The organism is Massilia endophytica (genome assembly GCF_021165955.1).
Classification (GTDB): domain Bacteria; phylum Pseudomonadota; class Gammaproteobacteria; order Burkholderiales; family Burkholderiaceae_D; genus Rugamonas; species Rugamonas endophytica.
Window position 1 is genome coordinate 1,460,524 of sequence record NZ_CP088952.1, and the last position, 459,916, is coordinate 1,920,439.

374 protein-coding genes and 5 tRNA genes (1 of these 379 cut by a window edge) are annotated in these 459,916 nt (G+C 65.4%); 218 read left to right on the forward strand and 161 right to left on the reverse strand.

The genetic code is table 11. From position 1 onward, the window contains the following. The 6 genes in view from LSQ66_RS06750 to LSQ66_RS06775 are tightly spaced (at most 26 nt apart) and all read left to right on the forward strand, a layout consistent with a single transcriptional unit that may run on beyond the window. Positions 1-10,258 carry the 3' portion of a non-ribosomal peptide synthetase gene (locus LSQ66_RS06750; protein ID WP_231769023.1) on the forward strand. It extends 1,109 nt beyond the left edge of the window, so 10,258 of the gene's 11,367 nt are visible here — the last part of the coding sequence; its start codon lies off the left edge, out of view; the stop codon is at positions 10,256-10,258. A 2-nt stretch (positions 10,259-10,260) separates the two neighbouring features. Then, positions 10,261-20,013 (forward strand): non-ribosomal peptide synthetase, encoded by a 9,753-nt coding sequence (locus LSQ66_RS06755; RefSeq protein WP_231769024.1) that lies wholly within the window; start codon positions 10,261-10,263, stop codon positions 20,011-20,013. Next, positions 20,010-31,571 carry a non-ribosomal peptide synthetase gene (locus LSQ66_RS06760; RefSeq protein ID WP_231769025.1) on the forward strand — a complete coding sequence of 3,854 codons (11,562 nt, stop codon included), beginning with the start codon at positions 20,010-20,012 and terminating at the stop codon, positions 31,569-31,571. The genes LSQ66_RS06755 and LSQ66_RS06760 overlap by 4 nt, the downstream gene beginning before the upstream one ends. Positions 31,572-31,577: 6 nt before the next feature. Next, positions 31,578-33,380 (forward strand): ABC transporter ATP-binding protein, encoded by a 1,803-nt coding sequence (locus LSQ66_RS06765; RefSeq protein WP_231769026.1) that lies wholly within the window; start codon positions 31,578-31,580, stop codon positions 33,378-33,380. A gap of 26 nt (positions 33,381-33,406) precedes the next feature. Continuing rightward, complete coding sequence (locus LSQ66_RS06770; RefSeq protein WP_231769027.1) at positions 33,407-34,444, forward strand: TauD/TfdA family dioxygenase; 1,038 nt, start codon at positions 33,407-33,409, stop codon at positions 34,442-34,444. Next, positions 34,431-35,213 (forward strand): thioesterase II family protein, encoded by a 783-nt coding sequence (locus LSQ66_RS06775; RefSeq protein WP_231769028.1) that lies wholly within the window; start codon positions 34,431-34,433, stop codon positions 35,211-35,213. Before LSQ66_RS06770 ends, LSQ66_RS06775 begins: the two co-directional genes overlap by 14 nt. A 7-nt stretch (positions 35,214-35,220) precedes the next feature. Here the strand turns inward: LSQ66_RS06775 and LSQ66_RS06780 are convergent, their stop codons facing one another. The 3 genes from LSQ66_RS06780 to LSQ66_RS06790 all read right to left on the reverse strand — a co-directional run bounded on the left by LSQ66_RS06780 (position 35,221) and on the right by LSQ66_RS06790 (position 37,995). Continuing rightward, positions 35,221-36,624, reverse strand: a complete 1,404-nt coding sequence (locus LSQ66_RS06780) for an MFS transporter (protein ID WP_231769029.1) — start codon at positions 36,622-36,624, stop codon at positions 35,221-35,223. A 9-nt stretch (positions 36,625-36,633) separates the two neighbouring features. Continuing rightward, positions 36,634-37,338: an SDR family oxidoreductase gene (locus LSQ66_RS06785; RefSeq protein ID WP_231769030.1), complete on the reverse strand. Its 705-nt coding sequence runs from the start codon at positions 37,336-37,338 to the stop codon at positions 36,634-36,636. Positions 37,339-37,422: 84 nt separating this feature from the next. Further along, positions 37,423-37,995, reverse strand: a complete 573-nt coding sequence (locus LSQ66_RS06790) for a TetR/AcrR family transcriptional regulator (protein ID WP_231769031.1) — start codon at positions 37,993-37,995, stop codon at positions 37,423-37,425. Positions 37,996-38,126: 131 nt separating this feature from the next. On the opposite strand from LSQ66_RS06790, the gene LSQ66_RS06795 reads away from it, so the two are divergent. Then, positions 38,127-38,420: a hypothetical protein gene (locus tag LSQ66_RS06795; protein WP_231769032.1), complete on the forward strand. Its 294-nt coding sequence runs from the start codon at positions 38,127-38,129 to the stop codon at positions 38,418-38,420. An 87-nt stretch (positions 38,421-38,507) separates the two neighbouring features. On the opposite strand, the gene LSQ66_RS06800 is transcribed toward LSQ66_RS06795, so the two are convergent. From LSQ66_RS06800 to LSQ66_RS06810, 3 genes are all read right to left on the reverse strand, one after another. After that, positions 38,508-39,674, reverse strand: coding sequence for a hypothetical protein (locus LSQ66_RS06800; RefSeq protein ID WP_231769033.1), 1,167 nt, complete (start codon positions 39,672-39,674; stop codon positions 38,508-38,510). Positions 39,675-39,701: 27 nt separating this feature from the next. Further along, positions 39,702-40,220: a hypothetical protein gene (locus LSQ66_RS06805; protein ID WP_231769034.1), complete on the reverse strand. Its 519-nt coding sequence runs from the start codon at positions 40,218-40,220 to the stop codon at positions 39,702-39,704. A gap of 69 nt (positions 40,221-40,289) precedes the next feature. Beyond that, complete coding sequence (locus tag LSQ66_RS06810) at positions 40,290-41,063, reverse strand: response regulator transcription factor (RefSeq protein WP_231769035.1); 774 nt, start codon at positions 41,061-41,063, stop codon at positions 40,290-40,292. Positions 41,064-41,367: 304 nt separating this feature from the next. Between LSQ66_RS06810 and LSQ66_RS06815 the strand changes: the two genes are divergently transcribed. From LSQ66_RS06815 to LSQ66_RS06895, 17 genes are all read left to right on the forward strand, one after another. Beyond that, positions 41,368-42,933 carry a phage tail sheath family protein gene (locus LSQ66_RS06815; RefSeq protein WP_231769036.1) on the forward strand — a complete coding sequence of 522 codons (1,566 nt, stop codon included), beginning with the start codon at positions 41,368-41,370 and terminating at the stop codon, positions 42,931-42,933. 41 nt (positions 42,934-42,974) lie between these two features. Then, a complete protein-coding gene (locus tag LSQ66_RS06820; protein ID WP_269449150.1) occupies positions 42,975-43,427 on the forward strand; it encodes a phage tail protein in 453 nt (150 codons plus the stop codon). An 8-nt stretch (positions 43,428-43,435) separates the two neighbouring features. Beyond that, positions 43,436-43,915 (forward strand): phage tail protein, encoded by a 480-nt coding sequence (locus tag LSQ66_RS06825; protein WP_231769037.1) that lies wholly within the window; start codon positions 43,436-43,438, stop codon positions 43,913-43,915. 9 nt (positions 43,916-43,924) lie between these two features. Next, positions 43,925-44,086 carry a DUF5908 family protein gene (locus tag LSQ66_RS06830; protein ID WP_231769038.1) on the forward strand — a complete coding sequence of 54 codons (162 nt, stop codon included), beginning with the start codon at positions 43,925-43,927 and terminating at the stop codon, positions 44,084-44,086. Between the two features lie 12 nt (positions 44,087-44,098). Beyond that, a complete protein-coding gene (locus tag LSQ66_RS06835; RefSeq protein WP_231769039.1) occupies positions 44,099-44,761 on the forward strand; it encodes a CIS tube protein in 663 nt (220 codons plus the stop codon). Continuing rightward, on the forward strand, positions 44,758-46,554 hold the full coding sequence (gene vgrG / locus LSQ66_RS06840; RefSeq protein ID WP_231769040.1) for a type VI secretion system tip protein VgrG: 1,797 nt from the start codon (positions 44,758-44,760) through the stop codon (positions 46,552-46,554). Before LSQ66_RS06835 ends, vgrG begins: the two co-directional genes overlap by 4 nt. A gap of 7 nt (positions 46,555-46,561) precedes the next feature. After that, a complete protein-coding gene (locus LSQ66_RS06845; protein ID WP_231769041.1) occupies positions 46,562-46,852 on the forward strand; it encodes a PAAR domain-containing protein in 291 nt (96 codons plus the stop codon). Positions 46,853-46,856: 4 nt separating this feature from the next. Continuing rightward, complete coding sequence (locus LSQ66_RS06850; protein WP_231769042.1) at positions 46,857-47,285, forward strand: GPW/gp25 family protein; 429 nt, start codon at positions 46,857-46,859, stop codon at positions 47,283-47,285. After that, a complete protein-coding gene (locus tag LSQ66_RS06855) occupies positions 47,266-51,063 on the forward strand; it encodes a baseplate J/gp47 family protein (RefSeq protein ID WP_231769043.1) in 3,798 nt (1,265 codons plus the stop codon). Before LSQ66_RS06850 ends, LSQ66_RS06855 begins: the two co-directional genes overlap by 20 nt. Beyond that, positions 51,054-53,993: a hypothetical protein gene (locus LSQ66_RS06860; RefSeq protein WP_231769044.1), complete on the forward strand. Its 2,940-nt coding sequence runs from the start codon at positions 51,054-51,056 to the stop codon at positions 53,991-53,993. The genes LSQ66_RS06855 and LSQ66_RS06860 overlap by 10 nt, the downstream gene beginning before the upstream one ends. After that, positions 53,990-57,805, forward strand: coding sequence for a contractile injection system tape measure protein (locus tag LSQ66_RS06865; protein WP_231769045.1), 3,816 nt, complete (start codon positions 53,990-53,992; stop codon positions 57,803-57,805). Before LSQ66_RS06860 ends, LSQ66_RS06865 begins: the two co-directional genes overlap by 4 nt. After that, the gene (locus LSQ66_RS06870; protein ID WP_231769046.1) at positions 57,802-59,160 is read left to right on the forward strand and encodes an ATP-binding protein; all 1,359 of its coding nucleotides are present in this window, start codon (positions 57,802-57,804) and stop codon (positions 59,158-59,160) included. The genes LSQ66_RS06865 and LSQ66_RS06870 overlap by 4 nt, the downstream gene beginning before the upstream one ends. 69 nt (positions 59,161-59,229) lie before the next feature. After that, complete coding sequence (locus LSQ66_RS06875) at positions 59,230-60,171, forward strand: hypothetical protein (protein WP_231769047.1); 942 nt, start codon at positions 59,230-59,232, stop codon at positions 60,169-60,171. 63 nt (positions 60,172-60,234) lie between these two features. Beyond that, positions 60,235-60,807, forward strand: a complete 573-nt coding sequence (locus LSQ66_RS06880; protein ID WP_231769048.1) for a DUF4255 domain-containing protein — start codon at positions 60,235-60,237, stop codon at positions 60,805-60,807. Between the two features lie 2 nt (positions 60,808-60,809). After that, positions 60,810-61,883, forward strand: a complete 1,074-nt coding sequence (locus tag LSQ66_RS06885; protein WP_231769049.1) for a hypothetical protein — start codon at positions 60,810-60,812, stop codon at positions 61,881-61,883. 5 nt (positions 61,884-61,888) lie between these two features. After that, positions 61,889-64,456: an eCIS core domain-containing protein gene (locus LSQ66_RS06890; RefSeq protein WP_231769050.1), complete on the forward strand. Its 2,568-nt coding sequence runs from the start codon at positions 61,889-61,891 to the stop codon at positions 64,454-64,456. A 12-nt stretch (positions 64,457-64,468) separates the two neighbouring features. Then, a complete protein-coding gene (locus tag LSQ66_RS06895) occupies positions 64,469-64,714 on the forward strand; it encodes a hypothetical protein (RefSeq protein WP_231769051.1) in 246 nt (81 codons plus the stop codon). 345 nt (positions 64,715-65,059) lie between these two features. Here LSQ66_RS06895 and LSQ66_RS06900 read toward each other — a convergent pair whose 3' ends face one another. Further along, positions 65,060-65,593: a cysteine hydrolase family protein gene (locus tag LSQ66_RS06900; RefSeq protein WP_231769052.1), complete on the reverse strand. Its 534-nt coding sequence runs from the start codon at positions 65,591-65,593 to the stop codon at positions 65,060-65,062. A 34-nt stretch (positions 65,594-65,627) separates the two neighbouring features. Continuing rightward, positions 65,628-66,095 carry an Lrp/AsnC family transcriptional regulator gene (locus tag LSQ66_RS06905; protein ID WP_231769053.1) on the reverse strand — a complete coding sequence of 156 codons (468 nt, stop codon included), beginning with the start codon at positions 66,093-66,095 and terminating at the stop codon, positions 65,628-65,630. Positions 66,096-66,249: 154 nt separating this feature from the next. Between LSQ66_RS06905 and LSQ66_RS06910 the strand changes: the two genes are divergently transcribed. The 4 genes from LSQ66_RS06910 (at position 66,250) to LSQ66_RS06925 (ending at position 72,164) form a co-directional block, all read left to right on the forward strand. Further along, positions 66,250-69,759, forward strand: coding sequence for an indolepyruvate ferredoxin oxidoreductase family protein (locus tag LSQ66_RS06910; RefSeq protein ID WP_407659629.1), 3,510 nt, complete (start codon positions 66,250-66,252; stop codon positions 69,757-69,759). Positions 69,760-69,913: 154 nt separating this feature from the next. Next, positions 69,914-70,417 carry a hypothetical protein gene (locus LSQ66_RS06915; RefSeq protein ID WP_231769055.1) on the forward strand — a complete coding sequence of 168 codons (504 nt, stop codon included), beginning with the start codon at positions 69,914-69,916 and terminating at the stop codon, positions 70,415-70,417. Between the two features lie 81 nt (positions 70,418-70,498). Further along, entirely contained in the window at positions 70,499-71,653 is a 1,155-nt protein-coding gene (locus LSQ66_RS06920) for a zinc-dependent alcohol dehydrogenase (protein WP_231769056.1), read from the forward strand. Between the two features lie 10 nt (positions 71,654-71,663). Next, positions 71,664-72,164 (forward strand): hypothetical protein, encoded by a 501-nt coding sequence (locus LSQ66_RS06925; RefSeq protein WP_231769057.1) that lies wholly within the window; start codon positions 71,664-71,666, stop codon positions 72,162-72,164. Between the two features lies 1 nt (position 72,165). Here LSQ66_RS06925 and LSQ66_RS06930 read toward each other — a convergent pair whose 3' ends face one another. Beyond that, a complete protein-coding gene (locus LSQ66_RS06930) occupies positions 72,166-72,582 on the reverse strand; it encodes an NUDIX hydrolase (RefSeq protein WP_231769058.1) in 417 nt (138 codons plus the stop codon). Positions 72,583-72,842: 260 nt separating this feature from the next. Here LSQ66_RS06930 and LSQ66_RS06935 point away from each other — a divergent pair, with 260 nt between their 5' ends. From LSQ66_RS06935 to hmpA, 13 genes are all read left to right on the forward strand, one after another. Further along, the gene (locus LSQ66_RS06935; RefSeq protein WP_231769059.1) at positions 72,843-74,090 is read left to right on the forward strand and encodes a hypothetical protein; all 1,248 of its coding nucleotides are present in this window, start codon (positions 72,843-72,845) and stop codon (positions 74,088-74,090) included. A gap of 9 nt (positions 74,091-74,099) precedes the next feature. Next, the gene (locus LSQ66_RS06940) at positions 74,100-74,525 is read left to right on the forward strand and encodes a type 2 periplasmic-binding domain-containing protein (protein WP_231769060.1); all 426 of its coding nucleotides are present in this window, start codon (positions 74,100-74,102) and stop codon (positions 74,523-74,525) included. Beyond that, complete coding sequence (locus tag LSQ66_RS06945; protein WP_231769061.1) at positions 74,525-77,170, forward strand: bifunctional diguanylate cyclase/phosphodiesterase; 2,646 nt, start codon at positions 74,525-74,527, stop codon at positions 77,168-77,170. Before LSQ66_RS06940 ends, LSQ66_RS06945 begins: the two co-directional genes overlap by 1 nt. 95 nt (positions 77,171-77,265) lie before the next feature. Further along, positions 77,266-78,960 carry a type VI secretion system baseplate subunit TssF gene (tssF, locus tag LSQ66_RS06950; protein ID WP_231769062.1) on the forward strand — a complete coding sequence of 565 codons (1,695 nt, stop codon included), beginning with the start codon at positions 77,266-77,268 and terminating at the stop codon, positions 78,958-78,960. Between the two features lie 13 nt (positions 78,961-78,973). Next, positions 78,974-81,679 carry a type VI secretion system Vgr family protein gene (locus LSQ66_RS06955; RefSeq protein ID WP_231769063.1) on the forward strand — a complete coding sequence of 902 codons (2,706 nt, stop codon included), beginning with the start codon at positions 78,974-78,976 and terminating at the stop codon, positions 81,677-81,679. Next, on the forward strand, positions 81,676-83,364 hold the full coding sequence (locus LSQ66_RS06960; RefSeq protein WP_231769064.1) for a lipase family alpha/beta hydrolase: 1,689 nt from the start codon (positions 81,676-81,678) through the stop codon (positions 83,362-83,364). The genes LSQ66_RS06955 and LSQ66_RS06960 overlap by 4 nt, the downstream gene beginning before the upstream one ends. 79 nt (positions 83,365-83,443) lie before the next feature. Then, positions 83,444-84,427, forward strand: coding sequence for a T6SS immunity protein Tli4 family protein (locus LSQ66_RS06965; protein WP_231769065.1), 984 nt, complete (start codon positions 83,444-83,446; stop codon positions 84,425-84,427). 106 nt (positions 84,428-84,533) lie between these two features. Continuing rightward, the gene (locus LSQ66_RS06970; RefSeq protein ID WP_231769066.1) at positions 84,534-85,685 is read left to right on the forward strand and encodes a pyridoxal phosphate-dependent aminotransferase; all 1,152 of its coding nucleotides are present in this window, start codon (positions 84,534-84,536) and stop codon (positions 85,683-85,685) included. Between the two features lie 18 nt (positions 85,686-85,703). Beyond that, positions 85,704-87,920, forward strand: a complete 2,217-nt coding sequence (locus LSQ66_RS06975; protein ID WP_231770068.1) for a hybrid sensor histidine kinase/response regulator — start codon at positions 85,704-85,706, stop codon at positions 87,918-87,920. A gap of 15 nt (positions 87,921-87,935) precedes the next feature. Beyond that, entirely contained in the window at positions 87,936-88,571 is a 636-nt protein-coding gene (locus tag LSQ66_RS06980) for an FABP family protein (RefSeq protein ID WP_231769067.1), read from the forward strand. A gap of 26 nt (positions 88,572-88,597) precedes the next feature. Then, positions 88,598-88,831: a hypothetical protein gene (locus LSQ66_RS06985; protein ID WP_231769068.1), complete on the forward strand. Its 234-nt coding sequence runs from the start codon at positions 88,598-88,600 to the stop codon at positions 88,829-88,831. Between the two features lie 36 nt (positions 88,832-88,867). Beyond that, on the forward strand, positions 88,868-89,344 hold the full coding sequence (locus tag LSQ66_RS06990) for an RrF2 family transcriptional regulator (protein WP_231769069.1): 477 nt from the start codon (positions 88,868-88,870) through the stop codon (positions 89,342-89,344). 94 nt (positions 89,345-89,438) lie between these two features. Further along, positions 89,439-90,620 (forward strand): NO-inducible flavohemoprotein, encoded by a 1,182-nt coding sequence (hmpA, locus tag LSQ66_RS06995; protein WP_231769070.1) that lies wholly within the window; start codon positions 89,439-89,441, stop codon positions 90,618-90,620. Between the two features lie 7 nt (positions 90,621-90,627). Here the strand turns inward: hmpA and LSQ66_RS07000 are convergent, their stop codons facing one another. Next, positions 90,628-91,464 carry an HDOD domain-containing protein gene (locus tag LSQ66_RS07000; protein ID WP_231769071.1) on the reverse strand — a complete coding sequence of 279 codons (837 nt, stop codon included), beginning with the start codon at positions 91,462-91,464 and terminating at the stop codon, positions 90,628-90,630. Positions 91,465-91,538: 74 nt separating this feature from the next. After that, positions 91,539-92,822, reverse strand: coding sequence for a D-amino acid dehydrogenase (locus LSQ66_RS07005; protein WP_231769072.1), 1,284 nt, complete (start codon positions 92,820-92,822; stop codon positions 91,539-91,541). A 91-nt stretch (positions 92,823-92,913) separates the two neighbouring features. Here LSQ66_RS07005 and LSQ66_RS07010 point away from each other — a divergent pair, with 91 nt between their 5' ends. The 6 genes from LSQ66_RS07010 to LSQ66_RS07045 all read left to right on the forward strand — a co-directional run bounded on the left by LSQ66_RS07010 (position 92,914) and on the right by LSQ66_RS07045 (position 105,121). Next, positions 92,914-93,408: an Lrp/AsnC ligand binding domain-containing protein gene (locus LSQ66_RS07010; RefSeq protein ID WP_231769073.1), complete on the forward strand. Its 495-nt coding sequence runs from the start codon at positions 92,914-92,916 to the stop codon at positions 93,406-93,408. Positions 93,409-93,633: 225 nt separating this feature from the next. Beyond that, positions 93,634-100,713, forward strand: a complete 7,080-nt coding sequence (locus LSQ66_RS07020; RefSeq protein WP_407659570.1) for a SwmB domain-containing protein — start codon at positions 93,634-93,636, stop codon at positions 100,711-100,713. A gap of 138 nt (positions 100,714-100,851) precedes the next feature. Further along, complete coding sequence (locus tag LSQ66_RS24685; protein WP_269449153.1) at positions 100,852-102,468, forward strand: DUF4214 domain-containing protein; 1,617 nt, start codon at positions 100,852-100,854, stop codon at positions 102,466-102,468. 108 nt (positions 102,469-102,576) lie between these two features. After that, positions 102,577-103,596, forward strand: coding sequence for a DUF4214 domain-containing protein (locus LSQ66_RS07035; RefSeq protein ID WP_231769075.1), 1,020 nt, complete (start codon positions 102,577-102,579; stop codon positions 103,594-103,596). A 35-nt stretch (positions 103,597-103,631) separates the two neighbouring features. Further along, positions 103,632-104,336, forward strand: a complete 705-nt coding sequence (locus LSQ66_RS07040; protein WP_231769076.1) for a phage tail protein — start codon at positions 103,632-103,634, stop codon at positions 104,334-104,336. A gap of 77 nt (positions 104,337-104,413) precedes the next feature. Continuing rightward, positions 104,414-105,121 carry a phage tail protein gene (locus tag LSQ66_RS07045; RefSeq protein WP_231769077.1) on the forward strand — a complete coding sequence of 236 codons (708 nt, stop codon included), beginning with the start codon at positions 104,414-104,416 and terminating at the stop codon, positions 105,119-105,121. On the opposite strand, the gene LSQ66_RS07050 is transcribed toward LSQ66_RS07045, so the two are convergent. After that, positions 105,118-106,140 carry an SAM-dependent methyltransferase gene (locus LSQ66_RS07050; RefSeq protein WP_231769078.1) on the reverse strand — a complete coding sequence of 341 codons (1,023 nt, stop codon included), beginning with the start codon at positions 106,138-106,140 and terminating at the stop codon, positions 105,118-105,120. The genes LSQ66_RS07045 and LSQ66_RS07050 overlap by 4 nt on opposite strands. Then, positions 106,137-106,430 (reverse strand): DUF6916 family protein, encoded by a 294-nt coding sequence (locus LSQ66_RS07055; protein WP_231769079.1) that lies wholly within the window; start codon positions 106,428-106,430, stop codon positions 106,137-106,139. The genes LSQ66_RS07050 and LSQ66_RS07055 overlap by 4 nt, the downstream gene beginning before the upstream one ends. Positions 106,431-106,496: 66 nt before the next feature. Between LSQ66_RS07055 and LSQ66_RS07060 the strand changes: the two genes are divergently transcribed. Both LSQ66_RS07060 and LSQ66_RS07065 read left to right on the forward strand, forming a co-directional pair. Continuing rightward, positions 106,497-106,982 carry a GNAT family N-acetyltransferase gene (locus tag LSQ66_RS07060; protein WP_231769080.1) on the forward strand — a complete coding sequence of 162 codons (486 nt, stop codon included), beginning with the start codon at positions 106,497-106,499 and terminating at the stop codon, positions 106,980-106,982. A 73-nt stretch (positions 106,983-107,055) separates the two neighbouring features. Then, a complete protein-coding gene (locus LSQ66_RS07065; RefSeq protein WP_231769081.1) occupies positions 107,056-108,642 on the forward strand; it encodes a hypothetical protein in 1,587 nt (528 codons plus the stop codon). Here LSQ66_RS07065 and LSQ66_RS07070 read toward each other — a convergent pair whose 3' ends face one another. The 4 genes from LSQ66_RS07070 to LSQ66_RS07085 are packed head-to-tail and all read right to left on the reverse strand — an operon-like array spanning position 108,643 to position 113,184. Beyond that, complete coding sequence (locus tag LSQ66_RS07070; protein WP_231769082.1) at positions 108,643-109,791, reverse strand: HlyD family secretion protein; 1,149 nt, start codon at positions 109,789-109,791, stop codon at positions 108,643-108,645. An 8-nt stretch (positions 109,792-109,799) separates the two neighbouring features. Continuing rightward, positions 109,800-111,224, reverse strand: a complete 1,425-nt coding sequence (locus tag LSQ66_RS07075; RefSeq protein WP_231769083.1) for an efflux transporter outer membrane subunit — start codon at positions 111,222-111,224, stop codon at positions 109,800-109,802. Between the two features lie 17 nt (positions 111,225-111,241). Next, positions 111,242-112,753 (reverse strand): MDR family MFS transporter, encoded by a 1,512-nt coding sequence (locus LSQ66_RS07080; RefSeq protein ID WP_231769084.1) that lies wholly within the window; start codon positions 112,751-112,753, stop codon positions 111,242-111,244. Continuing rightward, complete coding sequence (locus tag LSQ66_RS07085) at positions 112,750-113,184, reverse strand: MarR family winged helix-turn-helix transcriptional regulator (RefSeq protein ID WP_231769085.1); 435 nt, start codon at positions 113,182-113,184, stop codon at positions 112,750-112,752. The genes LSQ66_RS07080 and LSQ66_RS07085 overlap by 4 nt, the downstream gene beginning before the upstream one ends. Positions 113,185-113,320: 136 nt before the next feature. On the opposite strand from LSQ66_RS07085, the gene LSQ66_RS07090 reads away from it, so the two are divergent. Both LSQ66_RS07090 and LSQ66_RS07095 read left to right on the forward strand, forming a co-directional pair. Next, a complete protein-coding gene (locus tag LSQ66_RS07090; RefSeq protein ID WP_231769086.1) occupies positions 113,321-113,755 on the forward strand; it encodes a hypothetical protein in 435 nt (144 codons plus the stop codon). A gap of 41 nt (positions 113,756-113,796) precedes the next feature. Next, positions 113,797-115,095 (forward strand): NAD(P)/FAD-dependent oxidoreductase, encoded by a 1,299-nt coding sequence (locus LSQ66_RS07095; protein WP_231769087.1) that lies wholly within the window; start codon positions 113,797-113,799, stop codon positions 115,093-115,095. Here LSQ66_RS07095 and LSQ66_RS07100 read toward each other — a convergent pair. Next, positions 115,092-116,519, reverse strand: coding sequence for a cytochrome P450 (locus tag LSQ66_RS07100; RefSeq protein ID WP_231769088.1), 1,428 nt, complete (start codon positions 116,517-116,519; stop codon positions 115,092-115,094). The two genes, LSQ66_RS07095 and LSQ66_RS07100, sit on opposite strands and share 4 nt — an antisense overlap. A gap of 116 nt (positions 116,520-116,635) precedes the next feature. On the opposite strand from LSQ66_RS07100, the gene LSQ66_RS07105 reads away from it, so the two are divergent. After that, positions 116,636-117,517, forward strand: coding sequence for a helix-turn-helix domain-containing protein (locus LSQ66_RS07105; RefSeq protein ID WP_231769089.1), 882 nt, complete (start codon positions 116,636-116,638; stop codon positions 117,515-117,517). Here the strand turns inward: LSQ66_RS07105 and LSQ66_RS07110 are convergent, their stop codons facing one another. Further along, on the reverse strand, positions 117,518-118,225 hold the full coding sequence (locus LSQ66_RS07110; RefSeq protein ID WP_231769090.1) for a sensor histidine kinase: 708 nt from the start codon (positions 118,223-118,225) through the stop codon (positions 117,518-117,520). Positions 118,226-118,372: 147 nt separating this feature from the next. Between LSQ66_RS07110 and LSQ66_RS07115 the strand changes: the two genes are divergently transcribed. Next, positions 118,373-118,885 carry a hemerythrin domain-containing protein gene (locus LSQ66_RS07115; protein WP_231769091.1) on the forward strand — a complete coding sequence of 171 codons (513 nt, stop codon included), beginning with the start codon at positions 118,373-118,375 and terminating at the stop codon, positions 118,883-118,885. Here LSQ66_RS07115 and LSQ66_RS07120 read toward each other — a convergent pair. Further along, entirely contained in the window at positions 118,875-120,509 is a 1,635-nt protein-coding gene (locus tag LSQ66_RS07120; protein ID WP_231769092.1) for a response regulator, read from the reverse strand. The two genes, LSQ66_RS07115 and LSQ66_RS07120, sit on opposite strands and share 11 nt — an antisense overlap. A 197-nt stretch (positions 120,510-120,706) precedes the next feature. On the opposite strand from LSQ66_RS07120, the gene LSQ66_RS07125 reads away from it, so the two are divergent. Further along, entirely contained in the window at positions 120,707-121,123 is a 417-nt protein-coding gene (locus tag LSQ66_RS07125; RefSeq protein ID WP_231769093.1) for a hypothetical protein, read from the forward strand. Positions 121,124-121,191: 68 nt separating this feature from the next. On the opposite strand, the gene LSQ66_RS07130 is transcribed toward LSQ66_RS07125, so the two are convergent. The 3 genes from LSQ66_RS07130 to LSQ66_RS07140 all read right to left on the reverse strand — a co-directional run bounded on the left by LSQ66_RS07130 (position 121,192) and on the right by LSQ66_RS07140 (position 126,212). Next, positions 121,192-122,181, reverse strand: coding sequence for a diguanylate cyclase domain-containing protein (locus tag LSQ66_RS07130; protein ID WP_231769094.1), 990 nt, complete (start codon positions 122,179-122,181; stop codon positions 121,192-121,194). A gap of 190 nt (positions 122,182-122,371) precedes the next feature. Further along, positions 122,372-125,305: an ATP-binding protein gene (locus tag LSQ66_RS07135; RefSeq protein WP_231769095.1), complete on the reverse strand. Its 2,934-nt coding sequence runs from the start codon at positions 125,303-125,305 to the stop codon at positions 122,372-122,374. A gap of 97 nt (positions 125,306-125,402) precedes the next feature. Then, positions 125,403-126,212: a response regulator gene (locus LSQ66_RS07140; protein ID WP_231769096.1), complete on the reverse strand. Its 810-nt coding sequence runs from the start codon at positions 126,210-126,212 to the stop codon at positions 125,403-125,405. A gap of 252 nt (positions 126,213-126,464) precedes the next feature. On the opposite strand from LSQ66_RS07140, the gene LSQ66_RS07145 reads away from it, so the two are divergent. After that, a tRNA-Arg gene (locus LSQ66_RS07145) sits at positions 126,465-126,541 on the forward strand. Between the two features lie 85 nt (positions 126,542-126,626). After that, positions 126,627-126,703: transfer RNA gene (locus tag LSQ66_RS07150), tRNA-Arg, on the forward strand. Positions 126,704-126,754: 51 nt separating this feature from the next. Here the strand turns inward: LSQ66_RS07150 and LSQ66_RS07155 are convergent. Next, positions 126,755-128,122, reverse strand: a complete 1,368-nt coding sequence (locus LSQ66_RS07155; RefSeq protein WP_231769097.1) for a hypothetical protein — start codon at positions 128,120-128,122, stop codon at positions 126,755-126,757. A gap of 155 nt (positions 128,123-128,277) precedes the next feature. On the opposite strand from LSQ66_RS07155, the gene LSQ66_RS07160 reads away from it, so the two are divergent. The 5 genes from LSQ66_RS07160 to LSQ66_RS07180 all read left to right on the forward strand — a co-directional run bounded on the left by LSQ66_RS07160 (position 128,278) and on the right by LSQ66_RS07180 (position 131,709). Further along, a complete protein-coding gene (locus LSQ66_RS07160) occupies positions 128,278-128,736 on the forward strand; it encodes an SRPBCC family protein (RefSeq protein ID WP_231769098.1) in 459 nt (152 codons plus the stop codon). Between the two features lie 120 nt (positions 128,737-128,856). Continuing rightward, complete coding sequence (locus tag LSQ66_RS07165; protein WP_231769099.1) at positions 128,857-129,582, forward strand: 2OG-Fe(II) oxygenase; 726 nt, start codon at positions 128,857-128,859, stop codon at positions 129,580-129,582. 180 nt (positions 129,583-129,762) lie between these two features. After that, a complete protein-coding gene (locus LSQ66_RS07170; RefSeq protein WP_231769100.1) occupies positions 129,763-130,002 on the forward strand; it encodes a hypothetical protein in 240 nt (79 codons plus the stop codon). A 20-nt stretch (positions 130,003-130,022) separates the two neighbouring features. Further along, positions 130,023-130,463: a hypothetical protein gene (locus tag LSQ66_RS07175; protein WP_231769101.1), complete on the forward strand. Its 441-nt coding sequence runs from the start codon at positions 130,023-130,025 to the stop codon at positions 130,461-130,463. 94 nt (positions 130,464-130,557) lie between these two features. Next, positions 130,558-131,709, forward strand: a complete 1,152-nt coding sequence (locus tag LSQ66_RS07180) for an alpha-hydroxy acid oxidase (protein ID WP_231769102.1) — start codon at positions 130,558-130,560, stop codon at positions 131,707-131,709. Between the two features lie 6 nt (positions 131,710-131,715). On the opposite strand, the gene bla (LSQ66_RS07185) is transcribed toward LSQ66_RS07180, so the two are convergent. After that, entirely contained in the window at positions 131,716-132,588 is an 873-nt protein-coding gene (gene bla / locus LSQ66_RS07185; protein WP_231769103.1) for a class A beta-lactamase, read from the reverse strand. A gap of 99 nt (positions 132,589-132,687) precedes the next feature. Then, positions 132,688-133,557 carry a KPN_02809 family neutral zinc metallopeptidase gene (ypfJ, locus tag LSQ66_RS07190; protein ID WP_231769104.1) on the reverse strand — a complete coding sequence of 290 codons (870 nt, stop codon included), beginning with the start codon at positions 133,555-133,557 and terminating at the stop codon, positions 132,688-132,690. A 220-nt stretch (positions 133,558-133,777) separates the two neighbouring features. On the opposite strand from ypfJ, the gene LSQ66_RS07195 reads away from it, so the two are divergent. Both LSQ66_RS07195 and LSQ66_RS07200 read left to right on the forward strand, forming a co-directional pair. Beyond that, entirely contained in the window at positions 133,778-135,016 is a 1,239-nt protein-coding gene (locus LSQ66_RS07195; RefSeq protein ID WP_231769105.1) for a sensor histidine kinase, read from the forward strand. Next, on the forward strand, positions 135,009-135,785 hold the full coding sequence (locus tag LSQ66_RS07200; RefSeq protein WP_231769106.1) for a LytR/AlgR family response regulator transcription factor: 777 nt from the start codon (positions 135,009-135,011) through the stop codon (positions 135,783-135,785). The genes LSQ66_RS07195 and LSQ66_RS07200 overlap by 8 nt, the downstream gene beginning before the upstream one ends. Here the strand turns inward: LSQ66_RS07200 and LSQ66_RS07205 are convergent. The 6 genes from LSQ66_RS07205 to LSQ66_RS07230 all read right to left on the reverse strand — a co-directional run bounded on the left by LSQ66_RS07205 (position 135,760) and on the right by LSQ66_RS07230 (position 141,268). Beyond that, a complete protein-coding gene (locus LSQ66_RS07205; RefSeq protein WP_231769107.1) occupies positions 135,760-136,929 on the reverse strand; it encodes an acyltransferase family protein in 1,170 nt (389 codons plus the stop codon). The genes LSQ66_RS07200 and LSQ66_RS07205 overlap by 26 nt on opposite strands. Before the next feature lie 2 nt (positions 136,930-136,931). Next, positions 136,932-137,663, reverse strand: a complete 732-nt coding sequence (locus LSQ66_RS07210; protein WP_231769108.1) for a LytR/AlgR family response regulator transcription factor — start codon at positions 137,661-137,663, stop codon at positions 136,932-136,934. Next, positions 137,660-138,748 (reverse strand): sensor histidine kinase, encoded by a 1,089-nt coding sequence (locus LSQ66_RS07215; RefSeq protein ID WP_231769109.1) that lies wholly within the window; start codon positions 138,746-138,748, stop codon positions 137,660-137,662. Before LSQ66_RS07215 ends, LSQ66_RS07210 begins: the two co-directional genes overlap by 4 nt. Positions 138,749-138,790: 42 nt before the next feature. Further along, positions 138,791-139,261 carry a nuclear transport factor 2 family protein gene (locus tag LSQ66_RS07220; RefSeq protein WP_231769110.1) on the reverse strand — a complete coding sequence of 157 codons (471 nt, stop codon included), beginning with the start codon at positions 139,259-139,261 and terminating at the stop codon, positions 138,791-138,793. Positions 139,262-139,367: 106 nt separating this feature from the next. Continuing rightward, complete coding sequence (locus LSQ66_RS07225) at positions 139,368-140,318, reverse strand: D-2-hydroxyacid dehydrogenase (RefSeq protein ID WP_231769111.1); 951 nt, start codon at positions 140,316-140,318, stop codon at positions 139,368-139,370. Continuing rightward, positions 140,315-141,268, reverse strand: coding sequence for a LysR family transcriptional regulator (locus LSQ66_RS07230; RefSeq protein ID WP_231769112.1), 954 nt, complete (start codon positions 141,266-141,268; stop codon positions 140,315-140,317). The genes LSQ66_RS07225 and LSQ66_RS07230 overlap by 4 nt, the downstream gene beginning before the upstream one ends. A gap of 167 nt (positions 141,269-141,435) precedes the next feature. On the opposite strand from LSQ66_RS07230, the gene LSQ66_RS07235 reads away from it, so the two are divergent. The 7 genes from LSQ66_RS07235 (at position 141,436) to bla (LSQ66_RS07265) (ending at position 150,210) form a co-directional block, all read left to right on the forward strand. After that, on the forward strand, positions 141,436-141,660 hold the full coding sequence (locus tag LSQ66_RS07235; protein WP_231769113.1) for a hypothetical protein: 225 nt from the start codon (positions 141,436-141,438) through the stop codon (positions 141,658-141,660). After that, complete coding sequence (locus tag LSQ66_RS07240) at positions 141,657-142,511, forward strand: alpha/beta hydrolase (RefSeq protein ID WP_231769114.1); 855 nt, start codon at positions 141,657-141,659, stop codon at positions 142,509-142,511. The genes LSQ66_RS07235 and LSQ66_RS07240 overlap by 4 nt, the downstream gene beginning before the upstream one ends. A 191-nt stretch (positions 142,512-142,702) precedes the next feature. Further along, positions 142,703-143,935, forward strand: coding sequence for an efflux RND transporter periplasmic adaptor subunit (locus LSQ66_RS07245; protein ID WP_231769115.1), 1,233 nt, complete (start codon positions 142,703-142,705; stop codon positions 143,933-143,935). 12 nt (positions 143,936-143,947) lie between these two features. Next, entirely contained in the window at positions 143,948-147,130 is a 3,183-nt protein-coding gene (locus LSQ66_RS07250) for an efflux RND transporter permease subunit (protein ID WP_231769116.1), read from the forward strand. Then, entirely contained in the window at positions 147,130-148,608 is a 1,479-nt protein-coding gene (locus LSQ66_RS07255) for an efflux transporter outer membrane subunit (RefSeq protein WP_231769117.1), read from the forward strand. The genes LSQ66_RS07250 and LSQ66_RS07255 overlap by 1 nt, the downstream gene beginning before the upstream one ends. Positions 148,609-148,702: 94 nt before the next feature. Further along, entirely contained in the window at positions 148,703-149,383 is a 681-nt protein-coding gene (locus tag LSQ66_RS07260; RefSeq protein WP_231769118.1) for a polyphenol oxidase family protein, read from the forward strand. After that, complete coding sequence (gene bla / locus LSQ66_RS07265) at positions 149,380-150,210, forward strand: subclass B3 metallo-beta-lactamase (RefSeq protein ID WP_231769119.1); 831 nt, start codon at positions 149,380-149,382, stop codon at positions 150,208-150,210. Before LSQ66_RS07260 ends, bla (LSQ66_RS07265) begins: the two co-directional genes overlap by 4 nt. A gap of 57 nt (positions 150,211-150,267) precedes the next feature. Here the strand turns inward: bla (LSQ66_RS07265) and LSQ66_RS07270 are convergent, their stop codons facing one another. Further along, positions 150,268-150,639 (reverse strand): hypothetical protein, encoded by a 372-nt coding sequence (locus tag LSQ66_RS07270; RefSeq protein ID WP_231769120.1) that lies wholly within the window; start codon positions 150,637-150,639, stop codon positions 150,268-150,270. A gap of 168 nt (positions 150,640-150,807) precedes the next feature. Between LSQ66_RS07270 and ligD the strand changes: the two genes are divergently transcribed. After that, positions 150,808-153,420, forward strand: coding sequence for a DNA ligase D (gene ligD / locus LSQ66_RS07275; RefSeq protein WP_231769121.1), 2,613 nt, complete (start codon positions 150,808-150,810; stop codon positions 153,418-153,420). Positions 153,421-153,550: 130 nt separating this feature from the next. Here ligD and ku read toward each other — a convergent pair whose 3' ends face one another. Together ku and LSQ66_RS07285 are read right to left on the reverse strand one after the other, a co-directional pair. Next, the gene (gene ku, locus LSQ66_RS07280) at positions 153,551-154,552 is read right to left on the reverse strand and encodes a non-homologous end joining protein Ku (RefSeq protein WP_231769122.1); all 1,002 of its coding nucleotides are present in this window, start codon (positions 154,550-154,552) and stop codon (positions 153,551-153,553) included. A gap of 9 nt (positions 154,553-154,561) precedes the next feature. After that, positions 154,562-155,545: an SDR family oxidoreductase gene (locus LSQ66_RS07285; protein WP_231769123.1), complete on the reverse strand. Its 984-nt coding sequence runs from the start codon at positions 155,543-155,545 to the stop codon at positions 154,562-154,564. A 256-nt stretch (positions 155,546-155,801) separates the two neighbouring features. On the opposite strand from LSQ66_RS07285, the gene LSQ66_RS07290 reads away from it, so the two are divergent. From LSQ66_RS07290 to ureB, 3 genes are all read left to right on the forward strand, one after another. After that, positions 155,802-157,448: a SulP family inorganic anion transporter gene (locus tag LSQ66_RS07290; protein WP_231769124.1), complete on the forward strand. Its 1,647-nt coding sequence runs from the start codon at positions 155,802-155,804 to the stop codon at positions 157,446-157,448. After that, on the forward strand, positions 157,445-159,187 hold the full coding sequence (locus LSQ66_RS07295; RefSeq protein ID WP_231769125.1) for a DUF885 domain-containing protein: 1,743 nt from the start codon (positions 157,445-157,447) through the stop codon (positions 159,185-159,187). The genes LSQ66_RS07290 and LSQ66_RS07295 overlap by 4 nt, the downstream gene beginning before the upstream one ends. Positions 159,188-159,348: 161 nt before the next feature. Next, on the forward strand, positions 159,349-159,624 hold the full coding sequence (gene ureB / locus LSQ66_RS07300; RefSeq protein WP_231769126.1) for an urease subunit beta: 276 nt from the start codon (positions 159,349-159,351) through the stop codon (positions 159,622-159,624). Here the strand turns inward: ureB and LSQ66_RS07305 are convergent, their stop codons facing one another. Next, positions 159,625-160,242, reverse strand: coding sequence for a 1-acyl-sn-glycerol-3-phosphate acyltransferase (locus tag LSQ66_RS07305; RefSeq protein ID WP_231769127.1), 618 nt, complete (start codon positions 160,240-160,242; stop codon positions 159,625-159,627). 143 nt (positions 160,243-160,385) lie between these two features. Between LSQ66_RS07305 and LSQ66_RS07310 the strand changes: the two genes are divergently transcribed. The 7 genes from LSQ66_RS07310 (at position 160,386) to LSQ66_RS07340 (ending at position 167,589) form a co-directional block, all read left to right on the forward strand. Beyond that, positions 160,386-161,747: a sigma-54 dependent transcriptional regulator gene (locus LSQ66_RS07310; RefSeq protein ID WP_231769128.1), complete on the forward strand. Its 1,362-nt coding sequence runs from the start codon at positions 160,386-160,388 to the stop codon at positions 161,745-161,747. Positions 161,748-162,011: 264 nt separating this feature from the next. Beyond that, positions 162,012-163,730, forward strand: a complete 1,719-nt coding sequence (locus LSQ66_RS07315) for a hypothetical protein (RefSeq protein WP_231769129.1) — start codon at positions 162,012-162,014, stop codon at positions 163,728-163,730. Continuing rightward, positions 163,730-164,164 carry a hypothetical protein gene (locus LSQ66_RS07320; RefSeq protein ID WP_231769130.1) on the forward strand — a complete coding sequence of 145 codons (435 nt, stop codon included), beginning with the start codon at positions 163,730-163,732 and terminating at the stop codon, positions 164,162-164,164. The genes LSQ66_RS07315 and LSQ66_RS07320 overlap by 1 nt, the downstream gene beginning before the upstream one ends. Beyond that, positions 164,161-164,832 carry a C39 family peptidase gene (locus LSQ66_RS07325; protein WP_231769131.1) on the forward strand — a complete coding sequence of 224 codons (672 nt, stop codon included), beginning with the start codon at positions 164,161-164,163 and terminating at the stop codon, positions 164,830-164,832. The genes LSQ66_RS07320 and LSQ66_RS07325 overlap by 4 nt, the downstream gene beginning before the upstream one ends. Before the next feature lie 8 nt (positions 164,833-164,840). Continuing rightward, the gene (locus tag LSQ66_RS07330) at positions 164,841-165,245 is read left to right on the forward strand and encodes a hypothetical protein (protein WP_231769132.1); all 405 of its coding nucleotides are present in this window, start codon (positions 164,841-164,843) and stop codon (positions 165,243-165,245) included. Positions 165,246-165,271: 26 nt separating this feature from the next. Beyond that, positions 165,272-166,558: an acetate kinase gene (locus LSQ66_RS07335; protein ID WP_231769133.1), complete on the forward strand. Its 1,287-nt coding sequence runs from the start codon at positions 165,272-165,274 to the stop codon at positions 166,556-166,558. 74 nt (positions 166,559-166,632) lie between these two features. Continuing rightward, positions 166,633-167,589, forward strand: coding sequence for an MBL fold metallo-hydrolase (locus LSQ66_RS07340; protein WP_231769134.1), 957 nt, complete (start codon positions 166,633-166,635; stop codon positions 167,587-167,589). Between the two features lie 65 nt (positions 167,590-167,654). Here LSQ66_RS07340 and LSQ66_RS07345 read toward each other — a convergent pair whose 3' ends face one another. The 3 genes from LSQ66_RS07345 to LSQ66_RS07355 form a co-directional block, all read right to left on the reverse strand. Next, positions 167,655-168,710 (reverse strand): alkene reductase, encoded by a 1,056-nt coding sequence (locus tag LSQ66_RS07345; protein WP_231769135.1) that lies wholly within the window; start codon positions 168,708-168,710, stop codon positions 167,655-167,657. A gap of 27 nt (positions 168,711-168,737) precedes the next feature. Continuing rightward, complete coding sequence (locus LSQ66_RS07350) at positions 168,738-169,046, reverse strand: ArsR/SmtB family transcription factor (RefSeq protein WP_231769136.1); 309 nt, start codon at positions 169,044-169,046, stop codon at positions 168,738-168,740. Positions 169,047-169,124: 78 nt separating this feature from the next. Further along, the gene (locus LSQ66_RS07355; RefSeq protein ID WP_231769137.1) at positions 169,125-169,484 is read right to left on the reverse strand and encodes a DUF1304 domain-containing protein; all 360 of its coding nucleotides are present in this window, start codon (positions 169,482-169,484) and stop codon (positions 169,125-169,127) included. A 49-nt stretch (positions 169,485-169,533) separates the two neighbouring features. On the opposite strand from LSQ66_RS07355, the gene sugE reads away from it, so the two are divergent. Then, positions 169,534-169,854 carry a quaternary ammonium compound efflux SMR transporter SugE gene (sugE, locus tag LSQ66_RS07360; RefSeq protein WP_231769138.1) on the forward strand — a complete coding sequence of 107 codons (321 nt, stop codon included), beginning with the start codon at positions 169,534-169,536 and terminating at the stop codon, positions 169,852-169,854. 1 nt (position 169,855) lies between these two features. On the opposite strand, the gene LSQ66_RS07365 is transcribed toward sugE, so the two are convergent. Beyond that, positions 169,856-170,815, reverse strand: coding sequence for a M14 family metallopeptidase (locus tag LSQ66_RS07365; RefSeq protein WP_231769139.1), 960 nt, complete (start codon positions 170,813-170,815; stop codon positions 169,856-169,858). Between the two features lie 70 nt (positions 170,816-170,885). On the opposite strand from LSQ66_RS07365, the gene LSQ66_RS07370 reads away from it, so the two are divergent. Together LSQ66_RS07370 and LSQ66_RS07375 are read left to right on the forward strand one after the other, a co-directional pair. Further along, the gene (locus LSQ66_RS07370; protein WP_231769140.1) at positions 170,886-172,133 is read left to right on the forward strand and encodes an acyltransferase family protein; all 1,248 of its coding nucleotides are present in this window, start codon (positions 170,886-170,888) and stop codon (positions 172,131-172,133) included. After that, positions 172,078-172,677 carry a hypothetical protein gene (locus tag LSQ66_RS07375; protein ID WP_231769141.1) on the forward strand — a complete coding sequence of 200 codons (600 nt, stop codon included), beginning with the start codon at positions 172,078-172,080 and terminating at the stop codon, positions 172,675-172,677. Before LSQ66_RS07370 ends, LSQ66_RS07375 begins: the two co-directional genes overlap by 56 nt. On the opposite strand, the gene LSQ66_RS07380 is transcribed toward LSQ66_RS07375, so the two are convergent. Genes LSQ66_RS07380 through LSQ66_RS07395 form a run of 4 tightly spaced genes read right to left on the reverse strand, consistent with a single transcriptional unit; the run spans position 172,659 to position 175,224 of the window. After that, positions 172,659-173,180 carry an NUDIX hydrolase gene (locus LSQ66_RS07380; protein ID WP_231769142.1) on the reverse strand — a complete coding sequence of 174 codons (522 nt, stop codon included), beginning with the start codon at positions 173,178-173,180 and terminating at the stop codon, positions 172,659-172,661. The two genes, LSQ66_RS07375 and LSQ66_RS07380, sit on opposite strands and share 19 nt — an antisense overlap. Further along, positions 173,180-173,644 (reverse strand): hypothetical protein, encoded by a 465-nt coding sequence (locus LSQ66_RS07385; RefSeq protein ID WP_231769143.1) that lies wholly within the window; start codon positions 173,642-173,644, stop codon positions 173,180-173,182. The genes LSQ66_RS07380 and LSQ66_RS07385 overlap by 1 nt, the downstream gene beginning before the upstream one ends. A gap of 53 nt (positions 173,645-173,697) precedes the next feature. After that, positions 173,698-174,594 carry a pirin family protein gene (locus tag LSQ66_RS07390; RefSeq protein ID WP_231769144.1) on the reverse strand — a complete coding sequence of 299 codons (897 nt, stop codon included), beginning with the start codon at positions 174,592-174,594 and terminating at the stop codon, positions 173,698-173,700. 30 nt (positions 174,595-174,624) lie between these two features. Next, on the reverse strand, positions 174,625-175,224 hold the full coding sequence (locus tag LSQ66_RS07395) for an FMN-dependent NADH-azoreductase (protein ID WP_231769145.1): 600 nt from the start codon (positions 175,222-175,224) through the stop codon (positions 174,625-174,627). A gap of 112 nt (positions 175,225-175,336) precedes the next feature. Here LSQ66_RS07395 and LSQ66_RS07400 point away from each other — a divergent pair, with 112 nt between their 5' ends. Beyond that, positions 175,337-176,263, forward strand: coding sequence for a LysR family transcriptional regulator (locus tag LSQ66_RS07400; RefSeq protein ID WP_231769146.1), 927 nt, complete (start codon positions 175,337-175,339; stop codon positions 176,261-176,263). A 74-nt stretch (positions 176,264-176,337) separates the two neighbouring features. Here the strand turns inward: LSQ66_RS07400 and asd are convergent, their stop codons facing one another. Then, positions 176,338-177,189: an archaetidylserine decarboxylase gene (gene asd / locus LSQ66_RS07405; protein ID WP_231769147.1), complete on the reverse strand. Its 852-nt coding sequence runs from the start codon at positions 177,187-177,189 to the stop codon at positions 176,338-176,340. A gap of 132 nt (positions 177,190-177,321) precedes the next feature. Here asd and LSQ66_RS07410 point away from each other — a divergent pair, with 132 nt between their 5' ends. From LSQ66_RS07410 to LSQ66_RS07425, 4 genes are all read left to right on the forward strand, one after another. Then, positions 177,322-179,511: a TonB-dependent receptor plug domain-containing protein gene (locus LSQ66_RS07410; RefSeq protein WP_231769148.1), complete on the forward strand. Its 2,190-nt coding sequence runs from the start codon at positions 177,322-177,324 to the stop codon at positions 179,509-179,511. 27 nt (positions 179,512-179,538) lie between these two features. Beyond that, positions 179,539-179,877 carry a hypothetical protein gene (locus tag LSQ66_RS07415; RefSeq protein ID WP_231769149.1) on the forward strand — a complete coding sequence of 113 codons (339 nt, stop codon included), beginning with the start codon at positions 179,539-179,541 and terminating at the stop codon, positions 179,875-179,877. 1 nt (position 179,878) lies between these two features. Continuing rightward, positions 179,879-182,149: a GAF domain-containing protein gene (locus LSQ66_RS07420; RefSeq protein ID WP_231769150.1), complete on the forward strand. Its 2,271-nt coding sequence runs from the start codon at positions 179,879-179,881 to the stop codon at positions 182,147-182,149. 134 nt (positions 182,150-182,283) lie between these two features. Continuing rightward, entirely contained in the window at positions 182,284-182,577 is a 294-nt protein-coding gene (locus tag LSQ66_RS07425; RefSeq protein WP_231769151.1) for an H-NS histone family protein, read from the forward strand. Positions 182,578-182,607: 30 nt separating this feature from the next. Here the strand turns inward: LSQ66_RS07425 and LSQ66_RS07430 are convergent, their stop codons facing one another. After that, a complete protein-coding gene (locus LSQ66_RS07430; RefSeq protein ID WP_231769152.1) occupies positions 182,608-182,985 on the reverse strand; it encodes a VOC family protein in 378 nt (125 codons plus the stop codon). Positions 182,986-183,096: 111 nt separating this feature from the next. On the opposite strand from LSQ66_RS07430, the gene LSQ66_RS07435 reads away from it, so the two are divergent. The 3 genes from LSQ66_RS07435 to LSQ66_RS07445 all read left to right on the forward strand — a co-directional run bounded on the left by LSQ66_RS07435 (position 183,097) and on the right by LSQ66_RS07445 (position 185,761). Then, entirely contained in the window at positions 183,097-184,386 is a 1,290-nt protein-coding gene (locus LSQ66_RS07435) for a metal-dependent hydrolase family protein (RefSeq protein ID WP_231769153.1), read from the forward strand. 43 nt (positions 184,387-184,429) lie between these two features. Next, entirely contained in the window at positions 184,430-185,044 is a 615-nt protein-coding gene (locus LSQ66_RS07440) for an LON peptidase substrate-binding domain-containing protein (protein ID WP_231769154.1), read from the forward strand. An 87-nt stretch (positions 185,045-185,131) separates the two neighbouring features. After that, on the forward strand, positions 185,132-185,761 hold the full coding sequence (locus LSQ66_RS07445) for an FMN-binding negative transcriptional regulator (protein WP_231769155.1): 630 nt from the start codon (positions 185,132-185,134) through the stop codon (positions 185,759-185,761). Here LSQ66_RS07445 and LSQ66_RS07450 read toward each other — a convergent pair. Then, positions 185,748-186,701 carry a DMT family transporter gene (locus LSQ66_RS07450; protein WP_231769156.1) on the reverse strand — a complete coding sequence of 318 codons (954 nt, stop codon included), beginning with the start codon at positions 186,699-186,701 and terminating at the stop codon, positions 185,748-185,750. The genes LSQ66_RS07445 and LSQ66_RS07450 overlap by 14 nt on opposite strands. Before the next feature lie 88 nt (positions 186,702-186,789). On the opposite strand from LSQ66_RS07450, the gene LSQ66_RS07455 reads away from it, so the two are divergent. Continuing rightward, positions 186,790-188,130, forward strand: a complete 1,341-nt coding sequence (locus LSQ66_RS07455) for an erythromycin esterase family protein (RefSeq protein WP_231769157.1) — start codon at positions 186,790-186,792, stop codon at positions 188,128-188,130. On the opposite strand, the gene LSQ66_RS07460 is transcribed toward LSQ66_RS07455, so the two are convergent. The 3 genes from LSQ66_RS07460 to LSQ66_RS07470 all read right to left on the reverse strand — a co-directional run bounded on the left by LSQ66_RS07460 (position 188,077) and on the right by LSQ66_RS07470 (position 190,008). Continuing rightward, entirely contained in the window at positions 188,077-188,397 is a 321-nt protein-coding gene (locus tag LSQ66_RS07460; protein ID WP_231769158.1) for a DUF1294 domain-containing protein, read from the reverse strand. The genes LSQ66_RS07455 and LSQ66_RS07460 overlap by 54 nt on opposite strands. Position 188,398: 1 nt before the next feature. After that, positions 188,399-189,418, reverse strand: a complete 1,020-nt coding sequence (trpS, locus tag LSQ66_RS07465) for a tryptophan--tRNA ligase (RefSeq protein ID WP_231769159.1) — start codon at positions 189,416-189,418, stop codon at positions 188,399-188,401. A 143-nt stretch (positions 189,419-189,561) separates the two neighbouring features. Then, positions 189,562-190,008, reverse strand: a complete 447-nt coding sequence (locus tag LSQ66_RS07470) for a hypothetical protein (protein WP_231769160.1) — start codon at positions 190,006-190,008, stop codon at positions 189,562-189,564. A 156-nt stretch (positions 190,009-190,164) separates the two neighbouring features. On the opposite strand from LSQ66_RS07470, the gene LSQ66_RS07475 reads away from it, so the two are divergent. Continuing rightward, complete coding sequence (locus LSQ66_RS07475) at positions 190,165-192,057, forward strand: CocE/NonD family hydrolase (protein ID WP_231769161.1); 1,893 nt, start codon at positions 190,165-190,167, stop codon at positions 192,055-192,057. Positions 192,058-192,185: 128 nt separating this feature from the next. Here LSQ66_RS07475 and LSQ66_RS07480 read toward each other — a convergent pair whose 3' ends face one another. The 3 genes from LSQ66_RS07480 to LSQ66_RS07490 are packed head-to-tail and all read right to left on the reverse strand — an operon-like array spanning position 192,186 to position 195,969. Then, positions 192,186-193,439 (reverse strand): MFS transporter, encoded by a 1,254-nt coding sequence (locus LSQ66_RS07480; RefSeq protein WP_231769162.1) that lies wholly within the window; start codon positions 193,437-193,439, stop codon positions 192,186-192,188. Beyond that, on the reverse strand, positions 193,436-195,337 hold the full coding sequence (locus LSQ66_RS07485; RefSeq protein ID WP_231769163.1) for a DUF3857 domain-containing transglutaminase family protein: 1,902 nt from the start codon (positions 195,335-195,337) through the stop codon (positions 193,436-193,438). Before LSQ66_RS07485 ends, LSQ66_RS07480 begins: the two co-directional genes overlap by 4 nt. Further along, complete coding sequence (locus tag LSQ66_RS07490) at positions 195,319-195,969, reverse strand: HD domain-containing protein (RefSeq protein ID WP_231769164.1); 651 nt, start codon at positions 195,967-195,969, stop codon at positions 195,319-195,321. The genes LSQ66_RS07485 and LSQ66_RS07490 overlap by 19 nt, the downstream gene beginning before the upstream one ends. A gap of 122 nt (positions 195,970-196,091) precedes the next feature. On the opposite strand from LSQ66_RS07490, the gene LSQ66_RS07495 reads away from it, so the two are divergent. After that, complete coding sequence (locus tag LSQ66_RS07495) at positions 196,092-196,571, forward strand: chemotaxis protein CheW (RefSeq protein WP_231769165.1); 480 nt, start codon at positions 196,092-196,094, stop codon at positions 196,569-196,571. Here LSQ66_RS07495 and LSQ66_RS07500 read toward each other — a convergent pair whose 3' ends face one another. After that, entirely contained in the window at positions 196,572-196,988 is a 417-nt protein-coding gene (locus LSQ66_RS07500; RefSeq protein WP_231769166.1) for a ribonuclease HI family protein, read from the reverse strand. A 126-nt stretch (positions 196,989-197,114) separates the two neighbouring features. Between LSQ66_RS07500 and LSQ66_RS07505 the strand changes: the two genes are divergently transcribed. Further along, positions 197,115-199,049: a S9 family peptidase gene (locus LSQ66_RS07505; RefSeq protein ID WP_231769167.1), complete on the forward strand. Its 1,935-nt coding sequence runs from the start codon at positions 197,115-197,117 to the stop codon at positions 199,047-199,049. Positions 199,050-199,126: 77 nt separating this feature from the next. On the opposite strand, the gene LSQ66_RS07510 is transcribed toward LSQ66_RS07505, so the two are convergent. Next, entirely contained in the window at positions 199,127-199,681 is a 555-nt protein-coding gene (locus LSQ66_RS07510) for a YXWGXW repeat-containing protein (protein WP_231769168.1), read from the reverse strand. Between the two features lie 126 nt (positions 199,682-199,807). After that, positions 199,808-200,041 carry a hypothetical protein gene (locus LSQ66_RS07515; protein WP_231769169.1) on the reverse strand — a complete coding sequence of 78 codons (234 nt, stop codon included), beginning with the start codon at positions 200,039-200,041 and terminating at the stop codon, positions 199,808-199,810. A gap of 215 nt (positions 200,042-200,256) precedes the next feature. On the opposite strand from LSQ66_RS07515, the gene LSQ66_RS07520 reads away from it, so the two are divergent. The 9 genes from LSQ66_RS07520 (at position 200,257) to LSQ66_RS07560 (ending at position 213,740) form a co-directional block, all read left to right on the forward strand. Beyond that, positions 200,257-203,355, forward strand: a complete 3,099-nt coding sequence (locus tag LSQ66_RS07520) for a penicillin-binding transpeptidase domain-containing protein (protein ID WP_231769170.1) — start codon at positions 200,257-200,259, stop codon at positions 203,353-203,355. A 102-nt stretch (positions 203,356-203,457) separates the two neighbouring features. Continuing rightward, the gene (locus LSQ66_RS07525; protein WP_231769171.1) at positions 203,458-204,741 is read left to right on the forward strand and encodes a hypothetical protein; all 1,284 of its coding nucleotides are present in this window, start codon (positions 203,458-203,460) and stop codon (positions 204,739-204,741) included. A gap of 18 nt (positions 204,742-204,759) precedes the next feature. Beyond that, the gene (locus tag LSQ66_RS07530; RefSeq protein WP_231769172.1) at positions 204,760-205,323 is read left to right on the forward strand and encodes a hypothetical protein; all 564 of its coding nucleotides are present in this window, start codon (positions 204,760-204,762) and stop codon (positions 205,321-205,323) included. Between the two features lie 4 nt (positions 205,324-205,327). After that, on the forward strand, positions 205,328-206,788 hold the full coding sequence (locus tag LSQ66_RS07535) for a hypothetical protein (protein WP_231769173.1): 1,461 nt from the start codon (positions 205,328-205,330) through the stop codon (positions 206,786-206,788). Beyond that, on the forward strand, positions 206,785-207,825 hold the full coding sequence (locus LSQ66_RS07540) for a hypothetical protein (protein WP_231769174.1): 1,041 nt from the start codon (positions 206,785-206,787) through the stop codon (positions 207,823-207,825). Before LSQ66_RS07535 ends, LSQ66_RS07540 begins: the two co-directional genes overlap by 4 nt. Positions 207,826-207,904: 79 nt before the next feature. Then, a complete protein-coding gene (locus LSQ66_RS07545; protein WP_231769175.1) occupies positions 207,905-210,115 on the forward strand; it encodes a hypothetical protein in 2,211 nt (736 codons plus the stop codon). A 19-nt stretch (positions 210,116-210,134) separates the two neighbouring features. Beyond that, positions 210,135-212,408, forward strand: coding sequence for an SUMF1/EgtB/PvdO family nonheme iron enzyme (locus LSQ66_RS07550; protein ID WP_231769176.1), 2,274 nt, complete (start codon positions 210,135-210,137; stop codon positions 212,406-212,408). A 50-nt stretch (positions 212,409-212,458) separates the two neighbouring features. After that, positions 212,459-212,857 carry an OsmC family protein gene (locus LSQ66_RS07555; protein ID WP_231769177.1) on the forward strand — a complete coding sequence of 133 codons (399 nt, stop codon included), beginning with the start codon at positions 212,459-212,461 and terminating at the stop codon, positions 212,855-212,857. A 4-nt stretch (positions 212,858-212,861) separates the two neighbouring features. Then, positions 212,862-213,740 carry a pirin family protein gene (locus tag LSQ66_RS07560; protein WP_231769178.1) on the forward strand — a complete coding sequence of 293 codons (879 nt, stop codon included), beginning with the start codon at positions 212,862-212,864 and terminating at the stop codon, positions 213,738-213,740. Here the strand turns inward: LSQ66_RS07560 and LSQ66_RS07565 are convergent. From LSQ66_RS07565 to LSQ66_RS07600, 8 genes are all read right to left on the reverse strand, one after another. Next, on the reverse strand, positions 213,737-214,198 hold the full coding sequence (locus LSQ66_RS07565) for a DUF1801 domain-containing protein (RefSeq protein ID WP_231769179.1): 462 nt from the start codon (positions 214,196-214,198) through the stop codon (positions 213,737-213,739). The genes LSQ66_RS07560 and LSQ66_RS07565 overlap by 4 nt on opposite strands. Further along, positions 214,195-215,715 (reverse strand): FHA domain-containing protein, encoded by a 1,521-nt coding sequence (locus LSQ66_RS07570; RefSeq protein WP_231769180.1) that lies wholly within the window; start codon positions 215,713-215,715, stop codon positions 214,195-214,197. Before LSQ66_RS07570 ends, LSQ66_RS07565 begins: the two co-directional genes overlap by 4 nt. Positions 215,716-215,865: 150 nt before the next feature. Next, the gene (locus LSQ66_RS07575; protein WP_231769181.1) at positions 215,866-216,336 is read right to left on the reverse strand and encodes an SH3 domain-containing protein; all 471 of its coding nucleotides are present in this window, start codon (positions 216,334-216,336) and stop codon (positions 215,866-215,868) included. An 8-nt stretch (positions 216,337-216,344) separates the two neighbouring features. Next, positions 216,345-217,853: a hypothetical protein gene (locus LSQ66_RS07580; RefSeq protein ID WP_231769182.1), complete on the reverse strand. Its 1,509-nt coding sequence runs from the start codon at positions 217,851-217,853 to the stop codon at positions 216,345-216,347. Between the two features lie 5 nt (positions 217,854-217,858). Beyond that, positions 217,859-220,315 carry an FtsW/RodA/SpoVE family cell cycle protein gene (locus tag LSQ66_RS07585; RefSeq protein ID WP_231769183.1) on the reverse strand — a complete coding sequence of 819 codons (2,457 nt, stop codon included), beginning with the start codon at positions 220,313-220,315 and terminating at the stop codon, positions 217,859-217,861. Beyond that, positions 220,312-221,346, reverse strand: a complete 1,035-nt coding sequence (locus LSQ66_RS07590) for a protein kinase domain-containing protein (protein ID WP_231769184.1) — start codon at positions 221,344-221,346, stop codon at positions 220,312-220,314. Before LSQ66_RS07590 ends, LSQ66_RS07585 begins: the two co-directional genes overlap by 4 nt. 84 nt (positions 221,347-221,430) lie before the next feature. Continuing rightward, positions 221,431-221,871, reverse strand: coding sequence for a glycine zipper domain-containing protein (locus LSQ66_RS07595; RefSeq protein WP_231769185.1), 441 nt, complete (start codon positions 221,869-221,871; stop codon positions 221,431-221,433). 122 nt (positions 221,872-221,993) lie between these two features. Next, complete coding sequence (locus LSQ66_RS07600) at positions 221,994-222,527, reverse strand: GNAT family N-acetyltransferase (RefSeq protein WP_231769186.1); 534 nt, start codon at positions 222,525-222,527, stop codon at positions 221,994-221,996. Positions 222,528-222,644: 117 nt separating this feature from the next. Between LSQ66_RS07600 and LSQ66_RS07605 the strand changes: the two genes are divergently transcribed. Continuing rightward, positions 222,645-224,090 carry a M20/M25/M40 family metallo-hydrolase gene (locus LSQ66_RS07605; protein ID WP_231769187.1) on the forward strand — a complete coding sequence of 482 codons (1,446 nt, stop codon included), beginning with the start codon at positions 222,645-222,647 and terminating at the stop codon, positions 224,088-224,090. Here the strand turns inward: LSQ66_RS07605 and LSQ66_RS07610 are convergent. Together LSQ66_RS07610 and LSQ66_RS07615 are read right to left on the reverse strand one after the other, a co-directional pair. Further along, positions 224,087-224,941, reverse strand: coding sequence for an MBL fold metallo-hydrolase (locus tag LSQ66_RS07610; RefSeq protein WP_231769188.1), 855 nt, complete (start codon positions 224,939-224,941; stop codon positions 224,087-224,089). The genes LSQ66_RS07605 and LSQ66_RS07610 overlap by 4 nt on opposite strands. A 31-nt stretch (positions 224,942-224,972) precedes the next feature. Continuing rightward, positions 224,973-225,551, reverse strand: a complete 579-nt coding sequence (locus tag LSQ66_RS07615; RefSeq protein ID WP_231769189.1) for a YdeI/OmpD-associated family protein — start codon at positions 225,549-225,551, stop codon at positions 224,973-224,975. A 191-nt stretch (positions 225,552-225,742) separates the two neighbouring features. On the opposite strand from LSQ66_RS07615, the gene LSQ66_RS07620 reads away from it, so the two are divergent. Next, positions 225,743-227,572: a TonB-dependent receptor plug domain-containing protein gene (locus tag LSQ66_RS07620; protein WP_231769190.1), complete on the forward strand. Its 1,830-nt coding sequence runs from the start codon at positions 225,743-225,745 to the stop codon at positions 227,570-227,572. A 34-nt stretch (positions 227,573-227,606) separates the two neighbouring features. Next, positions 227,607-228,803, forward strand: coding sequence for a voltage-gated chloride channel family protein (locus LSQ66_RS07625; protein ID WP_231769191.1), 1,197 nt, complete (start codon positions 227,607-227,609; stop codon positions 228,801-228,803). Here the strand turns inward: LSQ66_RS07625 and LSQ66_RS07630 are convergent. Both LSQ66_RS07630 and LSQ66_RS07635 read right to left on the reverse strand, forming a co-directional pair. Continuing rightward, positions 228,793-229,686: a DUF72 domain-containing protein gene (locus LSQ66_RS07630; protein ID WP_231769192.1), complete on the reverse strand. Its 894-nt coding sequence runs from the start codon at positions 229,684-229,686 to the stop codon at positions 228,793-228,795. The two genes, LSQ66_RS07625 and LSQ66_RS07630, sit on opposite strands and share 11 nt — an antisense overlap. 46 nt (positions 229,687-229,732) lie before the next feature. After that, a complete protein-coding gene (locus tag LSQ66_RS07635) occupies positions 229,733-230,038 on the reverse strand; it encodes a hypothetical protein (protein WP_231769193.1) in 306 nt (101 codons plus the stop codon). Between the two features lie 117 nt (positions 230,039-230,155). Here LSQ66_RS07635 and LSQ66_RS07640 point away from each other — a divergent pair, with 117 nt between their 5' ends. The 5 genes from LSQ66_RS07640 (at position 230,156) to LSQ66_RS07660 (ending at position 232,647) form a co-directional block, all read left to right on the forward strand. Then, complete coding sequence (locus tag LSQ66_RS07640) at positions 230,156-230,776, forward strand: LysE family translocator (protein ID WP_231769194.1); 621 nt, start codon at positions 230,156-230,158, stop codon at positions 230,774-230,776. Positions 230,777-230,864: 88 nt separating this feature from the next. Continuing rightward, on the forward strand, positions 230,865-231,113 hold the full coding sequence (locus tag LSQ66_RS07645) for a DUF1272 domain-containing protein (protein ID WP_231769195.1): 249 nt from the start codon (positions 230,865-230,867) through the stop codon (positions 231,111-231,113). An 81-nt stretch (positions 231,114-231,194) separates the two neighbouring features. Beyond that, positions 231,195-231,860 (forward strand): glutathione S-transferase family protein, encoded by a 666-nt coding sequence (locus LSQ66_RS07650; protein ID WP_231769196.1) that lies wholly within the window; start codon positions 231,195-231,197, stop codon positions 231,858-231,860. Positions 231,861-231,862: 2 nt separating this feature from the next. Next, positions 231,863-232,174 carry an ArsR/SmtB family transcription factor gene (locus LSQ66_RS07655; RefSeq protein ID WP_231769197.1) on the forward strand — a complete coding sequence of 104 codons (312 nt, stop codon included), beginning with the start codon at positions 231,863-231,865 and terminating at the stop codon, positions 232,172-232,174. Further along, on the forward strand, positions 232,171-232,647 hold the full coding sequence (locus LSQ66_RS07660) for an SRPBCC family protein (RefSeq protein WP_231769198.1): 477 nt from the start codon (positions 232,171-232,173) through the stop codon (positions 232,645-232,647). The genes LSQ66_RS07655 and LSQ66_RS07660 overlap by 4 nt, the downstream gene beginning before the upstream one ends. On the opposite strand, the gene LSQ66_RS07665 is transcribed toward LSQ66_RS07660, so the two are convergent. The 4 genes from LSQ66_RS07665 to LSQ66_RS07680 all read right to left on the reverse strand — a co-directional run bounded on the left by LSQ66_RS07665 (position 232,613) and on the right by LSQ66_RS07680 (position 235,899). Further along, positions 232,613-233,428, reverse strand: a complete 816-nt coding sequence (locus LSQ66_RS07665; protein WP_231769199.1) for a hypothetical protein — start codon at positions 233,426-233,428, stop codon at positions 232,613-232,615. The genes LSQ66_RS07660 and LSQ66_RS07665 overlap by 35 nt on opposite strands. An 86-nt stretch (positions 233,429-233,514) precedes the next feature. Then, positions 233,515-233,961, reverse strand: a complete 447-nt coding sequence (locus LSQ66_RS07670) for a response regulator (RefSeq protein WP_231769200.1) — start codon at positions 233,959-233,961, stop codon at positions 233,515-233,517. 143 nt (positions 233,962-234,104) lie between these two features. Further along, complete coding sequence (locus tag LSQ66_RS07675; protein WP_231769201.1) at positions 234,105-235,037, reverse strand: MBL fold metallo-hydrolase; 933 nt, start codon at positions 235,035-235,037, stop codon at positions 234,105-234,107. Positions 235,038-235,116: 79 nt separating this feature from the next. Continuing rightward, a complete protein-coding gene (locus LSQ66_RS07680; protein WP_231769202.1) occupies positions 235,117-235,899 on the reverse strand; it encodes a helix-turn-helix domain-containing protein in 783 nt (260 codons plus the stop codon). Between the two features lie 247 nt (positions 235,900-236,146). Here LSQ66_RS07680 and LSQ66_RS07685 point away from each other — a divergent pair, with 247 nt between their 5' ends. Continuing rightward, complete coding sequence (locus LSQ66_RS07685) at positions 236,147-237,910, forward strand: AIPR family protein (protein ID WP_231769203.1); 1,764 nt, start codon at positions 236,147-236,149, stop codon at positions 237,908-237,910. A 358-nt stretch (positions 237,911-238,268) separates the two neighbouring features. Here the strand turns inward: LSQ66_RS07685 and LSQ66_RS07690 are convergent, their stop codons facing one another. The 3 genes from LSQ66_RS07690 to LSQ66_RS07700 all read right to left on the reverse strand — a co-directional run bounded on the left by LSQ66_RS07690 (position 238,269) and on the right by LSQ66_RS07700 (position 239,563). Then, positions 238,269-239,090 carry an IS3 family transposase gene (locus LSQ66_RS07690; RefSeq protein ID WP_231766975.1) on the reverse strand — a complete coding sequence of 274 codons (822 nt, stop codon included), beginning with the start codon at positions 239,088-239,090 and terminating at the stop codon, positions 238,269-238,271. After that, positions 239,087-239,419 carry a transposase gene (locus tag LSQ66_RS07695; RefSeq protein WP_267871889.1) on the reverse strand — a complete coding sequence of 111 codons (333 nt, stop codon included), beginning with the start codon at positions 239,417-239,419 and terminating at the stop codon, positions 239,087-239,089. Before LSQ66_RS07695 ends, LSQ66_RS07690 begins: the two co-directional genes overlap by 4 nt. A 57-nt stretch (positions 239,420-239,476) precedes the next feature. Further along, positions 239,477-239,563, reverse strand: a tRNA-Leu gene (locus tag LSQ66_RS07700). Between the two features lie 130 nt (positions 239,564-239,693). Between LSQ66_RS07700 and LSQ66_RS07705 the strand changes: the two genes are divergently transcribed. The 4 genes from LSQ66_RS07705 to LSQ66_RS07720 all read left to right on the forward strand — a co-directional run bounded on the left by LSQ66_RS07705 (position 239,694) and on the right by LSQ66_RS07720 (position 244,720). Further along, positions 239,694-240,521 carry a hypothetical protein gene (locus tag LSQ66_RS07705; protein ID WP_231769204.1) on the forward strand — a complete coding sequence of 276 codons (828 nt, stop codon included), beginning with the start codon at positions 239,694-239,696 and terminating at the stop codon, positions 240,519-240,521. 20 nt (positions 240,522-240,541) lie between these two features. Beyond that, positions 240,542-242,743, forward strand: a complete 2,202-nt coding sequence (locus tag LSQ66_RS07710; RefSeq protein ID WP_231769205.1) for an acylase — start codon at positions 240,542-240,544, stop codon at positions 242,741-242,743. Between the two features lie 86 nt (positions 242,744-242,829). Beyond that, a complete protein-coding gene (locus LSQ66_RS07715) occupies positions 242,830-244,125 on the forward strand; it encodes a hypothetical protein (protein ID WP_231769206.1) in 1,296 nt (431 codons plus the stop codon). A gap of 40 nt (positions 244,126-244,165) precedes the next feature. Further along, positions 244,166-244,720 carry a thymidine kinase gene (locus tag LSQ66_RS07720; RefSeq protein WP_231769207.1) on the forward strand — a complete coding sequence of 185 codons (555 nt, stop codon included), beginning with the start codon at positions 244,166-244,168 and terminating at the stop codon, positions 244,718-244,720. A 3-nt stretch (positions 244,721-244,723) separates the two neighbouring features. Here the strand turns inward: LSQ66_RS07720 and LSQ66_RS07725 are convergent, their stop codons facing one another. Together LSQ66_RS07725 and pdxR are read right to left on the reverse strand one after the other, a co-directional pair. Beyond that, positions 244,724-245,164 (reverse strand): carboxymuconolactone decarboxylase family protein, encoded by a 441-nt coding sequence (locus LSQ66_RS07725; RefSeq protein ID WP_231769208.1) that lies wholly within the window; start codon positions 245,162-245,164, stop codon positions 244,724-244,726. Between the two features lie 80 nt (positions 245,165-245,244). Next, positions 245,245-246,681, reverse strand: a complete 1,437-nt coding sequence (gene pdxR, locus LSQ66_RS07730; protein ID WP_231769209.1) for a MocR-like pyridoxine biosynthesis transcription factor PdxR — start codon at positions 246,679-246,681, stop codon at positions 245,245-245,247. Between the two features lie 91 nt (positions 246,682-246,772). Here pdxR and LSQ66_RS07735 point away from each other — a divergent pair, with 91 nt between their 5' ends. From LSQ66_RS07735 to LSQ66_RS07745, 3 genes are all read left to right on the forward strand, one after another. Continuing rightward, the gene (locus tag LSQ66_RS07735; protein WP_231769210.1) at positions 246,773-247,300 is read left to right on the forward strand and encodes a hypothetical protein; all 528 of its coding nucleotides are present in this window, start codon (positions 246,773-246,775) and stop codon (positions 247,298-247,300) included. A gap of 109 nt (positions 247,301-247,409) precedes the next feature. Next, the gene (locus LSQ66_RS07740) at positions 247,410-249,650 is read left to right on the forward strand and encodes a carboxy terminal-processing peptidase (protein WP_231769211.1); all 2,241 of its coding nucleotides are present in this window, start codon (positions 247,410-247,412) and stop codon (positions 249,648-249,650) included. A 285-nt stretch (positions 249,651-249,935) separates the two neighbouring features. Beyond that, positions 249,936-252,071: an NHL repeat-containing protein gene (locus LSQ66_RS07745; RefSeq protein WP_231769212.1), complete on the forward strand. Its 2,136-nt coding sequence runs from the start codon at positions 249,936-249,938 to the stop codon at positions 252,069-252,071. A gap of 3 nt (positions 252,072-252,074) precedes the next feature. Here LSQ66_RS07745 and LSQ66_RS07750 read toward each other — a convergent pair whose 3' ends face one another. After that, positions 252,075-252,941 carry a head GIN domain-containing protein gene (locus tag LSQ66_RS07750; RefSeq protein ID WP_231769213.1) on the reverse strand — a complete coding sequence of 289 codons (867 nt, stop codon included), beginning with the start codon at positions 252,939-252,941 and terminating at the stop codon, positions 252,075-252,077. A gap of 198 nt (positions 252,942-253,139) precedes the next feature. On the opposite strand from LSQ66_RS07750, the gene LSQ66_RS07755 reads away from it, so the two are divergent. From LSQ66_RS07755 to LSQ66_RS07765, 3 genes are read left to right on the forward strand one after another with little or no spacing between them, the layout of a single operon-like run. Next, complete coding sequence (locus tag LSQ66_RS07755; RefSeq protein ID WP_231769214.1) at positions 253,140-254,330, forward strand: acyl-CoA dehydrogenase family protein; 1,191 nt, start codon at positions 253,140-253,142, stop codon at positions 254,328-254,330. A 10-nt stretch (positions 254,331-254,340) separates the two neighbouring features. Continuing rightward, the gene (locus LSQ66_RS07760) at positions 254,341-255,471 is read left to right on the forward strand and encodes an acyl-CoA dehydrogenase family protein (RefSeq protein ID WP_231769215.1); all 1,131 of its coding nucleotides are present in this window, start codon (positions 254,341-254,343) and stop codon (positions 255,469-255,471) included. After that, positions 255,468-255,929 carry a MaoC family dehydratase gene (locus tag LSQ66_RS07765; RefSeq protein ID WP_231769216.1) on the forward strand — a complete coding sequence of 154 codons (462 nt, stop codon included), beginning with the start codon at positions 255,468-255,470 and terminating at the stop codon, positions 255,927-255,929. Before LSQ66_RS07760 ends, LSQ66_RS07765 begins: the two co-directional genes overlap by 4 nt. A 3-nt stretch (positions 255,930-255,932) precedes the next feature. Here LSQ66_RS07765 and LSQ66_RS07770 read toward each other — a convergent pair whose 3' ends face one another. The 14 genes from LSQ66_RS07770 to LSQ66_RS07835 form a co-directional block, all read right to left on the reverse strand. Then, positions 255,933-256,505, reverse strand: coding sequence for a hypothetical protein (locus tag LSQ66_RS07770; protein ID WP_231769217.1), 573 nt, complete (start codon positions 256,503-256,505; stop codon positions 255,933-255,935). 24 nt (positions 256,506-256,529) lie between these two features. Beyond that, positions 256,530-257,453: a diguanylate cyclase domain-containing protein gene (locus LSQ66_RS07775; protein WP_231769218.1), complete on the reverse strand. Its 924-nt coding sequence runs from the start codon at positions 257,451-257,453 to the stop codon at positions 256,530-256,532. Continuing rightward, complete coding sequence (locus tag LSQ66_RS07780) at positions 257,450-261,940, reverse strand: PAS domain-containing protein (RefSeq protein WP_231769219.1); 4,491 nt, start codon at positions 261,938-261,940, stop codon at positions 257,450-257,452. The genes LSQ66_RS07775 and LSQ66_RS07780 overlap by 4 nt, the downstream gene beginning before the upstream one ends. Before the next feature lie 59 nt (positions 261,941-261,999). Next, positions 262,000-262,551, reverse strand: a complete 552-nt coding sequence (locus LSQ66_RS07785; RefSeq protein WP_231769220.1) for a prepilin-type N-terminal cleavage/methylation domain-containing protein — start codon at positions 262,549-262,551, stop codon at positions 262,000-262,002. A gap of 78 nt (positions 262,552-262,629) precedes the next feature. Next, the gene (locus tag LSQ66_RS07790; RefSeq protein WP_231769221.1) at positions 262,630-263,334 is read right to left on the reverse strand and encodes a prepilin-type N-terminal cleavage/methylation domain-containing protein; all 705 of its coding nucleotides are present in this window, start codon (positions 263,332-263,334) and stop codon (positions 262,630-262,632) included. A 9-nt stretch (positions 263,335-263,343) separates the two neighbouring features. Beyond that, on the reverse strand, positions 263,344-264,093 hold the full coding sequence (locus LSQ66_RS07795; protein ID WP_231769222.1) for a hypothetical protein: 750 nt from the start codon (positions 264,091-264,093) through the stop codon (positions 263,344-263,346). Further along, a complete protein-coding gene (locus LSQ66_RS07800; protein ID WP_231769223.1) occupies positions 264,053-264,496 on the reverse strand; it encodes a hypothetical protein in 444 nt (147 codons plus the stop codon). The genes LSQ66_RS07795 and LSQ66_RS07800 overlap by 41 nt, the downstream gene beginning before the upstream one ends. Beyond that, positions 264,493-265,152, reverse strand: coding sequence for a hypothetical protein (locus tag LSQ66_RS07805; protein ID WP_231769224.1), 660 nt, complete (start codon positions 265,150-265,152; stop codon positions 264,493-264,495). The genes LSQ66_RS07800 and LSQ66_RS07805 overlap by 4 nt, the downstream gene beginning before the upstream one ends. Continuing rightward, positions 265,149-266,702, reverse strand: a complete 1,554-nt coding sequence (locus LSQ66_RS07810; RefSeq protein WP_231769225.1) for a hypothetical protein — start codon at positions 266,700-266,702, stop codon at positions 265,149-265,151. Before LSQ66_RS07810 ends, LSQ66_RS07805 begins: the two co-directional genes overlap by 4 nt. Positions 266,703-266,704: 2 nt before the next feature. Then, positions 266,705-267,910, reverse strand: coding sequence for a type II secretion system F family protein (locus LSQ66_RS07815; protein ID WP_231769226.1), 1,206 nt, complete (start codon positions 267,908-267,910; stop codon positions 266,705-266,707). Between the two features lies 1 nt (position 267,911). Further along, positions 267,912-269,615 carry a GspE/PulE family protein gene (locus LSQ66_RS07820; RefSeq protein ID WP_231769227.1) on the reverse strand — a complete coding sequence of 568 codons (1,704 nt, stop codon included), beginning with the start codon at positions 269,613-269,615 and terminating at the stop codon, positions 267,912-267,914. 7 nt (positions 269,616-269,622) lie between these two features. Beyond that, positions 269,623-271,536, reverse strand: coding sequence for a tetratricopeptide repeat protein (locus LSQ66_RS07825; protein ID WP_231769228.1), 1,914 nt, complete (start codon positions 271,534-271,536; stop codon positions 269,623-269,625). Then, on the reverse strand, positions 271,533-273,428 hold the full coding sequence (gene mshL / locus LSQ66_RS07830) for a pilus (MSHA type) biogenesis protein MshL (protein ID WP_231769229.1): 1,896 nt from the start codon (positions 273,426-273,428) through the stop codon (positions 271,533-271,535). The genes LSQ66_RS07825 and mshL (LSQ66_RS07830) overlap by 4 nt, the downstream gene beginning before the upstream one ends. Before the next feature lie 110 nt (positions 273,429-273,538). Next, positions 273,539-274,411: an ExeA family protein gene (locus LSQ66_RS07835; protein ID WP_231769230.1), complete on the reverse strand. Its 873-nt coding sequence runs from the start codon at positions 274,409-274,411 to the stop codon at positions 273,539-273,541. 146 nt (positions 274,412-274,557) lie between these two features. On the opposite strand from LSQ66_RS07835, the gene LSQ66_RS07840 reads away from it, so the two are divergent. The 4 genes from LSQ66_RS07840 to LSQ66_RS24690 are packed head-to-tail and all read left to right on the forward strand — an operon-like array spanning position 274,558 to position 278,551. Continuing rightward, complete coding sequence (locus tag LSQ66_RS07840) at positions 274,558-276,264, forward strand: GspE/PulE family protein (RefSeq protein ID WP_231769231.1); 1,707 nt, start codon at positions 274,558-274,560, stop codon at positions 276,262-276,264. Continuing rightward, a complete protein-coding gene (locus LSQ66_RS07845; protein WP_231769232.1) occupies positions 276,264-277,496 on the forward strand; it encodes a type II secretion system F family protein in 1,233 nt (410 codons plus the stop codon). The genes LSQ66_RS07840 and LSQ66_RS07845 overlap by 1 nt, the downstream gene beginning before the upstream one ends. Further along, complete coding sequence (locus LSQ66_RS07850) at positions 277,493-278,002, forward strand: prepilin-type N-terminal cleavage/methylation domain-containing protein (RefSeq protein ID WP_231769233.1); 510 nt, start codon at positions 277,493-277,495, stop codon at positions 278,000-278,002. The genes LSQ66_RS07845 and LSQ66_RS07850 overlap by 4 nt, the downstream gene beginning before the upstream one ends. 30 nt (positions 278,003-278,032) lie before the next feature. Next, the gene (locus tag LSQ66_RS24690) at positions 278,033-278,551 is read left to right on the forward strand and encodes a prepilin-type N-terminal cleavage/methylation domain-containing protein (RefSeq protein WP_269449155.1); all 519 of its coding nucleotides are present in this window, start codon (positions 278,033-278,035) and stop codon (positions 278,549-278,551) included. Positions 278,552-279,073: 522 nt separating this feature from the next. Here the strand turns inward: LSQ66_RS24690 and LSQ66_RS07860 are convergent. The 4 genes from LSQ66_RS07860 to LSQ66_RS07875 are packed head-to-tail and all read right to left on the reverse strand — an operon-like array spanning position 279,074 to position 283,389. Continuing rightward, a complete protein-coding gene (locus LSQ66_RS07860) occupies positions 279,074-279,934 on the reverse strand; it encodes a prepilin-type N-terminal cleavage/methylation domain-containing protein (protein WP_231769234.1) in 861 nt (286 codons plus the stop codon). Then, positions 279,931-280,401, reverse strand: a complete 471-nt coding sequence (locus LSQ66_RS07865; RefSeq protein WP_231769235.1) for a type IV pilus modification PilV family protein — start codon at positions 280,399-280,401, stop codon at positions 279,931-279,933. Before LSQ66_RS07865 ends, LSQ66_RS07860 begins: the two co-directional genes overlap by 4 nt. Further along, positions 280,391-280,855 (reverse strand): type II secretion system protein, encoded by a 465-nt coding sequence (locus tag LSQ66_RS07870; protein ID WP_269449156.1) that lies wholly within the window; start codon positions 280,853-280,855, stop codon positions 280,391-280,393. Before LSQ66_RS07870 ends, LSQ66_RS07865 begins: the two co-directional genes overlap by 11 nt. Then, a complete protein-coding gene (locus LSQ66_RS07875) occupies positions 280,852-283,389 on the reverse strand; it encodes a polymer-forming cytoskeletal protein (protein WP_231769237.1) in 2,538 nt (845 codons plus the stop codon). Before LSQ66_RS07875 ends, LSQ66_RS07870 begins: the two co-directional genes overlap by 4 nt. A 305-nt stretch (positions 283,390-283,694) precedes the next feature. Between LSQ66_RS07875 and pilM the strand changes: the two genes are divergently transcribed. Genes pilM through LSQ66_RS07910 form a run of 7 tightly spaced genes read left to right on the forward strand, consistent with a single transcriptional unit; the run spans position 283,695 to position 290,128 of the window. Further along, positions 283,695-284,525 carry a type IV pilus biogenesis protein PilM gene (gene pilM, locus LSQ66_RS07880; RefSeq protein WP_307730247.1) on the forward strand — a complete coding sequence of 277 codons (831 nt, stop codon included), beginning with the start codon at positions 283,695-283,697 and terminating at the stop codon, positions 284,523-284,525. Continuing rightward, the gene (locus tag LSQ66_RS07885) at positions 284,522-285,187 is read left to right on the forward strand and encodes a hypothetical protein (protein WP_231769239.1); all 666 of its coding nucleotides are present in this window, start codon (positions 284,522-284,524) and stop codon (positions 285,185-285,187) included. Before pilM ends, LSQ66_RS07885 begins: the two co-directional genes overlap by 4 nt. Continuing rightward, positions 285,184-286,008: a type II secretion system protein GspM gene (gspM, locus tag LSQ66_RS07890; RefSeq protein WP_231769240.1), complete on the forward strand. Its 825-nt coding sequence runs from the start codon at positions 285,184-285,186 to the stop codon at positions 286,006-286,008. Before LSQ66_RS07885 ends, gspM begins: the two co-directional genes overlap by 4 nt. Continuing rightward, positions 286,005-286,367 carry an MSHA biogenesis protein MshK gene (locus tag LSQ66_RS07895; RefSeq protein ID WP_231769241.1) on the forward strand — a complete coding sequence of 121 codons (363 nt, stop codon included), beginning with the start codon at positions 286,005-286,007 and terminating at the stop codon, positions 286,365-286,367. Before gspM ends, LSQ66_RS07895 begins: the two co-directional genes overlap by 4 nt. A 13-nt stretch (positions 286,368-286,380) precedes the next feature. Next, on the forward strand, positions 286,381-288,177 hold the full coding sequence (gene mshL / locus LSQ66_RS07900; RefSeq protein ID WP_231769242.1) for a pilus (MSHA type) biogenesis protein MshL: 1,797 nt from the start codon (positions 286,381-286,383) through the stop codon (positions 288,175-288,177). Positions 288,178-288,179: 2 nt separating this feature from the next. Further along, complete coding sequence (locus tag LSQ66_RS07905) at positions 288,180-289,070, forward strand: ExeA family protein (RefSeq protein ID WP_231769243.1); 891 nt, start codon at positions 288,180-288,182, stop codon at positions 289,068-289,070. Further along, positions 289,067-290,128: a tetratricopeptide repeat protein gene (locus LSQ66_RS07910; RefSeq protein WP_231769244.1), complete on the forward strand. Its 1,062-nt coding sequence runs from the start codon at positions 289,067-289,069 to the stop codon at positions 290,126-290,128. Before LSQ66_RS07905 ends, LSQ66_RS07910 begins: the two co-directional genes overlap by 4 nt. On the opposite strand, the gene LSQ66_RS07915 is transcribed toward LSQ66_RS07910, so the two are convergent. From LSQ66_RS07915 to LSQ66_RS07925, 3 genes are read right to left on the reverse strand one after another with little or no spacing between them, the layout of a single operon-like run. Further along, a complete protein-coding gene (locus LSQ66_RS07915) occupies positions 290,125-291,072 on the reverse strand; it encodes an HD-GYP domain-containing protein (protein WP_231769245.1) in 948 nt (315 codons plus the stop codon). The two genes, LSQ66_RS07910 and LSQ66_RS07915, sit on opposite strands and share 4 nt — an antisense overlap. Positions 291,073-291,081: 9 nt before the next feature. After that, positions 291,082-292,260, reverse strand: a complete 1,179-nt coding sequence (locus tag LSQ66_RS07920; protein WP_231769246.1) for a pyridoxal phosphate-dependent aminotransferase — start codon at positions 292,258-292,260, stop codon at positions 291,082-291,084. Between the two features lie 30 nt (positions 292,261-292,290). Continuing rightward, positions 292,291-292,743, reverse strand: coding sequence for a putative toxin-antitoxin system toxin component, PIN family (locus tag LSQ66_RS07925; RefSeq protein WP_231769247.1), 453 nt, complete (start codon positions 292,741-292,743; stop codon positions 292,291-292,293). A gap of 34 nt (positions 292,744-292,777) precedes the next feature. Here LSQ66_RS07925 and yaaA point away from each other — a divergent pair, with 34 nt between their 5' ends. Continuing rightward, a complete protein-coding gene (yaaA, locus tag LSQ66_RS07930; protein ID WP_231769248.1) occupies positions 292,778-293,548 on the forward strand; it encodes a peroxide stress protein YaaA in 771 nt (256 codons plus the stop codon). Between the two features lie 29 nt (positions 293,549-293,577). Here yaaA and LSQ66_RS07935 read toward each other — a convergent pair whose 3' ends face one another. Continuing rightward, entirely contained in the window at positions 293,578-294,384 is an 807-nt protein-coding gene (locus tag LSQ66_RS07935; RefSeq protein ID WP_231769249.1) for an outer membrane protein assembly factor BamD, read from the reverse strand. Positions 294,385-294,448: 64 nt separating this feature from the next. Here LSQ66_RS07935 and LSQ66_RS07940 point away from each other — a divergent pair, with 64 nt between their 5' ends. Then, positions 294,449-295,558, forward strand: coding sequence for an RluA family pseudouridine synthase (locus LSQ66_RS07940; protein WP_407659580.1), 1,110 nt, complete (start codon positions 294,449-294,451; stop codon positions 295,556-295,558). Between the two features lie 13 nt (positions 295,559-295,571). Here LSQ66_RS07940 and LSQ66_RS07945 read toward each other — a convergent pair whose 3' ends face one another. Then, entirely contained in the window at positions 295,572-296,621 is a 1,050-nt protein-coding gene (locus tag LSQ66_RS07945; protein ID WP_231769250.1) for an RNA-guided endonuclease InsQ/TnpB family protein, read from the reverse strand. Between the two features lie 107 nt (positions 296,622-296,728). Between LSQ66_RS07945 and pgeF the strand changes: the two genes are divergently transcribed. Next, positions 296,729-297,508: a peptidoglycan editing factor PgeF gene (gene pgeF / locus LSQ66_RS07950; protein WP_231769251.1), complete on the forward strand. Its 780-nt coding sequence runs from the start codon at positions 296,729-296,731 to the stop codon at positions 297,506-297,508. Here pgeF and LSQ66_RS07955 read toward each other — a convergent pair whose 3' ends face one another. Then, positions 297,509-297,700: a hypothetical protein gene (locus LSQ66_RS07955; RefSeq protein ID WP_231769252.1), complete on the reverse strand. Its 192-nt coding sequence runs from the start codon at positions 297,698-297,700 to the stop codon at positions 297,509-297,511. A 43-nt stretch (positions 297,701-297,743) separates the two neighbouring features. Here LSQ66_RS07955 and phaC point away from each other — a divergent pair, with 43 nt between their 5' ends. The 9 genes from phaC (at position 297,744) to LSQ66_RS08000 (ending at position 308,532) form a co-directional block, all read left to right on the forward strand. After that, the gene (phaC, locus tag LSQ66_RS07960) at positions 297,744-299,465 is read left to right on the forward strand and encodes a class I poly(R)-hydroxyalkanoic acid synthase (protein ID WP_231769253.1); all 1,722 of its coding nucleotides are present in this window, start codon (positions 297,744-297,746) and stop codon (positions 299,463-299,465) included. A 197-nt stretch (positions 299,466-299,662) separates the two neighbouring features. Further along, positions 299,663-300,217 carry a polyhydroxyalkanoate synthesis repressor PhaR gene (gene phaR / locus LSQ66_RS07965; protein WP_231769254.1) on the forward strand — a complete coding sequence of 185 codons (555 nt, stop codon included), beginning with the start codon at positions 299,663-299,665 and terminating at the stop codon, positions 300,215-300,217. A 95-nt stretch (positions 300,218-300,312) separates the two neighbouring features. Then, positions 300,313-301,689 carry a GH1 family beta-glucosidase gene (locus tag LSQ66_RS07970; protein ID WP_231769255.1) on the forward strand — a complete coding sequence of 459 codons (1,377 nt, stop codon included), beginning with the start codon at positions 300,313-300,315 and terminating at the stop codon, positions 301,687-301,689. Between the two features lie 72 nt (positions 301,690-301,761). Then, positions 301,762-303,027, forward strand: coding sequence for an ABC transporter substrate-binding protein (locus LSQ66_RS07975; RefSeq protein ID WP_231769256.1), 1,266 nt, complete (start codon positions 301,762-301,764; stop codon positions 303,025-303,027). Next, positions 303,021-303,911 (forward strand): carbohydrate ABC transporter permease, encoded by an 891-nt coding sequence (locus LSQ66_RS07980; RefSeq protein WP_231769257.1) that lies wholly within the window; start codon positions 303,021-303,023, stop codon positions 303,909-303,911. The genes LSQ66_RS07975 and LSQ66_RS07980 overlap by 7 nt, the downstream gene beginning before the upstream one ends. Further along, positions 303,908-304,765: a carbohydrate ABC transporter permease gene (locus LSQ66_RS07985; RefSeq protein ID WP_231769258.1), complete on the forward strand. Its 858-nt coding sequence runs from the start codon at positions 303,908-303,910 to the stop codon at positions 304,763-304,765. The genes LSQ66_RS07980 and LSQ66_RS07985 overlap by 4 nt, the downstream gene beginning before the upstream one ends. A gap of 2 nt (positions 304,766-304,767) precedes the next feature. Further along, positions 304,768-305,826, forward strand: coding sequence for an ABC transporter ATP-binding protein (locus LSQ66_RS07990; RefSeq protein WP_231769259.1), 1,059 nt, complete (start codon positions 304,768-304,770; stop codon positions 305,824-305,826). Between the two features lie 130 nt (positions 305,827-305,956). Then, the gene (gene rimO, locus LSQ66_RS07995) at positions 305,957-307,366 is read left to right on the forward strand and encodes a 30S ribosomal protein S12 methylthiotransferase RimO (protein WP_231769260.1); all 1,410 of its coding nucleotides are present in this window, start codon (positions 305,957-305,959) and stop codon (positions 307,364-307,366) included. Between the two features lie 2 nt (positions 307,367-307,368). After that, complete coding sequence (locus tag LSQ66_RS08000; RefSeq protein WP_231769261.1) at positions 307,369-308,532, forward strand: cystathionine beta-lyase; 1,164 nt, start codon at positions 307,369-307,371, stop codon at positions 308,530-308,532. Here the strand turns inward: LSQ66_RS08000 and LSQ66_RS08005 are convergent, their stop codons facing one another. After that, positions 308,533-308,889: a DUF4870 family protein gene (locus LSQ66_RS08005; RefSeq protein ID WP_231769262.1), complete on the reverse strand. Its 357-nt coding sequence runs from the start codon at positions 308,887-308,889 to the stop codon at positions 308,533-308,535. Positions 308,890-309,082: 193 nt separating this feature from the next. Here LSQ66_RS08005 and LSQ66_RS08010 point away from each other — a divergent pair, with 193 nt between their 5' ends. Together LSQ66_RS08010 and LSQ66_RS08015 are read left to right on the forward strand one after the other, a co-directional pair. Further along, entirely contained in the window at positions 309,083-310,486 is a 1,404-nt protein-coding gene (locus tag LSQ66_RS08010) for a hypothetical protein (RefSeq protein ID WP_231769263.1), read from the forward strand. A gap of 77 nt (positions 310,487-310,563) precedes the next feature. Continuing rightward, complete coding sequence (locus LSQ66_RS08015) at positions 310,564-311,757, forward strand: CaiB/BaiF CoA transferase family protein (protein ID WP_231769264.1); 1,194 nt, start codon at positions 310,564-310,566, stop codon at positions 311,755-311,757. A gap of 3 nt (positions 311,758-311,760) precedes the next feature. Here LSQ66_RS08015 and LSQ66_RS08020 read toward each other — a convergent pair whose 3' ends face one another. Genes LSQ66_RS08020 through mfd form a run of 3 tightly spaced genes read right to left on the reverse strand, consistent with a single transcriptional unit; the run spans position 311,761 to position 316,340 of the window. Continuing rightward, the gene (locus LSQ66_RS08020) at positions 311,761-311,988 is read right to left on the reverse strand and encodes a hypothetical protein (protein WP_231769265.1); all 228 of its coding nucleotides are present in this window, start codon (positions 311,986-311,988) and stop codon (positions 311,761-311,763) included. A gap of 50 nt (positions 311,989-312,038) precedes the next feature. After that, complete coding sequence (gene serB, locus LSQ66_RS08025) at positions 312,039-312,896, reverse strand: phosphoserine phosphatase SerB (RefSeq protein WP_231769266.1); 858 nt, start codon at positions 312,894-312,896, stop codon at positions 312,039-312,041. Continuing rightward, entirely contained in the window at positions 312,897-316,340 is a 3,444-nt protein-coding gene (mfd, locus tag LSQ66_RS08030; protein ID WP_231769267.1) for a transcription-repair coupling factor, read from the reverse strand. A 194-nt stretch (positions 316,341-316,534) separates the two neighbouring features. On the opposite strand from mfd, the gene LSQ66_RS08035 reads away from it, so the two are divergent. Beyond that, positions 316,535-318,310, forward strand: coding sequence for a methyl-accepting chemotaxis protein (locus tag LSQ66_RS08035; RefSeq protein ID WP_231769268.1), 1,776 nt, complete (start codon positions 316,535-316,537; stop codon positions 318,308-318,310). On the opposite strand, the gene LSQ66_RS08040 is transcribed toward LSQ66_RS08035, so the two are convergent. Further along, on the reverse strand, positions 318,307-319,110 hold the full coding sequence (locus LSQ66_RS08040; protein WP_231769269.1) for a PP2C family protein-serine/threonine phosphatase: 804 nt from the start codon (positions 319,108-319,110) through the stop codon (positions 318,307-318,309). The genes LSQ66_RS08035 and LSQ66_RS08040 overlap by 4 nt on opposite strands. Beyond that, a complete protein-coding gene (locus LSQ66_RS08045) occupies positions 319,107-321,482 on the reverse strand; it encodes a penicillin-binding protein 1A (RefSeq protein WP_407659631.1) in 2,376 nt (791 codons plus the stop codon). Before LSQ66_RS08045 ends, LSQ66_RS08040 begins: the two co-directional genes overlap by 4 nt. A gap of 131 nt (positions 321,483-321,613) precedes the next feature. Between LSQ66_RS08045 and glpD the strand changes: the two genes are divergently transcribed. Continuing rightward, positions 321,614-323,143, forward strand: coding sequence for a glycerol-3-phosphate dehydrogenase (gene glpD, locus LSQ66_RS08050; protein ID WP_231769271.1), 1,530 nt, complete (start codon positions 321,614-321,616; stop codon positions 323,141-323,143). A 42-nt stretch (positions 323,144-323,185) separates the two neighbouring features. Here the strand turns inward: glpD and LSQ66_RS08055 are convergent, their stop codons facing one another. Next, positions 323,186-324,691 carry a peptide MFS transporter gene (locus LSQ66_RS08055; RefSeq protein ID WP_231769272.1) on the reverse strand — a complete coding sequence of 502 codons (1,506 nt, stop codon included), beginning with the start codon at positions 324,689-324,691 and terminating at the stop codon, positions 323,186-323,188. A gap of 207 nt (positions 324,692-324,898) precedes the next feature. On the opposite strand from LSQ66_RS08055, the gene ppnN reads away from it, so the two are divergent. After that, positions 324,899-326,269 (forward strand): nucleotide 5'-monophosphate nucleosidase PpnN, encoded by a 1,371-nt coding sequence (ppnN, locus tag LSQ66_RS08060; RefSeq protein ID WP_231769273.1) that lies wholly within the window; start codon positions 324,899-324,901, stop codon positions 326,267-326,269. 827 nt (positions 326,270-327,096) lie between these two features. Here ppnN and lysS read toward each other — a convergent pair. The 3 genes from lysS to prfB all read right to left on the reverse strand — a co-directional run bounded on the left by lysS (position 327,097) and on the right by prfB (position 330,438). After that, positions 327,097-328,626 carry a lysine--tRNA ligase gene (lysS, locus tag LSQ66_RS08065; protein ID WP_231769274.1) on the reverse strand — a complete coding sequence of 510 codons (1,530 nt, stop codon included), beginning with the start codon at positions 328,624-328,626 and terminating at the stop codon, positions 327,097-327,099. Positions 328,627-328,649: 23 nt separating this feature from the next. Then, positions 328,650-329,330 carry an HAD family hydrolase gene (locus tag LSQ66_RS08070; RefSeq protein ID WP_231769275.1) on the reverse strand — a complete coding sequence of 227 codons (681 nt, stop codon included), beginning with the start codon at positions 329,328-329,330 and terminating at the stop codon, positions 328,650-328,652. A 3-nt stretch (positions 329,331-329,333) separates the two neighbouring features. Continuing rightward, positions 329,334-330,438 (reverse strand): peptide chain release factor 2 gene (prfB, locus tag LSQ66_RS08075; protein ID WP_231769276.1). Its coding sequence is split into 2 segments (ribosomal slippage): positions 329,334-330,356 and positions 330,358-330,438, totalling 1,104 coding nucleotides; the frame shifts between segments, so codons are not numbered across the junction. Between the two features lie 104 nt (positions 330,439-330,542). On the opposite strand from prfB, the gene LSQ66_RS08080 reads away from it, so the two are divergent. After that, positions 330,543-332,573, forward strand: coding sequence for a bifunctional 2',3'-cyclic-nucleotide 2'-phosphodiesterase/3'-nucleotidase (locus LSQ66_RS08080; protein ID WP_231770072.1), 2,031 nt, complete (start codon positions 330,543-330,545; stop codon positions 332,571-332,573). Between the two features lie 3 nt (positions 332,574-332,576). Here the strand turns inward: LSQ66_RS08080 and LSQ66_RS08085 are convergent, their stop codons facing one another. Further along, positions 332,577-333,065, reverse strand: a complete 489-nt coding sequence (locus LSQ66_RS08085; RefSeq protein WP_231769277.1) for a lipocalin-like domain-containing protein — start codon at positions 333,063-333,065, stop codon at positions 332,577-332,579. 96 nt (positions 333,066-333,161) lie between these two features. Between LSQ66_RS08085 and LSQ66_RS08090 the strand changes: the two genes are divergently transcribed. Next, the gene (locus tag LSQ66_RS08090; RefSeq protein ID WP_231769278.1) at positions 333,162-334,007 is read left to right on the forward strand and encodes a LysR family transcriptional regulator; all 846 of its coding nucleotides are present in this window, start codon (positions 333,162-333,164) and stop codon (positions 334,005-334,007) included. Here the strand turns inward: LSQ66_RS08090 and LSQ66_RS08095 are convergent. The 4 genes from LSQ66_RS08095 to LSQ66_RS08110 are packed head-to-tail and all read right to left on the reverse strand — an operon-like array spanning position 333,992 to position 336,294. After that, complete coding sequence (locus tag LSQ66_RS08095) at positions 333,992-334,828, reverse strand: DUF817 domain-containing protein (RefSeq protein WP_231769279.1); 837 nt, start codon at positions 334,826-334,828, stop codon at positions 333,992-333,994. The two genes, LSQ66_RS08090 and LSQ66_RS08095, sit on opposite strands and share 16 nt — an antisense overlap. A gap of 5 nt (positions 334,829-334,833) precedes the next feature. Then, a complete protein-coding gene (locus LSQ66_RS08100) occupies positions 334,834-335,154 on the reverse strand; it encodes a DUF2288 domain-containing protein (protein ID WP_231769280.1) in 321 nt (106 codons plus the stop codon). A gap of 19 nt (positions 335,155-335,173) precedes the next feature. Beyond that, the gene (locus LSQ66_RS08105) at positions 335,174-335,857 is read right to left on the reverse strand and encodes an RES family NAD+ phosphorylase (RefSeq protein WP_231769281.1); all 684 of its coding nucleotides are present in this window, start codon (positions 335,855-335,857) and stop codon (positions 335,174-335,176) included. Further along, the gene (locus tag LSQ66_RS08110) at positions 335,857-336,294 is read right to left on the reverse strand and encodes an antitoxin Xre-like helix-turn-helix domain-containing protein (protein ID WP_231769282.1); all 438 of its coding nucleotides are present in this window, start codon (positions 336,292-336,294) and stop codon (positions 335,857-335,859) included. Before LSQ66_RS08110 ends, LSQ66_RS08105 begins: the two co-directional genes overlap by 1 nt. Positions 336,295-336,421: 127 nt before the next feature. Here LSQ66_RS08110 and tssF (LSQ66_RS08115) point away from each other — a divergent pair, with 127 nt between their 5' ends. The 4 genes from tssF (LSQ66_RS08115) (at position 336,422) to LSQ66_RS08130 (ending at position 340,180) form a co-directional block, all read left to right on the forward strand. Then, positions 336,422-338,059 (forward strand): type VI secretion system baseplate subunit TssF, encoded by a 1,638-nt coding sequence (gene tssF / locus LSQ66_RS08115; protein ID WP_231769283.1) that lies wholly within the window; start codon positions 336,422-336,424, stop codon positions 338,057-338,059. Beyond that, complete coding sequence (gene tssG, locus LSQ66_RS08120) at positions 338,023-338,928, forward strand: type VI secretion system baseplate subunit TssG (protein ID WP_231769284.1); 906 nt, start codon at positions 338,023-338,025, stop codon at positions 338,926-338,928. Before tssF (LSQ66_RS08115) ends, tssG begins: the two co-directional genes overlap by 37 nt. Before the next feature lie 108 nt (positions 338,929-339,036). Further along, positions 339,037-339,690: a hydrolase gene (locus tag LSQ66_RS08125; RefSeq protein WP_231769285.1), complete on the forward strand. Its 654-nt coding sequence runs from the start codon at positions 339,037-339,039 to the stop codon at positions 339,688-339,690. Between the two features lie 46 nt (positions 339,691-339,736). After that, positions 339,737-340,180 carry a YybH family protein gene (locus LSQ66_RS08130; protein WP_231769286.1) on the forward strand — a complete coding sequence of 148 codons (444 nt, stop codon included), beginning with the start codon at positions 339,737-339,739 and terminating at the stop codon, positions 340,178-340,180. Between the two features lie 4 nt (positions 340,181-340,184). Here LSQ66_RS08130 and recJ read toward each other — a convergent pair whose 3' ends face one another. After that, positions 340,185-341,879, reverse strand: a complete 1,695-nt coding sequence (gene recJ / locus LSQ66_RS08135; protein WP_231769287.1) for a single-stranded-DNA-specific exonuclease RecJ — start codon at positions 341,877-341,879, stop codon at positions 340,185-340,187. Beyond that, the gene (locus tag LSQ66_RS08140; RefSeq protein ID WP_231769288.1) at positions 341,876-342,877 is read right to left on the reverse strand and encodes a hypothetical protein; all 1,002 of its coding nucleotides are present in this window, start codon (positions 342,875-342,877) and stop codon (positions 341,876-341,878) included. The genes recJ and LSQ66_RS08140 overlap by 4 nt, the downstream gene beginning before the upstream one ends. Before the next feature lie 87 nt (positions 342,878-342,964). Here LSQ66_RS08140 and LSQ66_RS08145 point away from each other — a divergent pair, with 87 nt between their 5' ends. Genes LSQ66_RS08145 through LSQ66_RS08165 form a run of 5 tightly spaced genes read left to right on the forward strand, consistent with a single transcriptional unit; the run spans position 342,965 to position 349,470 of the window. Then, positions 342,965-344,218, forward strand: coding sequence for a lipoprotein-releasing ABC transporter permease subunit (locus LSQ66_RS08145; protein ID WP_231769289.1), 1,254 nt, complete (start codon positions 342,965-342,967; stop codon positions 344,216-344,218). A 6-nt stretch (positions 344,219-344,224) separates the two neighbouring features. Then, on the forward strand, positions 344,225-345,493 hold the full coding sequence (locus LSQ66_RS08150) for a lipoprotein-releasing ABC transporter permease subunit (protein WP_231769290.1): 1,269 nt from the start codon (positions 344,225-344,227) through the stop codon (positions 345,491-345,493). Further along, complete coding sequence (gene lolD / locus LSQ66_RS08155) at positions 345,486-346,184, forward strand: lipoprotein-releasing ABC transporter ATP-binding protein LolD (RefSeq protein WP_231769291.1); 699 nt, start codon at positions 345,486-345,488, stop codon at positions 346,182-346,184. The genes LSQ66_RS08150 and lolD overlap by 8 nt, the downstream gene beginning before the upstream one ends. Positions 346,185-346,186: 2 nt before the next feature. Beyond that, positions 346,187-346,990, forward strand: a complete 804-nt coding sequence (locus tag LSQ66_RS08160; protein ID WP_231769292.1) for a TatD family hydrolase — start codon at positions 346,187-346,189, stop codon at positions 346,988-346,990. 41 nt (positions 346,991-347,031) lie between these two features. Then, entirely contained in the window at positions 347,032-349,470 is a 2,439-nt protein-coding gene (locus tag LSQ66_RS08165; RefSeq protein WP_231769293.1) for a DNA internalization-related competence protein ComEC/Rec2, read from the forward strand. Here LSQ66_RS08165 and LSQ66_RS08170 read toward each other — a convergent pair. Beyond that, complete coding sequence (locus tag LSQ66_RS08170; protein WP_231769294.1) at positions 349,467-349,943, reverse strand: GNAT family N-acetyltransferase; 477 nt, start codon at positions 349,941-349,943, stop codon at positions 349,467-349,469. The two genes, LSQ66_RS08165 and LSQ66_RS08170, sit on opposite strands and share 4 nt — an antisense overlap. 39 nt (positions 349,944-349,982) lie before the next feature. Here LSQ66_RS08170 and LSQ66_RS08175 point away from each other — a divergent pair, with 39 nt between their 5' ends. Continuing rightward, complete coding sequence (locus LSQ66_RS08175) at positions 349,983-350,822, forward strand: alpha/beta fold hydrolase (RefSeq protein ID WP_231769295.1); 840 nt, start codon at positions 349,983-349,985, stop codon at positions 350,820-350,822. 75 nt (positions 350,823-350,897) lie between these two features. Then, complete coding sequence (gene dcd / locus LSQ66_RS08180) at positions 350,898-351,464, forward strand: dCTP deaminase (RefSeq protein WP_231769296.1); 567 nt, start codon at positions 350,898-350,900, stop codon at positions 351,462-351,464. Positions 351,465-351,470: 6 nt separating this feature from the next. Here dcd and LSQ66_RS08185 read toward each other — a convergent pair whose 3' ends face one another. Together LSQ66_RS08185 and LSQ66_RS08190 are read right to left on the reverse strand one after the other, a co-directional pair. Further along, the gene (locus LSQ66_RS08185; protein ID WP_231769297.1) at positions 351,471-352,943 is read right to left on the reverse strand and encodes an ATP-binding protein; all 1,473 of its coding nucleotides are present in this window, start codon (positions 352,941-352,943) and stop codon (positions 351,471-351,473) included. Between the two features lie 3 nt (positions 352,944-352,946). Beyond that, on the reverse strand, positions 352,947-353,636 hold the full coding sequence (locus LSQ66_RS08190; RefSeq protein ID WP_231769298.1) for a response regulator transcription factor: 690 nt from the start codon (positions 353,634-353,636) through the stop codon (positions 352,947-352,949). Positions 353,637-353,808: 172 nt separating this feature from the next. On the opposite strand from LSQ66_RS08190, the gene LSQ66_RS08195 reads away from it, so the two are divergent. The 8 genes from LSQ66_RS08195 to LSQ66_RS08230 all read left to right on the forward strand — a co-directional run bounded on the left by LSQ66_RS08195 (position 353,809) and on the right by LSQ66_RS08230 (position 362,440). Continuing rightward, positions 353,809-354,345: a Spy/CpxP family protein refolding chaperone gene (locus LSQ66_RS08195; protein WP_231769299.1), complete on the forward strand. Its 537-nt coding sequence runs from the start codon at positions 353,809-353,811 to the stop codon at positions 354,343-354,345. Between the two features lie 10 nt (positions 354,346-354,355). Further along, the gene (locus LSQ66_RS08200; protein WP_231769300.1) at positions 354,356-355,264 is read left to right on the forward strand and encodes a dioxygenase family protein; all 909 of its coding nucleotides are present in this window, start codon (positions 354,356-354,358) and stop codon (positions 355,262-355,264) included. A 161-nt stretch (positions 355,265-355,425) separates the two neighbouring features. Then, the gene (locus LSQ66_RS08205; RefSeq protein ID WP_231769301.1) at positions 355,426-356,625 is read left to right on the forward strand and encodes a hypothetical protein; all 1,200 of its coding nucleotides are present in this window, start codon (positions 355,426-355,428) and stop codon (positions 356,623-356,625) included. Positions 356,626-356,630: 5 nt separating this feature from the next. Then, positions 356,631-357,890, forward strand: coding sequence for a hypothetical protein (locus LSQ66_RS08210; protein WP_231769302.1), 1,260 nt, complete (start codon positions 356,631-356,633; stop codon positions 357,888-357,890). Positions 357,891-357,900: 10 nt separating this feature from the next. Further along, a complete protein-coding gene (locus LSQ66_RS08215) occupies positions 357,901-360,072 on the forward strand; it encodes a hypothetical protein (RefSeq protein WP_231769303.1) in 2,172 nt (723 codons plus the stop codon). A 7-nt stretch (positions 360,073-360,079) separates the two neighbouring features. Next, on the forward strand, positions 360,080-361,105 hold the full coding sequence (locus LSQ66_RS08220; protein WP_231769304.1) for an aminotransferase class I/II-fold pyridoxal phosphate-dependent enzyme: 1,026 nt from the start codon (positions 360,080-360,082) through the stop codon (positions 361,103-361,105). Next, positions 361,098-361,706: a hypothetical protein gene (locus LSQ66_RS08225; RefSeq protein WP_231769305.1), complete on the forward strand. Its 609-nt coding sequence runs from the start codon at positions 361,098-361,100 to the stop codon at positions 361,704-361,706. Before LSQ66_RS08220 ends, LSQ66_RS08225 begins: the two co-directional genes overlap by 8 nt. Positions 361,707-361,714: 8 nt before the next feature. Further along, positions 361,715-362,440, forward strand: coding sequence for an amidohydrolase family protein (locus LSQ66_RS08230; protein WP_231769306.1), 726 nt, complete (start codon positions 361,715-361,717; stop codon positions 362,438-362,440). Here the strand turns inward: LSQ66_RS08230 and LSQ66_RS08235 are convergent, their stop codons facing one another. The 3 genes from LSQ66_RS08235 to LSQ66_RS08245 form a co-directional block, all read right to left on the reverse strand. Next, positions 362,441-363,775 carry a sigma 54-interacting transcriptional regulator gene (locus tag LSQ66_RS08235; protein ID WP_231769307.1) on the reverse strand — a complete coding sequence of 445 codons (1,335 nt, stop codon included), beginning with the start codon at positions 363,773-363,775 and terminating at the stop codon, positions 362,441-362,443. Positions 363,776-363,909: 134 nt separating this feature from the next. Further along, entirely contained in the window at positions 363,910-366,162 is a 2,253-nt protein-coding gene (locus LSQ66_RS08240) for an arginine/lysine/ornithine decarboxylase (protein WP_231769308.1), read from the reverse strand. Between the two features lie 112 nt (positions 366,163-366,274). Beyond that, positions 366,275-366,763: a dihydrofolate reductase gene (locus LSQ66_RS08245; RefSeq protein WP_231769309.1), complete on the reverse strand. Its 489-nt coding sequence runs from the start codon at positions 366,761-366,763 to the stop codon at positions 366,275-366,277. Between the two features lie 73 nt (positions 366,764-366,836). Between LSQ66_RS08245 and LSQ66_RS08250 the strand changes: the two genes are divergently transcribed. The 5 genes from LSQ66_RS08250 to LSQ66_RS24695 all read left to right on the forward strand — a co-directional run bounded on the left by LSQ66_RS08250 (position 366,837) and on the right by LSQ66_RS24695 (position 374,733). Then, entirely contained in the window at positions 366,837-367,457 is a 621-nt protein-coding gene (locus tag LSQ66_RS08250) for a type 1 glutamine amidotransferase family protein (protein ID WP_231769310.1), read from the forward strand. Positions 367,458-367,490: 33 nt separating this feature from the next. After that, positions 367,491-367,739 carry a DUF3297 family protein gene (locus tag LSQ66_RS08255; RefSeq protein ID WP_231769311.1) on the forward strand — a complete coding sequence of 83 codons (249 nt, stop codon included), beginning with the start codon at positions 367,491-367,493 and terminating at the stop codon, positions 367,737-367,739. A 278-nt stretch (positions 367,740-368,017) separates the two neighbouring features. Beyond that, on the forward strand, positions 368,018-369,169 hold the full coding sequence (gene carA, locus LSQ66_RS08260) for a glutamine-hydrolyzing carbamoyl-phosphate synthase small subunit (RefSeq protein WP_231769312.1): 1,152 nt from the start codon (positions 368,018-368,020) through the stop codon (positions 369,167-369,169). Further along, positions 369,162-372,971: a carbamoyl-phosphate synthase large subunit gene (gene carB, locus LSQ66_RS08265; RefSeq protein WP_307730248.1), complete on the forward strand. Its 3,810-nt coding sequence runs from the start codon at positions 369,162-369,164 to the stop codon at positions 372,969-372,971. Before carA ends, carB begins: the two co-directional genes overlap by 8 nt. A 34-nt stretch (positions 372,972-373,005) precedes the next feature. Next, on the forward strand, positions 373,006-374,733 hold the full coding sequence (locus LSQ66_RS24695) for a methyl-accepting chemotaxis protein (protein WP_269449157.1): 1,728 nt from the start codon (positions 373,006-373,008) through the stop codon (positions 374,731-374,733). 12 nt (positions 374,734-374,745) lie between these two features. Here LSQ66_RS24695 and LSQ66_RS08280 read toward each other — a convergent pair whose 3' ends face one another. The 10 genes from LSQ66_RS08280 to wrbA are packed head-to-tail and all read right to left on the reverse strand — an operon-like array spanning position 374,746 to position 386,534. Continuing rightward, positions 374,746-375,717, reverse strand: a complete 972-nt coding sequence (locus LSQ66_RS08280) for a thymidylate synthase (RefSeq protein WP_231769313.1) — start codon at positions 375,715-375,717, stop codon at positions 374,746-374,748. Positions 375,718-375,755: 38 nt separating this feature from the next. Then, complete coding sequence (locus LSQ66_RS08285; RefSeq protein WP_231769314.1) at positions 375,756-377,126, reverse strand: DEAD/DEAH box helicase; 1,371 nt, start codon at positions 377,124-377,126, stop codon at positions 375,756-375,758. After that, entirely contained in the window at positions 377,123-378,205 is a 1,083-nt protein-coding gene (locus LSQ66_RS08290; protein WP_231769315.1) for a threonine aldolase family protein, read from the reverse strand. The genes LSQ66_RS08285 and LSQ66_RS08290 overlap by 4 nt, the downstream gene beginning before the upstream one ends. 11 nt (positions 378,206-378,216) lie before the next feature. Further along, a complete protein-coding gene (locus LSQ66_RS08295) occupies positions 378,217-380,061 on the reverse strand; it encodes an ABC transporter transmembrane domain-containing protein (protein ID WP_231769316.1) in 1,845 nt (614 codons plus the stop codon). Between the two features lie 22 nt (positions 380,062-380,083). After that, complete coding sequence (locus LSQ66_RS08300; RefSeq protein WP_231769317.1) at positions 380,084-381,148, reverse strand: lipocalin-like domain-containing protein; 1,065 nt, start codon at positions 381,146-381,148, stop codon at positions 380,084-380,086. Beyond that, positions 381,149-383,701: an ABC transporter permease gene (locus LSQ66_RS08305; RefSeq protein WP_231769318.1), complete on the reverse strand. Its 2,553-nt coding sequence runs from the start codon at positions 383,699-383,701 to the stop codon at positions 381,149-381,151. Then, a complete protein-coding gene (locus LSQ66_RS08310) occupies positions 383,692-384,117 on the reverse strand; it encodes a DUF4124 domain-containing protein (protein ID WP_231769319.1) in 426 nt (141 codons plus the stop codon). Before LSQ66_RS08310 ends, LSQ66_RS08305 begins: the two co-directional genes overlap by 10 nt. 5 nt (positions 384,118-384,122) lie before the next feature. Beyond that, the gene (locus tag LSQ66_RS08315) at positions 384,123-385,535 is read right to left on the reverse strand and encodes an FAD-binding oxidoreductase (protein ID WP_231769320.1); all 1,413 of its coding nucleotides are present in this window, start codon (positions 385,533-385,535) and stop codon (positions 384,123-384,125) included. A 1-nt stretch (position 385,536) separates the two neighbouring features. Continuing rightward, a complete protein-coding gene (locus tag LSQ66_RS08320; protein ID WP_231769321.1) occupies positions 385,537-385,929 on the reverse strand; it encodes a DUF2069 domain-containing protein in 393 nt (130 codons plus the stop codon). After that, positions 385,926-386,534, reverse strand: coding sequence for an NAD(P)H:quinone oxidoreductase (gene wrbA, locus LSQ66_RS08325; RefSeq protein WP_231770073.1), 609 nt, complete (start codon positions 386,532-386,534; stop codon positions 385,926-385,928). The genes LSQ66_RS08320 and wrbA overlap by 4 nt, the downstream gene beginning before the upstream one ends. Positions 386,535-386,572: 38 nt before the next feature. Here wrbA and LSQ66_RS08330 point away from each other — a divergent pair, with 38 nt between their 5' ends. Continuing rightward, a complete protein-coding gene (locus LSQ66_RS08330; RefSeq protein ID WP_231769322.1) occupies positions 386,573-387,937 on the forward strand; it encodes a YihY family inner membrane protein in 1,365 nt (454 codons plus the stop codon). Here LSQ66_RS08330 and LSQ66_RS08335 read toward each other — a convergent pair. Continuing rightward, complete coding sequence (locus LSQ66_RS08335) at positions 387,934-388,725, reverse strand: alpha/beta fold hydrolase (RefSeq protein WP_231770074.1); 792 nt, start codon at positions 388,723-388,725, stop codon at positions 387,934-387,936. The genes LSQ66_RS08330 and LSQ66_RS08335 overlap by 4 nt on opposite strands. Then, positions 388,725-390,035, reverse strand: a complete 1,311-nt coding sequence (locus LSQ66_RS08340) for an O-acetylhomoserine aminocarboxypropyltransferase (protein ID WP_231769323.1) — start codon at positions 390,033-390,035, stop codon at positions 388,725-388,727. The genes LSQ66_RS08335 and LSQ66_RS08340 overlap by 1 nt, the downstream gene beginning before the upstream one ends. A 175-nt stretch (positions 390,036-390,210) precedes the next feature. Between LSQ66_RS08340 and LSQ66_RS08345 the strand changes: the two genes are divergently transcribed. After that, positions 390,211-390,666 (forward strand): CBS domain-containing protein, encoded by a 456-nt coding sequence (locus LSQ66_RS08345; protein ID WP_231769324.1) that lies wholly within the window; start codon positions 390,211-390,213, stop codon positions 390,664-390,666. 4 nt (positions 390,667-390,670) lie between these two features. On the opposite strand, the gene LSQ66_RS08350 is transcribed toward LSQ66_RS08345, so the two are convergent. Next, a complete protein-coding gene (locus LSQ66_RS08350; RefSeq protein WP_231769325.1) occupies positions 390,671-392,896 on the reverse strand; it encodes an EAL domain-containing response regulator in 2,226 nt (741 codons plus the stop codon). 172 nt (positions 392,897-393,068) lie between these two features. Between LSQ66_RS08350 and aroC the strand changes: the two genes are divergently transcribed. Then, positions 393,069-394,169 (forward strand): chorismate synthase, encoded by a 1,101-nt coding sequence (gene aroC / locus LSQ66_RS08355; protein ID WP_231769326.1) that lies wholly within the window; start codon positions 393,069-393,071, stop codon positions 394,167-394,169. Positions 394,170-394,204: 35 nt separating this feature from the next. Beyond that, positions 394,205-395,353 carry an MFS transporter gene (locus LSQ66_RS08360; RefSeq protein WP_231769327.1) on the forward strand — a complete coding sequence of 383 codons (1,149 nt, stop codon included), beginning with the start codon at positions 394,205-394,207 and terminating at the stop codon, positions 395,351-395,353. Here the strand turns inward: LSQ66_RS08360 and LSQ66_RS08365 are convergent, their stop codons facing one another. Next, positions 395,354-396,847, reverse strand: coding sequence for an HDOD domain-containing protein (locus LSQ66_RS08365; RefSeq protein WP_231769328.1), 1,494 nt, complete (start codon positions 396,845-396,847; stop codon positions 395,354-395,356). It lies immediately after the preceding gene. Beyond that, on the reverse strand, positions 396,844-398,496 hold the full coding sequence (locus tag LSQ66_RS08370; RefSeq protein ID WP_407659584.1) for a putative bifunctional diguanylate cyclase/phosphodiesterase: 1,653 nt from the start codon (positions 398,494-398,496) through the stop codon (positions 396,844-396,846). Before LSQ66_RS08370 ends, LSQ66_RS08365 begins: the two co-directional genes overlap by 4 nt. 323 nt (positions 398,497-398,819) lie before the next feature. On the opposite strand from LSQ66_RS08370, the gene LSQ66_RS08375 reads away from it, so the two are divergent. The 4 genes from LSQ66_RS08375 to LSQ66_RS08390 all read left to right on the forward strand — a co-directional run bounded on the left by LSQ66_RS08375 (position 398,820) and on the right by LSQ66_RS08390 (position 402,030). Next, positions 398,820-400,514 carry an isovaleryl-CoA dehydrogenase gene (locus LSQ66_RS08375; RefSeq protein ID WP_231769330.1) on the forward strand — a complete coding sequence of 565 codons (1,695 nt, stop codon included), beginning with the start codon at positions 398,820-398,822 and terminating at the stop codon, positions 400,512-400,514. A gap of 37 nt (positions 400,515-400,551) precedes the next feature. Beyond that, positions 400,552-401,202, forward strand: a complete 651-nt coding sequence (upp, locus tag LSQ66_RS08380) for a uracil phosphoribosyltransferase (protein ID WP_231769331.1) — start codon at positions 400,552-400,554, stop codon at positions 401,200-401,202. Next, on the forward strand, positions 401,202-401,558 hold the full coding sequence (locus LSQ66_RS08385) for an Hpt domain-containing protein (protein WP_231769332.1): 357 nt from the start codon (positions 401,202-401,204) through the stop codon (positions 401,556-401,558). The genes upp and LSQ66_RS08385 overlap by 1 nt, the downstream gene beginning before the upstream one ends. 268 nt (positions 401,559-401,826) lie before the next feature. Beyond that, positions 401,827-402,030, forward strand: a complete 204-nt coding sequence (locus LSQ66_RS08390; RefSeq protein WP_231769333.1) for a cold-shock protein — start codon at positions 401,827-401,829, stop codon at positions 402,028-402,030. Positions 402,031-402,263: 233 nt separating this feature from the next. Here the strand turns inward: LSQ66_RS08390 and LSQ66_RS08395 are convergent, their stop codons facing one another. Together LSQ66_RS08395 and LSQ66_RS08400 are read right to left on the reverse strand one after the other, a co-directional pair. After that, positions 402,264-403,211 carry an IS110 family RNA-guided transposase gene (locus LSQ66_RS08395; protein WP_231765801.1) on the reverse strand — a complete coding sequence of 316 codons (948 nt, stop codon included), beginning with the start codon at positions 403,209-403,211 and terminating at the stop codon, positions 402,264-402,266. Between the two features lie 196 nt (positions 403,212-403,407). Beyond that, positions 403,408-404,313 carry a LysR family transcriptional regulator gene (locus tag LSQ66_RS08400; protein ID WP_231769334.1) on the reverse strand — a complete coding sequence of 302 codons (906 nt, stop codon included), beginning with the start codon at positions 404,311-404,313 and terminating at the stop codon, positions 403,408-403,410. Positions 404,314-404,426: 113 nt separating this feature from the next. On the opposite strand from LSQ66_RS08400, the gene aceB reads away from it, so the two are divergent. Then, positions 404,427-406,019 (forward strand): malate synthase A, encoded by a 1,593-nt coding sequence (gene aceB, locus LSQ66_RS08405; RefSeq protein WP_231769335.1) that lies wholly within the window; start codon positions 404,427-404,429, stop codon positions 406,017-406,019. A 44-nt stretch (positions 406,020-406,063) separates the two neighbouring features. Here the strand turns inward: aceB and LSQ66_RS08410 are convergent, their stop codons facing one another. From LSQ66_RS08410 to gloB, 4 genes are all read right to left on the reverse strand, one after another. After that, on the reverse strand, positions 406,064-406,372 hold the full coding sequence (locus tag LSQ66_RS08410) for a hypothetical protein (RefSeq protein ID WP_231769336.1): 309 nt from the start codon (positions 406,370-406,372) through the stop codon (positions 406,064-406,066). Between the two features lie 190 nt (positions 406,373-406,562). Beyond that, positions 406,563-408,254: an eCIS core domain-containing protein gene (locus tag LSQ66_RS08415; RefSeq protein WP_231769337.1), complete on the reverse strand. Its 1,692-nt coding sequence runs from the start codon at positions 408,252-408,254 to the stop codon at positions 406,563-406,565. 21 nt (positions 408,255-408,275) lie between these two features. Continuing rightward, positions 408,276-408,947, reverse strand: a complete 672-nt coding sequence (locus LSQ66_RS08420) for a 2-hydroxychromene-2-carboxylate isomerase (RefSeq protein ID WP_231769338.1) — start codon at positions 408,945-408,947, stop codon at positions 408,276-408,278. A gap of 12 nt (positions 408,948-408,959) precedes the next feature. Beyond that, positions 408,960-409,745, reverse strand: a complete 786-nt coding sequence (gene gloB / locus LSQ66_RS08425; protein WP_231769339.1) for a hydroxyacylglutathione hydrolase — start codon at positions 409,743-409,745, stop codon at positions 408,960-408,962. 12 nt (positions 409,746-409,757) lie between these two features. Between gloB and LSQ66_RS08430 the strand changes: the two genes are divergently transcribed. From LSQ66_RS08430 to LSQ66_RS08445, 4 genes are all read left to right on the forward strand, one after another. After that, positions 409,758-410,540, forward strand: coding sequence for a class I SAM-dependent methyltransferase (locus LSQ66_RS08430; protein WP_231769340.1), 783 nt, complete (start codon positions 409,758-409,760; stop codon positions 410,538-410,540). Continuing rightward, on the forward strand, positions 410,533-410,976 hold the full coding sequence (gene rnhA / locus LSQ66_RS08435) for a ribonuclease HI (protein WP_231769341.1): 444 nt from the start codon (positions 410,533-410,535) through the stop codon (positions 410,974-410,976). The genes LSQ66_RS08430 and rnhA overlap by 8 nt, the downstream gene beginning before the upstream one ends. Before the next feature lie 38 nt (positions 410,977-411,014). Beyond that, the gene (dnaQ, locus tag LSQ66_RS08440) at positions 411,015-411,716 is read left to right on the forward strand and encodes a DNA polymerase III subunit epsilon (protein ID WP_231769342.1); all 702 of its coding nucleotides are present in this window, start codon (positions 411,015-411,017) and stop codon (positions 411,714-411,716) included. Positions 411,717-411,752: 36 nt separating this feature from the next. Then, positions 411,753-411,827 (forward strand) — tRNA-Val (locus LSQ66_RS08445). A 58-nt stretch (positions 411,828-411,885) separates the two neighbouring features. On the opposite strand, the gene LSQ66_RS08450 is transcribed toward LSQ66_RS08445, so the two are convergent. After that, positions 411,886-412,290, reverse strand: coding sequence for a hypothetical protein (locus LSQ66_RS08450; RefSeq protein WP_231769343.1), 405 nt, complete (start codon positions 412,288-412,290; stop codon positions 411,886-411,888). 41 nt (positions 412,291-412,331) lie between these two features. Between LSQ66_RS08450 and LSQ66_RS08455 the strand changes: the two genes are divergently transcribed. The 3 genes from LSQ66_RS08455 to LSQ66_RS08465 all read left to right on the forward strand — a co-directional run bounded on the left by LSQ66_RS08455 (position 412,332) and on the right by LSQ66_RS08465 (position 415,865). Next, entirely contained in the window at positions 412,332-412,991 is a 660-nt protein-coding gene (locus tag LSQ66_RS08455; RefSeq protein WP_231769344.1) for a TetR/AcrR family transcriptional regulator, read from the forward strand. A 92-nt stretch (positions 412,992-413,083) separates the two neighbouring features. Next, positions 413,084-415,300 carry an alpha-galactosidase gene (locus LSQ66_RS08460; protein WP_231769345.1) on the forward strand — a complete coding sequence of 739 codons (2,217 nt, stop codon included), beginning with the start codon at positions 413,084-413,086 and terminating at the stop codon, positions 415,298-415,300. Positions 415,301-415,418: 118 nt separating this feature from the next. Next, a complete protein-coding gene (locus tag LSQ66_RS08465) occupies positions 415,419-415,865 on the forward strand; it encodes an Hsp20/alpha crystallin family protein (protein ID WP_231769346.1) in 447 nt (148 codons plus the stop codon). Positions 415,866-415,897: 32 nt separating this feature from the next. Here the strand turns inward: LSQ66_RS08465 and LSQ66_RS08470 are convergent, their stop codons facing one another. Next, positions 415,898-417,109 carry an alpha/beta hydrolase family protein gene (locus LSQ66_RS08470; RefSeq protein ID WP_231769347.1) on the reverse strand — a complete coding sequence of 404 codons (1,212 nt, stop codon included), beginning with the start codon at positions 417,107-417,109 and terminating at the stop codon, positions 415,898-415,900. Between the two features lie 100 nt (positions 417,110-417,209). On the opposite strand from LSQ66_RS08470, the gene LSQ66_RS08475 reads away from it, so the two are divergent. Next, a complete protein-coding gene (locus LSQ66_RS08475; RefSeq protein WP_231769348.1) occupies positions 417,210-418,025 on the forward strand; it encodes a hypothetical protein in 816 nt (271 codons plus the stop codon). A gap of 58 nt (positions 418,026-418,083) precedes the next feature. Beyond that, positions 418,084-418,698 carry a hypothetical protein gene (locus LSQ66_RS08480; RefSeq protein WP_231769349.1) on the forward strand — a complete coding sequence of 205 codons (615 nt, stop codon included), beginning with the start codon at positions 418,084-418,086 and terminating at the stop codon, positions 418,696-418,698. A gap of 12 nt (positions 418,699-418,710) precedes the next feature. Here the strand turns inward: LSQ66_RS08480 and LSQ66_RS08485 are convergent, their stop codons facing one another. After that, positions 418,711-419,181: a cyanophycin metabolism-associated DUF1854 family protein gene (locus tag LSQ66_RS08485; protein WP_231769350.1), complete on the reverse strand. Its 471-nt coding sequence runs from the start codon at positions 419,179-419,181 to the stop codon at positions 418,711-418,713. Next, positions 419,168-421,453, reverse strand: a complete 2,286-nt coding sequence (locus tag LSQ66_RS08490; protein WP_407659585.1) for a cyanophycin metabolism-associated ABC transporter — start codon at positions 421,451-421,453, stop codon at positions 419,168-419,170. The genes LSQ66_RS08485 and LSQ66_RS08490 overlap by 14 nt, the downstream gene beginning before the upstream one ends. A gap of 220 nt (positions 421,454-421,673) precedes the next feature. Here LSQ66_RS08490 and LSQ66_RS08495 point away from each other — a divergent pair, with 220 nt between their 5' ends. Together LSQ66_RS08495 and cphA are read left to right on the forward strand one after the other, a co-directional pair. Then, complete coding sequence (locus LSQ66_RS08495) at positions 421,674-423,851, forward strand: cyanophycin synthetase (RefSeq protein ID WP_231769351.1); 2,178 nt, start codon at positions 421,674-421,676, stop codon at positions 423,849-423,851. Between the two features lie 15 nt (positions 423,852-423,866). Beyond that, positions 423,867-426,437: a cyanophycin synthetase gene (gene cphA / locus LSQ66_RS08500; RefSeq protein WP_231769352.1), complete on the forward strand. Its 2,571-nt coding sequence runs from the start codon at positions 423,867-423,869 to the stop codon at positions 426,435-426,437. Positions 426,438-426,441: 4 nt separating this feature from the next. Here cphA and LSQ66_RS08505 read toward each other — a convergent pair whose 3' ends face one another. Both LSQ66_RS08505 and LSQ66_RS08510 read right to left on the reverse strand, forming a co-directional pair. After that, positions 426,442-427,533: a LacI family DNA-binding transcriptional regulator gene (locus LSQ66_RS08505; protein WP_231769353.1), complete on the reverse strand. Its 1,092-nt coding sequence runs from the start codon at positions 427,531-427,533 to the stop codon at positions 426,442-426,444. 132 nt (positions 427,534-427,665) lie between these two features. Then, positions 427,666-427,815, reverse strand: coding sequence for a hypothetical protein (locus LSQ66_RS08510; RefSeq protein WP_231769354.1), 150 nt, complete (start codon positions 427,813-427,815; stop codon positions 427,666-427,668). Positions 427,816-427,937: 122 nt separating this feature from the next. On the opposite strand from LSQ66_RS08510, the gene LSQ66_RS08515 reads away from it, so the two are divergent. The 5 genes from LSQ66_RS08515 (at position 427,938) to LSQ66_RS08540 (ending at position 431,954) form a co-directional block, all read left to right on the forward strand. Then, positions 427,938-429,188: an Hsp70 family protein gene (locus tag LSQ66_RS08515; RefSeq protein ID WP_231769355.1), complete on the forward strand. Its 1,251-nt coding sequence runs from the start codon at positions 427,938-427,940 to the stop codon at positions 429,186-429,188. 7 nt (positions 429,189-429,195) lie between these two features. Continuing rightward, on the forward strand, positions 429,196-429,840 hold the full coding sequence (locus tag LSQ66_RS08520; protein ID WP_231769356.1) for a 3'-5' exonuclease: 645 nt from the start codon (positions 429,196-429,198) through the stop codon (positions 429,838-429,840). A gap of 72 nt (positions 429,841-429,912) precedes the next feature. After that, positions 429,913-431,280, forward strand: coding sequence for a tetratricopeptide repeat protein (locus LSQ66_RS24700; protein ID WP_269449158.1), 1,368 nt, complete (start codon positions 429,913-429,915; stop codon positions 431,278-431,280). A gap of 69 nt (positions 431,281-431,349) precedes the next feature. Next, complete coding sequence (locus tag LSQ66_RS08535; RefSeq protein WP_231769357.1) at positions 431,350-431,775, forward strand: hypothetical protein; 426 nt, start codon at positions 431,350-431,352, stop codon at positions 431,773-431,775. Beyond that, complete coding sequence (locus LSQ66_RS08540) at positions 431,772-431,954, forward strand: hypothetical protein (RefSeq protein ID WP_231769358.1); 183 nt, start codon at positions 431,772-431,774, stop codon at positions 431,952-431,954. Before LSQ66_RS08535 ends, LSQ66_RS08540 begins: the two co-directional genes overlap by 4 nt. Here LSQ66_RS08540 and LSQ66_RS08545 read toward each other — a convergent pair. Next, positions 431,951-433,753, reverse strand: coding sequence for a GGDEF domain-containing protein (locus LSQ66_RS08545; protein ID WP_407659632.1), 1,803 nt, complete (start codon positions 433,751-433,753; stop codon positions 431,951-431,953). The two genes, LSQ66_RS08540 and LSQ66_RS08545, sit on opposite strands and share 4 nt — an antisense overlap. Positions 433,754-433,891: 138 nt before the next feature. On the opposite strand from LSQ66_RS08545, the gene LSQ66_RS08550 reads away from it, so the two are divergent. The 3 genes from LSQ66_RS08550 (at position 433,892) to LSQ66_RS08560 (ending at position 439,222) form a co-directional block, all read left to right on the forward strand. Continuing rightward, complete coding sequence (locus LSQ66_RS08550; protein ID WP_231769359.1) at positions 433,892-434,554, forward strand: methylamine utilization protein; 663 nt, start codon at positions 433,892-433,894, stop codon at positions 434,552-434,554. Positions 434,555-434,562: 8 nt separating this feature from the next. Next, the gene (locus LSQ66_RS08555) at positions 434,563-436,950 is read left to right on the forward strand and encodes a putative bifunctional diguanylate cyclase/phosphodiesterase (protein WP_231770077.1); all 2,388 of its coding nucleotides are present in this window, start codon (positions 434,563-434,565) and stop codon (positions 436,948-436,950) included. A 106-nt stretch (positions 436,951-437,056) separates the two neighbouring features. Beyond that, complete coding sequence (locus tag LSQ66_RS08560; protein ID WP_231769360.1) at positions 437,057-439,222, forward strand: prolyl oligopeptidase family serine peptidase; 2,166 nt, start codon at positions 437,057-437,059, stop codon at positions 439,220-439,222. A gap of 150 nt (positions 439,223-439,372) precedes the next feature. On the opposite strand, the gene LSQ66_RS08565 is transcribed toward LSQ66_RS08560, so the two are convergent. Beyond that, on the reverse strand, positions 439,373-439,948 hold the full coding sequence (locus tag LSQ66_RS08565) for a helix-turn-helix domain-containing protein (protein ID WP_231769361.1): 576 nt from the start codon (positions 439,946-439,948) through the stop codon (positions 439,373-439,375). A 195-nt stretch (positions 439,949-440,143) separates the two neighbouring features. On the opposite strand from LSQ66_RS08565, the gene kbl reads away from it, so the two are divergent. The 6 genes from kbl to moaD all read left to right on the forward strand — a co-directional run bounded on the left by kbl (position 440,144) and on the right by moaD (position 446,817). Beyond that, complete coding sequence (gene kbl, locus LSQ66_RS08570) at positions 440,144-441,349, forward strand: glycine C-acetyltransferase (protein WP_231769362.1); 1,206 nt, start codon at positions 440,144-440,146, stop codon at positions 441,347-441,349. Between the two features lie 12 nt (positions 441,350-441,361). Beyond that, positions 441,362-442,324, forward strand: coding sequence for an NAD-dependent epimerase/dehydratase family protein (locus tag LSQ66_RS08575; RefSeq protein ID WP_231769363.1), 963 nt, complete (start codon positions 441,362-441,364; stop codon positions 442,322-442,324). 42 nt (positions 442,325-442,366) lie between these two features. Further along, complete coding sequence (locus tag LSQ66_RS08580; protein WP_231769364.1) at positions 442,367-443,746, forward strand: L-serine ammonia-lyase; 1,380 nt, start codon at positions 442,367-442,369, stop codon at positions 443,744-443,746. A gap of 115 nt (positions 443,747-443,861) precedes the next feature. Continuing rightward, on the forward strand, positions 443,862-445,337 hold the full coding sequence (gene thrC, locus LSQ66_RS08585) for a threonine synthase (RefSeq protein WP_231769365.1): 1,476 nt from the start codon (positions 443,862-443,864) through the stop codon (positions 445,335-445,337). Next, positions 445,338-446,558, forward strand: a complete 1,221-nt coding sequence (locus LSQ66_RS08590; RefSeq protein WP_231769366.1) for a molybdopterin molybdotransferase MoeA — start codon at positions 445,338-445,340, stop codon at positions 446,556-446,558. A gap of 1 nt (position 446,559) precedes the next feature. Next, positions 446,560-446,817 (forward strand): molybdopterin converting factor subunit 1, encoded by a 258-nt coding sequence (gene moaD, locus LSQ66_RS08595; protein ID WP_231769367.1) that lies wholly within the window; start codon positions 446,560-446,562, stop codon positions 446,815-446,817. 1 nt (position 446,818) lies between these two features. On the opposite strand, the gene LSQ66_RS08600 is transcribed toward moaD, so the two are convergent. Next, positions 446,819-447,046, reverse strand: a complete 228-nt coding sequence (locus LSQ66_RS08600) for a hypothetical protein (protein WP_231769368.1) — start codon at positions 447,044-447,046, stop codon at positions 446,819-446,821. A 40-nt stretch (positions 447,047-447,086) separates the two neighbouring features. Between LSQ66_RS08600 and LSQ66_RS08605 the strand changes: the two genes are divergently transcribed. Next, positions 447,087-448,313, forward strand: a complete 1,227-nt coding sequence (locus tag LSQ66_RS08605; protein ID WP_231769369.1) for a TIGR03862 family flavoprotein — start codon at positions 447,087-447,089, stop codon at positions 448,311-448,313. Here the strand turns inward: LSQ66_RS08605 and LSQ66_RS08610 are convergent. From LSQ66_RS08610 to hpnC, 6 genes are all read right to left on the reverse strand, one after another. Next, a complete protein-coding gene (locus LSQ66_RS08610; protein ID WP_231769370.1) occupies positions 448,310-449,125 on the reverse strand; it encodes a GIN domain-containing protein in 816 nt (271 codons plus the stop codon). The genes LSQ66_RS08605 and LSQ66_RS08610 overlap by 4 nt on opposite strands. 1 nt (position 449,126) lies before the next feature. Then, the gene (locus LSQ66_RS08615; RefSeq protein ID WP_231769371.1) at positions 449,127-449,906 is read right to left on the reverse strand and encodes a DUF1700 domain-containing protein; all 780 of its coding nucleotides are present in this window, start codon (positions 449,904-449,906) and stop codon (positions 449,127-449,129) included. Positions 449,907-449,922: 16 nt separating this feature from the next. Then, entirely contained in the window at positions 449,923-450,048 is a 126-nt protein-coding gene (locus LSQ66_RS24705; RefSeq protein ID WP_269449159.1) for a hypothetical protein, read from the reverse strand. Positions 450,049-450,183: 135 nt separating this feature from the next. Next, positions 450,184-451,524 carry a hydroxysqualene dehydroxylase HpnE gene (gene hpnE, locus LSQ66_RS08620; RefSeq protein WP_231769372.1) on the reverse strand — a complete coding sequence of 447 codons (1,341 nt, stop codon included), beginning with the start codon at positions 451,522-451,524 and terminating at the stop codon, positions 450,184-450,186. Beyond that, a complete protein-coding gene (gene hpnD, locus LSQ66_RS08625; RefSeq protein ID WP_231769373.1) occupies positions 451,517-452,350 on the reverse strand; it encodes a presqualene diphosphate synthase HpnD in 834 nt (277 codons plus the stop codon). Before hpnD ends, hpnE begins: the two co-directional genes overlap by 8 nt. 38 nt (positions 452,351-452,388) lie before the next feature. Beyond that, on the reverse strand, positions 452,389-453,213 hold the full coding sequence (hpnC, locus tag LSQ66_RS08630; protein WP_231769374.1) for a squalene synthase HpnC: 825 nt from the start codon (positions 453,211-453,213) through the stop codon (positions 452,389-452,391). A 192-nt stretch (positions 453,214-453,405) separates the two neighbouring features. Here hpnC and LSQ66_RS08635 point away from each other — a divergent pair, with 192 nt between their 5' ends. The 5 genes from LSQ66_RS08635 (at position 453,406) to clpP (ending at position 459,866) form a co-directional block, all read left to right on the forward strand. Next, positions 453,406-454,473 (forward strand): efflux RND transporter periplasmic adaptor subunit, encoded by a 1,068-nt coding sequence (locus LSQ66_RS08635; protein ID WP_231769375.1) that lies wholly within the window; start codon positions 453,406-453,408, stop codon positions 454,471-454,473. Continuing rightward, on the forward strand, positions 454,470-457,553 hold the full coding sequence (locus LSQ66_RS08640) for an efflux RND transporter permease subunit (protein WP_231769376.1): 3,084 nt from the start codon (positions 454,470-454,472) through the stop codon (positions 457,551-457,553). The genes LSQ66_RS08635 and LSQ66_RS08640 overlap by 4 nt, the downstream gene beginning before the upstream one ends. 172 nt (positions 457,554-457,725) lie before the next feature. Continuing rightward, positions 457,726-457,812, forward strand: a tRNA-Leu gene (locus tag LSQ66_RS08645). 30 nt (positions 457,813-457,842) lie between these two features. Beyond that, positions 457,843-459,183 (forward strand): trigger factor, encoded by a 1,341-nt coding sequence (tig, locus tag LSQ66_RS08650; RefSeq protein WP_231769377.1) that lies wholly within the window; start codon positions 457,843-457,845, stop codon positions 459,181-459,183. Positions 459,184-459,248: 65 nt separating this feature from the next. Beyond that, a complete protein-coding gene (gene clpP, locus LSQ66_RS08655) occupies positions 459,249-459,866 on the forward strand; it encodes an ATP-dependent Clp endopeptidase proteolytic subunit ClpP (RefSeq protein WP_269449160.1) in 618 nt (205 codons plus the stop codon). The last annotated feature ends 50 nt before the right edge of the window (positions 459,867-459,916 follow it).

Consider the following 459,916-nt stretch of genomic DNA (forward strand, 5'->3'; position numbering starts at 1 on the left):
GCCCGGCGTGCCTGGCGAACTGTATATCGGAGGGCGCGGCGTGGCGCTCGGCTATCTGAATCGTCCGGAACTGAGCGCGGAGCGTTTCGTGCCCGACCCCTTCGCGCAGGCTCCTGCGAAGATGTACCGCACGGGCGACATCTGCCGCTGGCGCGAGGACGGCATGATCGATTTCGTGGGCAGGAACGACTTCCAGGTGAAGATCCGCGGCTTCCGTATCGAACCGGGCGAGATCGAGGCCTGGCTGATCCGCCATCCCGCGGTCCAGGAAGCGGTCGTCGTGCCGCGCGAGGACAGGGCAGGGGGCAAATACCTGGCGGCCTACTATCTCGCCCCGCAGGACAATCCCGGCCCGGATGCCTTGCGCGCCATGCTGGCCGAAACCCTGCCCGAATACATGCTGCCTGCCGCCTACGTGCGCCTGCAGCACTGGCCCCTCACGCCGAACGGAAAGCTGGACCGCAAGGCCTTGCCGCAGCCCGAAGCGGGCGATCTGGTAACGGGAGCGGCATACGAAGCGCCGCGTACGGCCGCTGAACTCATGGTGGCCTCGGTGTGGGCGGAGGTGCTGCGGCGCGACCGGATCGGTGCGGCCGACCACTTCTTCTCCCTGGGCGGGCACTCCCTGCTGGGCGTGCAGGTGGTGTCGCGCCTGCGCCGCGCGGGCATGGCCGTGACGCTGGCCGAGCTCTTTGCACGTCCCGTGCTGCGCGACTTTGCCGCAGCCCTCCCGGCTGGGCAGCAGGCGGCTGCGCCCGAGCTGCAGGCATTCGCCGGCGCGGTTCCAGTGCCGTCCCTTGCGCAAAGCGCCATGTGGCTGCTGGACCAGGTGGAAGGGGGCAGGGCCTACCACATTCCCTGCAATATCGAGCTGCGCGGGGCGCTCGATGCCACCGGCCTGCGCCGCTCGCTGGACAGCATCTGCCGCCGGCACGCCGCGCTGCGCAGCACCTTCCATCAGACGGCGGAAGGCGTTGCGGTGCGTGTCGCCCCGGCCGGGGACTATGCCTTTGCGCTCGTCGAATCGCCTGCTGCCGGAGACATCGAAACCCTGCTGGAGGAGGAGCTCTCCAGGCCCTTCGACCTGGCGCGCGGCCCGCTGTTCCGGGGCCGGCTGCTGCGTCTGGGCGCAGAGCACCAGCTGCTGTTGCTGACCATGCACCATATCGTGTCCGACGGCTGGTCGCTGGCCAATCTGCTGGAAGAATTGCGCGTGCTGTATACCGGCTACGTGCGGGACGGCAGCCCGGCGCTGCCGCCTTCGGGCCTTCAGTATTACGATTACGCCGCGTGGCAGCGGCATGCTCTCGATGACGAAAGCCGCGCACGGCATATCGCCTACTGGCGCTCCGCGCTGGCTGATGCACCTGTCCTTATCGAGCTTCCGGTGGACCGGCCGCGTCCCGCGGTACAGGACCGCAGCGGCGCCTTCCTGCCCTTCGAGCTGGAAGCGCAGGCCACAGGGGCGCTGAAAGCGCTCGCCGCGCGGCATGGCGTGTCGCTGTACATGGTGCTGCTCGCAGGCTGGGCGCTGCTGCTTGCGCGCCTGGCGGCGCAGGATGAAGTGGTGATCGGCTCGCCCACGGCGGGGCGCTCCGAGCCCGCGCTGGAATCCATGATCGGCTGCTTCATCAATCCCCTGGCCCTGCGTATCGATCTGGCGGGCCAGCGCACGCTGGCGGCCCTGCTGCAGCATGTGCGCCACCAGGTGCTCGCGGCGCAGGAACACGAGGCGCTGCCGTTCGACCAGGTGGTGGAGGCCCTCAATCCGCCGCGCGATCCTGGCCATTCGCCGCTGTTCCAGGTCATGTTCACCTGGCATAACACCCCGCCTGTGTCACTGAGCCTGCCGGGGCTGCAAACCACGGTGCTCGAAACGCAGCAGTCCGTGGTGGCGAAGTTCGACCTGTTGTTCTCGTTGCGCGAACAGGCGGGCGGCATCGGCGGCGGTATCGAGTACGCCACGGCGCTGTTCGAGGGCGGCACGGTCGCGCGCTGCCTGGAGCAGTTCAAGGTCCTGCTGGACGCCATGGCGGCGGATGGCGCCGAGGCGCCTGCACGACTGGCCTGGCTGTCCGCAGGGCAGCGGCAGCAGGTGCTGGAGCAGTGGAACGCCACGGAGAAGGCATATCCGAGGGACGTGCTGGCGCACCAGCTGTTCGAGCAGCAGGCGGCGCGCACGCCGGATGCGGTGGCGGCGGTGTTCGAGGAATCGCAGCTGAGCTACCGGGAACTGAACGAGCGGGCCAACCGCCTGGCCCACCACCTGCGCGCGCAGGGCGTTGGGCCGGACGTGCGGGCCGGCATCCTGGCCGGGCGCAGCCTGGAGATGGTGGTGGCCGTGCTGGCCGTGCTCAAGGCGGGGGGCGCCTACGTGCCCCTCGACCCGGCCTATCCGGCCGACCGCCTGGCCTATATGGTGGCCGACAGCGCCCCGGCGGTGCTGCTGGCGCAGTCCGCGCTGCAGGAGCTGGCCATGGGCATGGCGGACGGCGTGCCGGTCTGCCTGCTCGACGGCGATATGGCCTGGGCCGGGCAGTCCGCCGCCAATCCCCCGGCGGACGCGGTGGGCCTGACGCCGCAGCACCTGTGCTACCTGATCTACACCTCCGGCTCGACCGGCATGCCCAAGGGCGTGATGATCGAGCACGCGGGCCTGTGCAACTACCTGCACTGGGCGCTGGGCGCCTATGCGCCCGTCAATGCCGTGGTCTCGTCCTCGCTGTCCTTCGACGCGACGGTGACGAGCCTGTACCTGCCACTGCTGCGCGGCGGCATGGTGCGCCTGCTGCGCGAGCATGACGAGATCGACGGCCTGTACGCCCTGCTGCAGCAGCCGGGCGCGGACTGGCTGGTGAAGGCCACGCCCGCCCACCTGGACGTGCTGGGCCACCGCGCGAAGCGGGAAGGGGCGCGCACGGCGGTGGGGGTGTTCGTCATCGGCGGCGAGGCGCTGGCGCCATCCACGGTGCAGCTGTGGCGCGAGGTGCAGCCGGGCGTGCGCATGGTGAACGAGTACGGCCCCACCGAGACGGTGGTGGGCTGCGTGACCTATGAAGTGCCGGAGGCGCTGGAGAGCCAGCACGCGGTGCCGATCGGCCAGCCGATCGCCAATACGCGCATCTACATCCTGGACGCGGAAGGCCAGCCGGTGCCGCCGGGCGTGTCGGGCGAGCTGTTTATCGGCACGGTGGGGGTGGCGCGGGGCTACCTGAACCGGGAGGAGCTCAATGCCGAGCGCTTCCTGCCGGATCCGTTCTCGGCGGCGCCGGGGGCGCGCATGTACCGCACGGGCGACCTGGGACGCTGGCGCGGGGATGGCAGCATCGACTACCTGGGGCGCAACGACTTCCAGGTGAAGATCCGCGGCTTCCGCATCGAGCCGGGGGAGATCGAGGCCTGGCTGAAGTCGCACGCGCTGGTGCGCGACGCGGCGGTGATCGCGCGCGAGGACAGCCCGGGCGACAAGCGCCTGGTGGCCTACTACACGGCGGGGGCCGCGGTGCCGGCCGAGGAGCTGAGGGCGATGCTGGCGCAAAGCCTGCCGGAGCACATGGTGCCGGCGGCCTATGTGCAGCTGGAGGAGCTGCCGCTGACGCCGAACGGGAAGCTGGACCGCAGGACGCTGCCGATGCCGGAAGCGCAGGCCTTCGCGGCGCATGCCTACGAGGCGCCGCAGGGCGAGCTGGAAGCGGCGCTGGCGCGCATCTGGTCCGAGGTGCTGCTGATCGAGCGCGTCGGCCGCAACGACAATTTCTTCGAACTGGGCGGCAATTCCCTGCTGGCCGTGCTGATGGCGTCGCGCCTGCGCGACGCCTTGGGTGCCGAGGCGCGCCTGGCCGACCTGTTCGGCCATCCGCAACTGGCCGCCTTTGCCGCCACCCTGGCGCCGGGGGGCGCCAAAGGCGAAGCGCCGCTGGCGCGCGCGCCCGAAGAGGAGCGCCGCAGCCTGTCTTTCGCGCAGCAGCGGCTCTGGTTCCTGGCGCAGATGGAAGGCGGCAGCAAGGCCTACCATGTGCCGCTGGCCCTGCGCCTGCACGGAAAGCTGGACACCGCCGCGCTGCGCCACGCCCTGAACCGCATCGTGGCGCGCCATGAGGCCCTGCGCTGCAGCTTCCACGAGCAGCAAGGCCATCCCGTCCTGCGTATAGAGGAGCACGCGGCGTTCACCCTGGCGCAGCACGACCTGCGTGCGCATGCGCAGCCGCAGAGCGAGCTGCAGCGCCTCCTGCGCGAAGAAGCGGATGCGCCTTTCGCGCTGGAGACGGGCCCGCTGATCCGCGGCCGCCTGGTGCAGCTGGCGGAGGACGACCATGTGCTCATGATCACGCTGCATCACATCGTGTCGGACGGCTGGTCGCTCACGCTCCTGGTGCGCGAGCTCAATGCCCTGTACGGCGCCTTCGCCGCTGGCCAGGCGGACCCGCTGCCGCCGCTGCCGCTGCAGTACGCCGACTATGCCGCATGGCAGCGCCGCCTCCTGCAAGGCGAAACGCTGGAGACGCAGGTCAGCTACTGGCGGCAGGCGCTCGATGGCGCGCCCGCGCTGCTGGAACTGCCGCTGGACCGTCCCCGTCCCGCGGAACAGAGCTACCACGGCGCCTTCGTCGACTTCGAACTGGACGAAGCCACCACCCGAGGCCTGAAGGCATTGAGCGCCCGTCATGGAACGACCCTGTTCATGACGCTGCTCGCAGGCTGGAGCGTTCTGCTGGCACGCCTGTCGGGCCAGGACGACGTCGTGGTGGGCACGCCCGTCGCCGGGCGCAGCCGCACCGGGATCGAGAACCTGATCGGCTTTTTCGTCAACATGCTGCCGCTGCGGCTTGACCTCTCGGCGGAGCAAAGCGTGGCGGAGCTGCTGCGGCAGGTACGCGAGCGCACCCTGGCGGCGCAGCAGCACCAGGAACTGCCTTTCGAACGGATGGTGGAAGCGGTGGCGCCGCAGCGCAGCGCAGCCTACAGCCCCCTGTTCCAGGCCATGTTCGCGTGGCAGAACACGCCTGCGCGGGAACTGGCGCTGCCCGGCCTCACCCAGCTTCCACTGGCGGGCGCCCGGCACCAGATGGCCAAGTTCGACCTCACGCTGTCGCTGGAAGAGCAGGGCGGCCGTATCGCCGGCGGCCTCGAATACGCCACCGCGCTGTTCGAGCGGTCCACCATCGAGCGCTTCCTGGAGCACCTGCGCACCCTGCTGGCCGCTTTCGCGGCGGATGCCGCCGGCTCTATCGGCACGCTGCCGGTACTGAGCGGGCCCCAGCGAGAGCAGGTGCTGGCGGGCTGGAATGCCACCGCTTCGCCGTATCCCCGCGAACTGTGCATGCACATGCTGTTCGAAGTGCAGGCGCAGCGCACGCCGGACGCCGTTGCGCTGTCGGACGCGGGGGGCGCCGTCAGCTATGCCGAATTGAACCGGCGCGCCAACCGCCTGGCGCATTACCTGCGCACGCTGGGGGTGGGGCCGGACAGCCGCGTCGCGCTCTGCCTCGAACGCGGCGCGGACATGGTGGCCAGCCTGCTTGCCGTCCACAAGGCGGGCGGCGCCTACGTGCCTCTCGATCCCCAGTCGCCACCCGAGCGCCTGGCGCAGACGCTGGCCGATTGCGCCCCCGTGGCGCTGGTCACCCGTTCCGGCCTGGCGCAGGAATACCGCGCCGGAGTGCGGGTTGAGCTGGACGCATTGCGCGAGGCCCTGGCCGCGCAGAGCAGCGAAGACCCGGCCGCGCCCGCGGGCCTCAACGGGGGATCCGCCTGCTACGTGATCTATACCTCCGGCTCCACCGGACTGCCGAAGGGCGTGGAGATCACGCATGCGAACCTGATGCATGCAATGCATGCGCGCTGGAAGTACTACGGCCACGATGCGCCGCAGATCCTGCAGCTTGCCTCCTATACCTTCGATATCTCGGTGGCGGGCTGCTGCTGGGCGCTCGCCATCGGCGGCACGCTGCATCATCTTGAAGGCAGCAGGCGCGATCCGGTGGACGTAGTGGCCCGCATGAACGAATGGCGCATCAGCCACGTCATGTGCGCCAGTTCGCTGTATGCGCAGCTGCTGGAGCAGGCGCAGCGCTGCGGCGGCCTGCCGCATCTGCGCGTCGTCGCCGTTGGCGGTGAAACCTGCACGCCGTCCCTGCTGGCCCTGCACGATGCGGTCGCGCCGGAGGCGGTGCTGCACAACGAATACGGTCCCACGGAAGCGAGCATCTGGGCTACCGTCCACCGGCACCGCCGCGGGCGGCCCACAGCGCCGCTGGGGCGCCCCGTCGCCAACACCCGGATCTACGTGCTGGACGCCTTCGGCGAGCCGGCGGCGCCCGGCGTGGCGGGAGAGATCCATATTGGAGGCGGCGGGGTGGCACGCGGCTACCTGGCGCGGCCGGAGCTCAATGCCGAGCGCTTCCTGCCCGATCCCTTCGCGCAAACGCCGGGCGCGCGCATGTACCGTACGGGAGACCTGGGGCGGTGGAACGCGGACGGCACGCTGGAATTCTGCGGGCGGGACGACGGCCAGGTGAAAATCCGCGGCTTCCGCGTCGAGCTGGGAGAGATTGAAGCACGGCTTGCCCTGCATCCCGCGGTCCGCGATGCGGCCGTGCTGGCCCGCACGGGCGCCGGCGGCCAGCAGACCCTGGTGGCCTACTATGTGGCGGCGGAAGAGGAGCCCGGAACGGCCGTTCTGCGCGCCCATCTGGGCGCGGCACTCCCTGAGCACATGGTTCCGGCAGCCTTCGTTCCCCTCGCCGCCATGCCCCTGACACCGAACGGCAAGCTGGATCGCAAGGCGCTGCCCGCGCCGGGCGCCGGGCACATTGCCGTGCACGCCTACGTGGCGCCGCAAGGCGGGATGGAATGCCTGGTAGCCTCCGTATGGAGCGAAGTGCTCGGCCTGGAGCGCATCGGGCGGGATGACAATTTCTTCGCCCTGGGCGGGCACTCCCTGCTGGCGGTGCGGGCCGTGTCGCGCCTGCGCGACCGGCTCGGCGCGGATATCCGCCTCGGCGATCTCTTTGCCCAGCCGGTGCTTGCCGCTTTCGCCGCCACGCTGCCGCAGGCGGGTTCCGCTCCCTTGCCTGCCATCGCGCCCGCTGCCGCGGCGGAAAGGACGGCCCTGTCCTTCGCCCAGCAGCGGCTGTGGTTCCTGGCGCAAATGGACGGCGTCAGCGGCGCCTACCATATCCCCTTCGGACTGCGCCTGGCGGGACGGCTCGACGCCGCGGCACTGCAGCAGGCGCTGGACCGCATCGTGGCGCGCCACGAATCCCTGCGCACCTGCTTCGTGCAGGCGGACGGACAGCCTGCGCAGCGCATTGCGCCGCGCGCGGCGTTCGCGCTGGTTCATGCGGAGCTGCCCGCCGCCACCCAGGCCGCAATCGCGCGCCAGGTGGAGGAGGAGGCGGCTGCGCCCTTCGACATCGAGAACGGCCCGCTGATCCGCGGCCGCCTGCTGCGCGTGGCGCAGGAGGAGCATGTGCTGCTGCTGACCATGCACCATATCGTTTCGGACGGCTGGTCGATGGGGCTCCTGGTGAAGGAGCTGAGCGCGCAGTATGCCGCCTGCCTGGAGGGCAGGCCCGACCCGCTGCCGCCGCTGCCCGTGCAGTATGCCGACTTCGCCGCCTGGCAGCGCCGCTGCCTGCAGGGCGACGTGCTGCAGAGCCAGGCGGCCTACTGGGAAGCAGCGCTGGCCGGCGCCCCGGCCCTGCTGGACCTGCCGCTGGACCGTCCGCGGCCGGCGCAACAGGACTACCGTGGCGGCTTTGTGCCCTTCGCGCTCGACGCCGACGCCACGTGCGCGCTCAAGGAGCTGGCCGCGCGCCACGGCGTCACGCTGTTCATGGCGCTGCTCGCCGGCTGGGCGGCGCTGCTCTCGCGCCTGAGCAGCCAGCAGGACATCGTGATCGGCACCCCGGCCGCAGGCCGCGGCCGCACCGAGCTCGAAGGCCTGATCGGCTTCTTTGTCAACATGCTGGCCCTGCGCCTGGACCTGTCCGGCAACCCCGACGTGGCGGGTCTGCTGGCCCAGGTGCGCGAACGCGCCCTGGCGGCGCAGCAGCACCAGGACATCCCCTTCGAGCAGGTGGTGGAGATTGCCCGCCCGGTGCGCAGCATGGCCCACAGCCCCGTATTCCAGGTGATGTTCGCCTGGCAGAACACGCCCGCGGGCGAAGCCGTGCTGCCCGGCCTTTCGCTGCTGCCGCTGGCAGGGCCGCAGGAACGGATGGCCAAGTTCGACCTCACGCTCGCCCTGGAAGAGAAGGACGGCGCCATCTGCGGCGGGCTGGAATACGCCTCGGCGCTGTTCGAGCGCGCCACCGTGGAACGCCACCTCGGCCAGCTGCGCGTGCTGCTGGCCGCGATGGCGGTGGCGGACGGGCAGGGTGTGGACTGCCTGCCCGTGCTGAGCGGGCCCCAGCGCGCGCAGCTCCTGCAGCAGTGGAACCCGCCCGCCACCGCCTTCCCGCGCGAAGCCTGCATGCACACGCTGGTCGAGGCCCAGGCGGCGCGCACGCCGGACGCGGTGGCGGTGCTGGCAGGAGATGAGTCGCTGAGCTATGCGGAACTGAACGCGCGCGCCAACCGCCTGGCGCGGCACCTGCGCAGCGCAGGCGTGACGCCCGACGCGCGCGTGGCCATCTGCATGGAGCGGGGGCTGGACATGATCGCCGGCCTGCTGGCCGTGCTGAAAGCGGGCGGCGCCTATGTGCCGCTGGACCCGCAGTATCCGCCCGACCGCCTTGCCTATATGCTGGAAGACAGCGCGCCCGTGGCCGTGCTGACCCAGGACCACCTGGCCGGCCTTGTGGCAGGCGCGGGCAGCGGTACGGCCATCGTCCGCCTCGACCGCGACCAGGCCATGTGGACAGGGCAGGACAGCGGGAACCTTCCGGGCGGCGCGGCGCCCGGGCACCTGGCCTACATCATCTACACCTCGGGTTCGACGGGCATGCCCAAGGGCGTCGCTATCGAGCACCGCAATGCGGTCAACTTCATCGCCTGGGGCATGCAATCCTTCACCCCCGAGCAGACCGCATGCACCCTGCTGGCGACGTCGCTCAATTTCGACCTCGCCGTGTTCGAGATCTTCGTGCCGCTGGCCGCGGGCAGCCGGGTGCGTGTCGTGCGCGACGCGCTGGCCATCGCCGCTGCCCCGGCGGACGGCACCCTGATCAACACGGTGCCCTCGGCGATCGCCGCGCTGCTGGACATGAAGGGCGTTCCCGCCACCGTGAAGACAGTCAACCTCGCTGGCGAGCCGCTCAAGCGCCAGCTCGTCGAACGCATCTTCGCCGAAACGCAGGTCGATACCGTCTGCAATCTGTACGGCCCTTCGGAGACCACCACCTACTCGACCTGGGTGCGCATGCCGCGCGAGAAGGGCTTCGCCGCCCATATCGGCGCGCCGGTGGCCAACACCCAGGTCTATATCCTCAACCAGGCCGGCCTGCTTCAGCCGCCGGGCGCCGCGGGGGAGATCTTCATCGGCGGCGAAGGCGTGGCGCGGGGCTACCTGAACCGGCCGGAGATGACCGCCGAGCGCTTCCTGCCCGATCCCTTTGCGGGGGGCGGCAGCCGCATGTACCGCACCGGCGACCTGGGACGGCGCCTGCCCGACGGCAGCATCGAATACCTGGGCCGCAATGACTTCCAGGTCAAGATACGCGGCTTCCGCATCGAGCTCGGTGAAGTCGAGGCCCGCATGCTGGCCTTCCCCGGTGTGCGCGATGCGGCAGTGCTGGCGCGCGAGGACGCGGCCGGCGAGAAGCAGCTCGTCGCCTACTTCACCAGCGTCCCGGGCCAGGCCGTGACGGCGGAAGCGCTGCGCGCCTCTCTGGCCGCGCAGCTGCTGCCGCAGATGGTGCCCTCGGCCTTCGTGGCGCTCGACATGCTGCCGCTGACGCCGAACGGCAAGCTTGACCGCAAGGCCCTGCCGGCGCCGGATGCCGCTGCCGGCGCGGCGCGCAGCTACGAAGCGCCCCAGGGCGACATGGAGCAGGCGCTGGCGGATATCTGGGCCGCGGTGCTGAACGTGGAGCGTGTGGGGCGCCACGACAATTTCTTCGACATCGGAGGCCACTCTCTCCTGGCCGCCCGTGTGGTGACGCAGATCCGGGAAAGCCTGGACGTCGACATTGCACTGCGCGACGCCTTCACCTATCCGGTGCTGGCGGACTTCGCAGACCAGATCATCATCGCGCAACTCGCGCAATTCGAAACCGCCGACCTCGACGAGTTGGTGCAATTGCTAGGACAGTAAACATGGCACAGGAATCTTTGGGCGGGCTGTCGCCCGCCGAACGCGAGCGTCTTCTCAAACTGGCGCAGGCCGCAAAACTCAAGCGCAAGAGCGTGGACCTGCCGCCCATCACGCGGGCCAGCGCGGAAGAACGCACGGCGCTCTCGTTCTCGCAGCAGCGCCTGTGGTTCCTGGCGCAGCTCGGCGGAGCAAGCCAGGCCTACCATCTGCCGGTGGGGCTTCGCCTGCGCGGCAGGCTCGATGCGGCGGTGCTGCAGCGCGCGCTGGACCGCCTGGCCTTCCGCCACGAAGCGCTGCGCACCACCTTCGGCGAATCCGGCGGCACGGCCATCCAGCACATCGCGGAACCGGACCAGGGCCGCCTGCCGCTGGCGGTGCGCGACCTGCGCGGAGAAGCCGATACCGGAACGGCCATGCGGCAGCTGCTGGCGGGCGAGGCCGCCGCTCCCTTCGACCTGCGCGAGGGCCCGCTGGCGCGCGCGCTGCTGCTGCAGCTGGCCGACGAGGATTGGGCGCTGCTCATCACCCAGCACCATATCGTCAGCGACGGCTGGTCCGCCGGTGTGCTGATGAAGGAGCTGGCGGCCCTGTACAACGCCTTCCTCGCGGGCGAAGCCGACCCGCTGCCGCCGCTGGAGCTGCACTATGCCGACTATGCCGCCTGGCAGCGCCGCTGGATCGGCGGCGATGCCCTGCGCCAGCAGGGCCTGGACTGGCAGGAGATGCTGCAGGGCGCGCCCGCGCTGCTCGAACTGCCGCTCGACCGTCCGCGCCCGCCGCAGCAGGATTTCGCCGGCGCCCTGGTGCCCCTGGAGCTGGACGCAGGCCTGACTGCGGCCCTCAAGGCGCTCGCGCGCAAGCATGGCGCCACCCTGCATATGACCCTTCTTGCGGGCTGGGGCCTGCTGCTGGCGCGCCTGTCCGGCCAGGAGGAGGCGGTGGTCGGCACGCCTGTCGCCAACCGCCAGCGCGGCGGCCTCGAAGGCCTGCTGGGCTTCTTCGTCAATACGCTCGCGCTGCGCATCCCCGCGCGCGGCAGCGTCGGCGAACTCCTGCGCCAGGTGCGCGAACGCAGCCTTTACGCCCAGGAACGCCAGGACATCCCCTTCGAGCAGGTGGTCGACCTCCTGCGTCCGGCGCGCCAGCTGTCTCACAGCCCCCTGTTCCAGGCCATGTTCTCCTGGACGCCCGGCGGCGGGGAAGGGCCCGCGCTGTCCGGCCTTAGCGCCGCGCCGCTGGACGGCCTCACTTCGCACTCGGCCAAGCTGGACCTGACGCTCTCCCTGGAGGAGCGGGATGGGCGCATCGAGGGCGGCATCGAATTCGCCACCGCCCTGTTCGAGCGCGCCAGCGTGGAGCGCTTTGCCGGACATTTCCGCACCCTGCTGGCGGCGATGGCGGCGGACGACGGCGCCGAGGTGGACCGCCTGCCGCTGCTTGCGCCGGAAGAGGGCGCGCGCCTGCTGGCGCAGTGGAATCCACAACAGGCCTTTGCGGACGGGCGCTGCATCCACGAGCTGTTCGAGGAGCAGGCGGCGCGCCGTCCGCAGGCCGCGGCGCTGGAGTTCGAAGGCGAAACGCTCAGCTACCAGGAGCTCAACGCCCGGGCCAACCGCCTCGCGCGCCACCTGCGCACCCTGGGCCTGGGGCCGGATGTCCTGGCCGGCATTTGCGTCGAGCGCGGGGTGGAGATGATCGTGGCGGTCCTGGCCGTGCTCAAGGCCGGCGGCGCCTATGTGCCGCTCGATCCGGCCTATCCAGCCGAACGCCTGGCCTACATGCTGGACGACAGCCGGCCGGCCGTGCTGCTCACGGCGGCGGGGCTGGGCAGCCTGTTCGGACAGCGCCCGGAAGGCTGCCGCCTGGTCGACCTGGATGCGCCGCAGGCCTGGGCGCAGCAGCCTGCGGACAATCTGCCCGCGGCCGAATGCGGCCTCCGGCCGGGCCACCTGGCTTACATCATTTATACCTCGGGCTCCACCGGCGCGCCCAAGGGCGTCATGATCGAGCATGCCAATGTGCTGCGCCTGTTCCGCGCCACCGATGCCTGGTTCGGTTTCGGCGAGAACGATGTATGGAGCTTGTTCCATTCCTACTCCTTCGACTTCTCGGTGTGGGAGATCTGGGGCGCCCTGCTGCATGGCGGCCGCCTGGTGGTCGTCAGCAAGCAGACGGCACGCTCGCCGGACGATTTCTACAGCCTTCTGTGCCGCAGCGGCGTGACGGTGCTGAACCAGACGCCCACGGCCTTCCGGCAGCTGATCGCGGCGCAGGCGGCAAGCGGCGAAGGGCACCGGCTGCGCTGCATCGTGTTTGGCGGCGAAGCCTTCGATACGGGGCTCCTGCCCGCCTGGTACGCGCGCAACCCGCCCGGGCAGACGCAGCTGGTCAATATGTATGGCATTACCGAGACCACCGTGCACGTCAGCTACCGCCCCCTGGCGCCGGCCGACGCCGCGCGCCAGGCGGCGAGCCCGATCGGCATGCCGATCCCCGACCTGTCGATCTATCTGCTCGATGCCCACCGCAATCCGGTGCCGCTGGGCGTCACGGGCGAGCTCTATGTGGGCGGCGCCGGCCTGGCGCGCGGCTACCTGAACCGCCCCGAACTGAGCGCGGAGCGCTTCCTGCCCGATCCCTTCAGCGGCCAGCCCGGCGCCCGCATGTACAGGACGGGCGACCTGGGACGCCGCCTGCCGGACGGGTCGATCGATTACCTCGGACGCAACGACTTCCAGCTCAAGATCCGCGGCTTCCGCATCGAGCTGGGCGAAATCGAAAGCCGCCTGCTCGAACACCCCGCCGTGCGCGAGGCCGTGGTGCTGGCGCGGGGCGAGGGCGGCGAACGCCAGCTGGTCGGCTACATCGTGCCGCGCGAGGAGGGCGGCGCGGAAGCGGAGGCGCTGCGCCAGTTCCTCCTGCAGCGCCTGCCCGAGCACATGGTGCCCGCCGCTTACGTCAATGTGGCAGCCTGGCCGCTGACGGCGAACGGCAAGCTTGACAAGGACGCCCTGCCTGCGCCGGACGGCACGGCCTTCGCCGCGGCGGCCTATGAAGCGCCGCGCGGCGAGGCCGAAAGCATGCTGGCCGAGGTCTGGGCCTCGGTGCTCAGGACGGAACGCGTCGGCCGCAACGACAACTTCTTTGCCCTGGGCGGCGACTCGATCCGCACCCTGCAGATTATCGGCCGCGCGCGCGACGCCGGGTGGACGGTGAAGCTGGAGCAGTTGTTCCGCCACCAGACGGTAGCCTCCCTGGCGGCCGTCATCGAACGCAGCCAGGCTGCTGCCCCGGCGGACGGATGGACGCTGTCCGAGGCCGACCGCGCGCTGCTCCCGGCGGGCGTGGAGGACGCCTACGGCCTCTCCACGCTGCAGCTGGGCATGGTCTTCCATAACCAGCTGGACCAGGCCGCGGGCACCTACCATGACGTGTTCAGCTTCCACCTGCAGGTGCAGCGCTGGGATCTGGACATGTTCCGCAGCGTGCTGCAGGCGCTGGCCGCGCGCCATCCGGTGCTGCGCACCTCCTTTGCCCTGCAGGGCTACAGCGAGCCGCTGCAGCTGGTGCACCGTGAAGTGGAACTGCCCGTCGAGGTCTTCGACCTGACCGCCCTGGATGCGGCACAGCAGGATGCCGCCATCGCGGCATGGATCGCAGCCGAGAAGGTGACGGCCTTCGACCTGGCGCATGCGCCGCTGCTGCGTGTCTTCGTCCACCTGCGCGGCCCGGACACCGTGCAGTATTCCCTGAGCTTCCACCATGCGATCCTGGATGGCTGGAGCGTTGCCGCTTTCCAGACCGAGCTGTTCGAACTGTATGGCGCCCTGTGCACGGGCGCCGCGCCGCTGCAGCCGCTGGCGCCGCCGGCTGCGCGCTTCAGCGCCGCCGTGCGGCAGGAACGGGAGGTGCTGCAGTCGCAGGCTTCGCGCGAATTCTGGCGCGCCTTCCTGGCGGGCCACACCCGGCCGGAGCTGCCGCCGCGCCAGGACGACGCGCGCGGCGCCGGCGAAACGGTGGCCCTGCCGATCGCGCCCGCGCTGCGCGAGGGCCTGATGCGCCTGGCGGGCGAGCTGCAGGTGCCGTGCCGCACCGTGCTGCTGGCGGCCCACCTGCATGTGCAGGCCATGCTCTCGGGCACCAGCGACATCCTGGCCGGCATGACCACGCATACCCGTCCCGACGATGAGGAAGGCGACCAGGTGCTGGGCCTCTTCCTGAACACGCTGCCCATCCGCCTGCAGCTGCCTTCCGGCAGCTGGACCAGCCTGATTCGCGCCACCTTCGAGGCCGAGCTGCAGATGCTGCCGCACCGCGCCTATCCCTACTCCCAGCTCTACGTGGAGAACAACCGCAGCGCGCTGGTGGAAACCTCCTTCAACTACATCAATTTCCACGTCTACGAGCGCCTGAACGGCGTGGCCGCGGTGCGGGTGCTGAACAGCGAAGCCTTCGAGAAAACCAACTTCCCCCTGGTGGTGCATGCCGTGCACCATGGCGACTCGCTGCAGATCAGCTTTGCCTTCGACGAAGCGCGCCTGTCCTGGCAGCAGGTCAGCGAGTTCTCGCAGTACTACCTGTCCGCCCTCGAGGCGATGAGCGCCCGGCCCGAGGCGCCGCACAGCGCGCACCGCTATCTGAGCGGCGAACGCCGCCATCAGGTGCTGGAGCAGTGGAACGCCACGGAGAAGGCATATCCGAGGGACGTGCTGGCGCACCAGCTGTTCGAGCAGCAGGCGGCGCGCACGCCGGATGCGGTGGCGGCGGTGTTCGAGGAATCGCAGCTGAGCTACCGGGAACTGAACGAGCGGGCCAACCGCCTGGCCCACCACCTGCGCGCGCAGGGCGTTGGGCCGGACGTGCGGGCCGGCATCCTGGCCGGGCGCAGCCTGGAGATGGTGGTGGCCGTGCTGGCCGTGCTCAAGGCGGGGGGCGCCTACGTGCCCCTCGACCCGGCCTATCCGGCCGACCGCCTGGCCTATATGGTGGCCGACAGCGCCCCGGCGGTGCTGCTGGCGCAGTCCGCGCTGCAGGAGCTGGCCATGGGCATGGCGGACGGCGTGCCGGTCTGCCTGCTCGACGGCGACATGGCCTGGGCCGGGCAGTCCGCCGCCAATCCCCCGGCGGATGCGGTGGGCCTGACGCCGCAGCACCTGTGCTACCTGATCTACACCTCCGGCTCGACCGGCATGCCCAAGGGCGTGATGATCGAGCACGCGGGCCTGTGCAACTACCTGCACTGGGCGCTGGGCGCCTATGCGCCCGTCAATGCCGTGGTCTCGTCCTCGCTGTCCTTCGACGCGACGGTGACGAGCCTGTACCTGCCGCTGCTGCGCGGCGGCATGGTGCACCTGCTGCGCGAGCATGACGAGATCGACGGCCTGTACGCCCTGCTGCAGCAGCCGGGCGCGGACTGGCTGGTGAAGGCCACGCCCGCCCACCTGGACGTGCTGGGCCACCGCGCGAAGCGGGAAGGGGCGCGCACGGCGGTGGGGGTGTTCGTCATCGGCGGCGAGGCGCTGGCGCCATCCACGGTGCAGCTGTGGCGCGAGGTGCAGCCGGGCGTGCGCATGGTGAACGAGTACGGCCCCACCGAGACGGTGGTGGGCTGCGTGACCTATGAAGTGCCGGAGGCGCTGGAGAGCCAGCACGCGGTGCCGATCGGCCAGCCGATCGCCAATACGCGCATCTACATCCTGGACGCGGAAGGCCAGCCGGTGCCGCCGGGCGTGTCGGGCGAGCTGTTTATCGGCACGGTGGGGGTGGCGCGGGGCTACCTGAACCGGGAGGAGCTCAATGCCGAGCGCTTCCTGCCGGATCCGTTCTCGGCGGCGCCGGGGGCGCGCATGTACCGCACGGGCGACCTGGGACGCTGGCGCGGGGACGGCAGCATCGACTACCTGGGGCGCAACGACTTCCAGGTGAAGATCCGCGGCTTCCGCATCGAGCCGGGGGAGATCGAGGCCTGGCTGAAGTCGCACGCGCTGGTGCGCGACGCGGCGGTGATCGCGCGCGAGGACAGCCCGGGCGACAAGCGCCTGGTGGCCTACTACACGGCGGGGGCCGCGGTGCCGGCCGAGGAGCTGAGGGCGATGCTGGCGCAAAGCCTGCCGGAGCACATGGTGCCGGCGGCGTATGTGCAGCTGGAGGAGCTGCCGCTGACGCCGAACGGGAAGCTGGACCGCAGGGCGCTGCCGATGCCGGAAGCGCAGGCCTTCGCGGCGCATGCCTACGAGGCGCCGCAGGGCGAGCTGGAAGCGGCGCTGGCGCGCATCTGGTCCGAGGTGCTGCTGATCGAGCGCGTCGGCCGCAACGACAATTTCTTCGAGCTGGGCGGCAATTCCCTGCTCATGGTGGCCCTGATCGAGCGCATGCGCCAATGCGGCCTGCATGCGGACCTGCGCACACTGTTCGGCGCACCCACCCTGCGGGAAGTGGCCGCCAGTGTCGGCGGCGAGGCCCAGGAGGCCGAGGTGCCGCCCAACCTGATACCCGAAGGCTGCAGCGCCATCGTGCCGGAGATGCTGCCGCTGGTGGCGCTCAGCCAGCAGGAAATCGAGCTGGTGGCGGCGCGCGTGGCGGGCGGCGCGGCCAATGTGCAGGATATCTATCCGCTCGCGCCCCTGCAGGAAGGCATCCTGTTCCACCACCTGATGGGACAGCAGGGCGACGTTTACCTGCTGCCCTTCATGTACGGCTTCGACAGCCGCGCGCGGCTGGACGCCTATCTCTCCGCCATGCAGACGGTGATCGACCGCCACGACATCCTGCGCACCGCCGTGCTATGGGAAGGGCTGCCGGAACCGGTGCAGGTGGTCTGGCGCAAGGCGCAGCTGGTAGTCGAGGAGGTGGCGCTCGATCCGGCGGCGGGCGATATCGCGCATCAGATGCGGGAACGCTTCGATCCGCGCCGCTGCCGCATGGACGTGAGCCAGGCGCCCATGCTGCGGGCCCACGTGGCCTGGGACGCGCCGCAGCAGCGCCATGTGCTGCTGCTGTGGTTCCACCACCTGGCGGGCGACCACACCACCACCGACGTGCTGCATGAAGAGATCCAGGCCTGCCTGCTGGGCCGGGGTGAAACGCTGCCCAAGGCTCTGCCCTTCCGCAACTTCGTCGCCCAGTCGCGCCTGCGCGTCAGCCGGGAAGAGCACGAGGCCTTCTTCTTCAGGATGCTGGGCGATGTGGACGAACCCACGGCCCCCTTCGGACTGCTCGATGTGCAGCGCGACGGTTCCAATATTGCCGACGCCAGCCTGCCGCTGCCCACGCCGATGGCGCAGCGCCTGCGCGCGCGCGCCCGCATGCTGGGCGTGAGCGCGGCAAGCCTGTTCCACCTGGCCTGGGCCCTGGTGCTGGCGCGCCTGAGCGGGCGCGACGACGTGGTCTTCGGCACCGTGCTGTTCGGCCGCATGCAGGGCGGCGATGGCGCCGACCGGGTCATGGGCCTGTTCCTGAACACCTTGCCGCTGCGCCTGCGCGTGGATGCGGAAGGGGTGGAGCAGGGCGCGCGCGCCGCCCACGCCCTGCTGGCGGACCTGATGCGCCACGAACACGCTTCGCTGGCCCTGGCGCAGCGCTGCAGCGCTGTCGCGGCGCCCGCTCCGCTGTTCTCGTCGATCCTCAATTTCCGCCATGCGGCAGGTTCGACCGCCCCCGCCACGGCCGAAGAGCTCCAGGCCTGGCAGGGCGTGGAGGCCATTTCCGGCGGCGACAGCACCAATTTCCCGCTGGTGCTCTCGGTGGACGACCTGGGCGAAGACTTCGCGCTGAACGTCAAGGTGCTGGCGCAGATCGATCCGGGCATGGTGTGCGGCCTGGTTTTCACGGCGCTGGAAGGCATCATGGATGCGCTCGAGCGCGCGCCAGGCACGCCGCTGCACTTCGTGGACGTGTTGCCGCCGGCCGAGCGCCAGCGCCTGCTCTACGACTGCAATGCCACCGGCATGCCGCTGCCGCAGGAGCGCAGGCTGCACAAGCTGTTCGAGGCGCAGGCCGCACGCAGTCCGGACAGCATAGCGCTGCGCGCCGCCGGTGCGGTGCTGAGCTATGCGCAGCTGGACAGGCGCGCCAACGCCACGGCAGGCCGCCTGCTGGCACAGGGCGTGCGGCCGGGCGACCGGGTCGCCATCTGCGTCGAGCGCGGGGCGGACATGGTGGTGGCCATGCTGGCCGTGCTGAAGGCAGGCGCTGCCTACATTCCCCTCGATCCGGACTATCCGGCCGAGCGCACCGCCGGCATCCTGGAAGAGGCCGCGCCGGCGGCGGTGCTGGCGCAGCCGGCAACGGCAGGGCGCCTGCCCGCCGGCGCCGCCCTGCTGTACGTGGACGCCAGCGAGAGCGCGCAGCCGCCCGCCGTTTCCGGCGGCGGCGCGGACAGCCTGGCCTATATCCTGTACACCTCGGGCTCCACCGGCCGCCCGAAAGGCGTCATGGTGCACCACGGCGCGCTGGTGAACTTCCTGGAATCGATGCGGCGCGAGCCGGGCTTTGGCCCCGGCGACCGCCTGCTGGCGGTCACCAGCATTTCCTTCGACATCTCGGGCCTGGAACTGTACCTGCCGCTGCTGTGCGGCGGACAGGCCGACATTGCAAGCGCGGACGAAGCGCGCACGCCCGCGGCGCTGATCGAGCGCATCGCCTCCGGCATCACGGTCATGCAGGCCACGCCTGCCACCTGGCGCATGCTGCTGGAAGCGGGCTGGCAGGGCGCGCCCGGCCTGACGGTGCTGTGCGGCGGCGAGGCCATGCCGCGCAGCCTGGCCAACCCGCTGCTGGACCGGGTGGCGGCCCTGTGGAATCTTTACGGCCCGACGGAAACCACGATCTGGTCCACCATCGAGCGGGTGCAGCGCGACCACGCGGCCGTCGCGATCGGACGCCCCATCGGCAATACCAGCGTCTATGTCCTGGACCGCCACGGACGCCCGGCGCCGGCCGGCGTGGCCGGAGAGCTGTACATCGGCGGCATGGGCGTGGCGCAGGGCTACTGGGGGCGCCAGGAGCTCACGGCCGAGCGCTTCGTGAACGATCCCTACACCACGCACGCGGGCGGGCGCCTGTACCGCACGGGCGACCTGGCGCGCTGGCGCCGCGACGGCACGCTCGACTACCTGGGGCGCAACGACTTCCAGATCAAGATCCGCGGCTTCCGCATCGAGCTGGGCGAAATCGAAGAGACCCTGCTGTCGGCTCCCGGCGTGCGCGAGGCGGTGGTGCTGCTGCGCGAGGACGACCCGGACGACAAGCGCCTGGTTGCCTACTACGCGGCGGACGCGGACGATGCGGCGGGCCTGCGGGCCCATCTCTCGGCCAGCCTGCCGGATTACATGGTGCCCGCGGCCTATGTGCGCCTGGACGCCATGCCGCTCACCCCGAACGGCAAGCTTGACCGCAAGGCGCTGCCCGCACCGCAGGGCGGCGCGGGCCGTACGGCGGGCGAGGCGCCGCAGGGCGAGATAGAAACCGCGCTGGCGCGCATCTGGAAGGAAGTGCTGAACGTCTCCGAAGTGGGCCGCCACGACAACTTCTTCGAACTGGGCGGCCACTCGCTGCTGGCCGTGCGGCTGCGCGAGCGCATGCGGCAGGAAGGCATGACGGTCGATATCCGCCTGCTGTTCGGCACCTCCACACTGGCCGCGCTGGCGGCCGCCATCGGCGCCCCGGCCACGGCCGTGGAAGTGCCGGCCAACCTGATCCCGGAACAGGCCGGGAACGATGGTGACACTACTGATAGCTGGGAACTGGCAATATGACTTTGAACGAGCTGCTGAAAGAACTCGGCGACAAATCGATCTCCTTCCGCCGCAAGGGCGGCGAACTGCTGCTCCAGGGCGGCAAGGAAAAGCTGGATGCCGCCCTGGTGGCGCAGATCCGCCTGTACAAGCCGGCCTTGCTGGAGCTGGTGGAAGACGGCGGCGAGGCCTGGCGCCCCGCGCCCGCCATCACGCCCGAGATGCTCTCGCTGGTGAAACTGAGCGCCGAACAGATCGACAAGGTGCTCGCCACCGTGGAGGGCGGCGCGCGCAATGTGCAGGACATCTATCCCCTGGCGCCGCTGCAGGAGGGCATCCTGTTCCACCACATGATGGCGGAAGAGGGCGACCCCTACCTGCTGGCCTCGGCATGCAGCTTCGACAGCCGCGCGCGGCTCGATGCCGCGCTCGCGGCCCTCCAGAGCGTGATGGACCGCAACGACGTGCTGCGCACGGGCGTGGTCTGGGAAGGCCTGCCGGAGCCGGTGCAGGTGGTGTGGCGCAAGGCCGCGCTGCCGGTGGAGGAGCTTGTGCTGCCCGCCGGACCGGGAACGGTGGCGGAGCGGCTGTATGAACGCTACAACCCCCGCCACTTCCGCATCGATGTGCGGCGCGCGCCGCTGATCCGCGCCTATGTGAGCGAGGATGCGGAGGAGGGCCGCTGGGTGCTGCTCATCCTGCTGCACCATCTGGCGGGCGACCACACCACGCTGGAGGTGATGCAGGAGGAAATGCAGGCCTTCATCCTGGGCCGCCAGGACAGGCTGGGCAAGCCCTATCCCTTCCGCAACCACGTGGCCCATGTGCGCCTGGGCGCCGGCCAGCAGGAGAACGAGCGCTTCTTCCGCGCCATGCTGTCGGATGTGGAGGAACCGACGGCGCCCTTCGGCCTGACCGACGTGCATGGCGACGGCGGCGGCATTGCCGAAGCCACGGTGCCGGTGGATGCGCCCCTGGCCGCGGCCCTGCGCGAGAGCGCGCGCCGCAGCGGCGTGAGCGCGGCCAGCCTGTGCCACCTGGCCTGGGCGCTTGCCCTGGGCAGCATGGCGGGCCGCCAGGACGTGGTCTTCGGCACGGTGCTGTTCGGCCGCATGCAGGGCGCCGAAGGCGCGGACCGTGCCATGGGCCTGTTCATGAACACGCTGCCGCTGCGGGTGCGCATCGGCGAGGAGAGCGTGGCCTCTGCGGTGCGCGGCATGCAGGCCGCCTTCGCGGAGCTGATGCTGCACGAGCATGCCTCGCTGGCCCTGGCGCAGCGCTGCAGCGGGGTGGCGGCGCCCGCCCCCCTGTTCTCGGCGCTGCTGAACTACCGCCACAATGCCGGAAACGAACAGGTCTCCGACAGCGGCGCATCGGCCTGGGAAGGCATGCAGCCCCTGTACGTGGAAGAGCGCACGAACTATCCGGTGACGGTGTCCGTGGACGATTTCGGCGACCGCTTTTCCGTGACGGCGCAGGTCGTGCGCGCCATCGATCCGGCGCGCGTCTGCGGCTTCGTGCTGGCCGCCCTGGCCAGGCTGGTGCAGGCGCTGCGCGATACGCCGGAGCTGCCGCTGCGCGCCCTGGATGTGCTGCCGGACGCCGAGCGCCGCACCGTCCTGCAGGAGTGGAACCGCAGCGCGGCGCCTTATCCGGACGGCGCCTGCGTTCACCAGCTGTTCGAGCAGCAGGCGGCCCGCGCCCCGCAGGCGCCAGCGGCCGCGGTGGACGGGCTGGAGTGGACCTACGGGGAGCTGAACGGGCACGCGAACCGGCTCGCCCACCATCTGCGCTCGCTCGGCGTGGGCCCGGATGTGCGCGTGGCCCTGTGCGCCCGGCGCGGCCTGCCGATGATGGCCGCGCTGCTGGCCGTCATGAAGGCGGGCGGCTGCTACATCCCCCTCGACCCTGCCCACCCTGAGGAGCGCCTGGGGGCCATGCTGGCCGACAGCGCACCCCTGCTGCTGCTCACGCAGGAATCCCTGCGGCCCCTCTTCGGCGACACCGGCGCCACGCCCGTGCTGGACCTGGACGACAGCAGTTCCTGGTCCGCCTGCCCGGCGCACAATCCGGATGCGGCCGATACGGGCGTGCTGCCCGGGCATCTGGCCTATGTGATCTACACCTCCGGCTCCACCGGTGCGCCGAAAGGCGTCATGGTGCCGCACCGGGGCGTGGTCAACCTGCTGCATGCGATGGCCGAATCCACCGCCACGGCCCCTGGCGACACGCTGCTGGCCGTGACCACCCTGGCTTTCGATATCGCCGCGCTGGAGCTGTACATGCCGCTGATCCGCGGCGCACGCGTGGTGCTGCTGGAGCGCGATGCGGCGGCCGATCCCGCGCTGCTCGGCGCCGCCATCGTGCGCCACGGCGCGACGCTGATGCAGGCGACGCCCGCCACCTGGCGCATGCTGCTCGATGCCGGCTGGGAGGGCCATGCGGGGCTGCGCGTGCTGTGCGGGGGCGAAGCCCTGAGCGCCGACCTGGCGGGGCGCCTGGCCGCCTGCGCCGGGCGCGTATGGAACGTCTACGGGCCGACGGAGACCACCATCTGGTCCTCCTTCGATATCGTGAAGGGCGCGGAGCCCGGCCGGGCCCATGCCTCCATCGGCAGGCCGCTGGCGAACAACACCTTCTACATCCTGGACGCCAACGGCCATCCCGCGCCGGCGGGTGTGCCGGGCGAGCTGTATATCGGCGGCGACGGCGTGGCGAGGGGCTACCTGAACCGGCCGGAACTGAGCGCCGAACGCTTCCTGCCCGACCCCTTCGCGGGCGGCGCGGCGCGCATGTACCGCACGGGCGACCTGGCGCGCTGGCTGCCGGACGGCCGCGTGGACTACCTGGGCCGCAACGACTTCCAGGTCAAGATCCGCGGCTACCGCATCGAGACGGGCGAGGTCGAGGCGGCGCTGCGCCAGCTGCCCGGACTGGCCGATGCGGTGGTCGTCGCGGGCGACGACGGCGACGGGCAGAAGCGCCTGGTGGCCTACCTGGTGCCGGAGCGCAGCGCGCCGCAGGCCGGGCCGGGCATGCGCCTGGGCCTGTTCTACTTCGCGGAAGGCAAGGCGGCGGAAGGCGAAAGCAAATACCGCCTCTATCTGGAAGGCGCGCGCCGCGCCGACGAACTGGGTTTCAACGCCGTCTGGACCCCCGAGCGCCACTTCACGGAGCTGGCCTCCGCCTATCCGAATCCATCCGTGCTGAGCGCGGCGCTGGCGGCCATCACCACCCGGGTGCAGCTGCGTTCGGGAAGCGTGGTGCTGCCCCTGCATAATCCGCTGCGTGTGGCCGAAGACTGGTCGGTGGTGGACAACCTGTCGAACGGGCGCGTGGGCATGGCCTTCGCCTCGGGCTGGGTGCCGAACGACTTCGTTTTCGCGCCCGGCAATTACGCCAAGCGCCACCAGGTGATGATGGATGGCGTGGACCAGATCCGCCGCCTGTGGCGCGGCGAAGCCGTGGAGTTCGAGAACGGCGTGGGACAGATGACGCCTGTGCGCATGCTGCCGCGCCCGATCCAGCCGGAGCTGCCCGTCTGGATCACCGCGGCGGGCAGTCCCGAGACCTTCGAGCAGGCCGGGCGCATCGGCGCCAATGTGCTCACGGCCCTGCTGGGCCAGAACACCGCCGAGCTGGCGGCCAAGCTGGAACGCTACCGCGCCGGGCGCGCTGCCGCGGGCCTGGATCCGGCCACCGGCATCGTCAGCCTCATGCTGCATACCTTCGTGGCCGGCAGCGACGAGGAGGCGCACGAGACGGTGCGCGAGCCCCTGTCGGACTACCTGCGCTCGCACGCCCACCTGCGCGTGCAGATCCTGAAGGAACAGAACATCCCGATTCCGCAGGACGCGGAGGAGATCGAGCGCCTGATTCCCTTCTCCCTGAAGCGCTACATCAGTTCGGCCTCGCTGATCGGTTCTCCCGCCACCTGCGCCCGCACGCTGCGCCAGCTGCGCGCCATCGGGGTGGACGAAATCGCCTGCCTGATCGACTTCGGCCTGCCCACCGACACCGTGCTGGCCCACCTGGAGCCGCTGAAGCGGGTGGAGGAGCTGTTTGCCCAGGGCGCGCAGGAGATCGACACGCTGGCCGTGCGCGGCCAGCTGCGCCAGACCCTGCCCGAGTACATGGTGCCCGCCGCCATGGTGGTGCTGGACAGCCTGCCCCTCACGCCGAACGGAAAGCTGGACCGCAAGGCCCTGCCTGCACCGGAGGCGGCGGCGGGCCGCGAGCGCGTGGCGCCGCGCAATGCGGCCGAACAGCGGCTCGCCCAGCTCTGGGGCGAAGTACTGAACCATGCCGAAGTGGGCGTCACGGACGACTTCTTCGACCTGGGCGGCCATTCCCTGTCCGCCATCCGCCTCATGGCGCGCATCAACGACGCCTTCGGCACCGGCCTGCCGCTGCGGGTGCTTTTCGAAGCCACCACCATCGAACAGCTGGCGCCCAAGCTTGCGCAGGGGACCCTGGAGCGCGATGGGGGGCCCGCGCTGGGCGCCATCGCGCGCCCGGAGCGCATTCCCATGTCCTTCGCCCAGGAGCGCCTGTGGTTCCTCGACCAGCTGCAGCCGGGCGGCAGCGAATACAATATTCCGCTCGCGATCCGCATGCGCGGCAGCCTGGATGCCGCGGCGCTGGAGCGCGCGCTGGGCGAACTGGCGGCGCGCCACGAAGTGCTGCGCACGCGCTTTGCGCTGGCCGACGGGCAGGGCTGCCAGGTCATCGACCCGCCCGCGCCCTGGACGCTGGAACTGGCCGAGGTGCCGGGCGCCAGCCGCGATGCCCGCGAGGCGGCGCTGGAGGGCATGCTGCGGGAAGAGGCGGCCCGGCCCTTCGACCTGTGCGCCGGACCGGTGCTGCGCAGCCGCCTGCTGCGCCTCGCCCCCGACGAACACGTGCTGCAGCTGGTGATCCACCATATCGCCTCCGACGGCTGGATGGTGCTGCTGCGCGAGCTGGTGGCGCTGTATGCGGGCCGCGCGCCCGCTGCGCTGCCGGTGCAGTACGCGGACTACGCGCTGTGGCAGCGCGCGTGGCTGAGCGGGGAGCGCCTGGAAGGCCAGCTGGCCTACTGGAAGCAGCAGCTGGCCGGCGCGCCCGCCAGCCTGGACCTGCCGGCCGACCGGCCGCGTCCCGCGGTGCAAAGCTTCCGGGGCGCCAGCCATAAGCTGGCGGTGCCGGCGGCCGTGGCCGGGCGCCTGCGCGCGCTGGCGCAGGAGGAGGGCGCCACGCTGTTCATGGCCATGCTCGCGGCCTTCCAGGCCGTGCTGGCGCGCTGGTCCGGCCAGGACGACGTGCTGGTGGGCTCACCCATTGCGGGACGCAGCCGCAGCGAGACCGAGGGCCTGATCGGCTTCTTCGCCAACACCCTCGTGTACCGCGGCGACCTGAGCGGAGACCCCAGCCTGCGCGGGCTGCTGCGCCGCGTGCGCTCCACCGCGCTGGGCGCCTTTGCTCACCAGGACCTGCCCTTCGAGCGCCTGGTGGAGGCGCTGCAGCCGGTGCGCGACATGAGCCGCAGCCCCGTGTTCCAGGTCATGATCGCACTGCAGAACGAGGCGCACCACGCGCTCGAACTGCCAGGACTGGAGCTGACGGAGGTGGCCACCGCCAAGGCGCACGCCAAGTTCGACCTGACCCTGGGCGTTGCGGAGACGGCCGAGGGCCTGTCCTGCGAGCTCGAATATGCGACCGACCTCTTCGACGAGACCACGATCCGGCGCTTCGGGAATCATCTGCAAACCCTGCTCGCCAGCGCCTCGGCCGATCCCGAGCGCAGCCTGGCCGCATTCAGCCTGCTCGATGGGGCCGAGCGCCTGCTGCTGGAGGAGTGGAGCGGCGGCAGCGCGCCGCTGCCCGAGAGTGCCTTCGTCGCCGGCTGGTTCGAGGAGCGCGCCGCGGCGGCGCCGGACCAGTGCGCGCTGGAGCACGGTGACGAGCGGCTCAGCTACGCCGAACTGAATCGCCAGGCCAACCGGCTGGCCCATTTCCTGCGCTCGGCCGGGGCCGCGCCGAACCGCCGCGTGGCCATCTGCCTTGAGCGCGGCAGCGCCATGGTGGTCGCGGTGCTGGCCGTGCTGAAGGCGGGGGCGGCCTATGTGCCCCTCGATCCGGCCTACCCGCAGGACAGGCTGGCCCATATGCTGCGCGACAGCGCGCCTGCCGTCCTGCTGACGCAAGCGAGCCTGCATGGCCAGCTGGCGGGCATGGCCGGAACGGCCCGCGTGTGCTGCCTGGACTCCAATCAAGATTTGTGGGCCGAAGCCTCCACCGCCAATCCCGCGCCCGCCGCGGAGCGCGATGCGGACAGCCTCGCGTACGTCATCTACACCTCCGGCTCGACCGGCCTGCCGAAAGGCGTCATGGTCAGCCACGCCAACCTGGCCGCATCGACCCATGCGCGCCACCTCGCCTACGGCGCGCCCGGCCGCTTCATGCTGCTCTCGCCGGTTTCCTTCGACAGCTCCGTCGCGGGGCTGTTCGGCACCCTGGCGGGCGGCGGCACGCTGGTCGTCGCCGAGGCCGCGGTGGCGCGCGACGCCTCCCTGCTGGCGGCCGATCTGGTGGAGCGCAGGATCGACAGCCTCCTGTGCGTGCCCTCGCTGTACCAGCAGGTGCTGGACTATCTGCCAAGTGCCGTGCCGCGGCTGCGCTGCGTGATCGTGGCGGGCGAGGCCTGCCCGCCCGCGCTGGTGGCCCGTTCCCTGCGTACCCAGCCCCATACGGCTCTCTTCAACGAGTACGGCCCGACGGAAGGCACGGTCTGGGCCACCGTGCACCGCTGCACGGAGGTGGACGCCTTGCGCGCCGTCCCGATCGGCAAGCCCGTCGCCAACGTGCGCCTCTACATCCTGGACGGGCGCGGCCAGCCGGTGCCTGCCGGGGTCTGCGGCGAGCTCCATATCGGCGGCGCAGGCGTGGCGGCGGGCTACCAGAACCTTCCCGAGCTGACGGCGCAGCGCTTCCTGCCCGACCCGTTCGCGCAACGCGCCGGGGCGCGCATGTACCGCACGGGCGACCTGGGCCGCTGGCGGACGGACGGCAGCATCGAGTTCCTCGGCCGGAACGACTTCCAGGTGAAGCTGCGCGGCTTCCGCATCGAACTGGGGGAGATCGAGGCGCGCCTGGCCTCCCACGCGGGCGTGCGCGAATGCGCCGTGCTGCTGCGGGAAGAGCGCCTGGTCGCCTATTGCGTCCCGGCCCAGGGCCACGCGCCCACGGCGGAGCAATTGCGGTCCCACCTGGCCCTCGGCCTGCCCGAGTTCATGGTGCCTGCCGCCTACGTGGTGCTGGACGCCTTCCCGCTGACGCCGAACGGGAAGCTGGACCGCAAGGCCCTGCCTGCGCCGGACGCCGGCGCCTACCTGCGCCGCGCCTATGCGGAACCGGAAGGCGAGGCCGAAACGGCCCTGGCCCGCATCTGGGCGGACATCCTGAAGCAGGAACGCGTGGGCCGCCACGACCACTTCTTCGAGCTGGGCGGCCATTCCCTGCTGGCGGTACAGGTGGCCGCCCGCGTGCGCGGCGCGCTGGGCGTGGAGCTGCCACTGGGCGAGGTATTCGCCCATCCGGTGCTGGCCGACCTGGCAGCCAGCCTTGGCGGCGCGGCGGCGCAGGCGCTGCCTCCCGTGACGCCGGCGGCCCCCGGAGAGCGCCAGGCGCTCTCGTTCTCGCAGCAGCGCCTGTGGTTCCTGGCCCAGATGGGCGCGGCCAGCGATGCCTATCACATCCCGAGCGGGCTGCGCCTGAAAGGGGCGCTGGACGAGGAGGCCCTGCGCCGCGCGCTGGACCGCATCTGCCAGCGCCATGAGGTGCTGCGCACCACCTTCGCACAGGCCGAGGGCGGCCCCGTGCAGCTTGTTGCGCCCGCCGAAGGCTACCGCTTCGCGCTGCTGCGCGGCGAAGCGGCCGGCGCGGCGGACCTGGAAGAGGCCATGCGCCTGGAGGCCGCGGCGGCCTTCGACCTGGAGCGGGGCCCCCTGATCCGGGGCCGCCTGCTGCGCCTTGCGCAGGACGAGCACGTGCTGCTGCTGACCATGCACCATATCGTTTCGGACGGCTGGTCGATGGGGCTGCTGATCAGGGAACTGAGCGCGCAGTATGCGGCCTGCCTGGCGGGCAGGCCCGATCCGCTGCCGCCGCTGCCCGTGCAGTACGCGGACTTCGCGGCCTGGCAGCGCCGCTGCCTGCAGGGCGAAGCCTTGCAGCGCCAGGCGGCCTATTGGGAGACAACGCTGGCAGGCGCCCCGGCCCTGCTGGAACTGCCGCTGGACCGTCCGCGCCCGGCCGAGCAGAGCTTCAGCGGCGGTTTCGCCGAGTTCTCGCTGGACGCCGCCACCACGCGCGCGCTGAAAGAGCTGGGCGCACGCCACGGCGCCACCCTGTTCATGACGCTGCTCGCTGGCTGGGCGGTGCTGCTTTCGCGCCTGAGCAACCAGCAGGACATCGTGATCGGCACGCCGGTTGCTGGCCGCAGCCACAGCGAAGTGGAAGGCCTGATCGGCTTCTTCGTCAACATGCTGGCCCTGCGCCTGGACCTGTCCGGCGATCCCGACATTGCAGGCCTGCTGGCCCAGGTGCGCGAACGCGCCCTGGCGGCCCAGCAGCACCAGGACATCCCCTTCGAGCAGGTGGTGGAAATCGCCCGCCCGGCCCGCAGCATGGCCCACAGCCCCCTGTTCCAGGTGCTGTTCGCCTGGCAGAACACCCCGGCGGGCGAAGCCGAGCTGCCAGGCCTGGCGCTGCTGCCCCTGGCTCCCGCGCAGCACGAGGTGGCGAAGTTCGACCTCACGCTGACGCTGCAGGAAGATGGCGGCGCCATCGTGGGCGGCATCGAGTTCTCCACGGCGCTGTTCGACCGCGCCACCATCGAACGCCACCTTGGCCATCTGCGCGTGCTGCTGACGGCGATGGCGGAGGACGGCGGCCGCAAAGCCGCCGCGCTGCCCCTGCTGAACGAGGCGCAGCGCCTGCAGGTGCTGGAACAGTGGAATGCGACCGCGTCGCCGTTCCCCCGCGACACCTGCATGCATGCCCTGTTCGAGGCGCGGGCCGCCGCCACGCCGGACGCCGTCGCCGTGGTGGACGAAGCCACGGTGCTGAGCTATGGCGAACTGAATGCGCGCGCCAACCGGGCCGCGCATCAGCTGCGCGCCATGGGACTGCGGCCGGGCGGCCGGGTCGGCGTCTGCCTGGAACGCGGGGCGGACATGGTGACCGGCATGCTGGCCGTGTTCAAGGCGGGCGGCGCCTACGTTCCGCTCGACCCGAAGCAGCCTGCCGAACGCCTGGCCCACATGCTGTCCGACTGCTCGCCGCTGGCGGTGGTCACCGGCGGGGCAGTGGCGGAGCGCTTCGGCAGCCTGCCGCTGCTGCGGCTGGACGGGCTGCCTGCCAATGGCGGAGGCAACCCCGCGCCGCTGCAAGGCTTCAGCGCGGACAGCGCCGCCTACGTCATCTATACCTCGGGCTCGACCGGCCTGCCGAAAGGCGTGGCGGTGTCGCACGCGAACCTGGCGCATTCCATGCACGCGCGCTGGCAGGCCTACGGCCACGAGGCGCCGCGCCTGCTGCAGCTGCCTTCCTACGGCTTCGATATCTCGATCGCCGGCGTCTGGTGGAGCCTTGCCTTGGGCGGTTCGCTGTACCACATGCCGCTGGAGTCGCGGCGCGACATCCGCGCCATGCTCGCCTATATCCGCGAGCATGGGATCTCGCATGCGATGTTTACCCCCTCCGTCTACGCCCAGCTGCTCGAAGAGAGCCGCCAGCAGGGCGGCGTCGGCCAGCTGCGCGTGGCCGTCATTGGCGGCGAAAGCTGCCCGCCCAAGCTGCTGCAGGCGCATGAGGCGGCGGCGCCTGGCGCTGTGCTGTACAACGAATACGGACCCACGGAGGCGAGCATATGGGCCACGGTGCACCGCCATCGGCCGGGCATGCAGGCCGCGGTGCTGGGCCGTCCGGTGGCGAACACGCGCATCTATGTGCTGGATGGCGGCTTGCAGCCTGTCCCGGTGGGTGTTGCGGGCGAGATCTGCATCGGCGGCGGCGGGGTCGCCACCGGCTATCTCAACCGCCCGGAGCTGACGCAGGAACGCTTCCTGCCGGATCCATTCTCGCCGCAGCCGGGCGCCCGCCTGTACCGCACCGGAGACCTGGGCCGCTGGCGTGCGGACGGCACCCTCGATTTCATCGGCCGCAACGACTTCCAGGTCAAGATCCGCGGCTTCCGCATCGAGCTGGGCGAGATCGAGGCCCGCCTGGCCGGGCATCCTGCGGTGGCGGAGGCCGTGGCCGCGCTGCACGGGGAGGGCGCCCAGTCCCGCCTCGTGGCCTATTGGACCCCCGCGGCGGGCGCCGCCGCCACGGTGGCCGAGCTGCGCGATCACCTGGCGGCGGCCCTGCCGGAATACATGGTGCCTGCCTTGCTGGTGCAGCTGGAATCCATGCCGCTCACCCCGAACGCCAAGATCGACCGCAAGGCCCTGCCTGCGCCGGCGGGCGGGGAGGGCGGGCAGCCGGGCGGACAGCCCCCGCAGGGAGACCTGGAATGGACGCTGGCCTCGGCCTGGATGTATGTGCTGAAGCTGGACCGCGAAGTGGGACGCGACGACAACTTCTTCGATCTCGGCGGGCATTCGCTGCTCACGCTGCCGCTGGCCGGCATGCTGCGCCAGGTGGGCATTCACATCGAGGTGACGGACTTGTTCGCGCACCCCACGGTGCGTGCGCTGGCGGCCCATATCGCCGCCAGCGGCAAGCGCGCGGGCGCGGGGAATGCCATAGCCATCCGGCATGAGGGCGGGGGAAGGCCGCTGTTCCTGGTGCATGACGGCGAAGGCCAGCTGCTGTACACGCCCGTGCTGGCGTCGCGGCTCGATACCGGCTTCCCCGTCTACGGATTGCCGCCGCTGCCGCATGGCGAGGAGCAGCCGGACAGCATGCAGGCCATCGCCGCCCGCCTGGCGCAGCTGGTGCGGGCAGTGCAGCCGCAGGGACCTTACCGCATTGGCGGCTGGTCCTTCGGCGGCACGGTGGCCCACGCCCTGGCGGCCTGCCTGGAGGCGGAAGGAGAGCGGGTGGAATTCCTGGCCATTCTCGACACGCACCGCGCCAGGGCCATGGCGGCCCGGCACGGGCTTGAGCTGCAAAGCGTGCAGGACCTGCTGCTGCTGGAAGTGGCGAAGGACCATCCCCAGGCGGACCTCGCGGCCCTGCGCAGCGCCGCCGAAAAGCATGGCTTCGCGGAGCTGGTGGCCCAGGTGAAGGCGGAAGGACTGATGCCTGCCCACATGGCACACCTTTCCGCGCACGAGCTGACGCGCAGCTTCGCCTTCCGGCTGGCCGACCTCGGCTACGAGGCGCAGGTGCTGAAGGCGCCGGTCAGCTTCTTCGTCGCGAAAGACACGGATGCGCCGGATCCCCTGGCGGGCTGGGAGGGCGCATTGCCGGCATCCGTCCACATTATCCCGAGCGGCGGCGCGCACCAGACCATGTTCGACGCGCCCCACCTCGAACCGCTGGCGCGGGCATTCTCGCTCGCGCTGGCATCTGCAAGCATGAAAGGCGATTGACCAAGCATGAAATCCGATTTGCAAACGGGGGCGCCTCAGGCGTCCCAGCTGCGCCGCCTGGCCGCCTACCTGCTGCCGTACCGCCTCAGGATGGCCGGAGCCACGGTGGCCCTGCTGTTCGAGACGGCGGCCGCCGTGGTGGCGCCGCTGCTGGTGGTGCGCATGCTGGAGGAAGCGGTGCGCGGCGGCGACGCCGCTGCCCTGGACCGTGGCATGCTGCTCATGATGGGCGCCTTCCTGCTGCAGGCGGCCGCCCATTTCGTGCAGTCCTACCAGCTTGGCTACATCGGCGAGCGCGTGGTGTTCGACCTGCGCAGCGCGCTGTACCAGCATGTGCAGTACCTGCAGCTGGGTTTCCATTCCGCGAATTCGGTCGGCAATCTCACCTCGCGCCTGTCCAGCGACGTCACGCAGATGCGCGCCATGCTGACCAATAACGTCACGCAGATGTTGAGCCAGGGCCTCATGCTGGCGGGATCGGTCGCGATCCTGGTGCGCCTGCATGCCCACTATGCGGTGCTGGTGCTGGGCCTCATCGCGGCCAGCATGGCCATCGCGGGAAAACTGGGAAAGCGCATCGACGAGGACAGCCAGTCCATCCAGAACCGCCTGGCCGAATCGACGGATGCGGTGGAGCAGGGCCTGCAGGGCATCTATGTGGTGAAGGCCTTTGGGCGCGAAGGGCACGAGGTGGAGCGCTACCGCGGCACGATGGAGCGCATGTTCAGCGCCGCGCTGCGGCTCAATTCCAACCGCGCGCTGCTCGGTTCCGCGCTGGAGTTCCTGGCCTGGGGCTTCATCGGCATCGTCATGTGGTACGGCGGGCGCGAAGTGATCGGCGGCCGCCTGAGCCTCGCCATGGTGACCGGCTTCCTGTTCTATGGCCTGAACATCTCCACATCGGTGCGGGCCCTGGGGGACCTCTTCGGCCAGGCGCGTGCGGCGCTGGGCGGCGCCAGCCGCGTGTTCGAGATCCTCGATACGGCCGCCACGGTCAAGGACCGGCCCGACGCCATCGCCGCGCCACCCATCCAGGGGCGCCTTGCCTTCCGCGGCGTGCGCTTTGCCTACGATGGCCGCTCCGCGGTGCTGAAGGGCATAACGCTCGACATCCGGCCGGGAGAAATCCTGGCCCTGGTGGGCCCCAGCGGCGCGGGCAAGAGCACGCTGTGCAACATGATCCTGCGCTTCTACGATCCAGACGCCGGCGGCATCGAGCTCGATGGGCGCGACCTGCGTTCGCTGACGCAGGCCTCGCTGCGCGCCGGCATCGGCATCGTGCCCCAGGAGACCCTGCTGTTCGGCGGAACGGTGCGCGACAATATCCTGTACGGCAGGCTGGATGCGACCGAGGCGGAGGTCGTGGCAGCGGCGCAGGCGGCCAACGCGCACGAGTTCATCCTGAAGCTGCCGTCCGGCTACGACACCCTGGTCGGCCAGCGCGGCACGAACCTGAGCGGCGGGCAGCGGCAGCGGATCGCCATCGCCCGCGCGCTGCTGAAGGACCCGCCCATCCTGCTGCTCGACGAGCCGACCAGCGCCCTGGACAACGAGTCCGAGGAGCTGGTGCAGAACGCGCTGCACCGGCTGATGCAGGGGCGCACCACGCTCATCATCGCCCACCGCCTCAGCACCATCCGCGCCGCGCACCGCATCGCCGTGCTGGACGACGGCCAGGTCACTGAACTGGGCACCCATGAGGAACTGATGCGCCAAGGCGCCCTGTACGCGGCGCTCTATGCGCGCCAGTTCCGCGACCTTCCACAGCGCGCCCAGCCCGCTCCCGCGCTGAGCGATGCGCTCTGCTGACAACTTACCTATCCAGGAGACTCCTCATGCAACAGATTTCCACCACGCCCGAAGGCGTACGCGCCGGCACCCTCAATCCGCAGGCCATGCCGCTGGTGCTCACCCCCGTGCAGCCGGGACTTGCCCTCGGCCCCTGGGTCGAGCAGAACCGCGCCTGGATCGACGGCACGCTGACCGCCACCGGCGCCATCCTGTTCCGCGGCTTCGGCATGGCCGATCCCGTGGCCGACTTCGAGCGCGTGTCGCGCCAGCTGACGGGCGACCTGCTGGACTACGTCTACCGCTCCACGCCGCGCACGGCGGTCGCCTCCAGCGTGTATTCGGCCACGGAATATCCGGCCAAGTCCACCATCCCGCAGCACAACGAGAACGCCTATTGCCGCGACTGGCCCATGAAGCTCCTCTTCATCTGCACCCAGCCCGCCATGCTGCGGGGGGAAACGCCGCTGTGCGTGACCGCTGCGGTGACGCGCCGCATCTCGGAGGCCACGCGTGCGGCCTTCCGCGAGAAGGGCGTGCTCTATGTGCGCAATTATCACGAGATGGTGGACCTGCCCTGGAGCGTGGTGTTCCAGACCGAGAGCAAGGCGGAGGCCGAGCAATTCTGCCGCGAGCACGACATCCAGTTCGAATGGCAGGCGGGCGGTTCCCTGAAGACCTGGCAGCGCTGCCAGGCCTTTGCCGTGCATCCCGTGACAGGCGAGGAGCTGTGGTTCAATCAGGCCCACCTGTTCCACGCCAGCAGCCTGGACAAGGCCAACTACCAGGCGCTGCGCGCGCTGTACACGGAAGACCAGTTCCCGCGCAATACCTATTTCGGCGACGGCACGCCCATTCCGGCCGAGATGCTGGACGAGATCCGCGCCGCCTTCGCCGCCGAGACCATTGCCTTCCCCTGGCAGCGCAACGACGTTCTGCTGGTCGACAATATGCAGGTGGGCCATGGCCGCAATCCCTTCAGCGGTCCGCGCAAGGTGCTGGTCTGCATGGGGCAGCCGTATTCCGCCTTTGGCCAGCGCGCCGTGTTCCCGGATTTCGAGGCGAAGCTCGATGCCGCCGCCTGATTCGGCCTCCACGCTGCCCGGCAGCCGCTGGCTGGTGCGGCGCGCGGAAGGCATGCCGGCATTCCGCCTGTTCTGCTTCCACCATGCGGGAGGCAATGCCAGCGCCTTCGAAGGCTGGCAGCATGCCTTGCCCGGCGTGGAGGTGTGCGCCCTGCAGCTTCCGGGCCGCGGCATGCGTTTCAACGAGGCGCCCCTGCGCGAACTGGCTGAAGCGGCGAGGGCGCTGGCCGGACCGGTGACACAGGCGGCGCCTGCGCTGCCTTTCGCCTTCTTCGGCCATAGCATGGGCGCCTTGCTGGCCTTCGAACTGGCCCGCTTCCTTGCCCGGGAAGGCCTGCCCCAGCCGGTGCGCCTGATCGCCTCCGGCTGTGAAGCGCCGCGCCTGCGCAGCCGTACCCGCCGCCTGCATCGGCTGGACGATGCGGAGCTGATCGCATCGCTGCGCCGCTTCGGCGGCGCGCCCGAAGAACTGCTTGGCAACCGGGAGTTGATGGAGCTGCTCCTGCCCACCATCCGCGCCGATTTCGAGCTGGCCGAGACCTACGGCTACGTGGAGGCGCCGCGGCTCGGCATGCCCATCGACGTGCTGGCCGGACGTGGCGACACCCACGTGGCCGCGGGGAACCTCGCAGGCTGGCAGGAGGAGAGCTGCGCCGGTGGTGCAACCCACTGGTTCGACGGCGGCCACTTCTTCATCACCTCGGCGCGGCGCGAAGTGACGGCGGCCGTGGCGGAGCTCTTGCGGCCCAACCTTCCCTGCGCAGCCTAGGAGAGCCTCAGGCCGTCCTGCGCCGCACGGCCAGCGAGAGCGCGCCGGTGGCGAGGGCCAGTGCGATATGCATCCCGTACAGGGGCAGGAAGTCGGCTCGGCCAGGTGCGGCATGGCCGGCGAAGACCACTGTGACCGCCACGCCCAGCACGGAGCCAAGCTGGCGTGTGGCCTGGTTCACCGCGCTGCCCACTGCATATTGGGTGGGCGGCAGGCCCGCCACCGCGGCGCCCGCCAGCGCAGGCATGACCATGCCGACGCCGACGCCGTTCAGCAGAAGGGCAGGCAGCCAGTGCGTGAGATAGGCGGGCTCCGTTCCCGGCACTGCCAGCAGCCACAGTCCGCCCAGGGCGTACACCAGCGAGCCCGCGATGAGAACCGGCCGGTGGCCCAGCCGCGCCGCAATGCGCCCGCTCGCAATGGCCGTCGGCACCACCATCAGCGGTCCAGGGGTGACGGCGACGCCTGCCGCGGGCAGGCTGTAATGCCACACGCCTGTGAGGTAGGCGAAGAAGGCGAAGAACATCATGGCGAAGGCTGTGCCGAAAACGAAAGTGGCCAGGTTGACCGCGCTGTAGCTGCGGTTCGCGAACAGGGCAAGGTCGACCAGCGGGGCCGTGCTGCTGCGCGCCCAGGCGATGAAGGCGCCGATGGCGATGACGCTGGTGGCGCCGAGCGCCGCGAGTTCGAGCCTGCTCCAGTGCGGCGACTCGGACTGGGTGATCGCCATGGCCGCCGCGCCCACGGCCACGATCAGCAGCAGCATGCCCACCAGATCCACCCGCGCCTTTTTCCCGGTTCCCCTGGCCTCGCGCAGGCGGCGCGCGCCGAACCACAGCGACACCGCGCCCACCGGCAGATTGATATAGAAGGCCCAGGGCCAGCCCAGCGAGTCCACGATGCTGCTGCCCAGGCTTGGACCGATGGCCGCTGCCAGGCCGCCGACGGCGCCCCACAGGCTGACGGCGACGGTGCGCTTCTCTTTGGGGAAGGCGTCGAGAATGATCGACAGCGATGCAGGCGTAAGCAGTGCGGCGCCAAGCGCCTGCACCACGCGCGCCGCAATCAGCACGGCCACGCTATGGGCCATGCCGCAGGCGGCGGAGGCGGCGAGGAAGAGGGTGGCGCCGGCAAGGAAGACGCGCTTGCGGCCATAGGTGTCGGCCAGTCCGCCCGCCGGAATCAGCATGGTCGCGTAGACCACGGTGTAGGCATTGAGCACCCATGAAAGGTCGGCCGCCGTGGCATCAGGAAAGGCCTGGCGCAGCGCTCCGAATGCCGCGAACAGCACCGTGCTGTCGATGGAAACGAGGAATACCGCGATAGAGGCAATCCAGAAGGTGGGCCAGGGGGATGCCTGGCGTGGGGCGTCCGCCGTGGCGGCGGCGGGGGCGAGCGATTGGCTGGTCATTGCGGGCTCTCAGCGTGCGAAGTCGATGTAGATGCCGGGTTCCGCGGACAGGCCGCGCTTGACCTGCTGCGTGAATTCGTCGACTGCCACTTCGCTGGCGCCTGCCTCGAGCGCCTCATAGCTGCGCGTCACCACGAATTCCGGGGTGAGCTTCGGCACTTCCAGGCCGCGCGTCAGGTCCGTATCGATGAAGCCCACATGCAGGCCTAGCACCTGCGTGTTCTGCTCCCGCAGTTCATTGCGCAGGCCGTTGGTGAGGCTCCAGGCCGCGGCCTTTGACACGGCGTAGGCCGCCAGCATGGGAGCGCTCAGCCAGCTCGCCACGGACAGCACATTGAGCAGGGCGCCGCCGCCGTTTTTCGCCAGCACCGGCGCGAAGGCTTTGCTCATGTGCAGCATGCCGAACACGTTCGTATCCAGCATGCGCCGCATCGCTTCGGTATTCTCCCCGTCCAGCAGGCCGCCGAGCGTGGCAATGCCGGCGTTGTTGACCACGATATCCACGTCTCCCAGGTCCGCCGCGGCGGCCGCGATTTGCGCGGAATTGGTGACATCCAGCGCAATGGGCACAAGGCCCGGCAGCGTGACCTGGGACGGATCGCGCGCGCCGGCGTAGACCTTGCGGGCGCCGCGGGCCAGGGCCTGGCGGGCGAATTCGAGTCCGAGGCCGCGGTTGGCGCCGGTGATGAGGATGGTTGCGTCCTTGAGTTTCATGATGCTTCCTTTCGTTTAGAATATGATGAACGTCATATTTGCTTCCAAATAAAAGCCGCGCAGGAATGCACGGCCCAGTGATTGCTAACTGGAGTGATCGTATTGCTTGACGAGCGCGGCGGCTGTGGCCTTGAGCAGCGGCCTGGCCTGGTCGCCCAGGGCCCGCGCCAGCTGCACGGCGCCCACCATGGCGCTCACCAGGGCGAAGGCCTCTTTGGCGTTTCCGGAAGGCAGGCACTTGCGCGCGAAGGCGATCAGCGCTTCCACGCGCTGGCGCGATGCCTGCCATACCTCGTCCGGCTGGCGCGGCATGTCGGAGGCGAGGGCGGCGACCGGGCAGCCCAGGTCGGCCGCCGCCAGATGTTCGTCCGCCAGATAGGCCTCGACAAAGGCGCGCAGCGGGCTGGCGCCGCCCTCTTGCAGAGAGGCAATCCGTGCCGCAATGGCCTTGCCGCTTTGCGCCCCGGCGTGCTCGACGGCAGCGGCCAGGAGGGCGTCGCGCGACTTGAAGTGGGCGTAGAAGCCGCCATGGGTCAGGCCCGCCTCCTTCATGACGTCGGCCACGCCGACCCCCGCATACCCCTGGCGCCGCACGGCGCGCGAGGCGGCGTCCAGAATGCGTTCATGCGAAAGTTCGCGGCGGTTGGTGGTGCTCATGATCCGGGTCCGGTCTGAAATATGATGAACGTAATATTATACCCGTCATATTGAAAGTCAAGGACTTTGTGCGGGCAGGCTGCCGTGCTAAAGTAAATTCAAGCGGGCTTCGACAGGGGAAAGGAAGAGTTATGGGAAACAGCGTGAGCGCGCCCGGCACAGGCGCGCGCAACTTCATCCGCATTCTCGTCGTCACCGCGGCCATTCTCCTGGTGCCGCTGGTTGCGATGCAGTTCACCAGCGAGGTGAACTGGGGCGTGGGCGACTTCATCGTCGCCGCCGGCCTGCTGATCGGCGCCGGTCTCGCCTACGAACTGGCGGCGCGGCGTGTCCAGAACCCCCGGCAGCGGGTGTTCGTCGCCATCGGTGTCACGGGCGTACTGCTGCTGGTGTGGGCCGAGCTGGCGGTGGGCATCTTCCATTGAAGCGCCAAGTGTGTAAAGAACCGCCATCCCAAAGGACGGCGTTTTTCTACACTGCGAAGAAGGCGAAAACGTGGGCGACGAACGGTCTTATCTGAAGATTTCACCAATGCCAATATTGCTGGCTGGGCTGCCGATAATTTCAATGGTGTGAGATTCCTGCGTTACGTGTGCAGTGGGCATCTCATGTAGGGCGGCAGTATCCGGGTAGGTCAGCCAATTCCACCAGTCCCATGGACGCCCGTCGCCTCCCGGCTCATCTTTCAAATTGTGGTGGAGAATGTAGGCGCCAGACCGTTCACCCGCCCAGAAGCACTTGTCTCCGACGGTGATGTGTTGGACGCTGATTCTGCCAACGGCATCGACGGCGACGATAAGTTCCCATCGCATGATCGGACCGTCGTCGGTATCAATGCGGACGGGCACCTTGAGACCTAAAAGCTTTGGCGCTACAACCAATCCATCCGGCGTTGGGATAGGTGCGGAACTGGAACAGACAAGGGTGATGCCGCTTTCCGTGGCGATGCGGTATCCATCAGCCATCTTCCGTTTGGAAAAGCTGACTGAGCCAATCCCGGGTGCAAGACTTGCCTGATCGCTGAGCTCGAGCTTGTCGCCGACAATTACATCGCCTGCCTTGAGTCCACCGGGAAGATGGGAAGAAACCTCTACGCAGCCGCCGCTGCCATATTCGGGCGTGTAATCCGGCGCGCCTCCATCCCAGCGATCACCAATCTCTGTCGTACCCCAAGGTGTTCGCTGTTCCCAATAATTGTTGTCGTTGGTGTGCGTAGTCGGGTTGCTTGATTCTGGAAGGCCGGCGTGGTCGTGATTGTGTCGCTGCGGTTCGCCAAGATCTTCCGCAACCGAGTTTTCAATATTGATGGCATAGGCTTCGGCATCGGTGCCATAAGTGGCGTTGGGTTCGCGCCGATGCTCGGCATACCATGGGTCGGTTGCGTGCGCACCTTCATGCAGGAGACCCAAGGCGGCCGACTGAATTCCTTCGACTCCGCCGCCGTAATTACTCCGTACCGCCAGCGCCGAATCCGGATCCCAGTAAATGGTATGCGTACGTGAGTCGTAACGGTCGTTCCCGTCATGGATGATCGAAATCTTTACGCCACTTTCCTGCATTGTTCGCAAAACAGGCATGGCGTTGTGGGCGCTCCGTTCGAGGTAGTCGAGGGAGAGATTGAGCTTTTCGATGTCAGCGCGGCTCGCATTCAGCACCCTGAAGTTGGCAGCAGTAGGCATGACGATCCTCTTCGAGGAGATGGCACATCAGTGATTGCAAGTCGCGCCCGCTGCATGAGCCGCCTGCTTTGATCGGAGGCTCCATTTGCGAAGTTCATCGGGAAGGCTGCCAGCGAGGACCAGCGGCACGCCATTGAGGGCGCCGTTGACATATTCCCTTCCCAAGCTCTCTTCCATCGTTAGGTAGACTGGTGCGCCGCTTCTGAAGTTGAAGACGATCCCGTTGCGCACGTCGCGCATTGGTATTGCCGTCTTCGCTGCAAACACGCTTTGCTCAACTAGCCTGACGAGGTCAGTGAGCTCTGACCGATCCTTTGTCCGATACGTGCAGGCCTGCGACCACATGGTCGTTTCGTCCAAAGCGAAGCGGTAGGAGACCTCGACTGGGATCAAGCCCACCTTAGCCTCGGTAGCTTCCTCTAACTTCAGATCTGAAAGCGAAGTCATCGCAGATTGTCCTTTTGCTGGCAAAACAAGCAAAGCCGCCGCGCACCAGACCCATACCGCGAGACAGGAAAAGCAAGGTGGGACAGCACTGCGTTTCATTTTCGCGCTCATGTGGCAGTCAGCGTTGTAGTACTTTATGTAATATTGACATTAACGTATTGATGGTTCTCAAAACGAGCAGGCAGCGTGCTGGCGGTACTCCTTGGGCGTCATTCCCATAGCGGTCTTGAAGGCCGTGGCGAAGTTGCCGCCGTTGTTGTAGCCGGTGAGCATGGCGATCTCCTGAATATCCAGTTCCGTCGTTTCGAGCAGGCTGCGGGCGCGCTCGAGACGTGTGCTGCGCGCGAACTCGGCGATGCTCATGCCGGTCTGCTCGCGGAACATCGGCGACAGCTTTTCGCGGTAGCTGCCCACCTGCCTCGCTATCTCCGCCACGGGCGGCAGGTCCGCCAGGGACTCGCGGATGAAGCGCTTGGCCGCGGTGACGCGCACGTCCTCCTGCGCAGCCGGAGGAGGAGGGGGCGCCGCGGGAGCGCGCCGCTGGTCCAGGCGCTCGGCCAGCGTCAGGTGGATCTGCATGCGCGCCGAGAGCTCCGCGACCGAATAGGGCTTGGTCACATAGTCCACGCCGCCCACCGTCAGCCCCTTGGTGCGCTCGTGCGCCTCCGTGGCGCCGCTCAGGAAGATGACAGGGATATGATGGGTCGCCGCATTCGCCTTCAGCAGGCGGCATACGGTCAGGCCGTCCATGTCGGGCATGCGCACATCGAGCAGGATCAGGTCGGGCACTCCCGCCTGCGCCAGCTCATAGCCTTGCGAGCCGCTGCGGGCAGAATCGAAGTGGTACTGCCGCCGCCCCAGCGCTTCCATGAGCAGGCATTGTTCGAAGTTGGAATCATCAATGATCAGGATGTGTTTTCGTGGCCTAAGGAAGTCGTGCATCGGGTTTCGTACATCTACTGTTTGGACAAAACTGGCAGCGCACCCAGCGCAAAAAAATCTCTGCCGCCAGAACCTTTTTCTCTTTTTTTAAACGTCTGATTTTTATCGCTCGCCGATAATCGTCCCGACCCTGTCGTGTGCCCACACAGGCCGGTGCGCCGCGGGTCGCCTAGCAATGCGCAAGTCACTGCTGGCTCGATGTTGGCGCCCTGATTTGCCGCGAGAACCTATCTATGTAACATGGGCGCGCGCGGCTGGCAAGGCATACATAAACTGCTCTTTTGAAGTAGTGGAGAGATTGCATATGGCAGCAGCTCAGTACCAGACACCCGGCGTGTACGTGGTCGAACAGGATGGCTTCTCCAGTTCGGTCGTGCAGGTGCCCACCGCCGTCCCCGTCTTTATCGGTTTCACCGAAGTGGCGGCAAACGGCAACCAGGACCTTACCAACGTGGCCATGCCGATTTCCTCGATGGCCGAGTTCCAGAAGTATTACGCGGGCCCGAACGGCGGCGCGCCGCAGCCGCAGTTCACCTACGCGAAGGGCTCCACGACCATGCCGCCGCTGTCGACGGTGGCCGCCGGTCTGCGCTTCAACCTCTATTACAGCCTCATGATGTTCTTTAACAACGGCGGCGGCCGTTGCTACATCATGTCCATCGGCAGCTACACCCAGGCGAACACCAACGGCACCTCGGCGGGCGACTACACGACGGCGCTCCTCAACCTGGTGAAGTATCTGGAACCGACCATGGTCGTGGCGCCGGATACCATGCTCCTGTCCTGGGCAGACTGGGAAACGGTGTCGCTGTCGATCCTTGAGCACTGCGAATCGATGCAGAGCCGTGTGGCGATCTTCGACGTGTGGAACGGCTATCTCCCGGCCGACGGTACGCCGCAGGACCCGGTCAACGGCGCCGGCGACGGCAAGAGCGGCTTCTATCCGATCTCCAGCCTGGGCGAGGACTTCAACAAGTACGGCATCGCCTACTACCCGTGGGTGAACACCACCCTGGTCAGCCAGAGCTCCCTGAACTACACCTGGTTCACGGCGGCCAGCCTGGCGACACTGCAGGCCGACATGACGACCGAGGCCACGACGGTGCTCGGCATGAGCGGCACCCAGCTGCAGCAATACCAGAGCCAGTGCATCCAGGCCATGGTGGTGCCGCCGGTGCCCAATCCGCCGAACGACCCGACCGGCATGATCGGCATGAACACCATCCACCGCATGGCCATGACGGTGTCGCCGCTGTACCAGCAGGCCATGACCGACCTGGCAACGAGCGTGAACCTGATGCCGACGGCCGGCGGCATGGCGGGCGTCTATACCCGCAACGACAATGCCTTTGGCGTATTCCAGGCGCCCGCCAACACCACCATCGTGTCCGCCATCTCGCCGGCGGTCAACCTGTCGGACTCGGAGCAGGGCGCGCTGAACCTGCCGCTGAACGGCGTGGCCATCAACGCCATCCGCACCTTCCCCAACACCGGCCTGCTGGTATGGGGCGCGCGCACCATGGCGGGCAACAGCGACGACTGGCGCTACGTCAGCGTGCGCCGCACCATGATCATGCTGGAACAGTCGATCAAGGCGGCGATGCAGGCCTATGTGTTCCAGGCCAACGACAACCTGACCTGGGTGGCGATCAACAGCACCATCACCAACTTCCTGACTTCGCAGTGGAAGGCCGGTGCGCTGGTGGGCTCCAAGCCTTCGGAAGCTTTCACCGTGGCCGTGGGCCTCGGCCAGACCATGACGGGCGAGGATATCCTGCAGGGCTACCTGCGCGTACAGGTGCAAGTGGCTGTCGTGCGTCCGGCTGAATTCATCGTGCTGACCTTCCAGCAGATGATGCAGACTTCCTGATCCGAATCCCAGAACAATCGCCAAGTTAAGGAGAGAAAGACATGGCAGGTGGAACTCAAGACCCATCCGTTTGGCCGCTACCCAAGTTTCAGTTTTCCGTGAACATGAACGGGCAGACGGTCTCGTTCCAGGAAGTGACGGGACTCGACATCGAAGCGCAGATCATCGAATACCGCGCAGGCGATTCGCCCGCATGGTCCACGGTGAAAATGCCGGGCATCCGCAAGTTCGGCAACGTCACCTTCAAGAAGGGCATCTTCGTGCACGACAACCGCTTCTGGACCTGGTTCGACACCATCAAGATGAACACGGTGCCGCGCACGCCGCTCACCATTTCGCTGCTGGACCAGACCGGCCAGGCCACCATGGTCTGGACCCTGGCCAACGCCTGGCCCACCAAGATCACCGGCACCGACCTCAAGTCGGACGGTAACGAGGTGGCGGTCGAATCCATCGAAGTGGCCCACGAAGGCCTGACCATCGCCAATCCCTGAGTTCAGCGATGACGGTGTATTACCCGCCCGTCAGTTTCTATTTCACGGTCGATATCGTGGACCTGGGAACGGCGGGCGACTCCAGCTTCATGGAAGTGCAGGGGCTGCAGGCGGAACGCGACATCCTCGAAATCAAGGAGGGCGGCGAGAACCGCTTCAGCCACCGGCTTCCGGACCGCGCCAAGTACGGCAACCTGATTCTGAAGCGCGGCGTGCTCCTGCCCACTTCCGGCTTCGGCAGCTGGTGCAAGGGCGTGCTGGAGTCGAACTTCGATACGCCCATCAGCAGCACCACGATACTGCTCTCGCTGCTCGACGCGAACGGAAACCCGCTGCTGTCCTGGAACTTCATCGGCGCCTGGCCGGTGAAGTGGAGCGTGTCGGACCTGGGGGCGGACAAAAGCGAGCTGGCCGTGGAATCGATGGAGCTGGCCTACAACTATTTCATCAAGGCGCCCGGCAAGCCGCAGCAGGCGCCGGCCAACTGAGGGGACAAGATGCCGATCGAAATCCGCGAACTGGTGATCAAGGCCAGCGTCACCCCGGCGCAAGGCGATACCCGCCTGCCCGCGGCCGTGCTGGCGCAGCTGCGCCAGGAACTGGTGAGGGAGTGCACGGAGCGCGTGCTGGAGCAGCTGGCCCTGTCCGACCGCCGCTAGCACGGGAAAGCCATGACGCTCAAGAAGCTCACCATCATCGCCTATGCCGATCCTGGCTTCAGCCAGAAGGTTGGCGACTATTCGGTGCAGATCAACCCGGAATCGTACCGGCAGACGCACAGCACCCAGTACACGGATAACGACTCCACCGATACGGCGGGCGTCACCACCAAGTTCTACGTGCAGGACCCGCAGAAGCTCACGTTCGACTTCTATCTCGATGCGACAGGGGTGGTGCAGCCCTCCATCACGAGCGTGGCGACGGAGATCTCCAACTTCAAGACGGTGGCGTATTCCTACAACGGCACCATCCACGCGCCGAACTACCTGGAGATCGTGTGGGGCAACGGCGTATCGTTCAACTGCCGCCTCACCAGCCTGGATATCGACTACACGCTGTTCCAGTCGGACGGCACGCCGGTGCGCGCGAAGCTCAGCGTCGGTTTCGAGGAATACCTGTCGCCGCAGGAGATCGCGCAGCGCGCCAACAAGAGCTCTCCCGACCTGACGCACGCCCGCGTGGTGCAGGGCGGCGACACGCTGCCCAATATGTGCTTCCAGATCTACGGCGATCCCAAGCACTATCCCGGCGTGGCGGCCTACAACGAGCTCGATAACTTCCGTGCGCTGCAGAGCGGCATGGTGCTGTATTTTCCTCCGCTGGCCCAGACATGACGCTGCCAACTCCCCTCGGGCCGAATACCGACCTGGTGACGATGACGGTGCTGGCCAACGGCAGCCCGCTGCCGGACACCTACCAGGTGCAGCAGCTCCGCACCCACAAGCAGGTCAACCGCATCGCCAGTGCGCGCCTGGTGCTGTACGACGGCGACGCTTCCGGCGAGGCCTTTGCCATCAGTTCCGGCTCCACTCTGGTGCCGGGAACGAAGATCACGATCAAGGCGGGCTACCACAACGGAACCGAGACCACGCTGTTCGACGGCGTCGTCATCAAGCATGCCATCCAGGTGCGCAGCAACCACAAGTCCTATCTCACGCTGACCTGCTTCGACAAGGCCCTGGCACTGACCATCGGCCGCAAGAGCGGCTACGTGGGCACGACGGACAGCGCCGTGTTCAGCCAGATCATCGGCGGGGCAGGGCTGACGGCGCAGGTGGACTCCACCACCGCAGCCAGCAGCCCCATGGTGCGCTATTACGCCACCGACTGGGACTTCCTCGTGGCGCGGGCCGAGATCAACGGCATGATCGTGCTGGTGGACGACGGTGTGGTCGCCGTGCAGAAGCCGAAGGCGAGCGCCAGCCCCGTGCTGATGGTGGAGTATGGCGCAGGGCTGAACGAAGTGAATGCGGAGATCGACGCCAGCCTGCAGCTGGCCTCCGTCAGCGCCACGTCCTGGGACTGCTCCACCCAGGCTACCCTGGCCGGGCAGTCCAGCGAACCGGATGTGAACCAGCAGGGGAACCTCAGCGGCTCGGACCTGGCGGCGGTGCTGGGCCTTCCGGCCTACCAGCTGCAGTCCAACGCGCCCGCCACCGGCGACGAGCTGGCCGGCTGGGCCAGCGCCCAGCTGCTCAAGTCCCGCCTGGCCAAGGTGCGCGGCAAGGTCACCTTCCGCGGTAATGCGCTGCCCAAGATCGGCGGCGTGATCCAGCTGGCGGGCGTGGGCGACCGCTTCAACGGCAACGCCTTCGTATCGAGCGTGGTGCACCAGATCGAGGACGGCAACTGGAGCACGGAAGTGGGCTTCGGCCTCTCGCCGCAATGGTTCGTCAACGAGGTGTCGGACGTGGAATCGCCGCCCGCTTCGGGCCTGCTGCCCAGCACGGGCGGCCTGCTGATCGGCACCGTGAAGCAGATCGACAGCGATCCGGCGGGGCAGGACAGGATCCTGGTGGAGGTGCCGGTGATCGCCTCCAGCGGCGACGGCATCTGGGCGCGCATGGCCAGTCCCTACGCCACGTCCAACGCGGGCATTATGTTCGTGCCGGAGGTGGGCGACGAGGTGGTGCTCGGCTTTCTCAACAACGACCCGCGCGCCCCGGTGGTGCTGGGGAGCCTGTACAGCAGCCAGCACACGCCCGCCTATGCGCCGGACGCGCCCAATACCAACAAGGTCATCGTCACCAAGAACCAGCTCAAGATCACCATGGACGACGTGAAGAAGATCGTGGTGGTGAGCACGCCGGGCGGGCACACGCTCACCATGAGCGACGACGCGAAATCCATCACGCTGGTGGACTCGAACGGCAACAAGATGAATATGGAAAGCGGCGGCATTACCATCAACAGCTGCGCGGATATCACAATGACGGCCACCGGCAACATCGCCCTGAACGCCAACGGCGGGGCAGTCAACATCAAGGGCAGCGCGGAGATCACCGCCAGCGCACCGTCGATCAGCGCGAGCGCCTCGGCCTCGCTGTCTCTGCAGGGTGACCTGAGCTCGAAGCTGGCCTCCAGCGGCGAGACCACCATCCAGGGCACCATGGTCATGATCAACTGAGGACGCCATGCCATTCGCCGCGCGACTGACCGACCTGCACGAATGCCCCATGTCCACCGGACCCGTGCCGCATGTGGGCGGCCCCGTGATCGGGGCGGGCGTGCCCACTGTCCTCATCGGCAAGCTGCCCGCGGCCGCCGTCGGCGACACGCTGGTGTGCGTGGGCCCGCCGGACGCCATCGTGGCCGGGTCCTCGAGCGTGATGATCGGCGGGCGGCCGGCTGCGCGCATGGGTGATTCAACGGCGCATGGCGGGAAGATCGTGCTGGGCTGCTTTACCGTGATGATCGGGGGCTGAACGCGTGGCGATCCAGGACAGCAATTTCCTCGGCCGCGGGTGGAGCTTTCCGCCCAGCTTCGAGCTGCAAAGCGGCACGGTGGACCTGGTGAGCGGCGACGCGGACATCCAGCAAAGCCTGCATGTCCTGTTCAGCACCATGCCGGGCGAGCGCACCATGCTTCCGCTGTTCGGCTGCAACCTGCGCCAGTACCTGTTCGAAGCCGCCGGACCGGCGCTGTTCGCCCGCATCCGCAAGCAGATGGAAACGGCCGTGCTGTACTACGAGCCCCGCATCACGATCCTCGACATCGCCATTGCGCCCGCCGGGCCGATCGACGGCCAGCTGAACGTGACGCTCACCTATCTGATCCGGCAGACCAACACCCGCAGCAACATGGTCTACCCGTTCTACCTGCAAGGGGAGGGCACCAATGTGCGCCGCATCCCTTAGCCTGACCAAGGGCGCAGGCCTGAGCCGCCCGGCGCGCTACGATGCGGCGCTGGACCCGGCGACGGCGCCGCTGGACGAACGCACGCCGCTGCAATGGATGGCGCGCGTTCCCGGCTACGCGAAGCTGCTGAACTACTTCGACTCGAGCGGCACGCCTATCGCCGACTGGACAGCCTTCTGGGAGAGCGACCCAGCCTACATGCTGGCGCAGATGACGATCCCGACGCCCCCGCACGGCATCGGCAACGATATCGCGCAGGTCATATCCGTCCACGCCAGCGCGCGCCGCTTCAACGCCTGGCTGCAGCAGACGCGCAGCCTGCAGTTCCAGCACATGCTGGCGGGCGGGAACTCGATCGAGCCCGTGCTGGAATCCCTGATCACGGGCACCCTGGCGCCTGCCGTGAAGGGCCTGTTCAAGAACAAGGACTGGAAGGCGGAGTGGGACAAGCTCGAAGCCAGGTTGCCCCAGCCGCAGCTCCCCTGGGCGCCGGAATGGGGGTTCGCGCCGGAGACCGGGCTGGGAGCGGCGGCGCCGGGGGATGGATCGCCGATGATGCCGGTCGTCCCTACCGGCATCGGCTCGATCAGCGCGCGGTTCGACGATGCCTGCGCGACGCTGGCGCAGCAATCTGCCGTGGCGCTGAAACGGTCCATGGCGCAGGACACCCATCCTGCCCACAGCACGCTCTTCCTCGCCTTCGTCAAGCTGTACGGCACCCTCCAGGAAGATATGAACGGCTTCACCGGGCGCCACCTGGACTATTACTACCACGACGTGCTGCAGCTCGAACCTTCGCCCGGAACGCCGGACCGCGGCATGCTGGTGTTTGCGCTGGCGTCCAACTGCCCCAGCTTCCTGCTGCCGGGTGGCTCCACCGTCACTGCAGGCCAGGACAGCAGCGGCCAGGCCATCCTCTATGCGACCGACCAGGACGTTGTGCTCAACCAGGCCAGCGTCGGCGCCCTGCGCACGGTGATGATGCCGCTCGATACGGATGGCCGGGTCAGCGCCATCTACGCGGCTCCCGTGGCGAACTCGCAGGACGGCCTTGGCGCCAAGCTGCTGCTCCCGGACCAGGGCTGGCCGACCTTCGGCGCGGTGCCTGCGGGCGGCGTGGAAAGCCCGCTGGCCTCCGCCACGGGGATGCTGATCGCCTCTCCGGCGCTGGCACTGGAGCAGGGCGTGCGGCAGCTGGTCCTGCACCTGAAGTTCAGCGGCGATACGGCGGCGCTGCAGGACAGCTTTTTCGCCGCCGTCAATCCGCCACCGGCGCCCGACACGGAAGCGGGCGCGCCGCACCGCGAGCCTCTTCCCGCCGACACCTTCCTGCTGTACCTGAGCGGCGCCGCAGGCTGGACGCAGGTGACGGACTTCCAGGTGGTACGCCTGGCGCCGGGGACAGACTGGATGCTGCGCTGCGTGCTGCCTGCGAGCTTTCCCGCAGTGGCGGCCAACGCCAAGCTTGAACCTTCCATCGGCGCCACCACGCCCATGCTGAAGCTGGTGCTGAATCCCATGGCGGTCCATTTCGCCTACAGCTTCTTCCGCCAGCTGCTTCTCAGCGGCGTGCAGGTCCGCACCAAGGTGCGCGGCCTCGCGCCCGCGCAGATGAGCAACAGCACGGGGGCCATTGCGGCGGGCAAGCCCTTCACGCCTTTCGGCAACGCGCCGCTGCCCGGCATGAGCTGGAGCCTCACGCATCCGGAGCTCGCTTCGCCCACGCTGTCCTGGGCGCGGGTCGACCTGACCTGGCTCAACCTGCCGCTGGTGAGCACCTTGCCGCCGCTGATCGGGGCGCCGAACGGCTTCCCGCAGTACTACCAGGGTTATCAGCCTTTCACCTTCACGAACGACAGCTTCAACGCAGATCTCGCCTTGTACAGCGGCGGGCGCTGGCAATCGCTTGTGACGCCAAAGGGGGAAACGCCCTTCGCCATGTTCGCCTACAAGGAAGACAGCGTGCTGGGGGCGTCCTCGTGGTTCTTCCGCTTCGCGCAGGCGAAGGATGCCGTGAACACGGCCGCAGCAGCCACGGAAGGAACGCTGCGCGCGGCCTTCGACGGTCCTCCCTACGGCTTTGGCCAGGCGCAATATCCCACACTGTTCGCCGCGGCAGCCATCCAGAACATCATCGCCATCGAAAAATCGATGCAGAAGAAGAGTCTGTGGGAACAGATCCTGGACTTCATCAAATCCCTGTTCGGCAAAGTTGGGGCAGCGGTAAAAGGAATCGGCGCAAAAATCAGCGGAGTGTTCAAATCGCTGGGAGCGAAAGTCAAGGGCCTGTTCGAGAAGATCATTGGCTGGTTCAAGAAAAAGCCTGCACCGGCGCCAGCTCCTCCACCACCTCCGCCGCCGCCTCCGCCACCCCCACCGCCGCCGCCTGCGCCGGTAGGCGTCGTGCTTCTGAATCCGCCATACCTGCCCACGCTGAAGACCGTTCAGCTGTCCTACAAGTCCGTTGCCAGCGTGCCTCTCGATGGCACGCAGTTCTACCACGTCCATCCCTTCGGCCTGGCGCTGCCCGTGCAGCCTTCGCTTTTCCCGACGGATGCCGAACAGGGAAACCTTTATATCGGGCTGGCGGCAGCGGCGGCCGGGCAGCCCGTGAGCATGCATTTCGAATTGCGCGAGCTCCCGGCCAGCTCCGTGCGGCTGCTGGGCGGCCAGGACGATCCTCTGGGCGGCGTGACCTGGCGCTATCTCGCCAACAATGCCTGGCAGGACTTCCCGCCCGGCAGCGTGGCCTCCGCGACCTCCGACCTGGGGGTATCCGGTATCGTCACGCTGCAGCTCCCCCCCGATATCGACAGCGGGGGCAGCGTGATGGGCGATACCGGCAACACGCCCCTGCGCTGGGTGTCGGCCAGCATCAACGCCGACCCGGCCGCGGCGCCCGCGACGGTTGCCATCCTGCCCCAGGCAGCAACCGTGAGCCGGGTTACGCTGCCGCCCGATGGCGGAGCCGAGCCCTCGCTCCCTGCCGGCACCATCACTGCCATGCAGCCGCATGTTACGGCCATCAAGAGCGTCAGCCAGCCCTATGCCACCAGCGGCGGCGTTGCGGCGGAGAGCACCACCGACTACCGCATGCGCGTCAGCGAGCGCCTGCGGCACAAGGAGCGGGCGAGCCAGATGCGGGACTATGAGCAGCTCGTGCTGGGGAGCTTCCCCAGCGTGGCGCAGGTCAAGTGCATTGGGCCGAACAACAGCCGCAAATTCACCGGGAGCGCGGCTCTGGCCGGCGGACAGCTCGTGCTGGTGCTCGCGCCCGCGCTGCAGCCTTCCATGCAGCTGGCGGCGCCGTTCCCTCGTCCCGCGCTGCTGCAGGTGGCGGAAACGGTCAGCGCCCTCGCTTCGGCCTGCGTCAACGACATCACTGTGCGCAATGTGCTTTACGAGCTCCTGCAGGTGAATGCGGTGCTGACCTTCCAGCAGGGCGTGGACGTCAACCAGTGCAGCACGAAGCTGAACCAGCTGCTGTTCGACTATCTGTCCCCATCCGGCAATCAGCTGGACCTGGGCGTGGGAGCCATTTCCGTGGGCGCCATCGCCGCTCTGATCCGCCAGCAGCCGTACGTGGCGAAGCTGGACAGCATCTTCGTCTGGCAGAGCGCGCAGGACAATTCGCTGCAGCCGCTGAAGCTCACCACGAACGACACTGCCGTGCCAAGTACTCCCTGGTCCGCGCTGGTCAGCGCGCCAAGCCATGTCCTCGACAGCAGCACCTCGAGCGTCTCCAGCGCCGCCCCGACGGAGGCCGTATGCTGCTGAACGAGAACGGCCATATCAACACCACGCCGCCGACGCCGTCCAGCCTGGACTTCTCGGCTTTGCTCAGCGCCGGCATCACGCAGTGCCAGGCGCTCGGCAGCAGCTACTGGACGGACTACAACGAGCACGATCCCGGTGTGACGACGCTGGAGCAGCTTTGCTACGCGCTCACGGACCTGGCGTACCGCACCGGTTTCCCGATGGCCGACCTGCTGGCCGAGAGCCCGGTCAATGTGAGCCCCGGCTTCACCAGCCTGTACACGGGGGACCGGGTGCTGAGTTCCGCGCCGCTGACGCAGGCCGACTTCCGCAAGGTTCTGCTGAGCGTTGCCATCAGCACGGGGCTGAACAACTTCAAGAATGCCTGGCTGGAGCCCGTCACCACGCCCGGCCTGTCCGGATCGGGCCTCTATACGCTGCTCATCGAGGCCTACGATACGTCCGGGGACATTTCCACCCTGGAGACGAACTGCGCGGAGACCTACGCCAGGCACCGCAACCTGTGCGAGGAACTGGCCAGTACGCAGGTGCTGGAAATCTGCGGCATCCAGGTGAAGGCGAGCGTCGAACTGGCGGCAGGCGTGCCCGCCGAGAACGCGCTGGCCGATATCCTGTACGCCATCCAGCATATGCTCGTGCCGTTCGTGCGTATCGGCAGCGTGGCGCAGCAGCTGGCGAATGGCATGCCGCCGGACCAGGTCTTCTGCGGCCCTCTGCTCAGCTGCGGCTACATCGCTGACGACCAGCTGGCGCCGCGCCGGCTGCATGTGGGCATCAGCGACGTCAGCGCCGCCATTGTCGGCGTGTCGGGCGTCCTGTCCGCGGGCGGCCTGATGATCGGCACCGCGTCCGGCTGGGCGGACGACTCGGGCATCAGCATCGCGGGCAACCAGGTGCCGCGCCTCGACCCGTCCATCTTCTCGTACCAGGAGGATTGGGGCCCCATCACGCTGACGCGTAATGGCCAGGCCCTGCCGGTGGACGCCACGCTGGTGTACAGCCTTCTCCAGCAGAAGCTGGGACAACTTCGTTCCCCTACAAGCGCCGATGCGCCGGTGGAGGCGAGTTACACGAAGCTGCCCGTGGGCCGCAACCGCGACGTGGAGCGCTATGTCTCGATACAGAACCACTTCCCCCATGTCTATGGCATCGGAAAGGGAGGGCCGGAACAGGGACAGCCCCAGGCGCCAGGCGAGGTGCAGGCGCAGGCCGTGCGCATGGCCCAGGTGCGCCAGTTCCGGGCCTACCTGCTGCACTTCGACCAGATGCTGGCGGACTGCGGAGCCCAGCTTGCCAATGCCGGGCGGCTGCTCTCGCTCGACCCGACCCTGGAACAGAGCTACTTCTGGCAGTCCCTGACGGACTTGCAGGATGGGCCGCCCCATGTGGTGGAGCTGCTGCGTTCACCCGGCGAGGCTGCTGCGCCTGCCGCCAGTGGGGACCGGTACACCGTACAGGTGGAAATGCCGGGCGGGCTTGGCCTGCGCAGCCGCGAGTTCGGCGACGCCGCCAGCGCCGCGGCGGGCGCCGACGCCATCCTGCAGCAAGGCAGCGACAGCGAGGCATACGAGCTCCGTACGCTCCCTTCCGAGCAGAAGCCGATGCAGCTCTGGCTGATCAAGGATGCGGGCGGCGCCCCGCTGGCATTCGGAAAGCGCCTCTACGCCACGGCGGAGGATGCTGAAAAGGACATGCCCGCAATGATCGGGCACCTGCGCATGCAGGCTTCCGACAGCGCGGCGCGCAGCCGCGACCTGCGCATCGAATGCCATGGCGGCCGCTCCGCATGCCTTGTCGGCAGCCAGGGAACGGTGCTGCTGCAAGCTGACGGGTTGACAGCGGCCGAACAGGCGGCATGGACATCCCGGCTGCTGCGCGACGGCTGCAACGGCGGGAACTACGCCAGCCAGCAGCAGCCGGATGGGCGCTGGCGTGTAACGCTGGCCCCGCAGGGAGTGACGATTGCCGAAGGCGCGCAGCGCTTCGCGAGCGGGGAGGATGCAGCCCAGGGCATCGCTGCGATGGTCGCCCTGGTGCAAAGCCTGTGCTGCAACCACGATGCGCAGGGCGAACATATTGTGCTCAAGCCCAGGCCCTCGCCGCCGCCGGACCCGCAGCCCGGCGTCGAAGCCTACAAGAAGGGAATGAAGCGCCTGGTGGCGGAGCAGGACCCCTGGCGCCTGCGCCGCATGCGCTTCCTGGATCATCTTCTGGCGCGCTTCAACGAGAGTTTCGAGGACGGCGCATTGCGCCAGGCCGACCCGCAGTCCGGCCTCGACCCAGACAAGTTCGAGCAGAACCTCATCGACTGCAAGCTGGAATTCCTGCGGCGTTTTGTTGAACGCCATCCCGCGCTCGGCACGGAGGTGGAGCTGCTGGCCTACGGCCTGGGGGGCGGGCGCATGCGCGGCGTGGACGAGAAGCTCGTCACGGCGGCGGGCGACATCGTGCACTCCAGCCTTGCATCCCGCCTTCGCCTGCTGCTGGCCATCCCGCCCCACCCGGAGCACAAGAGCAGCGAGGGCGCCGAAACCCCGCCGGTTCCGGCGGAAGATCTGTACGTGATCGAGAATGTGCTGCTGAAGCAGATTGCGGCTCCCGCTGGAACGGAAGACAGTGCCATCCCGGACAGCTTCTACTTCAACCGTGTGAGCATTGTGCTGCCCGCGTTGGCGGCCCGCTTTACATCTCCCGCCTTCCGTGCGCTTGCCGAGCAGATGGTGGCGGAAAACTGTCCGGCACATCTGGAAGCGAACTGCCTCTGGCTCGGCTATCCCCAGGAGCAGAACGCCAACCAGTACAGCTACGCGGAGTTTCAGACCTTGTACGAGAACTGGGCCCATTCGCATGGCGAGAACGATCCATGGCCGGCCGCCTCGGCGCTGGCCAGCTTCCTGTACGGCTACCAGAGCGGGGGGGCAGGATCATGAGCGATACCCTCCTGCATATCGGGCAGCTGCGCTTCGAGCTCGACGTGGAAACGCTGCCCCGTGCGCGCTCGGTGACCGAGCGCGTGAGCGCCTTCGGCCGCCAGCGGCTGCCCGCGCTGCTGGCGGAGCTCATGGCGGATGCCGCCGGGGCGGGGCATGTGCTCAGCATCGACAGCATTGTGCTCGATCTTGGAGCGCTCTCCGAAGCGGAACTGGAACGGCAGCTTGGCGATGCGCTGGAGCGCGCCCTGCGCGCCTGGCTCCAGCAGCAGGTGGGCTTGGCCCCTCGCGGCCGGCCGCAGCTTGCCCGCCCCGCGTCCGAGGCTGACCCCGCGTGGCGGGACATGCTGCAGCTGTTCGGCGGTGCTGTCATGCGCCATGCGGACGCTGTGCTGGAGCGCGCTTTCGCACGCTGGCCGCTGGAGGCACTGGGCCGCCTGCGGGCGGAAGGCCGCAAGCAGGCCGTACGCCGGCATCTGGCGTACAGCCTGCCGCCGCCAGCCATGGAGCGCCTGCTGCGCGCCCTCGAGCCTTCGGAGAGTCCGCTGATCGTTGCCTATGTGGCGGACGTGTGCGAGATGCACCGCCACCGGCCGCTGGTGCCCGAAAGCCGGCAGGGCTTCCGCGCCGTGATGTGGGAGTTCGTTCTCAGCTACCTGCTGCTCGAGCGCGGCTCCTACTTCAACACGCGCTCGATGGTTGGCCACACGCTGCTGCAGATCGCGCGCCGCTACCGCGTGGATTACGGCTGGCTGCTGGACCAGCTCACGGAATGCCTCGCCGTACGGGAGCTGCCCCTGGCCGACCGCACCGGCCTGCGCGGTATTCTGCTCGACCTCCGGCAGCAACAGGCTGACGCGGCGGATACCCAGGCTACGGGCGTTCCCGTCGCGCGGCGGCGGCTGGACTGCATCGCAGGCTTCCTGGAGCGCGGCGTCTGGACCGGATCGCTGGCCAAGGCCAGCGCAATGGAAGGCTTCGCCGCCATGATGGACGCCGCCTGCGAAGAGGATCCGGATGCGCTGCTGCCCATTCTGCGCCGCGCGGGAACCCGGCCTGCCGCCTTGCGCAGGCTCGCCAGCCAGCTTCCCGAGTCCGGGCGCGAGCGCCTGGTACATCTGCTGGAGCCGGTGCACGGCGGCTGGATCGTGGCGACGGTGCGCGGCATCGGGCAGGTGCAGGCCGAACGCCATGTGGTGCAGGACGACTACCAGCGCTTCGGGCGCCGCCTCTGGGAATTCGTGTTCAGCGCACTGCTTGTGGAGCGCGGCTCCGTGTTCAACACGCGCGCCTTCGTCCGGAGCCTCGTCGTGCAGCTGGCAGCCCACTACAACATGGCATACCGCCAGCTGCTGCATGCGCTGATCGGCGTGGCGGCCGGACTGCAAGCGCCGCAGGCGCGCGCGCAAGGCCTGCCCGCCATCCTCCTCTGGCTGCAGAAGGAAAGCGCCGATGCACTGCCCCCCGTCCGGCCGGAGCCCGAACCGCCTCAACGCCTGCAGATGCAGCGAGCCATGCGCGGCGCGGTGCTGCGCCATGTGCTGGGCGGAGGCAAGGCCCCTGCAGGACTGCGCGGCCTGCTCGCGGAAGCGCTGCGCGAAGGCGCCCGCGTGTCCGGCGGCAGCCTGCCGCAGTGGCTGGCGGCCGCCATCGGCCAGCAGCCGGACCTCGAACGCCTGCTGCTGCAGCGGGACGACATGGCGGCCATCCTTAACGCGCTTGGAGAAGAACTCGCCGCAGGGGATATGGCGCCCGCCGGCGGCATCGCCCGGCCCGTGCCAGCACCCTTGCGCCAGCCCGCCCGCTTCGCCCGCGCTGCGCGCGAGTTCGTGCTGCGCAGCTTCCGTATCGAACGCGGTTCCTATTTCAACAACCGCAGCTACATCAAGCAGCTGCTGCACCAGCTGTCGGCGCGGCATGGCATGGACTACGCCGACCTGCTGCGCGGCCTCATTTCCCAGGCCGCCATCGCCAGCAATCCCGAGCAGACCACGCTCCCCGGCATCCTGCTGGCACTGAAGGCGGAAACGGGAACGGGCCTGCCCGTGGCGGAGCGGGGCAGGGCGGAGGCGCCGCAGGCCCCATCCCGCTCCTCTGCGGAAGAGGACCCGCTCTGGCTGTTCCTGCGCCACGGCAGGCTGTCCGGCGCCCGCAGCGAAGCGCTGCTGCGCGAAGGCTTGTCCTCCATCGACAGCACGGTTCTGGCGCGCGCCCTGCGTGCGGCCCCCAATCCGGTGGCGATGCTGGAACGCCTGATCCGGCACCTTCCCGCCGAACGCCTGAACGCGCTGGTCGAGGCGCTGGCCACCGGCGGCGCGGGCCTGGCGGAAACCTGGCGCCTGGCCGTGCTTGCGCTGCACGGCAGCCTTCCCACGGCGGGCATGCCGCGCGCGGTGCTCGATGCGCATGCCTGGCGCGCCATCTTCCGTGTGCTGCTGCGGCGCGAGCGCGGCGAGTTCTCGGCCAGCGCCTTCCTCTCCAGCGCGGCCCACGCTCTGGCAGGAAAACTGGGCCTGACCGGCAGCGCCCTCGTATCGCGGCTCATGGCCGTGGCGGCAGCCCGCATGGGCGGCGCGCCGCGCTACCGCGTGCTGCTGGAACTGCTGGCACAGGCGGGCGGCCGCATTGCGCTGTCCCCAGCTGGCGGCACCTTGGCCGCTACGCAGCCGCGGGCTCCGCAGGAGAACGGCGCTTCGCCGCAGTACCGTGCAGAAGACGCCAGCGAAGCGCCGCCCGCTGCTGAGGCGCTGGAGGCATGGCTGCGTTATGGCGGCACGCCTCCCGGCCACCTTGGAGCGCCTCAGCTTCTGTTCCAGCTTCTGCTGGACGAGCAGCCGCTTGCGGCACGCGCTCTTGTGCTGAGTGCCGCGCGCCGCCAGCTCGACCGCTGGCGCCTTGCGAGCCTCATGTCTGGCAAGGTGCGGGACGGTGTGCTGCGCCTTCTGCTCGGCGCCAACGCAAGCGAGTTCGAATGGTGGATCTCCGCCCTGGCCTCCGCCGCGGCGTCACCGGCTGTGGAGCAGGGCGCCGTCCGCGCCTTGCTGGAGGCTGTGGCCCGCCTGAGCGGCCGTGCGCCTTCGCTGGCTGCCTGGCTTCCTGCCGCCGTGGCGGAAGCCGCTGCGCCGCAGGAGCGCGAAACAGCGCTGGAAGCCCTGCGCCGCCAGGTCCGGCAACTGGCGCCGGAGCGGCGTGCCGAAGCCTCGCGGGGGCTCGAGCTGGCCGCCGCGAAGCTGCAGCAGGCGGCCAGGGTTCCGGCCGAGTCCTCGCCCTGGCAGTTCCCGGCAGCGGCCGAGGAGGAGCTGCCGGAAGGCGAGTTGTTCGCTGTGGACAATGCGGGCATCGTCCTGCTGTGGCCATTCCTGGACCGCTATTTCGACATGCTCGGCATGGTCAAGGATGGAGCCTTCATCGGCGAACGCGAACAGCACCGCGCCGTGGAGCTGCTGCGCTACCTGAGCCACGGCGAACTGCACGCCCCCGAAGATGCGCTCCTGCTGAACAAGGTGCTGTGCGGCCTCGATCCCGTGGCGCCCATGGACGCCGGAGGCCCCCTGACCGAACTGGAACGGGACATGTCCCTGCGCATCCTCGGCGCCGTCACGCAGCACTGGGACAAGCTGGCCAACACGGACGCGGAAGGCCTGCAGGCCACCTTCCTGCGCCGCGAAGGAAGCCTGATGCGCAAGGAGGAGAACTGGAACCTGGCCGTGCCGCGCCAGACTTTCGATGTGCTCATGGCCAGCCTGCCCTGGGCGCTGGGAACGATCCGCCTTTCCTGGATGCGCGGAGTACTTACGGTGGACTGGTCATGAATGCACCTCATCTCCCCCTGCAGCACAATGCCGGCGTCCTGGAACAGGAGCTGGCCTGGGCGGCCTCGCTGATCGAGGCCAGCATCAAGCTCTATTTCGGCCACGATTGCGGTATTGCCGATGTGCGCGAGCTGCACGCGCCAGACCTGTCACACAGCACCGCACCCTACGCGAAGCTGCTGCGCGAACACGGCCTGCTGAGCTTCGAGGCGCGCGCCGTGCTGATTCTGGCGCTGGCGCCCCATATCCGCCCGCAGCTGCTCGACCACTTCCTGATGCGCAATGTGCACTACGAGCGGGGCTTCACCGAGTTCGGGGGCGTACCGGTCACGCACGGCGGCTTCCAGCCGACGGTGGAAACGGCGGCCTTCGTGCTGTGCGGCGAGAACGTGGCGCGGCGCCTGGAATTGCTGGCATTGTTCCAGCCCGGCCATCCGCTGCGCGACTCGCAATTGCTGGAACTGGAGGAAGGGAAGGGGCCGCAGGGCATATTCGCCAGTCCGCTCGCCGTCCACCTGCAGCAGCTTGCTCCGCTGACTACCGGCGCGGACTACCGGCCCGAGTTTTCGGCCGATTTCCCGGCGCGCAGGCTGGAGACGGCCCTGGACTGGGACGACCTGGTGCTGAACGACAGCGTGATGGAGGAGGTGGAGGAGATCCGCGCCTGGATCGACCACCGCGAGGCCCTCTTTGGCGAGTGGCAGCTTGGCCGCCACGTGAAGCCTGGCTACCGCAGCCTGTTCTACGGCCCGCCCGGCACCGGCAAGACGCTTACCGCAAGCCTGATCGGCAAGGCCTGCGGGCGCGACGTCTACCGCATCGACCTGTCCATGGTGGTGTCCAAATATATCGGCGAAACGGAGAAGAACCTGTCGCGCGTGTTCGACCACGCGCAGCGCCGCAACTGGATTCTGTTCTTCGACGAGGCGGATGCCCTGTTCGGCAAGCGCACCCAGACCAGCAGCTCCAACGACCGCTACGCCAACCAGGAAGTGGCCTACCTCCTGCAAAGGGTGGAGGACTTCGACGGCGTGGTGATCCTCGCCACCAACCTGAAGAGCAATATCGACGACGCTTTCGCGCGCCGCTTCCAGTCCATGGTGTATTTCCCCATGCCGGACGTGGAAGAGCGCATCGAGCTGTGGAACAAGGCCTTTGTGCAGCAGGGACGGATGGCTGCGGACATCGACGTCGAACAGCTCGCACAGGAACACGAAATCAGCGGCGCCGCGGTCAGCAACGTGGTGCGCTATGCCGCCCTCATGGCCCTGCGGCAGGGCGCCTCCCAGGTCAGCCTGGCGGACTTGCGGCAGGGCATACGGCGCGAATTGCGCAAGGAGGGGAAGATCATGTGAGAGTTTCTGTAGTCCCGTAGTCGGTCCGTAGTATCCACCAACAAACGCAACATGCAAGGAGAACGCATCATGGCGCAAGCAGTACCGAGCAAACCAGCCGCCCCGGCCTTCCTGGTCACCGGCACCTACGCGGGCTTGAAAGCGCCCCTGGTCAACGGCGCAGTAGCCCTTGTCAACAACCAGGTGGTAAGCTTTACCGCCCCTACCAGCACCCCGGCGCAATCGAGCGCACCGACCCTGCAGAATCCGCAAGGCCTGGTCGGCGATATGACCAACGGCATTGCCGTGTACAGCAACAACGGCACCGCCACCGTGGCATGCCTGAACAGCGTGGGTTTCGCAGGCGGTAACTGGTACAACCTGCCAGCCCTGCCGGCCAACACCCGGATCCAGGCAATGTGCGGCGACCTGCAGAACGGCCTGGTGGTCAGCGACGGCACCAATCTTTACAGCATGCTTTTCAGCGGCGCCACCCTGGAGTGGACGCTGCTGTCGGCGCCGCCCGCAGGCACCATTTCCGGCATTGCGGGCGATCCGACCAACGGCATCCTGCTGGTGATCGGCGCGAACGGCGGCCCATCGAGCCTGTACTACGCAGCGGGCGGCTGCTCCTGCGCCTGGACGCCGCTGACCGCCGCCAGCACCAGCCTGCCGGTTGCGCGTATCAAGGTCTCCCTGGTGTCCGGCAACGCGAACGGCTTCGTCATCTACGGTGAAAACCAGATCTACACCTACACGGTGAAGTTCACCGCAGGCACGGCCACGGCGGCTGCAACCGCGGTCGCCACCCCGGCGCGCATGCCGTCGCCGCCTTTCACCATTACCGCCCTGACCGGCGACCCGGTGAACGGCTGCACGGTGATGGCCGGCTCCTCGGGCCTGATCGCCAACACCGACAAGACCTTTGCCAACTGGACGGTGCTCAATGCCGCCGCCCCCGCAGCAGCGCCTGTTCCCGCTCCGGTTCCGGCGCCGGCGCCCGACGGCTCCGCGATGCAGCAGGCAGCGTAAAGCAGCTGCGCGCGTCCGGCCTGCGGGCCGGCGCGCGCGGCATTTTGAAGACCCGGAACAGCCATGATCGACAAAGCCCTCAGCTTCATTCTCGGCGAACTGAATAACTACCTCGACGCCAATTTTCCGGCCCAGGAAAAGGCGGCGGTGCTGGCCAGTCTCTCCAATCCGGACGATTCGGTCCCCCTGGGCATCGACAACAAGCTGGTGCTCTCGCTGGTCAACATCGAGCGCGAAACGGCGATAGGCTCCACCGGTTTCGTGTCGCGCCAGGGCACGGCCTATGGCAAGACCAATCCCACGCTGTACCTGAACCTCTACGTGCTGCTTTCGGCATCGTATGCCAACAACTACGCGGGCGCCCTGAAGATGCTGGGCCACGCCATGGCCTTCTTCCAGGCCAAATGGGGCTTCGATCCCCAGAACTCCGCCAACTTCCCTGCGGGCGTGAGCCAGTTGAGCATGGAAGTGGTAAGCCTGAGCATGGCCGAACTGAGCACCCTCTGGGCCGTGCTGGGCGCGAACTACCTGCCGTCTGTGGTCTACAAGCTGCGCATGGTCACCGTGCAGGAAGACTGGATGATCACTCCCATTCCGAATGTCTCCACCGTTACGCCGGCGGTGGGCGGGAACTAGCGATGGCCGGACTTACCGCTCTTTTCAGCATCCAGTGCGTGCATCCCTATTTCGGCACGGGGCCCTGCACCGTGCTTTCGCTGGCGCCCACATCGTCCTGCCAGGGGCTGATGCAGCAATACGGCCTGGTCTTCCGGCCCACGCCGGGCGGCGGCACCATGTACTACAGCGATGCCCAGCTGGCAGGTACGTATGCTTCTCTTCAGCCGCTCGACTTCATCGTCAGCAACAGCGATCCAGCGCTCATCAACTACAGCGCTATCGACCAGTCCTCCCTGAGCGACACGCCGGATGCCAAGCTTCTTCTTGCCGACAGCATCTTCTACGCGGACAACCTGGCCTCGGCCAGCGGCGCCATGATGCCAGCCTTCGCGGACAGCGCGCTCGCGCTGCGCCCCGCGGCATTTCCCCTGGCGCTGGCGGCGCCGGCCAGCAGCGCAACGATCGATCTCGTCGATCCTCTCCGGCAGGTGCGCTGGTCCCAGCTCACGCCCCAGGCGCCCCAGTCCACGCTCGATATAGCCCTGAACCAGCTGCCTGCCGGGCGTTACCAGCTGCAGCTGAATGGCGCTTCGCAGCTCGATTTCTATCTGCTGGCGCAGCCTACTGCGCGGCGTTTCGGCATGCTCGCGGTCTATCCCGGCGGGCCGCTGCAGGCGCCGCTCATGGGGCAGGGTTGCCCCGCCATCGCCGCGGACGGGCACCTCAGCTGCCCGCAATACACCTTTACGCTGGCGCCCCGTGCGACGGTGTGGCGCTACCACCTGTTCAGCAACACGCTGCAGCTGGGCGCATGGAGCGTGCAGGCGACGGCAGCGCAAGGTGGCAGCGCGCCGGCCTTCGTCTGCACCAACCCCGATTCCGGCACCGCACCATGGATCTTCGAATCGCAGCAGCCCATCGCGCTGGCCGCCGTTCCCGCCTCCTACCGCATCGCGCTGAGCAAGCCGCCAGCGCCCGGCCGGTCCGGGCGGGGAGGGCAGAAGATCATGCTGCCCTATGCGCGCGGCGCCTCGCTGGTGCAGCCCGCGGCTGATCCGCTGGGAGGTTTCAGCGACATCTACGTCTACCTTTGAGGACGATGGAACGCCTCTTCGACAGCCCCCGCCACGCCGGAGCAGGCGCCCCGGTGCAGCGGCGTGGCGCACCGCGCCAGACGACCGGGCTGCAGGCCATCGTGCAGCGCAGCGCGCGGCTGGCCGCGCAGGACGAGCTGGCGCAGCTGGTGCAGGCCAGCCCCCGCATGCAGGCGCAGGAACGCATTTGCCAGATGGTGGCGGACAGCCCGCGCATGGCCGCGCAGCGCCGCGAAACGGGGCTGCCACAGGGATCGTCGGGGATTCCGGCTGGCCTGCGGCGCGGCATCCACCAGCTGTCCGGCATCGACCTGGGCGGCGCGCGCGTGCACCGCAACTCGCCGGCTCCTGGCCGCATCGGCGCGCACGCCTTCGCGCAGTCCGGGCAGATCCACCTGGGTCCGGGGCAGGAGCGGCACCTTCCCCACGAGGCCTGGCACCTGGTGCAGCAGGCGCAGGGCAGGGTACGCCAGACCATGCAGGCCAAGGGCATGGCCGTCAACGACGACAGCACGCTCGAACGCGAGGCGGACAATATGGGCGCCCGGGCCGACGCCCTGGGCCGGAGCAGCGCGGCGCAGTTGCCTTCAGGCGCACCGGCAGCCGCCGCCGCGCCCGTGGCGCAGGCCTACTGGATGCGCCTGCAGGAAAAGCCGGAGTGGATCAACAACGCGCGCAAGGTGGATGCCATCCTGGTGCCCGAGGCGCCGGGAACGGAAGGCCAGTCCGGCCAGGACGGACAGCGCTTCAAGTTCGACGAGAGCTCCGCCGGATCCACCATCTACCGCCTGTCCGACCGCATCCAGGTGCCGTGGAGCGAGATATCCCGCCTGATTACCGCGTTGGGCGCCGCGAAAATGCAGGCGATCTACGTGCGCCAGTTCCCGCTGTGGGGAACGGAGGAGGGCGTGGCGGCGCTCAGGGCGCAGCTGGATAATCTGGCCCGCCTGGACCTCACGGTGCTGCAATCGCTCTTCGCCAACGATGCCGCGCAGGTATCGCGGCTGCTCACCACAGCCACCATGCCGGACTTCCGGCGCCTGTTCGAGGGAGCCCGGGAGCAGCAGCTGGCCTTCGCGCGCGGCGGCTTCACCAAGGTGCAGCTGCCGCTGCCGCCCTTGGAAGAGGCGCCCGGGGCCGAGGACGCCGCAAGCGAAGCGCCGCAGGCAGGACATGGCGAAGGGCAGCCCGGCCCGACGAAACCGGCGGGTCAGCCTCCCCGCGCCACGCCCGACGCTGCGCAGGCCCCACGCGCCGCACCCGACCGGCGCGCCGTGATCCGGTCGGCAGTCGCCGAGCGCATCGCGGAACGGCGCCCGGCGGCGCGCGGCGGGGCGGCGCAGCAGCTGGATGCGCTGGCGCAGCAATGGGCCGCCGGCCGCATCGGCGAAAGCGTGGCGGCGGCGGATGCGGAGACCAGGCGGGGCGCCGGCCTGCTCGGCGAGCTGCAGATGCCGGGCGCGGAACCTTCCGGCATCTTTGGCGGGGTGAGCGACCGTGTACGGCTTGCCGTCAGCGCCGGTCCGTACCAGGGCCGGGACGCCATCGTGCGCCGCAGGCCTGGCCGCGCCGTTCTGCGCGGCGACTACACCGGCAGCGACGGAAGGAAGCAACCCAACGCCGTGCATGGCCGCTTCGAGGGCCAGCTGAGCGGTCTCGCGGAAAGCGCCGAGGCCCAGCCTGTCGAGAGCGTGATGGCAAAAGGGACCGGCACGGCGCACGCGGCGCTGGATGCGCGAACCGCGCCGCGCGGCAGGCTGGCGGGATCGATGAGCGGCGCCTTCGACATGCCGGCGGCCTGGCTCACGCTGGGAACGGCCCTGGCACGCTTTGAAGGCAGCGGTCTTCTGCACGCGCCGATGGACGGACCGCTGCATTCGCCGGATACGCAGTGGCGCCTTGGCCAGAACCAGCGGCTGGACGCCGATACGGGCAGGCAGGTCATCACCGACGGGGCCCACAACCGCGCCGTGATGCAGCCAGCCTTGCTGCACGCGGCGGGAGCGGGAGGCGAGGGCCAGTCCCTGCATGCCCAGATGCGCGGCACGACGCAGGGCTGGGGCCATCCCGTGCGCAATGCAGGCCGATATTCGGCGCTCAAGGTGGAGCTGAGCGACAGCGGGGCGTACGAAGTGGGCATCTTCCGTCCGGACACCCTGCACGACATCGTGCGCCATGCGGGAGCCGCAGGCGTGCCCCGCCGCTACGAGCGCGCGCCGGACGGCAGTGGACCGCCTGAACTGGATGGCGCCCTGCTGGCCCGCAGCCTGGCCGTCAGCGGCCAGGTGGAGCAGCTGGCGGCCGAAGGCCTGCTTACCGAATCCGCGGCGGGCATGGCGCGCTTGCAACTGGCAGCAGGGACGCCGGAACTCAAGGCCGCCAGCACGGCGCCGGATATCGCTTTCGCCAGCACCGTCAAGGCCGGGGCCAGCTACTCCGTCACGGTGGACCGCCGGAAGTACGAGTTCAAGCTGGAGCAGCTTGCCTTGCCCGCCCAGTGGAGGGAAGGCAGTTTCACCTACCGCTTCCGGCTGGGCGACCATCCGCTTGCTGAGTATGTTGCCGAGGCCTGAGAGGAGAACAGCATGGCAAAGAAATTCGAGACCCCGCCCTTGGCCGCCCCCGCGCTGCAGCGCCGGCGCGCGCCGCTTGCCGTACACGGCAAGGGCGCGCCCCTGGCAAAGGCCGTCGGCGGCAGCCCCCGCGTAACGGCGCAGCGCAAGCTGAGCGAAGAAGTCAACAGCAGCCCGCGCTCCCGCTCCAATGCCGCGCAGGAGCTGGTGATGCTCAACGCACAGCAGGCACTCGAGGAGGAAGAGGAGAAGAAATAACGTACCGCGCGCGACCCAGTTCCCCCAAACAACAGTGTGGTTTTCCTGATGGTATTGAACACAACCTTTGGTTACAGGCGTGCTAGGCTCCAGACCTTATTGTTCTGGGGGACATGGCAGTGGGGACAGCGGGCAGCCCATCGCGGCGAACAGATACATTTCACGCGGCTTGCATTGAAACCGCACTGGTGATTGCACGCACCGACGGTGTGGGGTCTGCGCTCGACCATATGCTCAACTGCGGCATCGAGAAACTCACGGCGCTGCGCGTGCTTTCCTCACCCGCCCACGTGCGCCATCACGAGCGCCGGCGCTATCCCAGGCTTTACTACCGCTAGGCGTCACTCAAAACTGTACCTCCGCCGCCATCAGCGGCGTCACCCTCGGGCCGAAGCTGCCGATGTTCGACAGCGTGCGCGTGTGGTGGGCGCTGATCTGCGCGGCAGGCAGCACGCCATTATCCACCGTCGAATGGCCGTCGGTCACCAGCGTCACCGGATAGCCCAGCGCCAGGGCGCGGCGAGTGGTCGTGTCCACGCAGAAGTCGCTCTGCAGGCCGCAGATGGCCAGCGAGGTGATGCCGCGCTCCTCCAGCAGCGCCTGCAGCGGCGTCTGGTGAAAGGAGTCGGGCGTGTGCTTGCGCACGTGCAGGTCGGAAGGTGCGGTAGCCAGGCCCTGCGCGAGCTGCCAGCCCTCGCTCCCGTGCTGCAGGGCGCCTTCCTCTTCCTCATGCTGGATCATGAACACCGGAATATGCGCCGCGCGCGCCTTGGCGGAGACGATGTTGATGCGCTCGACGACGCGCCGGGCCTCGAAGGCGGCTTCGCCGCCGAAACATAGTTCCTGCTGCATGTCGATGATGAGGAGGGCAGAGCTCATATGGTCTTTCTCTTTCAGGGAAGTGGCCGCGATGCTACAGCGGCAGGGCAGTCTTGTATTTTACTTCGCGCAGTGCGACGTTGGTGTTGATCTGCGAAACGCCCTGCAGCTTGAACATCACTTCGTGCAGGAAGTTCTGGTAGCCCTCCATGTCCGGCACGATGACCTTGATGGTGTAGTCGGAATTCCCCGTCGTTTCATAGCACTCCACCACTTCGGGCCTGGCCTGCATGGCGCTCTCGAAGGCCTCCACCACGCCCGCCGAGTGCCGGTTGAGCGATACATGCGCGATGCAGCACACCATGAGGCCCACCTTGCGCCGGTCCACCAGGGCCGCATAGCGGGTGATGTAGCCGTTGTCCTCCAGCTCCTTCTGGCGCCGCCAGCACGGCGTGGCGGAGAGGCCGACGGCTTCGGCCAGTTCCGCGGTCGACATGCGCCCGTTGTTCTGCAGTTCGGCCAGGATCCGCACGGAGGCGGCGTCAAGAGAATGATTTTTCATATTCACCGGAAAATAGAAAGAATTTTGCTCAATTCTACCGCCACAGCAAAGAACCAGGAATAATTTTCCGCAGATGAGGAACTATCATTTCCGCATCTACTCCTGCCCCTAGAAGAAGCATATGAACGCTCACACCGCGCACAGCGCCGCCGCCCTGGAAGCGGCGCAGCCAGCCGAGACACTGGCCGATCCCGATTACCGTTTGCAGGACAATCTCACCCGCGAAACCGGCCGCGTTTTCCTCACCGGCACCCAGGCCCTCGTGCGCCTGATGATGATGCAGCAGCGCCTGGACCGCGCGCGCGGCCTGAACACCGCCGGTTTCGTGAGCGGCTACCGGGGCTCGCCCCTGGGCGCCGTGGACCAGGAGATGTGGCGCGCCCAGAAGCAGCTGGCCAGCCACCACATCGAATTCCTCCCCGCGATCAATGAAGACCTGGGCGCGACCGCCGTCCTGGGCACGCAGCAGGTGGAAACCGACCCGACCCGCAAGGTCGATGGCGTGTTTGCCATGTGGTACGGCAAAGGCCCGGGCGTGGACCGTTCGGGGGACGCCATCAAGCATGGCAATGCCTACGGCTCTTCGCCGCACGGCGGCGTGCTGGTGGTGCTGGGCGACGACCATGGCTGCGTGTCTTCTTCGATGCCGCACCAGAGCGAACAGGCGCTGATTGCCTGGAGCATGCCGGTGCTGAACCCGTCGAACATCCAGGAGTACCTGGAATTCGGCCTGTACGGCTGGGCGCTTTCCCGCTTCTCCGGCAACTGGGTGGGCTTCAAGGCCATCTCGGAAACGGTGGAGGGCGGCGCGGTGGTGGACCTGCCGGACATGCCTTCCTACGCCACGCCGCAGGATTATCAGTATCCTGCCGACGGCCTGCATTACCGCTGGCCGGACCTGCCAAGCCTGAAGATCGAGCAGCGCGTGGCGGAAAAATTGAACGCGGTGCGCGCCTTCGCCCGCGTGAACTCCATCGACCGCTTCATCACCCGCGCGCCGGGCGCAAGACTGGGCATCGTCAGCGCTGGCAAGGCCTACCTCGACCTGCTGGAAGCCCTGCAGCGCATGGGCCTCACGCAGGCCCGCCTGGAGGAGCTGGGAATCCGCCTCTACAAGCCCGGCCTGACCTGGCCGCTGGAGCCCACGCGCCTTGCGCAGTTTGCGGAAGGCCTGGCCGAGGTGCTGGTGGTGGAGGAGAAGGACCCCATTATCGAGCAGCAGCTGAAGAACCATTTCTACAACCGTCCGGCGGAAGAGCGTCCGCAGATCCTGGGCAAGACCGACCTCGCGGGCCAGCCCATGCTGGCTGCCATCGGCGAGCTGCGTCCTTCGCGCATTGCGCCTGCCCTGATCCGCTGGCTGGCGCCCCATCTGCCGGAACTGGACCTGCGCCAGTACCTGCCCGCCTTCTGCGCGGCGGACCTGCAGGCCGATCCCGGCGCGGCGGTCCGCACGCCGTACTTCTGCTCCGGCTGCCCGCACAACACGTCCACCCGCGTGCCGGAAGGCAGCACCGCGATTGCGGGCATCGGCTGCCATTTCATGGCGACTTGGATGCAGCGCGATACCGTGCAGCTGACCCAGATGGGCGGGGAAGGCGTGACCTGGGTTGCCGCTTCCCGCTTCCTGGGCAAGAAGCACGTGTTCCAGAACCTGGGCGACGGCACCTATTACCACTCCGGCTTCCTGGCCCTGCGCCAGGCGGTCGCCGCGCGCGCCAACATCACCTACAAGATTCTCTATAACGACGCGGTGGCCATGACCGGCGGCCAGCCGGTCGATGGAAAACTCAGCGTGCCCCAGATTGTGCAGCAGGTGCTCACGGAGGGCGTGGTGCGCGCCGTCGTTGTCACCGACCAGCCGGAGAACTATGAGGATGTGGAGCTGCCCCCAGGCGTCACCGTGCATCACCGCAGCGAGCTGGATCCGGTGCAGCGCCAGTTGCGCGACACCGAAGGCGTGACTGTGCTCGTCTACGACCAGACCTGCGCGGCCGAGAAGCGCCGCCGCCGCAAGAAGAACACCGCCACGCACACCGAGTTTCCCGATCCGGCGCGCCGCATGGTTATCAACGCCGAAGTGTGCGAAGGCTGCGGCGACTGCGGCGTGCAGTCGAACTGCCTGTCCGTGCTGCCGCTGGAAACGGAACTGGGCCGCAAGCGCCAGATCGAGCAGGCCTCCTGCAACAAGGACTACTCCTGCGTGGAAGGCTTCTGCCCGAGCTTTGTGTCCGTGATCGGCGGCGAGCTGAAAAAGCCGGAAGCGGCCAGGCTGGAACTGGCCGACCTGGAACGCGCGCTGCAAACCTACGCGCCGCCAGCGCCCTACAGCTTTGACAAACCCTTCGAGATGCTGGTGGCGGGCGTCGGCGGCACGGGCGTGGTCACCATCGGCGCGCTGATTACCATGGCGGCCCACCTGGAAGGCAAGGGCGCCTCGACGCTGGACTTCATGGGCTTTGCGCAGAAGGGCGGGGCGGTGATGTCGCATGTGCGCCTGGCCGGTTCGCCCGCTGCACTGAACCAGGTGCGCATCGACCTGCAGCAGGCGGATGCCGTACTGGCCTGCGACCTGGTAGTAGGCGCCATGCCCGATGCGCTGGCCGTCATGCGCCACGGCCACACTATGGTGATCGCGAACGAGCGCGAAATCCCGACGGCCGCCTTCACCCGAAATCCGGATGCCAGCAACGACATGCCGGGACTGTTCGCCCAGCTGCGCCGTGCGGCGGGCGACGACCGCGTGCTCTCCATCGATGCGCAGGAGGTGGCGGGCCGCCTGCTGGGCGAGCCGATTGCCGCCAACATGCTGATGCTGGGCTACGCGTGGCAGAAAGGCCTCGTCCCGGTGAGCATGGCGGCGCTGATGCGCGCCGTGGAACTCAACAACGTGGCCGTCGCCATGAACAAGAAGGCGCTGATGCTGGGCCGTATCGCGGCGGCGGACAATGCGGCGCTTGAGCGCCTGTCGAATGGACGCGCCAAGGTGATCCAGTTTGCGGCGCCTGCCACGCTGGAAGAGCTCATCGCGCAGCGCATGCCGCGCCTGGAGCGCTACCAGAACGCCGCGTATGCGCAGCGCTATCTGGAAGCCGTACGCAGGGTTGAACGCAAGGAGCGGGAACTGGAGGGCGAAGCATCGCGCACGCCGCTGGCGAAGGCCGTGGCGCGCTATCTCTTCAAGCTCATGGCCTACAAGGATGAATACGAAGTGGCGCGCCTGCACGCTTCGGACGAATTCCGCGCCCAGATAGCGGGCCAGTTCAGCGGCGACTTCCAGCTGGAGTTCCATCTGGCGCCGCCCCTGCTGGCGCGCCGCAAGCCGGGTTCGGACGTGCCGGCCAAGATGCGCTTCGGCGGCTGGATCCAGCCTGCCTTCCGCATGCTGGCGCCACTGAAGGTATTGCGCGGCACGCCGCTCGACCCCTTCGGCCATACGGCGGAACGCAAGCGCGAACGCGCACTGCGCGATGGCTACTTCGCCATGGTGGACGAGATGTGCGCGAGCCTGGATACGGCGAACAAGCCGGTGTGGCTCAAGCTGGCGCAGTTGCCCGAGCAGATTCGCGGCTACGGCCATGTGAAGCTGCGCAGCATGGACAAGGCCGACCAGGAAGCCCAGCGCTTGCGCACCCAGCTCGCAAGCCAGGCGAAGGCTGCCTAAGCTTTCTCTTCAGCCCATGTGCGGGCGGCCTGCACAGCCATTGCCTGCCCGGGCTCCGACTGATGCGTGGGGCTTTGTCCTACGTGCGCGCGCCCCGCGCCGTGGGAGAATTTTCGCTCGCCGTGAATGCGGCATTGACCGTAAGGAGAGCGTTATGAAGAGCAAGATCGCCTTGATTCTCACCGCACTATTTGTCAGCGCCGGTGTGGCGGCGCAGTCCACCAGTGCGGACAGCAGTACCGATCCGCAGCACAAAACGGCCAAAAAGAAGCACAAGTCCAAGCACAAATCGACCCATAGCCAGGCCACGCAGGATGGCAGCGCCTCCGGCGCGAGCGGCACGGCAGGCTCCACCTCGACCGATACCAGCACCACCACCAGCGGCAGCAGCGCCACCGGCGCCACGGGCAGCAGCGGCACCGATACCTGGCGCGGCGCGAGCGGCACCGCAGGCATGAACAGCACCGGCGGTGCAACCGGCACAACCGGCGCCACCGATGTAACGAGCGGCAGCACCATGTCCAGCGGCACGGGCGCCAGCGGCACCACCGGCAGCTCCGGCACGACGGGCGCCACCGGGACCTCCACGGGAACGACCGGCACCACCGGCACCACCGGCACCACCACGGGCAACACAACCGTTCCACCAACGCGCTAAGCGCGCCGCACGCAGCAGGGCCGCTTCGCAGGAAGCGGCCTTGCCGCATTTCTGCTCAACGATCTGCCAAGGAGAACTGCCATGCTGGCAATGAATTACCGCGGCCCCTTCCGCGTGCGTGCCGACTACAAGCCGGACCCCGTGATCGAACACCCGGGCGATGCCATCATCCGCGTCACGCGGTCCTGCATCTGCGGCTCGGACCTTCACCTTTACCACGGCCTGGTGCCCGACACGCGCGTGGGCACCACCTTCGGCCATGAGTTCATTGGCGTGGTGGAGGAAATCGGTTCGGCGGTGCAGAAGCTGAAGGTGGGCGACCACGTGCTGGTGCCCTTCAATATCTTCTGCGGTTCCTGCTACTTCTGCCAGAAGGAGCTGTACGGGAACTGCCACAACACCAATGCGGAGGCGACGGCGGTAGGCGCCATCTACGGCTATTCGCACACCGCGGGCGGCTACGACGGCGGGCAGGCCGAGTATGTGCGCGTACCCATGGCCGACGTGGGCCCCACCATCATTCCGCCCGACCTGCATCACGACGATGCCGTGCTGCTCACCGATGCCTGCCCCACTGGCTACCAGGCCGCCGAGATGGGCGATATCTCGGAGGGCGACACGGTAGTGGTGTTCGGCGCGGGGCCTGTAGGCATCTTCGCCGCGAAGTCGGCCTGGCTGATGGGGGCAGGGCGGGTGATCGTGGTGGACCACGTGGAATACCGGCTCGAATTCGTGAAGCGCTACGCGCAGTGCGAGGTCGTCAACTTCAAGGAAGTGCAGGACATGGCGCTGCACATCAAGAAGATGACGGACTGGCTGGGCGCGGACGTCTGCATCGATGCCGTCGGCTGCGAGGCGGCCGGCAACGCCATGCAGAGCCTGACGGGAAAATACATGATGCTGCAGGCGGGATCGGCCACCGCGCTGCACTGGGCCATCAACTCCGTGCGCAAGGGCGGCAATGTCTCCATTGTGGGCGTGTACGGGCCGACCTTCAATGCCGTGCCCATCGGGAATGCGCTGAACAAGGGCCTTACCCTGCGCATGAACCAGGCGAGCGTGAAGCGCCACCTGCCGCGCCTGATCGAGCATATCCAGGCGGGCCGTCTCAGTCCGAAGGACATCATCACCCACCGGGTGCCGCTGGAAGAGGTATCGGATGCCTACCATATCTTCTCCAGCAAGCTGGATAACTGCATCAAGACCATTCTGATTCCGCCGGGCGCGCGGCATTGAGGAGCTGACCATGGAACATACGCATCATCACCATTCGCGCCCGGTCCCGGACCGCAGCGCCATCCCGGGCTGGGGCGCAGACCTGGACCGTGCCAACCGTCCCGCCGTGCCGATGGAGCGCACGCCGCCCCGCCTGGAAATGGCGCCAGGCGAGCCGCCGCAGCAGCAGGCAAACGTGGAGATTTTCTGTTCGCCGGAACGTCCCCATATCACGCCGCTGTTCGGCACGGGCCAGCCGCCGCGCGGCCTGAGCGGAGCGCTGCGGCGCTTTGCCTACAAGAGCACGGAGAACGATATCCGCCACTGGCTGCTGCTCATGCTGGCGGACCGGGTGGACATGGTGGAAGGCATCGGCGAAGACCTTGCCCGCGGCAAGGTGCCCAATGTGCTGGCCGAAATGGGCATCAAGGCGGAGTGGGAGCACAACCGGGCCGGCCTGGTGAAGAAGGCGGCGGTGGGCGCCGCCGTGGTGGGCGTCGCCTACTACCTGCTCAAGCGGCGCCGCGCCTGATCTACCAGTCGATCGACAGCAGGCGCTGGGCCATGCGCGGCCAGCACAGGGTGCTGAGCTCCTCGCGCGACGCCCAGCGGAAGCCGTCCGCTTCGGGCGTGGGCTCGCCCGTCACATGGTGGGGGAAGAAGCTGGTGCAGCGCAGCTCGTCAAGGCTGCACATGTCGTCGCCCACCTCCACCTTGAAGAGATGCAGGCGCTTGTCGCGCCGGTAATCGAAGCGGCCCAGGTCCTGGAAGCGCGGCTCCTCGAAAGAAAGGCCCGCCTCCTCGAACAGTTCGCGCCGCGCGGCCTGCAGCGGCGTTTCGCCCGCGTCCATCAGGCCCTTCGGAATATCCCAGCTGGCCGTGCCCGTTACATGACAAAGCAGCAACTGCCTGTCGCCATTCACGACCAGCGTTCCACAGGAAAGCTCCATGCTGCCCCTCGCTTGTTGATGATGCGCCAGTTTACCCGAAGAGGCTGTTGTTTCTGTGCGGGTAATGCCTAGTACTGTGTGGAAACTCATCGACAGCGGGGCCCATCCATTATAAAGTGTGACAAAGTGTGAGAATTAACGGCACCCCGCCTCCGTGCCGCCTGAATTGCGCAGGCCACATTGCCTGCAAGCCACCCGATCCGAGACCTGTCCCGTGCCGCACCGGCCGGCGGCTTGCGTGTGCCTGAATGAAAGTGCCAATGTTCCAGCGTCCCATTACCCAACGATTAAAAACCCTGGCCGTGCTTCTGGCCGTGCCCTGCGCGGTGCAGGCGGCAGACGGCGAAGCCGGGCCCCAATGGGCCTTCGGCGGCTTCGGCAGCCTGGGCGCGGTCCATTCCAGCCAGCGCCATGCCGACTTCACGGCCAATCCCCTGATCCCCGGCCAGGCAGGCTTTACCCATCCCTGGAGCATGGACGTGGACAGCCGCCTGGGCGCGCAGCTGACAGTCAACCCCAGCAAGCAGTGGTCGGCGGTGGTGCAGGTGGTATCGGAACGCACCGTCCACCACGACTTCCGGCCGCATATTGAATGGGCCAATGTGAAGTACCAGGCCACGCCGGACCTGAGCCTGCGTTTCGGCCGCATTGCCTTGCCCCTGTTCCTGGCGGCCGACTACCGCAAGGCCAGCTACGCGCTGCCATGGGTGAGGCCTCCCGTGGAGCTTTACAGCTCGCTCCCCGTCAGCAGCAGCGACGGTGTGGACGTGGGCTACCGCTGGACGGCCGCAGGCGTGAAGCAGGAAACGCAGCTGATGTACGGCGCCACCCACGTGCGCGTAGGGCCGGGCAGCAGCGCCCGGGCGCATGGCGTCAGGGGGATATCGCACACGGCCAGCCAGGGCGACTTGAGCGTGCGCGCCACGCTCATGGCGGCGCAGCTCGCCCTCGACGAAGGCGGGGAGCTGGTGAATGCGCTGGGCCGCTTCGGCAGCGCGGGCGCTGCGCTGGGAGAGCGCTACAGCATGGCCAGCAAACGCATCACCGCCTTCAGCATGGGCTTCAATTACGACCCTGGGCACTGGTTCCTGATGGGAGAATTCGGCCGCTTCAATGCGCGCTCCCTGCTGGGTGACCGCAGCGCCTGGTATCTGAGCAGCGGAAGGCGCTGGGGCGCCTTCACCCCTTACCTGACGTACGCGCGCGTGGGCTCGAACACGCCGACCAGTGTGCCCGGCATTCCGCTGCAGGGACTGGCGCGCGGCGTGGCGGCGCAGGCGGCAACGGTGAACAATGAATTGAACCGGCAGTTGCACACCATCGCCGAGCAGCACAGCGCCATTGCGGGCCTGCGCTGGGACTTTGCCAGCCACGCCGCGCTCAAGCTGGAGCACGGACGGGTCCGCCCCCTCGGCGGCACCCAGGGCACCCTGATCAACATCCAGCCCGGTTTCCAGTCGGGCAAGACCTTCGGCGTGAGCAGCGTCGTGGTCGATTTCGTGTTCTAGGCGGAGCCCATGCCTATCTTCAAACATCTCGGCCTGCTTACGGCGCTCCTGCTCTGCGGCGGCGCCTGGGCGGGCGAGCTGGTGGTGATCGTGTCGGCGCGCAGTCCGCTGGCGGCGCTGCGCGCCGAGCAGGTGGCCGACATCTTCCTCGGCCAGGCGGCCAGTTTCCCGGACGGCAGCGAGGCTACCGCGGTGGACCAGGCGCCGGGCTCCGCCCAGCGCGACGAGTTCTACCTGAAAATCGCCAACCGCAGCCCGGCCCTGATGAAGGCCTACTGGACCAAGCGCATTTTCACGGGACGCGGGCATCCGCCGCGCGAGCTGCCGGGCAACGCTGCCGTGCGCAAGCTGGTAGCCGACAATCCGGGCATGATCGGCTATATCGAGCGCTCGGCGCTGGATGCCAGCGTCAAGCCGGTACTGGTGGTGCATTGATGGACAGCGCGAAAAAGGAAACCACGCCAGGGCGCCTGCTCAGGCTCGGGCTCGAGACCTATGTGTCGCTGCCCCTGTTCCTCCTGCTGCTGCTGGCCGTGATCTGGGTCGCGACCCTGCATTTCATCCGCAACGAGGAGGCTGCGGCGCGCGCCGCCGCCGTGGACTCGGTGCACGAACTGCTCGATACCTATGAAGCCCAGGTGGCGCGCAATATCGCGGGCATCGACCAGACCCTCAAGGTGATCAAGTACGCGGTGGAGCGCAAGGGCGCCCGCGGCGCCTTGCCCGAGTTGAGCCAGCAAGGGCTCCTGCCGTCGGGCCTCGTGTTCGTGGTCGCCATTGCGGATGCCGAGGGCAGGGTGGTCAGCAGCCACCCCGCGGCGCGGCCCATGGTGGTGGCCGGCCAACCCTATTTCGATCATCACCGCGAGCATCCGGGCGACACGGTCTTCGTGGCGCAGGCCATGCGCGACGGCGCCAACCACGACTGGCATCTGCATTTCACCCGCCGCCTGGATGACCCGGAGGGGAATTTCGCGGGCATCGCCATCGTGGAAGTCGATCCCGCCTATTTCACCAGCGGCTACGAGCGTTCGCGCCAGGGCGACCACGGCCTGCTCGGCGTGATCGGGGCGGATGGCGTGGCGCGCGCGCTGCGCGTGGGCGAACGCCAGTACTACGGCGGCCGCTTTGCGCCGCCGCCCGCAGGCCGCGAAGCCGTGCCGGTCCTGTCCGTCGACGGCGTGCCGCGCTACATGGCCTTGCGCGAGCTGCACGGCATCCGTGTGAGCGCCGTGGTCGGCCTGGCCGAGCAGGAGCAGCTGGCCGCATTCGAACAGCAGCGCCGCAGCCACCTGTGGGAGGCCGGCATCGCCAGCGCCGTGCTGGTGCTGCTCGCGGGCCTGGTGTGGCTATGGTCCTGGGAGGGCGCGAAGGCGCGCCGCCGCATCCGGCGCGAGCAGGAAACCTATGCCGCGGCCTCGGAAGCGAGCATGGATGCCTTCTTCGTCATGCATGCGGAGCGTGGCCAGAGCGGCGCCATTCACGACTTCCGCATCCTGGCCGCGAATTCGCGCGCAGAGCAGATGAGTGGTCTCAGCAAGCGCGAATTGCACGGGAACACCCTGTGCGGCTGGCTTCCCGCCGTACGCCGCAACGGCATCTTCGCCAAGCTGGTGCGCGTGACCGAGACGGGCGGCCTGCACCAGGAGGAATGGCGCAACGACATGCCCGAAGTAGCGGCCGAATGGGTGCACTGGCAGGTGGTGGGCGTGGAAGGCGGCGTGGTGGCCATTGTGCGCGACATATCGGAGCGCAAGCGCGACGAGGCGCGCATCGTCCACATGGCCCACCACGACGCGCTCACCGGCCTGCCCAACCGCAGCCTGATCGGCGACCGCCTGCAGCAGGCCATCCTCCAGGCGGACCGCCAGCACCAGTCGCTGCTGGTAGCCTTCATCGACCTGGACAGCTTCAAGCTGGTGAACGACAGCATGGGGCATACGGCAGGCGACGAGCTGCTCAAGGTAGTGGCAGCGCGCATGGTGCACTGCGTGCGGCGCAACGATACCGTGGGCCGCTTCGGCGGCGACGAGTTCGTGCTCGTGCTGCCGCAGCAGCATGGCACGGGCGGCGATGCCGCGCCGCTTCTGGAGAAGATACTCGAGTCGGTGGTGCAGCCCATTATGCTGGGAGGGCAGGAAGTGCAGGTGAGCTGCAGCATCGGCGTGGCCGTCTTCCCGCAGGACGGGGCGGACGCCGACACCCTGCTGATGAACGCGGACGCCGCCATGTACCGCGCCAAGGAGCTGGGCAAGAACAACTGCCAGTTCTATACGCAGGAGATGAACGCCTGCCTGGAGGAGAAGCTGGCCCTGCTCGAAGGCATGCGCAAGGCAGTGGACGACGGGCAGCTGCGCGTTCTCTACCAGCCCAAGGTGGAGCTGGATACGGGCCGGGTGTTCGGCGTGGAAGCGCTGGTGCGCTGGGAGCATCCCGAGCGTGGCCTGATCCGCCCGGACCAGTTCATTCCCCTGGCCGAAGAAAGCGGCATGATCGTGCCCATCGGCGAATGGGTATTGCGCGAGGCCTGCCGCCAGGGGCGCGCCTGGCAGGAGCAGGGCCTTCAACTGAGCGTCTCGGTGAACGTGTCGCCGCGCCAGTTCGACGACCGCTGCCTGGTGCAGCGCGTGGCCGGCGCCCTGGGCGACAGCGGCCTCGATCCGGCGCTGCTGGAACTGGAAGTCACGGAAAGCCTCATCATGCGCGACGTGCAGCAGGCCATCGACAAGATGCGCGAGCTGGAGGCCATGGGTCTCGGTCTTTCCATCGACGATTTCGGTACGGGCTACTCCAGCCTGGCTTCGCTGAAGACCTTCCCCTTGAGCCGCCTGAAGCTGGACAAGTCCTTCGTCCGCGAACTGGACAGCAACCCCGACGACCAGGCCATCGCCCGCGCCATCATCTCCATGGCGCACCAGCTGCACCTGCGCGTCATCGCGGAAGGCGTGGAAACGGTGCGCCAGCGCGACTTCCTTCACAAGAACGGCTGCGAGGAGATGCAGGGCTACCTGTTCAGCCGTCCCGTACCCGCCGAAGACATTCCCCGCCTGCTTGCCCGTCCCCAGCCTCTGGTCGCCTGACCCCGGGCAGGGCCAACACTCTGTCTTGGCCGAAATCAAGACATGCAGCCAGCCAGCATGTGACGATGCCCTTTCCGACGATCAGGGAAGGGCTGATGGACAAGCTGCTGCCGTACTACGAACAGGAACTTGGCATTCTGCGCCGCGCCTGCCAGGGGTTCGCTCAGGCCCGCCCAATTTTGGCGGCGGAGCTTGGCCTCACCGCCGACGGCAGCGCCGATGCGGACGTGGAGCGCCTCCTTCAGTCGATCGCTCTTCTCAACGCCTCCTTGGCCCGGCGCCTGGATATGGCGGACCATAGGTTAACCGGGCCGGTTTTGAACAACCTTCAGCCTCACGTAGCCCGGCCGCTTCCGGCTTTCGGCGTCGCGCAGCTGGAGTCTCCCGCCACTACCCAGCTCACGTGCATTCCGCGCGGCGCCGAATTCGATGGCGACGACCGGCGGCGCTACCGGAGCAGTTCGGAACTTACCGTCGCCCCCCTGCAGATCCAGTCGCTGCGCTACCTCCATGCGGCCGACTTGCCGGGTTCACTGAAGATTCCCACGCATGCGGCGGCAAGCATCGAACTTGTGGTGAGAAGCAGCGTTCCCGGCGAGCCGCTCTCCACATACTGTGCGACGAGGCTGCGTCTCTATGCCGACGCGCCGCCCCCCTTGCGCACACTGCTGCTGGATGCGATCTTGCTCAGTGCTATCGCCGTATGCGTCGAATCGGAAGGACATTGGAAGGTGACAGATGTCAGTCCATTCTCGCTTCCGGCGCCCGACGAGGATTCCTGTCTGGTTCCCGGAAGCGCTGGACCCGGCCGCCTGCTCACCGAATATTTCCATTATCCGGAAAAATTCGCCTTCCTCGACTTCGATCTCGCGTCGCTTCTTCGCCTGTTTCCGCATGGCCAAGAGATCAGGGTGGTCCTCCCGTTGCCCCGCCAGCGCAACTCGGAGGAAGCAAGGCTGCTGGCGGAGCTGGACCGCCGCCATCTCCGGCAAGGCTGCGCGCCGCTCGTCAATCTCTATCGCGCCGAGGCGGCCTCCATCCGCCTTGTCGAGGGCCGTTCCGAGTACCGCCTGCTGCCGGCCGACGGAAAACACGTGTCTGCCATTCCCTATCGCATCGACTCCGTCACCCTGAGAGAGTGCGGTAGCGAAGAGGACCGCAAGATCGAGCTTTATGACGGCATCAATCATCATTCAGGACCGCTCTTCTGGCGCCTCGGCCAGAGCGGCAATCAGCACACCCTCCAATTTGTCGACGAATGCGGAGAACGTCTCGACGCGGGCAGCGGAGCACTGACCGTCAAGTTCACCGCCACGAACAGGCCCGGGGGCGAAAAGCCGGAGCGCCTCACGATAGGCGGCTCCCCGGCCCTGAGGATCCGGGTGCTCTCCTACTCTCCGCAGTGCGAATTGTCGGATGATCACTGGTCCCTGCTTGAACCCCGGAGAATCGGCACCGCGGATTCCTTGCGCGGCCTGCTTAGCCGCTGCGGAGGCGCAAGGAACGCGGCCTTGGCCAGGGCGGTCCTGGCACTGCAACAGCAGGATACCACCGCCTGGTGCCGCTACGGCAAGGAGGCCCGCTATCTGTGCGGGACGGATACGAGGATAGTGATCGACCAGGAGCAGCTTTCCGATTGCAGCCTCTACCTCTTCGCGCAGCTGATGTCCCGCTGTTTCAGCTTCCTCATGCGCGAAGACTGCTTCAGCCGGGTCATTCTCGTTTCCGCTGCATCCGGCAAGGAAATCGTGCGCTGCCTGCCGCAGCCGGGAGCCATATCGCTCATCTGAACAGGAATCGCCGATGGATATCGAAAACGCGCTGCTTACCTTTCTCTCGCAACAAAGGGGCCTCATCACCGATAACCGCCCCTTGCGCCTGCGGCTGGACCACTCCACCGGCGTCATGCATGACGTGCTCCTGCCACAGCGGATATATGGAACTGAGTCGATCTGCGGCGGCATCGACTATCGCGTCCTTTGCGTTTCATTGGATGCGCGCCTGCCCCTGAAGGAGCTGATCGCCTTGCCGGCGGCAATCGACATCGTGACCGACACGGGCGACCTGCGCACAATCTGCGGCATCGTCACCGAGGCCAGGGCAGGGGACAGCGATGGCGGGCTGGCCACCTACCAGCTGCATATTGAGGACGCCTTCGCAGTCATGGAGAAGCGGACCAATACCCGTGTCTTCCGAAACCTGAACGAAGTGGAGATCGTCTGCACGCTGATCGACGAATGGCGGAAGACCAACCCCGTGCTGTCATCCTGCTTCGAGTACGAACTGGATGTGATGCTCAAGGTGCAGGAATACCCCCGGCGTGAATTCACCATGCAGTACCGGGAGTCGGATGCCGCCTTCATCTGGCGGCTGCTGAAGCGAAGGGGGATAGCATGGTGCTTCTACCCATCCGGGCGGGAGTGCCCGGCGCATAAGCTCTTCCTGTTCAACAGCACCAACTGTCTGCCGGAGAACGCCGCCGGAACCGTTCGCTTCCACCGCGATGCCGCCACTGAAGAATACGACACCATCACGGCCTGGAGCGCGGTGAGAAAGCTGAGTCCCAGCCAGACCATACTGCATAGCTGGGACTATCGCAACACGCCAAGCGCGGGCTACATGACCGTGAAGGCCTATAGCACGCTCGACCTGGCCGAAACCAGCGAGCAGTTGACCTCGACCTTGCACGACTACCAGATACAGACACCGCATCTGGCGGGCAGCCACGAGGACCTGTGCCAACTGGGACAGATCGCCATGCGCCGGCACGATCTCGAATCCAAGTGCTTTCATGGCGAAGGGAGTGTGCGCTCGTTCCGGCCCGGCGAATACTTCGCCTTGACCGGGCATCCGGAGATAGACGGCCATGTCGTGAGCGAACGCGAGTTCGTCCTGACGAGCCTCCAGCTTGTGGCGCAAAACAACCTGCCCAAGGAAGTCTCCGACCGCATCGAGCGCCTGTTTGCCCGCAACTGCTGGGACGATGTGCAGGGCGCCGCCAGCCGGATCAACGGCGACGCGACACGCACGTATATCCGCTTCTCTGCGGTCAGGCGCACAGTGCCCATTGTGCCTGCCTTCGACCGGTCCGAGATTCCCCACGCCATGCTGCAAAGCGCCGTCGTCGTCGGGCCGGAAGGCGAAGAGGTCCACAGTGACGAACTGGGGCGGGTGAAAATCCGCTTTCCGGGCGCCAGGCAGGCGGACCACGAGCATGCAGGCGGTGCGGGCGCCTCCGGGACGGATGCCGATTCCGCCTGGATCAGGGTTGCCACCAACTGGTCCGGCGCAGGCTTCGGCACGCTCATGCTGCCCAGGGTAGGAAGTGAAGTGCTCATCGACTTCCTCGACGGCGATCCGGACAAGCCGATCATCGTGGGTCAGGTCTACAACAACCCGGCGCTGCCGCCGGCGCTCGAAAGGGGCGAACTGCCCGCAGGACGCTTCGCGGCAGGCATGAAGAGCCGCGAAATCGGCGGCTCCCGCAGCAACCAGCTTTCACTCGACGATACGCCTGGGCAGATCAACGTGCACCTTGCCTCCGACCACGCGGAGAGCCAGCTGAATCTGGGCTACATGCCGGGCCGGCCCAGAGCGGCGCGCGGGGAGGGCGCAGAGCTGCGCAGTTCTGCGGTCAGTACGGTCCGTGGCGGGCGGGGAGTATTGATCACGGCCGGAACGTGCCGCGCGCCGGATGCACTGGAACGCGAAGGGCTGGCCAGCGCGCATGGCACTGCGATCTCAGTTTTCAGCTTTTTGGGCGAGATAGGGGCGCACGCCTGTAACGATCCGGACTACAGCGCCGACGTCAAACGCCTCAAATCGGATATCGACGAATGGAATGCCAGTGGTGGAAAACCGGTACTCGCCCTTCACGGAGAAGCAGGCGCGATCCTGGGTAGCAACGGCAGCGTGTCCCTTGCGGCCGAAGGAGGGCTGGATGCGGCGGCCAAGGGCAACGTCAGCATGTCCAGTGGCGAAAGCCTGTTCGTGAGAGCCGCCCGGAGCATGAGCCTTCTCGCCTACAAATTCGGCATGAAGCTCGTCGCGGTTTCCGGCGACATCCAGATCCAGTCGCAGGACGGCTGCATCGAAATCTCGGCCAAAAAGCGCATCAAGCTTGTTGCCCATGACTCGATCGAACTTCATGCGCCCTCGATTCGGACGGTGGCTGAGGGCGCGATGGCCGATTACGGAGGCGGGAAGATCGTGCAGCAGTGCAGAGACACCTGTCATGTGCGTTCAGCGAAGTTCGAGCATACCGGTGGCGGTGATGGAAAGCCCGAGCGCATCAGCTTCACCCACGCCGAGAAGGAGCAGGATCAACAAGTGCGAATCTGCGACAACAAGACCGGAGAGCCGCTCCCCAACTGCCGCTACCGCATTAGTGCCGATGACGGACGAAGCTTCGAAGGAACGACAGACGACCAAGGGTTCTCCCAACGCTTCCGCACCAAAGACCCGTTCTCGAAATACCGGGTCGAGGTGCTTCATCAGGACTTGGCATGACAACCAAACTACCTGTCAAGCACGAGTATGGCGGTCTCATAACCGAAGGCTTCTTCACGCCACTCGAGGATAAAACCTTCCAGACAATGCTGGTGCCGCCACGCCGTGTGCTGCCAATCATCTTCATTCCGGGGATCATGGGTTCCAACCTGCGCACGAGTCCCGCAACCCAAGAGCTGCTCGGCAAGTCCAATAATATCGCCTGGCGACCAGACCGCCTTGGCGAGGCGGCATATATGTTGAAGGCTACGCCGCGCGTTCGCCAGCTACTGCTGAATCCTGACGAGACTGAAGTTGATACGTATGTGCCGGGCCAGGCAACCGGCAACAAAGAGGAGACGTCCGAGCAGCGGCACAAGCTGAAAATTGGCGTTTCGCTCGATAAGATCGCCGACTCTCCACTGCTGTTCGATGACCCACCTGCAGTCAGTTCTCCCCGCACCAAGGAAGAGAAGGCAAGAGAGCGCGGTTGGGGCGAGGTCTATTTCAGCAGTTACCGTGAAGTTCTGGAATGCTGCGAGCAAGCCTTGAACTCTCGGCCCGGCCAAGGTATTTGGCAAGAAATCATAGGAAAGGACCCGTCAGCATGGGCGGCAGATGATGTACCGAAACTCCAGCCATTGACACTGCCGGAACTCACGGAGGCAGTGAAGGGCGTTTTCTTTCCCGTGCACGCCATGGGCTACAACTGGCTCCAGTCGAATGCGGATTCGGCGGCTGTCCTGAAGGGACGAATTCTCGCTCTGATCGAAAAGTATAGAGCGGGAGGATACGAATGCAAGAAGGTCATCTTGATAACCCATTCGATGGGTGGTTTGGTAGCACGTGCACTAGTTCATCCGGATATTGGGGGGCTGGGGTTTGAAGTCGCAGGTGTCGTGCACGGTGTTATGCCTGCCGCTGGCGCACCAGCGGCCTACAAGCGAATGCGTTGTGGTTTTGAAGAACAGCTTTTCGGCGTTCATCCTGCGCCCAAAGTACTCGGAAACTATGGGAGCGAGGTTACCGCAGTACTTGGCAATGCTCCGGGTGGACTTCAGCTACTTCCTAGTAAGGCATATGGCAATGGATGGCTATGCGTTCGACAGGACAGGCTTCTGTTCGATCGCTTTCCCAAGAATGGAGATCCTTACGAGGAAATCTACAAGTTGAAGGATCGCTGGTATGGATTATTGCGTGAAGACTGGCTCAATCCCGCCCGCTCGCCGGACGCAGGCGCGGAACGAACAGGAGCCCTGCTTGATGCCGCCAAGCGCTTTCACGAGTCGATTGCTCAAACCTATCACGATGTTAGTTATGCACTCTACGGGGCCGATGCAGGTCGGCCATCCTGGGAGACTGTTACGTGGAATCTTCAACGCAATGTACGGAATTCCAACTGGCATACGCTACAGATTGCGAGCGATAGTCAACAGGGACACCTTGAGCTATGCGCTGCAGATTCCAATCCAAAGGACCGCGAGAGAATTCCGGTGGAACTTGGCGCCTCGTCTGGCGCTGGTGATGAAACCGTCCCGGTCCGCTCTGCGGATTTGCAGCGGCAGAGTGCAAAGTTCTCAGGAGTCTTTCGGCAGACAGGCTATGAACACCAAGGCAGTTTCAGCGACAAGAAAGTTTTGATGGCGACGTTGTATTGCATTGTGCGGATCGCGCAGAGAATGAAATGGGGGAATCATGCTTGTTAGCTTACATAGACTTCGTTCTTCCATTCTTGTCATCCTCATGGCGGGGCTCCAGTTGTCTTGTTCATCAAAGGGGAATGCAATGGAACAATCGACTGAACGAGTGCAGGAGGTCTTCAAAACCACCAGGACTCTCTGTGTGGGGCGTTTCCTGATCGACGTTCCCTTGACAGCGACGGTGGTCCACGGCGCTATGTGGGTTCCTTACGACCTCATACGTTTGCCAAAAGAAGCGCCGAACATTGACGAGCACATCCAGAAGCTGATCTCGGAGCTCGACGGAAAGCGTCACCTCGCTGCCAGAGAACTCCGCGGCGAGCGGGGGGTGCTAGGAAAAGTCGTCGATGGCGCATTGCCAGGACAGCGAATTTTCTTCGGCTTGAGCGGCATGGCAAGCTTCTACAAGATCCGCTCTCTGATACCGATAGCCGACGACTTGTTCATACAGACAGCGATACCGGTCCGGGATGGGAACGACTATGGCAGCACTGTTCAGGAGCTAAATAGTGTCGCCAGGCGCATCGTGTCGCGTGGCGACAATGAACTCCCGCGGGAGAGCGGCTTTTGTGTCGATGGTGCGTTGGTGCGCGATTCGGATAATCCCAAGGTGGAAAAAATCCAGATGGGTATTCGGCTAAAGGAATTTCCGGATGTGCATTTCTCTCTTGAGTTGCTGCGCGGGGACTACATTGTTGAATCGGATGCTATCGAACCCCGGCTGGCAGCCGCCCGGCGTGATGCCATTGCAGCGGGCTTTGGTGATTGGTTTGAACGGATCAAAACTCTGCGCCGAGGCGAGCGCACCTTGGGTGCTTGGAAGGGTTTCGAGGTTCTTGCACGCCTGCCGGCCCAGAAAGACCAAGGCGAATCGCATGACTTCAACTTCGTCGCGCTGGGCGAAGCCAAGAATCCAAGCGTTCCTGCGTTGGATATGAAGCTGGATACCGGTGTAGAGGACAACCGCCCCGGCGCCATCCCGCCCAGCATCAGCGATGCGGAGGCAGTCTATCTCTGGGACAAGCTGACGAACTCGCTCCGCCTGCGCCCTGTAACCGCTTCGAAATAGCGCCGAAGCGCCGTGAAAGGCAGGGTGCGCACGATAGGATTTGCGGTACTGCAGAATAATTGCACTTTGGTAAAATTGTTTCAGACAATTTTCACTGAGGATGGAGATGATGCAGGTTTCGAAGCGGATCGCGGCGGCCCGGCCGCTGGCTACCACGGCGATGCACGAGCGGGTGGATATCCTCAGGTTGCAAGGTGAAAGCGTGATCGATTTCTCCATCGCCATTTCACACTTCCCCGCGCCAGCCTCCGTACGCGCTGCCGTGGCGGAAGCCCTGCAGCAGCCGCTCCTGCCCTATACAGCCGTCGGCGGTGCGCCCGCGCTGCGCCAGCAGCTGGCTGGCAAGCTGCGCGAGGAGAACGGCATCTCCGCCGGCGCGCAGCACGTCATCGTCACCAACGGCGCGAAACAGGCGCTGTACCAGTCCCTGTATGTGATGACCGATCCGGGCGATACCGTCATCGTGTTCCGCCCGCACTGGCCCGCCTATGTGGCCACGGGCCAGCTGCTCGGCCTCAACATCGTGCTGGTAGACCAGCCCGAGGTGGTGGACGCGGCCTTCCTGGACCGCCTGCCGCGCGCCAAGGTGCTCATTATTAACAACCCGCACAATCCCACCGGTAAGGTGTACACCAAGTCAGAGCTGGACAGCATCGCCGACTGGCTGCGGGCGCGCCGCTGCCACGCCATCGTGGACGAAAGCTACGAGAAGCTGATCTTCGAAGGCGTGCATCACAGCCTGGCCGCCTGCAAGGATTGGGAGGAGCTGGGCATCGTCACCATTTTCTCGGCCTCGCAGAGCTACGCCATGATGGGCTGGCGTGCAGGCTTCGCTTCCGCGCCCGCCGTGTGGGTGAAGGCCATGGAGGCGCTCCAGGGGCCGATCACGGCGGCCGTTCCGGCGCTGAGCCAGGTGGCGGCGGAGGCGGCCTTCGCGGTGGGCGATGTGCCCGAACTGCTGGCGGACTACCGCGTGCGGCGCGACCTGGTGGTGGACATGTTCGCCACCCAGCCCTGGATCAAGATGCCCGCTCCGGCCTCCGGACCCTACCTGTGGGGGGACATTTCCGGCATCACGCGCGATACGGTGGGCTTCGCCGAAACTCTGATCGAGGAGTTCCGCGTGGCGATCATGCCGGGCGAGGCGCTTGGCTGCCCCGGCTTCATCCGGATCGGGTATATTGCTGACGATGAGACAACTTTGCGCAAAGGCGTTCAGGCCATCATTTCCCTTGGTAAACGCATGGCGGAAAGCTGAAGAGAACCAACTATGCCGGTGCTTCGTTTGAACAGTCTGCGGGGGCGCCTGATCCTGCTGGTTACGCTGGCCATCACGCCGATGGCCGCGATGACGGTGCTCACCGGCCTGCGCGAACGTGAACACGCCATCGAGGTGGCGCGCGAGAACCTGCAGCGGGTGGCCAACCTGGCCGCCGCCAACGAAGCCCAGTCCCTGGAAGGCGCGCGCCAGATCCTGCGCGACCTGTCCAGCATCCCGGATGTGCTGGGCCAGCCGGAAGACTGCAGCCTGCTCATGTCCGACATCCTGTCCAAGAACACGGACTTCGTGAACTTCGGCGTGATCCAGATGAATGGCGACGTGACCTGTTCCGCCGTGGCTTCCGTGGGCCTGGTGAACCTGGCCGACCGCTCCCATTTCAAGCGCGCCATCGCCGAGCGCCGCTTCATTGCCGGTAACTATGTGTTCGGCCGCGTCATCGGCAAGCACACCATTAATCTCACCTACCCGGTCATCCAGGGTAGCGAAGTGAAAGCCGTGCTGTTCGCGGCCATGGACCTGGTGGAGCTGGACAAGTTCGTGCTCGACGTGCAGCTCTCGCCCGGCTCCCTGCTGTGGACTGCGGACGTGGAGGGCACCATCATCTCCCATCGCCCGGACCCCACCAACTATTTCGGCAAGAAGCTTCCCGAGCCGCTGCGTTCACTGCTGCCCCAGCATCCCAAGGTGCCCGTGGTGCTGAAGGATTCGGACGGGGTGGACAGGCTGTATGCCTTTGCCCGCGTGGGCAGCCGTGAAGTGTCGGACTACACGGTCATGATCGGCATTCCCTATGAGGAGATCGTGGCCGCTGCCACGCGCGACCAGATGATTGCCGTCGTGGGCCTGGTGGCCACCATCACCCTTGCGCTGCTGGCCGCCTGGTTCGGCGGCGATGTGCTGATCGTGCGCCGCGTGCAAACCCTGGCCAGCACCGCCAACCGCATCGCTTCCGGTTCGCTCGACACGCGCACCGGCATGCGCTACGAGAACGAGGAGATCAGCGACCTGGCGCGCTCGCTGGACGAAATGGCCCAGGCCCTGCAGAAGAAGGAGCTGGAGCGCGACGCGGCGGCGGCTTCGCTGCAGGCGGCGGACAAGCGCAAGGACGAATTCCTGGCCATGCTGGCGCACGAGCTGCGCAACCCCCTGGCTCCCATCAGCTCGGGGGCCCAGGTGCTGAAGATGGCGCATGCCGACAATCCCTCGGTGGCGCGCACCGCCGAAATCATTTCGCGCCAGGTCGAGCACATGACGCGCCTGATCGACGACCTGCTGGACGTGTCGCGCGTTACGCGCGGCCTGGTCAAGCTGAATCGCACGCCCCTGGACCTGCGCAGCGTGGTGGAAGACGCCGTCGAGCAGGCCTATCCTCTGTTCAAGAGCAAGCGCCAGCAGCTCGCGCTGAACCTTCCTGCGGAACCCATGGGCGTGCGCGCGGACCACAAGCGCATGGTGCAGGTGGTGGCCAACCTGCTCAACAACGCCGCCAAGTACACACCCGAGAACGGCCATATCAGCGTGACCCTTACGCGCGAGGACGGCGTGGTGCGCCTGGAAGTGGCGGACGACGGCATCGGCATGACCAACGAGCTGGTGGCCCGCGTCTTCGAACTGTTCACCCAGGCCGAGCGCACTTCGGACCGTTCGCAGGGCGGCCTGGGCCTGGGCCTGGCCCTGGTGCGCACCCTGGTGCTGCTGCACGGCGGCACGGTGGATGCGTCCAGCGCAGGACTGGACCGGGGCAGCACCTTCTCGGTGCGCCTGCCGTACGAGCCGCTGCCGGAAGGCGGCGCGGGAACATCCGGCCACGTGCCGCACAGCGCCTCCCACGGCGGCAGCCTGCGCTGCCTGGTGGTGGACGACAATGTCGATGCGGCCCAGACCCTGGCCCTCTTCCTCGAAGCCGCCGGCCATGAAGTGCAGGTCGCCCACCGCGCCACCGAGGCGCTGGAGATGGCGCGCCACCTGCGGCCCCAGGTCTGCTTCCTGGATATCGGCCTGCCCGATATCGACGGCAACGAGCTGGCCGCTCTCCTGCGCCGCATGCCCGAGACCTCGCAGGCGCAGCTGGTGGCCGTTACCGGCTACGGCCGCAAGGAAGACCAGGAGAAGTCCATCGCCGCCGGTTTCGACCACTATTTCGTCAAGCCCATGGACACGGGCAAGCTGGTGAACCTGCTGGGCGTACTCACGCTGGAGACCGCTCATTAGGCTAGAATTGCCTATATGAACGAATTCTCCGAAGACATCTACACCGAACCTTCCGGCATCGACATCGACACCCTGGCCAACCTGGGCCCGCTGCGTGCGCTTGCCGGAACCTGGGAAGGCACGCGCGGCCTGGACATCAAGCCCAAGGCCGACGGCCCGCGCAAGCAGGCCTATGTCGAGCGCATCGAGCTCGTGCCCATCGACCCCGTCACCAACGGCCCACAGCTGTTCTACGGCCTGCGCTATGTGCTCATCGTCAACAAGCCGGACAACGTGAAGACCTACCATGAGCAGGTGGGCTATTTCCTGTGGGAGCCCGCCACGAAGACCGTGATCCAGACCCTCGCCATCCCGCGCGGCCAGATCGCCATGGCGCAGGGCACGGTAGAGCCGGATGCGACAAGTTTCGAGCTGGTGGCGCGCCAGGAGTCGGACAACTACGGCATTCTTTCGAATCCCTTCCTGGAGTACGGCTTCCGCACCGTCGAATACCGCATCAAGGTCAGCGTCAACGAAGACGGCAGCTGGGCTTACGACGAGGACACCGTCATGCTCATTCGCGGCAAGGAGAACGAGCCTTTCCATCACATGGACCGCAACCTGCTGGTCAAGGTGGCCGAGCCCCAGCTCAACCCGATGGCGCGCCGCTGATCGCCGCGCCGGGCTAGACTCGGCGCATGCACCGCTACCGAAACCTCGAAGGCCATTCCGGCGTGCTTCTCTACGAGATCCACCCGGAGGCGATCACCGTGCGCTTTGCGGGCGGTTTCGAATACGACTATACCTACGCCAGCACCGGCCGCGCCCGCGTCGAGACCATGAAAGCCCTCGCGACGGCAGGGCGGGGCCTGAGCACTTTCATCTCGCGCTATGTGCGGGAAGCCTATGCGGCCAAGCGCGAGCATAAATGATTCAATTTTTGCCGCGACACTGGCTATAATCGACGCATGCGACTCACTTCCTTTACGGACTACACCCTGCGGTCCCTGATCTATCTTGGCATGCACCGCGACCAGCTGGTGACGATTCAGGATATCGCCGACCTGCATGGCATCTCCAAGAACCACCTCACCAAGGTGGTGCACCAGCTCGGCGTGAGCGGTCTGGTGGAGACTGTGCGCGGCCGGCATGGCGGCCTGCGCCTGGCGAAGGAGCCCGCCGATATCTGCATCGGCGAGGTGGTGCGCATGAGCGAGTCGGACTTCCATATCGCCGAATGCTTCGACAGCACCCGCCAGGGCTGCGCGCTGCACCAGGGCTGCGCCCTGAAGGCGAAGCTGAACAAGGCCACCGAAGCCTTCCTGGCCGTGCTGGACGAAGTGACCCTGGCCGAGATGCTGCCGGGCGCACGCAGCACCGCCGGGGCGGCCATCCTCGGCCAGCCCATCGTCTTCCATCCCCTCCCCAAGGCCGGAACGGCCTGAGACACTTTCCCGACAAAGGTAGGACATTTTGTCCGTTGACCCTTCGCATTCAAACATGCAAACTGAATGCATGTTAACTGCAAGGAGCCAGAAAATGCTGTCAACCGAACATCGCGCTATCGTTACCGCCACCGTGCCTATCCTGGAGCAGGGCGGCGAGGCGCTGACCCGCCACTTCTACCAGAAGCTGTTCCGCGAATATCCTGAGGTGCTGCCTTACTTTAACCAGGCCCACCAGCACAGCGGCAACCAGCAGCGTGCCCTGGCGAATGGCGTGCTGATGTACGCGAAGAATATCGAACGCCTGGAGGCGCTGGGCGGCCTGGTGAATACCATCGTGGCCAAGCATGTATCGCTGCAGATCCTGCCGGAGCACTATCCCAAGGTGGGCGCGGCCCTGCTGGGCGCCATCCGCGAAGTGCTGGGCGCCGAGGTGGCCACGGATGCCGTGATCGAAGCCTGGGGCGCGGCCTACGGCCAGCTGGCCGAGATCCTCATCGGCGCCGAAGGCAAGGCTTATGAAAACCAGGCTGGCGCAAAGGGCGGCTGGAACGGCCTGCGCCGCTTCGTCGTGTCGCGCAAGCGCCCCGAATCCGAAGAGATCAGCAGCTTCGTCTTCCGTCCCGAAGACGGCGGCCCCGTGATGGACTTTGCGCCGGGCCAGTACATCGGCATCCGCCTGGTCATCGACGGCAAGGAGCAGCGCCGCCAGTACTCGCTGTCGGCCGAGAGCAATGGCAAGACCTACCAGATCAGCGTGAAGCGCGAACCGGGCGGCAAGGTCTCGAACTTCCTGCACGACCAGGTGGACGAAGGCGATACCGTGGAACTGCTGCCGCCTTCCGGCGTGTTCACCCTGGGCGAGGGCGCCCGTCCCGTGGTGCTGATCAGCGGCGGCGTTGGCATCACCCCGACCCTGTCCATGCTGAACACGGCGCTGAAGTCCGGCCGTGAGGTGCACTTCATCCACGCGGCCCGCCACGGCGGCGTGCATGCCTTCCGCGACCAGGTGGACCAGCTGGCAGCTGGCAACGCGAAGCTGCGCCGCCACTACATCTATGCCGAAACCCGCGATGGCCACGCGGCGCCCCATGCTGTGGGCCTGCTGGACAAGGACGCGCTGGGCAAGTGGCTGCCGGAGTCGCGCGATGTGGACGCGTACTATCTGGGCCCGGTGGGCTTCATGAAGACGGTGAAGAAGTCGCTGGAAGAGCTGGGCGTGCCTGCGGCACAGACCCACTATGAGTTCTTCGGTCCTGCCGAAGCGCTCAACTAGGCAGCTCTCAAACCAGCAGGGCGGCGCTCATGGACGCCGCGTCGCGCGCAGCTTCCTCGGTGATCTGCGCGCGTTTTTCTTCGTCGATGAAAAGGTCGATCACCGATTCAGAATGCGGCGGCTCTTCGCGCGGCGTTTCGAGCGGCGAGGCCACGGGTGCGAAGTGGTTGGCCAGGAGCAGGGTGTCCAGCAAAGTCTCCGGCGGCACCTGCAGGAAGCCGTCACGCAGGCCTTCGATGGCGTTGGCCACCGGCTCGGGCACGCCCAGCTTGTGCATGACTTCGCGCGTAATGATCTCTTCGCTGGCAGGCTGCCAGTTTTCTGGATCGGGCTCCAGCAGGCCGGGGAATTCGTCGGCGCGCGAGAGCAGGTAGAAGCCGCCCACTTCGTGGACGATGGCGGCGAAGAGGGCCGTATCCGGGTTCACGCCCGTGACTTCGCGCGCGATGATGCGCGCCAGGCAGGCGACGTGAATGGTGTGGTCCCACAGCTGCTCCGCCTTGGCGCGCAGTTCCGGGTCTTCGATCTTGCTGCCGAACTGGCGCACCACCATGGCGGCGGCCAGGGCAAACAGGTTGTGGTAGCCCACGCGCATGATGGCCGCCCGCACATTGGTGATGGTGGGGCCGCCGGTGCGGTTGAACATGGCGGAATTGGAAAGGGAGACCGTGCGGGCCGCCAGCTGGGGCTCGGCCAGCACCAGGCGGATTGCCTCTTCCATGGGGCAATCGGGGTCGTCCAGCGCGAGCTGCACGGCCAGGGCAGCGTTCACGCTGGTGGGAAAGACGAGGTCCCCGCGAATCGCCAGCGCAGCGATATGCCCGAAGGCTTCCAGTTTATTCATGCGCAAATTATACGCAGGCGGGCTTTGAATCACAATGCAGCCGGCGGGGGCATGGCCCCCGCCGTGCCACAGTGTCAGGCATTGGCCAGCTGGGGCTGGCGCGCGCCGCTTTCGCGGCGGTAGCGGCTGACGGACAGGTCGTCCGCATAAATGGCGGGGCGCTTGGCGGACATGATGTCGGCCAGCATCTGGGCCGAGCCGCAGGACATGGTCCAGCCAAGGGTGCCGTGTCCCGTATTGACAAAGAGATTGCGCATGCCGGTACGGCCTACCACGGGCGTGCCGTCCGGGGTCATGGGACGCAGGCCGGTCCAGAAAGTGGCCTGCGCCGTGTCGCCCGCGCCGGGGAAGAGGTCGTTGACCACCATTTCCAGGGTCTCGCGGCGGCGCGAGTTCAGGCGCTTGTCGTAGCCCGCGATTTCCGCCATGCCGCCCACGCGGATGCGGTCGTCGAAGCGGGTCACGGCGATCTTGTAGGTTTCGTCCAGGATGGTGGAAGTGGGCGCGTGTTCGGCGTTCACGATAGGCACCGTGATCGAGTAGCCCTTCAGCGGGTACACGGGAATATCCACCAGGCCCTTCAGGAAAGGCGTGGAGTAGGCGCCCAGGGCGACCACGTAGGAGTCGGCCTTCACCAGCTCCTCGCCGCATTGCACGCCGCGCACCTTGTCGCCGTCCGTCAGCAGGCCGCTGATATCCACGCCGTAGCGGAAGTTCACGCCCAGCTCCTGCGCCATGGCGGTGAGGCGGGTGGTGAAGAGCTGGCAGTCGCCCGTTTCGTCGTTCGGCAGGCGCAGGCCGCCCACCAGCTTCTCCGCGGCCAGGCCCGGCTCGGCCTGCAGCAGGGACTGGCTGTCCAGCAGCTCGAAGGGCACGCCGGTTTCCTTCAGCACTTCAATGTCCTTCGCGGCATCGTCCAGCTGCTTCTGGGTACGGAAGAGCTGGGTCGTGCCTTTCTGGCGGCCTTCATATTCGATGCCTGTAGCGGCGCGCAGCACCTTGAAGCAGTCGCGGCTGTACTCGGCCAGGCGCACCATGCGCTCCTTGTTGACCGCATAGCTCTCGGCATTGCAGTTGCGCAGCATCTGCCACATCCATTTCAGCTGGAAGAGGGTGCCGTCCGGGGTGATGGACAGGGGCGCGTGGCGCTGCAGCATCCACTTCATGGCCTTCAGGGGAATGCCGGGAGCGGCCCAGGGCGAGGCGTAGCCGGGCGAAATCTGGCCCGCGTTGGCGAAGCTGGTTTCCAGGGCAGGGCCGGGCTGGCGGTCGAGCACGGTTACTTCATGGCCTGCCTGGGCCAGGTAGTAAGCGGTGGTGACGCCGATGACTCCACTTCCGAGAACGACTACGCGCATTGTTGCCTCACTGTATTGGGGATTTTTGCTATGATATTTGGATTCATCCAGTGTTTGTCACTATAAAAGTGCGGAAAAATAGGGAAAAATCATGCGAACTCAGAAAGAATCCGTGCGCGGGCTGGACAAGCTGGACCGCAAGATCCTCAAGCTGCTGCAGGAGGATGGGCGCATGTCCATGAAGGACCTGGCCGAGCAGGTAGGGCTGTCGATCACGCCGACCACGGAGCGGGTCAAGCGCATGGAGCGGGACGGGGTGATCAGCGGCTATCACGCCCGGCTCAATCCTGGGGCGCTGGGTGCGACCCTGCTGGTGTTTGTGGAGATTACGCTCAACCAGAAGTCAGCCAGCCACTTCGAGCAGTTCCGCCGCGAAGTGCTGCGCATTCCCGAGGTGCAGGAATGCCATCTGGTGTCGGGCGATTTCGACTACCTCATCAAGGCGCGGATTCATGAGATGGCGGAATATAGAAAGCTGCTGGGGGATATGCTGCTCAACCTGCCTGGCGCGGCCCAGTCCAAAAGCTATGTGGTAATGGAAGAGATTAAAGAAACGCTGATTCTGTCCACTGAAACGAATCTGTAATATTTAAGCCATTGATGGGTGGCAATATTCGCACATTCGCCCGCGTCCAGCGTTGGGTGACGGCCATTTTCCCTCAGCAGACTGACGATTTCTGTCCTTCCGGAACGATTTCCGTATATCATTCCTTTTTGAGAGATATTTTGCATTAGAAATAATATCGCTGTTCATAATATTAACTAAAAGAATCTCACCAATTCTATCCAAAACTAAATGGAGTCTGCCCCCATGGCTTCCGCTGTTATTGCATCCACTGCCAAAGAAATCGCCTTTATCGATACTTCGATTGCCGACTACCAAACGCTGGTCGACGGGTTGAGGGAAGGCGTCGAATTTGTCCTGATCGACAGCACGCACGATGGTCTGGCGCAGATCGCCGCCGTGCTGGCTTGGCGCACCGACATCGGGGCTGTACACGTGTTCAGTCACGGTGAACCGGGCGCGCTCCAGCTGGGTTCGGCCTTGGTTAGCGAGGCGAGTCTGCATAGCTACAGTTCCGAGCTTGCGTTGATGCGAGACACGTTCGCCGGAAAAGGTGAGCTGCTGCTTTATGGCTGTGATGTTGCCAAGGGCGCAGCCGGCCAATCCTTCATTTCGGCACTGGCAGCGGCTACTGCAGCAAAGATCGCCGCCTCGACCGATCTGACTGGAAGCGCTGTCCTCGGAGGTGACTGGATGCTGGAAACGCAGACCGCTGCGATCGGCACGCCAATTGCGCTGTCGCAGACAGGGATTGCAGCGTTCAGCGGTCTACTTGCTGTCACTGATGTCAATTTCGATGGCGCTACCACCATCGATGGCGGGTTTGGCACGGAGATGACGTTCGGCGCGTGGAAGTTCACCTCGAGTCCCGATTCCGACATGGCCATTGCCCTCTACGCCGACAGGGCTGATTTGCTGAACGTAGATGGCGGGGGCAATGACCGCGCCGTGTTACTCAACTACGACCAACTCGCGGTGCAGACATTTGCGATGAAGTCGGCGGACGGCAGCAACTTCAAGATCGAATCCTTCAAGATCGGACAGACTGCCGCTTCCCCTGCTACTCTAACCATTGCCGCCTATTCCGGGGGGCAGCTGATCGTGGCGGCGGAGTCTGTGAATATGGGAAGTTCAGATTCCGCTGGAAACATCAGCTATAGCATGTCCAACAATGATGGCAATGGCCGCGCTGGGACGCTTACCTTCAATTCCGCATACGGCGATATCGATGAGATCCGCTTCTCGTTCTCGTCCGCTAGTACGTTATCAATAGACGATATCGACGTTAGCGTGGCCGTACCTGATACCACTGCCCCGGTATTTTCGTCTGCAGCGGTCAATGGTACGTCCCTGGTGATGACCTACACCGAGGCGAGCATGTTAGACGCGGCGAATGCGGCAGCCGCTGGTGCCTTTACGGTGATGGCAGGAGGCTCCTCCGTCACAGTCAACAGCGTAGCCGTGAACGCCGCCGCTAACACCGTCACCCTGACGCTCGCCAGCGCGGTGACGCACGGACAGGCAGTCACCGTGGCCTACACTGACCCGACCGGCGGCGACGACACGAACGCAATTCAGGACGTTGCAGGAAATGACGCGGCCACCCTCGGTGCGACGGCCGTCACCAACAATACGCCCGACACCACTGCGCCAGCAGTCACCGGCAATATCTCCGTTCCGGCTGATGCGGTCTATGCTGAAGGTCAGACCCTGAGCTTTACCGTCACCTTTGACGAGAACGTGACCGTTAGCGGCACCGATAGCAGTCTTGCGCTGACCATCGGAAGCACCGCGCGGAGCGCCAGCTACTTCTCAAAGTCCGGCGCCACGGTAACTTATCACTATACGGTGCAGGCAGGCGACCTGGATGCCAATGGCATCTCGGTAGGGGCTCTTTCACTTGGCACCAGTACGATCCAGGACGCGGCCGGCAACAATGCCACGCTGACGCTGACCGGCCATATTCCGACGCTGACTGGCATTCTGGTTGATACTGCGGCGCCGGTCTTTGCGTCGGCGGTAGTGAATGGCACCTCGCTGGTGCTGACGTACACCGATGACTCCCAGCTCGACGCTGGTAATGGCCCAATCCCAGGTCATTTCAATGTGGAGGCGGACGGTGCAACCGTCACAATCAGCAGCGTGTCCGTGAACGCCGCCGCCAAAACCGTCACACTGACGCTGGCGAGCGCTGTGGCCTTCGGGCAGGCCGTTACCGTAGCCTACGCTGACGGCTCCCCAAGCAATGATCCGACCGGCATCCAGGACGCTGCAGGCAACGACGCCGCATCGCTCAGCACCACTGCGGTCACCAATAACACGCCTGATATCACGGCGCCGGTCTTTGCGTCGGCGACCGTCAACGGTGCATCGCTGGTGTTGGCCTATAACGATGCCAGCACTCTGGACGCCGTGAATGTCCCTGCTGCAGGGGATTTTGCCGTGACGGTGGGCGGTTCTGCGCGCGCCGTCAACAGCGTATCTGTTGACGCCGCCGCCAAGACCATCACGCTGACGCTAGCAAGCGCCGCCGGGTACGCCGAGGCAGTTACTGTAGCCTACACTGACCCCACTGCAGGCAACGATACCAACGCGATCCAGGACGCTGCAGGCAATGACGCCGCGTCGCTTGGCGTCACGCCCGTCACCAACAATACGCCCGACACGACAGCGCCCGTTTTTGCCTCGGCAGCCGTCAACGGCACTTCGCTGGTGATGACCTACACCGAAGCTACAACGCTGAACGGGGTGAATGTCGCCGCCGCAGGCGCCTTCACGGTGATGGCAGGCGGTTCGCCTGTCACTGTCAACAGCGTGTCGGTGAACGCCGCTGCCAAGACGGTGACGCTGACGCTGGCCACCGCTGTAGGCTACGCCGAAGCAGTTACTGTCGCCTACACCGATCCGACCGGCGGCAACGACGCCAACGCTATCCAGGACGCGGCAGGCAACGATGCTGCTACGCTTGGCGCAACGGCAGTCACCAACAACACTCCAGACACTACGGGCCCGGTCTTTGCGTCCGCAGAAGTCAATGGCAGCACGCTAGTGATGACCTACACCGAAGCCACTACTCTCGATGCTGTGAATGCGCCCGCCGCTGGCGCCTTCACTGTCATGGCGGGTGGCTCGGCCGTTACCGTCAACAGCGTGTCGGTCAACGCTGCCGCCAAGACCGTCACGCTGACCTTGGCCAGCGCGGTTGCGAACGGCCAGGCCGTCACCGTCGCTTATGCCGACCCGACTGGCGGCAACGACGCGAATGCAATCCAGGATGCAGCAGGCAACGACGCTGCCACGCTGGGAGCCACCGCCGTCACCAACAACACGCCCGATACCACGGCTCCTGCGCTTGCTTCGGCAGCTGTCAACGGCACTTCGCTGGTGCTGACCTACACTGATGTCAACACGCTGGATGCAGTAAATACCGCGGCGGCTGGCGACTTCACCGTCATGGCAGGCGGCTCGCCGGTTACCGTCAACAGCGTAACGGTGAACGCTGGCGCCAAGACTGTCACGCTGACGCTGGCGAGCGCCGTGAATCCCGGCGAATCGGTCACCGTCGCCTACAGCGATCCGACCGGCGGCAACGACGCCAATGCGACCCAGGACGCAGCAGGCAATGATGCGGCCTCGTTTGGTGCAACGGCTGTTACCAACAACACCCCGGATGCCACGGCGCCAGTCTTCGCCTCTGCCGCCGTGGATGGCGCCACGCTGGTGATGACTTATACCGAAGCGACCACTCTGGATGGAACGAACGTTCCCGCAGCCGGAGCGTTCACCGTGATGGCGGGCGGCTCGGCCGTCACTGTCAACAGCGTGGCGGTGGACGCCAACGCCAAGACGGTGACGCTGACGCTGGCCAGCGCGGTGATCACCGGCCAGGCCGTCACGGTGGCCTACAACGACCCGACGGGCGGCGATGACTCGAACGCAATCCAGGATATCGGCGGCAACGACGCTGCCACGCTCGGCGCCACGGCAGTGACGAATAACACCGTGGATACGACGGCCCCTGTATTTGCCTCCGCCGCCGTCAACGGCACCTCGCTGGTCATGACCTATACCGAAGCCACGACCCTGGACGCAGGCAATGCGCCCGCGGCTGGCCGCTTCACGGTCATGGCGGGGGGCTCGGCGGTCACCGTGAACAGCGTTTCGGTGGATGCGGCGGCCAAGACCGTTACGCTGACGCTGGCGAGCGGCGTCGTTGCCGGACAGGCTGTTACCGTTGCCTATGCCGACCCGACGGGTGGCAACGATGCGAACGCGATCCAGGATGCATCGGGCAACGACGCGGTTACCCTGAGCGCGACCACCGTCACCAATAACACGCCGGACGTTGCTGCCCCGGTCTTCGCTTCTGCCGCCGTCAACGGCGCCTCGCTGGTGATGACCTACACCGATGCGTCCCAGCTCGATGCGGGGAATCCGCCAGCCATTGGCGACTTTGCCGTGATGGCGGGCGGTTCGCCGGTTAGCGTCAGCAGTGTTTCTGTAAACGCGGCCGCCAAGACCGTTACGCTGACCCTGGCGAGCGCGGTGACGCCTGGCCAGGCCGTGACCGTGGCCTACACCGACCCTACCATCGGCAACGATGGGAATGCCATTCAAGATGCGGCGGGTAACGACGCCATCACGCTCGGCGCAACGGCCGTCACCAACAATACGCCTGATGTCACAGCGCCGGTCTTCGCTTCCGCAGCCGTTAATGGCGCCACGCTGGTGCTGACTTATACCGAAGCGACGACGCTGGATGCGACGAACGTTCCAGCAGCTGGAGCATTTACCGTCATGGCGGGTGGTTCGGCCGTTACCGTCAGCAGCGTATCGGTGAACGCCGCTGCGAAGACCGTCACGCTGACGCTGGCGAGCGCGGTAGCTCCTGCCCAGGCCGTCACGGTGGCCTACGCCGATCCAACCGGCGGCAACGACACCAACGCGATCCAGGATGCCGCGGGCAATGATGCCGCCACGCTCGGTGCGACTTCTGTCACCAACAACACGGTGGACACGACGGCTCCGGTATTCGCTTCTGCAGCCGTCAACGGTACCTTGCTGGTGATGACCTACACCGAAGCCAGCACGCTGGATGGAGTAAATGCTCCCGCAGCGGGCGCGTTTACCGTGACGGCAGGCGGGTCGGCCGTCAGTGTCAGCAGCGTGTCGGTCAACGCCGCCGCCAAGACGGTTACGCTGACGCTGGCCAGCGGAGTCACCGCGGGCCAGGCTGTCACTGTGGCCTACGCTGACCCGACCGGCGGCAACGACACGAACGCGATCCAGGATGCGGCAGGCAACGACGCCATCACCCTCGCGGCGACTGCCGCCACCAACAACACTCCGGATGTCACCGCGCCGGTCTTTGCTTCGGCCACCGTCAACGGCACCACCCTCGTGATGACGTACACGGAAGCGGTGTCGCTGGATGCTGTCAATGGCCCGGCGGCCGCGCGCTTTGCCGTGACCGCAGCCGGTTCTGCAGTTGCCGTCAGCAACGTCGTCGTCGATGCCAATGCGAAGACCGTCACGCTGACGCTTGCAACCGCTGTTACCAATGGCCAGGCGGTCACGGTTGCGTACACCGATCCGACCGGTGGCAACGACGCCAACGCGATCCAGGACGCGGCAGGCAACGACGCCGTGACGCTCGGCGCCACGGCTGTCACCAACAACACTCCCGTGCCCAGCCCTTCGACACCGCCAACCACCAGCACGGTGGACGGTGTGGCCGTGCAGACCGGCACTGTGGCCAACAGCGATGGTTCCGTATCGACGGTGGTGACGATTCCGGTCGTGACGACCGGGCGCGTTGAGGAAGTGGGCGACAACACCGTTGCCGATATCCCGCTGGTGAAGAACTCCAGCGGCACCTCGCTCCTGACGGTTCAGGTGCCCGTGGGCGTGGGCCTGCAGGCCAGCGGTCCTGGCCAGGCGAAGACCGCGGGCAGTTCGTTGACGGACCTGATCCGCGAGATCAAGGCCCACACCACCAGCGGTTCGGCGGACCAGAATTCGCTCACCGGCGGCGGCACTGGCTTCCTGGGCGACCTGCAAAGCAGCACGCCGCTGCTGGTGCAGACCGTCGTCACCGCGGGCAATACGCCAGGCAGCAATGCCTTGACCATCAGCGGCCAGCCAACGGCTGCGGGCGAAACCCAGGTCGCGCTGGTAATCGATACGCGCTCGCAGACGAGCGGTGTCAATATCGAATTGCAGAACGTGGAGTTCGCGGCCATCATCGGCACGGCGAATGTCAGCGGCGGTTCCGGCTCCCAGAAGGTGTGGGGCGATAGCGCCAGCCAGACGATCTTCCTCGGTGCGGATGACGACGTGCTGCACGGCGGCGGCGGCAACGACACCGTGGGCAGCGCAGGCGGCAACGACCGCGTCTATGGCGACGAGGGCAACGACATTGTGTTCGGCGGCGAAGGGGACGACTATGTGGACGGCGGCACGGGCCTGGACATTGCCCGCTTCAGTGGCCGCAGCGACGCTTATTCCCTGCGCATGTCGAACGACAAGCTGGTGATGACGGCGAAATCCGGTACCGACGGCGTCGACACGGTGGTGTCGGTGGAAACGCTGCGCTTCATCGGCGGGCAGGGCATGGGCACCAGCGAGAACGTACTGGCGCGCCTCTACGAGGGCCTGCTGCATCGCTCGGCCTCCGCGGCGGAAGTGGCCTTCTGGCAGGACAAGGAAGCGCGCGGCGCCACCATGCACGATATCGCTGCCTCCATCGCCGGTTCGACGGAAGCGGTGGCAGTGAATGGCGCCAGCAATCTGTCCTTCGTCACCGGCCTGTATCAGAACGTTCTGGGCCGCGCCGCGTCGAGCCAGGAGGCAGACTTCTGGCTTGGCAAGATGGCTGGCGGCATGGACCGCGCGACCGTGGCGCTGGGCTTCGTCAATTCGACGGAGAAGCTGGCCGCCGCGGTGAACGTGGACTTCAACCACAGCGACGTGGCCGTACTGGTGCGCATGTATAACACCATGTTCGGCCGCGCTGCCGACGAGGCAGGCCTGAACTACTGGCTGGCCAAGCACGAGCAGGGCATGACGATGGGCGCAATTGCGGACGCGTTCACCACTTCCTCGGAAGCGCAGGCCCTGCAGCAGCCGGGCGGCGATGCGGCGTTTATCAACCAGCTCTACCTGCTGGGCATGCACCGCGCGCCGACGGCGGCGGAATCGCTGGCCCTGCAAGGCCTGATGCAGCAGGGCGTGTTCGACCGTGGACAGGTGCTGCTCAATGTGGCGGAATCGGCTGAAAGCATCACGCTGGTGGGCACCATCAACACCAGCATCGACCTCGCGTAATCGGCCCTCAAGGGATGGATGGCCGTGCGCCGTCCATCCCGGCTGTAAAGTGTGTTTCCAATTGTATGTAGAAGATTTTCTACATTTTTTTCCTATTAAGATTTCAGCACCTCTAATCTCAATAGGAAGATTTCAGTCATGTCCACTCCACCTCTGCCCGAACCGATTCAGATCGATGGCGTTCTGGCTTACCGTACTCTCCTCAACCAGCCTGACGGTTCCGTCAACCAGACCTTCCGCGTCTTCCCGGTCTCGCCCCAGCGTCCGGACAATACCGGCAACCCGCACCTGGCCGACATTGGCATCGTGAGCGCTCCCGGCGCCTCGCTGACGGTGCAGCTTCCAAACTATGTGGGCTTCGAGTCGGGTGGCGACGCCACTGCGCACAGTTCGGAGAATGCATTGCCGGAGCTGATCTCAATGATCGATTCCATGAGCGTTCCGGACGCCCAGCGCACTGAGCTCCACGCAGGCGCGGCCTTGTTCGTGAACGAGGCCCTCGCCAGCGACGCGCCCGTGCTTTTCGAAACGGTGATCACCAGCGGCGCCGCGCTGCCCACGGAGAGCGAGTCGTTCGGGGTGGTGGCGCAGGAAGGCGCGGCCCGCGTTGCCGTGTTGCTGAACGCCTCCTCGCTGAACAGCAATGCGCCGGTACGCCTGGAGAATGTCGGCTTTGGCTTCGTGCGCGGCGATGTGACGGTGGAGGCAAGCGGCCGCTCCATGCAGCTGTTCGCCGATGGCGAGCGCCAGAACCTGAAGCTGGGAGCGGGCGACGATACCGTCCACGGTGGCGGCGGCGACGATCTGCTGAACGGGGGGCTTGGCAACGACAAGCTGTATGGCGACGCTGGCAACGACCTGCTGAATGGCGGCATGGGCGACGACTTGCTCGATGGCGGCGAAGGCATCGATATCGCCTACATGGCAGGACGTCCTTTCGACTATTCGGTGCGCGTGAACGGCGGCCATGTGCAGGTGAGCCAGCTGGCGCCCAGCACGGGCAATACGGACAGCCTGCACAACGTAGAAATCCTGGCCTTCACCGAGGCGGGCACGGACACGGCCGACGCGATCGGCCGCCTGTACGAGGCCCTGCTCGACCGCGACGCAAATGCCGCGGAAGTGGCGTTCTGGCAGGAGCTGCAGGAGCAGGGCGCTTCCCTGCAGTCCCTGGCGCTTCGCATCGCGTTTTCGCAGGAGGCAGGGGTGTCCACCGATGCCGGCTTCGTCACCGCACTGTATGAGCGCGTGCTCGACCGGGTGCCGGGCGAGGGCGAGCTGCAGGCCTGGCTGGCCCGCATGGAGCAGGGCATGGACCGCGGCGCGGTGGCGCTGGGCTTCGTGAATTCCGCCGAAAAACTGGGCATGACCTATGACGTGGATATCGGCAGCTCGGACGTTGGGGTGCTGGTGCGCCTGTATCACAGCGCTTTCGGCCGTGCGCCGGACGAAGCAGGCATCAACACATGGCTCGTCCACCTGGAGAAGGGCATGTCGATTGGCGATGTCGCCGATGCGTTCGCGGCAGCCATGATCCCCGACAGGCTGCCGGTGGTCATCGATAACGAAGGCTTCATACAGCAGGTGTACACGAACGCCCTGCATCGCAATCCCACCGGTGAGGAATCGGCATTCATGCTCAAGCTGATGGAGAATCCGGTCTTTGACCGCGGCCAGGTCCTGCTCACGGTGTCGGAATCCTTCGAAGCCGTGCAGCTGGTGGGCGTGATCGACAGCGATATCGTAATCGTCTGAGCAGACTCAGGGGTAGTTGACTGGAAGAATTGTTTCTAAATGTATGTAACCGCGAAAAACTGGGCACCATCCCTTAGTATTTTCGCAGTTATGTTCTGAGGAAACAAAATGACGACATCTATCCCCACCCCTGTCCCGGTCGAAATGCCCGTGAAAGACGATGTTCTGCACGGCGATGCGGGAGACAACCTGCTGGACGGCGGTTTCGGCAACGACAGCCTCTACGGCGAAGCGGGCCAGGACCTGCTCATTGGCGGCGGCGGGAACGACTATCTGGATGGCGGCGACGGCATCGACATCGCCCGCATGGACGCCCGGCGCGAGGACTATGCTTTCCGCATCAAGGACGGACACCTCACGATGACGCTGAACGCGGGCGGCGACGTGGATGACCTGCACAACATCGAAATCCTGGCCTTCCAGGGCCAGGACATGAGCACCAGCGAGGTCCTGCTGCGTCTTTACGAGGGCCTGCTGGAGCGCACACCCAATGCGGCCGAACTCTCCTACTGGGAGGACCAGGTGCGCGGCGGGAAGTCGCTGCACGACGTGGCCTCGGCCTTCCTGGCCTCGCCGGAGGCCGACCGTGGCCTGGACGACGGCTACTTCGTCGTGGAGCTGTATTCGGCGAGCCTTGGCCGCGAAGCCAGCCAGGTGGAACTTGAATACTGGGTGCCGCAGCTGGAAGCAGGCCTGGACCGCGCCACGCTGGCGCTGATGATCGTCAATTCGGCCGAGAAGCTGTCGCTGCAAACGTCCATCGACTTCATCAACAGCGACGTGGCCGTCATGGCCCGCCTGTATAACACCGCCTTCGGACGCGCGCCGGACGAGGCGGGATTGAATTCCTGGCTGTGGGCTATCGAACATGGCGCGCGCATCGGCGACATTGCCGACACTTTTGCCTCGCTCATGGTCAATCCGAACGCACCGATATCGGATGACGCTTTCATTCAGCAAGTATTCCAGACTGGTTTGCAGCGCGGGATAACGGCCGAAGAGTCCCTCTGGGTTCACCAACTCATGGACATGGGCTATGATCGCGGACAGGTATTGCTGACGATATCCGAGTCCATGGAAAGCATGCTGCTGGTTGGTGTGAACAGCACGAACATCGTCACTACCTGACAGAGACTTTTCAACCAAAAAATAAAGGAGCAGGTATGGCAGAAGCGTATGTAGGCGAGATTCGCCTGTTTTCAATGAGCTGGGTCCCGGAAGGCTGGCTCGTATGCGCGGGCCAGATGGTGCAGGTAAACCAGTACCAGGCGCTGTTTTCCCTGATCGGCGCCACCTTCGGCGGCGACGGCCAGAGCACGTTCGGGCTGCCGGACCTGCGCGGCCGCGTGCCGATCCAGATCGGCCAGGGACCGCTGGGCAACTATCCCTGGGCGCAGAAGGGCGGCACCAGCAATACCACCGTCAACGGCGCCGGTTCGGTCACCATTACCAGCATGGCGCAGCTGCCCCAGCACACGCACGTTGCCACCTTCGCCGGCAGCGGCGGCGGCCCCTTCGTCGATCCCACAATCAAGATCAACGTCAGCAATGACACCGCCACCAGCGCGGCGCCGCTGGCCGATGGCTATTTCGCGCCCTTGAAGCCTCCTGGCCTGGGCGCCGCGCCGCTGGGCTACACGGCCACGGCGAACAATGGCACTACGACGCTGAATACCAATACCGCCGTGGCGGGCGGCGGCGGGGGCGGCGGCATCACCGGCGGCACGGTCACGGTTGCCGCGGCCGGGGCTGTCACGCCGAGCCCGATCCCTGTGCCCTTCGCCGTCACGGTGCCGCCGGTCATGCCGCCTTTCCTCGCGATGAACTACGCGATCTGCGTCAACGGCATCTATCCTCCGCGCCCATAAGAGGCCTGGGGAGCACCCGGCCAGCGCGGGCTGGCCGGGATCCAAAAAATTACAATACCTAGAACGCTGGGGAATACATGGCAGAAGCATATATCGGCGAGATTCGCCTGTTTTCAATGAGCTGGGCCCCGGCAGGCTGGCTCCCATGCGCGGGGCAGACATTGGCCGTGCAGCAGTATCCGGCACTGTTCTCGCTGATCAGCAACGCCTATGGCGGCGACGGCCGGAGCACTTTCATGCTGCCGGACCTGCGCGGCCGTGCGCCGGTCCAGATGGGCCAGGGGCCGCTCGCCACCTACCCGTGGGCGCAAAATGGCGGTACAAGCAGCACCACCGTCCATGGCGTCGGGGTCGCCACCGTTACCAGCATGAACCAGCTGCCCCAGCACACTCATGCGGCCACCTTTACCGGCAGCGGCGACAGTCCTTTCGTCGAGCCCACCATCAAGGTCAATGTCAGCAATGACACCGCCACGAGCGCTGCGCCGCTTGCCGATGGCTACTTCGCTCCCTTGAAGCCACCGGGTCTGGGCGCCGCGCCGCTGGGCTACACGGCTACGGCGAGCAACGGCACCACGACGCTGAATACCAACACCGCCGTGGCGAGCGGTGGGGGAGGCGGCGGTATTACCGGGGGCATAGTCGCGCTCAATGTGGTCGGCGCTCCCAGCCCGCTCCCGAATTCCGTGCCCTTCAGCGTTACCGTGCCGGCGGTGATGCCGCCTTTCGTCGCGCTGACCCACGCTATCTGCTTCTACGACGGCATCTATCCGCCGCGTCCTTAGGCGGTTTCTAGCAGCACCAGGCCTGGCGCGTCGCTGATCCGGTAGGCGAACTGCAGCTGTTCGCCGCCTGCCAGCGCGGGGCGGCCGGGGAAGTGCTGCGGCAGGTTCAGGCTGCATTCGTAGTCGTCCAGCCTGTGCGGCCCGAAGGCCACGATTTTCGTGAGCAGCCGGGCCTGCATTCCGGCTGGCACCTCGGACGGAATCCGCACTGCCCCGGCGGGCAGCAGACCGCCTTCCTTTTTCCATGCCTCGATCGCTTCCCGGTCCAGGCGGAACACCGGCCCAAGGCCAATGCGCTCGCGCTGTGCAGGCTGCGGCTTCGCATCCGGCCCTTCGAGCGGCGGCGGCAGCTCCTTGCCGAGGCGCAGCAGGCAGGCTTCCACCGTCACCGATTCGGGCACCAGCAGCGCGCCGGGCGCTTGCGCCGCCAGATGGCGCATGATCGCCACCTGCGGTTCGCTGCGCAGCGAGGCGTTCATCGTTTCGGAGACGATCACGTCCGGCAGCTGCGCAGGATCGAGGATCATGGTGCAGGCATCCGCCAGTACATAGCCGCTCACGTGCGAAGCGAGGCCGAAGCCCTCCACCAGGCCGCGCGCGCAATCCAGGGAGGCGGCGTGGATATCGGCCAGGGTGAACTCTGCTTCCTGCGCGCCAGACAGCGCCATGAGCGGCAGGGCCAGCGTCGCGAAGGGGCCGCAGCCTGCGTACAGCACGCGCACGGGCCGCTCCGGCCTGCGGGCCTGTTCGATGGCGGCGGCCAGGCCCTTGATGAAGGTGATCGTGCGCAGCGGTTCGCGCGCGCACATGGCCGCCCTGAGAGGGGAGAGCGCCAGCCCGGCGGCGGTGCTGGTCTGCTTGCTGTCGTCGAGCGGCTGGTCCTCGGGCCGTAGACCGGTACAGCGTTCCAGCAGCAGGCGCAGCGCAGCCGATTCCCGCATCAGGCTCTCCCGTTCCCTGGCAGGACTCGCGATAGCGCGCGCCAGTTCCCGCAGCTCGGCGCGGTCCTCGGGACTCATGCGAATATCACCATGTAGTGCTGCGCGTCCGCCTGCTTCGGCGGCGTAGGCGCGATGCACCACACCTGGCGTTCCATTGCCGGATGGTCGACGTAGTAGTTGTCCTGCACCAGCAGGGGCTGCGCCGGGCCGCTGAACACCAGGGAAAGCGGAGCTCGGAACTGCTCGGGCAAGCCGCGGCGCGGCGCCTCGGCGCAGGACTCCAGGCGCAGCGGCACAGGCCCGGCCTGGGTATCGATCGAAAAAGTACTGCCGATCAGAGGCAGGAAGAATGCGGGTGTTGGATTCATGGCGTTTCTAAAATAGATTTCAGGCATTATGATGGATGGAGGCAAGCACCTCAACCATTCAGCGCCATGCTCGCACTCGAACTCGATTATCTGCAACTGCGGCCAGCCCAGGCTGCCGACGATACCTTCCTGAAAGCGCTTTATGCCAGCACGCGCGATGATCTGAGCCTGGCCGCGGCTACGCCCGACATGCTGGCGCTGCTGCTCGACCTGCAGTGGCGGGCCCAAAGCGGCGGCTACCGCCAGACCTATCCGGATGCGGACAGCCTGATCGTGGAGGAGGACGGAATGCCGCTGGGCAGGCTGCTGGTCGACTGCAGCGCGAGCCCCTGGCGTATCGTGGATATCGCACTGCTGCCTGCCGCCAGGGGGCGGGGCCATGGCGCGGCCCTCCTGGGCGCCCTGCAGGCCAAGGCCCGTGCCGCCGGCGCTGCCCTGGCGCTGAGCGTGCGCCGCGACAATCCCGCCGCGCGCCGCCTGTACGACAGCCTGGGCTTTGTCCCTGCAGGAGGCGACATGCTGGCCGAGCAGATGGTCTGGCCCGCGCCCTAGCGGCGTTCCGTGCTTCACGCTGCTGGGCGTTTCGCTAGAATCGGCCAGGGAACATACTGGCAGCGAGGGCATCGTGAACAGCAGCGACAGCACGGTCACTATCGATCCGCAAGCCGCGCATGGCGGCCTATCCATCCGCACGCTGGACGAACACTTGTGCCATGACCAGAGCTTCGCCTCCGCACTGGCGCGGGCCGTCGGCGCGGTGGCCGTGGGCGCGGACGGCGCCATCACGCTGGCCCAGTTCGCCGCCGTGACCGATATCGCCGGCGAAGGCAAGGCCTCGGCGGTCTTTGCCGCGCTGGTCCTGAACGCCATCGAATCCGGCGTCACCGTGGACTGGGCCCTCAACGCCCTGGCCAAGGCCAGCGCCGGAGTGGCGCCTTCGGCGCGCATGGCCGCCTACGACACCATCAAACCGCTGCTGGCGCTGCAAGGCCGGGCCGCCCGGCCGCTGGCGCAGCGCATCGCCCGCGCCCTCGACATCCGCCTCCAGCCTGAAAACCTGTACGGCCTGCCGCCCGAGGAGGAGCGCCGCCTGCTCAACAATATCGGCACGCAGGCGCGCAAGCTGGTGCGGGGCAAAGGGCTCGTCGACGCGGTGGCGGAATTCGGCCGCAGCACGGGCCAGGTCGAGCTGCTGGACCACGCGCGCGGCTTCAACGGCGGCATGATGACGGCCGAGCAGCTGCGCGACACCGTGGAGCGCGCCCTCACCCTGATTGGGCAGGGCATCGCCACCTATCAGGAATCGGCCACCGCGGCGGCGGCGGCCGAAGCCAGCGCGGCCAGCCTGGCCGCCACGGCCGAACAGCTGCGGCAGCAGGTCCTGCAGAGGCTCGCCCTGGTCGACGCCCGAGTGGCCTACGAGCGGCGGCTGCTGGCCCAGGATATCGAGGACGCGGTGCAGGACGCGGGCAACGCCATCGAAGTGGCCATCGGCGAGCGGCTGCAGGAAGGCCAGTGGAAGGACGCCGAGCTGTGGGCAGGCATCGCCCAGCAGCAGTTCGGACAGGAGATGGAGCGCCGTATCGACCGCGTCGTCAAGCGCAAGGAGGAAGCGCTGGACCTGCTCAATCACGACCTGGCGCTGTTCCAGTCCGACATCCGGCTCACCCAGGCCAGCGTGTTCGAACGCCAGCACCACGCGGCGCTTGCGCGGCTCATGCCGCGCCTGCGCATCAGCACGCGGCTGGTGAACACCATGGACACGGCCGCCAACCTCACGCTGATGGGCGGGGCCATGGCGGCGGCAGGCACGGGAACGGCCGCCTACCTGTTCGGCGTGGCCGTGGTGGTGCCGGTAGTGGCGCCCGTGGTGCCTTTCGTGGGCGGCGCCGTGCTGCTCGCCAGCGCCTTCAAATGGGCCACAGATACCAACAAACGCAAGCGCTCGGAGATCCGCGACAAGCGGCGCGCTTTCGAGGAAGAGCTGCGCAAGCGCCTCAAGGCGGCGGAGGAGGCCTTCACCGCGCAGCTCGAACGCATCGGCGAAGCCTTCCACGAATCGGCCCGCCAGCTGCTCACGCCTTTGATGCTGGAGGCGGAAGCCGCAGGGCGCATCCAGGGCATGCGCAAGCGCATTGCGGACAAGGTGATCGCCCAGTCCCACGCCGCCATGACCCAGCTGCAGATGGCCATGGGCGGGCAGGCCGCGTGATCAGTGCAGCAGGTTCTTCGCGATGACGCCGTCCGCCGCGCCGCTGGCCAGGGCCAGGGGCTGGTTCAGCGCCCGGGTTGTGTAGACCGGCTGCTGCGGCATCGGCTGGCCCAGCATGCGGCCCGTGGTGTCGCGGATATCCACCTTCACCGTGGTGGAGAGGCCGATGCGCAAGGGATGCGCCGCCAGCTCCTTCGGATCGAGGGCAATACGCACCGGCACGCGCTGCACGACCTTGATCCAGTTGCCGCTCGCGTTCTGCGCAGGCAGCAGGGAGAAGGCGCTGCCTGTCCCTGCCGACATGCCCACCACCTTGCCATGGAAGACCACCTTGCTGCCGTACATGTCGGCCTCGATCTCGGCGGACTGGCCCACGCGGATATCGCGCAGCTCCGATTCCTTGAAGTTCGCATCCACCCACAGCTGCTCGAGCGGCACAATGGAGAGCAGGGCGGTGCCCGGCGTGACATGGGCGCCCAGCTGCACGCTGCGTTTCGCCACATAGCCTGACACCGGCGCAAGGATCGCATTGCGGCGCGAGGCGAGCCAGGCGGCCACATAGTCGGCGCGCGCCGCCTGCACGGCCGGATGTTCGGCCACCGGCACGCCCGACACGCCGGCCCGTGCGGCTTCCGCCTGCTTCGCCGCGACCGCGACGGCCGCCTTTGCGTTGGCCACGGCCTGGCGCGCATGCTCCACGTCTTCGCCGGACACGGTATGGTCCGCGGCCAGGGGCAGGCGGCGCGCCAGGTCCGCTTCGGCATTCTTCAGCGCCAGGCGGCGCTGGGCGATGGCGGCCTCGTACTGGCCTACGTCCGCATAGCGCTGCCGCTCCTGGCGCACGATGGCGCCCAGTTTCGCCTCCGCCTGGCGCAGGGCCACGTCGGCGTCCGCCGGGTCCAGTTTCACCAGTTCCGCGCCCGCCTGCACCAGCTGGGTTTCGTCAGCGCGGATAGCCTCCACGTTGCCCGTGACCTGGGAGGACAGGGTGACCAGATTGCCGCCCACATAGGCGTTGTCGGTTTCCTGGTACTTGGACAGCACCAGCGCATACCAGGCCGCATATGCGGCGCCGGCGGCGATGAAGGCGGCGGTGATCGCCGCCAGGACTTTCCTGCGCTTCGAGGGATTAGGTGTGGTTTCGCTCATGATGATCCTTACCGGAATGTGAGAGAGGACGTGGCGCGGTAACCGCCGCCGAGGGAATGGGTGAGGGCCACTTCGGCCAGGAGCTGGCGCTGCTGCAATTGCAGCGACAGGTCCTGCAGCTGGAGCAGCGCAAGCTCCGCGTTCAGCAGGGTGTTGCGGTCGGCCAGGCCCTGCTGCAGCTTCCTCTCGGTGGAGCGGGCCACGGCGGCAGCGGTGGCGTTGACGGCGGCCTGCTGCGCCAGCTGGCGCTCGATGCCTTGCAAGGCGGCGCCCTGGCGCGCCACGTCGTGTACCGCATCCGCCACGGCCAGGTTGTACTCGGCGATCAGCACATCGCGCTCGCCGCGCGCGCCTTCCAGCTGGGCGGAAAGGCGCCTGCTGTCGAAAATCGGCAGAGAAATGGCTGGGCCGAAGAAGGCCGTGGCGCTGCCGCTGCGCAGCAGCTTCGATACGGAAATGGAGTCCAGGCCGATGGCGGCGCCCAGGTTCAGGTCGGGATAAAAAGCTGCCTTCGCTGCCTCGCTGCGGCTCATGGATGCCTGCACGCGCCAGCGCGCGGCCTGCAGGTCGGGGCGGCGCGCCAGCAGTTCGAAGCCCAGCTGGGCGGGCAGTCGGTGCGGCGCCTGCTGGAGAGGCAGGGGCTTCAGGCTGTCCAGGGCCTTGCTGCCCGCGCCCAGCAGGGCGCGCAGCGCCTCGCGCTCGAGCGAGGCTTCGGTATCGAGCTGCTCGCCCGTTTTCTTCAGCATCAGCAGCCCCGCCTCGGCGGTGCGCAGATCGTCCGCGCTGGCGAGGCCGTGATTCATGCGCTGGCGCCGGTCCGCAATGGCGGCTTCCTGCTTTTCCGCCATCTGCGCCACGTTGGCGCCGCGCGCCCACAGCATCTGCAGGGCGAAGTAGTGCTGGGCGATGGCGGCGGAGAGATCCTGTTCGGCGGCGGCGTACGCGGCGCGCCGGGCCTGCACTTCGCCGATGGCCGCTTCCACGGCAGCCTTGTTGCGGCCCCACCAGTCAAAGTGGTAGCGCGCTTCGAGGTTCACGGTCTGTTCGCCCACCCAGGAGCCGCCGATGGGGGGCGGCAGCAGGCCGTTGGCGGAGTAGCGCTGGCGGCCTGCGCTGGCGGTCAGCTCGGTTTCCAGTCCCTGTTCCGCGCCGGCGCGGTTCACGGCGGCGCGGGCTGCCGCGATCTGCGCGGCGGCCAGGTCCAGGCTGGGAGCGCGCGCCAGCGCCTGGCCGATCAGCTCATTGAGCTGGTGGTCGCCGTATACCGTCCACCATTGGGCTTCCGGCCAGCCTTCGCGCGCAAGGTGGATGGAGGCGGGCAGTTCGGCTGGCGTCTCGCGCATGGCAAGGGGATGGCGGTCGGGCGGGATGCTGGCGCAGCCCGCGAGGCTCAGCGTCGCCGCGCAGGCGAGCAGGAGTCGTTTCGGTTTCATCGTTTTGCTTTCATCTTTCAATCCATGGCGGCGTGGCTGGCCGCCGCATCCGGTTTCGCGGCCGGACGCACCAGCAGGAGCAGGGGAATAACTGCCAGCGTCATGAGCGTCATGAGCCAGAAGTCGTCCACGTAGGCGATCATCGAGGCCTGGCGCGTGATCTCGTTGTTCAGGGCGAGCGCCGCATCCGGCGTGGTGGCGTTGTTCAGGAGGGCGGGATTGGCGATGTTCACCTTCTCCACCAGCGAGGCGTGCATGGACTGCGTGTTCCGTACGAGGAGCGTCTGCACCAGCGCGATGCCGATGCTGCTGCCGATATTTCGCACCAGGCTGTAGATTGCCGTGCCTTCGGCCCGCATCGCTGGCGAGAGCGTGGCGAAGGTGGCCGCGCTAAGGGGCACGAACACCAGGCCCAGGCCGAGGCCCTGGATCACGCCGGGCCACACGATGTCGCTCTGCGAGAGCACCAGGGTGTAGCGGCTCATCTGCCACAGCGAGAAGGCGGTGATGGCGAAGCCTGTTGCCAATAGCAGGCGCAGGTCGAAGCGGCCCACCAGCCTGCCCACCACCAGCATGGCCAGCATGGTTCCGAGGCCGCTGGGCGCGGTCACCAGTCCTGCGACGGCGGCCGGATAGCCCATGAGCCCCTGCAGCATGGTCGGCGTCAGTGCGCGCGTGGCGAAGAGCACGAGGCCGACGATGAAGATGAAGAGCAGGCCGCTCACGTAGTTCCGGTTCTTCAGCAGGCGGTAGTCGAAGAAGGACTGGCCGGGCGGCGTGGTCCAGGTATGGCCCACGAACCAGGCAAAGCTCACGGCGAGCAGGATGGCCTCGACCCAGGTTTCCGTGGAGCCGAACCAGTCGTTCTGTTCGCCCCGGTCCAGCAGCATCTGCAGGGAGCCGATGGCCAGGCTCAGGGTAATGAAGCCGAAGGCGTCGAAGCGCATCTTGCGCGGCGCCTCGGCCGGGCGGATGTAGCGCCAGATGCCGTAGAAGGCCAGCGCGCCAACCGGCACGTTGATGAAGAAGACCCAGCGCCAGTTGTAGCTGTCGGTCAGCCAGCCGCCCAGGGTGGGGCCGAGAATGGGGCCGATCATCACGCCCATGCCCCACACGGCCATGGCCGAACCGTGCTTTTCGCGCGGGTTGATGTCGAGCAGGGTGGCCTGCGACAGCGGCACCAGGGCCGCGCCGAACACGCCTTGGAGGAGCCGGGCGATCACGATCTCCGTCAGCGAGGACGAAAGCCCGCACAGCACCGAAGCGGCCGTGAAGCCCGCAACGGAAGCGAGGAAGATGTTCTTCTGGCCATAGCGGTCGCACAGCCAGCCGGTAAGCGGCGTGGCGATGGCGGCGGCCACGATGAAGGAGGTGAGCACCCAGGTGATCTGGTCCTGCGAGGCAGAGAGGCTGCCCTGCATGTGCGGCAGGGCCACGTTGGCGATGGTGCCGTCCAGCGCCTGGATGATGGTCGCCAGCATGATCGATATCGTGATCATGCGGCGGTTGATGCCGTCCCCTGTGTTCATGCCCTGGACTCGATGGCCGCCTGCAGCGATTCGAGGAAGAGCGTCATCTGCTCCAGCTGCACCTGGTCGGCGTCCGCCAGCAGTTCGCTGCGGAAGGGATCGGCCACCGCGCGCAGGTGGGCGTAGACGTCGCGTCCGCTGTCGGTGAGGTAAATGAGCTTCACGCGGCGGTCGGTGGGAGACGGACGTCGTTCCATGTGGCCCGCCTTCACCAGGCGGTCGATCATGGCCACCATGGACGGATCCTCGATCCCCAGGCGCCGCGCCAGCTCGGTCTGGGAGAGGGGCTCGCCCTTGGCGAGGGTGGCAATGGCGAGCCAGCTGGCCTGGCTCAGCCCCAGGTCCTTCATGCGCCGGTCCAGGGCCAGGCGCCAGGAGCGGGCGGTGTTGTGCAGGGCGCGGGCGAAGCGTTCTTCGATAGAGAGCGACATATAAGCCATCAAATAGTTAGATATCGAAGTAAATTCTAACATGCAAACGGCTACGTGCGCCAACGAACATACCAATAGTGAATTGCCCGCTTACAATAAAGCTGGCTACCGCCTTGTAACTATTAGTGAGCACACCATGAAAAAACAGCTTCTTGCCGCCAGCCTCCTGGCTCTTTCGACCGCCGCCTTCGCCCAGGACGTCGGCGTTTCCATCAGCGTGGGCCAGCCCGGTTTCTACGGACGACTGGACATCGGCAATATGGCGCCGCCGCCAGTCATCTACGCGGAGCCGGTGATCGTGCAGCGTCCGGCGCGCTATATCGCCGAGCCGATTTACCTGCGCGTCCCGCCCGGACACGAGAAGAACTGGCGCAAGCATTGCCACCGTTATAATGCTTGTGGGCGTAACGTCTATTTTGTGCGCGACAGCTGGTATCTGAACGACTACGCTCCGCGCTACCGCGAGGAGCATGAGCGCCACGGCGGCGGCCGCGGCCACGACAAGCACGACAAGCACGAGAAACACGGCGGCCACGGCCATGGCAAGGGCCACGGCAAAGGCCACGACTGACGGGGCCGCGTAGGCCGCCCCCGCACATTGAGGAGAACCGTTTGCAAAGCAAATTCGTGATCGTAGGTGGAGGGGCGGGCGGCCTGGAGCTGGCCTGCAAACTGGGCCGAAAGCTGGGACCCGAGAAGGTGATGCTGGTGGACAGCCGCCTGTATCACATCTGGAAGCCTTCGCTGCACGAGGTGGCGGCGGGCACCCTGGACATCCACCAGGAAGGCCTGTCCTACCAGATGCTGGCGCATGACAACGGCTTCACCTATGTCTACGGCGCGATGCAGGCGCTGGACACGGCGGCCAACACTATCGAGGTGGACGCCATCAGCACCCAGGCCGGCGAGACTGTCCTTCCAAAACGCACCATCCATTTCGAACAGCTGGTGATCGCCGTCGGCAGCACCTCCAACTACTTCGGCGTGCCGGGCGCGCAGGAGTACACCATTTCCCTGAACGCCACCGAGGACGCCGAGCGCTTCCGCCTCACCCTGCTCAAGCTCCTTACCAAGGCCGCGCTGGAGAAGGGCGGCGACGGCACGCAGGGCGTGGACGTGGTCATCATCGGCGGCGGCGCGACGGGCGTGGAGCTGGCGGCCGAACTGCGCGAGGCCAGCGGGGTCTACGCCGCTTACGGCTTCGGCCATCTCGATCCGGTACGCGATGTGCGCATCACCTTGCTGGAAGGGGCGCCGCGCATCCTGGCGCCGCTGCCCGAGCGCGTGTCGGGGGCGGCGCTCAAGCTGCTCAACCAGCGCGGCATCACGGTGGTGACCGATACCCGCGTCACGGACATCAAACCGGACCACGTCACGGTGGCCAAGGGCGAGGTCTATCCCTCGGATATCGTGGTGTGGGCGGCGGGCATCAAGGCGCCGGACTTCCTGCGCGGGCTGGGGCTGCCGGTCGCCAAGGGCGGGCAGATCGAGGTGAGCGGAGAGCTGGTGGTAAAGGGCTTCCCCAATATCTACGCGCTGGGCGACTGCGCCCAGTGCATGGGAGCGGACGGCAAGCCCGTGCCGCCGCGCGCCCAAGCGGCGCACCAGCAGGCGGACTATCTGGTGGACACCTTCCTGCGCATCGCGCGCGGCCAGGCGCCGCAGGGCAAGCCGTATGCGTACCGGGACTATGGATCGCTCGTGTCCTTCGGCCAGACCACCTCCGTGGGCAGCCTGATGGGATCACTGCGCGGCTTCAACTGGTTCGTGGAAGGCTTCTTCGCGCGCATGATGTACACCAGCCTGCACCTGATGCATCACCAGGCGGTGCTGGGCACGATCCGCACCGGCGTGCTGGCGCTGGCGCGCTTCCTCATCAAGCGCACAACCCCGCTGGTCAAGCTGCACTAGCGTAGCCGCAGCCGCATGCGCATGGGGGCGGGCGCCATCACGAAGCCCATCACTTCCTCCGGCGCCAGGCCGTCCACCGCTTCCACCGATTCGATGTCGAAGCGCCCCAGCAGCATCGCCATCGCCACCTTGATCTCCAGCAGCGAGAGATAGCGCCCCGGGCACATGCGCGGACCGCCGCCGAAGGGCAGGGCGGCCGCGCGCGCCGCGCCGCCGCCTTCCAGCCAGCGCTCCGGCTTGAAATGCTCCGGCTGCGGGAAGTAGTGCTCGGCCATTGCCGCATGCCGCATCACGCACCAGACGATCGTGTCCTTCGGCAGCGCCACGCCGCCCATCTCGGTATCCTTCACCGTCTGCAGGGGAATGAAGGGCGCCGCAGGCTTAATGCGCATGCTTTCGTGGGCGCAGGCGTCGATGAAGTCGAGCGCGTCCGCCTGGGCCATCGTCATGTTCGCCACGTCGGGCACATGCTCCAGCACTTCCTGCTGCGCGCGCCGCAGCGCTTCCGGGTTACGGGAGAGCAGCCAGATCATCCATCCCAGCACGCTCGCAGTCGTGTCTTCGCCGCCCAGCAGCATGGTGATGACGTTGCCTACCACGGCTTCGTCGCCCAGCCCGCTGTCCGGCTGCTCGGTGGCAGCGATCATGGCCTGCAGCAGGTTCTGCGGCGCGCTGCGCAGGCCGGGATCGGCCGCCATGGCATTGCGCGCCTCGGCCACGAAGCTGTTGACCGCCAGCGTGAATTCGGCCGAGCTGTGCTCCAGGCGGCGGTCCACCGGAAGGCGGACATAGCGCCAGTAAGGCAGGGGCATCAGCGAACGGCGGGCCACGCCGGAAAGCACGTTCTCCATGTGCTGCTGGATCACGTCGTCGCCTTTTTCCACGGTGTTGACCTCGGCGCCGAAAGCCAGGCCCGCGATAATGTCCACCGTGTAGCGCTTCAGGTCCGCGCCCAGGTCGATGGCCTGGCCCTCCCGCGCGGCCTGACCCCAGCGTTCCTGCAGGCGGGCGCCGACCTTGGTCAGCAAGGGGAAATAGGCCTTGATGGCATGCGGGGCGAACGCCTGCATGACCATGCGCCGCTGGTGGCGCCAGTCCGCGCCTTCGGCCAGGAAGACGCCGGGCTGTCCGCCCAGCTCGGCCGAGACTTCGGCCGTGATGGCGGGGCGGCGGAAGGTGTCGGGCCGCTCGCGCAGGATGGCGGTGATGTCGGCCGGGTCGCTGAACACGACCGCCGCGCGGCGGCCCAGGCGAGCCCGGAACACGGGGCCGTATTCGGCCGCCCATTGTTCCATCTGTAAATGAATTCGGCGCGGTTTGAGCTGCAGGGCATTGCCCAGCAGGGGCAGGCCGCGCGGGCCCGGCAGGTCGTCGATGCGGCGGACAGGAGCGGCGGAGGAAGCGGCATTCGCATTGAGGCTCATCAGGTTACCCTTTATTCTTTTGTGGTATGCGGCCTTAGTATTGCAGTCCCCGGCGGCACCGTCTTGAATTTTTGCGACACGCCGCCGGCTCGTTGCAGCTCGGCTACAATGTTTTCATGGCCGACCACACTCCCACCAAGGCGCCTGTCGCGCGCCTGCTGCTCCCGCGCCGTTCGCTGGCGTCCTGCATCCGCGCGGGCTTTGTGCGCAATACGCTGGACTGCGGCGAGCTGCCGCCGGGCGACCGCCTGAACCGTTACCCGGCTTCCATGTTCAGCTGCATTACCTGGACCCTGGAAGGGGAGCTGGCCATGGTGGAGCCGCCCGATCCGGCGGGCGGCGTACTGGCGGCGGGCCAGGCCCTGGTCAACGGGCTGCAGTCCCAGCCCACGGTGACGGGCAGCCCGGGCCCGGTGCACTTCATGGGCATACTGTTCTTCCCCGATGCGCTGCACCGCCTGGCAGGAATCGACATGGCGCTGCTGGTCGACAGGATGCTGCCCCTGGAACAGGTGCTGGATGGAGACTGGCAGGCCATGTCGGCCCGCGTGGTGGCCGCGCCCGATGACGATGCGCGCATGGCGGTCATCGAGGATTTCCTGGAGCCGCGCTGGCGCGCCGTGCGCGCCGCCGAACAGGGCGCGCTGGGCCAGACCGGGGCCGCGGCGGCCGACTGGCTGCGCAGCATGGCGGCGCGCGCCGCCCTGGCGGGGCTGGGCCGCAGCGCCCGCATGGCGGAGCGCCGGCTGCGCGAATGGGCGGGCCTGCCGATGCGCACCCTGCGCCGCATCCGGCGCGCGGAGCAGTCCTTTATCGAGGCGCGCGACGAAGTGCTGAAGGGCAAGGTGTCGTGGAGCGATATCGCGGCGCGCGGCGGCTATGCGGACCAGGCCCACCTGAGCCGGGAATCGCGCCAGCTGTCCGGCCTCACGCCGAGCGAACTGGCGCGCCTGTGCCTGAGCGACGAAAGCTACTGGATGTACCGCATCTGGGCCTGATCAGGCGGCGGGCAAGGGCTTCGGCAGGGTGAGGGTGAGGGCGGCGCCGCCGCCGGGACTGGTCGCCAGGCTGAGGGTGCCGCCCAGGTGGAAGGCGCGCTCGCGCACGATGCGCAGGCCGTACTTGCCCGAATCCATGGCGGGCAGGCCGTCGGCGCCGATGCCGTTGTCCTTCACCGTCAGCATGATCTCGTCCTCGTTGTCGTCCACGATCACATCGGCTTCCGTGGCCTGGGCATGGTCCACGATATTGCGCAGGCCTTCTTCCAGCGCGCACAGCAGGGCGACGCTGTGGCTGCGCGGGCACAGGGGCTCCTCTTCCGGCAGGCTGCAGCGCACCGTGATGCCATGCTGCTGCCCGAATTGCGCGGCCGCCTCGCTCAGCGCCACGCGGATGCCGAGGAACTCGAGCTTGTCGTTCCACAGCTTGTGCTGCATCTGGCGGTTGGCTTCGATGATGGTGTGCAGCAGGTTCTTCATCTGCGCCGCGCGGTCCAGCAGGGCGGGGTCCTGCGGCAGCTTGGCGGTCAGCAGGCCCAGATGCATGGTGAGCGCCGTCAGCGAGGAGCCCAGGCTGTCGTGCAGCTGGCGGGAGAGCAGGCGGCGCTGCTCGTCCCAGCAGGCATTGACATGGCCCAGCAGGTCGCTCAGGTCGGCGGCGCGCATCGCGTTCGGTGGATCTTCCGTTGCGGGGGCAGGCATGGTCATCGGTTTAATGCCGGTAGTTAAGGCATCCGATGATACATGAGGTTTTGTCAAAATGTCGCACAGGCATAATCGTGAAGTGCCGCACATACAGGCTGATGCAAAGCTGGGAAGCTGTGCCCGTACATCATCAACCACCGAGGAGTAGCCATGAGCGCCAGCAAATCCCAGGATGCAATCGCCCTGCTGAAGCAGGATCACGCCGAAGTCAAAGCCATGTTCAAGGAATACGAGGAGCTGGGCGAGCGCGCCTTCGCCAGCAAGAAGAAGCTGGCGGACAAGATCTGCCTGGAGCTGACCAAGCACGCCACCGCCGAGGAAGAGATCTTCTATCCCGCCATGCGCGAGGCGGCCGAGGAGGCCGAGGACCTGGTGGACGAGGCCACCGTGGAGCACGCCTCCGCCAAGGACCTCATCGCCCAGATCAGCAGCATGGACCCGCACGACGAGCTGTACGACGCCAAGGTCAAGGTGCTGGGCGAATACATCGACCACCACGTGAAGGAAGAAGAGGGCGAGATGTTCCCGAAGGCGAAGAAGGCGGACCTGGACCTGGTCTCGCTGGCCGAGCAGATCCAGGCGCGCAAGGACGAAGTGGACTTCGTTCCCGGCATGGAAGTGCCCGGCGGCCAGCAGGGCCGCATGAACCAGCCTACTCTTTGAGCGTGAGCGCCGGCGCCGCGCCGGCGGTGCAGCTGGCGATAGCCTGGTTCAGGCTGTCGATATCCACGGGCTTCACCAGGTGCAGGTCGAAGCCCGCCTCCAGCACGCGGCGCTGGTCTTCGGCAAGGCCGTAGCCGGTGAGGGCGATCAGGCGCACATGGTGGGTGTCAGGGTTGGCGCGCATGCGGCGCGCCACCTCGTAGCCGTCGATGCCGGGCAGGCCGATATCGACGAGGGCGATGTCGGGCCGCACGCTGGAGGCGATCTCCAGGCCGCGCAGGCCGTCGGGCGCCTGGTCCACTTCATAGCCGTGGCAGCCCAGCATCATGGCCATCATTTCACGGCCGTCCTCATTGTCTTCGATCAGCAGCACATGGGGCTTGCCGCCCTGGCCCGGTTCCGCCTTCGCAGCGGGCGCAGCCGCCGGCTTCTCCGTGCGCGGCACGCGCAGGACGAAGGTGCTGCCTTCGCCCGGCCCGGCGCTCTGCGCCTGCACCGAACCGCCGTGCAGCTCGACCAGGCGCCGTACCAGGGCCAGGCCGATGCCGAGGCCGCCCTGCGCGCGGTCGATGGTGCTCGTGCCCTGCACGAACACATCGAAGACATTGGGCAGCAGTTCGGGAGCGATGCCCATGCCCGTGTCATGCAGGCTCAGCACCACGTCCTCTTCTTCCGCTTCCACGAAAATTTCGATGGTGCCGCCGGGCGGCGTGTATTTCAGCGCATTGTCCAGCAGGTTGCTGAACACCTGTTCCAGGCGCGTGACGTCGCCGCTGACCCAGCAGGGTTCCAGTTCCGTATTGATGGTGAAGTCGGCCGTGCGCCCCGTGGTGCGGTAGGTCTCCAGGCAGTTGGCCACCAGGGCCGCCATGTCGAGGGGCGTGCGGTTGAGCAGGATCTTGCCGGACATGGCGCGGCTCAGGTCGAGCAGGTCGTCCACGATGCGGCCCAGGTGATGGCTCTGGCGCTGGATGATCTGCTTGGCGCGCGCCACCCCGTCCTGCGACACGCCGGGCAGCCCGATCAGGGCCGCCGCGCTGCTGATGGCGCTCAGGGGATTGCGCAGCTCATGGCCCAGCATGGCCAGGAATTCGTCCTTCGCATGGTTCTGGCGCTCGGCCACCTTGCGCTCCTCGATCTCCTCCATCAGCCGCTTGTTGCTGGAGATAAGGTCGGTGGTGCGCTGGCTCAGCTGGCGCGCCTGCTTCTTCAGCTCCTCGTTCTTCATGGCCAGCGACACGAAGACGGAGATCTTCGCGTACAGCACCTGGGGAATGACGGGGGTGAAGAGGAAGTCGGCCGCGCCCTTCTGGTAGGCCTTCAGGCGGTCCAGCTCATCGGCCACGAAGGCCGTGATGAAGATGATGGGGATATTGGCCGAACGGGCGCGCTGGTGGATCGCCTCGGCCGTTTCGAAGCCGTCCATGCCCGGCATGTTAACGTCGAGCAGGATCACCGCGAAATCGTTCATCAGCACCTGCCGCAAGGCCTCCTCGCCGCTGCGCGCGGCGATGACCTCGTAGGAGTCCTGTTCGGCCCATTGGCCAAGCAGACTGGTCAAGGCGAACAGGCTGTTGGCGTCGTCGTTGACGACCAGGATTTTGGGTTTGTCTAGTTTGGGCACGGTGCTTCTTCGGTTTTGTTCGCGGCGCAAAAAAAGATGCTTAGCGTCAAAAGTTGGTTTGGATCATAACAACAGCCCCCTGCAAAGTCAAAAGACTGCACGGCAACAGAACGCACCCCAAAGTTCGATTGCGCACATACACGGCTGGGGCGCCATGCCATAGTTGGCTTGACAATTTATCGCTTGAAAGGACCATCATGAATATCGATACCGTTGTGGACAAGGATTACCTGGGCAAATGCTTCCGCGACCTGGCCGACGCACCGCTCAGCGCGCTGCGCGGTGTCAGCGTCAAGGACGCCAAAGCCCTGCAGCAGGCCTTCGGCATCAGCACCGTGCGCGAGCTGGCCAACCTGAATTTCGTGAAGTGGGCCAGCGCCATCACCACCCTGGCCGACGAGGAGCAGATGGCGCCCGGCGAAGTGGCCAAGGAAGTGCTGCTGGACGACGCGGTGGAAATGACCTTCCCGGCCAGCGACCCCATCTCGGTCGATTCGGGCATCACGCGCATCGAAGTGCCGCCCGAAAAAGTGGACGCGCAGACCGACCACCAGCATGCCGGCAAGGTGGAGGAGTCGACGGAATCTGGGAAGGAAGCAGCCACGGCACATTAAGGACAAGTGATAGCCGCCCCGCGCAGCCGGCCGCCAGGCCGCCCGCGGGGCTTTTTCATTAGGGGAGTTCAGGCCACGCTGCCGACCACGTTCTTCATCCGGTTCAGGGCCGCATCCGCCGCCAGGGCGCTGCCCGGCGCGGCGCAGTAGCGGTTCTTGCCGCCGCGCTTGGCTTCGTAGAGGGCGTTGTCGGCCGCATGGATCAGTTCGCCCACCGACTCCGAATCGTCGGGATAGAGGGCAATGCCGATACTGGTGGAGAGCCTGAGCGTGACGCCGTTCACCAGATAGGGTTCGGACACCACCTCGATCAGCTTGGAGGCAGGTTCCTGCGCATCGGCCAGCCCGCTCACCTCCGACAGCAGGATCACGAACTCGTCGCCGCCCACGCGCGCCACCGTGTCTTCCTTGCGCGCCGTGCCCACCAGGCGCTGCGCCACCTGCTTGAGCACTTCGTCGCCATAGGCATGGCCGTGGGTGTCGTTGATGGCCTTGAAGCCGTCCAGGTCCAGGTACATGACGGCGGCCTTGCGCTGCTGGCGCATGGCGTGCTGCAGGCTGGTGGCGATGCGGTCCTCCAGCAGGCGCCGGTTGGGCAGGCCGGTGAGGGGATCGTGCAGGGCCAGCTCCTGCTGCTGCTTGCTGTACTGGGCCAGCTCCTTGTACAGCAGGCGCACCTCCAGCATGTTGTGGATGCGCTTGTGCACTTCGAGCAGGTCGAAAGGTTTACTGATGAAATCGCGCGCGCCCGCTTCGAGGGCGGCGATCTTGAAGCTGGGCTGGGCGGTCAGGGCCAGCACGGGCAGATAGCCATCCTGCTCGATCTCCTTGAGTCCCTTCATCACCTGGAAACCGTTCAGGCCCGGCATCTGCAGGTCCAGCAGGATGAGATCGTAGCAATGCTGCCGATGCAGGTCGCAGACCTGGTCGGGCAGCATGGTCGCCATGACGTTGGTGTAGCCGGCTTCGCGCAGGATCTCGAGCATCAGATCCACATTGTCAGCGCAGTCGTCAACCACCAGGATCTTGGCATTCAGGATCTCATCGGGGCTGGGCATAGTAGTCTCATCGGTCAGGCATCGAGCCTGTGAAAAGCAAGTGTAGCGTGCCGCGATTTGCTGCGGCGCACGTGTCAAAAAAACATGCTCACAAGTCGAGCACAACGTCTTTGAAGTCTATCAAAGCGCCTCTAAGTTTCTTGTAGGACATTGCCGCGTCCATGGGTAGGAGTCGCCGTAGGAGATTTTTTCAGCCGTGCTGGCCTTGCGTTGCAGCAAACGCAACGCTTGTGATCAATTCGGCAGGTTCCACCGGCTTGGCGATATGGCTCGCAAAGCCTGCCTGCAGCGCGCGTTCGCGGTCCTCGGCGCGCGCGAAGGCCGTGAGGGCAATGGCCGGCGTGCGGCCGCCCAGGTGAGCGGGCAGGGCGCGGATGCGGGCCAGCAGTTCGAAGCCGTCCATCTCCGGCATGCCGATGTCGCTCACGATCAGCTCCGGCTGCACCGCCGGCATGAGCTGCAGGGCCTCCGCCGCGCCGCCCGCCACTTCCACGCGCGCATTGCAATCGCTCAGCACGCGCTTGATGAGGTCGCGCGTATCGGGCTCGTCGTCGACCACCAGCACGCGCAGGCCGTGCAGATCCTGTGCGCCCACTTCCTGCGGCGCGCGGCGCGGGGGCAGATGGCGCGGGGCGGCGGGCTGGGACCTGGCGAGCACGCTGGCTGTGGCGAGCGGCAGGCGCACCGTGAAGCTCGCGCCCTGGCCCTCGCCCGCGCTCTCCACGCCCACCGTGCCGCCATGCTGCTCGACCAGGTGCTTGACGATGGACAGGCCCAGGCCCAGCCCGCCATGGCGGCGCGTGCTGGAGGCGTCGGCCTGGCGGAAGCGCTCGAACACATGGCCCAGGAACTCGGCGCCGATGCCGATGCCGGTGTCGCTCACGGCAATCTCCACCTGGCCCGCGCTCTCGCGGATGGCGATGCGCACGCGTCCGTCCTGCTGCGTGAACTTGATGGCGTTCGTCAGCAGGTTCCACACGATCTGCTGCAGGCGGCCCGGATCGGCGGCCACCAGGCCGGTGGGCGCGAAATCGCGTTCGATGCCGATATTGCGTGCGGCGGCCGCGGGCCGCACGGAGTCGATGGCCGCGTCCACCACGGCCGCGGGCTGCACGCTCTGCAGGTCCAGCAGCACCTTGCCGGACATGATGCGGCTCATGTCCAGCAGGTCCTCGATGAGCTGGGCCTGGGCGCGCGCATTGCGCTCGATGGTCTGCAGGCCCTTGTTCAGGTCCGCCTCGCCGCGCCCGCCGCGCCGCAGCACCTGCGACCAGCCCAGGATGGCCGTGAGCGGCGTGCGCAGCTCGTGCGACAGCGTGGCGAGAAACTCGTCCTTCATCTGGCTGCTGCGCTCGGCCTCCTCGCGCGCGCTGCGTTCGCTGATCAGCAGGGCGATGCGCTCCTCCGCGGCCAGGCGCGCCGCCTCGTTCAGGCGCGCATTGTCGATGGCGATAGCGGCTTGGGCGGCAATACCGGCCAGGATGCGTTCGGTCCGCTCGGTGAACATGTTCGGTTCCGGGTGGCCGAAGAGCAGGGTGCCCGTGACGTCGCCCGAGCGCGAGATGACGGGCGCGGCCAGGAAGCTGCGCATGCCGCGCAGCTGGTTCAGCATGCTGTCGGGGGCGCATTCGGGATGCACGGCCAGATCGTCGCAGCGCGTAATGCTCTCGCCGCTCAGGCTCGCGCCCAGCAGGGGCCCGGCGCGCTCGCGGTCCAGGTCGCCATAGTCGCTCATCGGGCGCCCCGCCAGCGTGTACAGCGTGAGCGGGCCGCCGTCATGGTGGTTGTAGTAGAAGGCGCCGAAGCGCGCGCCGCTGATGCGCGTAGCCGCATCCGTCACTTCCTGCAGCAGGGGCTGCAGGTCGCGGTGGCGGGCCAGGGCGTTGCCGGTGCTGTTGAGCAGTTCGAGGATATTGGTTTCGTCGCGCAAGGCCTCCTGCGCGCGCTTGACCTGGTCCACATCCGTGCTGGTGCCGAACCAGCGCACCATCCGGCCCTCGGGATTGCGCACGGGATTGGCCCGCGTCAGGAACCAGCGGTACTGGCCGTCGGCGCCGCGGATGGGGAACTCCATCTCGAAGGGCTGGCCGCTGGCGATGGCCTGCTGCCAGTGCGCCACCATGGGGGGAATGCAGGCGGGGTCGTAGACCTGCTGCCAGCCGTCGCCCAGCATGTCGTCTTCGGTCGTGCCCGTGTATTCGAACCAGCGCCGGTTGTACCAGATCATGGCGCCGTCGGCCTGGGCGATCCAGGCCAGCTGCGGGATGGAGTCGGCCAGTGCGCGCAGCTGCTCTTCGCTGTGGCGCAGGGCATCTTCCGCGGCTTTGCGTTCCGTGATCTCCTGCACCATGCCCGTAATGCTGAGCAGCTGGTCGGCATCGTCGTAGTTGCCGTGGCCCACGATGGAAAGCCAGCGGCGCTGGCCGGCGGGCCTTTCGATGCGGCATTCGATGCTGAAGTCCTTGCGGCGGGCGAAGGCCTCCAGCAGGGCGTGGCGCGCGGGCTCGCGGTCCTCCGTCACCATGCGGTCCTGCAGGGTGGACCAGGACACGGGCGTGTCGGCGGGCAGGTCGAAGAGGTCGGCGGCGCGGTTGCCCAGCATCACCAGGCCACTGGCCGCGTCCCAGCTCCAGTCGCCCAGCCGGCCCGCGGCCATGGCCACCTGCAGGCGGTTGCTGTTCTCGCGCAGCGCGCGTTCCTGCTGCTTGCGCTGGTGGATGTCCGCCAGTGCAAAGCTCAGGCCCTCGGCGGAGGGATAGGCGCGCACTTCCAGCCAGCGCTGGCGCGGCAGGTAGTAGAGCTCGAAATTGCAGGGCTGCTGGCGTTCCATGGCAAGCCGGGCCTGCGCTTCGAAGACCGTGCCGCGCAGCGGAGGAATGGCCTGCCACAGGTCGGCGCCGGCCACGTCCTGGCAGCGGTCCTCGCACAGCATGTCGTGGGCCGGGCCGTTCATGTAGCGGATGGTCCAGTCCGGCGCCACCATGGCCAGGCCGTCGGTAATACTGTCAAGCACGGTTTGCAGCGGAGCCTGGTCCTGGCGCGGCGCGTCATGCGCCGCCGGGGCGGAGCGGTCGAGGCCGGGGGAGGAGGCGTTGCTGGTATCGGGCCCGGGGGAAAAAATCATGAAAATCTTCGCTGCGTGGATCGGGCGGCAGGATGACCTTGCCGAGAAGCCGATTGTAGCCTCGCCATGGGAGCGGGGGCCGCACCGTTGCCCGCCGTTATTGGGCTGCCGCGGCGGCGCGCTGCAGGATGGCCTGCAGCTGCTCGATGTCGTAGGGCTTCTGGATGGAGAGGGCAGGGAAGTCCAGCTGGTCCGTGAGGGAGTTGCTGTAGCCCGAAGCGAAGACGACGTGCAGGCCCGGCTGGCGGCGCAGGGCGCGCCGTCCCAGCTCCACGCCGGAGATGCCGGGCAGGCTGACGTCGCTGAGCAGGATCTCGAAGTGGCGGCCTTCCAGCATCTGCAGCGCTTCCTCGGCGCTGCCCGCCGCTTCCACCTCGTGGCCGAAGGTGCGCAGCATTTCGCAGACCAGGTATTGCGCGTCCAGGTTGTCCTCCACCACGAGAATGGAGAGCGGCTGTGCCTCCGCCTCCGGCGGCGCGGCGCTGGGCGGCGCCAGCGCGCACAGCACGCCCGCCACGGCGCCGCCTTCTTCGCGGATCGGCGTGTAGTGCAGGTCGAAGCAGTGTTCGGTGATGGCTCCGCCCTGCATGAGCTTGATGGTCTGGCGCGGGCAGTCGCGCACCTCGCCCGCCCACACCGCCTCGATGACGGACGGGTCCCAGCTCCAGGCGTCGGGCTGGATGGCGGGCACGCGGCCGCCTGGGGTGCGTTCGGGCGGCAGGCCGGCCAGTTCGGCGTAGGCGGCGTTGTACAGCATGATCTGCTGCCGGCCCCACATCAGGACCATGGGCAGGGGAGTGTTCCGCATGATGTCCACCGTCAGCCGCATGGGCAGCGGCCAGTGTTCGACAGGGCCTGCGCCGGAGGCGCCGGGGCCCTTGGGACCGTTGTCGGTGGAGGATGTCATCGTGCGCGGGCGCTGTGTTTGTTAAAACGCAGATGGGAGAATACACCAAGGGGCCGCGGGCGTGCCGCGCGGGCGCAAACGGACGCCCGCCACAATCTCTTCATTTTCACTCTGGACAAGCCCTGCACTTCTGTCTATAATCTCGCTTCTTTCGGAGCTGACCCTCCGGAAGAGAGCAGAAGACGCAGTGTTTTTTGCTGGAAAGTTCAACCTTTCCAACATGAAATGGATGCGATATAATTTTGCTTCTTGGCGGCTGTAGCTCAGCTGGATAGAGTACTTGGCTACGAACCAAGGGGTCGTGGGTTCGATTCCTGCCAGCCGCGCCAGAATTTGAGTTGTAAAACATGTTCCGCTGTCGAGCGGGGCGTGAATAAAGCAGGTGGTGTCGACTGCCTGTTATAATGAGTTTGTGCGGCTGTAGCTCAGCTGGATAGAGTACTTGGCTACGAACCAAGGGGTCGTGGGTTCGATTCCTGCCAGCCGCGCCACAATCTGAGGGACCAGATCGGAAGATCTGGTCCCTTTTTCTTTCAGTTCTCTTAATTGCCGAACTGCTCGTAGGGATTCTTCAGTGTCACGGTGACCCGCTTGATACTGCTTTGAATATTCGGCGACACCACGATGCCTGGGGGATTGGGCGAAACTTCGTTCAGCGTGACTTCCTTGCCGTTGAAGAGCTTCAGGCGCAGATAGTAGCCAGCGTACTCTTCGCTGAATGTCCCTTCGTACATCACGTCGTAAGCCAGGCCGTCGGTCACCTCCTCATTGGACATCGCCTCCTTCAACGCAACCTTCCTGCGGCCAGCGGTCACCAGCGGCTTGCGGTATGAGACCTCCATGTCCAGCATCCTCGCCTGGTCGTGAATCTGGTGGGCAAAAATTCTGGCGGCCCGGGTTGGGCCATTCGGGCCTACGTCGGTGAACCTGATGCCCTCGGACCAGTTGCCCCAGGTGCCGGGCGCAACCCCGGAGGAGACCCAGGCGCGTGTACGGTCCGGGATCATCAGGGTCCCCATGGGAATGGTCACGCTGACTTCGTAGCTGATCCAGCATCCATTGCAGCCGGTTGGAGAGGCGAGCTTCTGGCCGCTGATGGTGTAGATTTCCTGACTCCAACCTTTCCCGGCAGTTACTTCCATCAATTCCACCGTCGTGGGTTTTTTTGGCAGCAGAAGAATATCGGTATCGTAGTTCAGTACCTGCTTCTCGGCGCCCTTCACCAGCTTGCCGAGATACTTGCGTTTTTCCCAGGATTGCACCGTGACCTTGATACGGTTCACGTCCTTGTCCTTGAACAGCGGGTTCACCAGCGAAACCGGGATTTCGGCCACGGCGACATAATCCGTCGAAAAAGGCTGCAGCTGCACGATCTGGCCGTTAATCGTGACCAGCACGCGGCGGCCCTGTTTAAATGCCTGGCCAGTGAATTTGACGGTGTAGGTGCCCTTGGTCTTATAAACCTGGCTGTAGCCCTGTACCCGCTTGAGCAAGAATGCGTTCCCATCCACGAAAGGCAGTGTGCCCAGGAGCGTATTCAGGTCCATTGCGGCAAACTGCTCGATCGACATTGTCTTTTCGGCGAATTCATCGAGCTTGTTGGTCATCTCCGCCGCGGTTTTCAGGAACTGCTGCTGTTGCTGGGTCAGATGGTCGAAGGTGCGGTCGATGTTTCCCTTCAAAACGGTGTCGCTATTTGCGAGCAGTAATTGCAGCTCGCGCGCGCTTTTTTCCAGCAGATAATCGCCCGATATGGTCGCCTGCGTAATGTGGGCGCGAAGCTTGTCGTTGATATCGTTGATCACGTCCTTGGCTACGGCCCCAGCGACGATCGCGGGCACGACGGTCACTTGCGCGGAGGCGTGTCCCAACGATAATAATAGGCCCAGAACGAGAATAATCCGTTTCATACTTTTGTTGCTCCCCATGGTTGAACATCTAGTTAAGAACGAATATCGGCATATGCCGGTTATTATTGTTTGTGCAACAGGGCTAGTGTACGATATCCATGACCGCTAGTCGGTAATTTTTTTGTCGCTGGCGATATAACCGGCTTGGAGCAAACATGCGAGTGGAAGCACAAATAAATATCGAGGCACCCAGGGCTGCGGTGTGGGCGGCTGCTGCCGATATCGAAAACTCCGCCAACATCGTCACGGGGATTGAAAAAATCGAGATTGTGGAGAAGCCGGTGGCGGGGCTGGCCGGTCTGAGATGGCGGGAGACCAGAATTCTTTTCGGTAAGCCAGCGACCGTCGAGAAGTGGGTGACGGAAGCGGCCGAGAACGAGTTCTATCAAACCAGAGCCGAAAGCGACGGCTTTGTTTTCCTGACCACTATCCGCCTGTCCGGCAGTGATGGAAATGTCCAGCTTGTCAGCCGTCACGACTCCCAAGCTCAAAGCGTTGGCGCCTGGTTCATGTCCATTCCCCTCCGATTGTTCTTCCGTGGCGTGTTAAGGAAGGCCATCCTGAAAGACCTGGCCGATATCCAGTCCGCGGTGGCCGGGAGCGCACTGGACTAGCGTTTCCCCAAGGCGGCGTGATACTGTGGAGAAATGCGTATTCATTTTTATGCGATTGGGCGCCTGATCGGGGCGGTGCCGCCGCCGCGTGGCCCTTATGGGCAGCCGGGGTGGGCCGCTATGCCCCGCAAATGGCGCGCCGGAAGCGTCCTGGACCGGCTGCCCTCGGCGCAGACGGAGCGGAACGCGGCGGGGCGGGCGAGGCTGACGCAGGGAATCCTGTCGCCGTCAGCCCAGACCCGGGTGCTCGATCCCGATGCGCCCGCCATTGAGGCGGATTTCGTTTATGTGCCGGATTTTCTTTCCGGAGAGGAGTGCGCCACGCTGCTGGCCGCCGCCGGGCAATTGGCGGACCGGCAGAACGTGGACTATGTGGCGCAGGATTACTGGAAAGGCCGCATCCTCTTTCACACGGACGTATCGGCCGCGCTGCCCGAAGCAGGCGCCATCATGCACCGCGCGAAGCGGGATGCCATTGCGCGTATCGCCGCACATTATGCGGTGACCGCGCCAATCTACGCCGACACGATTCAGCTGGTGCGCTGGCCGGAAGGCATGCACATGGACGCGCATTGCGACGCCGCGCACGCGGACGGCGCGCCGCATTCGAGCCCGCACCGCAACTTCGCCAGCATCGTCTACCTGAACGACGATTACGAGGGCGGCGAGTTCTATCTGACGGCGCTCGATGTGGTGATCAAGCCGAAGGCGGGCGCCCTGGTCGCCTTCACGAGCGGCTGGCATCACGAGCACGCCGTGCTGAAGGTCCGCTCGGGCACGCGCTTCACCATGCCCGCTTTCTATACCTTCGATCCGGCTTTCCGCGACCACGGCGAGCCGCGCTAGCCCAAGGGCGCGCAATCGTGCGCGGCCCGCGGGCGTGTATAGTGGTTCGTACGCGCTCACGCGGCTGCTTTCAATACTGGTCTTTCATAACGCCTTGCCGATACCGGCAATTCCGGATGAGCCTCCACCGTTCCTCGCCCGCCCTGCCTGCGCGGCACTTTCATTCGGAAGGAGGACGTCATGCCAGCCAGTTCAGCAACCCACCCACACAGTCCGGCCTCGCAGGGCATTGTCCCGCACCGGCACCGCTTTGATGCCGATTACGCAGAGAGCGCACTATCCAGCAATACTGTGGCCGACATCGCGGCCACGCTTGAACGTGCCCTCGCCCTCGTCGACGATGCGTCGAATTCCATTGGAGCCAGCGAGGAGCGCAATGCCGCCTACGAAGCGCAGGCGATGAGGTCGAGATGCCGATGAGGCCGATTTCAGCGGGCGGTATGAATAGCGACCGGCGCATCGATAGCCGGCTTGCCAGTGTTGTCATGTCCGCCCTTCGGCTCAGCCGGGCCAGGGGACGCGTCCAGGCCTGGCATTACCTGCGCAAGCGTGCATTCTCCGCGCAGATTGCCCTGAGGGTGCTGTCGACGCGTGGACCGCGCCGGAACAGTGACGTAAAGCCGGGCTATGAGGCTTTCACTGTACCGGGGACCAGCACCGGAGGAGCCGAGCAGCGCAGCGTGCATATGCACATGCCGGGTGACGCCGTGTCCACGCTCAACCGCCGCGTGAATGAAACAACGGCTGCGATCTGCGAGCGTGCAGTGCGCGCCATCCAGACAGAAAGCCGCGAGTATGCTGAAAGCCTGCTCAGGATGTACAGCCTGAAAACCGCGACCATCATGCGGGTGTTGTATCACCCTACGCTGCGGCGGAGGTGAAGGCTCCCGTGCGCGCGCACGGCGAGTGAACTTGTGCCAAATGTCAGGCCGCTCATCTATTGGCAATCGCCGGGAAATGCGGGATCATGGCCGCATGAAGACCATCACCTGCATTGAAGACCTGCGCCGCATGGCGCAACGCCGCGTGCCGCGCATGTTCTACGACTACGCCGATTCCGGCTCCTGGACCGAGTCGACCTACCGCGCGAACAGCAGCGATTTCGAGCCGATCAAGTTCCGCCAGCGCGTGGCGGTGGACATGTCCAACCGCTCGCTGCGCACGACCATGGCGGGGCAGGAGGTGTCGATGCCGGTGGCGCTGGCGCCGACGGGCCTTACTGGCATGCAGCATGCCGATGGCGAGATCCTGGCGGCGCGCGCCGCGGAGCAGTTCGGCGTACCTTTCACGCTGTCCACCATGAGCATCTGCTCCATCGAGGACGTGGCGGCCAACACCACCAAACCTTTCTGGTTCCAGCTGTACGTGATGAAGGACCGCGCCTTCATCGAGCGCCTGATCGACCGTGCCAAGGCGGCGAAGTGCTCGGCGCTGGTGCTGACCCTGGACCTTCAGGTGCTGGGCCAGCGCCACAAGGACATCCGCAACGGCCTGTCCGCGCCGCCGCGCCTGACGCTGCCGAATATCCTGAACATGGCGACCAAGCCCGCGTGGTGCCTGGGCATGCTGGGCACGAAGCGCCGCCAGTTCGGCAATATCGTTGGCCATGCAACGTCGGTATCCGATATGTCTTCGCTGTCCTCGTGGACCAGCCAGCAGTTCGATCTCACCCTGTCCTGGAAGGACGTGGAGTGGATCAAGCAGCGCTGGGGCGGGAAGCTGATCATCAAGGGCATCATGGATGCGGAGGACGCGCGGCTGGCCGCGGACAGCGGCGCCGATGCCTTGATTGTCTCCAACCACGGCGGCCGCCAGCTGGATGGCGCGCAGTCGTCCATCGCAGCCTTGCCAGGCATTGTGGAAGCGGTAGGCAAGCGCATTGAAGTGCACATGGATGGCGGCATCCGTTCGGGGCAGGACGTGATCAAGGCCCTGGCGCTGGGCGCGCGCGGCGTCTACATCGGGCGCGCCTTCCTGTACGGGCTGGGAGCAATGGGCGAGGAGGGCGTGCGCCGTGCACTCGAAATCATCCGCAACGAGCTCGATATCACCATGGCCTTCTGCGGCCTGCGCGATGTGCAGCGGGTGGACCGGAATATCCTGCTGCCCGGTTCCTACCCGCTGTAAGGCGCTTTACAGCGCCTCGGCGATCAGCTTCGCGGCCGATGCCAGAACGTCCGGCCGCGAATCGATATCCTTCTGGTTCCGCACCGTGAAGATGGACATGATCACCGGCGCGCGTCCGGCCGGCCATACCACCGCAACGTCGTTGTTGCTGCCGTAGGCGCCTGCGCCGGTCTTGTCGCCGACCTTCCATTCCTTGGGCAGGCCTGCGCGGATGCGCGTGGCGCCGGTCGTGTTCCCGATCAGCCACTCCACGATCAATTTCTGCTGTGCGGCAGGCAGGGCGTCGCCCAGGGCCAGCTTGCGCAGGCTCTGTGCCATGGCCTGCGGGGTGGTGGTGTCGCGCTCATCGCCGGGAATGGCGGAATTCAGCTCGGTCTCCCAGCGGTCGAGGCGGAAGGCCGTGTCGCCGATGCTGCGGGCGTAGGCGGTGACGGCAGCGGGTCCGCCCAGTTCCTTCATCAGCAGGTTGGCGGCGGGGTTGTCGCTGTACTGCATGGTGGCCGCGCACAGCTCCTGGACCGTCATGCCGTCGTCGATATGCTTCTCGGTGATGGGCGCGTGGAAGACCATGTCCGCCTTGCTGTACATGATGCGCTTGCCCAGCAGCGCGGGGTCCTTCAGGCTGCGCTGCAGGACCGCCGCCGACAGCATCAGCTTGAAGGTACTGCACATGGCAAAGGCTTCTTCCGCGCGGTATTTGAATTCGCGGCCGGTGCCGGTATCGATGGCGTAGATGCCGAGGCGGCCGTCCAGGTCTTTTTCCAGGGCCTGGAAGGCATTCTGGATTTTTCCTGGCGGAGTGGCGCGGGCGAAGGCGGGAATGAAGGGCAGGGCGGCGGCGGCCAGCACGAGGCGGCGGCGGGTGGTCTGGATGGTCAAGGGGTTCCTCCGTGGCGGGACAATGCGCGTGATTGTACAGCCGTTTTCGTGAGGGAAACCCCCTATATCATTACATTTTGTAAATGCGTTCCGCCGCCTTCAGAGCGTATCGGTGTCGAAGGTATCGCACTGCTCAATGGAGCCGCTTTCCAGGCCGGTGCGGAACCACCGCACGCGCTGCGCAGAGCTGCCGTGGGTGAAGGAATCCGGCACCACCTGGCCTTGCGTTTTGGCCTGGATGGCGTCGTCGCCGATGGCGCTGGCCGCCTTCAGGGCCGCTTCCACATCGCCCTGTTCCAGGATCTGGCGCGAACGGTTGGCATGGTTGGCCCACACGCCCGCGTAGCAGTCCGCCTGCAGCTCCACCCGTACCGACATGGCGTTGTTCATGGTCGACGAGCTGTGCTTCCGGCTCGCCTCGACCTTGTCGCTGACGCCCGTGAGCTTCTGCACATGGTGGCCGATCTCGTGGGCCACCACATAGGCCTGGGCGAACTCGCCGTTCACGCCGAAGCGCTTTTCCAGCTCCTGGAAGAAGCTCACGTCGAGATACACCTTGCGGTCGAGCGGGCAGTAGAAGGGGCCTGTGGCCGACTGGCCGGTGCCGCAGGCCGTGCCGGTCGCGCGCTCGAAGAGCACGAGGTGGGGCGGCTGGTAGGCCTGGCCGTGTTCCTTGAACTGGGCGGTCCAGGTATCCTCGGTATCGGCCAGCACCACGGACACGAACTTGCCCGCTTCGTCCTGCGGCTTGCTGGTGGGGGTGTCGGCCTGTTGCTGGACCGGGGCGCCGCCGCCGCCCATGAGGCTGAGCACTGTGGACGGGTTGATCCCGAACACCCAGGAAACGATCAGCGCGACAATCACGCCGCCGATGCCGATCGACTTGCCGCCCAGCCCGAAACCGCCGCCGCCTCCGCTGCCGCGCCGGTCTTCAATATTCTCGCTTTCGCGATTGCCTCTCCATCGCATGGCACGCTCCTTTCCGGTTTTTCTGCCGACTATACGTGCTGGCCTGTTTTCGTGGCGCACAGGGCCGTGCATCGCGCCAAACGGGGGCTTCGTCGCCGCAGGCGGGGTTTCGTCGCCAAAGCTGGCGGCGTCCGGGGCCAATCTGATATCTTCACCTCCAATCCCAACATTGAGGAAACCAATCGTGATTACCGGCACCTTTTTCATACTCCGTCTGGTCATGGCCTGGACGCTTGTGTATATCGTCAGCTCCATCACCCTGATCAAGCTGGTGGTTGAGCCCTATGAGCAGGTCGAGGGCGGCTGGGTCGTGCTGGGCTGCTTCGCAATGCTCAGTTACGTCGTCGTGGTCGCCTTCTCCCACCTGCGCCGCGTGCATCTGATTGCGGGCCGGATCGATAACGATACGGTGTCGAGCCGGCAGCGGCGCCAGATCGAAGTGCCCTTCGAGTCCGGCGAGGCATTCGACATGGTGGATGCGGCCATCCGCGAACTGCCGGGTGCGGGGCAGGTGGACAGTGCGCGCGACAGCCTGCAGGTGCGGGCCCGCGTGCGCCGCCTGGACCCCTATGCCAACGAAAGCGGCGGCATGCGCCTGGCGCGCCTGCTGGGCGTGAGCCGCAACCAGATTCTCGCGACCGTCACCCCGAACGACGGCGCCGGCAGCCTGGCGGTCATCTGCGAGCCCGCCCGTCCTGCCTGGACCGACTGGTTCCTGGTGGACGACGGCACCAATCTCGAAAACGCCGAGGCGATCTCGCGCTCCCTGACACGACGCGTGGCCCAGCGCCGCCGCAGCGAACAGGCGGACGTGAAGGAGGCCGTCACCGAGAAGGAGCTGACGGTCGCGAAACTGAACCTGCTGCACGCCCAGGTCGAGCCGCACTTCCTGTACAACACCCTGGCCAGCGCCCAGATCCTCACGCGCACCGACCCGGCGCGCGCCGACGAAATGCTGGGCAACCTGATCTCCTACCTGCGCCATTCCATGCCGCGCACCGAGGACGCGCTCTCCACCATCGGCGCGGAACTGGAACGGGCGAAGGCCTACCTGGACATCCTGAAGATCCGCATGGGTTCGCGCCTCATGCCGCAGATCCAGGTGCCCGCCAACCTGCTGTCCGTGCCGTTTCCCACGATGATGCTGCAAACCCTGGTGGAGAACGCCATCAAGCACGGCCTCGAACCAAAACCGGGCGGCGGCACCATCTGGATCATGGCGGCGGCGGCCAGCGGCACGGTGTCCGTGACGGTGGCGGACGATGGGCGCGGCTTCAGCCAGGACGGCGGCGGCACCGGCATCGGCCTGCGCAATGTGCGCGAGCGGCTTACCCTGATCTACGGCGCGGGCGCTTCGCTGTCCATCGTGTCCAACTTCCCGGAAGGCGTTGCCGCGACCATTACCGTGCCCGCCATCGGCGTCGAACAGGCCGCGAAGGAAGGAGCGAGCCATGTCTGAACTGCGCTGCGTGGTGGCCGAGGACGAGGCCCTGCTGCGCGAGGCCCTGATCTCGGAACTGCGCGCTGTATGGCCGGAGCTCCAGATCGTTGCCGCCTGCGAGGATGGCGGCAGCGCGCTCGAAGAGATCACGGAGAACGCGCCGGACGTGGCCTTCCTCGACATCCGCATGCCGGGCCTGAGCGGCATGGACGTGGCGCAGGCGGTTCTGGAAGCGGGGCTGCGCACACAGATCGTGTTCGTGACGGCCTACGACCAGTACGCCATCGACGCCTTCGAGAAGGGCGCCGTGGACTACCTGCTCAAGCCGGTGACCCGCGAGCGCCTGGCTGCCACGGTGCAGCGCCTGAAGGAGCGGGCCGCGCGCGGCGCCGCGCAGCCCGCCGCTCTGGCGGAGCTGCTGCAGCAGCTGAACGCCAGCCTGCGCCCGGCTAGCAAGGAGCCGCCGCTCACCTGGCTTACCGCCAGCTCGGGCAACGACACGCGCCTGATCATGATCGACGACGTCGCCTACTTCCGCTCCGATAACAAGTACACGGTGGTGATGACGGCCGAAGGCGAGGCGTTGCTGCGCAAGCCGATCTGCGACCTGCTCAAGGTGCTGAACCCGGACATCTTCAAGCAGATCCACCGCTCCACCATCGTCAACCTGAAAGCTGTGTCGGCGATCAGCAGGGACGAAATGGGCAAGGGCGTCATGCGCCTGAAGAACCGCCCGGAGACCCTTCAGGTCAGCCAGGCCTTCATGACGCAGTTCCGGAATATGTAGCCGCAGGAAGGCGCTGCGGGGCGTTTGCGGGGAACCAGCGCGAACGCAGGCGCATGAACGGCGTCTCCACCGCCCAGTACAGCAGCCAGCCCGCGGCACTGCTCGCCGCCATCACCAGCGTAATGCCGGCGGCGGAGGCGGTATCGATGCCGCGGGCAGCCAGGGGCTCGATGGCGAGCTTGAAAATGGGCTTGTGCACCAGGTACACCGCATAGGACCAAAGCGCCATCTGTTCGGCGCCCGGCACGCGGAAGCGCTGCAGCAGCGATCCGGGACTCAGCGCCGAGAGCACCAGCACGGCAAAGCTGGCGGCTACCATCGGATAGCCGAACGCCGTCATGGCCCATCCCCAGCCTTTGCCTTCCACGTTCAGAAAGGACAGCAGCAGCCAGAAGGTGATCAGCACTGCGGCTGTTCCCGCCGCCAGCAGCGCGTTGCCATGGCGGGTGATGCGGGCAAAGAGCGCCGGGGAATAGTTCTTCATCAAGGCGATGGCCACGCCCGGCAGCAGTTCGTCGAAGCGCGCCAGGCTGTTGTAGTAGATGTACTCGTAGTAGTCCGCATTGGTGATGAGCTGGGCGCCGTGGGCGTTCCAGGCGTGGCTGCGCACCGCGATGCCCGCCGCAATGGCGCCGGCCAGTATCGTCCACCAGAACGCGAGCCCCTTCTTCCGGCCCGCCAGCAGCAGCGCGGCCAGCGGCAGGATCATGTAGAACTGCTCCTCGATGCAAAGCGACCATGAATGCGTGAAGGTCTCGCCGGGATGCATGCCGAAGTTCTGCGTGAAGCTCAGGAAGCGCCACAGGCTTGCCGTGCTGCTTCCGGCCAGCACCTGAGGAAGAAGCCAGTACAGCGCGAGCACCACGAAGTAGTTGGGCAGGGTGCGCAGCAGACGGCGGGCGTAGAAGGTGCGCAAGGAGAAGGAGCCATCGCGCCGCAGGGACGAAAAGATCTGGTTGCCGATCAGGTAGCCGCTTAAAACAAAGAACAAGTCGACGCCAGTCCACCCGATTTCGGTCAGCACGCCGAAGGTGTTTTCGCCTGTGACGACCACCATGTAGTGGTACATCAGCACCAGAACGATGGCGATGGTGCGCAAGGTGTCCAGCCCGTGGTTGCGGGCTGCAATGTGTTGTTCGTGCATGCTTATTTTTCTGAAAGGATGGTGAGGAGCTGGCGGATATAGGTGCGGCTTACGCGCAGCGGGGTTCCGTCGTGGAGGCGCAGCAGGGCGTCCTGATTGCTCAGGCGCTGCATTTCGCTCAGCTGGGAGATGCGCACGATGGCGGAGCGGTGCACGCGTATGAATTCGGCCGGGTCGAGGCGCGCCGCGAGACGCTGCAAGGGCTCCCGCACCATGTGCCTTTTGCCGCCAGCGTGCAGCACGGCATAGTCGCCGTCCGCCTCGATCCAGTTCACGTCCGCCGCGCGGACAAAGACCTGCCGCGTCCCTGAACGCACGGAGAAGGTCTGCACATAGTTCGCCGCAGCCGCGCTGTCGCCTGCCGGGCGCCGGTAAAGGCGGGCGCGTTCGGCGCGTTCCAGCGCTTCGTCGAAGCGGTCGTCGTCGATGGGCTTGAGAAGGTAGTCGATCACGTCCAGAGTGAAGGCCTGCAGCGCGAACTGGTCGTAGGCAGTCAGCAGGATGGCCATGGGGCGTTCCGCAGGCGGGAGCGAGGACAGCACCTCAAGCCCGTTCAGGCCGGGCATTTCCACGTCGATCAGCACCAGGTCGGGCCGCGACCGGGGCAGGCCGTCCAGGGCCGCCACGCCGTCGGCGTATTCGGCCACCACTTCGATGCCCGGGCGGCCCGCAAGCCGCGCCAGCACGCCTTCGCGCGCCAGCGGCTCGTCGTCGATCACGGCAACGCGCATCATGCGGCCGCCGCTCCGGTTGCTTGTGCATGCCGCAGGGGCAGCGTAATGCGCACGGCGTAACTGCCGTCCGCATTGTGCTGCTGCGTGAACTCGTGGCGCTCGGGGTAGAGCATGGCGAGCCGCTCCGCGATATTGGCCAGTCCTATGCCTCCCGCTTCCCTGGCCTTGCCTTCGGCCGCGCCGTCGTTCTCGATGCGGATCGCAAGCTGTTCGCCTTCGCAGGCCAGCTGCAGCGCCAGCCGTCCAGCCGTCTGCCTGCGCGCGATGCCGTGCCGGATGGCGTTTTCGATCAAGGGCTGCAGGATCAGGTAGGGCACCATTGCGTTCAGCACGCCGGGGCCGATATGGGTCTCCACCACAAGCCGCTCGCCGAGGCGGGCTTTTTCGATATCGAGGTAGCTGTCCGTCAGCGCCAGTTCGTCGGCCAGGGTGTGCTCGTGGCGGCCATCCTGGTCCAGGGTGGCGCGCAGGAACTCGGCCAGGCGGGAAATCATGCGCGTGGCCTCCCGGTCGCGCTGCGATACCACCAGGGCCGATACGGTATTGAGGGTATTGAAGAGGAAATGGGGATGCAGCTGGTAGCGCAGGGCGCGCAGTTCCGCGTCGCGCGCCGCCAGCAGGGCCGTGGTCAACTGGAGCTGCGAACGGTTCAGGGCCACGTAGTAGGCGCCCACGGCGTGCACCGCGCAGAAGGCGATGAGGGCCAGCCAGCAGCCGTCCAGGCCGCGGTGGATGCGGTGCCATTCGGGGGCCTTGATCAGGCCGAGGTGCATGGCGAGCTCCTGCCCGAGCACATTGTTCGCCAGCGACATCGCGTAAGTCACGCAGAGCAGGATCAGGCAGGTGGCCCCCCAGCCGGTCTGCCTGCGCCAAAGCCGCCGCTGCAGCAGGATCAGCGGAACCATCCAGGCCAGGTTGGCGCAGAAATACAGGGTGCGGAAGGCCGGGGAATAGCCGTGGCCATACTCCGGCAGCCAGAGGATCGCCAGGCAGGAAGAAATGCCCAGCGCCGCGAGCATCGGCAGGGTAAATGGCACGGCGGCCAGGTCGATGCCGGGGACGGCAGAGGGCAGGGTGCGTCGCATGGCGAAGTTGGTCAGCGCAAAGCCGACATTCTAGCTTGCCGTTCAGCGGCCGATGGAGTAGACCATGGAGCTGATCTTCCAGCCTTCGTTGGTGCGCACCAGGTGCCAGGATTCGGCGCCCTTGTTGACGACATTGCCGCTGTCGAGAAAATCGAAGTCGAAATACACCGTGGCGACGTAGCCGTTGGTGTGGATCTGCACGTTGTAGAACTTCTCTTCGACGGGGCGCTTGCTCTCGCCGACGAACTTGACGAAGCTGGCATAGTTGGATGAGCGCACGCGTGGCATGTTGCTGCCATGCTTTGCCTTCATGGTCTCGTAGCTTTCGTCGCTCAGCACGGTGAGCCAGCTATTGTCCTTCTCGAGGAAGAGGGCGCCGAGCGCGGCGGCGTCCTTCTCGATGATATTGCGCTGGAACTGGTGGACGATCTTTTCGATCTCCTGCACCGGGGTGTCAGCGGCCGTGGCCAGTTGCATGGTGCAAGCGAGAATGAAGCCGGCGAGGAATTTCATGTAAAGCCTCCATGGGGTTGGGATGATCCAACTCTATGGGAGGCGTTCGGCGCGGGCCAGTGCAATGCGGTGAAGCGTGCGGCTTTTGCGGCGAAACGTTGCGGCCTCAGTCCACAATGTTCTGCGGCGTGCCGGCGGCGAAGGCTTCGATATTGTCGATCAGCTGGTCGGCCAGCAGCTGCATGGCCTGGGCGCTGGCCCAGGCGGAATGGGGCGTCAGCAGGAAGTTGGGCAGCCGCAGATTGAGGAGCACATTGTCTTCGGGCGGCGGCTCCTGCGTCAACACGTCAAAGCCCGCGCCCGCGATGACATTGCCGGTCAATGCCTCGGCCAGCGCCTTCTCGTCCACCAACCCGCCGCGCGCCGTGTTGATCAGGATGGCGGATGCCTTCATGCGCTTCAGCTCCTCGGCGCCGATGATGTTGCGGGTCTGCTCCGTCAGCGGCGCGTGCAGGCTCAGGACGTCCGACGTTTCCAGCAGCTCGTCGAAGCTCACGTTGCGCACGTCCGGATCGTCCGTGGGCGTGCGGGTGTGCACCACCACCTCCATGCCGAAGGCTTTGCCGAGATGCGCCACGCCCTTGCCCAGCGTGCCATAGCCCAGCAGGCCCAGGCGGCTGCCGTGCAGGTCGCGGATGGGATGGTCGAAGAGGCAGAAACGGGGGGAGCGCTGCCACTTCCCGGCTTCGATATCGGCACGGTAGGCGAGCAGGTTGCGGCGCAGCGCGAGAATCAGCGCGAAGGTATGCTCCGGCAGCGCGGCATGGGCATAGTTGCGGATGTTCGAGACCACGATGCCATGCTCCCGCGCCGCCGCGAGGTCCACATTATTCGTTCCCGTCGCCGCGACCGCGATCATCTCCAGCTGCGGCAGTTTGGCCAGCGCCTCCGCTCCCAGCGGCACCTTGTTGCTGATGGCGATGGTGGCTTCGCGCAGGCGTTCCACGGCCTCCTCCGCCGTGCTGGCCGCGTACTCCGTCCATTCGTGGGCGAAGACGGGACGGCGCACGTTGGCGATCAGGCTGTCCCGGTCCAGGAAAACAATCTTGTGGCTCATGCTGCGATCTCCGTCTGTGTAGAGGGCTGGATGACGGGCGCGCGCAGGCGCATGCTGGGATGCGCGGCAAACAGCTCCGATGCCCATTCGACGAATACGCGCACCTTTGCCGACAGATGGCGGTTCTGCGGATAGACGATGTGCACCGGAATGGGATCGATGACCCAGTCCGCCAGCACCTGTACCAGGCTGCCGTCGGCAATGTGCCCATCCAGCAGATAGTCCGTCACCTGCACGATGCCCAGGCCCGAGAGGCCGGCCCGCACATAGGCATTCGAGTCGTTCACCGCAATCACGCCGGGCATCGGCACCTGGATGCGCTCTCCGTCCCGTGTGAAATCCCAGTCGTAGATCTTGCCCGTCTTCGAAGAGAAGTAGTTCACGCAGCGGTGGTGGCGCAGGTCCAGCGGGTGCTGCGGCGTGCCGTAGCGGGCCAGGTAGGCGGGCGAGGCGCAGGTGGCGAAATTGAGCACGCCGATGCGGCGCGCGATCAGGGTCGAATCCTGCAGCGCGCCGCCGCGCACGGCGCAGTCCACGCCTTCCTCGATCAGGTCCACGGGACGGTCGCTGCAGCCAAGCTCCAGCTGGATATCCGGATAGCGCTGGAAGAAGTCGGGCAGGGCGGGCACGAGGATCTCGCTGGAGAGGCCCGTGGGCGCATCCACCCGCAGCCGCCCGCTCGGGCTCAGGCGGGTGCGCGAGAGCGATTCCTCGGCCTCCCGCACGTCGGCCAGGATGCGCAGGCAGCGCTCGTAGTAGGCGGCGCCGTCGGCCGTGACGGACACGTGCCGCGTGGTGCGGTGCAGCAGCTTGACCGACAGGGCCGTTTCCAGGCCCTGGATCAGAGTGGACACCGTCGCCTTCGGCAGCTGGAGCACTTCGGCGGCCCGCGTGAAGCCGCCCGCATCCACTACCTGTACGAAAACCTCCATGGCCTGCAGCTTGTTCATGGTACTGGGTCCTTTGCTCGTCCAAACCGTGTCACGCCTCTGTCATTGTTCGGGATCCTGAACAATCAATTCGCCATTAGCGTATTTATCAGATTGTAGATCAAGTCTATAGTTGACGCACTGCATCAAGGAAAAAGCAATTTTTAAGGAAGCCGACAGGAGTCGTCATGAAACATCGGGATGGAATCTTTGCAACAGTGGCAGTGGCGCTCAGCTCGCTCGCGCTGGCGGGCATGGTCTATACCGACGAATATTCGCACGCGGCGAGCGCCGAGGCGAAGGGCTATGACGCACTGACGCATGAAGTGCTGCGCGGCGAGCCGGTGGCCGCCATCGAAACGCCGTGCCCGGACGTGATGACGGCCGACGCGGGCGGAGTGGCGCGGCAATGAAGAAGGACACGCTGCACGAGATCGCGCCGCTGGCGCCGGACCTGAAGCTGCGCGACATCGAGGTCGGCGGCGCCCAGGGCCCCCTGCCCGCCCGCCTGTTCACCGCCGGTGGGGCGGGCAAGCGCGATACGCTGGTGGTGTTTTTCCACGGCGGCGGCTTCGTGGGCGGCTCCATCGACGAGGGCGACGAGTTCCTGAGCCACCTCGTGAGCATGAATGCGAATACCGTGGGCCTGGCATCGGCCTACACCCTGGCGACACAGAAGCCATTCCCCGCGGCGGTGGAAGACGCCCACGCGGTGCTCCTGTGGGCCAAGAAGAACAAGAGCAAATTGAACTGGAGCGGCAAGCGCCTGGTGGTATCGGGCATCGAAGCGGGCGCCAATGTGGCGGCCGTGGCGACCTTGATGGCGCGCGACCGGGGCGGTCCCGCCCTGGGCGGCCAGGTGCTGATCATGCCCATGCTGGATCCGGGCCTCTCCACCTGCTCGATGCGCGAAATGCCGAATTGTCCGGACAAGGCCGCCGTCGCCGACCAGTGCGCCGCCGCCTACCGGGGTTATCTGCCGAATGCCGCCGACCGTACCCACCCGTACGCCTCGCCGCTGCAGTCGAGCCGCCTGAAGAATCTGCCGTCCGCGCTGATCCTGTCTGCCGAAGACGATCCCCTGCGCGACGAGGCGGAGCAGTACGGCGCCAAGCTGATTGCCTGCGGCGTGACGACGACGGTGAAGCGCCTGCCGGCGCCGCCCCTGGAACCGGGCGGCCGCAACGAATGCGCCTGTTCCTTCGCCATGAGCGAGATCGCCGCCTTTATCGCGGGGCCGGAAGTGGAAGCCCCACAGGCATGATGGATATATATAGTATTTTGTTTACATATTGCCGGGCTGGCAGTACAGTGTAGACAACCAAGACTTCCTAAGCAGCAGTTCCCGAGAAGCGCGCTATTTCAGCGTGGGGGCCGGCTTTTGCCTGCGTTTTGCGCAGGTGGCGGACGGCGCCGCTCAATCACCATAATTTTTCATAGAAAAAGGGGTTAAAAATGAAAAAACTTCCAAACATGACAGCACTGGCGCGGCCTCTGGTCGCGGCGCTGGCCGTCGCAGGCCTGGCCGCAGTGACCCTGGCCGGCTGCGACAGCGCCAAGGGCAAGGCCGCGGAAGCGCCGGCTGCAGGCGGGCCGCCCATTTCCGCCGCCACGGTGATCGAGAAGGGCGTCGTTGAAACCCAGGAGTTCTCTGGCCGCCTGGAAGCCATCGACCGCGTCGAAATCCGCGCGCGCGTCAGCGGCTTCATCACGGCTGTGAACTTCAAGCCTGGCAGCGAAGTGAAGAAAGGCGACGTGCTGTTCGTGATCGACCAGCGTCCGTACGCCGCCGAAGCTGCACGCGCCGAGGCGGCCGCCCACTCGGCCCGCGCCCGCGCCGACCTGGCCCGCCTGGAACTGACCCGTGCCGAACGCCTGCTGGCCGACAAAGCCATCGCCCAGCGCGAGTTCGACGAGCGCGCATCGGCCCAGAAGGAGCTCGACGCCAACGCCCGCGCAGCCCAGGCCCAGTATGAAGCCGCGAAGCTGAACCTGGCCTACACCCAGGTGGTTTCGCCGATCAACGGCCGCGTGTCGAAAGCCGAAATCACTGTCGGCAACCTCGTGGACGCTTCCGCTGTGCTGACCTCCGTGGTCTCCATGGACAGGATATACGCCAGCTTCGACGGCGACGAGAGCACCTACCTGCGCGTCGGCGCCCAGTCGCACAAAGGCCAGCCGGTGGTAGTGAAGGTTGGCCTGGCCAACGAAGAAGGTTTCCCGCACCAGGGCAAGCTGGAATTCGTGGACAACCAGCTCGATCCGCAAACGGGCAGCGTGCGCATGCGCGCCACCTTCGCCAACGAAGACCGCGCCCTGGCGCCTGGCCTCTTCGCCCGCGTCCAGCTCTCCGGCACCGATGCGAACAAGGCCATTCTGATCAACGACCGCGCCGTCGGCACGGACCAGAGCCGCAAGTTCGTGTTCGTGGTGGACAAGGACAGCAAGGCGGAATACCGCCCCGTGAAGCTGGGCCCCACGGTGGACGGCCTGCGCGTTGTGCGCGAAGGCCTGAAGCCGGGCGAAAAGATCGTGGTGAGCGGCCTGCAGCGCGTGCGCCCAGGAGCTCCGGTGACCGCGCAAACGGTTGCGATGGACTTCGACCCTTCCGCACCACAGCCTGAAAAGAAAAAAGACGACAAGGTCGCCGCTGCCGATACCGGCGCAAAGGCCACGTCCAAACAATAAAGGAACACAGCGATGAATTTCTCACGCTTCTTCATCGATAAGCCGATCTTCGCGGCCGTCTTATCGATTGTTATCTTCGTCGCGGGCTTGATATCGATCTTCAAGCTCCCGATCTCCGAGTATCCGGACGTGGTGCCGCCATCCGTGGTGGTGCGCGCCCAGTACCCGGGCGCCAATCCGAAAGTGATCGCCGAAACCGTTGCTGCGCCATTGGAGGAGCAGATCAACGGCGTCGAGAACATGCTCTACATGTCCTCGCAGAACACCTCGGACGGCTCCCTGGCCCTGACCGTGACCTTCGCCATCGGCACCAATGTCGAACAGGCGGAAACGGCTGTGCAGAACCGCGTGCAGCGCGCCTTGCCGCGCCTGCCGGAAGAGGTGCGCCAGATCGGTGTGACCACCGTGAAAAGCTCGCCCAACCTGACCATGGTGGTCCACCTGAATTCGCCGGACGGCCGTTACGACGACCTGTACCTGCGCAATTACGCGGTGCTGAACATCAAGGACCAGCTGGCCCGCCTGCATGGCATGGGCGACGTACAGCTGTTCGGTTCGGGCGACTACGCCATGCGCATCTGGCTCGATCCGCAGAAGGTGGCGGCGCGTAACCTGACCGCGGGCGACGTGGTGCAGGCCATCCGCGAACAGAACGTGCAGGTTGCGGCCGGTGTGATCGGCCAGGGACCGGCCAAGGACGCGGACTTCCAGCTCACCGTGAATACGCAGGGCCGCCTCAATTCGGTGGAGGAATTCGGCGACATCGTGGTCAAGACCAATGAAGACGGCGCGACCACGCTGCTGAAGGACGTCGCGCGCCTGGAAATGGGCTCGAACTCCTATGCGCTGCGCTCCCTGCTGAACAACAAGTCGGCGGTGGCCATCCCCATCTTCGAGGCGCCGAACGCGAATGCGCTCCAGCTGTCCACGGACGTGCGCAACAAGATGAAGGAACTGTCCAAAGATTTCCCGGAAGGCGTCGAATACAGCATTGTGTACGACCCGACCCAATTCGTGCGCGAGTCCATCGACTCCGTGATCCACACGCTGATCGAAGCCATCGTGCTCGTGGCGCTGGTGGTGATCGTGTTCCTGCAGACCTGGCGCGCCTCCATCATTCCGCTGCTGGCCGTGCCGGTGTCGGTGGTGGGTACTTTCGCCGTGATGATGGGCTTCGGCTTCTCGATCAACACGCTCTCGCTGTTCGGCCTTGTGCTGGCCATCGGTATCGTGGTGGACGACGCCATCGTGGTGGTGGAGAACGTCGAGCGTAATATCGGCAACGGCCTCTCGCCGCGCGATGCCACGATCCAGGCCATGAAAGAGGTGAGCGGTCCGATCATCGCCATTGCGCTGGTGCTGTGCGCCGTGTTCGTGCCGATCGCCTTCGTATCCGGCCTGACCGGCCAGTTCTACCGCCAGTTCGCGCTGACCATCGCCATTTCCACCGTGATCTCGGCATTCAGCTCGCTGACCCTGGCGCCTGCGCTGTCCGCGGCCCTGCTGAAGGGCCACGACGCGCCGAAAGACGCGCTGACCCGCTTCATGGACAAGGTCTTCGGCCGCTTCTTCGCCGCCTTCAACAAGTTCTTCGGCCGCGCGTCGCACGGCTACGAGGGCGGTGTGAAGGGCGTGCTGCGCCGCAAATCGGCGTCGCTGGTGGTGTATGCGCTGCTGGCAGTCGCGGGCGTGTTCATGTTCAAGGTGGTGCCTCCCGGCTTCGTTCCGGCGCAGGACAAGCAGTACCTGATCGGCTTCGCCCAGCTGCCTGACGCGGCCTCGCTGGACCGCACCGATGCCGTGATCCGCAAGATGTCCGACATCGCCAAGGAAATCCCTGGCGTGGAGAACTCCATCTCCTTCCCGGGCCTGTCGATCAACGGCTTCACCAATGCGCCGAACGCCGGTATCGTGTTCGTGGGCCTCGACTCCTTCGACAAGCGCCGCAGCAAGAACCTGTCCGCCGAGGCGATTGCCGCCGAAGTGAACAAGCGCATGGGCGTGATCCAGGATGCCTTCGTGATGGTGCTGCCTCCGCCGCCCGTCAATGGCCTGGGCACCACCGGCGGCTTCAAGCTGATGATCGAAGACCGCGGCAACCTTGGCTACGATGAGCTGTATAAGGCAGTCCAGGCCCTGCAGATGAAGGCCTGGCAGACGCCGGAGCTGGCGGGCGTGTTCTCCAGCTACCAGATCAACGTGCCGCAGCTGTTCGCCGATGTGGACCGCGTGAAGGCCAAGCAGCTGGGCGTGCCGCTGTCGACCATCTACCAGACCTTGCAGATCAATCTGGGCTCGCTGTACGTGAACGACTTCAACCAGTTCGGCCGCACCTACCAGGTGCGCGTGCAGGCTGACGCGCAGTTCCGTTCGCACGCCGAGCAGATCTCGCAGCTGAAGGTGCGCAACAACAAGGGCGAAATGATTCCACTGTCGTCCCTGATGCGCGTGAAGGACACCTATGGTCCGGACCGCGTGCAGCGCTACAACGCCTATGTGTCGGCCGATATCAACGGCGGCGCGGCGCCCGGCGTGTCCTCGGGCCAGGCCCAGGCCATCATGGCCAAGCTGGCGCAGGAGACTCTGCCAAAAGGCATCACCTACGAATGGACCGACCTGACCTATCAGGAGATCCTGGCCGGTAACACCATGATCTACGTGTTCCCGCTGTGCGTGCTGCTCGTGTTCCTGGTGCTGGCGGCGCAGTACGAAAGCTGGACCCTGCCGCTGGCGGTGATCCTGATCGTGCCGATGTCGATCCTGTGCGCCCTGATCGGCGTGAAGCTGACCGGCGGCGACAACAACATCTTCACGCAGATCGCCCTGTTCGTGCTGGTCGGGTTGGCGTCCAAGAACGCAATTCTGATCGTGGAATTCGCACGCGAGCTGGAAGACCATGGCCGCAGCATCGTGGAAGCGGCGCTGGAAGCCTGCCGCCTGCGTCTGCGTCCGATCCTGATGACGTCCATCGCCTTCATCATGGGCGTGCTGCCACTGGTGTTCTCCAGCGGCGCGGGTTCCGAGATGCGCCATGCCATGGGCGTGGCGGTGTTCGCGGGCATGCTGGGCGTGACCTTCTTCGGCCTGTTCCTGACGCCCGTGTTCTACGTGCTGCTGCGCACCCTGGCCAAGAAGCTTGAGAAGAAATCCCCGGTTGCCGACAAGGCAGCCCCACAACTGGAAGGGACCCACTAATGAACCGCATGATCGCCATGGGAGTGGCGCCGCTGCTGGCAGTATTGCTGGCAGCATGCGCCGCCCCTGAATTCAAACAGCCCGCCATCGAGGTCCCGGCTTCCTTCAAGGAGACGCAGGCCGAGGTGAAGACGGCTGCCGACGGCACGCAGTGGAAGCAGGCGCAGGCCGCCGAACAGCAGCCGCGCGGCGAATGGTGGCTGGCCTTCAACGATCCGGCCCTCAATGAGCTGATCGCCGAAGCCACCCGCAACAACGCGAACCTGGCCGTGGCCGCAGCCCGCGTGAAGCAGGCCCGCGCCATCGCGGGCATCGCCGAAGCGGACCGCATTCCGCAGGTCGGGGTGGGCGTCGGCGCCCAGCGCACCCGGGCTTCGGCCCTGGAGCTGGGCCTGCCTCAAGGCACGCCGGTGGCCCCCCAGACCAGCTATTCGGCCAGCCTCACGGCCAGCTACGAAGTGGACCTGTTCGGCCGCGTGTCGTCCAACGTTGCCGCGGCGCGCGGCGACGCGGCGACGGTGGAAGCGAACTACCGCTCCGTGCTGCTCGCCCTGCAGGCCGACGTGGCCCAGACCTATTTCCGCCTGCGCGCCACGGACGCCGAACTGGCGACCGTGGAGCAGACGGTCCGTCTGCGCGAGGAAAGCGTGAAGGTCAACCAGCGCCGCTTCGACCTGGGCGACATCGGCGAATTCGACCTGTCCCGCGCGAAGACCGAGCTGTCCACCACCCGCGCCGAAGCAATTGGCCTGCAACGCCAGCGCACCACGGCGGAGCATGCCCTGGCGGTCCTGCTGGGCAAGCCTGCGGCCAGCTTCACGGCCGGCGTGAGCCCGCTGCTCGATTCGGCGCTGATGCCGGTGGTTCCGGCAGGCCTGCCTTCGGCCCTGCTGGAGCGCCGCCCTGACATCGCCGCGGCACAGCGTGCGATGGAAGCCTCCAATGCCCGCATCGGCGTGGCCCGTGCGGCCATGTTCCCTGCGCTGAACATCAACGCGAACGGCGGCGGCTTGGCCGGAACGTTCAGCGATGTGTTCAAGTGGAGCAGCCGCTCCTGGGTGCTGGGCGCGCTGATGTCCGCGCCGCTGATCGATGGCGGCCGTAACAAGGCCAATATCGCGCGCAGCGAAGCGGCGCTGGAAGAGTCGGTGGCTTCCTACCGCCAGAGCGTGCTGGTGGCGTTTGCGGAAGTGGAAGACAGCCTGGCGGGCCTGCGCATCCTGTCCGGCCAGACGGCGCAGATCGATGCGGCCGTGGTCTCGGCCCGCCGTTCGGCCGACCTGGCGCAAAAGCTGTACGACGCTGGCCGCTCGAGCTATCTCGAACTGCTGGACGCGCAGCGCAACCTGGCGGCGGTGGAACGCAGCGCAGTCCAGCTGCGCGGCAACCGCGCGGTGACGACCGTGGCCCTGATCCGCGCCCTGGGCGGGGGCTGGGACAGCGGCGCCGCCATGAGCAACGCACAGGCCCGCAACTGAAACTGAAAGACGATTAGCCCTTTGGGCGGCCCGCGCAAGCGGCCGCCCTTTTTTTTCGGCTATCATGCCCGCTGGTCTGAAAAAGCAAGCGAGGATGGTTTTGATTACGAGCGCACTGCTCAGCAGCATTCCGAATATTCGTCACGGCTTCGGCACGGCTTCAGAACTGGTCCCCGAAGCACAGCAGGAACTCTGGGACCTTCGTCCCCTCAAGCGGCAGGTGCATGGAACGCGCGCCGCGCACATCGTGCAGGAGCGGCAGGAGGTGGGCGATGCCGATGCCTTCCATACGTCCCGGCCCGGCATTCCCGTCAGCGTCATCACCGCCGACTGCGTGCCGCTGCTGCTGGCGCGAAGCGATGGCGGCCACGTGGCAGCGGTGCACGCAGGCTGGCGCGGCCTGTACGACGGCATCATCCCCACCGTGCTGGCGCAGCTGACGGAGCATGGCGAAGGCGAGTGGGTGGCTGCCGTCGGCCCCACGATCTGCGCACCGTGCTACGAGGTCAGCGAGGAACTGGCGGAGGACTTTGCCCGCCGCTTCGAGGAGCTCCCACGTAATGCCGTACTGCCCACCCATCGCCATCTCGACCTGCGCGCCATCGCGGAGCATCAGCTGCGCCAGGCTGGCGTGAGCCGCATCGAGCATGTTGGCGGCTGCACCTGCTGCGCCCGTGATGGCGGCGGCGAACTGGTGTTCCGCAGCTACCGGCGCGGCGACCGCAATTCCCAGCAGCATGCTGGCCTTTATATCCAAACGAATGGAGAACAATGAAAACAACGAACGCCATTACCGCAGCAGTACTGCTGGCCATGTCCGCATCCGCCTTCGCGGGCTGGGACGACCCGCAGGAGCCCTTCAAGCTGCATGGGAACAGCTATTACGTCGGCCCCAGGGGCGTGAGCTCGGTGCTGATTACTTCGCCCGCCGGCCATATCCTGATCGATGCCGGGACAGCGAAATCGCACGAGCAGATCATTCCCCATATCCGCCAGCTGGGTTTCAAGGTGGAGGACATCAAATACATCCTCACCTCGCACGAACACCATGACCACGTTGGCAGCATCGCGGCGCTGCAGCGCGCGAGCGGCGCGGTGGTCGTCGGCAGTCCGCTCAGCGTGGCTGTGATGAAGACGGGGGAGGCGAGCAAGGACGACCCGCAGTTCGGGGACCTGGGCAAGTTCGAGCCCGCTGCCGCAACCCGCGTCGTGAAGGATGGCGAAACGATCTCGCTGGGCGCGCTGGCCGTTACAGCGCATTACACGCCGGGGCACACACCGGGCGGCGTGAGCTGGACCTGGCAGTCGTCGGAGGCTGGGCGCACGGTCAACCTGGTGTACGCGGACAGCCTTACCGCCTATGGCGCGCCGGGCTACCGCTTCAGCAGCCATCCGGAAGTGGTGGCGAGCATCCAGCGCAGCGTGGCGCGCGTGGCGGCGCTGAAATGCGACGTGCTGGTGACCGCGCATCCCGAGGCTGGCGATCTGTGGACCAGAAAAGAGAAGGGGAGCCTGATCGACCCCGAAGCGTGCCGCAAGTACGCAGCAAAAGGCAGCGCGCGGCTCGAGCAGGTGCTTGCCGAAGAAAAGGCCAAACCCTGATTCTGCCAGCGCAAAGAAAAAGCCCGCGTTGCGTGCGCGGGCTTTTCTTTTGGAGGATTACTGTTTGGCCGGAGTGGCGGCAGCCTTTTCTTCCTTGGCTTCAGCCTTGGTCTTGGCGGCCTTGTGATGAGCTTCGGCTTTCTTCTCTTTCGCATCGGCCTTTGCGCTTGCCACATCGGCGGCGGCGGCTGCTGCTGCCTTGGTCTCTTTCGCTTCAGCCTTCGCTACCTGCTTGGCTTCCTTCGCATCGGCCTTGGCGGCGGTCTTCGCTTCCTTGGCTTCAGCCTTCATCTCCTTCGCTTCTGCCTTCGCGGCAGCGGCAGGCGGGGTGGCGGGAGTGGCAGGGGTGGCAGGCGTAGCGGCGGGAGTCTGCGCAAATGCGGCACCAGCGAACAGACCAGCGATCAGGGTGGCGATAACTTTCTTCATGGTGTAAGTCCTCATTGTGGGTTTTAAGGTAGTGCACATTTCCCGTGTCACTGAGCAAAAAACGCGGCCGCCGGAGACCCAGTTGACGGTCTTTACACCTGCTTACAATTAGCCAACTCTGTTAACGAACGTACTGATGCCGGGTGGGGCCTGTTCTAGAGTGGGATCATGAAAGACTCGCTCAAAACCTACAAGGCCAAGCGCAACTTCGATATCACGCCCGAGCCGGCGGAGGGTGGCGAAGAGGGCGGCGAGAACCGCGTCTTCGTGATCCAGAAGCACTGGGCCTCGCGGCTGCACTACGATTTCCGCCTTGAGCTCGACGGTACGATGAAAAGCTGGGCCGTCCCCAAGGGGCCGAGCTATGACACGCACGACAAGCGCATGGCCGTGCATGTGGAGGATCATCCCATCTCCTATAACCAGTTCGAGGGCACCATTCCGGCAGGGCAGTATGGCGCGGGAAAGGTCATCATCTGGGATAAAGGCACCTGGCACCCGCTGGACGATCCGCGCAAAGGCTACCGCGAGGGGAACCTCAAGTTCGAACTGCGCGGACACAAGATGCATGGGCGCTGGGTGCTGGTGCGCATGAAGGGGAAAGGGGAGAAACAGGAGCCCTGGCTGCTCATCAAGGAAAAGGACGAATACGTGCGGCCTGCCGACGAGTTCAGTGTCGTGGACGAGATGCCGGACAGCGTGAAGAAGCTCGGCATGCCGAAGGCGGCGCCGCGCAAGGCGGCGAAGGCGGAGCGCTCGGCCACGGCGGTCGCCGAGTTGGCGGATGCAGCGGAACAGGGCGAGAAAAAGCCCGCGCGCGGCCGCGCCAAAAAACCTGCCGCGCCGGGCCAGAAAGCCGCGATGCCCGAGATGTTCTCGCCGGAGCTGGCCACGCTGGTCGATGCACCGCCCGCCTCGCCGGAGGACTGGCTCTTCGAGATCAAGTTCGACGGCTACCGCATGCTGGCGCGGATCGACGGCAAGGACATCCGCCTCATCACCCGCAACGGAAACGACTGGACGGACAAGCTCCTGCCACTGCGTGACACGCTGGCGAAGCTGAAGCTGCCCAAGGGCTGGTATGACGGCGAGATAGTGGTGCACGACGAAGCGGGGCGGCCCAATTTCGGCCTGCTGCAGCAGGCTTTCGACGGCAGCAACAGCGCCAATATCGTCTACTTCCTCTTCGACGCGCCTTTCCTGGACGGTTACGACCTGCGCGATGTGCCGCTGGAGCAGCGGCGCGAGCTCCTGCAGACGGTGATGGACAAGGTGGACAGCGACGTTGTGCGCTTCAGCGCTGCCTTGGACGCGCCGCCGCAGGACATGGTGGCAGCGGCCTGCCGCATGGGCCTCGAAGGCATCATCGGCAAGCGGCGCGATTCTGTCTATGTATCGCGCCGTTCGCCGGAATGGATCAAGCTCAAATGCGCGCAGCGGCAGGAATTCGTCATTGGCGGCTATACGGATCCGAAAGGAGGACGCATCGGCATCGGCTCGCTCCTGCTTGGCTACTACGGAGATGACGGAAAGCTGCACTACGCGGGCAACGTCGGCGCCGGATTCAATGAAAGTACGCTGCGCGACATCACTGCGCGGCTCAAGAAGCTGGCGGCGGACAGCAGCCCCTTCGCTCCATCGCGGTCCATCGACAAGAAGGCGCACTGGGTCAAGCCCACTTTGGTAGCCGAAGTGAGTTTCGGCGAATGGACGGGCAGCGGCTCGATACGGCACTCCGTATTCCAGGGCCTGCGCAGTGACAAGAAGGCCCGCAGCATCACGCGCGAAAAAGCCGCGCATGTGGAGGATATCGTGCACACAGATCACAACACCATTACCAAGGCTTCGGCGCCGCGGCGCAAGGCCGCGGCCGCGAAGGACGAACCGGAGCAGGTGGAAAGCAAGCTGCCTGCCTCGCTCAAGGTCACCAATCCCGACCGCGTGATCGATCCGGCGAGCGGCACCACCAAGATAGGGCTGGTGCGCTACTACGCATTGGTCAGTGAGCTGATGCTGGAGCACATGAAGGGCAGGCCGGTCGCGCTGGTGCGGGCGCCGGCGGGCGTGGGCGGAGAGCTCTTCTTCCAGAAGCACTCCGAGGTCGGCAAGCTGCCGGGCGTCAAACAGTTCCCCCAGGAGCTGGACCCAGACCACCCGCCCATGCTCGAAGTGGCGACGATGCAGGGGCTGCTCTCTTCTGCCCAGTGGAACGTGGTCGAATTCCACACCCAGAACGCCTTCGGCAAGAACTACGAAAAGCCCAACCGCATGATCTTCGACCTCGACCCCGGGCAAGGGGTGACCTGGCCGATGATCCAGGAAGCGGCGCAGCTGATGCACGCCTTCCTCGAAGAACTCGGGCTGCCCGCCTTCCTGAAAACGAGCGGCGGGAAAGGCCTGCACGTGGTGGTTCCCATCAAGCCGCAGCACGACTGGGACACGGTGAAGGCGTTCACGCGGGCGATCGTCGAACACATGGCCATCACGCTGCCCGACCGGTTCGCCTTCAAGAGCGGTCCGAAGAACCGGGTGGGCAAGATCTTCATCGACTACCTGCGCAACGGCCGCGGCGCGACGACGGTGGCCGCATGGTCCGCGCGCACGCGGGCGGGGCTCGGCATCAGCGTTCCCGTGCGCTGGGACGAGCTAGCGCACTTGCGCAGCGGCGACCAGTGGACCGTGCAAACGGTCCACGAGCGCCTCGACATCGGCAACGAACCCTGGGCCGACTACAGCAAGAGCGCCGTCAGCATCACCAAAGCCATGAAACAGCTCGCCTAATGCTCAGTCCGTGTCACCTTCTGGTGCCAGGGAAGAAAGTGGGACACGGGCTCAGCCCTGTCGCGCTAGCGCCGAGTTCGTGTCTCATTTTCTTCCCTGGCACCAGAGTGTGACACGGGCTGGACCGTAGCTAGGCTGCCTTGCGGCGGGTGGCGGTCTTGGTGGCGGTAGTGCGCTTGGCAGCGGACTTGGCGGCTGTCTTGGCCGGCGCGCGGGCGGTGGTGCGGCGGCTTGTGGCGGCTGTCGATGCCGATTTGCGCGGCTTCGGCGGGGCGACGTCTTCTTCCTCTTCGGCTTCTTCCTCAACATCTTCCGCCGCGGCCTTTCCCTTCCCGCCTTTGGCGCCAAGGCTCTGCTTCAGCAGTGCGACCAGGTCGATGACGTTGCCCGACGGCGCCGCTTCCTCGTCCTTCGAGGGCATGGTGATGGTCTTGGTCTGCTTGGCCGCGATTTTCTGCTCGACCAGCTTCAGCACGTCGTCATGGTAGGTGTTGTGGTACTGCTCGGGGTGCCACTCCTCGCTCATGCCTTCCACCAGCGACAGCGCCATCTGCAGCTCCTTGTCGCTGATGCCGGCTGCCTTCGTTCCTTTGGCAGGCAGCTTCAGCCCTTCGGTATCGCGGATCTCATCGGCGTAGCGCAGGGTGTTCATGATGATGCCTTCCTCTCCCGCCACCAGCGCGCACAGGTGCTGCTTGGTGCGGATGACCACCGTGGCGATGGCGATCTTGCCCGCCTTGCGCAGCGTTTCGCGCAGCAGGGCGTAGACCTTGTCGCCGCCGCGTCCGGGCGCGAGGTAGTAGGGCGTCTCGTAGAAGGTGAGCGGCACTTCGCTGAAGTCCACGAAGGCCAGGATGTCGATGGTCTGCGTGGCCTTCACGTTGGCGCGCTTCAGGTCTTCGTCCGAGAGCACGACGTATTCGCCGCTCTTGTATTCGTAACCCTTGACGATGTTGTCCCAGCTGACTTCCTTGTTGTTCGACTTGTTGTAGCGCTTGAAGCCGACGGGCGAGAAGTCGCGCTTGTCCAGCATCGTCAGGTCCAGATCGTTCTCCTTGACGGCCGAATACAGGTCGACGGGAATGTGGACCAGCCCGAAACTGATAGCGCCTTTCCAGAGCGAGCGGGCCATGATGTTCTCCTATTCTCCGACGCTGCCTGTAATGGGCAGCACAATGCCGCTGATATAACTGGCGCAGCTGGGTGCGGCCAGGAAGACGTAGGCTGGCGACAGCTCTTCCGGCTGCGCCGGGCGCTTCATGTCCGTGGAGCTGCCGAACTGCGCGATCTTGTCCGGCGTCTGATCGGCCGGGTTCAGCGGCGTCCACACCGGGCCCGGTGCAATCGCGTTGACGCGGATGCCTTTCTCCATCAGGTTCGCCGCCAGCGACATGGTGAAGGCGTGGATGGCGCCCTTGGTGGAGGAGTAGTCGAGCAGCTTCTTCGACCCCTGCAGGCCGGTCACCGAACCCGTGTTGATAATGGAGGCGCCTTGCTTCAGATGGGGCAGGGCGGCCTTGGCCATGTGGAAGTAGCCGTAGATATTCGTCTTCATGGTCAGGTCGAAGCGCTCCTCGGTCAGGTCCTCCAGCGAATCCGCATGCTCCTGGAAGGCCGCGTTGTTGACGAGGATGTCCAGCCGCCCGAAGGCCTGCACGGTCTCCTCCACCGCGTGGCGGCAGAACAGCGGATCGCGCACGTCGCCCGGAAGGAGGATGCAGCGCTGGCCTTCCGCCTCCACGCAGCGTTTGGTCTCGACGGCGTCCTCCTGCTCGTCGCTGAGGTAGACGAGGGCCACATCGGCGCCTTCGCGCGCATACAGCACGGCCACGGCGCGGCCGATGCCCGAATCGCCGCCGGTGACGATGGCGGCCATGCCGTGCAGCTTGCCGCTGCCGCAATAGCCGGGCGCCATGAACTGGGGCTTGAGCTGCATCTCGGCCTCGATGCCCGGTTTTTCCAGGTGCTGCTGGGGCATGGGCGGCACGGGGAACTCATGGGTTCCCGCCTGCGACGCCTCCGGCTTCTGCTCCTGTTTGCCTTTGGCCTGGTCTTTCTCGTCCTGCCGCTGCTGGATGTCGCGCTGCAGGTTACCGGCGTTCGCCTGATTCTCGGAACTTGCCATGTCTGAGCTCTCCTTATATCGCAAGAGCCCAGTATTCCCGCTGACCGCGCCGCCCACCGTGCGCTCCTTCACATATAAGGCCGCCCGCCACGGCCCAGCCCGTGTCCACTTCTGGTGCCAGGGAAGAAAAGTGGACACGGCCTCAGCCCTAAGGTGGCTAGTGTTGAGATCGTGTCCACTTTTCTTCCCTGGCACCAGATTGAGACACGAACTCAGCCGTGGTAGGCTTGCGTCTTTCGGAATGGATGGGTTTTGCATGCTGCAATGGCTGAGGCAATATCGGCGCGCGGCGCTGGCGGGGGATGCCGGCGCCGGCGTCGTGGTCGCCATGATGTTGATTCCACAGGGGATGGCTTACGCCCTGGTCGCCGGCCTGCCGCCCGTCGCGGGCCTGTACGCCAGCATCCTGCCGCCGATCGTCTATGCGCTGTTCGGCAGCAGCATGACGCAGTCGGTCGGCCCTATGGCCATCGTGTCGCTCATGACCGGGGCCGTGATTGCCCCGCTCGCACCCGCCGGGTCGGGCCTGCATGCCGTCCTGGCCGCCCAGCTGGCCCTCGTGGCGGGCCTCGTGCTGCTGCTGTGCGGCATCCTGCGCATGGGCTTCCTGGCCAGTTTCTTCTCGCGCCCGGTGATGAGCGGCTTTACCGTGGGCTCGGCCCTCGTCATTGCCTACGGACAGCTAAAGCCGCTCTTCGGCGCCCAGCTGCCTGACTATCACCTGCCCAGCGCGGCGCTGGGGCTCGGCTCTGTCGTGCTCCTGGTGCTGGCCCGCCGCTATCTTTCGCCTCTCCTGCAGCGCTGCGGCATGGCCGCTTCCCGCGCCGAGATCGCCTCCAAGCTGGGGCCCATGCTCGTGGTACTGGGCGCTACCGGCCTGGTCTGGGTGCTGGGCCTCGACACGCGCGGCGTCGCCGTCACCGGCCCGGTGCCGTCCGGACTGCCCCAGCTCAACCTGGCTGTGTCGCAGGAGCACTGGTATGCCTTGCTCAAGCCCGGTCTTCTGCTCGGCTTCATTATTTTCCTGATGAGCATGTCCGCCGCCCAGACCCTCGCCCTCAAGCGGCAGGAAAAGCTGGTGAGCAACCAGGAGCTGATCGGCCTGGGCGCCGCGAACGTGGCGAGCATGCTCAGCGGTGGGATGGCGGTGACGGGGAGCCTGTCGCGCTCGGCCGTCAATTTCGCGGCCGGCGCCAATACGCCGCTTGCCAGCGTGATCAGCGCCGTGCTGCTGGCCCTGGCCCTCGTGGCCCCGACCGGTTGGCTGGCCTGGCTGCCGCTGCCGGTGCTGGCCGCGACCATTATCGTGGCCGTGCTGGGCATGCTGGAACTCGATACGCTGCGCACCGCCTGGCGCTACGACCGCGCCGACGCCCTGGCCTGGGCCGTCACCTGCATCGGCGTGCTGGTCCTCGGTATCGAGGCTGGCGTGGTGGTGGGCGTGGTGCTGTCCATGGGCACCCTGATCTGGCGCGCCAGCCGTCCCCACATCGCGGTGCTGGGCCGCATCGCGGGCACCGAGCATTTCCGCAACGTGGACCGGTATCCCGCCGAGACCCAGCCGGAAATGCTGGTGCTGCGCGTGGACGCCAATCTTTTCTTCGGCAATATGGAGGCGGTGACCGGGCGCGTGGAAGACGAGTTGCGCACCCATCCCACGGCGCGCGACCTGGTGCTCGTGATGTCCGCCGTGAACTCCATCGACACGACGGCGCTGTTCGCCCTGGCCGAGTTGAACGCCAGCCTGCAGCGGCGCGGCATCGGCCTGCATCTGGCCGAAGTGAAGGGCCCGGTCATGGACCGCCTGCGCGAAAGCAGCCTGCCCGAACGCCTGAACGGCAAGATTTTCCTCAGCACGGCCATCGCGGCCGACTTCCTCCATTCCCGTAAAGGACATTCATGAAGCCTTCGAGTATCGTGCTCGCCCTGTCGCTGGCCTTCGCCGCCAGCCTGCCCGCCAGCGCCGCCGCACCATCGGCCGATGCGAAGTTCCGCGCCATCCATACGCAGGAATGGAAGTGGCGCCAGAGCCAGCACCTGGAAGACGACGAGGACGATACCGATGCCATCCGCCCCGACCTGCCGCGCGTGGATGCCGCCACCCAGCTGGCCCGCCAGCGCTACTGGGAAGGTGTGCTCAAGCAGCTCGATGCGCTGCAGCCCTCGCGCCTCTCGCCCGCGGAGCAGGTGAACTTTGCGGTCTACCGCGCGCAGATCGCGGCGCTGCTGGCCAACCAGCGCTTCCGCGAGTACGAGAAGCCGGTGAATGCCGATTCGGCCTTCTGGTCCAATCTCGCGGGCGAGTCGCGCAAGCCTTTCCGCACCGTTGAGGATTACCACAATTACGTCCGCCAGCTGAACGACGTGCCGCGCTACTTCCGCGAGGAGATGGACAATATGCGCGCGGGCCTGCAGCGCGGCTTCACCGCGCCCAAGGTTACCCTGATGGGCCGCAATAAATCCGTGGCCGCTGTCGCCGAGGCGAAACCGGAGGACGTGGCCTTCTTCAAGCCCTTCAAGAACATGCCATCCACCATTCCGGCAGCGGAGCAGGCAAGCCTGCGCGAAGCGGGCCTGAAGGCGATTCGCGAATCCGTGCTGCCTGCGCATGCAGCCTTGCTGCAATTCCTGCGCACCGAGTACCTGCCGCGCGCAACGGAGACTCTCGCGGCCGAGAGCCTGCCGGATGGGAAGGCCTATTACCAATCCAAGATCGTGGAATTCACCACCACGAACCTGAGCGCGGAGCAGATCCACCAGATCGGACTTGAGGAAATGCGCAAGATCCGGGCCGAAATGGAACAGGTGATGGCGCAGGTGGGCTTCAAGGACGGCCTGCCTGCCTTCCTGCAGTTCCTGCGTACCGATCCGCAGTTCTATGCGAAGACGCCGGAAGAACTGCTGATGCGCGCGGCCTGGATCTCCAAGAAGTTCGACGCCAAGGCAGGCCAGTACTTCGGCCGCCTGCCGCGCAGCCGCTTCGCCATCATCCCGGTGCCGCCGGAGCAGGCGCCGTATTACACCTCCGGCCGCGGCGGTCCGGGCGTCTACCTGGTGAATACCTACAATCTCCCGGCCCGCGCGTTGTACAGCCTTCCCGCACTGACCCTGCACGAGTCCGCCCCCGGCCACGCCTTCCAGATGCCGGTGGCGCTGGAGCAGACCGGCCGTCCTCCCTTCCGCAACGCCTATATCTCGGCCTTCGGCGAGGGCTGGGCGCTGTACTCCGAGCGCCTTGGCACGGAGATGGGCATCTACGAAACGCCATACGAAGTCTTTGGCATGCTCAGTTACCAGGCATGGCGCGCTTCGCGCCTGGTGGTCGACACGGGCGTCCACGCCAAAGGCTGGACCCGCGAACAGGCGCAGCGCTACCTGATGGAGAACACGGCGCTCTCCGCGCATGAAGTGGAAACGGAAGTGGACCGCTACATTTCCTGGCCGGGACAGGCACTCTCCTATTACCTGGGCGAGATGGCCATCATCGACGCGCGCAAGAAGGCGGAGGGCGCGCTGGGCGCGAAGTTCGACATCCGCGCCTTCCACGACACCGTGCTGGAACTGGGCTCCGTGCCGCTGCCCGTGCTGGCCGCGCGCATCGACCGCTTCATTGCCGAAGGCGGGAAGGGGCCGTACCGATGAGGTGGATGCACTCATTGCATTGACTGGCCGCACCGCCAAGGTGCTTCCGGCTCAGGCCGTGTCCCACTCTGGTGCCAGGGAAGAATTTGGGACACGGGCTCAGCGCCAATGCGCTGGCACGCAACTTGCTGCCTGGATTCCCGATACTGAAGGGAATTCATATGGGCGCGAAACCTGCAACGGAGACACTGGAAGAAGGCGAGATCGGCGCGGCCCGGGACGGCGCCACCGTCAGCGTGGTCGTGACCAACCTGGGGCAGCGGCCGGTCCAGGTCGGCTCCCATCTGCACTTCTTCGAGGTGGATGGCGCCCTGTCTTTTGAGCGCTGGAAGGCCTACGGACGGCGGCTCGATATCGCGCCCGGCACCGCCCTGCGTTTCGCACCCGGCCAGCAGCGCACCGTGGCACTGGTGCGGCTGGGGAAGCGTCCGCTCTGATCAGCGCGGCTGCTCGCGCCGCTCGGAAAGAATGATGGGCGCGGCGTTCTCGGGGTGCTTGCCCTCGTGCCCCGCATAGACGGCGCGGATGGCCGCCATGTCCTGCTCCTGGTCGCCCGTGAGGTAGACGTGGTCCACCACGCTCAGCACCTTGTTCGGGTAATCCATGTACACCAGGCACAGCGGCACTTTCGCTTCCAGCGCCAGATGGTAGAAGCCGCTCTTCCAGTACGGGCGGTAGCCGCGCGTGCCCTCCGGCGTAATCGCCAGCCAGTACCAGTCCGCCGAATGCATGCGCGCTGCCTGGCGCTGGATCATGCCGGTCTTGGCGCTGCGGTCCACCGGTTCGCCGCCGCGCGCGCGGAACCAGGAGCCCAGCAGGGGAATGCGGAACAGGGAGTCCTTGGCGAGCCAGCGGAAGGGCAGGCCGATGGCCCATTTGCCGAATACGCCCACCATGAAATCCCAGTTCGAGGTGTGCGGATAAACGACAGCGATTCCGCGCGGGCCGGGCAGCGGACGATAGCGCATCTGCCAGCCAAACAGATTGAGCACGCTCAAAGCCAGGCGCTGCTTTTGAGATGGCAGTTTGTCCGGCGTTAGCCTATAGTTATCCATACGTTCTCCCCATTTTGCCGGAATTGCACCATTAATAAATATTCATTTCATGTGGTGAAATTCCGCGGACGCATTCTATCCGGGCTTGTGCCGCACAGCAAGCAAAGGCCGGGCCGCCCACCGTAGCGCGAGAGAAGGGAACAATGCCAACAAGAAGACTCCTGTGCGTGAGCGCCGCGCGGCGTTTCCGCATCGAAGAGTTGGGGGAAGGGGTAGGGGATTTCGACGTTCATCTGGCCGCCGGCCTGCAGGACGCCGTCCAGTATCTGCGCAGCCACACCCCGCTGGTCGGGCTGCTGGTGCTGGACCAGGCGCCGCCGGAAGCGATCGATGACTTCCTGCATGAATACGCGCAGGTCAAGTGGATCGCCTTGCTGGATGAGGCGGCGCTGGCGTCACCGCAATGCCGGCAGATCGTGCACGAGCATTGCTTCGACTACCACCGCTGGCCGATCGACGCGGCGCGGCTGCGCCATACGCTCGGCCATGCCTATGGCGTCGCCTCCCTGCGCCCGCCGCCAGCCCACAGCTGTGCGAGCAGCATGCGCCTTACCGGACCGAGTCGTCCGATTGCCCGGCTGCGCCAGCAGATCGGCAAGGTGGCTGCGGCCGAGGCGCCCGTCCTCATCTGGGGCGAGAGCGGCACCGGCAAGGAGCTGGTGGCGCAGGCCGTGCACGAGCATTCGGCGCGCGCGGCGGGCCCCTTTGTGCCCATCAACTGCGGCGCCATGCCAGCCAACCTGATCCAATCCGAACTCTTCGGCTACGAACGCGGCGCCTTCACGGGCGCGGCGCGCAGCAAGCCCGGGCTGATCGAGTCCGCTTCCGGGGGCTCGCTGTTCCTGGACGAGATCGGCGACCTGCCGCTGGAGTTGCAGTCCAACCTGCTGCGCTTCCTGCAGGAGAAAACCATCTACCGCCTGGGCGGCACGCGCTGCATTCCGGTCGACGTGCGCATCATCGCCGCTTCCCACGTCAAGCTGCACGAGGCGGTGCAGCGCGGCGCCTTCCGCGAAGACCTCTACTACCGCCTCAACGTGCTGGCCCTGGAGGTGCCGCCCCTGCGCGAGCGGGGCGACGACGTGGTGCCCCTGGCCGAGTACTTTTTCCAGCACTACGCCGCGGAAAGGGCGGCCCGCGTCAAGGGCTTCAGCGCGCGCGCCATTGCCGCCATGCGGGCCCATCACTGGCCCGGCAATGTGCGCGAGCTCCTGAACCGGGTGCGGCGCGCGGCCGTGATGGCCGAAGGGCGCCTCATCCTGGCCCAGGACCTGGGCCTGGACAGCGGCGAGCGCCCCCACAACGGCGAATGCCTGGACGGCGCGCGCGTGCGGGCCGAGCGCAACGCCCTGGAAGCGCGCCTGAGCGCGGGCAAGAGCATGACGGCCATCGCGCGCGAGCTCGGGGTGTCACGGATGACCTTGTATCGTTTGCTAGCCAAGCATCAGATTGCCCCGCCTTCGCGCCGCCGCGCGGATCAGGATGAGCATGTAGGAGAGCTCTGACAGCCGTGTCTGCTGTCTCAGCCGTGTGACACTCAGCGGCCCCGCCCGCACAGGGAAAGCTGAAACAGTCCAGTAACAGGGAAGCGACATCCCCATCCGCTTCCGTTCCTTCGCATCAGGCCGCTCGCCCGAGAATTCCCATGTGATTTCAAGCGCTTGGCGCATGGCGCAGGCCGGTGGCATCAAGCTTGCGATACGAAGACCGCCCCGGCCGCTGCCTGCGGCGCCGGACGCACTTTGACAACCAAATCAGCGAGGGACGACATGAAAAAAACGATGCTGGCAACTGCCATCGCACTGGCTCTGAGCGCAAGCGCCTATGCGCAGACCACCGAGCCCACCGTGACCCAGGACGGCGGCGGCGCCAACAACAATGGCGCGGGCAGCGCCTCCCAGGATTTCAGTACTGCCGACAACAATAACAACAGCACTGGCGGCGCCCGCGCCATGGCGGCCGGGGCCGCCGCAGCCAACAACGGCGCGACCGCCACGGCGACCATGAGCGATGCCTTCAATACGTCGAACGCCACGGCAACGAGCTCCCTGAGCGGCACGGTGACCAACAACCAGATCAGCAATATCGGCAACGTGGCCTCCAACGGCGGCAATGCGAACGGCGGCAGCGCCGGGGACGGCTATGGCGGCAATGCGCGGGGCGGCACGGCCGTGAGCAGGGGCGGGAACGGCGCCAGCGCCACCGGGGGTGACGGTGCGCGCGGCGGCGACGGCGCCTATGCCAGCGCTGGCAGGGCCAGCAGCGGCTATGTCGCAGGCGGCAGCGCCAATGGCGGGGCGGGCGGCGCTGGCGGCTACGCGGCGAATGCGGGCAGCGGCGCAGGCGGTAACGGCGGCAGCGGCGGGGCCGGCGGTTCGAGCGGCGCCGGCGGCTACGGCGTAGGCGGCAATGGCGGCAGCGGCGGCGCGGGCGGCGCCGGGACCGGCGGCGCCGGAGGCGGCATGGGAGACTCCTACGGCGGCAATGGCGGCGGCAGCGGCTATGCCTCCGGCGCGAATGGCGGCGCGGGCGGCGGCACGGGCCGCGCCGTCGGCGGCGCAGGCGGCTATGGCGGTGCGGGCGGGGCTGGCGGTGCGGGCGCCATGGGCGGCGGCGCCGGGTCCGGCAGCGCCACGGCGGGCACCCAGGGCGTGGGCGGCGCCGGAGCGGGCGGCGGCGCCACGGCAACGGGCACCGTCACCGGCACCGGCGGTGAGACGGGCAGCACGCCGCCCACCATCGGCGACAGCACCACGGCAGCGGCAGGCGGCGCAGGCACCGGCGGCGCAGGCACCTCGGGCGCCGCCGGTGCCGGTTCCGGCGCGGCAACGGGAGGTGCAGGCGGAGCTGGCGCGGCCGGTGGCGCGGGCGCAGCGGGCGGCGCGGGCGCCAGCGCATCCAATACGGGTGGCGCCGGTGCTGCGGGCGGCACCAACACCAGCGGCGCAGGCGGTGCGGGCGCCGGTGTAGCGAGCACGGCTGGAGCTGGCGGCGCTGGCACGGGCGGTGCAGGCGCCGCTGGTGCTGCAGGCGGCAACGGATCCAGCTCCACCGGCAATGGCGCAGCAGGCGGTGCGGGCGCAGCGGGCGGCAGCAGCGGCATGGCATCCAATACTGGCGGAGCCGGTGCGGCGGGTGGTGACGGCACGGGCGGCGCCGCCACCAGCGGCGCGGCCACGGGTGGTGCGGCCACGGCTGGCGATGGCGGTGCAGGCGGCGCGGGCGGCGGCGGCAACACGGGCGGCACGGGCGGCGCCACGGGCGCCAACACGGCCGGTGCGGCGGTGGGCGGCGCGGGCACGGGCGGCACCGGCGGCGCGGGCGGCACCAACACGGTGAACGCGGGCACCTTCAACATGTCCAACACGATGAGCGGCGTGGGCCAGTCGGCGGCGGGCATCATGGTGATCAGCCAGAACAGCGGCTTCTCCTCGCTGGCGCAGCAGAGCGTGAACGTGCAGGCCAACCTGGCCGTGGGCAGCAGATAATGCTGCGCCGGTGCATGCCCCAGCAGGCGGCGCCGGCACTGCGGGGCGGCGCGGCGTGCGCTGCCTTGCTGTGCCTGCTGGCCTTGCCGGCAGGCGCGGCGGAGCTGCCGGTGGCAGCTTTGTCCGCGCCCTTGCCGGTGGCCGGCCTGCTGCAGCGTGTGCTGCCCGAGCGGCTCGCCGTGAACGCCTTGCCGGGCGGCGCACTGGGCGAGCAGCAGCTGGACAGCCTGCGCGGCGGCAGCGACAGGCCCTGGAGCGACATGAAGCTGAACGGCACGGTGGGCGGCAACAGCGCCACCAGCGTGGTGACCGGGGCCAACATCATCAGCGACGGCGCTTTCAGCAATGCGAGCGGCATGCCGATGGTGATCCAGAACTCGGGGGCCAATGTGCTGATCCAGAATGCCACCATCGTGAACGTGCAGATCCAATGAGGGCGGCCATCCTGTCCTGTTGCCTGGCCTTGGGCGGCGCGGCGCAGTCGGCCGAGCTGCCCAATGTCACGGGAGCGGCCTATGCCGTGCCGGTCACCAGCCTGAAAGAGGCGCGCTACCTCTCCACAGTGCGCCAGCAGTACGACTTCAGCTGCGGCTCGGCGGCCGTGGCTACCTTGCTGACCTATCACTACAACTATCCGGTCAGCGAGCAGACCGCCTTCCAGCAGATGTACCTGCATGGCGACCAGGCGAAAATCCGGCAGCAGGGCTTTTCACTGCTCGATATCAAACGCTTCCTGGCTGCCCATGGTTTCATGGCGGATGGCTTCCAGCTGCCGCTGGCCAAACTGGCGGAAGCGCATTACCCGGCCATTGTGCTGGTGGCGGAAAACGGCTACCGGCACTTTGTCGTCATCAAAGGCTTGAGCGAAGACCGCGTGCTGATCGGCGACCCCTCCGGCGGCACGCGCGCCATCGCCCGTTCCGCCTTCGAGGCGATGTGGCAGAACCGCCTGCTCTTCGTCATCCACGGCAGGCCGGGCGCGGCGCGCTTCAACGAGGCGGCGGATTGGCGGGTGGCGCCGCGGGCCCGGGTGGAGGACGCCATCGACCGCGAAAGCCTGTGGCGCCTCACGCTTCCGAAGCTGGGACCCAACGATTTCTAGGAGCCTTCATGTTGCGACGAATGCTATGGCTGGCCTGCCTCATCGCCGTGCCCGCCGGGGCAGGAGAGAACGGCTGGACGCCTGTGCCGGACAGCATCCTGGACGAGGCGCGCGGCGGTTTCGAGCGCCAGAATGTGCTCGCCTCGCTGAGCATCGAACGCATGATCAGCCTCAACGGCGCCGTGGTGGCGGAGAGCCAGCTTGCCCTGGCGGACCTCGCGCGCGCGGCCCCGCAGGACATGGCCCGGGCCGCGGCCCTGGAAACCCTGCTCGTGCAAAACAGCCTGAACGATCAAATGATCCGCAGCCAGACCACCATCAACACCACGGTGAACAGTCTGGCTGTCCTGAAAAACCTGAACTTCGGCGACAGCGTGAGGCAGGCGCTGACGCACGCCATCGCGCCGCGCTAGGCGCGCCTTGAAGGAGGAAGCCCAGCATGCAGCTCGCCCCCACCTTGCGCGCCGGTTCGATCGGCCTGGCCCTCGTTCTGAGTTCCCCCATCGGCGCCGCGCAGGAGCCCCCGCGCACGACGGCCGAATTGGCCGCGAAGCTGGAGGCGGTGATGCGCGAGCTGGCCGAACAGCGCAAGCTGCTGAAGGAACTGCAGGACCAGCTGGCCGCCCGGCGCCGCGCCGACGAAGCCGAGCTGGCCGCCGCGCGCGGCACGGGGCCGCAGGCAGGCGGACCGGCGCCTGCCGCACAGGCGGTGGCCTCGCAGGACAATCCGAGACCCGCCGTCGGCCAGCCACCCGCGCGGGACAGCAGGCCGCCGGAAGTGGCGCCCATCTTCGAGGCGCCCGGCGTGCTGACCGCGAAAGGGAAATACGTGCTGGAACCTTCGCTCCAGTTCGGCTACTCCTCCAGCAACCGCGTGGCCCTGGTCGGCTACACCATCATCCCTGCGCTGCTGATCGGCCTGATCGACGTGCGCGAAGTCAAGCGCAACACCCTGACGGGCGCGTTGACCGGGCGCTACGGCCTGACGAACCGTACCGAGCTGGAACTGCGCCTGCCCTATGTCTACCGTTCCGATTCCACCGTCAGCCGCGAACTGTTTACCGGCACGGCGGTGGAGAAGGTGTTCGACACCAGCGGCCGGGCGCTGGGCGACGTCGAACTCTCCCTGCGCCAGCAGCTGAACGACGGCGGCATGGACAAGCCCTACTACATAGCCGGGCTGCGCCTCAAAACGCGCACCGGCCGCGACCCCTTCGAAGTGGTGACGGACTGCACCCGGCGCTGCGTGGGCGAAAATGCCACCGGCACGGGCCTGCCGCTGGACCTCCCGACCGGTTCCGGCTTCTACAGCCTGCAGCCCAGCCTGACCTGGCTGTTCCCGAGCGACCCCGCCATCTTCTTCGGCAGTGTGAGCTATCTGCATAACTTCAAGCGCAAGAACCTGAGCCGCATGGTGCTCGCCGGCGAGCGCGAACCGCTCGGCGAAGTCAAGCCGGGCGCCGTGATCGGCTTCAACTTCGGCATGGGCCTCGCGCTCAACGAGAAGGCCTCGCTCAGCCTGGGCTACGACCATTCCTCGATGGCGCGCACCCGGCAGAACGGCATCGTGGTGCCCGGTTCCGTGCGCACCCAGCTGGGCACGCTGCTCATGGGCTTTTCCTACCGGCTGAGCGACAAGCGCACCCTGAACGTGGCTGTCGGGGCAGGGCTCACGCGCGACACGCCGGATGTTTCGCTCTCTGTGCGCCTGCCTACCAATTTCTGAAGCATCCCGCACGTAATGTTGCCGTTTACGCTATCGTAGCGATCCCGGCCAACACCAAGAAAAGGGATACCAGAATGACTAAGCAATTTGCAGCCCGCCGTACCGTTCTCTTCGCTGCGCTGGCCTTCGCCGGCAGCGCCGCTTTCGCCGCCGCGCCCATGGTCAAGACCCAGGCCCCCGGCTACTACCGCACCATGCTGGGCGACTTCGAAGTGACCGTCCTGAACGACGGCACCGTCGACCTGCCAATGGACAAGCTGCTGCACGCCAAGCCAGCCAAGACCGAAGCGGCCTTCAAGAAATACTTCCTCAAAGCGCCGATCGAGACCTCGGTCAACGCCTTCCTGATCAACACCGGCAGCAAGCTGGTGCTGATCGACACCGGCGCCGCGAGCGCCTTCGGTCCCACGCTGGGCAAGCTGATCACCAACCTGAAAGCGGCCGGTTACCAGCCCGAGCAGGTGGACGAGATCTACATCACCCACATGCACCCGGACCACGCCTCCGGCCTGGCTGCGGGCGACAAAGCCGCCTTCCCGAACGCCATCGTGCGTGCGGACAAGCGCGACGCCGACTTCTGGCTGAGCAAGGTGAACATGAAGAAGGCGCCGGAAGCGAGCAAGGGCTTCTTCCAGGGCGCGATGGCGGCCTTCGGTCCCTACACCAACGTCGGCAAGTTCCAGCCCTTCGACGGCAGCACCGAGCTCGTCCCCGGCATCAAGGCCAGCTCCAGCTTCGGCCACACCCCGGGCCACACCACCTACGTGGTGGAAAGCAAGGGCCAGAAACTGGTGCTGATTGGCGACCTGATGCACGTGCAGTCCGTGCAGTTCGACGACCCCTCGGTGACGATCGACTTCGACACGGACAGCAAGAAAGCGCTGGCCGAGCGCAAGGCCGCGTTTGCTGACGCCGCCAAGCAAGGCTACCTGATCGGCGCGGCCCACCTGCCGTTCCCGGGCCTGGGCCACCTGCGCGCCGCAGGCAAGGGCTATCAGTACATCCCCGTCAACTACACCATCCCCCGCTAACGGCACAGCCCGTGTCCAACCCTGGGGTCAGACCCCAAAAGTGGACACGGGCTCATCTTTCGGCTTTAGGCGAGGGCGGGGTAGTCGGTGTAGCCCTGTGCGCCGCCGCCGTAGAAGTATTCGCTGCGCTGTGGATTCAGCGGCGCGCCTTGCTGCAGGCGTTCGGGCAGGTCGGGGTTGGCGATGAAGTCCTTGCCCCAGGCGATGGCGTCCGCGCGGCCGTCCGCCAGTGCCTGCTGCGCCTGCTCCAGCGTGAATTTTTCGTTGGCGATGTAAATGCCGCCGAACGCTTCCTTCAGCAGCGGACCGAGGCTGTCGTCGCCCACCGCCTCGCGCGCCGCGATAAAGGCGATCTTGCGCTTGCCCAGCTCGCGCGCCACATAGCCGAAGGTCTCGGCCGGCGTAGAGTCGCCCATGTCGTGCGAGTCGCGGCGCGGCGCCAGGTGCATGCCCACGCGGTCGGCGCCCCACACCTCGATCACGGCATCCGTCACTTCCAGCATCAGGCGCGCACGGTTTTCGATGGAACCGCCGTAGGCATCGCTACGCTGGTTGGTGCTGTCCTGCAGGAACTGGTCGAGCAGGTAGCCATTGGCGCCGTGGATCTCCACGCCATCGAAACCGGCCTTCTTCGCGTTCTCCGCGCCCTTGCGGTAGGCGGCCACGACACCGGGAATCTCGGCCAGCGCCAGCGCGCGCGGCTCGACATAGGGACGGACCGGACGCAGCAGGCTGACATTGCCCTTCGGCGTCACCGCGCTCGGGGCCACGGGCTTGTCGCCATTCAGCAGGCTCGGGTCGGAGATGCGGCCCACGTGCCACAGCTGCAGGAAGATCTTGCCGCCCTTGGCATGCACGGCCTCGGTAATCAGCTTCCAGCCTTCCACCTGTTCGTCCGACCAGATGCCGGGCGTATTCTCATAGCCCACCCCCTGCGGCGTGACCGAGGTCGCTTCGCTCAGGATCAGGCCCGCGCTGGCGCGCTGCGCGTAGTACTCGGCCATGAGCGCGTTGGGCACGCGGCCTTTGCCGATGGCGCGGGAGCGGGTGAGGGGAGCCATCACGACGCGGTTCTTCAGAGTGATTGCGCCGACGGTAAGGGGATCGAACAGGTTTGCCATGGTAATTCCTTCATTCAGTTAGGCCAGCTAGAGGCTGGCATTCATGTAGTCGAGATACGCGCGGATCACTTCTTCGTTACGCTTGAAGAAGGTCCATTGACCGGCCCGCTGCGTCGTCACCAGGCCGGCCTTGGCCAGCACGGCGAGGTGCCCGGACACGGTGGACTGCGACAGGCCGCTGCGGCGGTCGATCAGCCCGGCGCACACCCCCATCGAGAGCGGATGCGTCTGCTCCGAAAAGTGGGCCTCCGGCTCCTTCAGCCAGCAGAGAATCTGCCGGCGGACGGGGTTGGCGAGGGCCTTGTGGATGGCGTCGATGTCGATCGAATTGGTCATATCGGTAACTTCCGATTTATACATTGGGATTCTACGATATAAAAACAAGTCCTGCAGCGGACCACATGAAAACTGAAATCAGGCGAGATAGAGCAGTAGCAGGCCCAGCAGCGCTGGCACGCTCTGGACGAAGATGATGCGGCGGCTTACCGTCACGCCGCCCCAGATTCCGGCCACCGCCACGCACAGCAGGCCGTAGACGGCGAAGGAATGGGCCACATCGTGGTTGGGATGAAGGAAACTGACCGCCAGGGCGGCGGCCAGGAAGCCGTTGTAGCAGCCCTGGTTCGACATGGCCGGTTTGACAATGGCCGCCTTCTCGGCGCTCAGCCCGAACACGCGGCGCCCGCGCGTATCGAACAGCACCGTTTCCAGCAGCACGATATAGACGTGAATCAGCAACACCAGGCCGATGACGATCTGAGCCAATACCAGCATAAGGGTCTCTCCAGAATTGATATCAGGGCAATGATATACTGCCGTCATCATGCCTTGGATCATTCTTTTCCTTGCCGGACTGCTCGAAGTCGCCTGGGCGGTCGGCCTCAAGTTCACCGACGGCTTCACCAAACCGCTTCCCACCGTATTGACGCTGGCCGCCATGGCCGCGAGCGTGGGCCTGCTCGGCCTGGCCCTGCGCACGCTGCCGCTGGGCACCGCCTATGCGGTGTGGACCGGCATTGGCACCGTCGGCACAGTCATTTACGGCATCCTGGTGATGAACGAACCAGCCGGCGTGCTGCGGCTGGTCTGCATTGCGATGATCGTGGCGGGTATCGCAGGCCTGAAACTACTGTCGCCGCACTAAGTCAGAACGCGGCGTTCACCCGCGCCAGGTAATACCACTCGTTGTTGGCCTTCGCGCCCGTGTCCGGGAAGAGGATGATGGCGTCGAACGGCGCCGTTACCGGCGTGCCGTCCGCGCGGCGGCCGATCTCTTCGCCTTCCTTCACGCGGTCGAAGCTCGCCCAGCTGCGGCTGAAATGATCGTCGTCGTGCAGCTTGTCGTGCACCTCCACCATGCTCAGCGCCTCCATCTCCTCGCGCGGCACCGGCTGCGGTTTCGGCGCATCGATCAGGCCCAGATGCGCCAGCGTATTCATGATGGCGCGGTACGCCACTTCCGGCGCCTGCGGGTCGGCGTGCTGGCCGCACTCCAGCGTCAGCGCATAGCCGCCCGTGGTGCGCATGTATTCCGTGGTGCCCACGCCGTAGCGCAGCACCGTCTGCAGTTCGGCGCTGCCGCGCATGCGGCGCTGCACGCCGTCGCCATAGGTGCGCAGCCAGCCATCCACGAAACGCTTCACGCCCAGGATGCGCGCCAGCGCGCGTTCCTCTTCCTCGTGCTTGAAGGGCTCCAGCGGACCGTCGTTATTGCGCGGGCCCACCATCACGAAGGGCTGGCTCTGTGCATTGAAGGAGTGCAGGTCCAGCAGCACATCGTGTGCGGCGAGAAGAGGGCACAGCCAGTTGGCGATGCGGTCCTCGAAGTCCTGCGGATGCTCGTTCGGGAAGAGATTGCGGTTCAGGTTACGCTCGCCCGCGCGCTCGCCCTTGGCGTAGGCCAGGGGATTCGCCACCGGCACAAAGGTCACGCTGCCGTTCAGGATGCGCAGCTCGCCCTTGTCCAGCATCTCCATCACGCGCGTAATGCCCTTGGTGCCCGCCGTTTCGTTGCCGTGCACCGCACCCATGACGATCAGGCGCGGCCCTTTGCCCTGGCCGGTGTAATTGACGGATTTGAAATGGAGTTCGCTTGCGGCGGTCATGCTGGTCCTCGGTGGAAAACGGTGCCAGTATTCTAGCGGCATTCCGCATGACCACAGGTAAAATGCGGGAATGAAGTCACAACGCATCCACGGCCTCGATACCCTTCGCGCGCTCGCCATCATGCTGGTGTTCGCCAACCACTACATGGGCTTCGTGACCAACGAGCCCACCTTCGGCGTCTTCAGCGAACTGGGTTGGATGGGCGTGGACCTGTTCTTCGCGCTCTCCGGCTACCTGATCGGCAACCAGATCTTCGCGGGCCTGCGCGAGGGCGGCTTCTCGCTCAGGAACTTCTATGCGCGCCGCCTGCTGCGCACACTGCCCAATTACTATGTCGTGCTCGCGCTTTACGCCTTCTGGCCGCTCTTCGCGGGCACCGCCCCGCATGCGCCCTGGTGGAAGTACTGGACCTTCACGCTCAATTTCGAACTGATTCCGGGCACGCGCTTCTCGCATGCATGGTCGCTGTGCGTGGAGGAGCAGTTCTACCTGCTGCTGCCCGCCGTCGTGCTGCTGGTGGCGCTGATGCGTGCGCCGCTGCGCCTTGGCTGGTGCATTATCGCCGCGAGCCTGGCGGCAGGCATGGTCCTGCGCGCGCTGGCATGGCAGGATTTGCAGCCTCCAGCCGATGGCAATGCGCGCGCCTACACGGATATCTACTACGCCACCTGGGCGCGTTTCGATGAACTGATCGTGGGCGTCACGCTGGCGCTGCTCAAGAACCATCACGCCGTGGCATGGAAACGCCTCACCTCGATGGGCAATACCATGTTTGCGGGCGGCCTTGCCGTCACGGCCTCGGCTTGCTGGTACTTCCTGGACGGCCATTTCGGCTTCGGCCAGACCGTGTTCGGCTATCCCTTGCTGGGCCTTGGTTTCGGCATGCTGCTGCTGGCGGCGCTCAGTCCCGGCTCGCTGCTGGCGCGCATCCGCGTCCCGGGCGCTGCCAGCATCGCGCTGTGGTCATATGCCATCTATCTCACGCACAAGCAGCTGTGCATCATCCTCGCGCGGCACTTCGAACGCCACTTCGGGTGGGCTGCGGACGGCCCCCTCGTTATCGGCCTGCTGATCGCTGCCTCGGTACTCGCGGGCTTTTTGTTGTACATTCTCGTCGAAACGCCGTTCATGAGACTGCGTGAGCGTTTTGTACCGACAAACAGCGCAAGGAGAATGTATGAGGAAGTGGATGGCCGCAGCAGCGGCAGCGATGATCGCGTCGCCGCTGGCGCAGGCGCAGCAGGAGGGCCCGTACGCGAGGATGGTGGTGATCAGCCCCAAGCCGGGCCAGAACGCCGAGTTCGAGAAGGGGTATGAGCGCCACCTGGAGTGGCATCGCAAGGCCCAGGACACCTGGACCTGGTACGGCTGGTCCTTCGTGCTGGGCAGCCGCCTCGGTCAGTTCATGGACGGCACTTTCGGCCACGCCATGGCGAACTTCGACGCCGCCGTCCAGCCAGCCGCCGACAGCGCGGACAATGCCCTCAACGTCACGCCGCATGCGGACTTTCTGAGCCACGGCATCTACAAGCGCCTGGACAGCGTCAGCGCTGGCGCCCCTTTGCCTGACACCTCGCCCTTCCTGGCAATGAGCACCTACGAGATCGAGCCTGGCCAGCAAGTGGCCTTCGAGGAAGCACTGGGCGAGCAGTGGCGCAAGGCCGGCGCAGGAAAGCGTTATACCTGGTACCGGCTGCAGATCGGCGGCCAGGCGCCGCAATATGTGCTGATGCGCGCTGCCGCGAGCTTTGGTGCAGCGGCCGAGCTGCCCGAGGTGGCGCCGCCCGCGCGCATGGTGCGCAATGTGCGCACCGAGCTTCTGCGCTACCGCGAGAACCTGAGCTACCGCCCCCGCAACTGACGCAGGTAGTTCAGCGTCCAGGTCTCGCGGATGATGGACATGCCCATGCCCGCATCCCGCCGCGCAATAACAGCCTCGTTATGCGCGGCGGCGGCGTCCAGGTCCACCCATTCGGGCGCCATGCCGTTGCTGATTTCGTAGTGCTCCATCTGCGCCGCGCCCAGGACGCGGCTTGCCTCGCAGCGGTAGATATGGGAGCGCATGAAGAGATGGTCATAGCCCGGCTCGGGGCTCGGGCGGTATTCGTCGATATAGCCGATGGCATCCGCCACGCGCACGTCCTGCGCGCCAGTTTCCTCGGCCAGTTCGCGGCGCAGGCCGTCGAGCATCTCCTCGCCGTCGTCCAGGCCCCCGCCCGGCAAGCTGTAGTCGTCGTAGCGGCGGGTGTAGAGCAGCAGGATATCGTCGCCGTGCATGATCACCGCGCGGACGGCGTCGCGCCGCAAGCCGCGCCCCTCGGTGCTGTGGACCGTCGGGTGTACCAGTTTCAGGAGCATTTCCATTACTGGCGCATTTCGATGACGTCAAAGGGGGACTGTACGCTGCCGAGGAAGTCCAGCACGGCCTCGATGCGAACGCCCGGTTCCTCATTGGCCGTCGCCTCGATGGCGGCGCGCATGCCCGGCATGGCCTCCACGATGTCGCGGCTGCGGTAGGCATTGATCAGCAGCGCGGCCAGCAGCGCGGCCTCGCGCTGGTGGCGGTGGCGCAGGCGCTGCTCGATCACGCCGAAGAGGGCGCGCTGCATGCGGGGCGTGGGATTGGTGATATGGGCGAACACCAGCGGCGTGTTGGCGATGGCGTCGCACAGGCGGCGCTCGATCTCGTCCGGCTTCACGTCGGATGCAATGTCGAAGTAAGCGGCGTTCCAGCGCGTGCGCGCGTGGGGATGGCCGGGCGGGAAGGAATCGGCGGTATCGAAACCCAGCGCGCGGCTCGCGCGCCGGAGCAGGGCAATAAGAGTCATACCCGCATTGTAACGCGGGCGGAGGACAGGCGCGGGCGCCTGTCCTCTTCCCCTTAGCTGGCTTGCGCCTCTTCGCCCAGCAGGCCCGCGCGGAAGTCGTTCACCGCCTGGTAAATCTCCTCCTGCGTGTTCATCACGAACGGGCCGTACTGCGCAATCGGCTCATTCAGCGGATGGCCCGCGATCAGGATAAAGCGGCTGGATTCCGCCGCCTCCACCTGCACGCCGTCCGCCTCGGCGCTGTTGGCCAGAATCGCCATACTGCGTGCCGGAACCGCCTTGCCGCCCATGCTTACCTCGCCGCGGTAGGTGTAGAGGAAAGCATTGTGCCCGGCAGGCAGGCGCTGGCTGAAGCGGGCCCCTGCGGGCAGTTCCACGTCCAGGTACACGGGCTCCGTCACTTCGCGCTGCACCGCGCCTTCCACGCCGTGGCTTTCTCCTGCAATCACGCGAACCGTGGCGCCTTCAGGCGTCTGGAAGACCGGGATCTCGTTCGACTTGAAATCCTTGTACCAGGGCTTGCGCATCTTGTCCTTCGCCGGGAGGTTAAGCCAGAGCTGGAAGCCTTCCATCAGGCCCGCTTCCTGTTCCGGCATCTCCGAGTGGATCACGCCGCGGCCCGCCGTCATCCACTGCACGCCGCCGTTCTCCAGCAGGCCTTCGTTGCCTGCGCTGTCGCGGTGGCGCATGCGGCCCGTCAGCATATAGGTCACGGTCTCGAAGCCCCGGTGCGGATGGTCGGGGAAGCCAGCGATGTAGTCGTTGGCTTCGTCCGAGCCGAAGTTATCCAGCATCAGGAAAGGATCGAGGCGGCGCTGCAGCGGCTGGGTCAGCACTCGGTTGATCTTCACGCCCGCCCCATCCATCACGGACTGGCCGTGGATGATGCGTTCGACACTGCGCGGCGAGGCAAGCTGGCCGCTCGCTGCGACGGTTTGAATGGTTGCCATGCTCGTTCTCCTTTTCCAGCTGGCCTGAATTCAGACCAGCACTGCGTTGATTTGTTCGTCGGCTTCGGCGCGTGCTTTCGCCACTGCGTCCGGGCCCATGCCATGGCCTTCCGAGAACACGAACTGTACATCACTCAGTCCCACGAAGTTCAGGAAGGTTTTCAGGTGCGGCAGCTGGGTGTCGCTCGGCGCATCCTTGTGCAGGCCGCCCCGGGTCACCGCCACGTAGACCTTTTTCCCGGTTAGCAGGCCCACGGGGCCGGTGGAGCCGTACTTGAAGGTGACGCCGGCGCGGGCAATCGCGTCGAACCAGCTTTTCAGCTGCACGGTGATGCCAAAGTTGTACATCGGGGCGCCGATCACGATCACGTCCGCCGCCTGCACCTGGGCGATCAGTGCATCGTCCAGCGCCACGCGGGCCGCCTGTTCCGGGGTGCGCTGGGCGGCCGGGGTGAACAGGGCTTGCAGGGCGGTTTCGTCCAGCACGGGGTGCGGTTCGGCAGCCAGGTCGCGGCGCACCAGCTTCACATCGCTCAGGCCGGCGCTGACTTTGGCCACGATGGCGTCGGCCAGGCGGGTGGATTCGGAACCGGTGCTGCGGGCGCTGGAGTTGATCTGCAGAATGTTCATGGTTTTGCTCCTGTATTGGGTTAAGTGTTGCGATGGGTTCACTTTACTCGTTCCAAAATAGGAGAAAAAGCCGGTAAAATGGATTAGATTAATCCACTGGTGGAACAATAATATGGATATCGATCCTTCGGACCTGCTGCTGTTCGCCCGTATTGTCGAGTGCGGCAGCTTCAGCCAGGCGGCGGACAAGGTGCAGCTGCCCAAATCGACGGTCTCGCGCCGCCTCTCCCTGCTGGAATCGCAACTGGGCGAACGCCTGCTGCAGCGGACCACGCGCAAGCTGGTGCTCACGGAGCTGGGCGCCAGCCTGCTGGCCCATGCGCGCAAGGTGGCGGAGGAAACGGAAGCGGCCGAGGCGCTGGCCCAGCACCGCCAGCAGGCGCCGAACGGCCTGCTGCGCGTGTCCATGCCGGCCGATTTCGCCAACCTGGAGCTGGCGGGCATGCTGCCGGACTTCATGGCGAAACACCCGGCGGTGACCCTTGAGCTCGACCTTTCCCCGCGCCGGGTGGACCTGCTGGCCGAAGGATTCGACCTCGCCATCCGTATGGGCACCTCCCTGCCGGACGATGCCTCCCTGGCCGCGCGCGCGGTCGCCTTCAGCCACTGGGCGCTCTTTGCGTCGCCCAGCTATATCGCGCGGCGCGGCCTGCCCGAGCATCCGGACGACCTGTTCCGCCACGATTTGCTCAGCCTGAGCCGCTCCCACGACGGCCTCACCAGCTGGAGGCTGGAACGGGGCAAGCAGGCATGGGAGCGGGATGTGCCGGTGCGGTTGACGGGCAACTCACCCGAGCTGCTGGCCCGCATGGCGCAGACCGGCATCGGCATCGCCAGCTGCACGGACCGCTTTTCGGGACCGCTGGTGAAAGTGGGCGCGCTGGTGCGCGTGCTGCCGGAATGGAGTTTCCCGGCCGTGACAGGCTGGGCGGTCTTCCCCGGCAGGCGCCTCATGCCCGCGAAAACGCGGGTCTTCCTCGACATGCTGGAAGCAAACTACGAGCGCAGCCGCAAGCGCGCTCAGGGCCTGGGCGGCTGAGCGAGCGCAGTGGGCTGGATAACGATGACGATTGGCGCCTGGCTTGCCTGCGCAGCTTCAGGTGCCGATGCCGCTCAAGCAGGCTTGAGGTCCGCCATCATCTCGCCCAGGCGCACGGGACCGGCGGGCTGCCAGGCGGGGTTGAACTGCAGCGTGTCCTTGGGGAAGAGCATCACGACGGTGGAGCCGAGCAGGAAGCGGCCCAGCTCCTCGCCTTTTTTCAGCACGATATTCTTGTCCGCATAGGTCCACTCGGCGATCTGCGGCTGGCGCGGCGGGTTGACCACGCCATGCCATACGGTCGCCATGCTGCCCACAATCGTCGCGCCCACCAGCGTCATCACGAAGGGACCGAAGGCCGTGTCGAACACGCACACCACGCGCTCGTTGCGCGCGAACAGGCCGGGAATGCCGCGCGCTGTCGTCGGGTTCACGGAAAACAGGTCGCCCGGAATATAGATCATGCGGGTCAGCTTGCCGTCGCAGGGCATGTGGATGCGGTGATAGTCGCGCGGGCTGAGATACAGGTTGGCGAAGCTGCCGTGCTGGAACTGGTCCGCCAGCGTGCGATCGCCGCCCACCAGCGCGGTGGTGCTGAACTTGTGGCCCTTGGCCTGGAAGATCTGGTCGTCGTCGATGGCGCCGAACTGGCTGATGCGGCCGTCCACCGGGCACACCAGGTCGGCATCGGCCAGCGGACGGGCGCCCGGCTTCAGGGCGCGCGTGAAGAATTCGTTGAAGCTGTGGTAGCTCGCAATGTCCGGATTCTCCGCCTCGTCCATGTTCACGTCGTACTTGCCCACGAACCAGCGGATCAGGCGGGTCGTCATGGCGCCGCCTTTCGCTCCGGCCACGCGGCCCGCGAAATTGGTCAGCGCACCCTTGGGGAGCAGGTACTGCGGCAGTACGGCAAGGCGGTCGGACATTGTTTTCCTCTCTATGGACGAATCGGCATTATAGGGCGTCCCCACGTCTAGAAAAAAATTTCTAGAAAACTGATAATTTTTCCTGGAATTAAGGGACAATGCCTGTCCTTGACCAACTCGAAGAAGTTCGCCATGCCTCGCAACACTGTTTTACGCCTCACCCTGGCTGCCGCCGCCGTGGCTGCCGCCTGCGCCGCTCACGCCCAGACTGTCCAGCCCGAAGAAAAGACCAAGCCGGAACCCAAGCAGGGACCGATGCAGAAAGTGGAAGTGAAGGGCTCCACCGAAGCCTACGACCCGCGCCGCGACGACACGGCCAGCAAGATCGTGATCTCCAACGAGGAGATCGTGCGCTATGGCGACCAGTCCATCAGCGATGTGCTCAAGCGCGTCCCGGGTGTGACCGTGGGCGGAGGAGGGCGGGGCGGCGGCGACATCCGCATGCGTGGCCTGGGCAGCGGCTACACGCAGATCCTGTTGAACGGCGAACGTGCACCCGCCGGTTTTTCCATCGACAGCCTGTCGCCGGACGTGATCGAGCGCATCGAAGTCCTGCGCGCCGCCAGCGCCGAGTTCAGCACCCAGTCCATTGCGGGCACCATCAATATCGTGCTGAAAAAGGCCATCAAGACCGGCCAGCGCGAGCTCAAACTCAGTGCGGGCAAGAGCCACGAGCAGTTCACGCCCTTCGCCAGCCTGCAGGTATCGGACAAGGTGGGCCAGATGTCCTACTCGATCGGCGCCAACCTGTTCAAGGGAATCTTCGACCGCCAGTCCCCCGTTCACGAAACCCTGGTCGACCCTTCCGGTGCGCTGCAGATGCAGCGTGACACCCGGCAGACCGACCATGGCCGTCCCCAAGGCGTCAATATCTCGCCGCGCCTGAACTGGAACCTCGCTGGCGGCGACACCCTCACTTCGCAATCCTTCATCAACTTCAACCGCTTCGATGGCGCCAGCGATGCCGTGATCGATACGCCGGTAGGCAAGCGGCCCACCTACCAGGTGATGGATACGGACTTCTCGAACCATAACGCCTTTGTGCGTACGGACCTGAACTGGGTGCACAAGCTGGCGGGCGGCGGCAAGCTCGATACCAAGATCGGCCTCAATGCCCTGCGCAACACGGGCTACTGGCACCAGTTCGGCTACGACCTGGGCGCGCTGCGGCGCGACAGTACGGTGCTGAGCAAGACCACGGAACACGGCTTCTCCAGTACCGGGAAATACTCCACGCCCCTGATTCCGGACCACGCCCTGGCCATGGGCTGGGACGGCGGCATCGCCTGGCGCGACGACTCGCGCATCCAGCGCGACGTGAACCTGCCCGGCAGCCATCCCGAGAATTCGGACGAGGGCTACGACGCGAAGGTGAGCCGCATGGCCTTCTATGGCCAGGACGAGTGGAACATCACTCCGCGCTGGTCCATGTACGCGGGCCTGCGCTGGGAGGGCCTGTTCACCGAGAGCGAGGGCAGCACCTTCGAGCGCATCAAACAGAACAACAGCGTCTGGAGCCCCATCGCCCAGACCCTGTACAAGCTCCCCAACAGCAAGGACCAGCTGCGCCTGGCCCTCACCCGCACCTACAAGGCGCCGCCCGCCTCGAACCTGATTCCGCGCCGCTTCACCTCCAGTAACAACAGCCAGACCGACCCGGACCGCCGCGGCAATCCGGACCTGAAGCCGGAGCTGGCCTCGGGCATCGACGCCTCGTATGAGCACTACTGGGCGCAGAACGCCCTCCTGAGCGCCAGCGCCTCGATGCGGCGCATCAGCGGCTATACGCGCCAGGGCGTGGTCAAGGAAGGCGACCGCTGGGTCTCCATGCCGGTCAACGAAGGCCGCGCCACCACGCGCAGCATCGAACTGGAAGCGAAGTTCCCGCTCAGCGCCATCATGAGCGATGCGCCATCCGTGGACCTGCGCGCGAGCGCCAACCGCAACTGGTCGAAGGTCGACTCCGTGCCCGGCCCGGACAATCGCCTGGACCAGCAGGTGCCGTTCTCGGCCACCCTGGCGGCGGACTACAAGAGCAAGGACGGCAAGCTGACCCTGGGCAGCAGCTACGCCTTCAAGAACGGCGGCCATGTGCGCATCAGCGACAAGCAGTCGGCCTACCAGTCGGTGCGGCGCGACCTCGAAGCCTACGCGCTGTGGAAGTTCGATCCCAAGCTCCAGCTGCGCGTGGCCGTATCGAACCTGCTGACCCAGGACTTCATCAGCGACTCGGCCTACACGGACGACAGCGGCACGCTGCGCCGCACGGCGGTCTTGCCGGGCTACGTGACCACCCGCGCCACGCTCGAAATGCGTTTCTGATTGCATAACAGGTGATATCATTCGCGCATGAGCGAAACGCATGCGTCCAATGACATCCTGAACCAGGCCCTGGCCGAGGTGCGCGATCTTCAGCGCACCGTGATCGCACTGCGTGGCGAGCTGGAGGCGGTGCATGCGGAACGCCAGCGCCTGGTGCAGGACGCCATCTCTGCCGCGCAGGGCGAGATCGGCCAGCTGCGCGACACCATCGTCGCGCTGCGTTCGGAACTGGAGCGCGTCACCCTGGAAAAGACCGAGGCGCTGCAGCAGTCCGCAGCCGCGCACCGCGCCGAGAACCTGCAGCTGCACGACACCATCCGCGCCCTGCGCGACGCACTGGAAGCCCAGGCTTCCGCCAAGGCCTGACATGGACGGCATGACAGAACCGGCCCCGCACGCCCAGAACCGCCGCCTGCGCCAGCTCGAACTGCTGCTGGAAGTCTCGCGCCGCATGGCGTCCTACGACACGCTGGACGAGATTCTCAACGCCCTCGTCGAGGTCACCACCGAGCAGCTGGGCGCGGAACGGGGCTCGCTCTTTCTCAACGACGCGGAGACCAACGAGCTGTTCTCCCGGGTCGCCCAGGGCAACATCCAGCGCGAGATCCGCTTCCTGAATCATGTGGGCATCGCGGGCCATGTATTCAGCACCGGCGAATCGCTGCTGATTCCGGATGCCTATGCCGATCCGCGCTTCAACCGCTCCGTGGACGAGCAGACGGGCTTCGTGACCCGCAATATCCTCTGCGTGCCGATCCGCACCGTGAAGGGCGAGATCATCGGCGTGGCGCAGACCCTGAACAAGATCAAGGGCAAGTTCAGCAAGGCCGACCTGGAGCTGCTCGGGGCCCTCACCACCCAGGGTACGCTGGCGCTGCAGAGCGCGCGCTTCCTGGAAAGCATGAAGAAGGTGCGCCAGCAGGAGATGGAGTTCATCGACGTGGTGTCCGAAGTTACGGCGGACATCAAACTCGGCTCCCTGCTGCAGCGCGTGATGGGCGAGGCCACGCGCCTGCTCAATGCGGACCGCTCCACGCTGTTCCTGAACGACGAGAAAACGGGCGAGCTGTGGTCGCAGGTGGGGCAGGGACTGGAGTCCATGCAGATCCGCCTGCCGAATACGGCCGGTATCGCGGGCGCCGTTTTCACGAGCAGCAAGGCGATCAACATCCCCTATGCCTACGCCGACCTGCGCTTCAACCCCGCCTTCGACAAGCGCACCGGCTATTTCACACGCTCCATCCTGTGCGTCCCCATCATCAACAAGAATGGCAAGACCATCGGCGTGACGCAGGTGCTGAACAAGCGCGGCGGACCGTTCACGGCGGAGGACGAATCGCGCCTGCGCGCCTTCACGGCCCAGATCTCCATCGCCCTCGAAAACGCCAAGCTGTTCGCGGACGTGCAGCAGATGAAGAACTACAACGAGGCCATGCTGGAGTCGATGTCCAACGGTGTGATCACGATGGATGGCGACGGCAGGATCGTTACCTGCAATGCGGCGGGCCTGCGCATTTTCCGCGCCCGCAGCGAGGACGTGGTGGGCCACAAGGCCAATGACTTCTTCAGCGGCGCCAATGCCTGGATGCTCGACCGCCTGAAGCGGGTGGAAGGCTCCGAGGAGACCGACCAGGTCATGGATGCGGAGCTCATCGTGGGCAGCGAGAAGATCTCGGCCAATGTCACCTTCCAGTCGCTGCTGTCGGTGGAGAAGAAGAGCATCGGCTCCATGATGATGATCGAGGATATCTCCAGCGAGAAGCGCCTGCGCGCCACCATGTCGCGCTACATGGATCCCGGCATCGCCAGCCAGATGATTACCGAGGGCGCGGATATGCTGGGCGGGAAGAACGTGCTGGCCACCGTGCTGTTCTCGGACATCCGCAGTTTCACCACCATCACCGAGCAGCTGGGCGCCCAGGGCACGGTGGCCATGCTGAACGAGTACTTCACGCTGATGGTGGACTGCATCCAGCGCGAAGAGGGCATGCTGGACAAGTTCATCGGCGACGCCATCATGGCCGCCTTCGGCATCCCCGTCGGCCACGAGGACGACGCGGACCGCGCGGTGCGCACCGCCATCGCCATGATCCGCGCACTGCAAAGCTGGAATGCGCAGCGTGCGGGCGAGGGGAAGCCGCCCATCGACATCGGCATCGGCCTGAATACCGACCAGGTGGTGTCCGGGAATATCGGCTCCAAGAAACGGATGGACTACACGATCATCGGCGACGGCGTGAACCTTGCGGCGCGGCTGGAATCGGCCTGCAAGCAGTACGGCGCGCGCATCCTGATCAGCGAATTCACCTACCGCGCGCTGCGCGGCACCTACCGCATGCGGGAACTGGACATCGTGGTGGTGCAGGGCAAGACCAAACCGGTGTCGATCTACGAGGTGCTGGACTTCCATACCGCCGACAGCTATCCCCACCTGGTAGATGCCATGGGCTTGTTCCGCGACGGGCTGGACGCCTACCGCAGCCGGCAATGGCTGAAAGCCTGGGAACTGTTTACCCGCGTGCTGTCGCTGAATGCCAACGATAAAGCCGCCGCCATGTACGTGGAGCGCTGCGACGAGCTTGCGGCCAATCCCCCGCCGGAAGACTGGGATGGTACCTACGTCATGCGCAGCAAATAAAGCAGAAAGCCGGGTATTAATCCAGGATAAAACAATTGAAATAATTTTTGAATTAAGCTCGATTCTTGTGGTAAATTGGCGATTCTGAATTCTCACACATTGTCACGCGGCCTAAATACCATAAAGGATAAGAGATGACGACCTACCAGGAATACCAGGCAAAGATCGCCGAGCTGCAGAAAGCAGCGGAAACCGCACGCAAGAACGAGATCAATCAGGCAAAAGAAAAGATTGCCGAGATCATGCGCGAGTATAAACTGACGCTGGCCGATCTCGGCCCGTCCATCAAGAGCACCAAGCCCGTCAAGCCGCGTGCGCCCGTGCCCATGAAATACCGTGACGACAAGACCGGCCAGACCTGGACCGGCCGCGGCCGCGCCCCGAAATGGCTGGAAGGCCGCAACAAGGAAGACTTCCTGATTAAATAAGCCGGCTCCCGCCGCGCCGAACCGGACGGATCAGTCCCCGATAATACTGAGGATATTTCCGTCCGGGTCCTTGAACCAGGCGATCTTCATCGATTCGCCCGCATGAATGTGGCCTTTTAGCTGCAAACCGGGCATCTGGTAATGCTCGAATGGCACGCCCTTGGCGTCCAGTGCCGCGACAATTTCTTCGATCTCGTCGCCCACGGCCCAGCTCATGGCCGTGGCCTTATTCGTTCCCGCATAATCCGAGCGGTACACATTTATCTGCGAGCTCCCGCTCAGATAAGTGATCACTTCATTCCCTTCGCGTCCGTTTTCCTGCAAGCCAAGGGTGCCGCCATAAAATGCATGCGCCCGTTCCAGGTCGTGAACGGCAATGGTCGCAATGGCGTCGTTATTGGAGAGCATGGCAGGCTCCTTATTCGGTTTTGGAATCGGGTAAACCTAGCAACGATTCTCTTGCGGCAGCGCCGCTTTGCTTCGTATCATGCCGTGTTACCAATCATGAAGGAGATCAGGATGCGTCCATGGACCCGTGCCGTGCTGGCCTTTGCCGCCGCTGTGACGATGAGCGCTGCCGTGGCGGCGCCGTCCGGCGCCCCCGTGCTGCTCGCCCCCGAGCGGGTCTGGACGGGCGAGGGCAGGCCGCATACTGGCTGGCTGGTGCTGGTGGCGGGCGGGAAGATCCTGGCCGCCGGACCGGCTGCCGAGGTCTCCGCGCCGGCCGGCGCCCAGCGTATCGAACTGCCGGGCCGCACCCTGATTCCCGGCCTCATGGACCTGCACTCCCACGTGCTGCTTCACCCTTACAACGAAACCAGCTGGGACGACCAGGTGCTCAAGGAGCCCATCGAATACCGTGTGCTGCGCGCCGCGCGCCATGCGCGCGCCCAGCTGCAATCCGGCTTCACCACGCTGCGCGACCTCGGCACCGAAGGCGCCAACTATGCCGATGTGGCGATCAAGCGCGCCATCGACGAGGGCATTGCCGAGGGCCCGCGGCTGTTCGTCGCCACCCGCGCCATTGTGGCCAGCAGCAGCTACGGTCCCAACGTGCGCAACTACCGGCTGGACATGGACCTGCCGGGTGGCGCCCAGGAGGCCACGGGCGCGGATGAAGTGGTGAAGGCGGTACGCGAACAGTCCTTCCGCGGCGCCGACTGGATCAAGGTCTATGCCGATTACCGCACCGGCCCGGACGGCGCCTCGCACGCCACCTTTACCCAGGAAGAGCTCAACGCCCTGGTGCGCGCCGCCCATGAATCCGGGCGGCGCGTAGCCTCCCACGCCAGCACCGACGAAGGCATGCGCCGCTCCATTCTTGCGGGGGCGGACACCATCGAGCATGGCTACGGCGGCAGCGAAGCCACGTTCCGCCTGATGGCCGAGCGCAAAGTCGCCTTCTTCCCCACGCTGGCGGCGCCCGAGGCCACCAGCGAATACTTCCAGAAGCATGTGCGCGGCGGTGCGCCCACGCCTTCCATGCAGGCGGCGGCCCGCGCCTTCCAGCTGGCCCGCAAGGCAGGGGTGCAGATTGGCCTGGGCAGCGATGTGGGCGTCTTCACCCATGGCGAGAGCGCCCGCGAGGCGGAATGGATGGTCAAACTCGGCATGAGCCCCACCGAGGCGCTGCGCGCGGCCACGGTCGTGAACGCGGCAGTGCTGGACCGCGCTGCAGCGCTGGGCCAGGTGAAGCCCGGCTTCCTGGCGGACCTGGTGGCGGTGGAGGGTGACCCCACCACCGATATCGCCGCCCTGCGCAAGGTGAGCTTCGTGATGAAGGACGGCGTCGTATACCGCCAGCCCTGAGTGGCGGCGCCGCGCGGCGAATCGTGCGAAGATAGCCTTCATCATGGCCGCCATTCCACTTTTCCCGCTCAATACCGTCCTGTTCCCGGACGGGCGCCTGCCACTGCAGATCTTCGAGGTGCGCTACCTGGACATGGTAAGGAAGTGCATCGCCCATTCCGAGGAATTCGGCGTGGTGCCCCTGCTGGAAGGCGAAGAAGTGCGCAAGCCCGGCCAGCACGAGGCGCTGGGCGCCGTGGGCACGCTGGCGCGCATTGTGGAGTGGAGCGCGCCGATGCCGGGCCTGATGCAGATCCAGTGCCTCGGCACCCACCGTTTCCGCCTGCTCTCGGCGGAGCAGGGCCGCAACGGCCTGTGGATGGGGGAAGTCGAGCGCGTGGACGACGACATGGCCGTGCCGGTTCCCGGCGAACAGCAGGACGTGGCCAATGCCCTCGGCTCCGTCATTTGCGCCCTCCAGCACCGCCACGTGAGCGTGGAGAAGATGCCCATGCAGGCTCCGTACCGGCTGGACGAAAGCGGCTGGGTGGCCAACCGCTGGTGCGAACTGCTGCACATTGCCACGCCGCAGAAGCAGCTGCTCCTGGCCCAGGACAACCCCGTGCTGCGCCTGGAACTGGTGCAGGACCTGCTGTCGGAAGCCGGGCTTCTCAGCTAGCTGGCTCCATTTCCTTCGAACCGCCTGGTTCTGTTTCCGCGCCCGTGCTGGCGCTACACTGGCATTTTCACCTGCCGGAGTGTTCCCATGTACCTGCCGCCCGCCTTCGCCGAAGACCGCCTGGAGGTCAAGCACGGCCTGATCCAGGCCTTTCCGCTCGGGACGCTGATCGTGCACGGCCGTTCAGGGCTTTCGGCCGATCTCGTGCCCTTTCTGCTGTATGGGGATGAGGGCGGGCAGGGCGTGCTGCGGGCTCACGTGGCGCGGGCCAATCCCGTGTGGCAGGAACTGGAGCAGGGCGCTGACTTCCTCGTCCAGTTCACGGGGCCGGAAGCCTATGTAAGCCCGAACTGGTACGCCGCGAAACAGGTGGACCACAAGGTGGTGCCCACCTGGAATTACGCAGCGGTGCAGGTGCGCGGCCAGGCCACGGTGCAAAGCGATTCCGCCTGGCTGCGCCGCCTGCTGGACGATCTCACGGCCTTGCACGAACGCGAGCTCCCCGCACCCTGGTCCACAGCGGACGCGCCGCCGGGCTTCATCGACACGCTCTCCAAAGCCATTGTGGGCATCGAAGTGGAGATTGCCGAGATCACCGGCAAATGGAAGGTGAGCCAGAACCGCCCGGCACCGGACCAGCGCACCGTGGCGCAAGGCCTGCAGGGCCGCGCTCCCGGCATGGCGGCGCTGGTGACGGAGCGCTTCAAGCCGGAGTGAGCTCGTCCTCCAGCGCGTGCACGCGCACCGACCAGGCCACGCCCGCCACCAGCAGCACAATGGCCGCGATCTCCAGCGGCCGTGGCCAGGCCTGGCGGTAGAGGAAGCCGTAGAGCAGGGCAAACAGGGTCTCGAAGAGGATCAGCTGGCCGGACAGCGTAACGGGCACGCTGCGGCTGGCGATATTCCACAGCTGGTTGCCGATCACCGAGGCGCCCAGCGCGAGCAGGGCATTGCAGGTCCAGAACAGGCCCCAGTCCCTGCCGCTGGCGGCGCCCGCGGCGCCCGTCACATCGCCGTGCCACACAGCGAAGGCCAGGCCGCCGATCAGCAGCGAGAGCACACCCGTCGAGAGTCCGTACAGGGCCGACCACTCGGCGCTGGTGAAATGGGGATTGCGCTTCAGGTAGCGCGCATTGTCCACTGCGTACCAGCTCCAGCACAACAGGGCCCCGGTGGCGCACAGCACGCCCGTCAGGGTGGTGCCAAGCGCGCGTCCGCTGTCCGCTGCGTGCATGAAGGTGTCGATATTGATGCAGGCGATGCCCGCGCCCACCACCAGCAGCGGCAGCGCGAGGCGGCTCAGGGGTACGGAGCCGTGGTCCTTGTGTCCCAACAGCGTCACGACGATGGGCAGCACGCCGATGATGAGAGAAGTCGGCGCCACCCCCGCCAGCTTCACGCCCACGGCCAGCAGCATGTAATAGATGATATTCCCGGCCAGCGCATGGCGCAGCATGGCCGCATAGTCGCTGCGTTCCAGCCGCGCCAACAGGCCGCCGAGGCGCGGCGCCATCAGGACCAGGGCAATGCAGCCGTATGCAATATAGCGCCCGACCGCCAATTCAAGAGGCGAGAACGCCGCCAGCAGTTCAGGCGCGATAAATACCGTGCCCCACATCGCGCCCGCCAGCAGGCCGCACAACACTCCCTTCCACATCTCGTACTTTCCTTTCGTTAAAGCTGCGACAGTGTCGCACACCTTGCGCTAATGTGTGCCATATCGATTCAAGAAGCGGGAGGCTGCCATGGCAGATCAAGCCATCATCGACGCGCTGCGGCGCGAAGCCCGGCCGCTCGGGCCGGGCGAGGACTTCGACGCCCTGCTGGACTGCATCGGCGATGCATCCATTGTGCTGCTGGGCGAGGCCACGCACGGCACGCGCGAGTTCTACCAGTTCAGGGCCGACATCAGCAAACGCCTCATCGTGGAAAAAGGTTTCGACGCCATTGCCGTGGAAGCGGATTGGCCCGACGCCTTGCGCGTCAGCCGCTACGTGCAGCACGGCGGCGACGACATGACTGCGGAGATGGCGCTGTCCGGCTTCAAGCGCTTTCCCCAGTGGATGTGGCGCAACCACGAAGTTGTGGAGCTGGTGAACTGGCTGCGGGTACACAACGCGCACGTGGCCAGTTCCACGCGGCGCGTCGGCTTTTACGGGCTGGACCTCTACAGCCTGCAGCAATCCATGCACGCCGTGGTGGCCTATCTGGACGAGAACGACCCCGAGGCCGCCCAGCTGGCGCGGGAGCGTTACGGCTGCATCGACCACATGGCGGAAGACCCGCAGCGCTACGGCTACGCCACCACCTTCGGCATGAAGGAGGACTGCGAAGCGGAGCTGGTGCGCCAGCTCATGGACCTGTCGCGCCAGGCCGTGCTGCACATGGAGGAGAAGGGCGGCGTGGTGCCGGACGAGCTGTTCTACGCGGAGCAGAACGCCCGCGTCGCGCGCAATGCCGAAACCTACTACCGCTCCATGTTCCAGAGCCGGGACGAGTCCTGGAACGTGCGCGATTCCCATATGGCCGAGACCCTGCAGGCCCTGCGCGAACATATCGGCCAGCACAGGGCGCATCCCGCCAAGGTGGTGGTGTGGGCGCACAACTCCCATCTTGGCGACTGCCGCGCCACCGAAATGGGGCGGCACGGCCAGTTGAACCTTGGGCAGCTGGTGCGCGAGCGCTACCGGCCGGAAGACTGCTTCCTGCTTGGCTTTACCACGCACACGGGCACGGTCACCGCTGCCAGCGAATGGGACGGACCGGCGGAACTGAAGCGCGTGGTGCCGTCGCGCCAGGGCAGCATCGAACGCCTGCTGCACGAAACGGGCATCCGCCAGTTCCTGCTGCCGATACGGGGCAGGAACAGCGTGCTCGCGGGGCTGGGCGACCGCTATCTGGAACGCGCCATCGGCGTGATCTACCGGCCCGACACGGAGCGCATGAGCCACTACTTCTACGCCGACGTGGCGCGCCAGTTCGATGCGCTGATCCACGTGGATACCAGCACGGCCCTGCGCCCGCTGGAACGTTCAGCCTTGTGGCGCCACGAGGAAGCGCCCGAGACCTACCCCAGCGGACTGTGAATGGAGGAGGGCGGCCAGCAGTGCAATATTGCAGGCCGCCGTAAGCCAGAACTTGATGAGGAAGGAGGGTTTGGAAGACTTGTGGCGCAGCCACTGCTGCGCCAGAAAACCGCCGGGCCAGCCGCAGGCCAGCCCGATCAGCAGGAGAGTGCGCTCCGGCGTACGGCGCCGCCCTTTACGGGCGGCGGATTTATCGATCGCATAGGCGAAGAAACAGATCACGCTTGCCAGCCCGTAGACGCCTGCCAGCAGGGCGGCCGGCGTCATGTCAGAAGTAGCTCAGGCCCAGTGCGGCCTTTACCTCGTCCGCCGTGCGCGCCGCCACTTCGCGGGCGCGCGCGGTGCCATCTTTCAGCAGCTGCATCACATAGCCCTTGTCCTTGGCGTATTCCTCGCGGCGCGCGCGGATCGGCGCCAGCATCTCCTGCAGCACGCCTTCCAGGCGTTTTTTCACCACCGTGTCGCCAAGGCCGCCGCGCACGTAGTGCGCCTTCATCTCCTCCAGCGAGGCCTTGTCGGTGTCGAAGGCATCCAGATAGATGAAAGCCACATTGCCTTCAAGGTGGCCGGGATCCTGCACGCGCAGGTGCAGAGGATCGGTATAGACCTTCTTCACGGCGGCCGTGATCTCGTCGGCGGAAGCGCCCAGGTTGATCGTGTTGCCCAGGGATTTGCTCATCTTCGCCTTGCCGTCCGTGCCCGGCAGGCGGCCGATTTCCGGCACCAGGGCGCGGCACTCCACAAGAATGTCGCGGTTGGCGATGCGGTTGAAGCGGCGCACGATCTCGTTAGTCTGCTCGATCATCGGGATCTGGTCTTCACCCACCGGCACGATGGAAGCCTTGAAGGCCGAGATATCGGCAGCCTGCGATGCGGGATAGGTGAGGAAGCCGGCCGGGATATCGCGCTCGAAGCCGCGCAGCTGGATCTCCGCCTTCACGGTGGGATTGCGCTCCAGGCGGGCCACGGTGACCATGTTCAGGTAATAGAAGGTCAGCTCGGCCAGTTCCGGAATCTGGGACTGGATCAGAATGGTGGATTTGGCCGGGTCGATGCCCACGGCCAGGTAGTCCAGCGCCACCTCCACCACGTTGCGGTGCACCTTTTCGGTGTCGTCCATGTTGTCGGTCAGGGCCTGCGAGTCGGCCAGCATGATGAACTGCTTGTATTCGTGCTGGTAGGCGACGCGGTTGCGCAGGCTGCCCACGTAGTGGCCAAGGTGCAGCGGGCCGGTGGGACGGTCGCCAGTCAGGATGACGGCTGGTGCGGCGGAAGGGGACTGGCTCATTCGGAAATTCCTGTGTGCGGCCCCTTTACCAGTAGACGTAATGACAAAAACGCCACCAAAGAGGCGGCGGTATGGTTGCAGTTTAAGGCCGGGATGTCAAGTTCCCTGGACCTGCCCCCAGGCGGGGACAGGTCCTTCACGCCTTAGTGGCGGTTCGGATTGTTCGGCCGGTCATCGTAGCGGTTCGGTACGCCATCGTTGTCGCGGTCGCGGTCGTAACGGTTCGGAACACCGTCGTTATCGCGGTCGCGGTCATAGCGGTTAGGAATGCCGTCATGGTCGCGGTCGCCCCGGCGCCATTCGCCGCGCTGGAATTCCCAGCGGCCATCGCGCTCCATCCACACCGGCTCGCTCCAGTTATAACCGGCGCGGGCGCGCACATATTTCCCTTTCACCCACACGTAACGGTGGCCGTTCCAGTTCCAGTAGCCCGGGGTCCAGACATAGCCCCGGCGTGCAGGTGGGATGGATTCATGGCGGGGAGCAGGCGGCGCCGTACGCACCACAATGACGTCCGCGCTTGCCGTCATCGGCACGGCAATCGAACCCATCGAGCCAGCAATCATTGCCGCGATCAACAGTTTTTTCATGATGTGTACTCCTTGTTCTGATGTGTGTGCTGTGATTATGTCGCTCAGCCTGTGTAAGGAATGTGCGCGCACGCGCTTAGCTTGTAAGGAATTGTTTCGTTGCTCTTTGGATACTTGATGTAGACTGGGAGGATTGCCCGAACAGGAGACCCTCTCATGCGTTTGCGCCTTGCCTTATTGACTTGCCTGATCAGCAGCACCGTTCTTGCCCAGACCCCGCCCATGGCGCCGGATATCGGTTCCGAGCGTTTCGACTTCAGCTTCCCCGATGCGGACTACGACAAGCGTGTCGTCATGGTCCCCATGCGCGACGGCGTCAAGCTCTACACCGTCATCGTGATACCCAAAGGCGCCAGTAAGGCGCCCATGCTGCTGACCCGCACCCCCTACAACGCCGCCGGCCGCGCCAGGCGCGCCGTCAGCCCGAGCATGCTGGCCACGCTGCCGCAAGGGGACGAAACCTTCGTCAACGAAGGCTATATCCGAGTATTCCAGGACGTGCGCGGCAAATACGGCTCGGAAGGCGACTACGTCATGACGCGTCCCCTGCGCGGCCCCCTGAACGGCACCAAGACGGACCATGCGACCGACGCCTGGGACACCATCGACTGGCTGGTGAAGAACGTGCCCGAATCGAACGGCAAGGTCGGCATGCTGGGCTCCTCGTACGAAGGCTTCACTGTGCTGATGGCGCTGGCCGACCCGCACCCCGCGCTCAAGGTCGCGGTGCCCATGAGCCCCATGGTGGACGGCTGGCGCGGCGACGACTGGTTCCACAACGGCGCCTTCCGCGTCAACACGCTCACCTACATCGCCAGCCAGAACACCGCGCGCGGCCGCGGCGAAGCCATTCCCACCGGCGTCTACGACGACTACGAAGGCGTGTTGCGCGCGGGCTCCACTGCCAGCTACGCCAAGGTTTTCGGCCTCGACAAACTGAATTTCACGAAGAAGCTGTTTGAGCATCCCGCTTACGACAGCTATTGGCAGGAACAGGCGCTGGACCGCCTGCTCGCGAAGCGCAAGCCCACTGTCCCCACCATGACCGTGGTGGGCCAGTGGGACCAGGAAGACATCTACGGCGCCTACGCCTACTACGCTGCGCTGGAGCCGATGGACAAGGACAACAAGCTCAATTACCTCGTCGTGGGCCCGTGGCGGCACAGCGGCGTCAATTACGATGGCTACGGTTTGGGTGCGCTCAAGTTCGAAGGCGATACCGCGCTACAGTTCCGGCGCGACGTGATGCAGCCCTTCCTCAACCAGTACCTGAAGGACGGTGCGCCCGTCGCCGATACGCCGCCCGTGCTCTTCTACCAGTCCGGCAGCAACCGCTGGCAGCACCTGGCGCAATGGCCGCTGGCCTGCGCGTCCGGCTGCCCCTCGGTGTCGAAAGCTGTGTACCTGAAAGACGGCTTCAAGCTCGATTTCAACGCGCCGCAGGGAAGCGGCTACGACGAATATGTCTCCGACCCGGCCAAGCCGGTGCCTTTCGTGCCGCGTCCCGTGCGCATGGGCGATCCGGAAGTGTGGCGTCCCTGGCTGGTGAGCGACCAGCGTTTCGTCGCCGACCGCCCCGATGTGCTGAGTTACGTGAGCGAGCCGCTGAAAGCGCCGCTGACGCTATCCGGCGCGCCGCAAGTGAAGCTCTTCGCCTCCACGACGGGCGGCGATGCGGACTGGGTGGTGAAAGTGATCGACGTCTATCCGGACGAAGTGCCGGGCCAGCCAGAGATGGGCGGCTACCAGCTGCCGCTGGCGATGGACATCTTCCGCGGCCGCTACCGCAACAGCCTGGAGAAGCCGGAACCCGTGGTGTCCGGCAAGGTGGAAAAATACAGCTTTGCGCTACCGAATGTGAACCACGTGATCCGGAAAGGGCACCGCCTGATGATCCAGATCCAATCGAGCTGGTTCCCGCTCTATGACCGCAACCCGCAGAGCTACGTCCCCAACATCTTCTACGCCAAGCCGGGCGACTACAAGAAAGCCACCCAGCGCATCTACCACAGCAGCTCCATCGAGCTCCCCATCGTCCCCAACCGCTAACTGTCCAGCTCGTGTCCACTTCTGGTGCCAGGGAAGAAAAGTGGACACGAGCTCAGCTCTATAGAGCTACAGACGAGCTCGTGTCCAAAAATCTTCCCTGGCACCAGATTTGGACACGGGCTCAGCGCTTAATGGAGGTGGTGGCTCTTGAAGTAGCGGCGGGCGACGATGATGGCTACGGCTTGCATCGCGGCCGAGACAAAGAAGGTGGCGCCGATGCGCCAGTCGTTTGGCGGCAAATGGCTGACCTCGCCCAGCAGGAAACCGCCTACCAGCGGCATGAAGATGATGCCCACGCTGCTGATCGATTGCAAGGAGCCCATCAGCTCGCCCTGCTCGGTCGGTGGCGTGGATTTTGAAATGATGCCCTGCAGCGCCGGCCCCGCCGCGAACGCCAGCAGGTTGCAAAGGATGAGCACGTACATCATCCACCCCTGCGTCGCCAGACCGTACAGCAGGTAGGTGATGCAGCCGGAGGCCAGCCCCAGCAGGGACAGGCGCACCTCGCCAAACCATTTGATGAACTTGCCCAGCAGCCCGGCCTGCACCACCACCGACGCCACGCCCACGCAGAACATGGCCAGGCCGTTCTGCGCCGGCGTCCAGTCGAAGCGGAAGTGGGTATAGAGCACCCAGGTGCTGTGCAGCATGAGCTGCGCGCAGCTGAACAGGGCGAACACGATCACGAGGCCGCGGATGTCCTTGCGCCGCGACAGGCGGATCAGCCCCGCCAGCGGATTGACCCGCGTGAGCTTGAAGCTGCCGCGCTGCGCCTGGGGCAGGGATTCGGGCACGAAGAAGTAGCCGTAGATGCAGTTGGCCGCCGACAGCGCCGCCGCCGCGTAGAAGGGCAGGTGCAGGTTGACGCCGCCCAGCAGGCCGCCCAGCATCGGCCCGGCGATGAAGCCCAGGCCGAAGGCCGCGCCGATCTTGCCGAAGCTCTTGGCACGGTTTTCGTGGGTGGAGATGTCCGACGCATAGGCCGAGGCCACGGACATGCTGGCCGAGGAGGCGCCGCCGATCAGGCGTCCGATGAACAGGCAGGCAAGATTGGGCGCCCACGCCGTGGCCAGGAAGTTGAGGCTCATGCCCGCCATGGAGTACAGCAGCACGGGGCGGCGCCCCACGCGGTCGCTGATGGCGCCCAGCATGGGCATGAAGATGAACTGCATCAGGCCGAAGGTGGCGCCCAGGATGCCGTACCACATGGTCTGCTGGTCGCGCGCGGCGACGAACTCGCCCACCAGCAGCGGCAGCACCGGCACAATAAGGCCGATGCCGAGCATGTCGATGAAGATGCAGACGAGGATGAATTTCAGGTTGCCCGTGGGAGGCGCCGCCGTGGCGGTAACCGGGGTGCTTTCGATGCTGGAATCGCTCATGGAGTCGTGGTTCTGACGGGCAGCCCCGCCATTTCGGTTTCGTTCAATACAAACACCAGCCGCCCGTTCATGGCTTTGCTGATGCGGTTCATGGCCGGCCGCAGCGCCAGGTATTCCTGCGGCGAGCACCAGGCGCGCGGATTGTCGGACCGCACGCGGCGCGTCAGGCGGTAGCGCATGCCGTCGCGCGCATAGTGCGCGTCGAAGGAGATGCCTTCCTGCCGGATGCTGAGGTTCTTCGGCACATACAGCACGTGCATGGCGGCGGGCAGCTCGATTTCCATCTCGTCGTCCACCGTGAAGGGCTCGCACAGCGTGTCGTTGAGCCGCACCGGTTCCGTGAAGCGCGACACGATGGCATTCAGCGGCACCGGACCGCCCATGCCGGGCACGAAGGATAGCACGCCTGCCTCCGGCTGGCTGACGTAGTTGCGGATACGTTCGACGTAGCGGATGGCCAGCGCATCCGGCCGCGCCGCCGGCAGCAGCTGCAGGTCGCCATCGCCTTCGTAGCCGCCGCCCGCCATGGTGCGCTTGACCCAGTCCGCCTCGCCGCCGGGGCCAATGCTGTTGACGAACTGCCGCACCGCCACCGCGCTCTGGCCGAAGCCCGTGATCTCCGTGGTGCGCTGGGCCGATCCGTCCAGCGCCACTTTGAGCCAGACCTTGCGCTCGACCCGCATGCTGTCGGGCGAGGGCAGGGGCGTATGCTGCACGGCGCTGAAGCGGCGCGTGACCAGCACCGGCTTGCCCGCGTCGTTCTCGGGCAACAGGCCGAATGGCGTGGGCGTGTCGGTGGAGTCGAGGTAGAGCCCCAGCGAAGGAATGTAGGTGATGGCGTGGTTGAACCACATCACGGGTATCTCGGGCAGCTTGTAGTTCTCGCGGTCGGCCATCAGCAGCACGGGGGAGGCGGCTATGCCGCGCGCCGCCAGCATGGCTTCCAGCAGGGCCGCGTGGTCCTTGCAGTCGCCGTAGCGCCGCTGCAGCACCACGATGGCGTCGTTCGGCACCCAGCCGCCGTCGCCGACATAGCTCGCCACGTAGCGGATATTGTCGCGCACCCAGTCGTAGAGGCGGCGCGCCGTTTCGCGCTCGTCCTTCGTGCCAGCGGCCACTTCGTCCGCCAGGGCGCGGATTTCAGGCGTCACAGCGGCCTTGCTTTCCGCGTTCTTCTGGTAGCCGTCCGCAATGGCCTTCCAGTCCGCGAAGGTGGAGAGCATGAGGTGGGGCGTGCGCTGCCAGCTGTTGGCCACATTCGCTTCGGGGGTGACTGTGTCCTTGCTGCGGTAGGTCCAGCGCATGGTGCGCAGGCCGTCCGCGCTGCTGTCTTCGGCGAGGTGCAGGTCCTTCATCGCCACCTTCAGCGCGAGGCTGGCGGGATAGCGCACCACGATCTGGCTGTCGTCGCGGATCACGTCGCCCCGCATGAAGCTCTGGTGCGACATCCCTCCCGGCAGGTCCAGCACGTGGTGCACGATGCGGTAGCGGACGTGGATGGCGTCGCCCGCCGCCAGCTTGGGGAAAGTGATCTGCACCAGTTTCTTTTCCGGGAAGGAGATCCCACCCAGCATGCCGTCCTGGGTCTTGATGTCGGAAGGCGCCACCTTCACCGGCACGCCGTTGGCCGGAATGGTTTCCGCCTCCAGCAGTTCGAAGGTCTGCCGTCCCGCGCTGTAATGCAGGTATTGCTGGCCGAGCGCGGAGGCGCCGGATGCATCCACGGCCCGCCACAGGTAGTCCACCGTCTCTTCGTAGGTGCTGTCGGCGTTCAGTTTGATCTCGGTGCGTTCGCGCAGGGCGCGCACGTAGCCTTCGCCCGTCGCCAGCGCAGCGGGCGCCAGGGCCGCGAGCAGGAGAAGGGCGAAGAGGCGGCGCATCACGCGGCGCCCGACCATTCGGCCACGAAGCTGTCGCGGAAGGCATTCAGCGCCTTCAGCCGCTCCTCGCCCAGGCGCCGCCCGGCCGCTGTCTGCATGGTTCCGGGCAGCGTCGCCAGCTTGACGGCGATGTGATCGAGCGAATAGGCCTTGTCGTCCAGCGCACGGCCCGTGCCGAGGGGATCGTCCGGATGGGCGAGGGCGCAGCCCATGCGGCCCGCGGTATAGAACATGCGGGCCAGGCCGACGGCGCCCAGCGCATCCAGGCGGTCGGCATCCTGCACGATCTTCGCTTCAATGGTCTCTGGCTTCAAGGCGGCGGAGAAGCTGTGGGTCTCGATGGCATGGCCCACGCCTGCCAGCAGCGGGGCGGGAAAACCCTGGGCCAGGAGCTGGGTATGCGCAAGCCGGGCCGCCTGGCGCGAGGCGAGATGGCGTTCCGGATGGTTCTTCGGCAGGTTCACCAGGTCGTGGAGATAGCAGGCCGCCAGCACCACCAGCGCATCCGCTTCGGGATGCTGCTCCAGCAAGGCCTGGGCATTGCGCCATACGCGGTGCAGGTGGCTGGTATCGTGCGCGCCGTCGTCCCCCGCGGCCGCACTGGCCAGCGCAAGCAGACGCGGCTGCCAGTAGGCAAGCGTGTCGTTCATGGTTTTCCTTGGTTTCTCAGGCATTGTGGCATGAATGCCGGGTCTGCTCAAATTATCTTGGTGCAATATAACTTGGTTTGCGGTAATATTTATTCCATCGCTTTCAAGCCCTCAGGCACATCATGTCCAACGTTCAACACAGCGGCGCAGGCGCCGAATACCTCGCATTCACCCTCGGCCAGGAAGAATATGGCATCGACATCCAGAAAGTGAGTGAAATCCGCAACTACGAAGAGCCGACCCGCATTGCCAGCGCGCCGGAATTCGTGAAGGGCGTGATCAACCTGCGCGGGACCATCGTGCCCATCGTGGACATGCGCATCAAATTCAGGCTGGGGAAGGCGGAATACGGCGCTTTCACCGTAGTCATCATCCTGAACATCGGCACCCGCGTGGTGGGCATGGTGGTGGATGCGGTGTCGGACGTGACCACGCTGCAGCCGGAGCAGATCAAGGCCGCGCCGGATATGGGCTCTTCGCTGGACACCGACCATATCGTCGGCCTGGGCACCATCGACGACCGCATGCTGATCCTGGTCGATATCGACAAGCTGATGTCCAGCGCCGACATGGGCCTGCTGCTGGAAAAAATGGCTGCCTGATTACTGCGCCGCCGCGCGCTGCGACAGGCTGTCCGCCTCGCCGTTCCGGTGGCGCGGCACCCAGCGCAGCGCCACATTCCCCATTGCCGCTATCAGCGACACCGCCTTCGCGCGGTGCTCCGCCAGCACCGGCGCGCTGAATTCCTCCTCCATCAGCACATCCTGCACCACCACCTGGCTGTCTCCCGCCACCTGCAGTTCGCGCACGCCGCGTGCCGCCGCTGCCTCGAGCAGGGCGATCAGCGCCAGGTATTCGGCGTCGCTGCTGCTTCCCTGGCCCGCGCGCTCGCTGATCTCCACGTGCTCGCCAGCCGGCCCGCGCAGCACTGCGCCAATGCCAAGGCGGCCGGGATTCGGATGCGCCGAACCGTCGAACCAGCCGCGCCACGCGGTGGGCGAGGGCGCCGGTTTTTTCATCGACAGCTTCTCGGCGCGAGCCCTGGCCATCATCTGGGAACGTGGGGAATATATTGTTGACATTGTTGGTTCTTCTTGCAACACTTGCTCGGCACTTCCTGCCCATAATAACAAAGGAGATTCTTCATGCGTTCAATGCATCGTGCCCTCCGCCTGACCGCGCTGGCACTGCTGTTGCAGTCTGCATTTTTTGTCCACCCCGTAGTGGCCGCACCTGCCGCCAAGGCAAGCGCCAAAGCCCCGAAGAAGTATTCGATCGAACAATTCATGGCCACCACTTCAATCAGTGGGGCGTCCTTCAGCAACGACGAAAAGCAGGTTCTCTTCAACAGCAACGAGACCGGCATCTTCAACGTCTATACGATGCCGGTGGGCGGCGGCAAGGCGACGCCGCTGACCAAGTCGACCGTGGACAGCACCTTCGGCATCGGCTACTTCCGTAACGACGACCGCGTCCTCTTCACTCGCGACCAGGGCGGCAATGAGCAGAACCATCTTTACGTGCGCGAGCTCGATGGCAGCGAGAAGGACCTGACGCCGGGCGAGAAGCTCAAGGCCTCCTTCTTCGGCTGGCAGGAAGACGGCAATGCCTTCTTCGTGGTGACCAACGAGCGCGATCCCAAGTTCTTCGACGTCTACCGCTACGACGCGAAGAGCTATGCGCGCACGATGGTGTACAAGAACGAATCGGGCATGAACCCCTCGAAGATGAGCGGCGATGGCAAGTGGCTTACGCTGACGAAGATCAACACCACTTCCGACAACGACCTGCATCTCTATAACGTGGACACGAAGGAGAGCAGGCACATTACCCCGCACCAGGGCGCGGCCAGCTACGGCGCTTCCACCTTCGATCCTGCATCGAAGACGCTCTACTTCACTTCGAACGAAGGCAGTGAGTTCGACAGCCTGCGTACCTACGACCTGGCTACCGGCGCCATCGCGGTGCGCGAAAAGGCCGATTGGGACGTGGACGGCACCGCCTTCTCGCGCGATGGCCGCTACCGTATCACCGTCATCAATGAAGACGGCAGCACGGTGCTGCGCATCGTGGAAGGTCCGGACGAGAAGCCGCTCGCGCTGCCGAAGGTCCCGGGCGGCCAGGTGCGCGGCGCGGTATTCTCGAAGAGCAGCAAGCTGCTGGCCTTCTACGTCAATGGCGACCGTTCGCCGAACAACCTGTTCGTCTACGACCTGGGCACGAAGAAGGTGCGCCAGCTGACACAGAGCCTGAGCAAGGAGATCGATCCGAACGACCTGGTGGAGGCTGAAGTGGTGCGCTTCAAGTCCTTCGACGGCATGGTGATCCCATCCATCTTCTACAAGCCCAAGGGCGCATCAGCCGCCAGCAAGGTGCCCGCTGTGGTGTTCGTCCACGGCGGCCCTGGCGGCCAGACCACGCGCGGCTACAGCGCACAGATCCAGTACCTGGTGAACAATGGCTACGCGGTCCTCGGCATCAATAACCGCGGCAGCAGCGGCTACGGAAAAACCTTCTTCATGGCCGACGACCGCAAGCACGGCCGCGAGCCGCTATGGGACTGCGTGGAAGCGAAGACCTTCCTGGCAAGCCTGGGTTATATCGATCCGGACCGCATCGGCATCATGGGCGGCAGCTACGGCGGCTACATGACACTGGCCGCCATGGCTTTCCGCCCCGAGGCGTTCAAGGTCGGCATCGATATCTTCGGCGTGAGCAACTGGCTGCGCACGCTCGAATCCATGCCCGCCTACTGGGAAGCGCAGCGCAAGGCGCTGTACGACGAAGTGGGTGACCCGGTGAAGGACAAGGACTTCCTGGTCGCCACCTCGCCGCTGTTCCATGCATCGAACATCGTGCGTCCGCTCATGGTCATCCAGGGCAAGAACGACCCGCGCGTGATCAAGCCCGAAAGCGACGAGATTGTGGAAGCGGTCAAGAAGAACAATGTGCCGGTCGAATATGTCGTCTTCGACGATGAGGGCCACGGCTTCCGCAAGAAGAAAAACCAGGCGATCGCCAGCACGAAGATGGTCGAGTTCCTCGACAAATACCTGAAGGCCGGCTACACGAAGCAGTAAGAAAGAAAAGGGGACAGACCCAAGCGGGTCTGTCCCCGGTACCTCAGTCGACAACCGATCACAGTCGGCGCAGACGATCAGCGGCGATACGGATTCTCCGGCCGATGATCATAGCGGTTCGGCACCCCATCCCCATCCCGGTCGCGGTCATAGCGGTTCGGAATCCCGTCGCGGTCCTGGTCACGGCTGTAACCTCGGCCATAACCCCGGTCGTATCCCCGGCCATAGTGGCGGTTGTTGTCATACCGGTCATAGCGGTTCGGAATTCCGTCGTTGTCGCGGTCCCGGTCGTAACGGTTGGGAATTCCGTCATGGTCGCTGTCGCGGCGGTCCCAGCGCGAAGGCTCGTAGTACCAGCGGCCCTGGTGCCCCACCCAGCGCGGCTGGGTGTACACATAGCCGGGACGATCCATGATCCAGGTGCCGCCCACCCACACGTGGCGGTGGCCGTTCCAGCTCCAGTAGCCAGGTGCCCAGATATAGCCGTAGCGCGGCGGAGGAACCGGCTCGTAGCGCAGCGGGGGCGGCGCGTTGCCGATCACCACACTGAAGTCCACCTGCGCCATTGCGGGCAGGGGCGCGAGGGCCGCCGAGCCGGCGGCGATGAGGACTGCTGCGATAAATTTGTTCATGGTTCTCTCCTTCACCTGAAGTATGGCTTCACTATAGCAAGCACGCGTGAAGTGGAGTAACCCTGATTCAGTTTTTTACAAATGCCGTAGAAATGCTACACACGAGGACTGCCGCCTTACAGCTGCTTACAGGCTGGCGACGGCAGGCGTATGTTTTTGTTCCTCGACGAGCGACGCAACTTTTTCCGCGTGCGTCATGCGTTTTGCCGTAATGACCACGACGGGCATCTTCTGTGCGCTGGCTGCGGCGGTGCGCACCGGCTCCGGTTTCTGTGCTGCCGCATCGTAGGCGACATTGGCGGCGCAGGCGATGCCGAAGGCGGCCAGGAATACGACTTCGAAGTGTTTCAGGACGTTCATGATGTTCTCCCTCTGTGTGCGTTGGCGGTTTCGATGTTTGCACTGTATCCAAAGGCGAAATGGCCCGCCATCGGCGTGCGACGGGCCGCATTTTTGGCGGCATGAGATGCCGAAAACAGCCGGTTTTCCGGCTCCCCCGGCTATGCCTGTGCATACTCGACAACCCGCTGGGGGACCCTATGGCTGGCAGCTGGACAGCACTACCGGAACGGCTCGTGCGTGCGCTGCGCACCCGGCGGCGCACCCTGGCCGCCCCGCGCCCGCGCCGAGCCCTGTACGGGAGCGCGGCCCTCGTATTGATGGGAGCCGCCGCGGGAGGCGCCTTGCTCGCGTGGCACGCCATACGGCTGGGCGAAGCCTCGGGCAGCACCGCCAGCTCGGCGGATGAGGGCAGGGTAGCGCGGCTGTTCCAGCCGCTCGTGCCGGGCGCCGTCTTTGCCGTCCCGGACGGCGGGGCGCCCGGCGTGCGCATCCTGCCGCAGCCCTCGGGAACGGTGCTCGTGGCCCATGGGCTGCGGCCGGACCCTGTGGTGCGCGTCGACCTGTGTACCCAGCTTTCAGGCAACCGCCTTGTGCCCCTTCGTATCGGCTACCGATTCGGCGACGTGGAGCGCTGGCAGCGTGGCGCAGAAGAGAAAGGCGCTCCGCTTGGCCTGCGCAACGTGCTGCTGCTTTCGGACAGTTCCGCAAGCGCCATGCCGGAACTGGAACTCGCCGGCGTGGCGGGTCAGCTTGCACCGCTTTCGCTGCGCTGGAAGGCGCGGCCTGAGAGCGGCAGCGTGCAATGGCTGGGCGATTCGGGCGCGGCGGAGCCGGGCAGGGCGGCCATGCTGCGCCAGGGATGGCTCGCGTGGCAAGGCGCGGCGTTGCGGCTCGAACGGCGCAGGAGCGGAGCCTGTCCGCAGGCGGGCGAGCTCGTAGTGCAGATGTACCGTCCTTCCGAGCGTTCCATGGCCAGCCTGGTGGCCGCTTTTTCCCCGCATGGCGAAGCGGCCAGCGCACTGCTGCGTCCCGGCCGCTACGAGGTTCCCAGCCGGGCGCCCGCAAGCCTTGAGGACAAATCGCTTTTCGACGCCCTTCAGGCGCATGGCCTGGTCCGCATTTCAGCCAATGGCCTGGCCGAGCTGGCGCCGCAGGACTTGCCCGCGTGGCGCGCATCCTCCGGCGAGGCCCGTGTGCCAGGCCTGGATGGTTGGCAGGGCGCGGTGCTCGATGACGAAGGGCGCAAACTGCTCAAGCGCCTCTACCAGCAGGCGGACGGCGACTATGTGCGCCAACAGGCGGATATCTACAACAGCGAGCGCCAGCTGCTTGCATGGCGGCTGAAGGATGGCAGCGATGCGGTCTTCAGCGCCGCTGGCGCGGCGGGTCCCCTGCCGCAGACCGCGGCCATGCCCGCATCCTCCGCGCGCCTCTTCGACAGCCTGCCGCATGGCTGGCAGCCCTGGTCCCGCGTGGCGCGCTGGCCGTCGGCGGCCGGCGATGGCGCCACCCTGACGCTGTCGCTGCCCCAGGCGGCATCGGGCAAGGAAACGCTGCGCATGCTCCTGATCGGCCGTGTGGGCGCAGCCCACGGCGCCGCAGTGAGCACCCAGCCTGCGTGCACGGGACGTGCGTGCGGCAGCGCTGGCGACGTGCAGGCCCTCGTGCTGAATCCCCACCCCGGCGTGCGCGAGATCACGCTTTCCGTTGCGCCGCTCGACGCAGCAGGCATGCTGCGGCCGGAGGACTACCGGTATCGCCACCTTGTCAATGCGGGCGGCAGGCTCATATGGCAGGCGCTTCCCGATACGCTCCGCCAGCCTGCCGCTGCATCGCCCGCGGCCGTTCCCGTGCTGCTGCATGACCGGAACGGAACGCTGCTGTGGTCCGCCGGTGCGCCCACGCGGCAGGCCCAGGATGCGGGACTCTCGGCCATGCTCGGCCTGAACGAGGAACATGCGAACAGCATTGCGGGCATGCTGGCGCGCGCAGGCATGAATGCCGGAGGCTCCAGCAGTGCCCAGCTCACCATCGACCTTCCCTTGCAGGCGCTCAGCCAGCAGATTCTCGACTGCCTTGCCATGCGGCGCGGCCGCTGGACCGGTACGGCCTGCACAGGCGGCAGCGCGCCGCCAGAAGGCAGGCATGCAGGCTTCGTGCTGCTTGACGCCGAGAACGGCGATATCCTCGCGGCGGCAGGCGCCGGAAGCGGCAGGGCCAGCGCCGCCAGCTGGGCCGAGCTGCGCGATTTCGACCGGGCCAATCCTGCCCGCAGCCCCCTGCGTCTTCCAGCACTGCAGCATGACGGCGGCGCCCACCAGAGCCCCGGATCGACGTTCAAGGTAGTGAGCGCACTGGGCCTGGAAATGGCTGCGCGTTCGGACCGCCAGCTGGACAGCCTGCTGGACGGCTTGCCGCTGGCGCGCATCAACGCCGTGGCGCGCGGACGGGGTTTTGCATTCGATACGGCGGCGCCCATCTATCCCGCGACGGCAAAGCAGGTCCACATCACGAACTACCGCGAGCAGAGTCTGGACCGGCGTGCGCAGGAAGGGCGCCTCGGCCTGGCGCAGGCGCTCACCTACAGCCTCAATACCTGGTTTGCGTGGTCGGCCGAACTGAGCGACCGCAGCCTGTTCGGCCAGCCCACGGGCGGCGTTCCGGCCGTGCAGCCGCTGGAGGCGGGGGCGCTGGAGGAAGTGCGTCCCATTGTGGCGGCCGCACGGCTGCTTGGCTTCGAACAGCCGCTGCGCCTGGATGCAGGCCTGCTGCCGCCGGACTTCGCCTGGTCCGCCTACGACGCCTTGCAGGGCACTCCGGCCCATTTCGATCCCATTCACAGCCGCCACGAACTGCGGCAAATGAGCATCGGCCTGCGCATGCAGTCCACCCCCCTGCAGATGGCGCTTGCGTCGGCGGCCATCGGCGAAGGCGCCACCGTCACCCCCCGCCTGCTTCTGACGCTGAATGGGCGGCAGGCCGAAACCGGGACCGGCACACGGCTTCCGGTGCGCCTGGACCGTATCCGCGCAGGCATGAAGGGTGTGGTGGACCGCGGCACGGCGGCGGGAGCCTTCGGCGGCCCGGCGCTGGCCGCGCTGCGCCCCGGCCTGTACGGGAAGACCGGAACGGCGCCCGTCACCGAGCAGGCCGCAACTGTATGGTTCACCGGCTGGCTGGAGCCCGGAATGCTCCCTGGCCAGCGCCACCGCCTCGCTTTCGCGGCCTTCGCCAGCCATTCTGACGCAAGCGGCGGCGAACACGCTGCGCCGGTAGTGGCCGCAGTGCTGGCTGCCCTGGCCCGCCAGAACGGAGAACAGAGGGGGAAATAGGCTTGTATACCGGACAATGGGCGGTCCGCCAACGTGGCATGATAGACAAACAAGCGTCGGCAGCCATCCGGCTCCGGCGTGACACTTCGTCAACAGGAACGTATGCGGCTGCCAGGAACCCGCTATCAGGAGCACGGCTGGGAACAGGTGCGCAAGCTGCTAGGGCAGTGCTCCTTGCACGCCTTCAGGCAGGGCGACCTGGGGGTGGCGCTCGCCGGTCCTTCCTCTGAACTCCTGGACTGGTACATCGAAACCCTGTCCGCCGAACTGCATGCCGCTGCCCGCCTTGCGCGAGGCGAGCAGCCCTGCAACAGCTACGGCGACAGCGCGGCGCAGCTTTCCATCAGCCTCCTGTTCGAACTGCAGGTTCAGCCATCCTACTGGGATGCCTTCGTGGCCGCCGTGCGGACGGAGCATGCGAAGCAGCCTGCCTTCTGGAGCAGTGCGGCCGGTGAAGGCATGCTGCGAAAGAAGGTCAACGACATGTTTGCCACCCTGCGCGACAAGGTCGATGCCGACAACTACCAGGCCGCAACCGGCAAACCCTGCTCGCCGAACCGCATCTATACCTACCGCATGCTGGACACGGCATATCATGGGCTCGCGCAGATCTTCGCCAACTGGGAACACAATGTGGAGCAGGTCGGGGAGATTCTCGGGCGCGAGGTGCAAGGCACGCCGATCGAAGTGCGGCAGATGCGCAGCATCGCCGACTGCAAGCCGGAGTGGATCATCAACTGGAGTGCATCGCTGGAACGTTTTGAGGGCGCTCCAGGGCCGCTGCATACGAAGTCCAAGCGTTTCGCCAGCCTGAAGAACAGTCCGGACAAGATCGGCGCCATGTTGCGCGAGATCGGCGAGTACGAAGCCCTTTCGGCGAATCACGACGTGGCGGACTGGCAGCAGGACAAGGATGAAGCGGCGCTTTGGCTGGAAGACTTCTGGCGCGTGGCATCGGAGGCGGTGGAGCGCGAATCTCCCGACCGCATCCTCACGCCGCCCGAAGAGGACGACGAGGCGGAGGAAGAGGCTGACGACCTTCCGCGCGGCGCGCCGGTGGATGACGCCACGCGTGCCGTGGCCGAGGCGCGCGCTGCCTCGCTTTCACTGCCCCTCCGCTATATGGAAATGGCTGCTGCCGCCCAGGACTGCAGCAGCTGGACAGCGCGGGTGCTGAGGAACGTGTCGCTGCCCATCCGCCTGGCGGTCTATCACAAGCTTCTCGGGCCCGTGGACGACAGCTACCCGGACGCATGGCTGGACCCTGAAACGGGCGAACTGCCCACCGTGCAGCAACTGGCCGCATTGGACGGCATCTCCGCGCCCACGCTGCGCAAGCGCCGCGATGAAGCGATAGCGCTGCTGCACGCGGCACAGCGGACCTGAACGTAAAGGATTTTGACGATGACATCGCCCGACCGGAAACTGCAAGAGCGCCTGCTGCTCTCCCGCCCTGTGCCGGGAGACCGCCTGATGCTGGCTGACGAAGTGCTGCTCGCGGCGCTGGACGGCAGCCAGCCGCTGTCGCCCGGCGAACTGGCGGCCCTGAAGGGATCGCCCCTTACCCTGCGCCGTTTCCGCCAGTTGTCCATCGAACGCCGCGCCGCGAAACCGGGGGTCGCCAACGACCCGGTCTGGCGAGGCAGCGGCGGCATGCTGCGCGCGGCTTCCACCAGCGCCGCCCTGGAATCGCTGGTAACGGACGACGGCTACTGGACCCTGCATTTCGTGGCCGATGAAGACGGATGGCAGGTGATTCTTGCGCTCGAGCCCGCGGCGCCGTTCGCTGCCCGCCTGCTGCGCGAGCGTCCGCAAGTGCGCGTGACGGATGGCGGCGGCGGAATCGTCGTCCAGGGACAGCTCGATGCGGATGGCGAATGCGAACGCCGCTGGGCCTTCCCATCGCCTCCGGCCGAGCACTTCCAGCAGCACGGCGCGCGCTTCTCCGTGGCGCCGATGGCGGTCTGATTCCATGGCCCTGTTCACGCGCCTCCGCAAGCTCACGGGCCGCAAGGATGCCGAAGCCACCGGCCGCCTCGGCGTGGACGTGCTGGCCCAGCGCCGCAAGGACGGCGAACTTGCCCCCGAAGGCTGCGTAACGGTGCTGTTCAATGACAGCGGCCATACCCGACGCATGGTCTGCTTCCGCGGCGATGGCGGGCCCGCGAAGATCGTCTGCATGAAAGGCGAAAGCGCCTGGTGCTTCCATCCCGGACCGTACGAAGCCGATATCGTTCCCTTTGCCGCAGCGCCGGAAGTAGGGCTGCGCATCAGCTTCGTGATCGACGCCGCCGATCCGCGCGTGGCGCAGCAGCGTTTCGATCTCCATCTCGTCTGCGAACTGGATTCCGGGCTTGCAGAGCTCACGCTGGCCTCGTTCGCCGCTTCGGTGCAGCACATCGTGCGTGCGGCGCTGGAGCAGGGAACGCTGGACCTGCCGCCCTGCACCTCGCTCGATGAATGGAATGCCTTCCGCGCCGGGCTCAATCAGTTGATGTACACGCGCTTCGGCGTGACGGTGGAAGACTGCATTCCAGTCGATCTCGCTGGCGCCGCCGATTTCGCCGCAACCTTGCGCGAGCGCGCCGCACAACCGGGTCCGTCTGCGGGGTCCGCGCGCGCCGTGGACGCCGCTACAGGCTCCGCATCAGCCGCCCCGCAGGCTGAAACCGCGCCGTCCAGCCTGGACGGCGTCGCCGCAAGGGATGAACCCGCATCTTCCCGCTCGGGCCGCGCCGCCGCGCGGGCTCGCCCGGTTCCTGCGGCCGAATACAGCGCTCCGGCGGCGGGCCACCCGTCGCCAGCCGGCCCAGAAGTTCCCCCATCGAGCAGCGCAGCGCCACGCGGACCGCGTATCGCTGCCGCAAGCGCTTCGGAGACCGGCAGCGGCAGCGCGCCCGAGCCTGCACCGGCAGCCGCGCCCGAAGCCGTCCGCGCGTCCGCCCCCGCAGCGCGGGCCACCTCGCATGCCCCTGTACCAGCCGCGTGGGCCGCGGGCGCGCCCTCGACGGCCACGGAGCGCCGCGACAGTTCGGCCCTCCGCCGGCTGTTCCTGGAACTGCCCGCACTGGCCGCAGGCCTGCGCCAGATTCCGCTGCCATCCGGCCAGCCACTGTTCCGCCAGCAGCAGGCACTGCTCCAGCGCCTGTCCCTGCTGGCTCTCGACACCGGCACCATGCCATCGCTGAACTGGATTGCTCCCGACCTCGAAGCTACGCAAACCCAGCGCATTGCCCGCTCCGACCAGTCGAGCCGCGCAGCGGCGGCGCTGGACGAAGCCTGGGCCCTGCTGGCGCAAATGAGCCTGGAGGGGCAGCAGCGCGCCGCCGAATTGCTGAACGATGCCGACCGCATCCTCTCCAATCTCGAATTCCACCTGTCCCGCCGCCGTACGGTGGCCGAGCCGCAGGAACGGGTGGAGCCGAAGCTATGATCGACACTTCGCACAGCAGCGCGCGTCCCGTCACTCGCCCGCCAACCGCGGATTGCCGCTGCATCCTGCAGGACGGCCGCGTGCTGACCGTCACCGCGACGCGCCGCCCGCGCGCCAACCGCGCGGAAGTGAAGTGCGTCGCGCCCGGCGCCCCAGCCCTCGGCGAACGGATGCTGGAAGTGGTGCGCCTGGCGCGCTTGACGGAGCATCGCTTCGACAGCCGCGAGCAGGTGGTCATCAGCATGGACATCGAACCGCAGCATGAAGACCGAAGCTGGGAACTGGCTGCCGTGCTGGCCGACCGCATGGTGCGCGAGCTGTGGGCCGCTCCCGTTCCGCCCGTAACGGCCATGGGCTGGTCCGACGCGTGGCATCTGGGCCGCATCGACGGCGGACCTTCGGCGGCGCAGCCGCAGGCCGGGACGATGCTGCTTGGCGGCCTAGGGCAGTTGAGCCATCTGGGCGCGCTCACCGGCCATGCCGACCCGTCTTCGGCGGTATCCTCCGTGCGCAGCTGGTTCCCGCTGCACAGCGGCGGCGTGAACGACACGCTGTGCTGGGTGGAAGCAAGCGTCTATCCGCTTGAGGGCGCCGAAAAGGAAGAGGATACGATCGCCGCGCCGGGCCTGGACGCAGCCACCCAGCTTGCCGTGCGCCAGACCCTGGCCGAGGCCCGCCATTTCGATGGCCAGGCACTGGGCCGCTGGCGCACGGTGGTGCGTTTCGGCGAACCGCGATTCCAGGGCAATTCCTATCAGCTCGCGCTCGTGATGGCCGACCGCCTCGCACGCGGCAGGGACTTCGTGCCGCGCGGCCGTTTGATCGCCACCGGCGCCTCATCGGCCTGGCATGCGGGACGTGTCGATGCGGTCGAAGGCCGAGCGCCCAAGCTGGAATTGATAGAAAGACAAGCACGGAAGGGCGACCGCGTCCTGCTGCCCCTGGCCTGGCAGGCGGAAACAGCGGAGGCGTTTGGCGAAGGCCTGCGGGCGAAAGGCGTGTCCCTGGCCTGGATCGAGCGGATTGGGCTCATCTGAATCGTGCGCAGGACGATATATAGGTGCCGCTGCTAAAATCGGCAGGCAGGCGAGTAGATTACAGGCAAGGAGTCTGAGTATGTTGAAAATGTTCGGTTTCGGCGGCAGCAAATGCCCACGCTGCGGACACCGCAATGCGGAGGCCTCGGGCTATTGCGCCCAGTGCGGCCTGTCGCTCGGTGCGCCGCGCAGCGAGCCGGTCCTGCTCGAAAACCGCTGGGTGCCCGCCAACGACGAACTGGCGGTGTACTTCGGCGTGCGCGAGCTGTCCGGCATTTTCACCAAGACCTTGCGCGTGCCCGCCACCACGCGGGCTTACATCCTGCAGCAGGACAGGGCGACCGAGGTGCCGCAGGGCGAGTACGAGCTCGAAGGCTTCTTCCAGCGCCTGAACAACCTGCTGCGTGACCAGCACGCCGAGATCCTCATCACGCGCACCACGCCGCTGCCGGTGGAGTTCAGCTTCGGCGACCTTTACACCGCCGAGAACCTCAAGGTGGCCGCCAGCTTCACGGTCGGCATCAAGGTCGAGCAGGTCCCCGCGTTCGCCCAGCACTTCATGACGGTGCCGGGCACCGTGACCACGCTGCACCTGCACGAGCTGCTGGCCCCATCGGTGCGCCAGATCGCCTCCGAATTCATCGGCGCTCGCTCCATGCGCGAAATGAGCCGCAATGCGGACCTGCGCGCCCAGCTCGACGAGCGGCTGCAGTCCGCCTTGCGCATGCGCCTCGCGGAATTCGGCCTGGCCGCTGCGCAGGTTGAAACCCTGTCCCTGCGCCACGACAAGTTCGACGACAACCGCGACCGCATCGGCAGCCTCTGGCTGGTGGCCGACGAGCGCTATGTGCAGCTGGAGCACGTGAAGCAGCTGGACGAACTGTATAACGAGGAAGAATGGCAGGCCATCTGGCGCGAGGAGCAGAAGCAGCGCAGCGAGTACCGCCGCGCCGAGCTGCGCCAGGATGCCACGGTGGAGAAGGCCGAACTGGCGCTGAAGGAAGCCGAGCGCCTGCAGGCCATCCGCGCCCGCGAAATCGACCTGTACGCCCGCGTGATCGATGCCAAGACGCGCAAGGCGGCCTTCGACAGCGGCGCGGGCGCCACGGTCGCCGAACTGGAACACGAGCTGGCGAAGAAGAAGGTTGCGCAGACCGGCGAGGCGGCGGGCTGGGACCATGTGCGCCAGCTGGCGCAGATCCGCATGCGCGCCGAGCTGGAAGCGGCCCAGCAGAACGCGCTGGAAGAGCGCGCCATGGCGCGCCAGCGCTTCAGCCACCAGCTGTACATGCAGCAGCTCAGGAACAAGGTGGAGCAGGCGCTTGCCATCGAGGACGAATCGCACCGCCATGCCCAGGTGGCGCGCCTGCGCAAGGCTGAGGCGGACGCCCAGCAGCGCGAGACTGCCATCGAAGCGGAACACCAGCAGGCCCGCCTGCATGGCGTGACCATGGCCAATGCCGTGCGCCGCCGGGAGGCCGAGCGCGTGCAGGAATGGGAGGAGCAGCAGCACCTCGCCCGCATGCGGGCCCACGAGGCCGAAGCGGGCATCAAGGTGGACGAGTTGAAACGCAGCGGCGCGAATGCCGAAGCGATCGCCCAGTTCGAAAAGCTGCAGCGTACCATCCAGGCGGACGGCATGCAGCAGCGCCAGGCGAACCAGATCGCGCACGAGGCCGAGGAGCAGCGGCTCTCGCTCAAGCTGCGCGAGCAGGAGGCCGCCTGGCAGCACGAACTGCGCAAGATGGAGATGGAGCGCGACGAGCGCTTCCAGCGCTGGAAGGCGGAATACGACCTGGCGCGCATCGATATCGAACGCATCGAAACCATCGGAGGCCTGAGCGATACCGGCAAGATCGCCGTGGCCGCCACGCCCAACGCCCAGGCGCTTACGCAGCTGATGAAGACGCGCACCCATGCGGACATGACGCCGGACCAGCTGCAGGCCCTGGCGGCCGTGGTGGCGGCGGAAAACAGCATGAGCCCCGCGGAAGCCATGCGCCTGGTGCAGCAGAGCGCGCAGGACGAGCGCGCCCACAACGCCTCCCAGCAGGACAAGGACCGCGCCCACCAGCTGGAACTGCTCAAGCTCCAGAACGCGACGCACGCCAACGCGCTGGCCTCGCAGATGCAGCTCGGCGTAGGCGTTGCGCAGGCAGGCGCGCCGGTGCATCATCACCATGCGCCGTCGCAGCCGGGCGTGCGCTACTGCGTGAACGGCCATCCCGTGCCTGCCGACCGGCCGGATGCGAAGTTCTGCGCCGAATGCGGCGTGCCGCTGTCGCGCTGAGGGAGATCGCAGAGGGGCAATGCAGACAGCACGAGACAAGATCCGCGAACTGAGGGCGCTGCACGAGGACGGCCTGCTGAGCCAGCAGGAGTTCGACCGGCGCAAGAACGCCATCCTGGACGCGGAGTACGCGCCGCCGGGCGGCGGCGCCGCGCCTGCGCCCCAGCGCCAGGGAACGGAACTCGGATTGATGGTGGGCCAGGAAATCGGCCCGCAGAACCGCCGCTACCGCCTGGAGCGCCTGATCGCCATGGGCGGCATGGGCCAGGTGTGGCAGGCCACGGACCTGGCCACGCACGCGGAGCTGGGCCACAGCGAAAAGGTGGCGATCAAGATCCTGCCGCCCCAGCTCACGCAGAGCCCCACCCATGCAAAACTGCTGATCGAGGAGGCCACCCAGGCCCGGCGTCTCGCGCATGACAATATCGTGCGCGTCTACGAATGGGCGCAGGACCCCGCCACGCAGAGCTATTTCATCATCATGGAATGCCTGGAAGGCCAGGACCTGGACGCTTGGCTGGCCGCCAACGGCGCCATCGGTTTCGAACGCGCCGAACAGATGCTGCGCCCCGTGGCGGATGCGCTGCTCTACGCATGGGACAAGCATCGCCTCGTCCACCGGGACATCAAGCCGGGCAATGTCTTCCTCACGGCGCGCGGCGAGATCAAGCTGCTGGATTTCGGCATCGCCACGCGGGCGCGTAGCGCCGGAAGCACCATTGGCCCGCTGGCCGCGCCGAACGCCGGAACGGCGGGCTACCGTGCCCCGGAGGCAGGCACGCGGCAGGGACAGCCCAGCCCCCAGCTGGACGTGTACGCCGTGGCGGTGATGATCTACCAGATGCTCGCGGGCGCCATGCCATTCGACGACACGCGCAAGCGCCAGTTCCAGCCTGCCGCGCCGCAGGGGCTGAACGAGCGCCAGTGGGACGTCCTGCAGAAAGGCTTTGCTTTCGATGCGGCGCAGCGCCAGGGCAGCGTGGCAGAGCTGCTCGACGCCCTACACGCGGCGGCCGGCCCCAGCGAAGAGGAAAAGGCGGCAGCCGCCCGGGCCGAAGAGGAGCGCCTGCGGCGCGAGGCCGAGGAGAAGCGGCTCAAGGCGGAGCAGGACCATCAGCTGGAAGTGCAGCGCCAGGTGGAGCTGGCGGCGCGGCGCAAGGCCGAGGCGCAGGCTGCGGCAGCCGAGAAGGCGCGTCTGGATCAGCAGCGGCGCGAGCTGGAAAAGCAGCGCAAGCTGGAAGCGGAAGCGGCGGCCCTGGAACGCAAGGAGAAACTGCGCCAGCAGCTGCTGGCGCGGCGCGATGCGGATGCCGAGAAGGCGCGCCAGCTGCAGGAAGAGAAGCTGCGCAAGGCGGAGCGCCAGCGCGCGGAAGCTGCCTACCGCGCAGAGCAGGAACGCCACCGCAAGGAGCTCGCGGCACGCCATGCGGCGGAGCTGGCGAAGATCATGCCTGCGCCGGGCAGTCCGGTGGCCGATGCGAGCGGCGTGCTGCGCGACCGCTTCCTCAACGGCAGCGGCTACGGCCCGGACCTGGTGCTCATTCCCACTGGCCGCTTCCAGATGGGCTCCACCGACTACGACCGCGAAGCCGCCGTGAAGGCAGGCTCGCAGAAGAACTGGCTGGACCGGGAAACACCCGCCCATTGGGTGGGCATCGAACGCTCCTTCGCCATGGGCCGCTATCCCGTGACGGTGGGCGAGTGGCGGCGCTTCGTGCAGGCCACGAACTGGGAGCCGACCTTTGACGCCGACTGGCAGAACCCTGGCTTCCAGCAGACGGACGATCATCCCGTGGTGGGCGTCAGCTGGAACGACGCCCAGCTCTACCTGCACTGGCTGAGCGAAATGACGGGCCAGGAGTACCGCCTGCCGAGCGAGGCGGAATGGGAGTATGCCTGCCGGGCGGGCACGCACACCGCGTTCAACTTCGGCGACGACATCTCGCCCGACTACGCCAACTACGACGGCAACTTCACGTACAACGACGGGAAGAAAGGCGAATTCCGCCAGGGTACCACTAAGGTGGGCAGCTTCCCGCCCAACCCATGGGGCCTGCACGACATGCATGGCAACGTATGGGAATGGGTGCAGGACGTAGTGCACGAGAACTACCAGGGCGCACCGGTCGACGGCAGCGCCTGGGAGGAGGGGGGCGACCAGGTGCGACGCATCGTGCGCGGCGGCGCCTGGCTGTATCAGCCGCGCTACCTCCGTTCGGCCCTGCGCAACGCCTACTCCGCCATCCTCGCGAACGATGTGGTGGGCCTCCGCGTGGCGCGCAAGATCGACTGATCTGCGCTGACGGTGTACATTGCGGTTTTGAACCGCATTGAGGGAATGCCATGCCGACCACCGTAGTCCGTGACAAGACGCTGCCGATGCGCCACATCGTCCACGTCCGCAACCACATCATCTCCACCGATCTTTCCGCCGAGGAGGGCGGAAGCGATGCCGGGCCGTCGCCGCACGACCTGTACGACGCCGCGCTGAGCGCGTGCAAGGCGCTGACGGTGCTGTGGTACGCAAAGCGCAAGGGCATGCCGCTGGAGGACGTGCAGGTGAGCACGCAGCGCGACGATTCCGAGGAGCGCAAGGGCGTCTACCGCCTCGCCGCGACCCTGCACCTGACCGGTGAGCTTACCGTGGCCCAGCGCGAGGAACTGCTGGCCGTGGCCGCCAAATGCCCTGTCCATAAACTGATGACGGCCGTGACCACGGAAGTCACCACCGTTCTGGGATAAAGCCATGAGTATCGCGAATCTGCTGAAGGGGCACGAGAAGGACCTGGGCGGCGGCTTCCTGGTGCGCCGTTACCTGCCGTCGGCCATCAAGCAGGCCGTCGGCCCGTTCATCTTCTTCGACCATTTCGGTCCCGTCGATGTGCCGCCGGACGCCAATCACGACGTGCGCCCGCACCCGCACATCGGCCTGGCCACCGTGACCTACCTCTACGAAGGCGCCATCGACCACCGCGACAGCATCGGCTCCTTCCAGCGCATCGAACCGGGCGCCATCAACTGGATGACGGCTGGCAGCGGCATCGTGCACTCCGAGCGCACGCCGAAGGATCTGGTAGGCGTGCCTCACCGCACGCACGGCCTGCAGCTGTGGGCTGCGCTGCCCAAGGCACACGAAGAGGATTCACCCAGTTTCACGCACACTCCCGCAAGCGACATTCCAGAAGTGGCGCAGGAAGGCGCGAAGGTGCGCGTGCTGGTGGGCAGCGCCTTCGGCCGCAGCTCGCCGGTACGCACCTACATGCAGACGCTGTATCTCGACGTGAAGCTGGATGAGGGACAGGAGCTGGAGCTTCCCGGCCTGCCACCCGAGGCGGCGCTGTATGCCGTGAGCGGCGAAGTGGAGATCGACGGGAAGCCGCTGCCTGTGTACACCATGGCCCTGCTCGATACCTCCACGGCGCCGCGCATCAAGGCAGTCAAGGCCGCGCAGTTCGTGGTGATCGGCGGGGAGCCGCTGGACGGGCACCGCTTCCTGATGTGGAACTTTGTCTCGTCCAGCAAGGAGCGCCTGAAGCAGGCCGCGGACGACTGGGAAGCCCAGCGCTTTGAGCGCGTGCCCGGCGAAACGGAGTGGATTCCGCTGCCGAAGCGGCCGGGTAGTTAACGGACCAGCGACTGCTGGTACAGGGCGATATAGCGCTGTGCCGGCATGCGGCGTATGGCCTCGCCCAGCACATCCAGGGCGAGGTCGTCGAGCTTTTTGAAGCGCAGGCAGGACTTCCCCATGTCCAGCTTCTTGCCGCTGGCCGCCCAGGCCTGGCGGAACCACGCGAGATCTTCCGTCGGCGCTTCATCGGTGCAGCCGACGTAAAGGCCCATCATGTACAGCGACATGTAATTCTTCTGCGATGCCAGCGCCGCAAAGGGCAGCGGCTGTTTCGGATTGCAGTGGTAGCCCGCCGGGAAAACGCTGTGCGGCACGCCGTAGCCGATCATCGTCGGGAGCATGGTTTCACGGTACTGGGAATCCAGGTTGGCGAGAATGGTTTCGCGCACGGCGCGCATGGCCGCCTGGCGCTCCTCCGGCAAGGTGGCGAGGAAGGCCTCGATCGCTTCGCTCATGCCGTATGCAGCTCGTGCGCGGAGACGGTGGCGTGGTCCACGCCGCTCGTGCGGATGATCCAGTGCTCGGGATAGGCGTCGCTGGCGAAGCGCGTGAGCTTCTGCATGCGGCTCAGTTTATCGAGCTGCACAGTCGGCGCCAGCGCGGTTTCCTTGCCGGTCAACTGGTCGAGATGCCAGAAGCCGCCGTTATGGTGCATCAGCAGGGGCAGGGCGGCGGCATTCGGCGCGGCCTGGAAGCGCGCCACGGGGTAGCCCGGGTGCGTATCCGGCGCCAGCACAACGAAGCACTCGGCCGTTGCGCCTTCGTCGATGCGGTGCAGCACCACGCCGTGCGGCATGATGGCGCTCACCGTCAGCACGGCGATGCCCTTGATGCTGGCGCTCATCTCGATGCGCATGCCAAGGCGCAGCGGCACGGGCTTGTGCTTGCCTGGCCATACGCCGTCCAGCAGCAGGCCATAGCGCGACACGTCCTCGATCTCGAAGCCGTGCGCGCCGCGCCGGATGATGGCGTGGCGGCCGGACAGGCGGCGCGTCAGGCCGCCGGTTTCCTGGCCGTTGGCGCTGTAGTGAGTGAGCAGGGCGTGCGCTTCCGGATCGACCAGCTCGAAGCGGCCGAAGATGCATTCATCGAGCGCGAACAGGCGGATATGGCGCTGCATGCCCGCCTCCGGCGCCGCATTCACGATGCTGGCGGCGCGGCTGGGGAAGGGGTGGGCAGGACCGGCAGGCGGCATGTCGATCTCGATCAGGTCCTCGTCCCACGCAATGGTGGAGAAGCCCAGGTCCACCTTGCCCTGCGGCGCACCCAAGTCCAGGTGGGCGATGCCTGCATTGCGCGCGGTGACGTCGATGTCCATGCTCTCGCCGCCCTGTGCGGACACGCGGGCAATCGAAGCATCGTCCGCCATCACGCGTACGTTCTTGTGGGTGCTGAGGAAGATGCGGTGGATCTCGGTGAGCGATGCATCCAGGCGCGGCACCAGGATCACGAAGGTGCATTCCCATTTGCGTTCCGGCTGGCCCGGCGCGCGGCTCACCACTTCCATATTGATCTGGTACTGGCCATGCTCCTTGCCGCGCGAGGAGAACTCCGCGAACACGGGACGCCAGCCGCCATCGACCGACCGCACGAACTGCTGGCGCGAGCTGCCGTTCGGGATCAGTTCGGAATTGAGCTGGATGGCCAGCTGCGGCGCACAATCCTGCGGCATGCCGCGCAGTTCCATCTTGAGGGTTTGCCGTCCGCCCGCTGCGCGCGGATCGAAGCCGCTGATATGCAGTTGCGGACGCGGAGCGCGCATCGCGCCGGCATAGTTCGCGGCGGGCGATTCCTGCACGCTGCGCGCCACGGATGGCTGCATACCGGCGGCGCCGCGCGCACCCTTCAGCAGGTCGTAGCTGGCTGGAAGCGCAGGTGCGGCGGGCTGTTGATGGCCGCCTTCACATACGCGTTCGCCCGGCATGACCCAGAGGGTGCAGTGCGGATGATCGGTATTGCAGCATTTATTCATGGCGCGGCCGTAAAGTAGATGATCAAACTTTACGCGGCTTCCATGGCCTTGGCAACAAGCCGGTCTCCCGAACAGGAGGGGTTTTTGACCTGTATTTCAAAGGCTTGTCATTTCTATCTCATCCGTGCATTTTTGATATTGTCGAGATGCTCATTCGCCGCTGCGCCTCAGCCACAGGCTGCTTGCCCAGCCCGTTTGCAGCTTGCCATCGGCGTTCGCGTGGATCTGCCACCAGTCGCCGCGCTGCTCGCCGGTGGGCGTAACGGTAGCGCCCGCCGGAACGATGGCCAGGCGCGGCGAACTCACGCTGGCCTCGCTGCGCAGGTTGAGGTCGCGGTGCACGCGGTAGGGGCGGCCCGCGAACGGCGGCGCAGCGGAAGGATCGGCAAGAGCGCTCTCGGCGCTTGCATTGGCCAGCGCGCTGCTGAACGGCAGAGTTCCCACGGCCGCGAAGTGCAACAGCAGAGCGGATATGGCCCAGGTGCCGCCGCCGAGCACGGCAATGCCGCGCACTGTCGGGCGGCGCCACCAGCTGCGCGGCGTGAGGAAGGATGCGAGCACCAGCGTCATGCACAGCGCGGCGGCGGCGATGAACACGGTTTGCAAGGTGAAGGAGATCATGGCGGTCCTCAGCTGGCGTCGTAGCGCAGCACGTAGTGGCCTGCAACAAGGTGATGTCCCGGCGGCAGCACGTAAGGCTGCTGAGCGTCGCCGACGGCGGCAACGAAACGCAGCTGCTCGTCCAGGTGATACAGGGCCTGAGTGCTGCTCAGCCGCGTCACCGAGAGCCCTTGCGCGCCGGGCTCGGCATTGAAGGCGGTGCGCGACAGGCCCATACGGTCAGGGCTCGCGGCGCCGGCGCCTTCCGCGCGCCGCAGGTAGCGGGGCGAGTCGAGCACGCGCAAGGCGGCAAGAGAAGGCGCGGCCCGGCCGAACAGGCTGCGCTGCCCGAAAGGCAGCGCTGCGGTAACGCCGCGCGGCAGTGGCAGGATGGCGGCGTAGCGCTCAGCCATGGGACCGGGCGCGCTCAGCAGGCTGAGCTGGCTGTCGCCCGCGCTTACTGTCGAGGGCGCGGTGATACGCTCCGTGCCTGCGTATAGCGTATCGTCGGCATCGACGCGAATGCTGAGCAGGGCATCTCCTTCGCCGCCCAAGGCAAGGTTCGCATCGAAAGGCAGCTCCAGCGACGCGGCGCCCGTGTCGCGGTAACGGCTGAGGCGAGGCAGCGCGATGGCGGCCAGCGTGAGGCGCTGGCGCATGCCCGGCGCAAAGGTGATATCGCTTTCGCCCGCGCGCGGCTGCTGTGCAATTGGCACGGCGGTCATCTCCTCGGCCACGGGCGCGCTGCGCGCCTGCCATACTGCCGGGCGAGGTCCGGGGACGGCGGAAGGTTCGCGCACCGCGAGCGGGGGCGCGCCGGCGGCGCGCGCCACCTTGAGCAGCAGGCGCTGGCCCTGCTGGTCCATGCCGCGCCTGGCCGTGATCACGTAGCAGCCCTGGCGCGCATCGAAGGAACAGTCGAAGGCTCCCTTGGGACGCATCTGCACGATAGGCGGCGCATCGGGACCGTCGTTCACCAGCAGGGCGGCGCCGGTATCGCCGAAGGGCCACTCCGGTGCGGCATAGCTGCCGTCACCGTCGCCGATCAGCGCAAGGCGCTGGTTCGGATAGACCGGGCAAACGGGATGCCAGCGTTTTCCATCGCGCGACACGCTCACGTCGAACAGCACCTTCTCGTCGGGCGAAGGCAGGTAGACGGCGTGCCCGAAGCGCACCTCGACTTCGCCGGGGCCCAGGTCTTCGGCGCCCACTACGTGATAGCGCACCTGGTCGTTGCCCAGCAGGTCGCCGAAGTCCTTCTGGTGCAGCATGGCCAGGCTCTCGGCCAGTTCGCGGGCGCGGTTGCCGCGCGTGAGGTGGTAGTCGTCGTCCACATCTTCCTGCGGCAGGCGCAGGGTGACGTGCGAGAAGCAGCGCGTCGCGGCGCGGCCCCGGTGTTCTCGCGGACAGCGTTCGAGGAGGTCGCGCAGCAGGGGGCGGCGCGAGAACAGGGCAAAGCCCGGCGCCTGCCAGATGTCTTCCGCGTTGAAGACATCCGGGATGCGGCCCAGGATCTCATGTTGGACGTAGGTGGGCATGGTGTTCACTCCTCTTGAATTGGCGCGCTGGCGGCACAGATCCCTAGCAGGGGGAGCAGGAAAAACAGCAGGTGGCTGCCCCCGGCGGACAGAAAACTCATGGGCTGGCCCATGATGGGGAAGATGGCGAGGTTCGTCCCCCAGGACAGCAGGAAATGGCCCGCCACGAAAGCGGCGCCGCCTGCCATTGCAAAGCAGCGCAGCCGCCAGTGCCAGGCCTGGCGGAAGTCGCGCAGCTGCGCCGCCTGCGCTCCCGCGCGCACGGCCGCCAGCAGCAGCCCCGCAAGGAAGGCGGCCTGCACGCACCACAGCAGCAGTCCCGCCGCCAGGCCGTGGCGGTTGAGCAGGAAGGAGGGCGCAAAGTCATCCTGCACGGCGGGAACGGCCAGCGCGCCTGGCGCGGGCTGGCCCAGCGACGAAAGTCCGAACAGCCCGTCCGCGCCGCGCCAGCCGCCTTGCGCCACGGCGGCAGCGCCCTGCAGCAGCTGCTGCCCCGTGTGGGGGTGGCGGGCGGGATCGAGCCAGACCTGGAAGCGGTCGGCGTAGAAGGAGGCTGGCAGGGACGCCGCGCCATCCGGCCCGGCGTCGCGCAGCATGGCGACCGCGCCGGCGGCTGCGAGAACGCACGCAAGCGGCAGGGCAGCGAGGAGCCAGCGGCGTGCTGCCAGCGCGTAGGCCAGCAGCATGGCGCCGCTCCACATCAACAGGAGGAGCAGCGGGGAATAGTCATCCACCTGCACCAGCGCGAAGCCAAGCAGGGTGGCGAACAGCAGGGCAGGCGCCGCGAGCCGCAGCCACCGCAGGGCGTGGCCGGGCGCATGGCGCGCATCGCTGCGCCAGCCCAGGCGCAGGGCGAGGCAGTGGGCGCTCAGCGCGGTAAGCGCCAGCTTGGCCAGCTCCACGGGCTGCATGTCGAAGACGCCGGTCTCGTCGCCCCACAGCACCTGTGCGGCGAGTGCAAGGAGGGCGGCAGCAGCCAGCAGCGCAAACAGCCATTCCACCGCGCGCTGGGGAAGCATGCTGCGCTGCCTGCGCGGCCGGAGCCGCCATGCGATGACGGCAGCCGAACCAAGGGCGAACAGGGATGCCGTCTTCTGGTAGTAGCGCAGCCACCCGGTATCGCCGCCCGCCAGCCCGAGTTCCAGCTGCATCAGCATGCCAATGCCAAGAAGCAGAAGGGCCGCGCTGCAAGCCAGGGGCATGCGCGGCACGGCGAGCAGCCAGAGGGCGAAGGCGCAGGCCCCGAGCAGCAGGGATGCGGCGGCGGCCGGAGGCTGGCCGCTGCGCAGCAGCCACAGGGACGCGATGCCGCAAGCGGCGAGGGATGCGGCAGCCGTCAATGCTGCGGGCCTGCGCAGTGCCGCGAGCCAGGCGTTGGCGCGCGACCGGGCACGCCTGGCATCGTCCAGATCGTGCACGTAGCCGCTGCCGCCGTTCCAGCGGGCGGATGCGAGCATGGCCAGCTTCACGACGGCGCCTTTGCGCGGCGGCGAAAGAATGTTGCCCTGCCTGCGCGGCCTTGCTGTCATGTCGTTTCGCCCCGAAGCGAGGAAGAGCATCCAGAGGCACGCGGCCGCGCAGCCGAGGCCTGCCCACAGGGCGGGCTGGCCTCCTGTCCACAAGGCGCGCCGCTCCCATTGCCAGTCCACCTGCTGCGGCAGGCGAGCGTCTGGGGCGTTGAATAAGGCCACGCGGCGCTGGGGGCGCAGGCGCAGTTCGCCGCCTTCGATGGATAGCGCATAGCGGGTGAGGCCGAAGCTGATGGCCTGCACGCCGTCCAGGCGCCGCTCGTCCTCGCGCAGCCTGGCCTGGCCCGCCATCACCGGCAGGCGCTCGCTGGCGGCGCCCGCGATCAGGCGAAGCTCGCCCTTCACGCGCGCAATGCTGGCGGTGCCCGCAGCGACGTTCGCCATGCCGAGGCGGTTGCCGCAATAGAGGTTCCCGCCAAAGACGAGAGGGCGCGCCAGTGCCAGCGCGGCAGGCGCAACGCGGTTCCAAAGTGCCGCGGCGCGGGTGTGGAGAGGAGCATCGGGGCAGTTATCGAGCGCCTTGCCGTTCAGGTAGAGCAGCGCGCCGTCGTACGTCCAGTTGCGGCCGTTCTCCCGCAGGCTGACAGTGCGCGCGCTGGAGGATGTGCCGAATGCCTGGCCTGCGACCTGGATGGACGAAACGCCCGCGAGCGCGGCGCTGCCGAGCTTCTCGTCATGGTCTGCGTAATGCAGCAGCGGCGCGCGGCCGTTGCCATCGTGGCGCAGCATCCACGTTCCGGCGGCGTCGCGACGAAACAGCAACTGTGCGCCTTCGGTCTGCACCGCTGCCAGTTCGGCCCGGCCTGCAGGCAGGGACTCGCCCGGCGCCAGGCGGAGGGCGATCTGCTGCGGCAGCCATGTGGCGGGCGCGCGCAACAGGGCGAAGGCCTGCAGCGCGAGCACGCCAGCGAGGAGGATGGCGGGCAGTCTCATAGGCCGCCAATCCGCAGCCAGCCGTTCATGGCGGAGGGCTTGCCGAAATCAGTGAACGCCGGTTCCGCAAGCGCGGGCTCCGCGTCCATGGCGTCGCGCACGCGCGCCAGCAGGCGGCTGATCTGCAAGGCATTGTGTGGGCGGTTGCCGGGCTCCGCGTCCAGCAGCATGCGCAGCAGGGCGATGGCGGGCGCCTGCGCGGGCTGGGGAATCTTCTGTGCGAAGCGCGCCTCCTCGTCGTCGGACAGCAGAGGCGGCAGCGTTCCGCCATGCCTTTCCAGCAGCAGCCTGGCCCCATCGGTGAGGTGCTCGCGGTAGGCCTGCCCGCAGCTGGCGCAGAAGCGCAGCGAGCTCCCTCCAGTGGCAAGGAAGTAGAACAGCGCGCCCAGTGCGAAGTAGTCGCTCTGCCGTCCGGTGGCATAGCCGCCTTCGGGTGCGGGAAAGAACTGTTCGGGCGCCTGCCAGTTGGCCGTTCCTGAATAGGTGTGGGCATGGGCGGCCTGCAGCAGGCGGTTGGTGCCGAAGTCCGCCAGCTTGACGGTGCCGCGCTGCGCGTCCACCAGCACGTTGGAAGGCTTCAGGTCGAGGTAGCGCCAGCCGTACTGGTGAACCTTGCCGAGCGCCTGGTTCAGCTGGGAGATCCATTCCAGCACGCGGGCGAAATCCGGCGGCGTTCCCGCGGACTTGAGGCAGGAGAGATGGCGCCCGAGGTCGCCGCTCATGAGTTCGAGCGCCATCACGGGCAGGCCGTTGTGCCAGCCCGTATCGAGCAGGCGCACGATGTGGCGCTCGTCCCAGGGTTCCAGCGATTGCAGGAAGGTGATCTCGTTGCAGGCGCTGGCAATCCAGCGCTCGCGCTGGGCGGGCAGTGCCTGCGCCATCTGCGCTTCGTTGATGAGTTTGAGGGCAACGTCCTGGGTGCCGGCGGGCCCGCTGGCGCGCCAGATGACGCCGTATGCCGAACGGGCGAGCTGTTCGCGCAGGCGGTAGTGTCCCAGTTCGAGGGTAATGATTGCGTCGCTCGCTGACATGGCTTCCTCCAGACGGCGGATTGCCGTCACAGCCTGTTAGCGGAGGGACGAAAAAAAGCCCGGCAAGCCGGGCTGGGATGTCGCTTAGCGGTAGTAGCCGTGGTGGTGGCCCCGGCCATGGTGGTAGCGCGGGCCGTAGTACTCGCGGTACACGGGACGCGGTTCCACATATACGGGAGCCGGTGCGTAGTAGTAGCGGCGCGGCGCTTCGTAATACACAGGCGCCGCTTCGTAGTATGACGGAGCGCGCTCGTAGTACACGGGGGCAGGCTGCGCGTACACGCGGGTGGAGACATAGCCGCGGCCACCATAGTGGCGGTCGGAGCTGATGGCATTGCCCACGGCCGCGCCCACCAGGCCGCCGACCAGCGCGCCGCCGCTGCCGTTCTGGCTGCCGATCGCCGCGCCCAGCACGGCGCCCGCAGCGGTGTTGAAATCGCGGTCGCCTGCGGCGAAGGCGGTGGAAGAGGCAGTTGCTGCGGCAGCACCCAGCAGCATCACACCCAGGAATTTTTTGCTCAGCATATCGTTTCCCCTCTTTATCCGACTGGCCGGAATTGGCCGATGAAGGGTACTTTAACTGAAGGGAAGAAAAGCGCTACTCCACATACACATTATTACAAACGGCTGTGGCAAGGTAACAAATGTCACAGCTTGCGGCGCGCTTCCCATTCGGGGCGGAGGAGGGAAAGCATCTTAACGTCCTGATAACGTCCATTCACGAAGAAGAGGCCGCGCAGCGTGCCTTCCTCGCGGAAGCCGCATTTCTCCGCCACGCGCAGCGAGGCGATATTCTCTGGCGCGGCCACCAGCTCCAGGCGGTGCCAGGTGTGCACCTTGAACAGGTAGTCGCACAGGAGGCGCAGCGCCTCGGTGATGTAGCCGCGTCCGGCGAGCGAAGGATCGAGCAGGCGGTAGCCGATTTCGCGGCTGGTGGGTGTGCGGCATTTGAAATGCGTGATCACGCCGACAATATTGTGGGCCAGGTCTTCCACCACGAACAGTTCGCTGTCCTCGGTCACGAAGCCGTTCTGTACGAAGTCCTTGCGCATGGCTTCCGGCGACTTGAAGTGCGAAGAAAAGTACTCGCCGCGCGAGGGGAGGTCGTTGACCAGCGCGATAAACGTGTTCAGGTCCGTATTCAGGAGATGCCGGACCGTGCAGAGTCGTCCTTTGAGCATGCAAGCATGTTAAGCCATGCAGCCATCATGGTCAAACTGGTAAGCTTGCTGCAAAACATTTTTAGATGCGCTATCGTTTCAGGTTCCGAGCGAACTCGACCTTCACACAGGAACCGCATGAACTTCAAACGCAAGCCCCTTCTCAACACCGTTGCCGCCGCCTTGCTGGGCGCAGGCATGATGGCCGGCGCCTTTGCCGCCTCCTCCGGCAACGATCCCGCAACCCTGGCGAAAATCCGCGACGCCGCGATGCAGAGCGATTACGCCTACGAGCGCCTGGAAGACATGACGGACCTGGTGGGCCCGCGCCTTTCCGGTTCCCCCGGCGCGGCTGCCGCCGTGGAACAGGTGGCCAGCGAAATGCGCAAGCTGGGCGCCAAGGTCACCCTCCAGCCGGTGAAGGTGCCGCACTGGGTGCGCGGCGAAGAGAAGGCCGAGCTGGTGGAGTACAAGGGCCGCCCCAACGGCGTGACGCAGCGCGTGGTGCTGACGGCGCTGGGCGGTTCGGGCGCGACCCCCGCCCAGGGCCTGACGGCCGAAGTGCTGGTGCTGCATGACCTGGACGAACTGAAGGCGCGTGCCGCTGAAGTGAAAGGCCGCATCGTGCTGTTCGACGTGGCCTTCGACCAGGGCATGGCCGACCGCGGCCTGGCAGGTCCGGCCTACGGCCGTGGCTCGCGCGTACGCACGCAGGGTCCGCGCATGGCGGCGGAACTGGGCGCGGCCGCGGCGCTGGTGCGCTCCGTCGGCGGCGCGGACTTCCGCCTGCCGCATACCGGCGCGACCGGTTTGAGCGACAAGAACCGCATTCCCGCCGCCGCTGTGAGCGCGGAGGATTCCATGCTGATGGTCCGCCTGTCAAAACGCGGCCCCGTGAAAATGAAGCTGGTGCTGACGCCGCAGGTGCTGCCTGACGCCGACAGCTTCAACGTGATCGCCGACCTGCCGGGCACGGAGAAGCCGGAAGAGGTGGTCATCGTTTCCGGCCACCTTGATTCATGGGACCTGGCCACGGGCGCCCACGACGATGCCACCGGCGTAACCAGCTCCATGGCCGTCATTGAAACGCTGAAGAAGCTGAACCTGAAGCCGCGCCGCACCATCCGCGTGATCGCCTGGATGAACGAGGAGAATGGCGGCCGTGGCGGCGCTGCCTACCACCAGGCCAACAAGGGCCAGCTGGACAAGCAGATCGCGGCCATCGAAAGCGATGGCGGCGTGACCGGCCGCACCTTCGGCATCCTGGCCAGCGTGCGCCAGCCGGTGGACAAGCTCTTCGCCCCGCTGCAGCAGGCCCTGGTGCCGATTGGCGCGGGCAGCTTCACCCGCCGCGATGTGCTGGGCGCGGGCGACCTGCATGCAATGGAAGCGGACGGCGTGCCAACCTTCGAGCCGCACGTGGACACGGCAGCCTACTTCAACTACCACCACACAGCGGCGGACACCTTCGACAAGGTCGATCCGGCAAACATGAAGCGCCACGTGGCGGTGATGACTTCCCTGGCCTGGTATCTGGCCAACATGGAGGAGCCCATCGGCCGCGCGCCGGAGCAGTTCCGTTAAATGGCGTCGAGCGGAATCCGGAGATAGCGCACGCCGTTGTCTTCGGGTTCCGGCAGCTTCCCGGCGCTGATATTGACCTGGATCGCAGGCAGGATCAGCGTCGGCATGGACAGTGTCGCGTCGCGCTTCGTGCGCATTTCCACGAACTGCTGCTCGCTCACGCCGTCATGGATGTGGATGTTGGAGGCGCGCTGCTCGGCAACCGTGGTCACCCACTGGGCCGTGCGGCCAGCAGGCGGATAGTCGTGGCACATGAACAGCCGCGTTTCCGGCGGCAGGGAGAGCAGGCGGCGCACCGATTGATACAGCGTGGCCGCGCTCCCGCCGGGGAAGTCGCAGCGCGCCGTGCCCACGTCCGGCATGAACATCGTATCGCCCACGAAGACGGCATCGCCGATGCGGTAGGCCATGTCCGCCGGGGTGTGGCCCGGCACATGCAGCGCCTGGGCCTTGATGGCGCCGATATGGAATTCCTCGTCCGGCTGGAAGAGATGGTCGAACTCCATGCCGTCGAAACGGTCGCGCCGGTTCAGCACATGGGAAAACGCCTTCTGCACTGCCGTGATCCCGGCGCCGATGCCGACACGCCCGCCCAGCTTCTTCTTGAGATAGGGCGCCGCCGACAGATGGTCCGCGTGGGCGTGGGTTTCCAGCAGCCAGACGGTGTTCAGGCCATGCTCGTGCACATAGTCCACCATCCTGTCCGCGTTGGCGGTGCGCGTCCGGCCCGATTTCGGGTCGAAATCGAGTACGGAATCGATAACGGCGCAGTCGCTGCCCGCGCCGCTGTGCACCACGTAGCTGACGGTGGAGGTATCGGGATCGAAGAAAGCTTGGATGATGGGTTCCATATCAACATTATAGCTTGCCTCGCCGGGGCCGCTAATCGTTCAGGCCCATCCCGTCGAGAATGCGCGGCGTGCATTTTTCGATGCGCGCCTCGCGGGTTTTCGACAGCTTGGCCGCGGAAAAATGCAGCAGGTAGCCGCGCTGGCGTCCCGGCGTCAGGGCCTCGAATGCATTCCGCAAGGCCGGATTCCTCTGCAGTTCGAAGCGGAATTCGTCGGGCATATTGAACTCGGCCGTTTCCTTGAATTCCACTTTGAGACCGGCTTTTTCGATCTCGATGGCTTCCTTGATATACGCCTTTAACACGGATTTCATCTTCACGATTTCCTGAACACCGGTGAAGCGTATCTGCCGCGTCGACTGCGTATTCTCGGTCTGGGTAACCAGGATGCCTTTACCGTCCTTCATCAAGGCGCCTTTGAAGAAGAGGAGGGCGCAGTACTCCTTAAAGCCGTGCATCAGGACGACATTCTTCCCGTCGAGCGCGTAGCAGGGAACGCCCCATTTCAGTTCCTCGGTAAGCGGGCAGTCGAGCAGGATGCTTCTCAATTCCTCGAATTCCGGCTTCCAGTTTTTCTGCCTGCTTAAAAATGCGTCGACTTTAGGATTCATTTTCTCGGGACTCCCTTTGGATGAATTCAAACGAGCGCTACTATAACCCCAAGTTCGTGATATCGTTATCGCGTCGTCTTCGTACAGGAGAAAGCATGCAGAGACCCCGCTTGTACTCTGTCGCTGGATTGGCCCTCAGCGCATGGACGTCGGCGGCTTGCGCAGACCCTGTTCAGGACAGGATCGCGGAGATGTCGCTTGAAGAGCTTTCAAACATCCGCATCACATCCGTTTCGCGCCGCGAGGAACAGCTCTCCGACGCACCGGCATCTGTTTTCGTGATCACCGGCGACGATGTGCGCCGTTCCGGCGCCGCCAGCCTGGTAGAGGCGCTGCGCCTCGCTCCCAACCTGCAAGTCAACATGGTCAACTCCGGCGGCTACGTGGTGACTGCGCGCGGCTTCGCCAACAACGACGGCAACAAGCTGCTCGTGCTGATCGACGGGCGCTCCGTCTATTCGCCCCTTTTCAGCGGCGTGTTCTGGGACGCTCAGAGCGTGATGCTGGACGATATCGAGCGCATTGAAGTGATCAGCGGCCCTGGCGGCACCTTGTGGGGCACGAATGCCGTCAATGGCGTCATCAATGTGATCACACGTTCGGCCAGCGGCACACAGGGCGGACTGGCGGCAGCGGGCGCGGGCAACCTGCGCGCCGATGCGGCCTTCCGCTACGGCGGCAAAACCTCGTCCGACATCAGCTACCGCGTCTACGGCATGCATTTCAACGTGCAGGATACGGAGACCGCGGCGGGTACGCATGTGGACGATGCCTGGCACAAGACGCAGCTTGGCTTCCGCACCGACTGGGAGCGTGGCGACGACGCTTTCACGGTGCAGGGCGACGCTTACCGCGCCGGGAAGGGGCAGCCAGCGCCCGGCAGCATCACCATCTCCGGCGTGCACATGGACCTGAAGGATGTGTCCCTGCGCGGCGCGAACGTACTGGCGCGCTGGACCCGCGCGCTCGACGGCGGCGGCGAGATGATGGCGCAGGCCTACTACGACCGCGTGGAACGCGACAATCCGCCCACCTTTGCCGAGGTGCTGGACATCGCCGATGTGCAGGCCCAGTGGCGCCTAGCAGCCATCGGCAGGCATACGGTGACGGTCGGCGGGGAATACCGATTCGCGCGCGACCGCCTCACCAACAGCACCTATATTGCCTTCCTGCCGGACCGGCAGGACCTGAGCTGGAGCAGCCTCTACGCGCAGGACGACGTCAGGCTCTCGGCCGCCACCACATTAACAGCGGGCGTGCGCATGGAGCGTAACCGCTACACGGGCAACGAATTCCTGCCGAATTTGCGGCTGTCATGGAAGGCCACGCCGGACCTGCTGCTGTGGGGCGCCGCATCGCGTACGGTGCGGGCGCCTTCGCGCCTGGACCGCGATGTGTTCATTCCTGCGAAGCCTCCCTACCTGCTTGCGGGCGGCCCGGGCTTCGAATCCGAAGTGGCGCGCGTGTTCGAGCTGGGTGCGCGCGGACAGGCGGGCAAGATCAGCTACGCAGTCAACGCCTATCGCGCGCTGTACGACGATCTCCACACGCAGGAGCTGGCGCCGAGCCGCCGCTCCGTCTTTTACGGAAATGGCATGATGGCGTCCACCCGCGGCGTGGAAGCCTGGGCCAGCTATCAGCCGCACCAGCGCTGGCGTCTGACAGCAGCCTTCACCACCATGCACGAGCGCTTCTGGCTCAAGCCGGGCAGCATCGATACCGCCAATTCGGTGAAGAAGGCAGGCCACGACCCGCGCAACACGCTGCACCTTCGCTCTTCCTGGCAAATCGACGACAGGCTGGATCTGGACCTGAACTGGCGGCGCATCGGCCGCCTCGCCAATCCCGACGTTCCCGCCTATCGCGTTCTCGACGCGCGCCTGGGCTGGCGACTGAGCAAGGCGCTCGAACTGTCGCTGGGCGGCACGGGGCTGGGCGGCTCGCATGGCGAATTCGGCGACGTGGCCACGCGCACGGAGATCGAACCGTCCGTCTATCTCAAACTGCTCAGCCGATTCTAGCCGGGAGCGCCCATGCTATAGTGGGCGGCTCCCGATGAAAAAAGTCCTCCTCTACATCGCCAAATGGTCCGTGCTGGCCGCGCTGGTTGCCGTGCTGGCGGGCAGCGCATCGGCCCTGTTCCTGTTTTCGCTGGATGCCGCCACGGCCTGGCGGCTGGCTCACCCGTGGATCATCTGGCTGCTGCCTTTCGCAGGCTTTGCGGTCGGCTGGATTTACCTGCACTACGGCCGCTCCGTTGAAGCGGGCAACAATCTTCTGATCGACGAGATCCACGATCCGCGCAATGTTGTCCCGCTGCGCATGGCGCCGCTGGTGCTGGGCGGCACCGTGATCTCCCACCTGTTCGGCGCATCGGTGGGGCGCGAGGGCACCGCCGTGCAGATGGGCGGTTCGCTGGCCGACCAGCTCACACACCTGTTCCGGCTGCGCGCCGGGGACCGCCGCCCGCTGCTCATGGCGGGCATCAGCGCGGGCTTTTCTTCCGTTTTCGGCACGCCGATGGCGGGAGCGGTCTTTGGCCTGGAAGTGCTGGTGGCGGGCCGCATGCGCTTCGAAGCCATCTATCCCTGCCTGTTCGCCGCCGTGCTGGCGGACAGGGTAGGGCTGCTGTGGGGCGTGCAGCACACGCATTATTCCGCCGGAGCGCTGGCGCCTGTCGGCATCTGGAGCATTGCGGCGGTAGCGCTGGCGGGCATTGCCTTCGGGCTGATGGCCAGGCTGTTCGCAAGCTCCGTGCATGGCCTGTCCGCGCTGTCGAAACGGCATATCGCTTATGCGCCGCTGCGGCCGTTCATCGGCGGCCTGCTCATTGCGCTGGCCGTGTGGGCGCTGGGCACGCAGCGCTATGTGGGCCTTGGCATTCCTGTCATGGTCGAAGCCTTCCAGCAGCCGCTGGCCCCATGGGATTTCTTCGGCAAATACGCGTTCACGCTGGTTTCGCTGGGAACAGGCTTCAAGGGTGGGGAAGTGACGCCATTGTTCTACATAGGCGCCACGCTGGGCAATGCGCTGGCGCCGCTGTTGCAGCTGCCTTTCGGGATGCTGGCGGCGCTGGGTTTTGTCGCGGTCTTTGCTGGCGCGGCGAATACGCCGCTGGCTTCGGCCATCATGGCGATCGAGCTCTTTGGCGGCGGCATGACGAGCTATGCGCTGGTGGCCTGCCTGATGGCCTTCTTCGTGTCGGGCCACCCCGGCATCTACACCTCGCAACGGCGGGCGTCTAGCCGATAGGCGCGAGGCCGTCCTCCAGGCCGAGGCGGCCCAGCAGGCGCCGCGCATCGAAGGGGGCGTGCACCTTGATGTCGTTGTCGAAGTAGCAGAAGATGTCGCGGCTGGCGCGCTTCGGCGGCTTCGTCTCCGAGATCAGCTTCGCGTCGTCCGGCTGGCTGCCGGTGGACCAGGCGCGTATGCGCTGCTCCCAGCGGTCCAGCGCTTCATCCGTATAGCCGCTCGCGTACAGCTCCTTTTCGCCGTGCAGGCGCAGGTACATGAAGTCCGCCGTCACATCCTCGTAGTCCGGCCATTTGCCTGCCGTATCGGCCACCACCATGGCCACCTTGTACTTGCGCAGCAGCGTGATGAAGGCTTTGTCATTGAAGCTCTCGTTTCGGATCTCCATGGCGTGGCGCAGCTTGAACTTGCTGTCGATATCGAGGAAGGTGCGGCCCTTCATGCGCGGCTCGTGCCGCTTCGCCAGCTCCAGCGCTTCGTCGGTGTCGTGGGGGAGGAGGCTGAGGAAGTGCTCGACCAGCTCCGCGTCGAACTTGAACGTTGGCGGGAACTGCCACAGGAAAGGGCCTAGCTTCTCGCGCAAGGCGAGCACGCCGGATGCGAACACATTCGCCAGCGCGCCATCCGGCTCGCGCAGGCGCAGGATATGCGTGATGAAGCGGTTGCCCTTGTGGCTGAACATGAAGTCCGGCGGCGTGGCGTCGTACCAGGCCTGATAGCTGGCGGGACGCTGCAAGGAATAGAAGGATCCGTTGATCTCGATGGTCGGCAGCGCGCGCGACGCAAATTCGAGCTCGCGCGCCTGCGTCAGGTCTTCCGGATAGAACACGCCGCGCCAGGGAACGTAGCGCCAGCCCGATATGCCGATTCGTATTTTCGCCATGCCGCAGAGTATAGGCAGCGCGGCAGCAAACCGGCGCAGCCTTGCCTCAACGCAGGATAGGCAAGGCTGCCAGCGCGCTCAATCCAGCCGTCAGCGTGGCAAATGCGGTGCCGATAATGAAAATATACAGGTGATGTATTTGTTTCTGGGTGGCCTCCGAATTTCGCCTGAGCTCGGTTTCGATCGCATCGAAGCGCCGGTTGTTCTCAGCCTCAATGGCGTCCTGGCGATGACCCAGCTCGAGGCGCAGAGAATTGATAGCTTCAAACATCTCCGCCTTCGTGGGGGTGTTCAAGAGCCGCTCCTCCATTCGCGCCAGTTGAACGGCCATCTCTTCGGGCTGACGTTCCATGGTGCCTCCTCTTGTATTTGGACCAATCGCTGGTTGAGAAGTTCCGTGAAGTCAAAATGCTTGATTTAAGTCGAAAACAAAGGCAATATGCTTTCAATGAATTGACTGGACTAGCAAATGGACTTTGCTTCCCTTCTCAAGGGCGCCGCTGTGGGCTTCGCCATTGCGGCCCCGGTCGGCCCTATCGGGCTCCTTTGTATCCGCCGCACGTTCTCGGATGGGGCGATGACCGGCCTGGCCACGGGCCTGGGCGCGGCGGCGGCCGATGCCACCTACGGCCTGGTTGCCGCCCTCGGCCTGGGGGCACTGACGGCACTGCTGCTGAACTATGCGAGCTGGCTGCAAGTCGGCGGCGCAGTCCTGATGGCTGCTCTCGGCATTGCCTCGCTGCGCCGGGCCGCGAGGCCGGCCGCCGCATTGGCAGCGGCAGCCAAAGGCTCCACGGGACTGCTCTCGGCATTTGCGAGCACCTTCATGCTGACGCTTACCAACCCCATGACCATCCTTTCCTTCGCCGGCATGCTGGCCGCGCTGTCGCCGTCCGGCACTGGCGTGTGGGGCGGCGCGGCGCTGGTGGCTGGCGTGTTCGCGGGCTCGGTGGCGTGGTGGCTGCTGCTGGTAGGAGGCGTGAGCGCCAGCCGCAAGGCGCTGCCGCCCCAGGCCATGCGCTGGATCGAAGGATCGTCGGGACTGGCCTTACTGGGCTTCGCTGCCTGGAGCCTGCATACCGCTGCCTGAGAAAACTTCTCCGCAAGCGCAGACAAATCGGGAAATTTTTGCAGCGGCCATCCCCTACAATCGAAGGCTCACAACCCAGGAGACGCCCATGCTGCAAATGAGACCCGGCTGCGAATGCTGCGACAAGGACCTGCCGCCCGAATCCACCGAAGCGCGCATCTGTTCATTCGAATGCACGTTCTGCGTGAGCTGCGCCGAAGGTGTACTGGGCGGCGTGTGCCCCAATTGCGGCGGAAGCTTCGCACCGCGTCCCACCCGGGCAAAGGCCAAGCTCGACAAATACCCTGCATCGACGGAACGCATCTACAAGCCTGCGGGCTGTGCAAAAGCCGCCTGAGTTCCCGGCGAAGCAAAGTGCTTGCAATAGTTTCCAATTCGTGAAACTATTCGCCTGTACTCACTTCGCACGGAGATTCTCATGCAGCTGACTTTGTACTACCACCCCCTCGCTTCCTACTGCCACAAGGTGCTGATTGCGCTGTACGAGCACGGCGCCCAGTTCGAACGCCGCATCGTCGACCTTGGCGATGAGCGCGACCGCGCCGAACTCGCCGCCATCTGGCCCTTCGTTCGTTTCCCGGTCATCCGAGATCACGAGCGCAAGCGCGACGTGGCGGAATCGGCCACCATCATCGAATACCTCGACCACTACCAGAACGGCGCGGGCAAGCTCGTTCCTTCAGGGTGGGAAGCAGCGCTCGACGCGCGCCATTGGGAACGCTTCTTCGACCATTACGTGCAAACGCCGGTGCAGGCCATCGTCCAGGACCGGCTCACGGGCCGCAACGGCGATACCAGCAGGGAGCGTACCATGCTGGCGACGGCCTACCGCCTGATCGACCAGCGCATGGCAGGGCGCCAGTGGATTGCAGGGGAGTTCAGCATGGCCGAATGTTCGGCAGCGCCTGCGCTGTTCTATGCCGCCACGCTGGAAGCCATCCCCGAGGGCATGTCCCATCTTTCCGCCTACTTCGAAAGGCTGATGGCACGTCCGTCCGTGCAGCGGGTACTGGCCGAAGCGCGGCCGTACTTCCCCATGTATCCCTTTGCCGAGGCGATTCCGGCGAGGTTCCTGGAGGGGTAAGCGTGTCCACGCTGGACCTGAAATTCCACGCACTGTCCGATGCCACGCGCAGGGCGCTGGTTGAACGCCTGAGCCTTGGGCCATGTTCAATGAAGGAACTGGCCGAACCGATGGCGGTATCCCTGCCGACGGTGCTGAAGCACCTGGCGGTGCTCGAATCGGGCGCCATCGTCATCTCGGAAAAACAGGGCAGGGTGCGCACGTTCCGCATCGCCCCCGACGCCTTCGCCGACATGGAGCGCTGGGTGGCCGAACGCAAACGCATGTGGAATTCGCGCTTCGACAAGCTTGAACAATATCTGGAGGATCAATGATCGGCAGTTCTACCGTGCACTCTAGCTTCGCCATCGAGCGCAATTTCCGCGTGCCGCCCTCAAAAGTGTTTGCATCCTGGGCCAGCGTGGAAGCCAAGAAGGTATGGTTCTCCTGCGACGACGCCATGGTGACGCAGGAATTCAGCCTCGACTTCAGGCCGGGAGGGCGCGAAACCAACCGCGTCGCCGTGCCGGGCGGCGAAGTGCACATGTTCCAGGGCGTCTACCTCGATATCGTGCCGGACCGGCGCATCATCTATGCCTACGATATGCATGTGGGCGAGAAGCGCATCTCCGCCTCACTCGCCACGGTCGTCTTCGAGCCGCAGGGCAGCGGCACGAAAATGGTGTTCACCGAGCAGATTGCCTTCCTCGACGGCTACAGCGACCGGGAAGAGCGCATCCGCGGCACGGAGATCGGCCTGGACAAGCTGGTGCTCAGTCTCGAACCGATGGACGGCCCGGCGCAGTAGGCCTTCGCCGTACCAGGCCAAGCACAGCGAGCCCCGCCAGCAGCATGGCCCCGTGCGCAGGTTGGGGCACCGGCGATACGACGGCAGCGCTGGTGAACAGCGAGAGCAGGGCGTAGCCTTCCGCGCTGGCGCTGGTGCCGTTGCTGAAGGAGGCCTGCAGCAGCGTTGTGCCGTCGCCTATCCCGCTCACGCCCTCGGCGTTGACGGTGTGGCCGTCTTCGCCCGCCGGATCGATGAACACCTCAAGTACGCTGCGTGCGAGGAAGGAGCTTCCGGGGCCGCTCACGTGGGCCGAGTAATCCATCGCGGTATGGAACGTGACCGAAGTGTTGGCGGAAAGCGTAAAGGCGACCGGGTCGCTGAAAATTGAGTGATAGGCGTTCAGCGTGCGGTCCGTGGTGCGCAGGTGGTCCTCGATTGTCAGCACCTGGGAGGGCGCGGCGCCGCGGCTGCCGAGGGAGGCATGCATGGTGCTGTCGCCGCGCACATAGTCCAGCGATAAGGGACCGCCCTCGAAATCGGAACGATTGAGATAGTCGCTCACGGCCGGATGGCCGCGATACCACTCGGAATAGGACGCCCCCAGCGTGCCGCTATAGCCGTCGGACGACAGGGGAATAAAGCTCAGCGAGGGCGCAATGCCGTCGGAAGGATCGAGATCGGTCAGCGTATAGCTGAGCTTCCCGTAAGTGATCGTTGCGTCCACATCCGCCAGCGCAGGCGCGCTCCAGGCGGCGCCCAGCATGCAGCCGAGCAGGACGAGGGGTTTAGCCAGTTTCATTGCAGTCTCCAGATTCGGCATGCCCCTAGCTTACCGGGCACGCCTTCCGGACTGCGTTTCAATTGAAAATCTTTCTATTGAGTATCTCAGCCCGCGTAGGCTGGCCTCTCAACGAAGGCCGGCGGTTCCAGCCGCGCCCGCAGTTCGGCGCTCGGGGTTTCGCCTGCCTCGATGGCGGCTGCCAGCTCGACCAACGCCGCCATATTGCTGGGTTTACGGGCGTGGAGGTCGAAACCGGCTTGTATGGCATGGCGCTGGGTAATGCCGTCGGTCCAGGCCGTGAGGGCAACCAGGTAGAGCGGGTCGGGCAGGCCGCTGGCGCGCAGGTTGCGCGCCACCTGGAAGCCGTCCACCTGGGGCATGCCGATATCGATAAAGGCCAGCATCGGCAGGCATTGGCGGGCGACGGCAACCGCCTGGGCGGCATCCGTGCACACGGTGCAGGGATAGCCCAGCTCCGAGAAGAGCTCGCGCAGCAGGTTGGCCACCTGGGCATTGTCATCGACGATCAGAATGCGGGTGCGGGGGCGCATCGGGGGCTCCGGTAGCAGATCGGGAGAGGCAGTCTAGCCTAACTCAGCAGTAAGGTGCGCGCGCTTGACGCACCGCTGGAGTGATGCACCCCCCGGGGTGGCGCTGTGACCGGGCTACGCCGCCTTCCCGCGTCCGGCTTGGACTACCTGCCCGCGCCGATCGGGCGCCACTGATAGCGCTCGCCGTCCCGTACGATGGTTCCCACGCCGGGGTAGGGGAGGTGCGCGCCAAGGACGGTCCAGCCCTGCTGCGCCGACTCCGATAGCCAGCGCTGGCGCATGGCCGACGCGTCGGCAGGCTTCGAGTCGTAGCGCGTGCCCACATCCAGGTTCGCCAGCTGGACATCGGCGACGTGGATCAGGTCTCCCCAGAAGAGGGAGGTTTCCTTGCCCTGTTTCCAAAGGAAGGCCGCGTGGCCGGGCGTATGGCCGCCCGCATCCTGTGCCACGATGCCGGGCAGGATCTCGGCCTTGTACTCGAACGCCTTCAGGCGGCCTGCCTGTGCATAGGGAGACAGCGCCGACTGGATGGCCAGAATGAGCGGCCGGAATTGCTCGGGAGCCCGGGAGGGCAGTTCGGGAGCAAGCCAGAATTTCGCTTCGTTCGCGTGGACATGCACTGTGGCGTTCGGGTACATCGGCTTCGTGCCGTCCAGCAGGCCGCCCACATGGTCGGCGTGCATGTGGGTGATGAGGACATCGGTCACCTTTTCCGGCGCGAGGCCCAGGGCACGCAGCGTCGCCGCCAGCGTTCCTCGGTAGGACGGCAGGATGGATCCGCCGCCCGCATCCACCAGCACTACGCGCTCCCCGAGCCTCAAGACATACACATTGACAGGGGATGGCGAGGGGTTCGGCTGGCCCGCCTTCGCCAGCGTTTCCGCCAGTTGGGACGGCTCGATGTTGGTCAAGGCCTCGCTGACGGCTGGCTGAACGCCGTCGAGGATGGCAATCACCTGGGCGCCGCCGACGCTCAGGACGCGATGCTGGTCTCCAGTGGCCATCACTGGTGCGGACGCCCGTGCGGACAAGGCCAGGGCCACCGAAAAGGGGAGGAAGTAGGTTCTCAGATTCATATTCTCATTCGGATAGGATCCTGCGGAGGATACCGAATGGAAGTTGGCGCGGCGTTGCCGCAATTGCTGTTTTGCGTACCTACTTCAGCGGCAGGTAGTAGTCTGCAAGGCGCTCATGCGGAGCCGTGAACACGGGATCGTTGACGTAGTGGCACAGTACCCGCCCCGGCGCGGGCGCCAAGCCTGTATGGGCAGCCGCGAGGCGCCGCAGTTCCGGCGGCGAAGGCCTGTCGTTGCCGCGCCAGCGCACGACGAGATGCCTGCCGCCGCCAATAGCCCCCTCGCAGGCGCCGCCTATCGGAACCACGCCGTTCAGCCGCTCGATGCAGGCGCCCGAGGAAACGTCGTCCAGGCCCGAATCCACCTGCGACCATACCGTCCACGCGGCGCGCGCAATACCCCGGTTCTCGGCGCGGGCGAGCAGGTTGTCGAAGGTCGCACTCGGGTCTTCGAAGTCCGCAAAGGGAAGCCTGTACACACGCCGAGGGGGCAGCTCGGCGACGCCAACCTGGTAGCGGGGTAATGGGGCGGATTGGCGCATCACGCTCGGGGTGACGCCGAAGGAGCGGTGAAAGGCCCGCGCGAAGGTCTGCGGCGAGCCATAGCCGCAGCTGAGGGCCGTCGAAGTGACGTCCGCCCCTTCATGCAGGAGCGCCTGGGCGCGCGCCAGCCGAAGACGGCGTACCGTCACAAGCGGCGTTTCGAGCAGGGCCTCGGCGTAGAAGCGCTCGAAATGGAACTTCGACAGGCATGCCACGTCCGCCAACGCCGCCAGCGTAATGTTCTCGGACAGATGGTGTTCGATGTAATCGAGCACACGCCGGAGGCGGCGGCGCTTCTCGATGATGTGGCGCACGGACATACAATTCCTCTTTTTGGCGTTCCCGAAAAGTCTAGCATTACCCCGATATGGAAGCACGTGGGTTCGCCGAAAGGAACCCTCAAGTCATTACCTCCACATGCATGGCTCCGTATTGGCTTCTGGGTGTGACATTTGGTGAGTATTCTGTAGGCCGCAATAGGCTAACATTGCGTAGGATCAGTCCTACATACGCCGTTTGTCATGTTTATACGACGAACTCAGATTGCATTTTTAATAATTAAATAATATGGAACACAGAATTCTTCATTCGCATGTGGCAGACTTTGCGAATTCTGCACAGATATCCAATTTGCCTGAGCATAAACGCTTTGAGTATTTTACGAATTATTCGATCGTTTCGAGCATTCATCCTGAAGCGTTCACGGAAATTGGCGAGCTCGCAAGCATTGATGTCGATGAATCTGGGACGTTTGGGATCGATGCAATATCCGTAATAGTCAATAGTAATATAGTTCAGTGCATCGATGATATAGATCTTCAGGCTAAATCAAATCATATAGATGCAACCGTTCTTTTTATACAGGCCAAGACCTCCAGATCAGTCGATACAGGCGATGTACTCAAGTTTGCCGAAGCCGTGAAGAATTTCCTCCTGAACCTGTCGCAGAGTGAGGAGCACGATAATCTTAACGCGCAAAAGGAGCTTCTTCAGCACCTGTTCTCGCCAAAAATTGCAAAGCTGCACGGCCGCGACTCGCCAAAGTGCCAGATGGCATTTGCATACACTGGCAGCCACAAAGTAGATGAGTTTATCGATGAGATTGCTACTGGCAGGTGTAGAGAGCTAAAGTCCAGCGTTCCAGATTTTAAAAGCTTCAACATAGATTTCTACAATGCTGAAAGACTTATTGATACCTACAAGCAGGTAGAAAACCAATTTGAAGTAGAGATAAGATTCAAGAACAACCTGCCCTTGGATACAATTTCAGGCGTTGAGCAAGCCTATATCGGCTACATCGATGCAGCTGAGTTTCTTAAGCTGATAACTGATCCAAAAGACCAAATTAGGCGGAATGTGTTCTATGACAACGTGCGTGATTTTCAAGGTATTGAAAACTCCGTTAATACGGAAATTAACGAAACCATTTCGTCCCCTAATGAGGTGGATAAATTTATTCTATTTAATAACGGCGTGACCGCTGTTGCAGGGTTGGTAAAGAACTTGGGCGCCAACAGATTTCTTCTTCGGAACTACCAGATCGTCAATGGTTGTCAGACCAGTAACGTCTTGTTTCTCAATCGCAAAGCGGAGCACATTGATTCAATATCCGTACCTATAAAAATTGTTCATACAAATGAATCCGAAGTCGTTGGTGCCATTATTAAGGCAAATAATCGGCAAACACCGATCCCGAACGAAGCTTTCGTGGCGCTTCAGGAATGGCATAAGCGCTTGCAGGAATATGTTTCGGTAGAGTCGCGACGGGTGGGGGAGATCCTTTTTTATGAACGACGCTCTAAGGAGTTCACTTTGCTGGAGCAGGCGCCTGAGAAGAAGAGGGTTGTCGGGCTCCACAGTCTTATCAGATCGTATACGAGTACTTATCTACAAAAACCTCACTCGGTTATTGCAAATAACACAACGGAGATTCTGCGATCGCGATCGGACCAACTTTTCGGTTCTGATCATTCCCATGCACCGTACTTTGCTTCCGCATTGCTTCTGTATAAGATCAACGAGTATTTAGGTAGTTTAGACAAGGATGGCTTCATTTACCGCCACCGCTATCACATAGCTATGTGCTATTGCTTCCAAATATGTAGGGCAAATAAGTTACCCCCGCCAAACTCAAAGGCAGCGATTGCGTTGGCAGACGATATCGTAAAATCGATAGCGGATCCCGATGAGCTTGCCCGTAGGGTTACCAAGATCGGGGGGCTAATTCGGTCCAAGCACAGTGAATTCAAAAGGAATAATGGCTACACACCACGAAATCCACCCATGCGGTCAGCCGAGTTCACTGAACTATTGTTGAAATCGTGCCGGTGAACGCATGGCAAAAGGCTTGACGGCAGTGGCAGCTACTTACCTTTGCCTTGTGCCCGCGATGCGTGCGTTTGGCGCATGCTGCGGAGGTCAGGACAGACGCTGAGGTGACGGCGACAACCCAGCCCTCAGCTTGTTGAATGAATGTCTATCACGCGACTATAGAGAGCGTGGTCGACTCCGCTTGCCAACCTGCGCAAGGTTTCACTACGGTTACGGGGATTGAACTGAGCAAGTGGACCGAAAGCACAGCAAAGTTGAGAAACCGCTACGTTGTGGTAGAGATCGGCAAGTAGTGCATTCGCAAGTTTCGGCTCGCGCGCCACGCAAACGTGTAATGACCCAGCGGTTCCTGCTCAACTTAAGCCGCTAATCTAAACGCCTCAGCGGGTGTTTTCATGCCCAGCGCCTGATGCGGGCGCCGGTTGTTGTAGAAGCCAATCCAGTCGGCGATGACCCGGCTGGCGTTTTGCAAACTTTCGAAGCGGTGCCGATGTACGCACTGCTCCTTCAGCGTCCTGATGACGCGCTCCACCATGCCATTCTGCTCGGGGCAGTGAGGCGTGATGAATTCCTGGCGCAGGCCATAGCTGCGCACCAATCTGGTGTAGCTGCGGCTGGTGAAAACCAAGCCGTTGTCCGACCTTAACAAGAATGGCGCTGTAACTTTGCCCAGGGTGCCATAGCGGGCAATAAGGGCCTGTTCCAAGGCCGCCTCCGCCGTTTTAGCCTTGCCGGAGCGGGAAAGATGCCAGCCCAGTAGTTCACGGGTATGGCAATCGATCACCAAAGCCAGCACTGACCACCCATCGCGCCCAGCCCAGACGCGGCACATGTCGGTCGCCCAGCGCTGGTCCGGAGCCGTCGCCACCGAAGGCAAGGCCTGCACACGCGGACGAAAGCCGATCGGCCGCTTCTTCACTTGCCAGCCACGTAGTTGGAAGATGCGTTGCACGGTGTTCTTGTTGAAGCCCAGCAGGGCCGCCACGGTGCGATAGCCGAACGATGGCTCCTCGTTGATCATGGCCTTGATTGGTTCGGCAAAGCGCGGCTGCACCTTCGGCGCCGCCTTGACGGACTTGTAGTACACCGTCCGGCGCGGCATGTCGAACCACTGGCACAGCTTATTGATCGAAACTTTGAATCCGTCTTCTGCTAGTCCCTGGCGGATCGTTTCGATCACTTCTCTTCCTCGCCCAGCAGGGACGCCAGCTTTTTTCTGGCACGCAGTTCCAGCATCGCCTCACCGTAGGCTTCTTGAAGCTCTTTGATCTGGCGTTCGTACTGCTCGCGGACGTCGAGCGGTTTTGCCCGCAAGGCGTTCTCCATGCCCCGCTTGGCTTCATCCACCCACTCTTCGATCTCCGAAGGCGGCATATCAAAGGCCCGGCTGGCCTCTGCCACGGTGGTCTTACCTTGAATGATTTCAGTGACCAGCGCTGCTTTGCGCTTCGCCGTCCAACGTTTTACTTCCTCTTCCATGACCATGCTCACGTGATGTCCTTTCTGTATTATCACCTGAGCAGGAATTCACTGGGTCATTACAAACGCGTGTATCGGAATCCATGCTGGTGCCCCGAGCCGGAATCGAACCGGCACGGCCTTGCGGCCAACGGATTTTAAGTCCGGTGTGTCTACCAATTTCACCATCAGGGCATAGCCCGCTATTATGACATGACTATTCGCTAACTTCCAGTTTTGGAGGGACTTGGGCCGGGGTGCGCGGATGGTGTAGCATGCTGGACGGCAGCGGGCGGGGCTCGCTGGCTCATCCGGGAATCTATGCATGCAAATCAGAATTAACGATGTACTGCGCGCCTATATCGATCCGCTCACCGAAGCGGAGCGGGAGGCGCTGGAACGCAGCCTGCTGGCCGAGGGCTGCCGCGACGCCCTCGTGCTGTGGGACGATGTGCTGGTGGACGGCCATAACCGCTACGAAATCTGCCAGAAGCACGGCATTCCGTTCAAAGTCACCCAGAATACGAGTTTCCAGAGCATCGAGGATGTGATGCTGTGGATGATCGATAACCATCTTGGCCGCCGCAGCGTGTCCGATTTCCAGCGCGGGGTGCTGGCCCTGCGCCAGAAGGATATTCTGGCCAAACGCGCCGAGGAAGCCGCTGCGCGCGTAAAGGCCGAGGATGCGGCCATTGCGCCGCCCGATCCCGAAAACGAGGCGCCTCCGCCGCCCAAGCCGCGCACTTCGCGCGAGGATATCGCCCGCGCCGCGCGCCTGAGCAGCAATACCATCAGCCAGATCGAGAAGATCCAGAAAACGGCCACGCCGGAACTGGTGGAGGCCGTGCGCCAGGGGACGATCTCGATCAACGCCGCCGCCACCGTGGCCTCCCTGCCCGAGGCGGAGCAGGTGGCTGCTGTCGCAGGCGGCAAGGAGCTGCTGCGCAAGGCGGCGAAGGAGATCCGCGAGCAGCGCGCCGCGTCGCGTCCGCCACGTGTGCCCAGGCAAGCGGAAGGCGAGAGCGCGGAGCCAATGAGCGAGGTGGAGCAACTGCGCATGGAAGTGGCCCAGCTTAAAGAGAAGAATGCCGCCCTGCGCGCGGAGAACGCGGAGCTGCGCGAGCGCATCGCCGCACTGGTGGATGCGTCCTGATTATTGAACGGAGTAGCTCTATGCAGAGATTGAGTCCTGTGCTGGCCGCGTTCTGCGCTGTGCCGGTGGCTGTGCTGGCGGCGCCTGCGCCTGTGCAGCATAGCCAGATGTCCGGTTTCGAGGTCATGCGGCTGGAACGCATCGCCAAGCGCGTGACCATCCTGCGCGACAAGTGGGGCATTCCCCATATCCAGGGCAAAACCGATGCCGACGCGGTCTTCGGCATGCTGTACGCCCAGGCGGAGGACGATTTCAAACGCGTGGAGCTGAACTTCATCAACGCCATGGGCCGCCTGGCCGAGGTGGAGGGCGAGAAGGCGCTGTACCAGGACCTGCGCATGAAGCTCTTCATCTCGCCCGAGCAGTTGCAGGCGCAGTACAAGGCCAGCCCCGCATGGCTGAAGAAGCTCATGGTAGCCTGGGCCGATGGCCTGAACTACTATCTGTTTACCCACCCCGAGGTGAAACCCCGCCTGCTGACGCATTTCGAGCCGTGGATGGCGCTGAGCTTCAGCGAAGGCAGCATCGGCGGCGATATCGAAACCGTGAACGTGAAACAGCTGGAGGCCTTCTACGGCAGGCAGCCCAGGCCCACGCTGGCGTTCCGGGGCAGCGACCTGGATCAGGAGCCGCGCGGCTCGAATGGTTTTGCCATCGCGCCCGCGCTGAGCAAGTCCGGGCATGCGCTGCTGATGATCAATCCGCACACCTCCTTCTATTTCCGTCCCGAGATCCATGTGACCAGCGGCGAAGGCCTGAACGCCTACGGCGCAGTGACCTGGGGGCAGTTCTTCGTCTATCAGGGCTTCAACGACCGCCTGGGCTGGATGCACACCTCGGGCGGCGGGGATGTGATCGACGAGTTCCTCGAAACGGTGGTCGAGAAGGACGGCAAGTACTTCTACAAGTATGGAGCCGAGGAGCGTCCCGTGAAGGCTGTCGATATCCGGCTGCCCTACAAGACGCCCAGTGGCATGGCCGAGAAGGTGGTTACGGCCTGGTTCACCCATCACGGCCCCATCGTGCGCGAGGAGGGGGGCAAATGGGTGGCGGTGGCGCTGATGAACGAGCCGCTGAAGGCGCTGACGCAGTCCTTCATCCGCACCAAGGCGCGCAACTATGCCCAGTTCTACAAGGCGATGGAGCTGCGCACCAACTCCTCGAACAACACCGTGTATGCGGACGCGGACGGCAATATCGCCTACTTCCACGGGAACTTCATTCCCATCCGCGATCCGAAATTCGATTACACCAAGCCGGTGGACGGCAGCGACCCCGCCACGGACTGGAAGGGACTGCACGCGGTGAAGGACACGATCCAGCTCCTCAACCCGAAAAACGGCTGGATCCAGAACACGAACAACTGGCCCTTCTCGGCGGCGGGCGCTTACAGCCCGCGTCCGCAGGACTATCCGGCCTACATGTCCATGAATCCGGAGAACGCACGGGGCATCCATGCTGTGCGCGTCCTCCAGAACAAGAAGGACTTTACGCTTGAGAGCATGATCGCGGCGGCCTACGACAACCAGCTGACGGCCTTCGAGCCGCTGCTGCCGCTGCTGGTGCGCGCCTACGACGAGGCGCCAGCCAGCGACCTGGAAAAGGCCGGCCTGACCGAGCAGATTACGCTGCTGCGCGACTGGGACATGCGTTATTCGGTGACGTCCGTTCCTACTTCGCTCGCCATCTACTGGCTGCAGGACATGGTGAAGACGCACGGCCCGGCGGCCAAGGAGAAGGGCATCCCGGTGCTCGACTACCTTGCCACGCAGCCGACGCCGCGCCAGCGCCTCGAAGCGCTGACCCGCGCGTCGAATAAACTGCAATCCGACTTCGGCAGCTGGAAAACCCCCTGGGGCGAGATCAACCGCTTCCAGCGGCTCACGGGCGACATCGTCCAGCCTTTCGACGACAGCAAGCCAAGCATTCCGGTGTCTTTCGCGTCGGGTAACTGGGGCTCGCTGGCGGCTTTCGGCATGACCTCCACCCAGCGCACCAAGCGCATTTACGGTGAGCGCGGAAACAGCTTTGTGGCCGCCGTGGAGTTCGGCCCGCGCATCCGCGCGCGCAGCATCCTGGCGGGCGGCGAGAGCGGCGACCCGTCCTCGAAGCACTTCAACGACCAGGCCGAGATGTACGCGCGGGGCGAATTCAAGGATGTTCTGTTCTATAAGGAAGACATCGAACAGAATCTTGAACGCAAGTATCACCCCGGGGAGTAGTTCCACCCGCTTTGAGCGGTGTCAAGCCGGGGCTGCCGGGGTGGGGCGCAGAATGGTCAATATGACATTGCTGCGCCGGGGGAGCCATGGCGACCAAACTCCATCAGCAGGGCGCCGAGGATACGCACCGCATCCACGACTTCATCTTCGTCCGCGAGTTGAACGAAGTCTATCTGCTGCTCGATCACATCTCGGGCCGCTGGGACAAGAGCCTCTACGACCGGCATGTCACCGGAATGCCCCACATCCGCGATATCTGCCGCATCGGCCTCATGCCGGTTGAGAGCGAGAACGACCGCATCAACCAGGCCGTCACCCTCCTGCGCGCAAAGGATATGCTGAACGCCGCCGCGCGTCCGGCCTCCGGCCTGACCATCGCTTTCACGCTCCTCGTCATCGGCGAGGAGGACCGGCGCAAGATGCTGCCGCGCTGGCGCAAGCTGCGGCGCAACGGTCACCAGGCCAAGGCGCAGGAGGCGCCTCCCGCCGACCCCACCGAGCTGCGCGACATACCCAACGCCTCCTGGCTCGGCAAGCCCACCCGCCTCACACTGGCACGCTACGCCTTTCCCGGCCTGGTGAACGTGGCCATGCGCTTCAACCGCAATATCGCGCGCATCGTCTACGGCTTGATCTTCATGCTCGCCTTTACCTGCCTGCTGTCCTGGCATGTCATGGCGGGCAACCTCATTCTCCAGAACCTGGACGCGGTGCGCGAACAGCGTACGGCCATATTCAAGGAGATTTCGGAGGCGGAGCTGAAGTTCGGGAATGGCAAGGAGGGCGCACAGGCGCTGAAGTCGCGCTTCTGCACCGTGCCGGTTTTCCGCACCATCGAGGAGGCCCAGCTCTGCGAGCGCCGCCGGGCGCTGGATAACCAGCTTTCCAGCACCCGGCGCAACCTGCGCCAGTGGCTCGCTGTCCCGAAAACCCTGTACCACGCCGTGACGTTCTGGCTGCCCCTCGAACCGCAGTCGGCCGACTTGGACGAGCGGCGGCGGGGCAACGAGCAGCTGGCCCGCATCGTCACTCTCGTCGCCGGGACGGCGGTGCTGCCGCTGTGCTACGGCATCCTGGGTGCCGGGGCGGCAGTGGTGCGCACCATGTCGTCCAAGATCCGTGAAAGCCTGCTGTCGCCGCGCGACCTGAACCTGGCGCTGCTCCAGCTGGCGCTGGGGGCGACGGTGGGGGCCTGCATCGCCCTGTTCGTGAATCCCTCCGGCCCGGCGGGCGGGAACGACGCGGGCCTGCTGGGCACCTGGGCCCTGAGCAGCTCGGCCCTGTCCTTCATCGCCGGTTTCGGGGTGGAGGGGGTGTTCCTGGCCCTGGAAAGCTTCGTGCGGCGGGTCTTCAATATCGGCGACCAGGGCAAGCGCCCGTGATTTATAATTCCGCCACTTTGACCAGCGACAGAAGGCTTCAGTGGCTAAACTCTACTTCCGTTACTCCGCAATGAACGCGGGTAAATCGACCGCAATGCTGCAGGTCGCCCATAACTACGAAGAGCAGGGCCAGACCGTGCGCCTGTTCACGGCCGGAATCGACGACCGCTACGGCGTCGGCAAGATCACCTCGCGCCTCGGCCTGCAGCGCGAGGTGGAAGTCTACGACGCCAATACCAACTTCCTCGAGATCATCGACAAGAAGGTGGCCTGCGTGCTGGTGGATGAGGCACAGTTCCTCTCCATCGCCCAGGTGCAGCAGCTGCACCAGCTGGCGCAGGTGAAAGGCATTCCCGTCATCAGCTACGGCCTGCGCACGGACTTCCGCGGTGAGCCTTTCCCCGGTTCGGTCTACCTGCTCGCGCTGGCGGACGACATCGAGGAGCTGAAGAACATCTGCACCTGCGGCAAAAAGGCGACCATGAATATCCGCGTGGACGAGCAGGGCCGCCGCATCCGCGAAGGCGAGCAGATTTCCATCGGCGGCAACGACCGCTACCGCCAGGCCTGCGGCCGCTGCTTCTACACCGGCTGATCCTCAGGCCTGCGGCAGCTTGCGGAAACCGACGGACAGCCGGTTCCAGCTGTTGATGGTGTTGATGGCCAGGGTCAGGTCCACCATTTCCTTGGGGCTGAACTGCTCCGCCAGTTCGGCGTAGGCTTCGTCCGGCGCGCGGGTCTGGGCGAGCAGCGTCAGCGCCTCGGTCCAGCCCAGCGCGGCGCGCTCGCGCGGCGTGAAGAATGGTGCTTCCTGCCACACGCAGACGGCGGCGATGCGCCGTTCCGTTTCCCCCGCCTTGCGCATGTCCGCCGTGTGCATGTCCACGCAGAAGGCGCAGCCATTGATCTGGGAAGCGCGCAGCTTCACCAGCTCCATGATGACCGGGTCGATGCCCAGTTTCCCCACCGCCGCCTCCAGGGCGAGCATGGCCTTCAGCGCGTCCGGCGAGGCGGTGTAGAAATCGATACGTTTGCTCATGGTGTTCTCCCGATGGTTGCTAGATGGCGGCCATTGTGGCGGAAGGCGCAGGCTCGGCGGGTAGCCAATTCCGTGCCTTTTCAGGAGTCCATCTGCTGCAGTACGGCGCGCACCCGCTCCAGCGCCGGAGGGATATCCAGCGTGTCGATGGCGCCGTAACCCATGACGAGGCCCTGCTGCGCGGCCGCGCCCGCATAGAATTTCTCCAGGCTGTAGAGCCCCACATCCATGCGCCGCGCCAGCCGGATCAGCTGCGGCATGTCCAGCTCGCGGCGGGCGAGGGCCGTGATGTGGAAGCCCGCGCTGGCCGGAACGGTTTCGAACCAGGGAGCCAGCGGGCCGGCGAAGCCCGCCAGCAGCGCCTCGCGCCGGGCCGCATACACGGCGCCCAGTTTGCGGATGTGCCGCAGAAGCGAGCCGTCCTCCATGAAGCGGGCCGCCGCATGCTGGATGAGCGTGGGGCCGTGCCAGTCGCTCAGGTTGCGCGCGATGGCAAGCGGCTCGGCCAGCGCCTCGGGCGCCACCATGTAGCCGATGCGCAGTTCGGGCATGAGCACCTTGGACAGGGTCCCCACGAATACCACCACACCGTCCCGGTCCATGCCCTGCAGCGAATCGGCCGGGCGGCCTTCGTAGCGGAATTCGCTGTCGTAGTCGTCCTCGATGATGACGGCGCCGCTCCGCGCGGCATGATCGAGCAGCTGGCGCTTGCGCGCCTCGCTCATCGCCATCCCCAGCGGGAACTGGTGGGCCGGGGTCACGTAGACAAGGCGGGCATCCTCAGGAATGCGCTCCACCACAATGCCTTCCGCGTCCACCGGCACCGGAGCCACCCGCGCCCTGTGGCTGCGGAAGAGCTGGCGTGCCGCCGGGTAGCAGGGGTCTTCCACGGCCACACAGGCGCCCGGTTCAAGCAGCACGCGCGCCAGCAGGTCCAGCGCCTGCTGCGCGCCATTGGTGACGATGACGCGGGATGGGTCGCCCGCCACGCCGCGCGAATAGGCCGCATGGCTGGCAATGGTGCGGCGCAGCTCGGGCAGGCCCGCGCTGTCCGCGTAGCGGCTGCGGTGGACGCGTTCCGCGCGCAGGGCGGCGTTCACGGCGCGGCGCCAGTCGTCTTCCGGGAAATGCTGGGCGGCCGGGCTGCCGCCGATGAAGTCGTAGCGGGCGCGCGCTTCGTCCACCACCTTGCGCAGGGGGTTGTCGTACTCGCGCCACGCCGCCAGCGCCGCATTGGCGGCCAGCAGGGCCGGAGACGGGGGCTTCCCTGCCTGCGCAGCAGGGGCGTTGACAAAGGAACCACGCCCGGCCTGGCCCAGCACCAGCCTTTCATAGCCGAGCCGCCGGTAGGCTTCCTCCACGGGCTTGCGCGAGATGCCCAGCTGTTCGGCCAGCAGGCGGGAGGGCGGCAGCTGCTGGCCGTGCGCCAGCCGTCCGCTCTGGATGGCCTGGCTGATCTGGCGGTAGACCTGTTCCGCCAGCCCGCGTCGGCCTTCGATAATGAGGTGCAGTTCCATGAGCGGGCATCTTAACTCATCGATAAGTCTTGAGCATGGCAGGCAAAGCGGGTAGATTGGCGCAAATCTCGCCGCAAGGAGCAAGGGAGTAATGTCCATCACCTGCAGCACCCTCGCGCCGCACTGGCTCTGCATCCACCGCGACCTGCTGCTTTACTTGGCTCCTTCCGCCGCACTGGCCCTGCTGATCCGCTATCTCTCCCGGCGTTATGCCATTTTCCACGTCTTTACCCTGGCGGGCACCATCTGCCACGAGCTGGCCCACCTGCTGGCCGGGCTGCTCACGGGGGCGCGGCCCGCATCCTTCACGGTCATTCCGCGCCGTTCGGGGCGGGGCTGGGAGCTGGGATCGGTGGTCCTGACCCGGGTGCGCTGGTATAACGCCGCCCCGGCGGCCTTGGCGCCCCTGCTTATCCTGGGGATTCCCCTGGCCGTCGCCCACTGGCGGACCGCTCCCGGCTGGCGCTTCGAACCCGCCGACCTGGGCCTGGCTTTCCTGCTGGCGCCCCAGATGCTGTCATTCTGGCCATCCGCCGTGGACTGGCGCATCGCCGCCCGGTCCTGGCCGGTCCTGATGCTTGCCCTTTTGGCATGGGGCGCCGTTTTAATGTGGCCTTAAGGCAGCTACGGGAAACTAGCTGCAACAGACTGGCTGCGCGGGCCATTTCATCAGGTAGAATAAGGCGCAGTGCAGTATTCAATCACTCATCAGTTCGGAGCAAATGCCGATGAAGAAGCAAATGTTGGCCGCCATGTCCCTGGCAATCCTGTCCGCCTACGCGGGCGCCGCCCAGGCCGACAAGGCAACAGACGTCCAGCTCAAGCCCGCTGCCCAGCAGACGCAGGCCGCGCTGTGGGCGTCGCGCGTGCTGTCGCGTTATCACTACAAGGCCACGCCGCTCGACGACGCGATGTCGGAGAAGATCTTCGACCGCTATTTCAAGACCCTCGATGCGGACAAGCTGTTCTTCACCCAGGCCGACGTCGACCAGTTTGCTCCCTTCAAGACCAAGCTCGATGACGCCATCGCCGGCGAGAACCTGCAGCCGGCGTTCGCCATCTACAATCTCTACCAGCAGCGCTTCAACGAGCGCATGGCCTATGCCCGCGAACTGCTGAAGACCAAATTCGACTTCACGGTGGACGAGAGCTACCAGTTCGACCGCGAGAAGGCCGACTGGGCCAAGAACGAGGCCGAAGTGAAGGAACTGTGGCGCAAGCGCGTGAAGAACGACTGGCTGCGCCTGAAGCTTGCCGGCAAGGACGAGAAGTCCATCCGTGAAACGCTGGACAAGCGCTACGAGAACTACGTCACCCGTTCGCGCAAGCTGAATAATGAAGACGTGTTCCAGTACTTCATGAACGCCTATGCCATGTCGATCGAGCCGCACACCAACTACCTGGGCCCGCGCGCTTCGGAGAACTTCGACATCGCCATGCGCCTGTCGCTGGAAGGCATTGGCGCCGTGCTGCAGACGCGCGACGAATATACCGTGATCCGCGAGATCGTTCCCGGCAGCCCGGCCGCATTGTCCGGCAAGCTGAAGGTGGGCGACAAGATCGTGGCCGTGGCCCAGGGCGATAACGGGGCCCCGACGGACGTGCTGGGCTGGCGCATCGACGATGTGGTGGCCCTGATCCGCGGCGCCAAGGATTCGACTGTGCGCGTGCAGGTGCTGAGCGCCGACGCAGGCCCGGACGCCAAGCCCTTCAGCGTATCCATGGTGCGCAAGAAGATCACCATGGAAGAGCAGTCGGCCAAGAAGTCCATCATGGAAGTGCGCGATGGCGCCGTGAAGCGCCGCATCGGCGTGATTTCGCTGCCCACCTTCTACCAGGACTTCGAAGCCCGCCGCCGCGGCGACAAGGACTTCAAGAGCGCGACCCGCGACGTGGCGCGCCTGCTCGGCGAGCTGAAAAAGGAAAAGGTGGACAACGTCCTGATCGACCTGCGCAACAACGGCGGCGGCTCGCTGACCGAGGCGGTGGAGCTGACCGGCCTGTTCATCGACCGCGGTCCCGTGGTCCAGCAGCGCAACGGCGAGGGCCGCGTGGAAGTGGAGAACGACACCGTGGCCGGCCTGGCATGGGATGGTCCGGTGGGTGTGCTGATCAACCGCGGTTCGGCTTCCGCCTCCGAGATTTTCGCGGCGGCCATCCAGGATTACGGCCGTGGCCTCATCATCGGCGAGCCGAGCTTCGGCAAGGGCACCGTGCAGACCCTCATCAGCCTGGACCGCTTCGGCCAGAACGACAAGGCGCGCCTGGGCGAACTGAAGATGACCATTGCCCAGTTCTTCCGCATCAACGGCGGCACCACCCAGCTGCGCGGCGTGACGCCGGATATCAAGCTGCCGTCCATTGCCGACGCGGAGAACTTCGGCGAGTCGAGCTACGACAACGCGCTGCCGTACACGGTGGTGAAGCCTGCCGTGTACATCCCGGCGGGCGAGGTGAAAGACATCGTGCCCCTGCTGGACAAGAAGCATGAGGCGCGCGTGTCCAAGGACAAGGACTTCCAGTACCTCGTGGAGGACATCGCCTACGTGAAGAAGCAGCGCAAGGACAACCTGGTCTCCCTCAACGAGGCGGCGCGCCGCAAGGATCGCGACACCCAGGAAGCCCGCGCCAAGCTGCGCGAAGCGCGCCTGAACGCCGGTCCTTCGCCGGACGACCCCATCGTTGTCCCCGATCCGAAGGATGCGCTGAACAGGGCGATCAGCGCCAAGCCAAGCAGCCAGAAATCGGCGGCCAAGGCAACGCCTGTGAAAGGCGCCAGCCGCACCGACGACGGCCTGCAGGCGGACGAGCGCTCCCTGAGCGCCGAGCTGGATGCGGAGAAGGCCGCGAAGAACGCGAAGGATGTGCTGCTGAACGAAGCCGTGCATATCCTGGCCGACGAAGTGGGCCTGCTGAAGACCGACACCCGTCTGGCCTCGCGCGTGCTGCCGTACGCCGCCGACAAGTAATACGACAGAACCTTAGGAGGGTAGGAGAGGGCCGCAAGGCCCTTTTCTTTTACCCGTTCATGGATGGTAGTTGTTCCGCGGCAACATATACGCTTGCGTTATATCTAGTATCACTACAATAAAGTGGCGCGATATGGCGCGACGCAGCATAATTGCACCTGTCTCCTCTATTCTCCTCCAAGGAAATAGACTTCAGCCCGCTACCCAGTAGCGGGCTTTTTTTTTGTCCCGTGGCGGCCGCGATCGGTTAAGCTGTCGGCTGGGTTTGAGATAGCAAAGAGACAATTGAAACGAAAGCTTACTATTGCGGCCCTGGCGGCCGCAGGCTTGCTGGGCGCCTCAGCCTGGTACTTCATGAGCCAGCAGACCGGCCTGCCAGGCCGTTCTCCCCTGGCGGTCATCCAGCGCGCCGTCGGCAAGACGCCCGCCTACTGGACCGCCCGCACCACCACCGTCAGCGGGGACGGCGTCCAGGGCGTGGCGGACGGCCCCGCAGCGCAGGCCCGCTGGTCCGATCCCTATGGCATTGTTGCGGATGCGAAGGGCACTATCTATGTCGCCGACGGTGGAGATGCAAACCGGATTCGTAAAATTACTACGCAAGGCGAGGTATTGACCCTCGCTGGCGGCAAGGAAGGCTTCGCGGACGGCCAGGGCGCCGCCGCATCCTTCAACACCCCGTCCGGCCTCGCCATCGACAGGCAGGGCAATCTCTACGTGGCCGACACGGCCAACCACGCCATCCGCAAGGTCACACCGGAAGGCGCGGTCGCCACCCTGGCGGGCAACGGCCAGCCAGGTTATGCGGACGGGCAGGGCGCCGAGGCGCGCTTCAACGGCCCGGTCGGCATTGCGGTGGACGGCAAGGGCAATGTCTTCGTGGCCGACACCTACAACGACTGCATCCGCATGATCGATGCGCAGGGAATGGTCACCACCTACGCAGGCAACGGCAAACCGGGCGACGCGGATGGTCCCGCGAAGAGCGCGCAGCTGGATACGCCGACCGCGCTGGCCGTGGCGGCGGACGGCTCGCTGTATATCGCCGACACCTTCAACGACAAGATCCGCAAGGTCGACAGCGCAGGCATGCTCTCCACTGTGGCAGCGCCGCCCGAGGCGGAACGCAGGCCCAAGCTGCGCCGTCCCACGGCCTTAGCGCTGACGCGCGACGGGCATCTCTACATCTCCACCGGTTCGGGCGGGCGCATCCTGCACATGACGCCGGACGGCCAGTACCACCCGCTGGAAGACGCCGACCGTCCGCCAGGCGTGGGCAGCGACGGCACCGTGCAGCTGTTTGCGCCGCGCGGCCTCGCCCTGCAGGAGGACGGCAGCCTGCTCGCCAGCGACGGCATGGCTTTCCGCCTGCACCGTCTTGCTCCGCCGCGCAAGGGCGAGGCCGCGCCTGCCCAGGCATCCATCGCGCCCATCCCCCAGCGCAAGGCGCCCATGCTCTGGCCCGTGAAACCGCAGGATGCGCCGCATGAAGTGGTGGGCCTGATGGGCGAAGTGCGCGGCAGCTTCGATGGCGAGAACCGCGACCACTTCCATGCAGGGCTGGACGTGCAGGCGCCGGTGGGCGACACCGTGTTGGCCGTGGAAGCAACCAAGGTCACCGACCCCCTGCCCAACTGGGGCTTCGGCACGCTGAGCGAAGGCATCAGCATCGGTAATATGTCCTACATTCATATGCGCGTGGGCCGGGCGGGGCGCGACAAGCCCCTGGGCAGCCAGTTCCAGCTCCTGCGCGGAGAGAAGAACAAGTCTTACCGCGTGCGCGTGCAGCGCGGCGCGCGCTTCGAAGTGGGTGATGCCCTGGGCACCATCAACGGCATGGCGCACGTCCACCTCGACTACTTCCCTGCAGGTGGCGTGATCAATCCGCTCAAGCTTCCCTTCATCGGCCTGCGCGACACCATAGCGCCGACGGTGCGCAGCGTCGTGCTGTTCGACGCGCAGGGGAAACGGCTGCCCGGCAAGCGCGGCCAGCCGGTGCATGTGCCGCGCGCTTTGCAGGAGGTGAGCATCGTCGCCGACATCTTCGACCAGATGGACGACAACCTCGCGCGCCGCCGCCTTGGCATCTACCGCCTGGGCTATCAGCTCCTGAAGGAAGACGGCAAGCCCGCGCCGGGCTTCGAGCAGCCCGTGATCACCCAGGTCTACGACCGGCTGCCGCGCAACCGCGAGGCGGTGAAGCTGGTGTATGCGCCGAGCAGCGGCATTACGGTCTACGGCAGCAAGAGCACGCAGTTCGCCTACGCCGTCAACAACACGCTGGAGGGAGGCCAGGCCTTGCCTGGCATGTGGAATATCGGCGGCATCGAGCCGGGCGCTTACACGCTCCGGATCTTCGCCGCCGACTTTGCGGGCAATGTCGCGACCCAGGGCCGCGACCTGCCCATCGTGATCGAGTAGGGCTTACTGCACGAAGGTCGTGCGCTTGCCCGTCACGAAGCGTTCGGAAGGGTTGCCGTAGACGGTGATCTTGCCCGAGCCGTTCGTGCTGCTGCGCACCGTGGAAGACACGGCGACCACGATATCGCCCGAGCCGTTGGTGGTCAGGTCGGCGCGCTCGCTGCGCAGGCCGGAGAGGCGTGCATCGCCGGAGCCGTTCACGCTCACGTCCAGGTTGCGCACCTCGCCGGCGGCGCTGAGATTGCCGGAGCCATGGACGCGCGCCATCAGCTGCTCGCCATGCACATTCCCCAGGCTGATGCGGCCGGAGCCATGCAGGGCGAGGCGGGTGGTGCCAGCGTCCAGCGCATCCGCCACCAGGCTGCCGGAGCCGTTGTTGCGCGCATCCAGCTGGTCGACGCGGCCGCGCAATTCCGTGCGCCCGGAGCCGTTGTGCTCCACGCTCAGGGGGCCGCCATTCAGGCCATTGACCGTGGCGCGCGAAATGCCGCTGGTCTCCAGCTTCGTCAGCCGCGGCGTGGTGTAGCGCACGCGCAGGGGCTGGGCGCTGCGCAGCTCCTGGTCCACCACAATGCGCATGTTCCCCCCCGAGACTTCGGTGCGTACCAGCGGCAGCAGGTTGCTGTCGCCTTCAATCTGCAGGGAGGCCACGGGGCCCACCTGAACCTCCACATCCATGTCGATCCGGCGGCGGCTTTCCACTTCCAGGCCGGTGGTGCCCGCGGCGATGCGGGTTTCGCTGCCCATGCTGCCGTTACCCTGAACGGCGGAGGAAGACCAGCTGTAGGTCTTGCCGTTCTCCGGCACGACGATGACGCAGCCGCCCAGGGCGAGGGCCAATACAGCAGCGGAAATGTGAGAGAGGCGCATGATATCCCTTGTTATTGGTTGTTCGATGCTGGAATGATAAGCATGCACCCCGCCGCGCACATGCGGCGTGCGACGAACGGTTGTTTTCGCAGGATGAGCTGCGCTTTCCTGCGCAAATCGCATTTGTCCCGGAACGTTCTGCGGTACAATCGTTTGGAACGATCGTGCTTTTTTGAGGCGGCGAGCCAAGGAGAGAATATGGACCTGAACTATTCGGCCGAGGATGAAGCCTTCCGCGCGCAGGTGCGGACCTTCCTCGCGGAGAATCTGCCCGCGGACCTGCAGGAAAAGGTGCGCGGGCACCTCCGCCTGGCGAAAGAGGATTACGTGCGCTGGCACAAGATCGTGGCGAAGCAGGGCTGGGCCGCGCCCGCGTGGCCGGCCGAATACGGCGGGCCGGGATGGAACGCCGTGCAGCGCCACATCTGGGAGGACGAATGCGCCCGCGCGGGCACGCCGCCCATCTTGCCTTTCGGCGTCAATATGGTGGCGCCGGTCATCATGGCTTTCGGGAACGAGGCGCAGAAAGCGCACTACCTGCCGCGCATCCTGAACTGCGACGACTGGTGGTGCCAGGGCTATTCCGAGCCCGGCTCCGGCTCCGACCTTGCCTCGCTCAAGACCACCGCCGTGCGCGACGGCGAACACTATATCGTCAACGGCCAAAAGACCTGGACAACGCTCGGCCAGCATGCGGACATGATCTTCTGCCTGGTGCGCACCGACCCTTCGGTGCGCAAGCAGGAGGGCATCTCCTTCCTGCTGATCGACATGAAATCCCCGGGCGTCACGGTGAGGCCAATCATCATGCTCGACGAAGAGCATGAGGTGAACGAGGTGTTCTTCGACAACGTGAAGGTGCCGGTGCAGAACCTGATCGGCCAGGAAAACAAGGGCTGGACCTACGCCAAATACCTGCTGGGCCACGAGCGTACGGGCATCGCCGCGGTGGGCCGCTCCAAGCGCGAGCTTCTGTTCCTGAAGAGGCTCGCCCTGCGCCAGCAGAAGGACGGCAAGCCCCTGCTCGACGATCCGGCCTTCGCGGCCAAGGTGGCGAACATCGAGATCGAGTTGATGGCGCTGGAGGTCACGGTGCTGCGCACCATCGCGCAGGAGCATCAGGCGCCCGGCCCGCAGGCCTCCGTACTCAAGGTGCGCGGCTCCGAGATCCAGCAGATGCTTGCGGAATTGATGGTCGAAGCCCTCGGCCCGGCAGCGCTGCCTTTCGATCCGGCCTACCTGGAAGGCGAGAGCGAGCACGCGGCGGGCGGAGACGCGGAAGCGGCCCCGCTCGCGGCTTATTACTTCAACCTCCGCAAGACCTCCATCTACGGCGGATCGAACGAAATCCAGAAGAACATCATCGCCCAGATGATCCTGGGCCTGTAAGGGGAGCAGCATGGACTTTGACTTCAAGGAAGAACAGCAGCAGTTCGCCGACGCCCTGCGCCGCTGGATCGACAAGGACTACAGCTTCGAAGCACGCCGCAAGATCGTCCATTCCGGCGCAGGCGTATCCGAACAGGCCTGGCAGACCCTCGTGGACTTGGGCATGACGGCCTTACCGGTGCCGGAAGCCCAGGGCGGTTTCAACGGCTCGGCGGTGGACATGCTGGTGGTGATGCAGGAACTGGGGCGCGGCCTCGTAGTGGAACCATACTTTGCCACGGTGCTGGGCGCGCACTTCCTGGCGCTGGCGGGAGGGCAGGAGGAACTGCTGGAGAAAGTGGCGGCGGGCGGGCTGAAACTGGCCTGTGCGCTCAACGAACCGCATGCGCGCCATGCGCTGAACGATATCGTGGTACGCGCCACCGGCAGCGGCAAGGATTTCGCCCTGAGCGGCATGAAGAGCGCAGTCATTCATGGCGCCCAGGCAGGCGCCCTGATTGTCTCGGCGCGCACGGGCGGCGATCAGCATGATACTGACGGCATCTCGCTCTTCCTGGTCGATGCCGACACCTCGGGGCTCGTCATCAAGGATTGCCGCACCCTGGACGGACAGCGTGTGGCCAGCATCACCTTCGACCACGCGCCTGCAACGCTGCTTGGAAGCGAAGGCCAGGGCTGGCCTTTGCTGGAAGCGGGCGCGGACTATGGCGCCACGCTGCTGTGCGCCGAAGCCGTCGGCGCCATGGACGCGCTCTTCGCCGCCACCCTCGAATACCTGAAGACGCGCAAGCAGTTCGGAACGCCCATCGGCAGCTTCCAGGCCTTGCAGCACCGCATGGCGGACATGTTCATCCACCTGGAACAGGCGCGCTCGATGGCCATGCTCGCCGCGGCGAAGGTCGCCTCGCCGGATGCAGAAGAGCGCCGCCGCGTGGTCTCCGCCGCGAAGGCGCGCGTGGGGCAAGCCGCCACCTTCATCGGCCAGCAGGCGGTGCAGCTACACGGCGGCATGGGCGTCACGGACGAACTGGCCGCCGCCCACCACTTCAAGCGCCTGACCATGATCGGGCTGACCCTGGGCGACGCCCAGCACCATCTGGAGCGCTTCGCCGCGCAGCCAGGCTTCCGCGAGGCCGCATGAACAAACGCACCATTTCAGGATTGACAGAACTGGCCGCGCTGGCGGGGCAGGAAGTGGCCATGTCCGGCTGGATCGAGGTGCCCCAGACGCGCATCGACAGCTTCGCCGACGCGACGGACGATCACCAATGGATTCATGTGGACGAAGAGCGGGCGGCTCAGGAATCGCCGTTCGGCGGCACCGTGGCCCACGGCTTCCTCACGCTCGCGCTGCTGCCTGCCATGCTGCAGAACGCCCTGAAGTTCGAGAACGTGAAAATGGTGCTGAATTATGGCCTGAACAAGGTGCGCTTCCCCGCGCCGCTGCTGGCGGGCAGCCGCGTGCGCGGCAGGCTCGCCGTGCTCGCCTTCAGCGAAGTGGAGGGCGGCGCTCAGGTTGTGTGGATGGTGACGATGGAGTCGGCAGACGGCGGCAAGCCAGTCTGCGTCGCCGAATTCGTCATGCGCGGCTATCCCTAGCCGCTAGTTGGGAATGTTCGCCGCCAGCCTGGTCCACACGGCATCGCCGATGTCCTTGCGGCCGTCGGGGGCGCGGAAGGAGAGGAAGAAGACTTCGTTCTTCACGCCTGTCGCCATGTACATGAAGTAGGCTGGCTGGCCTGTGGTGCCGCTGATCATGGAGAGCAGCACTGCGGGATTCTTCCCGTCCTTGAACTGCTTGACCTGGATGTTGGTGGCGGAGCCTTTCAGCTTGTTCAGCGAGCCCGGGTCGTCGATGCCGTAGAACACGCGGTGGCGCGCGTCGTAGGTGACGTTGGTGGCGGTTGAGCCGTACATGTAGCCGTTCCGGCTCGGCAGCTTTTCGGCGGTAGCGGTGGCGGCGTCTTCCGGCCGCATCCAGTAGGAATAGCCAATCCGTTTCACCTTGGCCTGCGCGTACTCCACCGGCACCGGAACGTTCAGCGGAATCTGCACCGGCAGCCGGCCTTGCATGAACTGGTTCACTGGCACATTGCGCGTCTGCACAGGCTCCGCGGGCGCGGCCCACACCGTAGCGCTGGCGGCCAGGCTGGCCGCAAGGAAAATCGATTTCATTCAAAACTCCTGATGGGTTGCGGGCTATCCATAGCTCGCAATGCGGTAGCGGTTACGGCCGCTTTCCTTGGCTTCGTAAAGCAGCGTATCGGCCGCGCGCACCAGCTGCGCGGACGTGTTGTCTGCGCCCGGCTGCATGCAGACCACACCCATGCTGATGGTGACATGGTCGCTGGTGGGCGAGTTGCGGTGCGGGAGGGCCAGCGTTGCCACTTCCTCCAGCAGCCGCCTGGCCACGGTTTCGGCTCCCGAGGCGTCGACCTGGGGCAGCAGCAGGGCGAATTCTTCGCCGCCGTAGCGGGCCAGCATGTCGTGCGGGCGCTGGGCGCAGCGCTGCATGGCGGCCGCCACCTGCTGCAGGCAGGAGTCGCCTGCCTGGTGGCCGTAGCTGTCGTTATACAGCTTGAAGTGGTCGATATCGATCAGGACCAGGGACAGGGGCGTGCCGGCGCGCATGCAGCTGCGCCACTCGCTGTCCAGGGTGTCGCTGAAGCTGCGCCGGTTCGAAACGCCGGTCAGGGAGTCGGTAAGACTCAGCTCGCGCATGGCGTCGGCCTGGCGCTTGAGGGTGAGCTGGGTGCGTACCCTCGCCTTCACCACGGCCACGTTGAAGGGCTTGGAAATGAAGTCCATGGCGCCCGCTTCGAGGGCGCGCGTTTCGTCTTCGGGATTGGAGAGCGCGGTCACGAAGATGACCGGTATCGAGCTCAGTTCGGCCGAGGCGCGCAGGGCGGCGCATACTTCGAAGCCGTCCATGCCGGGCATCACGGCATCGAGAAGGATGAGGTCCGGGCGCTGGTTGCGCGCCAGCTCCAGCGCCTTGACGCCATCCAGCGCGAACAGCACGTCGTGTTCGTCGCCCAGCACATGGTGCAGGATCTGGATGTTCTCCATTGCGTCGTCGACGATCAGGATACGGCCATTGGCGGCCAGGTCGGTCCAGCTCATTCAGTCATCATCCGTTTTAGCAGCTCGTTGACCTGCTGTGCCGCGGCCGGGAAATCCAGGGTCTCGATGGCACGCGCCAGGGCGGGCAGGGCGCCGCCCCCTTCTTCCTCCAGCGCCGGGCGCAGGGACTGGAAATGGGACAGCGCCTTCAGGTTGTTATTTGCAAGTAAGGATACCAGTTCTTGCAGAGATTGCACCAGATTGGCGCGCTGGGCCGGCTCCGCCTCGCCCGCGCGCTGCAGCGGCAGGGGCAGGGCGCGGGCGCCTTCCGTCACCACGGCAATAGCCTGGTCCAGGGCCTTGAGCAGGGATGCCAGGGCCGCTTCGTCGTGTTCCCCGATGGCCGCTTCGGCGCGCGCTGCCAGCCCGGCGACCTCCATCGCCCCCAGGTTGGCGGCCACGCCGCGCAGGCGGTGCAGGGTGATCACCGCCTGCCCCCGGTCGTGGCATGCCAGGCATTCGCGCACCTCGCTCACGGCGCCGCCCTGGGAGTTCTCGAAGCGCTTGAGCAGGCCCACGAAGGCTGGATAGTTGCCCGCCATGCGGTTCAGGGCGGTTTCCAGTTCGATGCCGGGCACCCGTTCCGGGCGTTCCGGCGCCTGGCTTTGCGCCTGCTGGGCGGAGTCCTGCGCCAGCGATGGCACCAGCTTCACCAGCACGGCGATCAGCTCCTCGACATCGATCGGCTTTGCCAGATGGGCATCCACGCCTGCCGCCATGGCGCGCTCCCGGTCTTCTTCCATCGCATTGGCCGTCATGGCGGCGATGGGCAACGCCGTCAGGCCCATGGCCCGGATGGCGGCCGTGGCTTCGAAGCCGTTCATGACGGGCATCTGCAGGTCCATCAGCACCACGTCGCAGCGCGCGGGGTGCTCGCGCAGCATGTCGACGGCCATCTGGCCGTTCTCCGCGATCTCGACGCGGGCGCCCGAGTGGAGCAGGATATAGCGCGCCATTTCCTGGTTGATCTCGTTGTCTTCCACCAGCAGCACGCGCAGGCCGGGCAGGCGGCCGGAGAGCTGGGTGGATACCGGCGCCTCGCCTGGCTGGCCGCTGCCGCTGAGGGCGCGGAGGACGATCTGGGCCAGGCGCGACGGCGTCCAGGGCTTGGCCAGGACCGCGGCGATCTCCAGACCCTCCGCCAGCTGGAGCAGGTCTTCCGCTGCGGTTTCGGAGGCCATGACGATGGCGGGCGGGAAGGGCAGGCGCGCCTCGCTGCGGGCCTGCGTCAGCATGCTGACGCCGTCCAGTTCCGGCATGGCGCTGTCGATCAGCAGCAGGTCGAGCCGCTGGCCTTCGTTTTCCAGCTGGCGCAGCATGCCAAGCGCTTCGGCGCCGCTCGCTGCCATACGCAGCTGCCAGTTCCAGGCGCGGCCCGCCCCGGCCAGCGCCTGGCGCGCGCTGGCATTGTCGTCCACGATCAGCACCCGCAGGCCCTGCAGGCTCTCTGCGGCGGCGCTGTCCTCCTGCGCGCCCAGGGCCAGCGGCACCGCGAGGTGGAAGCTGGAGCCCACGCCCGGCTGGCTGTGGACCGTGATCTCGCCGCCCATCAGGTCCGTCAGGCGCTTGCTGATGGAGAGGCCCAGGCCCGCGCCGCCGTAGCGGCGGCTGGTGCTGGTGTCGCCCTGCGAGAAAGCCTCGAACATATGTTCCTGCTGCTCGGGGGTGATGCCGATGCCGGTGTCGCGTACCGTGAAGCCGAGCCAGATGCAGCCGCTTTCCTCGCGCAGCCTGCGCACCGTGAGCACCACCTCGCCCTGTTCGGTGAATTTGACCGCATTGCCCAGGAGGTTGATGAGGATCTGCTGCAGCCGCATGGCATCGCCTTCGAGTTCCGCGGGGAGGGCAGGGTCGACGTCGAACACCGGTTCCAGCCCTTTCTCCCATGCCGCATCGGCCGTCAGCACGGCGGCGCTGGCGAGAATATGATCCAGCTTGAAGGCGGCATGCTCCAGCGTGAGCTGGCCGGCTTCGATGCGGGAGAAGTCCAGCACGTCGTTGACCAGGCCCAGGAGGGACTGGGTGGCCAGCTGGATCTTGGTGAGGTAGCTGCGCTCGCGCCGCTCCAGCGGCGCTTCCTCCAGCAGGCGCGCGAGGCCGATGATGACGTTCATCGGCGTGCGTATCTCGTGGCTCATATTGGCCACGAACTCGCTTTTCGCGCGGCTGGCCGCTTCCGCCCGGTCGCGCGCCCGCACCAGCGCCTCGTTCGTTTCGTGTACGCGCAGTTCGCTGCGTTTGAGTTCCGTCACGTCCGAAGCCAGCATGTAGCAGCCGCGCAGGGCGCCGTTCTCGTCGAGGTCCGGTAGATAGTTGATCCACAGATATAGCGTTTCGCCGCCCGCCAGCTGCACCTCGCGCGCGAAATTCTGCGGCCTGCCCGCCTGCACACCCTCGATCCGGGGCATGAGATGGTTCAGGCGTGCCGGGTCGATCAGCTGGCTGGCATGCATGCCTACCGTGTCCTCCAGCGGCCTGCCGAGCCAGTTGAGGAAGAACTTGTTGGCGAAGCGGCAGACCAGGTCCTTGTCCCAGTAGGCCACCATGCCGGGCAGGTTGTCCGTGACCGTGCGCAGGAAGGTATTGCTGCGGGCCAGCTGCAGCGAAGTCTGGCGCAGTGCCTCGTCTGCCCGCTTGCGCTCGGTGATATCGATGGCCATCCCAAGGATGTGGGTGGGCGCCCCGCTTTCGTCGCGCAGGGCCACCTTGCGGGTGGTAAGGATATGCACGACGCGGTCGGCGCTGGTCAGCTCCTCGTCCTGCAGCTCGATGGTTTCATGGGAGGCTTCCGCCTGGCGGTCGCCCGCGGTGAAGCGTTCCGCTTCTGCCGGGGGGAAGAGTTCCGTATCCGCCATTCCCAGCATGTCGCCGCGCGGACGGCCCAGCACCCGTTCGAACTCGCGGTTCACCATCTCGTAGCGCAGGTCGCCGGCGCGCTTCACGAAGATCAGGGCAGGCATGTTCTCGACCACGGAGCGGAACAGCTGGCGCGACTGGCGCAGCGCGGCCTCCGTCTGCTTCTGTGCCGTGACGTCCAGCAGCAGGCCCGTGATGCCGACCAGCCTGCCATCGGTGAACACGGGATAGTAGCCGGTGATGTAGTGGTTGACGCGGCCCGGCCAGGCGGGAGAGGTGCCGCTCAATTCGATATTGGCGATGGGCTGGCCGGTCTTCAGCACCTGCTCGTAGGCCAGGCGCACGTCGTGGCGCACCTTGTCGTCCTGAATCAGCTCGCCGAAACTGCGGCCGATGTGGGCGCTGACCGGCGCCGCGTTCACGGCGGCCAGGTATTCGTTGATCATCACCACCTTCAGGTCCGGATCGACGAAGCTCAGGCCGACGGGCGCCGTGGCGTACACGTTTTCCAGCAGGGCCTTGGAATCCGCCAGCTGCGCGGTGCGCTCGGCCACCAGGGCCTCCAGTTCGTGGCGATGGCGCATGATGTCCACCTCCACCTGCAGCAGCGCCTCCCCCACTTCGCGCGCTTCGCGGAAGGTCATTTCCTCCAGCTTCAGGGGCGTTCCCGCCGCCAGCGCCCGGGCGGGACCGCTCAGGGCGCGCACCGAACGGCCGATGCTGCCGCCCACCGACCAGGCCAACAGGAAGCCCACGCCCAGCAGCACGAGGATGCCCGCCGAAATGAGGGAGGCGAACTTGCGCAGGCCGCCGATCACGGTGCTCTCGGGAACCGCTACGACGACGGTCCAGCCGCTGTCCGGGGCCTTGCGGTAGCTGCCCACCATGCGCACGCCATCCAGGGTGATGGCGCCTCCTTTGCCTTGTTCGGTGTCGCCGATAAAGTCCAGCAGGGCGCCGTCGGCGGCGCCCCCCGGCGCCAGCGTGCCGCTGCTGGCGACCACCTTGCCGCTGGCATCGAGCAGCGTCACGGAGATCTGCTGCGGCAGTTCCAGGTCGGCCAGCAGGCGGCGCAGCGCTGCAGGCTGGAACAGCACGCTGACGACATAGGCGGGTTTGCCGTCCAGGATGACGGGCACGTCGATGGCGAACAGGGGCTGGTGGGAAAGCGAGCCGACGAACAGGTCGGACAGGCGCGGCTTTCCGCCCTCCAGGGCCAGCTTCAGCCGGGCCGCGTTGGCGGGATGGGGCAAGGGCTGTCCCTCGGCAATGGAGGGGTTGGCCAGCTGCTGGCCATCCGGCGCGTGCAGGGCGATCTGGTAGCCGGGAAAATCGGCGTCCATCTGGTCGGCAGCCTGGGCGCGGAAGGCGGCGAAGTCGCCCTGTTTCAGGCTGGGCGAACTGGCGAGGGTTTGGGCAATGGCTTTCCCGATGCGCAGGTCGCGTTCCACGGCGGCGGCAAGGGTGCGCGCCATGCGCTGGGCCTCGGCGCTGGCCTGGTTGTGTTCGAGATGGTAGAAGTGCAGGATCAGCAGGCCCAGGCCGAACAGGGCGGGCAGGGCGCAGGCCAGCACGAGCAAGGCGATCTGCGACCGGATCGACGGTAAGGGGTCCCAGGCCTTCTCGTGCACGTCTTGCTCCGAAAGTGAATGCCGGGCCATGATAGCCCAGCCGCGCCTGGCGCGAAAGCTCAGAAGAAGATGGCGGTGCGGGTGATGATGGTGCCGTTGTTCGTGTACGGCCCGCTGGCCCGCACCGCGCCGCTGTCGGGCTTGCCGTCATCGAGCTTTTCGTCCAGCTGCTGGGCGTAGGTGTCCGGCAGGTTGTCGAAACGGATGCCGTTGCCGCCCCGCCCGCCCACCACATCGTTGAAGATGTAAACGGCGCCGCCATGCGCGCTGGTCATGAAGTCGGTGGTGCCGTTGAAGGAGCCGGTGATCAGGCCCGCGAGGGCAAGATGTTGGGGGGCAAGTTGATACTCAGCAATCTGCCCATCGCCGTTGCCGTTGCCGGTGGCGCCGGGCACATGGGTGGTGGCAAGGGGGTCGTCGCCGGGCAGGGCGCGATAGCGGTCCTGGTAGGCATTCACGGCGGCCTGCAGGGAGGTGGCCTGCTGGATGATGTTCTTGATCTTGGCGTTGTCGATGAGGCTTTGCCCCTTCAGCACGCCCCCCAGGAGCAGGCCGATGATGACCAGAACGATGGCGATTTCTACCAGGGTGAAGCCGGCCTGACGGGACATGGACGCTCCTTGTTTGTTAGTACGTATCTTACAAGCCCGGCCGGAATTGCGCAGGGCCAAGTTTAACCGTGCGCAGCCTCAGGGCAGCCGCCCCGCCGCCACCATGCGGTTGTAAAGGATATTCGGCGAGAGCCAGACCACGATGTCGTCGTAGGCGCCGCCGGGCGTGCGCCCGCTGTCGCTCGGGTCGCGGCTGATAAAGGCCGTTCCCAGGGGAGCGAGATTGGCCTTTTCGTCGATATTGCCCTGGCCAGCGTCCGCCACGCGCAAGCCTGTGTCGCCGTAGGCGCCGTAGCCGTTGCGCCCGTGCGAAAGGATCACGGCGGGGATGTCGTTGTCCGCGCTGGCCTGCACCAGGGCGCCGGGCGCGTCGCGGGTGGCGATGGTGATGTCGCGCGGCGTGTTGAGGCGGAAGACCACGGCGCTGTCGCTGAAGGCAGGCGTCACGCTGTACAGGTACAGGCGTCCCCACGCATCCAGCCTTTGCACACCAAGCGTGGCCCAGGGCAGGAAGCCGATGCGGCGCTCGTTGGTGCAGCGTTCCCCGCTGCGGTCTTCCAGGCCATTGCTGGCGGAGATGGCGGGGCAGGGCAGGTAGCCGTTGCGCACGGCGAAACCGGCAAGCGCCTCGCGCGCCTCCTCCATAGCCTTGCGCGTATCGGCGGCCCGCCGCTGCTCCAGCTGAACGCCGAGCGGCGTAATCAGCCCCCCCACCAGCAGGCCGACGATGACCAGCACGATGGAGATTTCGACCAGCGTAAAGCCATTGGCGTATTTCTTCATATTGTGGGTTCAGGGCAGCGTGCGCGCCGCCGCCATCCTTTCATAAAGCAGCTCGAGGGGCACCGCCACCAGCATGTCGTCGAAGGGGCCGCCCGGCGCGGCGCCGTCCTCGCTGCGGCTACGCTGGAAGAATTCGACGGAGCCTTCGTCGTTCAACAGTTCATCCCGGTTGTTCAGCACCGCGTTGGCCAGGCGCAGGCCCGCCACGGAAGTGCCCACGTTGTCCCGTCCCTGCGAAAAGACAACGGCGGGCGCGCACTGGGCCGCCAGCGTGCATTCATCCTGCCCCACGAGGTATTGCAGGCGCCCCTGGCCGCTGCGGGTGAGCACGCGTTTGGTGGCGACGGTGGACAGGCGCTGGACCGGCAGCACCGTGTACAGCGGCGTCACGCTGTAGCGCAGCACCTTGCCCCAGCTGTCCGCGCCGTCCACGCCCAGCGTGGTCCACGGCAGGAAGCCCGTGCAGCTCTCTTCGTCCGTGCAGGGCTCGGCGCGTTCGCGCCCATCCAGCGCGGACACGGCGGGCCGCGGCAGGCGGCCGTTGGTGGCCGCATAGCCCACCAGCGCCTCCCTGGCCTGCGCCAGCCGCGCCAGGGTGCGCTGCTCGCGCAGGGCTTCGATCCCGCTGCGGCTGAACACCCCGATCAGCACGGAGGACAGGGCCAGCCCCGCCACCGCAAGCAGCAGCAGGAGGGCCGCGCCGCGCTGGCGGGCAGGCCTAGCGCTGCGCTTCGCCGATGGCGCCCGTGGCGGGATCATAGCTTTGGCCCGGTTTCATGATGACCTTGCGGCCCGAGAGGTCGAGCGGCACGCTCTGGCCGCGCGCGGAGGGCGCGGCCTCCTGCGGCTCGTTGTTGACCCAGACGATGGTCTTGCCGTTGCTGCGCCGGAGCACGCCGTTCAGCTGCAAGGGCTCGGGCGGGGGCGGCGGGGGCGCGGCCTGCGCCATGGGCGGCGGCGGTGGAGGCGGCGCGGGCGCTGCCACAGCGGCCTGCATCGACGAATTGCCGCCCAGGAGGGCCGCAGGGTCCGCGCTGCTGCGCTGCTGGTCGAGCTGGTTGCGCTCCACCGGGGTCGTGAACAGGCGGCCCATGGTGATGATCGTGGTCTGGGCCGAGGCGGGCGCGATCGCGCAGGCGGCGGCAAGCAGCATCCATCTCATGGCCGCGCTCCCCGAGCTGGAGGCTGGCGGGTGAGGGTGAGCCAGTTCAGCACGCAGTCTGCCGTGAGCGAGGGCGCCAGCGGCGCGTTGCCCGCGCTGGCGGTGCGCCGCAGCTCGCAGCCCTGCACTGCGAAGACGCCGCGCTGGCGCAGGTCGGTGAGGAAGTAGAGCAGGTCCAGTTCGTGCAGCAGGTCCATATGCAGGGCCATGCGGCTGCCGCGCAGCTGGTAGTCGCCCGTGGCCAGCCTGCCTTCCACGCGGTAGGGCTGCTGCGGCTCGATCTCGTAGGTGAGCGGCAGCAGGCGGCGCTGCTCCTGGATCTGGCGGATCGCCTCGACCCAGGCCAGGCGGTTCTCGCTGCCGACGAAGCCCAGGCGCTGCAAGGTGAGGAACTGCGGCTGGTAAAGGCGGATCTCCTGCTTTTCGGACTCCGCCTGCACGAAGTTCTGCTGCGCCAGGTTGCGCAGGTGCTGCTGGTAGGACTCGCGGTCGCGCGCCGCCTGAAGGTGCCAGTGCGTGGCGAAGACGCAGGCAATGGCGATGCCCGCCGTTCCGGCAAAGGTGACGGCGGCCGTCCGGATCAGCGGGAACTCGCGTATCCAGTAGGGTAGGGGCAGGCGGCGGCGCGGCGCCTTCTTTTTCGGTCCTGGGCTCATGGGTTGTACACCATATTCAGGGTGAAGCGGGCCCGGTTCTCGCCGCCCGCCGTGCTGGCGCCTGCCCGGCCGCTCAGGCGGACGTTGGAGCGCACGTCCACCGGCAGCTGCTCGATCTCCACCGTCATGCGCGGCACGCGCGCCAGCGTCTGGGCGAAGGCGTTCATGTTGTCCAGCACCGCGCGGTAGTCGTCCTGTGCCGCCAGCACTTCGGCCTCGATCCTGAGCGACTGGGCGGGGGCGCGCGGAATGCCCAGGGCGAGGGTGGACGTGGGACCTGCCTGCACCGGGGCGCCTGCGGCGGGGCCCGGGCCGAGGGCCACCTGCTGCGCGCCGGGCACCAGGGCGCGCCATTCGAGCTGGCGCAGGCGGATCTGGGGCGAGCGCTCCAGTGCTTCGCTCAGCACGCCCGTCATGTGCAGGGGCCATGGGCCGTGCTGCGCCACCAGCCGCTCGATCAGCACGGCGGCCTTCATATTGGCCGTCTTCTCGATGGCGGGAGGCATGCTGGACATGCTGCGCTTGTAGCTCGCCGTGTAATGCGCCGCTTCCGCCTCCAGCTTTTCCGTGCTGCGCGCAGCCACCGCATAGCCCGCGATATTGGCTATGGTCCAGATGATGCCCGCCGCGCCGATCACCGCGCTCGAAGCGAAGAGCGAAATGCGGGCGCGCCACAGGCCGTAGTAGCGGAACTTCTCCCGCAGCCGGTAGTGGCTGGACGGCGGATTGCGGCCCAGGATCTGGATCACCAGGCTGTCCGCCAGTTCCGGAATGTGGTCCAGGTGGACGGCGGCGGCGGCAGCTTCCATGGGCACGAAGTGGTAGCGCAGGTCCTCGCGGTCGCCGCACTGGTTCAGCAGGATGTCCAGCGCCGGCGGGGGCGTGACGACGGCCACGTGCAGCAGGTCTTCCCGCTCCACGAGGCGAATGCTGGCCAGGAACTGCTGCGTGCGCGCCGTTTCCGCGTCCACGCTGCCCCAGCCCGCGCCCTGCACGAGGCGGGAGAACTTGAGCTGCCCTTCGTGGAAATAGCTTTGCCGGATGCCCGCCGACTGCACCGTGACCAGCAGCAGATGCTCCTGGTGCAGGGCCAGCCGGTCCGGCAGCACGGTGCTGAGGAGCGTGGCGGAATACACGCCCGCCAGCGGCGCCCGCACGGCTTCCAGCGCGTCGATCCAGGGCGTGAGCAGGGACGGGTTGGTCAGGCCGCTGAAGAGGACGATATCGTCTTCCCGCCCCTCCGTGACACGGCCCTGGATGACCGCCACGCGGAAGGGCGTGTCGCGGTAGTGGTTGGTAATGCGCCGCTCCATCATCTTGCGGCCCGGCCTTCCGCGCACATGGGGCAGCAGCAGGCGGGCAAAGTCTTCTTCCACCACGTCCGCGATCATGTAGATAGGGCGGTTGAGGCGTTCGCGCATATGCTCCATGAAGGCTTCCACGCCTTCGCGCGTGGCCGGGAAGGTGGCGAGCGCGGTGATCTCGTTGCCCTGCCATTGGCAGGCCTGGATCTGCTCGGTGCTGACGTAGAGGATCTGTTTGGGCAGCATGGTCAGATCCTGATGGCGCTGATGGTGTCGTAGATGGGGCCCAGCACGGAGAGCATGATCCAGCCCAGAAGGAGGCCGAGGATGACCGTCATGGCCGGTTCGATCATGGTCTGCACGCGCTCGATCTTCTCTCGCACTTCCCTGTTGTAGAAGTAGGCCACATTGCGCAGGGCGTTATCCAGCGCGCCCGTCGCCTCGCCCACCTTCAGCATGCGGATGACGAGGGGAGGGAAGATGCCGGTGTGCTGGAAGGCCGCCGTCACGCTCTGGCCGTCAGAGATGAGCTGCGCGGCGCGGCGCAGCGCGGCGGCCACCACCCGGTTGCCGACAATGCCTTCGGAAAGGCGTATGCAGTCCAGGATGGTGATGCCCGAGGCGTACATCAGCGCGAAGAAGGTGGCGAAGCGGGCGAGGATGATGCCGTGCAGGACGGGGCCGATGGGCCGCAGCCGCAGTTTCAGGCCGTCGAAGGCATAGGCGGCGCGCTCGCTGCGGCGCAGCCACCAGCGCAGGCCCCACCACAGCAGAACCGGCGCCGCCAGCAGCAGATACCAGTACTGGATGAAGACATTGGACACGCCGATCAGCAGGCGGGTATGGAAGGGCAGCTCGCGGCCCATATTGCCGATGAAGGCCGTGAGCTGCGGCACCAGGTAGATCATGAGGAAGAAGGTCACCCCGATCACCACCAGCCCCACGACTGCCGGATAGGTGATGATCTTTTTCGCCTGGGCCGCCAGTTCGTCCTGCCATTTCAGGCTCTCGGCCAGGTCGCGGAACACCTCATTGACCTTGCCGCTTTCCTCGCCCGCGCGTATCAGGCTGGTGAAGGTGAGATCGAAGACTTCGGGATAGGCTGCCATGGCGTCCGACAGCTGCAGGCCTCCCTCGATGTTCTCGATGAGGTCCGTGATGATTTCCTTGAAGCGCAGATGGTCCAGGCTGTCGCGCAGGTCGCAAAGGCCGTCGAGTATGGGCACGCCCGCGCTGGCCATCTGTTCCATGTGGAAGCAGAAGTTGATCAGGTCCTTGCGGGTGATGGGGCGGCGGCCCGGCACGGCCACGCGCTGGCGGGTCTGGCGGTAGTCGATCAGGTCCAGCTCCATGCGCGACAGGCGCAGCTCCAGGTCGGGCACGTTGAGCGCGTCCATATTCCCCGGCACGATCTGGCCGGCGGCGTCCATGGCGCGGTAGATGAACTGAGGCATATCAGGCCAGCCTGTCCGTGAGATCGACCACGCGCGAGACTTCCTCCAGTGTGGTCACGCCTTCCAGGACGCGGCGCATGCCGTCGTCCACCAGGGTGCGGTAGCCTGCGGCACGGGCGGCGGCGCGCAGTTCGCGCACGGAGGCGCGGCGCGCAACCAGCTCGTCCAGCTCCGCATTCATCTTCAGCAGCTCCATGATGGCGATGCGGCCCCGGTAGCCCTGGTGGGCACAGCGCTCGCAGCCCACCGCACGGTAGACGGTGCGGCTGTCGCCTTCCGGCGCCAGACCAAGCAGGCGGCGCTCCAGCGCGTCCGCGATGAAAGGTTCGCGGCAGTAGGTGCACAGGCGGCGCACGAGGCGCTGGGCAATGATGCCGATGATGTTCCCGGCCATGACGTCGGCCACCACGCCGATATCGAGCAGCCGGGAGATCGAGCCCACGGCCGAATTGGTGTGCAGGGTGGAGTAGACCTGGTGGCCCGTCATGGCGGCGGCCAGCGCCATGTCCGCCGTTTCCTTGTCGCGGATCTCGCCGACCAGGATCACGTCCGGATCCTGCCGCATCATGGAGCGGATGCCGTCGGCAAAACCCAGCTTGGCCGACTCGTTCACCGAGGTCTGGCGGATCATATTCATCGGGTACTCCACCGGGTCTTCCAGCGTCATGATGTTGACGCTCTCGGTGTTGATGTGGTTCAGGATGGAATACAGGGTCGTGGTCTTGCCGCTGCCCGTGGGGCCGGTGACGAGGATCAGGCCATCGGGCCGGGCGATCATGAGCTTGAGCAGGTCCAGCTCATGTTCGGCCAGGCCCAGGCCATCCAGCGGCACGATGCCTTTCTGCCGGTCCAGCACGCGCAGCACGAAGTTCTCGCCGTGAGTGGTCGGCTGGGCGCTGGCGCGGAAATCGATCTGGCGGCCGCTGAACTTGATGGAGATGCGCCCGTCCTGCGGCGCCCGTGTTTCCGCGATATTCATATTGCTGATGACCTTCAGGCGCACCGCCATGGCGGGCCAGTAGGATTTGTGCAGGCTGCGGATCTGGCGCAGGATGCCGTCGATGCGGTAGCGGATGCGCAGGAAGCTGTGTTCCGGTTCGAAGTGGATGTCCGACGCCCCGTTCTGCACCGCATCCGCCAGCAGGGAATCGATCAGGCGCACCATGGGCTGGCTGTATTCGTCCGAGGTGGCGCTCATGCTCTGGTAGTTCACCTCGCCCGTTTCGATCTCGTGCAGGATGCCGTCGATGGAGAGCTCGAAGCCGTAGTACTGGTCGATGGCGCGCGAAATGTCCGATTCGTTCACCAGCAGCGGCGTAATGGTGATGCCCTTGACCAGCATGGCGCTGATCTGGTCCAGCGCGACGATATTGCTGGTGTCGGACATGGCGAGCACCAGGTTGTCCGTATCCCGCTCGTAGACGATGGGGAAGACGCTGTAGCGCTTTGCCACGTCCTTGGGAATGAGCTTCAAGGCGACGGCGTCCACCACCAGGCTGTTCAGGTCCGCCGACTGCATGCGCAGGTTTTCGCTGAGCGCTTCGCGCACCGTGGCCTCGGTGACGAAGCCCAGCGTGATCAGCAGCTTGCCCAGCGGCTCGCCGGTGCGGCGCTGCTCGATGAGGGCAATGCGCAGCTGGTCCTCGCTGATGACGCCTTTTTCGATCAGCAGGGAGCCGAGGGGAAGTTTCGAGGGTTCGACCATGTAGGGCTCACGGCGCGGTGGCGGAAGCGCCGCCCAGTTCCTGCAGCCTGCGCTGAGCCGTGTTGCGGTCGAAGGTGGCGGGCACGGTCTGCGCAAGCAGAAGGGCGCGCTGGTAATAGCTGGCGGCGAGGCGCGGCTGGTTCAGCCGGTCCAGGCCGATGGCGAGGTTGAAGGCGTAATCGGGATTGTTCGGCGTTGCCGTGTAGGCGCGGAAGAAGCTTTGCTGCGCCTCCGTCCAGCGCGCCTCCTTGGCATACAGGTTGCCGAGGGCGAAATGCAGGGCGCCGGATTCGGGCTTGCGGCGCAGGAGTTCCTTCAGGCGGGTCTCGCTGCGCGACATGTCGCCCGCGCGCAGGCCGACCAGGCCCGCGAGGGCATCGGCATCGGTGGCGTCCAGCTCCAGCAGGCGCAGGTAGGTGGCGGCCGCCTGCTGCCCCTGGTTTTCGCGCAGTGATACGGCGGCCAGGCCAAGCAGGGCGTCGCGGCTGGTGGGGTCGTGGCCCAGCGCGAGCTGGTATTGCTCGCGCGCCTTGGCCAGGTCGCCGCTCTGGAAGGCGGCATAGGCGCTTTCAATGGACGGGCTGACGACCGCCGGACTGGCGCTGCGGCTGATGCGCACCTCGCCGCCTTCGCCCGCGAGCGGCGGCGGCGCCGCAGCGGCGGCTGCCGCCACCGTTGCGGGCGCAACGCCCGCGGCGGCAGGCAGGGTAGCGGATGCTGCGGCGGCGCCGGCGGGGGGCACGGCTCCCGCAACCTCGGCCTGCTGGATCTCGTCGACCACGCGCTCCGCACGTTCGGCCGCGTCGTGCATGGCGTCCTGGCGCATTGCGGGATCGGCGATGGCTGCCAGCTGGGCTGGCGTGGGGCCAATGCTGGCGGCTGCGCGGCGCGCTGCGGCGGGCGTGCGCGCGGCAGGCGCGGGAACGGCGGCAGCGGGGGCGGGAGCAACGGAAGGTGCGGCAGGAGCCGGGACGGCAGCGGCGGTGGCCGCGGCGTCCGGAATCGGGACGGGCGCTGCGGCCGCAGGCGCAGCAGGAGCGGCCGCGATGGACGTGCCGGGGATGACGGCCGGCGTAGCCGGAGCCCCGGAGGCTGCGATGCCCGGCGCGCCTTCGTACTGGCCGGGCGCCGCGGCGGGCGCTGCGCCCGGTGTCACCACGATGCCGGTAGCGCCGGTTGCACTCGGCGGCGGCATCGGCACCATGGGCAGGCCCGCGCCGGGGCCGGGCGCCACGGTGGCCTTCCAGTACACGTAGCCGAAGATGCCGGCGATCAGCACCAGCACGCCGCTCAGGCCTGCAATACGCAGGCGGGCCACATCGAAGCCGGATTGTTCGGAAGGGGCGTCGGCGGCCGTGCGCGCGCGTGCCGGGCCGCGTGTGGCGAGTTTCGCCCCTTGGGCTGCGAAAGCGCCGGTGGCGCTGGCGGCCGCACGCCGTGCCGCATCCGGGTCCGGTTTCGGCGGACGGGCTGCTGCGCGGGCAGCGCCTCCGAGACCGGGTGCCGGCGTGGAGCGGGCGCCCGGCCTTGGCGGAGGAATCTGTTCCGCGGATTCGATGGCTGGTATTTCAGTGGCTGGCGGGCCGTAGACTGCGGCTCCGGCCTCGTCCACCATCATCTGGCCGCTGGCGGGATGGGGAGCGCTATCGTCCTCCATGGGAGCAATCGGCGGGCGATGATGCGGCACCTCATGCCTGGCCTGCGGCGGCACGGGATCATGCACCGCCTCGCGCGCTGCTTCGATGGGTGGTTCCAGCGGCTCCAGACTCAGTTCGGCTCTCGGCGCGGCCTCTCCCTCGGGCAGGTAAGGCTCGCGCGCGGGCGGACGCGGCTCGGAAGGCGCAGCCTCCGCCTCGGGTTCCTGCAGGCCGCTGCGCTTTGCGCGCTCGGCCTTCTTCAGCGCCTCCATCAGCAGGCTCATAGCGTCCCCTGGCCGTTCGGCTTGACGCCGTAAGGCGTGGTGTTGAGAGGCTGCTTCGTGTCCGGCATCAGGTAGCGGTAATCCTTGTAGTCTCCCGCCATGCTCGCGTCCTTCACCACCACCGCGCGCAGGAAGATCACCAGTTCGGTCTTGCTGACGGTTTCGTTCCGGTAGGAGAAGAGATTGCCCACCACGGGGATGGTGGAAATCAGCGGCACGCCGTCCTTGGCATTGTCCACCGAATCCTGCATCAGGCCGCCCATCACGGCGGTCTGGCCGCTGTAGACGCGCATCACGGATTCCACCTCGCGCGCCTGGATCACAGGCACCCGGCTGATCACGTTCTGCTTCGCCAGCTCGGGGTTCGGGTCCTGCACGAAGCTCACGATGCGCGTGATCGTGGGCCGCACATTGATGGTTACCTCGTCGTCTTCCGAGATCTGCGGAGTCACGCTCATGACGAAGCCCACCGGCACGGTCTCCACCTTCGACTCGTAAGTGGCGGGCGTGGCGATGCCGCCCGCCGACGTGAGCACGGCAGGCGTGACCTTGAGCGTGAAGAAGATATTGTTGTCCACCACCTTCAGCATCGCCGTCTGGTTATTCAGCACGCTGATCTTGGGGCTGGACAGCACCTGTACCTTGCCGAAGGACTCGAGCAGTTGCACGGCCGCCGAGATATTCCCGAAGCGGGTGGTGGGATTCACGTAGTTGAAGGTGAAGATGCCGGGCGACGAGCCCACCGTCACGCCGGATGGCAGGGTGGCCCCCACAATGCCTTGCGAGACCGTGGAGTTGTTGTTGATGCGCGACCAGTTGATGCCCTGCTGGTACTGGTCGCTCAGCTTCACCTCCAGGATGGTGGCCTCGATCATCACCTGGCGCCGGGCGCTCGACTGCACGATGTCCAGGAACTCCTGCACCTTCTCGTGCTGGCGGCTGGTGGCGCGCACCGCAACCAGCCCGCCTTCCGGGTTGACGATGACGGAAGGCGCGTTGCGCTGCTGCGCGGCGCGGCCCTGGTTCTGCGCCGCCGTGGCCTGCGCGCCCGGCGTGGTGAGTTCGCCCTGCTGTCCGTAGGGCTGCTGCTGCGGCTGCTGATAGCCTGGCTGGGCGGGCAGGGCCTGCGGCTGCTGGAGCTGCTGCGGCTGCTGTTGCTGCTGGGCGAAGGCATCCGCTTGCTGGCGCAGTTGCGCCAGCGGGTCGGTCATCGTGTCGTTCAGGTTCGTGGGCCGCAGCATGTCCCGGATATTCTTCTCCAGGCTGTACCAGAAGTTGTTGTCCGAGCGGTTGGCCACGGAGGTGGTGGAGTTGTTGTTGGCGCCCGTACTCAGCATGGTGCCTGCGCTGCCGATGGTGCCCTGGCCCGTGTTGCTGCCCGTGGTGCTGGTGGTGCTGCTGCCGCCGCCCGTGGTCGAGATCTGGGTGGCGATGTTGACGCTGCTGTTGGTGGTACGCGCCATGTTCACGTAGTCGATTTTGTAGTTGCGCCAGTAGGGCTGGTCCGGCAGCACGGTGAGGGTATTGCCGTTGATCTCGTAGCGCATGTCCACCTGGCGCGCGACCCGGTCCAGCAGCTGCTGCAAGGTCTGGTCCAGCGCATTCAGCGTGACCACTCCTTCGATGGAAGGATGGATGTCCACGTTCATGCCCGCGTCGCGCGCCATGGCGAACAGCACGGACTGCACGGGCACCTTGTGCACGGTGACGCTGTAGGTTTCGAGCTTGGCCGCGGGACGGGGCGGGGGCAAGGCGCTGCTGTGTTCAACGGGATCGGGAATGGCGCCTGCCGGGCGGGGCGTTTCCGCCACATGGCCCGGCGAGACCGGCAACTGCGGCGAAGCGCACGCAGCCAGCAAAATGCAGAGCAGGGAAGCCGCGAATCTTTTCATGGGAGTTGTTCTTATACAAGGCGAAATGCTTGTTAAAACGAGCATACTTCAATTGCTTGGAACCACCCCGCACGAATGGCAGGCCCTGTTGCAAGGCTGCCCGTGCATGCTCAGCGCCCGCTCGGCGCGAACCAGCCCCACCAGAAGAATCGTTTCCATCCGGAAATGAATCGGCTGCGCCGGAAGTTGCTGTCGCGAATGGCGCGGCGCACGTGGCTCTCTCTCACCAGGTTGGAATCGTCGGCATAGGCGGCCAGCAGCGCCTTGTCCGCCAGGATGTTGATGCGGCGGACGATGCCTTGCGAGACCTTGGCGATGAGGCGTATGGCTTCCCGGCTGAACAGGGGCGCCCCCCGGTAGCCTGCCGTGCGCAGGCGGAAATCCAGGAAGTCGCCCACCTGCTCCAGCGGCAAGGGCGGCACGAAGATGCTGTGGGTGATGCGTTCGCTGAGCTGGCGCATGCGTGGCAGGCTCAGGTGTTCATCCAGCTCCGGCTGGCCGAACAGCACGATCTGCAGCAGTTTGTGCTGGGCCGTTTCCAGATTCGTGAGCAGGCGGATCTCCTCCAGGGTTTCGAGCGGCATGGCCTGGGCTTCCTCCACCAGCAGCACTACCTGGCGGCCGGCCGCGTGGCGGGCGATGAGCTCGCTGTTCAGAAGGCGCAAGACCTCGTCGCTGCGCCGTCCGCCCGGGTCCAGCCCCAGTTCGGCAGCGATGGCATAGAGCACTTCCTGCGGGCCCAGGCTGGGATTGACGAGATAAATGGCGTCGATATGGGGCGGCAGCTCGCGGTCCAGCATGCGGCACAGCATGGTCTTGCCGCTGCCCACCTCGCCGGTCACCTTCACGATGCCCTCGCCGTGTTCCACCGCGTAGAGCAGGGCGGCCAGCATTTCGCCGCGCTCGTCGCCGCTATAAAAGAAGGCTGGATTGGGGGTGATGCTGAACGGAGCCTCGTCGAGGCCAAAATGGAAATGGTACATGTCTGTCTCGGCGGCAGAATAGGGCGCTGCCATTCAAGCATGAATCGCGGAAAGGTGGCGCGAGCATTGGCAGAGAGATGCTAGCCTCGGCCTCACCATTCAGCTTAAAATGCCTTACGTCAAACAGATTATGGGAGCTGTACAGCATGGCAAGGCCAGAGAAAGTCCGGCTGGGGGAAATCCTGGTCCAGCAAAAACTGCTGTCGGAAGAGCAGCTGGGGCTGGCACTTGCTGAGCAGAAACGTAGCGGTCGCAAGCTGGGCCGGGTCTTCATCGAGAACGGCTATGTGACCGAGGAGCAGATTGCCGGGGCACTGGCGCGCCAGCTGAACATTCCTTATATCAACCTCAAGTTCTACAACATCAATCCGGAGCTGGTGCGCCTGCTGCCGGAAACCCAGGCGCGCCGCTTCCGCGCCCTGGTGCTGGAAGACCGCAAGGGCGCGCTGCTGATCGGCATGTCCGACCCCACCGACCTGTTCGCCTATGACGAGATCTCGCGCATCGTGCGCCAGAATATCGAACTGGCGGTGGTCAACGAGACCGAGGTGCTGGGCGCCATCGACCGCATCTACCGCCGCACCGAGGACATTACCGACCTGGCGCGCGAGCTGGAACAGGAGATGGGCGATGTGTCCGTCGACTTCGGCGCCCTGGCGGCGGCCAATCCGGGGCTGGAAGAGGCGCCCGTGGTCAAGCTGCTGCAGTCCGTGTTCGAGGACGCGGCGCAGGTGAGGGCGTCCGACATCCACATCGAACCGCAGGAAGGGCGGCTGCAGATCCGCTTCCGTATCGACGGCGTGCTGCACCTGCAGACGCAGTCCGACATCAAGATCGCGCCCGCCCTGGCTCTGCGCCTGAAGCTGATGTCCGACCTCGACATCTCCGAAAAACGCCTGCCGCAGGACGGCCGCTTCGCCGTGCGGGTGAAGAATTCGCGTATCGACGTCCGTATTTCGACCATGCCCACGCAGTATGGCGAATCCATCGTGATGCGTCTTCTGAACCAAGGCAATATGAACCTGCGGCTCGACGCCATCGGCATGCCGCCCCGCATTCTCGAAAAGTTCCGCGCCATCGTCGCCCGGCCCAATGGCCTGGTGCTCGTGACCGGGCCGACGGGTAGCGGCAAGACGACGACGCTGTATTCCGCGCTGGCCGAACTGAACTCGGTGGAGAAGAAGCTCATCACCGTGGAAGACCCGGTCGAATACCGCCTGGCGGGCATCAACCAGGTGCAGGTGAACGACAAGATCGAACTGGATTTCGCCCGCGTGCTGCGCGCCGCGCTGCGTCAAGACCCGGACATTGTGCTCGTTGGCGAGATGCGTGACCAGGAGACCGCGCAGATCGGCCTGCGCGCCGCAATGACCGGCCACCTTGTGCTCTCCACCCTGCACACCAACGACGCAGCGAGCACCCCGCTGCGACTGATGGACATGGGCGTGCCGCGCTACATGGTCGCCAGCTCGCTGCAGGCCGTGCTGGCCCAGCGTCTCGTGCGCGTAATCTGCGAAAGCTGCACCACGCCATACACGCCGACGCCGACCGAGGCCGAGTGGCTCAAGCTGGAACTGAACGACAAGGTCGGCATGGGCCGCTACTTCCACGGCAAGGGCTGCTCGCACTGCAACGGCATGGGCTATCGCGGCCGTACCGGCGCCTACGAGCTGCTGGAGCTGACCAAGGAGGTGGTGGACGCGGCTAACGACACCAACCCCGCCACCTTCCTGCGCGCGGCGCACGCCCAGATGCAGGGCAACACGCTGCGGCGCCACGCGGTGCAGCTGGTGATCCAGGGCCGCACCACGATCGCGGAAGCCATGCGTATCAGTAACCAGCAGGAAGACTGATGCCTTTCTACGCCTACAAGGGCCGCAATGCGCGCGGCGAGTTGATGCAGGGTGTGCTCGAAGCGGCCGACAGCAGTGCCGCTGCAAACCAGCTGTTCGCCACCGGCATCACGCCGGTCGATATCACGCAGACCCAGAAGAAAGCATCCGACGGCAGCAAGGATACGCTGTGGGAGCGCCTCACCGAAAAGAAGGTCACGTCGATGGACGTGCAGCTGTTCAGCCGTCAGATGTTTACGTTGCTGAAATCCGGAGTGCCGATCATGAAAGGCTTGGCAGGCTTGCAGGAGTCAGCTATCAGCAAGTCTTTCAGCAAGGTCCTTAAGGACCTGCGGGAATCTCTGGATTCCGGACGTGAGTTGTCAGCATCGATGCGCCGGCATCCGGATGTGTTCTCGCAGTTTTACCTGTCCATGATCCGGGTGGGCGAAATGACAGGGCGCCTTGAAGAGGTATTCGAGCGTCTGTTCGGCCACCTTGAGTTTGAGCGCGATATGAAGGAGCGTGTGAAGACCGCGCTTCGATACCCGACGTTCGTCATCATTGCGATGACGGCTGCCATGGTGGTCATTAACATTTTCGTTATCCCGGCATTTCGCAAGGTATTCGATGGCCTCGGAGTCGAGCTTCCATTGATGACGCGAATTCTTCTAGGCACATCCCAATTCACCGTTACTTACTGGCCTCTGCTGCTTGCAGTGGCAGTCGGCGCCTTCTTTGCTTTCCAATCGTGGACAAAGACCAAGGCGGGCCAATACAACTGGGACCGGGTCAAGCTGAAGATCCCTATCGCCGGAAAGATCATCCATAAGGCAACCATGGCGCGTTTCGCACGCAGTTTTGCCCTATCCAGCCGAAGCGGTGTTCCAATCGTTCAGGCCCTGACGGTTGTGTCTCAAACTGTGGACAATGCCTATCTGTCAGCGCGCGTCGAACAGATGCGCGATGGCGTGGAACGTGGCGAAAGCATTCTTCGCACTGCAACAGCGGCGAGCGTATTCACGCCCATCGTGCTGCAAATGATCGCCGTTGGTGAGGAAAGTGGTTCGCTGGACGATCTCATGGATGAAATCGCGCAAATGTACGAACGCGAAGTCGATTATGAACTCAAGACCCTTTCCGCCCAGATTGAACCTATCCTGATTACCTTCCTTGGAGCAATGGTGCTCGTGCTCGCGTTGGGTATTTTCCTGCCGATCTGGGACCTCGGAAGAGCTTCGATGAAGCGATGATTGAGCGCCGCCATATGCGACTGGAAGGATTCAGTCTTCTGGAACTGGTGGTGGTGCTCATTGTGATAGGGATTCTAACGGCCTTCCTGTTTGATACCTTACGCTTTTACAGGCAGCAGGCCGAAGATCTCATCATGAAAACGACTATTACAAACATCCGGACTGGCTTGAGAATGCGCGCGGCAGAGCTGACCAATCGACACGACACCGCGGGTTTCATGAACTTGGAGCAGACCAATCCGATCGAATTTCTGGAGAAACCGCCAGCAAACTATCTCGGCGAATTTGCGGCTGCTGATGTAGATAAATTGCCAAAAGGACATTGGTATTTCAGGAAAGGTGACCAGCAGCTCGTTTATTTGTTAAATTCTGGAAATTCTGTTGCAATTGAAGGACAGAAATCCTTGAATTTCAAGGTAAAATCACGCTGTCTACCGAAGAATCCCGCCGGAATCTCTGGTAGCTCTGTGGAATGTAGAGCTGTCTTTGAGCAAGTGGGCAAGTAAGAGTTTTTAAGCATAGATATTGGAGAACTTATGAAACAGCAATTCAAAAAATCGGCTCAGGCGGGCTTCACGCTGATCGAACTGATCGTCGTGATCGTAATTCTGGGTATTCTTGCGGCTACCGCTCTGCCAAAATTCCTGGACCTGGGTGGGGATGCGCGCGTTGCCTCCTTGAACGCTGCAGTAGGCTCGCTCAAATCTTCCGGCTCCATGGCGCATGGCGCCTGGCTGATGAAGGGTAAGCCAGCATCGGTTGACCTCGAAGGTGTGTCGGTCGACATGCATGCGACTGCTGGCTACCCGCTGCAAGCTGATTACACTGACTGGGTTAAGGCTGCTGGTCTTTCCGATAGCGATTACACGATCGTTGCGCCCGGCACGGCCGCTGTTACCACTGGCCCTACCCGCAACCCGGCGCCCGGTGCTAACGGGTTTGCAGTCGTTCCTAAGAGCGCTGCTGCGCACGGTGACACTTGCTTCGTTACTGTAACGATGACCGCCGGCAGCGAGCCGACCTATTCCGCGCTGCCCGACCCGGACGATTGCTGATAAGAGCGTGGTAAAACAGAGAGCGCCGTCGTTGACGGCGCTTTTTTTTTGCGGATTAGCAAGCCGAGACGGCTGGAACGGTACCAGATACGCAGGCAGTGGCGACCCGGCGGCGTTCGACATAATCTTTGGTCGCCGCTCTCGCGTTATCTGGGCAGTTGTTTGAGTTGCAGGCTAGCGCGCTGAAGGAATACAACGTCTTTGTACGCGGCGTGCCCGGGGCGCTTTCTCCCTCGTTGAAAGGGATTGGCGCGCAAGTGACCGCCACCCAATAGCCGGATGTCGTGCTCAAGTCCAAGGTTTGGTTCCCACAAGCTCCCGCTGTGAGGGCCCGATGCAGAGCCCATTGGATTCCGGCCCCCGCAGCTTGGTAGGCGCGGGCAGATTCGAGATCGAGCGAGCTTGTCGTTTGCTGGGTGGTGCTGAGGCGGATCAGACCGGCCGCGAGGCTTGCGAGTACAACCAGCAATATGATGGCAGCGATATACCCGAAGCCTTGCTGCGTGCGCGTTCTTTGAAAACTCATGGCAGATTGTCCGTGTGTGCGCCGAAGACCAGGTCGACAGATTCGTTATTCACTGTGAGCCGGAGTTTCAACTCAACGTATCCTGCCCCCTGGATTGCTCCTGGGTTAGGGTTAAGCGTAAAAGTACATTGAGACAGTCCTGTCGCGACCACAGGAGTTGCAGCGTTCGCCGCGGGGCAGGCGACCGGCGTGGCGGCATTGAACCCATACTGGGAGAACCGGTATAGGACTCCGGTGCCATTGCCTTTTGCGTCCACGCCCAGATTGGAGCAGGAATAAAATACAGCTTGCTGGCTGTTTGGCACGACGACAAAGCGGCTGCTGTCATAACCGATCGGAAACTGCATGGCGGTTGCCAGCGTAATGCGATGCTGCCCTAACGCGGGTGTTGCGGCTGGCGGAGCTGTGACAGAGGCGATGGCCGCGCGGTTGACCCCAGCATAAACGTCATTGGTGTTCTGGTTCGCGACCACAATCCAGTCTCCCGCCGAGGGTACGGTCGTCAAAGGGCTGATCACGTCAAAGCTCGTGGTGGCGGCAGAAGTATCGACGGGGGCGCTCTGGGTACTCGTAGTATCCGCATCGGAACGATAGCGGCCACCGGTTGAAGTGGGAATTGTTTCGAAGCAACTGGTGTTTGGCGCGCGGAACGAATTTGGCACGGCCAGGCGTATGTCGCGCAGCATCGTGCGCATTGCTGTGTCGGCGAGATCGGTCAGTTCGGCGCGATTGACCACGGCGACATAACTTCCGATCGCGGGACGCAAGAATATGACGAGCCCAGCCGCGAGAGCGCCGGTGACGACCATCACCACAATCAATTCGATCAGCGTAAAGCCATCATTGCGTGCATTCATGGAATCAGTTGTGCGTAGTTGGTCCGCCATCCGGCGAGGCTGACGCTGGAGCCTCCCGAGCTGACCGTAACAGTTATGCTGAGGAGATCGGCCGCGGGTATGCTTGGGAAGGATGTAGAAGCGCCACTGACCACGGTCACGGCCACTGCGTAATTCGCGAGTCGAACATTCCCATTGATATCGCAGGCATTGGCGCTGCTGTACCCGTTGTAGTCGCGTACGTCGTTATAGGTGTCCCTTGCGCAACCGACTGGAGCGGTGTTTGCACTGACCGCGAATGGCATGCGCTGAATTTCTTCCATCATGCCTTCCGCAACAGCCACCATCTGCTTCTGGATCACGGGATTCGCACTATTGCGGGTAGTGGTGTTATAGACCACCAGGATCCCGCCGATTCCGACGCTCAGGATTGTGATGGCAATGATCAGCTCGACGAGCGTCGTGCCTTTCTGCGGCTTAATCCACATGGCCAGTCGCTCCGTCGATTCTTACCGAATTCGCGCCGGTAATCGCGATCGAGCCGGAAGCAGCTATGGTGCCGGCCGGGTCAGTCGTGATCCGGCCTGTCGGCTGAAAGTAAAGGGTCCCGAGCAGTGCGCCGCTGGCGGTAATGGCAACATCCTGGCTGGCATAGGGCTTTCCGTCTGGGCTGGCTAGCGATGTATCACAAGCCAAGGCCGGGTTGGCGCTGGCGATATTGAGGCTGATATTCGATGCGCCCACCGTAGCGCAGACGAGGCGCCGATGGCTACTTGCGACTTTCTGGGCGTACCGTAGCGCACTTTGCACATCAGTGTGGAACGATCGGCTGGACATGTCTGTATTGCCGACCAGACGAGGCACAGCCACCACTGCAAGGACGCCGATGATGACCATGACAGTAATCAGCTCAGTCATGGTGAAGCCGTGCTGGCCCCTCAATTGAACACCTCACGGAAATGGATCGTCGCACGACTTTCCGGGGTTGAGAGGCCAAAGCTGGCGCGCGCGGAAGGGTCGCGGTCGTACGTTGCCGCGCAGCTGCCGTTGCGTGAACGCAGCCAGATACGCGAGGCGCCTGTAGATGAGGGGTGACTGGACAGGCACGAGAGGTCGGTGCTCGTATCGCCGAGATTGATCGCTACATCGACCGAGCCGCGGCCGCTCGTGGGTTTTTGCAGCGTGAGGGTGCCTTGTCCATTGACAAGCGTTATGGGACTGCCCGTCGGAACCACGCCGGAGGGGCCGCTGGGTGTCAGAGCAATGGCCGTCAGTGGGACATCCGTTGTACTGTCATCGGCATTCAGCAGCCAGCTCTGGCCAGTCCAATACTCCGCCTGTACCTTCATCTGAAGATTGAGGCTCGCGCTGCCGAACGCATTGCTCAGCCGCAGCCGCCCGCGGCGGACGGTGATCCCCACGTCGCTGCCTGTGTTGCCGCTGTTAACGGCGTGCTGACCCGTTGCGCGGACCCGTATTGCCATCGGCGCCGTCAGATCGTTAACGAACTTGAACTTGGGCTGGACGGTGGCTACGCCGTCGGCAAACGTGGCCACTGGCACGTCGCCCGGCGCCACGGTGAGCGTCGTGCCTGGGACCACCGTGGATGGAACCGCTGTGGTCCATGCAGCGAGTGTCACATTGCCGGTCTCGCCCTTGGGATAATTCTTTGTAAGCCCGCCGCCGGCCTCCTTCGCCATGATTATGATATCCGTTACCGGCTGGTCGGAATACCAGTAGGGGCGGGTTTGGGTGATCTGGACATCGAAATGATGAGGCAGCGAGCGCAGATGGCAACCGGTGCTGGTGCCGGTTGCACCCAGATTGCTGCCCAGGTAGCCTGGATTGAGCGCGCCGCCCGGCAGGTCGACCTTTACATTCGCCGTGCCGGTCTCAGCCCAGAGCACGCCGGTCGTGCCCACGCCGTTGCTGTAGCTGATGGGATTTCCCGTCGACGTGCCGTCCACGCCGCCGTCTACCGTGGCGGGCGTGCAGCGGACGGGGGAGAGATTCACAGTCGGCGGGGTGGCTTCCTTGCCAAAGGCAGGCGTCACATTTCCGGCCGCGTTCCTTGCCGTAAACTGGAACGCGAAGGGACTGCCAGCCGCCACCGTTGTTGCGGATGTGTTGACAGTGAAGCTGGCCGGAGCGGCAACGAAGCTGTCGTCGCCGGTGATCCCCGTCTGTACGTCGGTGGCGGCCACCGTCACCTGGCCCACGTCCGCATACGCGAACGTGGCGGTGGCCGTGCCGGTACCGTCGAAGGTGAGAGCCAGCGTCCGGCCTGTGGCATCGCATTTTGCACTGGTGCTGCTCATCGATGCGCCGTTAACCGTCGGCGCAAGCGTTGTGTTGGTTACCGCCGGGTTGTTGTACGAGCAGGCGAACTTGATGTTGCGCGCTCCGGTGAATCCTGGCACGCAGGTTTGGGTATTGCTGCCCTTTTTCAGCGCCTGGATCGTAACAGATTGGGCTTGGGCAGAGGTGTGGTTGGGGATGTTGAAGCGCAGGTCGGAGTCGGCGTAGGTGTGGCTGCAGTTCGCCGCTGCACCGTTCCAGCACGTCATGGCATTGCTCGCGGTGACCGTGAGTCCGTTGACCCCAAAGGTGACGTCCTGCGGTGTGCTGACAGGAACAGACACCGTAACCGAGCTCGACCCACTGGGGATAGTGAAGGGCACCGTGGCAATTGTCGATCCATTTCCCGCTACAGCAATAACATTGCCTCCGACCCCAACCGTGCTTGCGGTACAGGTGCCATTGCTGTCCGTGCCATTACAAGCGTTGACCGTCACGGCTGACGGGGTACAGGTCAGCCCGCTGCCCGTATGGTTGAGCCGTATGTGGTGCAGGCTGGCGACCGGCGGCTGGCAGGTGTAGTTGGTGCTGCTGTAGGTACAGTTACCTTCGATCGTGGTACTGCCGCCGACGTTCAGGTTGCCCCCGGCGTGCACATCGCCCTCGATGACTCCGCCATTTCCGATGGCGATATCGCCCCCTGCGCTGATGTTCCCGGTAATGGTCGCATTCTGGTCGATACTGATGCTGCCGGCCGCATATACATTGCCGACCAGGGTTGCGTCCTTGGCCATGGAAATGCTGCCCCCTGCGTTCAGGTTCATGTGGACGTTGAAGGCCTTCTGAATCGCCGCGCTGCCGGATACATTCACATTCAGTGCGTATCCGTTATTCGTCGTCCACAGTTCCTTACCTGCCGAGAAGCTCCCGGAAATATTGATCGTCACATCCTGCGTCAGAACCAGGACGCTCTCCTTACCGAGGCTGATGCTGGGGCAGTTATAGGTTTTTGGCGTGGCCGAGGCGGTGCAATAGAAGGGGGCGCCTGCCAGCTCCGCAGGAATGTTGTAGTAGTCCGCCCCTGCGGGAGGCGACTGGGCAAGAGCGGCGGAGACTGTCCCCAACAGTGCTATGAAGGCCGCACTGCGGAGAGTGCGGAAGAGAGCAAGCAGTTTCATGACCCATCAAATCATGTTGCACAGTAACATGTCAAGCGGGCGCCATTCTAACGACTATTGCCAGATGATTAAAGGCAACTTTAATCGATTGCCTGTGTCTTTTTGTCTATGGCAATACAAAAACTCAGCAAATCCTAATATAATCAAGCAGCTACAGCGTATAGTTCAGGTATTGCCATCTCACTAGCGAATGCATGGGTTTTTTTTCGAAACGACGTAAATCTGAAGGCTTTCTTGCGTTCGCGATAAGCGGCGAGGGGATCTGTGCCGCCAAGGCTCAGCTGCCTCTGGAGGGAAAGCCCGTCGTGGAGATTGCCGCCTTTACGCCCGCCGGCGGCGGCGATGCGGCCGCGCTGGAGAAACTGGGCCGCGAGCTCAGGGCATCGAACTATCGCTGCGGTACGCTGCTCGCCATGGGCGACTACCAGGTGCTCGCCGTGGACGCGCCCAATGTGCCGCAGGAAGAACTCAAGACCGCGGTGCGCTGGCGCCTGAAGGACATGCTGGACTTCCATGTGGACGATGCGACCATCGACGTCCTCAATATCCCGGTCAACAAGAATGCGCCTTCGCATGCGCACCAGATGTTCGTAATCGCGGCGCGCAATGCCGTGGTGCAGGACAGGCAGAACCTGTTCGTGGAAGCGGAAGCGGGCTTGTCCGTTATCGACATCCCCGAGATGGCGCAGCGGAATATCACCAAGCTGATCGAGAGCGATGGCCGCGGGGTGGCCATGCTGTCGTTCGAGGCGGATGGCGGCCTGCTGACAGTGTGCGCGGGCGGCGAACTGTATCTGACGCGCCGCATGGATGTGACACTGGACCAGCTCATGGACCCGGATCCTTCACGCACCGCAGGCGTGCACGACCGCATCACGCTCGAACTTCAGCGCTCCCTGGACCATTTCGACCGCCAGTACCACTACATCAATTTGAGCCGGCTGGTGCTGGCGCCAAACAATGCGGTGGGCCTGCATGAGTATCTCGCCCAGAATCTGTACATGCCGGTGGAAAAACTGAACCTGGCCGACGTGCTCGACATGAGCGCAAGCCCCGAGCTGCTGGACATCGAGCAGCAGCGGCGCTTCTTCCGCTGCCTTGGAGCCGCCCTGCGCCGCGAGGAGGTGGAGCTGTGAGCCAGCAGATCAATCTCTTCAATCCGATTTTCCTCAAGCAGCGCAAGGTCTTCGACTCGATGCACATGCTGACGGCGATCAGCATCGTCTGCGCTTTGCAGCTGGCTTTGCTTGGCTACGGCCACTTTGTGCTGGGCAAGCTGCAGAAGGACGCCGAGACCGGCAAGGCGGCGCTGGAGAGCAAGCAGGCGGAATTCAACAACACCATGGAGGCCTTCAAGCCGCGCCAGCGCAGCCCGGAATTGGATGCGCAGATCGCCCAGGTGCAGGCCGACATCGCCGCGCTCAAGCGCGTGGAGGCGGTGCTCTCGCAAGGCTCGCTGGGGAATACGGCCGGCTATTCGGAGTACTTCCGGGCGTTTGCGCGGCAGAACGTGAACGGCCTTTGGCTGCTGGGCGTGTCGATCGTCGGCGCGGGCGTCGAGATTTCAGTGCACGGCCGGGCCATGCAGGCGGCCATGATTCCAGGTTATATCCAGCGGCTGACCGGGGAGCCGGTCATGAACGGCAAGACTTTTGCCGATCTCCAGATTTCACGCCCTGTCATGGCCGCCGCCGCTCCGGCAGGCGCAGCCGCGGCGGCAGTACCGGCGGCGGCGCCGCCGGCTCCCTTCGTGGAATTCAGGCTGCAGTCGCGGCGCGCCGAGGTGGAGAAAAAATGAAGGAGCAATGGCTGAAGCTTGCTGCACGCATCGATGCGCTGGCCTTACGCGAGCGCATCATGATCTTCGCCGCGCTGGGCTGCATGATCGTCTATCTGGTCTATATGACGATTGCGGAGCCGATGATGGCCAAGCAGAAGGAGGCGAGCGCCCAGATTGTGTCGCAGCAGCAGAAGATTGCCGAGCTGAATGTGCAGATTCAGGAAAGGATCGCCAGCGCCTCCCTGGATCCCGATTCGGCCGCCCGCGTACGCCTGGAACGCCTGCTCAGCGAGCAGACGTCGCTCGGCACCAACCTGAGAACAGTGCAGCGGGGGCTGGTGGCGCCTGAGAAAATGGCGCCCTTGCTCGAACGGATCTTGCAGTCGCATGGACGCCTGAAGCTGATGGCCCTGAGCAGCCTGCCCGTGACCACGGTGGAGGAGGCCGCTCCCTTGACTGCCGCTCCGCCGAAGTCGGAAGCCGCAGGTCAGGGCTCGCCGCAAGGGGCGCAGCCTGCCGAAATAGCGCAGGCCGTGGTGGCGGCCGCTGTGCAACAGGCGGGTGCGGCTGGGGCCACCCCGGCCAGCCCCCCGGCGGGCGCCGCAGCGCCTGCACCGGTTCCTGCGCCAAAAGCGCGCGCAATGTTGTACCGTCACGGTGTAGAGCTAACCCTGCAGGGGAGCTATCCCGATATGGTGTCCTACATGGAGGCCCTGGAGCATCTGCCCGTGCAGCTGTTCTGGGGCAGGGCGCAGCTGGATGCGGAAAACTACCCCGATGCCAAACTGACGCTGACGCTCTATACGCTGAGCCTGGACGACAAGTGGATGAAGCTATGAAGACCTTCCTGTTCTCGCTGGTCCTGGCAGCTTCGGCGGCCCATGCGCAGGTGCAGGACCCGACGCGGCCTCCCGCCGAAGCGATGGTGGCGCCCGCCGGAAGCGCCGACGCGGCCGCCCTCCCTGCGGAGCCGAAAGGGCCGAGGCTGGAATCGGTCCTGGTCGGGCGAGGATATTCGGGACGCGAAATCGCCGTTATCGATGGCAAGATCGTGCGGCGCGGGGAGCGCTTCAACGGCGCCGTGCTGGTCAAGGTAACGCCGAATACGGCAGTATTGAAACGGGGGAGCAAGGAGGAGGTGTTGCGCCTTTTCCCGCCCATGATTGAAGGCAAGAGCGCCGCGGCGAAGCGTCAATAACAAGAGACAAGTCATGCAGAAACTATCGAAACTGATCGGATTGGCCACCTTGGCGTGCGCTCTGGCAGCCTGCCAGACCACGCCGCGCCGGGATACGTTCGATAAGATCAGCGCCGAAATGGGCGACGCGGCCGCCAAGTCTACTGCGGCATCGCCGCCGGACGCGGTCACCAACGCCTTGCTGCCGCCCACCACGCAATTGGCGAGCGCGCTGCCGAAGGCGCGTACCGTGCTGGAGGAGCGCTTTACCGTGGCGTTCAACGGTGTGGGCGCGCAGCAGTTCTTCAACGCCATCGCCCAAGGTACACGCTACACCATGCTCGTGCACCCGGAAGTGAGCGGCACCATCACCGCCAACCTGAAGGAAGTGACGCTGTTCGAGGCCCTGGACGCGGTGAAGGAGTTGTATGGCTACGACTACAAGGTGGAGGGGACGCGCATCTACATCCGCCCGCTCACCATGCAGACCAAGATGTTCAAGGTGAACTACCTGACTTCGGCGCGGCGCGGCGCTTCCAATCTGCGTGTGACGTCGACCACGGTCAGCGATGCCAACCAGAATAACAACGGCAACAACCAGAACAACAACCAGAATAACCAGAACAACAACAGCAACAATAACGGCGGCAACAACAATGGGAACGACGGCAACGGCAATGGCAATCAGCAGACAAGCCGTGCCGCTGCCATCGTCCAGACCACGTCGGACAGCGATTTCTGGCGCGAGCTGCGCCTGTCGCTGGAGGCCATTGTGGGTACGAAGGATGGCCGCAGCGTGGTGGTGAGCCCGCAGTCGGGCGTGATCCTCGTGAGGGGCATGCCGGACGAGCTGCGTGCGGTCGCCCAGTATCTCCAGGCCACCCAGCTGGCCGTGGAGCGCCAGGTGATCCTGGAAGCGAAGATCCTGGAAGTGGAATTGAGCAGCAGCTCGCAGAACGGTGTGAACTGGGCCCGCTTCGCCTCCGTGCAGACCGGCCACGGCAACGCAAGCTCCATCGGTTTCCTGCAGCCGGGCGCAGGCCTTGCGCCACTGCCCCCTAGCGGCATCGGCTCCTCGATTTCCAACGGCGGCTCGCTCTCCGGCACAACGGGCTTCAACATGGCCAATTCGGCAGCCGCGGCGGGCGGCCTGTTGGGGCTCGCCTTCCAGACCAGTAATTTCGCTGCGCTGATCTCCTTCCTGGAATCCCAGGGTACGGTTCATGTGCTGTCCAGCCCGCGCATCGCCACCCTGAACAACCAGAAGGCCGTGCTGAAGGTGGGCACCGACGAATTCTTCGTGACCGGCGTCAGCACCACGGTGACCACGAATGCCACCGGCAACGGCACCGCATCGCCGAACGTGACCCTGACCCCGTTCTTCTCGGGCGTGGTGCTGGACGTGACCCCGCAGATCGACGACGACGGCCACGTCATCCTGCACGTGCACCCCTCCGTGAGCCAGGTGTCCACCGTGAACAAGGGCGTGAACCTGGGCAGCGCCGGCAGCCTGAACCTGCCGCTGGCCACTTCCGTTACGTCGGAGATGGACAGCATGGTGCGCGGCAGGAATGGCGAAGTGGTGGCCATCGGCGGCTTGATGCGCCAGTCGGGCACCAACAACCGTTCCAGCGTGCCGGGTACGGGCAGCCTGCCGGTGCTGGGCGCCCTGTTTGGCAACAAGGAAGAAGTGCAGCAGAAGCGCGAGCTGGTGGTGCTGATCAAGCCCACCATCGTCGATGGCGCGGAAAGCTGGAGCAATGACCTGATGGATGCTAACCGCCGCATCAAGGAATTCGATCCGGCCAACGCCACGAAAGGACGCCGCTGATCATGTACGAGTCGCACTTCGGCCTGCGTGAAGTCCCGTTCAGCATTACGCCTGATACGAGCTTCTTCTTTACGAGTCCCCATTCCCAGGAGGCGCTTAATACGCTCCTGGTGGCGGCGCGCAGCGGCGAAGGCTTCATCAAGATCACCGGCGAAGTCGGCACCGGCAAGACGCTGCTGTGCCGGAAGTTCATCGCCACGCTGGGCGAGGAATACGTCACTGCCTATATCCCGAATCCCTATCTGGAGCCGCGCACGCTGATGCTGGCCCTGGCGGACGAACTCGAACTCACGCTGGCCAAGGACGTGGACCAGCATCAGCTGCTCAAGTCCATCACCTTCCGCCTCATGGAGCTGGCGAAGCAGGGCAAGCAGGTGGTGCTCTGCCTGGACGAGGCGCAGGCCATTCCGCTGGAGAGCCTGGAGGCCCTGCGCCTGCTGACCAATCTCGAAACGGAAAAGCGCAAGCTGCTCCAGATCGTGCTGTTCGGCCAGCCCGAACTGAATATGCATTTGGAGCAGGATTCGATCCGCCAGCTGGCGCAGCGCATCACTTTCCATTACCATCTTGGTCCCCTGAACAAGGACGACCTCGAATACTATCTGGCCCATCGCCTGCGGGTGGCGGGCTTCACGGGCGGGCGCCTGTTCGGCCGCGGCGCCGTGGCGCGCTTGTTTGCGGCGAGCGGCGGCATTCCCCGCCTGGTCAACATCCTGGCGCACAAGGCGCTGATGCTGGCGTACGGGGAGGGCAAGCAGGAGGTCAGCAAGCGCCATGTGGCGATTGCGGCGCAGGATACGGTGGCCAGCCGGGCTTCCCGCCTGCCATGGCTGATCGGGGGATTGAGCCTGCTGATCGCGGCATGCAGTGTGACATGGGCGCTCACTAAATGAGTCTGATTAACAAAATGCTCCAGGATCTCGACGCCCGTCACGGCGGCGAGGCGGCACGCCAGGGCGGTTCGCCCGTGGTGCGGCCGGTTGCGTCCAGCGAGCGTTTTGGCCGCCCCGGCCTGGCCATGGCGGCTGGCGTGGGCGTGGTGGTGCTGGCCCTGGGAGGCGTGCTGGCATGGCGCTACCTGTTCAGCAAGCCTCCGGCCGCGCCAGTGCCCCAGCAGCCGGCGGTGCTTGCTCCCGCCACGCCTGCACCGGTGCCGCAAGCGGCCGTGGCGCAGCAGGCGCCCCAGCCAGCAGCCGTGGAAGCACTCAAGCAGGAAGCGGCCAAGCCGCCACGGAAGGCTGACGCCCAACCCGCCCGCCACGCGGTGACGCCTGCCGCGGAGCAGCCGCCACGCAAGCCCGCAACGTCCGAGCGCCCGGCGCGCAAGGCGGCAGCCACGGAACAGGCGCCGGCTGCGGCAAAGACTCAGGCAGCCGAGGATGTGGGCACCCAGCAGCGCGGCGAGACCCTGTACCGCCGCGGTCTGGCGGCATTGCAAGAGGGACGCGTGCAGGAGGCGATCACCACCCTGGAACAGGCGGTGCTGTACTACCCGCGCCATGACGCGGCGCGCCAGACCCTGATCGGCCTTCTGATCGAGAACCAGCGGGCGGAGGAGGCCATGCGCCACCTGCAGTTCGGCATCGGCCTCGATCCGCGCCAGGTAAACATGGCGATGCTGCTGGCCCGGCTGCAGCTGGAACGCGGCGGCGCGGCGGTGGAAACGCTGCAGAAATCGCTGCCCTATGCGGGCAGCAACGCGGAATATCGCGCCTTCCTGGCGGGCGCCTTGCAGCACAGCCAGCGCCACCGCGAAGCGGCCGAGCAGTATCAGGCGGCGCTGCGCCTGCAGCCGCAGAACGGCGTGTGGTGGATGGGGCTGGGCATTTCCCTGGCAGCCGACAAGCGCAATGCCGAAGCGCGCGACGCCTTCGTGCACGCCCGCGCAACGGGCATGCTCACGCCAGAACTTCAAACCTTCGTCGAGCGAAAGCTCCAGCAGCTCAATTAAAGGGCCGCGAGCGCGCCCCAGACCTGCTTCATGCTGAAGCGCAGGTCGGCATCGTCTTCCGAGAGGGCACAGTGGATCGCGCAGCCGGGCTGTCCGCTCAGGCGCTGCATGGCCACTTCCACCTTGTTGCCGGCCGGGTCGCGCAGGCAGTGAATCTCCAGCATGCCGCTGGCCGGATCGCGGTGCGCCACCACGCCCGTTTCTCCGTTCTCCAGCTGCACGAGGCAGCCGGGCGGGAAGGGGCCCAGCACTTGGTGGAAGTAGTCGGAGAGCGCGGGATCGGCGTCGTGGCTGCAATCGCCGGTGAGCTTTTTAAGGGCCGCATCCGGCAGCAGGGAGCTGCGGTAGTTGCGGGATGAAACCCTGGCACAGTAGCGGTCCGCGAGATTGAGCAGGCGGGCGTTCTGCGTCACCTCGTCGCAGGTCTTGCCGCCGGGGTAGCCGCTGCCGTCCGCGTTCTCATGGTGCATCAGCACGCAGGAAATCCATTCTTCGTCGGTCACGCCCGCGCTTTTCAGCAGTTCGGCGCTGCGCTCGGGGTGGCGGTGGACGATGGCCATTTCATGCGGCTCCAGTGCGCCGGGCTTGCGCTGGAAGCTGTCGTGCTCGCGCAGCATGCCTACGTTCATGGTGAGCGCCGCCGCCGTCAGCGATTGCATTTCTTTGAGCGGCTTGCGCATGGCGCCCGCCACCATGGTGACTACAATGGCCGTCTCGATGCAGTGGCGCACGGCGTAGGTGCCCGCGATCTGGTTGAGGAACACGCAGGCCAGGGCCACGTTGGGCTCCAGCGCCACGGCGGCGTGCAGGTCGCGCACCACGCCGCGCAGGTCCGTGTCCGCGTTCTCTTCGTCGCGCAACTGGGCCAGCAGCTTGTCGAGCCGCTTGCTGATGGCATTCAGCTCATGCAGGACCGAGGGATGCGCCTCGCTATGCGTGTTCACTTGCCGCTCCTAGATCTTCTTCAGCCGCTCCAGGGCCAGGGCGAGCGTTTCGTCCTTCTTCGCGAAGCAGAAACGCACGATGCCCGATTCACGCGGTTCGCGGTAGAACGGCGATACGGGAATCGCCGCCACCTTGATCTCGCTGGTCAGCCACTCCGCGAACTCCGCTTCCTTCATGCCGGAGATGGCGTCGTAGCGCACACACTGGAAGTAGGTGCCATCCGCAGGCAGCAGCTCGAAGCGGCTGTTCTCCAGGCCCGCACGGAACAGGTCGCGCTTGCGCTGGTAGAAGGCGGGCAGGGTGAGGTAGGGCCCCGGATCCTGCATATAGCTCGCGATCCCGGCCTGCATGGGGGTGTTCACGCTGAAAACGTTGTACTGGTGGACCTTGCGGAACTCCTGCATCAGGGCCGCGGGCGCCGCCACATAGCCCACCTTCCACCCGGTGACGTGATAGGTCTTGCCGAAGCTCGACACCACAAAGCTGCGTCCCGCCAGCTCCGGATAGCGGCTCATGGATTCGTGGCGGTGGCCGTCGTACACCATGTGCTCGTAGACTTCGTCCGCCAGGATCAGGATCTGCGTGCCGCGCACGATGTCCGCCAGATTCTCCATGTCGGCTGCCCGCAACACCGTGCCGGTGGGGTTGTGTGGCGTATTGATGACAATGAGGCGGGTGCGCTGGGAGACGGCGGCTGCCAGCCTGTCCCAGGGCAGGCGGTATCCCTGTTCGCCCAGCTCCATCTGCACCAGCACCGGCACGCCTCCGCACAGTTCAATGGCAGGCAGGTAGCTGTCGTAGGCCGGTTCCACCACAATCACTTCGTCGCCCGGATGCACGCAGCACAGGATGGCGCCAGTAAGGGCTTCGGTGGCGCCCGCCGTCACGGTGATCTCGGCGTCCGCGTCGTAGCTGTGGTGATAAACGGCGCGGATTTTCGCGGCGATGGCCTGGCGCAGCTGCGGCAGGCCGGTCATGGGGGCGTACTGGTTCAGGCCAGCCTGCATTGCCTCGCTCACGGCCTGCGTCAGCGCCGGTTCGCAGGCGAAGTCCGGGAAGCCCTGGCCCAGGTTGACGGCGCCATGCTGCATGGCGAGCTGGGACATGCGGGTGAACACGGTCGTGCCCACGGCGGGCAGGCGGGTGGCGATGGCTGGTGTAACGGGCGGAATCTGCGGGCTGTTCATGAAGCGGATGGCGTATGTGTTTGTTCCATTCTAGCGCGCAACGGCCGGCTCTTCCAGACTCCACTTCTCGGGCGTGATAACGCGAAACATGCCAGCCTTCGCCAGGCGCTTGGCCAGCTTGAGCAGGGCCTTGTCCTTGGTGATGAGGGTGTGCGCCTGGGCGTCGCGCGCCACCTCCAGGAATTTCTGGTCGTCCTTGTCGGTACACACGGGCAGGCGCACGCCGGATTCGGGCGGCGCCACCACCTTGATCAGGCGGTCGAAGCGCGCTTCCGCCAGGGGGCGGCTCTGTTCATCCAGCGGCAGGTGCTTGTAGTGCAGGACGATGCGGTATTCGTCGCGGCAGTCCGCGCGCGTCACCGCTTCCACGGAGCCATCCTCGATGGCTGAGAGCAGGGCTGCCCAGCGCGGGTCCTCGAACACAAAGAGGTCCAGGCAGACATTGGTGTCGATGACGATGCGTTTCGGTGGAACAGGTATCATGTCGGAATTGTTCAGAAGTATGTTTTGAAATCTTATGCTGATAGTGCTTTCGCCTGCAAAAAGTCTCGACCTCGATACGCCGCCCACCACCAAGCTGCACACCCAGCCCGCCTTCCTGGACCGCTCCGCCGAACTCATAGACCGCCTGCGCGCCTTTTCGCCGCCGGAGCTGGGCAAGCTGATGGACATCTCCGATGCGCTCTCCGCCCTCAACGTGGCCCGCTATGCTGCGTGGACGAAGGACACCACCGAAGCGCGACAGGCCGTCATGACCTTCGACGGCGATGTGTACGACGGCCTGCAGGCGCGCAAGCTCACACCCAAGCAGCTGGCCTACACCCAGTCGCGCGTGCGCATCCTCTCCGGCCTGTACGGCATGCTGCGTCCCCTGGACCTGATCCACGCGCACCGCCTGGAAATGGGCACGAAGCTCGATACGGCGCACGGCAAGGACCTCTACGGCTTCTGGGGCGACACCATCACCGAAGCGCTGAACCGGGATATCGAGGAGCAGGGTGCTGAGGCGCTGGTCAACCTGGCCTCGGAGGAGTATTTCAGGTCGGTGCGGCCGGCGAAGCTGAAGGCGCCCGTCATTACACCCGTCTTCGAGGACTGGAAGAACGGCAAATACAAGATCATCTCCTTCTACGCCAAGCGCGCGCGCGGCATGCTGGCGCGCTACGCGGCGGAGAAGGGCATTACGGACCCGGAGAAGCTGAAGAAGTTCAAGGTGGACGGCTACGCCTTCGTCAAGAAGGAGTCCGACGACTCCACCTGGGTCTTCCGCCGCAAAATCGAGGAATAAGAGAGGAGGGGACTGGCCCCTCCGTCAGCTCAGCCCCAGAACTTCCACCAGCGGCGCTCCTGCTTCGGAGCGCCATTTTCCAGGAAGCGGCTGTTCGGGAAGTTCTGCTTGAAGACGCGCATGGCGTCGTCGCGCAGCGCAGTGTTCCCCAGCTTGTCGTAGCTTTGTGCCATGATGAAGAGCGCTTCCTCGATGGCCGGGGAATCGCGGTAGTCGCGCACGGCGTCCATGGCGCGGTTGGCCGCAGCCAGGTAGGCGCCGCGGCGGTAGTAGTAGCGCGCCACATAGACCTCATACTTCGCCATGGCGTTGATAAGGTACTTCATGCGGTCCAGCGCATCGGGCGTGTACTTCGAATTCGGGAACTTCTCCACCAGGGCCTTGAAGGCGGCGAAGGCCTCGCGCGTGGCTTTCGGGTCGCGTTCGGCCGGGTCCTGCTCGTAGACGAAGTTCAGCAGGCCGATGCTGTCGTTGAAGTTCACCAGGCCGCGCAAGTAGTACATGTAGTCCACGTTCGGGTGGTTCGGGTGCAGCTTGATGAAGCGCTCCACCGCAGCCAGCGCCTGGGCCTGGTCCTGCGACTTGTAGTAGGCGTAGGCAATGTCCATCTGCGCCTGCTGCGCATAAATGCCGAAGGGGTAGCTCGCTTCCAGCTTTTCGAACAGCTGGATGGCACGCTCGTAGTGTTGCCCCTCCAGTTCCGACTTGGCCTCCGAGTATAATTTCGTTGCGGACCAGCCTTTGGTCTCATCCTGGGACCCGCCGGAGAATAAACCGCATCCGGACAAACTGAGCAGTACGACAGTTGCTGCAACTACCGATAATTTTTTTTGCATGTTGTTTGCAGAAGACGTTTAACCAAAATACTACAACAGGCTGATTATAGCCGATGGGATTGCCGTGATCTTGAAACATCAACCGAATTCGACAGAACAACTGCCCGACACCGATCTGGACGCTGATTTTGAGGGCGAGGACCTTGCTGGCGAATCCGGCGACCCGCTTGCCCCCATCGAGCTGGAACTGACGCCCGAAGTGTGCGGCGAGCGCCTGGACAAGGTGGTGGCCCGCCTGGTGCCCCAGTTTTCGCGCGGCCGCCTGCAAAGCTGGATCGAGGACGGCTTCGTCACCGTGGACGGCAAGCCGGCCAAGGTGCGCGCCACCGTCTATGGCGACGAGAAGATCGTGGTGCTGCCCCAGGCCGCCCCGGAAGACGTGGCCTTCACCCCCGAGCCCCTGGACCTGGACATCGTCTACGAGGACGACCACCTGATCGTGATTAACAAGCCCGCCGGCCTGGTCGTGCACCCCGGCGCGGGCAACTGGTCCGGCACCCTGCTGAACGGCCTGTTGCACCACTGCCCGCAGCTGGGCGGCGTGCCGCGCGCGGGCATCGTGCACCGCCTGGACAAGGACACCAGCGGCCTCATGGTGATCGGCAAGGACCTGGCCACCCAGACCGACCTGGTGCGCCAGCTGCAGGCGCGCAGCGTCAAGCGCGAATACTGGTGCCTGGTGTGGGGCACGCCGCGCCTGTCCGGCACCATCGACGCCTCCATGGGGCGCCACCCGAAGGACAGGGTGAAGATGGCCGTGACCAGCGCCATGGGCTCCAAGCCCGCCATCACCCACTACCAGCGCCTGGCCGAGGGCCATCTGGGCGAGCGCCGCCCGGTCAGCCTGGTGCAGTGCCGCCTCGAAACGGGCCGCACCCACCAGATCCGCGTGCACATGGCGCACCTGGGCTTCTCCCTGGTGGGCGATTACGTCTATGGGAAGCAGCACCTGACCGAGGTCTTCCCGCGCCAGGCCCTGCAGGCGCGCCGCCTCGGGCTGGTGCATCCGGCCACGGGCGAACCCTGCGAATGGACCGTGCCCCTGGCGGACGACTTCAAGGCCCTGCTCGACGAGGCGGGCATCGAGGAGCCGGACGAAGCGGCCCTGGCTGCGGCCGAGCTCGGCGATGAGGGCGGCGATTACGATTACGACTACGACGACGAGGAGTATTGACGTCCTCTCCGCCCTAAAGGACGAAGATTCCTGCTTCCAGCGTCGCACGTCCGCGACGGAGAATGTTTATCGCAGCATTGATATCACGATCATGTACAGCGCCACAATCACTGCAAGTCCATTCTCTTATTCCAAGGCCTGCGATACCTTTCGGTCGCGAATCGGGCAGTGCGCCACAAGTCGAGCAGGTCTGGGTGGTAAAGCGTTCGTTCACTTCCACGTACCGCACGCCATGCCTGATGGCCTTGTACGCCAGCATCTTGCGGAAGGTCGACCAGCCAGCGTCAAGTACAGATTTGGCCAGGCCGGTTTGGGCCAATCCACCAGCATTGATATTGCCCACAGCGATATGATCGAAAGCGCGCACCAGCTCCGTGGAGCGTTTGTTCAGAAAGTCCAGCCTTTGCCGGGCCACGCGCGCGTGAATCGTCCTGAGCTTGCGCCACTTGTGCGCCCGCTGCGCCACCGCCAGTGCCGCCTCCGCCTTGCGGTAAAAGCCGGGCGCCTCGATACGTTCCTGGCTGGACAGCACGGCAAGGTCTTTCAGCCCCAAGTCAATGCCGACACCTCGACTAAGCGGACGTGCAGCAGGAGGTTCGGCGACTTCGATCACAATATTGAGAAACCAATCTCCACGCCGGTCTTGCGCAAAACAGGAACCATCCCTGATCTTCCCTTCAGGCAGAGGACGCGAATAAAACACTCGGAAGGTATTACCAGCAAAGCGGAACGCATTACCTTCTCGATGCAGGTCGCGTCCCTTCATCGGGACCCAACCGAGCGACATCCGGCTTCGGTAGCGCAGATAAGGCCGACGGTGCTGTGCGCGAGATTTGGCATACTGTTCGCACACAGCGTTGATGACACCCGAATGCAGACCCAGTTCCTTGCTGCTGCCAGTGGTCAACTTGTTCAGGTCAAAGCCGGTCAGCCACGGACGGCTGAAGCGCAAGGCATCCTTCTGCCGGTCATTGCAGTAGTTCCAGACGAAGTTCACCTTGCGAGCCTGTTGACTCAGCAGTCCAGCCAGCGACTTCACACGGTAACGATAGACGATCATCATACTGTAATTATATACAGTACTTCTCCAAACTCAAGGGGAACGACTGCCTCGCAGTCGGCTCCTTGCGCTCCCTGTCCTAAGGGACGCGGTCACTCGGAGCAAATCTGATGAACACTTCTCCGCAATGGCTGATTCCCGTCTGGCCCGACGCGCCGGAGAACGTGGCGGTGCTGTGCACCACGCGCCGGGGCGGCGTGAGCCCTGCGCCCTATGACGACGGGCAGGGCGGCGGCGGGCTGAATCTCGGCATTCATGTGGGCGACCTGCCCAAGCGGGTGGAGCGCAACCGCGACATCCTGCGCGCCGAGCTGCCGTGCGAGCCTGCCTGGCTGTCCCAGGTGCACGGCGTGGCCGTGGCGGATGCCGACAAGGTGGGCCTGGACGAACTGCCCGTGGCGGACGCCAGCTTCGCCAAACGCCATGGCACGGTATGCGCCGTGCTCACCGCCGACTGCCTGCCCGTGATGTTCGCCGATACGGCGGGCACCATCGTCGCCGCCGCCCACGCAGGCTGGCGCGGCCTGGCAGACGGCGTGCTGCAGGAAACCGTGCGCACCATGCGGGAGCAGGGCGCGGGGGAAGTCGTGGCCTGGATGGGGCCTGCCATCGGCCCCCATCAGTTCGAAGTGGGCGAGGACGTGCGCCAGGCCTTCCTTTCGCGCGCCCAGGGCGATGAAGCGGCGCTGAACGCGGCCTTCCGGCCCGCCGGCGCGCCCGGCAAATACCTGGCCGACATCTACGCCCTGGCGACTGTGGTGCTGAGGCGGGCAGGGGTGACGCGGGTGAGCGGCGGCGAATACTGCACGGTATCGAATTCGGGACGTTTCTATTCCTACCGCCGAGACGGCGTCACGGGACGGCAGGCCAGCTTGATCTGGCTCAAGTAATCATTGATCTTTCCGGCGGGCGGCTTCGGCTTCGCGGCGGCGTTTGCGCCGTTTCCCGCCAGTTAAGTAAAATAGGATGCCCAAGGGCAGCACGCAGTACAGCAGGAAGGTCATGATTCCGGCGACCACGGTGGGTTCGGTGAGCGCCATCAGCAGCACAACATAAATCCAGGCAACAGCAACAATCAGCATAAGCGCGTTTCAGTGAAAGCGAATTGAACAGATGAACTTCAACATGAATATGCCCGACCCGCAAGCCATTGCCAATGCGTGGATGTCGCAAATCGGCGATCCCAGCCAGTGGCAGTCCTGGTTCAAGATGATGCCTGAAATGGATGCCATGCCTGGCGCGGCGCTCCTGCGCGAAGCGGGCGCGACGATCCGTCCCGAAGTGCTGGAACGGCTGAAAAACGAGTACATGAGCGAATTTGGCGCGCTTTGGCAGCAGTTCCTGTCCGGGAAGGCGCCCCAGCTGAAGGACCGCCGCTTCAGTTCGGACGCCTGGCAGGGCAACCCGGTGTCGGCCTTCAATGCCGCATCTTACCTGCTGAACGCCAAATTCCTGGTGGCCATGGCCGAGGCGGTGGAGGCCACGCCGCACCAGAAACAGAAAATCCGCTTCGCCGTGCAGCAGGTGGTGGACGCCATGTCGCCCGCCAACTTCCTGGCCACGAACCCCGAAGCCCAGCAGAAGCTCATCGAGACCAAGGGTGAAAGCCTGACCAAAGGCCTGGCCAATATGCTGGCGGACATGCAGAAGGGCCATATCTCCCTGTCTGACGAGAAAGCCTTCGAAGTGGGCCGCAATCTGGCGACCACCGAGGGCCAGGTGGTCTACGAAAACGAGCTGTTCCAGCTGCTCCAGTACAAGCCGCTGACGGAGAACGTGAAGCAGCGTCCGCTGCTCATGGTGCCGCCCTGCATCAACAAGTACTACATCCTGGACCTGCAGCCCGAGAATTCCCTGGTGCGCTATGCGGTGGAGCAGGGCAATACCGTGTTCCTCATCTCCTGGCGCAATCCGAACCAGACCCTGGCGAAGACGAGCTGGGACGACTATGTGGACGATGGCGTGGTCAACGCCATCAATATCTGCAAGGCCATCACGAAGGAAGAGAAGCTGAACGTACTCGGCTTCTGCGTGGGCGGCACCCTGCTGTCGACGGCCCTGGCCGTGATGGCGGCGCGCGGCGAACAGCCTGCCGCTAGCGTCACGCTGCTGACCACCTTCCTGGATTTCAGCGACACCGGCGTGCTGAACGTCTTCGTGGACGAGCCGCAGGTGATGCTGCGCGAGCAGACCCTGGCCGCGGGCGGCCTGATGCCGGGCCGCGACCTGGCCAGCACCTTCTCCAGCCTGCGTCCGAACGACCTGGTGTGGAACTACGTGCAGTCCAACTACCTGAAGGGCAATGAGCCGCCGCCCTTCGACCTGCTGTACTGGAACTCGGATTCGACCAATCTGCCGGGCCCCATGTTCTGCTGGTATCTGCGCAATACCTACCTGGAGAACAAGCTCAAGGATCCGGGCAGGCTGAAGGTGGCGGGCGAGGCGGTGGACCTGTCGAAGATCGACGCCCCGGCCTTCATCTACGGCTCGCGCGAAGACCATATCGTGCCGTGGACCTCGGCCTTTGCCTCCATGGACATCCTGAACCCGAAACAGCGCAAGGCCAACCGCTTTGTGCTGGGCGCCTCCGGCCATATCGCGGGCGTCATCAATTCCCCGGCCAAGAAGAAGCGCAGCTACTGGGTCAACGACGGCAAGGCCGCGGCGGATGCGGACGGCTGGCTGGCCGGCGCCGCCGAGCACCCGGGCAGCTGGTGGCCGGAGTGGGCCGCCTTCCTGGCCCAGCACGGCGGCAAGGAGGTCAAGGCGCGCACGAAGCTGGGCAATACCAAATACAAGCCCATCGAACCGGCCCCGGGCCGTTACGTGAAGGAAAAGGCCGAGTAAGTGTGGCAATCCTGGCCAGATTGCCAAGCCGATCTTTTAGTTGCGTTGCAATAAACACGATATTCTTATACCGGAACGCCCAAACTGAGAATTTTTCACTCTATAATGGGCGCGCAGGCTTGTGAAAAGCGAACCTCAGTTCGCTTTTTTTTCGAATTCAACTTAGGTACGCGCTGCGGCGCAATAACGGATCTGTGATGAGTAGTGGAAAAAAAAGTGCTGAACGCCTGATCAAGAAGTACCCGAACCGCCGGTTGTACGATACCCAGACGAGCTCCTATATCACGCTGACCGACGTCAAGCAGCTGGTGCTGGACGCCGAAGACTTTACCGTGGTCGACGCCAAGTCCAACGAGGACCTGACGCGCAGCATCCTGCTGCAGATCATTCTGGAAGAAGAGGCGAGCGGTGTGCCCATGTTCAGCACCGACGTGCTGGCGCAGATCATCCGCTACTACGGCCACGCCATGCAGGGCATGATGGGTTCCTACCTGGAAAAGAACATCCAGGCCTTCACCGACATCCAGCGCAAGTTCACCGCGGGTGCGGCCAACTTCGACGGCAAGACCTTCAGCCCCGAGATGTGGACCCAGTTCATGAACGTCCAGGCCCCCATCATGCAGGGCATGATGAACAACTACATCGACCAGAGCAAGAGCCTGTTCGTGCAGATGCAGGAGCAGATGCAGAACCAGAGCAAGAACCTCTTCGGCGCCTTCCCCTTCGCGCCGCCTCCCACGGACAAGAAGTAAACCCCACACAAACCGGCGCAGGACGCCGGTTTTTTATTGACTGCGCAATTTTCCCGCTGGTAGTATGTGGAAACGATTCCACATTGACGCCATCGATGACCAAGCCCGCAGCGCTGCAAACCACTTTCGACCCGCCCGCCGACTCGGTGCTGTGGCGCAAGGATTTCCTGATCGGCGTTGCCACCGCCGCCTACCAGATCGAAGGCGCCAGCGAAGAAGACGGCCGCCTGCCGTCCATCTGGGACACGTTCTCCGCCATTCCGGGCAAGGTCCTGCACGGAGACACCGGGGCCGTGGCCTGCGACCACTACCACCGCTGGGAAGAAGACGTGGAGCTGATCTCCGGCCTGAATGTGGACGCCTACCGCCTGTCGATCGCCTGGCCGCGCGTCATGCATGCGGACGGCAGTGTGAACGAAAAAGGCATCGCCTTCTACCGCCAGCTGCTGGCCCGCCTGCGCGCCAAGGGGCTGAAAACCTTCGTCACGCTCTATCACTGGGACCTGCCGCAGCACCTGGAAGACCGGGGCGGCTGGATCAACCGCGAAACGGCCTTCCGCTTCGCCGAATACGCCGACCTGGTCAGCCGCGAGCTGAAAGGGCTGGTGGATGCCTGGTCCACGCTGAACGAACCCTGGTGCTCCGCCATGCATGGCTACGGCACCGGCCACCATGCGCCCGGCAAGACGGACAACAAGCTCGCGCTGCAGGCCATGCACCATCTGCTGCTGGGCCACGGGCTGGCGATGCGGGCGCTGCGCAGGAACGATCCCACATCGCTGAAGGGCCTTGTGGCCAACGTGGGGCGCGGAACCACGGACGGCGATACCCCGGCCGACCTCCGCGCGGCCGAACTGTTCGAGATCCAGAACAACGACTGGGTGCTGGATCCGCTGCTGAAACAGCGCTATCCCGCAGGGCTGTTCGAGCTGTGGCCGGGCACCGAACCGGAGGTTCAGCCGGGAGACATGGAGATCATCGGCGAGCCGATGGACTACCTCGGCATCAACTACTACTTCCGCACCAATGTGCGCAGCGACGGCGCCCACGGCTATACCGAAATGCCACTTGAGGGCGTGGAGCGCACCCAGATGGGATGGGAGGTCTATCCCGACGGCCTGCGCGACCTGCTGCTCGGCTTCCACCGCAACTACGCCAATCTGCCGCCCATCTACATCACCGAGAACGGCACCGCCTCGGACGACGCCGTGGTGAACGGAGAAGTGAACGACGCGCAGCGCATCTCCTTCCTGAACCGCCATCTCGCCGCCGTGGACGAAGCGGTGAAGGCAGGCGTCAAGGTGCGCGGCTACTTCATCTGGTCGCTGATGGATAATTTCGAATGGGCTTTCGGCTACGAACGCCGCTTCGGCATTGTGCATGTCGATTATTCGACCCAGAAACGCACCCTGAAGCGGAGCGCCCATCTGGTGCGCGACTTCCTGGCGAAGAGGAGAGCGCAGCCGGATTAACCATTAGCACGCTCGTATCAACTATCATAAGCATCGTCCAGAACAAGGCGCCCAAGCGCCGCAGGAGACAGAATGAGCAAGGCTTCACAATTGGCCGGCGCCCTGGCGCTGGCCATCGGCGCGCATGGCGGCGTGCTGGCGCAGGCGCCGCAGCCGCCACGCCCGCCGCTCAAGGCCACGGTATCGCACTGGTGGACTTCGGGCGGCGAATCCGCCGCCGTGCGCCAGTTCGCGGACGCCTTCAATAAGGCTGGAGGCCAGTGGATCGACCAGGCAGTTGCCGGTGCCGACGCCTCGCGCGCCTCGACCATCAACCGCATCGTGGGCGGGAATGCGCCTGCGGCGGCGCAGTTCAACACCTCCAAGCAGTTCCGCGACATCGTGGACCAGGGCCTCCTGAACAATATCGACGACGTGGCGGCGCGCGGCAACTGGGACCAGGTGCTGGCCAAGCCGATCATCGACGTCATCAAGGTCAACGGCCATTACTATGCCGCCCCCGTGAACATCCACATGACGGCCTGGTTCTTCTATTCCAAGCCAGCCTTTGCGAAGGCGGGCATCAAGGAGGAGCCGAAGAACTGGAACGAATTCATCGCCGCGCTGGAAAAGCTGAAAAAAGCGGGCCTGATTCCGCTGGCCTTCGGCGGCCAGGTGTGGCAGGAAAAGATCCTGTTCGACGCCGTGTTCTCCATGGTGGGCGGGCCGGAGCTCTACCTGAGCATCTACCGCGACCGGAACTACGCCGCAATCAACTCCGAAGCCTTCCGCCAGGTGCTGGTCAAGTTCAAGCAGCTGCGCAACTATATCGATGCCGGTTCGCCGGGCCGCAACTGGAACGATGCGACGGCAATGGTCGTCAGCGGCAAGGCGGGCGTCCAGATCATGGGCGACTGGGCCAAGGGCGAGTTCTCGGCGGCCGGGCAGGTGGCGGGCAGGGACTTCGGCTGCTTCGCCGGCTTCGGCCCGAAATCGCCTTACCTGGTGGCGGGCGACGCCTTCGTGTTCCCCAAAACGTCCAAGCCCCAGGTGGTGGCGGCGCAGAAGCTGTTCGCTTCCGTGGTCACCTCGCCGGGGCCGCAGGCAGCCTTCAGCGCGCTCAAGGGTTCGATTCCCATCCGTCCGGACGTCGATACTTCCGGACTCGATCTCTGCGCGAAGAAAGGCATCGAAATCATGCAGGACCGCTCGCGCCAGCTGCCCAATCCCGAAATGCTGCTGGATCCTGACCTGGTCGGTGCGCTGCAGGACGTGCTCACCAACTACTGGAACCGCAACCAGACGCCCGAACAGGCGCAGAAGAACTTCATCCAGGCCATGAAGGACAACACATGGTGAAGCAACGCTCCCGCACTTCGATAGCGGCATGGATCGCGCTGCTGCCCATGATCCTGACCGTGGTCTTCGCCTACATCGGCACCATGCTTTTCACGGCGCGCGTGTCCCTCAGCAGCTCCCGCATCTTCCCGACCAGCGACTTCGTCGGCCTTGGGCAGTATGCGCGCCTGTTCCGCAACGAGCGCTGGCTGCTGTCCCTGGAAAACCTGGCCATCTACGGCGTGCTGTTCGTGCTGGCCTGCCTGGTGATCGGCTTCCTGCTCGCGGTGTTCATCGACCAGAAGGTAAGCGGGGAGGGCGTGCTGCGCACGGTCTTCCTCTATCCCTATGCCATGTCCTTCGTGGCCACGGGCCTCGTATGGCAGTGGATATTGAATCCATCCCTCGGCATCCAGCAGGTGCTGCGCCACATGGGCTTCGAGGATGCGCAATTCGACTGGATCGTGGACCAGGACAAGGCGCTGTACACCATTGTTATCGCCACTGTCTGGCAGGCTTCCGGCCTGGTGATGGCGCTGCTGCTTTCGGGGCTGCGCGGCATCGACGAGGAAATGTGGAAGGCGGCGCGCATCGACGGCATTCCACGCTGGCGCGTCTATATCAGCATTGTGCTGCCCATGCTGTGGCCTTCGCTGTCCACGGCCTTCGTGCTGCTGTTCGCCATGGTGATCAAACTGTTCGATCCCGTGGTGGCCATGACCCAGGGCGGTCCGGGCACCGCAAGCGAGGTGCCCGCCAAATTCATCATGGACTACCTGTTCGGCCGCGCCAATATCGGCCTGGCTTCGGCGGCATCCATCGTTCTGCTGACGACCGTGATGGCCATCGTTGCGCCGCTGTACTTCGCGCGCAGCAAGGTCGTTCAGAAAAGGAGCAAGGCATGAAGACGCGTATAACGCCGGGCCGCATCGGCCTCTACGTCTTCCTGTTCACGGCGGCGCTGTTCTTCCTGGTGCCGCTGTACGTGATGCTGGTGACCTCCGTGAAGCCGATGAGCGAGATCCGGCTGGGGAATATCTTCGCGCTGCCGCTGGCGCCTACCGTCGAACCATGGCGGCTGGCGTGGCAGGCCGCGTGTACGGGGCTTGAGTGCGAGGGCATCCGTGGCGGCTTCTGGAATTCCGTGAAGATCACCGTGCCGAGCACCGTGTTCTCCATCGTGGTGGGCGCCGTCAATGGCTATGCCCTGTCTTTCTGGCGGCCGCGGGGAGCAGGCGTGATGTTCAGCGTTCTCATGATGGGCGCCTTCATTCCTGGCCAGGTGGTGCTGTACCCGCTGGTGCGGGCGCTGGCCGCCGTGGACCTGTACAGCTCCATTCCGGGCATCGTGCTGGTGCACGTGATCTTCGGCATGCCGATGATGACGCTCCTGTTCAGGAACTACTACGCTTCGCTGCCCGATGAACTGTTCAAGGCGGCGCGCATCGACGGCGGCGGATTCTGGCGCATCTTCTTCGAGCTGATGCTGCCCATGTCCACGCCGGTGATCGTGGTGGCCATGATCATGCAGGTCACGAATATCTGGAACGATTTCCTTCTGGGCCTGGTGTTCGCCGGTTCGGACAACCTGCCCATGACGGTCCAGCTGAACAACATCATCAACACCACCACGGGCGAGCGCCTGTACAACGTCAACATGGCGGCCACCATCCTTACATCGCTGGTGCCGCTCGCCCTCTATTTCATTTCCGGCCGCTGGTTCGTGCGCGGCATCGCCTCCGGCGCAGTCAAAGGTTAAGCATGTCGAACGTATCCATCAAAAATCTTCAGATCACGCTGGGCGAAAACAAGGTTATCGATTCACTGGACCTTGAGGTGCAGAAGGGCGAGTTCGTGGTGCTGCTGGGCGCATCGGGTTGCGGCAAGTCCACGCTCCTGCACAGCATCGCGGGCCTGATCGACGTGACGGGCGGCAGCATCGAGATCGGCGGCAAGGACATGACCCTGGTCGATCCGAAGGACCGGGGCATTGCGCTGGTGTTCCAGTCCTACGCGCTGTATCCCACCATGAACGTGGAGAAGAACATGTCCTTCGGCCTGCGCATCAACGGCACGCCGAAGGAGGAGATCAAGCGCCGCGTGGCGCGCGCGGCCGAGATGCTGCACCTGCAGCCGCTGCTGGACCGCAAGCCCGCCAATCTCTCCGGCGGCCAGCGGCAGCGCGTGGCCATCGGGCGAGCCATCGTGCGCGAGGCCGATGTCTTCCTCTTCGACGAGCCGCTGTCCAACCTGGATGCCAAGCTGCGCACGGAACTGCGGCGCGAACTGAAGCTGCTGCACCGCCAGCTGGGCGCGACCATGATCTACGTGACCCACGACCAGGTGGAGGCCATGACCCTGGCCAGCCGCATCGCCGTGATGAAGGGCGGGGTGATCCAGCAGTTCGACACGCCGGACACGATCTACCGCGAGCCCGCCAATCTCTTCGTGGCCGGCTTCCTCGGTTCGCCGTGCATGAACTTCTTCCATGGGCGCCTCGCCGTGGAGAACGGGAAAACGCTGTTCCGCAACGGGCATATGGCGCTGGACGTGTCGCACTACGCCTTCCGCCAGCCGGTGGAGCCGGGCCTGGCCTGCGTTCTGGGCGTACGGCCGGAAGACGTGGTGGTGGAGGCGGATGGCCCGTATCGCGCCTCCGTCACGCTGGTGGAAGCCATGGGCGCGCACCGCGTGCTGTGGATGGACTTCCACGGCGCGCAGATCTCGGCCATCGTGCAGGATGGACGGGAGGGCGGCGCTTTCTCGATCCGCAGCGAAGGGATATCCCTGTTCGGGGAAGCCAGCACTTTGCGCCTCTAACCGTCGCCCTCGCGAAGGCGGGGCCCATGGGCGTCACGGCACACTCCTAGGCACCCGCCTTCGCGGGTGCGACGGCGCCTCTCATAGGGTACAATGGCAGATTGCTCCAAACTTTCATTGCCAGATTATCATGCAATCCCAACCCATTTCCCGTATCCAGAAGCCCGGCTCCGAAGGCACGCCTGCGAGCACCGGCCCAGCGCCGAAAGTCGGTTTCGTGTCGCTCGGCTGCCCCAAGGCGCTTGTCGACTCCGAACAGATCCTGACCCAGCTGCGCGCTGAAGGCTACGAGACCGCAAAGTCCTACGACGGCGCGGACCTGGTGATTGTGAACACTTGCGGCTTCATCGACGCCGCCGTGCAGGAATCGCTGGACGCCATCGGCGAGGCGCTGGCCGAAAACGGCAAGGTGATCGTCACCGGCTGCCTGGGCGCGAAGAAGGACGCGGAAGGCCGCGACCTGATCCAGTCCATCCACCCGAAGGTGCTGGCCGTGACCGGCCCGCATGCGGTCGGCGAGGTGATGGCCGAGGTGCATACGCACCTTCCCAAGCCGCACGAGCCCTTCATCGATCTGCTGCCGCCGCAGGGCATCAAGCTCACGCCCAAGCACTACGCCTACCTGAAGATTTCCGAAGGCTGCAATCACCGCTGCTCGTTCTGCATCATCCCGTCCATGCGCGGCGACCTGGTTTCGCGCCCCATCGCGGAGCTGATGCTGGAAGCGGAAAACCTGTTCAAGGCAGGCGTGAAGGAACTGCTGGTGATCTCGCAGGACACCTCGGCCTATGGCGTGGACGTGAAGTTCCGCTCGGGCTTCTGGAACGGCCGCCCGGTGAAAACCCACATGACACAGCTCACCGAAGCCCTGGGTGAACTGGCCAAGCAGTACGGCGCCTGGGTGCGCCTGCACTACGTCTACCCATATCCGCACGTGGACCAGATCATTCCAATGATGAGCGGCGGCCATATCCTGCCTTACCTGGACGTGCCGCTGCAGCACGCGCATCCCGATGTGCTGAAGCGCATGAAGCGTCCCGCTTCCGGCGAGAAGAACCTCGAACGCATCCAGGCATGGCGCGCCATGAATCCTGACCTCGTGATCCGCTCCACCTTCATCGCCGGCTTCCCCGGCGAGACCGAGGCGGAATTCGAGTACCTGCTGGACTTCCTGAAGGAAGCCCAGATCGACCGCCTGGGCTGCTTTGCCTACTCGCCGGTGGAAGGCGCCACCGCCAACGAACTGGAAAACCCGGTGCCGGAAGAAGTGCGTGAAGAGCGCCGCGGCCGCGTCATGCTGCTGCAGGAGGAAATCTCCCGCAAGCGCCTGCAGGCCAAGGTGGGCAAGACCATCAGGGTGCTGATCGACGAACTGACCCCGAGCGGCGCCATCGGCCGTTCCGCTGCCGACGCGCCCGAGATCGACGGCGTGGTGCATGTGAAGAAGCCTTTCGAACCGCACAAGAAGCTGGCCGTGGGCCAGTTCTACGACGTTGAAATCACCCGCGCCGATGCGCACGACCTGTGGGGCGAGGCCTGAGCATGGAGAAGAAGGCCCTTCAGACAGCGCTGGTTCATTCCGATTACACGCCGCCTGAGGGCTTCGCAGCCTTCCCGGCAGCGATCCACCACGCTTCCACCATCCTGTTCAAGAACGTGGCCGCGCTGCGTTCCGGCGACTGGAAGGAAAAGAACGCCTATACCTACGGCCTGCACGGCACCCCAACGACCTTCACGCTCGAAGCGCGCATCGCCGAAATCGAAGGCGGCGAGCGCTGCCTGCTGGCGCCGAGCGGTCTCGCCGCCATCGCCATGATCGATTTCGCCGTGCTCAAGACCGGCGACGACATTCTTCTCCCTGACAATATCTACAATCCGAACCGGGTGCTGGGCAACTGGCTGCAGGAAGCGTTCAACATCACCGCGCGCTACTACGATCCCATGATCGGCGCAGGCATCGCGCAGATGATCCAGCCGAACACGAAGCTGATCTGGACCGAGGCGCCGGGCTCCGTGTCGATGGAAGTGCCGGACCTGCGCGCCATTTGCGCGGCGGCGAAGGAGAAGGGCGTCCTGGTCGCGCTGGACAATACCTGGTCCGCGGGCCTGGCGCTGCGTCCCTTCGAGCTGGGCGTGGACATCAGCATGCAGGCGCTCACCAAGTACCAGTCGGGCGGATCGGACGTGCTGATGGGCGCAGTGATCACGCGCGACCGCGAGCTGCACGAGAAAATCGCCAACTCGCATATGCGCCTCGGCCTGGGCGTGGGCGCGGACGATGCTTACCTTGTAATGCGCGGCCTGCCCACCATGAAGCTGCGTTTCGAAGCCCACGACGCGGGCGCGCTGAAAGTGGCCGCCTGGCTGAAACAACGCCCGGAAATCTCGCGCATGCTGCACCCGGCCTTCGAGGACTGCCCCGGCCACGAGGTCTGGAAGCGCGATTTCACGGGCGCGGGCGGCCTGTTCTCGGTGCTCTTCGACGCCCGATTCAGCGAGGAGCAGACCGACCGCTTCGTCGATTCCCTCAGGCTCTTCAAGATCGGCTACAGCTGGGGCGGTGCGAACAGCCTGTGCATCCCTTACCGCATCCAGGCCATGCGCCGCAACTGGCAGGACGGCGGCACGCTGGTCCGCTTCTACATCGGCCTGGAAGATCCGGCGGACCTGATCGCGGATATCGAACAGGCCCTGGCGCGGATGTAATCAGATCGGCTGGTTCTGGTTGAGGGTGACCCAGCCGCGAATCAGCCGGTAAGCCTTCCAGATCCACGCCACGCCCCAGACGACGATGGCGGCCGGAATGCCGAAGAAGGTTACGAACAGGGCTGCGCCCACCACCACCCAGAGTACATACCACCAGAAGGACCGGATCATCCAGCTGTGATGGCTTTCGATGAAGGTGCCGCGCGTGCCGTCGCGCTTCGAGTAGTTGAAGAGCAGTGGAATGATCGAGAAGGCGCCAAGCGAGAAGAAGAAACTCACCGCGTGGGCAACGTAGAGCCAGAACGCCCAGTTCTTGGCCGAATCGGTTTGTGCATCGAGAATCAGTTCCTGAGCCATATGTAATCCTCCCTTGGCCCAAGGCTACCATAGTTGGGCCGCTGCGGCACTCACGTACGCCTGCTGGCAACGCAATCCGCAGCTGCCATAACTTCCGGCTATCTTTGCGATTGAACAAATCAATGTGGCGTCCGCTTTGATTTGATGCTTCCGCCTGCTTTAATGAGAGAGGTAATCGACACCGGAGGAGCCCATGAAAGCAAAGCGGATCGTTTTAGCCGTCGCCGTCTGCCTCACGCCTGCACTGGTCTGGACGCAGACCGCCAAGCCGGACAGGCCTCCGCCAGGCGAGAAGCCGACGAGCTATATGCCGGTCGATATCCGCGAAGACTTCCAGGTGACCTTGCAGCGCCTGCGCGCAGCGCGCCCCATCGTGATGAAGCGCCAGCACGACTTGCTTGCATCACGCTACGATCTGGCCGACCGTCCGTCGAAGGACACCATGTTCCGCGGGAAGCCCGTGCAGGAAGGCGTGCGCGTGAAGCTCCCCCGCGGGATCACCTGGCAGGAGTTGGCGGCGCTCACCCCGGAGCAGGTCCGCGAACGCGACCTGTTCCCGGCGGGCTTCCTGCCGCTGCCGCACCCGAACCATCCCGAAGGCGGCATGCTTTTTCCGAAGTTCCATATCGACGAGATACTGAAGCAGGAGCAGCGTGACCTCAACCGATTCGACCTCGAATTCGACCTGCCCGACCACTTCCTGCCGGAGTTTCCTGCGCCGATCTTCCTGACCACTCATCCGGAGCTGGGCGACGTTTCGAAAGGGAAGCTCATCACCATCGAGAACTTCTACGACACCTTCAACGGCCTGCTCAATCCCAAGCAGATCGAAGGCCTGCGCCTGCTGGTAACGCCTTTCCCCCAGCAGCAGTTCAATCAGACGGAGGACCGCCGCTCAGTGAAGCCGAGCCGCGGTGTGACCTGCTTCGACTGCCACGCGAATGGCCATGGCAACGGCAGCACTCACCTCGTGGGCGACATCCGGCCCCAGGAGCTGCGCCACCGTATCGAAACGCCGACCCTGCGCGGCGTGAACATCCAGCGCCTGTTCGGCTCCCAGCGCGCGTTGAAGACGGTGGAGGACTTCACGGAATTCGAGCAGCGCGCCGCCTATTTCGACGGCGACCCCGTCATCGCCACCAAGAAGGGCGTGAACGTGCTGGAACGCGGCAGCCAGGTCCACTTCATGGCCGAATTCCAGGAGATACTGGACTTCCCGCCCGCGCCCAAGCTTGGCGTGCTGGGCAGGCTCGATCCGAAGAAAGCCTCGGCGCAGGAACTGCGCGGAGAGGCCATCTTCCATGGCAAGGGGCAGTGCGTGAGCTGCCATGCGCCGCCGTACTTCACGGACAACCTGATGCACAACCTGAAGACGGAGCGCTTCTACAAGCCGCGCACCGTGAACAACATGAAGATGGTGGGCGATGGGCCGATCAAGACCTTCCCGCTGCGCGGCATCAAGGAATCGCCGCCGTACATGCACGACGGACGCCTGCTTACGCTGGAGGACACGGTGGAATTCTTCAACCTCATTCTGGAAACGAAGCTGAGCGACCAGGAGAAGGCAGACCTGGTGGTCTTCCTGCGCGCACTTTGATAGACAGAGGGGACAGACCCTGTGCAGGGTCTGTCCCCTCTAGTAAGATATCCTCGATCTTTTATCGGGGAGACAGAATGAGCGGGCCGTTGCAGGGAATCCGTATTATCGAAATCGGCCAGTTGATCGCCGCGCCGTTTGCCGCGCGCCTGATGGCGGAATTCGGCGCGGAGGTCATCAAGATCGAGGCGCCGGGCGACGGCGACCCTATCCGCAAGTGGCGCAAGCTGCACAAGGGCACCTCGCTCTGGTGGTATCTCCAGTCCCGCAACAAGAAATCCATTTCGATCAACCTGAAGTCCGCCGAAGGCGTGGACATCGTCAAGCGCCTGGCGGAGGGCGCCGATGTGCTGATCGAGAACCTCAAGCCCGGCGCGCTGGAAAAGCTGGGACTGGGCTGGGATGTGCTGCATGCCCTGAACCCGAAGCTCACGCTGGTACGCATCTCCGGCTACGGCCAAACCGGGCCTTACAAGGACCGTCCCGGTTTCGGCGCCATCGGCGAAGCCATGGGCGGCATCCGCTATACCACGGGCGAGGCGGATGGCGTGCCGGCGCGCGCCGGCGTCAGCCTCGGGGACTCGCTCGCTTCCCTGCATGCCGTGATGGGCGCGCTGATGTCCGTCCTGCGCGTGAAGACGGGGCAGGGCGACGGGCAGGTGGTGGACGTGTCCCTGGTGGAGAGCGTGTTCAACCTGATGGAAAGCCTTGTGCCGGAATACGACCTGCTGGGCTATGTGCGCGAACGCAGCGGCGGCGCGCTGCCGGGGATCGCACCTTCGAACACCTACCCCACCCGGGACGGCGCCTATGTTGTCATCGCGGGCAACAGCAACCCAATCTACAAGCGGCTGATGCAGGTCATCGGCCGCAATGACCTGGCGGACGATCCGCAGTTCGCCCAGAACGACGGCCGCGCCGCGCAATCGGGGCTGATCGATGCCGCCATCGCAGGCTGGACCTCCGCGCATTCCATCGGCCATGTGCTGGAGGCGCTGGAAGCGGCCGAGGTGCCCGCAGGCCGCATCTATTCGGTCAAGGACATCGTGGAGGACCCGCACTACCAGGCGCGCGGCATGATCCAGCAGGCCGTGCTGCCGGACGGCGTGGCCGTGAAGATGCCGGGCATCGTGCCAAAGCTGTCGGATACGCCCGGCGAAGTGCGCTGGCAGGGCCCGCAGCTGGGCGAGCATACGGCGGCCGTGCTGGCGGACCTGGGGCTGGATGAGGCGGCGGTGGCGCGCCTGCGCGCGGCGGGCGTGGTTCAGTAGGAACTACTCGGCGGCGAATTCGGCGGCAGCCTTGGCTGTCCACAGGGCGCGGTCATAGACGGGATAGGGCTGGTCGTAGCCCTCCGCACCGTCTTCGCCGATGAAGTAGAGGGCCCAGGCATCGCCCTCGTGGCGGATGGCGATATCGTCCACGCGGCAGTGCTCCGCGAAGTCCTCATCGCCTTCCAGGTTCACGATGCGCACACCGCGATGTAAGAGAACAGTTGCCATAATGGCCATGATACTGCGGATATGGCCTGAAGTTGTGGCAAAAATGTATCTCAGCGGAGCAGATTCAATACTCCGTCGAGTCCGACGTAATTCAGGGCAACATCGGCCTGGGCCCGTACCACCGGCTTCGCGCGGAAGGCCACGGAAAGGCCGGATATCCCCATCATCTTCAGGTCGTTGGCGCCGTCGCCCATCACAATGGCCTGGGAGGGGCGGATGCCCATTGCCGCGCACACGCTTTCCACGGTCTCCTTCTTCACCTCTGCATCCACGATGCCGCCCAGGACTTCGCCCGTCAGCTTGCCGTCGACGATCTCCAGCGAATTCGCGTGGGTGTAGTCGAGCCCAAGGCGCGTCTTCAGGCGCTCAGTGAAGTAGGTGAAGCCGCCCGAGACCAGCAGGGTTTTCAGGCCCGCCGCCTGCACGGCCTTCAGCATGTTCTCCGCGCCCGGCGAGAGGTCAAGGCGTTCGTCGTACACGCGTTCCAGGGCCGATGCGTCCAGGCCCTTGAGCAGGGCGACTCGGCGGCGCAGGCTGGCCGCGAAATCGAGTTCGCCGCGCATGGCCGCCTCGGTGATCTCGGCCACCTGCGGCTTCAGGCCCTGCATGTCCGCGATCTCGTCGATGCATTCGATGGTGATGAGGGTGGAGTCCATGTCCATCGCCACCAGGCGGAAATCGGCCATGGAGAGCGTGCGGTTCAGCCAGGTGGCGTCGAGGCGCTCGGCGGTGGCCGCAGCCTCGATCGTCTGGCGCAGCGCATCCGTATCGCTGACGCCTTCGCAGCGCAGCGCTGTATCGGAAACGCGCACGAGGCGCTGGGGCGCGGCCAGGGCGGCGACCCGTTCAAGGCCGGGCATGCAGCCCGGAAGGCCCTGCAGGACCAGGTTCTTCGTGATGTCGTTCATTCAGGAGAGCAGTTGTTTGATGGCGGTCTTGATCTGCGTGACGCGCGCGTTCAGGTCGGGCATGCTGGCGGTGATCTTCAGCTTGTCCTGGCCGTTCAGTTTAATGTGGCGGTGCTTCTGGATCAGGGTAATGATCTTCATCGGGTCGATAGGCGGCTTGGGCATGAACTGCAGGTTCACTGCCTCGCCGTGGGCATCGATCTTGACGATGCCTGCCGTTTTCGCCGCAATGCGCAGCCGGTGGGTTTCGATCAGCGCCTTCACCTGCTCCGGCAGCTTGCCGAAGCGGTCGATCAGCTCTTCCTGCAGATCGTCGATGGCTTCCTGCGCTTCGCAGTTGGCCAGGCGCTTGTAGATGGAAAGGCGTTCGTGCACGTCGCCGCAGAAGTCCGAAGGGAGCAAGGCGGGAACGTGCAGGTTGATTTCGGTGGTGGTGGCCAGCGGCGCCGCGAGGTCGGGCTCCTTGCCCGCCTTGAGGGCGCGCACGGCCTCGTTCAGCATGTCGGTGTAGAGCTGGAAGCCGACTTCCAGCATCTCGCCGGACTGGCTCTCGCCCAGCACTTCGCCCGCGCCGCGGATTTCCAGGTCGTGCATGGCCAGGTAGAAGCCACTGCCCAGTTCTTCCATCGCCTGGATCGCGTCCAGGCGGCGCTGCGCCTGCTTGCTCAGGCCCTGCACATCGTTCACCAGCAGGTAGGCATAGGCCTGGTGGTGGGAGCGGCCGACACGGCCGCGCAGCTGGTGCAGCTGTGCAAGGCCGAACTTGTCGGCGCGGTGCATGATGATGGTGTTCGCGGTCGGCACGTCGATGCCGGTTTCGATAATGGTGGTGCAGAGCAGGATGTTGTAGCGCTGGGCCACGAAGTCGCGCATCACCTTTTCCAGGTCGCGCTCGTGCATCTGGCCGTGGGCGACGGCAATGCGCGCCTCAGGCAGCAGCTCGGTCAGCGCGGCCAGGCGGTTCTGGATGGTCTCGACCTCGTTGTGCAGGAAGTAGACCTGGCCGCCGCGCTTCAGTTCGCGCAGCACGGCCTCGCGGATCACGGAGTCGTTCTCGCTGCGCACGAAGGTCTTGATCGCCAGGCGCTTCTGCGGCGCGGTGGCGATGACGGAGAAGTCCCGCAGGCCTTCAAGTGCCATGCCCAGGGTACGGGGGATCGGCGTTGCGGTGAGGGTCAGCACGTCCACCTCCGCGCGCAGGGACTTGAGCGCCTCTTTCTGGCGTACGCCGAAGCGGTGTTCTTCGTCGATGATGACGAGGCCGAGGCGGGTGAACTTCACGTCCTCCGACAGGAGCTTGTGGGTGCCGATCACGATGTCCAGCGTGCCGTCGGACATGCCCTTGATGGCGTTGGCGATCTCCTTGCCGGTGCGGAAGCGCGACATCTCGGCGATCTTCACCGGCCAGTCGGCGAAACGGTCGGCGAAGGTCTGGGCATGCTGTTCGGCCAGCAGCGTGGTGGGCGCGAGAATGGCGACCTGCTTGCCGCCCATGACGGCGATGAAGGCCGCGCGCAGGGCCACTTCCGTCTTCCCGAAGCCCACGTCGCCGCAAACGAGGCGGTCCATCGGCTTCCCTGAGGTCATGTCCTTGATCACGTTCAGGATCGCCGCTGCCTGGTCGGGCGTTTCGTCGAAGCCGAAGCTTTCGGCGAAGCGTTCGTAGTCCTGGGAGGAATACTCGAAGGCGTGGCCCTGGCGCGCCGCGCGGCGCGCGTAGAGGTTGAGCAGCTCGGCCGCGGTATCGCGCACCTGCTCGGCCGCCTTGCGCTTGGCCTTCTCCCACTGGCCGGAGCCCAGCGTGTGCAGCGGCGCATCCTCCGGCGAGCCGCCGGAATAGCGCGAGATCACATGCAGCTGGGAGACGGGCACATAGAGCTTGGTGTCCTTGGCGTATTCCAGATGCAGGAATTCGGTCTCTCCTTCGCCCAGGTCCATGCTGGTGAGGCCCATATAGCGGCCGATGCCGTGGTTGATGTGGACCACCGGATCGCCGATCTTGAGCTCGGACAGGTCGCGCACCATGGACTCGACCTGGGTCACCGCCTCCTGCTTCTTCTTGCCGACGCGGCGGCCGCTGCCCGCATACAGCTCGGTTTCGGTGATGAAGGCCAGCGCCTCGGCGCCTGCCAGCAGCTCGAAGCCCGCCTGAAGGGGCGCAACGCCCAGCACCACCTTCGCATCGGAGGCGAGGAAGCCTTCGTAGCCTTCCACCGGCGCGGGGTCGAGGTCGAACTCGCTGAAGTACTGCTGCAGCGTTTCGCGGCGGCCGTTCGATTCGGCGCAGATCATCACGCGCCGCCCGCCCTGCATCAGGTAGGCGCGCAGGTTGGTGAGCGGATCGTCCAGGTGGCGGTTGACGCCGATGTTCGGAATCGGGGCCGAGAGCTCGGAAGCAGCGCCGTCGCCGTCGCGCTGGATCGAAAGACGCGCATGCGGCTTGGCCTGGGTGTAGAACTGCTCCGCGCCCAGGAAGATGGATTGCGGCGGCAGGATGGGCCGTTCGCGGTCCGCCTTCAGGAACTTGTAGCGCGACTCGGTATCGGACCAGAAGCGCTGGATGGCGCTGTCGATATCGCCCACCGTGGCAAGCGCGGCGCCTTCGGGCAGGTAGTCGAACAGCGTTGCGGTCTCTTCGAAAAAGAGCGGCAGGTAGTACTCGATGCCCGCCGAGGCAATGCCGCTGCTGATGTCCTTGTACACCACGGCGCGCGAGGGATCGCCCTCGAATGTTTCGCGCCAGCGGCTGCGGAAGGTGGTGCGCGCGGCTTCGTCCATCGGGAATTCGCGGCCCGGCAGCAGGCGCACCTCCTTCACGGGATAGAGAGAGCGCTGGGTGTCCGCATCGAAGGTGCGGATGGTCTCGATGGTGTCGCCGAACAGGTCGAGGCGGTAGGGCAGGGCGGAGCCCATCGGGAACAGGTCGATCAGGCCGCCGCGCACGGAATATTCGCCGGGCGACATCACCTGCGAGACGTGCGTGTAGCCCGCCAGCGTGAGCTGCGATTTCAGGCGCGCCTCGTCCAGCGACTCGCCCTGCTTGAAGAAGAAGGTGTAAGCCGCCAGGAAGGAGGGCGGCGCCATGCGCACCAGCGCCGTGGTGGCGGGCACCAGCATCACGTCGCATTGGCCGGTCTGGATCTCGTGCAGGGTCGCCAGGCGCTCCGAGACGAGGTCCTGGTGCGGCGAGAAGGCGTCGTAGGGCAGGGTCTCCCAGTCCGGCAGCAGGTGGCAGCGCAGCTGGCCGCCAGCGAACCATGGCATTTCGTCAAGCAGGCGCTGGGCGTCGCTGGGCTGGGCCACGATCACGGCCAGCATCTGGCCGCGCGACTTCAGTTCGAGCGCGCTCTGGGCCAGGGCATAGGCGTCGGCCGAGCCGTACAGGGTCGGCAGCACAAAGCGGTTGCCAGGTTTCGGAAGAGCTTTTTTGAGATCGAAGGACATGCAGGCAGGTGCGGGGGAAATCACAGGCAACATTATAGAGCAAGCCACTGTCCCAGCCGTTCGTGCCACGCGCGCCACACCTGCGGCATAAATTCGTTGACGCCGACCCCGTCGCCGTTCGATAGTTCAATCGCAGGGATTATCACCAAATATCACACTTATTACAATTTTAAGGATTTCACTCCGGGGGGCCTATGTTCAAGAATCTGCTCATCAAATGGAAACTGGCGACCCTTGTTGTCATCATGCTGATCGCCCTGGCCGCGATCGGCGCATCGGGCTACCGCGGCATCGCCAAGGTGGGGTCGTCGGTGGACGAGATCGGGAAAGTGCGCCTGCCTTCGCTGCTTGGCCTGCTCGCCATGAGCGAAGCGCAGACCGACATCATGGGCACGACTTTGCGTGCCGCCATCTGGGAAACCAACTATCAGGCGCAGCAGCAGTTCGCTGGCGTGCTGAAGGAGCGCGAAGCGGCATGGAAGGACGCCGAGGCGGGCTGGAAGAAGTACGAGCCCCTGCCGCAGACGGCGGAAGAAGCCGTGCTCTGGAAGCGCTTCGTGGGCGAATGGGAAGCGTGGAAAGCCCAGGATGCCAAGCTGGCAGCCACCGTCGCCGCCCTTGCCGCAGCCAGCAGCGAGGAGCAGCAGAAGACGCTCTTCACCCAGTTCTACGCCCAGTATGAAGCGGCGGGTCCCCTCTATCAGAAGGCCAAGGCAACGCTGGGCGAAATCTGCGACCTGAACGACCGTGTGGCTGCCGATAGCGTGAACAGCGGCGTCGAGGCGGCGAGCAGCGCGGAAAACACGATGATCTGGTCCGCGCTGGCCGCCATGGCCACCGCCGTCGCCTTCGCGTGGTATATCGCGAACGCCATCACGAAGCCGATCCAGGAAGCGGTGCGGGTGGCGCAGACCGTGGCCTCGGGCGACCTGCGCAGCACCATCGTGGTGGAAACCAGCGAGGAAACCGGCCAGCTGATGCAGGCGCTGAAGAACATGAACGACAGCCTGAAGTCCATCGTGGGCCAGGTGCGCACGGGCACCGACGCCATCGCCTGCGCCTCGGCGCAGATCGCTACCGGTAATATGGACCTGTCCTCGCGCACCGAGGAGCAGGCCAGCTCGCTGGAGGAAACGGCATCGTCGATGGAAGAGATGACGTCCACCGTGCGCCAGAACGCCCACAATGCGCAGCAGGCCAACCAGCTGGCGTTCTCCGCGTCGGAAGTGGCGGAGAAGGGCGGCGGCGTGGTGGCGCGCGTGGTGGAGACCATGGAGTCCATCAATACCTCGTCCGGCAAGATCGTGGACATCATCAGCGTGATCGACGGCATCGCCTTCCAGACCAATATCCTGGCGCTGAACGCGGCGGTGGAGGCGGCGCGCGCAGGCGAGCAGGGACGCGGTTTCGCGGTCGTGGCCTCCGAAGTGCGCAACCTGGCGCAGCGTTCCGCTGCGGCGGCCAAGGAGATCAAGCAGCTCATCACCGATTCGGTGGAAACGGTGGCCGGCGGCAGCAGGCTGGTGGCCGAGGCGGGACAGACCATGGACGAAGTGGTGCAGAGCGTGCAGCGCGTGAACGACATCATGTCCGAGATCAGCACGGCCACGCAGGAGCAGAGCTCGGGCATCGACCAGATCAACATCGCCATCGGCCAGATGGACAATGTCACGCAGCAGAACGCGGCGCTGGTGGAAGAGGCGGCGGCTGCCACGGCAGCCCTGCAGCACCAGGCGGCAGCGCTGGCGGAGGTGGTGAGCGTGTTCCAGCTGGACCAGGCTGTCCTCGGCGTGGCTCCTGTGCGTCCCGCTGCGCGTCCGCAGCCTGTTGCGGCGGCTTCCAAAGCCGAGGCGCCCGCGCCCAAGCTCGCGCAGCCGCGCCGTGGCAAGGCCGAGCCGCTGCTGCGGCCCGCGCCGCGCAAGGAGGCCGTTGCGGCGGCCGCCAGCGCGGACGAGTGGGAAGAGTTCTAAGCGGGGCAGTAAAGCAGGACGGCCGTGATGTTGTCGCGGCTTCCATCACGCTTGGCCTGCGCCACCAGTTCGGCACAGGCGATGTGCAGCGTTTCGGGCCGCGCGGCCGCCAGCACGGCGGCGATGGCCGCGTCGCTGGTCGGGCCGTGCAGGCCGTCGCTGCATAGCAGATAGAGATCGCCCGCCTGCACCGGGCTGGCGTGCAGCTCGGGTTCGATGCCGGGCGACGGGCCCACCGCCTGCAGCAGCAGGTTGCGCGGCGGCAGCGGTTCGGGCGCGCCCAGATCCAGCGCCTGCTGGTACATGGTCTGGTCGCGCGTCAGCTGCGCAAGCTGGCCGTTGCGCCAGCGGTAAAGGCGGGTGTCCCCAATGTGAAAGGCCAGCAGCGGCGCTTCGGGCGCGGGCTGCCAGATGCCCGTCAGCGTGGTGCCCATGCCGGTGCCGTCGCTCCTGCCTCCGGCGGCATTGATTCCATAGATCGTATCGTTGGCGTGGGCGATGGCCGCGGCCAGGAGCTCGCGCGCCGCCGCGCAGGGACCGGTCCAGGTGGCGTCGGGGTCCGGCTGCAGGCGGTGCAGGCGCAGATAATCCGCGACCAGGCGCAGGGCCTCGGCGCTGGCCACATCGCCTGCCTGGTGGCCGCCCATGCCGTCCGCAACGGCCGCCAGGTTCAGGTCCTGGGCGACCAGGAAGTTGTCCTGGTTCGAGGGGCGCACGGTGCCGGTGTCCGTCAGGCCGAAGGCGGTTCCCAGCGGGAGCCGCAGGTATTCGGAAGGCGACAGCTGCTGCCAGGCGCTCATGGTGCGGTTGGCGGCGTGGGCGGGGCCGGCGGCGCCGGCGGAATGTCGGCCGGTGGGGGCGGCTCGTCAGGCTCGGGCGGTTCGGATGGTTCCTCGTCCAGATCGATGCCGCGCACCGTCGGATCGTTCGCATACTCTTCGTAGATCCATTCGCCGTCTGCCTGCACCACGCCCTCCGGCGCCGCGCGTTCCACGGGCGGCCGTTTGGACAGGGCCACCTTCATGTAGTCGATCCAGATGGGCAGGGCCAGGGTGGCGCCGAATTCGCGGCCGCCCAGCGATTTGGGCTCGTCGTAGCCCATCCAGGCCACGGCCACGATGCCCCCGCCATAGCCCGCGAACCAGCCGTCCATGGCGTCGCTGGTGGTGCCAGTCTTGCCTGCGATGTCGCTGCGGCCGAGGCGCTGGGTGGAGATGGCGCCGGTGCCGCTGCGCGTGACCTCCTTGAGCATACTGTCCATGATGAAGACGTTGCGCGCGTCGAGGGTGCGGCGGCTTTCGTCCAGCGCGGGCGGCGCCTTGGCCTGTTTGAGCACCTTGCCTTTGGAGTCGGTGATGCGCTCGATCAGGTAGGGTTCGATGCGGTAGCCGCCGTTGGCGAAGACGGCATAGGCGTCGGCCATCTGCAGCGGCGTCACCGAGCCCGTGCCAAGCGCCATGGTGTAGTTCTGGGGATGCTTGGGCAGGTCGAAGCCGAACTTGCCAAGGTGGCTGTGGGCAAAGGGTACGGTGGCGGCGCGCAGGATGCGCACCGAAGGCACGTTCTTCGACGCGGCCAGCGACCGGCGCATGGTGATGGGGCCGTCGAACACGAAGTCGTCGTTGTTCGGCCGCCAGGGTTCGCCGTTTGCGCCGCCCGGCATTTCGATCGGCTCGTCCAGCACCATGGTGCCGGGGTAGTAGCCTTTTTCCAGGGCTGCCGAATAGATGAAGGGCTTGATCGCGGAGCCGGGCTGGCGCCAGGCCTGGGTCACGTGGTTGAACTTCTGCAGCCCGTAGTCGAAGCCGCCCACCAGGGCGTGGTAGGCGCCGGTGCTGGAGTCGATGGAAACAAAGGCCGCCGCCACCTTGGGCACCTGGCTGATGGACCACTGCTTCTTGTCGTTGCGGGCCACGCGGATGACGGCGCCGGGGCGGATGCGCACAGTGTCCTTGGCCTTGGCGGAGAGGGCGGAGGCGGCGAACTTCAGGCCCTCGCCCGTGATGGTCACGTCTTCGCCGTCCGCGGTCTCCACCTGGACTTCGGTGGGCGAGGCCTGCAGCACCACGGCGGCAAACAGGCCGTCGCTGCCCGCGCGCTTGTTGAGCGCCTCATCGATGGCTTCCTCGCGTTCCTCTTCGTTCTCGGGAAGCTTGATGAAGGCTTCCGGCCCGCGGTAGCCATGGCGCTGGTCGTAGGCGATGACGTTGCGGCGCACGGACTCGTAGGCTGCGTCCTGGTCGGCGCTGAGAATGGTGGTGTAGACGTTGATGCCGCGCGAATAGGACTCTTCCTTGTATTCGGCGTAGACGGCCTGGCGCGCCAGTTCGGCCACGTATTCGGCGTGGGTGTCGAATTCCTGGCCCTTGTTGTTGATGCGCAGGGGCTCGTGCAGCGCCTTCTCGTACTGCTCCTTCGTGATGTATTCGAGCTCGTACAGGCGCTTGAGCACCAGCTGCTGCCGGGCCTTGGCGCGCTTGGGGTTGGAAACCGGATTGTGGCGCGAAGGATTCTGCGGCAGGCCCGCGAGCATTGCCATTTCCGCAATCGAAAGCTCCTTCAGCGATTTACCGAAGTACATCTGCGAGGCCGCGCTGAAGCCGAAGGAGCGCTGGCCCAGGTAGATCTGGTTCATGTACAGCTCGAGGATCTGGTCCTTCGTCAGTACCGCTTCCATCTTATAGGTCAGCATCACCTCGTTGGCCTTGCGCGCCCAGACCTTTTCCCTGGTCAGGTAGAAGTTGCGGGCCACCTGCATGCTGATGGTGGAGCCGCCCTGGCGGAAGCCGCCGCGCAGGTTGGCGCGCGCCGCGCCCAGGGCCCGTATCCAGTCGATGCCGCCGTGCTCGTAGAAGCGGGTGTCCTCGATGGCCAGCACGGCCTTTTTCATCATCTCGGGAATCTGCTGGATGGGCATGAAATCGCGGTGCTCTTCGCCGAATTCGCCGATCAGCACCTTGTCCGCCGTGTAGATGCGCAGGGGGATCTTGGGCTGGTAATCCTTGACCGCATCGAGCGCGGGAAGGTTGGGCGCGATATAGAGGAAGAGGTAGGCCAGCAGGCCCGCGAGGACGGCCAGGGCGCCGGCGCCGGCCGCCAGCAGCGCGCGCCGCACATTGCGGCGGTTCAGCCAGGCGGGCAGGCTGGAATGCGGGGTGTTCAAAACGCAGATCTCTCGGGTGATGAAGTCGGCAACATTATAGACCACGCGCCACAGCCCCTTTCCCGCCGGGGCAGGAAGTAGTTGCTTGAACGGCGGAATATGTCGTATCTTGGTAGAAATTTCATTGCTGGGATAGCGGCATGTCGGAAGCAGGGCGGGACGTCGATTGTGATGTGTTGGTCGTGGGCGGCGGCATCAATGGTGCAGGCATCGCGCGCGACGCGGCGGGCCGCGGCCTGTGCGTGGCCCTGGTGGAAAAGGACGACCTGGCTTCCCATACTTCCTCCGCCTCCACCAAGCTGATTCACGGCGGCCTGCGCTATCTCGAATACTACGAGTTCAACCTGGTGCGCAAGGCCCTGGCCGAGCGCGAGGTGCTGCTGCGCTCCGCGCCCCACATCATGTGGCCCCTGCGCTTCGTGATGCCGCATGCGCCGGGCCAGCGGCCCGCCTTGCTGATCCGCGCCGGACTGTTCCTCTACGACCTGCTGGCCAAGCGCGAGCTCCTGCCCGCGTCGAGCGCCGTGCGGCTCTCCTGCCATCCCGCCGGGCGTCCGCTCAAGCCGGAGTTCAAGCGCGGCTTTGTGTATTCGGACGGCTGGGTGGACGACGCCCGCCTCGTTGTGCTCAACGCGATGGATGCGAAGGCCAAGGGCGCCTGCATCCTGCCGCGCACGCGCTGCGTATCCGTGCGGCGCGAGGCCGACCGCTGGCTTGCCACGCTGCGCAAGGCGGACGGCAGCGAGAAGACCATCAGCGTGCGCTATATCGTGAACGCGGCCGGTCCCTGGACGGCGTCCTTCCTCGGCGCGGCGACGCAGAAGCCCCATGCCTCGCAGCTGCGGCTGATCAAGGGCAGCCATATCGTCGTGAAGCGCATTTTCGAGCACGACCACGCCTACATCTTCCAGAACCGCGACGGCCGCATCGTCTTCGCCATTCCCTACGAGCGCGATTTCACCCTGATCGGCACCACGGACCTGGACTTCCAGGGCGATGCGGACAAGGTGGCAATCGGCGAAGGCGAAATCCGCTACCTGTGCGAGCTGGCCAGCGGCTACTTCCGCGAGCCGGTGAAGCCTGCGGACGTGGTATGGACCTATTCGGGCGTGCGCCCGCTGCTGGAGGACGAGGCGGCGGACGCGAAAGCCGTCACGCGCGACTACCGGCTGGAGGTGGACAACGCGGGCGCGCCCATGATGAGCGTCTTCGGCGGCAAGATCACCACTTTCCGCAAGCTGGCGGAGGAGGCGGTGGACCAGATCTGCCGCTCGCTCGGCAAATCCGCTCCCGGCTGGACGGAGCGCGCCTGCCTGCCGGGCGGGGACCTGTTCGGCGACGTGCCGCAGAACCGCTCGGTGCAGGAATTCGGCGCGTGGACGGCGGCCCTGCAGGTGCAGTACGCCTGGCTGCCGCCCCAGCTGGTGACGCGCTACGCGCGCGCCTACGGCACGCGTATCCACACCCTCCTGCGCGGGCGCAATGCGCTGGCCGACATGGGCGAGGAGATCCTGCCCGGCCTGTACGAGGCCGAAGCGGACTATCTGCGCAAGCACGAATGGGCGATGAGCGCTGCGGACATCCTGTGGCGGCGCTCGAAGCTCGGCCTGCATCTCCCGCCGGGCGCCGAAGCCCGCCTGGACGCCTGGCTCGCAGCCCGGGCGGCATAAAAAAAGCCGGCATCTGCCGGCTTTTTTCCTGTGCGGGACAGCTTACTTCACGCCGTGCATCAGCTTCTGGATCAGGGGCGCCACCAGGAACAGCACAATGCCGCCGCCCACCAGCGAGTAGAAGCCGAAGGTGTAGCCGGACAGCGCGGACGCCACCGACATGCCCGACTCGCCGCTGACGTGGGAGGCGAAGATGCCGGACAGGTTGTTGCCGATACCGGTCGACAGGAACCAGCCGCCCATGCCCAGGCCCACCAGGCGGGGAGGGGCCAGCTTGGTCGTCATCGACAGGCCGATAGGCGACAGGCACAGTTCACCGATGGACTGGATCACGTAGACCATGAACAGGGTCCAGAACGGGATCTTGTTGTTGGCGTCCACCAGCGAGGACAGGGCAAACATCAGCAGCAGGAAGGCCACGCCGTTGAAGATGAGGCCCAGGCCGAACTTGCGCGGGATCGACGGATCGGCGTTGCGGCGCGAGAGCCACACCCAGGTCGCTGCCACGATAGGCGCGCAGGTGATGATGGCGATGGAGTTCACGCTCTGGAACCAGGCGGTGGGGAAGGTCCAGTCGCCGAAGTTTCGGTTGACGATGTTCTCGGCCAGGAAGGTGAAGGAGCTGCCCGCCTGTTCGAAGAACATCCAGAACAGGATGTTGAAGCCGAAGATCACGAGCATGGCGATGACCTTGTCGCGCGCCACTTTGCCGCAGCGGAAGCCTTCGACCAGCATCATTACGGACAGCAGGATGAAGAGCACGGACAGCACGCCCTGCAGGGTTTGCGCGCCCAGCGCCAGCAGGCCGAAGACCACGGGAATCACGGCCAGGCAGCCCACCGCCACGTAGGCAATACGGGTCTTGTTTTCCGCTTCCGGTTCGGGGCGGCCAATGCCTTTCAGCGCCTGGCGGCCAATGTAGAACCATACGAGGCTGATCAGCATGCCCACGCCGGAGGCGATGAACACGATCTTGTAGGCGGGCGTGTCGCCCGAGCCGAAGACGTGCTGCGCCAGGTACTGGGTCAGGATCGGCGCCAGGAAGGCGCCGCAGTTGATGCCCATGTAGAAGATGGTGAAGCCGGAGTCGCGGCGGGCGTCGCCTTGCGCATACAGCTTGCCCACCATGGCGGAGATGTTCGGCTTGAACAGGCCGTTGCCGGTGATGATGGTGGCCAGGCCCAGTTTGAAGACGGTGGGATCGGGATAGGCGATCATGAACAGCCCCGCCGCCATGAAGGCCGCGCCGACCAGGATGGAGCGCTGGTAGCCCAGCACACGGTCTGCCACATAGCCGCCGAACAGCGCGGCGGCGTACACCAGCGCGAGATAGGAGCCGTAGATCAGGTTCGCGTCGGCCTCGCCGGTGGCGGAGCCTCCGTGGAACTGGGCCACGACATAAAGCACCAGCGCCCAGCGAATGCCGTAGAAGGCGAAGCGTTCCCAGAACTCGGTCATGAACAGCATCCACAGGGGGCCGGGGTGGCCCATGATCTGCTTGAACTCGGGGATCTTGGCTTCGGTTGGGGTGGTGGTCGCACCGCTCATGCGGATTCTCCTGGCTGAAAAAAGCCGCCATTGTAATGCACCGCGTCCGCTTGTCGAGAACTTCGCGTGCTGCATGGCAGCATTGTGGTATGTTTGCCAAGGTTGCAACACTCTTGTCACGCCACAAGTCGAAGGGATGGCGTATATTGGGGCTGCGAGCCCAACTGGTATCGCTGTATTGGAAACTAAAATAGGATTTGTCGCATCATGGAACATGGCATTGTCGATACACAGATTTCGCCCGAAGGCAAGCTGGAGGTACTGTCCAAGGCCGAAGTCGCAAAGCTGCTCGATTCAGGAAAAGGAGGGCTGTACCAGATCTTCCGCAAGTGCGCGCTGGCCGTGCTCAATTGCGGCAGCACCATCGACGATGGAAAGGAACTGCTGGAGCGTTTCAAGTCGTTCGAAATCAACATCATGCAGCGCGAGCGCGGCATCAAGCTCGAAATCAAGGGCGCGCCCGCCATCGCCTTCGTCGACGGCAAAATGATCAAGGGCATACACGAGCACCTGTTCGCGGTGCTGCGCGATATCGTCTTCGTCAGCAACGAGGTCACCGGCAATCCCAAGTTCGACCTCGCCACCACGGAAGGCACCACGGACGCCGTCTTCCACATCCTGCGCAATGCCAATGTGCTCAAGCCGCAGTCGAACCCCAACCTGGTGGTGTGCTGGGGCGGCCACTCGATCAACCGTTCCGAATACAACTACACCAAGGAAGTGGGTTACCAGCTTGGGCTGCGCGGCCTGGACATCTGCACCGGCTGCGGCCCGGGCGCCATGAAGGGGCCCATGAAAGGCGCCACCATCGGCCACGCCAAGCAGCGCTTCACGGGCGGGCGCTACCTGGGCATCACGGAGCCCGGCATCATTGCCGCCGAGTCGCCGAACCCCATCGTGAACGACCTGGTCATCATGCCGGACATCGAGAAGCGCCTGGAAGCCTTCGTGCGCACGGGCCACGGCATCATCGTCTTCCCTGGCGGCGCTGGCACGGCCGAGGAGATCCTGTACATCCTCGGCATCCTGCTCCATCCGGACAACGCGGAACTGCCGTTCCCCCTCATCTTCACCGGTCCCGAAACGGCGCGCGAGTACTTCACGCAGATCAATGAGTTCATCGGCCTCACCCTCGGCGCGGAGGCGCAGAAGCGCTACCGCATCATCGTGGACGATCCGGCCCAGGTGGCGCGCGAGATGCAGGAGGGGATGAAGCAGGTGCGCGAATTCCGCAAGGCGCGCAGCGATGCCTATTACTTCAACTGGGCGCTCAAGATCGACGAAGAGTTCCAGCGTCCTTTCGCGCCCACGCACGAGAACATGCGCAACCTGCGCCTGCACAAGAACCAGCCGGTGCACGAGCTGGCCGCCCAGCTGCGCCGGGCTTTCTCGGGTGTGGTGGCGGGGAACGTGAAGGAAGACGGCATTCGCGCCATCGAGAAGTACGGCCACTTCGAGATCCACGGCGACCCGGAAATCATGGGCCCGATGGATGCGCTGCTGGCCTCCTTCGTCGCCCAGAGCCGCATGAAGCTGCCGGGCAAGGCCTACATCCCTTGCTATAAAGTCGTCAAGTAAGTCGGCCGCACCTTAACCCCTGGAGTTGTGCGTCTTGCGCAGCTGCAGGGGTCTATGCGAAGCCGGTCATGGACTGCCTGGAGCGTGGAAGGCGCCTTCGAACAAACGCGTTATCGCGGTTTTTCGCGCTGACCGGCAGACGTCTGCAAGCAGCCATCCATCGTTTCCTGGAAGGCGCAGCCAGATGGCTTTCCAGGCATTGCGGTTGCCGCTGCCGTGCAGGTCCGCGAAGCGGGACGGCGATATCGGGCCATCACCGTATATGATTTCTGCCCCCTCGACTACGGCAAAGTACTGCTCTGGGCCAAAGCTTGCGCGGAGCTTCGTTCCATCGGGAAGAAACAGCTCCTTCCATTGGTACCCTGATTCTGATCGACTAGCTGGCTGCTGTGGGGCTGCGGGAGCAGGTTTCATGTAGGCCCGGATCGCGTCGCAGATGATTGGTTCGAGCCGGAAGTCCGACCAGAAATAGCCGGTGAAGTCGCCAAGTTCTTACAGCAGCTCGGCTGGCACGCGGAGGGGCATTGTGAGGTCATCGCTAGACATGGGGTACCTTTCTGAAAAAACGGGTTTTACTAAACGCCGCTAAATCCCGCGGGAACCTGCTATAACGCGCTAATACTTACTAAAACTGCCGTTCGTAATCTTTAGAGGCGATTGCCAAGGTTTAGTTCCCGAAGTCTGAGTAGTACGAATTAGCGGGGTCTATCGCGAAATAGTATGAAATCGCAGGTTTTAGTAAGAATGGAAAAAACAGATACGGACACCCCATAAGAAAAAAAGCCGCGCTGCGGGGCAGGGCGGCTTCTTGATTGAACGAGGAAGGATCAGTCTTCGCGGCGCAGGTGCGGGAAGAGGAGGACGTCGCGGATGTTGGGCGAGTCGGTGAGCAGCATCATGAGGCGGTCGATGCCGATGCCGCAGCCGCCGGCGGGCGGCATGCCGTATTCCAGGGCGCGGATGTAGTCGGCGTCGTAGAACATGGCTTCGTCGTCACCGGCCTCCTTCGCCTCAACCTGCGCCAGGAAGCGCGCGGCCTGGTCTTCGGGATCGTTCAGCTCCGAGAAGCCGTTGGCGATTTCGCGGCCCACCATGAACAGCTCGAAGCGCTCGGTGATGCCGGCACGGGTGTCGGATGCGCGCGCCAGCGGCGATACCTCGGCCGGGTAGTCGATGATGAAGGTCGGCTCCCACAGCTGCGCTTCCGCCGTTTCCTCGAACAGGCCCAGTTGCAGCGCGCCCAGGCCCGAGTGGGCGTGCGGCTTCACGCCGAATTTCAGCAGTTCCGCCTTGAGGAAGGCTTCGTCGTTCAGCTGCGCTTCGGTGTAGTGCGGCGCGTACTTGTTGATGGCGCCGACGATGGTGAGGCGGTGGAAGGGCTTGGAGAGGTCCAGCTCCCGGCCGCCGTAGGTCAGCACGGCCGAACCGTGGGCATCCACTGCGGCCTGGCGGATCACGGACTCCGTGAAGGTCATGATCCACTCGTAGTCCGTGTAGGCCGCGTAGAACTCCATCATCGTGAATTCGGGGTTGTGGCGGATCGACACGCCTTCGTTGCGGAAGTTGCGGTTGATCTCGAACACGCGGTCGAAACCGCCCACCACCAGGCGCTTCAGGTAGAGCTCAGGCGCGATGCGCAGGAACATCTGCATGTCCAGCGCGTTGTGGTGGGTGATGAAGGGCTTTGCCGCCGCGCCGCCCGGAATCGGGTGCAGCATTGGGGTTTCCACTTCCATGAAGTCGTTCTTCTCCATGAAGCGGCGGATCGAGGAAATGGCAGCCGTGCGCGCCTTGAAGGTGCGGCGGGTCTCCTCGTTCATGATCAGGTCCACGTAGCGCTGGCGGTACTTGGTTTCCTGGTCGGCCAGGCCGTGGAACTTGTCCGGCAGTGGGCGCAGGGACTTGGTGATGAGGCGCAGTTCGCTGACCTTGATGGTCAGTTCGTCGGTCTTGGTCTTGAACAGGGTGCCGGTCACGCCCAGGATGTCGCCCAGGTCGTAGTGGTGCAGCGCTTCCATGGCGGCTTCGCCGGTCAGGTCCAGGGTGGCGTAGATCTGGATGCGGCCGTCGGCGCGCTGGCCGGAGGAATCCTGCAGGGTGGCGAAGGCGGCCTTCTTGCCTGCCTCGCGCTTCAGCATCATGCGGCCAGCCAGGGTTACGGTCACGGGCGCGGCTTCCAGCTCCTCGCGCGATTTCCCGCCGTACTGCACATGCAGGTCCGCTGCCTTGTGTTGGGGCGTGAAGTCGTTCGGGAAGGCGACGCCTTTCTCGCGGATCGCAGCCAGCTTGGCGCGGCGTTCGGCGATGATTTTGTTGTCGTCCTGGCCTGGCGCCTGATCGTGATTTTCCGTAGTCATGGTGGTAGTGGTGTTGATGGGATTTAGTTGTTGGCCGGGCTGCCGGAGAGCAGCTCGGCGATATTGAGTTCGCTGAAGTCGCGCACGATGCACAGCACGTTGTCGAATTCGGCGAAGGCGGTGGCGGGCAGGGTGGTGCTCAGCACCACGCAGCGCATGCCTGCGCGGCGAGCCGCTTCCACGCCCAGGGGCGCGTCTTCGAACACGATGCAGTCCGCGGGCGCGGCGCCGCAGCGTTCGGCCGCCAGCAGGAACACGTCCGGTTCCGGCTTGCCGCGCGCCACGTCGGCCGCGCCGACCACGGCGTCGAAATGGCGGCGCAGGTCCAGGCCGTCCAGCGTAAAGACGATATTGGCGGGCGGCGCGGCCGTGGCCACGGCCAGGCGCACGTCCGCTTCCTGGGCCTTCGCGATGAACTCGTCGAAGCCCGCCACCGCTTCCAGGTGGGGCGCGTACAGCTCGCGGTACAGCTCTTCCTTCTCCGCATCCAGCAGCACGCTGTCTTCCTTCGTGATGTGCTCACCCAGGTAGGTGCGCATGATCTCGTGGCCCTGGCGGCCCGCCGTGCGGCGGAAGAATTCGTCCGCGTCCACGGTGTGGCCGCGGCGCGAGAAGAACTCCAGCCAGGACTTCGTATGGAAGGCCATGTTGTCGACGATGGTGCCGTCCATGTCGAAGATGAACGCGCGCTGCGGTGCAGTCATGGCTTATACGCCTTGCTTGAGGGAGGCGGCGATGAAATCGTCCAGGTCGCCGTCCAGCACGTTTTTCGTATTGCCGGTCTCGAAGCCTGTGCGCAGGTCCTTGATGCGGGACTGGTCCAGCACGTAGGAGCGGATCTGGTGACCCCAGCCCACGTCGGTCTTGGAGTCTTCCAGCTTCTGCTGCTCGCTCATGCGCTTGCGCAGCTCCTGCTCGTACAGCTTGGCCTTCAGCATGTCCATCGCCTCGGCCTTGTTGCGGTGCTGCGAGCGGTCGTTCTGGCACTGCACCACGATGCCGGACGGCGCGTGCGTGATACGCACGGCGGAATCGGTCTTGTTGATGTGCTGGCCGCCCGCGCCGGATGCGCGGTAGGTGTCGATGCGCAGGTCCGCCGGGTTGATCTCGATCTCGATGGAGTCGTCCACCTCGGGGTAGACGAACAGGGAGGTAAACGAGGTGTGGCGGCCGTTGGCGCTGTCGAAGGGCGACTTGCGCACCAGGCGGTGCACGCCCGTTTCGGTGCGCAGGTGGCCGTAGGCGTAGTCGCCTTCCACTTTCAGGGTGGCGGTCTTGATGCCTGCCACCTCGCCCTCGGATTCTTCCAGCACCTCGACCTTGAAGCCCTTGCGTTCGCAATAGCGCAGGTACTGGCGCAGCAGCATGGAGGCCCAGTCCTGGGCTTCCGTGCCGCCTGCGCCGGCCTGGATGTCGATGAAGCAGTTGTTCGGGTCCATCGGATTATTGAACATCCGGCGGAATTCCAGGCCTTCGATGACCTTCTTGATTTCTTCGGTGTCGCCGATCACCGCTTCGAGCGTGTCGTCGTCGCCTTCTTCCTTGCCCATCTCGAAGAGCTCCTGCGCGTCGCCCAGATCGCTCTTGGCTTTCTCCAGGGTGAGCACGATGGCTTCCAGAGCCTTCTTCTCGCGGCCCATGTCCTGGGCGCGTTTCGGGTCGTTCCAGACGGCTGGGTCTTCCAGCTCGGCGTTCAGTTGTTCCAGTTTCTCCGACTTCTTGTCGAAGTCAAAGATACCTCCGAAGTTCGGCTTCGCGGGTCGTGAGATCGGCGAGCAGGGCGGAGAGGGAATTGATGCGTTCGGCTTCCATGGCTTTTCTTTATCTGTAGAGTGCAATCAAACCTTAGATTATACCCTAGGAGGCCAGCTCTGCCGAAGGAGGGGCGCTTGCTGCGCTCCCGCACTCTGCGTATGATGCAGCGTCGCCATCTTGCCCCTTTGTCCATGCGCATCGCCACCCGCCTGTCCGCCTGCCTCCCCGTCCTGCTCCTGGGCTGCAGCACGCTTCCCCAGGGCGCGCCGCCCGGCAGCACCGCCACCCTGGCCCTGCTGGAAACGACGGACCTGCACTCGAATGTGCTGAGTTATGACTATTACAAGCTCGCGCCCGACGCCTCCCTGGGCCTGGAGCGCACCGCGACCCTGATCCGCCAGGCGCGCGCCGAATTCCCCAACACCGTCCTGCTGGACAATGGCGACACCATCCAGGGCACGGCGCTGGCCGACTACCAGGCCCTCGTGAAGCCGGTCGACTGCAAACAGGTGCTGGGCATCTACAAGGCCTTCAATGCCCTGGGCTACGAAGGCAGCGGCATCGGCAACCACGATTTCAATTACGGCCTGGCCTTCCTCAGCCAGGTGACGGGCCAGCGTTTCGACGTGGATGGCGTCGATCCCGCGAAACCTGCCTGCGCCGGTCCCACCTTCCCGCAGGTGCTGGCCAATGTCTACAGCCTGAAGTCGCGCAAGCCCCTGTTCAAGCCCTGGCACATCATCGAAAAGCGCGTGCAGGCCCTGGGCCCGGACGGCAAGGCCGTGGAGGCCACGGTCAAGGTGGGCATCATCGCCTTCGCGCCGCCCACCATCATGAGCTGGGACAAGCGCTGGCTGGAAGGCCGTGTCTACACCGAAGGCGTGCGCGAAACGGCGCAAAAATACCTCCCCGAGATGCGCGCGCAGGGCGCCGATCTCGTGGTGGCGATCTCGCACGCGGGCCTGGACGACAGTCCCTATTCGCCCACCATGGAAAACGGCAGCTGGCACCTCGCCCGGGTGCCGGGCATTGACGCCATGCTGATCGGCCACTCGCACCAGCAGTTCCCGAATGCGGCCAGCACGGTGCCCCAATTCAGCCTGCCCGGCGTGGACAAAGCCAAAGGCACGGTGCACGGCGTGCCGACGGTGATGCCAAGCCTGTGGGGCAAGCATCTCGGCGTGATCTCGCTGCAGCTGCGCCATGACGGCAAGCGCTGGGTCGTGCAAAAGGAGCTCACCCGCGTCGAGGTGCGCGCCACCCAGGTGGGGGACAAGCGTTACGCCGAAGCCGATCCCGCCATTGCGCCGCTGCTGGCGCAGGAGCACGAAGAAACCATCCGCTACGTGAAAACGCCCATCGGCACCGCCAGCTACCGCATGTCCACCTACTTCGCCGACGTGGGCGACGTGAGCGCCGTGCAGCTGGTGAACCAGGCGCAGGCCGGCTACCTTGCGCGTTATGTGCAGGCCAGCCTGCCGCAGTATGCCGCGCTGCCCGTGCTGTCGATGTCCTCGCCCTTCAAGGCGGGATCGGCCGGGGTGACGGACTACACGGACGTAGCGCCGGGCCCTGTGGCCCTGAACAACGCGGCCGACCTCTATCTCTACCCGAATGCGCTGCACGGCGTGAAGATCAATGGCGCTGAGCTCAAGAGCTGGCTGGAGAAGGCCGCGGAGCGCTTCAATACCATCGACCCGTCCAGGACCGCGCCGCAGGAACTGGTCAACACCGGCTTCCCCGGCTATAACTTCGACATGATCACCGACCCGCAGGTGCGCTACCAGATCGACGTGACCCAGCCGCCTGGCAGCCGCATCCGCAACCTGGAGTACAAGGGCGCTCCTGTAGCGCCATCCCAGGAGTTCCTGGTGGCGACCAACAATTACCGCGCCAGCGGCGGCGGCTTTTTCCCCGGCCTGGACGGCAGCAAGACCGTGGTGGCCTCGCCGGACAACAACCGCGAGGTGCTGATCGCCTATATCCAGGCGGCGAAAGAGCTGAAACCCGCGGAGGGCGCGCGCAGCTGGAGCTTCGTTCCGGTGGCCGCGAAAGGGCCCATCGTCTTCCACTCCGCTCCGGGCAAGCTCGATCTGGCGCGCGCCGCCGGGCTGTCCAACATCACCCAGCTGAAGGCGGACGACGGGCAGGGCAAGGGCTTCGCGCTCTACGCCATCGACCTGTCGCGCTGACCCTCAGCGCAGGCGCCGCCAGACCGAGATTGGCGTACGGCCGTTAGCGCGTACAGGCACCTGGTAGCTCAGCACATCGTCCTTCAGGGTATAGGGGCGTTCCTGGCGCGTGCCCTCCCAGTTCGGGAAAGAAGCGCCTTCGATGCTGAAGGTCAGCGTGCCCTTGGCCGCGTCGATGGCGATGGCGCCGAAATGCGTGCTCGAACCCATCACGGCGGACTGGAACTCGCCTGCGCTGGCCTGCGATTTATCGCTGCTGGCGAAGCGCTTGCGCTCCGAACTGAAAATCTGCAAGGAATAGCGGCCCTCCGCATCGACGATCAGCAGGCCGCGCGGCGCGTCGCCGTAGTCGTGCGCGCGGCTGCCGTCCGGAAGCAGCTGGTCGGCGGCCTGCAGCGTCCACGTTCCGGAGAGAGGGAAGGGCGCGGCGGAGGGCGCCGCCGCAACGATCTGTGCGGTGAGCAGGCAGACAGGGAAGAGGAGAAACTTCATGAAAAGCTCCGTTGTGAGTAGAGCTTCCACCTTATCTCTGTGCGCAATGAACCGGAATTCCCAATCTTCGCGCCCAATCTGTGCATAATTGCACGGATGAATACTCCCGACTGGAACGACCTGCGCTTTTTCGTCGCCGTGCACATGGCGGGCAGCCTCTCCGGGGCGGCCCGCGCCTGCGGCGTCGAGCATTCGACGGTGGCGCGCCGCCTGGAAGCCCTCGAAGCGGCGCTCGGCGTGCGCCTGTTCGACCGCCTGCCGCGCGGCTGGTCGCTGACGCAGGCGGGCCACGAACTGATGCCCCACGCTCAGCGCATGGAGGAGGATCTGCATGCCCTCATGCGCGCCGCCAGCGGATCGGCCGAGCTGAAAGGCACGGTGCGTGTGTCGGCGCCGCCTGCGCTGGCGGCCTGGCTCCTGGCGCCCAGGCTGCGCGATGCGTTGCCCGCGCTCGGGTCCATCGAGCTCGATCTGCGCGCGGAAACCCATAACACGGACCTGGCCCGGCGCGAGTCCGACATCGCCTTGCGCTTCCAGCGGCCTTCATCTCCGGGACTGGTGGTGAAGCAGCTTGCCACGGTGGGCTACGCGCTGTGCGGCAGCGAAGACTATGTGCAGGGCAGGGATGCCGCCGACTGGGAGTTCCTCGGCTACGATGCGCAGCTTGAGCACACGCCCCAGCATGCGTGGCTGGAGAGCGTGCGGGGAGGCCGGCGCTATGTGCTGCGCTCGAACGACCTGGCCAGCCTGCGCCATGCCGCCCTTGCAGGCTGCGGCGTGGCTGTGCTGCCGGACTATATGGCGGAGGGCCTGGCCGCCGTGCAGGACTGCCCAGTGAAGCGCGAGCTGTGGCTGGTGATGCACGAAGACGTGCGGCGCTCGCCGCCCGTACGGGCGGTGGCGGACCGGATCATCGCCCTGTTCGATCAGTCCGGGATGTGAATCCGGGCCTTGATGTGCTTGAGGTTCGCCACGATGGTGAAGGTCATGATGACCAGCAGCGACCATGAGCTCCACTTGCTCACATGGACCATGGACCAGGCGCCCAGCTGGTTCGGATAGCGCCACACGCCCCAGAAGGTGCCGATGTTCTCGGCCATCCAGATGAAGAAGCCGGTCAGCACGAAGCCGAGCAGCAGGGGCATCTGGCGGTCGCGGTCCAGCGGGCGGAAGATGATCGTGGTGCGGGCGTAGAGGCCCAGGGCGCAGGCGGCGAGATACCAGCGGTAGTCGCCGATGTAGTGGTGGGTGAAGAAGTTCACGTAGATCAGGATGGCGATCAGCCATGCCATCCAGTGCGGCGGATGGTGGCGCACGCGCAGGTCCAGCAGGCGCCAGGCCTGGATGATGTAGCTGCCGATGGCGGCGTACATGAAGCCGGAGAAAAGGGGCACGCCGAAGACTTTGGTGTACGCCGCATCCGGATAGCTCCACGACTGGATGCTGCCGGAAACCTTGAACACTTCCAGCACGAAGCCCACCGCATGGAAGAGGCACACCGCCTTCAGCTCGTCCCAGGTTTCCAGCTTGCTGGCCACCATGCCCAGCTGGATGGCCACGGCGATGATCAGGAGCAGGTCGTAGCGCGCAATGCCGAACAGGCCGGCGCGCGGCACGCTGAAGACGGCCAGGAAGAACAGGCCCACGAAGAGGCAGGCGCGCGCTTCCTTGATGCCGAAGTAGAGGAACTCGATGAAGGGCCGCGCGAACCCGAGCTGGCGCGGCGCGGAGTCGGTCAGGTGGGCGTCGATCCGTGCGAGCATGCGGATCAGTGAACCTTGGGCTTGTCTTCTTGCACGAGGATGAAGGGGCTGACAACGCTGGCCCACAGCGAGGCATCCGTTTCCAGCCAGCCCTGGGCCTGCCGGTCGGAGACCTTGGAAATCTTGCCGTTTGCCATCCACAGGGTCACGGTGGCCTTGTCGTCGTGCGCGATGCGCACGGCCACGTCGATCAGGTCCAGGTCGCTGGAGACCCACACCACATTGCCGGAGGCGAAGTGGCGCATGAGCTCCGTCCAAGGGAGGCGCGCGGTCTCGCGGTTCACTTTCTGGTGCAGTTCGAGGTCGTTATTGGGATTGGTTTGCATGATGAGTCGGGAAAAATCGTCAAATTTGCGCCACGCGCGGCGTGGGGCTACCTTCCCATGTTAGCCGATAGGATGCCCCTTTGCGAACATTGCCCACCAGGGCGGGGCGGAAACAGGCCAGGTTGGTGCCGCCCGCGCGCCGCACGCTGGGGTAGATGATGCCCGTGGAGCCCTCCCCCAGCAGCCGTTCGGCCAGCTTCTGGGATTCCACATAGCTGTCCGGCGCCAGGCAGGAGGCGAACTGCTCCAGGCCGCGGATGTCGTGGAACTCTGCGGTGAAGTCGGCCAGCATGGCCTGGTAGCTCACGCTGTCGTCGAAGCGGCCGATCTCCGCGTACTCCACCGTCTTGTGGAAGATGATTTCGGCCAGCGCGGTATCGGCCTCGAAGGCGCAGTACCAGGCGCCACGCTCGCCGTCGTTGAAGCGGCTGCCCTCGGGCCGGGCGTAGGTAAAGGCGGCGTTCACGATGCGGTAGTTCGGCACGTAGAACAGCAGTTCATCGATGCCGATGCCGGGCGCGCCGCCATGCTCGGCCGAGAGGCGGGCGTTGGTGGCGTTATCGAGCTCGAACAGGTCGCGCAGTTCGGCGTCGCTGTCGGCCAGGGGCGCGAGGACGGAGTCTTCCACGTCCGCGAAGCGGGAAGGGATCAGGCGGCAGGTGTCGAATTGACGCAGCAGGCGCAGGGGCGGCAGGGCGGGCACTACAGCCCTCCGCGCCGCGCGTCGACCAGCTTGCGCACGGTCTGCATGGAGAGCAGGCCGCCCGCCACCATATAGGCCAGCGGGCTGCGGCCGCCGAAAATGGCGTTCCGGTTCGGCAGGCTGACCCATTCGTCCGCCAGCTTGTCGCCGTAGATGATGTGCAGGGACTTGTAGATGCCCAGCAGGTAGGAGATGCGTGTGATGCGGTCCACCTCCAGCACACGGTCGGGATTCTTCTTCCACTCGTAGTAGGCGCTGCTGGACAGGCCCCCGAGCAGCTCGCGCGCATCGTCGTCGCGCAGCTTCCAGGCGGCGGCCAGCTTGAAAAAGCCTTTCAGGGCCGAGCGGGACAGGCGCTCGCGCTCTTCCTTGGCGCTGAGGTCGACCGGCATGACCGGTTCGAAGCGGCTCTTGGGGTAGGCATGGGCGGCGTGCATAGTTCCTCCGTATATGGATTATTTATACTCCAATTCCGGACTCATTGCAAGTAAGATCTTTGCGTTTGCTCAAATGGCTTGAACCTAGGCAATGCCAAGATGGCCCAATTGCCTGGAGGAATATCTTATGGATCAGCTATTCCCTTACGCCGAGGCCGAGCTGGATGGCTTCGAACGCACCCGCGAGGAGTTCGGACGGCGCTATCCCCGGCTGGCGGGGCGCCTGGCGGGCGAGGGAAGCGACCCCCATGTGCAGCGGCTGATCCAGGGCGTGGCGCTGCTGAACGCCCGCACTGCCCGCCGCCTGCACCAGGAATATCCGCTGTACGTGGAGGCGCTGTTCCACGTGCTCTATCCCCACTACCTGCGCAGCTTCCCTTCCTGCTCGATTGCCCGTTTCGGCGAGGGCGCCAGTGCGGGCGAAATCGTTCATACGGCAGGGCGGGGCTGCAGCTTCCGCCTGGGCGGGCAGGTGCAGCCGGACCGCGCGGCCATCAGCAGCGCCCAATTCCTGGATGGCGCCATCCGGATCGGCATCGATGGCGGCGGCCAGCCGCTTCCTTCCACGCTGCGCATCTTCCTCGATGGGGAGCCTGCCTTCTGCGCCGCCCTGCGCGACAGCCTGCTGCTGCGCGTGTCGCAGGCGGTGCTCTCGGCCGAAGGCCGGGAAAGCCTGCTGGACCGCACTCCGGTGCGGGCCGTCGGCTTCGATGCGCCCGATGCGTTGCTGCCGCAGGGGCCGAGGCAGCACGAGGGCTGCCGCATCGTCAGCGAGTTCTTCGGCTTTCCGGAGAAGTTCAACTTCCTGGATCTGGACCTCTCGGCTGCGGCCGGGGCGCAGGAAGCCACGCTCGACCTGCGGCTCGACGGCGCGGGCGCCGGTACGCTGCTGGCGCGCATGCTGTGGCCCCTCGGCGCCGAACACCTGCTGACGCGCTGCGCGCCGGTGGTCAATCTCTTCCCCATGGCCGCCACGCCTTTCCTGGTCGACCATGGCCGCAGCCATTACCAGGTGATGGTCAACGCGGCGAGGCCGGAAGACTTCGAGATCTACAGCATCGACAGGGTGAGGCTCGGCCCTGAGGAATACCATCCCTTCTACACCCGCCGCCACGACGAGCCGGGAGGCCGCTACTGGCTGGAGCGGCGCGATCCCGCCCGCGCGCGCGCCACGCCGGGCTACGAGGTGAGCATCGCCTTCAGCCGCGAGCCGGAACAGAGGGCGGTGGCCACGATTGGCCTTACCTGCAGCAACCGCGACGTGGCGCGCAGCCTGCGTCCCGGCGCGGCGCTGGGCGGCGCGGCAAGGGGCGTGCTGCTGCGCCAGCCCACCATGCCGCACCGCACGCCGCAGGCGGCGGGCAGCCACTGGCGCCTGGTGTCGCATCTTTCTCTCGCCACCCGCTCCCTTGTGCGGGAAGGGCTGGAGCCTTTCCTTGAGATGCTGGCGCTGTACGACGTGGCGCGCTCGCCGTCCTCGCAGCGGCAGATCGGCGCCATCAGGGCGCTCGAACACCGTCCCGCCGTGGTGACCCTGCGCGACCGGCACGGCACCGCTGAACTGCACGGCGTGGAGGTGCGCTTGCATGTGGACGAGGCGGCGCTGGCGGGCTGCGGCCTGCACCTGTTTGCCGAAGTGATGGACCGCTTCCTCGGCCTCTACGTGCACCTGAACAGCTTTACCCGCCTGGTGCTCGTGTCGGCCGCGAGCGGAGAGGAACTGCTGCGATGCCAGCCGCGCAACGGCAAGCTGCAGCTGATCTGATCACGCTGTTCCAGCTCCTGCGCAGGCAGGGCGGGGAGGCGGCCTTCGGCAACGACCCATCGCTGGCGTTCGCCGTGCGCGATCTCGCGTCGGTGAAGAACGATCCGCTGCATGTCGTGCCCGCCTTCATCGGCCTGCTGGGCGCAAGCGGCGTGCTGCCATTCCACTATACGGACCGCCTGCTGCGGCATGCGGCGCAAACGCAGGACCTGGCTCCGCTGGCCTTTCTCGATGTGCTTTCCTCGCGCAGTGTGGCCTTGTATGCGGAGGCATGGCGCAGGCGCCGCCCCGAGTTCGACCGTGAATCCGGTACGGACGCATTCCTGGGCGCCCTGCTGGCGCTGGCGGGCGAACGCGGCGCGGATACGCCGGAGCGCGCCGCCTTCCATGCCGGAGCCCTGCGCAGGGCGACCGTGTCCGCCGAGGCGCTGGGCGCGGCCCTCGAGGACCATTTCGGCGTTCCCGTGGAGCTGGCGCAGTTTGCGGGTGGATGGCAGATGCTGGCGGAGCGCGACCGTGTTTCCCTGGGCTGCGCCAACAGCGCACTCGGAAGCATGGCGCTGGGGCAGCGCATCTGGAACCGCTCGGGCAAATTCGGCCTGCGCCTGGGACCACTCGGGGCTGAGGACTTCGAACGCTTCCTTCCCGGCAGTTCCGGGGCGGCGGCGCTGGCGGACATGGTGGGCGAGTTCGCGCTCGGTCCCTTGCGCTGCGAAGTGCGCCTGCTGCTGTCGCCCGATGCCGTGTGCAGTCCCAGGCTGGGCGGGGAGGGAGTGCGCCTCGGCTTCGACACCTTCCTGGTCTCGCCGGCGGCCGCGGAAGTGCGCGAAGACGCCGTTTACAGTCTTTCGAAAAATTCGATGATATAACGGTAATCTTTCCGTTTTTCTTTTCCTTCGATGGCGTCCATACTTCGTTCCATCAGCAGCACATAACTGAACGAAGTACTCGACAAACCACTATCGAAAGGATTCATCATGCCAGTCGCAAAAGCCCAAGCAGGCAAACAGCTCATCAACGGTAACGATCACACCCTGATCTTGATCGACCACCAATCCCAGATGTCCTTCGCCACCAAGTCCATCGACGCCACCGTCCTGCGCAACAACACGGCCCTGGTGGCCAAGGCGGCCCGCGAATTCAAGGTGCCGACCATCCTCACCACGGTGGCCGCCGAATCCTTCTCCGGCCCGATCTACGACGAGATCCAGTCCGTGTTCCCGGACCAGAAGCCCATCGACCGCACTACCATGAACACCTGGGAGGACCAGCGCATTGCCGACCGCGTGAACGAAATCGGCAAGGATCGCATCGTCATCGCCGGCCTCTGGACCTCGGTCTGCGTCGTTGGACCCGCGCTCTCCGCGCTGGACCAGGGCTTCGAAGTCTTCGTGATTACCGATGCCTCCGGCGATATCACGGACGAAGCCCACGAGCGCGCCGTGCAGCGCATGGTGCAGGCGGGCGCGCGTCCCATCACGTCCCTCCAGTACCTGCTCGAACTGCAGCGCGACTGGGCGCGCGGCGAAACCTACGACGAAACCGTGAAGACCTCGGTCGAACACGGCGGCGCCTACGGCCTGGGCCTGATCTACGCGAAGTCGATGTTCAACGCTTCCGAAGGCCACTGATTCGCGGTAGCATCGGGGCTCCTCCAATCAAATCAAAGGAATTTGGATGAGCCTTTACCGAAACCTCGTGGCGCTGGCGCTGGCATCGTCGATGTCGGGCGCCTTCGCCGCTCCCGATCTCTCCCAGCAGGTGGCCGATACGGAGCGCGCCTTTGCCGCCACCATGAAGGCGCGCGACCATGCCGCCTTCAAGTCCTTCCTCGCGGACGAGGCGATCTTCAACGCAGGACCGCGCGCGCTGCGCGGCAAGGAAGCCATCGCCGCCGCCTGGAAGCGCTATTACGACAGTCCGAACGCCCCGTTCTCGTGGGAACCGGACCAGGTGGAAGTGGTGGCCTCCGGCACGCTGGCCTATACCTCCGGCCCGGTCTACGACCCGAACGGCAAGGTGTTCAGCCGCTTCAATTCGGTGTGGCGGCTGGAGCCGGACGGCAAATGGCGCGTGGTGTTCGACCGCGGCGAACAGCTCTGCGACTGCAAGAAGCCCTGAAGCCTTACGCCGGTTCGGCGTGTTCGACCATCAACTGCACCTTGGTGGTGCCGTTGTATTCGTTCGCGTCGAGGCGGAAGGCGATGCGGGCGCGTTCGCTCAGGCCGTCCGTGCGGCCGAACCAGATGGCGTCGTAGCGCGCGCCATTTTTTTCCACCAGCAGCTTGAGGTGGCGCTCTTTCAGGATGCGCTGGCTCACCACGCGGAACTCGTCGCAGAACACAGGCGGGGCGAAGCCCTGGCCCCAGACCTGGCCGTCCATCAGTTCGATGAACTGGGTGGTGTAGTAGTGGTCTTCCAGCGGGCCGTCCGTTTCGATCACGCGCTCCAGCTGGTGGGCGCTGAGCAGTGAGCGGCCCACTTCCTCGAAGGCTTTGGAGAAAGCGTCGAAGGCTTCGGCGCGGATGCTGAGGCCAGCGGCCATGGCGTGGCCGCCGAATTTGTCGATCAGCGAGGGCGCGCGTTTGGACACCAGGTCCAGCGCATCGCGCAGGTGGAAGCCGGTGATGGAGCGCCCCGAGCCCTTGATCCAGCCATCGCCCGCCGGAGCGAAGGTGATGGTGGGGCGGTAGAACTTCTCCTTCAGGCGAGAGGCCACAATGCCGATCACGCCCTGGTGCCAGGTCTCGTCGAACACCGTAATGGTGGTGCTGCCTGCGGGCTCGAAGGCGTCCAGGTGCAGCATGGCCGTATCCTGCATCTCGGCCTCGATCTCGCGCCGCTGCAGGTTGATTTCGTTGAGCCGCTGCGCCAGCGCCCAGGCGCGGCCTTCGTCGTCCGTGATCAGGCATTCGATACCGAAGGACATGTCCTCCAGCCGCCCGGCCGCGTTCAGGCGCGGGCCCAGGGCGAAGCCCAGGTCGAACGGCGTCGCGCTGCGCGCCTGCCGTCCCGCGACGCGGAAGAGAGCGGCGATACCGGCGTGCATGCGGCCCGCGCGCATGCGCTTCAGGCCCTGCGCCACAAGAATACGGTTGTTCGAATCCAGCTTGACCACGTCCGCCACGGTGCCCAGGGCCACCAGGTCGAGCAGGGAATCCAGCTTGGGCTGGGTCTGGGCATCGAACGCGCCGCGGCGGCGCAGCTCCGCGCGCAGCGCCAGCAGCACATAGAACACCACGCCCACACCCGCCAGGTGCTTGGAGGGGAAGCCGCAGGCAGGCTGGTTCGGGTTCACGATGACGCGCGCGTCCGGCAGCTTCTCGCCGGGCAGGTGGTGGTCCGTCACCACCACGTCGATGCCGCGCCGCTTCGCTTCCTCAACGCCTTCGATGCTGGCGATGCCGTTGTCCACGGTGATGATGATGTCCGGCGACTTCTCGCGTGCCGTCAGGGCCACGATTTCCGGCGTGAGGCCATAGCCGTACTCGAAGCGGTTCGGCACGATGAAATCCACGTCCGCGCCCATGGCCCGCAGGCCGCGCAGGGCCGTGGCACAGGCGGTGGCGCCGTCGCAGTCGTAGTCCGCAACGATGACCATGCGCTTGCGCGCCGCGATGGAATCGGCCAGGAACACGGCCGCGGCGCCGATATGCAGCAGGCCGGGCGGAGGAATCAGGGCCGCCAGTTCGCTGGAAAGCTCGCGGGGATCGGTGAGGCCGCGCGAGGCATACAGGCGCGCGAGCACGGGGTGAACTCCCCCCTGGCGCAGCATCTCCGATTCGCGGAACGGGCAGGGGCGGATTGCAATACGGGTCATGTTGACAGCTTTTTCAGGTTCACCGGGCGCCAGAATCGGCGCAGCGACATTCTACCCGTTCGGAACTCCGTCCATCCATCGCGGTGGCTGAGGATCAGGGTCACTTCGTCGATGCGGCCAGCGCGCAGGGCCTCCAGCACGGGCGCGAACCATTGCTGGTCGAGGTCCTGCATGTTCAGCAGCCAGGAGGACCAGTCGCCCGACAGGCCTGCGTCCAGCAGCTGCGCCAGCACGGCGCTGCGGCCTTTCGCCAGCACGTCTTCCACCCGCGCATCCTGCAGCTTGCCGGAGGCGAGGGCGTTCATCCAGTCCGGCCCCTCGATCACGGCCAGACCCGATGGCGCAGCCGCTGCCGGCGCTGGCGAACCGGCCCACAGCCAGAAGGAGTTCACCGCTGGCAGCTTGCGGGCGGCGCGCGCCTCGTTGACGGGATGCTCGTGCCATAGCATCTGCACCTCGTTCTGCAGGCGGCGGAAGCTGCGGGCGGCGTCGCCCGTCGGCATCCAGTCTGCGAGGTTGACGCCGCTGGCGGCGTCCGGCGAGGCTGTGGCCAGCCCCGCCCATTCGTCGGCGCGCAGGAACCAGGTGTGGGCGTTTCCGTAAAGGAGGGTCTTGCCCTCGTCCGCGATCAGCTGCTGCACTGACTCGAAGAGGGTGCGCGAATCCGCTTCCTCCAGGCGCAGCTGGCGCGGGTCCTGCATTACCAGGTGGTTGCGCGCGATCTGCACATGGATGGGGTGGACGATGAACCAATGCCCGGCTTCCTGCTCCATGCCCATGCCGCGCATGACGGCGCTCGCCAGCGGCGCGCCCGGCGCCTGCGCCAGCCATGCCTCATGCGGCAGCACGCGGCTGTCCACGTCGAAAGGCACATATTGCTGGGATTTGTTGCGTGAGAGCAATGCCGCTAAAGAGGGGGCCTGCATGCTCCGAACCAGGTCCGGCGCGAACTCCGCGGGAGGAAGCCCGAAGGGCACGACAAGGGTAAGGGAAGCCATGCGGCATTGTAGTCGTCACCCGTGACCCATGAAAAGCTGTTTATATGGCAAACTGCGCACTTTCGCTATCGCAACACTGCCGCTTCGATGAGTTTTGTACAGAAATGGCCTTATGAATGGCTGGTCGGCCTGCGCTACACGCGCGCCGGGAAGCGTTCGGGCCGCAACAGCTTCATATCCTTCATCTCCGCCATTTCGATGGCGGGGATCGCGCTCGGCGTGGCGGCCCTGATCGTGGTGCTCTCGGTGTACAACGGCTTCCAGAAGGAGGTGACGCAGCGCATGCTGTCCGTGCTGGGCCACATCGAGATCTACCAGATGGGCGGGCCCATGGCGGACTGGCGCGCAACCGCGCGCGAGGCCTTCGCCAACCGCGAGGTGCGCGGCGCCGCGCCCTTCGTGGAAACCCAGGGCCTGCTGGCGCATGGCAGCGACGTGCTACGCCCCGCCGTGATACGCGGCATCCTGCCCGAGGAAGAGGCCAAGGTGTCCAACGTTATCGGCGCCATCAAGCAGGGCAGCTTCGGTGAACTGCGTCCCGGCTCCTTCAATATTGTGCTGGGCGTGGAGCTGGCCCGCGCGCTGGAAGTGAAGGTGGGCGGCAAGGTGGCGCTGGCTCTCGCGGAGGGCAGCGGCTCGACCGGCATGCGCACCTTCACCGTGGCGGGCATTTTCGAGGCCGGGCATAACGAGTTCGATTCGGCGCTGGCCTATGTGCATCTGGAAGACGGGCAGCAGCTCATCGGCCTTCCCGGCCCCTTCGGCCTGCGTCTGAAAGTGGCGGACATGCAGCGCGCTCCCGAAGTGGCGTTTGAACTGAAGCAGGCCATGCAGGGCAACCTGCTGATCCGCGACTGGTCCAAGCTGAATGCCAACTGGTTTGCCGCCGTGAAGACCCAGAAGCACATGATGTTCATCATTCTCACGCTGATCATCGCTGTCGCCGCCTTCAATCTGGTGGCAACGCTGGTGATGACGGTGACGGACAAGCAGGCCGATATCGCGATCCTGCGCACACTGGGCGCTTCGCCGCGCTCGATCATGAAGATCTTCGTGATCCAGGGTGCTCTCGTGGGCGTGATCGGCACCGCGCTGGGCGTATTGGGCGGCGTGCTGCTGGCCTGGAATGTGGACGTGATCGTGCCCGCCATCGAACGCCTGCTGGGCATGAAGTTCCTGTCCAAGGATATCTATTTCATCAGCGCCGTGCCGTCGGACCTGCGCTGGCCGGACGTGGCGGCCATTGGCGCAACGGCCATCGGCCTGTCCTTCGTGGCCACGCTGTACCCCAGCTGGTGGGCCGCGCGCGTGAAGCCCGCGGAAGCGCTGCGTTATGAGTGAGCTGCAATGAGTTTCGTGAAAAATCTGCCGTATGAGTGGCAAGTGGGCCTGCGCTATACCCGCGCGGGCAAGCGCAGCAGCCGCAACAGCTTCATCTCCTTTATCTCGCTGATCTCCATGGGCGGCATTGCGCTGGGCGTGTGCGCGCTCATCGTGATTCTCTCCGTGATGAACGGCTTCCAGAAGGACGTGACGGGGCGCATGCTCTCGGTGCTCGCCCATGTCGAGATCTTCGACAAGAACGGCGGGCTGCAGGACTGGCAGGCGCAGGAGAGGGCGGTGATGCGGAATCCCGCCGTGAAGGGCGCGGCACCGTTCTCGCCCATGCAGGCAGGCCTCATGCACGGGAACGAAGCCCTGCGTCCCGCCTTCGTGCGCGGCGTGCTGCCGGACCAGGAACCGAAGGTGTCGGACGTCGAACGCAATATCCAGGCGGGCAGCTTCATGGACCTGCGGCCGGGCGAATTCGGTATTGTGCTCGGCGTGGACCTGGCGCGTTCGCTGCAGGCAGGCGTCGGAGACAAGGTCACCATGATCCTGCCCCAGGGCGCGGTGACGCCTGCGGGAATGGTGCCGCGCATGCGCTCCTTCACGGTCAAGGGCATCTTCCACGCCGGCCACCAGGAGTTCGACTCCACCATGGCCTTCATCCATCTGCAGGACGCCCAGCGCATGCTGCGCATGGATGCGCCGTCCGGCCTGCGCCTGCGGCTGGACGACATGCACCGCGCCCCGCAGGTGGCGGAGGAGCTGAAGAAGGTGCTGCCGTCCAACCTCGAAGTGCGCGATTGGTCAAAGCTGAACGCAACGTGGTTTGCGGCAGTTCAAACCGAGAAGCGCATGATGTTCATTATTCTTACCCTGATCATCGCCGTGGCGGGCTTCAATCTCGTTTCCACGCTGGTGATGACGGTAACGGACAAGCAGCCAGACATCGCCATCCTGCGCACGCTGGGCGCGTCCCCAGGCTCGATCATGAAGATCTTTGTGATCCAGGGCGCGCTGGTGGGGCTGCTGGGGACCGCGCTGGGTGTGCTGGGCGGTGTGCTCATTGCCACCAATATCGACGTCATCGTGCCATTTATCGAAAATCTACTGGGAGTGCAGTTCTTGTCCAAGGATATCTACTACATCAGCACCGTTCCATCGGACATGCGCTGGCCGGACGTGGCGAAGATCGCCGCGCTGTCCGTGCTGCTGTCCTTCGTGGCGACCATGTACCCGAGCCGCTGGGCCGCCCGCGTAAAACCTGCGGAGGCGCTGCGCTATGAGTAACGCGATGAGCAATGGCGCGCCGGTGCTGGCCTGCCGCAACCTGGGCAAGATCTTCACGCAGGGCAGCTATTCGGTGCCGGTGCTGAAGGGGATCGACTTTGCCGTGCATCGCGGCGAGCGGGTGGCCATCGTGGGCGCATCCGGCTCCGGCAAATCGACCCTGCTGCACCTGCTGGGCGGCCTCGATACGCCGACCGGCGGCAGCGTGACCCTGCTGGACAAGGACCTCGCGAGCCTGAGCGAATCCGCGCGCGGCGACCTGCGCAACCGCTCGCTGGGCTTCGTCTACCAGTTCCACCACCTCCTGCCGGAATTCTCGGCACTGGACAACGTGGCCATGCCGCTGATGATCCGCCGCATGAAGCGCGCGGAAGCCGTGGAACAGGCGCAGCAGATGCTCGCGCGCGTCAACCTCGCCAAGCGCGTAAGCCACGTGCCGGGCGAGCTCTCCGGCGGGGAGCGCCAGCGCGTGGCGCTGGCCCGTGCGCTTGTCACCCAGCCCGCCTGCGTGCTGGCGGACGAACCGACCGGCAACCTCGATCACTCGACGGCGGAGCAGATCTTCGACCTGATGCTGGAGCTCTCGCGCACTCTCGGCACAGCCTTCGTGATCGTTACCCACGATCCCGAACTGGCCGGCCGCTGCGACCGCGTGCTGCGCCTGACCGACGAAGGCCTGCGCGCCGAATAGCCATGTGGATCGACACCCACTGCCACCTCGATGCGCACGAATTCCGCGGCGCCTCGCTGGAACGTGCCGCCGACGCAGGCGGAAAGGGAGTGTCGATGATCGTCATTCCCGCTATCGCTACGGGGAACTTCGAGGCGGTGCGGGAGCTGGCGCATGCGGCGCCGAATGCCTGCTACGGCCTCGGAATCCATCCCATCTGCGTTCCGCAGGCCACCGATGAGGACCTGCTGCGCATGCGCGAGCAGGTGGGCAGAGCGATGGACGATCCCTGTTTCGTCGCCATCGGCGAAGTAGGGCTCGACTTCTTCATCCCCATGCTGTGCGAGCCGGCCATGCGCGAGAAGCAGATCCACTTCTTCCGCGAGCAGCTGCGCATTGCGCGCGATTTCGGCCTGCCCGTGCTCACGCACGTTCGCAAGTCGCAGGACCAGGTGCTCAAGCATGTGCGCCAGATACCGCCAGCCGGTGGCATCGCCCATGCCTTCAACGGGAGCTTCCAGCAGGCGCAAGGCTATATCGATGCAGGCTTCAAGCTCGGCTTCGGCGGCAACGTGACATTCACGCGCGCCTTGCAGATTCGCCGGCTAGCCTCCGAACTGCCACTGTCCTCCATCGTCATGGAGACGGATGCGCCGGATATCGCGCCCTCATGGATACATCCTGGCGTGAATACGCCTGACCAGATTCCCGGCATCGCCCAGGTGGTGGCCGACCTGCGCGGCATCCCGCTGCACGAAGTGGAATCGGCCACCACCGCCAGCGCGCAGGAAATCATGCCCCGGCTGCGACAGCTGCTGCCGGCATAAACAGAGCGGGGCCGCGCGCCCCGGACGAAGGAGGCGGCTGCATGCGTTGCACGGTCCTCGGCTTCATTGGCGGCGCCTGGCTCCTGCATACGCAGGCGGAACTGCCGCCGTACGCTTTCCCGATGCTTCTGGCAGCGCTGCCCTTGCTGTGGGCTGCGCAGTATGCTTCCGGCATGCGCCATCTGGTGCGCGGTGCGGCTGGGGCGCTGCTGGGATTTGGCTGGGCCGCCATTGTTGCGCAGGCAGCGCTGGCGCCGTCGGTGCCGCTGGAAGATGAGGGGCGCGACCTTCTTATCGTGGGCACCGTCGACAGCCTGCCGAACCGCTTCAGCCAGGGCGAGCGCTTCAACTTCGCTGTCGAGCGCGTGCTGACGCCGAATGCCCTTGTCCCACCCAGGCTGGCCCTGTCATGGTACGCGGGCTTTCGCGGCGATCCGCAGCCGGTTGGCGACGTTCAGCCGGGTGAGCGCTGGCAACTGAAGGTGCGGCTTCAGCGCCCGCACGGCAACGCGAATCCGTATGGCTTCGACTACGAGCTGTGGCAGCTGGAGCAGGGCGTGCGCGCGACCGGCTACATACGCGCTGAGGGCGATAACCGCCGCCTTGACAGCTTTGTGCCCACGCTGCACAACGTGATCGAACGCTGCCGGGCCTCGCTGCGCGACCGCATCCGGCGCATACTGAAAGACCATCCGTATGCAGGCGTGATCGTTGCGCTGGTGGTGGGCGACCAGCGCGCCATCGACCAGTCGGACTGGGTGATCTTCAACCGTACCGGCATCAGCCACCTGATCTCCATCTCCGGGCTGCACATCACGATGATGGCGGGCATGGCGGCATTCCTCACGTCCTGGTTCTGGCGCAAGTCGCTGCCGGGCCGCCGCATGCAGCTCTCGCTGATCCTTCCGGCAAGGAAGGCTGCCGCAATCAGCGGCATGGCGGCAGCGCTGGCGTACGTGCTGCTGGCTGGCTTCGGCGTTCCCGCCCAGCGCACCCTCTACATGCTTGCGGTGGTTGCCGTGGCGGTTTGGCTGGACCGCACCGCGAGCATCTCCCACGTTCTGGCATTGGCGGCAGGCGTGGTTGTGCTGTTCGATCCCTGGGCCGTGATGTGGCCGGGATTCTGGCTCTCCTTCGGCGCGGTGGCGATCATCCTGTACGCGTCCGTGGGCCGCACATCGCTGCACAAGACGATGCGGCCAGCGGACCTGGACGGCCAGGGGCCGTACCCGGAACGCGGCGCACCCCTGCCGCGAGGCAGGCGCCTGTTGGCCAACCTGCGCGCCGCCGTGAACACCCAGTACGCGATCACGCTGGGACTCGTGCCGCTGACCATGCTCCTGTTTGCGCAGATATCCATCGTCAGCCCCCTGGCCAATGCCATCGCCATTCCGCTCGTCAGCCTGCTGGTGACGCCGATGGCGCTCGCGGGCAGCATCTTGCCGGAAGTGCTGGCCCACCCTCTGCTGACGGGAGCCCACGAACTGGTGCGAGGGTTGGCCGCGGTGCTGGAATGGTGCAGCGGCCTTCGCTGGGCCGTGTGGGCCGCCCCCGCGCCGCCCTGGTGGCTCTTCCTCTGGGCGCTGTTCGGCACCCTCTGGCTGCTCGCGCCGCGCGGCTGGCCAATGCGCTGGCTGGGCCTCGCGACGTGGCTGCCCTTGCTGTTCGCGGAGCCGGACCATCCGGGCGAAGGCGAACTGCGGGTGACCGCGTTCGATGTGGGGCAGGGTATGGCATTGCTGGTGGAGACCAGCGGCCACCGGCTGCTGTACGACACGGGACCGCAATATTCCCTCGAATCGAACGGCGGCAACCGCGTGATCCTGCCTTACCTGCGCGCGCGCGGCATCGGCAATCTGGATGGCATGGTGGTGAGCCACAGCGACAGCGATCACGTTGGCGGCGCGGCGGCGATTCTGGCGAGCGTACAAACGGGCTGGCTCCTCTCGTCCCTGGGCCCCAGTCACCCGGTAGCGAAGGCAGCGCCAAAGCACATGCGCTGCGAGGCCGGGCAGCACTGGACCTGGGACGGTGTGCGCTTCGAGGTATTGCATCCCCAGCCGGACAGCTACAGGCAGGCTTCCCTGAAGTCGAACGCGCGCAGCTGCACGCTCAGAATTGTGGCCGCGTCGGGCACGGTGCTGCTGCCGGGGGATATCGAGGCGCCCCAGGAACAGGAGCTGCTGGCGCGGATGCCGCAAGGTATGAAGGCGGACGTGCTGCTGGCGCCCCATCACGGCAGCGGCACTTCCTCCACGCCCGCCTTCCTGGCGGCAGTGTCGGCGGACAGCGCCATTTTCCAGGTCGGGCACAGGAACCGCTATCGCCATCCAAAGCCGGAAGTGGAGGAGCGATACCGCCAGCGGGGAACTGCCATTCTGCGAACGGACAAGGCAGGCGCGGTGACCGTCGATATCGGCACTGGAATCGCTGTCAGCGAATACCGCAGCGAGCACGCCCGCTACTGGTATGGGCGTTAGGGAACCAGCACCTTGGAGAAACGCAGGCTGCTGCGTTCGTAGCCCAGCCGGTCGTAGAAAGCATGCGCGTCGAGGCGGCGCACATTGCTGGTAATTTCCATCAGCTCGCAGCCTTCCTGCGCCAGGCGGCGTTCGGCGGCTTCCACCAGGGAGCGTCCGATGCCGCTGCCGCGCAGGGATTCGTCCACGATCAGCGCATTGATGCGTCCCACTGGGTAAGGGCGGTGCAGCACCGTCATGCGGTGCAGGACCGCCACTGCGGCGACGGAACCGTCTTCGTCCAGGGCAACCAGGGCGCTGTTGCCCTCCTGCCGCCAGGCTGTCCATTTGGCGGAAATGATATCCGTATTGGTTGAGTGGCCGAGCGCCGTGAGCAGGCGCGCGATGGCGGGTGCGTCGCTTTCGATGGCGTCGCGGATGATGAGGGCAGGTGCGGTCATCCGTCCATTGTAGCTGCGAATTAGAGCGTTCATACCAGATTTTCAAGGCCGATCTCCCTACAATGGCCCTTCATGAGCAAACCGAAACTCCATTTTGCGCACGCAAACAGCTATCCGGCGGGGACTTACCGGGCCTATTTCGAGCACCTGGGCCGGGATTTCGATATTCAGGCCCTGGACATGCACGGCCAGAATCCGGCCTATCCCATCGACGACGGCTGGCGTTCGCTGGTCGATGAGCTGATCGCGGAGCTGGAAAGCCGCTACAGCGAGCCAGTGATCCTGGTCGGCCATTCGCTGGGCGGCATGCTGAGCCTCATGGCGGCGGCCAAGCGCCCGGACCTGGCGCGCTGCGTCCTGATGCTCGATTCACCCGTGGTTGCGGGCTGGCGCGCTTTCCTCTGGCGCGTCGTCAAATGGCTGAAGCGCGAAGACCGCTTTTCGCCATCCCAGTTCTCCGTCCGCCGCCGCAACCAGTGGCCGGATGCGCAGGCAGCGCACGAGCATTTCGCCGCCAAGGATATCTTCGCGGCCTGGGCGCCGGGTGTGCTGGAGGACTATATCGAACATGGCCTGATGCCCCATCCCGAAGGCGTGCAGCTGCGCTTCCCGCGCGAGAGCGAGACGGCCATCTACCGCACCTTGCCGCACCATGTGGGCAGCCTGCTGAAAAACGGGCTGGAAGTCCCCGTCAGCTATATCGCGGGCAGCCAGTCCGAGGAGAACCGCTTGGCCGGACTGGCCAATACCCGCGCCCTGGTCGGCCATCATTTCCGCATGGTGGAAGGCGGGCACCTGTTCCCGATGGAAGATCCGGCCCTGGCTGCCCGGCTCACGCGCGAATTGATCTGCGAGATGATCGGCCTCGAACTGGAGCTCTGCCGGAGCGGGGAAGCGTTGCGCCGCGCCTGAATTCGCGTAAAATCCAGCGAATTGGTCTGCACCGCGAGGTGCGGACTTCCTGCAACCAGAGAAAATGCCTTTGCGATGACGATTAAGAGCGACAAATGGATACGCCGGATGGCGGAAGAGCATGGAATGATCGAGCCTTTCGAATCGGGCCAGGTACGCGCGGCCGACGGCCGCAAGGTGATCTCCTACGGCACCTCCTCGTATGGCTACGACATCCGCTGCGCCGACGAATTCAAGGTCTTCACCAACATCAACAGCACTATCGTCGACCCGAAGAATTTCGATTCGAACTCCTTCGTGGACGTGAAGAGCGATGTCTGCATCATTCCCCCGAATTCCTTCGCGCTGGCGCGCACCATCGAATACTTCCGCATTCCGCGCAATGTGCTGACCGTCTGCCTCGGTAAATCGACCTACGCGCGCTGCGGCATCATCGTGAACGTGACGCCTTTCGAGCCCGAATGGGAAGGCTATGTGACGCTGGAGTTCTCGAACACCACGCCGCTGCCCGCGAAAATCTATGCTGGCGAAGGCTGCGCCCAGGTGCTGTTCTTCGAAAGCGACGAGGTATGCGAAACCTCGTACAAGGACCGCAACGGCAAGTACCAGGGCCAGCACGGCGTGACCCTGCCGAAGGCGTAAGTCCTTTCAGGCGAGCGGCAGCGCGATCTCCACGCGCAGGCCGCCGCCATCGCGGTTGGCGGCGCTGATCGTGCCGCCATGCTGCTGCACCACCTGCTGCGCAATGGCGAGGCCAAGCCCGTGGCCTTCCACGTCTTTTTGCGTGCCTTCGCTGCGGTAGAAGGGCTGGAAGATGGCCGCGAGGTCCTGGGCGGCCACGCCTGGACCCCGGTCCAGCACCCTCACGCGCAGCTGCTCCGCATCCGTTTCCATTTCCACCACCACCGTTTCGCCCAGGGGGCTGTGCTTGATGGCGTTGCGCACCACGTTTTCGATGGCGCGCGCCAGCAGGTCCGGCTTGCCGAGGATGATGACGGCGCCTTCGCCATGCTGCTCCAGCCTGCGCCCGTGGGTGGCGGCCTCGAACTGTGCATCGTCCAGCAGCTGGCCAAGCAGTTCGGCCATGTCGATGTCTTCCTTGCCCTCATCGAGAGCACCGGATTCCAGGCGCGCCAGCGTGAGAAGCTCGCCCACCAGCTTGTCCATGCGAATGCTTTCGCGCTCGATGCGTTCCATCGACGCCAGCATCTTTTCCGGCTGCTGGTTTGCGAGGCCGATGGCGGCCTGCAGGCGTGCCAGCGGCGAGCGCAGTTCGTGCGACACGTCGTGCATCAAGCGCGTCTGCGCGTCCATCAGGCTGCGCAGGCGGCCCGTCATGCGGTCGAAATCGCGGCCCAGGTCCGAGAGTTCGTCGCCGCCCTTGAGGCCGAGTTGCGCGAAGCGCGGCGCCAGGTCGCCACCGGATGCCGCCTCGAAAGCCTGGCGCAGGGAGCGGATGGGGCGTGCGAAATACCATGCCAGCAAAGCCGCGAAGACCAGGCTTGCCAGCACGGCTGCGGCCAGGGGAATGAAGGGCGTGAGCGGCTGGAAGCGCGGACGGGGACCATCCGGGCCGCCCGGGCCATCGGGCGGAGGCTGTGAAGAGCTGTCCGGGGGAGGGGGCGGCCGTTCGCCGCCGAACTCGCGTTGAGCGCCCGGCATGGGGAGCCCTGCGCCCGCGATCAGGGGGCGCGCATCGCCGCCCAGCGGTCCGCGCTGCCGCTCGTGGGCAGGCAGGAACAGAATATAGCGCTGTCCATCGGGCGTTGTGAGGCGGCGCACGGCGCGCTCGTCGCCTTTTTCCAGCAGCAGCCTGGCTTCAGCCAGCGAGTTCGGTTTGACGATACGCCCCAGCAGCTCCTTGCCCTGCTCATCGACCGCAAAAACGCGGTGGCGGTCCATGTTCTCCAGCAGTTCGCGCAGCGCGTCCGTACCGCCGTGGCGCAGCGTGGCCGCAGCCGATTCGATGGCCAGCTCGGCGGGCGGTCCCATGTCCAGATCCGGCTGCCGCGCCTTGTCCGCTTCGCGGTTCTTGAGCCACACGGCGCCGCCGATGGCCACCGTGGCCGCAATCTGCGCCAGCAGGATGGAAAGGAAGAACTTCCAGAACAGCCGTCCCACGGCTCACTCCTTTATCAGCTGGTAGCCGAGGCGGTACACAGTCTGGATGCATGAACGGCCGTCGGCCACGGTGCCCAGTTTTTGCCGCAGGCTGCTCAGGTGCACGTCGATATTGCGGTCGAAGCGCGCCATGGGGCGGCCCAGGCCCTGGTCGGACAGGGTGTTCTTGCTCACCGGTTTACCCGCGTTACGCGCCAGCACTTCCAGCAGGTTGAACTCAGTGCTGGTGAGTTCCACTTTTTCGCCAGCCCAGGTGACGCGGCGCTGTTCCGGCCACATCACGAGCTGCCCGACCGCCAGCTGCGCCGGGCCATTGCTCTCGCCCGCAGGCGCCTGCGTACGGCGCAGGATGGCGCGGATTCGGGCGGTCAGCTCGCGCGGTGTGCAGGGCTTTGTAACGTAGTCGTCGGCTCCCAGCTCAAGGCCCACGATGCGGTCCGTATCGTCGCCGCGTGCCGTCAGCATCAGGATAGGCATATTGCTCGCGGCGCGGATGCGGCGCAGCGTTTCCAGGCCGTTCATGCGCGGCATCATCACGTCCAGAACGGCGATGGCGTACTGGCCGCTCAGCGCCGCCGTGGCGCCAGCCAGGCCGTCGTGGGCGGCCATGACCTCGAAGCCTTCCTGCTCCAGGTACTCCTGGAACATGGCCACGAGCTCGACATCGTCGTCTATCAGCAGAACCTTGCTCATTGCGCAAACACGTAAGAATGATGCGGCCATCATAGCAAACCGCAGCGTGCGGACGGCGGCAATTTACCCGGTTTTACATGGCGTCTTTACATGGTTTTACCTCGCACTAACCGCGCTTTACATGGGGCGGCCGGAGAATGAAGCTTCCAACATTTCTCAAGGACTCCATCAAATGAACAAGACGAGACAAGGATTGCATGGCCTGCTGCTGGCCGCAGCCATCGCCATGCCGCTCGCCGCACTGGCAGATACAGATGCGGACGACGCACCGGTGCCGCCAGGCCCGCGGGCCCGCCATGCCGGCCCGGCGGACGGTCCGGAAGCCCCCGGACCACGCGGCTTTGCTCCGCCTCCCTTCCCGGGCATGGCCACCGAACCCCCATTCATGCGCGGCCTGGAGCTGACGGAAGCCCAGCAGGACCAGGTATTCGCCATCCTGCATGGCCAGATTCCCTACCTGCGCGAACAGGGCAAGGCGCACCAGAAGGCCGAGCGCGCCCTGGACGCCATGCATAACGAGGGAAGGTTCGACGAGGCGGCCGCCGCCAAACTGGCGCATGCCTCGGCCCAGGCCATGGCCAATATCACCATGCAGCAGCTGCGCACCGAGCAGAAGCTGCTGGCCGTACTCACGCCCGAGCAGCGCAAGCAGCTGCAGGAGCGTAAATCGCTGCGCATGCCGATCCGTCCGGCCGCGCCACCGGCATAAGGAGAGACACATGGAAGTCCATGATCACGGCCTCGCAGCCGACCTGGAAGCGATGATGAAAATGACAACGAAGCGCCGCCAGTCGCTGCGCATGCTGCTCGCAGGCGCGGCGGCGCTGCCCCTGGTGGGCTGCGGCGGCGGTTCTTCGGACAGCTCCACCTCGTCCACCAGCAGCGGCACGGCCTCCACCGGCGCCACCAGCACGCCAACTACGAGCACGACGACGCCAACTACTGGCACGACGACCACGACCACAACGACCACCACCGGCTCGTGCACGGTCATTCCCGAGGAAACGGGCGGTCCCTACCCGGGCGACGGCACGAACAGCAACAGCAGCGGTGTGGTCAACGTGCTCACGCAAACGGGCGTGGTGCGCAGCGATATCCGCAGCAGCTTCAATGGCATGAGCGGGACGGCGGCAGGGGTGCCGCTGACGATCAGGCTGCACATCCTGAATGCGAACGCCAGCTGCGGCGCGGCGGGCAACTTCGCCGTCTACCTGTGGCATTGCGACCGGGAGGGGCGCTACTCCCTGTACTCGAGCGGAGTGACGAATCAGAACTACCTGCGCGGTGTGCAGGAGGCGGACGCGGACGGAAATGTGAGCTTTACGACCATCTTCCCCGGCTGCTATGACGGCCGCATGCCGCACGTGCACTTCGAGGTCTACCAGTCGCTGGCGAAGGCGGCCAGCGCTTCGAACCGCATCAAGACGTCGCAGTTCACCTTCCCTATGGCGACCCTGAACGAAGTCTACGCAAGCACCGGTTACGGCACGTCGGCCACGAACCTGTCGCGCATCAGTTATGCCACCGACAACATCTTCAGCGACGGCTACTCGCTGCAGCTGGCCACCATGAGCGGCAACGCCACGGACGGCTATGTCGCCACACTGACGCTGGCAGTGGCCGCCTGACCTTTCCTTTCCAACGGCCCGCCGCGAAATCCATTTCGCCGGGCCGCATCCCATTTCGCCGCCGCGCGAAGTCCTTTTCGTCCAACGCAGCGCCCACCCCGGGCAGGCTCCCTGGCATGCCGTTTGCACTACCCCTGTCGTGAAATCGGCAAGGAGCAGGCATGGACCGTCTTACCAGTTATCGCCCGGAGCTTGAGCTGGCGCCCGCAGGGGAAAGCGCCGCGTGGCGCGACGCCAGCCTTGGCCAGGCCACCGATCTGCTGGCCGCGATCCGCGAAGGGCGGCTCCAGCCCATGATGCGGCGCTTCGCGCCGGGCCTGGCCGATGTCCTTGTGCCATTGGCAAAACGCGTGCTGTCTTCCGGCCCCGCCGCGGGCCGCATGCTCGGCATGGAGCTCGAAGGCCTGAGCTCCGAAGACCGCGAACTCGAAACGGCGCGCCAGTTCATGCGCTTTGCGGGGCTCGCGCGCCGCCGCGCAAGGCAGGCGGCGCGCGGCGACCCGCGCCAGGTGAGGAAGGCGGCGCTCGCGCTGGCCGCACGCCAGCATGCGCCGGGCCTCCTGCCCACAATCTTTTCCATCATGGAGCGGGACACCGCTCCTCCATCCGCAGTCTCAACAAATAGGGAGCACATCATGCACGACATTGACCGCACCACCCTGGAATTCGGTAACGAAACCTCGAACTACGAAGGGGAGTACGAGTTCGGCGAAGCCGAATGGGGCGGCGAGATGGGGCAGCAGAGCATGCTGACCGAAGCAGAGGAAATGGAACTGGCGAGCGAGCTGCTGTCGGTCACCAACGAGGCGGAGCTGGAGCAGTTCCTGGGCGGCTTCCTGAAGAAGGCGGCATCGTTCGCGGGTGACGTGATCCGTTCGCCGGTCGGCAAGGCCATTGGCGGCGCCTTGAAAGGAGTCGCCAAAAAAGCGCTGCCGCTGGCGGGCGGCGCTATCGGCGGCTACTTCGGCGGCCCGCTTGGCGCCAAGATCGGCAGCGGCCTCGCATCTGCCGCGGGCAGCGCGCTGGGCCTGGAGGCCGAGGGCGAAATCCACGGCGAGGACCGCGAGTTCGATGGCGCCCGTACTTTCGTCAAGCTGGCCGCCGATACCGTGAACCGCGCTGCACAGGCGCGCGGCGGCGATCCGCGCCAGATCGCGATGCAGGCCGCCACTGCGGCAGCTCGCCAGTATGCGCCCGGCCTGCTGGCCAGGGCAGGGCAGCAGGGCGGCCAGTCCGGCAGCCAGCAAGGCGGCATGGGCGGCATGGGCGGCCGCATGCAGGGCGGCGGCCAGGGCGCCATGCGCAGCAGCGGCGGGCGCTGGATGCGCCAGGGCCGCAAGATCGTCCTCTACGGAGTCTGAACGCAATGAGCCCCTACGCCGCCTGGATGCTGGAGCAGGAAGGGCGCTCGCTGCTCACGCGGCTGGCGCGCCTGCAGCCCTTCGCCCTGATCGAGCCGATGGTGCCTGCGGCAGCCCTGCTGCCTGCGGCGCAGCAGGGCATCGAACGGCAGCTGGCAACGGGACGGCGCGAGCTGCGCGCCATGGTGCGCGGCTTCCTGCGCTGGCTGCGCAGTGCGGCGGGGCGCCGTTCCACGGCGGCCGATGCCCAGCGCCGTTTCACGTTCCTGCGCATGAAGTTCAACGCGGCGCTGATCCAGTTCGACCTGTTCAACGACGTGGTGACACAGCGCAGCGAACACCGCAACGGGGTCTGGCTGGCAGGGCTCGACATTGCCTCCACCGATGCGCTGGCCATCCCCGGCGGGTATTACGCCTCGCCGCCGGTGGCCTGCTACCTGGACCGGGGCCCCGGCGCAGCCATCCGCCGCGCCCGTACCCGCTTGCCGGGCGGGGGCCTGAATCCGGTGGCGATCATCAGGGTGCCCCGCGAGCGCATGGTGGGCGCAAGCATCGCTTCGTCGCTATTCCATGAGGTGGGCCACCAGGGCGCCGCCCTGCTGGACCTGGTGAATTCCCTGCGTCCCGTGCTGCATGCCTTGCAGGGCGGCGGAACGGGTCCGGCGCGGGTCTGGAAGCTGTGGGAGCGCTGGATCTCGGAAATTGTGGCCGACTTCTGGTCGGTGGCGCGGGTTGGCGTGGCAGCGACACATGGACTGATCGGAGTGGTCAGCCTGCCGCGCATTTTCGTCTTCCGCATCAACATCGACGACCCGCATCCGGTGCCATGGATCCGCGTGCTGCTCAGCTGTGCGATGGGCGACAAGCTGTTCCCCCATCCCCAATGGCGGCGCATGGCGCGGCTCTGGGAGTCCTTCTACCCGCTTGACGGACAGCCGCCCGGAGAGCGGGAGCTGCTGCTCGAGCTGCGCGCCTCGCTGCCGGCCCTGGCCGGGCTGCTGGCCAATCACCGGCCTGCGGCGCTGCGCGGCGCATCGCTGCCCCAGGCGCTGGCGGTGGCGCGCCGCACCCCCGCCTACCTTGGCCTGCTGTTCCGCCTCTGGCAGCGCAAACCCGAACGCATGTACGCCGCCGCGCCGGTGCTGGTATTCGCCGTCATCGGCCAGGCCAGGGCGGATGGAAACGTGAGCCCCGAAGTGGAAAGCGTTCTGCTGGGGCGCCTGCTGGCCCACTGGGCACTTCGCAATTCTTTGACTGAACTCTAAGGAGAATCTCATGGCTAACAGTAACAAGAAGGCGCCGCCCATCGATCGTGGCAGGATCCTGGTCACCGTGTCCGTCCAGCTTCGGAATGGCTTCAGGGTGCCGCTCGTTCATGCAAAACTGCTGCTGGTGGTGGCGAGGGACCCCGCGGCCAAACCGAATGCGGCCGCACTGAGGGAGCTCGTGCAAGCCGGGCTGGTGGCGCAGACGCATTCCGGTCCCGACGGCCGGGCCTCGTTCGACCAGCTGCCCTTGCCCCTGGCGGCGGCTGGCGTGATGGAACCGAACTATTGGGTGGTGCTCGACAACGTCACGCCTTTCGAGAACGACGACACCGTGATCTGCGAACTGGCTACGATAGCCCCTGGCGAGCGCATGGGAACCGCCGACCTGGTACTGGTTCCGGATGTGAAGCTGGACGTCATGTTCTTTGCCAATGGCGATAAGCGTTCGCGCGCCCATGGCCTGGTGGGCGACACCTTGTGGGTCACCACCCAATACATGCGTCACCGCACAGGCAAGACGCCTTCTCCGCACCGGCCCCTGCCGGGCATGCGCGCGGTGGCCGTTCCTCCGCTGAGCGCAGTCGATGGGGAAGGTTTCGAGCTGCATTCCGTGCTTGGATCGGTGGGCAGGGTCGAGGCGGCGGCGGACATCTACCTGGAGCCGCGCGGCCTGGACCTCCATGCGCCGAACCCAAACGATGGGGCCCATTTCCGCATCTCGGAACCCGTGATCGTGGACAGCCCGAACCCCGTGCCCGTGAATGGCGACATCACGACCCATGCGGCCCGCACCGAGGCTGAATTCCGTCCGGCGATCGCACACTGGATGCTGATCAGGAACAGCACGGAGGCGCTGCAATTCAATAACTACAAGCTTTTCATGGACCGCCTGTTCTGCGAGGATGGCGCCAGCCGGACGCCGGAGGCGCGCGCCTTCCGCTCGCTGGAAAAGCGCCGCTTCCTGCCGTTCAACGATACCGATTCCTACCGCGTGCTGAAGGCCGCAACGGAAGCCTATGTGATGGTGAACTGCGGCATCCTGCGCCGGCCCTTCGACTTCCGTCCGGTGGACGATGCCGAGTATTTGGACCGGCGCGACCTCCCGGAGGACCGCAAGCTGGAAGAGGAGCTGCTGCAGCGCTACCTGGCGTCGGCCGATCCCGATATCCAGACCTTGCCTTACCTGGCGCTGATCCGTAACAAGCTGCCGGACGTGCGCGTGCATATCGACCATGGCCACGCCCACGACGTGGAGCTGTGCGCGGGCTTCATCCGCGACCGCCTGGAGAATCCCTGCCTGATGGAGCTGATCTGGTGCTACTGGCAGGAAGAAGGGATGCTGGTGCAATCGATGAACGCCATCACGCGCCGCTTCCAGAACGTGCGCTCGAACATGAGCGGCACCGGCCAGGATCCGCTGGCCAACATGGAAATCGACATGCTGCGCCCGCTGAACAACCTGCTGTGGGGCTATGTGCAGGACGAGCAGCACCGCCTGACTGTCGTACGCCGCAACTACGAGTACGACCACCACTACGGCATCCGGCTGGACGGCAAGGCGGTGCGCAACTTCCACCCCGCGGACAGCCGTTCCAAGTTCATCGAGGCCTTCCACAACCTGCTGCGCCAGCTGATGCCGTTCTACCGCCAGGACGACGACACCACCGTGAAAGCCGATGCCTTCCCTATCCTGAACGCGCTGAAGGAAGTGCACCTGATCCTCTCGCAAGGCGCCCACAACCAGTACGGCGACCTGCCGTCCACCGCGCGCATCGAAATGCTGATGCAGCAATGGATGCTGGCGCGCCCCGAGTTCCGCGAGTTCCTGCCGACGCGCCTGATGGTGGCCTATCCCGAGCCGTGGATGGACCGCGTGGACGCGATGAAGAAGGTGCAGGGCTGGAACGACACCAGCGTTGCGCACTTCCGCGACCTGGCCATGTTCGGCGAGATGCTGCTGCTGTCGATCCGCACGACCGAGTGGCACAGCCTCTACGAGCCGAATGACGCCTTTGCCTGGGCGCGCTTCTGGCGGCCGCAGGTTCAGGGCTATATCCACGCCTACCGCGCGGCGACCGGTGTCGACCTGTCCAGCGAAATCGCGAATCCGAAGCTGGAGGCCACCATGCCGTCGGTGCTGCTGCGCGAGCGGCTGGAAGCCATGCCGCGTACCGCATAAGGCTTGTGTGGGCGCGGACTTCACCAGTGCGCTCTACCTCGGCATGCGGCATCCGGTGGCCGCCTTGCGGCCGTGGAGTGCGCTCACGCTTGGCAAGCCGGCGGCCCTGGAGCCGGCGCCGGGCGAAGCGGCCCTCGGCGCCGAACTGGCCGCGCTGATGGATTGCGAGGCGGCGTGCCTGATGCCGTCGACGCTGCACCTGTTCTGGGACCTGTTCGGCTGGTTGCGGGCGAAGCCGGTCGCCGTGCTGGTCGATGCGGCAGCCTATCCGGTCGCGCGCTGGGGCGCCGCAGCGGCGGGTGTGGCGGTGCAGGCCTTCCGGCATGGCGACGCTGCCCGTGCGCTGGGGGCGGCGCGGCGCTGGCGCAACGCGGGCCTGCGCCCGCTGCTGCTGGCGGACGGCTACACGCCAGGCGACGGCGCGGCGCCGCCGCTGGCCGCCTACGCCGAGATTGCCGAAAGCGTGGGAGGCTTGCTGCTGCTGGACGATACGCAGGCCCTGGGCGTGCTTGGGCCGCGCGGCGGCGGCTCCGTAGCGGGCCATGGCCTTGCCGGTGCGCCGGTACTGTCCGGCGCCTCGCTGGCAAAGGGCTTTGGAGCGCCGCTGGCAGTGCTGGCCGGGCCGCGCGAGGCGCTGGCCGGATTCGAGGCGGCCAGCCAGTGCCGGCTGCATTGCAGCCCGCCCTCGGTTGCCGCGATTGCCGCGGCGGCGCATGCGCTGGAGTGCAACCGCCGCACCGGCGACATGCTGCGCCAGCGCCTGCAGCACCGCATTGTGCAGCTGCGGGCACTGTTCAAGACGCGGGGCTTGAAGCTCCACGGAGGCAGTTTTCCGGTGCAGCGGCTTGCCCTCGCGCCCAGCTCAGGGGCGGCGCTGCATTCCCGGCTCTCGCAGGCCGGAATAGAAGTACTGCTGCAAGGGACGCGGGCAAAGCCCGTGCTGACAATGCTGCTGCGCGCCGACCATGGAGCCGCCGAGATTGCGCATGCCGCAAGAACGATCACACAACTTCTGGAGGTGCAGCATGTTTGAGATTCTTGAATTCGAATGGCGGCCACGGGGCGCCTTCAGAATGCCTCGCACCCCGCGGCTGCGTCCGCGCCGCCCGCCGCAGCCGCGCCCGGTCTTCGGCCTCTGGCCGTACCGCGTGCCGGTGATCGAAACGCTGCCGTGGCCGGAAGAGGAGCCCGACGAGGAACTGCCGGCAAAGCTGAGCGATGGCGTGCAGCGCATGCCGCCCTCCTTGCAGCCGGTGTTCGACTTTATCGGAACGCTGGAGAATGCGGCCACGCACGAGAAGGCCAAGGGCCCGGGCCTGTACTACTTCGAATTCGTCGCCATGCGGCGCAGGCGGGCCTACAGCGGCGAGTCGGGCAACCTGGCCAAGCGCCTCAAGCAGCACCGCCAGCGCGCCATCATGATGGGTTTGAATCCCAGGTTCATCAAGGTCTATGCCTCGGACGGCCCCAAGGACCAGGAAACGCGGCGGAAGCAGGAAAAGGCGCTGCATAAGGTGATGTTCGAGCATCACAAAGGCTTCCTGACCAACCAGAACCTCGAAATGGAGTTCGCGTGCGGCTGCCCGCGCTGCAAGGCTTCGCTGGCCGCGCTGCGTGCCCACGCTCCGGGCTAGGGGCAGCCATGATCATCGACTGCCATTGCCACGCGGGGCCGGGCGACGGCTTGACCGGCCCCTGGGACAGCAACGCGGGGCTGGGCCGCTATGCCCGGCGGGCGCGCGAAGCGGGCATCGGCCGCACGGTGCTCCTGGCAGCCTTCCACAGCGACTATGCCCGTGCCAATGCGGCCGTGGCCCGCCTTGTCGCGGCAGAGCCGGAGCGCTACCTCGGTTTCGCCTTCGTGCACGCCAGGCGCGATGCGGGCCGCATTGCTGCAATGGTGCGGACGGCGGTGGAGGAATACGGCTTCAGGGGCATCAAGCTGCACCGGCACGACGCGCCCATCACCGGCGAGGTGTGCGAAGTGGCGCAGCATTTCGGCCTGCCCGTGCTCTACGATCCGGTGGGCGCGACCTCGGTCGCCGAGCTGCTCGCCGTCCAGTACCCGCGGGTGAACTTCATCCTGCCGCACCTGGGCAGTTTCGCCGACGACTGGGCCGCGCAGCAGGCGCTCATCGCCCCGCTGGCGCGGCACCGCAACATTCATACCGATACCGCAGGCGTGCGCCGTTTCGACCTGCTGGAGGAGGCGGTGCGGCGTGCGGGCGCCCACAAGGTGCTGTTCGGCTCCGACGGGCCCTGGCTGCATCCAGGCGTCGAACTGGAAAAGATCCGCCTGCTGCGCCTTGGCGCGGGCGACGAAGCCCTGGTCCTGGGCGGCAACCTGCTTCGGCTGATCGGCGCCTAGTCAGCCCGCCTGGCCCGCGCGCGCCTTGCGCCGCAGCTGCAAGGTGCGGTCGGTGACGCCCAGGCGCAGGGCGGCGCGCTGATTGTTATCGCCTTCCTGTTCCAGCACGAGCTGGATCGCCATATCCGACGCCGCCTGGCCGATGCGCGCCAGGCCTATGCCCATGTCCACCGCATGGCGGATGGCGTCGGCGAACCGTCCGTCCGGCCAGGTGGGCGCGCCGCTGCGGCGTTCCTCGGGCGGCACATCGCCGATCGTGATCGGCCCCGGTCCCGTGTGGCGGTGCCAGATGCGCGCCACGGTCTGGCGCAGGTCGCGCACATTGCCGGGATAACTGCGCGTGAGCAGGTACTGGCGTACCGCAGGATCGAGTTCATGCCCGCCGCCGCCCAGCTGCTTCAGGAAATGCCGCACCAGCGGCAGGATATCTCCCGGCCGCTCGCGCAAGGGCGGCGTGCGGCAGCACCACGCGGCAATGCGGTAATACAGGTCGGCCCGGAAGGCGCCGCGCTGCACTTCGGATTCCAGGTCGCGGTTGGTGGCGCACACCAGGCGGAAGCTGGCGGGGTGCCAGTCGTTGCTGCCCACGCGCTTGTACTGCCGCTCCTGGATCACCCGCAGCAGCTGCGCCTGCAGCGGCAGCGGCAGTTCGCCCACTTCGTCGAGAAACAGCACGCCGCCGTTGGCCGACGCGAACGCCCCGTCGCGCGAGCTGTAGGCGCCGGTGAACGCGCCGCGCTCATGGCCGAACAACTCGCTGCCTGCCAGTTCCGGTGAAAGGGTGGTGCAGTCAAGCACGGTGATGTCGCCATTGCCGCCGCCCAGGTGGGCGATGGCCTGCGCGATCAGGTCCTTGCCAGTGCCGGTTTCGCCCGTGACCAGTACGGGCGACTCGGTAAAGGCGGCTACTTCCACCACGCTGCGCACCAGGGCGCGCCATGCCGGGCTTTCTCCCACGAGCGTGTCGCGCACCCTGGCGCTGGCGGCCAGCCTGTCCAGCGCCTGCCAGCGTTCAAGGCGCGCGCCTGCCTGCAGGGCCACGCTGTCCGGCGCATCGGCCAGCAGCAGGTCCGCGGCGCCGGCTTCCAGCACGGACCACATGGAGTCGGCCGACAGCGCGGGCGGCGCGGTGCACACCGCCAGCACCGGCACGCCGGAAGATGCGGCATTGCGCACAAGTTGCGCCGCTTCCGCGTCCCACGCGCCGAAGAGGGCGATGACCGCGGCGGGAGAAGGAGCAGTGGCTATTCCTATGCAAGCGAATGCCGAATGCAAGGCCTGCCGGGTCCCTTGTGCAACGTCGCTGCTGGCAATGATGCTGATGGCGTGCTGCATTGCAGACTCGCTTCGGGGCAGGGCTCGGGGCAGGCTGGAAAGCCACTATATCGCCTTGCGGCGGCACCATGCTTTGAGCACGCGCAAACGAAAAAGCCCGCGGCGATGCGCGGGCTTGCTCGGAGGCCTTGACTTTATTGCTTAACGCAATCGACGAAGTAATCGCGCTTGCCGTTGACTTCGCGCTTCACGAGGCCGTGAACGTCGGTCTCGAAGCCGGGGAAACGTTCATTGAAATCGCGTGCGAAGCGCAGATAATCCACGATGGTCTTGTTGAAACGCTCGCCGGGAATCAGCAGCGGAATGCCCGGCGGGTATGGCGTCAGCAGGATGGACGTGATGCGGCCTTCGAGGTCGTCGATCGCCACGCGCTCGATCTCGCGGTGCGCCATCTTGGCAAATGCTTCGGAAGGCTTCATTGCCGGAATCATGTCCGACAGATACATCTCAGTCGTCAGGCGCGCCACGTCGTAGGCCTTGTAGAAGTCGTGGATCGACTGGCACAGGTCGCGCAGGCCCATCTTCTCGTAGCGCGGGTTCGCAGCCGCGAACTCCGGCAGGATGCGCCACATCGGCATGTTCTTGTCGTAGTCGTCCTTGAACTGCTGCAGGGCGGTCAGCAGGGTGTTCCAGCGGCCCTTGGTAATGCCGATGGTGAACATGATGAAGAAGGAGTACAGGCCGCACTTCTCCACGATCACGCCGTGTTCCGCCAGGTACTTGGTGACGATGGAGGCCGGGATGCCGGATTCTGCAAACTGGCCGTCCAGCGACAGGCCGGGGTTGACGATGGTGGCCTTGATCGGGTCCAGCATGTTGAAGCCCGGCGCCAGCTTGCCGAAGCCGTGCCAGTCGTCTTCCGCGCGGATGATCCAGTCCTCGCGCGTGCCGATGCCTTCCTCGGCGAAGTGTTCAGGGCCCCAGACCTTGAACCACCAGTCCTTGCCCCATTCCTCGTCGATCTTCTTCATGGCGCGGCGGAAGTCGAGCGCTTCGAGGATCGATTCTTCCACCAGCGCGGTGCCGCCCGGCGCTTCCATCATGGCCGCGGCCACGTCGCAGGAAGCGATGATGGAGTACTGCGGCGAGGTGGAGGTGTGCATCAGGTAGGCCTCGTTGAAGGCGTCCTTGTCCAGTTTCACCGATTCCGACTCGCGCACCAGCACCTGCGAAGCCTGCGACAGGCCCGCCAGCAGCTTGTGCGTGGACTGGGTGGAGAAGATCAGCGATTCCTTGGCGCGCGGACGGTCCTTGCCGATGGCGTGCATGTCCTTGTAGAAGTCGTGGAAGGTGGCGTGCGGCAGCCAGGCTTCGTCGAAGTGCAGGGTGTCGATTTTCCCGTCCAGCATTTCGCGCAGCACTTCCACGTTGTACACCACGCCGTCGTAGGTGGACTGGGTGATGGTGAGGATGCGCGGCTTCTTGTTCGCGGCGTCGCGCGCAAAGGGATTGTTGGCGATCTTGCGCTCGATGCTCTCCATGGTGAACTCTTCGAGCGGAATCGGGCCGATGATGCCGAGGTGGTTACGGGTCGGCATCAGGAACACGGGAATCGCGCCGCACATGATGATGGAGTGCAGGATGGACTTGTGGCAGTTGCGGTCCACCACCACGATATCGCCCGGCGCCACGGTCGAGTGCCACACCATCTTGTTGGAGGTGGAGGTGCCGTTGGTGACGAAGTAGCAGTGGTCCGCGTTGTAGATGCGGGCCGCATTGCGCTCGGATGCGGCCACGGGGCCGGTGTGGTCCAGCAGCTGGCCCAGTTCCTCCACCGCGTTGCAGACGTCCGCGCGCAGCATGTTCTCGCCGAAGAACTGGTGGAACATCTGGCCGATAGGGGACTTCAGGAAGGCCACGCCGCCGGAGTGGCCGGGGCAGTGCCAGGAATAGGAGCCGTCGTTTGCGTAGTGCACCAGCGCGCGGAAGAAGGGCGGCGACAGGCCGTCCAGATAGGACTTAGCTTCACGGATGATGTGGCGCGCCACGAATTCGGGCGTGTCCTCGAACATGTGGATGAAGCCGTGCAGCTCGCGCAGGATATCGTTGGGGATATGGCGCGAGGTGCGGGTTTCGCCGTACAGGTAGATGGGAATGTCCGCGTTCTTGTAGCGGATTTCCTCGACGAAGGCGCGCAGCGATTTCAGCGCATGGTCCGTTTCCTCGACCGAGCCGCCGCCGAACTCCTCGTCGTCGATGGAGAGCACGAAGGCCGAGGCGCGGGATTGTTGCTGGGCAAATTGGGACAGGTCGCCGTAGCTGGTCACGCCCAGCACTTCCATGCCTTCCTTTTCCATGGCCGCGGCCAGGGCGCGAATGCCCAGCCCCGAAGTGTTCTCAGAGCGGAAATCCTCGTCGATGATGACGATAGGGAAGCGAAATTTCATCGTTATCTCCGGGCGCAAGCGGCGCCGCCATAAAAAAAGAGAGCGGATTTTCGCAGAAAATGCGGCTATCCGGTAAAAAAAAATCCGAGGCAGAGGAAGAAAGTCTAAAGCTTCAGCGGGCCACGCGTCGCAAGGTAACGAAGGCATAGGGCAGGCCAGCCTCCGACACATGGGATTCGCGCGCCGTTTCCTGCCATTCGCCCGCGGGCAGCTCGGGGAAGAAAGCATCGCACTCGAAGCTCTTCGCGATCTCCGTGCGGATGACGGTATCGGCCAGCGGGAGCGCCTGCCGGTACACCTGGGCGCCGCCGATGATGAAGGCCTCCGCGCCGCCCTGCACCAGCGCGCGCGCCGCCTCCAGCGAAGGAACCGCCTCCACGCCCTCGGCGCGCCAGTCCGCATTGCGGGTCACGACGATATTGCGCCGGTTCGGCAGCGGACGCCCGATCGACTCATAGGTCTTGCGGCCCATGATGATGGGGTGGCCGGAGGTGGTGCGCTTGAAATGCGCCAGGTCTTCCGGCAGGCGCCAGGGCAGGGTGTTGTCGATGCCGATGCCGCCTTTGGCGTCGGTCGCGACGATGATCGTCAGTTGTGTCATTCTTGCAATGGGATGGGTGCGCGAGCGCCCAATTATATATAAACTGGCATCTCCGCCTTGAAGGAGGATCGCCATGAGGGTTTACCTGTACGTCCTGAACACGCTCGCCGACTGGGAAATCGGCTATCTGACGGCTGAACTGCACAGCAAGCGCTTCTTCAGGAACCCCAAGGGCGACTTCCAACTGATGAAACTCGGCCTCTCGCGCACGCCTGTCGAGAGCATGGGCGGCATGCACATCACGCCGGACGTGGGCCTCGACGATATCCGCATGGAGAAGGACGATATGCTCATCCTGCCCGGCGCCGATACCTGGACCACCGGCAACGACGTGATCCTGCAGTTCGCGCGCGACCGGCTGGAGCAGGGCTTCCGCGTCGCGGCCATCTGCGGCGCCACCCTGGGCCTCGGCCGCGTGGGCGCGCTCGATTCGATCGGCCACACCAGCAACGATTTGGACTTCCTCAAGGCCAGCTGTCCCGCCTACAAGGGCGAGGCGCAGTACCGCAAGGAGCCGGCCGTCCGCGACCGCAACCTGGTGACGGCGACCGGCCTGGCCCCGCTGGAGTTCTCCTACGAGGTGCTGGGCATGCTGGACGTGTTCAGGCGCGAAACGCTGGAAGCGTGGTACATGCTGCACAAGACGCGCGAGGCGCAGCACTACCACGCGCTTGTCGCATCCATGCAGGCTTGAAGGCCGGAGACTAATCACGGATAATGTGCGCCCATGAACGATACTACGACGCCCCCACAACTGCCCGACCGCCTGTCGGTCGATCCGAGCAGCCCCCATCACGTGCCCGCTGTGTTCCAGCATGAAGTGGGCATCAAGTTCAACGACAAGGAACGCTACGACGTCGAGGAATACTGCATCAGCGAAGGCTGGATCAAGGTCCCCGCCGGCAAGGTGCTCGACCGCAAGGGCCGCCCCATGCTCATCAAGCTGAAGGGCAAGGTCGAAGCCTTCTACAAGTAAGTCCCCTCGCGGCCGCTGCCAAGCGGCCGTTCCTTTTCCCGCCCCGCGCCGCCCGGCGCAACGCCCTTCACACCCCATTCCAGAGCCCGAACGGCAGCCTGCCGTGTGCTTGCTATCGTCTTGAAATTCGCGAAATTTGCGGCAGATCTAATAAATCTGTTGTTTGTGACAAAGAGAGAGAATGTAGCGGGGATTTTTCGTCTATTGTCCTTCCGTTGTGAAGTATTGCGTAGTGGCAATACATCATGCAAGTCATTAACGAGATTGGAGACAACAGGATGGAAAATCATCCGCTGCACCGCATGTCCTCGCCCGCGACCCTCGCGCTGGCGGACGGAACCGTATTTCACGGCCATGCCATCGGCGCGCAGGGCAGCACCTGCGGCGAGGTGGTGTTCAACACCTCCATGAGCGGCTACCAGGAGATGCTGAGCGACCCGAGCTACTCCCGGCAGCTCATCACGCTGACCTATCCCCACATCGGCAATACCGGCGTCAATCACGAGGACGGCGAGTCCACGCGCATTCATGCCGCAGGGTTGATCGTGAAGGACGTGGCCATGCTACCCTCGAACTTCCGCGCCCGCCAGACCTTGCAGGACTGGCTGCGCAGCCAGGGCATTGTGGCCATCGCGGGCATCGACACCCGCAAGCTGACGCGCATCCTGCGCGAGGGCGGGGCGCAGAACGGCGCCATCGTCACCGGCGGTTCGGATGAGGAAGCCATTGCGCTGGCGCGCCGCTTCCCCGGCCTGTCCGGCATGGACCTGGCGCGCACCGTCAGCACTGCGGAAGCCTATGAGTGGAAAGAGACCGAGTGGCGCCTGGGCCAGGGCTACGGCCAGCGCGGCGAGGGCGCTTTCCACGTGGCGGCCTTCGACTTCGGCGTGAAGCACAACATCCTGCGCATGCTGGCCGAACGCGGCTGCCGCGTCACGGTGCTGCCAGCGCAGGCCGGCGCCGCGGCGGCCCGCGCGCTCAATCCGGACGGCATCTTCCTCTCCAACGGTCCCGGCGATCCAGGCCCCTGCGACTACGCCATTGATGCGGCACGTGAGCTGATCGATGCGGGCATTCCCACCTTCGGCATCTGCCTGGGCCACCAGATCATGGCCCTCGCTTCCGGCGCCCGCACGGTGAAGATGAAGTTCGGCCACCACGGCGCCAACCACCCGGTGCAGGACCTGAGCGACGGCAGTGTGCTCATTACCTCCCAGAACCACGGCTTTGCGGTGGACGCCGAAACGCTGCCGTCCAACTGCCGCGCCACCCATGTGTCGCTGTTCGACGGCTCGCTGCAGGGCTTCATGCGCACCGACCGGCCCGCGTTCTGCTTCCAGGGCCACCCCGAAGCTTCGCCCGGTCCCCACGACCTCGCGCCCCTGTTCGACCGTTTCGTCGCCATGATGAAGGACCGCCGCCATGCCTAAGCGCACAGACATTCAACGCATCCTGCTGATCGGCGCGGGCCCCATCGTGATCGGCCAGGCCTGCGAATTCGACTACTCCGGCGCCCAGGCCTGCAAGGCCCTGCGCGAGGAAGGCTACGAGGTAGTGCTGGTCAACAGCAACCCGGCCACCATCATGACCGATCCGGACATGGCCGACGCCACCTATATCGAGCCGGTGACCTGGGAAGTGGTGGCGCGCATCATCGAGAAGGAACGGCCGCAGGCCGTGCTGCCCACCATGGGCGGGCAGACGGCGCTCAACTGCGCGCTGGACCTGTATCGCCACGGCGTGCTGGAACGCTTCGGCGTGGAGCTGATCGGAGCCAGCCCGGAGGCCATCGACAAGGCGGAAGACCGGGCCAAGTTCAAGACCGCCATGAGCGAGATCGGCTTGCAGTCAGCCCGATCGGGCATCGCGCACAGCCTGGCCGAGGCCTGGGCTGCCCAGGAAACGCTGGGCTTCCCCGTCATTATCCGGCCGTCCTTCACCATGGGCGGCAGCGGCGGCGGCATCGCCCGCAACGCGGACGAATTCCATACGATCTGCTCGCGCGGCCTGGAACTCTCGCCCACCCATGAACTGCTGATCGAGGAATCGCTGCTGGGCTGGAAAGAATACGAGATGGAGGTGGTGCGCGACCGCGCGGACAACAGCATCATCGTCTGCTCGATCGAGAACCTGGATCCCATGGGCGTGCACACGGGCGACTCCATCACCGTGGCGCCAGCGCAGACGCTCACCGACAAGGAATACCAGATCATGCGCAACGCGGCCATCGCAGTGCTGCGCAAGATCGGCGTGGATACGGGCGGTTCGAACGTGCAGTTCGCCGTCAACCCTGCCGATGGCCGCATGATCGTGATCGAGATGAACCCGCGCGTATCGCGTTCGTCCGCGCTGGCCTCCAAGGCGACCGGCTTCCCCATTGCGCGCGTGGCCGCCAAGCTGGCCGTGGGCTACACGCTGGACGAGCTGCGCAACGAGATCACCGGCGGCGCGGCCCCGGCTTCGTTCGAGCCATCCATCGACTACGTGGTCACCAAGGTGCCGCGCTTCGCCTTCGAGAAGTTCGCTGGCGCCGACGCGCGCCTGACAACGCAGATGAAATCCGTGGGCGAGGCCATGGCCATGGGACGCACCTTCCAGGAGTCTCTGCAGAAAGCGCTGCGCGGGCTGGACGTGGGCATGGACGGCTTTACCCGCCTGGGCACAGGCCGCGCGGTGCTGGAGCAGGAACTGGCGGTCGCCGGTCCGCAGCGCATCTGGTACGTGGGCGAGGCCTTCGCCCAGGGCATGAGCCTGGAGGAGGTGCACAGCCTGACCTGCATCGACCCCTGGTTCCTGGTGCAGATCCGCGACATCGTGCAGGTGGAGCAGTGGGTGGCCGCGCAGAAGCTGGCCGGTATCGGACGCGCGGAGATGTACCGCCTGAAGCAGCAGGGCTTCGCCGACCGGCGCCTTGCTGACCTGCTGAACGTGGACGAGGCGGCCGTGCGGGCGCGCCGCCATGAACTTGGCGTGCTGCCCGTCTACAAGCGCGTGGATACCTGCGCGGCGGAATTCGCCACCCGCACCGCCTACATGTACTCCACCTATGACGAAGAGTGCGAGTCGCAGCCCACGTCGCGCCGCAAGATCATGGTGCTGGGCGGAGGCCCGAACCGCATCGGGCAGGGCATCGAGTTCGACTACTGCTGCGTGCACGCCGCGCTGGCCATGCGGGAGGACGGCTACGAGACCATTATGGTCAACTGCAATCCCGAGACAGTGTCCACCGACTACGATACGTCCGACCGGCTCTACTTCGAGTCCGTGACGCTGGAGGACGTGCTGGAGATCGTGGCGCTGGAGCAGCCCGAAGGCGTGATCGTGCAGTATGGCGGCCAGACGCCGCTGAAACTGGCCCTGGCGCTGGAGGCAAACGGCGTGCCGATCATCGGCACCTCGCCGGACATGATCGATGCGGCGGAAGACCGCGAGCGCTTCCAGAAGCTGCTGGGTGAACTCGATCTGCGCCAGCCGCCCAACCGCACTGCGCGCACCGAGGCCGAGGCGCTGCGCCAGGCGGAGGAGGTGGGCTATCCGCTGGTGGTGCGGCCTTCCTATGTGCTGGGCGGACGGGCCATGGAGATCGTCAGCCAGCGCTCGGACCTGGAGCGCTACATGCGGGAAGCCGTCAAGGTCTCGCACGATTCTCCCGTGCTGCTGGACCGTTTCCTCTCCGACGCCATTGAAGTGGACGTGGACTGCGTATCCGACGGCAAGGCGGTGGTGATCGGCGGCGTCATGGAGCACGTCGAACAGGCGGGCATCCACTCAGGCGACTCGGCCTGCTCGCTGCCGCCGTATTCGCTGTCCGACGCCACGGTAGCCGAAATCAAGCGGCAGACGGTGCGGCTCGCGCGCGGCCTGAATGTGGTCGGCCTGATGAACGTGCAGTTCGCCGTGCAGAGCCAGAAGACGGATGGCCGCGTGCGCGACGTGATCTACGTGCTGGAAGTGAACCCGCGCGCCTCGCGTACCGTGCCCTTCGTGTCCAAGGCCTGCGGGCGCCAGCTGGCGAAGATCGCCGCGCGCTGCATGGCGGGCCGCACGCTGGCCGAGCAGGGCATCGAAGGCGAAGTGGTGCCGCCTTACTTCAGCGTGAAGGAGGCGGTGCTGCCGTTTGCCAAGTTCCCGGGCGTGGACCTGGCCCTGGGCCCCGAGATGAAGTCCACCGGCGAGGTGATGGGCGTGGGCGCCACGTTCGGCGAAGCCTTCTACAAGGCGCAGCTGGGCGCGGGCGTCCGCCTGCCGCACAAGGGCCGCGTATTCCTGCGGCTGCGCATCGCGGACCAGGGGCGCGCCATTGCGCTGGCAAAGGGACTGCAGGCCGCCGGCTTCGAGCTGTACGCAGGCAAGCTCACGGCTGTCGTTCTGACGTCGGCCGATGTCTCGGTCACCTCCATTGGCGAGGACGACGTGGCCGCCATGGCAGCGCGAGGCGAATTCGCCATGGCGGTGGTCACGGTGGACGACAAGCGCAGCGCGGTGACAGCCACACAGGCATTGCGCGTTGCCCTGGCGGGCGGCGGTTCGGTGCTGTTTACCACGCTGGCCGCGGCCGAGGCGGCATTCGACGCCCTGGCGCATGCGGGCCGGCTTTCGCTGCGGTCCTTGCAGGAGCTGCACGCAGGGGCAGCCGGGCAGCACGAGGCGGCCCAGGCGCTGCTGACCGCGGCCCGCATGCCGCCGGCGCCGGCCGGCATCGAATTGCCGGAGCGGCGCCGCGCGCCGCGCGATGGCAGGGATGGCAGCGAAGCGCTCCGGCTCTTCATCCGCCAGCCCTTCACGGAGTCCGACCGCGAACAGCAGCGCATGATCGCCGAGATCCTGCAGGTGATCGAGAGCGCGGACGGACATCCCTACCGTTTCGACTATCTCACCGGCAGGCAGGCCGAAAGCGCCGACACCTTCCGCCAGAGCTTCGAGCGCGAACAAGGGCAGCCTTTCACGCCACCGCTGTTCCGGCAGCACCGGCTGCAGCTGCTCGACCAGGCCGACGTGATGATCAACATCCGCGTGGGCATGAGTGAAAGCAGCGCCTTCGAACTGAGCTACCACATCTTCAAGGGCCGCTGCACGCCGGTGCTCTTCCTCGTGTGGCGCGGAGCCCCCATCAAGACCACCCTGCTGCGCGAACTCGGCGACATGTGCGATGTGACCTACATCGAGTTCGACCACGTGGAACAGCTGCGTGGTCCGCTGCACCAATTCTTTGCAAAGAAGGCCCTGGCATAAGGGCCAACCGTTTCAAATACTGAAGGAGTACAAAATGTTCGACAATATCAGGATCAGGACTCTCGTGCTAGGGGTCATCGCTACGCTGACGGTGCTCATGCTGGGAATCGGCGGCATGGGCATGTACAGCTCATCGAATTCGGTCCGGCTGCTCAAGCAGATCACCCTGGCCGATGAACGCAACGGCAATGAGCGCGACGCCATCCGCCTGGCGATGGAAACCAACCGCAGCCAGGTACTGCAGGCGCTGCAGCACAATCCCACCCTGGAATGGTCCAAGATGCACGACCACCCGCTCACCAACCACTACAAGCTGATCGATGCCGCCTCGGAGGAAGTGGCGGCGCGCTGGAAACGCTACCTCGAAGGCATCAGCACGAGCGACGAGCGGGCGCTGGCCGAGGAGTGGTACAGCAAGAGCGATGGACTCGGCCTGGCGCACATCAAGGCCGCTTCCGACGCAATCAAGGCGGAGCAGTGGGATGATGCCCAGCAGGTGCTGATCAAGAAGATCAATCCGAGCTATCGCGTGGGCGACGGCGCGCTCAAGGCGCTGAGCGAGCTGGCCGAACGCCGCGCGGAGGAGCATGCGGCGGAGGTGGATGCGTCGCTCGAACGCTTCCGCTACCTGACCATTGCGGCCGTGGCGAGCGGCATTGTGCTCAGCGTCCTCGCTGGCCTGGTGCTCGTGCGCAGCATCTCGCGTCCGCTTTCGCAGGCAATGGAACTGGCGGAGCACGTGGCGGCGGGTAATCTGAGCGGCCATATTCCAAGCCATTACGGCAACGAGATCGGCACCTTGCTGACGGCGCTGGACAGGATGCGCCAGAACCTCTCCGGCATCGTCGCTGAAGTAAGGGCGAGCACCGATACCATTTCCAGCGCCTCGGGCCAGATCGCGGCGGGCAATTCAGACCTCTCGCACCGCACCGGCGAACAGGCCGGCTCGCTGGAGGAAACGGCATCGGCGATGGAGGAGCTGACGGGAACGGTGAGGGAGAACTCGGACCGGGCGCACCAGGCGAACATGCTGGCGCAGTCGGCATCGGCCGTGGCGGTGAAGGGCGGCGTCGTGGTCTCGCAGGTGGTCGATACCATGGGTTCGATCAACGATTCCTCCAAGCGCATCGTGGACATCATCGGCGTGATCGACGGTATCGCTTTCCAGACCAACATCCTGGCGCTGAATGCGGCGGTCGAAGCGGCGCGCGCGGGCGAGCAGGGGCGCGGCTTTGCGGTCGTGGCTTCCGAAGTGCGCAATCTGGCCCAGCGCTCCGCCAGCGCGGCGAAGGAGATCAAGGAGCTGATCGACGATTCCGTGAACAAGGTGGACAGCGGCGCGCGCCTGGTGGACCAGGCAGGCGAAACGATGCGCGAAATCGTCACGAGCATCGAGCGCGTCACCGGCATCATGAGCGAGATCACCCACGCCAGCCAGGAGCAGACCAGCGGGCTGGATCAGATCCACGAGGCCATCATGCAGATGGACGGGCTGACCCAGCAGAACGTGGCCCTGGTGGAGGAGGCCGCGGCGGCCGCCGATTCCCTGCACGCGCAGGCGGACAAGCTGTCGAAGGTGGTGAGCGTGTTCACGCTGGACGAAGCCGCGGCGAAACCGAAGGCCGTGGTGACGCCGATGGCGCGCAAGCCCGCACCTTCACGCCAGTTGAGCAAGACCTCCGCTGTGGCGAGGGTGAAACCGGCCGCCAGGGCGACGCGCGCCGTGGCCAATGGCTCGGATTCGGACTGGGAAGAGTTCTAAGGAGCGCCTGCGCTACACGGCCATCGGGGCCGTGAGCGGCGGGTGGTGCTGGTAGCCTTCCAGCACAAAGTCGGAAGGCTCGATCTTCTCCAGCCATTCGGGCTCGTATTTGCCCGTTTGCGCAAAGGAGGGCACGCGCCCGGAGATCACCAGCTGCGGCAGGGGCAGCGGCTCGCGCCTGAGCTGCTCCTGCACCATCTCCATATGATTCTCGTAGATGTGCGCATCGCCGATGAAGTAGCTGAACCAGCGGGGCGTGTAGCCGGTCAGGCGTGCCACCAGCGCAAGCAGGGCTGCGCCTTCGGCGATGTTGAAAGGCGTGCCCAGGCCGATGTCGTTGCTGCGCACATAGAGGCAGAGCGAGAGCTCCTTCGTCGTCGCGTTCGGAATGAACTGATAGAGCAGATGGCAGGCGGGCAGCGCCACCTGGTCCAGCACCGCCGGGTTCCAGCCATGGAAGAGAATGCGGCGGCTGGAGGGATTGTTCACGATCGTGTCCAGGCACTCGCGCAGCTGGTCGATGGCCTTGTACAGCAGTACCTTCTTCACGCCGTTCTCTTCGAGCGGCGCCACCTGGCGGAAGCCGTTGCGCAGCGCGTCCGCGATCTTCGCGCCTTCGGCTGCATCCAGCACCTTGTAGCCCGGCCACTGGCGCCACTGCACGCCGTACACGGGACCCAGGTCGTCCAGGCCTTCGCGGTAGGGATTGGCCAGCCACTGCGCATTCTCGTTTGCGTTCTGGTCCCACACCTTGCAGCCAAGGGCGCGGAAATCCGCCGCGCTGCGCGAGGCGCGAAGGAAGGCGCACAGTTCGCCCACCACGGACTTGAACGCCAGCTTCTTGGTGGTCACGGCGGGGAAGCCGTCGCGCAGGTCGAAGCGCATCATGGCGCCGGGAACGCTCAGGGTGCGGATGCCCGTGCGGTTATCCTGCCAGCTGCCCTGTTCGAGCACGGTCTTGATCAATTCCTGGTATTGCTGCATTCGGTTCTCCGCTTGAATTCTGGATTGTAGCGCAGGGCTCAACGCTTGCCCGAGCGGCCGCCCGGCGAACGGCCCCCGCGCGCCATGGCCTTCGCCACATTCTTCGCCGCTGCCTTGGCCGCCGCCTTGGCGCCTTTGCCCCCGGCGACGATGACAGCGCCCTTGGGCAAGCCTTGCGGCGCCATGGGACGGCCCGGCCTGGCCGCGGAAGCACGCCTGGCGGCCTGGGAAGGCTTGGCGCCCGCTGCGGGTGTTCCGGTGGACGGCACGCGGTGGTCCGCCTCGAAGCCAGGCACCTCGTCGCGCTTCAGGACCTGGCGCGTCAGTGTTTCGATGGCGCGCAGCAGCTCCACTTCGTCCGCGCACACCAGCGATACCGCTTCCCCTTCGGCTCCCGCACGTCCGGTGCGGCCGATGCGGTGCACGTAGTCTTCGGCCACCGTCGGCAGGTCGAAATTCACCACCAGCGGCAGGGCCTGGATGTCGAGGCCGCGCGCGGCGACATCCGTGGCCACCAGCAGCTGCACCTCGCGCGCCTTGAAGCGTTCGAGCGCGCGCAGGCGTGCGGGCTGCGGCTTGTCGCCGTGAATGGCGTCCGCGCTGATGCCTTCCGCCTGCAACTGCGATACCAGCTGGTCGGCGCCCTTGCGTGTCTTCACGAAGACCAGCGCCTGGCCCCAGCGTTTGGTGCGGAGCAGGTGCAGGAAGAGCGCGGGCTTGGTCTTCTTGTCGGTCGTGTACACCATCTGGCGCACGGTGCGGGCAGCGGCGTTGACCGGGCTGGCCTGTACGGAAACGGGATTGCTCAGCAGCTTGCCCGCCATGGCGCGGATCGCGTCGGAGAAGGTGGCCGAGAAAAGGAGGGTCTGGCGTTCGGCGGGCAGCACGGCGAAAAGGGCATCCAGGTCCTGCGCAAAACCCAGGTCCAGCATGCGGTCCGCCTCGTCCAGCACCAGGGTTTGCAGCTCGCCGAAGTTTACGGCGCCCTGGCGGTGCAGGTCGAGCAGGCGGCCCGGCGTGGCCACCAGTACATCAAGACCCTTGCGCAGCTTGGCCAGCTGGGGATCGATGGCGACGCCGCCGTAGGCGACGGAACTGCGCAGCGGCAGGTTGCCGCCATAGCGGCGGAAGCTTTCGTAGACCTGTTCCGCGAGCTCGCGTGTCGGCGCCAGCACCAGGCAGCGCACCGATTGCGGCGCGGCCTTCCCGCCCTCCATGGTGAGGCGCTGCAGCAAGGGCAGGGCGAAGCCTGCCGTCTTGCCGGTGCCGGTCTGCGCGGCGGCGAGCAGGTCGCGTCCGGCCAGCACGGCGGGAATGGCCTGCTGTTGCACCGGTGTGGGCTTGTCGTAGCCCAGGGATTCCAGGGTGCGCAGCAGCGGATCGATCAATTTGAGTGCCTGGAAGCTCATTGGCAGGCCTCCTCCCACAGTTTCAGGGCCGCGTGCACCCGTTCGTCCGGCAGGCCGAGGGTCTGGTCGCCGACGTACCACTCCGTATAGCAGTGGTCCGGCAGCTGGGCGTGCATGACGTGGTTGAACAGCCAGATGCCGTGCTGCTGCGCGATGCGGTTGCGCAGTTCCAGCGCGCGCTCGCGGGCAACGGGCATATGAACATGCAGCATGTTCGCCTGGGGGCGGGCGGGATTCGGCGCCAGCCGGGAATAGCTGCGCAGCGCCTCGTAGAGCCACTGTGTGCGCGCGAAATATGCCGGCATGGCTGCAAGGCGCTCGTCGAGGTGCATGGCGGCGGAAACGACATAAGGCGTGCGGGTGAAGACGTTGCCTCCCTGGCGGCGGAACCACTCCTGCGCCCTGGCCACGAATTCCGCGCTGCCTGCCAGCAAGGCGCCGCCCATGCCGCCGATGCCCTTGTAGAGCGATACGTAGACCGAATCGAAACCGGTTGCCACGTCCTGGGGGCTGCGGCCATAGCCCGCCGCGGCTTCCCACAGCCGGGCGCCGTCCATGTGCAGGTGGGTGCCCGTCTGGCGCGCCCAGGCCTTGAAGGCGTCCAGCTCTTCCCACGAGGGAGCCTGGCCGCCGATTTCTCGCGCGGGGAGTTCGATGGCCACGGCGCCAAGCTTGTCCGGAATGGCCTTGATTTCGTCCAGCGTGAAAGGACGATGCGGGCTGCCCGTCTGCAGCGCATCGAAGTGGCCCAGCAGCTGATGATTGCCGCGTTCGTGCTTCAGGATGTGCGCCGTCGGGTGCAGGGCAACCAGCCTGCTGCCGCGCTCCATGCAGGCCAGGCGCAGGGCCGTGACCTGGGCCATGGTGCCGGTGATGCAGAACACGGCTGCTTCAAAGCCCAGAAGCTGCGCCACCTTGCGTTCCAGCGACTGGATCAGGTCACCTTCTCCGTACACGTCTGCCCGCACGCCATTGCGCTCGCACCATTCGGCCATGGCCGCGAAGCTCTGCGCAGGCGTGAGCTGCCGGTGGCCCGGCAGGATGGTATGGCATTGCTGGCGCAGTTCGGCGTCGGTCACGGGCTTCCCCCTCAATGAACTACGTGGACGTTGTGGAACTGGAGCGCGGCCAGGTTGGCGTAGATGCCGCCCATGGCCACGAGGGACTGGTGCGTGCCCATTTCGACCACTTTGCCGTCTTCCATGACGAGGATGCGGTCGGCGCGCTGCACGGTGGCCAGGCGGTGCGCAATGATGACGGTGGTGCGGCCGACCATGGCGGCTTCGAGCGCGGACTGCACCAGGCGCTCGGATTCCGCATCCAGGGCGCTGGTGGCTTCGTCCAGCAGCAGCAGGGGCGGATTCTTGAGCAGTGCGCGCGCGATGGCGATGCGCTGACGCTGGCCGCCGGAGAGGCGCACGCCGCGTTCGCCCAGGAAGGCCTTGTAGCCGTTCGGCAGGCGCTCGATGAATTCATGGGCCGCGGCCAGCTTCGCCGCCTGGATCACCTCTTCGTCGCTCGCGTCCGGACGGCCATAGCGGATGTTCTCCATCGCATCGGCAGAGAAGATCACCGTATCCTGCGGCACAATGCCGATGGCTTCGCGCAGGGTGTGCAGGCCGAGCTGGCGGATATCCACGCCGTCGAGGCGAATGGTGCCCTGCTGCGGATCGTAGAAGCGCAGGAAGAGCTGGAAGAGGGTGGTCTTGCCCGCACCGGACGGACCGACGATGGCGACCGTTTCGCCAGGGCGGATATCGAAGGACAGGTGCGACAGCGCCTCAGTTTCCGGGCGCGACGGATAGGAGAAGGTCACATCCGCCAGCGTCAGCGCGGCGCCATTGGCCGCGCGCGGCGGCAGCGGCAGCGGCTGGGCAGGCGGCTGGATCTCGGACTGCACCGACATCAGCTCCAGCAGCCTCTCGGTGGCGCCAGCGGCGCGCTGCGCCTCGCCCATCACTTCGGACAGGGCGCCGATGGAGCCCGCCACGATGGACGCGTAGAGAATGAACTGTCCCAGGTCGCCGCCCGTCATCGAGCCCTCCAGCACCGCATGGGCGCCCAGCCACAGCACGAACACGATGGCGCCGAACACCAGGACGATGGCGAGCATGGTGAGGAGGGCGCGGGCGCGGATGCGGCGCATGGCCGTGCCGAAGGCGTTTTCGACGGAGGACGCGAAACGGCTCGTTTCGATGTGCTCGTGGGTGTAGGCTTGCACGGTCGGCATGGCGTTCAGGATTTCGCCCGCCATGGCCGAAGCGTCGGCGATGCGGTCCTGCGAATCGCGCGAAAGCTTGCGCACGCGGCGGCCAAACAGCACGATGGGCAGCACGGTGAGCACCAGCAGGCCGATAATGATGGAGGAGAGTTTGGGGCTGGTCACGAACAGCATCACCAGGCCGCCCAGGAAGAGCAGCATGTTCCGCAGCGCCATGGAGATGCTGGAGCCCACCACGGCCTGGATCAGCGTCGTATCGGTGGTAATGCGGGACAGCACTTCGCCCGTCTGCGTGGTCTCGAAGAAGGCGGGGCTCTGCTGCACCACGTGGCGGTAGACGGCGCTGCGGATATCGGCCGTGACACGCTCGCCCAGCCAGGACACGGTATAAAAACGTGCCCCCGTCGCCAGGGCGAGCACGGCGGACACCGCGAACAGCACCAGGAACACCGTGTTCACATGCTCCACGCTGCGCACGCCCGCCGAGGCGCCAAAGCCCATGTCGATCATCTGCTTGAAGGCCGCGGGAATGGCCAGCGTGGCCCCGGCAGCGACAGTCAGGGCGATGGCCGCCATGACAAACTGCTTGCGGTAGGGCTTCAGGAAGGGCGCCAGGCCCTTGAAGGCGGCCAGGCTGCCTTTTTTCAGTTCGCGGGTGTCGCTGGGCGGATTGCTGTTCTGGGTGGCGGCGCTGCTGGTGGTGCTGTTGCTCATTATCTTGGTAGTCTTCTTGTCTCTACAGTTTCATGGGGCGGACGTAGCCCGTCAGTTCCAGATAGCCATGGCCGGCGGGCTGGCCGCCGCGCTGCACGGTGGTCGCACCTTCCCAGTACACGGCGCCCGTCGAGCGGCGCGAATCGAGCTCCTGGTCCTGCTGCAGCGGGGCGGCATCCCACACGGTGGCGCCGGTCACGATCCGGGTCGCAACCGGATACTCGGCATTGGTGCGGGGAGAACGCCAGCGCGCCTGCGGGGTGAAGCTGACCTGGTCCGGAGCGTAATGCGTGATCTTACCGGATGCGTCGCGCCATGTCGCGTGGGCCCATAGTTTACCACCTTGCCTGCTGCGGATCTGGAAAGCCATGAGGGCGCCGCCGTCGTCCAGGTTTGCGCCCAGCCAGTCCCAGCCCGCCGCCTGTTCGTCCAGCACCTGGCTGGACCACTCATGATCGAGCCACGTCTTTCCGCTCACCGCCACGCTGCGCCCCTTCATCGTGACCGTGCCCCTGGTGGCCAGCTGCGGCTTGCTATAGTAATAACTCGCCTGCCCGGGGCGCGGCCCTTTCTGGGAATAGCCATTCACACCATGCAGCAGAATGGGCTGCGTGGGCGTCAATGTGAGCTGCAGCGTGAATTCGGCGGCGCGGATATCCACGGCATAGCTGCCTTCCGGATTGCGCCACATGCGCCAGTCGTCCAGCTTCACGTCCGTATCGGCGGTCGCGGCGTAGGCGAGGCCGAAGCCTTCGCGGGCGCTGCGCTGGTCGTGCAGGAGCTTGCCGATGGCGGGATCGGATACCGCCGCGTGGCCGATGATGAGCTGTTTGGGCGCAAAGCGGCTGGGATTGTCCGCGTCGTGCGCCGTCGCGCTGCGGAAGAAGGTGACCTGGTAGCCGATGGACTTGCCCTCGGCCGTCGTGAGCCAGCCGGTGGCATACCACCACTCGGTGCGGAACTCCGGATGCGCGCCGAAGTCGCGGGGAAACGCGAGGGTGGCGCCGGGACGCACCGGCGCATAGGCGGGCGGCGCGGCGAGCAGCGGCTGGCACAGCACAAGAACGAGAAGCAGCAGGGCGCGCATTTACCAGTCCTCCCGCACGGCGCGAATGGGGCCGCCGGACAGCGCCTGCCGTCCCGATACCAGGGCCGTCACCATGGCGGCGGCCAGCAGCGCGGCGGCGACACTGCCCAGCAGCGGCCATGGGTAGTGCATCTCCATCGTCCAGTGGAAGGACTGGGGGTTTACGACATGCACGAGAATCAGGCTGATGAACCAGCCGAGCAGCAGGCCGGTGAGGATGCCGAGCGCCGTCAGCGAGCCGCCTTCGATGGCCAGGATGCCGAGCACCTGCCGCCGCGTGACGCCGACATGGCGCAGCATGCCGAACTCCTTGGCGCGCGCCAGCGTTTGCGCCGAGAAGGTGGCCGCCACGCCGAACAGGCCGATCACGATGGCGATGGCTTCCAGCAGATAGGTCACGGCGAAGCTGCGGTCGAAGATCTTCAGCGACAGCGCACGGATTTCGGAGGGCACGGCCACTTCGAGCGCCTGCGCGAAAGGCAGTCCTTTCACGGCGGCCTGCGCGTCGGCCAGCGTGGCGCCCTTGGCCAGCCACATGGCTGCATCGCTCACGTCCCGGTCGCCGGTGATGCGGGCGTAGTCGCTGCGCCGCATCTGGATGGCCCCCGTGGAGCGGGCGTAATCGCGCCAGATGCCCGCAACGAAGAATTCGCGCAGCGCGCCCTGGAGCGGCAGGCGCATGGTGGCGCCGGCATGCACCCCGTACAGGTCCGCCACCGCCTCCGAAACCCAGACGGGCGGCAGGCCGCGCGGTGCGAGCGCTTCGCCGACCATCACCATGGTCCGTTCCGGGTGGGCCGGATCGATGTCGCGCGCCAGCAGCGCGACATTGGGACGGTCGGCAGCGAGCGATATGGAGCGGAAGCGCATGAAATCGGTCCTGGCCAGCTGTGGCAGGGCGCGCAGCGCGTCCTGTTCGCGCGGCGTGAGGCCCGCCGTGGCGCCGCCGCCCGCGGTGCGGGCATACATGTCTGCGGGCAGCACCTGCAGCAGCCATTCGTCCACCGACACGCGGAAACTGGACACCATGATGGCCATGGCCACCATCAGGCTGAAACTGGACAGCACGCCGCCCAGCGCGATGCCCGCCTGGCCAGAAGCATTGGCCAGCCGCGCCAGGGTGAGCGAGGGCACGGGCGGCGCGGCGGGATGCGTGGCGGTCGCCGCCGTCCACCGTGCGTGGGCGAAGCGGAAGACCATGGAGGCGATACGCGGCATCAGCGCAATGCCGCCAACCAGCAGGAGGACAATTGACAGATAGCCGAATATGGGCAGCTCGAATACCGGCGGCAGCTGCGACATGCCTGCCGCCGCGGCGAGGCACAGCAAGGCGGGCCAGGCGCGGGAAAGCCGGGACAGGGCGACTTCGTCCGCTCCGGCCTTGAGGGCAATGGCAGGCGCCGCGCGCGCCGCCTCCAGCGCTGGCGCCGCGCAGCCAAGCAAGGCCACGCCGACGCCGAGCACGAAGTAGACGCCGGCCGCCACCGGCGTGAACTGGACTTCGGGGCGCACACCGGCGAAATAGCCGCCGCCAAGGTCGCCCCCGAAGAAGTGCAGGGCGGCGGCCGCCATCGCATAGCCTGCGGCGATACCGGCGGCGGCGCCCAGCAGGCCCAGGCTGAGCCCTTCGAGCAGGACCTGGGCCAGCAGGCTTCGGCGTTCCAGGCCCAGCACGCGCAGCAGGGCAAACTGGCTGCGCCGCCGCATCACGGACAGGGCCTGCGTGGAGAAGACGAGGAAGGCGCCGGTGAACAGGGCCACCAGCGCCAGCACGCTCAGGTTCACCCGGTAGGCGCGGCTCAATTTGCTGTTGCGGCTTTCCTGGTCCTCGTCGTTCGGCTGGCCAACGCGGAAACGGCCCGGGAAATCGCGTTCCAGCTCCGCGGCAAGCGCTGCGCGGAAGGCGTCGCGATTGACGCCATCGCGCAGTTTCAGGTCCACGCGCGACAGTTTTCCGAGCCGGTTGAAGCGCCACTGGGCGGCGCCGATATCCATGACGCCGATGCGCTGCCCAACGCGGGTGCGCTGCAGCGAACCGGCCACGCGCAGCGAAACGGGCTGGGTGCCGGACTGGAACAGCGCCGTGGCGCCAGGCTGCACGCCAAGCCAGGAGAGCGCGGCGGGCGAGAGAAAGACCGCATCGGCGGCGAGCGTGTCGAAGGAATCGCCATCGGCAGGAGCGCCGATCAGGTCGGGGGAAATGAAGCCGGCGCGGAACACGTCGAGGCCGATGATCTTGAGCGGCGGCTTGCCGCCGGGGCGGGAAGCGTCGAATTCAAGGATGGGAGAAGCCACCGCCACGGCGTCGCGCGTGGCCAGGCGCGGGTAGATGTCTTCGTCGAACAGCGCTTCCGCGCCGCTGACCTGCACGTCCGCCTGGCCGGAGAGGCTTTTGATGGCGGTCGAGAACTCGTTGAAGGCGGCGGCATTGATCAGGTGGATGGCAAAGCCCAGCGACACGCCGACGGTAATCGCAGCCACCGCCATCAGCGCACGCAGGGGATGGGCGCGCCATTCCCCGAACAGCAGCCAGCGCGTGAGCTTCAGCGGCATTCCAGCGCCTGGCGCTCGGCGGCGCGCCGGGCCTTTGTGCGCGCGGCCTCCATCGATTGCGGCGATGAACGGCGCACGTCCTCGTCCGCCCATTTGCGTTCGAGGGCCAGCTTGCCGCAGCGGCGCCGGTGGTCGGCAGCCTGCCTGTCATGGCGCGCATCTTCGCGCTCCTGCCGCGCCTCGCGCGCCTTGCGCTCCTTTTCGAGGGCGCCAGCCTCCTTCTGCATGCGCTTCAGGGCGGCCTTGCTTTCGGGATTGGCAGGCGGCGCATCCGGAACGGCCAGCACCGTGCCGGTGCCGCGCTCGCAAGGCGCTTCGCTGTAGGTGATCTTGCCGTCCACTGTGCATTTGTGGATGGTTTGCGCCTGCGCCGAAGCGGCAAGCAGCATGGCGATGGCGGCGATTACGGTGTGCATGGCATTCATCCCAGGATTTTTCCGGGATTCATGATACCCAGCGGGTCCAATGCAGCCTTGATGGCGCGCATCATGCCCAGCTCCACGGGCGACTTGTAGCGCGCCAGCTCGTCCCGCTTGAGGGCGCCGATACCGTGTTCGGCCGAGATGGAGCCGCAGAACGCGTGCACGGCATCGTGAACGACGCGGTTGACTGCCTCCTGATGAAGGAGGAAAGCTTCGTTGGCGACTCCGGGCGGCGGCGCTACGTTGAAGTGCAGGTTGCCGTCGCCAAGATGGCCGAAGCACACCAGCTGGCAGCCGGGGAAGGCCTGCTGCAGCAGTGGTTCCGTGTGTTCGATGAAGGCCGCAATGCTCGACACGGGCAGAGAGATATCGTGCTTGATGTTCTTGCCGTCCGCCGCCTGCGCCAGGGGAATATGTTCGCGCAATTGCCACAGGCCCTGAGACTGCGCTACCGTGGAGGCTACCGCCGCATCGGTGGCGATGCCTTCGTTGACGGCGGCACCCACTGCATCTTCGAGCAGGCCGACTGCATGCTGCGCCGACTCGGTGCTGGACAGTTCGAGCAGCACATACTGCTCGTGCGGTTCGCTGAAAGGCCGGGGCAGGGACGGGAAATGCTTCGCCACGAGCGCAAGGCAGTAGGCGGACATGAGTTCGAAGCCCGTGAGGCTGGCGCCGCAACGGTCCTGCATGAGGGCCAGCAGGCGCTGCGCCTGGGTGGGCGAGGGCAGCGCCACCAGCGCCGTGATGCTGGCCTTCGGCTTGGGGTAGAGCTTCAGCACCGCCCCGGTGATGATGCCCAGCGTGCCTTCCGCGCCGATGAACAGGTCGCGCAGGTCGTACCCTGTATTGTCCTTCCGCAGTCCGCGGAGTCCGTGCCAGATCTCGCCTTGCGCCGTCACCACCTCCAGGCCGAGACAGAGCTCGCGCGCGTTCCCGTAGCGCAGGACGGCCGTGCCACCCGCGTTGGTGGAGAGATTGCCGCCGATGGTGCAGCTGCCCTCGGCCGCCAGCGACAAGGGAAAAAGGCAGTCCTGGGCCGCGGCCGCCTCCTGCACCTGCTGCAGTATGCATCCCGCATCCACCGTCATGGTGCGGTTGAGCGCATCGATCACGCGGATCTGGTTCAGGCGCGCCAGCGACAGCACGACGGCGCTGCCTTGCCCATCGGGCACGCTGCCCAGCACCAGTCCCGTATTGCCGCCCTGCGGAACGATGGGCACGCGCGCCTCGGCGCAGAGCCGGACCAGGCCCGCCACTTCCTCCACGGAGCCCGGCCGCAGCACGGCCAGCGCGCGGCCCGTGAAACGCCCGCGCCAGTCGCGCAGGTAGGGCGCCATGTCCGCCTCGCTGTCGAGCACCCAGGCCCCGCCCAGCAGGGCGCGGCAGCGGTCGAGGAAGGATGCGTTCATCTCAGTGAACCTGGTTGATCTTGTCCAGCAGTTCCTTGGCCGCCTTGCGGGCGGCCTGCTTGTAGGGGCGAACGTAGAGGATGGCGCACACGAAGTACACGAGCACGATGCCCGCTTCCCCCCAGCCGAGCCATGGATGCGTCCTGTCGCTCCAGCCGCGCACCACGCCTTCCGTGAAGTAGAGCAGGATCATCATGGAGGTCCACTGCAGCGTGTAGAGGTCGCGCTTGATGACGCCCGCCAGCGGGAAGATCAGCGGGACGGCCTTCAGCACCATCCACGAGCCGCCGGGATGCAGCGGCGCGATCCACATTTCCCATGCCACGCACCACGCGATGAGCAGCACCAGGCTGCCCATTGCACCGTAATGGAATACGTCCTGCCTGCGCATCATTTGCCTCCCAGGCGCACGGCGGTTTCCGCCAGGCGTTTGCCCAGCGCGATGGCCAGGCGTTTTTCGTCGTCGGTGATGGGCTTCTTGCCTTCGAGGCCGGACCAGTGGCTCGCCCCGTACGGGCCGCCCCCGCTGGCAGTCGTCATCAGCTCGGGATGGCTGTAGGGCAGGCCGAGCACCATCATGCCGTGGTGCAGAAGGGGCACCATCATCGTGAGCAGCGTCGATTCCTGGCCGCCGTGCAGGCTGCCGGTGGACGTGAATACGCAGGCAGGCTTGCCGGACAGGGTGCCGGAAAGCCATTGCGCCGAGGTGCCGTCCCAAAAATACTTCATCGCCGATGCCATATTGCCGAAACGGGTGGGCGAACCCACCGCGATTCCCGCGCATTCCTCCAGGTCCGAGAGCTCGACATAGGGAGCGCCTTCCGAAGGCACATCCGGCTCGGTGGCCTCCGTCACGGTGGACACGGCAGGCACCGTGCGCAGGCGCGCATCGCAACCCGGAACGCTCTCGATGCCCTGGGCGATCAGCTCGGCCAGTTTGCGGGTCGAGCCGTGGCGGGAATAATATAAGACAAGAATTGTCAGGTTCGAATCGTTCATCATTGGTATTATAGGGCCGCACTACCAAAAACGAATACATGCTAGCCAAGTACTTTTCCCCATTCTTCACTTACGTCGCGCGCAGCTGCCACGCCGGCATTGCCGAATTGCGCGGCCTGTCGTGGAACGAAATCCGCGATCTCATGCTGTTTGCGCGCCGCCGCCTGCGCGAGGAAAGCCTGCCGCAGGTGGCGGGCGGCCTGACTTTCACCACGGTGTTTGCCCTGGTGCCGGTGCTGACTATCGCGCTCGCCGTGTTCACCACCTTCCCGATGTTCAAGACCTTCCGCACCTCGCTGGAGGCCTACTTCATCCAGGGCGTGATGCCGACGGCGATCTCGAACACGATCCTGAACTACCTCACCACCTTCGCCTCCAAGGCCACGCGCCTTTCCGCCGTGGGCGCCGTGACGCTGATGCTCACGTCGGTGGCGATGATGGGCATGATCGAGCGCGCCTTCAACCGCATCTGGCGCGTGAAGGCCGAGCGGCGCTGGACCAAGCGCATTCTCGTGTACTGGGCGCTCATCACGCTCGGCCCCTTGCTGGTGGGCGTCTCCATCACCCTGTCCACGCACCTGTTCAGCGCTACCACGAGCCTCGTGGGCGACATTTTCGGGCAGCTGTTCTATACGATTCTGTCCGTGGTGCTGGCGACGGCGGGCTTCACCTTCCTGTACATCTCAGTGCCCAACCGGGTGGTGGACTGGCGCGACGCAGTCTGCGGCGGCATGCTGGCCGCGGTGGCATTCGAGCTGGCCAAGCGCGGTTTCGCGGTCTTCATCACCCAGTTCCCGACCTATTCCCGCATCTACGGCGCGCTGGCCGCGCTGCCGCTCTTCCTGCTGTGGGTCTACCTCTCCTGGCTCATCACCCTGGTGGGCGCGCTGCTGACGGCGGCGCTGCCGGTCGTGAAATATGAACGCTGGTGGCATGAGGCCGTGCCCGGCGGCGCCTTCGTGGACGCGATGGCGGTTCTGCGCGTGCTGCACGTGGCCAGCGAGCATGGCGACACGGCGCTCGTGAGCGCCGCCTCCATCCGTGCCCGCACCCGCCTCGGCTTCGACGAAATGGAGACCCTGCTGGAACAGATGCAGGCCCAGGGCTGGGTGGGCCGCGTGAAGGTGGAAACGCCGCCGCGCGTCCAGTTCGGGAAGCGCGTGAGCGAGGGCGGCGACAACTGGGTGCTGCTCGCGAATACGGACAAGCTCACCCTGGCCGATGTCTACCGTGTCTTCGTCTTCGGAGGCATGGCGGTCAACGCGGGCGTTGCCTCCGAAGACGAACGTGACCGCGAGGCCACGCGCGAAGCCGCGCGCCTGGCCCGCGAGGTGGAAATGGCGGTCGAGACAGGCCTGGGCCGTACGCTGGCGGACCATTTCGGCCCGCTCGACGGACGTTAGCGCAGGAAGGCTGCCAGGGCGTCCAGCACTGCGTCCGGCTGCTCGGCCATCATCTGGTGGCCGGCATCCACGGTCACCTGCCGCGCATGCGGTATGGCCTCCATCAGTCCCCGTGCCGCTTTGGGCGGCGTCATCATGTCCTTGCTGCCCAGGATGAAGAGGGTGGGGCACTGTACCGAACGCGCCGCCGCATCGCCGTTGGCGTAAGCATTGCAGGCTGTGAAATCGCGGTGGAAGAGCCGGTCGGGATTCAGCGCGGACATGCGCTCCATGAGCCGCTGCGATCCGCCCAGCACCGAGAACCCCGGACCCGGCGACGAAGGCTTGTGCGCAATGCTCGAATGCGACCAGGCGTTGACCATGCGGATGGCGGATGGCTCGTCGTTCAGCGCAGCATCCAGCAGCGCGCCGGACACTTTCATCGGCCATGTCGTGCCGAGCAGCGCCAGCTTGCTCACGCGGTCCGGTGCGCGGAAGGCCGCTTCCAGTGCAATCAATGAACCCATGCTGTGGCCCGCCAGCGCGGCTTTCGCCACGCCTGCCGCATCGAGAACGCCAAGCAGCCAATCGGCCATTGCCTCCACCGTGTCCAGCGCCGCGCCCCTGCTGCGGCCGTGTCCCGGCAGGTCCACCGCCAGCACGCCGAAGCCGTGGTGCGCCAGATAGCGGGACTGCAGGGCCCACACGGAATGGTCGTTCTGCGCGCCGTGGATGAAGACCACCGCAGGCAGGGAGGCGTCGAAGGGCTTGCCGCCCGTGTAGCAGTAGGTATGCTGGTCGAGCTGCATCATGCGCCTTTCTGCGATGCCTTGAGGCCGCGCGCCAGGTCTTCGATCAGGTCCTCCGCGTTTTCCAGGCCCACGGAAAGGCGCATGGTGCCTTCCGCGATGCCGGAAGCCGCCAGCTGTTCCGCGGGAACCCGGAAATGCGTGGTGGAGGCGGGATGGATCACCAGCGATTTTGCGTCGCCCACATTGGCCAGGTGCGAGAACACCTTCAGGCTCTCGACAAAGCGCTTGCCTGCCGCACGCCCGCCCTTGATGTTGAAGGAGAACACCGCGCCGCAGCCTTTCGGCAGCAGCTGCCGGGCCAGCGCATGGCCGGGGTGGTCCGGCAGTTCGGGATAGGCCACCGATTCCACGGCGGGCTGTGACAGCAGGAATTCCACCACCTTGCGCGTATTGGCCACGTGCCGGTCCATGCGCATGCCGAGCGTTTCAACCCCCTGCAGGATGGCGAAGGCGTTGTGAGGGCTCATGACGGCGCCGAAATCGCGCAGGCCTTCGCGGCGCGCACGCAGTGAGAAGGGCGCCACGGTCGACTCTTCCGCGAACACCATGCCGTGGAAGCCGTCGTACGGCTCGCACAGCTCGGCGAAGCGGCCCGTCTTCTCGTAGGCTGCCTGCCAGTCGAAGGTGCCGCCGTCCACCAGCAGGCCGCCGATGGCCGTGCCATGGCCGCACAGGAATTTGGTGGCGGAGTGGAATACGAGATCGGCGCCGTGGTCGAAGGGCCGCAGCAGATAGGGCGTGGTGAAGGTGCCGTCCACCATGAGCGGAAGATGGTGCTCATGCGCGATGGCCGCAACGCGCGGAATATCCAGCACGTCCAGGCCGGGATTGCCCAGCGTTTCCGCGAACAGCACCTTCGTTTCGGGACGGATGGCAGCGCGCCAGGCATCGATATCGCACGGATCGACGAAGGTGGTCTCGATGCCGAAGCGTTTCAGCGTGTAGGAGAGGAGATTGTGCGAGCCGCCGTAGAGCGCGCGCGATGCCACGATGTGCGACCCCGCCCCGGCAATGGTGACAAGGCCCAGGTGCATGGCAGCCTGGCCGCTGGCCGTGGCAATGCCCGCCACCCCGCCTTCCAGCGCCGCGATGCGTTCCTCCAGCACCGCATTCGTGGGGTTGGTGATGCGCGAGTAGACGTGGCCCGCGCGTTCCATATTGAACAGCGCCGCCGCATGCTCCGCATCGCGGAAGGCAAAGGAAGAGGTGAAGTGGATGGGGGTGGCGCGCGCGCCGGTTGCCGGATCGGGTGCGGCGCCGGTATGTAGCGCCAGCGTGTCGAAGCCGGGCGATTGAGGTCCGCTCATGGCATGTCTCGTCTGTTTATTCTGGTGGGGCGATGCTACCGCCTTCCGCCAGTCCTGCAAAGTGTTGCATATATGATTATGCGCAATGCTGGATTTTTAATTCGGCTTAGGCTACATTTCCTGATAAGGCTTACAATAAAACAAACTCCCATTCACAGCGGACAGGACGGCCATCATGAAAGTCTCCGAAATTCTCCAGGTTAAAGGCAACATCCTGTACACCATCACCCCGGACCAGCCGCTGGTGGAGGCGGCGAACACGATGGCTGAAAAGGATATCGGCTCGCTGGTGGTGATGGAATACGGCGATCTGGTCGGCATGCTGACCTTCCGCGAAGTGCTCAAGGCGCTGCACGCGAACCAGGGTTCCGTGGGGGGAGGCACGGTGCGCAAGCACATGGACGACCATCCCATTACGGTGACGCCGGATACGGAAGTGAACGAGGTGCGCCGCATCATGCTGGAAAAGCACGCGCGCTACCTGCCTGTGATGAATGCCAAGACCCTGCTCGGCGTGATTTCCTTCTACGACGTGGCGCGTGCCGTGCTCGAAGCGCAGAGCTTCGAGAACCGCATGCTCAAGGCCTACATCCGCGACTGGCCGGCGGAGGAAGACCAGGCCGCGAACTGATTGGTCAGGCGGCGCCCTGCAGGGCGTCGTTCGCCAGCCATTCGTCCAGGGTGTCCGCCGCCATTGGACGCGCAAACAGGAAGCCCTGCGCCAGCGGGCACCCAAGAGCGTACAGGATCTGCGCCTGGCGCTCGTCCTCCACGCCTTCCGCAATCACCGTCAATCCCAAATTCTGCCCCAGCTGGATCACCATTTCGGCGATGCTGCTGCCGCGCGCCGAACCCGTGATTTCGGTAACGAAGGCGCGGTCGATCTTCAGCCGGTCGATCTGCAGGCGCTGCAGGTAGGAGAGGGAAGAGAAGCCGGTGCCGAAATCGTCGATGGCGATGGTGACGCCGGTCTGCTTGATCTGGGCCAGCATCTCGATCAGCAGGTTCGGCTCTTCCATGGCCATGGATTCGGTGATCTCCAGCTCCACATATTCGGGCGGCGCGCCGGTATCGGCCAGGGCGCGGCGCAGCATGTCCAGGAACTGCGGGTGCCGGAACTGCACCTGCGACACGTTGACGGACATGGTGAAGTCCTGATGCCCCGCAGCCCGCAGGGCCACCAGTTCGCGCAGCGCGGTGCGCATGACCGTTTCGCCGATCTCGATGATGAGGCCTGAATATTCGGCAATCGGAATGAAGCGGTCGGGCGACACGAACTTGCCGTCCGGCGTGCGCCAGCGCAGCAGGGCTTCGGCGCCGATGGGGCGGCGCGTGAGCAGGTCCATCTGCGGCTGGTACATCACGAACAGCTCATTCTGGGCATAGGCCTTGCGCAGCGCGTGCATCATGCGCACCCGCTCGCGGATCTCCACACCCATGCTGCGCGTGAAGTAGAAGTGGCCCGCGCGCTGCTGCGACTTGGCGCGCTTCAGGGCGATATCCGCGTCCTTCAGCGCGTCCGACCCATTGCCATCGTGTTCGCACAGGCGCACCAGGCCAAGGGTGGCGGAAAGGCGCACGTCCTGGCCTTCGATGCTGAAGGGGCGCTGGAACAGTTCGAGAATCGCCTCCGGATGCACCTGGGACGCGTCGCCCAGCACGCCGAAGATGTCGCCGCCGATGCGGGCGACGGTCAGCTGCTGGCCAAGGCTCGTTTGGAGGCGGTTGGCCACTGCCACCAGCAGGGTGTCGCCGAACTCGTGGCCCAGCGCGTCGTTGGTTTCGGCGAAGTGGTCGAGGTCCACCAGCGACAGGGTGGCGTCGTCGCGCGCGGGACCCGACAGCGTGGCGTCCAGGATCTCGATCAGGCGCGTGCGGTTGGGCAGCTTCGAGAGCGAATCGTAGAAGGCTGCCTTGTGCAGGTGGGACAGCAGCTCCACGTTGTCGAGGCCCACCGCCACGTTGGCGCAGAAAACTTCCAGCAGGCGGTCTTCCAGTTCGGTCGGAGGGCGCGGCATGAGCAGCCAGGCAACGAAGACGCGGCTGGATTTGCCCGCGAAGTACAGGGCCAGCGCGTCGCCCGTGTAGACATTGCGGCGCTGCGCGACCGCCTGGGCCATGCCTTGCACCACATGCGCTGCGCTCGACAGGGGATCGCGGCTGCCAAGGTTGTGCAGGCTGCCCATGGCGGCCAGCACTTCCAGCGCGCTGCAATCGTCGTCCGGGCAGTCCTGCACGCACAGCACGCCATTGGCCTGCTGCCCCAGCAGGCTCGCCGCCTGCGAGAGCACGCCCGCGGCGAAATTGCGCACGCCGTGCAGGGCCATGAGCTCCGTGCCTGCGTGGACAATCTGGTTCAGGCCCCGGCGGCTGTCGCTGATCTTGCGAATCTGCTCGTAGGAGCGGATGGCGGCCGTCACCGTGGTGTACAGCTTGATGCGCGTGAGTTCGGACTTGGTCTTGTAATCGTTGATGTCGAAATCGCGGATGGCGTCGATTTCGGGCGCATAGCCCGGCTGTCCGGTGCGCAGGATGATGCGCACATCGCTCAGCTTCAGGATTTCGCGGATATGTCGCACGAGGTGCAGGCCGGCATCGTCCTGCTCCATCACCACGTCCAGCAGGATCACGGCGATATCGTGCTCGTACTGGAGCATTTCCCTTGCCTGGGCTGCCGAATAGGCGTGCACGAACTCCAGCGGGCGGCCTTGCATTTCAAGGCTGCCGAGAGCGAACGTCGTGGTCGAATGCACGTCCTCATCGTCGTCGATGATCATCACCCGCCACACATGGCGCGGTGTGCCGGCTGGGGCCGGAACCGGGCTTTCATCCAGGAATACCAAATCGTCCTGATCAGGCATGGGTCACTTCTCTCCAGATAGCTTGGTGTTCCTTGTAATGGAGTATATAGCGGAATGCTGGCCGGAACGTATGTTTCTACTAAGAAAATTGCCTTTTGTTGCGAGAAGTTCTCGCTGGTTTAGCAACTCCGAAAGCGGTAGAATGATTGGTTTCAGCGCAAATTTCGAAATTATGTCTGGCAATTCCTTCGGCAAGCTCTTCTCGGTCAGTACTTTCGGCGAATCCCACGGTCCGGCCATCGGCTGCGTGATCGATGGCTGCCCGCCCGGCCTGGCGCTGTCGGAAGCGGACATCCAGCCGGAGCTGGACCGCCGCAAGCCGGGCACCTCGCGCCACGTAACGCAGCGACAGGAACCGGATGCGGTCCAAATCCTGTCGGGCGTCTACCAGGGCGTCACGACCGGCACGCCGATTGCGCTGCTGATCAAGAACGAGGATCAGCGCAGCAAGGACTACGGCAACATCGCCGAAAGCTTCCGTCCCGGCCACGCAGACTACACCTACTGGCACAAATACGGCGTGCGCGACCCGCGCGGCGGCGGCCGTTCCTCGGCGCGCCTGACGGCGCCGGTGGTGGGCGCGGCGGCCATTGCGAAGAAATGGCTCAAGGAGCACTATGGCACGGAGTTCTTCGGCTGCATGCGCCAGCTGGGCGACATCGAAGTGCCGTTCCAGGACTGGGCCCACGTTCCATCGAACCCGTTCTTCGCAGCGACGGCCGACGCGGACCTGATCGCGCGCATGGAAAGCTATATGGACGAGCTGCGCAAGGCCGGCGACTCCATCGGCGCGCGCATCGACGTGGTGGCGACCAGGGTGCCGGTGGGCCTGGGCCAGCCCATCTACGACAAGCTGGATGCCGACATCGCCTACGCCATGATGGGCATTAACGCCGTGAAGGGCGTGGAGATCGGCGCAGGCTTTGCATCGGTGGCCCAGCGCGGCTCCGAGCATGGCGACGAACTCACGCCGCAGGGCTTCGCCAGCAACCACGCGGGCGGCGTTCTGGGCGGGATTTCGACGGGGCAGGACATCACCGTATCCATCGCCATCAAGCCCACCTCGTCCATCCGCACGCCGCGCCGCTCCATCGACAAGGAAGGCAATCCCGTGATGGTGGAGACCTTCGGCCGCCACGATCCCTGCGTCGGCATCCGCGCCACGCCGATTGCGGAAGCCATGCTGGCCCTGGTGCTCATGGACCACGCCCTCATGCATCGCGCCCAGTGCGGCGATGTGCGCGTGAACACCCCGGATATCGCCCGCCGCTAAAGTCTGTTGCTCCCGCGCCCGCGGGAGCCTATACAATGCCTGCACAAGCTGTCAGTTTCGCGCTTTTCCTCTTCTGCTATTACGCCCACGCTGGCACTTTCTCCACCTACGCCAGCCTGTTCTTCGCCGCCAAGGGCATGAGCGTGGCGCAGATCGGCGTTCTGATGTCGCTGATCCAGGTCATGCGCATCTTCGGTCCGAATGTCTGGGGCTATGTGGCCGACCATTCCGAACGCCGCGTCTTCGTGCTGCGCCTGACGGGCATTGCGGCGCTGACCGCATTATCCGGCTTCTTCTTCGGCACCGCCTTCGCGCACCTGTTCGCGGCCATGGTGCTGCTGAATCTCTTCACGAGCGCCCAGGGACCGATCTGCGAGGCGCTGATGATGTCCGAAATGCGGGGAGACCTGAGCTACTACGGGCGCATCCGCCTCTGGGGCTCGATCGGCTTCATTCTCTCGGTGATGGGCGCGGCCTTTGTGCTGGACCAGTACGGGGTACTGGCCTTGCCGTGGGTGGCGGGCGCCTTGCTCGTATGCGTCCTGCTGGCCGCGCTGCGCCTGAAGGAGGTGCCGCGCATTCCCCATGCGGGGCCGCCGCCGGTGCTCATGCAGGTGCTGCGCAAGCGCGAGGTGCAGATGTTCTTCCTCTCGACAGCCCTCATGGTCGCGGCGCACATGGCCGTCTACACCTTCTATTCGCTGTACCTTGAGCGGCACGGCTACAGCAAGGCCGTGATCGGGGCCATGTGGTCGCTCGGCGTGACGGCGGAAGTGCTGCTGTTCTACTTCCAGGGGAACATGATGCGGCGCTGGGGCGCGCGGAAGATGATGTACCTTGCGCTTGGTGTGGCGGCGCTGCGCTTCGCCATGATCGGCAGCCTGGCCGATTCGCTGGCATGGCTGGTGGTGGCCCAGGTGCTGCATGCGGCCACCTTCGCGCTGCATCACTCGGCAGCCGTCACCACCATGCAGCGCTGGTTCGCGGGCCCATTGCAGGCGCGCGGCCAGGCCTTGTATATCAGCCTGTCCTACGGCCTGGGCGGTTCGCTGGGGAGCCTCTTCCTCACGCGATGCTGGGAGAATCTGGGACCCGCCTCCGTGTACTACGTGGCGGCAGGGCTGGCGGCGCTGGCTGCGGCGGCGGCAATGCTCTGCTTCCGCTTCCAGCGCCTGGACGCTTGATCAGGCGGCGCGGCTGCTCAGGGTTTCGAGCTGCTGGCGGCGTTCCACCGTCTTCACCACCAGCGCCCGCATATCGTTCAGCAGGCCGAACTCGGTCTGGCTAAGCTGGATGGGCGGGAAGGACTCGTCCCAGTCGCCATACAGGAAACCGGCAGGCTGTCCGTTCGCCGATAGCGGCAGGATGACGAAGCTGCGCGCCGTCGCCAGCGTGCCTTTCCACCATTGCGGCAATTTTGACGCGAACTTGCCGTCGCGCGCGTTCTCGATGAAGATCACGCGGTCGCTGCTCAGGGCAGCGTGGAAGACGTTCGGTTCATAGGCCTCGTCGAACACCATCTGCGGCATGAGGTCGCGCACGCCCTCGCCGAAGCTCATCTTGGCTGCATACTGGCCGTCGCGGCGGCTGCGCACGAAGGCCACGGCGCGCGAGAAGTCCAGCCCCTTGTAGACGATTTCCAGCGCGGCCGACACCATCTGGCCCGGGCTGGCCGCATCGGCCATGTCGCGCATGTCGGCCAGGCCGCGCAGCAGGATCTTGTTGCCCGCGGCGCGCTGGCGCGTCTTGGCCAGGGCCTTGGCGCGGCGCTCGGCAGGGCGGGACAGCGGAGCGATGGAAAGGTCGGCCGCGGCTGCGGCGCGCGCATGGCCGATAGCCGTGTGCATCTTGTCCGGCGCCACGCCCACCATGCCGGAGTAGCGCTCCGCCAGGCGCGCCACTTCGGCGGCGCCGGCTTCGTCGTCGTTCCACAGCGCGGCGGCGCACAGGCGCGAAAGGGTGGAGACACCGGCGATCCAGTCCGCGTGGCTGAGCTGCGCGCCATCGGCGGAAGGCTCCACCGTGCGCATGCCCGCCACCAGGTTCTTCGGCAGGCCCCAGTGTTCGGCCGTCGAACGGCCGATCTCTTCGAGGGTGATGCCCAGCAGTTCCAGCGAGGCCATGTCTTCGCGCCCGATGCCGGTGCGCTGCTGCATGCGCGCCCAGACCTCGGGCATGTAGAAGGTCACCATCATGCGGCCCAGGGTATGCAGCATGGAGCACACCACGGCTTCCTCGGCATGGCGGCTGGCGGCGCTGGTGGCCACTTCGCGCGCCACCATCCCGGCCAGTACGGCCTTCTCCATTTCGATGTGGGCGAGGGTGGTATCGGGCGAGGCGACGGACAGCTCCTCGATCAGCTTCAATCCCAGCGCCAGGTGGCCGATGGCCTCCGTGCCCAGCACCAGCACCGCCTTGGTCACGGTGTTCACGTGCTGGCCGAAGGCCGAATACATGCTGCTGTTTGCAAGGCGCAGCACCTTCTGCGTGAGAACGGGATCGGAGAGCACCGTTTCCGTCATGCTGAATTCACTGTCGTCTTCGCCGCGCATGGCGCCCAGGATGGAGCTGATGGCCTTGGCGAAGGCCGGCATGTCGCCGCGGCTGCGCGTGCGTTCCCACAGCAGGGCGAGCGTCTGTTCGCCGGGAGAGGTATCGGAGTCGAATGGCATGTTCATTGGGCCACCTGTCGCAGTTCTTCAGGCAGCAGGCTGGCGTAAGTGCTGTCGCGCAGCGCCGCTACCGCCACGTTGGCGGCCATGGGCTTCCCGGTCAGGAAGCCCTGGATATAGCGGCAGCCGCGCTCTTTGATGTAGTGGAGCTGTTCTTCATTCTCGACGCCTTCGGCCACCACGGACAGGTCCAGGTGCTTGGCCAGGTCGAGCACTGCGTTGCAGATCGCCGCGTCCTTCTGGGACGTGGGCAGGTCGCGGATAAAGGCGCGGTCGATCTTCAGTACGGAGATCGGGAAGCGCTTGAGGTAGGCGAGCGAGGAGTAGCCCGTACCGAAATCGTCGATGGCGATGCGCGCCTTGCGCTCGGCCATCTTGGACAGGATCACTTCCGCGTGGACCGGGTCGATCATCAGCGTACCCTCCGTAATCTCCAGCACCAGCTGTTCGCCGGACAGGCCGGAGAAGGCGATGGCATCGTCCAGCACTTCCAGGAACTTATCGCTGCGGAACTGGCGCGGACTGATATTGACCGAGATGTAGAGCGGGCGCTTGGCCGTTTCCTGGAACTGCTTGAGCTGCACGCAGGCCGACTTCAGCGCCCAGGCGCCGAGCAGGCTGATAAGGCCATTGGTCTCGGCGATGGGAATGAAGCGCGACGGCGGCACCATGCCCAGGGTAGGGTGCTTCCAGCGCATCAGGGTCTCGAAGCCCTCGATCTCGCGCGAGCGCGCGTCCACGATGGGCTGGTAGTACAGCATGAATTCGCCCTCGCGCACGGCCTGGAACATGGCCGCCTCCAGCGAGATGTCGTGTTCCGGCGGCCCATTGTCGCGCGGGCTGTACACCAGGCTGCGCGCCTTGCCGGTCTGCTTGGCGCGCGACATGGCCGCATCGGCCATGGCCACCAGGCGGATCTCGTCTTCCGCGTGTTCGGGATAGACCGATACGCCGATGGAGGCGCCGATATAAATAGTGTGGCCCTCGATCTCGAAGGGCGACTGCAGGGTGGCCAGCAGGCGGCCGGTCACCAGCTTGATCTGGGCGTCGTTGAAGGTGCCGGGCAGGATGGCCACGAACTCGTCGCCGCCCACGCGCGCCAGGGTGTCGCTGTCGCGCAGCGTCTTGCGTAGGCGGGCGGACGCCATGCGCAGCACGGCGTCGCCGATGGGGTGGCCAAGGCCGTCGTTCACCTTCTTGAAGCTGTCCAGGCCCACCGTGGCCACGGCGAAGCCCTGGCCGGAGCGGCGCGCCTGGGCGATGGTCATGCGCAGGCGGTCGGACAGAAGCAGGCGGTTGGGAAGCTCGGTCAGCGCGTCGTGCGTGGCCATGTGGCGCAGGCGTTCTTCGGTAGCGTGCTGGGTCGTCATGTCCCGGCCCACCACGAGCAGCTCGCGCACACCCGCCGCGTTGGCATAGGCCGAGATGCGAAGTTCGAACCACACTTCCAGCTCGCCGCAGCGCAGGCGGGTCTCCACCCGGCTCACGGGCTGCACCTGCATCACGTCCGTCAGCGCGCCTTTCAGCGTGCCCTGGTCGAATTCGCAGACGAGGGAGGTGAGAAGCTGTCCACGCAGTTCCTGAGCCTGGGCCAGGGCCGCAGCGCTGCGCCGGCTGGCGAACAGGATTTGTCCCGCCATGTTGAGGCGGAACACGACATCGCCAGCCTCTTCGAGCAAACTGTCGAATTCGGGCCGCGGATCATTCGCCGGAACGGGGTGGCTGGACTGCATCGCTAGTGAAACTTTCGGTTATTGCCGTGGGTCAAGGAAAAACAAATGTATCACCGAACTGACATTTATTCATGAAAAAAGACAAATTCCCCTTAAGTTACCCGAAAAAAGTTGTTGGCGTGCGGCAATTCTGCAAATCCAGGTGAGAAAAGCGGCGCATGTTGATGATTTATTGAGCAATATTGACTTGCTTGCCGAAGGCTGGGGATTGGGCTAGCCTGATGTAAAACCGATAAGAGGACCATATGAACCAGTTCGACACCCATGAAGTGTTCAATCAGGCGGCAGCCTTCGAAGATATTAATCTTTTCGAGGCGGATATTCCCCTGCAGGAGGCGCTGGCCAGGGAAGGCGCTGGCGCCAGCCGCGCCGGGCTGTCGGAACTGGGCGCAAGGCTGGGCCGGGCCGAGACCCTGGCCCTGGCGCGCATGGCGAACGAGAATGGCCCCGTGCTGCACCGCTTCGACCGGAGCGGTCGCCGCATCGACCAGGTGGAGTTCCATCCCAGCTGGCACGCATTGATGGAACTTCTGATTACAGCGGGCGCGCATTCCTCGCCCTGGGAACAGCCCGGGCCGGGCGCCCAGGTGGCGCGCGCGGCGGCCTACCTGATGTTCGGCCAGGTGGAAAATGGCTCCCAATGTCCCGTGACCATGACCTATGCCTGCGTGCCCGCATTGCGCCAATCGCCCGCGCTGGCGGGACGCTGGCTGCCCAAGATTCTCTCCCGCCAATACGACCCCCGCGCGCTGCCCATCGACCAGAAGCGCGGAGCTCTCGTGGGCATGGGCATGACCGAGAAGCAGGGCGGTTCGGATGTGCGCAGCAACCGCACCCGCGCCGAACCCGTGCTGCCCCCGGAAGCGGAGGCCGTGTTCGGCCAGCATTCGCAGGACGTCTACCGGCTGGTGGGCCACAAGTGGTTCTTCTCCGCGCCGCAGAGCGACGCCCATCTCGTACTGGCCCAGACGGAAGGCGAGGGCAGCGCAGGCATCTCCTGCTTCCTCGTGCCGCGCTTCCTGGACGACGGCCGCCTGAACGAAGTGCGCGTGCAGCGCCTGAAGGACAAGCTGGGCAACCGCTCCAATGCCTCCTCGGAGGTGGAATTCGCGGGCGCCTACGGCTGGCTGCTCGGGAAGCCGGGGCGCGGCATTCCCACCATCCTGGAAATGGGCAGCCATACGCGGCTGGACTGCGTTCTGGGCAGCGCAGGCGCCATGCGCTGCGCCCTGACGCACGCCCTGCATCACGCGCGCCAGCGCCAGGCCTTCGGCAGGCCGCTCGCCGAACAGCCCCTGATGCAGAACGTGCTGGCCGACCTGGCCCTCGAATCCGAGGCCGCCACGGCCTTCGCCATGCGCCTGGCGCGCTGCTTCGACCATCCCGGGGACGCCGCCGAAACGACGCTGGGCCGCCTGCTCACGCCCGCAGGCAAGTACTGGATCTGCAAGCGCGGACCGGCCTTCGGCGCCGAAGCCATGGAGGTGATCGGCGGCAGCGGCTATGTGGAAGAGAGCCCGCTGGCGCGCCTGTACCGCGAGCTGCCGGTCAATTCGATCTGGGAGGGCTCGGGCAACGTGATGTGCCTGGACCTGCTGCGCGCCTTCGCCCGCTCGCCCGCCGCTGCCGAGGCCCTGCAGGCGGAACTGGCGCTGGCCGGGGAGGGCAATGCGGACTATGTGCGCTTCACGGGCGCGCTGCTGGAGCAGCTGCGCCAGCCCCAGGCCGAGGAATACGGGGCGCGGCTGCTGGCGGAGCGCATCGTGCTGGCGGTACAGGCGGGGCTGCTCCTGCGCCACGCCCCGGCTGCCGTGAGCGGGGCATTCATCGCCTCCCGTATCGCGCGGGAACCGGGCGGCGCCTTCGGCCGCCTGCCCCAGGGCGTGGACTGCGCGGCCATTCTGGAACGGGCGCTGCCAGTGGACAGCGCTCGCACTTGACTGGGATAATGCGGAATACCCATCTATTCGACGAGCCATGAAACAAGATCCGCGCTTCCCCAATCTTTTCATCACCGACCATCCGCTGATCCAGCACAAGCTGAGCCACATGCGCGACAAGGGCACCTCGACCCGCACCTTCCGCGAGCTGCTGAAGGAAATCACGCAGCTGATGGGCTATGAAATCACCCGCGACCTGCCGCTGACCACCCGCCAGATCGAGACGCCGCTGCAGACCATCGACGCTCCCGTCATCGCGGGCAAGAAGCTGGCGGTGGTGCCCATCCTGCGCGCGGGCATCGGCATGAGCGACGGCCTGCTGAACCTCGTGCCGTCGGCGCGCGTGGGCCATATCGGCGTGTTCCGCGATCCCGAAACCCACCAGCCGGTGGAATACCTGGTGCGCCTGCCCGACCTGGTGGACCGCACCTTCATCCTGTGCGACCCGATGGTCGCTACCGGCAATTCGGCCGTGCACGCCGTGGATGTGCTGAAAAGCCGCGGCGTGAGCGACGAACAGATCATCTTCCTGGCCCTGGTGGCCGCGCCGGAAGGCATTGAGGTGTTCCAGAAGTCGCACCCGAATGTGAAGATCTACTGCGCTTCGCTCGATTCGCACCTGAACGACCACGCCTACATCATGCCCGGCCTGGGCGACGCGGGCGACCGCATCTTCGGCACCAAGTAATGGCCACACCGGTCGACCCGGCCTACCGGGAGCGTTTGAAGGCGCTGGCGGACAAGTATGCCGCCGCGCTGCCCGAGCGCCTGGATGCCGTCGACAGGGCCCTGGCTGCAGTACTGGCCGAGGGAGCCGGACAGCCCCAGCTCGAGGCCCTGCACCACAGCCTGCACACCATTGCCGGTTCGGCCGGCTCCTTTGGGTTCAGGCTGCTCGGCGAGCAGGCGCGGCAGCTGGAACAGCAGGTGCGCGCCATGCTGGAGCAGGGCGCCTCCTGGGACGGCGCCGAGGGCGAAATCGGCCGTTTTCTCGAGTGGGCCCGCCGCGATCCCATTTCCGCAACACACCCCGCGCACGATTGACTTTTCTCAAACGCAGACAAGAAATATTGTCTATAGTTACATCCATGCCAAACGCCATTTTGGGCAACAAAAAATGCCCCAATGTCGTGAAAGCGGCGGGAAACTGCTGAGATCGCGCAGAAATTTCAGGTAAAACGTACTTTTCTCGCGTGCTCCGGTATAATGCGGGATCGTTTAGATTCAAAGTCGTGCAGTTGGACTTGCCATTGCATACTTGGTTCGAACGATATCACGGGCGCAAGCTCATTTAACTGTAATAGGAATTGTAATGGCAACTGGTATCGTAAAATGGTTCAATGATTCGAAGGGTTTTGGTTTCATCACCCCTGACGAAGGCGGCGAAGATCTGTTCGCGCACTTCTCGGCGATTCAAACCCAAGGCTTCAAATCGCTGCAAGAGAACCAGCGTGTTTCTTTTGAAGTGACCGCCGGCCCGAAGGGCAAGCAAGCCTCGAACATTCAACCTCTGTAATAGACGGCTGAATCAAACGACGCAAAAAATCCTCGGTTCCCGGGGATTTTTTTTCGCCGGTACGATACGCAGGCGCAAGGTGACGCAGGGGACAGACATGCTTTCGGCGTCAGCCGAAACCCGTGGCTCGGCGCCCCCGTCCGTCCCCGGTGCCCGAGTCCGCCACCGATCAAAGTCGGCGACTGTGTTCGGTGGTCGACTTTGATACCGGGGACAGCAACTGTCTTGATTAATTAATCGAGGGTTGCTGCCCACCTCTCGTTGTTATGCAACATGGCGTTCATGGTGACGAGCAGCTTGCGCATGCAAGCCACGATGGCTACTTTCTTGAGTTTTCCTGCCGCGAGCAGCCGGGCGTAGGCGCTTTTGAGGACGGGATTGTGTCGGATGGCGACCAAGGTGGCCATGTAGAGGACCGCCCGTACCGATGCCCTGCCACCCCAAATTCTTCGCTTCCCCCGCATCTTGCCGCTGTCACGGCTGTATGGGCAGACGCCAACCAGCGCACCGATTTCGCGCCGATTGAGCGTGCCAAGCTCGGGTAACTGCGCCAGCAGGGTTGCGACGGTGATGGAGCCTACGCCGGGGATGGATGAGAGCAGGTCGGCTTTAGCGTGCCATAGCGGACTTTCCTTGATAGCCCGCCCCAGATCACCATTGGTGCCCTTGATACGCTGCTCGAGCCATTCAATATGCTCATTGATCTCTTTTGCAATGAGAGCGGTCGCCTGCAGCTTTCGGTTCTTCTCAGCTGTGAGCATATCGACCAACTGGCGTCTTCGAGTCAGAACGTCCTCCAGATGGCGTAGCTCACCGTCTTTAATTGGACGCAGTGCCGGTTTGACCGCTTGCCCGAAGCGGGCCAGAACAATGGCATCGACCTGGTCAGTTTTCGCAAGCACGCCAATGGCCTTGGCGAAATCCCTGGCCTGTTTGGGATTGATGACCGCCACTGGCAACCCCGCAGTTGCCAGTACGCTGACCAATTCCATTTCGAGACCGCCGCTCGCCTCCACCACGATCCATCGCGGCTGTAGCTGCAACAACCTGGCTTTCAGGTTCTGATGACCACCCGCGTCATTGGGGAACTGCGCCCGATGTGACAGCGGAAGACTATCGACGTCCAGACTCTTCTTGCTGACATCGATCCCGACGTACAACCCATCGTCTGCGTTCTGCATGATTCTTTCTCCCATTCTTACTGATCCGGGGTTCGCCCCCTGACAACTGTTCGGGCTACAAAGAATCGAGCATGCCGTCATTGGCTGTCCCACGGGATTTGCTCCCACAGACCTATCAGACTGGCATGCCCGCAGACATAATTTAGCGTATGTTGAAGATATAAGACCCCGTCCGGGGTCTGTCCCCGGCGCCAGCTTAACCCTTCCTCCAATACGCGGGCTGCGAATACTGATGCCGCAGAAAATCCACGAAGGCCCGTATCCGCAAGGGCAGGTGCCGCCTCTGCGCGAACACCGCATACAGGTCGTTGCCCGGCGCCGAGTACTGATCGAGCACGCTGCGCAGCCGCCCGGCCTCGATATCGCCGCCCACTTCCCACATCGAACGCCAGGCCAGACCTTTCCCGGCCAGCACCCAGTCGTGCAGCACGGCCCCGTCGTTGCAGCTCATGTTCCCGCTTACTTTCAGCGTCACATTCTTGCCGCCGTCGCTGAAGGTCCAGCCGCGCTGGCTGCCTTCGCTGCTGATGGCCATGCAGTTGTGTTTGGCCAGATCGTCCAGCGTCTTCGGCGTGCCGTGCCGCTTCAGGTAGGCGGGCGTGCCCACCACCACGCGGTGATTGTCCGCCAGCTTCACGCTCACAAGATTAGAATCCGTGAGGCTGGCAATGCGGATCGCCACATCCACGCCCTCGCCGATCAGGTCCACCATGCGGTCGCTCAGGTTCAGCGTGACGGTGACGTCGCGGTGCTCGGCCAGGAAGGAAGGGATGAGCGGCGCCACGTGCTGCCGCCCGAAGCCCGCAGGAGCGGAAATGGAAAGGTGCCCCGTGGCCCGCGCGCTGCGCTCGGCCACCGCGGCTTCGGCCGATTCCAGCTCGGAGAGAATGCGCTGGCAGTCTTCGAGGAAGGCCGCGCCCTCGTCGGTGAGCGCCAGCTTGCGCGTGGTCCGCTGGAGCAGCTTCACGCCCAGGCGCTGTTCCAGCGCGTCGAGGCGGCGCCCGATTACCGCAGGCGCAATGCCCTCGGCGCGCGCCGCAGCGGAAAGGCTGCCGCGCGCCACGACTTCTACAAAGGTGGAGATTTGCCGGAATTGTCCCATCGGTTCACTTATGACAAAAACGCACAGATGAAGTGATTATTTGTCTCGTTTAGATAAGTATTAAGTCAATATACTGGAAAACATTACACAACACCATCATTTGGAGATCGCCCATGAGCACCCTCACTCTGCCTGAAGGCATGGAAATCCGCGCCGACATCAAGCCCGGCTACGACCGCGTGCTGACGCCGGAAGCGCTGGCCCTGGTGGCCAAGCTGAGCCGCGCCTTCGAGCCGCGCCGCCAGGAGCTGCTGGCCGCGCGCGCCGCCCACGCCAAGCGCCTGGATGCGGGCGAACGTCCGGACTTCCTGGCAGAGACCGCGCACATCCGCGCGGGCGACTGGACCATCGCGCCGATTCCCAAGGCGCTCGAATGCCGCCGCGTGGAGATCACGGGCCCGGTCGAACGCAAGATGGTGATCAACGCCCTGAATTCCGGCGCGGACAGCTACATGACGGACTTCGAGGACTCGAACACGCCGAACTGGGACAACCAGATCAGCGGCCAGATCAACATGATGGACGCGGTACGCAAGACCATCTCCCTGGAGCAGAACGGCAAGTCCTACAAATTGAACGACAAGGTGGCGACGCTCGTGGTGCGGCCGCGCGGCTGGCACCTGGACGAGAAGCATGTGCTGGTGGACGGCAAGCGCATCTCCGGCGGCATCTTCGACTTCGCGCTCTTCATGTTCCACAACGCGAAGGAGCAGCTGGCGCGCGGCGCCGGTCCCTACTTCTACCTGCCGAAAATGGAATCGCATCTCGAGGCGCGGCTGTGGAACGAGATCTTCGTGATGACGCAGAAAGAGCTGGGCCTGCCGCAAGGGACCATCAAGGCCACGGTGCTGATCGAAACCATTCTCGCGGCCTTCGAGATGGACGAAATCCTGTACGAACTGCGCGAGCACAGCTCCGGCCTGAACGCGGGCCGCTGGGACTACATCTTCAGCTGCATCAAGAAGTTCAAGCTGGACAAGGACTTCTGCCTCGCCGACCGCGCCAAGGTCACCATGACTTCGCCCTTCATGCGCGCCTATGCGCTGCTGCTGCTGAAGACCTGCCACAAGCGCAATGCGCCCGCCATCGGCGGCATGTCGGCCCTTATCCCGATCAAGAACGATCCGGAGAAGAACGAAGTGGCCATGGGCGGCGTGCGCAACGACAAGGCGCGCGACGCGACGGACGGCTACGACGGCGGCTGGGTTGCCCACCCGGGCCTGGTGGACCTGGCCATGACGGAGTTCAAGAAGGTGCTGGGCGATGCGCCGAACCAGATTGCGAAGCAACGCCCGGACGTGGAAGTGACGGCGGCCGACCTGCTCAACTTCCAGCCCGAGACACCGATCACGGAAGCGGGCCTGCGCTACAACATCAACGTGGGCATCCACTACCTGGGCAGCTGGCTGGGCGGCAACGGCTGCGTGCCGATCCATAACCTGATGGAAGACGCGGCGACGGCCGAAATCAGCCGCTCGCAGGTGTGGCAGTGGATCCGCTCGGGCAAGGGCAAGCTGGAAGACGGCCGCAAGGTGACGGCGGATATGGTGCGCGCCATGATCCCCGAAGAACTGGCGAAGGTGAAGACGGCCGCGCCGGACGGCTCAAGCCCGGCCTACGAACGCGCCGCCCAGATCTTCGAACAGATGTCGACTTCGGAATCGTTCTCCGAGTTCCTCACGCTGCCCCTGTACGAAGAAATCTGACGCCGCCGTTTCCGCCTGCGGGGGAACGGCAGCTTCAAAGGTATTTATCCGGGACGATGAGGCCTGGATAAATCCAGCGTGGCGTAGCTGTTGTACCGCGCGATGGTCGTCGCTTCGTGTTCCGGATTAATTGTGGCGACAATTCGATCCAGGTCGTCATTACTTAATCCCTTTGGCATCGTGCCCAGCAGCGCCTTGGCGAGATCACGCAAGGCGCGTCCATACTGCTCCAGCATCAGTGCCGCGAGCTCGGGTGACTCCAAGCCTCCTGCTACGGCATTCTGTCGCAGCTGGGCATGGTTCTCAAGTAGCTGTATTGCGGACGGAATGATCTCGGATTGGAGCTGGGTCATGTTTCGGGTCTCGTGGGCGTTAATGGAAATAGTTCGGATAGCAGTCTTCTCGAAGGTTCCTTACATATGCTTGAAAAGACTTGTCTATGCAGCGCTTTACCGATGTGGGGTATGCGAAATCTCCGATGCATCCCTGCACCATCGTCACATCAAGAAGGTCCTGCAGGCGGCGCGACTGCCGCCTGCTCGATTACCGGATGGCGATGATCTTGTTGATGACCGAAGCAGTGTTGTCCATGATCTCCAGAGCCTTCGCGGCCGCGGCATCCGAGTTATGCGTCATCTCTCTCACATTGGATCGCGATAATTCCGACTGGATGATCTTGTCGAACATATCCTGGACTTCGTCAGCGCTAACCGCCTGATGCATCGGACCTAATGAGTGGAGCAGCTCATACACGCCGTGCAGATAGTTTTGTTTGTTCGGGAACCGTTTGGCCGGCTTCGTTACCGTGGCATGCTTGTTGTATCTCGTCTTGATGCCATCGCTTCTTATTGCCTCCGATTCCTTTGCCTGCTGGCCGCCCAGCTCCTGTGCGTCCAGATTCTTGATGGCGACCTCCAGGCCCTTCTGGTTGAAGAACATGTTCGGTTCCGGCATGTAGGAGTAGAGACCGCGCTGTACCTTCCAGTGTCTGAATTCGGTTTCCGCAGTATTCACCGCAAAAATGATTGAATCAAGCAGGGGATTGTCGGGATTCTCTTCCCTCCAGTCGTAGGGGCCGGATACCAGTGTCGGCATGCTGCTGTCCAGTTGCTTGTCTATTCTTGCGGCAGCTATATGTTTGGGGTCGATGCCGGTAGACTCCCGGGCATCCCGGTCCGTCATCGCATAAACGGTTCCGGGAACGGCAGTTCCCATGGCCGATGCCGCCTTCATCAGCATGCTCCGCGCTTCGAAATACGGGAACTCATACATCTTGCCGCGCGCCTCGCCCGCGGCCCAGGTAAATGGGATGACTGTCATTCCGACACTCTTGGCACTGTCGAACAGTTGCTGCGCCGCCGCTTCGGCATCCTTCATGGTCGGTGGTTTAGGCCCGTCTTTGGTGGCCTTGATGTCGGTCGGGCCCACATTGACGCCGATCGCATACTTGGGATTGAGCATCGCCTCCGCCGACGCCTTGTGCTCGGCGATCAGCTGGTCCAACTGCGCGACGTTGTTCCCGAACGTCATCACAATGCGCGGGGCGGCACTCGTCTTGTCTTTCACAGGAGGCTCAAAAGCTGTGTCGGTGTAAAGGGGAGGGCCCATCTCCGTCCGCTTGTACTGGATTGTCCCGTCAGGATTCGTTTGGGCCGTTTTTTGCACCTGGGCGGAAGGCTTGGCCGATGCGAATTGCATCGCCCTTGACCCCATGACATCCGCTTCTCTTTCCAGCGAGGCGTCGTCGTTCACGCCGACCTTGCCTTTCATTTGCATGGTCGGCTTTACCCTGCCTTGCTTCTGCTGAACCACGTGCCAGGCTTCATGCGGCAGATGCTTTTCCTGTCCCGGCGCCAGGTGGATATCCGTTCCCTGCGCATAGGCGTGGGCTTGGAACTGGGCAGGCTTGCTGGAGTTGGCATGCACCCTTACATCGTCCATGGAGATCCCCGACAGGGCCTCGATGCCTGCTTTCAGCTGAGCCGGGAGCGCGCCTGCTCCCGGCTTCGCGCCAAAGAGCGCATTCGTTTCCTGGCGCTGCGCCGCCATCCGGGGACTGTTCTGCGCCGCGTCGCTTAGCGCGCGTTGCTGCAATACCCTTGGGCTGTTGTTAGACATCTCGGCCAATGTACGCTGCGCGGGCGCTGCAGGCCGCCCCAGATCCTGCCTTGCGGCCTTGGCAGTTTTCGTTTGAACGATATCGGCGCTGCTTTTAGCTTGGAGAGGTGCTTGCATGGCGTGGCCTTTGTCTGTGGATCACTGCTGGGGAAGCGTCGGGGCGCTCTTCGCGCGCTGCGCCAGCGGTGGCCGCGCCAGGAAGTCCTGCAGGCGGGCTTCGTCGATGCGATGCCCCGCGATACGCCGCAGCAGCGAGTCCACCCGGTCCGCGCCCCAGAACAGTTCCCCCTGATAGACAAAGCTCGGCACACCGAAAATGCCCCCCTGGATAGCCGCTTCGGTCGCCAGGGCCAGCGCCTGCTTCACTTGCGGCTCGCTGGCCGCTGCCAGCAGCGCATCGCCATCCAGATCCGCACGGCGCGCCACTTCCCGCATCACGTCCGGATTCGACACGTCCTCGCCGCGTTCCCACGTCGTCGCCGCAATCTCGGTCGCGAAGCGGATGCGCGCTTCGCGATTCGTCACCGCAATGCTCATGCGCAGCGGCAGGAGGGGATTGAAGGGATGTCCCGGCGGCCCCACGAAAGTCAGCCCTTGCGCGTCGGCCAGCCGCATCGCATCGCGGAAGGTGAGTTCGCGCTTGGCGGGCACCTCGGCCGGGCCAACGAGGCCATGCGCCGTCAGCATGGCCGCGAAGAGGACGGGCTGCATCTCCACCTGCACGCCAGCGGCCTCGATGCGGCCGATCTGCTTGGTGGCCAGCCAGAAGAAGGGGCTGATCGGATCGAAGTAAAAGCGGACGGTCTCCATGGTTCTCCCAGTTCAGAAAGTATTCTTCCACTCGCGCAGCGCCGTGAACACGGCAAGCGGCGAATGGTCCTGTCCCAGCTTTCCCGCCGCCGCCAGCTGCGCTGCGATCTCCGCCTCGCCGGCGCGCAGGAAGGGATTGGTGGCCCGCTCCAGCCCGATGGAACTGGGCACGGTGGGCTGCAGGCGTTCGCGCAGTGCCGTGGAGGCTTCCATGCGCTCGCGCAGCGCCTGATTGTGCGGCTCGACGGCCAGCGCAAAGCGCAGGTTCGAAAGCGTGTATTCATGGGCGCAGAACACGCGCGTGGCCAAGGGCAGGGCGGCCAGCTTGCCCAGCGAATCGAACATCTGGGCGGGCGTGCCTTCGAACAGCCTTCCGCAGCCCGCGCCGAACAGCGTATCGCCGCAGAACAGCCAGGGATCGGCGCCGTCCCGGAAATAGGCGATATGCCCCCGGGTATGGCCGGGCACGTCCAGCACCGAGAAGCGCATGTCCAGCCCCGGCACCTGCACCGTATCGCCCTCGCCAAGCGGCACCGTCACGGCCGAAATGCCGTCGTGGCGCGGCCCGAACACGGGCACATCGAAGTGCCGCAGCAGCTCGGGCACGCCGCCGATGTGGTCAGCATGGTGGTGGGTGAGTAGAATGGCGGTAAGAGTCAGCCCACGTTCGGCCAGCGCGGCCATGATAGGCTGGGCGTCGCCCGGATCGACAACGGCAGCTTTGCGGCCATCATGGATGAGCCAGAGGTAATTATCTTTGAAGGCAGGAATGGTCAGGACGGCGGCTGGTTTGCTCATTGAAGGGATCGCATGGATAGCGCAACATCCGAAAAATCCATTATAGCGCTGGAAAGCTGGCTGCAATCGCCGCCGGGCGCCTACGTGCGTGAATGGGAGCAGCGCCGCCTGGACGAGCTGACGGCCGACATTTTCGGCTTCAACGCCGTCCAGATCGGCACGCCCATGATCCACGCCCTGGCCGCCAACCGCATGCCGCACAAGCTGCTGGCGGACACCCGCGTGCGCGGCACGCCGCCGGAAGAGGGCATCCGGCGCGTGGACCTGAGCTGCGACTGCTCCGAACTGCCCTTCGCCACGCACAGCCTGGACCTGATCGTGCTGCCCCATGTGCTCGAATTCGCGACCGAGCCGCACCAGGTCCTGCGGGAAGTGGAGCGGGTGCTGATTCCCGAGGGCCAGGTGATCATCTGCGGCTTCAACCCCTACAGCCTGTGGGGCCTGCGCCAGTTCTCGGGGCGGGTGTCGCGCTCCCATTATCTGCCCGAAGTAGGCGAGTTCATCTCTATGCCGCGCATCAAAGACTGGTTAAAATTGCTGAACATGAGCGTGAGCCACAGCCATTTCGGCTGCTACGCGCCCGCATGCCGCACCGCGCGCTGGCTGAACCGCTATGCCTTCATGGACCGCGCGGGCGCCCGCTACTGGCCGTATTTCGGCGCCGTCTACATGGTGCAGGCCATCAAGCGGGTCAAGGGCATGCGCCTGATCGGCCCTGCGTGGAGCAAAAAGGCCGCCAAATCGCCGGTCGCCGTACCGGCAACGAACAAGCACAAAGAACAGAGCAATGGATAAAGTCGAGATTTTCACGGACGGCGCCTGCAAGGGAAACCCTGGCGTCGGTGGCTGGGGCGCGTTGATGGTGGCGGGGGATGCGGAAAAGGAGCTGTTCGGCGGCGAGCCCAACACCACCAATAACCGCATGGAGCTCATGGCCGTGATCCAGTCGCTCAACGCCCTGAAGCGCCCCTGCGAAGTGGTGCTGCACACGGATAGCCAGTACGTGCAGAAAGGGATCAGCGAATGGATCCACGGCTGGAAAGCGCGCGGCTGGAAAACCTCGACCAAGGAACCCGTGAAGAATGCGGACCTGTGGCAGGCCCTCGACCAGGCGCAGTCCGTGCACAAGGTGGACTGGCGCTGGGTGCGCGGCCACAATGGGCATCCCGGCAACGAAAGGGCCGACATGCTGGCCAATAAGGGGGTCGATCTGGTCCGCAGCAAACGCTGATTTGCTATACTGCTCATCCGTTTTAAGGCTGAACCGTCATGCGCCAAATCGTCCTCGACACCGAAACCACCGGCATCAATCCCAAGCTGGGCAACCGCATCATCGAGATCGGCTGCGTCGAACTCAGGAACCGTATGCTCACGGGGAACAACTTCCACCGTTACATCAACCCCGAGCGCGATTCGGAAGAGGGCGCGCTCGCGGTGCACGGCCTGACCACCGAATTCCTGAGCGACAAGCCGCGTTTCCACGAGGTGGTGGAAGAACTGCGCGAATATATCCGCGATGCGGAAGTCATCATCCACAACGCGCCCTTCGACCTGGGCTTCCTGAACCACGAATTCCGGATGCTCAACCTGCCCGCCTTCGACGACCATATCGGCGGCGTGATCGACACCCTGGTGCACGCCAAGGAGCTCCATCCCGGCAAGCGCAACTCCCTGGACGCCCTGTGCGACCGCTACGGCATCTCCAATGCGCACCGCAAGCTGCACGGCGCCTTGCTGGACGCGGAGCTGCTGGCGGACGTTTATCTGGCCATGACGCGCGGCCAGAACAGCCTGGGCATGGACCTGGAAGAAGAGGTGGCCGTGGGCAGCGTGAACCTGGCCCAGGTCGCGCTGGCGGAGATCCTCGTGGTGCGCGCATCCGACGAGGAAATGGCTGCGCACGAAGAACTGCTGAACGGCCTGGACAAGGCAATGAAAGGAACTTGCGTCTGGCGCACACCAGGTGCTTGACGATCTGCAAGGCAGCATCTATAATGCTGCTTCTTCGGGAGGTTAGCTCAGGGGTAGAGCACTGCATTCACACTGCAGGGGTCGCAAGTTCGAAACTTGCACTTCCCACCAAATTCCAAAAAAGGCCTGCGGCATCGCAGGCCTTTTTTTCTTTCCCGCTCGAAAACACTTACAGAAAACGCGCGCTGGCCATCGTCAGCACGGTAAATGCGAGCAGCGCGCCAGCAATGCGGTGCGCCATGGTCATGCGCTGGCGCAGCAGGGGCTGGTCCGCGCCTTCGCTGCGAAGCTTGCGGCGCGCACGGCCCACAATGGCTCCCTGGATACCTGCGGCGACGATGGCGGCAACTGCTCCCGCGATGAGCAGCGTGGTGCCAGTGCCGGGCGTACCTGCGCGCAGGGCATGTCCGAGGTAAGCCCCCGTCAATACTGCCATGGCGGCAGCGCCCATCTGAGGCCGGAACAGCTGCGCCGCGGCTCCCGCGGCGGCTGGCCGCGCAAGCACAAATGTGGACCCTGCCCAGAAAACGCCGGACAGTACGTGAAGACAAACGGCGACGAGAACGATTTGCATGGCTATACTTCCCTCCGGTGTGAATGAGAAATTAAATATACATGGTGTATATCGAAAACGCAAACCCCTCGCAGCGGCCGTATGACAGTCCTGTGCGTGCCGCGGCGGCCGCGGAAAAGCGCGCCAAGGTGCTGGATGCCGCCATGGCGATCCTGCGGGCGCAGGACAAGCCCGCCGCCATGTCGCTCGAAGCGGTCGCCAAGGCCGCCGGGGTGACGCGCCTGACCGTCTACAACCAGTTCGGTTCACGGGCAGGCTTGCTGGAAGCAATGCTGGACAAGGTCGCCCAGGAGGCGGGGTTCGACCAGCTTGCGCAGGTGATGGCGCTTCCGGATCCTTTCGCGGCCTTCGACCGGCTGGTGGAGCTGATTTGCCATGCGTGGGCGCGCGACAGCCTCATGGCGCAGCTGCATGCTGTTGCCGCTGTCGACCCCGAATTCCAGGACATGGTGAACGCCCGCATGGAGCGGCGCCGCAAGGCCATAGGTGTGCTTCTGCAGCGCATGGCACAGGGCAGGCAACTGGACGCCGGGCGGTACGCTGAAATTCTCGATCTGCTTTGCGCCGTAACGGCGTATCCCGTGTTCGCGGCCTTGCGCGGGCCGGACCGGCCGCCGGAGTTGATCGCGGCGATGATGAAGAGCGCCTGCGCGACGAGTCTTGCCTGGCTTGAGGCCCTGCCCACACGGTCCGAAATATAGAAACCATATAAGCGCCTGCGCTCAAGTTATATCTCGATGGGAGAAGCTTCTCATACACTGGCTGCAACCTGTTGCCCGTGAAGCGAGATCGCATGAACGAAACGAACCTGGGCCGCCGCGCCCTGTGCAAGGGATTGTTGGGCGGTGTCGCCGGCTTGGCCATCGGCAGCTACGCGAAGGCCAAGCCTTCGATGGACGAAGCCGCGAAGGTCTTCCGCCTCGATGGCGGAGACATCACCTACGCCTTCGGCGTGAATGGGGAAGGGCAGCTGCAAACCCTTTATTGGGGCAGGAAGCTGGCGGACAGCGACAGGCTTCCTACGCCGGTTTCCGTACGCGAAAATTCGAGCAACGAGACTTCGATCACGGTCACGCCGCTGGAATTCCCGGCCTTCGGCGGCGGGCTGACGGTGGAACCGGCCCTGAAGGCGAGCTTTCCGGATGGCGTGCGCGACCTGGTCCTGCGCTACGAGGGACACGAGCTTGCCGAGGACCGCATCGTTGTGCGCCTCAAGGACATCGGCCGCGCGGTCCACGTCACGCTGGCGTATGCGATGGATGCCGCGACAGGCATTGTTTCCCGCTCCGCCACGGTGGAGAACCGCACGGCGAGCTGGATGCAGATCGACCAATTGGCCGCGGCCAGCCTGAATCTTCCCTACGGCGACGATTACCAGCTTTCCTTCCTCACCGGCCGCTGGGCGGGTGAATTCGTATTGCAGACCCGCGCCGTGACGCCGGGATCGACCGTGATCGAGAGCCGCAAGGGCGTGACTTCGCATCAGGCCAACCCGTGGATCGCGCTAAGCCGCAGCGGCACGGCCGAGGAGTCCGGGCCGGTGTGGTTCGGCGCGCTTGGCTGGAGCGGATCGTGGCGTATCAGCGTGGACATGGATGCCCTGGGCGGCGTCCGCGCCACGGCAGGCTACAACCCCTTCGATTTCGCCTACCGCCTCAAGCCGGGAGAGAGCCTGGCCTCGCCGATCTTCCACGCGGGATTCTCGGCGGACGGTTTCGGCGGCGCCTCGCGGCTTTTCCATCACTACCAGCGCACCCGCATCCTGCCTGGAACCCGCTTGCGTCCCGTCCTCTACAACAGCTGGGAAGCAACCGAGTTCGCGGTCGACGAGGCAGGGCAGATGGCGCTCGCCGAGAAGGCCGCGAGTATCGGCGTCGAGCGTTTTGTCGTCGATGACGGCTGGTTCGGAAAGCGTAACAGCGACCGTGCCGGCCTTGGCGACTGGGTGGTGAATGCCGCGAAGTTCCCCAATGGCCTGCAGCCCCTGGTCAAGCGCGTCAACGATCTTGGCATGGAGTTCGGCTTGTGGGTCGAACCGGAAATGGTCAACCGTGACAGCGATCTCTATCGCGCCCACCCCGACTGGGTCATCCACTTCGCGGGAAGGCCGAGGAGCGAGGCGCGCAACCAGCTGGTGCTGAACCTGGCGCGCAGCGACGTCTATCAGTACCTGCTGAAGGCCCTGGACAGGCTGCTGAACGAGCACAATATCGCCTTCCTGAAATGGGACCACAACCGCGCCTGGTCGGAACCTGGCTGGCCGGATGCGCCGCGGGGCGAGCAGCAGCGGCTGTATGTCGCCTACGTGGAAAACCTCTACAAGCTGCTGGCCGAGCTGCGGCGCCGCCATCCGAAGCTCGAAATCGAATCCTGCGCCAGCGGCGGAGGGCGGGTCGATCTGGGCATCATGCGCCTCACCGAGCAGGTATGGGTGTCCGACAATACCGATCCCTTCGACCGCCTGCTCATTCAGGATGGCTTCAGCCATGCCTATGCGCCCGCCATCATGATGGCCTGGGTGACCGATTCGCCGAACTGGCTGCACAAGCGCGTCACCTCGCTCGAATACCGCTTCCTGTCGGCGATGCAGGGTGCACTGGGCATCGGTGCAAACCTGAAGCGCTGGACGGAGGAGGATTTCGCCAAGGCGCGGCGCCTCGTTGCGGAATACAAGAATATCCGCATGACGGTTCAGCAGGGGAAGCTGTACCGCCTCGTCTCGCCGCAGCGCGGCTCCGCGCGCTCTGCCACGATGTCCGTATCGCAGGACGGCAGCCAGGCCGTGGTCTTCGCCTTCCTCCATTCGCCCGGCGTGCATGGCGACCCGCTGCCTCTTCTTCAGTTGCGTGGCCTGGACCCGGACAGGACATATGCGCTGCGTCCCATTTCCGGCGCGGTAACGCCGCAGACACCGAAGAGCGCCAGCGGCGCCTACTGGATGGGACATGGTTTGCGCTTCGACCTGGGCGGCGATTTTCAGGCCGCGGCGGCAGTGCTGGACCGCATGTAAAAAGCGCTTGCCTGAAGCAGAATACGCCCTAATATAGGGGTACAGGAATGGGCTGGGCGGCCCGCTCCGTCTGGCTCATCCGGGTTTTCTAGTTTTGTATTTCAGAAAGGAGAAAGCCATGGCAAACCTGACACGCTACAACCCGTTCACTGAACTGTCCCGCCTCGATCCCTTCCGGGATTTTGAAGACATGTTCCGCGATTTCCGCCTGAAAAACATCATGCGCGACGACGAAGGGCAGCAGCCCATCCGTATCGATGTGCATGAGACCGAGCAGGCCTACACGGTCAAGGCCGACCTGCCGGGCGTGAACAAGGACGATATCAAGGTCGATATCCAGGGCAACCGCGTGAGCATCGCGGCCGAAACCAAGCGCGTCGAGCAGGACAAGCAGTCGGGCAACGTGGTGCGCAGTGAGCGCTACTATGGCCAGCAGTATCGCAGCTTCACGCTGGAGCACGATATCGACGACGCCAAGGCCGAGGCGAAATTCGATAGCGGTGTGCTGCACCTGACCCTGCCGAAGAAAGCGCAGCAGGGCAGCCGCAAGCTGGCTATTCATTAAGCAGTCGAGGCGGCGCCGGTGTCCGGCGCCGCTTACTTCTTCTGCGGCAGCGACGACCCGGATACGCCCCGAACATCGGTGGCGATCACGAACCAGTGGCCCGGAGCCAGATCGCCGAGGTCGACCTTGAAGCGCTTGCCTCCAAGGGGACGGATGCGGCCTTCCGCCTTCTTCCAGTTACGCTTCTGCCATGATGCTGCGTCCTCCGACGTGTACAAGGCGAGCTCCCTGATGCCCAGCTCCGCATGGACCTCCAGTTCGGCGGATTGTGCGCCAACACTGGCGATCTTTACTTCAGGCAGCGGCGATCCCCTGTCTTTCAGCGCATGCTCGAAGAAAGTCACTTCCTGCGCCGTCCAGTTGCGCTCGTCCGCGGCAGGGCCGCCGGGATAGCCGCCCGCATCGTGGTCGGCGTTGGGGCCGAAGACGATGCCCTTGGGCGCGCGGATGGCTTCGAAGGTGCGCACGATGGAGGGTAGAAAGAAGGCCCTGTCGTTCGTTGCCCCGGCAATGAAGAAGCGCGCGCGGATGCCGGGGATGAACTGCTCGGCGCCCAAGGCCGCTTGCCAGCGTTCGCGGTCGGGAGCGGAAAGGCGTGCCAGGTCGTTGGCGAATACCGTGTCCTCGAAATAGCCGCCGCCCCAAACGGAATAGGCGGCGCGGATCTCGCCGCCCAGCGCACCAGCAAGCACGGTGGTGGCATAAGCGCCCCACGATGCGCCGATGATGCCAATGCGTTGAGTATCGACATTCTTCATCGCCTGCAGCAGGCGCACGGCGCCGATGCCTGCTGCCAGCGACTGGTAGATAGTGCTGTTCGCGATGGTGGGCGCCACCGTCCAGCGGTCCGCGCCATAGGGCCGTGTCGTCCAGACGCCGCCGGAACGCGCCGCGAGCTTCGGATCAGCGATACCCGGCAGGTCCGGCGTGATGGCGACATAACCGCGCCGAGCCCATTCCTCGGCCATGGCGCCTTGCGCCGCGCTGCGTCCGTGATGCAGTATCAGGAGCGCCGGGTACGGGCCATTCCCGCGCGGCGCCGCCAGCACGGCGTGCACTTCGTTCGGCACGCCATTCACTTCGAGCGAGCGGAATACCACATGCTGCACGTCGATGCCGCTCGTCTCCGGCAGGCGTTCCACACTCAGGACGGCGGGCGCAGGGGCGCGGGCTGCATCGTGCAGGCTTTGCGCCGCACACAGGGTAGGCACGGCAAGCGCAAGCGCGCAAAGAAGTTGCTTCATGGCAGGCTCCTGTTGGGGAGCTGGGATGATAACAGGGGGCTGGGGAACGTAGTATGGTAGAGTGCTGTCCGCTATGTCCGGCCGTAGGAAGTGATAGTCGATGAAGAAAGAAAACGCAGTACAAAGGCGCGAACCGAGCCTGTTCGATGATGAATACACCGCGGAGCCAGCAGCTCCGGTTGCGGAACCGGTATTCGCACCGGAACCGGTAATTGCCGAAGAGCCGGTGTTCGCGGCCGAGCCCGTGTTTGAACCCGAGGCAGCGCCCGCCGTCGATGACACTCCTCCATCCCGCTCCTTCAAACCCCTGCTCTGGGGCGGTGTCGGCGCCCTGATACTGGGCCTGATTGGCGCAATTGCGTGGATCGGCAGCACCGCGGGGCAGCATCCCAAACAGCCCGAAGTGCTGAAGGCGCCTGCGGGCATGGCCGCCAAGGCGCTGCCGCCGCCGGACATTTCACATCCGCCTGCGCCAGAACACGTCCCGTCCGCTATCGCCTTGCCGCCGGAAGCTGAGACCGGTCCTGCCCCCGCGCCAGCGGAGGCGCCGCCTGCCGCGGCAACGGGCCCCGATGCAGCCCGGCTGGTTGCGCCGGTTGCGGTGGCCGGTGCCGCGGCACTGGCCCCGGCCGCCAAGGTGGAACGCGCCCCGGCGCCAGTCGTGCGCGACGAGGTCCGCGTGGCGCGCCGCGCGGCGGCGCCGAAGGCCAGGACGGTGAAGAGCGCCAGGGCCGCCACGGTAAAGAAGGCAGGGCAGGCGAAGGCTGCGAAAAAGTCCGTCAAGACTGCGGCGCCGGCAGCCCGCAAGGCCGCCGCCGCGAACGCCGCGAAGAAAGCGGGCGCCCTCCGCTGCGACACCCGCAGCAAGGCAACAGCCGCCTGCCGTGCGAAATCGCAAAAGACCAGCAAACCGTAGCGACACATTTCGGGCAAATTCGTTAATCTGCTGCTGTGTACGTTTTTAGCGACAGATTATGGAAGAAGCTCAGCAGCAGCCAAGCGCGCCGGGAGCTCAGGAGCAGCATGAGCCAGCGGCCAGCATCAGCCGTGGGAAGACGATTGCCCTCTGGGCAGGCGTCGCCGCGCTGCTGCTGGCTTTGCTCGGCTCCCTGATGATTGTGCTGAAGAGCTTGCAGGCCGACCGCGCGCTCGCGCAGATCGGCAAATCGGCTGGCAGCGCCGTCACGCAGGACCGGCCGCCAGCTGTGACGCCACCGGCGGCGGCAGGCGTTGCCGAGGGCCCGCTCCGTCCACCTCCGCTTCGTTCCGCCGGCGAACAGCCCGGAGTGGCAGCCGTTGCGCCTCCCGCACCGCCGAAGCATGGCCCGGGAACGGCGCGGCCGCACCGTTCGGTGCCGCCGGCTACCGCGCAGCGGTCCACCCAGAAGGCCCCGGAAAAGCAGGCGCTCGCGGCCAGGCCCGCGCGCAAGGCGGCCCCGAGGGCGCAGCGTTTCAGCGTCGAACGCGGTCTGGCGCAATGCAAGGAACTGGCAGGGGAGGCGGCGGCGGCCTGCTTCAGGAAGGCCTGCAGCACCTACGCGAAGCGCGCACCCATCTGCGTGAACGACGAGCCAACGGCCCGCCGCTGAACGCGGAACCGCTTACAGGAAGCGGTCGAGAATCCTTTTGCTGTTCTTGTCCAGTTCGTACTGGTTGCGGATCAGGAAGTTGATGCCGTGGCTGTCCGATACCAGCAAGGCATCGGGGCCGATGCGGCGGATGTCCTCCTCGCCGCGCAGCACGAACTCCGTGTCGCCCCGGTCCGTCGCCACGCTCCAGGTGCAGGGCGTGGCGAAGCTGCTCACGGAAACGATGCGGCTGATCTCCGGCATGAACTCGCGCCCGCCCAGTTCCTCGCGCACCAAGGCGGCGGCTTCGGGGGGGAGCTGGTCCAGGCTGTCCAGCCAGGCCACTTCCTTGCCATCGGTGTTCATCAGCGACAGACCTTCTTCCGGCGCCTGGATTGGGAAGGCGCGCACGGGCGAGATATTTTCGTGCACCGTGCCACTGGCGTCGGTGAGGTTCAGGCGGCCGAAGGCGTCGCGGTGGAGCTGGAAATTAATTGTCGTCATAGCGTTTCTTCGGTGCGTCGTCCAGGTCGGTATCCACGTTGCGCGCTTGCGCCTGGTAGAGGCGGTAGTAGGCGCCCTGTTTTTCCATCAGCTCTTCGTGCGGGCCTTCCTCCACCACCTTGCCACGGTCCATCACCACCAAGCGGTTGGCGCGCTGCAGGGTGGACAGGCGGTGGGCGATGGCGATGGTGGTGCGGCCCGCCACCAGGTTGTCCAGCGCCTTCTGGATTTCTTTCTCGGTTTCGGAGTCGACCGATGCCGTGGCCTCGTCCAGGATGAGGATGCGCGGATCGATCAGCAGCGCGCGCGCAATCGAGATGCGCTGGCGCTCGCCGCCCGAGAGGCCCTGGCCGCGTTCGCCCACCATGGAGTCGTAGCCCTGCGGCAGGCGCAGGATGAAGTCGTGGGCGTGCGCCGCGCGGGCCGCCGCCATGATCTCGGCGCGGGTCGCATTCGGCTTGCCGTAGGCGATGTTCTCGGCAATGGTGCCGAAGAAGAGGAAGGGCTCCTGCAGCACCAGGCCGATGTTGCGGCGGTAGTCGGACACGGCGAAGGAGCGGATGTCGACGCCATCGAGCAGGATGGCGCCTTCCGCCACGTCGTAGAAGCGGCAGATGAGGTTGACCAGCGTCGATTTGCCCGAGCCGCTGTGGCCCACCAGGCCGATCATCTCGCCCGCCTTGATATCGAGGTTCACGCCGCGGTTGACGGCGCGGTTGCCGTAGCGGAAGCCCACTTCGCGCAGGGTGATATTGCCTTCCACCTTGCCCACCTTGACCGGGTTGGCGGGTTCCGGAACGCTCGACACGTGGTCCAGGATGTCGAAGATGCGCTTGGCCGCCGAGGCGGACTTCTGCGTGACCGACACGATGCGGCTCATCGAATCCAGGCGCCCGTAGAAACGGGCGGAATAGGTGAGGAATGCTGTCAGCACGCCCAGGGTGATGTGCGCCTTGGACACGAGGTAGATGCCGAACACGTAAATCACCAGCAGGCCGATTTCGGTGAGGAAGGACACGGTCGGCGAGAACAGCGACCATACCTTGTTGAGCTTGTCGTTCACGGCCAGGTTGTGCTTGTTCGCGATGCGGAAGCGGTTCGCTTCGCGCGCTTCCTGCGCAAAGGCCTTTACCACGCGGATGCCGGGGATGGTGTCAGCCAGCACGTTGGTGACTTCGCCCCAGACGCGGTCGATCTTCTCGAAGCCGGTGCGCAGTTTGTCGCGCACCAGGTGGATCAGCCAGGCGATGAAGGGCAGGGGCACAAGCGTGACGATAGCGAGCCAGGGATTGATCGTAAACATGATCACCCCGGTCATGATGATCAGCAGGCAGTCCGATGCGAAGTCCAGCAGGTGCAGCGAGAGAAACACGCAGATGCGGTCACTTTCGCTGCCGATGCGCGACATCAGGTCGCCGGTGCGCTTCCCGCCGAAATACTCCAGCGAGAGGCGCAGCAGGTGTTCATAGGTGTTTGTGCGGAGATCGGCGCCGATGCGCTCAGATACCAGCGCCAGCACATAGGTTTTGCCCCAGCCCAGGATCCAGGCCAGGACGGCGGAGGCGAGCAGGCCGCTCATATACAGCACCACCAGGCCGGTATCCACGGGCTGGCCGTTCTGGTAGGGGACCAGCACATTGTCCGTGAGCGGAATGCTGAGGTAGGGCGGAATCAGGTGCGCACCGGTGGAGAGCAGCATCAGCACGAAACCGCCCAGCAGGGCCCAGCGGTAGGGATGGGCGAAGCGCCACAGGCGGAACAGGGTCCAGGTCGTGGGCGGCGTGTACTCCACTTTGGCGCAGATGGGGCATTCTTCCTGGTCCGGCTCCAGCGGGGCCTTGCAGGTAGGGCAGGCATGTTCCTCTTCGCGCTCGATGGGCTTGCCTGTCAGATGGCTTTGCAGCAGCGGCCCGAACTGTTCGCTGAGGCGGATCGCGTGCAGGTTCTGGCCCAGCGTGAAGCGCCAGCAATCGAGCCGGCCATGGGCGTCGAACAGCTCCAGATGGCCCACGCCCGCGTGGTCGTGCAGCTTGAGGGTCATGCCCTCGCGGTATTCCCAATGTTTCCACTGCGACTCCCCTGGCCCCCGTGCCATAATGCGGCGCTCGGTGAGCAGGATGAAGCCCTTGACGAAGCGCAGCCTGGCGTCAAGGTCAACCTCCATCGCACTCAGCACGTTTTCCCCTGACGCAAGCTGCATCTGCACTTCAGAGCGCCATTTTTCTGGCAGCTCGGTGCGGATCGGTTCAAGGGAAAGTTCAGTTGTTGTCATTATGGAACACACTCCGGTGCGGTCTTTGCCAAGTGGCAAGAAACGTGAAACAGTGGGAAAATATCGGGTACGGCCTTCAAAGCGAAACGCTAACACGATAAAGACAGCGAAGAAGGATGCGCTTATTTACTGTATTCTTCAGCTATCAACTTTGACGATCTGCCAAGAGGATGGCCAGCTTTTGCGGAAGTATAACCGCAAGAGGTAATAGAGCAAAAACATGACAAAGAAGAAAGACATTGAAGTTCTTCGCGTAACGCATCTGCGCGGACCGAATATCTGGACCTACCGCCCGGTCATCGAAACCTGGCTCGACATCGGCGAACTGGAAAACTTCCCTTCGAACAAACTTCCCGGCCTTTACGAACGCCTGACGGCCATGCTGCCGAGCCTGGCCGAGCACCGCTGCGGCGTGGGCGAGGTGGGCGGCTTCCTGGAGCGCCTGCGCGACGGCACCTATGCGGGCCACATCCTGGAACACGTGGTGCTGGAGCTGCAGAACCTGGCCGGCATGCGCACCGGTTTCGGCAAGACCCGCCAGACCGCCGAAGGCAGCGGCATTTATAAAATGGCATTCCGCACCCGCCAGGAGCAGGTGGGGCGCGCAGCGCTGGCCGCCGGCCGCGACCTGCTGATGGCCGCCATCGAGGACCGTCCCTACGACGTGCCTGCCGCCGTCGCAAAGCTCACCGACATGGTCGAATCGCTCTGCCTGGGCCCGAGCACGGCCAATATCGTGGACGCGGCGACCGACCGCAAGATTCCCCATATCCGCCTGACCGACGGCAACCTGGTACAGCTGGGCCATGGCGCCCGCCAGCGCCGCATCTGGACGGCGGAAACGGACAACACCAGCGCCATCGCCGAAGGCATCGCCAGCGACAAGGACATGACCAAGGACCTGCTGGCTTCCTGCGGCGTGCCCGTGCCGGAAGGCGTGCTCGTAAAGAGCGCCGACGAGGCCTGGGAAGAAGCCCAGGACATCGGCCTGCCGGTGGCCGTGAAGCCATATGACGGCAACCATGGCCGCGGCGTGTCCCTGAACCTGAATACGGAAGCGGACGTGAAGGCCGCCTACGACATCGCCGTGCAGCGCGGCGGCAGCGAAAGCGTGATCGTGGAGCGCTTCATCGTTGGCGACGAACACCGCCTGCTGGTGGTGGGCCGCAAGGTGGTTGCTGCCTCCAAGGGCGAATCGCTGTGGGTGGTGGGCGACGGCAAATCGAGCGTGCAGGATCTGGTCGACACCCAGATCAATACCGATCCGCGCCGCGGCACGACCGAAGAATTCCCCCTCAATATCGTGGAGCCGCGCAAGTCGGCCGAAGTGCAGCTGGACCTCCAGCGCCAGGGCCTGACCCCGGACTCCGTGCCGGAAGCGGGCCGCCGCGTGCTGATCCAGCTGAACGGCAATGTCGCCAACGACGTGACGGACCTGGTGCACCCGGAAGTGGCCGAGATGGCCGCGCTGGCCGCGCGCACCGTGGGCCTGGACATCGCGGGCATCGACCTTGTGGTGCAGGACATCTCCAGGCCGCTGGAAGAGCAGGGCGGCGCGATCATCGAAGTGAATGCAAGCCCCGGCCTGCTGGCCCACCTCAAGCCTGCGGCGGGCGGCATGCCCCGTCCCGTGGGCGCGGCCATCGTGGACCAGCTGTTCGCGGCCGATGAAGACGGCCGCATCCCTGTTGTCGGCGTGTCCGGCACGCGCCACACGGCGCTCATTGCGCGCATCACCTCCTGGCTGCTGCAGGTCAGCGGCCGTTATGTGGGCATGGCCTGCGAAGAGGGCGTGTACCTGAATGGACGCAAGGTGCCGCGCGGTCCGCTGAGCGAACGTGAATCGGGCGAACGCCTGCTGCTGAACAAGAACGTCGAGGCGGCTGTTTTCGCCAACGGCAACCGCATGGTGCTGACCGAGGGCTACTCCTACGACAAGTGCTCGGTGGGCGTGGTGACCGATGCAGGCGGCCATGAGGAACTGGGCGAGTTCTATATCCACTCCGAAGACCAGATGTTCAATGTGCTGCGCACCCAGGTCGATGTGGTGCTGCCGGAAGGCGCGGCGGTGCTGAACGCTTCGGATGCGCAGGTGGCGGAAATGGCCGAACTGTGCGACGGCTCCGTGATCTTCTACGCCATGGACGGCGCGGCGCCAGCGATTACTGCGCACCTGCAGTCCGGCGGCCGCGCCGTGGTGCTGCGCGAGAACGGCTACGTGATGGCTGCGGGTGCGGACGTGGTGGCGACCCTGCCGCTAAGCTGCCTGCCCGAGAGCGAGGCGGCGAACACCGAAGCCGTGCTGGCCGCCATCGGCACCGGCTGGGCGCTCGGCCTGCAGCCCGACCTGATCGGCGCCGCACTGCGCACCTTCGAATGGACCAGCAAGAACAACTAAACGGGAATACAGGGAATGGAAGTAATTCGCATCCGCGCGCTGCGTGGGCCTAATCTTTGGAGCCACCATACGGCGATTGAAGCCATTGTCTCCTGCGGTCCGGACGAGATGGCGGTAGACCGCCTGCCCGGTTTCGAAGTGCGCTTGCGCGCGCGCTTCCCGCGCATCGCCCAGCTCCAGCCTGACGGCCACGCCGATCCCGTGCCGATGGTGCACGTGCTGGAACTGACGGCGCTCGCGCTGCAGGCCGAAGCAGGATGCCCCGTCACCTTCAGCCGCACGACGCCAACGCTGGAGGAAGGCATCTTCCAGATGGTGGTGGAATACACCGAGGAAGAAGTGGGCCGCCTGGCCGTGGAGCTGGCCGAGAAGCTGATCAACGCCGCGCTGAAGGACGAGCCCTTCGACCTGAACGCCGCGCTGACCGAACTGCGCGACCTGGACGAAGACGTGCGCCTGGGCCCGAGCACCGGCGCCATCGTGCATGCCGCCGTGGTGCGCAACATCCCTTACCGCCGCATGACGAGCGGCAGCATGGTGAGCTTCGGCTGGGGCTCCAGGCAGCGCCGCATCCAGGCTGCGGAAATGGACAGCACCAGCGCCATTGCCGAAGCCATCGCGCAGGACAAGGAGCTGACCAAAAAGCTGCTCGATGCGGCCGGCGTGCCCGTACCTGTCGGCCGTGTGGCGGAAGACGCGGAAGACGCATGGGCCGCCGCAATGGAAATCGGCCTGCCCGTGGTGGTGAAGCCGAAGGATGGCAACCAGGGCAAGGGCGTCACCGTGAACGTGACCACCAAGGAGCAGATGACGGCCGCCTTCAACACGGCGCGCGAGTTCCGCGACGATATCCTGGTCGAACGCTTCCTGGCGGGCCATGACTACCGCATGCTCGTCATCGGCAACAAGCTGATCGCCGCTGCCCGCCGCGATCCGCCCCATGTGGTGGGCGACGGCGTGCATTCGGTGCGCGAGCTGGTGGACATTGTGAACGCCGACCCGCGCCGGGGCAGCGGCCACGCGACCTCGCTCACCAAGATCCGTTTCGACGATATCGCCATTGCGCGCCTGAAGCTGCAAGGCCTGGAGGCCGACTCCGTGCCGCCGCACGGCCAGCGCGTCATCCTGCGCAACAACGCGAACCTCTCGACGGGCGGCACCGCCACCGACGTGACCGACGACGTGCACCCGGAAGTGGCGGCGCGCGCCGTGGAAGCGGCGCAGATGATCGGCCTCGATATCTGCGGCGTGGACGTGGTGGTGGACAGCGTGCTGCGCCCCATCGAAGAACAGAACGGCGGCGTGGTGGAAGTGAATGCCGCGCCTGGCCTGCGCATGCACCTTTCGCCTTCCTACGGCAAGGGGCGCCCGGTGGGCGAGGCCATCATCGGCGCCATGTTCCCAGAAGGCGACGACGGCCGCATTCCCGTGGTGGCTGTTACCGGCACCAATGGCAAGACGACGACGGTGCGCCTGATCGCCCACCTCATGACCTCAAGCGGCCTGCGCGTGGGCATGACCAATACGGATGGCGTCTACATCAACGGCCGCCAGACCGACAGCGGCGACTGCAGCGGCCCGCGCAGCGCGCGCAACGTGCTGCAGCATCCGGACGTGGACGCAGCCGTGTTCGAAACGGCGCGCGGCGGCATCCTGCGCGAAGGCCTGGCCTTCGACCGCTGCAAGGTGGCCGTGGTGACCAATATCGGCGCGGGCGACCACCTGGGCCTGAACTACATCACCACAGTGGAAGACCTGGCGGTACTGAAGCGCGTGATCGTGCAGAACGTGGACAAGAACGGCATGGCCGTGCTGAATGCCACCGATCCCATCGTCGCGGCCATGGCTTCCAGCAGCAAGGGCAAGGTGACCTTCTTCGGCATGGACAAGTACCATCCCGTGGTGGCAACCCATATCGCCCAGGGCAAGCGCACTGTGTACGTGGACAATGGCCATATCGTGGCCGTGGAAGGCAAGTTCGAGGAGCGCATTGCGCTGGCGGACGTGCCGATCACCCGCAACGGCACCATCGGCTTCCAGGTGGAGAACGCCATGGCCGCCGTGGCGGCGGCGTGGGGCGCGGGCGTCGACTGGCAGTCGATCCGTCTCGGCTGCGCCACCTTCACCACGGACAGCCACAACGCGCCTGGCCGCTTCAACGTGTTCGACTATCGCGGCGCGACCGTGATCGCGGACTACGGCCACAATCCGGATGCAATGCTCGCGCTGGTGCAGGCCGTGGAGTCCATGCCCGCCAAGCGCCGCCTGGTGCTGATCAGCGGCGCGGGCGACCGCCGCGACGAGGACATTCGCCAGCAGACCGAAATCCTGGGCAAGGCCTTCGACGACGTGCTGCTGTACCAGGACCAGTGCCAGCGCGGCCGCGAAGACGGCGAAGTGATCGCGCTGCTGCGCCAGGGCCTGGCCGGCGCGCCGCGCACGAGCTTCGTGGACGAGATCAACGGCGAGTTCGTGGCCATCGACAAGGCGCTGTCGCGCCTGAAGGATGGCGACCTCGCGCTGATTCTTGTGGACCAGGTGGAAGAAGCGCTGGCCCACCTGAGCAAGCGCATCGCGGAAGGTTGAGAAGTCAGGCTGCCAGCGAGTCCGCTGGCAGCGGCGCAAGGCGTGCGGTGGCCCCTTCGATAAACGTGGGAGGGAAGCTGCGCTTCTCGGTCTCCGCCGTTCCCGACTCGATCAGGTTCACCAGCAAGTCCGCCGCCGCCAGCGCCATCTTCTGGATGGGCTGGCGCAGCGTCGTCAAGTTGTAGCTCAGCCAGGTCCCGGCTTCCACCGCATCGAAGCCGGTGACCGACATCCTTCCCGGCACATCGATCCCCAGTTCATGGCGCGCCGTTTCCAGGCAGCCGATGGCCATCACATCGTTCCCGCACAGGATCGCATCCGGCGCATGCCCGAGCCGCGTAACGATCTCGCGCGCGCCGCGCGCACCGCTCGCATAGTCGAAGCGGCCCGTGACGATCACGGGAGCGGGCAGGCCCAGTTCCGCGATGCGGTCCGCCGCGCCGCGCCTGCGCTCGTTGGCAATGGGCGAATCCTCAGGCCCCGTAATGATGCCGAAACGGCGATGCCCGGCCGCCGCCAGGCGCGAAGCCATCAGGCGGCCCGACTCGTACTGGTCGCACAGCACGCTGTTCACGGCGCGCTCGTGCATGTTTCGGTTGAAGACCACCAGCGGCACCTGCCGCCGTTCGAATTCCTGCACCTGCGGCTCGCTGAGCGCGGCAGCCGCGATCACGCCGTCCACCTGGTACTGCCACACATCCGTGAGAATCTGTTCCACGTCCGATTCGTGCTGGGTGGTGAACAGCAGCACGCGCTTGCCGCGCCGCGCCAGCTGCTGGCTCAGTTCCGCCAGCGCTTCGGGGTAGTAGTGGATAACGAGATTGGAGATGATCAGCGCAACGATGTTGGAGCGGCGCGTGATCAGGCTGCGCGCTGCGGCATTTGGAATGTAGTCGAGGCCCGCCGCCGCCTTCATCACGCGGGCATAGGTTGATTTGGACACGCTGGCGCCGGGCTTGAAGCAGCGCGATACCGCCGATTGCGATACCCCCGCCACCAGGGCGACGTCATAGGATGTGACGCGGCGGTTCTCCCGCTGGATGGCAGCCTTGTGTTCTGCCGCGCTGGGTGCTGGTGGAGGCGTGTTTTTTCTCATGTGTCGGTGCGTCGCGCCAGGCGACGCAATCGGCCAGCGGTCTTCCATTCATATTGCTGAGCATACCTCCCATCTTACCTAAGGGCAATTATTTCTGAATTTCAAGCATCGGACTGTCGCAAACATGTCTTGCTAACCCAATAACAGCAACAGGGCAATGACAATCGCCAGCACCAGCGGCACGGTGGATGCGGCCCGGCGGCGCCACGCTGGCTGGCGCCAGGTCTGGATGCGGTGAATGCGGATTCCGATACTGCCCTGTTGCGCGTTATGTTTCGCCATCAATTTCCCCTCGCTCGTAAATCCACAAGCGTAGCCGCCCCGTGGCGGGCGCCTTTTGATGTCCCACAAGACGACTCTGCTAAAATGTCGCCCCTTTAGCGGAGCAGGGAGGATGGTAGGTGATGAGCAATGCTTGCGGCGTCGATTTCGGCACCTCCAATTCGACCGTAGGCTGGGTGCGCCCCGGCCAGCCCACCATGCTCCAGCTGGAGGACGGCAAGCCCACGCTGCCTTCCGTCGTCTTCTTCAATGCGGACGACGACGAGGTGAGCTACGGCCGCGCCGCGCTCGCGGATTACCTGGCGGGCTATGAAGGCCGCCTCATGCGCTCGCTCAAAAGCCTGCTGGGCACCAGCCTGATGGAAGGCCAGACGGAGGTGGCGGGGCGGGCCCTGCCGTTCCGTAGCTTGCTGTCCCAGTTCATCGGCGAGCTCAAGCGCCGTGGCGAGCAGGCGGCGGGCCGCAGCTTCGACTCCGTGGTGCTGGGCCGCCCCGTGCATTTCGTGGACGATGACGCGGCCGCGGACCAGACCGCCGAGGACACGCTGGCGGGCATCGCGCGGGCCGTGGGCTTCCGCCATATCGCCTTCCAGTACGAGCCCATCGCGGCAGCCTTCGACTACGAATCCCAGATCTCGCGTGAAGAGCTGGTGCTCATCGCCGACATCGGCGGCGGCACGTCCGACTTTTCGCTGGTGCGCCTGTCGCCCGAGCGGGCCGCGAAGGCCGAGCGGCGCGAGGACATCCTCGCCACGGGCGGCGTGCATATCGGCGGCACGGATTTCGACAAGTACCTGAGCCTCTCCGCCGTGATGCCGCTGCTCGGCTACGGCGGCCAGCTGCTGAGCGGGATCGAGATCCCGTCCAGCTACTACTTCAACCTGGCCACCTGGCACACCATCAACCTGGCCTACACCAAGAAGATGCAGGCCCAGCTGGCCGAACTGGTGCGCGATGCGCGCGAACCGGACAAGCTGCTGCGCCTGCAGGCCCTGATCGAGGAGCGCGCGGGACACTGGCTGGCCATGCAGGTGGAAGAGGCCAAGATCGCGCTCTCGGGCGCGGACAGCACGCTCCTGAATCTCGAGCGCCTGTCGCCGCCCACGGCGCTGGACGTTCCGCGCACGCTCTTCGAGCAATCCATATCGCAGCTGGTGAATACGGTCGGGCAGACGGTCGGCGGCATGCTGGCCGATGCGGGCCTGAAGCCGGAGCAGGTCGATACCATCTTCTTCACGGGCGGTTCGAGCGGCGTGGGCTTGCTGCGCGAGCGCATCGGCGCCCTGGCGCCAGGCGCGCGCAAGGTCGAGGGCGACCTGTTCGGCAGCATTGGCGCGGGCCTGGCGCTCGACGCCGTCCGTAAATTCGGCTAAGGATTTCATGATTTCCCAACCCATTGTGATGCTCGACTTCGAGACCACGGGCCTGTCGCCGGATATGGGCGACCGCATCACCGAAGTCGCCGCGCTGCGCATCGCCGAGGGCAGGGTGGTGGAGCGCTTCGTTTCACTGGTCAACTGCAATGTGCGCATCCCGCCCTTCATCACGAGCCTGACGGGCATCACGCAGCAGATGGTGGACACGGCGCCCCCCGTGGAAGAAGTGCTGCCCGGGCTGCTGGACTTCATCGGCAGCGACGCGCTCTCGGCGCACAACGCCAGCTTCGACGAGAAATTCCTCAAGGCGGAGAGCAGCCGCCTCGGCATGGCGCCCGCGCATCTCGGCACCATCTGCTCGCTCAAGCTCTCGCGCCGCGTGTTCCCCAAGCTGCCGAGCTACAAGCTGGGCAAGCTCAGCGGCCAACTCGGCATCCGCTTCCGCAGCGCGGCCCACCGGGCCGAATCGGACGCGGAAGTGGCGGCCGAAGTGCTGCTGCATATCGGCCGCCATATCGCGCAGCAGTACGGCATCGCGGCAGTGGACCCCGCACTGCTGATCTCGGTGAACAAGCTCGCTGCCGCCAAGGTCGACGGCTGGCTGCAAAAACAATCGGCCTCGGCCGCTCCTGGCGGCGGGCTTTCTTGAGGCCCGTCAAACGGGGCGGAAAAGCGATAGTTAAAATTTAAACAACATCGACGTGCTAGAGGGGGAGCTGGCATGAAGAATACCGATTTGGACGAGGACCGCAGCAGCTTTGCGTGGTTCCTCCAGGCCGCCGAGCAAGGCGACGCCTACGCCCAGTTCAATCTCGCGCTGCTGTACAAGCGCGGCAAGGGTGTGCCGCAGAGTACGGAGCAGGCTTTCTCCTGGATGCGCCTGTCGGCCCAGCAGGGACTGGCCTTCGCGCAGAACCATCTCGGCGCGATGTACTACGACGGCAATGGCGTCAAGCAGGACGACGCGGAAGCCGTGTTCTGGTTCCGCAAAGCTGCCCGCCAGGGCGATCCATCCGCACAGCAGAATCTCGGGCTCATGTACCGCAAGGGGCGCGGCGTGCCGCAAAGCGACGAGATGGCGGCGGGCTGGTTCGCGCGCGCCGCCGAACAGGGTACGGCAGGCGCGCAGAACCTGCTGGGCGAAGCGTATCTGCAAGGCCTGGGCGTGCCGCGCAACTTCCAGCTGGCCATGGCCTGGTTCCGCAAGGCCGCGCTGCAGGACGATCCGCACGCGCAGTTGAATGTGGGCTTCATGTACCGCCACGGGCATGGCGTGGCGCAGAGCGATGTGCATGCCGTGGCGTGGTATCGCCGCGCGGCCCTGCATGGGCTGGCGGTGGCGCAGCGCCATCTCGGCATCGCCTATGCGGAGGGGCGCGGCATCGCCACCGATCTCGAACTGGCCTGCGCCTGGCTGCGCAAGGCGGCGGAGCAGGACGATACGGACGCGCAGTTCAATATGGGCGTGATGCTGGCCAATGGCTTCGGTGTGGAGCGCGACGACGTGGCCGCCGTGAGCTGGTATTCGCGCGCTGCCCAGTCGGGGCATGTGATGGCGCAGTACAACCTGGGCGGCATGTACGCGAACGGGCGCGGGGTCGAGCGCGACCCCGTGTGCGCGCTGGCCTGGTATCGCAAGGCGGCGGAGCAGGGCGCGGCCAATGCCCAGTTCAACGTCGGCGTCATCTACGCCAACGGGCAGGGCGTACCGAAGGACGAAGTGCGGGCGGCAGCCTGGTATCGCTTCGCCGCCGAACAGGGCGACGCCAGCGCGCAGAACAACCTCGGCGTCATGTACGCGAACGGCCAGGGCGTGCCGCAGGACGATGCGGAGGCCGTGCGCTGGTATCGCAAGGCGGCCGAACAGGGCCACGCCCTCGCGCAGTACAACCTGGGCGGCATGTACGGGAACGGCCGCGGCGTCGCGCGCGATCCGGTGCGCTCCTATATGTGGATCACCCTCGCCGCCGAAGCGGGCGACCAGACCGCCAGCAGCAACCGCAAGCTGATCGAGAACCGCCTGACCCAGGAAGAACTCGGCTCCGCCCAGCTCCTCACCCGCCGCTGGCGCGACACCCACCGCGCCTAGCTTGAGCTGAGCCAATATGTGGGAACGGCCTCTCCTCTAGAGTGTTCGAAATTCACCAGAGGAGGCTGCATGTCACAGTTCTACAAATACTTCCGCGAGAATATGGAGGCGCTGAACCTGCCGGCTCCAGAAGGCATCTATGGAACCGTCCAAGGCGCTATTGCGACGGCCAAGCTGTTCGTTTCCGTCCTGGATTCGTTAGGGCCCAAAGCGACGGTGGGCGAGCTGGTCGCAGCAACCACGCGAATGGAGAAGATACTCGTAGTATCCTCGCTCTCGGGTTCCTATTACGTGGGCGCAGTCATCGGCAGCATCGCAGTTGCTACTGGCAGGTCGCTAGCGGGCGGTACCTCGCTTTCCGACGTTCTGGCTTTCGCACTGCGTCATGGAGCTCACCGTCCATGGCTAGTGTCTACACTCCAACAGCGTCCGGTTATCTACGATGCGAAGCTAAAATCAAGGAAGCTGCATGCTGAGCTGGCGAGGCGAAAATGAAGGACTCATTTTATCTTCTGCTCACTGCGATCGTCTGCTCGGCGCTCGCCTGGGCGTTCTGGCACTATGCTGGCGCGAGCGCAATCAGTGCACTGACGTTCGCTGCCCTGCTTGGCGCGATGTCCGATAACTTTCGGCTGCGCCGCCGCCTGAGGGAGCTTGAGCAGGCGCGAGCTTAGGGCCACACGCTGTTCCGGCGGTCGAGGAAGAGGCTGTTGCCGTGGATTTTCTTGGCCTGCTTCTTCGCCTCCGAGGCGGATGTGGCGATCTGGTGGTGGGAGTAGTACTGGTGCGGCTCCACCTTGATCACGCCGAGTGACAGGCTCATCAGCGCGTAGAACACCTTCTTTCCCTGCCGGTCTTCCGAAATATAGCCGCCGCGCTCGCGGTCTTCATTGCTGTAGAACTCCTGCACGCAGGCCGCGAACTCGTCCAGGATGGCGCGGCAGCGCTCTTCCCAGTCCTCGCTCTGGAACAGGATCATGAAGTCGTCCCCGCCGATGTGGCCGACGAAGTCGCGGTCGCGGTCGGAATGGCTGCTCAGGATACGGCCCGCCATCTGGATCACGTCGTCCCCGCGCCGGTAGCCGTAGACGTCGTTGAAGGGCTTGAAGTGGTCGAGGTCGCAGTAGCACACCCAGAAGCGCGTGCCGCTCTCCAGAAGCCGGTCGATATGTTCGTTGATCGGCACATTGCCCGGCAGCTGCGTCAGGGGATTGGCGTAGCGGGCCGCATTGATCTGCATCTGCGTGATCTCGCGCATGAGGTCATGCCCCGTGCCCATGCCCAGGTAGCGTCCCTGGTCCGTGATGATGAAGCCGTTGAACAGGTGGTGCGCATCCGACTCCACCATGCGGAAGGACAACTCCTGCAGGCTGGTGGACTTGTCGGCGATGAGCGGCTTGCTGTCCATGAACTGCTTGCAGGACTTCTTGCCATAGAGCTCGCGCTGGTAGGGCCGGGCGAAATGGTCGATCATCTCGAAGCGCGAGATCAGGCCGAGGGGCACGCCATCATCCACCACGGGAATGATCAGCAGCTTGGGATCGGCCAGGAAGATGTCGTAGACGTCGTTGTTGTTCATGGTGGGCGGCACGGCGGCCACCTTGTGCAGCAGTTTGAGAATGCTGGCCGTATTGGTCTCGGGTGAGCGCTGGGGATAGACCGACACGCCGTTGCGGCTCAGCGCCTTCGCCACTTCGGCGGGCAGCGCCTTGGCCGGAATGGCGTGCGGACGTCCCAGGTGGTAGCCCTGGGCGAAGCCGATGCCCAGGTCGCGCAGCACGAGGAGCTCCGCCTGCTGCTCGATGCCTTCGGCGATCACCAGGGTATGCGATTTCTCCGCAATCTCCTGGATCGAGCGCACGAACTGCAGCTTCACGGGATCGTTATTGATGCCCTGGATGAAGTGCATGTCCACCTTCACGTAATCCGGCCGCAGCTCGGACCACAGGCGCAGGCTGGAGAAGCCTTCGCCCAGGTCGTCGATGGCGATCTGGAAGCCGAGCTGGCGGTAGTGCAGCACGGCGTCGCGCATCTGCTCGTAGTCGTAGGTGGGCTGGTTCTCCGTGATCTCGATAATGAGCTGGCCCGGCTGGAGCCCTGCGCAGCGCACCATTTCGAGCATCTCGCGCTGCTGGCCGTCGCGCTGCGGCAGCAGGCATTCCGGGCTCACGTTCAGGAACAGTTTGCCCGGCAGCTCCAGTTCCGCGAAGCGCTCCAGCACGACGCGGCGGCACAGGAACTCCACTTCCTGCGTCAGCCCGTGGACGCGCGCCGCCTCGAACAGGCGCATGGGCGAGTGCAGGGGACTATCGGAGGGGCCGCGGATCAGGCCTTCGTAGCCGATGATCTCGCCGCTCTGCATCTGCACGATGGGCTGGAACAGCGCGGACAACTGGCGCCCGGCAAGGATGGCATGCAGATGCTCTCCCAGCTGGACGGCTTCCGTGCGTTCCTGTCCGGCCGCCGGGACCAGGAAGCTGATGGTGGCGAGATTCACGGTATAGTCATGAAAGTAACTAGTGTTTCAATGATAGAAACGGTTTGTGACATCTTGATGAATTCCGGCCACAAAGATTGCACGCTTGCACATTGCAGGCGCTACAATGATCTGATGAACTTTTCCAGCCGATATCCCATGCGCCGTCTGGCCGCTCTTATCATTTCCGCTACGGCAAGTGCCGCCGCCTTCGCGTCGGGCGTCACGGTCCAGGTGCAGGACGCCGCCGGCAAGCCCATTGCCGACGCCATCGTCTACGTGGAGGCGGGAGAAGGGCAGGCGCTGCCCAAGCCCCTGAAGTCTGCCGAGATCAGCCAGAAGGGTCTGAAATTCATCCCTCTGGTCACAGTGGTTCAGACCGGCAGTAAGATTTTCTTCCCCAATAACGACAGAGTCCGGCACCACATCTATTCCTTCTCCCCGGCGCACAAGTTCGACCAGAAGCTCTACTCGGGCACCACGGCAGAACCGCAGACCTTCGACAAGGCTGGAACGGTGGTGCTCGGGTGCAATATCCATGACCGCATGCTGGCCTATATCCGCATCGTGGATACGCCGTATTTCGGCAAGACGGATGCGGCAGGCAATGTCCACATCGATCTTCCCGCGGGCGGCAAATTCAGCGTGAAGGCCTGGCACTACGACATGGTGGCGCCGCAGCCGGCCGAACAGTCCGTGGGCGTGAAAGGGGGCGACGCCGCGACGCCGGTCAGCTTCCGCATGCCGATGAAGCCGCCGAGCCACGACGGCGAGCCTTCGCCGTTCAGTAACTATTGAGGGCCATGATGCGTTTTCGCAGTCTGGAAAGCAGGATCGTCACGCTGTTCCTGGTGCTGCTGGTGGTGGTGCAGGTGGTTGGCCTGCTGGTCATCCAGCGCGGCATCGACGCCAACGCGCGCAGCGCCATCAGCTCGGAGCTTGTGAACGGCAGCAAGGTGTTCAGCCGCCTGCTGGAACAGAATGCGCAGAGCCTGCGCTTCGGCGCACGGTTGCTGGCGCGCGACACCGCTTTCCTCGCGGCCATCGGCAATAACGACGAAGACGACCGCGCCACCATCGAATCGGCGCTGGCGAACAGCGGCCGCCGCATCAAGGCCTCGCTTTCCATGCTGGTGAGTTCGGAGCGCAAGATCACGGCATCGGCCGGCGAGGTGAAATCGGCCGGGCTGGAGAAGCTGGTCCTAAGCATGCTCGATAAGGCGGAACAGGCCGACGGGGCCAACGGCATCGCCATTGTGGACCGCCGTCCCTACCAGGTGGTGGTGATGCCCGTGAAGGCGCCCATCACCATCGGCTGGGTAGTGATGGCCTTCCCGATCAACGAGCAGCAAGTGGCTGAAATGCGCCAGATCACAGCGCTGCATGCCTCCATCGTTACGCGCGACGGCAATGGCGAGTGGCTGACGGTGGCATCCACCATGAGCCCCATGCAGACCGGCAGCATGCTGCAGCAGCTGCGAGCCATGCCGCACGCCGCCGAAACCTTCGACCTCGATATCGAAGGCGACCAATACAGCACCCGCATGATGGCGATTGGCGAGGACGGGGGGCAGCGCGCCTTTGTGGTCCTGGCCCGTTCCATCGGCGAGGCGACGGCCGAATATTCCCGCCTCGAACGCTGGCTCATGGCGCTGACGGTGGCGGGCATTATCGTATCCGCCATTGCCAGCATCCTTACCGCCAAGCGCATCGCCCAGCCGCTTGCTGCCCTCGCGCAGACAGCGGAAAGGCTGGAGCGGGGCGACTACAAGGTGCAGATTGAATTCAAGCGCGACGACGAGATCGGCGCGCTGGCCCAGGCCTTCGACAGCATGCGAGACGGTATCGCCAAGCGCGAACAGGAGATCCGCCACCTCGCATATTGGGACACGCTCACCAACCTGCCGAACCGCGCCCAGTTCCTCCTGCTGCTGAACGACGCCATCACCGACGCGCGCCAGCAGGGGGCTAGCGTCTTCGTGCTCATGATGGACCTGGACCGCTTCAAGCACGTGAACGACGTGATGGGCCACAGCTTCGGCGACGCGCTCCTCAAGCAGGTGGGCGGCCGCCTTCAGCTCCTCCTGGCCAACCGCCACGACCTGGGTGCGCAGGTCGCACGCCTGGGCGGCGACGAATTCGCCGTGCTGCTGCCGCGCTCCGCCCGCGAACAGGCCATTGCGGTGGCGGCGGACGTTCTCGCGGCGCTGGAAAGCCCGCTGTCGCTGGACGACCAGATGGTGGACCTGGGCGCGGGCCTGGGCATTGCGGGCTACCCCGAGCATGCGGAAGACGGCGAAGCGCTCCTGAGCATGGCCGAAGTGGCCATGTACACGGCCAAGCAGCGCAACGACGGGGCCGTGGTCTACGACGCATCCATCGACAAGTCCAGCGCGCAGAGCCTGTCGCTGCTCACGGAGCTGCGCAACGCCGTCGAGCGCAACGAGCTGCGCCTGTTCGTGCAGCCCAAGATCAAGCTGGCCGATGGCGCCGTGGTGGGCGTGGAGTCGCTGGTGCGCTGGGTGCATCCCGAACGCGGCAACGTCTTCCCGGACCAGTTCATTCCCTTCGCCGAGCGCACCGGCTTTATCCGCGTGCTGACGCAATGGGTGCTCGACCAGTCGGCCGCGCTTTGTCACAGGATGGGGCAGCAGGGCGTGCATCTGAAAGTGTCCGTGAACCTGTCGACGCGCGACCTCCTGGACCAGGACCTGCCTGCGAAGTTCGCCGCCATCATGGCGCGCCACCAGGTATCGGCAAGCTCCTTCTGCCTGGAGATCACCGAAAGCGCGATCATGGACGACCCGGTGCGCGCCCAGCAGACGCTCGAAGGCCTGCACGCCATGGGCTGCGACCTTTCGATCGACGATTTCGGTACGGGTTATTCCTCGCTGGCCTATTTGAAACGTCTGCCGGTGGATGAACTCAAGATCGACAAGTCCTTCGTGCTGAATATGGAAAGCGACATTGGCGACACCAAGATCGTTCGCTCCACCATCGACCTTGGCCACAATATGGGCCTGCGCGTGGTGGCAGAAGGTATCGAAAGCGAAGCCGCCTGGCGCCTGCTGGCCAAGCTCGGATGCGACCAGGGGCAGGGCTACTTCATGAGCCGTCCCATTCCCGCGGACCAGCTGGCGGGCTGGGTGCAGCAATGGCGCGCGCCGCAGCAGGAAGCGAGTCTGGCCGAATAAAAACTGCCGGAACGGCCTCGCTTGCCGAGCATATTTGTTTCGATCCAAGCTATGATCGTCCGCGTTCGCCTCAATGAAGAGGCGAGAAAAATAACGGGGACAATCCATGCAACTTCGCAGCGCCACTCTCGCACTGACCCTGCTCGCCGCCATTGGCGGCAGCGCCATTGCCCAGACCTGCCCGGCGGGCGGCCAGCCCTTCAGCTATCCCCTGACCAAGAAGGTCGACCAGCAGGACACCTACCACGGCACCATGGTGGCCGATCCCTATCGCTGGCTGGAAGACGGCAACAGCGCCGACACCAAAGCCTGGATCGAAGAACAGAACAAACTGACCTACGGCTACCTGAACCAGATTCCCGCGCGCGAGCAGATCAAGCAGCGCCTGACCAAGCTGTGGAACTTCGAGCGCTACAGCGTACCGTTCAAGGAGGGTGGCCGCTACTTCTACAGCCGCAACGACGGCCTGCAGAACCAGTCCGTTCTCTACACCATGAAGTCCCTGAACGACACGCCGCGCCTGCTGCTCGACCCGAATACGCTGGCGGCCGACGGCACCGTGGCGCTCGCTGGCCTGGCTGTAAGCCCGAACGGCAAATACCTCGCCTACAGCACCGCGGCATCCGGCTCGGACTGGAACGAAATCAAGGTGCGCGACATCGACACCGGCAAGGACGTGGCGGACCACATCAAATGGGTCAAGTTCTCCAACACCGCATGGGCCCATGACGGCAGCGGCTTCTATTACAGCCGCTACGACGAACCCACCGAAGCGCAGCGCCTCTCCGGCGTCAACTACTTCCAGAAGGTGTACTTTCACAAGCTGGGCACCGAGCAGTCGAAGGACGTGCTGGTGTACGACCGCCCGGACCAGAAGGAATGGGGCTTTGGCGCCAACGTGACGGACGACGGCCGCTATCTCGTCATCACCTCCTCGCAGGGCACGGAAACGCGCAACCGCGTCTTCTACAAGGACCTGAAACAGAAGGACGCGAAAGTGACCGGCCTGCTCGAAGGCTTCGACGCATCCTATGAGTTCATCGACAACGACGGCCCCGTGTTCTACTTCGTCACCGACAAGAACGCGCCGAAGTCGCGCATCATCGCCATCGACACGCGCAAACCTGCGCCGGACCAGTGGAAAGAGATCGTGCCTGAGTCCTCGGCCACGCTCACCGGCGCCAACATGGTCAACAACCAGCTCGTGGCCAAGTACCTGACGGACGCGCACAGCGCCGTGAAGGTCTTCGACCTGAAAGGCAAACCGGTACGCGACGTGACGCTGCCGGGCCTTGGATCGGCGGCAGGCTTTGGCGGCAAGCGCAGCGACAGCGAAACCTTCTTCTCCTACACCAGCTTCACCACGCCAACGACCATCTACCGCTACGACCTGAAGACGGGCGCCAGCAGCATCTACCGCCAGCCGAAAGTCGAATTCGACCCGAACGCGTATGAAACGCGCCAGGAATTCTTCACCAGCAAGGACGGCACCAAGGTCCCGATGTTCATCGTGGCGAAGAAAGGCCTGAAGCTGGACGGCAGCAACCCCACCTACCTCTATGGCTACGGCGGCTTCAACATCTCCCTGACGCCGACCTTCTCGGTCGCGAACCTCGCGTGGCTGGAAATGGGCGGCGTGTACGTGATGGCCAATCTGCGCGGCGGCGGAGAGTACGGCGAAGCGTGGCACAAGGCGGGCACCAAGCTGCAGAAGCAGAACGTCTTCGACGACTTCATTGGCGCTGCCGAATGGCTGATCGCCAACAAGGTCACCTCGCCATCCAAGCTCTCGATTGGCGGCGGCAGCAATGGCGGCCTGCTGGTGGGTGCGGCGATGACCCAGCGTCCCGAACTGTTTGGCGCCGCGCTGCCTGCGGTCGGCGTGATGGACATGCTGCGCTTCCACAAGTTCACGATCGGCTGGGCATGGACGTCGGACTACGGCTCGGCGGACAATGCTGACGAATTCAAGGCTCTCGTGAAATACTCCCCGCTGCACAACATCAAGGCAGGCGGCTGCTATCCGGCGACGATGATCACCACGGCCGACCACGACGACCGCGTGGTACCCGCGCACAGCTTCAAGTTCGCGGCGGCCGCGCAGGCGGGGCAGGGCGGCGCGGCGCCGATCCTGATCCGCATCGAAACGAAGGCCGGCCACGGAGCGGGCAAGCCCACCTCCAAGCAGATTGACGAAGTCGCCGACCGCTGGGGCTTCCTCACCCGCGCCCTCAACATGACTCCCGCCAACACCGCCACCGGCGCCCCCTGAACGGGCGCTGAGGGACAAACGGTCCAGTTCGTGTCCACTTCTGGTGCCAGGGAAGAAATGTGGACACGACCTCAGCCGTACCGAGGCTAGCGCTCAGTCCGTGTCCAAAAATCTTCCCTGGCACCAGAAGTGGACACGGGCTCGGCTGTATTAGCGGTGGATGACGACGAGGAGGGCTTTGGCTTCGGTTTTGCCGGGGTTGCGGATGGCGTGGGCCTGGTCGGCCGGGTAGCGGGCGGTGCCGCCGAGCTTGATTTTCTTGCGGTGCGCGCCAACTTCGATTTCCATCGCACCATGCAGTAGTGTCAGGTGCTCAGTCGTGCCCGGATCGTGGGGCTGGGAAACCAGTTCGCCGCCTGGCGCGAGCGTCAGTTCGTACCATTCGTGCTTCCCGGCCAGCTCCATCGGGCCAAGGATGCGCAGCACGTAGCCAGCGTGATGGCCGGGCAGGGTGGGGGTCTCGTGGGCGTCCACAACTCTTATCGTTTCGACATCCTTTTCGCCGTCCGCCAGCAGTTCGCTGATCGCCACCCCCAGCGCGTTGGCCAGCCGCCAGGTAATGGCAATGGTGGGGTTGGCCTTCTCGCGCTCGATCTGGGACAGCATGGACTTGGAAACGCCGGCAATCCGCGACAGGTCTTCCAGCGTCAATCCACGCGCCAGGCGCAGTCTTTGCAGGGCGGCGCCCACCTCGGGCGGGGCGTTGGCGGAAATAGTTGGTTTCATACGGTATGGATGGCTTGCAAAGTTCAATATGCTTATGTAGTATTCGCTATATTGAACGTGAGTTCAAAATAGTGGAATCCGGAGCGGTTATCGAAAAAGGAGTAAACTTCGAAACCGGTTCTCTGGAGAAGCACGGTACAACATTGGCAATATCCGGTCAAGCAAGCGGAAACCCACCTGTCCTGAGGAAGAATCATGAGCGAGCAAGCAAAGAACGCGTTTTACAGTGGCCTGAAACAGAACCTGGATACGCTGCGCGAGCAGGGTTTGTACAAGCCGGAACGCGTGCTCGCCTCGCGCCAGGGGGCGGAAGTGACCAGCGAGGACGGGCGCACCCTCATTAATATGTGCGCCAATAATTACCTCGGCCTGTCGGGCCAGGAGTGGGTGGCCCAGGCGTCCATCGCCGCCACCGAGCAGTATGGCTATGGCCTGTCCTCCGTGCGCTTCATCTGCGGCACGCAGACGGTGCACAAGCAGCTGGAGCAGGCCATCTCCAAGTTCCTGGGCACCGAGGACACCATTCTTTACGCGGCGGCCTTCGATGCGAACGGCGGCGTCTTCGAGCCCCTGTTCGACGAGAACGACGCCATCATCTCCGATGCGCTGAACCACGCGTCCATCATCGACGGCATCCGCCTGTGCAAGGCAGCCCGCTTCCGCTATGCGCACAACGACATGGCGGACCTGGAAACCCAGCTGAAGGCCGCCAGCGATAAACGCCACAAGATCATCGTCACCGACGGCGTGTTTTCCATGGACGGCACGATCGCCCAGCTGGACAAGATCGTCGCGCTGGCCGAGCAGTACGGCGCCCTGGTGATGATCGACGAGTGCCACGCCTCCGGCTTCATGGGCAAGACCGGCCGCGGCACGCACGAGCATCACAATGTGGTGGGCAAGATCGACATCATCACCGGCACCCTGGGCAAAGCCCTGGGCGGCGCCATGGGCGGCTTCACCTCCGGCCGCAAGGAAGTGATCGATACGCTGCGCCAGAAGTCCCGTCCTTACCTGTTCTCCAACACCCTAGCGCCTTCCATTGCGGGCGCCTCGCTGGAAGTGCTGAAGCGCCTGAGCGCATCGACCGAACTGCGCGACCGCCTGCACGAGAACACCGCATACTTCCGCAAGGAGATCGAGCGCATCGGCTTCACCATCAAGCCCGGTACGCACCCTGTTGTGCCGGTGATGCTCTTCGATGCGCCCGTGGCGCAGAAGTTCGCGGCACGAATGTACGAGTTGGGCGTGCTGCTCAGCGGGTTCTTCTACCCTGTGGTGCCGATGGGCCAGGCGCGCGTGCGCGTCCAGCTCTCCGCCGCCCACACCCGCGAGCAACTGGACAAGGTGCTGGCCGCTTTTGAGCAGGCTGGCAAGGAACTCGGCATTCTCAAGAACTGAACAGGATCAAGCATGGAACGAATTCTAGTCATCGGCGCAAATGGACAGATCGGCAGTGAGCTGGTCGAGGCGCTCGCAGCGAAGCACGGCGCACAGAACGTGATCGCCACCGATATCAGCCCGAAGAACCTGTATAACGCGGCCCGCTACCAGGTGCTGAATGTGCTCGACAAGGATGCGCTGGGCGCCCTCGTCGCGCAGGAGAACATCACGCAGGTGTACCAGCTGGCAGCCATGTTGTCCGCCACTGGCGAAGCTGCGCCCCTGAAGGCCTGGACGCTGAACATGGACGGCCTGCTGAACATTCTCGAAGTGGCGCGCGAGCGCGGCGAGGCGGGCAAGCCGCTGCGCGTGTTCTGGCCATCGTCCATTGCCGCCTTCGGCCCGAACACCCCGGCCGACAATACGCCGCAGATGACCGTGATGGACCCGACCACCATCTACGGCATCAGCAAGCTGGCAGGCGAACGCCTGTGCGAGTACTACCACAGCAAGTACGGCGTGGACGTCCGCAGCATCCGCTACCCGGGCATCATCAGCTTCAAGTCGCCTCCGGGCGGCGGCACCACGGACTACGCCATCGCCATCTTCCATGCGGCGCTGCGCGGCGAGACCTACGAGTGCTTCCTCGGCCCGAAGACCACGCTGCCGATGATCTACATGCCCGACGCCATCCGCGCCACCATCGAACTGATGGAAGCTCCGGCGGACAAGGTGAAAATCCGTTCCTCCTACAACGTGGCGGGCGTATCCTTCAACCCAGAGCAGCTGGCCGCCGCGATCAAGAAGGCGGTGCCCGATTTCAGCATCGCCTACAAGCCGGACAGCCGCCAGGCCATCGCCGATACCTGGCCAAAGAGCCTGGACGACGCAACCGCCACCGCCGACTGGGGCTGGAAAGCCCGCATCGGCGTGGACGAGATGGTGAAGGACATGCTGGCCAATATCGACGTCAAGGTCGGAGAACCGGCCTGACATATAAAGCAGTACCCATAAATATAAAGTGAGACAAATCCAATGGACATGAGCGTTTTCGACCTATTCAAGATAGGGATAGGCCCCTCCAGTTCCCACACCGTGGGCCCCATGGTGGCGGCACGCCGCTTCCTGCTCGAGAACAGTCCATTGGATGATGTCGTCGCCGTCGAAGCCGCGCTGTATGGTTCGCTCGCGCTGACGGGCGTAGGCCACGGCACGGACAAGGCGGTGATCCTCGGCCTGATGGGCGAAACCCCGCAGGAGGTGGCGCCGGACCAGGTGGATGCCATGCTGGCCGCCGCCGAGGAAAAGAAGGAGCTCAAGCTTCTCGGCACGAAGCCCGTGCCTTTCAGCGCGGCGGTCAATCTCATCTTCCACAAGACGGAGAACCTGCCCGAGCACCCGAACGGCCTGCGCTTCACCCTGAAGCGTGCGAACGGCAGCGAGACCAGCAAGGTGTATTACTCCGTCGGCGGCGGCTTCATTCGCGCCGAGGGCGAGCTGTCGCAGACCGACGCGGCGCCCGCCGTGGAAATCCCTTATCCCTTCACCACCATGGCCGAACTGCTGGCGCATGGTACGGCGAGCGGCAAGTCCATCCCTGCCATGCTGCGCGCAAATGAGCTGGCGCGCATGGACGAGGCTACGCTCGATGCAGGCCTGGACCGCATCTGGCACGTCATGCGCGCCTGCATCGCCCACGGCCTGGAAACCAGCGGCCAGCTGCCGGGCGGCCTGAAGGTCAAACGCCGCGCAGCGGACCTGTGGCGCCAGGCGAAGGGCGGCGACCGCGCCAACGACCTGCCGCACGATGCGCTGAACGGCGTGAGCCTGTACGCAATGGCGGTCAATGAGGAAAACGCGGCTGGCGGCCGCGTGGTCACTGCGCCCACGAACGGCGCAGCGGGCATCATTCCGGCCGTTCTCAAATACTACGCAGAGGACTGCAAACCCCTCGACCCGGTGCGCGGCTTGCGCGACTTCCTGCTGACGGCAGCGGCCATCGGCATGCTGTGCAAGCGTAACGCCTCCATCTCCGGCGCGGAAATCGGCTGCCAGGGCGAAGTGGGCGTGGCCTGCGCCATGGCGGCGGCAGGCCTCGTGGCGGCGCTGGGCGGCAGCAATCTCCAGATCGAGAACGCCGCCGAAATCGGCATCGAACACCACCTGGGCATGACCTGCGACCCGATTGGCGGCCTGGTACAGATTCCCTGCATCGAGCGCAATGGCATGGGCGCGGTCAAGGCCATCACGGCCGCCTCCCTGGCCCTGAAGGGCGACGGCACCCACTTCGTCAGCCTGGACGAAGTCATCGAAACCATGCGCCAGACGGGCGCCGACATGCAGGCCAAGTACAAGGAAACCTCGCTGGGCGGCCTCGCCGTCCACGTCGTTACGGTCAACCACGCCGCCTGCTGATGAGTCCGTGTCCCAGTCTGGTGCCAGGCACCAGAGTGGGACATTTTTACGTGGAATTTCCGGTGGCACTATAATAAGTGTCCCTTGCACCGCTTAACCGGACTTTTTCTACGTCATGCACTACGTGTCTACCCGCGCCGAAGCGTCGGCCGCATCGCAGTCTCCACAGCAGTTTTCCGATATTCTCCTGGGCGGCCTCGCTCCCGATGGCGGCCTGTATCTGCCTTCCGTGTATCCCCAGGTTTCCGGCGCCGAGCTGGATGCGTGGCGCAAGCTGCCGTACGCGGATCTGGCTTTCGAGATCCTGAAGAAGTTTGCGACCGATATTCCAGAGGCGGACCTGAAGGCCCTGGCGGAGAAGACCTATACCGCCGAAACCTACCGCAACGCGCGCGCAGGCGAAAAGGCTGCCGACATCACGCCGCTGCGCGTACTGGAAGATAAAGGCGGCAAGAAGCTGGTGCTCCAGGCCCTGTCGAATGGCCCCACGCTGGCCTTCAAGGACATGGCCATGCAACTGCTGGGCAATCTGTTCGAGTACGCGCTGGCGAAGAAGAACGCCGAGCTGAATATCTTCGGCGCGACTTCCGGCGATACCGGCAGCGCGGCCGAATACGCCATGCGCGGCAAGAAGGGCATCCGCGTCTTCATGCTGTCCCCGCACAAGAAGATGAGCGCCTTCCAGACCGCGCAGATGTTCAGCCTTCAGGATCCGAACATCTTCAATATCGCCGTCGAAGGCGTGTTCGACGATTGCCAGGACATGGTGAAGGCCGTGTCCAACGACCTGGATTTCAAGCGGAAGCAGAAGATCGGCACCGTCAATTCGATCAACTGGGCGCGCGTCGTGGCGCAGGTGGTGTACTACTTCCGCGGCTACCTGGCCGCTACCACCAGCAATGAGCAGAAAGTGTCCTTCACCGTCCCCTCGGGGAACTTCGGCAATATCTGCGCTGGGCACATTGCGCGCATGATGGGCCTCCCCATCGACAAGCTGGTGGTGGCCACCAACGAGAACGATGTGCTGGACGAATTCTTCCGCACCGGCGCCTACCGCGTGCGCAAGTCGGCCGAAACCTATCACACCAGCAGCCCGTCCATGGATATCTCGAAGGCCTCGAACTTCGAGCGCTTCGTCTACGACCTGGTGGGCCGCGACACCAAACGCGTGCGCGAGCTGTTCCACAAGGTCGAGACGCAGGGCGGCTTCGACCTGTCCGGCCAGCCGGGCAGCGACGGCGACGAGTTCAAGCTGGTATCGGCGTACGGCTTCAAGTCCGGCAAGTCCACCCACGACGAGCGCGTGCAGACCATCCGCGCCGTGGAGAAGGAATACGGCATCGTGATCGATACCCACACGGCCGACGGCATCAAGGTCGCGAAAGAGAACCTGGAAGAGGGTGTGACCATGATCGTGCTCGAAACCGCGCTGGCCGCAAAGTTCAACGAGACCATCCTGGAAGCATTGGGCAAGGACGCCGAGCGTCCCGCAGGTTTCGAGAACATCGAGTCCCTGCCGCAGCGCTTCGTGGTCATGCCGCCTGATGTCGAAAAAATGAAGACCTACATCGCCTCCAACACGGGCCTGTAAATGAGCGAGTACAAGCCGAAACCCATGCTGGCCGTGAAGGAGGCGCTGGATTTCCTTCTGAACGCCGCGCGTCCGGTGCAGGACACCGAAACGGTAGATACGCTGCAGGCCAACGGCCGCGTGCTCGCACGGGCGCAGGTTTCGGGCATGGACGTTCCCAGCGCGGACAACACCCAGATGGATGGCTACGCCGTGCGCGCGGAGGATTGCGCGAGCGGCAGCGCCGAGTTGCCCGTATCGCAGCGCATCCCGGCGGGCCACGTCGGCGAGCCCCTCCAACCTGGCACGGCGGCGCGTATCTTCACCGGCGCCCTGATTCCGCCTGGCGCCGATGCTGTCGTAATGCAGGAGCAGTGCGAACTCAATGGCGACAAGGTCACCGTGCGCCACACACCGAAATCCGGGGACTGGATTCGCCGCGCCGGCGAGGATATCCGCCGTGGCAGCGTGATTCTGCCTGCCGGCACGCGTCTGCGCAGCCAGGAGCTGGGCCTGGCCGCTTCGGTAGGCCTGGCCCAGCTGACGGTCTTCCGCAAGCTGCGGGTCGCCGTCTTCTTCACGGGCGACGAGCTGGCCATGCCCGGCGAGCCGCTGGCCCCGGGCGCCATCTATAACTCGAACCGTTTCACGCTGCGCGCGCTGCTGGAGAACCTGGGTTGCGAGATCAGCGACTTCGGCATTGTGCCGGACTCCCTGGACGCGACCCGCGCCGTGCTGCGCAAGGCCGCAGAGGGCAATGACCTCATCATCACCTCCGGCGGCGTATCGGTGGGTGAAGAAGATCACATCAAGCCAGCCGTGGAAGCGGAAGGGAAGCTGAACATGTGGCAGATTGCCGTGAAGCCGGGCAAGCCCCTCGCTTTCGGCGAGGTGCAGCAGGCTTTCTTCCTTGGCCTGCCGGGCAATCCCGTGTCGAGCTTCATCACATTCCTGCTCTTCGTGCGGCCCTTCATTCTGCGCCTGCAGGGCGCCAGTGCGGCGAAGGAGCCGCGCGCCTTTGCGATGCGCGCCGATTTTGCGTGGCCGAAGGCGGACCGCCGCAATGAATTCCTGCGCGCGCGCCTGAACGGGGAGGGCGGTCTGGAACTGTTCCCGAACCAGAGCTCGGGCGTGCTGACGTCGACCGTATGGGGAGATGGGCTCATCGACAATCCGCCCGGCCAGACCATTCAGCCCGGCGATGTGGTGCGCTTCATCCCCTTCAGCGAATTAATGCACTGAGATGGATATCAACCTGAAGTACTTTGCCAGCGTGCGCGAAGCGCTGGGCCGGAGCAGCGAAACCGTGGCCGTCCCGCCTGAAGTGAGCACTGTCGGCGCCTTGCGCGCCTTCCTTGTGGCGCGCGGCGCGCCATGGTCCGAGGCGCTGGCCGAAGGCCGCAGCCTGCGCATGGCCTGCAACCAGGTGATGTGCGGCGCCGAAACGCCGCTGAGCGCCAACTGCGAAGTGGCCTTTTTCCCGCCGGTGACCGGCGGCTGAGTCAGGACTTGGTCTTGCCGATGCTGTCGCAGGCCGCACAGGCAATGGCCTTGCGGTAGCGGCGATAAGCGGCGCCCACGAAAATGCCGGCGGCAACCGCCGACCATACCGCGGCGCTGATGATGTCTCCGCTCGCCGTGGTGCCCTTGATCCATTCCCATCCCGCAAGGACGGCGAACAGCGGCACGGCGGCCATGAAGTAGCGTTTGATCCAGAATGCAGCGCCCATTGCAGTCTCCTGTTTTTTGAATTTTCCAAGTATGCCTGAAATGTCCGCTTCAACCCAGAATTCCCGCGCCGCCGTTATCGGTGGCGGCCCGGCAGGGCTGATGGCCGCGCAGGCACTGGCGGCTGCCGGGATCCGCGTCGACGTTTACGATGCCATGCCCTCGGTGGGCCGCAAATTCCTGCTGGCCGGGCGCGGCGGCATGAACATCACGCACTCGGAACCCTACGAACAGTTCGTGGCGCGCTACGGCAAGCGCAGCGCGGAGCTGACGCCCATGCTCGACCGTTTCGGCCCGGACGACGTACGCGCCTGGGTGCACAGCCTGGGCATCGAAACCTTTGTCGGCAGTTCCGGCCGCGTGTTCCCTACCGAGATGAAGGCGGCGCCCATGCTGCGCGCATGGCTGCACCAGCTGCGCGAACGCGGCGTGCATTTCCATCAGCGCCACCGCTGGCTGGGCTGGAACGAGGACGGCGCCCTGCGCTTCGCTACGCCGGACGGCGAGGCCTCGGTGCATGCGGATGTCACGGTGCTGGCTCTCGGCGGCGCAAGCTGGGCGCGGCTTGGCTCGGATGGCGCATGGGCGCCGATGCTGGCCGAACGCGGCATCGATGTCGCGCCCCTGCAGCCTGCCAACTGCGGTTTCGATATCGGCTGGAGCCCTTTCTTCGCGGAGAAATATGCGGGCCACCCGCTCACCACGGTCGCCGCATCCTTCGGCGGCATCCGCAAGCAGGGGCAGTTCGTGGTGACGGCGACCGGCATCGAGGGCAGCCTGGTTTATGCGCTCTCCGCGCCCCTGCGCGACCGCATCGCGGAGCAGGGCAGCGCCACACTGGAGCTGGACCTGCTGCCAGACCTGGGCATGCAGCGTGTGCTGGATGAGGTGAGCAAGCCGCGCGGTTCGCGTTCCATGGCCAGCCATCTGCAAGGCCGGCTTGGCATCAAGGGTGTGAAATCGGGGCTCCTGCATGAAGCGCTGAGCAAAGATGAGTATGCGGACCCGCAGCGCGTGGCGCAGGCCCTCAAGGCGCTGCCGCTCACGCTGCGCGCGCCGCGGCCCATCGACGAGGCGATCAGCAGTGCCGGGGGCGTGAAGTTCGAGGCGCTGGACGGCCTGATGCTGTCGGCCCGGCCGGGCGTGTTCGTTGCAGGCGAAATGCTGGACTGGGAAGCGCCAACGGGAGGCTATCTGCTGACGGCCTGCCTGGCGACCGGCCTTGCAGCGGGCGAGCAGGCGGCCCGCCGTCTGTCGTCAAAGACCTAGTGCGCCCATTCCACGGTGCCGTTGCCGTTGCGGCTCACGCGGCGCTGGTCAGGGTTGCCGAAGACGGTCACTTCTCCGCTGCCGTCGATTTCCACTTCGGCCACTTGGCGCGCAAACACCTTGGTGTTGCCGGACCCTTTCAGCGCCACCTGAACGACGTCCGAAGCCATATGCTCCGCGTCCAGGGAGCCGGATCCCGTCAGATCCACACTTAGCGCCTTGCAGTTGCCGCTGGAATTGATGCTGCCGCTGCCGGTAAGCTCCAGCACAACGCGCTCGCTGCCACCCGTGTTCAGGTTCATGCCGCCGCTGCCATGCAGGCCGCCGTCGATATGGCGATAGCGTCCCGTGAAACTCAGGTTGCCCGCGCCGTGCAGCTGCACCGACAGGCGCTCGCCGCTGAAGCCTGACACTGTGCTGTCGCCGTTGCCGTGGATTTCCAGCTCGTTGATGGATGGGAGCACCAGCTCCACCTGGAGCGGGCGGCGGTGGTACAGCAGCACGCCGGTAATGCCGATGCGCAGGCGGCTGCCTTCCTGCACGGTCTCCACATTGCCCAGGCGGCGCTGTTCGCCCTTCACCTTCAGCGAAGGCACATTCCCCTGGCGAAGCGTGAGGTCGATGGGGCCGATCAGTTCGACCGAGCTCACGCCCTGGCCGATTTCGCGGTTCTCGGTACGCAGCACGCTGCCCGCCGTGCTGGTAGGATTCACGACGCCTTTCGTGCGCAACATGCTGTAGGAGATGCCGACGAGGACAATCGCGAGCAGAAGGAGGCTCAGGCCAACCTTGGCAAGGGTACGTATGCGCATTTCAACGGCCTCGCAGCAAGGTTCGGTTCATCTGGACATAGCGCTTGATGCCGGAAAGCGTATAGCGTGTCACCACAAGGCTCAGGAGGAAGAGCGCAATGCCGCCCACGATCAGGCCCCCGCCAATCAGGGTCTGGGTGGCGCGGGATTCGTTGTCGGGATCGATGGAGATGCGCACGCCGCTGTCGGCCATGGCTTCGGCGCGGTCGAGCAGTTTGCCGGAGCGGCTCGTTTCGTCGTCCATCTCCGCGCGCAGTTCCGGCGACGGATCCTGGGAGACCTGGATGCCGTCCGCGCCAATGGAGACGCGGGTCGGCAGCCTTTCGTAGTGCGCCTCTCCGTCTTCGTCATACACGTGGCGCAGCGGGCCGTCGAACACCATTTCGTTGGCGCCGGCCATGCCGCTCGCCGTCATGGCGATGCCGCTCACGTAGAACACGAAAGAGCTGGTGTAGACCGCCACCAGCAGTGCCGAGAACACGATGGCCGGAATCACCATGAACAGGTTGAACACGGCCAGCCCGGCGAAGGAGACCAGCACGCGCACCAGCGTCACCGGATTCTTCTTCTGCTCGAAGGCGTTCAGGTGCACGTTGGCGCGCAATGTCATGGCGATCTTGCGCGGTTCGTCGAGCTCCTTGCTGATTTCTTCTTCGCTGCGGCCAACGGTCAGCCCGTCGATAAAACGCTGCTCGTAGTAGGCCAGGGTCTTGGCCACCGTTTCAGGCGGCAGACCGGCCATGGCCTTGCGGAGCGCGTCGAGATATTCCTGCTTGCCCATCAAAACTCCTGGTACATCAATTCATTGCCATCTGCTGGGCGTAGGCGGGGCCTGGCCCGGCGTGCACTTCCATGCAGACGATGGCTGCGGTGCTGAGTACGACAATTGCCAAAACTGCAATAGCGCTCAATCCGACCTTCATGCTGTTTCTCCGTATGAAAACCTTTTTCGATAGTTGCATCGTACGGAAAGCAAAAGGTATATACCACCGGCATGCGACAGGCTGCACTATTTGCGGCGCAGGCCGCGCCTGGGCGGGACGGGCTGCGGGGCGTCCTCACCGTGCGCCGCCGCTCAGCAGGCCGCGGGCTGCCTCCACGCCGCTGCGCACCGCCATTTCGATGGTGGCCGGATACTCCCCAGCGGTATAGTCGCCCGCCAGCCACAGGCCTGACAGGCCGGTATCGTTGGCGGGACGTTCCAGGCCCGGCGTGCACGCGAAGGTGGCGCGCTTTTCGGTCACCACGCGGCTCCAGACAGGTTGCGCGAGCGGCGGGCGGCCGAAAACGGCGGCCAATTGGGCCGCCAGCAAGGCCGCCAGCTCCTGCTGCGGCAGGTCCGACGCCGCGCCGGATGCGCTGATGACGACGGCGAACAGGCCTTTCTGGGCCGGATCGAGCTGGCCGCGGTCGAAGACGAACTGGCCCCAGTGCGCTGTTTTTGGATCGTCCACGAGGGCGCAGAAGGGCAGCGGCAGGGTTTCCGACGGCGCGTACTGAAGGTAGCAGGTGGTGATGGGTTCCGGCTCGAACGCCGCCAGCCTTGCCTTCAGCCGCTCAAGTTCCGCTGGCAGCAGCGACGCCGCAGCCAGAGGAGAAGCTGCGAGGACCACGCCATCGAACTCGCCTTCCCATCCATCCGCGACCGATGCCCCGGTGGCATTGACCTTCCAGACCGAGCCTTCATTGCGCAGCGCGCCGACCTTCACGCCTTCGTTGACCGTGGCGCCGCGCTGGCGAAGCCAGGCCGCGGCGGCATCCGGGAAGAGGGCGGAAAGGTCCACGCGGGGAATCAGCATGTCCGATGCGGCGCGGCGCGCGCCAAGGCTGTCGCGGAGCACCGCGAGGAAGACCTTGGCCGAGGCGCGCTCCGGCGGTGTATTCAGGGCGGCCAGGCACAGGGGGCGCCACATCAGGGCAATCAGGCGCGGGGTCTGGTCGTAGCGTTCCAGCAGTTCGCTCACGCTGCAATCCTTATCGAGCTGCCATCCCATCCAGCGCGCGGTGGTCGAAAAGCGCGCGAGACTGAGTTTGTCCTCGCGGTCCAGGCCTTGGGCGCGCAGCAGGGCAGCCGCGAGATGGAGCGGGGCTGGCAGGCGCGGAGCGACGAAATCCATGCCGCTGCCTGCCGGGTAGCGCATCTGCAGGGGAAGATTCAGGAGTGCGGCGCGGGTATCGACGCCCGCCAGCTTCATGAGCCGCAGCGATTCGGAATAGGCGCCAAGCAGGATGTGCTGGCCGTTGTCCAAAGTGCGGCCGTCAGCGGAGATGCGGCGCGCGCGGCCGCCCAGCGTGCGTGCGGCCTCGAACAGCGTCACCTGCGCGCCGCCGCGCGCCAGCTCCATGGCGGCCGCGCAGCCCGCCCAGCCGCCGCCGACAACCGCTACACGCTTAGCCACGAACCCAGGTCTTCCACGCCAGCCAGAGCTTGCGGATCGGCGTGATCGAAATGCGCTGCGAGAGCACGTGGTAGCCGTCGCGCTGGATCTCGTCCAGCACCGTGCGGTAAATGGCGGCCATGATCAGGCCTGGGCGCTGTGCGCGCCGGTCTTCCTTCGGCAGCAGGGCAAGCGCTTCGTCATAGCTTTGCTGGGCGCGTTCGGCCTGGAAGGCCATGAGCTTCTCGAAACTCCCGGTGTGGCGGGCGTTCAGCAGGTCGGCCGCCGTCACGTTGAACTGCTGGAGTTCGTTGATCGGCAGGTAGATGCGGCCCTTGCGCGCGTCCTCGCCCACGTCGCGGATGATGTTCGTGAGCTGGAAGGCGTGCCCCAGCTTCTCAGCGTATTGCAGGGTCTCCGGCCGCGTGGCGCCGAAGATGCTGGCCGAAAGAATGCCTACCACGCTCGCCACGTGCCAGCAGTATTTGCTGAGAGCCTTGTAATCGAGATAGCGCGTCTGGTTCAGGTCCATCTCCATGCCGTCGATGATGGCCTGAAGGTGTTCCTGCTGCAGCTTGTAGGGGGCGATATGCGGCTGGAGGGCCTGCGTCACGGGGTGCGTGGGTTTGCCCTCGTACATGGCAGCCACCTCGGTGCGCCACCAGGCCAGCTTGATGCGGGCCAGCGATTCGTCGCTGCATTCGTCCACCGTGTCGTCCGCTTCGCGGCAGAAGGCATACAGCGCCGTGATGGCGCGCCGGCGTTCCGGCGGCAGGAACAGGAAGCTGTAATAGAAGCTGGAGCCGCTCTGTGCGGCCTTCTGCTGGCAGTATTCGTCGGGAGACATGTCAGAGTTGCAAGGGCGATGCTGTCAAAGCCGCAATTCTACAGGGAAGAAGCCTTCATCCGAAGCGCACGCCAGAAAACCTTGAACCAGTCCCGCTTTTCCAGTGTGGGGCGGCGGCGGAAAACGTCGTAATCCACTTCCTCGATGGCTTCCAGCACGCGCAGGCCGCCTTGCACCACCATGCGCAGTTCGAGGCCGATGCGGCCTTTCAGGCGCAGGGCCAGCGGAGCGCCGCTCAGCATGAGGGCACGGGCGCGCTGCACTTCGAAGCGCATCATGGCGCGCCATTTCGCCTGGGCGTCCATGCTATGCATGGCGGCGGGCGGCACGGCGAAGCGCGCCAGGTCCTCCATGGGAATATAGATGCGCTCTTTCTGCTCGTCGATCGCCACGTCCTGCAGGAAGTTGATGATCTGGAGGGCGGAGCAGATGGCGTTCGAATCGCGCACGTTTTCTTCATCCGCCGCACCGTACAGGGACAGCATGAGGAAACCGACCGGGTTCGCCGAGCGGGCGCAGTAATCCAGCAGGTCGCTGTAGGTGGTGTAGCGTGTGATGGTGACGTCCTGCCTGAAGGCGGAAAGCAGATCGCGGAAGGGCTTGAGCGGCAGGCCGAACTGCGCGATGGCGCCGGCCAGGCGCTGGAACATGGCATCGCCCGGGTCCTCGCCTCGCTCGATGCGGTTCAGCGCTTCCTCGTAGGCGGCCAGCTGGGCGAGACGCTGTTCGGGCGGGGCGTCGCCCTCGTCGGCAATGTCGTCGGCGCTGCGCGCGAAGGCGTAAATGGCCTCGACGGCCGGGCGCAGGCGGCGCGGCAGCAGGATGGATGCTACTGGGAAATTTTCGTAGTGCTCGACGGGCATTGAGGAAGCAATCTAAATAAATGACGCAAAAGTCATTTTCAAAAACGACTTACTTGTCTATAATTTTCTAACTTAACGGAAAGTCATTTACTTTTCAGAACGCAATCATAGTGGCATTCCAGCATCACCGCAATTCGCCAGCCAGCCTTGGGAAGGAAAAATACCGTGTATGACCTGAAAGCAGTACGACGTTTGACGCAGATAACTCCATTGATCCTGGCTGCGCTGCTTGCGGCCTGCTCCAAACCTGCCGAGAAGACCGAGGATATCCGCCCCGTGCGCGCCATCGTCCTGAAAAGCAGCGATGTGGACGTGGACGACCAGTTCTCCGGCGAGGTGAGGGCGCGCGTTGAATCGCGCCTCGGCTTCCGCGTGGGCGGCAAGATCGTGTCGCGCAAGGTGGACGTGGGCACTACTGTGAAACGCGGCCAGGTGCTGATGCAGCTCGACCCGCAGGACCTGAAACTGTCCCAGGCCCAGGCGCTGGCTTCGCTGCGCGCCGCCGAAACGAACCGCGATTTCGCACGCGCCGAACTCAAACGCTACCAGGACCTGAAGACGCAGAACTTCGTCAGCCAGACGGTGCTCGACTCCAAGGAGTCCGCATACAAGGCAGCGCAGGCGACGGTGGAATCGGCGCAGGCGGCCTACCGCGGCCAGTCCAACCAGGCTGGCTATTCGTCCCTGGTGGCCGATATCGACGGCGTAGTGACTTCGGTCACCGCCGAAGTGGGGCAGGTGGTGGCGGCGGGAACGCCAGTGGTGAGCGTGGCCAAGACGAACGAGAAGGAAGTGGTCATCGGCGTGCCCGAGAACCAGGTCGACAAGCTGCGCAAGATCGAGGACGTGAAGGTGCGCCTATGGGCCGATCCCCAACGCTCCGTTCCCGGCAAGATCCGCGAAGTCTCGCCGATTGCCGATCCGGCCACGCGCACCTACACCTTCAAGGTCACCATCCCGCAAACCCTGGCCGATGCGAAGCTGGGCATGACCGCCGTGGTGGAGTTCTCGTCGAAAACCGCGCAGCCGCAGATCAAGGTGCCGCTGACGGCACTGTTCCATGAAAAGGGCGCGAGCTCCGTGTGGGTGGTGGAGAACGGCATCGTCAAGCTCGTGCCGGTGACCGTCGCCGGCGCCGCTGGCAACGATATCGTGCTCGCCAGCGGCGTGCGCGAAGGCCAGACCGTGGTAACGGCTGGCGTGCACGTGCTGAAGCCGGGCCAGAAAGTGAAGATCCTGGGCGCGGAGGCCGCTAAATGAAAGGCTTCAACCTCTCGCGCTGGGCGCTGGAGCACATCCCGCTCACGCGCTATCTCATCGCCGTGATGCTGATCGGCGGTATGCTCAGTTACAAGAACCTGGGACAGGACGAAGATCCTCCCTTCACCTTCCGCGTGATGGTGGTGCAGGCCTTCTGGCCGGGCGCCACGGCGCTGCAGATGGCGAACCAGGTCACGGACAAGCTGGAAAAGAAGCTCCAGGAAGTCCCCTTTGTGAACGAGATCAGCAGCTATTCCAAGCCGGGGCAGACGCTCACGCTCATCACCCTGCGCGAATCCACGCCGCCGAAAGAGACTTCGGCCTCCTGGTATCAGGTGCGCAAGAAGATCGGCGATATCCGGGGTACGCTGCCGCAGGGCGTGATCGGGCCGATGTTCAACGACGAATTCGGCGACACCTACGGCTCCATCTTCGCGCTCTCCGCCGACGGCTTCACCTACGCGGAAATGAAGGACTACGCCGATTTCGTGCGCCAGCAGCTGCTGAGCGTCTCGAAGGTGGCCAAGGTCGAACTGTTCGGCGTGCAGGACGAGAAGATCAATATCGAGTTCTCGCACCAGAAGTTCGCCCAGCTGGGCATTCCCTTCGAGCAGATCGTGAACCAGATCGCGACCCAGAACGCCGTGGAATCGACCGGCGTGCTGGTGACGCCTACCGACAATCTGCAAGTGCGTGTAACCGGCGCGCTCAAGACGGTGAAGGACCTGGAGAACCTGGAGCTGCGTGCCAACGGCACCACCTTCCGCCTGGGCGACTTCGCGGTGGTGAAGCGCGAATACCAGGATCCGCCGCAGGACAAGATGCGCTTCAACGGCAAGGAAGTGATCGGCCTTGGCGTGTCGATGGAGAAGGGCGGCAATATCATCGAGATGGGCAAGGCACTGGAAGCCACGGTGTCGTCCCTGAAGACCAAGCTGCCGGTGGGTGTGGAACTGGAACGCGTGTCGGACCAGCCGCAGGCCGTCACGGCTTCGGTGGGCGAATTCGTGCACACCCTGATCGAAGCGGTACTGATCGTGCTGGCGGTGAGCTTCCTGGCGCTCGGCCTGCACACCAAACCCAAGCTGCGCCTGGACGTGCGTCCGGGCCTCGTTGTGGCGCTCACCATTCCCCTGGTGCTGGCGGTGACCTTCCTGTTCATGCGCATGCTGGACATCGACCTGCACAAGATTTCGCTGGGCGCCCTGATCATCGCATTGGGCCTGCTGGTGGACGACGCCATCATTGCCGTCGAAATGATGGTGCGGAAGATGGAGGAGGGCATGTCCCGCTTCGAGGCGGCCACCTTCGCCTATACCTCGACCGCGCTGCCCATGCTGACCGGCACCCTGATCACGGTGGCGGGCTTCCTGCCCATCGGCCTCGCCAAGTCGGCGGCGGGCGAATACACGTTCTCGCTGTTCTCCGTGAACGCCATTGCGCTGATCATGTCGTGGGTGGTGGCCGTGGTGTTCACGCCCTACATCGGCTACCTGCTGCTGAAGGTGAAGCCGCACGCGGAAGGCGAGCATGGGCATGAGCTCTTCGACACGCCGGGCTACCAGCGCTTCCGCCGCATCGTGAACTGGTGCGTGGAGTGGCGCAAGACCACCATCGTGGCCACGCTGTTCGTGTTCGCGCTTGGTATCTACGGCTTCAACTTCATCGAGAAGCAGTTCTTCCCGGATTCCAGCCGCCCCGAACTGATGGTGGAGATGTGGTCGCCGGAAGGCACGGCCTTCAAGGCCAACGAAGCGCAGGTGAAGAAGTTCGAGGCCTTCATCCGCCAGCAGCCGGGCGTGCAGAGCGTGACCAGCTATGTGGGCACCGGCAGCCCGCGCTTCTACCTGCCGCTGGACCAGATCTTCCCGCAGACGAACGTGTCGCAGATCGTGGTGCTGCCGAAGGACCTGAAGGCGCGCGAGGAGCTGCGCAAGAAGATCACCCAGGTCTTCAAGACCGATTTTCCCGAAGTGCGCGGCCGCGTGAAGCTGCTGCCCAATGGCCCGCCCGTGCCGTATCCCGTGCAGTTCCGCGTGACCGGCACCGAGGTGGAACAGGTGCGCGCCATTGCCGACCAGGTGAAGGACATCATGCGCGCCAACCCGAACACGGTGGGCGTGAACGACAACTGGAACGAGTCGGTCAAGGTGCTGCGCCTGGACCTGGACCAGGACCGCATGCGCGCCCTGGGCGTGACCTCGCAGACCGTGATGCGAGCGGCGAACACCATCCTCTCCGGCACGCCGATCGGGCAGTTCCGCGAAGGCATCCGCCTGATCGACATCCAGGTGCGCCAGCCGCTGGACGAGCGGGCCACCATCTCGGTGCTGAACAACACCAATATTCCGACGGCCAGCGGCAAGTCGGTGCCGATCTCGCAGCTGGCGCGGGTGCACTTCGTGTGGGAGCCGGGCGTGGTGTGGCGCCTGGGCCGCGAATGGGCGATCACCGTGCAGTCGGACGTGGTGGAGGGCATCCAGGGGCCGACCGTGTCCGGCCAGGTGGATGCGAAGCTGGCCGACCTGCGCGCCAAGCTGCCGCCGGGCTACCGCATCAAGGTGAAGGGGGCGGCGTCGGACAGCGCGGAGGCGGAAGCATCGATCTCGGCCAACCTGCCGCTTGCGCTCTTCATCATCTTCACCTTGCTGATGCTGCAGCTGCACAGCTTCTCGCGTTCGCTGCTGGTCTTCCTGACCGGCCCGCTGGGCGTGGCGGGCGCGGCGTTCGCGCTGCTGCTCCTGGGCCGTCCGCTGGGCTTCGTGGCCAACCTGGGCATCATCGCCCTGTTCGGCATGATCATCCGCAACTCGGTGATCCTGGTCGACCAGATCGAGCAGGACATCAAGTCCGGTTCCACGCCCTGGGACGCCATCGTGGAATCGGCCGTGCGCCGCTGCCGTCCGATCCTGCTGACGGCCGCCGCCGCGGCCTTGGCCATGATCCCGCTCTCGCGCTCCGTGTTCTGGGGCCCGATGGCGGTGGCCATCATGGGCGGCCTGGTGCTGGCCACGGCCCTCACCCTGCTGTTCCTCCCCGCCCTGTACGCAGCCTGGTTCAGGGTGAAGAAGCCTGCCTGATCACAGCCCCGGCTCAGGCCGGGGCAGAATGTTGTGGTTCAGTCAAAAAAACCTCCCCGCTGAGGAAAAAACCGCTAAAATATCGCGTTAAAGTTGAAAGCCCCTGTTTGAAACAGGGTTGGGCGACCCGGCTTCACTTAATGGTCGCCCTTTGCTTTTGTGCAAATACGCCGCGAGGATGGCGAAATTGGTAGACGCACCAGGTTTAGGTCCTGACGCCAGCAATGGTGTGGGGGTTCGAGTCCCCCTCCTCGCACCAACAGTTTCTTATTTATTGGACGATTTTTACATGGCAACTGCAGTCGAAACCCTGGGCAAACTTGAACGTCGCATGACCATCTCCTTCCCGCTGTCGGACGTCCGCGCCGAAGTCGAGAAGCGCCTGAAAGTGCAAGCCCGCAGCGCCCGCGCGCCAGGCTTCCGCCCAGGCAAAGTGCCAATGAAGATGGTCGCCGCGCAATACGGCTACCAGATCGAAACCGATGTGCTGAACGACAAAGTGGGCCGCGCCTTCAACGACGCCGCCAACGAGAACAATCTGCGCGTGGCCGGCTTCCCGAAAATCGAACCCAAGCAGGACGCACCGGAAGGCCAGCTGGCCTTCGACGCGACCTTCGAGGTCTATCCTGAAGTCGAGATCGGCGACCTGTCCAAGGTCGAGATCGAGACTGTGAAGTCCTCCGTGACCGACGCCGAAATCGACAAGACCATCGACATCCTGCGCAAGCAGCGCGTGCACTTCCACACCAAGGGCGAGGCAGGCGAGCACGGCACCGGCGGCGAAGCCGTGGCCGCCAACGGCGACCGCGTGACCGTGGACTTCGTGGGCAAGATCGACGGCGTGGAATTCCCCGGCGGCAAGGCCGACGACTACACCTTCGTGCTGGGCGAAGGCCGCATGCTGCCGGAATTCGAAGCCGCGACCGTGGGCCTGAAAGTGGGCGAGTCCAAGACCTTCCCGCTGGCTTTCCCCGAGGACTACCATGGCAAGGATGTGGCCGGTAAGACCGCCGAGTTCACCATCACCCTGAAGAAGCTGGAATGGGCCCACCTGCCGGAAGTGGATGCAGAGTTCGCCAAGTCACTGGGCGTGGAAAACGGCGACCTGGCCAAGATGCGCGAAGATATCAAGGTGAACCTGGAGCGTGAAGTGGCCGGCCGCGTGAAGGCCCGCAACAAGGAAGCCGTGATGGACGCCCTGGTCAAGACCGCCCAGCTTGATGTGCCTCAAGCCCTGGTGGCTCAAGATACCGAGCGCCTGGCCGAAATGACTCGTCAGGACATGGCCGCCCGCGGCATGAACGTAAAAGATGTACCATTCCCTCCAGAGCTGTTCAAGGACAAGGCTGAGCGCCGCGTGCGCCTGGGCCTGATCCTGTCCCAGCTGGTAGGCGACAACAAGCTGCAGGCCACCCCGGAGCAGGTGAAGGCCCAGGTGGAAGATTTCGCACAGAGCTACGAAGATCCGCGCGAAGTGCTGAAGTACTACTACAGCGACCGCCGCCGCCTGGGCGAGGTGGAAGCTCTTGTATTGGAAGAAAACGTCGTTACTTATGTCCTGGGTCTGGCCAAGACGACCGCGAAGGAGATTCCCTTCGACGAGCTGATGGGCAGTGCAGCGCAGGCTTAAGCTTTGCGTAGTATTCCAGCGCCGGCGGTGTCCGGCGCTGCTTCACAAGGAAAAGGAATGAAGCAATGAACCGTAATCCGGCACTCGACACCGAAATGCTGGGCCTCGTGCCCATGGTCATCGAACAGAGCGGCCGCGGCGAGCGTTCGTATGACATCTACTCGCGCCTGCTCAAGGAGCGCGTGATCTTCCTGGTCGGTCCCGTCAACGACCAGATGGCCAACCTGATCGTGGCCCAGCTGCTGTTCCTGGAAAGTGAAAATCCCGACAAGGATATTTCCCTGTACATCAACTCGCCTGGCGGTTCCGTGTCCGCGGGCCTGGCCATCTTCGACACCATGCAGTTCATCAAGCCTGACGTGTCCACCCTGTGCACCGGCATGGCCGCCTCCATGGGCGCCTTCCTGCTGGCGGCGGGCGCCAAGGGAAAGCGCTTCTCGCTGCCGAACTCGCGCATCATGATTCACCAGCCGTCCGGCGGCTCCCAGGGCATGGCATCCGATATCGAGATCCAGGCCAAGGAAATCCTCTACCTGCGCCACCGCCTGAATTCCATCATGGCCGAGCGCACCGGCCAGACCGTGGAGCAGATTGCCAAGGACACCGACCGCGACCGCTTCATGTCCGGCGACGAGGCAGCGGAATATGGTCTGATCGACAAGGTGCTCACCACCCGTGCTTGACGCGTCCCAAGCTCAGTCGTGAAAAAAGCGCCCGGACGCTACAACGTTCC

What these genes read in the sequence shown, in the direction of transcription:
- LSQ66_RS08365 (WP_231769328.1), bottom strand. Translation starts at nt 396,847, where the DNA reads ATGAACATGCCATTCGACTCCGATACCTCTCCCGGCGAACAGACGCTC.
- gloB (WP_231769339.1), bottom strand. Translation starts at nt 409,745, where the DNA reads ATGAGCAAACCAGCCGCCGTCCTGACCATTCCTGCCTTCAAAGATAAT.
- LSQ66_RS08010 (WP_231769263.1), top strand. Translation starts at nt 309,083, where the DNA reads ATGAAAGCAAAGCGGATCGTTTTAGCCGTCGCCGTCTGCCTCACGCCT.
- LSQ66_RS07935 (WP_231769249.1), bottom strand. Translation starts at nt 294,384, where the DNA reads ATGCAAAAAAAATTATCGGTAGTTGCAGCAACTGTCGTACTGCTCAGT.
- LSQ66_RS07160 (WP_231769098.1), top strand. Translation starts at nt 128,278, where the DNA reads ATGCGAGTGGAAGCACAAATAAATATCGAGGCACCCAGGGCTGCGGTG.
- LSQ66_RS07530 (WP_231769172.1), top strand. Translation starts at nt 204,760, where the DNA reads ATGACATCGCCCGACCGGAAACTGCAAGAGCGCCTGCTGCTCTCCCGC.
- LSQ66_RS07800 (WP_231769223.1), bottom strand. Translation starts at nt 264,496, where the DNA reads ATGAGATGGATGCTGCTTGCCGCCGCCTGCGCGATCGCGCCCGCCTCG.
- LSQ66_RS08590 (WP_231769366.1), top strand. Translation starts at nt 445,338, where the DNA reads ATGAGCGAGTACAAGCCGAAACCCATGCTGGCCGTGAAGGAGGCGCTG.
- LSQ66_RS08015 (WP_231769264.1), top strand. Translation starts at nt 310,564, where the DNA reads ATGAGCGGGCCGTTGCAGGGAATCCGTATTATCGAAATCGGCCAGTTG.
- LSQ66_RS08495 (WP_231769351.1), top strand. Translation starts at nt 421,674, where the DNA reads ATGACAAAGAAGAAAGACATTGAAGTTCTTCGCGTAACGCATCTGCGC.
- LSQ66_RS07220 (WP_231769110.1), bottom strand. Translation starts at nt 139,261, where the DNA reads ATGAAATTCCTCGCCGGCTTCATTCTCGCTTGCACCATGCAACTGGCC.
- LSQ66_RS07895 (WP_231769241.1), top strand. Translation starts at nt 286,005, where the DNA reads ATGAAGACCTTCCTGTTCTCGCTGGTCCTGGCAGCTTCGGCGGCCCAT.
- LSQ66_RS24685 (WP_269449153.1), top strand. Translation starts at nt 100,852, where the DNA reads ATGTCCACTCCACCTCTGCCCGAACCGATTCAGATCGATGGCGTTCTG.
- LSQ66_RS08035 (WP_231769268.1), top strand. Translation starts at nt 316,535, where the DNA reads ATGTTCAAGAATCTGCTCATCAAATGGAAACTGGCGACCCTTGTTGTC.
- LSQ66_RS07055 (WP_231769079.1), bottom strand. Translation starts at nt 106,430, where the DNA reads ATGAATCCAACACCCGCATTCTTCCTGCCTCTGATCGGCAGTACTTTT.
- LSQ66_RS06870 (WP_231769046.1), top strand. Translation starts at nt 57,802, where the DNA reads ATGAATGCACCTCATCTCCCCCTGCAGCACAATGCCGGCGTCCTGGAA.
- LSQ66_RS07560 (WP_231769178.1), top strand. Translation starts at nt 212,862, where the DNA reads ATGAGTATCGCGAATCTGCTGAAGGGGCACGAGAAGGACCTGGGCGGC.
- LSQ66_RS06860 (WP_231769044.1), top strand. Translation starts at nt 51,054, where the DNA reads ATGCTGCTGAACGAGAACGGCCATATCAACACCACGCCGCCGACGCCG.
- tssG (WP_231769284.1), top strand. Translation starts at nt 338,023, where the DNA reads ATGCCAGCCGCGCAACGGCAAGCTGCAGCTGATCTGATCACGCTGTTC.
- LSQ66_RS07945 (WP_231769250.1), bottom strand. Translation starts at nt 296,621, where the DNA reads ATGATGATCGTCTATCGTTACCGTGTGAAGTCGCTGGCTGGACTGCTG.
- LSQ66_RS08205 (WP_231769301.1), top strand. Translation starts at nt 355,426, where the DNA reads ATGGACCGTCTTACCAGTTATCGCCCGGAGCTTGAGCTGGCGCCCGCA.
- LSQ66_RS06795 (WP_231769032.1), top strand. Translation starts at nt 38,127, where the DNA reads ATGGGAAACAGCGTGAGCGCGCCCGGCACAGGCGCGCGCAACTTCATC.
- clpP (WP_269449160.1), top strand. Translation starts at nt 459,249, where the DNA reads ATGAACCGTAATCCGGCACTCGACACCGAAATGCTGGGCCTCGTGCCC.
- LSQ66_RS07225 (WP_231769111.1), bottom strand. Translation starts at nt 140,318, where the DNA reads ATGAGCCACAAGATTGTTTTCCTGGACCGGGACAGCCTGATCGCCAAC.
- LSQ66_RS07210 (WP_231769108.1), bottom strand. Translation starts at nt 137,663, where the DNA reads ATGATGCGCGTTGCCGTGATCGACGACGAGCCGCTGGCGCGCGAAGGC.
- hpnD (WP_231769373.1), bottom strand. Translation starts at nt 452,350, where the DNA reads ATGTCTCCCGACGAATACTGCCAGCAGAAGGCCGCACAGAGCGGCTCC.
- LSQ66_RS07110 (WP_231769090.1), bottom strand. Translation starts at nt 118,225, where the DNA reads ATGACCATGCCTGCCCCCGCAACGGAAGATCCACCGAACGCGATGCGC.
- LSQ66_RS07570 (WP_231769180.1), bottom strand. Translation starts at nt 215,715, where the DNA reads ATGAATAAATGCTGCAATACCGATCATCCGCACTGCACCCTCTGGGTC.
- LSQ66_RS07290 (WP_231769124.1), top strand. Translation starts at nt 155,802, where the DNA reads ATGCTGCAATGGCTGAGGCAATATCGGCGCGCGGCGCTGGCGGGGGAT.
- LSQ66_RS07070 (WP_231769082.1), bottom strand. Translation starts at nt 109,791, where the DNA reads ATGAGCGAAACCACACCTAATCCCTCGAAGCGCAGGAAAGTCCTGGCG.
- LSQ66_RS07155 (WP_231769097.1), bottom strand. Translation starts at nt 128,122, where the DNA reads ATGAAACGGATTATTCTCGTTCTGGGCCTATTATTATCGTTGGGACAC.
- LSQ66_RS07180 (WP_231769102.1), top strand. Translation starts at nt 130,558, where the DNA reads ATGAAGACCATCACCTGCATTGAAGACCTGCGCCGCATGGCGCAACGC.
- LSQ66_RS07795 (WP_231769222.1), bottom strand. Translation starts at nt 264,093, where the DNA reads ATGATCCCGCCACGGGCGCCATCGGCGAAGCGCAGCGCTAGGCCTGCC.
- LSQ66_RS06935 (WP_231769059.1), top strand. Translation starts at nt 72,843, where the DNA reads ATGTTCCAGCGTCCCATTACCCAACGATTAAAAACCCTGGCCGTGCTT.
- LSQ66_RS07585 (WP_231769183.1), bottom strand. Translation starts at nt 220,315, where the DNA reads ATGAGACTGCCCGCCATCCTCCTCGCTGGCGTGCTCGCGCTGCAGGCC.
- LSQ66_RS07875 (WP_231769237.1), bottom strand. Translation starts at nt 283,389, where the DNA reads ATGAAACTGCTTGCTCTCTTCCGCACTCTCCGCAGTGCGGCCTTCATA.
- LSQ66_RS08020 (WP_231769265.1), bottom strand. Translation starts at nt 311,988, where the DNA reads ATGGCAACTGTTCTCTTACATCGCGGTGTGCGCATCGTGAACCTGGAA.
- LSQ66_RS07905 (WP_231769243.1), top strand. Translation starts at nt 288,180, where the DNA reads ATGTACGAGTCGCACTTCGGCCTGCGTGAAGTCCCGTTCAGCATTACG.
- LSQ66_RS08580 (WP_231769364.1), top strand. Translation starts at nt 442,367, where the DNA reads ATGGACATGAGCGTTTTCGACCTATTCAAGATAGGGATAGGCCCCTCC.
- LSQ66_RS08555 (WP_231770077.1), top strand. Translation starts at nt 434,563, where the DNA reads ATGCGTTTTCGCAGTCTGGAAAGCAGGATCGTCACGCTGTTCCTGGTG.
- LSQ66_RS07240 (WP_231769114.1), top strand. Translation starts at nt 141,657, where the DNA reads ATGAAGAAGGACACGCTGCACGAGATCGCGCCGCTGGCGCCGGACCTG.
- LSQ66_RS07770 (WP_231769217.1), bottom strand. Translation starts at nt 256,505, where the DNA reads ATGAAATCGATTTTCCTTGCGGCCAGCCTGGCCGCCAGCGCTACGGTG.
- LSQ66_RS06960 (WP_231769064.1), top strand. Translation starts at nt 81,676, where the DNA reads ATGACAACCAAACTACCTGTCAAGCACGAGTATGGCGGTCTCATAACC.
- LSQ66_RS07400 (WP_231769146.1), top strand. Translation starts at nt 175,337, where the DNA reads ATGGATATCGATCCTTCGGACCTGCTGCTGTTCGCCCGTATTGTCGAG.
- LSQ66_RS07425 (WP_231769151.1), top strand. Translation starts at nt 182,284, where the DNA reads ATGACGACCTACCAGGAATACCAGGCAAAGATCGCCGAGCTGCAGAAA.
- LSQ66_RS08080 (WP_231770072.1), top strand. Translation starts at nt 330,543, where the DNA reads ATGCAGCGTCGCCATCTTGCCCCTTTGTCCATGCGCATCGCCACCCGC.
- ligD (WP_231769121.1), top strand. Translation starts at nt 150,808, where the DNA reads ATGAAAGACTCGCTCAAAACCTACAAGGCCAAGCGCAACTTCGATATC.
- kbl (WP_231769362.1), top strand. Translation starts at nt 440,144, where the DNA reads ATGAGCGAGCAAGCAAAGAACGCGTTTTACAGTGGCCTGAAACAGAAC.
- LSQ66_RS07170 (WP_231769100.1), top strand. Translation starts at nt 129,763, where the DNA reads ATGCCAGCCAGTTCAGCAACCCACCCACACAGTCCGGCCTCGCAGGGC.
- LSQ66_RS08320 (WP_231769321.1), bottom strand. Translation starts at nt 385,929, where the DNA reads ATGATGCGCAGGCAGGACGTATTCCATTACGGTGCAATGGGCAGCCTG.
- LSQ66_RS07350 (WP_231769136.1), bottom strand. Translation starts at nt 169,046, where the DNA reads ATGACCAATTCGATCGACATCGACGCCATCCACAAGGCCCTCGCCAAC.
- LSQ66_RS06965 (WP_231769065.1), top strand. Translation starts at nt 83,444, where the DNA reads ATGGAACAATCGACTGAACGAGTGCAGGAGGTCTTCAAAACCACCAGG.
- LSQ66_RS07775 (WP_231769218.1), bottom strand. Translation starts at nt 257,453, where the DNA reads ATGAGCTGGACCGACCTGGCCGCCAATGGCCGTATCCTGATCGTCGAC.
- LSQ66_RS08465 (WP_231769346.1), top strand. Translation starts at nt 415,419, where the DNA reads ATGGCAAACCTGACACGCTACAACCCGTTCACTGAACTGTCCCGCCTC.
- LSQ66_RS08565 (WP_231769361.1), bottom strand. Translation starts at nt 439,948, where the DNA reads ATGAAACCAACTATTTCCGCCAACGCCCCGCCCGAGGTGGGCGCCGCC.
- vgrG (WP_231769040.1), top strand. Translation starts at nt 44,758, where the DNA reads ATGACGCTGCCAACTCCCCTCGGGCCGAATACCGACCTGGTGACGATG.
- LSQ66_RS08550 (WP_231769359.1), top strand. Translation starts at nt 433,892, where the DNA reads ATGAACTTTTCCAGCCGATATCCCATGCGCCGTCTGGCCGCTCTTATC.
- LSQ66_RS07355 (WP_231769137.1), bottom strand. Translation starts at nt 169,484, where the DNA reads ATGCTGGTATTGGCTCAGATCGTCATCGGCCTGGTGTTGCTGATTCAC.
- LSQ66_RS07475 (WP_231769161.1), top strand. Translation starts at nt 190,165, where the DNA reads ATGCGTTTGCGCCTTGCCTTATTGACTTGCCTGATCAGCAGCACCGTT.
- LSQ66_RS07245 (WP_231769115.1), top strand. Translation starts at nt 142,703, where the DNA reads ATGAAAAAACTTCCAAACATGACAGCACTGGCGCGGCCTCTGGTCGCG.
- LSQ66_RS07380 (WP_231769142.1), bottom strand. Translation starts at nt 173,180, where the DNA reads ATGGAAATGCTCCTGAAACTGGTACACCCGACGGTCCACAGCACCGAG.
- LSQ66_RS07370 (WP_231769140.1), top strand. Translation starts at nt 170,886, where the DNA reads ATGAAGTCACAACGCATCCACGGCCTCGATACCCTTCGCGCGCTCGCC.
- LSQ66_RS07835 (WP_231769230.1), bottom strand. Translation starts at nt 274,411, where the DNA reads ATGTACCATTTCCATTTTGGCCTCGACGAGGCTCCGTTCAGCATCACC.
- LSQ66_RS08300 (WP_231769317.1), bottom strand. Translation starts at nt 381,148, where the DNA reads ATGCGCGCCCTGCTGCTTCTCGTTCTTGTGCTGTGCCAGCCGCTGCTC.
- mshL (WP_231769229.1), bottom strand. Translation starts at nt 273,428, where the DNA reads ATGAAAAGATTCGCGGCTTCCCTGCTCTGCATTTTGCTGGCTGCGTGC.
- LSQ66_RS08225 (WP_231769305.1), top strand. Translation starts at nt 361,098, where the DNA reads ATGTTTGAGATTCTTGAATTCGAATGGCGGCCACGGGGCGCCTTCAGA.
- LSQ66_RS08505 (WP_231769353.1), bottom strand. Translation starts at nt 427,533, where the DNA reads ATGAGAAAAAACACGCCTCCACCAGCACCCAGCGCGGCAGAACACAAG.
- LSQ66_RS07605 (WP_231769187.1), top strand. Translation starts at nt 222,645, where the DNA reads ATGAACTTCAAACGCAAGCCCCTTCTCAACACCGTTGCCGCCGCCTTG.
- LSQ66_RS07385 (WP_231769143.1), bottom strand. Translation starts at nt 173,644, where the DNA reads ATGACTCTTATTGCCCTGCTCCGGCGCGCGAGCCGCGCGCTGGGTTTC.
- LSQ66_RS07610 (WP_231769188.1), bottom strand. Translation starts at nt 224,941, where the DNA reads ATGGAACCCATCATCCAAGCTTTCTTCGATCCCGATACCTCCACCGTC.
- LSQ66_RS07040 (WP_231769076.1), top strand. Translation starts at nt 103,632, where the DNA reads ATGGCAGAAGCGTATGTAGGCGAGATTCGCCTGTTTTCAATGAGCTGG.
- LSQ66_RS06920 (WP_231769056.1), top strand. Translation starts at nt 70,499, where the DNA reads ATGCTGGCAATGAATTACCGCGGCCCCTTCCGCGTGCGTGCCGACTAC.
- LSQ66_RS07215 (WP_231769109.1), bottom strand. Translation starts at nt 138,748, where the DNA reads ATGCGACGCACCCTGCCCTCTGCCGTCCCCGGCATCGACCTGGCCGCC.
- LSQ66_RS08210 (WP_231769302.1), top strand. Translation starts at nt 356,631, where the DNA reads ATGAGCCCCTACGCCGCCTGGATGCTGGAGCAGGAAGGGCGCTCGCTG.
- LSQ66_RS08455 (WP_231769344.1), top strand. Translation starts at nt 412,332, where the DNA reads ATGGTGTATATCGAAAACGCAAACCCCTCGCAGCGGCCGTATGACAGT.
- LSQ66_RS07645 (WP_231769195.1), top strand. Translation starts at nt 230,865, where the DNA reads ATGCTGCAAATGAGACCCGGCTGCGAATGCTGCGACAAGGACCTGCCG.
- LSQ66_RS07255 (WP_231769117.1), top strand. Translation starts at nt 147,130, where the DNA reads ATGAACCGCATGATCGCCATGGGAGTGGCGCCGCTGCTGGCAGTATTG.
- LSQ66_RS07105 (WP_231769089.1), top strand. Translation starts at nt 116,636, where the DNA reads ATGGCCGACCACACTCCCACCAAGGCGCCTGTCGCGCGCCTGCTGCTC.
- LSQ66_RS06955 (WP_231769063.1), top strand. Translation starts at nt 78,974, where the DNA reads ATGGATATCGAAAACGCGCTGCTTACCTTTCTCTCGCAACAAAGGGGC.
- LSQ66_RS08285 (WP_231769314.1), bottom strand. Translation starts at nt 377,126, where the DNA reads ATGAGCTTCCAGGCACTCAAATTGATCGATCCGCTGCTGCGCACCCTG.
- glpD (WP_231769271.1), top strand. Translation starts at nt 321,614, where the DNA reads ATGTCGGAAGCAGGGCGGGACGTCGATTGTGATGTGTTGGTCGTGGGC.
- LSQ66_RS06915 (WP_231769055.1), top strand. Translation starts at nt 69,914, where the DNA reads ATGAAGAGCAAGATCGCCTTGATTCTCACCGCACTATTTGTCAGCGCC.
- LSQ66_RS06800 (WP_231769033.1), bottom strand. Translation starts at nt 39,674, where the DNA reads ATGCCTACTGCTGCCAACTTCAGGGTGCTGAATGCGAGCCGCGCTGAC.
- LSQ66_RS08085 (WP_231769277.1), bottom strand. Translation starts at nt 333,065, where the DNA reads ATGAAGTTTCTCCTCTTCCCTGTCTGCCTGCTCACCGCACAGATCGTT.
- LSQ66_RS07840 (WP_231769231.1), top strand. Translation starts at nt 274,558, where the DNA reads ATGGCAAGGCCAGAGAAAGTCCGGCTGGGGGAAATCCTGGTCCAGCAA.
- LSQ66_RS08150 (WP_231769290.1), top strand. Translation starts at nt 344,225, where the DNA reads ATGAGTTTCGTGAAAAATCTGCCGTATGAGTGGCAAGTGGGCCTGCGC.
- LSQ66_RS06790 (WP_231769031.1), bottom strand. Translation starts at nt 37,995, where the DNA reads ATGAGCACCACCAACCGCCGCGAACTTTCGCATGAACGCATTCTGGAC.
- LSQ66_RS08460 (WP_231769345.1), top strand. Translation starts at nt 413,084, where the DNA reads ATGAACGAAACGAACCTGGGCCGCCGCGCCCTGTGCAAGGGATTGTTG.
- sugE (WP_231769138.1), top strand. Translation starts at nt 169,534, where the DNA reads ATGCCTTGGATCATTCTTTTCCTTGCCGGACTGCTCGAAGTCGCCTGG.
- LSQ66_RS07455 (WP_231769157.1), top strand. Translation starts at nt 186,790, where the DNA reads ATGGCAGATCAAGCCATCATCGACGCGCTGCGGCGCGAAGCCCGGCCG.
- LSQ66_RS07440 (WP_231769154.1), top strand. Translation starts at nt 184,430, where the DNA reads ATGGCCGCCATTCCACTTTTCCCGCTCAATACCGTCCTGTTCCCGGAC.
- LSQ66_RS07910 (WP_231769244.1), top strand. Translation starts at nt 289,067, where the DNA reads ATGAGTCTGATTAACAAAATGCTCCAGGATCTCGACGCCCGTCACGGC.
- LSQ66_RS24705 (WP_269449159.1), bottom strand. Translation starts at nt 450,048, where the DNA reads ATGAAGGTCGGATTGAGCGCTATTGCAGTTTTGGCAATTGTCGTACTC.
- LSQ66_RS07865 (WP_231769235.1), bottom strand. Translation starts at nt 280,401, where the DNA reads ATGTGGATTAAGCCGCAGAAAGGCACGACGCTCGTCGAGCTGATCATT.
- LSQ66_RS06865 (WP_231769045.1), top strand. Translation starts at nt 53,990, where the DNA reads ATGAGCGATACCCTCCTGCATATCGGGCAGCTGCGCTTCGAGCTCGAC.
- LSQ66_RS08055 (WP_231769272.1), bottom strand. Translation starts at nt 324,691, where the DNA reads ATGAGCGGTGCGACCACCACCCCAACCGAAGCCAAGATCCCCGAGTTC.
- LSQ66_RS08070 (WP_231769275.1), bottom strand. Translation starts at nt 329,330, where the DNA reads ATGACTGCACCGCAGCGCGCGTTCATCTTCGACATGGACGGCACCATC.
- bla (WP_231769119.1), top strand. Translation starts at nt 149,380, where the DNA reads ATGAAAACAACGAACGCCATTACCGCAGCAGTACTGCTGGCCATGTCC.
- LSQ66_RS07115 (WP_231769091.1), top strand. Translation starts at nt 118,373, where the DNA reads ATGAGCGCCAGCAAATCCCAGGATGCAATCGCCCTGCTGAAGCAGGAT.
- LSQ66_RS08400 (WP_231769334.1), bottom strand. Translation starts at nt 404,313, where the DNA reads ATGGGACAATTCCGGCAAATCTCCACCTTTGTAGAAGTCGTGGCGCGC.
- LSQ66_RS07980 (WP_231769257.1), top strand. Translation starts at nt 303,021, where the DNA reads ATGGTGAAGCAACGCTCCCGCACTTCGATAGCGGCATGGATCGCGCTG.
- LSQ66_RS08345 (WP_231769324.1), top strand. Translation starts at nt 390,211, where the DNA reads ATGAAAGTCTCCGAAATTCTCCAGGTTAAAGGCAACATCCTGTACACC.
- LSQ66_RS07975 (WP_231769256.1), top strand. Translation starts at nt 301,762, where the DNA reads ATGAGCAAGGCTTCACAATTGGCCGGCGCCCTGGCGCTGGCCATCGGC.
- LSQ66_RS06825 (WP_231769037.1), top strand. Translation starts at nt 43,436, where the DNA reads ATGACGGTGTATTACCCGCCCGTCAGTTTCTATTTCACGGTCGATATC.
- LSQ66_RS06780 (WP_231769029.1), bottom strand. Translation starts at nt 36,624, where the DNA reads ATGACCAGCCAATCGCTCGCCCCCGCCGCCGCCACGGCGGACGCCCCA.
- LSQ66_RS07200 (WP_231769106.1), top strand. Translation starts at nt 135,009, where the DNA reads ATGTCTGAACTGCGCTGCGTGGTGGCCGAGGACGAGGCCCTGCTGCGC.
- LSQ66_RS07785 (WP_231769220.1), bottom strand. Translation starts at nt 262,551, where the DNA reads ATGTCCCGTCAGGCCGGCTTCACCCTGGTAGAAATCGCCATCGTTCTG.
- LSQ66_RS08280 (WP_231769313.1), bottom strand. Translation starts at nt 375,717, where the DNA reads ATGCAGCAATACCAGGAATTGATCAAGACCGTGCTCGAACAGGGCAGC.
- wrbA (WP_231770073.1), bottom strand. Translation starts at nt 386,534, where the DNA reads ATGAACGATTCGAACCTGACAATTCTTGTCTTATATTATTCCCGCCAC.
- LSQ66_RS07635 (WP_231769193.1), bottom strand. Translation starts at nt 230,038, where the DNA reads ATGGAACGTCAGCCCGAAGAGATGGCCGTTCAACTGGCGCGAATGGAG.
- LSQ66_RS07430 (WP_231769152.1), bottom strand. Translation starts at nt 182,985, where the DNA reads ATGCTCTCCAATAACGACGCCATTGCGACCATTGCCGTTCACGACCTG.
- LSQ66_RS07100 (WP_231769088.1), bottom strand. Translation starts at nt 116,519, where the DNA reads ATGAGCCTCAATGCGAATGCCGCTTCCTCCGCCGCTCCTGTCCGCCGC.
- recJ (WP_231769287.1), bottom strand. Translation starts at nt 341,879, where the DNA reads ATGACCCGTATTGCAATCCGCCCCTGCCCGTTCCGCGAATCGGAGATG.
- LSQ66_RS07010 (WP_231769073.1), top strand. Translation starts at nt 92,914, where the DNA reads ATGCGAACTCAGAAAGAATCCGTGCGCGGGCTGGACAAGCTGGACCGC.
- LSQ66_RS07490 (WP_231769164.1), bottom strand. Translation starts at nt 195,969, where the DNA reads ATGAACGACACGCTTGCCTACTGGCAGCCGCGTCTGCTTGCGCTGGCC.
- LSQ66_RS06880 (WP_231769048.1), top strand. Translation starts at nt 60,235, where the DNA reads ATGATCGACAAAGCCCTCAGCTTCATTCTCGGCGAACTGAATAACTAC.
- LSQ66_RS07295 (WP_231769125.1), top strand. Translation starts at nt 157,445, where the DNA reads ATGAAGCCTTCGAGTATCGTGCTCGCCCTGTCGCTGGCCTTCGCCGCC.
- LSQ66_RS24695 (WP_269449157.1), top strand. Translation starts at nt 373,006, where the DNA reads ATGTTCGACAATATCAGGATCAGGACTCTCGTGCTAGGGGTCATCGCT.
- LSQ66_RS07270 (WP_231769120.1), bottom strand. Translation starts at nt 150,639, where the DNA reads ATGAAGAAAGTTATCGCCACCCTGATCGCTGGTCTGTTCGCTGGTGCC.
- mfd (WP_231769267.1), bottom strand. Translation starts at nt 316,340, where the DNA reads ATGTCCTTCGATCTCAAAAAAGCTCTTCCGAAACCTGGCAACCGCTTT.
- LSQ66_RS07625 (WP_231769191.1), top strand. Translation starts at nt 227,607, where the DNA reads ATGAAAAAAGTCCTCCTCTACATCGCCAAATGGTCCGTGCTGGCCGCG.
- LSQ66_RS07345 (WP_231769135.1), bottom strand. Translation starts at nt 168,710, where the DNA reads ATGGCAAACCTGTTCGATCCCCTTACCGTCGGCGCAATCACTCTGAAG.
- LSQ66_RS07955 (WP_231769252.1), bottom strand. Translation starts at nt 297,700, where the DNA reads ATGCTGATTGTTGCTGTTGCCTGGATTTATGTTGTGCTGCTGATGGCG.
- LSQ66_RS08100 (WP_231769280.1), bottom strand. Translation starts at nt 335,154, where the DNA reads ATGCAAACCAATCCCAATAACGACCTCGAACTGCACCAGAAAGTGAAC.
- LSQ66_RS08125 (WP_231769285.1), top strand. Translation starts at nt 339,037, where the DNA reads ATGCCAGTCGCAAAAGCCCAAGCAGGCAAACAGCTCATCAACGGTAAC.
- LSQ66_RS08475 (WP_231769348.1), top strand. Translation starts at nt 417,210, where the DNA reads ATGAAGAAAGAAAACGCAGTACAAAGGCGCGAACCGAGCCTGTTCGAT.
- LSQ66_RS07630 (WP_231769192.1), bottom strand. Translation starts at nt 229,686, where the DNA reads ATGGCGAAAATACGAATCGGCATATCGGGCTGGCGCTACGTTCCCTGG.
- LSQ66_RS08515 (WP_231769355.1), top strand. Translation starts at nt 427,938, where the DNA reads ATGAGCAATGCTTGCGGCGTCGATTTCGGCACCTCCAATTCGACCGTA.
- LSQ66_RS06885 (WP_231769049.1), top strand. Translation starts at nt 60,810, where the DNA reads ATGGCCGGACTTACCGCTCTTTTCAGCATCCAGTGCGTGCATCCCTAT.
- LSQ66_RS06760 (WP_231769025.1), top strand. Translation starts at nt 20,010, where the DNA reads ATGACTTTGAACGAGCTGCTGAAAGAACTCGGCGACAAATCGATCTCC.
- LSQ66_RS07595 (WP_231769185.1), bottom strand. Translation starts at nt 221,871, where the DNA reads ATGCTGAGCAAAAAATTCCTGGGTGTGATGCTGCTGGGTGCTGCCGCA.
- LSQ66_RS07670 (WP_231769200.1), bottom strand. Translation starts at nt 233,961, where the DNA reads ATGCGCCCCCGCACCCGCATTCTGATCGTCGATGACAATGCCCAGGTG.
- LSQ66_RS07925 (WP_231769247.1), bottom strand. Translation starts at nt 292,743, where the DNA reads ATGATACCTGTTCCACCGAAACGCATCGTCATCGACACCAATGTCTGC.
- LSQ66_RS07060 (WP_231769080.1), top strand. Translation starts at nt 106,497, where the DNA reads ATGCTCGCACTCGAACTCGATTATCTGCAACTGCGGCCAGCCCAGGCT.
- LSQ66_RS07615 (WP_231769189.1), bottom strand. Translation starts at nt 225,551, where the DNA reads ATGAATCCTAAAGTCGACGCATTTTTAAGCAGGCAGAAAAACTGGAAG.
- LSQ66_RS07075 (WP_231769083.1), bottom strand. Translation starts at nt 111,224, where the DNA reads ATGAAACCGAAACGACTCCTGCTCGCCTGCGCGGCGACGCTGAGCCTC.
- LSQ66_RS08130 (WP_231769286.1), top strand. Translation starts at nt 339,737, where the DNA reads ATGAGCCTTTACCGAAACCTCGTGGCGCTGGCGCTGGCATCGTCGATG.
- lysS (WP_231769274.1), bottom strand. Translation starts at nt 328,626, where the DNA reads ATGACTACGGAAAATCACGATCAGGCGCCAGGCCAGGACGACAACAAA.
- LSQ66_RS07600 (WP_231769186.1), bottom strand. Translation starts at nt 222,527, where the DNA reads ATGCTCAAAGGACGACTCTGCACGGTCCGGCATCTCCTGAATACGGAC.
- LSQ66_RS08215 (WP_231769303.1), top strand. Translation starts at nt 357,901, where the DNA reads ATGGCTAACAGTAACAAGAAGGCGCCGCCCATCGATCGTGGCAGGATC.
- LSQ66_RS07330 (WP_231769132.1), top strand. Translation starts at nt 164,841, where the DNA reads ATGTTGCGACGAATGCTATGGCTGGCCTGCCTCATCGCCGTGCCCGCC.
- LSQ66_RS08395 (WP_231765801.1), bottom strand. Translation starts at nt 403,211, where the DNA reads ATGCAGAACGCAGACGATGGGTTGTACGTCGGGATCGATGTCAGCAAG.
- LSQ66_RS07640 (WP_231769194.1), top strand. Translation starts at nt 230,156, where the DNA reads ATGGACTTTGCTTCCCTTCTCAAGGGCGCCGCTGTGGGCTTCGCCATT.
- LSQ66_RS08640 (WP_231769376.1), top strand. Translation starts at nt 454,470, where the DNA reads ATGAAAGGCTTCAACCTCTCGCGCTGGGCGCTGGAGCACATCCCGCTC.
- LSQ66_RS08560 (WP_231769360.1), top strand. Translation starts at nt 437,057, where the DNA reads ATGCAACTTCGCAGCGCCACTCTCGCACTGACCCTGCTCGCCGCCATT.
- LSQ66_RS07090 (WP_231769086.1), top strand. Translation starts at nt 113,321, where the DNA reads ATGAAAAAACAGCTTCTTGCCGCCAGCCTCCTGGCTCTTTCGACCGCC.
- LSQ66_RS06775 (WP_231769028.1), top strand. Translation starts at nt 34,431, where the DNA reads ATGCCGCCGCCTGATTCGGCCTCCACGCTGCCCGGCAGCCGCTGGCTG.
- LSQ66_RS08410 (WP_231769336.1), bottom strand. Translation starts at nt 406,372, where the DNA reads ATGACCCAGCTCCAATCCGAGATCATTCCGTCCGCAATACAGCTACTT.
- LSQ66_RS07420 (WP_231769150.1), top strand. Translation starts at nt 179,879, where the DNA reads ATGGACGGCATGACAGAACCGGCCCCGCACGCCCAGAACCGCCGCCTG.
- LSQ66_RS07260 (WP_231769118.1), top strand. Translation starts at nt 148,703, where the DNA reads ATGGTTTTGATTACGAGCGCACTGCTCAGCAGCATTCCGAATATTCGT.
- LSQ66_RS08480 (WP_231769349.1), top strand. Translation starts at nt 418,084, where the DNA reads ATGGAAGAAGCTCAGCAGCAGCCAAGCGCGCCGGGAGCTCAGGAGCAG.
- aroC (WP_231769326.1), top strand. Translation starts at nt 393,069, where the DNA reads ATGTCTGGCAATTCCTTCGGCAAGCTCTTCTCGGTCAGTACTTTCGGC.
- LSQ66_RS07510 (WP_231769168.1), bottom strand. Translation starts at nt 199,681, where the DNA reads ATGAACAAATTTATCGCAGCAGTCCTCATCGCCGCCGGCTCGGCGGCC.
- LSQ66_RS07205 (WP_231769107.1), bottom strand. Translation starts at nt 136,929, where the DNA reads ATGCACGAACAACACATTGCAGCCCGCAACCACGGGCTGGACACCTTG.
- rnhA (WP_231769341.1), top strand. Translation starts at nt 410,533, where the DNA reads ATGGATAAAGTCGAGATTTTCACGGACGGCGCCTGCAAGGGAAACCCT.
- LSQ66_RS06765 (WP_231769026.1), top strand. Translation starts at nt 31,578, where the DNA reads ATGAAATCCGATTTGCAAACGGGGGCGCCTCAGGCGTCCCAGCTGCGC.
- LSQ66_RS07135 (WP_231769095.1), bottom strand. Translation starts at nt 125,305, where the DNA reads ATGATTTTTTCCCCCGGGCCCGATACCAGCAACGCCTCCTCCCCCGGC.
- LSQ66_RS07665 (WP_231769199.1), bottom strand. Translation starts at nt 233,428, where the DNA reads ATGAAACTGGCTAAACCCCTCGTCCTGCTCGGCTGCATGCTGGGCGCC.
- LSQ66_RS06845 (WP_231769041.1), top strand. Translation starts at nt 46,562, where the DNA reads ATGCCATTCGCCGCGCGACTGACCGACCTGCACGAATGCCCCATGTCC.
- LSQ66_RS07495 (WP_231769165.1), top strand. Translation starts at nt 196,092, where the DNA reads ATGTCCAACGTTCAACACAGCGGCGCAGGCGCCGAATACCTCGCATTC.
- LSQ66_RS07860 (WP_231769234.1), bottom strand. Translation starts at nt 279,934, where the DNA reads ATGAATGCACGCAATGATGGCTTTACGCTGATCGAATTGATTGTGGTG.
- LSQ66_RS06905 (WP_231769053.1), bottom strand. Translation starts at nt 66,095, where the DNA reads ATGAAAAATCATTCTCTTGACGCCGCCTCCGTGCGGATCCTGGCCGAA.
- LSQ66_RS07650 (WP_231769196.1), top strand. Translation starts at nt 231,195, where the DNA reads ATGCAGCTGACTTTGTACTACCACCCCCTCGCTTCCTACTGCCACAAG.
- LSQ66_RS06785 (WP_231769030.1), bottom strand. Translation starts at nt 37,338, where the DNA reads ATGAAACTCAAGGACGCAACCATCCTCATCACCGGCGCCAACCGCGGC.
- LSQ66_RS07000 (WP_231769071.1), bottom strand. Translation starts at nt 91,464, where the DNA reads ATGAATAAACTGGAAGCCTTCGGGCATATCGCTGCGCTGGCGATTCGC.
- hmpA (WP_231769070.1), top strand. Translation starts at nt 89,439, where the DNA reads ATGCTGTCAACCGAACATCGCGCTATCGTTACCGCCACCGTGCCTATC.
- LSQ66_RS07515 (WP_231769169.1), bottom strand. Translation starts at nt 200,041, where the DNA reads ATGAACGTCCTGAAACACTTCGAAGTCGTATTCCTGGCCGCCTTCGGC.
- LSQ66_RS07470 (WP_231769160.1), bottom strand. Translation starts at nt 190,008, where the DNA reads ATGAAAAAACTGTTGATCGCGGCAATGATTGCTGGCTCGATGGGTTCG.
- LSQ66_RS07820 (WP_231769227.1), bottom strand. Translation starts at nt 269,615, where the DNA reads ATGGTCGAACCCTCGAAACTTCCCCTCGGCTCCCTGCTGATCGAAAAA.
- LSQ66_RS07130 (WP_231769094.1), bottom strand. Translation starts at nt 122,181, where the DNA reads ATGCCCAGCCCCGATGAGATCCTGAATGCCAAGATCCTGGTGGTTGAC.
- LSQ66_RS06875 (WP_231769047.1), top strand. Translation starts at nt 59,230, where the DNA reads ATGGCGCAAGCAGTACCGAGCAAACCAGCCGCCCCGGCCTTCCTGGTC.
- LSQ66_RS07725 (WP_231769208.1), bottom strand. Translation starts at nt 245,164, where the DNA reads ATGAGCAAACGTATCGATTTCTACACCGCCTCGCCGGACGCGCTGAAG.
- LSQ66_RS07620 (WP_231769190.1), top strand. Translation starts at nt 225,743, where the DNA reads ATGTCGCTTGAAGAGCTTTCAAACATCCGCATCACATCCGTTTCGCGC.
- LSQ66_RS06820 (WP_269449150.1), top strand. Translation starts at nt 42,975, where the DNA reads ATGGCAGGTGGAACTCAAGACCCATCCGTTTGGCCGCTACCCAAGTTT.
- LSQ66_RS07845 (WP_231769232.1), top strand. Translation starts at nt 276,264, where the DNA reads ATGCCTTTCTACGCCTACAAGGGCCGCAATGCGCGCGGCGAGTTGATG.
- LSQ66_RS08375 (WP_231769330.1), top strand. Translation starts at nt 398,820, where the DNA reads ATGAACCAGTTCGACACCCATGAAGTGTTCAATCAGGCGGCAGCCTTC.
- LSQ66_RS06980 (WP_231769067.1), top strand. Translation starts at nt 87,936, where the DNA reads ATGAACGAATTCTCCGAAGACATCTACACCGAACCTTCCGGCATCGAC.
- LSQ66_RS06770 (WP_231769027.1), top strand. Translation starts at nt 33,407, where the DNA reads ATGCAACAGATTTCCACCACGCCCGAAGGCGTACGCGCCGGCACCCTC.
- LSQ66_RS06855 (WP_231769043.1), top strand. Translation starts at nt 47,266, where the DNA reads ATGTGCGCCGCATCCCTTAGCCTGACCAAGGGCGCAGGCCTGAGCCGC.
- LSQ66_RS06830 (WP_231769038.1), top strand. Translation starts at nt 43,925, where the DNA reads ATGCCGATCGAAATCCGCGAACTGGTGATCAAGGCCAGCGTCACCCCG.
- LSQ66_RS07550 (WP_231769176.1), top strand. Translation starts at nt 210,135, where the DNA reads ATGCAGACAGCACGAGACAAGATCCGCGAACTGAGGGCGCTGCACGAG.
- LSQ66_RS08140 (WP_231769288.1), bottom strand. Translation starts at nt 342,877, where the DNA reads ATGGCTTCCCTTACCCTTGTCGTGCCCTTCGGGCTTCCTCCCGCGGAG.
- LSQ66_RS06930 (WP_231769058.1), bottom strand. Translation starts at nt 72,582, where the DNA reads ATGGAGCTTTCCTGTGGAACGCTGGTCGTGAATGGCGACAGGCAGTTG.
- LSQ66_RS07990 (WP_231769259.1), top strand. Translation starts at nt 304,768, where the DNA reads ATGTCGAACGTATCCATCAAAAATCTTCAGATCACGCTGGGCGAAAAC.
- LSQ66_RS08190 (WP_231769298.1), bottom strand. Translation starts at nt 353,636, where the DNA reads ATGAGCAAGGTTCTGCTGATAGACGACGATGTCGAGCTCGTGGCCATG.
- LSQ66_RS08350 (WP_231769325.1), bottom strand. Translation starts at nt 392,896, where the DNA reads ATGCCTGATCAGGACGATTTGGTATTCCTGGATGAAAGCCCGGTTCCG.
- LSQ66_RS07590 (WP_231769184.1), bottom strand. Translation starts at nt 221,346, where the DNA reads ATGTCAGCGAGCGACGCAATCATTACCCTCGAACTGGGACACTACCGC.
- LSQ66_RS07985 (WP_231769258.1), top strand. Translation starts at nt 303,908, where the DNA reads ATGAAGACGCGTATAACGCCGGGCCGCATCGGCCTCTACGTCTTCCTG.
- LSQ66_RS07395 (WP_231769145.1), bottom strand. Translation starts at nt 175,224, where the DNA reads ATGAACATTCTGCAGATCAACTCCAGCGCCCGCAGCACCGGTTCCGAA.
- LSQ66_RS07680 (WP_231769202.1), bottom strand. Translation starts at nt 235,899, where the DNA reads ATGTCCGTGCGCCACATCATCGAGAAGCGCCGCCGCCTCCGGCGTGTG.
- serB (WP_231769266.1), bottom strand. Translation starts at nt 312,896, where the DNA reads ATGAACGACATCACGAAGAACCTGGTCCTGCAGGGCCTTCCGGGCTGC.
- LSQ66_RS07765 (WP_231769216.1), top strand. Translation starts at nt 255,468, where the DNA reads ATGAACAAACGCACCATTTCAGGATTGACAGAACTGGCCGCGCTGGCG.
- LSQ66_RS07790 (WP_231769221.1), bottom strand. Translation starts at nt 263,334, where the DNA reads ATGAAGAAATACGCCAATGGCTTTACGCTGGTCGAAATCTCCATCGTG.
- ku (WP_231769122.1), bottom strand. Translation starts at nt 154,552, where the DNA reads ATGGCCCGCTCGCTCTGGAAAGGCGCTATCAGTTTCGGGCTGGTCCAC.
- LSQ66_RS07235 (WP_231769113.1), top strand. Translation starts at nt 141,436, where the DNA reads ATGAAACATCGGGATGGAATCTTTGCAACAGTGGCAGTGGCGCTCAGC.
- LSQ66_RS08430 (WP_231769340.1), top strand. Translation starts at nt 409,758, where the DNA reads ATGGATAGCGCAACATCCGAAAAATCCATTATAGCGCTGGAAAGCTGG.
- LSQ66_RS08145 (WP_231769289.1), top strand. Translation starts at nt 342,965, where the DNA reads ATGAGTTTTGTACAGAAATGGCCTTATGAATGGCTGGTCGGCCTGCGC.
- LSQ66_RS07685 (WP_231769203.1), top strand. Translation starts at nt 236,147, where the DNA reads ATGGAACACAGAATTCTTCATTCGCATGTGGCAGACTTTGCGAATTCT.
- LSQ66_RS08165 (WP_231769293.1), top strand. Translation starts at nt 347,032, where the DNA reads ATGCGTTGCACGGTCCTCGGCTTCATTGGCGGCGCCTGGCTCCTGCAT.
- LSQ66_RS07080 (WP_231769084.1), bottom strand. Translation starts at nt 112,753, where the DNA reads ATGAACACAGGGGACGGCATCAACCGCCGCATGATCACGATATCGATC.
- LSQ66_RS07740 (WP_231769211.1), top strand. Translation starts at nt 247,410, where the DNA reads ATGAAGAAGCAAATGTTGGCCGCCATGTCCCTGGCAATCCTGTCCGCC.
- LSQ66_RS06755 (WP_231769024.1), top strand. Translation starts at nt 10,261, where the DNA reads ATGGCACAGGAATCTTTGGGCGGGCTGTCGCCCGCCGAACGCGAGCGT.
- LSQ66_RS07485 (WP_231769163.1), bottom strand. Translation starts at nt 195,337, where the DNA reads ATGGTCGGGCGCCGCGTGATGCGCCGCCTCTTCGCCCTTCTCCTGCTC.
- tssF (WP_231769283.1), top strand. Translation starts at nt 336,422, where the DNA reads ATGGATCAGCTATTCCCTTACGCCGAGGCCGAGCTGGATGGCTTCGAA.
- LSQ66_RS08040 (WP_231769269.1), bottom strand. Translation starts at nt 319,110, where the DNA reads ATGAGCGCCTGGCAGCAGCTGTCGCCTTCCGAATACCTGCGGCTCCCG.
- LSQ66_RS07970 (WP_231769255.1), top strand. Translation starts at nt 300,313, where the DNA reads ATGACCAAGCCCGCAGCGCTGCAAACCACTTTCGACCCGCCCGCCGAC.
- LSQ66_RS08255 (WP_231769311.1), top strand. Translation starts at nt 367,491, where the DNA reads ATGAACGATACTACGACGCCCCCACAACTGCCCGACCGCCTGTCGGTC.
- yaaA (WP_231769248.1), top strand. Translation starts at nt 292,778, where the DNA reads ATGCTGATAGTGCTTTCGCCTGCAAAAAGTCTCGACCTCGATACGCCG.
- LSQ66_RS08385 (WP_231769332.1), top strand. Translation starts at nt 401,202, where the DNA reads ATGGCCACACCGGTCGACCCGGCCTACCGGGAGCGTTTGAAGGCGCTG.
- LSQ66_RS07250 (WP_231769116.1), top strand. Translation starts at nt 143,948, where the DNA reads ATGAATTTCTCACGCTTCTTCATCGATAAGCCGATCTTCGCGGCCGTC.
- LSQ66_RS06815 (WP_231769036.1), top strand. Translation starts at nt 41,368, where the DNA reads ATGGCAGCAGCTCAGTACCAGACACCCGGCGTGTACGTGGTCGAACAG.
- LSQ66_RS07375 (WP_231769141.1), top strand. Translation starts at nt 172,078, where the DNA reads ATGGTGGTGATCAGCCCCAAGCCGGGCCAGAACGCCGAGTTCGAGAAG.
- LSQ66_RS07320 (WP_231769130.1), top strand. Translation starts at nt 163,730, where the DNA reads ATGCTGCGCCGGTGCATGCCCCAGCAGGCGGCGCCGGCACTGCGGGGC.
- LSQ66_RS07020 (WP_407659570.1), top strand. Translation starts at nt 93,634, where the DNA reads ATGGCTTCCGCTGTTATTGCATCCACTGCCAAAGAAATCGCCTTTATC.
- rimO (WP_231769260.1), top strand. Translation starts at nt 305,957, where the DNA reads ATGCAATCCCAACCCATTTCCCGTATCCAGAAGCCCGGCTCCGAAGGC.
- LSQ66_RS07920 (WP_231769246.1), bottom strand. Translation starts at nt 292,260, where the DNA reads ATGAACAGCCCGCAGATTCCGCCCGTTACACCAGCCATCGCCACCCGC.
- LSQ66_RS07315 (WP_231769129.1), top strand. Translation starts at nt 162,012, where the DNA reads ATGAAAAAAACGATGCTGGCAACTGCCATCGCACTGGCTCTGAGCGCA.
- LSQ66_RS08240 (WP_231769308.1), bottom strand. Translation starts at nt 366,162, where the DNA reads ATGAAATTTCGCTTCCCTATCGTCATCATCGACGAGGATTTCCGCTCT.
- LSQ66_RS07540 (WP_231769174.1), top strand. Translation starts at nt 206,785, where the DNA reads ATGATCGACACTTCGCACAGCAGCGCGCGTCCCGTCACTCGCCCGCCA.
- LSQ66_RS07410 (WP_231769148.1), top strand. Translation starts at nt 177,322, where the DNA reads ATGCCTCGCAACACTGTTTTACGCCTCACCCTGGCTGCCGCCGCCGTG.
- LSQ66_RS06835 (WP_231769039.1), top strand. Translation starts at nt 44,099, where the DNA reads ATGACGCTCAAGAAGCTCACCATCATCGCCTATGCCGATCCTGGCTTC.
- LSQ66_RS07815 (WP_231769226.1), bottom strand. Translation starts at nt 267,910, where the DNA reads ATGCCTCAGTTCATCTACCGCGCCATGGACGCCGCCGGCCAGATCGTG.
- LSQ66_RS08485 (WP_231769350.1), bottom strand. Translation starts at nt 419,181, where the DNA reads ATGACGACAATTAATTTCCAGCTCCACCGCGACGCCTTCGGCCGCCTG.
- LSQ66_RS08610 (WP_231769370.1), bottom strand. Translation starts at nt 449,125, where the DNA reads ATGCGCATACGTACCCTTGCCAAGGTTGGCCTGAGCCTCCTTCTGCTC.
- LSQ66_RS07810 (WP_231769225.1), bottom strand. Translation starts at nt 266,702, where the DNA reads ATGCTGCCCAAACAGATCCTCTACGTCAGCACCGAGCAGATCCAGGCC.
- LSQ66_RS06970 (WP_231769066.1), top strand. Translation starts at nt 84,534, where the DNA reads ATGATGCAGGTTTCGAAGCGGATCGCGGCGGCCCGGCCGCTGGCTACC.
- LSQ66_RS08490 (WP_407659585.1), bottom strand. Translation starts at nt 421,453, where the DNA reads ATGACAACAACTGAACTTTCCCTTGAACCGATCCGCACCGAGCTGCCA.
- LSQ66_RS08605 (WP_231769369.1), top strand. Translation starts at nt 447,087, where the DNA reads ATGTCCGCTTCAACCCAGAATTCCCGCGCCGCCGTTATCGGTGGCGGC.
- LSQ66_RS08510 (WP_231769354.1), bottom strand. Translation starts at nt 427,815, where the DNA reads ATGGCGAAACATAACGCGCAACAGGGCAGTATCGGAATCCGCATTCAC.
- LSQ66_RS08250 (WP_231769310.1), top strand. Translation starts at nt 366,837, where the DNA reads ATGAGGGTTTACCTGTACGTCCTGAACACGCTCGCCGACTGGGAAATC.
- LSQ66_RS08175 (WP_231769295.1), top strand. Translation starts at nt 349,983, where the DNA reads ATGAGCAAACCGAAACTCCATTTTGCGCACGCAAACAGCTATCCGGCG.
- LSQ66_RS07750 (WP_231769213.1), bottom strand. Translation starts at nt 252,941, where the DNA reads ATGCGCCTCTCTCACATTTCCGCTGCTGTATTGGCCCTCGCCCTGGGC.
- tssF (WP_231769062.1), top strand. Translation starts at nt 77,266, where the DNA reads ATGGACAAGCTGCTGCCGTACTACGAACAGGAACTTGGCATTCTGCGC.
- upp (WP_231769331.1), top strand. Translation starts at nt 400,552, where the DNA reads ATGAAACAAGATCCGCGCTTCCCCAATCTTTTCATCACCGACCATCCG.
- LSQ66_RS08110 (WP_231769282.1), bottom strand. Translation starts at nt 336,294, where the DNA reads ATGCACGCCGCCCATGCCTACCCCAAGAGCCGCTTCGAACCGGTCATG.
- LSQ66_RS08415 (WP_231769337.1), bottom strand. Translation starts at nt 408,254, where the DNA reads ATGCAAGCACCTCTCCAAGCTAAAAGCAGCGCCGATATCGTTCAAACG.
- LSQ66_RS08295 (WP_231769316.1), bottom strand. Translation starts at nt 380,061, where the DNA reads ATGAGCAACAGCACCACCAGCAGCGCCGCCACCCAGAACAGCAATCCG.
- LSQ66_RS07435 (WP_231769153.1), top strand. Translation starts at nt 183,097, where the DNA reads ATGCGTCCATGGACCCGTGCCGTGCTGGCCTTTGCCGCCGCTGTGACG.
- LSQ66_RS07545 (WP_231769175.1), top strand. Translation starts at nt 207,905, where the DNA reads ATGTTGAAAATGTTCGGTTTCGGCGGCAGCAAATGCCCACGCTGCGGA.
- LSQ66_RS07535 (WP_231769173.1), top strand. Translation starts at nt 205,328, where the DNA reads ATGGCCCTGTTCACGCGCCTCCGCAAGCTCACGGGCCGCAAGGATGCC.
- pdxR (WP_231769209.1), bottom strand. Translation starts at nt 246,681, where the DNA reads ATGGAACTGCACCTCATTATCGAAGGCCGACGCGGGCTGGCGGAACAG.
- carB (WP_307730248.1), top strand. Translation starts at nt 369,162, where the DNA reads ATGCCTAAGCGCACAGACATTCAACGCATCCTGCTGATCGGCGCGGGC.
- LSQ66_RS07005 (WP_231769072.1), bottom strand. Translation starts at nt 92,822, where the DNA reads ATGCGCGTAGTCGTTCTCGGAAGTGGAGTCATCGGCGTCACCACCGCT.
- ureB (WP_231769126.1), top strand. Translation starts at nt 159,349, where the DNA reads ATGGGCGCGAAACCTGCAACGGAGACACTGGAAGAAGGCGAGATCGGC.
- LSQ66_RS06810 (WP_231769035.1), bottom strand. Translation starts at nt 41,063, where the DNA reads ATGCACGACTTCCTTAGGCCACGAAAACACATCCTGATCATTGATGAT.
- LSQ66_RS08195 (WP_231769299.1), top strand. Translation starts at nt 353,809, where the DNA reads ATGAACAAGACGAGACAAGGATTGCATGGCCTGCTGCTGGCCGCAGCC.
- LSQ66_RS08575 (WP_231769363.1), top strand. Translation starts at nt 441,362, where the DNA reads ATGGAACGAATTCTAGTCATCGGCGCAAATGGACAGATCGGCAGTGAG.
- LSQ66_RS07195 (WP_231769105.1), top strand. Translation starts at nt 133,778, where the DNA reads ATGGCCTGGACGCTTGTGTATATCGTCAGCTCCATCACCCTGATCAAG.
- LSQ66_RS08330 (WP_231769322.1), top strand. Translation starts at nt 386,573, where the DNA reads ATGCTAGCCAAGTACTTTTCCCCATTCTTCACTTACGTCGCGCGCAGC.
- LSQ66_RS07175 (WP_231769101.1), top strand. Translation starts at nt 130,023, where the DNA reads ATGAATAGCGACCGGCGCATCGATAGCCGGCTTGCCAGTGTTGTCATG.
- LSQ66_RS08335 (WP_231770074.1), bottom strand. Translation starts at nt 388,725, where the DNA reads ATGCAGCTCGACCAGCATACCTACTGCTACACGGGCGGCAAGCCCTTC.
- LSQ66_RS07035 (WP_231769075.1), top strand. Translation starts at nt 102,577, where the DNA reads ATGACGACATCTATCCCCACCCCTGTCCCGGTCGAAATGCCCGTGAAA.
- thrC (WP_231769365.1), top strand. Translation starts at nt 443,862, where the DNA reads ATGCACTACGTGTCTACCCGCGCCGAAGCGTCGGCCGCATCGCAGTCT.
- LSQ66_RS07760 (WP_231769215.1), top strand. Translation starts at nt 254,341, where the DNA reads ATGGACTTTGACTTCAAGGAAGAACAGCAGCAGTTCGCCGACGCCCTG.
- LSQ66_RS07045 (WP_231769077.1), top strand. Translation starts at nt 104,414, where the DNA reads ATGGCAGAAGCATATATCGGCGAGATTCGCCTGTTTTCAATGAGCTGG.
- LSQ66_RS08600 (WP_231769368.1), bottom strand. Translation starts at nt 447,046, where the DNA reads ATGGGCGCTGCATTCTGGATCAAACGCTACTTCATGGCCGCCGTGCCG.
- LSQ66_RS06890 (WP_231769050.1), top strand. Translation starts at nt 61,889, where the DNA reads ATGGAACGCCTCTTCGACAGCCCCCGCCACGCCGGAGCAGGCGCCCCG.
- LSQ66_RS08005 (WP_231769262.1), bottom strand. Translation starts at nt 308,889, where the DNA reads ATGGCTCAGGAACTGATTCTCGATGCACAAACCGATTCGGCCAAGAAC.
- LSQ66_RS07715 (WP_231769206.1), top strand. Translation starts at nt 242,830, where the DNA reads ATGGCGACCAAACTCCATCAGCAGGGCGCCGAGGATACGCACCGCATC.
- ppnN (WP_231769273.1), top strand. Translation starts at nt 324,899, where the DNA reads ATGGAACATGGCATTGTCGATACACAGATTTCGCCCGAAGGCAAGCTG.
- LSQ66_RS24700 (WP_269449158.1), top strand. Translation starts at nt 429,913, where the DNA reads ATGAAGAATACCGATTTGGACGAGGACCGCAGCAGCTTTGCGTGGTTC.
- LSQ66_RS08535 (WP_231769357.1), top strand. Translation starts at nt 431,350, where the DNA reads ATGTCACAGTTCTACAAATACTTCCGCGAGAATATGGAGGCGCTGAAC.
- lolD (WP_231769291.1), top strand. Translation starts at nt 345,486, where the DNA reads ATGAGTAACGCGATGAGCAATGGCGCGCCGGTGCTGGCCTGCCGCAAC.
- LSQ66_RS07505 (WP_231769167.1), top strand. Translation starts at nt 197,115, where the DNA reads ATGCGTTCAATGCATCGTGCCCTCCGCCTGACCGCGCTGGCACTGCTG.
- mshL (WP_231769242.1), top strand. Translation starts at nt 286,381, where the DNA reads ATGCAGAAACTATCGAAACTGATCGGATTGGCCACCTTGGCGTGCGCT.
- LSQ66_RS07310 (WP_231769128.1), top strand. Translation starts at nt 160,386, where the DNA reads ATGCCAACAAGAAGACTCCTGTGCGTGAGCGCCGCGCGGCGTTTCCGC.
- phaR (WP_231769254.1), top strand. Translation starts at nt 299,663, where the DNA reads ATGAGTAGTGGAAAAAAAAGTGCTGAACGCCTGATCAAGAAGTACCCG.
- LSQ66_RS08160 (WP_231769292.1), top strand. Translation starts at nt 346,187, where the DNA reads ATGTGGATCGACACCCACTGCCACCTCGATGCGCACGAATTCCGCGGC.
- LSQ66_RS07285 (WP_231769123.1), bottom strand. Translation starts at nt 155,545, where the DNA reads ATGGCAAGTTCCGAGAATCAGGCGAACGCCGGTAACCTGCAGCGCGAC.
- LSQ66_RS08340 (WP_231769323.1), bottom strand. Translation starts at nt 390,035, where the DNA reads ATGAGCGGACCTCAATCGCCCGGCTTCGACACGCTGGCGCTACATACC.
- LSQ66_RS07450 (WP_231769156.1), bottom strand. Translation starts at nt 186,701, where the DNA reads ATGTGGAAGGGAGTGTTGTGCGGCCTGCTGGCGGGCGCGATGTGGGGC.
- LSQ66_RS08540 (WP_231769358.1), top strand. Translation starts at nt 431,772, where the DNA reads ATGAAGGACTCATTTTATCTTCTGCTCACTGCGATCGTCTGCTCGGCG.
- LSQ66_RS07850 (WP_231769233.1), top strand. Translation starts at nt 277,493, where the DNA reads ATGATTGAGCGCCGCCATATGCGACTGGAAGGATTCAGTCTTCTGGAA.
- LSQ66_RS07805 (WP_231769224.1), bottom strand. Translation starts at nt 265,152, where the DNA reads ATGAGCCCAGGACCGAAAAAGAAGGCGCCGCGCCGCCGCCTGCCCCTA.
- dcd (WP_231769296.1), top strand. Translation starts at nt 350,898, where the DNA reads ATGACGATTAAGAGCGACAAATGGATACGCCGGATGGCGGAAGAGCAT.
- LSQ66_RS07125 (WP_231769093.1), top strand. Translation starts at nt 120,707, where the DNA reads ATGAATATCGATACCGTTGTGGACAAGGATTACCTGGGCAAATGCTTC.
- LSQ66_RS08090 (WP_231769278.1), top strand. Translation starts at nt 333,162, where the DNA reads ATGAATACTCCCGACTGGAACGACCTGCGCTTTTTCGTCGCCGTGCAC.
- LSQ66_RS07500 (WP_231769166.1), bottom strand. Translation starts at nt 196,988, where the DNA reads ATGAAAAAACCGGCGCCCTCGCCCACCGCGTGGCGCGGCTGGTTCGAC.
- LSQ66_RS08245 (WP_231769309.1), bottom strand. Translation starts at nt 366,763, where the DNA reads ATGACACAACTGACGATCATCGTCGCGACCGACGCCAAAGGCGGCATC.
- LSQ66_RS08450 (WP_231769343.1), bottom strand. Translation starts at nt 412,290, where the DNA reads ATGCAAATCGTTCTCGTCGCCGTTTGTCTTCACGTACTGTCCGGCGTT.
- LSQ66_RS08390 (WP_231769333.1), top strand. Translation starts at nt 401,827, where the DNA reads ATGGCAACTGGTATCGTAAAATGGTTCAATGATTCGAAGGGTTTTGGT.
- LSQ66_RS08235 (WP_231769307.1), bottom strand. Translation starts at nt 363,775, where the DNA reads ATGCAGCACGCCATCAGCATCATTGCCAGCAGCGACGTTGCACAAGGG.
- LSQ66_RS08615 (WP_231769371.1), bottom strand. Translation starts at nt 449,906, where the DNA reads ATGGGCAAGCAGGAATATCTCGACGCGCTCCGCAAGGCCATGGCCGGT.
- LSQ66_RS08000 (WP_231769261.1), top strand. Translation starts at nt 307,369, where the DNA reads ATGGAGAAGAAGGCCCTTCAGACAGCGCTGGTTCATTCCGATTACACG.
- LSQ66_RS07580 (WP_231769182.1), bottom strand. Translation starts at nt 217,853, where the DNA reads ATGCCCACCTACGTCCAACATGAGATCCTGGGCCGCATCCCGGATGTC.
- LSQ66_RS06805 (WP_231769034.1), bottom strand. Translation starts at nt 40,220, where the DNA reads ATGAAACGCAGTGCTGTCCCACCTTGCTTTTCCTGTCTCGCGGTATGG.
- dnaQ (WP_231769342.1), top strand. Translation starts at nt 411,015, where the DNA reads ATGCGCCAAATCGTCCTCGACACCGAAACCACCGGCATCAATCCCAAG.
- cphA (WP_231769352.1), top strand. Translation starts at nt 423,867, where the DNA reads ATGGAAGTAATTCGCATCCGCGCGCTGCGTGGGCCTAATCTTTGGAGC.
- carA (WP_231769312.1), top strand. Translation starts at nt 368,018, where the DNA reads ATGGAAAATCATCCGCTGCACCGCATGTCCTCGCCCGCGACCCTCGCG.
- LSQ66_RS07165 (WP_231769099.1), top strand. Translation starts at nt 128,857, where the DNA reads ATGCCCCGCAAATGGCGCGCCGGAAGCGTCCTGGACCGGCTGCCCTCG.
- LSQ66_RS08420 (WP_231769338.1), bottom strand. Translation starts at nt 408,947, where the DNA reads ATGGAGACCGTCCGCTTTTACTTCGATCCGATCAGCCCCTTCTTCTGG.
- phaC (WP_231769253.1), top strand. Translation starts at nt 297,744, where the DNA reads ATGAATATGCCCGACCCGCAAGCCATTGCCAATGCGTGGATGTCGCAA.
- LSQ66_RS07565 (WP_231769179.1), bottom strand. Translation starts at nt 214,198, where the DNA reads ATGAGCGAAGCGATCGAGGCCTTCCTCGCCACCTTGCCGGAGGAGCGC.
- LSQ66_RS07525 (WP_231769171.1), top strand. Translation starts at nt 203,458, where the DNA reads ATGCGGCTGCCAGGAACCCGCTATCAGGAGCACGGCTGGGAACAGGTG.
- LSQ66_RS07230 (WP_231769112.1), bottom strand. Translation starts at nt 141,268, where the DNA reads ATGAACAAGCTGCAGGCCATGGAGGTTTTCGTACAGGTAGTGGATGCG.
- LSQ66_RS08305 (WP_231769318.1), bottom strand. Translation starts at nt 383,701, where the DNA reads ATGCCGCTGAAGCTCACGCGCTGGCTGCTGTTCGGGGAATGGCGCGCC.
- LSQ66_RS08170 (WP_231769294.1), bottom strand. Translation starts at nt 349,943, where the DNA reads ATGAACGCTCTAATTCGCAGCTACAATGGACGGATGACCGCACCTGCC.
- LSQ66_RS06945 (WP_231769061.1), top strand. Translation starts at nt 74,525, where the DNA reads ATGGACAGCGCGAAAAAGGAAACCACGCCAGGGCGCCTGCTCAGGCTC.
- pgeF (WP_231769251.1), top strand. Translation starts at nt 296,729, where the DNA reads ATGAACACTTCTCCGCAATGGCTGATTCCCGTCTGGCCCGACGCGCCG.
- LSQ66_RS07340 (WP_231769134.1), top strand. Translation starts at nt 166,633, where the DNA reads ATGACTAAGCAATTTGCAGCCCGCCGTACCGTTCTCTTCGCTGCGCTG.
- LSQ66_RS08095 (WP_231769279.1), bottom strand. Translation starts at nt 334,828, where the DNA reads ATGCTCGCACGGATCGACGCCCACCTGACCGACTCCGCGCCGCGCCAG.
- LSQ66_RS07325 (WP_231769131.1), top strand. Translation starts at nt 164,161, where the DNA reads ATGAGGGCGGCCATCCTGTCCTGTTGCCTGGCCTTGGGCGGCGCGGCG.
- moaD (WP_231769367.1), top strand. Translation starts at nt 446,560, where the DNA reads ATGGATATCAACCTGAAGTACTTTGCCAGCGTGCGCGAAGCGCTGGGC.
- LSQ66_RS06985 (WP_231769068.1), top strand. Translation starts at nt 88,598, where the DNA reads ATGCACCGCTACCGAAACCTCGAAGGCCATTCCGGCGTGCTTCTCTAC.
- LSQ66_RS08520 (WP_231769356.1), top strand. Translation starts at nt 429,196, where the DNA reads ATGATTTCCCAACCCATTGTGATGCTCGACTTCGAGACCACGGGCCTG.
- LSQ66_RS07415 (WP_231769149.1), top strand. Translation starts at nt 179,539, where the DNA reads ATGAGCGAAACGCATGCGTCCAATGACATCCTGAACCAGGCCCTGGCC.
- LSQ66_RS06895 (WP_231769051.1), top strand. Translation starts at nt 64,469, where the DNA reads ATGGCAAAGAAATTCGAGACCCCGCCCTTGGCCGCCCCCGCGCTGCAG.
- LSQ66_RS08310 (WP_231769319.1), bottom strand. Translation starts at nt 384,117, where the DNA reads ATGCACACCGTAATCGCCGCCATCGCCATGCTGCTTGCCGCTTCGGCG.
- LSQ66_RS07305 (WP_231769127.1), bottom strand. Translation starts at nt 160,242, where the DNA reads ATGGATAACTATAGGCTAACGCCGGACAAACTGCCATCTCAAAAGCAG.
- LSQ66_RS07480 (WP_231769162.1), bottom strand. Translation starts at nt 193,439, where the DNA reads ATGAGCGATTCCAGCATCGAAAGCACCCCGGTTACCGCCACGGCGGCG.
- LSQ66_RS06990 (WP_231769069.1), top strand. Translation starts at nt 88,868, where the DNA reads ATGCGACTCACTTCCTTTACGGACTACACCCTGCGGTCCCTGATCTAT.
- LSQ66_RS07675 (WP_231769201.1), bottom strand. Translation starts at nt 235,037, where the DNA reads ATGAATCTGAGAACCTACTTCCTCCCCTTTTCGGTGGCCCTGGCCTTG.
- LSQ66_RS08360 (WP_231769327.1), top strand. Translation starts at nt 394,205, where the DNA reads ATGCCTGCACAAGCTGTCAGTTTCGCGCTTTTCCTCTTCTGCTATTAC.
- LSQ66_RS06940 (WP_231769060.1), top strand. Translation starts at nt 74,100, where the DNA reads ATGCCTATCTTCAAACATCTCGGCCTGCTTACGGCGCTCCTGCTCTGC.
- LSQ66_RS08315 (WP_231769320.1), bottom strand. Translation starts at nt 385,535, where the DNA reads ATGAACGCATCCTTCCTCGACCGCTGCCGCGCCCTGCTGGGCGGGGCC.
- LSQ66_RS07555 (WP_231769177.1), top strand. Translation starts at nt 212,459, where the DNA reads ATGCCGACCACCGTAGTCCGTGACAAGACGCTGCCGATGCGCCACATC.
- LSQ66_RS07390 (WP_231769144.1), bottom strand. Translation starts at nt 174,594, where the DNA reads ATGGCAACCATTCAAACCGTCGCAGCGAGCGGCCAGCTTGCCTCGCCG.
- LSQ66_RS07825 (WP_231769228.1), bottom strand. Translation starts at nt 271,536, where the DNA reads ATGAGCCTGCTGATGGAGGCGCTGAAGAAGGCCGAGCGCGCAAAGCGC.
- LSQ66_RS07445 (WP_231769155.1), top strand. Translation starts at nt 185,132, where the DNA reads ATGTACCTGCCGCCCGCCTTCGCCGAAGACCGCCTGGAGGTCAAGCAC.
- LSQ66_RS07050 (WP_231769078.1), bottom strand. Translation starts at nt 106,140, where the DNA reads ATGAGTCCCGAGGACCGCGCCGAGCTGCGGGAACTGGCGCGCGCTATC.
- ypfJ (WP_231769104.1), bottom strand. Translation starts at nt 133,557, where the DNA reads ATGCGATGGAGAGGCAATCGCGAAAGCGAGAATATTGAAGACCGGCGC.
- LSQ66_RS08230 (WP_231769306.1), top strand. Translation starts at nt 361,715, where the DNA reads ATGATCATCGACTGCCATTGCCACGCGGGGCCGGGCGACGGCTTGACC.
- trpS (WP_231769159.1), bottom strand. Translation starts at nt 189,418, where the DNA reads ATGAGCCAGTCCCCTTCCGCCGCACCAGCCGTCATCCTGACTGGCGAC.
- LSQ66_RS24690 (WP_269449155.1), top strand. Translation starts at nt 278,033, where the DNA reads ATGAAACAGCAATTCAAAAAATCGGCTCAGGCGGGCTTCACGCTGATC.
- LSQ66_RS06925 (WP_231769057.1), top strand. Translation starts at nt 71,664, where the DNA reads ATGGAACATACGCATCATCACCATTCGCGCCCGGTCCCGGACCGCAGC.
- LSQ66_RS06900 (WP_231769052.1), bottom strand. Translation starts at nt 65,593, where the DNA reads ATGAGCTCTGCCCTCCTCATCATCGACATGCAGCAGGAACTATGTTTC.
- LSQ66_RS07140 (WP_231769096.1), bottom strand. Translation starts at nt 126,212, where the DNA reads ATGACATCCTCCACCGACAACGGTCCCAAGGGCCCCGGCGCCTCCGGC.
- aceB (WP_231769335.1), top strand. Translation starts at nt 404,427, where the DNA reads ATGAGCACCCTCACTCTGCCTGAAGGCATGGAAATCCGCGCCGACATC.
- LSQ66_RS07660 (WP_231769198.1), top strand. Translation starts at nt 232,171, where the DNA reads ATGATCGGCAGTTCTACCGTGCACTCTAGCTTCGCCATCGAGCGCAAT.
- LSQ66_RS08200 (WP_231769300.1), top strand. Translation starts at nt 354,356, where the DNA reads ATGGAAGTCCATGATCACGGCCTCGCAGCCGACCTGGAAGCGATGATG.
- LSQ66_RS08470 (WP_231769347.1), bottom strand. Translation starts at nt 417,109, where the DNA reads ATGAAGCAACTTCTTTGCGCGCTTGCGCTTGCCGTGCCTACCCTGTGT.
- hpnC (WP_231769374.1), bottom strand. Translation starts at nt 453,213, where the DNA reads ATGCCCGTCGAGCACTACGAAAATTTCCCAGTAGCATCCATCCTGCTG.
- LSQ66_RS07710 (WP_231769205.1), top strand. Translation starts at nt 240,542, where the DNA reads ATGCAGAGATTGAGTCCTGTGCTGGCCGCGTTCTGCGCTGTGCCGGTG.
- tig (WP_231769377.1), top strand. Translation starts at nt 457,843, where the DNA reads ATGGCAACTGCAGTCGAAACCCTGGGCAAACTTGAACGTCGCATGACC.
- LSQ66_RS07085 (WP_231769085.1), bottom strand. Translation starts at nt 113,184, where the DNA reads ATGTCGCTCTCTATCGAAGAACGCTTCGCCCGCGCCCTGCACAACACC.
- gspM (WP_231769240.1), top strand. Translation starts at nt 285,184, where the DNA reads ATGAAGGAGCAATGGCTGAAGCTTGCTGCACGCATCGATGCGCTGGCC.
- LSQ66_RS07755 (WP_231769214.1), top strand. Translation starts at nt 253,140, where the DNA reads ATGGACCTGAACTATTCGGCCGAGGATGAAGCCTTCCGCGCGCAGGTG.
- LSQ66_RS07365 (WP_231769139.1), bottom strand. Translation starts at nt 170,815, where the DNA reads ATGACCGCCGCAAGCGAACTCCATTTCAAATCCGTCAATTACACCGGC.
- LSQ66_RS07735 (WP_231769210.1), top strand. Translation starts at nt 246,773, where the DNA reads ATGTCCATCACCTGCAGCACCCTCGCGCCGCACTGGCTCTGCATCCAC.
- LSQ66_RS07575 (WP_231769181.1), bottom strand. Translation starts at nt 216,336, where the DNA reads ATGATCTCCTTCACCTTGCAAACCGTGTTCATCGCCGCCGCCGCGCTG.
- LSQ66_RS07335 (WP_231769133.1), top strand. Translation starts at nt 165,272, where the DNA reads ATGCAGCTCGCCCCCACCTTGCGCGCCGGTTCGATCGGCCTGGCCCTC.
- LSQ66_RS07705 (WP_231769204.1), top strand. Translation starts at nt 239,694, where the DNA reads ATGCAAATCAGAATTAACGATGTACTGCGCGCCTATATCGATCCGCTC.
- asd (WP_231769147.1), bottom strand. Translation starts at nt 177,189, where the DNA reads ATGTCCGACCGCCTTGCCGTACTGCCGCAGTACCTGCTCCCCAAGGGT.
- LSQ66_RS07460 (WP_231769158.1), bottom strand. Translation starts at nt 188,397, where the DNA reads ATGACGCCGGCCGCCCTGCTGGCAGGCGTCTACGGGCTGGCAAGCGTG.